Annotated in this window: 424 protein-coding genes, 8 tRNA genes and 3 pseudogenes (2 of these 435 running past the window's edge); 116 read left to right on the top strand and 319 right to left on the bottom strand. The window is 67.8% G+C overall.

Going from position 1 to position 461,373, the window contains the following annotated elements; all coding sequences use genetic code 11:
• From tpiA to FQ137_RS10595, 41 genes are all read right to left on the bottom strand, one after another.
• A protein-coding gene (gene tpiA / locus FQ137_RS10790; protein WP_149292378.1) for a triose-phosphate isomerase crosses the window boundary here: on the bottom strand, positions 1-591 show its 5' portion. It extends 195 nt beyond the left edge of the window; the window shows 591 of its 786 coding nt (coding positions 1-591); it begins with the start codon at positions 589-591; the stop codon falls past the left edge of the window.
• A gap of 29 nt (positions 592-620) precedes the next feature.
• Positions 621-1,838 carry a phosphoglycerate kinase gene (gene pgk, locus FQ137_RS10785; protein WP_149292377.1) on the bottom strand — a complete coding sequence of 406 codons (1,218 nt, stop codon included), beginning with the start codon at positions 1,836-1,838 and terminating at the stop codon, positions 621-623.
• A gap of 141 nt (positions 1,839-1,979) precedes the next feature.
• The gene (gap, locus tag FQ137_RS10780) at positions 1,980-2,996 is read right to left on the bottom strand and encodes a type I glyceraldehyde-3-phosphate dehydrogenase (protein WP_149292376.1); all 1,017 of its coding nucleotides are present in this window, start codon (positions 2,994-2,996) and stop codon (positions 1,980-1,982) included.
• A 120-nt stretch (positions 2,997-3,116) separates the two neighbouring features.
• Positions 3,117-4,100: a DNA-binding protein WhiA gene (gene whiA / locus FQ137_RS10775; protein WP_149292375.1), complete on the bottom strand. Its 984-nt coding sequence runs from the start codon at positions 4,098-4,100 to the stop codon at positions 3,117-3,119.
• 37 nt (positions 4,101-4,137) lie between these two features.
• On the bottom strand, positions 4,138-5,124 hold the full coding sequence (gene yvcK, locus FQ137_RS10770) for a uridine diphosphate-N-acetylglucosamine-binding protein YvcK (protein WP_149292374.1): 987 nt from the start codon (positions 5,122-5,124) through the stop codon (positions 4,138-4,140).
• Between the two features lie 8 nt (positions 5,125-5,132).
• Positions 5,133-6,023: an RNase adapter RapZ gene (gene rapZ, locus FQ137_RS10765; RefSeq protein ID WP_149292373.1), complete on the bottom strand. Its 891-nt coding sequence runs from the start codon at positions 6,021-6,023 to the stop codon at positions 5,133-5,135.
• 6 nt (positions 6,024-6,029) lie between these two features.
• The gene (gene uvrC, locus FQ137_RS10760) at positions 6,030-8,099 is read right to left on the bottom strand and encodes an excinuclease ABC subunit UvrC (RefSeq protein ID WP_149292372.1); all 2,070 of its coding nucleotides are present in this window, start codon (positions 8,097-8,099) and stop codon (positions 6,030-6,032) included.
• A 6-nt stretch (positions 8,100-8,105) separates the two neighbouring features.
• Entirely contained in the window at positions 8,106-8,579 is a 474-nt protein-coding gene (locus FQ137_RS10755) for a PH domain-containing protein (RefSeq protein WP_149292371.1), read from the bottom strand.
• On the bottom strand, positions 8,576-9,052 hold the full coding sequence (ribH, locus tag FQ137_RS10750) for a 6,7-dimethyl-8-ribityllumazine synthase (protein ID WP_149292370.1): 477 nt from the start codon (positions 9,050-9,052) through the stop codon (positions 8,576-8,578). Before ribH ends, FQ137_RS10755 begins: the two co-directional genes overlap by 4 nt.
• The gene (locus tag FQ137_RS10745; protein WP_149292369.1) at positions 9,049-10,317 is read right to left on the bottom strand and encodes a bifunctional 3,4-dihydroxy-2-butanone-4-phosphate synthase/GTP cyclohydrolase II; all 1,269 of its coding nucleotides are present in this window, start codon (positions 10,315-10,317) and stop codon (positions 9,049-9,051) included. The genes ribH and FQ137_RS10745 overlap by 4 nt, the downstream gene beginning before the upstream one ends.
• A gap of 73 nt (positions 10,318-10,390) precedes the next feature.
• On the bottom strand, positions 10,391-11,014 hold the full coding sequence (locus FQ137_RS10740; protein ID WP_149292368.1) for a riboflavin synthase: 624 nt from the start codon (positions 11,012-11,014) through the stop codon (positions 10,391-10,393).
• Entirely contained in the window at positions 11,014-12,117 is a 1,104-nt protein-coding gene (gene ribD / locus FQ137_RS10735) for a bifunctional diaminohydroxyphosphoribosylaminopyrimidine deaminase/5-amino-6-(5-phosphoribosylamino)uracil reductase RibD (RefSeq protein WP_149292792.1), read from the bottom strand. The genes FQ137_RS10740 and ribD overlap by 1 nt, the downstream gene beginning before the upstream one ends.
• Positions 12,118-12,119: 2 nt before the next feature.
• Positions 12,120-12,788 carry a ribulose-phosphate 3-epimerase gene (gene rpe / locus FQ137_RS10730; protein WP_149292367.1) on the bottom strand — a complete coding sequence of 223 codons (669 nt, stop codon included), beginning with the start codon at positions 12,786-12,788 and terminating at the stop codon, positions 12,120-12,122.
• Between the two features lie 71 nt (positions 12,789-12,859).
• Positions 12,860-14,362, bottom strand: a complete 1,503-nt coding sequence (locus tag FQ137_RS10725; protein ID WP_149292366.1) for an RsmB/NOP family class I SAM-dependent RNA methyltransferase — start codon at positions 14,360-14,362, stop codon at positions 12,860-12,862.
• Positions 14,359-15,291 carry a methionyl-tRNA formyltransferase gene (fmt, locus tag FQ137_RS10720; protein WP_149292365.1) on the bottom strand — a complete coding sequence of 311 codons (933 nt, stop codon included), beginning with the start codon at positions 15,289-15,291 and terminating at the stop codon, positions 14,359-14,361. The genes FQ137_RS10725 and fmt overlap by 4 nt, the downstream gene beginning before the upstream one ends.
• A gap of 2 nt (positions 15,292-15,293) precedes the next feature.
• Positions 15,294-15,848 carry a peptide deformylase gene (def, locus tag FQ137_RS10715; protein ID WP_149292364.1) on the bottom strand — a complete coding sequence of 185 codons (555 nt, stop codon included), beginning with the start codon at positions 15,846-15,848 and terminating at the stop codon, positions 15,294-15,296.
• Positions 15,849-15,950: 102 nt separating this feature from the next.
• Positions 15,951-17,996 (bottom strand): primosomal protein N', encoded by a 2,046-nt coding sequence (locus FQ137_RS10710; RefSeq protein ID WP_149292363.1) that lies wholly within the window; start codon positions 17,994-17,996, stop codon positions 15,951-15,953.
• Positions 17,997-18,040: 44 nt separating this feature from the next.
• Positions 18,041-19,270 (bottom strand): methionine adenosyltransferase, encoded by a 1,230-nt coding sequence (gene metK / locus FQ137_RS10705; protein WP_149292362.1) that lies wholly within the window; start codon positions 19,268-19,270, stop codon positions 18,041-18,043.
• 42 nt (positions 19,271-19,312) lie between these two features.
• The gene (gene coaBC, locus FQ137_RS10700) at positions 19,313-20,593 is read right to left on the bottom strand and encodes a bifunctional phosphopantothenoylcysteine decarboxylase/phosphopantothenate--cysteine ligase CoaBC (protein ID WP_255583988.1); all 1,281 of its coding nucleotides are present in this window, start codon (positions 20,591-20,593) and stop codon (positions 19,313-19,315) included.
• A complete protein-coding gene (gene rpoZ, locus FQ137_RS10695; protein ID WP_061228655.1) occupies positions 20,590-20,874 on the bottom strand; it encodes a DNA-directed RNA polymerase subunit omega in 285 nt (94 codons plus the stop codon). The genes coaBC and rpoZ overlap by 4 nt, the downstream gene beginning before the upstream one ends.
• Positions 20,875-20,946: 72 nt before the next feature.
• Complete coding sequence (gene gmk / locus FQ137_RS10690) at positions 20,947-21,549, bottom strand: guanylate kinase (protein ID WP_149292361.1); 603 nt, start codon at positions 21,547-21,549, stop codon at positions 20,947-20,949.
• Between the two features lie 7 nt (positions 21,550-21,556).
• The gene (gene mihF / locus FQ137_RS10685; protein ID WP_007631925.1) at positions 21,557-21,880 is read right to left on the bottom strand and encodes an integration host factor, actinobacterial type; all 324 of its coding nucleotides are present in this window, start codon (positions 21,878-21,880) and stop codon (positions 21,557-21,559) included.
• Between the two features lie 411 nt (positions 21,881-22,291).
• A complete protein-coding gene (gene pyrF, locus FQ137_RS10680) occupies positions 22,292-23,143 on the bottom strand; it encodes an orotidine-5'-phosphate decarboxylase (RefSeq protein WP_149292360.1) in 852 nt (283 codons plus the stop codon).
• Positions 23,140-26,502: a carbamoyl-phosphate synthase large subunit gene (gene carB / locus FQ137_RS10675; protein ID WP_149292359.1), complete on the bottom strand. Its 3,363-nt coding sequence runs from the start codon at positions 26,500-26,502 to the stop codon at positions 23,140-23,142. The genes pyrF and carB overlap by 4 nt, the downstream gene beginning before the upstream one ends.
• Positions 26,502-27,710 (bottom strand): glutamine-hydrolyzing carbamoyl-phosphate synthase small subunit, encoded by a 1,209-nt coding sequence (carA, locus tag FQ137_RS10670; protein ID WP_149292358.1) that lies wholly within the window; start codon positions 27,708-27,710, stop codon positions 26,502-26,504. The genes carB and carA overlap by 1 nt, the downstream gene beginning before the upstream one ends.
• Positions 27,707-28,255, bottom strand: coding sequence for a hypothetical protein (locus FQ137_RS10665; protein WP_149292357.1), 549 nt, complete (start codon positions 28,253-28,255; stop codon positions 27,707-27,709). Before FQ137_RS10665 ends, carA begins: the two co-directional genes overlap by 4 nt.
• Positions 28,252-29,577, bottom strand: coding sequence for a dihydroorotase (locus FQ137_RS10660; protein ID WP_149292356.1), 1,326 nt, complete (start codon positions 29,575-29,577; stop codon positions 28,252-28,254). Before FQ137_RS10660 ends, FQ137_RS10665 begins: the two co-directional genes overlap by 4 nt.
• Positions 29,574-30,515, bottom strand: a complete 942-nt coding sequence (locus tag FQ137_RS10655; protein WP_149292355.1) for an aspartate carbamoyltransferase catalytic subunit — start codon at positions 30,513-30,515, stop codon at positions 29,574-29,576. Before FQ137_RS10655 ends, FQ137_RS10660 begins: the two co-directional genes overlap by 4 nt.
• Positions 30,512-31,096, bottom strand: a complete 585-nt coding sequence (pyrR, locus tag FQ137_RS10650; protein WP_149292354.1) for a bifunctional pyr operon transcriptional regulator/uracil phosphoribosyltransferase PyrR — start codon at positions 31,094-31,096, stop codon at positions 30,512-30,514. The genes FQ137_RS10655 and pyrR overlap by 4 nt, the downstream gene beginning before the upstream one ends.
• A gap of 69 nt (positions 31,097-31,165) precedes the next feature.
• Positions 31,166-31,720, bottom strand: a complete 555-nt coding sequence (nusB, locus tag FQ137_RS10645) for a transcription antitermination factor NusB (protein ID WP_149292353.1) — start codon at positions 31,718-31,720, stop codon at positions 31,166-31,168.
• A gap of 2 nt (positions 31,721-31,722) precedes the next feature.
• Positions 31,723-32,286, bottom strand: coding sequence for an elongation factor P (efp, locus tag FQ137_RS10640; protein WP_149292352.1), 564 nt, complete (start codon positions 32,284-32,286; stop codon positions 31,723-31,725).
• A 73-nt stretch (positions 32,287-32,359) separates the two neighbouring features.
• On the bottom strand, positions 32,360-33,460 hold the full coding sequence (locus tag FQ137_RS10635; protein WP_149292351.1) for a Xaa-Pro peptidase family protein: 1,101 nt from the start codon (positions 33,458-33,460) through the stop codon (positions 32,360-32,362).
• Positions 33,457-34,584 carry a 3-dehydroquinate synthase gene (gene aroB, locus FQ137_RS10630; protein WP_149292790.1) on the bottom strand — a complete coding sequence of 376 codons (1,128 nt, stop codon included), beginning with the start codon at positions 34,582-34,584 and terminating at the stop codon, positions 33,457-33,459. Before aroB ends, FQ137_RS10635 begins: the two co-directional genes overlap by 4 nt.
• Positions 34,585-34,632: 48 nt before the next feature.
• Complete coding sequence (locus FQ137_RS10625; protein ID WP_149292350.1) at positions 34,633-35,181, bottom strand: shikimate kinase; 549 nt, start codon at positions 35,179-35,181, stop codon at positions 34,633-34,635.
• The gene (gene aroC, locus FQ137_RS10620; RefSeq protein ID WP_149292349.1) at positions 35,178-36,392 is read right to left on the bottom strand and encodes a chorismate synthase; all 1,215 of its coding nucleotides are present in this window, start codon (positions 36,390-36,392) and stop codon (positions 35,178-35,180) included. The genes FQ137_RS10625 and aroC overlap by 4 nt, the downstream gene beginning before the upstream one ends.
• A gap of 36 nt (positions 36,393-36,428) precedes the next feature.
• A complete protein-coding gene (locus FQ137_RS10615; protein ID WP_255583978.1) occupies positions 36,429-37,268 on the bottom strand; it encodes a shikimate dehydrogenase in 840 nt (279 codons plus the stop codon).
• Positions 37,258-38,430, bottom strand: coding sequence for an endolytic transglycosylase MltG (gene mltG, locus FQ137_RS10610; RefSeq protein WP_149292347.1), 1,173 nt, complete (start codon positions 38,428-38,430; stop codon positions 37,258-37,260). Before mltG ends, FQ137_RS10615 begins: the two co-directional genes overlap by 11 nt.
• A gap of 92 nt (positions 38,431-38,522) precedes the next feature.
• Complete coding sequence (gene ruvX / locus FQ137_RS10605) at positions 38,523-39,023, bottom strand: Holliday junction resolvase RuvX (RefSeq protein WP_149292346.1); 501 nt, start codon at positions 39,021-39,023, stop codon at positions 38,523-38,525.
• A complete protein-coding gene (gene alaS, locus FQ137_RS10600) occupies positions 39,020-41,680 on the bottom strand; it encodes an alanine--tRNA ligase (protein WP_149292345.1) in 2,661 nt (886 codons plus the stop codon). The genes ruvX and alaS overlap by 4 nt, the downstream gene beginning before the upstream one ends.
• 202 nt (positions 41,681-41,882) lie before the next feature.
• Positions 41,883-42,029 (bottom strand): hypothetical protein, encoded by a 147-nt coding sequence (locus FQ137_RS15395; protein ID WP_188064898.1) that lies wholly within the window; start codon positions 42,027-42,029, stop codon positions 41,883-41,885.
• Positions 42,030-42,112: 83 nt separating this feature from the next.
• Entirely contained in the window at positions 42,113-43,513 is a 1,401-nt protein-coding gene (locus FQ137_RS10595) for a replication-associated recombination protein A (RefSeq protein WP_149292344.1), read from the bottom strand.
• Between the two features lie 130 nt (positions 43,514-43,643).
• Between FQ137_RS10595 and FQ137_RS10590 the strand changes: the two genes are divergently transcribed.
• Positions 43,644-44,948: an alkaline phosphatase family protein gene (locus FQ137_RS10590; protein WP_149292343.1), complete on the top strand. Its 1,305-nt coding sequence runs from the start codon at positions 43,644-43,646 to the stop codon at positions 44,946-44,948.
• 86 nt (positions 44,949-45,034) lie between these two features.
• On the opposite strand, the gene aspS is transcribed toward FQ137_RS10590, so the two are convergent.
• Entirely contained in the window at positions 45,035-46,846 is a 1,812-nt protein-coding gene (gene aspS / locus FQ137_RS10585) for an aspartate--tRNA ligase (RefSeq protein WP_149292342.1), read from the bottom strand.
• A gap of 234 nt (positions 46,847-47,080) precedes the next feature.
• Between aspS and FQ137_RS10580 the strand changes: the two genes are divergently transcribed.
• Positions 47,081-47,998 (top strand): neutral zinc metallopeptidase, encoded by a 918-nt coding sequence (locus FQ137_RS10580; protein ID WP_149292341.1) that lies wholly within the window; start codon positions 47,081-47,083, stop codon positions 47,996-47,998.
• Positions 47,999-48,028: 30 nt separating this feature from the next.
• Here the strand turns inward: FQ137_RS10580 and hisS are convergent, their stop codons facing one another.
• Both hisS and FQ137_RS10570 read right to left on the bottom strand, forming a co-directional pair.
• Positions 48,029-49,309 (bottom strand): histidine--tRNA ligase, encoded by a 1,281-nt coding sequence (hisS, locus tag FQ137_RS10575; RefSeq protein ID WP_149292340.1) that lies wholly within the window; start codon positions 49,307-49,309, stop codon positions 48,029-48,031.
• Positions 49,310-49,354: 45 nt separating this feature from the next.
• Positions 49,355-50,020: an MBL fold metallo-hydrolase gene (locus FQ137_RS10570; protein ID WP_149292789.1), complete on the bottom strand. Its 666-nt coding sequence runs from the start codon at positions 50,018-50,020 to the stop codon at positions 49,355-49,357.
• A gap of 208 nt (positions 50,021-50,228) precedes the next feature.
• On the opposite strand from FQ137_RS10570, the gene FQ137_RS10565 reads away from it, so the two are divergent.
• On the top strand, positions 50,229-51,152 hold the full coding sequence (locus tag FQ137_RS10565; protein ID WP_149292339.1) for a peptidylprolyl isomerase: 924 nt from the start codon (positions 50,229-50,231) through the stop codon (positions 51,150-51,152).
• Positions 51,153-51,253: 101 nt separating this feature from the next.
• Here FQ137_RS10565 and FQ137_RS10560 read toward each other — a convergent pair whose 3' ends face one another.
• From FQ137_RS10560 to FQ137_RS10470, 19 genes are all read right to left on the bottom strand, one after another.
• Positions 51,254-53,611: a bifunctional (p)ppGpp synthetase/guanosine-3',5'-bis(diphosphate) 3'-pyrophosphohydrolase gene (locus FQ137_RS10560; protein ID WP_149292338.1), complete on the bottom strand. Its 2,358-nt coding sequence runs from the start codon at positions 53,609-53,611 to the stop codon at positions 51,254-51,256.
• A gap of 46 nt (positions 53,612-53,657) precedes the next feature.
• Positions 53,658-54,215, bottom strand: coding sequence for an adenine phosphoribosyltransferase (locus FQ137_RS10555; RefSeq protein WP_149292337.1), 558 nt, complete (start codon positions 54,213-54,215; stop codon positions 53,658-53,660).
• Entirely contained in the window at positions 54,212-55,273 is a 1,062-nt protein-coding gene (secF, locus tag FQ137_RS10550) for a protein translocase subunit SecF (protein ID WP_149292336.1), read from the bottom strand. Before secF ends, FQ137_RS10555 begins: the two co-directional genes overlap by 4 nt.
• Positions 55,270-56,970 carry a protein translocase subunit SecD gene (gene secD / locus FQ137_RS10545; RefSeq protein ID WP_255583972.1) on the bottom strand — a complete coding sequence of 567 codons (1,701 nt, stop codon included), beginning with the start codon at positions 56,968-56,970 and terminating at the stop codon, positions 55,270-55,272. The genes secF and secD overlap by 4 nt, the downstream gene beginning before the upstream one ends.
• A gap of 72 nt (positions 56,971-57,042) precedes the next feature.
• The gene (gene yajC, locus FQ137_RS10540; protein ID WP_149292335.1) at positions 57,043-57,351 is read right to left on the bottom strand and encodes a preprotein translocase subunit YajC; all 309 of its coding nucleotides are present in this window, start codon (positions 57,349-57,351) and stop codon (positions 57,043-57,045) included.
• Positions 57,352-57,442: 91 nt separating this feature from the next.
• Positions 57,443-58,561, bottom strand: a complete 1,119-nt coding sequence (gene ruvB / locus FQ137_RS10535; protein ID WP_255583969.1) for a Holliday junction branch migration DNA helicase RuvB — start codon at positions 58,559-58,561, stop codon at positions 57,443-57,445.
• Positions 58,561-59,160: a Holliday junction branch migration protein RuvA gene (ruvA, locus tag FQ137_RS10530; RefSeq protein WP_149292334.1), complete on the bottom strand. Its 600-nt coding sequence runs from the start codon at positions 59,158-59,160 to the stop codon at positions 58,561-58,563. Before ruvA ends, ruvB begins: the two co-directional genes overlap by 1 nt.
• The gene (locus FQ137_RS10525; protein WP_149292333.1) at positions 59,157-59,816 is read right to left on the bottom strand and encodes a crossover junction endodeoxyribonuclease RuvC; all 660 of its coding nucleotides are present in this window, start codon (positions 59,814-59,816) and stop codon (positions 59,157-59,159) included. Before FQ137_RS10525 ends, ruvA begins: the two co-directional genes overlap by 4 nt.
• 61 nt (positions 59,817-59,877) lie before the next feature.
• Positions 59,878-60,630 (bottom strand): YebC/PmpR family DNA-binding transcriptional regulator, encoded by a 753-nt coding sequence (locus tag FQ137_RS10520; RefSeq protein ID WP_149292332.1) that lies wholly within the window; start codon positions 60,628-60,630, stop codon positions 59,878-59,880.
• 79 nt (positions 60,631-60,709) lie between these two features.
• Positions 60,710-61,324, bottom strand: a complete 615-nt coding sequence (pdxT, locus tag FQ137_RS10515) for a pyridoxal 5'-phosphate synthase glutaminase subunit PdxT (protein ID WP_149292331.1) — start codon at positions 61,322-61,324, stop codon at positions 60,710-60,712.
• Entirely contained in the window at positions 61,321-62,193 is an 873-nt protein-coding gene (locus FQ137_RS10510) for an acyl-CoA thioesterase II (protein ID WP_149292330.1), read from the bottom strand. Before FQ137_RS10510 ends, pdxT begins: the two co-directional genes overlap by 4 nt.
• A gap of 7 nt (positions 62,194-62,200) precedes the next feature.
• The gene (pdxS, locus tag FQ137_RS10505; RefSeq protein ID WP_149292329.1) at positions 62,201-63,106 is read right to left on the bottom strand and encodes a pyridoxal 5'-phosphate synthase lyase subunit PdxS; all 906 of its coding nucleotides are present in this window, start codon (positions 63,104-63,106) and stop codon (positions 62,201-62,203) included.
• A 94-nt stretch (positions 63,107-63,200) separates the two neighbouring features.
• Positions 63,201-63,797 carry an NUDIX hydrolase gene (locus tag FQ137_RS10500; RefSeq protein ID WP_149292328.1) on the bottom strand — a complete coding sequence of 199 codons (597 nt, stop codon included), beginning with the start codon at positions 63,795-63,797 and terminating at the stop codon, positions 63,201-63,203.
• Positions 63,787-64,902: a glycosyltransferase family 4 protein gene (locus tag FQ137_RS10495; RefSeq protein WP_149292327.1), complete on the bottom strand. Its 1,116-nt coding sequence runs from the start codon at positions 64,900-64,902 to the stop codon at positions 63,787-63,789. Before FQ137_RS10495 ends, FQ137_RS10500 begins: the two co-directional genes overlap by 11 nt.
• A 7-nt stretch (positions 64,903-64,909) precedes the next feature.
• Positions 64,910-65,818 carry a phosphatidylinositol mannoside acyltransferase gene (locus FQ137_RS10490; protein WP_149292326.1) on the bottom strand — a complete coding sequence of 303 codons (909 nt, stop codon included), beginning with the start codon at positions 65,816-65,818 and terminating at the stop codon, positions 64,910-64,912.
• Positions 65,815-66,459 (bottom strand): phosphatidylinositol phosphate synthase, encoded by a 645-nt coding sequence (gene pgsA, locus FQ137_RS10485; protein WP_149292325.1) that lies wholly within the window; start codon positions 66,457-66,459, stop codon positions 65,815-65,817. The genes FQ137_RS10490 and pgsA (FQ137_RS10485) overlap by 4 nt, the downstream gene beginning before the upstream one ends.
• 12 nt (positions 66,460-66,471) lie before the next feature.
• Positions 66,472-66,987 carry an HIT domain-containing protein gene (locus FQ137_RS10480; protein WP_255584150.1) on the bottom strand — a complete coding sequence of 172 codons (516 nt, stop codon included), beginning with the start codon at positions 66,985-66,987 and terminating at the stop codon, positions 66,472-66,474.
• A gap of 86 nt (positions 66,988-67,073) precedes the next feature.
• Positions 67,074-69,173, bottom strand: coding sequence for a threonine--tRNA ligase (gene thrS, locus FQ137_RS10475; RefSeq protein WP_370452356.1), 2,100 nt, complete (start codon positions 69,171-69,173; stop codon positions 67,074-67,076).
• Positions 69,174-69,466: 293 nt separating this feature from the next.
• Positions 69,467-69,538 (bottom strand) — tRNA-Val (locus tag FQ137_RS10470).
• A gap of 327 nt (positions 69,539-69,865) precedes the next feature.
• Between FQ137_RS10470 and FQ137_RS10465 the strand changes: the two genes are divergently transcribed.
• The 5 genes from FQ137_RS10465 (at position 69,866) to FQ137_RS10445 (ending at position 71,062) form a co-directional block, all read left to right on the top strand.
• A tRNA-Gly gene (locus tag FQ137_RS10465) sits at positions 69,866-69,938 on the top strand.
• 49 nt (positions 69,939-69,987) lie between these two features.
• A tRNA-Cys gene (locus FQ137_RS10460) sits at positions 69,988-70,061 on the top strand.
• 29 nt (positions 70,062-70,090) lie between these two features.
• Positions 70,091-70,165: transfer RNA gene (locus FQ137_RS10455), tRNA-Val, on the top strand.
• A 109-nt stretch (positions 70,166-70,274) separates the two neighbouring features.
• A complete protein-coding gene (locus FQ137_RS10450; protein WP_149292323.1) occupies positions 70,275-70,505 on the top strand; it encodes a hypothetical protein in 231 nt (76 codons plus the stop codon).
• A gap of 23 nt (positions 70,506-70,528) precedes the next feature.
• Complete coding sequence (locus FQ137_RS10445; RefSeq protein WP_149292322.1) at positions 70,529-71,062, top strand: GNAT family N-acetyltransferase; 534 nt, start codon at positions 70,529-70,531, stop codon at positions 71,060-71,062.
• Positions 71,063-71,077: 15 nt separating this feature from the next.
• On the opposite strand, the gene zapE is transcribed toward FQ137_RS10445, so the two are convergent.
• A complete protein-coding gene (gene zapE / locus FQ137_RS10440; RefSeq protein WP_149292321.1) occupies positions 71,078-72,094 on the bottom strand; it encodes a cell division protein ZapE in 1,017 nt (338 codons plus the stop codon).
• Between the two features lie 51 nt (positions 72,095-72,145).
• Here zapE and FQ137_RS10435 point away from each other — a divergent pair, with 51 nt between their 5' ends.
• From FQ137_RS10435 to msrB, 4 genes are read left to right on the top strand one after another with little or no spacing between them, the layout of a single operon-like run.
• Positions 72,146-72,892 carry a dihydrofolate reductase family protein gene (locus FQ137_RS10435; protein WP_149292320.1) on the top strand — a complete coding sequence of 249 codons (747 nt, stop codon included), beginning with the start codon at positions 72,146-72,148 and terminating at the stop codon, positions 72,890-72,892.
• A gap of 59 nt (positions 72,893-72,951) precedes the next feature.
• On the top strand, positions 72,952-74,415 hold the full coding sequence (locus tag FQ137_RS10430; RefSeq protein ID WP_255583965.1) for an alpha/beta hydrolase: 1,464 nt from the start codon (positions 72,952-72,954) through the stop codon (positions 74,413-74,415).
• 53 nt (positions 74,416-74,468) lie between these two features.
• Positions 74,469-75,665, top strand: coding sequence for a glycosyltransferase family 87 protein (locus tag FQ137_RS10425; protein ID WP_255583964.1), 1,197 nt, complete (start codon positions 74,469-74,471; stop codon positions 75,663-75,665).
• A gap of 9 nt (positions 75,666-75,674) precedes the next feature.
• Positions 75,675-76,109, top strand: a complete 435-nt coding sequence (gene msrB, locus FQ137_RS10420) for a peptide-methionine (R)-S-oxide reductase MsrB (RefSeq protein ID WP_149292318.1) — start codon at positions 75,675-75,677, stop codon at positions 76,107-76,109.
• A 110-nt stretch (positions 76,110-76,219) separates the two neighbouring features.
• Here msrB and hemQ read toward each other — a convergent pair whose 3' ends face one another.
• Genes hemQ through hemE form a run of 3 tightly spaced genes read right to left on the bottom strand, consistent with a single transcriptional unit; the run spans position 76,220 to position 79,425 of the window.
• Positions 76,220-76,915 (bottom strand): hydrogen peroxide-dependent heme synthase, encoded by a 696-nt coding sequence (gene hemQ / locus FQ137_RS10415; protein ID WP_149292317.1) that lies wholly within the window; start codon positions 76,913-76,915, stop codon positions 76,220-76,222.
• A gap of 3 nt (positions 76,916-76,918) precedes the next feature.
• Positions 76,919-78,301: a protoporphyrinogen oxidase gene (gene hemG, locus FQ137_RS10410; protein WP_149292316.1), complete on the bottom strand. Its 1,383-nt coding sequence runs from the start codon at positions 78,299-78,301 to the stop codon at positions 76,919-76,921.
• Between the two features lie 2 nt (positions 78,302-78,303).
• Positions 78,304-79,425 carry a uroporphyrinogen decarboxylase gene (hemE, locus tag FQ137_RS10405; protein ID WP_149292315.1) on the bottom strand — a complete coding sequence of 374 codons (1,122 nt, stop codon included), beginning with the start codon at positions 79,423-79,425 and terminating at the stop codon, positions 78,304-78,306.
• Between the two features lie 98 nt (positions 79,426-79,523).
• Between hemE and FQ137_RS10400 the strand changes: the two genes are divergently transcribed.
• Positions 79,524-80,111, top strand: a complete 588-nt coding sequence (locus FQ137_RS10400) for a DUF3000 domain-containing protein (protein ID WP_149292314.1) — start codon at positions 79,524-79,526, stop codon at positions 80,109-80,111.
• Positions 80,108-81,346, top strand: a complete 1,239-nt coding sequence (locus tag FQ137_RS10395; RefSeq protein ID WP_149292313.1) for an HRDC domain-containing protein — start codon at positions 80,108-80,110, stop codon at positions 81,344-81,346. Before FQ137_RS10400 ends, FQ137_RS10395 begins: the two co-directional genes overlap by 4 nt.
• Before the next feature lie 46 nt (positions 81,347-81,392).
• Here the strand turns inward: FQ137_RS10395 and dxs are convergent, their stop codons facing one another.
• The 3 genes from dxs to FQ137_RS10380 form a co-directional block, all read right to left on the bottom strand.
• Positions 81,393-83,267: a 1-deoxy-D-xylulose-5-phosphate synthase gene (gene dxs, locus FQ137_RS10390; RefSeq protein WP_149292312.1), complete on the bottom strand. Its 1,875-nt coding sequence runs from the start codon at positions 83,265-83,267 to the stop codon at positions 81,393-81,395.
• A 119-nt stretch (positions 83,268-83,386) separates the two neighbouring features.
• Positions 83,387-84,718 carry a class I SAM-dependent RNA methyltransferase gene (locus tag FQ137_RS10385; protein ID WP_149292311.1) on the bottom strand — a complete coding sequence of 444 codons (1,332 nt, stop codon included), beginning with the start codon at positions 84,716-84,718 and terminating at the stop codon, positions 83,387-83,389.
• Positions 84,715-86,721 carry an APC family permease gene (locus tag FQ137_RS10380; protein WP_255583962.1) on the bottom strand — a complete coding sequence of 669 codons (2,007 nt, stop codon included), beginning with the start codon at positions 86,719-86,721 and terminating at the stop codon, positions 84,715-84,717. Before FQ137_RS10380 ends, FQ137_RS10385 begins: the two co-directional genes overlap by 4 nt.
• 99 nt (positions 86,722-86,820) lie before the next feature.
• Here FQ137_RS10380 and FQ137_RS10375 point away from each other — a divergent pair, with 99 nt between their 5' ends.
• Together FQ137_RS10375 and FQ137_RS10370 are read left to right on the top strand one after the other, a co-directional pair.
• Positions 86,821-87,483: a TrkA family potassium uptake protein gene (locus FQ137_RS10375; RefSeq protein ID WP_149292310.1), complete on the top strand. Its 663-nt coding sequence runs from the start codon at positions 86,821-86,823 to the stop codon at positions 87,481-87,483.
• A 76-nt stretch (positions 87,484-87,559) separates the two neighbouring features.
• A complete protein-coding gene (locus FQ137_RS10370) occupies positions 87,560-88,219 on the top strand; it encodes a TrkA family potassium uptake protein (protein WP_149292783.1) in 660 nt (219 codons plus the stop codon).
• Here FQ137_RS10370 and FQ137_RS10365 read toward each other — a convergent pair.
• Positions 88,194-88,886, bottom strand: coding sequence for a hypothetical protein (locus FQ137_RS10365; RefSeq protein ID WP_149292309.1), 693 nt, complete (start codon positions 88,884-88,886; stop codon positions 88,194-88,196). The genes FQ137_RS10370 and FQ137_RS10365 overlap by 26 nt on opposite strands.
• A gap of 49 nt (positions 88,887-88,935) precedes the next feature.
• On the opposite strand from FQ137_RS10365, the gene FQ137_RS10360 reads away from it, so the two are divergent.
• Complete coding sequence (locus tag FQ137_RS10360; protein ID WP_149292308.1) at positions 88,936-89,124, top strand: hypothetical protein; 189 nt, start codon at positions 88,936-88,938, stop codon at positions 89,122-89,124.
• An 83-nt stretch (positions 89,125-89,207) separates the two neighbouring features.
• Complete coding sequence (gene hrpA, locus FQ137_RS10355) at positions 89,208-93,122, top strand: ATP-dependent RNA helicase HrpA (RefSeq protein WP_149292307.1); 3,915 nt, start codon at positions 89,208-89,210, stop codon at positions 93,120-93,122.
• Positions 93,123-93,132: 10 nt separating this feature from the next.
• On the opposite strand, the gene nrdR is transcribed toward hrpA, so the two are convergent.
• Together nrdR and FQ137_RS10345 are read right to left on the bottom strand one after the other, a co-directional pair.
• A complete protein-coding gene (gene nrdR, locus FQ137_RS10350; RefSeq protein ID WP_149292306.1) occupies positions 93,133-93,588 on the bottom strand; it encodes a transcriptional regulator NrdR in 456 nt (151 codons plus the stop codon).
• Positions 93,589-93,695: 107 nt separating this feature from the next.
• Positions 93,696-94,136: a hypothetical protein gene (locus FQ137_RS10345; RefSeq protein ID WP_149292305.1), complete on the bottom strand. Its 441-nt coding sequence runs from the start codon at positions 94,134-94,136 to the stop codon at positions 93,696-93,698.
• 189 nt (positions 94,137-94,325) lie between these two features.
• On the opposite strand from FQ137_RS10345, the gene lexA reads away from it, so the two are divergent.
• Positions 94,326-95,036, top strand: coding sequence for a transcriptional repressor LexA (lexA, locus tag FQ137_RS10340; protein ID WP_370452355.1), 711 nt, complete (start codon positions 94,326-94,328; stop codon positions 95,034-95,036).
• A gap of 40 nt (positions 95,037-95,076) precedes the next feature.
• Here the strand turns inward: lexA and hflX are convergent, their stop codons facing one another.
• Together hflX and dapF are read right to left on the bottom strand one after the other, a co-directional pair.
• Positions 95,077-96,525, bottom strand: coding sequence for a GTPase HflX (hflX, locus tag FQ137_RS10335; RefSeq protein WP_149292303.1), 1,449 nt, complete (start codon positions 96,523-96,525; stop codon positions 95,077-95,079).
• 53 nt (positions 96,526-96,578) lie between these two features.
• Entirely contained in the window at positions 96,579-97,469 is an 891-nt protein-coding gene (gene dapF, locus FQ137_RS10330; protein WP_149292302.1) for a diaminopimelate epimerase, read from the bottom strand.
• Between the two features lie 119 nt (positions 97,470-97,588).
• Between dapF and FQ137_RS10325 the strand changes: the two genes are divergently transcribed.
• Positions 97,589-99,769 (top strand): malate synthase G, encoded by a 2,181-nt coding sequence (locus FQ137_RS10325; protein ID WP_149292301.1) that lies wholly within the window; start codon positions 97,589-97,591, stop codon positions 99,767-99,769.
• Positions 99,770-99,869: 100 nt separating this feature from the next.
• Here FQ137_RS10325 and FQ137_RS10320 read toward each other — a convergent pair whose 3' ends face one another.
• Genes FQ137_RS10320 through FQ137_RS10310 form a run of 3 tightly spaced genes read right to left on the bottom strand, consistent with a single transcriptional unit; the run spans position 99,870 to position 102,303 of the window.
• The gene (locus tag FQ137_RS10320) at positions 99,870-100,625 is read right to left on the bottom strand and encodes an IclR family transcriptional regulator (protein ID WP_149292300.1); all 756 of its coding nucleotides are present in this window, start codon (positions 100,623-100,625) and stop codon (positions 99,870-99,872) included.
• Positions 100,622-101,575 (bottom strand): tRNA (adenosine(37)-N6)-dimethylallyltransferase MiaA, encoded by a 954-nt coding sequence (miaA, locus tag FQ137_RS10315; RefSeq protein ID WP_149292299.1) that lies wholly within the window; start codon positions 101,573-101,575, stop codon positions 100,622-100,624. Before miaA ends, FQ137_RS10320 begins: the two co-directional genes overlap by 4 nt.
• Entirely contained in the window at positions 101,572-102,303 is a 732-nt protein-coding gene (locus FQ137_RS10310) for a hypothetical protein (protein WP_255583961.1), read from the bottom strand. Before FQ137_RS10310 ends, miaA begins: the two co-directional genes overlap by 4 nt.
• Positions 102,304-102,489: 186 nt before the next feature.
• Between FQ137_RS10310 and FQ137_RS10305 the strand changes: the two genes are divergently transcribed.
• Positions 102,490-103,863, top strand: a complete 1,374-nt coding sequence (locus FQ137_RS10305; protein ID WP_149292298.1) for a DUF349 domain-containing protein — start codon at positions 102,490-102,492, stop codon at positions 103,861-103,863.
• 85 nt (positions 103,864-103,948) lie between these two features.
• On the opposite strand, the gene FQ137_RS10300 is transcribed toward FQ137_RS10305, so the two are convergent.
• The 9 genes from FQ137_RS10300 to pgsA (FQ137_RS10260) form a co-directional block, all read right to left on the bottom strand.
• Positions 103,949-104,530, bottom strand: a complete 582-nt coding sequence (locus FQ137_RS10300; RefSeq protein ID WP_149292297.1) for a hypothetical protein — start codon at positions 104,528-104,530, stop codon at positions 103,949-103,951.
• The gene (gene miaB, locus FQ137_RS10295) at positions 104,518-106,089 is read right to left on the bottom strand and encodes a tRNA (N6-isopentenyl adenosine(37)-C2)-methylthiotransferase MiaB (RefSeq protein WP_149292782.1); all 1,572 of its coding nucleotides are present in this window, start codon (positions 106,087-106,089) and stop codon (positions 104,518-104,520) included. Before miaB ends, FQ137_RS10300 begins: the two co-directional genes overlap by 13 nt.
• A gap of 26 nt (positions 106,090-106,115) precedes the next feature.
• Positions 106,116-106,724 carry a regulatory protein RecX gene (locus tag FQ137_RS10290; protein ID WP_149292296.1) on the bottom strand — a complete coding sequence of 203 codons (609 nt, stop codon included), beginning with the start codon at positions 106,722-106,724 and terminating at the stop codon, positions 106,116-106,118.
• A complete protein-coding gene (recA, locus tag FQ137_RS10285) occupies positions 106,724-107,830 on the bottom strand; it encodes a recombinase RecA (RefSeq protein ID WP_149292295.1) in 1,107 nt (368 codons plus the stop codon). The genes FQ137_RS10290 and recA overlap by 1 nt, the downstream gene beginning before the upstream one ends.
• A 226-nt stretch (positions 107,831-108,056) precedes the next feature.
• Entirely contained in the window at positions 108,057-108,251 is a 195-nt protein-coding gene (locus FQ137_RS10280) for a DUF3046 domain-containing protein (protein ID WP_149292294.1), read from the bottom strand.
• A gap of 67 nt (positions 108,252-108,318) precedes the next feature.
• Positions 108,319-109,152 (bottom strand): PspA/IM30 family protein, encoded by an 834-nt coding sequence (locus FQ137_RS10275; protein ID WP_149292293.1) that lies wholly within the window; start codon positions 109,150-109,152, stop codon positions 108,319-108,321.
• Between the two features lie 95 nt (positions 109,153-109,247).
• Complete coding sequence (locus tag FQ137_RS10270) at positions 109,248-109,562, bottom strand: helix-turn-helix domain-containing protein (protein ID WP_067717740.1); 315 nt, start codon at positions 109,560-109,562, stop codon at positions 109,248-109,250.
• A gap of 44 nt (positions 109,563-109,606) precedes the next feature.
• Positions 109,607-110,110: a nicotinamide-nucleotide amidohydrolase family protein gene (locus tag FQ137_RS10265; protein WP_149292292.1), complete on the bottom strand. Its 504-nt coding sequence runs from the start codon at positions 110,108-110,110 to the stop codon at positions 109,607-109,609.
• A gap of 5 nt (positions 110,111-110,115) precedes the next feature.
• The gene (pgsA, locus tag FQ137_RS10260) at positions 110,116-110,703 is read right to left on the bottom strand and encodes a CDP-diacylglycerol--glycerol-3-phosphate 3-phosphatidyltransferase (protein ID WP_149292291.1); all 588 of its coding nucleotides are present in this window, start codon (positions 110,701-110,703) and stop codon (positions 110,116-110,118) included.
• Between the two features lie 78 nt (positions 110,704-110,781).
• Between pgsA (FQ137_RS10260) and FQ137_RS10255 the strand changes: the two genes are divergently transcribed.
• Positions 110,782-111,063: a YciI family protein gene (locus tag FQ137_RS10255; RefSeq protein WP_149292290.1), complete on the top strand. Its 282-nt coding sequence runs from the start codon at positions 110,782-110,784 to the stop codon at positions 111,061-111,063.
• Between the two features lie 3 nt (positions 111,064-111,066).
• Here FQ137_RS10255 and FQ137_RS10250 read toward each other — a convergent pair whose 3' ends face one another.
• The 22 genes from FQ137_RS10250 to rimP all read right to left on the bottom strand — a co-directional run bounded on the left by FQ137_RS10250 (position 111,067) and on the right by rimP (position 136,205).
• Complete coding sequence (locus FQ137_RS10250) at positions 111,067-113,913, bottom strand: DNA translocase FtsK 4TM domain-containing protein (RefSeq protein ID WP_370452354.1); 2,847 nt, start codon at positions 113,911-113,913, stop codon at positions 111,067-111,069.
• A gap of 59 nt (positions 113,914-113,972) precedes the next feature.
• Entirely contained in the window at positions 113,973-114,629 is a 657-nt protein-coding gene (locus FQ137_RS10245; protein WP_149292288.1) for a TIGR03085 family metal-binding protein, read from the bottom strand.
• 5 nt (positions 114,630-114,634) lie between these two features.
• On the bottom strand, positions 114,635-116,824 hold the full coding sequence (locus tag FQ137_RS10240; protein WP_149292287.1) for a ribonuclease J: 2,190 nt from the start codon (positions 116,822-116,824) through the stop codon (positions 114,635-114,637).
• A complete protein-coding gene (gene dapA, locus FQ137_RS10235; protein ID WP_188064894.1) occupies positions 116,821-117,780 on the bottom strand; it encodes a 4-hydroxy-tetrahydrodipicolinate synthase in 960 nt (319 codons plus the stop codon). Before dapA ends, FQ137_RS10240 begins: the two co-directional genes overlap by 4 nt.
• 58 nt (positions 117,781-117,838) lie before the next feature.
• Complete coding sequence (gene thyX / locus FQ137_RS10230; protein WP_149292286.1) at positions 117,839-118,591, bottom strand: FAD-dependent thymidylate synthase; 753 nt, start codon at positions 118,589-118,591, stop codon at positions 117,839-117,841.
• 33 nt (positions 118,592-118,624) lie between these two features.
• On the bottom strand, positions 118,625-119,077 hold the full coding sequence (locus FQ137_RS10225; RefSeq protein ID WP_149292285.1) for a flavodoxin family protein: 453 nt from the start codon (positions 119,075-119,077) through the stop codon (positions 118,625-118,627).
• Entirely contained in the window at positions 119,074-119,553 is a 480-nt protein-coding gene (locus FQ137_RS10220; protein WP_149292284.1) for a hypothetical protein, read from the bottom strand. The genes FQ137_RS10225 and FQ137_RS10220 overlap by 4 nt, the downstream gene beginning before the upstream one ends.
• Before the next feature lie 9 nt (positions 119,554-119,562).
• Entirely contained in the window at positions 119,563-120,312 is a 750-nt protein-coding gene (gene dapB / locus FQ137_RS10215; protein ID WP_149292780.1) for a 4-hydroxy-tetrahydrodipicolinate reductase, read from the bottom strand.
• 35 nt (positions 120,313-120,347) lie between these two features.
• Entirely contained in the window at positions 120,348-121,670 is a 1,323-nt protein-coding gene (locus tag FQ137_RS10210; RefSeq protein ID WP_149292283.1) for a pitrilysin family protein, read from the bottom strand.
• A gap of 96 nt (positions 121,671-121,766) precedes the next feature.
• On the bottom strand, positions 121,767-124,028 hold the full coding sequence (locus FQ137_RS10205) for a polyribonucleotide nucleotidyltransferase (RefSeq protein ID WP_149292282.1): 2,262 nt from the start codon (positions 124,026-124,028) through the stop codon (positions 121,767-121,769).
• Between the two features lie 343 nt (positions 124,029-124,371).
• Positions 124,372-124,641, bottom strand: a complete 270-nt coding sequence (gene rpsO, locus FQ137_RS10200) for a 30S ribosomal protein S15 (protein ID WP_149292281.1) — start codon at positions 124,639-124,641, stop codon at positions 124,372-124,374.
• A gap of 114 nt (positions 124,642-124,755) precedes the next feature.
• Positions 124,756-125,718, bottom strand: a complete 963-nt coding sequence (locus FQ137_RS10195) for a bifunctional riboflavin kinase/FAD synthetase (RefSeq protein WP_255583957.1) — start codon at positions 125,716-125,718, stop codon at positions 124,756-124,758.
• A 23-nt stretch (positions 125,719-125,741) separates the two neighbouring features.
• Positions 125,742-126,653 carry a tRNA pseudouridine(55) synthase TruB gene (gene truB / locus FQ137_RS10190; protein ID WP_149292279.1) on the bottom strand — a complete coding sequence of 304 codons (912 nt, stop codon included), beginning with the start codon at positions 126,651-126,653 and terminating at the stop codon, positions 125,742-125,744.
• Positions 126,650-127,369, bottom strand: a complete 720-nt coding sequence (locus FQ137_RS10185) for a 4'-phosphopantetheinyl transferase (RefSeq protein ID WP_188064892.1) — start codon at positions 127,367-127,369, stop codon at positions 126,650-126,652. Before FQ137_RS10185 ends, truB begins: the two co-directional genes overlap by 4 nt.
• Positions 127,366-128,307 (bottom strand): metallophosphoesterase, encoded by a 942-nt coding sequence (locus FQ137_RS10180; RefSeq protein ID WP_370452352.1) that lies wholly within the window; start codon positions 128,305-128,307, stop codon positions 127,366-127,368. The genes FQ137_RS10185 and FQ137_RS10180 overlap by 4 nt, the downstream gene beginning before the upstream one ends.
• Positions 128,304-129,698, bottom strand: a complete 1,395-nt coding sequence (locus tag FQ137_RS10175; protein WP_255583956.1) for an MATE family efflux transporter — start codon at positions 129,696-129,698, stop codon at positions 128,304-128,306. Before FQ137_RS10175 ends, FQ137_RS10180 begins: the two co-directional genes overlap by 4 nt.
• Positions 129,682-130,662 carry a bifunctional oligoribonuclease/PAP phosphatase NrnA gene (locus tag FQ137_RS10170; RefSeq protein WP_149292277.1) on the bottom strand — a complete coding sequence of 327 codons (981 nt, stop codon included), beginning with the start codon at positions 130,660-130,662 and terminating at the stop codon, positions 129,682-129,684. Before FQ137_RS10170 ends, FQ137_RS10175 begins: the two co-directional genes overlap by 17 nt.
• Positions 130,659-131,120, bottom strand: coding sequence for a 30S ribosome-binding factor RbfA (gene rbfA / locus FQ137_RS10165; RefSeq protein WP_149292276.1), 462 nt, complete (start codon positions 131,118-131,120; stop codon positions 130,659-130,661). The genes FQ137_RS10170 and rbfA overlap by 4 nt, the downstream gene beginning before the upstream one ends.
• Before the next feature lie 110 nt (positions 131,121-131,230).
• Positions 131,231-134,068 (bottom strand): translation initiation factor IF-2, encoded by a 2,838-nt coding sequence (gene infB, locus FQ137_RS10160; RefSeq protein ID WP_149292275.1) that lies wholly within the window; start codon positions 134,066-134,068, stop codon positions 131,231-131,233.
• 69 nt (positions 134,069-134,137) lie between these two features.
• The gene (locus tag FQ137_RS10155) at positions 134,138-134,536 is read right to left on the bottom strand and encodes a YlxR family protein (protein WP_149292274.1); all 399 of its coding nucleotides are present in this window, start codon (positions 134,534-134,536) and stop codon (positions 134,138-134,140) included.
• 140 nt (positions 134,537-134,676) lie between these two features.
• Entirely contained in the window at positions 134,677-135,663 is a 987-nt protein-coding gene (nusA, locus tag FQ137_RS10150) for a transcription termination factor NusA (RefSeq protein ID WP_149292273.1), read from the bottom strand.
• A complete protein-coding gene (gene rimP / locus FQ137_RS10145; RefSeq protein WP_149292272.1) occupies positions 135,660-136,205 on the bottom strand; it encodes a ribosome maturation factor RimP in 546 nt (181 codons plus the stop codon). The genes nusA and rimP overlap by 4 nt, the downstream gene beginning before the upstream one ends.
• A 107-nt stretch (positions 136,206-136,312) precedes the next feature.
• On the opposite strand from rimP, the gene FQ137_RS10140 reads away from it, so the two are divergent.
• Positions 136,313-136,780, top strand: a complete 468-nt coding sequence (locus FQ137_RS10140; protein ID WP_149292271.1) for a twin-arginine translocation signal domain-containing protein — start codon at positions 136,313-136,315, stop codon at positions 136,778-136,780.
• Positions 136,777-137,181: a ferritin-like domain-containing protein gene (locus FQ137_RS10135; protein WP_149292270.1), complete on the top strand. Its 405-nt coding sequence runs from the start codon at positions 136,777-136,779 to the stop codon at positions 137,179-137,181. Before FQ137_RS10140 ends, FQ137_RS10135 begins: the two co-directional genes overlap by 4 nt.
• A gap of 5 nt (positions 137,182-137,186) precedes the next feature.
• Here FQ137_RS10135 and FQ137_RS10130 read toward each other — a convergent pair whose 3' ends face one another.
• The gene (locus FQ137_RS10130; protein WP_149292269.1) at positions 137,187-138,938 is read right to left on the bottom strand and encodes a proline--tRNA ligase; all 1,752 of its coding nucleotides are present in this window, start codon (positions 138,936-138,938) and stop codon (positions 137,187-137,189) included.
• 58 nt (positions 138,939-138,996) lie between these two features.
• On the opposite strand from FQ137_RS10130, the gene FQ137_RS10125 reads away from it, so the two are divergent.
• Complete coding sequence (locus FQ137_RS10125; protein WP_149292268.1) at positions 138,997-139,746, top strand: peroxide stress protein YaaA; 750 nt, start codon at positions 138,997-138,999, stop codon at positions 139,744-139,746.
• Between the two features lie 31 nt (positions 139,747-139,777).
• Here the strand turns inward: FQ137_RS10125 and FQ137_RS10120 are convergent, their stop codons facing one another.
• The 3 genes from FQ137_RS10120 to mqo all read right to left on the bottom strand — a co-directional run bounded on the left by FQ137_RS10120 (position 139,778) and on the right by mqo (position 143,707).
• Positions 139,778-140,764 carry an LLM class flavin-dependent oxidoreductase gene (locus FQ137_RS10120; RefSeq protein WP_149292777.1) on the bottom strand — a complete coding sequence of 329 codons (987 nt, stop codon included), beginning with the start codon at positions 140,762-140,764 and terminating at the stop codon, positions 139,778-139,780.
• Between the two features lie 85 nt (positions 140,765-140,849).
• Entirely contained in the window at positions 140,850-142,076 is a 1,227-nt protein-coding gene (cobA, locus tag FQ137_RS10115; protein ID WP_149292267.1) for a uroporphyrinogen-III C-methyltransferase, read from the bottom strand.
• A 134-nt stretch (positions 142,077-142,210) separates the two neighbouring features.
• Positions 142,211-143,707, bottom strand: coding sequence for a malate dehydrogenase (quinone) (mqo, locus tag FQ137_RS10110; RefSeq protein WP_255583951.1), 1,497 nt, complete (start codon positions 143,705-143,707; stop codon positions 142,211-142,213).
• A 133-nt stretch (positions 143,708-143,840) separates the two neighbouring features.
• Here mqo and FQ137_RS10105 point away from each other — a divergent pair, with 133 nt between their 5' ends.
• Together FQ137_RS10105 and mtr are read left to right on the top strand one after the other, a co-directional pair.
• Positions 143,841-144,878 (top strand): alpha/beta hydrolase, encoded by a 1,038-nt coding sequence (locus FQ137_RS10105; protein ID WP_255583949.1) that lies wholly within the window; start codon positions 143,841-143,843, stop codon positions 144,876-144,878.
• A 4-nt stretch (positions 144,879-144,882) separates the two neighbouring features.
• Entirely contained in the window at positions 144,883-146,283 is a 1,401-nt protein-coding gene (gene mtr / locus FQ137_RS10100; RefSeq protein WP_149292266.1) for a mycothione reductase, read from the top strand.
• A gap of 3 nt (positions 146,284-146,286) precedes the next feature.
• Here the strand turns inward: mtr and FQ137_RS10095 are convergent, their stop codons facing one another.
• The 6 genes from FQ137_RS10095 to dxr all read right to left on the bottom strand — a co-directional run bounded on the left by FQ137_RS10095 (position 146,287) and on the right by dxr (position 153,361).
• Positions 146,287-147,765 (bottom strand): NAD(P)/FAD-dependent oxidoreductase, encoded by a 1,479-nt coding sequence (locus tag FQ137_RS10095; RefSeq protein ID WP_149292265.1) that lies wholly within the window; start codon positions 147,763-147,765, stop codon positions 146,287-146,289.
• Positions 147,766-147,870: 105 nt separating this feature from the next.
• Complete coding sequence (map, locus tag FQ137_RS10090) at positions 147,871-148,746, bottom strand: type I methionyl aminopeptidase (RefSeq protein ID WP_149292264.1); 876 nt, start codon at positions 148,744-148,746, stop codon at positions 147,871-147,873.
• Between the two features lie 69 nt (positions 148,747-148,815).
• On the bottom strand, positions 148,816-149,670 hold the full coding sequence (locus FQ137_RS10085; RefSeq protein ID WP_149292263.1) for a GNAT family N-acetyltransferase: 855 nt from the start codon (positions 149,668-149,670) through the stop codon (positions 148,816-148,818).
• Positions 149,671-149,673: 3 nt separating this feature from the next.
• Positions 149,674-150,822: a flavodoxin-dependent (E)-4-hydroxy-3-methylbut-2-enyl-diphosphate synthase gene (gene ispG, locus FQ137_RS10080; protein ID WP_188064983.1), complete on the bottom strand. Its 1,149-nt coding sequence runs from the start codon at positions 150,820-150,822 to the stop codon at positions 149,674-149,676.
• A 151-nt stretch (positions 150,823-150,973) separates the two neighbouring features.
• On the bottom strand, positions 150,974-152,194 hold the full coding sequence (locus tag FQ137_RS10075) for an RIP metalloprotease (RefSeq protein WP_255583946.1): 1,221 nt from the start codon (positions 152,192-152,194) through the stop codon (positions 150,974-150,976).
• 3 nt (positions 152,195-152,197) lie between these two features.
• Positions 152,198-153,361: a 1-deoxy-D-xylulose-5-phosphate reductoisomerase gene (gene dxr / locus FQ137_RS10070; RefSeq protein ID WP_188064890.1), complete on the bottom strand. Its 1,164-nt coding sequence runs from the start codon at positions 153,359-153,361 to the stop codon at positions 152,198-152,200.
• A 162-nt stretch (positions 153,362-153,523) separates the two neighbouring features.
• Between dxr and FQ137_RS10065 the strand changes: the two genes are divergently transcribed.
• Positions 153,524-153,910 carry a DUF2631 domain-containing protein gene (locus FQ137_RS10065; protein ID WP_149292260.1) on the top strand — a complete coding sequence of 129 codons (387 nt, stop codon included), beginning with the start codon at positions 153,524-153,526 and terminating at the stop codon, positions 153,908-153,910.
• A gap of 106 nt (positions 153,911-154,016) precedes the next feature.
• Here the strand turns inward: FQ137_RS10065 and rlmN are convergent, their stop codons facing one another.
• A complete protein-coding gene (gene rlmN / locus FQ137_RS10060) occupies positions 154,017-155,126 on the bottom strand; it encodes a 23S rRNA (adenine(2503)-C(2))-methyltransferase RlmN (protein ID WP_149292259.1) in 1,110 nt (369 codons plus the stop codon).
• Between the two features lie 85 nt (positions 155,127-155,211).
• Here rlmN and FQ137_RS10055 point away from each other — a divergent pair, with 85 nt between their 5' ends.
• On the top strand, positions 155,212-155,637 hold the full coding sequence (locus tag FQ137_RS10055) for a lipopolysaccharide assembly LapA domain-containing protein (protein WP_149292258.1): 426 nt from the start codon (positions 155,212-155,214) through the stop codon (positions 155,635-155,637).
• 63 nt (positions 155,638-155,700) lie between these two features.
• On the opposite strand, the gene FQ137_RS10050 is transcribed toward FQ137_RS10055, so the two are convergent.
• From FQ137_RS10050 to rpsB, 5 genes are all read right to left on the bottom strand, one after another.
• Positions 155,701-156,579 carry a phosphatidate cytidylyltransferase gene (locus tag FQ137_RS10050; protein WP_149292257.1) on the bottom strand — a complete coding sequence of 293 codons (879 nt, stop codon included), beginning with the start codon at positions 156,577-156,579 and terminating at the stop codon, positions 155,701-155,703.
• Positions 156,580-156,618: 39 nt separating this feature from the next.
• The gene (frr, locus tag FQ137_RS10045) at positions 156,619-157,176 is read right to left on the bottom strand and encodes a ribosome recycling factor (RefSeq protein ID WP_149292256.1); all 558 of its coding nucleotides are present in this window, start codon (positions 157,174-157,176) and stop codon (positions 156,619-156,621) included.
• Positions 157,177-157,223: 47 nt separating this feature from the next.
• A complete protein-coding gene (gene pyrH, locus FQ137_RS10040; protein ID WP_149292255.1) occupies positions 157,224-157,949 on the bottom strand; it encodes a UMP kinase in 726 nt (241 codons plus the stop codon).
• A 241-nt stretch (positions 157,950-158,190) separates the two neighbouring features.
• Positions 158,191-159,015 carry a translation elongation factor Ts gene (tsf, locus tag FQ137_RS10035; protein ID WP_149292254.1) on the bottom strand — a complete coding sequence of 275 codons (825 nt, stop codon included), beginning with the start codon at positions 159,013-159,015 and terminating at the stop codon, positions 158,191-158,193.
• A gap of 206 nt (positions 159,016-159,221) precedes the next feature.
• Entirely contained in the window at positions 159,222-160,106 is an 885-nt protein-coding gene (gene rpsB, locus FQ137_RS10030) for a 30S ribosomal protein S2 (RefSeq protein ID WP_149292253.1), read from the bottom strand.
• 472 nt (positions 160,107-160,578) lie between these two features.
• Between rpsB and FQ137_RS10025 the strand changes: the two are divergent.
• Positions 160,579-161,142, top strand: a pseudogene (locus FQ137_RS10025) (M23 family metallopeptidase); the annotation flags it as partial.
• Between the two features lie 26 nt (positions 161,143-161,168).
• On the opposite strand, the gene FQ137_RS10020 reads toward FQ137_RS10025, so the two are convergent.
• The 17 genes from FQ137_RS10020 to ftsY form a co-directional block, all read right to left on the bottom strand.
• Positions 161,169-162,137 (bottom strand): tyrosine recombinase XerC, encoded by a 969-nt coding sequence (locus FQ137_RS10020; protein WP_149292252.1) that lies wholly within the window; start codon positions 162,135-162,137, stop codon positions 161,169-161,171.
• A gap of 77 nt (positions 162,138-162,214) precedes the next feature.
• A complete protein-coding gene (gene dprA, locus FQ137_RS10015; protein WP_149292251.1) occupies positions 162,215-163,417 on the bottom strand; it encodes a DNA-processing protein DprA in 1,203 nt (400 codons plus the stop codon).
• Positions 163,417-164,934 (bottom strand): YifB family Mg chelatase-like AAA ATPase, encoded by a 1,518-nt coding sequence (locus FQ137_RS10010; RefSeq protein ID WP_149292250.1) that lies wholly within the window; start codon positions 164,932-164,934, stop codon positions 163,417-163,419. The genes dprA and FQ137_RS10010 overlap by 1 nt, the downstream gene beginning before the upstream one ends.
• A 2-nt stretch (positions 164,935-164,936) precedes the next feature.
• The gene (locus FQ137_RS10005; protein ID WP_149292249.1) at positions 164,937-165,350 is read right to left on the bottom strand and encodes a YraN family protein; all 414 of its coding nucleotides are present in this window, start codon (positions 165,348-165,350) and stop codon (positions 164,937-164,939) included.
• 141 nt (positions 165,351-165,491) lie between these two features.
• Positions 165,492-165,797 carry a DUF2469 domain-containing protein gene (locus tag FQ137_RS10000; protein WP_007632861.1) on the bottom strand — a complete coding sequence of 102 codons (306 nt, stop codon included), beginning with the start codon at positions 165,795-165,797 and terminating at the stop codon, positions 165,492-165,494.
• On the bottom strand, positions 165,794-166,498 hold the full coding sequence (locus tag FQ137_RS09995) for a ribonuclease HII (protein WP_149292248.1): 705 nt from the start codon (positions 166,496-166,498) through the stop codon (positions 165,794-165,796). The genes FQ137_RS10000 and FQ137_RS09995 overlap by 4 nt, the downstream gene beginning before the upstream one ends.
• Positions 166,495-167,259, bottom strand: a complete 765-nt coding sequence (lepB, locus tag FQ137_RS09990) for a signal peptidase I (protein ID WP_149292247.1) — start codon at positions 167,257-167,259, stop codon at positions 166,495-166,497. The genes FQ137_RS09995 and lepB overlap by 4 nt, the downstream gene beginning before the upstream one ends.
• Positions 167,260-167,321: 62 nt before the next feature.
• Positions 167,322-167,663 (bottom strand): 50S ribosomal protein L19, encoded by a 342-nt coding sequence (gene rplS / locus FQ137_RS09985; RefSeq protein ID WP_149292246.1) that lies wholly within the window; start codon positions 167,661-167,663, stop codon positions 167,322-167,324.
• Positions 167,664-167,825: 162 nt separating this feature from the next.
• Entirely contained in the window at positions 167,826-168,599 is a 774-nt protein-coding gene (gene trmD / locus FQ137_RS09980) for a tRNA (guanosine(37)-N1)-methyltransferase TrmD (RefSeq protein WP_149292772.1), read from the bottom strand.
• Between the two features lie 35 nt (positions 168,600-168,634).
• Positions 168,635-169,168, bottom strand: a complete 534-nt coding sequence (gene rimM / locus FQ137_RS09975) for a ribosome maturation factor RimM (RefSeq protein ID WP_149292245.1) — start codon at positions 169,166-169,168, stop codon at positions 168,635-168,637.
• A 40-nt stretch (positions 169,169-169,208) separates the two neighbouring features.
• Positions 169,209-169,451 (bottom strand): RNA-binding protein, encoded by a 243-nt coding sequence (locus tag FQ137_RS09970; RefSeq protein ID WP_149292244.1) that lies wholly within the window; start codon positions 169,449-169,451, stop codon positions 169,209-169,211.
• A 5-nt stretch (positions 169,452-169,456) separates the two neighbouring features.
• Complete coding sequence (gene rpsP, locus FQ137_RS09965) at positions 169,457-169,951, bottom strand: 30S ribosomal protein S16 (RefSeq protein ID WP_149292243.1); 495 nt, start codon at positions 169,949-169,951, stop codon at positions 169,457-169,459.
• A 193-nt stretch (positions 169,952-170,144) separates the two neighbouring features.
• Positions 170,145-171,734: a signal recognition particle protein gene (gene ffh, locus FQ137_RS09960; RefSeq protein WP_149292242.1), complete on the bottom strand. Its 1,590-nt coding sequence runs from the start codon at positions 171,732-171,734 to the stop codon at positions 170,145-170,147.
• A gap of 66 nt (positions 171,735-171,800) precedes the next feature.
• Positions 171,801-174,179: a [protein-PII] uridylyltransferase gene (locus FQ137_RS09955; RefSeq protein WP_188064884.1), complete on the bottom strand. Its 2,379-nt coding sequence runs from the start codon at positions 174,177-174,179 to the stop codon at positions 171,801-171,803.
• A 186-nt stretch (positions 174,180-174,365) separates the two neighbouring features.
• The gene (locus FQ137_RS09950; RefSeq protein WP_149292240.1) at positions 174,366-174,704 is read right to left on the bottom strand and encodes a P-II family nitrogen regulator; all 339 of its coding nucleotides are present in this window, start codon (positions 174,702-174,704) and stop codon (positions 174,366-174,368) included.
• Between the two features lie 28 nt (positions 174,705-174,732).
• Complete coding sequence (locus FQ137_RS09945; RefSeq protein ID WP_255583943.1) at positions 174,733-176,100, bottom strand: ammonium transporter; 1,368 nt, start codon at positions 176,098-176,100, stop codon at positions 174,733-174,735.
• A 159-nt stretch (positions 176,101-176,259) separates the two neighbouring features.
• Positions 176,260-177,675, bottom strand: a complete 1,416-nt coding sequence (gene ftsY, locus FQ137_RS09940; RefSeq protein WP_149292239.1) for a signal recognition particle-docking protein FtsY — start codon at positions 177,673-177,675, stop codon at positions 176,260-176,262.
• Positions 177,676-177,772: 97 nt separating this feature from the next.
• Here ftsY and FQ137_RS09935 point away from each other — a divergent pair, with 97 nt between their 5' ends.
• From FQ137_RS09935 to FQ137_RS09925, 3 genes are read left to right on the top strand one after another with little or no spacing between them, the layout of a single operon-like run.
• On the top strand, positions 177,773-178,504 hold the full coding sequence (locus tag FQ137_RS09935) for a succinate dehydrogenase cytochrome b subunit (RefSeq protein ID WP_370452350.1): 732 nt from the start codon (positions 177,773-177,775) through the stop codon (positions 178,502-178,504).
• A gap of 8 nt (positions 178,505-178,512) precedes the next feature.
• Entirely contained in the window at positions 178,513-180,477 is a 1,965-nt protein-coding gene (locus tag FQ137_RS09930) for a fumarate reductase/succinate dehydrogenase flavoprotein subunit (RefSeq protein ID WP_223146515.1), read from the top strand.
• Positions 180,478-180,487: 10 nt separating this feature from the next.
• Entirely contained in the window at positions 180,488-181,231 is a 744-nt protein-coding gene (locus FQ137_RS09925; protein ID WP_149292237.1) for a succinate dehydrogenase/fumarate reductase iron-sulfur subunit, read from the top strand.
• Positions 181,232-181,306: 75 nt separating this feature from the next.
• Here the strand turns inward: FQ137_RS09925 and FQ137_RS09920 are convergent, their stop codons facing one another.
• The 12 genes from FQ137_RS09920 to FQ137_RS09865 all read right to left on the bottom strand — a co-directional run bounded on the left by FQ137_RS09920 (position 181,307) and on the right by FQ137_RS09865 (position 195,462).
• A complete protein-coding gene (locus FQ137_RS09920; RefSeq protein WP_149292236.1) occupies positions 181,307-182,740 on the bottom strand; it encodes an L-lactate permease in 1,434 nt (477 codons plus the stop codon).
• Positions 182,741-182,857: 117 nt separating this feature from the next.
• A complete protein-coding gene (gene smc, locus FQ137_RS09915) occupies positions 182,858-186,424 on the bottom strand; it encodes a chromosome segregation protein SMC (RefSeq protein WP_149292235.1) in 3,567 nt (1,188 codons plus the stop codon).
• 16 nt (positions 186,425-186,440) lie between these two features.
• Positions 186,441-186,731 carry an acylphosphatase gene (locus FQ137_RS09910; protein ID WP_149292234.1) on the bottom strand — a complete coding sequence of 97 codons (291 nt, stop codon included), beginning with the start codon at positions 186,729-186,731 and terminating at the stop codon, positions 186,441-186,443.
• The gene (locus FQ137_RS09905; RefSeq protein WP_149292233.1) at positions 186,728-187,225 is read right to left on the bottom strand and encodes an OsmC family protein; all 498 of its coding nucleotides are present in this window, start codon (positions 187,223-187,225) and stop codon (positions 186,728-186,730) included. Before FQ137_RS09905 ends, FQ137_RS09910 begins: the two co-directional genes overlap by 4 nt.
• Before the next feature lie 4 nt (positions 187,226-187,229).
• Positions 187,230-188,156, bottom strand: a complete 927-nt coding sequence (gene mutM / locus FQ137_RS09900) for a bifunctional DNA-formamidopyrimidine glycosylase/DNA-(apurinic or apyrimidinic site) lyase (RefSeq protein WP_149292232.1) — start codon at positions 188,154-188,156, stop codon at positions 187,230-187,232.
• Between the two features lies 1 nt (position 188,157).
• Positions 188,158-188,856 carry a ribonuclease III gene (gene rnc / locus FQ137_RS09895; protein ID WP_255583942.1) on the bottom strand — a complete coding sequence of 233 codons (699 nt, stop codon included), beginning with the start codon at positions 188,854-188,856 and terminating at the stop codon, positions 188,158-188,160.
• Positions 188,853-189,443, bottom strand: coding sequence for a DUF177 domain-containing protein (locus tag FQ137_RS09890; protein WP_149292230.1), 591 nt, complete (start codon positions 189,441-189,443; stop codon positions 188,853-188,855). Before FQ137_RS09890 ends, rnc begins: the two co-directional genes overlap by 4 nt.
• 23 nt (positions 189,444-189,466) lie before the next feature.
• A complete protein-coding gene (locus tag FQ137_RS09885) occupies positions 189,467-190,258 on the bottom strand; it encodes a DivIVA domain-containing protein (RefSeq protein WP_149292229.1) in 792 nt (263 codons plus the stop codon).
• A 131-nt stretch (positions 190,259-190,389) separates the two neighbouring features.
• Positions 190,390-190,863, bottom strand: a complete 474-nt coding sequence (gene coaD, locus FQ137_RS09880; RefSeq protein ID WP_149292228.1) for a pantetheine-phosphate adenylyltransferase — start codon at positions 190,861-190,863, stop codon at positions 190,390-190,392.
• Complete coding sequence (gene rsmD, locus FQ137_RS09875; protein WP_149292227.1) at positions 190,860-191,447, bottom strand: 16S rRNA (guanine(966)-N(2))-methyltransferase RsmD; 588 nt, start codon at positions 191,445-191,447, stop codon at positions 190,860-190,862. Before rsmD ends, coaD begins: the two co-directional genes overlap by 4 nt.
• A gap of 44 nt (positions 191,448-191,491) precedes the next feature.
• A complete protein-coding gene (gene recG, locus FQ137_RS09870) occupies positions 191,492-193,765 on the bottom strand; it encodes an ATP-dependent DNA helicase RecG (RefSeq protein WP_149292226.1) in 2,274 nt (757 codons plus the stop codon).
• Positions 193,762-195,462 carry a DAK2 domain-containing protein gene (locus FQ137_RS09865; RefSeq protein ID WP_149292225.1) on the bottom strand — a complete coding sequence of 567 codons (1,701 nt, stop codon included), beginning with the start codon at positions 195,460-195,462 and terminating at the stop codon, positions 193,762-193,764. Before FQ137_RS09865 ends, recG begins: the two co-directional genes overlap by 4 nt.
• A 127-nt stretch (positions 195,463-195,589) precedes the next feature.
• Here FQ137_RS09865 and FQ137_RS09860 point away from each other — a divergent pair, with 127 nt between their 5' ends.
• On the top strand, positions 195,590-196,384 hold the full coding sequence (locus FQ137_RS09860) for an enoyl-CoA hydratase/isomerase family protein (RefSeq protein ID WP_149292224.1): 795 nt from the start codon (positions 195,590-195,592) through the stop codon (positions 196,382-196,384).
• A gap of 36 nt (positions 196,385-196,420) precedes the next feature.
• On the opposite strand, the gene FQ137_RS09855 is transcribed toward FQ137_RS09860, so the two are convergent.
• Genes FQ137_RS09855 through thiL form a run of 3 tightly spaced genes read right to left on the bottom strand, consistent with a single transcriptional unit; the run spans position 196,421 to position 198,658 of the window.
• Entirely contained in the window at positions 196,421-197,131 is a 711-nt protein-coding gene (locus tag FQ137_RS09855) for a uracil-DNA glycosylase (RefSeq protein WP_149292223.1), read from the bottom strand.
• Positions 197,132-197,134: 3 nt separating this feature from the next.
• Positions 197,135-197,656, bottom strand: coding sequence for a gamma carbonic anhydrase family protein (locus tag FQ137_RS09850; RefSeq protein ID WP_149292222.1), 522 nt, complete (start codon positions 197,654-197,656; stop codon positions 197,135-197,137).
• Positions 197,657-197,665: 9 nt separating this feature from the next.
• The gene (gene thiL, locus FQ137_RS09845) at positions 197,666-198,658 is read right to left on the bottom strand and encodes a thiamine-phosphate kinase (protein WP_149292221.1); all 993 of its coding nucleotides are present in this window, start codon (positions 198,656-198,658) and stop codon (positions 197,666-197,668) included.
• A 123-nt stretch (positions 198,659-198,781) separates the two neighbouring features.
• Here thiL and FQ137_RS09840 point away from each other — a divergent pair, with 123 nt between their 5' ends.
• Positions 198,782-199,402, top strand: coding sequence for a DUF3515 domain-containing protein (locus tag FQ137_RS09840; protein ID WP_149292220.1), 621 nt, complete (start codon positions 198,782-198,784; stop codon positions 199,400-199,402).
• A gap of 22 nt (positions 199,403-199,424) precedes the next feature.
• On the opposite strand, the gene FQ137_RS09835 is transcribed toward FQ137_RS09840, so the two are convergent.
• Complete coding sequence (locus tag FQ137_RS09835; RefSeq protein ID WP_149292219.1) at positions 199,425-200,531, bottom strand: D-alanine--D-alanine ligase family protein; 1,107 nt, start codon at positions 200,529-200,531, stop codon at positions 199,425-199,427.
• Between the two features lie 10 nt (positions 200,532-200,541).
• Positions 200,542-201,540 (bottom strand): NAD(P)H-dependent glycerol-3-phosphate dehydrogenase, encoded by a 999-nt coding sequence (locus FQ137_RS09830; protein ID WP_149292769.1) that lies wholly within the window; start codon positions 201,538-201,540, stop codon positions 200,542-200,544.
• A 109-nt stretch (positions 201,541-201,649) separates the two neighbouring features.
• Here FQ137_RS09830 and cofC point away from each other — a divergent pair, with 109 nt between their 5' ends.
• The 3 genes from cofC to FQ137_RS09815 are packed head-to-tail and all read left to right on the top strand — an operon-like array spanning position 201,650 to position 205,373.
• Entirely contained in the window at positions 201,650-202,369 is a 720-nt protein-coding gene (gene cofC / locus FQ137_RS09825; RefSeq protein ID WP_149292218.1) for a 2-phospho-L-lactate guanylyltransferase, read from the top strand.
• Complete coding sequence (locus tag FQ137_RS09820) at positions 202,348-204,462, top strand: RNA degradosome polyphosphate kinase (protein WP_370452386.1); 2,115 nt, start codon at positions 202,348-202,350, stop codon at positions 204,460-204,462. Before cofC ends, FQ137_RS09820 begins: the two co-directional genes overlap by 22 nt.
• Positions 204,459-205,373 (top strand): NUDIX hydrolase, encoded by a 915-nt coding sequence (locus FQ137_RS09815; RefSeq protein ID WP_149292216.1) that lies wholly within the window; start codon positions 204,459-204,461, stop codon positions 205,371-205,373. Before FQ137_RS09820 ends, FQ137_RS09815 begins: the two co-directional genes overlap by 4 nt.
• Before the next feature lie 22 nt (positions 205,374-205,395).
• Here the strand turns inward: FQ137_RS09815 and FQ137_RS09810 are convergent, their stop codons facing one another.
• The 3 genes from FQ137_RS09810 to leuC all read right to left on the bottom strand — a co-directional run bounded on the left by FQ137_RS09810 (position 205,396) and on the right by leuC (position 207,978).
• The gene (locus FQ137_RS09810) at positions 205,396-205,776 is read right to left on the bottom strand and encodes an HU family DNA-binding protein (RefSeq protein WP_149292215.1); all 381 of its coding nucleotides are present in this window, start codon (positions 205,774-205,776) and stop codon (positions 205,396-205,398) included.
• 132 nt (positions 205,777-205,908) lie between these two features.
• Positions 205,909-206,505 (bottom strand): 3-isopropylmalate dehydratase small subunit, encoded by a 597-nt coding sequence (gene leuD, locus FQ137_RS09805; protein WP_149292214.1) that lies wholly within the window; start codon positions 206,503-206,505, stop codon positions 205,909-205,911.
• A gap of 6 nt (positions 206,506-206,511) precedes the next feature.
• Entirely contained in the window at positions 206,512-207,978 is a 1,467-nt protein-coding gene (gene leuC / locus FQ137_RS09800) for a 3-isopropylmalate dehydratase large subunit (RefSeq protein ID WP_149292213.1), read from the bottom strand.
• 68 nt (positions 207,979-208,046) lie between these two features.
• Here leuC and FQ137_RS09795 point away from each other — a divergent pair, with 68 nt between their 5' ends.
• A complete protein-coding gene (locus FQ137_RS09795) occupies positions 208,047-208,748 on the top strand; it encodes an IclR family transcriptional regulator (RefSeq protein ID WP_188064882.1) in 702 nt (233 codons plus the stop codon).
• A gap of 58 nt (positions 208,749-208,806) precedes the next feature.
• On the opposite strand, the gene FQ137_RS09790 is transcribed toward FQ137_RS09795, so the two are convergent.
• Both FQ137_RS09790 and FQ137_RS09785 read right to left on the bottom strand, forming a co-directional pair.
• Positions 208,807-209,658: an ABC transporter substrate-binding protein gene (locus FQ137_RS09790; protein ID WP_149292212.1), complete on the bottom strand. Its 852-nt coding sequence runs from the start codon at positions 209,656-209,658 to the stop codon at positions 208,807-208,809.
• Between the two features lie 74 nt (positions 209,659-209,732).
• A tRNA-Glu gene (locus tag FQ137_RS09785) sits at positions 209,733-209,805 on the bottom strand.
• 111 nt (positions 209,806-209,916) lie between these two features.
• On the opposite strand from FQ137_RS09785, the gene FQ137_RS09780 reads away from it, so the two are divergent.
• Complete coding sequence (locus tag FQ137_RS09780) at positions 209,917-210,657, top strand: TetR/AcrR family transcriptional regulator (RefSeq protein WP_149292211.1); 741 nt, start codon at positions 209,917-209,919, stop codon at positions 210,655-210,657.
• On the top strand, positions 210,654-212,246 hold the full coding sequence (locus tag FQ137_RS09775; protein WP_149292210.1) for an MDR family MFS transporter: 1,593 nt from the start codon (positions 210,654-210,656) through the stop codon (positions 212,244-212,246). The genes FQ137_RS09780 and FQ137_RS09775 overlap by 4 nt, the downstream gene beginning before the upstream one ends.
• 182 nt (positions 212,247-212,428) lie before the next feature.
• Here FQ137_RS09775 and FQ137_RS09770 read toward each other — a convergent pair.
• The 3 genes from FQ137_RS09770 to gltX form a co-directional block, all read right to left on the bottom strand.
• A tRNA-Glu gene (locus FQ137_RS09770) sits at positions 212,429-212,501 on the bottom strand.
• Positions 212,502-212,554: 53 nt separating this feature from the next.
• A tRNA-Gln gene (locus FQ137_RS09765) sits at positions 212,555-212,626 on the bottom strand.
• Between the two features lie 108 nt (positions 212,627-212,734).
• Positions 212,735-214,219 (bottom strand): glutamate--tRNA ligase, encoded by a 1,485-nt coding sequence (gene gltX / locus FQ137_RS09760; RefSeq protein ID WP_149292209.1) that lies wholly within the window; start codon positions 214,217-214,219, stop codon positions 212,735-212,737.
• Between the two features lie 127 nt (positions 214,220-214,346).
• Here gltX and FQ137_RS09755 point away from each other — a divergent pair, with 127 nt between their 5' ends.
• Positions 214,347-215,477: an isochorismate synthase MenF gene (locus tag FQ137_RS09755; protein ID WP_149292208.1), complete on the top strand. Its 1,131-nt coding sequence runs from the start codon at positions 214,347-214,349 to the stop codon at positions 215,475-215,477.
• A gap of 43 nt (positions 215,478-215,520) precedes the next feature.
• Here the strand turns inward: FQ137_RS09755 and FQ137_RS09750 are convergent, their stop codons facing one another.
• The 5 genes from FQ137_RS09750 to serA all read right to left on the bottom strand — a co-directional run bounded on the left by FQ137_RS09750 (position 215,521) and on the right by serA (position 221,627).
• A complete protein-coding gene (locus tag FQ137_RS09750; protein WP_149292207.1) occupies positions 215,521-216,315 on the bottom strand; it encodes a fumarylacetoacetate hydrolase family protein in 795 nt (264 codons plus the stop codon).
• 10 nt (positions 216,316-216,325) lie between these two features.
• Positions 216,326-217,048, bottom strand: coding sequence for an exonuclease domain-containing protein (locus tag FQ137_RS09745; protein ID WP_149292206.1), 723 nt, complete (start codon positions 217,046-217,048; stop codon positions 216,326-216,328).
• A complete protein-coding gene (locus tag FQ137_RS09740) occupies positions 217,045-218,907 on the bottom strand; it encodes a DUF294 nucleotidyltransferase-like domain-containing protein (protein ID WP_149292205.1) in 1,863 nt (620 codons plus the stop codon). Before FQ137_RS09740 ends, FQ137_RS09745 begins: the two co-directional genes overlap by 4 nt.
• Positions 218,908-218,993: 86 nt before the next feature.
• Positions 218,994-220,013, bottom strand: coding sequence for a 3-isopropylmalate dehydrogenase (locus FQ137_RS09735; protein WP_149292204.1), 1,020 nt, complete (start codon positions 220,011-220,013; stop codon positions 218,994-218,996).
• Positions 220,014-220,034: 21 nt separating this feature from the next.
• On the bottom strand, positions 220,035-221,627 hold the full coding sequence (gene serA / locus FQ137_RS09730; protein ID WP_149292203.1) for a phosphoglycerate dehydrogenase: 1,593 nt from the start codon (positions 221,625-221,627) through the stop codon (positions 220,035-220,037).
• A 149-nt stretch (positions 221,628-221,776) separates the two neighbouring features.
• Between serA and FQ137_RS09725 the strand changes: the two genes are divergently transcribed.
• Both FQ137_RS09725 and FQ137_RS09720 read left to right on the top strand, forming a co-directional pair.
• Positions 221,777-222,394: a hypothetical protein gene (locus FQ137_RS09725; protein WP_149292202.1), complete on the top strand. Its 618-nt coding sequence runs from the start codon at positions 221,777-221,779 to the stop codon at positions 222,392-222,394.
• Positions 222,391-223,890, top strand: coding sequence for an NAD(P)/FAD-dependent oxidoreductase (locus FQ137_RS09720; protein WP_255583941.1), 1,500 nt, complete (start codon positions 222,391-222,393; stop codon positions 223,888-223,890). The genes FQ137_RS09725 and FQ137_RS09720 overlap by 4 nt, the downstream gene beginning before the upstream one ends.
• Here FQ137_RS09720 and FQ137_RS09715 read toward each other — a convergent pair.
• The 4 genes from FQ137_RS09715 to FQ137_RS09700 form a co-directional block, all read right to left on the bottom strand.
• On the bottom strand, positions 223,881-225,494 hold the full coding sequence (locus FQ137_RS09715; protein ID WP_149292201.1) for a hypothetical protein: 1,614 nt from the start codon (positions 225,492-225,494) through the stop codon (positions 223,881-223,883). The genes FQ137_RS09720 and FQ137_RS09715 overlap by 10 nt on opposite strands.
• A 78-nt stretch (positions 225,495-225,572) precedes the next feature.
• Complete coding sequence (gene ilvC / locus FQ137_RS09710) at positions 225,573-226,586, bottom strand: ketol-acid reductoisomerase (protein WP_149292200.1); 1,014 nt, start codon at positions 226,584-226,586, stop codon at positions 225,573-225,575.
• A gap of 55 nt (positions 226,587-226,641) precedes the next feature.
• Positions 226,642-227,148 carry an acetolactate synthase small subunit gene (ilvN, locus tag FQ137_RS09705; protein ID WP_149292199.1) on the bottom strand — a complete coding sequence of 169 codons (507 nt, stop codon included), beginning with the start codon at positions 227,146-227,148 and terminating at the stop codon, positions 226,642-226,644.
• The gene (locus FQ137_RS09700; protein WP_149292198.1) at positions 227,145-229,040 is read right to left on the bottom strand and encodes an acetolactate synthase large subunit; all 1,896 of its coding nucleotides are present in this window, start codon (positions 229,038-229,040) and stop codon (positions 227,145-227,147) included. Before FQ137_RS09700 ends, ilvN begins: the two co-directional genes overlap by 4 nt.
• Positions 229,041-229,325: 285 nt before the next feature.
• On the opposite strand from FQ137_RS09700, the gene FQ137_RS09695 reads away from it, so the two are divergent.
• The gene (locus FQ137_RS09695) at positions 229,326-229,763 is read left to right on the top strand and encodes a PH domain-containing protein (protein ID WP_149292197.1); all 438 of its coding nucleotides are present in this window, start codon (positions 229,326-229,328) and stop codon (positions 229,761-229,763) included.
• On the opposite strand, the gene FQ137_RS09690 is transcribed toward FQ137_RS09695, so the two are convergent.
• Positions 229,674-231,107, bottom strand: a complete 1,434-nt coding sequence (locus FQ137_RS09690) for a YhgE/Pip domain-containing protein (protein ID WP_255583940.1) — start codon at positions 231,105-231,107, stop codon at positions 229,674-229,676. The two genes, FQ137_RS09695 and FQ137_RS09690, sit on opposite strands and share 90 nt — an antisense overlap.
• A gap of 190 nt (positions 231,108-231,297) precedes the next feature.
• Between FQ137_RS09690 and ilvD (FQ137_RS09685) the strand changes: the two genes are divergently transcribed.
• A complete protein-coding gene (ilvD, locus tag FQ137_RS09685) occupies positions 231,298-233,136 on the top strand; it encodes a dihydroxy-acid dehydratase (RefSeq protein ID WP_149292196.1) in 1,839 nt (612 codons plus the stop codon).
• Between the two features lie 35 nt (positions 233,137-233,171).
• On the opposite strand, the gene FQ137_RS09680 is transcribed toward ilvD (FQ137_RS09685), so the two are convergent.
• A complete protein-coding gene (locus FQ137_RS09680) occupies positions 233,172-233,987 on the bottom strand; it encodes a DoxX family protein (protein ID WP_149292195.1) in 816 nt (271 codons plus the stop codon).
• Between the two features lie 66 nt (positions 233,988-234,053).
• Between FQ137_RS09680 and FQ137_RS09675 the strand changes: the two genes are divergently transcribed.
• Complete coding sequence (locus FQ137_RS09675) at positions 234,054-235,079, top strand: oxidoreductase (RefSeq protein WP_149292194.1); 1,026 nt, start codon at positions 234,054-234,056, stop codon at positions 235,077-235,079.
• Positions 235,080-235,281: 202 nt separating this feature from the next.
• Here FQ137_RS09675 and gatB read toward each other — a convergent pair whose 3' ends face one another.
• From gatB to gatC, 5 genes are read right to left on the bottom strand one after another with little or no spacing between them, the layout of a single operon-like run.
• Complete coding sequence (gatB, locus tag FQ137_RS09670; RefSeq protein ID WP_149292193.1) at positions 235,282-236,763, bottom strand: Asp-tRNA(Asn)/Glu-tRNA(Gln) amidotransferase subunit GatB; 1,482 nt, start codon at positions 236,761-236,763, stop codon at positions 235,282-235,284.
• Between the two features lie 10 nt (positions 236,764-236,773).
• Positions 236,774-237,808: an ATP-dependent 6-phosphofructokinase gene (locus FQ137_RS09665; RefSeq protein ID WP_149292192.1), complete on the bottom strand. Its 1,035-nt coding sequence runs from the start codon at positions 237,806-237,808 to the stop codon at positions 236,774-236,776.
• A gap of 57 nt (positions 237,809-237,865) precedes the next feature.
• Positions 237,866-239,251, bottom strand: coding sequence for a DHA2 family efflux MFS transporter permease subunit (locus tag FQ137_RS09660; protein WP_149292191.1), 1,386 nt, complete (start codon positions 239,249-239,251; stop codon positions 237,866-237,868).
• A complete protein-coding gene (gatA, locus tag FQ137_RS09655) occupies positions 239,248-240,702 on the bottom strand; it encodes an Asp-tRNA(Asn)/Glu-tRNA(Gln) amidotransferase subunit GatA (RefSeq protein ID WP_149292190.1) in 1,455 nt (484 codons plus the stop codon). Before gatA ends, FQ137_RS09660 begins: the two co-directional genes overlap by 4 nt.
• Positions 240,699-240,998 carry an Asp-tRNA(Asn)/Glu-tRNA(Gln) amidotransferase subunit GatC gene (gatC, locus tag FQ137_RS09650; RefSeq protein WP_149292189.1) on the bottom strand — a complete coding sequence of 100 codons (300 nt, stop codon included), beginning with the start codon at positions 240,996-240,998 and terminating at the stop codon, positions 240,699-240,701. Before gatC ends, gatA begins: the two co-directional genes overlap by 4 nt.
• A 77-nt stretch (positions 240,999-241,075) precedes the next feature.
• Between gatC and FQ137_RS09645 the strand changes: the two genes are divergently transcribed.
• On the top strand, positions 241,076-241,735 hold the full coding sequence (locus tag FQ137_RS09645) for an amino acid-binding protein (RefSeq protein WP_188064879.1): 660 nt from the start codon (positions 241,076-241,078) through the stop codon (positions 241,733-241,735).
• Positions 241,736-241,956: 221 nt separating this feature from the next.
• Here the strand turns inward: FQ137_RS09645 and ligA are convergent, their stop codons facing one another.
• Positions 241,957-244,137, bottom strand: a complete 2,181-nt coding sequence (ligA, locus tag FQ137_RS09640; protein ID WP_188064877.1) for an NAD-dependent DNA ligase LigA — start codon at positions 244,135-244,137, stop codon at positions 241,957-241,959.
• 59 nt (positions 244,138-244,196) lie between these two features.
• Between ligA and FQ137_RS09635 the strand changes: the two genes are divergently transcribed.
• Positions 244,197-244,892 carry an exonuclease domain-containing protein gene (locus tag FQ137_RS09635; protein WP_149292187.1) on the top strand — a complete coding sequence of 232 codons (696 nt, stop codon included), beginning with the start codon at positions 244,197-244,199 and terminating at the stop codon, positions 244,890-244,892.
• A gap of 14 nt (positions 244,893-244,906) precedes the next feature.
• On the opposite strand, the gene FQ137_RS09630 is transcribed toward FQ137_RS09635, so the two are convergent.
• The 6 genes from FQ137_RS09630 to FQ137_RS09605 form a co-directional block, all read right to left on the bottom strand.
• The gene (locus tag FQ137_RS09630) at positions 244,907-245,950 is read right to left on the bottom strand and encodes a cobalamin-independent methionine synthase (protein ID WP_255583935.1); all 1,044 of its coding nucleotides are present in this window, start codon (positions 245,948-245,950) and stop codon (positions 244,907-244,909) included.
• Between the two features lie 35 nt (positions 245,951-245,985).
• Positions 245,986-247,116, bottom strand: a complete 1,131-nt coding sequence (gene mnmA, locus FQ137_RS09625; RefSeq protein ID WP_149292185.1) for a tRNA 2-thiouridine(34) synthase MnmA — start codon at positions 247,114-247,116, stop codon at positions 245,986-245,988.
• A complete protein-coding gene (locus FQ137_RS09620) occupies positions 247,113-248,309 on the bottom strand; it encodes a cysteine desulfurase family protein (RefSeq protein WP_149292184.1) in 1,197 nt (398 codons plus the stop codon). Before FQ137_RS09620 ends, mnmA begins: the two co-directional genes overlap by 4 nt.
• Positions 248,310-248,403: 94 nt before the next feature.
• The gene (locus tag FQ137_RS09615) at positions 248,404-249,354 is read right to left on the bottom strand and encodes an electron transfer flavoprotein subunit alpha/FixB family protein (protein WP_149292183.1); all 951 of its coding nucleotides are present in this window, start codon (positions 249,352-249,354) and stop codon (positions 248,404-248,406) included.
• A gap of 52 nt (positions 249,355-249,406) precedes the next feature.
• A complete protein-coding gene (locus tag FQ137_RS09610; protein WP_149292182.1) occupies positions 249,407-250,192 on the bottom strand; it encodes an electron transfer flavoprotein subunit beta/FixA family protein in 786 nt (261 codons plus the stop codon).
• Between the two features lie 130 nt (positions 250,193-250,322).
• Positions 250,323-251,954: an AMP-binding protein gene (locus FQ137_RS09605; RefSeq protein ID WP_149292181.1), complete on the bottom strand. Its 1,632-nt coding sequence runs from the start codon at positions 251,952-251,954 to the stop codon at positions 250,323-250,325.
• 188 nt (positions 251,955-252,142) lie between these two features.
• On the opposite strand from FQ137_RS09605, the gene FQ137_RS09600 reads away from it, so the two are divergent.
• Positions 252,143-253,501, top strand: a complete 1,359-nt coding sequence (locus FQ137_RS09600) for a PQQ-binding-like beta-propeller repeat protein (RefSeq protein ID WP_149292180.1) — start codon at positions 252,143-252,145, stop codon at positions 253,499-253,501.
• Here the strand turns inward: FQ137_RS09600 and FQ137_RS09595 are convergent.
• Genes FQ137_RS09595 through FQ137_RS09585 form a run of 3 tightly spaced genes read right to left on the bottom strand, consistent with a single transcriptional unit; the run spans position 253,486 to position 256,367 of the window.
• Positions 253,486-254,733, bottom strand: coding sequence for a class I SAM-dependent methyltransferase (locus FQ137_RS09595; protein ID WP_149292179.1), 1,248 nt, complete (start codon positions 254,731-254,733; stop codon positions 253,486-253,488). The genes FQ137_RS09600 and FQ137_RS09595 overlap by 16 nt on opposite strands.
• A 9-nt stretch (positions 254,734-254,742) precedes the next feature.
• The gene (locus tag FQ137_RS09590; RefSeq protein ID WP_149292178.1) at positions 254,743-255,519 is read right to left on the bottom strand and encodes an NUDIX hydrolase; all 777 of its coding nucleotides are present in this window, start codon (positions 255,517-255,519) and stop codon (positions 254,743-254,745) included.
• The gene (locus FQ137_RS09585; RefSeq protein WP_149292177.1) at positions 255,516-256,367 is read right to left on the bottom strand and encodes an ABC transporter ATP-binding protein; all 852 of its coding nucleotides are present in this window, start codon (positions 256,365-256,367) and stop codon (positions 255,516-255,518) included. Before FQ137_RS09585 ends, FQ137_RS09590 begins: the two co-directional genes overlap by 4 nt.
• 148 nt (positions 256,368-256,515) lie before the next feature.
• Here FQ137_RS09585 and FQ137_RS09580 point away from each other — a divergent pair, with 148 nt between their 5' ends.
• Both FQ137_RS09580 and glgB read left to right on the top strand, forming a co-directional pair.
• Positions 256,516-258,534, top strand: a complete 2,019-nt coding sequence (locus tag FQ137_RS09580; protein ID WP_149292176.1) for a maltotransferase domain-containing protein — start codon at positions 256,516-256,518, stop codon at positions 258,532-258,534.
• Positions 258,535-258,545: 11 nt separating this feature from the next.
• Complete coding sequence (gene glgB, locus FQ137_RS09575) at positions 258,546-260,867, top strand: 1,4-alpha-glucan branching protein GlgB (RefSeq protein WP_149292175.1); 2,322 nt, start codon at positions 258,546-258,548, stop codon at positions 260,865-260,867.
• A 45-nt stretch (positions 260,868-260,912) separates the two neighbouring features.
• Here glgB and FQ137_RS09570 read toward each other — a convergent pair whose 3' ends face one another.
• Positions 260,913-261,857 carry a tetratricopeptide repeat protein gene (locus tag FQ137_RS09570; protein WP_149292174.1) on the bottom strand — a complete coding sequence of 315 codons (945 nt, stop codon included), beginning with the start codon at positions 261,855-261,857 and terminating at the stop codon, positions 260,913-260,915.
• Between the two features lie 35 nt (positions 261,858-261,892).
• Complete coding sequence (locus tag FQ137_RS09565; RefSeq protein ID WP_149292173.1) at positions 261,893-263,092, bottom strand: acetyl-CoA C-acetyltransferase; 1,200 nt, start codon at positions 263,090-263,092, stop codon at positions 261,893-261,895.
• A 76-nt stretch (positions 263,093-263,168) separates the two neighbouring features.
• On the opposite strand from FQ137_RS09565, the gene mce reads away from it, so the two are divergent.
• Both mce and FQ137_RS09555 read left to right on the top strand, forming a co-directional pair.
• Positions 263,169-263,639, top strand: a complete 471-nt coding sequence (gene mce / locus FQ137_RS09560) for a methylmalonyl-CoA epimerase (protein WP_149292172.1) — start codon at positions 263,169-263,171, stop codon at positions 263,637-263,639.
• Between the two features lie 34 nt (positions 263,640-263,673).
• Entirely contained in the window at positions 263,674-264,552 is an 879-nt protein-coding gene (locus FQ137_RS09555) for a hypothetical protein (RefSeq protein ID WP_149292171.1), read from the top strand.
• Positions 264,553-264,847: 295 nt separating this feature from the next.
• On the opposite strand, the gene nucS is transcribed toward FQ137_RS09555, so the two are convergent.
• The 16 genes from nucS to rho form a co-directional block, all read right to left on the bottom strand.
• Entirely contained in the window at positions 264,848-265,528 is a 681-nt protein-coding gene (nucS, locus tag FQ137_RS09545) for an endonuclease NucS (RefSeq protein WP_149292169.1), read from the bottom strand.
• Positions 265,529-265,575: 47 nt separating this feature from the next.
• Positions 265,576-266,025 (bottom strand): DUF2550 family protein, encoded by a 450-nt coding sequence (locus FQ137_RS09540; RefSeq protein WP_149292168.1) that lies wholly within the window; start codon positions 266,023-266,025, stop codon positions 265,576-265,578.
• Positions 266,026-266,081: 56 nt separating this feature from the next.
• Complete coding sequence (locus tag FQ137_RS09535) at positions 266,082-266,453, bottom strand: F0F1 ATP synthase subunit epsilon (protein WP_149292167.1); 372 nt, start codon at positions 266,451-266,453, stop codon at positions 266,082-266,084.
• A 9-nt stretch (positions 266,454-266,462) separates the two neighbouring features.
• Positions 266,463-267,911, bottom strand: a complete 1,449-nt coding sequence (gene atpD / locus FQ137_RS09530; RefSeq protein WP_149292166.1) for a F0F1 ATP synthase subunit beta — start codon at positions 267,909-267,911, stop codon at positions 266,463-266,465.
• Between the two features lie 3 nt (positions 267,912-267,914).
• Positions 267,915-268,901, bottom strand: coding sequence for a F0F1 ATP synthase subunit gamma (locus FQ137_RS09525; protein WP_149292165.1), 987 nt, complete (start codon positions 268,899-268,901; stop codon positions 267,915-267,917).
• A gap of 54 nt (positions 268,902-268,955) precedes the next feature.
• The gene (gene atpA, locus FQ137_RS09520) at positions 268,956-270,596 is read right to left on the bottom strand and encodes a F0F1 ATP synthase subunit alpha (RefSeq protein WP_149292164.1); all 1,641 of its coding nucleotides are present in this window, start codon (positions 270,594-270,596) and stop codon (positions 268,956-268,958) included.
• Positions 270,597-270,702: 106 nt separating this feature from the next.
• Complete coding sequence (locus FQ137_RS09515) at positions 270,703-271,521, bottom strand: F0F1 ATP synthase subunit delta (RefSeq protein ID WP_149292163.1); 819 nt, start codon at positions 271,519-271,521, stop codon at positions 270,703-270,705.
• Between the two features lie 15 nt (positions 271,522-271,536).
• A complete protein-coding gene (locus tag FQ137_RS09510) occupies positions 271,537-272,109 on the bottom strand; it encodes a F0F1 ATP synthase subunit B (RefSeq protein ID WP_149292162.1) in 573 nt (190 codons plus the stop codon).
• A 31-nt stretch (positions 272,110-272,140) separates the two neighbouring features.
• On the bottom strand, positions 272,141-272,380 hold the full coding sequence (locus tag FQ137_RS09505; protein ID WP_107756718.1) for an ATP synthase F0 subunit C: 240 nt from the start codon (positions 272,378-272,380) through the stop codon (positions 272,141-272,143).
• A gap of 100 nt (positions 272,381-272,480) precedes the next feature.
• The gene (gene atpB / locus FQ137_RS09500; protein ID WP_255583933.1) at positions 272,481-273,206 is read right to left on the bottom strand and encodes a F0F1 ATP synthase subunit A; all 726 of its coding nucleotides are present in this window, start codon (positions 273,204-273,206) and stop codon (positions 272,481-272,483) included.
• A gap of 270 nt (positions 273,207-273,476) precedes the next feature.
• A complete protein-coding gene (locus tag FQ137_RS09495) occupies positions 273,477-273,923 on the bottom strand; it encodes a hypothetical protein (RefSeq protein ID WP_149292160.1) in 447 nt (148 codons plus the stop codon).
• 10 nt (positions 273,924-273,933) lie between these two features.
• Positions 273,934-275,094 (bottom strand): glycosyltransferase family 4 protein, encoded by a 1,161-nt coding sequence (locus tag FQ137_RS09490; RefSeq protein ID WP_149292159.1) that lies wholly within the window; start codon positions 275,092-275,094, stop codon positions 273,934-273,936.
• A 3-nt stretch (positions 275,095-275,097) separates the two neighbouring features.
• Complete coding sequence (locus FQ137_RS09485; protein ID WP_149292158.1) at positions 275,098-275,751, bottom strand: L-threonylcarbamoyladenylate synthase; 654 nt, start codon at positions 275,749-275,751, stop codon at positions 275,098-275,100.
• Positions 275,748-276,692, bottom strand: coding sequence for a peptide chain release factor N(5)-glutamine methyltransferase (prmC, locus tag FQ137_RS09480; protein WP_149292157.1), 945 nt, complete (start codon positions 276,690-276,692; stop codon positions 275,748-275,750). The genes FQ137_RS09485 and prmC overlap by 4 nt, the downstream gene beginning before the upstream one ends.
• Before the next feature lie 3 nt (positions 276,693-276,695).
• Positions 276,696-277,781, bottom strand: coding sequence for a peptide chain release factor 1 (gene prfA, locus FQ137_RS09475; RefSeq protein WP_149292156.1), 1,086 nt, complete (start codon positions 277,779-277,781; stop codon positions 276,696-276,698).
• Entirely contained in the window at positions 277,778-279,865 is a 2,088-nt protein-coding gene (gene rho, locus FQ137_RS09470) for a transcription termination factor Rho (RefSeq protein ID WP_149292155.1), read from the bottom strand. Before rho ends, prfA begins: the two co-directional genes overlap by 4 nt.
• A gap of 306 nt (positions 279,866-280,171) precedes the next feature.
• Between rho and FQ137_RS09465 the strand changes: the two genes are divergently transcribed.
• A complete protein-coding gene (locus tag FQ137_RS09465; RefSeq protein ID WP_255583932.1) occupies positions 280,172-281,959 on the top strand; it encodes a long-chain-fatty-acid--CoA ligase in 1,788 nt (595 codons plus the stop codon).
• Positions 281,960-282,030: 71 nt separating this feature from the next.
• Here FQ137_RS09465 and thrB read toward each other — a convergent pair whose 3' ends face one another.
• The 5 genes from thrB to argS are packed head-to-tail and all read right to left on the bottom strand — an operon-like array spanning position 282,031 to position 288,485.
• Positions 282,031-282,993 carry a homoserine kinase gene (gene thrB / locus FQ137_RS09460; protein ID WP_149292154.1) on the bottom strand — a complete coding sequence of 321 codons (963 nt, stop codon included), beginning with the start codon at positions 282,991-282,993 and terminating at the stop codon, positions 282,031-282,033.
• Positions 282,990-284,072: a threonine synthase gene (gene thrC / locus FQ137_RS09455; RefSeq protein WP_149292153.1), complete on the bottom strand. Its 1,083-nt coding sequence runs from the start codon at positions 284,070-284,072 to the stop codon at positions 282,990-282,992. Before thrC ends, thrB begins: the two co-directional genes overlap by 4 nt.
• Positions 284,069-285,421: a homoserine dehydrogenase gene (locus FQ137_RS09450; protein ID WP_149292152.1), complete on the bottom strand. Its 1,353-nt coding sequence runs from the start codon at positions 285,419-285,421 to the stop codon at positions 284,069-284,071. The genes thrC and FQ137_RS09450 overlap by 4 nt, the downstream gene beginning before the upstream one ends.
• Positions 285,418-286,836, bottom strand: coding sequence for a diaminopimelate decarboxylase (gene lysA, locus FQ137_RS09445; RefSeq protein ID WP_149292151.1), 1,419 nt, complete (start codon positions 286,834-286,836; stop codon positions 285,418-285,420). Before lysA ends, FQ137_RS09450 begins: the two co-directional genes overlap by 4 nt.
• A complete protein-coding gene (gene argS, locus FQ137_RS09440; protein WP_149292150.1) occupies positions 286,833-288,485 on the bottom strand; it encodes an arginine--tRNA ligase in 1,653 nt (550 codons plus the stop codon). Before argS ends, lysA begins: the two co-directional genes overlap by 4 nt.
• Positions 288,486-288,677: 192 nt before the next feature.
• Between argS and FQ137_RS09435 the strand changes: the two genes are divergently transcribed.
• Positions 288,678-288,750 (top strand) — tRNA-Arg (locus tag FQ137_RS09435).
• 61 nt (positions 288,751-288,811) lie between these two features.
• On the opposite strand, the gene FQ137_RS09430 is transcribed toward FQ137_RS09435, so the two are convergent.
• The 5 genes from FQ137_RS09430 to FQ137_RS09410 form a co-directional block, all read right to left on the bottom strand.
• Complete coding sequence (locus tag FQ137_RS09430; protein ID WP_255583931.1) at positions 288,812-289,291, bottom strand: MarR family winged helix-turn-helix transcriptional regulator; 480 nt, start codon at positions 289,289-289,291, stop codon at positions 288,812-288,814.
• A 75-nt stretch (positions 289,292-289,366) separates the two neighbouring features.
• Positions 289,367-292,003, bottom strand: a complete 2,637-nt coding sequence (locus FQ137_RS09425) for an AAA family ATPase (protein WP_149292149.1) — start codon at positions 292,001-292,003, stop codon at positions 289,367-289,369.
• Between the two features lies 1 nt (position 292,004).
• On the bottom strand, positions 292,005-293,186 hold the full coding sequence (locus FQ137_RS09420) for a metallophosphoesterase (protein ID WP_149292148.1): 1,182 nt from the start codon (positions 293,184-293,186) through the stop codon (positions 292,005-292,007).
• 50 nt (positions 293,187-293,236) lie between these two features.
• Positions 293,237-293,992, bottom strand: a complete 756-nt coding sequence (locus FQ137_RS09415; RefSeq protein ID WP_149292147.1) for a hypothetical protein — start codon at positions 293,990-293,992, stop codon at positions 293,237-293,239.
• Positions 293,989-296,874: a DEAD/DEAH box helicase gene (locus FQ137_RS09410; RefSeq protein ID WP_255583928.1), complete on the bottom strand. Its 2,886-nt coding sequence runs from the start codon at positions 296,872-296,874 to the stop codon at positions 293,989-293,991. The genes FQ137_RS09415 and FQ137_RS09410 overlap by 4 nt, the downstream gene beginning before the upstream one ends.
• A gap of 236 nt (positions 296,875-297,110) precedes the next feature.
• Here FQ137_RS09410 and FQ137_RS09405 point away from each other — a divergent pair, with 236 nt between their 5' ends.
• On the top strand, positions 297,111-297,797 hold the full coding sequence (locus FQ137_RS09405; RefSeq protein ID WP_149292145.1) for an HNH endonuclease family protein: 687 nt from the start codon (positions 297,111-297,113) through the stop codon (positions 297,795-297,797).
• On the opposite strand, the gene FQ137_RS09400 is transcribed toward FQ137_RS09405, so the two are convergent.
• From FQ137_RS09400 to FQ137_RS09380, 5 genes are read right to left on the bottom strand one after another with little or no spacing between them, the layout of a single operon-like run.
• On the bottom strand, positions 297,798-299,855 hold the full coding sequence (locus FQ137_RS09400; protein WP_149292144.1) for a DEAD/DEAH box helicase: 2,058 nt from the start codon (positions 299,853-299,855) through the stop codon (positions 297,798-297,800).
• Positions 299,856-299,910: 55 nt separating this feature from the next.
• Positions 299,911-301,146, bottom strand: a complete 1,236-nt coding sequence (locus FQ137_RS09395; protein ID WP_149292143.1) for an MFS transporter — start codon at positions 301,144-301,146, stop codon at positions 299,911-299,913.
• Positions 301,143-302,477 (bottom strand): M20/M25/M40 family metallo-hydrolase, encoded by a 1,335-nt coding sequence (locus tag FQ137_RS09390; RefSeq protein WP_149292142.1) that lies wholly within the window; start codon positions 302,475-302,477, stop codon positions 301,143-301,145. The genes FQ137_RS09395 and FQ137_RS09390 overlap by 4 nt, the downstream gene beginning before the upstream one ends.
• The gene (locus tag FQ137_RS09385) at positions 302,474-303,736 is read right to left on the bottom strand and encodes an alanine racemase (RefSeq protein WP_149292141.1); all 1,263 of its coding nucleotides are present in this window, start codon (positions 303,734-303,736) and stop codon (positions 302,474-302,476) included. Before FQ137_RS09385 ends, FQ137_RS09390 begins: the two co-directional genes overlap by 4 nt.
• The gene (locus FQ137_RS09380) at positions 303,663-304,301 is read right to left on the bottom strand and encodes a TetR/AcrR family transcriptional regulator (RefSeq protein ID WP_149292140.1); all 639 of its coding nucleotides are present in this window, start codon (positions 304,299-304,301) and stop codon (positions 303,663-303,665) included. The genes FQ137_RS09385 and FQ137_RS09380 overlap by 74 nt, the downstream gene beginning before the upstream one ends.
• Positions 304,302-304,444: 143 nt before the next feature.
• Between FQ137_RS09380 and FQ137_RS09375 the strand changes: the two genes are divergently transcribed.
• From FQ137_RS09375 to FQ137_RS09365, 3 genes are all read left to right on the top strand, one after another.
• On the top strand, positions 304,445-305,779 hold the full coding sequence (locus tag FQ137_RS09375; protein ID WP_149292139.1) for a D-arabinono-1,4-lactone oxidase: 1,335 nt from the start codon (positions 304,445-304,447) through the stop codon (positions 305,777-305,779).
• Between the two features lie 82 nt (positions 305,780-305,861).
• On the top strand, positions 305,862-306,557 hold the full coding sequence (locus tag FQ137_RS09370) for a hypothetical protein (protein WP_149292138.1): 696 nt from the start codon (positions 305,862-305,864) through the stop codon (positions 306,555-306,557).
• 128 nt (positions 306,558-306,685) lie between these two features.
• Positions 306,686-310,510 carry a multifunctional oxoglutarate decarboxylase/oxoglutarate dehydrogenase thiamine pyrophosphate-binding subunit/dihydrolipoyllysine-residue succinyltransferase subunit gene (locus FQ137_RS09365; RefSeq protein WP_188064875.1) on the top strand — a complete coding sequence of 1,275 codons (3,825 nt, stop codon included), beginning with the start codon at positions 306,686-306,688 and terminating at the stop codon, positions 310,508-310,510.
• A gap of 109 nt (positions 310,511-310,619) precedes the next feature.
• Here FQ137_RS09365 and FQ137_RS09360 read toward each other — a convergent pair whose 3' ends face one another.
• Positions 310,620-311,534, bottom strand: a complete 915-nt coding sequence (locus tag FQ137_RS09360; RefSeq protein ID WP_255583924.1) for a glycine betaine ABC transporter substrate-binding protein — start codon at positions 311,532-311,534, stop codon at positions 310,620-310,622.
• Positions 311,535-311,674: 140 nt separating this feature from the next.
• On the opposite strand from FQ137_RS09360, the gene FQ137_RS09355 reads away from it, so the two are divergent.
• A complete protein-coding gene (locus tag FQ137_RS09355) occupies positions 311,675-312,766 on the top strand; it encodes a magnesium and cobalt transport protein CorA (protein ID WP_370452345.1) in 1,092 nt (363 codons plus the stop codon).
• Here FQ137_RS09355 and FQ137_RS09350 read toward each other — a convergent pair whose 3' ends face one another.
• The 3 genes from FQ137_RS09350 to FQ137_RS09340 are packed head-to-tail and all read right to left on the bottom strand — an operon-like array spanning position 312,767 to position 314,909.
• Complete coding sequence (locus tag FQ137_RS09350; RefSeq protein WP_255583923.1) at positions 312,767-313,372, bottom strand: suppressor of fused domain protein; 606 nt, start codon at positions 313,370-313,372, stop codon at positions 312,767-312,769.
• Complete coding sequence (locus tag FQ137_RS09345) at positions 313,372-313,878, bottom strand: general stress protein (RefSeq protein WP_149292137.1); 507 nt, start codon at positions 313,876-313,878, stop codon at positions 313,372-313,374. The genes FQ137_RS09350 and FQ137_RS09345 overlap by 1 nt, the downstream gene beginning before the upstream one ends.
• The gene (locus tag FQ137_RS09340; RefSeq protein ID WP_188064872.1) at positions 313,875-314,909 is read right to left on the bottom strand and encodes a CoA ester lyase; all 1,035 of its coding nucleotides are present in this window, start codon (positions 314,907-314,909) and stop codon (positions 313,875-313,877) included. The genes FQ137_RS09345 and FQ137_RS09340 overlap by 4 nt, the downstream gene beginning before the upstream one ends.
• 69 nt (positions 314,910-314,978) lie before the next feature.
• On the opposite strand from FQ137_RS09340, the gene FQ137_RS09335 reads away from it, so the two are divergent.
• The 4 genes from FQ137_RS09335 (at position 314,979) to FQ137_RS09320 (ending at position 319,209) form a co-directional block, all read left to right on the top strand.
• Complete coding sequence (locus FQ137_RS09335) at positions 314,979-316,292, top strand: magnesium transporter MgtE N-terminal domain-containing protein (RefSeq protein ID WP_149292136.1); 1,314 nt, start codon at positions 314,979-314,981, stop codon at positions 316,290-316,292.
• On the top strand, positions 316,289-316,810 hold the full coding sequence (locus FQ137_RS09330) for a DUF1003 domain-containing protein (RefSeq protein WP_149292135.1): 522 nt from the start codon (positions 316,289-316,291) through the stop codon (positions 316,808-316,810). Before FQ137_RS09335 ends, FQ137_RS09330 begins: the two co-directional genes overlap by 4 nt.
• 197 nt (positions 316,811-317,007) lie before the next feature.
• Positions 317,008-318,030 (top strand): lytic transglycosylase domain-containing protein, encoded by a 1,023-nt coding sequence (locus FQ137_RS09325; protein ID WP_255583922.1) that lies wholly within the window; start codon positions 317,008-317,010, stop codon positions 318,028-318,030.
• A gap of 39 nt (positions 318,031-318,069) precedes the next feature.
• Positions 318,070-319,209: an Mrp/NBP35 family ATP-binding protein gene (locus FQ137_RS09320; protein WP_149292133.1), complete on the top strand. Its 1,140-nt coding sequence runs from the start codon at positions 318,070-318,072 to the stop codon at positions 319,207-319,209.
• A gap of 107 nt (positions 319,210-319,316) precedes the next feature.
• On the opposite strand, the gene tatB is transcribed toward FQ137_RS09320, so the two are convergent.
• The 4 genes from tatB to sigE form a co-directional block, all read right to left on the bottom strand.
• Complete coding sequence (gene tatB / locus FQ137_RS09315) at positions 319,317-319,748, bottom strand: Sec-independent protein translocase protein TatB (RefSeq protein WP_149292132.1); 432 nt, start codon at positions 319,746-319,748, stop codon at positions 319,317-319,319.
• A gap of 67 nt (positions 319,749-319,815) precedes the next feature.
• The gene (locus tag FQ137_RS09310; RefSeq protein ID WP_255583921.1) at positions 319,816-321,333 is read right to left on the bottom strand and encodes a S1C family serine protease; all 1,518 of its coding nucleotides are present in this window, start codon (positions 321,331-321,333) and stop codon (positions 319,816-319,818) included.
• A gap of 10 nt (positions 321,334-321,343) precedes the next feature.
• Positions 321,344-321,718 carry an anti-sigma factor gene (locus FQ137_RS09305; RefSeq protein WP_255583920.1) on the bottom strand — a complete coding sequence of 125 codons (375 nt, stop codon included), beginning with the start codon at positions 321,716-321,718 and terminating at the stop codon, positions 321,344-321,346.
• A gap of 227 nt (positions 321,719-321,945) precedes the next feature.
• Entirely contained in the window at positions 321,946-322,566 is a 621-nt protein-coding gene (gene sigE / locus FQ137_RS09300; RefSeq protein ID WP_149292130.1) for an RNA polymerase sigma factor SigE, read from the bottom strand.
• A 199-nt stretch (positions 322,567-322,765) separates the two neighbouring features.
• Between sigE and FQ137_RS09295 the strand changes: the two genes are divergently transcribed.
• Positions 322,766-323,374, top strand: a complete 609-nt coding sequence (locus tag FQ137_RS09295) for a hypothetical protein (RefSeq protein WP_149292129.1) — start codon at positions 322,766-322,768, stop codon at positions 323,372-323,374.
• Between the two features lie 64 nt (positions 323,375-323,438).
• Here FQ137_RS09295 and glgC read toward each other — a convergent pair whose 3' ends face one another.
• Positions 323,439-324,665, bottom strand: coding sequence for a glucose-1-phosphate adenylyltransferase (gene glgC / locus FQ137_RS09290; RefSeq protein WP_149292128.1), 1,227 nt, complete (start codon positions 324,663-324,665; stop codon positions 323,439-323,441).
• 143 nt (positions 324,666-324,808) lie between these two features.
• Between glgC and glgA the strand changes: the two genes are divergently transcribed.
• Positions 324,809-325,975, top strand: a complete 1,167-nt coding sequence (gene glgA / locus FQ137_RS09285; RefSeq protein WP_188064870.1) for a glycogen synthase — start codon at positions 324,809-324,811, stop codon at positions 325,973-325,975.
• Here glgA and FQ137_RS09280 read toward each other — a convergent pair.
• The 8 genes from FQ137_RS09280 to dapE form a co-directional block, all read right to left on the bottom strand.
• Positions 325,964-326,977, bottom strand: coding sequence for a putative RNA methyltransferase (locus FQ137_RS09280; protein ID WP_370452343.1), 1,014 nt, complete (start codon positions 326,975-326,977; stop codon positions 325,964-325,966). The two genes, glgA and FQ137_RS09280, sit on opposite strands and share 12 nt — an antisense overlap.
• Positions 326,974-328,473, bottom strand: coding sequence for a M17 family metallopeptidase (locus tag FQ137_RS09275; RefSeq protein WP_149292125.1), 1,500 nt, complete (start codon positions 328,471-328,473; stop codon positions 326,974-326,976). The genes FQ137_RS09280 and FQ137_RS09275 overlap by 4 nt, the downstream gene beginning before the upstream one ends.
• 76 nt (positions 328,474-328,549) lie before the next feature.
• Positions 328,550-328,717, bottom strand: coding sequence for a DUF3117 domain-containing protein (locus FQ137_RS09270; protein WP_067718434.1), 168 nt, complete (start codon positions 328,715-328,717; stop codon positions 328,550-328,552).
• 91 nt (positions 328,718-328,808) lie between these two features.
• Positions 328,809-329,177: a DivIVA domain-containing protein gene (locus tag FQ137_RS09265; RefSeq protein ID WP_149292124.1), complete on the bottom strand. Its 369-nt coding sequence runs from the start codon at positions 329,175-329,177 to the stop codon at positions 328,809-328,811.
• A gap of 75 nt (positions 329,178-329,252) precedes the next feature.
• Positions 329,253-330,065 (bottom strand): dihydropteroate synthase, encoded by an 813-nt coding sequence (gene folP, locus FQ137_RS09260; protein WP_149292756.1) that lies wholly within the window; start codon positions 330,063-330,065, stop codon positions 329,253-329,255.
• Positions 330,066-330,139: 74 nt separating this feature from the next.
• Positions 330,140-330,694 carry a TIGR00730 family Rossman fold protein gene (locus FQ137_RS09255; protein WP_149292123.1) on the bottom strand — a complete coding sequence of 185 codons (555 nt, stop codon included), beginning with the start codon at positions 330,692-330,694 and terminating at the stop codon, positions 330,140-330,142.
• The gene (locus FQ137_RS09250) at positions 330,694-331,494 is read right to left on the bottom strand and encodes a TIGR00730 family Rossman fold protein (protein WP_149292122.1); all 801 of its coding nucleotides are present in this window, start codon (positions 331,492-331,494) and stop codon (positions 330,694-330,696) included. The genes FQ137_RS09255 and FQ137_RS09250 overlap by 1 nt, the downstream gene beginning before the upstream one ends.
• A gap of 84 nt (positions 331,495-331,578) precedes the next feature.
• Entirely contained in the window at positions 331,579-332,751 is a 1,173-nt protein-coding gene (gene dapE, locus FQ137_RS09245; protein WP_370452342.1) for a succinyl-diaminopimelate desuccinylase, read from the bottom strand.
• 52 nt (positions 332,752-332,803) lie between these two features.
• On the opposite strand from dapE, the gene dapD reads away from it, so the two are divergent.
• A complete protein-coding gene (gene dapD / locus FQ137_RS09240; RefSeq protein WP_149292121.1) occupies positions 332,804-333,772 on the top strand; it encodes a 2,3,4,5-tetrahydropyridine-2,6-dicarboxylate N-succinyltransferase in 969 nt (322 codons plus the stop codon).
• A 234-nt stretch (positions 333,773-334,006) separates the two neighbouring features.
• Here the strand turns inward: dapD and dapC are convergent, their stop codons facing one another.
• From dapC to FQ137_RS09225, 3 genes are all read right to left on the bottom strand, one after another.
• Positions 334,007-335,119 (bottom strand): succinyldiaminopimelate transaminase, encoded by a 1,113-nt coding sequence (dapC, locus tag FQ137_RS09235; RefSeq protein ID WP_188064869.1) that lies wholly within the window; start codon positions 335,117-335,119, stop codon positions 334,007-334,009.
• A gap of 5 nt (positions 335,120-335,124) precedes the next feature.
• Complete coding sequence (gene fdxA / locus FQ137_RS09230) at positions 335,125-335,448, bottom strand: ferredoxin (RefSeq protein ID WP_149292119.1); 324 nt, start codon at positions 335,446-335,448, stop codon at positions 335,125-335,127.
• 86 nt (positions 335,449-335,534) lie between these two features.
• A complete protein-coding gene (locus FQ137_RS09225; RefSeq protein ID WP_149292118.1) occupies positions 335,535-338,114 on the bottom strand; it encodes a bifunctional FO biosynthesis protein CofGH in 2,580 nt (859 codons plus the stop codon).
• Positions 338,115-338,214: 100 nt separating this feature from the next.
• On the opposite strand from FQ137_RS09225, the gene FQ137_RS09220 reads away from it, so the two are divergent.
• Complete coding sequence (locus FQ137_RS09220) at positions 338,215-338,871, top strand: PH domain-containing protein (RefSeq protein ID WP_149292117.1); 657 nt, start codon at positions 338,215-338,217, stop codon at positions 338,869-338,871.
• The gene (locus FQ137_RS09215) at positions 338,868-340,556 is read left to right on the top strand and encodes a PH domain-containing protein (RefSeq protein WP_149292116.1); all 1,689 of its coding nucleotides are present in this window, start codon (positions 338,868-338,870) and stop codon (positions 340,554-340,556) included. The genes FQ137_RS09220 and FQ137_RS09215 overlap by 4 nt, the downstream gene beginning before the upstream one ends.
• On the opposite strand, the gene FQ137_RS09210 is transcribed toward FQ137_RS09215, so the two are convergent.
• From FQ137_RS09210 to typA, 4 genes are read right to left on the bottom strand one after another with little or no spacing between them, the layout of a single operon-like run.
• A complete protein-coding gene (locus tag FQ137_RS09210; protein WP_149292115.1) occupies positions 340,527-340,928 on the bottom strand; it encodes a hypothetical protein in 402 nt (133 codons plus the stop codon). The genes FQ137_RS09215 and FQ137_RS09210 overlap by 30 nt on opposite strands.
• Positions 340,925-341,821, bottom strand: coding sequence for an N-acetyl-1-D-myo-inositol-2-amino-2-deoxy-alpha-D-glucopyranoside deacetylase (mshB, locus tag FQ137_RS09205; protein WP_149292114.1), 897 nt, complete (start codon positions 341,819-341,821; stop codon positions 340,925-340,927). Before mshB ends, FQ137_RS09210 begins: the two co-directional genes overlap by 4 nt.
• The gene (locus tag FQ137_RS09200) at positions 341,818-343,704 is read right to left on the bottom strand and encodes an ABC transporter family substrate-binding protein (protein ID WP_255583907.1); all 1,887 of its coding nucleotides are present in this window, start codon (positions 343,702-343,704) and stop codon (positions 341,818-341,820) included. Before FQ137_RS09200 ends, mshB begins: the two co-directional genes overlap by 4 nt.
• 32 nt (positions 343,705-343,736) lie before the next feature.
• Positions 343,737-345,659, bottom strand: a complete 1,923-nt coding sequence (gene typA / locus FQ137_RS09195; RefSeq protein ID WP_149292112.1) for a translational GTPase TypA — start codon at positions 345,657-345,659, stop codon at positions 343,737-343,739.
• A 355-nt stretch (positions 345,660-346,014) separates the two neighbouring features.
• Between typA and FQ137_RS09190 the strand changes: the two genes are divergently transcribed.
• The 3 genes from FQ137_RS09190 to aqpZ all read left to right on the top strand — a co-directional run bounded on the left by FQ137_RS09190 (position 346,015) and on the right by aqpZ (position 348,389).
• On the top strand, positions 346,015-346,695 hold the full coding sequence (locus FQ137_RS09190; protein WP_149292754.1) for a hypothetical protein: 681 nt from the start codon (positions 346,015-346,017) through the stop codon (positions 346,693-346,695).
• Positions 346,696-346,748: 53 nt separating this feature from the next.
• Entirely contained in the window at positions 346,749-347,477 is a 729-nt protein-coding gene (locus FQ137_RS09185) for an NAD-dependent deacylase (RefSeq protein WP_304506055.1), read from the top strand.
• Between the two features lie 147 nt (positions 347,478-347,624).
• Positions 347,625-348,389, top strand: a complete 765-nt coding sequence (gene aqpZ / locus FQ137_RS09180; protein ID WP_255583905.1) for an aquaporin Z — start codon at positions 347,625-347,627, stop codon at positions 348,387-348,389.
• Positions 348,390-348,482: 93 nt separating this feature from the next.
• Here the strand turns inward: aqpZ and FQ137_RS09175 are convergent, their stop codons facing one another.
• The 7 genes from FQ137_RS09175 to FQ137_RS09145 form a co-directional block, all read right to left on the bottom strand.
• Positions 348,483-349,322 carry a hypothetical protein gene (locus tag FQ137_RS09175; RefSeq protein WP_149292110.1) on the bottom strand — a complete coding sequence of 280 codons (840 nt, stop codon included), beginning with the start codon at positions 349,320-349,322 and terminating at the stop codon, positions 348,483-348,485.
• Between the two features lie 109 nt (positions 349,323-349,431).
• Complete coding sequence (locus tag FQ137_RS09170; RefSeq protein WP_149292109.1) at positions 349,432-350,724, bottom strand: acetyl-CoA hydrolase/transferase family protein; 1,293 nt, start codon at positions 350,722-350,724, stop codon at positions 349,432-349,434.
• A gap of 50 nt (positions 350,725-350,774) precedes the next feature.
• On the bottom strand, positions 350,775-351,761 hold the full coding sequence (locus FQ137_RS09165) for an LLM class F420-dependent oxidoreductase (RefSeq protein ID WP_149292108.1): 987 nt from the start codon (positions 351,759-351,761) through the stop codon (positions 350,775-350,777).
• Between the two features lie 41 nt (positions 351,762-351,802).
• The gene (locus FQ137_RS09160; RefSeq protein ID WP_149292107.1) at positions 351,803-352,672 is read right to left on the bottom strand and encodes an ABC transporter ATP-binding protein; all 870 of its coding nucleotides are present in this window, start codon (positions 352,670-352,672) and stop codon (positions 351,803-351,805) included.
• A gap of 14 nt (positions 352,673-352,686) precedes the next feature.
• Positions 352,687-353,736 carry an iron chelate uptake ABC transporter family permease subunit gene (locus tag FQ137_RS09155; RefSeq protein WP_149292106.1) on the bottom strand — a complete coding sequence of 350 codons (1,050 nt, stop codon included), beginning with the start codon at positions 353,734-353,736 and terminating at the stop codon, positions 352,687-352,689.
• A complete protein-coding gene (locus FQ137_RS09150) occupies positions 353,729-354,748 on the bottom strand; it encodes an ABC transporter permease (protein ID WP_149292105.1) in 1,020 nt (339 codons plus the stop codon). The genes FQ137_RS09155 and FQ137_RS09150 overlap by 8 nt, the downstream gene beginning before the upstream one ends.
• 19 nt (positions 354,749-354,767) lie before the next feature.
• Positions 354,768-355,679, bottom strand: a complete 912-nt coding sequence (locus FQ137_RS09145) for a siderophore ABC transporter substrate-binding protein (RefSeq protein ID WP_149292104.1) — start codon at positions 355,677-355,679, stop codon at positions 354,768-354,770.
• Between the two features lie 171 nt (positions 355,680-355,850).
• Between FQ137_RS09145 and FQ137_RS09140 the strand changes: the two genes are divergently transcribed.
• The 7 genes from FQ137_RS09140 to FQ137_RS09110 all read left to right on the top strand — a co-directional run bounded on the left by FQ137_RS09140 (position 355,851) and on the right by FQ137_RS09110 (position 362,676).
• Positions 355,851-356,150, top strand: a complete 300-nt coding sequence (locus FQ137_RS09140; RefSeq protein WP_149292103.1) for a hypothetical protein — start codon at positions 355,851-355,853, stop codon at positions 356,148-356,150.
• 54 nt (positions 356,151-356,204) lie between these two features.
• A complete protein-coding gene (locus tag FQ137_RS09135) occupies positions 356,205-356,771 on the top strand; it encodes a protein-L-isoaspartate O-methyltransferase (RefSeq protein ID WP_255583900.1) in 567 nt (188 codons plus the stop codon).
• A 63-nt stretch (positions 356,772-356,834) separates the two neighbouring features.
• Positions 356,835-358,532: a fumarate hydratase gene (locus FQ137_RS09130; protein ID WP_149292101.1), complete on the top strand. Its 1,698-nt coding sequence runs from the start codon at positions 356,835-356,837 to the stop codon at positions 358,530-358,532.
• Positions 358,533-358,681: 149 nt separating this feature from the next.
• Entirely contained in the window at positions 358,682-359,272 is a 591-nt protein-coding gene (locus tag FQ137_RS09125; protein ID WP_188064867.1) for an LGFP repeat-containing protein, read from the top strand.
• Between the two features lie 62 nt (positions 359,273-359,334).
• Positions 359,335-359,838 carry an LGFP repeat-containing protein gene (locus tag FQ137_RS09120; protein WP_149292100.1) on the top strand — a complete coding sequence of 168 codons (504 nt, stop codon included), beginning with the start codon at positions 359,335-359,337 and terminating at the stop codon, positions 359,836-359,838.
• A gap of 25 nt (positions 359,839-359,863) precedes the next feature.
• Complete coding sequence (locus FQ137_RS09115; RefSeq protein WP_149292099.1) at positions 359,864-361,447, top strand: cation:proton antiporter; 1,584 nt, start codon at positions 359,864-359,866, stop codon at positions 361,445-361,447.
• Entirely contained in the window at positions 361,444-362,676 is a 1,233-nt protein-coding gene (locus FQ137_RS09110) for a multidrug effflux MFS transporter (RefSeq protein WP_255583897.1), read from the top strand. The genes FQ137_RS09115 and FQ137_RS09110 overlap by 4 nt, the downstream gene beginning before the upstream one ends.
• On the opposite strand, the gene FQ137_RS09105 is transcribed toward FQ137_RS09110, so the two are convergent.
• Positions 362,651-363,388, bottom strand: coding sequence for a CPBP family intramembrane glutamic endopeptidase (locus FQ137_RS09105; protein ID WP_149292098.1), 738 nt, complete (start codon positions 363,386-363,388; stop codon positions 362,651-362,653). The two genes, FQ137_RS09110 and FQ137_RS09105, sit on opposite strands and share 26 nt — an antisense overlap.
• 82 nt (positions 363,389-363,470) lie before the next feature.
• Between FQ137_RS09105 and FQ137_RS09100 the strand changes: the two genes are divergently transcribed.
• The 4 genes from FQ137_RS09100 to FQ137_RS09085 all read left to right on the top strand — a co-directional run bounded on the left by FQ137_RS09100 (position 363,471) and on the right by FQ137_RS09085 (position 366,496).
• Positions 363,471-364,346, top strand: a complete 876-nt coding sequence (locus tag FQ137_RS09100; protein ID WP_149292097.1) for an oxygenase MpaB family protein — start codon at positions 363,471-363,473, stop codon at positions 364,344-364,346.
• Between the two features lie 85 nt (positions 364,347-364,431).
• Positions 364,432-365,448, top strand: coding sequence for a DUF808 domain-containing protein (locus FQ137_RS09095; RefSeq protein ID WP_149292096.1), 1,017 nt, complete (start codon positions 364,432-364,434; stop codon positions 365,446-365,448).
• Positions 365,448-365,975: a DUF488 family protein gene (locus FQ137_RS09090; protein ID WP_149292095.1), complete on the top strand. Its 528-nt coding sequence runs from the start codon at positions 365,448-365,450 to the stop codon at positions 365,973-365,975. Before FQ137_RS09095 ends, FQ137_RS09090 begins: the two co-directional genes overlap by 1 nt.
• Before the next feature lie 38 nt (positions 365,976-366,013).
• Entirely contained in the window at positions 366,014-366,496 is a 483-nt protein-coding gene (locus FQ137_RS09085) for an FABP family protein (protein ID WP_149292094.1), read from the top strand.
• 33 nt (positions 366,497-366,529) lie between these two features.
• On the opposite strand, the gene FQ137_RS09080 is transcribed toward FQ137_RS09085, so the two are convergent.
• From FQ137_RS09080 to FQ137_RS09060, 5 genes are read right to left on the bottom strand one after another with little or no spacing between them, the layout of a single operon-like run.
• Positions 366,530-367,402 (bottom strand): ABC transporter permease, encoded by an 873-nt coding sequence (locus tag FQ137_RS09080; protein WP_370452338.1) that lies wholly within the window; start codon positions 367,400-367,402, stop codon positions 366,530-366,532.
• On the bottom strand, positions 367,403-368,590 hold the full coding sequence (locus FQ137_RS09075; protein WP_149292093.1) for an ABC transporter substrate-binding protein: 1,188 nt from the start codon (positions 368,588-368,590) through the stop codon (positions 367,403-367,405).
• A 7-nt stretch (positions 368,591-368,597) separates the two neighbouring features.
• Positions 368,598-369,347, bottom strand: a complete 750-nt coding sequence (locus tag FQ137_RS09070; protein WP_149292092.1) for an ABC transporter ATP-binding protein — start codon at positions 369,345-369,347, stop codon at positions 368,598-368,600.
• Positions 369,344-370,456 (bottom strand): acyl-CoA dehydrogenase family protein, encoded by a 1,113-nt coding sequence (locus FQ137_RS09065; RefSeq protein ID WP_149292091.1) that lies wholly within the window; start codon positions 370,454-370,456, stop codon positions 369,344-369,346. The genes FQ137_RS09070 and FQ137_RS09065 overlap by 4 nt, the downstream gene beginning before the upstream one ends.
• Positions 370,453-370,995, bottom strand: a complete 543-nt coding sequence (locus tag FQ137_RS09060; protein ID WP_149292090.1) for a DUF4242 domain-containing protein — start codon at positions 370,993-370,995, stop codon at positions 370,453-370,455. The genes FQ137_RS09065 and FQ137_RS09060 overlap by 4 nt, the downstream gene beginning before the upstream one ends.
• A 159-nt stretch (positions 370,996-371,154) precedes the next feature.
• On the opposite strand from FQ137_RS09060, the gene FQ137_RS09055 reads away from it, so the two are divergent.
• Entirely contained in the window at positions 371,155-371,841 is a 687-nt protein-coding gene (locus FQ137_RS09055; protein ID WP_149292089.1) for a PhoU domain-containing protein, read from the top strand.
• Positions 371,842-371,923: 82 nt separating this feature from the next.
• Here the strand turns inward: FQ137_RS09055 and ilvD (FQ137_RS09050) are convergent, their stop codons facing one another.
• Entirely contained in the window at positions 371,924-373,663 is a 1,740-nt protein-coding gene (gene ilvD, locus FQ137_RS09050) for a dihydroxy-acid dehydratase (protein ID WP_149292088.1), read from the bottom strand.
• Between the two features lie 154 nt (positions 373,664-373,817).
• On the opposite strand from ilvD (FQ137_RS09050), the gene FQ137_RS09045 reads away from it, so the two are divergent.
• Complete coding sequence (locus FQ137_RS09045) at positions 373,818-374,708, top strand: bile acid:sodium symporter family protein (protein ID WP_255583892.1); 891 nt, start codon at positions 373,818-373,820, stop codon at positions 374,706-374,708.
• Positions 374,709-374,725: 17 nt separating this feature from the next.
• On the top strand, positions 374,726-376,375 hold the full coding sequence (locus tag FQ137_RS09040) for an arylsulfatase (protein WP_149292087.1): 1,650 nt from the start codon (positions 374,726-374,728) through the stop codon (positions 376,373-376,375).
• Between the two features lie 45 nt (positions 376,376-376,420).
• On the opposite strand, the gene FQ137_RS09035 is transcribed toward FQ137_RS09040, so the two are convergent.
• Positions 376,421-377,485 (bottom strand): glycosyltransferase, encoded by a 1,065-nt coding sequence (locus tag FQ137_RS09035; RefSeq protein ID WP_149292086.1) that lies wholly within the window; start codon positions 377,483-377,485, stop codon positions 376,421-376,423.
• Between the two features lie 202 nt (positions 377,486-377,687).
• On the opposite strand from FQ137_RS09035, the gene FQ137_RS09030 reads away from it, so the two are divergent.
• The 6 genes from FQ137_RS09030 to FQ137_RS09005 all read left to right on the top strand — a co-directional run bounded on the left by FQ137_RS09030 (position 377,688) and on the right by FQ137_RS09005 (position 385,052).
• Positions 377,688-378,986 carry an O-antigen ligase gene (locus tag FQ137_RS09030; RefSeq protein WP_149292085.1) on the top strand — a complete coding sequence of 433 codons (1,299 nt, stop codon included), beginning with the start codon at positions 377,688-377,690 and terminating at the stop codon, positions 378,984-378,986.
• Positions 378,987-378,989: 3 nt separating this feature from the next.
• A complete protein-coding gene (locus FQ137_RS09025) occupies positions 378,990-380,060 on the top strand; it encodes a glycosyltransferase (RefSeq protein ID WP_149292084.1) in 1,071 nt (356 codons plus the stop codon).
• Positions 380,057-381,235 carry a hypothetical protein gene (locus FQ137_RS09020; protein WP_149292083.1) on the top strand — a complete coding sequence of 393 codons (1,179 nt, stop codon included), beginning with the start codon at positions 380,057-380,059 and terminating at the stop codon, positions 381,233-381,235. Before FQ137_RS09025 ends, FQ137_RS09020 begins: the two co-directional genes overlap by 4 nt.
• A gap of 11 nt (positions 381,236-381,246) precedes the next feature.
• Positions 381,247-382,731: an oligosaccharide flippase family protein gene (locus FQ137_RS09015; protein ID WP_149292082.1), complete on the top strand. Its 1,485-nt coding sequence runs from the start codon at positions 381,247-381,249 to the stop codon at positions 382,729-382,731.
• 100 nt (positions 382,732-382,831) lie between these two features.
• Positions 382,832-383,914 carry a glycosyltransferase family 4 protein gene (locus FQ137_RS09010; protein WP_255583887.1) on the top strand — a complete coding sequence of 361 codons (1,083 nt, stop codon included), beginning with the start codon at positions 382,832-382,834 and terminating at the stop codon, positions 383,912-383,914.
• A gap of 34 nt (positions 383,915-383,948) precedes the next feature.
• A complete protein-coding gene (locus FQ137_RS09005; RefSeq protein ID WP_149292081.1) occupies positions 383,949-385,052 on the top strand; it encodes a glycosyltransferase family 4 protein in 1,104 nt (367 codons plus the stop codon).
• On the opposite strand, the gene FQ137_RS09000 is transcribed toward FQ137_RS09005, so the two are convergent.
• The 7 genes from FQ137_RS09000 to FQ137_RS08970 all read right to left on the bottom strand — a co-directional run bounded on the left by FQ137_RS09000 (position 385,045) and on the right by FQ137_RS08970 (position 392,789).
• Positions 385,045-386,259 (bottom strand): putative glycoside hydrolase, encoded by a 1,215-nt coding sequence (locus FQ137_RS09000; RefSeq protein ID WP_255583885.1) that lies wholly within the window; start codon positions 386,257-386,259, stop codon positions 385,045-385,047. The genes FQ137_RS09005 and FQ137_RS09000 overlap by 8 nt on opposite strands.
• A gap of 55 nt (positions 386,260-386,314) precedes the next feature.
• Positions 386,315-387,691, bottom strand: coding sequence for a glutamate-1-semialdehyde 2,1-aminomutase (locus FQ137_RS08995; protein ID WP_149292079.1), 1,377 nt, complete (start codon positions 387,689-387,691; stop codon positions 386,315-386,317).
• A complete protein-coding gene (locus tag FQ137_RS08990; RefSeq protein WP_149292078.1) occupies positions 387,688-388,716 on the bottom strand; it encodes an NAD(P)-dependent oxidoreductase in 1,029 nt (342 codons plus the stop codon). Before FQ137_RS08990 ends, FQ137_RS08995 begins: the two co-directional genes overlap by 4 nt.
• Complete coding sequence (locus tag FQ137_RS08985; RefSeq protein WP_149292077.1) at positions 388,704-389,369, bottom strand: PIG-L deacetylase family protein; 666 nt, start codon at positions 389,367-389,369, stop codon at positions 388,704-388,706. Before FQ137_RS08985 ends, FQ137_RS08990 begins: the two co-directional genes overlap by 13 nt.
• A complete protein-coding gene (locus FQ137_RS08980) occupies positions 389,366-390,226 on the bottom strand; it encodes a glucose-1-phosphate cytidylyltransferase (protein ID WP_149292076.1) in 861 nt (286 codons plus the stop codon). Before FQ137_RS08980 ends, FQ137_RS08985 begins: the two co-directional genes overlap by 4 nt.
• The gene (locus tag FQ137_RS08975) at positions 390,223-391,506 is read right to left on the bottom strand and encodes a class I SAM-dependent methyltransferase (RefSeq protein ID WP_149292075.1); all 1,284 of its coding nucleotides are present in this window, start codon (positions 391,504-391,506) and stop codon (positions 390,223-390,225) included. The genes FQ137_RS08980 and FQ137_RS08975 overlap by 4 nt, the downstream gene beginning before the upstream one ends.
• Positions 391,507-391,703: 197 nt before the next feature.
• Complete coding sequence (locus tag FQ137_RS08970) at positions 391,704-392,789, bottom strand: methyltransferase domain-containing protein (RefSeq protein ID WP_149292074.1); 1,086 nt, start codon at positions 392,787-392,789, stop codon at positions 391,704-391,706.
• Between the two features lie 35 nt (positions 392,790-392,824).
• Here FQ137_RS08970 and rfbC point away from each other — a divergent pair, with 35 nt between their 5' ends.
• A complete protein-coding gene (gene rfbC / locus FQ137_RS08965; RefSeq protein ID WP_149292073.1) occupies positions 392,825-393,400 on the top strand; it encodes a dTDP-4-dehydrorhamnose 3,5-epimerase in 576 nt (191 codons plus the stop codon).
• A gap of 22 nt (positions 393,401-393,422) precedes the next feature.
• Here the strand turns inward: rfbC and FQ137_RS08960 are convergent, their stop codons facing one another.
• On the bottom strand, positions 393,423-394,778 hold the full coding sequence (locus FQ137_RS08960) for a deoxyribodipyrimidine photo-lyase (RefSeq protein WP_223146511.1): 1,356 nt from the start codon (positions 394,776-394,778) through the stop codon (positions 393,423-393,425).
• A 96-nt stretch (positions 394,779-394,874) separates the two neighbouring features.
• Positions 394,875-395,894: an LLM class oxidoreductase gene (locus FQ137_RS08955; protein ID WP_149292072.1), complete on the bottom strand. Its 1,020-nt coding sequence runs from the start codon at positions 395,892-395,894 to the stop codon at positions 394,875-394,877.
• A gap of 133 nt (positions 395,895-396,027) precedes the next feature.
• Between FQ137_RS08955 and FQ137_RS08950 the strand changes: the two genes are divergently transcribed.
• The gene (locus tag FQ137_RS08950) at positions 396,028-397,005 is read left to right on the top strand and encodes a pseudouridine synthase (protein ID WP_149292746.1); all 978 of its coding nucleotides are present in this window, start codon (positions 396,028-396,030) and stop codon (positions 397,003-397,005) included.
• A 174-nt stretch (positions 397,006-397,179) separates the two neighbouring features.
• Here FQ137_RS08950 and FQ137_RS08945 read toward each other — a convergent pair whose 3' ends face one another.
• Entirely contained in the window at positions 397,180-398,949 is a 1,770-nt protein-coding gene (locus tag FQ137_RS08945; RefSeq protein WP_149292071.1) for a lipase family protein, read from the bottom strand.
• Between the two features lie 183 nt (positions 398,950-399,132).
• Positions 399,133-399,906 (bottom strand): isocitrate lyase/phosphoenolpyruvate mutase family protein, encoded by a 774-nt coding sequence (locus FQ137_RS08940; RefSeq protein ID WP_149292070.1) that lies wholly within the window; start codon positions 399,904-399,906, stop codon positions 399,133-399,135.
• Positions 399,907-400,008: 102 nt separating this feature from the next.
• Here FQ137_RS08940 and FQ137_RS08935 point away from each other — a divergent pair, with 102 nt between their 5' ends.
• The 3 genes from FQ137_RS08935 to FQ137_RS08925 all read left to right on the top strand — a co-directional run bounded on the left by FQ137_RS08935 (position 400,009) and on the right by FQ137_RS08925 (position 403,314).
• Positions 400,009-400,215 (top strand): dodecin, encoded by a 207-nt coding sequence (locus FQ137_RS08935; RefSeq protein WP_149292069.1) that lies wholly within the window; start codon positions 400,009-400,011, stop codon positions 400,213-400,215.
• Between the two features lie 165 nt (positions 400,216-400,380).
• Positions 400,381-400,821 (top strand): hypothetical protein, encoded by a 441-nt coding sequence (locus tag FQ137_RS08930; protein ID WP_149292068.1) that lies wholly within the window; start codon positions 400,381-400,383, stop codon positions 400,819-400,821.
• Between the two features lie 258 nt (positions 400,822-401,079).
• Positions 401,080-403,314, top strand: coding sequence for an NADP-dependent isocitrate dehydrogenase (locus FQ137_RS08925; RefSeq protein ID WP_149292067.1), 2,235 nt, complete (start codon positions 401,080-401,082; stop codon positions 403,312-403,314).
• A gap of 69 nt (positions 403,315-403,383) precedes the next feature.
• Here the strand turns inward: FQ137_RS08925 and FQ137_RS08920 are convergent, their stop codons facing one another.
• Entirely contained in the window at positions 403,384-403,755 is a 372-nt protein-coding gene (locus tag FQ137_RS08920; RefSeq protein ID WP_149292066.1) for a carboxymuconolactone decarboxylase family protein, read from the bottom strand.
• 257 nt (positions 403,756-404,012) lie between these two features.
• Here FQ137_RS08920 and FQ137_RS08915 point away from each other — a divergent pair, with 257 nt between their 5' ends.
• Together FQ137_RS08915 and FQ137_RS08910 are read left to right on the top strand one after the other, a co-directional pair.
• On the top strand, positions 404,013-405,134 hold the full coding sequence (locus FQ137_RS08915; protein WP_255584121.1) for a N(5)-(carboxyethyl)ornithine synthase: 1,122 nt from the start codon (positions 404,013-404,015) through the stop codon (positions 405,132-405,134).
• Between the two features lie 906 nt (positions 405,135-406,040).
• Complete coding sequence (locus tag FQ137_RS08910) at positions 406,041-406,496, top strand: hypothetical protein (RefSeq protein ID WP_223146498.1); 456 nt, start codon at positions 406,041-406,043, stop codon at positions 406,494-406,496.
• 21 nt (positions 406,497-406,517) lie between these two features.
• Here FQ137_RS08910 and FQ137_RS08905 read toward each other — a convergent pair whose 3' ends face one another.
• The 3 genes from FQ137_RS08905 to FQ137_RS08895 form a co-directional block, all read right to left on the bottom strand.
• Positions 406,518-407,189 (bottom strand): mismatch-specific DNA-glycosylase, encoded by a 672-nt coding sequence (locus tag FQ137_RS08905; protein ID WP_149292063.1) that lies wholly within the window; start codon positions 407,187-407,189, stop codon positions 406,518-406,520.
• A gap of 13 nt (positions 407,190-407,202) precedes the next feature.
• Positions 407,203-407,643 (bottom strand): YtoQ family protein, encoded by a 441-nt coding sequence (locus tag FQ137_RS08900; protein ID WP_149292062.1) that lies wholly within the window; start codon positions 407,641-407,643, stop codon positions 407,203-407,205.
• Between the two features lie 400 nt (positions 407,644-408,043).
• Positions 408,044-408,991: a LysR family transcriptional regulator gene (locus FQ137_RS08895; protein ID WP_149292061.1), complete on the bottom strand. Its 948-nt coding sequence runs from the start codon at positions 408,989-408,991 to the stop codon at positions 408,044-408,046.
• A 125-nt stretch (positions 408,992-409,116) separates the two neighbouring features.
• Here FQ137_RS08895 and FQ137_RS08890 point away from each other — a divergent pair, with 125 nt between their 5' ends.
• Together FQ137_RS08890 and FQ137_RS08885 are read left to right on the top strand one after the other, a co-directional pair.
• On the top strand, positions 409,117-410,109 hold the full coding sequence (locus FQ137_RS08890) for a putative oxygenase MesX (protein WP_149292060.1): 993 nt from the start codon (positions 409,117-409,119) through the stop codon (positions 410,107-410,109).
• Between the two features lie 20 nt (positions 410,110-410,129).
• The gene (locus FQ137_RS08885; RefSeq protein ID WP_149292745.1) at positions 410,130-411,167 is read left to right on the top strand and encodes a methionine synthase; all 1,038 of its coding nucleotides are present in this window, start codon (positions 410,130-410,132) and stop codon (positions 411,165-411,167) included.
• A gap of 142 nt (positions 411,168-411,309) precedes the next feature.
• On the opposite strand, the gene ychF is transcribed toward FQ137_RS08885, so the two are convergent.
• Positions 411,310-412,389: a redox-regulated ATPase YchF gene (ychF, locus tag FQ137_RS08880; protein ID WP_149292059.1), complete on the bottom strand. Its 1,080-nt coding sequence runs from the start codon at positions 412,387-412,389 to the stop codon at positions 411,310-411,312.
• Between the two features lie 99 nt (positions 412,390-412,488).
• Here ychF and FQ137_RS08875 point away from each other — a divergent pair, with 99 nt between their 5' ends.
• Together FQ137_RS08875 and FQ137_RS08870 are read left to right on the top strand one after the other, a co-directional pair.
• Positions 412,489-413,994 (top strand): AI-2E family transporter, encoded by a 1,506-nt coding sequence (locus tag FQ137_RS08875; protein WP_149292058.1) that lies wholly within the window; start codon positions 412,489-412,491, stop codon positions 413,992-413,994.
• Positions 413,995-414,005: 11 nt separating this feature from the next.
• Positions 414,006-414,503 (top strand): DUF6542 domain-containing protein, encoded by a 498-nt coding sequence (locus FQ137_RS08870; RefSeq protein ID WP_255583873.1) that lies wholly within the window; start codon positions 414,006-414,008, stop codon positions 414,501-414,503.
• Between the two features lie 66 nt (positions 414,504-414,569).
• On the opposite strand, the gene FQ137_RS08865 is transcribed toward FQ137_RS08870, so the two are convergent.
• Positions 414,570-415,550 carry a 4-hydroxy-3-methylbut-2-enyl diphosphate reductase gene (locus tag FQ137_RS08865; RefSeq protein ID WP_149292057.1) on the bottom strand — a complete coding sequence of 327 codons (981 nt, stop codon included), beginning with the start codon at positions 415,548-415,550 and terminating at the stop codon, positions 414,570-414,572.
• Between the two features lie 72 nt (positions 415,551-415,622).
• On the opposite strand from FQ137_RS08865, the gene FQ137_RS08860 reads away from it, so the two are divergent.
• The 3 genes from FQ137_RS08860 to FQ137_RS08850 are packed head-to-tail and all read left to right on the top strand — an operon-like array spanning position 415,623 to position 417,621.
• Positions 415,623-416,012, top strand: a complete 390-nt coding sequence (locus tag FQ137_RS08860) for a hypothetical protein (protein ID WP_149292056.1) — start codon at positions 415,623-415,625, stop codon at positions 416,010-416,012.
• A complete protein-coding gene (gene xseA, locus FQ137_RS08855) occupies positions 416,009-417,388 on the top strand; it encodes an exodeoxyribonuclease VII large subunit (protein ID WP_149292055.1) in 1,380 nt (459 codons plus the stop codon). Before FQ137_RS08860 ends, xseA begins: the two co-directional genes overlap by 4 nt.
• Complete coding sequence (locus tag FQ137_RS08850; protein WP_149292054.1) at positions 417,388-417,621, top strand: exodeoxyribonuclease VII small subunit; 234 nt, start codon at positions 417,388-417,390, stop codon at positions 417,619-417,621. The genes xseA and FQ137_RS08850 overlap by 1 nt, the downstream gene beginning before the upstream one ends.
• 30 nt (positions 417,622-417,651) lie before the next feature.
• Here FQ137_RS08850 and FQ137_RS08845 read toward each other — a convergent pair whose 3' ends face one another.
• The gene (locus tag FQ137_RS08845; protein WP_149292053.1) at positions 417,652-418,212 is read right to left on the bottom strand and encodes a DUF4245 domain-containing protein; all 561 of its coding nucleotides are present in this window, start codon (positions 418,210-418,212) and stop codon (positions 417,652-417,654) included.
• Between the two features lie 148 nt (positions 418,213-418,360).
• On the opposite strand from FQ137_RS08845, the gene glpX reads away from it, so the two are divergent.
• Both glpX and FQ137_RS08835 read left to right on the top strand, forming a co-directional pair.
• The gene (glpX, locus tag FQ137_RS08840; protein ID WP_149292052.1) at positions 418,361-419,371 is read left to right on the top strand and encodes a class II fructose-bisphosphatase; all 1,011 of its coding nucleotides are present in this window, start codon (positions 418,361-418,363) and stop codon (positions 419,369-419,371) included.
• Positions 419,372-419,446: 75 nt separating this feature from the next.
• The gene (locus FQ137_RS08835) at positions 419,447-420,850 is read left to right on the top strand and encodes a class II fumarate hydratase (RefSeq protein WP_149292051.1); all 1,404 of its coding nucleotides are present in this window, start codon (positions 419,447-419,449) and stop codon (positions 420,848-420,850) included.
• A 16-nt stretch (positions 420,851-420,866) separates the two neighbouring features.
• Here FQ137_RS08835 and FQ137_RS08830 read toward each other — a convergent pair whose 3' ends face one another.
• The 5 genes from FQ137_RS08830 to FQ137_RS08810 form a co-directional block, all read right to left on the bottom strand.
• Positions 420,867-421,442, bottom strand: a complete 576-nt coding sequence (locus FQ137_RS08830; protein WP_149292050.1) for an LGFP repeat-containing protein — start codon at positions 421,440-421,442, stop codon at positions 420,867-420,869.
• Positions 421,443-421,525: 83 nt separating this feature from the next.
• Positions 421,526-422,881 carry a PhoH family protein gene (locus FQ137_RS08825; protein ID WP_149292049.1) on the bottom strand — a complete coding sequence of 452 codons (1,356 nt, stop codon included), beginning with the start codon at positions 422,879-422,881 and terminating at the stop codon, positions 421,526-421,528.
• 237 nt (positions 422,882-423,118) lie between these two features.
• Positions 423,119-423,571, bottom strand: a complete 453-nt coding sequence (locus FQ137_RS08820) for a MaoC family dehydratase (RefSeq protein WP_149292048.1) — start codon at positions 423,569-423,571, stop codon at positions 423,119-423,121.
• Positions 423,572-423,610: 39 nt separating this feature from the next.
• The gene (fabG, locus tag FQ137_RS08815) at positions 423,611-424,351 is read right to left on the bottom strand and encodes a 3-oxoacyl-ACP reductase FabG (protein ID WP_149292047.1); all 741 of its coding nucleotides are present in this window, start codon (positions 424,349-424,351) and stop codon (positions 423,611-423,613) included.
• Positions 424,348-425,535 (bottom strand): acyl-CoA dehydrogenase family protein, encoded by a 1,188-nt coding sequence (locus FQ137_RS08810; RefSeq protein WP_149292046.1) that lies wholly within the window; start codon positions 425,533-425,535, stop codon positions 424,348-424,350. Before FQ137_RS08810 ends, fabG begins: the two co-directional genes overlap by 4 nt.
• Before the next feature lie 170 nt (positions 425,536-425,705).
• Here FQ137_RS08810 and FQ137_RS08805 point away from each other — a divergent pair, with 170 nt between their 5' ends.
• Positions 425,706-426,809, top strand: coding sequence for a zinc-binding dehydrogenase (locus tag FQ137_RS08805; protein WP_149292045.1), 1,104 nt, complete (start codon positions 425,706-425,708; stop codon positions 426,807-426,809).
• 68 nt (positions 426,810-426,877) lie between these two features.
• Here FQ137_RS08805 and FQ137_RS08800 read toward each other — a convergent pair whose 3' ends face one another.
• The 6 genes from FQ137_RS08800 to FQ137_RS08775 all read right to left on the bottom strand — a co-directional run bounded on the left by FQ137_RS08800 (position 426,878) and on the right by FQ137_RS08775 (position 434,376).
• Positions 426,878-428,020, bottom strand: coding sequence for an acetyl-CoA C-acyltransferase (locus tag FQ137_RS08800; protein ID WP_149292044.1), 1,143 nt, complete (start codon positions 428,018-428,020; stop codon positions 426,878-426,880).
• A gap of 58 nt (positions 428,021-428,078) precedes the next feature.
• Positions 428,079-429,284, bottom strand: a complete 1,206-nt coding sequence (locus FQ137_RS08795; RefSeq protein ID WP_149292043.1) for an acyl-CoA dehydrogenase family protein — start codon at positions 429,282-429,284, stop codon at positions 428,079-428,081.
• Positions 429,285-429,351: 67 nt separating this feature from the next.
• Positions 429,352-430,113, bottom strand: coding sequence for an SDR family NAD(P)-dependent oxidoreductase (locus FQ137_RS08790; RefSeq protein ID WP_223146510.1), 762 nt, complete (start codon positions 430,111-430,113; stop codon positions 429,352-429,354).
• 62 nt (positions 430,114-430,175) lie between these two features.
• Positions 430,176-431,249 carry a phosphotransferase family protein gene (locus FQ137_RS08785; protein WP_149292042.1) on the bottom strand — a complete coding sequence of 358 codons (1,074 nt, stop codon included), beginning with the start codon at positions 431,247-431,249 and terminating at the stop codon, positions 430,176-430,178.
• A 51-nt stretch (positions 431,250-431,300) separates the two neighbouring features.
• The gene (locus FQ137_RS08780) at positions 431,301-432,674 is read right to left on the bottom strand and encodes an MFS transporter (RefSeq protein ID WP_149292041.1); all 1,374 of its coding nucleotides are present in this window, start codon (positions 432,672-432,674) and stop codon (positions 431,301-431,303) included.
• A 16-nt stretch (positions 432,675-432,690) separates the two neighbouring features.
• Positions 432,691-434,376, bottom strand: coding sequence for a class I adenylate-forming enzyme family protein (locus tag FQ137_RS08775; protein WP_149292040.1), 1,686 nt, complete (start codon positions 434,374-434,376; stop codon positions 432,691-432,693).
• Between the two features lie 118 nt (positions 434,377-434,494).
• Between FQ137_RS08775 and FQ137_RS08770 the strand changes: the two genes are divergently transcribed.
• Positions 434,495-435,115, top strand: coding sequence for a TetR/AcrR family transcriptional regulator (locus tag FQ137_RS08770; protein WP_149292039.1), 621 nt, complete (start codon positions 434,495-434,497; stop codon positions 435,113-435,115).
• 69 nt (positions 435,116-435,184) lie between these two features.
• Here FQ137_RS08770 and FQ137_RS08765 read toward each other — a convergent pair whose 3' ends face one another.
• Positions 435,185-435,901, bottom strand: coding sequence for a substrate-binding domain-containing protein (locus FQ137_RS08765; RefSeq protein WP_149292038.1), 717 nt, complete (start codon positions 435,899-435,901; stop codon positions 435,185-435,187).
• Positions 435,902-435,968: 67 nt separating this feature from the next.
• Between FQ137_RS08765 and FQ137_RS08760 the strand changes: the two genes are divergently transcribed.
• A complete protein-coding gene (locus FQ137_RS08760) occupies positions 435,969-436,430 on the top strand; it encodes a MaoC family dehydratase (protein WP_149292037.1) in 462 nt (153 codons plus the stop codon).
• 90 nt (positions 436,431-436,520) lie between these two features.
• The gene (locus FQ137_RS08755) at positions 436,521-437,270 is read left to right on the top strand and encodes an SDR family NAD(P)-dependent oxidoreductase (protein WP_149292036.1); all 750 of its coding nucleotides are present in this window, start codon (positions 436,521-436,523) and stop codon (positions 437,268-437,270) included.
• A 94-nt stretch (positions 437,271-437,364) separates the two neighbouring features.
• Here FQ137_RS08755 and FQ137_RS08750 read toward each other — a convergent pair whose 3' ends face one another.
• The 15 genes from FQ137_RS08750 to FQ137_RS08680 form a co-directional block, all read right to left on the bottom strand.
• Complete coding sequence (locus FQ137_RS08750; protein ID WP_255583861.1) at positions 437,365-438,396, bottom strand: MBL fold metallo-hydrolase; 1,032 nt, start codon at positions 438,394-438,396, stop codon at positions 437,365-437,367.
• Positions 438,393-438,719 (bottom strand): EthD domain-containing protein, encoded by a 327-nt coding sequence (locus FQ137_RS08745; protein ID WP_149292741.1) that lies wholly within the window; start codon positions 438,717-438,719, stop codon positions 438,393-438,395. Before FQ137_RS08745 ends, FQ137_RS08750 begins: the two co-directional genes overlap by 4 nt.
• Before the next feature lie 79 nt (positions 438,720-438,798).
• Positions 438,799-439,413 (bottom strand): TetR/AcrR family transcriptional regulator, encoded by a 615-nt coding sequence (locus tag FQ137_RS08740; RefSeq protein ID WP_149292035.1) that lies wholly within the window; start codon positions 439,411-439,413, stop codon positions 438,799-438,801.
• A gap of 95 nt (positions 439,414-439,508) precedes the next feature.
• On the bottom strand, positions 439,509-441,011 hold the full coding sequence (locus FQ137_RS08735) for a class I adenylate-forming enzyme family protein (RefSeq protein WP_149292034.1): 1,503 nt from the start codon (positions 441,009-441,011) through the stop codon (positions 439,509-439,511).
• An 85-nt stretch (positions 441,012-441,096) separates the two neighbouring features.
• Complete coding sequence (locus FQ137_RS08730; protein WP_255583858.1) at positions 441,097-442,164, bottom strand: alcohol dehydrogenase catalytic domain-containing protein; 1,068 nt, start codon at positions 442,162-442,164, stop codon at positions 441,097-441,099.
• The gene (locus tag FQ137_RS08725; protein ID WP_149292033.1) at positions 442,161-442,925 is read right to left on the bottom strand and encodes an SDR family NAD(P)-dependent oxidoreductase; all 765 of its coding nucleotides are present in this window, start codon (positions 442,923-442,925) and stop codon (positions 442,161-442,163) included. The genes FQ137_RS08730 and FQ137_RS08725 overlap by 4 nt, the downstream gene beginning before the upstream one ends.
• The gene (locus tag FQ137_RS08720) at positions 442,925-443,689 is read right to left on the bottom strand and encodes an SDR family NAD(P)-dependent oxidoreductase (protein WP_149292032.1); all 765 of its coding nucleotides are present in this window, start codon (positions 443,687-443,689) and stop codon (positions 442,925-442,927) included. Before FQ137_RS08720 ends, FQ137_RS08725 begins: the two co-directional genes overlap by 1 nt.
• Entirely contained in the window at positions 443,686-444,909 is a 1,224-nt protein-coding gene (locus FQ137_RS08715) for an acyl-CoA dehydrogenase family protein (RefSeq protein ID WP_149292031.1), read from the bottom strand. Before FQ137_RS08715 ends, FQ137_RS08720 begins: the two co-directional genes overlap by 4 nt.
• Positions 444,910-444,937: 28 nt before the next feature.
• On the bottom strand, positions 444,938-445,918 hold the full coding sequence (locus FQ137_RS08710; protein WP_149292030.1) for a phosphotransferase family protein: 981 nt from the start codon (positions 445,916-445,918) through the stop codon (positions 444,938-444,940).
• Positions 445,915-447,153 (bottom strand): acyl-CoA dehydrogenase family protein, encoded by a 1,239-nt coding sequence (locus tag FQ137_RS08705; RefSeq protein ID WP_149292029.1) that lies wholly within the window; start codon positions 447,151-447,153, stop codon positions 445,915-445,917. The genes FQ137_RS08710 and FQ137_RS08705 overlap by 4 nt, the downstream gene beginning before the upstream one ends.
• Complete coding sequence (locus tag FQ137_RS08700) at positions 447,150-448,307, bottom strand: thiolase family protein (protein ID WP_149292028.1); 1,158 nt, start codon at positions 448,305-448,307, stop codon at positions 447,150-447,152. Before FQ137_RS08700 ends, FQ137_RS08705 begins: the two co-directional genes overlap by 4 nt.
• Complete coding sequence (locus FQ137_RS08695; RefSeq protein WP_149292027.1) at positions 448,307-448,687, bottom strand: Zn-ribbon domain-containing OB-fold protein; 381 nt, start codon at positions 448,685-448,687, stop codon at positions 448,307-448,309. The genes FQ137_RS08700 and FQ137_RS08695 overlap by 1 nt, the downstream gene beginning before the upstream one ends.
• Positions 448,688-448,739: 52 nt before the next feature.
• Positions 448,740-449,528, bottom strand: a complete 789-nt coding sequence (locus FQ137_RS08690) for an enoyl-CoA hydratase/isomerase family protein (RefSeq protein WP_149292026.1) — start codon at positions 449,526-449,528, stop codon at positions 448,740-448,742.
• A gap of 158 nt (positions 449,529-449,686) precedes the next feature.
• Complete coding sequence (locus FQ137_RS08685) at positions 449,687-450,157, bottom strand: hypothetical protein (RefSeq protein WP_149292025.1); 471 nt, start codon at positions 450,155-450,157, stop codon at positions 449,687-449,689.
• A gap of 12 nt (positions 450,158-450,169) precedes the next feature.
• Complete coding sequence (locus tag FQ137_RS08680) at positions 450,170-451,294, bottom strand: acyl-CoA dehydrogenase family protein (protein ID WP_149292024.1); 1,125 nt, start codon at positions 451,292-451,294, stop codon at positions 450,170-450,172.
• Positions 451,295-451,411: 117 nt separating this feature from the next.
• Here FQ137_RS08680 and FQ137_RS08675 point away from each other — a divergent pair, with 117 nt between their 5' ends.
• The gene (locus FQ137_RS08675; RefSeq protein ID WP_149292023.1) at positions 451,412-451,801 is read left to right on the top strand and encodes a nuclear transport factor 2 family protein; all 390 of its coding nucleotides are present in this window, start codon (positions 451,412-451,414) and stop codon (positions 451,799-451,801) included.
• Positions 451,802-451,821: 20 nt separating this feature from the next.
• Positions 451,822-452,063 (top strand): annotated as a pseudogene (locus FQ137_RS15575) (hypothetical protein); the annotation flags it as partial.
• Positions 452,064-452,155: 92 nt separating this feature from the next.
• On the opposite strand, the gene glyA reads toward FQ137_RS15575, so the two are convergent.
• Positions 452,156-453,460: a serine hydroxymethyltransferase gene (glyA, locus tag FQ137_RS08665; protein WP_149292022.1), complete on the bottom strand. Its 1,305-nt coding sequence runs from the start codon at positions 453,458-453,460 to the stop codon at positions 452,156-452,158.
• A gap of 134 nt (positions 453,461-453,594) precedes the next feature.
• On the opposite strand from glyA, the gene coaA reads away from it, so the two are divergent.
• Positions 453,595-454,527 carry a type I pantothenate kinase gene (coaA, locus tag FQ137_RS08660; RefSeq protein ID WP_149292021.1) on the top strand — a complete coding sequence of 311 codons (933 nt, stop codon included), beginning with the start codon at positions 453,595-453,597 and terminating at the stop codon, positions 454,525-454,527.
• 102 nt (positions 454,528-454,629) lie between these two features.
• Here the strand turns inward: coaA and FQ137_RS08655 are convergent.
• From FQ137_RS08655 to FQ137_RS08620, 8 genes and pseudogenes are all read right to left on the bottom strand, one after another.
• Positions 454,630-454,959: pseudogene (locus FQ137_RS08655) on the bottom strand (nuclear transport factor 2 family protein); the annotation flags it as partial.
• A 153-nt stretch (positions 454,960-455,112) separates the two neighbouring features.
• Complete coding sequence (locus tag FQ137_RS08650; RefSeq protein WP_149292019.1) at positions 455,113-456,675, bottom strand: aldehyde dehydrogenase; 1,563 nt, start codon at positions 456,673-456,675, stop codon at positions 455,113-455,115.
• Positions 456,676-456,747: 72 nt separating this feature from the next.
• On the bottom strand, positions 456,748-457,743 hold the full coding sequence (locus FQ137_RS08645) for a 2Fe-2S iron-sulfur cluster-binding protein (protein ID WP_370452385.1): 996 nt from the start codon (positions 457,741-457,743) through the stop codon (positions 456,748-456,750).
• Between the two features lie 15 nt (positions 457,744-457,758).
• A complete protein-coding gene (locus FQ137_RS08640) occupies positions 457,759-457,953 on the bottom strand; it encodes a ferredoxin (RefSeq protein WP_063972380.1) in 195 nt (64 codons plus the stop codon).
• Positions 457,954-457,984: 31 nt separating this feature from the next.
• Complete coding sequence (locus FQ137_RS08635) at positions 457,985-459,244, bottom strand: cytochrome P450 (protein ID WP_149292018.1); 1,260 nt, start codon at positions 459,242-459,244, stop codon at positions 457,985-457,987.
• 61 nt (positions 459,245-459,305) lie between these two features.
• Entirely contained in the window at positions 459,306-459,776 is a 471-nt protein-coding gene (locus tag FQ137_RS08630) for a nuclear transport factor 2 family protein (protein WP_149292017.1), read from the bottom strand.
• A gap of 320 nt (positions 459,777-460,096) precedes the next feature.
• A complete protein-coding gene (locus tag FQ137_RS08625) occupies positions 460,097-460,471 on the bottom strand; it encodes an EthD domain-containing protein (protein ID WP_149292016.1) in 375 nt (124 codons plus the stop codon).
• Between the two features lie 84 nt (positions 460,472-460,555).
• A protein-coding gene (locus tag FQ137_RS08620; RefSeq protein ID WP_149292015.1) for a cytochrome P450 crosses the window boundary here: on the bottom strand, positions 460,556-461,373 show its 3' portion. Its footprint extends 457 nt past the window's final position; only the last 818 of its 1,275 coding nucleotides appear in the window; the start codon falls outside the window, past its right edge; the stop codon is at positions 460,556-460,558.

The raw sequence follows: 461,373 nt of genomic DNA, 5'->3' as shown, positions 1-461,373 counted from the left end.
TGAACGGATGGCGGCGCAGACCTCCTGGGCGTCGGCCGCCGACGCGGTCTTGCCGGTCCCGATCGCCCACACCGGTTCGTAGGCAATCACAGTGGAGGTCAACTGGTCCTTGGACAGACCGGCCAGCGATCCCTTGAGCTGGTTGACGACGAAGTCGACGTGCTCACCGGCCTCTCGTACCTCCAACTTCTCGCCGACGCACACGATCGGGGTCAGCCCATGCCGATGACAGGCGGCCGACTTAGCGGCGACAAGCTCGTCGGTCTCCGCGTGGTAGTCCCGACGCTCGGAGTGGCCCACGACAACGTAGGTGCAGCCGAGCTTGGCGAGCATCGCTGCGGAGATCTCACCTGTGTAAGCACCGGACTCGTGGACGGAGACGTCCTGGGCGCCGTAGGCGAAGCCGAGCTTGTCGCCCTCGATGACTATCTGGACGCCCCGGATGTCGGTGAACGGGGGGATGAACGCCACGTCCACCTTCTCCAGATACTTGTCCGGGAGTGCAAAGGCGACCTTCTGCACGAGTGCGATCGCCTCGAGGTGGTTGAGGTTCATCTTCCAGTTGCCGGCGATGAGCGGGGTGCGTGCCATTTTCTCTCCTGTGGTCTCGGGTGTCCGGGTCAATTACTGCGCTCGAGGGCGGTGACCCCGGGCAGCTCCTTGCCCTCGAGGTACTCCAGCGAGGCTCCACCGCCCGTGGAGATGTGGGAGAAGTTCTCTTCGCCGAGGCCCAGCGTGCGTACTGCCGCAGCGGAGTCGCCGCCGCCGACCACCGAGAATGCGCCGTTCCTGGTCGCCGTGATGATGGCCTCCGCAACCCCCCGCGTCCCGGCAGAGAATGCCTCGAATTCGAACACGCCCATGGGGCCGTTCCAGAACACAGTCTTGGCGACGGACAGTTTCTCCGTGAACGCCTGGACCGATTCGGGGCCGATGTCCAGGCCCATCTTGCCGTCGGGGATCGCGTCGGCGGGGACCGTGGTGTGCGGAGCGTCGGCGGCGAACCCGTCGGCCGCCACCACATCGACGGGCAGGCTGATGACGTCGCCGTACTTGGCGAGTAGGTCCTTGCAGGTGTCGATCATCTCCTCCTGCAGCAGGGATGAGCCGACTCCGTGGCCCTGCGCTGCAAGGAAGGTGAAGCACATCCCACCGCCGATTACGAGGGTGTCGACCTTGGGTGCAAGGGCCTCGATCACGGCGATTTTGTCGGACACCTTGGACCCGCCCAACACCACCGCGTAGGGGCGTTCGGGGTCGCCGCTGAGGTTTGAGAGGACCTCGACTTCACTCTGGACGAGATCGCCGGCGTAGGCCGGAAGGACCGCGGCGACGTCGTACACGGAGGCCTGGGCGCGGTGCACCACGCCAAAGCCGTTCGAGACGAACGCGCCGTCCTCGCCCACCAGGCTCGCGAGCTCCGCGGCGAATTCGGCTCGTTGCGATTCGTCCTTGCTCGTCTCACGCGGGTCGAACCGCACGTTCTCCACCAGGAGCACGTCGCCATCGGTCAGACCATTGGCGCGTTCGCGGGCATCCGGCCCCACCACATCGCCTGCGAGCTGAACGTAGCGTCCTAGCTCGTCTCCGAGTTTCTCCGCCACGGGGGCGAGCGAGAACTCGGGATCGGCCTCACCCTTGGGGCGGCCGAGATGCGCTGTGATCACCAGTGCCGCACCGGCGTCGAGCAGTGCGTTGAGCGTGGGCAGCGACGCGGTGATACGACCCGCATCGGTGATGGTCTTGCCGTCGAGCGGGACGTTGAGGTCGCAGCGGACGAGAATCTTGCGACCCTCTACGCCGGCATCGAGCAGGTCGTTGAGCGTGCTCACGGCCATATGGTGGAACTCCTGTCGGATGAACGGTGGGAATGTGGAGTGGAACGGGACCGAGCCATGCGCTCCGGGCCCGGCCGGGATGCTCGTGGCGTCCCGGACCGGGCCCGGTGGTGATGCTGGGTGGTCAGCCGCGCAGCCGTCTTACAGCGACTTGCCGACCAGGTCGATGAGGTCGGCGAGGCGGTTGGAGTAACCCCACTCGTTGTCGTACCAGGAGGCGATCTTGACCTGACCGTCGATCGCCTTGGTCAGCGGCGCGTCGAAGATGGACGAGTGCGGGTCGCCGACGATGTCCGAGGAGACGATCGGGTCCTCGGTGTACTTGAGGATGCCCTTCATGGGTCCCTCGGCGGCAGCACGGATCGCGGCGTTGACCTCGTCGACACTGGCCTTCTTCTCGAGCTCGACCGTGAGGTCGGTGAGCGAGCCGGTGGGCAGCGGGACACGCACGGCGTAGCCGTCAAACTTGCCCTTGAGCTCGGGCAGGACCAGCGCTACGGCCTTGGCCGCACCGGTGGAGGTGGGCACCATGTTGATGGCGGCGGCGCGGGCGCGACGCATGTCGCTGTGGGGCGCGTCCTGGAGGTTCTGGTCCTGGGTGTACGCGTGGACGGTCGTCATGAGGCCCTTGATGATGCCGAACTCGTCGGACAGGACCTTGGCGACCGGGGCGAGGCAGTTGGTGGTGCAGGAGGCGTTGGAGATGATCGTCTGCGAACCGTCGTACTGGTCGTCGTTCACGCCCATGACGATCGTGATGTCCTCATTCTTGGCCGGCGCCGAGATGATGACCTTCTTGGCCCCACCGTCGAGGTGGCCGCGCGCCTTGTCAGCGGACGTGAAGATGCCCGTGGACTCGACGACCACGTCGACGCCGTAGTCGCCCCACGGCACGGAGGACGGACCCTCCTTGATCGCGAGGGCCCCGATCTTGGTGTCACCGACCGTGAGGGAGTTGTCGTCGAAGGTGACATCCTTGCCCAGGCGCCCGAGGATCGAGTCGTACTTGAGGAGGTGAGCGAGCATGTCGTTCGTGGTCAGGTCGTTGACGGCCACGATCTCGATGTCCGTCTTGCCTTCGGCCTTGAGAGCCTCCACCGCGCGGTAGAAGTTGCGGCCGATACGTCCGAATCCGTTGATGCCTACGCGCACGGTCACGTGTTGTCTCCTTATTGGTGGTGCGAGAACGCTTGACGACACCGGGGTCGGGTGGAGCCCGGCACGTGACCCAGACTACCCGCCGCGGATCGCTGCCGTGCAGGGTGCTCGGCGGGAGGATCAGGCGTCGTCGAGCATGTCCTCGGTGACGACGGACTCGGTGTCCGGGATCCCGAGTTCGGCGGCTTTGCGGTCCGCCATGGACAGCAACCTCCTGATGCGACCGGCGACAGCGTCCTTGGTCATGGGCGGATCCGCGAGCTGACCGAGCTCCTCGAGCGAGGACTGGCGGTGCTGCACGCGGAGTTCACCGGCGGAGAGCAGATGGTCGGGGACATCCTCGGCGAGGATCTCGAGGGCGCGTTGGACACGGGCAGCCGCGGCCACCGCGGCCCGGGCCGAACGCCGGAGATTCGCGTCGTCGAAGTTGGCGAGCCGGTTGGCGGTAGCGCGGACCTCGCCGCGAGAGCGACGTTCTTCCCAGATTTCCCTGGTGGAGGACGCGCCCAGACGCGCCAGGAGCACCCCGATCGCTTCGCCGTCCCGGATCACCACGCGGTCCCCGCCTCGGACCTCGCGGGCCTTGGCGGTCACACCGAGCCGGCGCGCGGCCCCGACAAGCGCCATCGCCGCCTCCGCCCCCGGAGCGGTGACCTCCAGAGCGGAGGAGCGGCCGGGCTTGGTGAGTGATCCGTGAGCGAGGAACGCACCTCGCCACGCCGCTTCGGCGGCTGCGACGGAGCCGCCGACGACCGCAGCCGGCAGGCCCCGGACCGTCCGACCGGCGTTGTCGACCAGCCCGAGCTGACGGGCGAGGTCGGCGCCGCGGTCGATGACCCGCAGGACGAACTTGCGAGCGGGGCGCCCACCCGAGGCCCCGATCGGGTGGATCTCACAGGAGACGGAGAACAGGTCGTCGAGTTCACCGGCGAGACGATCCGCGATCTCCCCGGAGTCCACCTCCGCCTCGATGACGAGGCGATTGGACAGGACTTGGAGGGTGCCGGCGAACCTCAGCAGTGCGGCCACCTCGGCCTTCCTGGTCTCGGAGTTCCCCACCGGGACCCTCACCAGTTCGGACTTGACCTGCGCGGTCAGCGACACGCCCTGCTCCTTCGTTCTCGAGTCATGGCCCCGCCCCTCATCGCACCGAGTCGGCGAGCGCCGAAGCCAGCAGTGCGGGGTCGTGGACAGGCCTCATCGTCCCATCCGTTGCGGTCTTGGCGATCTCCGCGGTCATCACACGGGCTCCGAGCCCCGCCGCGGCCCGCTCGAGATGCTCGCGTTCGGTGGCACTCAGCGGCATCCTTGAGTCGACAAGCAAGATGTCGAAGTCGACCTCCGGCGCGTGCTGACGTAGAACATGCAGGTGCTGCTCGGCGGAGAACCCGGCGGTCTCCCCCGGCTGGGGTGCGAGGTTGAGGACCAGGGCTTTGGTCGCCGTGGTCTGCCTGAGGGCTGCGGCGATCTCCGGCACGAGCACATTGGGGATGACGCTGGTGAACCACGATCCGGGGCCGAGGACCACCAGGTCCGCGCCCGCGATCGCCTCGACCACGCCCTCCGCGGCCGGCGGAGCGTCGGGGATGAGCGTGACGCGGCGGACGCTGCCCGGGGTCGTCGCGACCGCAACCTGCCCGATGATCGTCCTGACGACGCGGGGGTCGGCTTCGAGGCCGACCACCTCCGCCGCGATGTCGAGTGCAACTGGGGACATCGGGAGTACGCGGCCCGTGACGCCGAGGATCGAGCCCACTGCGTCGAGCGCGTCGATCGGATCGCCCAGCAGCTCCCACAGTCCGGCGAAGACGAGGTTGCCCACCGCGTGTCCTGCCAGGGCTCCGGTCCCCCCGTAGCGATGTTGGAAGAGTCTCGTGAGCAGCGTGTCCTCGTCGTCATCGGCGGCGAGGGCACACAGGGCCATCCGTAGGTCTCCCGGCGGGAGGATGCCGAGTTCGCGTCGTAGGCGCCCTGAGGAGCCGCCGTCGTCGGCGACCGTCACCACCGCGGTGATGTGGTCGGCGACGAGCCGCGCGGCGCGCAGGGTCGCGGACAGGCCGTGGCCGCCCCCGAGTGCCACGAGCGAAGGGATGGTGCTGGTGGCGGCGCTGCCGCTGACGTTTGGCACGGCTGTCCTCACTCCCGCCCGAGGTCGCGGTGGCGCACGTGGACGTCCACCGCGCCCAGCCCGGAGAGTCTGTGCGCGAGCGACTCGGAGATGGCCACGCTGCGGTGCTTACCACCGGTGCAGCCGACAGCGATAGTCATATAGCGCTTGCCCTCACGCCGGTACCCGGTCATGGCCAGCCGGATCATGGTGACCGCGGCGCGGAGGTACTCCTCGATTGTCTCGTCGGCGAGAACGTAGTCCTGGACGGACTTGTCGCGCCCGGTGTGCGGCTGGAGTTCGGGTATCCAATGCGGATTGGGCAGGAACCGCATGTCGAGCAGCATGTCTACATCCACCGGGACGCCGTACTTGAACCCGAACGACTCGACTGTCAGGTGGAAGTCGAACCCGAGGTCACCAAAGGGGGTCTCCAGACGGTGGCGGAGGTCGTGCACGCTGAGAGCGGTGGTGTCCACGACGACGTCGGCGCGTCCGCGGAGACCCTCGAGGATCCTGCGCTCGCGGGTGATGCCGTCGATCAGCCCGCCTCCGGACTGGAGGGGGTGGGAGCGACGGACATTGTTGAACCGGCTGACGAGTGCCTCGTCGGAGGCCTCGAGGAACAGGATTCGCGCCTGTGGTCGCCCGCCGAACAGTTCGAGAAGCTCGCCGAGGTGCTCGTCGAACCCGAGACTGCGCGTATCGGCGACGATCGCCAGACGGTGGGGTCCGTCGTCGGATATCTCGACTCGCGCGACCAGCTCGGCCACGAATGCCAGCGGCAGATTGTCGACGACGTACCAGCCGAACTCCTCGAGAACCTTGGACGCGGTCCCCTTGCCGGCCCCCGACATACCGCTGATCAACAGGAGTTCGCGCTCCTGCACACCGCGGCCGTCACCAGCACTGTCGTTCATCGTGCGTCACCTCGCGTTGTCAGTCCGGCCCCGGTCGGGTCCTTCGCCTGAGTCTTGCACGTCGGTGGCGGCCGTGTCCGTGGGCTCAGCACCGGAGTCGAGCGTCGCGCGGATCGCGGCAGCGACCCCCGGTCCGATCCCCGGCACTGCGCACAGCTCGTCGGTGCTCGCTGCCCGCAACGCGGACACGGTGGGAAACTTCTCCACCAACGCCGCCCGCCGCGTGGGCCCGAGCCCCGGAACGTCATCGAGCACGGACGCGGTCATCCGCTTGGACCGCGCGCCGCGGTGTGCCCGGATCGCGAACCTGTGGGCCTCGTCGCGGAGCCGCTGCAGGAGGAACAGGCCCTCCCCGTGGCGCGGGAAGATCACGGGATACTCCTCGCCGGGCAGCCAGATCTCCTCGAGGCGCTTTGCGATGCCGATCACCGGGACATCGGTGACCCCGAGCTCGGACAGGACCTCCGCGGCCGCCTCCACCTGGGGTCGACCGCCGTCGACCACGAAGAGCTGCGGCGGATAGGCGAACCGACGCGCGGCGGGGGCCGTCTCCGAGTCGATGCCAACGTCATCGACTGGACCATCGGCCTCGTCCGGGGTGGTGGCGGGGTCCTCGTGGTGGCGTCGGAAGCGGCGACGGGTGACCTCCGCGATGCTCCCGACATCGTCGGAATGGCCGTCACCGGCTGCGTCGCGAATGCGATAAAGGCGGTAGTCACTCTTGCGTGGAATGCCGTCCTCGAAGACCACGAGCGATGCCATAACGTCGGTGCCCTGGGTGTGGGAGATGTCGACGCATTCGATTCGCAGCGGTGCCGAATCCAACTCGAGGGTCTCCTGGATCTCCTGCAGCGCTGCGGAACGGGCGGTGAGGTCGCCGCTGCGGCGCAGCTTGTGCTGCGTCAGCGCCTCGACGGCGTTGCGGTGGACGGTCTCGGCCAGGGCTCGCTTGTCGCCTCGCTGCGGCACCCGTAGCGAGACACGGGCCCCGCGCAGGCCCGAGAGCCAGTCGGCGAGCTCCTCCGAGTCCTCGGGCAGGGCGGGCACCAGCACCTCGCGGGGAACGGCGGCCGCGATGTCGCCGGATTCGGCCGCCTCGGCAAGGTCGGCCTCGCCACCGTAGAACTGGGCGAGGTAGTCGGACACGACACCGGGCACGGCCCTGGACGCGTCGAACTCGCCGTCCTCGTCCACCCCGTGTGCGTGTTCGACCACCCACCCGCGCTGACCACGGATACGACCCCCACGAACGTGGAAGACCTGGACCGAGACCTGCAGTTCGTCGACCTCGACGCCCACCACGTCGGCATCCGTGCCGTCGCCCAGGACGACAGACTGCTTCTCCATGGCGCGTCGCATGGCGCCGAGATCGTCACGAAGTCGCGCGGCTCGCTCGAAATCGAGATCCGCGGAGGCCTCGAGCATCCGCTTCTCTATGCGGCGCATGATCGAGTCGGTGCGTCCGGCGAGGAAGTCGATGAGTTCGTTGACGATCACCCGGTGTTCGTCCGGGGTGACCCGACCGATGCACGGCGCCGCGCATTTGTCGATGTACCCGAGTAGGCAAGGTCTTCCGAGCTGTGCCTGCCGTTTGAACACCCCGGCCGAACACGAGCGGACGGGGAACACTCGCTGCAGCGTGTCGAGCGTGTCACGGATCGCCCATGCGTGCGAGTAGGGCCCGAAGTAGCGAGTGCCCGGGCGCCGGGGACCCCGGTAGACGAATGCCCGAGGGAACTCCTCGCCGACGGTGACCGCCAGCATGGGATAGGTCTTGTCGTCGCGGTAACGGACATTGAACCGCGGGTCGTATTTCTTGATCCACGTGTATTCGAGCTGCAGGGCCTCCACTTCGGTGGCCACGACCGTCCACTGCACGCCGGCTGCGGCGAGGACCATCTGCCGTGTCCGAGGGTGCAGCACGGACAGGTCGGCGAAATAGGAGCTCAGCCGACTACGGAGATTCTTGGCCTTCCCGACGTAGATGACGCGTCCGTGTTCGTCACGGAAGCGGTAGACCCCCGGCTCAGTGGGGATCGAGCCTGGGGCCGGGCGGTAGGTACGCGGATCGGCCACGGCGTATCAGCGGTCGGCGACGGTCTCGGGATCGGCGGCCGAGGGTTTGTGGGCGCGGACGGCCTCGCGCAGGCGCGCCATGCCGTCGATCCCGTACTGACCGTCGATGGTCTGAATGGCCCAGATACCGGCGTGTTCGTAGGCGGGTAGCTCGAGCCGGGGCCAGTAACTGGATCGGGGGAAGGTCAGTCCCACGATGTCGTCCCAGCCCCAGGTCCGCAGCCGAAGCGGGCCACGTAACTCGACGCCCTGCGGCCCGACCCGTACGCGGATCCGCAGGAGAGTGAGCAGGAGACCGGCGAAGATGAAGCCGATCACCACGAAGGCCAGTTGGTCGGCGAGACCGATCGTCACCCCGGTGTCTCCGCGGACCAGGACGACCGCCCAGACCATGTGGACGATGACGATGAGCACTGACACTGCGATCGCGGTGCTGCGCATCCTGCGGGGCCGGTGCTCGAACTCCCAGGTCTCGTTCATCGACCGGTCCTGAGGTCGCGGAGGGTGATGGCGGCGCCGAGAGCGGCGGCCACGGCCTCTCCCCCCTTGTCCTCGGTGGCCCCTTCGTGACCGTCTCGGTCGCGGGCCTGGTCCTCGTCGTCGGTCGTGAGCACCCCGTGGGCAACGGGAGTGGCCTCATCGAGTGCGACGCGGGTTAGACCGTCGGTCACGGAGCGGCACACGAAGTCGAAATGCGGCGTCGCACCCCGGATGACCACGCCGAGTGCGACCACGGCGTCGTGTGTCCGTGCGAGTTCCTGGGCCACGACCGGCAACTCGACGGCGCCTGTCACTCTGGCCATCGTGGTCACTGCGCCGGAGGCCTCGGCGACAGCGAGCGCGCGGTCCACCAGTTGCGTACAGATCTCTTGGTGCCATGTCGAGGCCACCACGCCGAGCCGCAGCCCGCGGGCGTCAGGGACCACCAGTTCCGGTCTACCGCTGCCGCTCATCGCTGATCCTCTCCGTCCACATCCGCGCCGGCCGGACCGGCGGGTCCCTCGTCGAGCCCCTCGAGCAGGTGGCCCATCCGGTCGCGCTTGGTGCGCAGGTACCTCACGTTCTCCGAGGTGACGGCCGTGGGCATGGGCACCCGGGCGACCACCTCCACCCCACCGGCCCGCAGTGCGTCCGCCTTGGCGGGGTTGTTGGTCATCAGACGTACGCGGGTCACCCCGAGGTCGCGGAGCATCTGCGCGGCCAAGCTGAAGTCGCGGGCGTCGGCGGGCAGGCCAAGATCGAGGTTGGCATCGACCGTGTCACGCCCCGAGTCCTGTAACTGGTAGGCGCGTAACTTCTGGACCAGGCCGATCCCTCGGCCCTCGTGTCCACGCATGTAGAGAACCACCCCGCGCCCCTCCTCGCACACCGCGGCGACCGCCGCGTCGAGCTGCGGCCCGCAGTCGCAGCGCAGCGAGTGAAAGACGTCACCGGTCAGGCACTCGGAGTGAATGCGAACTGAGACCGGCTCATCCCCGGAGATATCGCCCGCGACCATGGCCACGTGTTCCACCCCCTGCAGCGTGTCGCGGTATCCGTGCGCGAACATCGTGCCCGCCGGGGTCGGGATCCGGGCCGCGGCTTCGTGCACCACCTGGACCTCGTGCGCGCGCCGCCAGGACTGCAGGGCCTCGATGGTGACCATTGCGAGCCCGTGTTCATCGGCGAACCGCCGGAGTTCGGGGGTGCGCGCCATGGAGGTGGGGTCGTCCTCGGAGACGATCTCGCAGATGACACCAGCGGGTCGCAGGCCCGCCAGGCGCGCCAGGTCCACCGCGGCTTCTGTATGGCCGGGCCGGGTGAGCACGCCGCCGGGCCGGGCGCGCAACGGCACCACGTGACCTGGTCGAGTGAAGTCACCGGGCACGGTGTCCTCGGCGGCGAGCAGCATCGCGGTCCGGGCGCGGTCGGCGGCCGAGATGCCGGTGGAGACACCGGTGCGTGCGTCGACGGTCACGGTGTAGGCGGTGTCGTGGCGGTCCTCGTTAATGGCGCGCATCGGCGGCAGGTCCAGCCGAAGACAGTCCTCGGCCTCGAGTGCGACGCACACGTAGCCGGAGGAGTACCGCACGAGAAAGCCCATCAGTTCGGGCGTGGCGAGTTCGGCGGCGAAGATCAGATCGCCCTCGTTCTCGCGGTCCTCACTGTCCACCACCACCACGGCCCGTCCCGCCGCGATGTCGGCGATGGCTCGCTCAATGCCGTCGAAGGTGGTCACTGCTGCGGATTCTCCTATGTCTGACGGTCCCGGGCGGCGGCCGCGGGCGCGGGCTCAAGTATGGCGCATCCGGTCACTGTGACCCCCCACCGCGTCCGCCGAGCAGTCGCTCGACGTACTTGGCCAGCACGTCCACCTCGAGATTGACCGGATCTCCCTCGCCCAGCCCGCCAAGGATCGTCGCGTCGAGGGTAGTGGGGATGAGGGACACGTCGAACCATGGATCGGGCTCGTCCGTGGCGCTGATCGCGGACACCGTCAGCGAGGTCCCGGAGACCGTGATGGACCCCTTCTCCACCACGTACCGACTGAGGTCGGCCGGTAGCGAGATCCGCACGACGTGCCAGTGCTCGTGTTCCACGCGGCTGATCACGCGGCCGGTGCCGTCGACGTGTCCCTGGACGATGTGCCCGCCGAACCGAGCGTCCGCGCGCATGGCGCGTTCGAGGTTGACGGGGTCGCCCGGGGAGAGCGCGCCGAGGGCGGTCCGGTCAAGAGTCTCGGCCATCACGTCGGCGTCGAAGTACTCCCCCGGCCGCCACTCGGTCACGGTCAGGCATACACCGTTGACGGCGATGGAATCGCCGTGGTGGGCGTCGGCGGTGACCAGTGGTCCCTGTATGCGGAGGCGGGCGGAGTCCCCTGTCGTCTCAATCGAGTCGAGCGTTCCGAGTTCCTCCACGATTCCGGTGAACATCAGCGGGGTCCTCTCGTTGGTGCGATCGCGTTCGCGGGTCGTGTCAGGTGCAGGTGGACGTCGTCGCCCAGGACCGTGGTCTCGCGGATCCGGAAACCGTGGGCGGCGGAGAGCGTGTCAACCCCGGCGCCGGAAACGGCCGGGCGGCCCGCTCCCAGTACTAGGGGCGCGAGGTAGGCGTCGACCTCGTCGACCAGCTCGGCGGCGAGGAACGCGCCCGCGAGCCGGGGTCCACCCTCGATGAGGACGTGGGAGACGTCGCCGAGCAGACCCAGCGCTTCGGCGGGGTCGCGGGTGGCCAGGTGTCGGAACCGGCCGTCAGTCCCGCGGACCGCTGAGTCGACAGGCACGTCGGAGAGCCCCATCACTGCTCGGAGGGGCTGACGAGCGGTGAGCCGTCCGTCGTCGGTGCGGGCGGTGAGCGACGGGTCGTCGGCGCGAAGCGTTCCGGTCCCGACGACGAGGGCGTCGATCTCCTGCCGCCTGGCGTGGGCGTGGCTGCGCGAAACGGGCCCGGTGATCCACTTGCTCGTTCCGTCCGCCGCCGCCACCCTGCCGTCCAGGCTCGCTGCGTACTTCCAGGTGACGAGGGGCCGGCCATGGGCCTGACGGTGTAGCCACGCCCTCAGTGGGCCACTGCGGGAAGCGGCCACCTCGTCGTCGTCGGCCAGTGCGACCTCGACCCCCGCGCGCCGCAGCGTCCCGGCACCGCCGGACGCCTCGGGGTTGGGGTCGGACACCGCGTAGACCACGCGTGCGAGCCCGGCGGCGAGGATGCGACCGGTGCACGGTCCGGTGCGTCCGTGGTGGTCACACGGCTCCAACGTCACCACGATAGTTCCGCCCCGTGCACGATCCCCGGCGTTGTCCAGGGCCACCACCTCGGCGTGGCGTCCCCCCGGAGCCTCGGTGGCGCCAGTGCCCACGACCGCACCGTCGGCATCGAGCACCACCGCGCCGACCGGCGGATTAGGGGTGCACACCCCCAATGCCGAGGCGGAAACGGTGAGCGCCTCGGCGAGGGCGCTCCGCTCGCGGCTACGGGCGTCGGCGACGGGCGTACTCGTCACCGGCGCCTTCGCAACCCCCGGATCGCGCGGCATCGTCACGCCCGCGCGTCGAGCGCCTCGGAGCGCAGGGTCTCGATCATCTCATCGGGGTCTGGTGCACCGTAGACAGCCGATCCGGCCACGAACACGTCGCACCCCGCCGCCGCGCACTCGGTGATGGTGCCCGCGTCGATGCCGCCGTCGATCTGGATGAGCACGTCGAGGCCGCGCCGGTCGATCTCCGCACGCAGCGAACGGACCTTGTCTAAAACCTCGGGCATGAACTTCTGGCCGCCGAATCCCGGCTCGACACTCATCACCAGGACGAGGTCTACGTGGTCGAGCAGTTCGAAGCACAACTCGGCGGGCGTGCCGGGCTTGATGGAGACGCCCGCCTTGCACCCCTTCGCGTGCAGCAGATCGGCGACGGCCTTGGGGTCGTCGGTGGCCTCCACGTGGAAGGTGACGTTGAACGCACCGGCGTCCACGTAGTCGCCGACCCAGCGCGCCGGGTCCTCGATCATGAGATGGCAGTCCATCGGTTTGTCCGTGACCTTCCCCACCGCCTTCGCCACCGGGGCGCCGAAGGACAGGTTGGGCACGAAGTGACCGTCCATCACGTCAACATGAATCCAGTCGGCGGAAGGGATGCGCTCGATCTCCCGGTCCAGGCGGGCGAAGTCGGCGGACAGGATCGACGGCGCGATGAGCGGCTGGTACGACATGCCGCCCAGTCTAGGCGGGACGCGTCGGCGCATCTCGTCCGAGGACCGGGCCCCGCCTGGCGGGGCGGCGATCAGCCCCGCCGCCGCAGTGCAGCCATGAACATCGCGTCGGTCCCGTGACGATGCGGCCACAGCTGCACCCACGGGCCCGCGCCTAGACCATCGACCGGGTGGCCGACAACGTCGGAGAGAATCTCACGGACGTCCAGTAGGTCGACGTCGTCCCGGCGGGCGAACTCACGGACCACCGACACCGTCTCCGACAGGTGGGGAGAGCAGGTCGCGTAGAGGACGACCCCTCCCGGCCGGACCAGGCGCAGGGCCGAATCGAGGAGTTCACGCTGGAGCGTAACCAGGCCGGGGATGTCGGCGGCGGTCTTGCGCCACCGCGCCTCTGGTCGACGACGCAGGGCGCCCAGTCCAGAACATGGAGCATCGAGGAGGATGCGATCGAAGCCCGGCTCCAGACCCGGGTCGCGGCCGTCGGCGGTGTGCACGGTCACCGGCAGGTCCTTGGTGGCGCGGCGGACGAGGTCTGCACGGTGCTCGGAGATCTCCACCCCGGTGAGCGTCGCCTGCTCGATCTCCGCGAGCGCGCCCATCATGACCGCCTTGCCTCCGGGCCCGGCGGCGAGGTCAAGCCACCTCCCCTTGTCCGGTCCGGTCAGCGGGGCGCTGGCAGCGACCAGCGCCACCAGTTGGCTGCCCTCGTCCTGGACCGCGGCGAACCCTTCGCGCACGGCGTCGAGCGCTCCGGGGTCACCGGAATCCAGGTGCACTGCGTACGGTGACAGCTCGCCCTCGGTGCCCCCGGTGACCAGCGCCAGTTCCTCGCCCGTGATCGCGCCTGGGCGTGCGGCCAGGTGGACCTTCGGCCGGGCGTCATCAGCCGCGAGTAGTTCGGGCAGCTCTGCGGCCGCAGCCCCGAGTGAGTCCGCGAATGCGCGGGCGATCCACTCGGGGTGGGCGGTTCCGATAGCCATGCGCGCCACGGGGTCGGTCACACCGTCGCGCAGCGTGTCGACCCACGATTCCAGATCCTTGGCCGCGACCTTGCGCAGGACCGCGTTGACGAACGCTCCCGCCCGACCCAACCCGGCGGTTCGTGCGGCCTCCACGCTGGTGTCGACGGCGGCGTGCGCGCCGATACGGGTGAACAGCAACTGATATGCGCCCAACCGCACGATGTCGAGGACCGGCGGGTCGATCTCCTCGGTGGGTCGGGACGCCGCGAGTGCGATCACCCGATCGAGCAGCCCCTGCGCACGCAGCGTGCCGTAGGTCAGCTCGGTGGCCAGCGCGGCGTCGCGCGCGTCCAGTCCGGCACGGCGCAGTTCCGCCGGCAGGGCCAAGTTGGCGTAGGCGGCGCGTTCCCGTACGGCCACCATCACCGCCAGCGCGACGGTCCGGGAATCCGGCCGGGGCTTCTTCTGTGGCTTCTGCGGCTGGGAGTCCGGACGTCGCCGGCGGTCCGAGTGCGGGCGGTTGCCTCCGCTGCCCTTCGGCCGTCCCCGCCCGCCACTGCGGCGGGGCTCGGGGCCCTGCCCGCGGCCCTGGCGGTCGTCGGCGCTCACTCGAACACCACGTCCTCGTCGAGGCGGGCGCCCCGTACCCAGTCGAGAGCGTTCATCATCTTCTTCCCCGGGGGCTGGATGGTCTCGATGGTCATCGGTACCGTCGCTGTGCCGACCTGGAAGGACTTTTTATCCCAGGCGATACAGCCGGGGCCGAGGTCCGTGGAGCCGTCGCCGCCAGGGCGGGCCGAACCGATTTTCACCCGCTCACCGCCGAGGGTCGTCCACGCGCCGGGGGCCGGGGTGACCGAACGGATGTGCCGATCGACGGCCAGTGCGGGATCGGACCACCGAACGCGGGCGTCGTCGACGGTGAGCTTCGGCGCATGGGAGGCGCCATCCGTCGGTTGGGGGACCGCGCGCAGTTCCCCTGCCTCGATCCCGTCGAGGGTTGCAGCCAGTAGCCCGGCGCCGGACTCGGCCAGCCGACCGAGGAGCTCACCGGCCGTGTCGCGGGGCCTGACGGTCTCGGTCATAGTTCCGAGCACCGGGCCGGTGTCCATGCCCTCGTCCAGCAGGAACGTGGTCGCTCCGGTGACCTCGTCGCCGGCTGCGATGGCGGCGTTGACCGGGGCGGCTCCTCTCCATGCGGGGAGAAGGGAGAAGTGCAGGTTGATCCACCCGTGGGTGGGGATGTCGAGCACGGGCCGGGGAACGAGGTTGCCATAGGCGACCACCGGCACCGCGTCGGGCGCAAGGTCTCGCAGCATCTCGGCGAACTCGGGGTCGCGGACGTTCGTCGGGGTGAGGACGTCGATCCCCGCGGCGTCGGCGGCGGCTGCCACGGGGCTTCGCGACAGTCCCCGGCCGCGGCCGGTGCGGGCGTCCGGGCGTGAGATCACGGCGACCACCTCGTGGCGGTCGCTGTCCAACAGCGCAGTGAGGGAGGGCACGGCGACCTCTGGGGTGCCTGCGAAGACGAGGCGCATCGTCACCTCACCGCCAATGCGTCGGCGAGCTGGTCGTAGATGATGCCGCCGCTCACCGCCGCGCTGCCGAACCAGCTGGCCGAGCGGATCTCGGCCATAGCGGCTCGTCGACTTTCCGGGGTGAGTCGCTGGAGGAACAGGACGCCGTCAAGATGGTCGGTCTCGTGCTGCACGGCGCGGGCGAGGATGCCCTCGGCCTCGAAGCTGACGTGCTTACCGTGCGCGTCGAAACCCCGGGCGCGCACGCGGGCGAACCTCTCGGTGGGCAGGGACACCCCCGGGATCGACAGGCATCCTTCCTTCACCTGCGTCGTGTCCTCGCCGATCGGCTCCCATTCAGGGTTGACCAGGTGTCCCTCGCGCCCGCCGCAGCTGAAGACGAACACGCGGGTGGACAGACCGATCTGGGGCGCCGCGAGTCCGGCGCCCTCCTCGTGCGCGACGGTGTCCATGAGGTCCGCCACGGTGCGTGCCAGCCTGTCGTCGAAGGAGGTGACTGGGTCGGCGGGGGTGCGGAGGACCGGGTCGCCGAAGAGCCGGACGGGATGGACGGTCATGCGTATCGGGTCTCCTGGCAGGCGTCGGTGCTGAACGGCCATTCTAGGCGCTCCGTCGGCGTGCGCCGTCGTCGGCGGTCGACCGAGCCTACGGCGGGGCGGTCAGCCAATGTGGACGGGGTCCAGACGGACCCGGACCGGGTGGCTGTGGCGGCGTCCGGAGCGTCGGAGGACCAGTGCGTGGAGCTCGGCGGCGACCTCGGCGAGGACGGGCGGGGGTACCCGGAAAAGGACGCGCTCCGGGTCCTCCACCTCGTCATGACCGGGGAGCTCCTCCCCCGCGGGCAGATCCACCGGACCCAACACCTCGACACTGTCGGTGAGACGGAAGTCCTCGAGTACCTCGGCGAGCGCGGCGGCCGGACCGTCGACCGCGATCATGTGTACCGCCGGTGGGAAGCCGACCTCGGCGCGGTCTGCGAGCTCCCGTTCGGCCCAACCCTGGGGATCCCAACGGATCAGCGCCTGGGCGACCGCGGACTCGGAATCGGCGGACAGGAACACCCTGCCGCCCTCGTCGGCGGGACGCACGAGCCCGGCGGCCCCGATCCACAGTCGCAGGGCGTGCTGGACGGCACGGAGGTCGGGTCGTCCGAGAAGCGCCCACGAGTCCAGGAGCAGTGCGGCTCCATATCCTCCCTCGGCGACCGGTTCCGCTCCCGGCGTGGTCACGATGATGGCCGGGCTCGCGGGCACGGTGTCCAGGATCTCCCCTCCCCCGCTCGTGCGGATCCGGACACCGGGGAACATCCTGCCCAGCTCTTCGGCGGTGCGGCCGGCCCCCACCACCCCGGCCCGCAGCGCCCGCGATCCGCAGGCCACGCAGCGGAAGCTCGGCTCGGGGGCCCCGCACCATCCGCACGCCAGCTCCACAGGTCCGTAGACCTCGTCCATCCGCCCGGCGCGGAGCGGGCCGTTGCACCGGCGACACCGCGCCGGGGTCCGGCACGACCCGCACAGCAAGGTGGGGATGTACCCCTTCCGGGGCACCTGCACGAGGACCGGGGCGTCCACGTCGATCGCCTCCCGGGCCATGGTCAGCGCCACGGCCGGCAGCCGCGTGCGGCCCCCCGCGACGTCGCGGGCCTGTACGGGATCGGCGTCGGTCACAGCGACCACGCGGGGGGCGAGCTCGCGGGCCAGTCCTGGGCGCGGGCGGATCTCGTGCGCCCACCCAGAGCGGACGTACTGGGCGACCTCGGGGGTCCGATCCACCGACGACAGCAACAGGGGCACGCTTTCGAGGGCCGATCGTTGCGCGGCGACGTCACGCGTGTGGGGATACGGAGCACGCGGTTCGACGAACGAGTCGTCCCCGTCGTCGTGCAGCACGATGAGCCCGAGTTCGGGCAGGGGGGCGAAGACCGCGCTCCGGGTCCCCACGACGATCCGGGCGTGGCCACGGATCGCCCGCAGCCAGCGTCGGTACCGGGCGGACGGCCCAACGCCGGCGGACAGATCCGTCACGAGGTCCCGACCTGCCGCGCCGCCCCCGACGACCTCCCGACAGGCCGCGGTGAGGCGGTCGACGTCCCGCTGGTCCGGGACGATCAGAAGGACCTGGAGCCCACGACGACGCAGGGAATCGGCGAGGGTCGCCAGGGCCCGGGCCCAGTCCCGTCCCGGTGGGACCGTCCACACCCCGCGGGCGGGGACGGCGCCGGTCGCGGCCTCGAGGAACCTCGCGACCATCGGGTGGTCGCCCCACCCCTCCGGCAACTCGACCGGCCCCGCCGATATCCCGAGGGGCGGCCCCGGCTCCGGGACCGACTTCTCGGCGGCGGCATGGCGCGGCGGGATCGCCAACCGGATCACGTCCGAGCGCATGCCCACCCACCGCCGCGCGACCAGGTCGACCAACCGGAGCAGGGCCGGGGTGAGGACGGGCTCGGGTGAGACGACGCGTTCGAGCCAGGCGAGATCCCCCTGGTGATCGCTTTGCGCGCGCCGCTCGATGAGGAAACCGTCGACCAGCCGGCCGGCGAACCTCACCCGCACCCGCACCCCCGGGGCTGCCTCGGCGGAGAGGGCCTCGGGTACCAGGTAGTCGAATTCCCGGTCGAGGTGAGGGATCCCGAGCAACGGCAGGACCCGGGCAACGGGGGCGTCAGCCGCCGCGACCCGGGTCGCTGGGCGCGTGGTGGTCACGTCCGGAATCCTCGCACCCCGCTACGACACACGGGGTGACGGCGTCAGAGTCCGGCGGCCTGTCTGAGTTCGTCGACGCGGTCGGTGCGCTCCCAGGGCAGGTCGATGTCCGTGCGGCCGAAGTGTCCGTAGGCGGCCGTGGGGGCGTAAATCGGACGCTTGAGGTCCAGGTCGCGGATGATCGCTCCGGGCCTCAGGTCGAACACTTCGGTCACCGCCTGCTGGAGCCGGTCGATGTCGACCTTCTCGGTGCCGAACGCCTCGACGAACAGCCCGACCGGGGCGGCCTTGCCGATGGCGTAGGCGACCTGGACCTCGACGCGCTCGGCCAGGCCGGCGGCGACGATGTTCTTGGCAACCCAGCGCATGGCGTAGGCGGCGGAGCGATCCACCTTGGAGGGGTCCTTGCCCGAGAAGGCGCCACCCCCGTGGCGGGCCATGCCGCCGTAGGTGTCCACGATGATCTTGCGTCCGGTCAGACCGGCGTCGCCCATCGGGCCCCCGAGCACGAATCGGCCGGTCGGGTTGACCAGCAGCCGGAAGTCGGCGGTGTCGATCCCGCCGGCGGCCTCGGCCAGGACCGGGTCGATCACGTGCTGCGTGAGGTCGTCCCGCAGGGTGGTCTCCAGATCGATGCCGTCGGCGTGCTGGGTGGAGATGACGATGGTGTCCAGCCGCACCGCGCGGTCGCCGTCGTACTCGATGGTGACCTGGGTCTTGCCGTCCGGGCGCAGGTAGGCCAGCGTGCCGTCCTTGCGCACCTCGGTCAGTCGCCGCGAGAGGCGGTGGGCCAGGGCGATGGGCAGCGGCATGAGCTCGGGGGTGTCCGAGCAGGCGTAGCCGAACATCAGGCCCTGGTCGCCGGCGCCTTGCCGGGCGATGGCGTCCTCGACCGAGTCCGTGGAGGTGCGGGCCTCGTGGGAGTTGTCGACGCCCTGGGCGATCTCCGGCGACTGCTGCCCGATCGAGATCGACACGCCGCAGGAGACGCCGTCGAAGCCCTTGTCCGAGGAGTCGTAGCCGATCTCGACGATCTTGTCGCGGATGAGCTGCGGGATCTCCACGTAACCGGTGGTCTTGACCTCGCCGGCTACGTGAACCATGCCGGTGGTGACCATCGTCTCCACGGCCACCCGGGCCGCCGGGTCCTGCTCCAGCATCGCGTCCAGGATCGAATCTGAGATCGCGTCACAGATCTTGTCCGGATGCCCCTCGGTCACGGACTCGCTGGTGAACAGCCGACGTGCCTGCGTCACAGTGGTTCTCTCTTCCATGGTCGGATCGCGTGTGATCGGTGCCGATCGCGTGAAAACAGACTAGTTGGTGCGGTCCGCGTTACTCCGCCCGGTCCGCCCGTCTGCGATCCCCACGATCTCGTCGAGAAGACGGTCGGCCAACAGGTCCTTGCTCGCGCGCTCCAGGTGGATCTCGCCACCGTCCGAGTCGAGGATCCAGCCGCCGTTGACGTCCTGCCCGAAGGTGGTGCCCCGTCCGACCTCGTTGACGACGAGCAGGTCGCACCCTTTCCGGGCGAGCTTGGCGCGGCCGTGCTCTAGGACCGTGCCCGAGGCGTCCCCGGTCTCGGCGGCGAAACCCACGAGCACGCAGTCGGCCGGGATGTCCCCCGCCGCACGCGCGGAGACCAGGTCGGCGAGAATGTCCGGGTTCCGCCTGAGGCGGATCTCCGCGGGCTCCGATTCGCCGCCTTTCTTGAGCTTGGAGTCGGAGACGTCAGTAGGCCGGAAGTCGGCGACGGCGGCGGCCTTGACGATCACGTCCGCCCCCGCGGCTGCGCGCAGCGTCTGCTCCCGCAGTTCGAGGGCGGACTCGATGTGCACGACGTCTACCGCGGGCGGGGTAGGCAGATCGGAGGACGTCACCAGGGTCACCCTCGCTCCCCGGGCGGCGGCCACCGCGGCGATCGCGTGACCCTGCTTGCCCGAGCTGCGGTTACCGAGGAAGCGCACGGGGTCAATCTCCTCGCGTGTACCGCCGGAGGTGACGACGATGCTTTTGCCGGCGAGGTCCCACGGCAGGGAACCGCCGTCGAGGAGGAGTCGGGCCAACCGCGCGATGTCGGCGGGCTCCGGCAGTCGCCCGGCGCCGGTGTCGGCACCGGTGAGCCGGCCGGACGCCGGCGGCATGACGTGGATGCCGTCGCCCCGGAGGGTATCGACGTTGCGACGCGTCGCTGGGTGCTCCCACATCTCGGTGTGCATGGCCGGGGCGAGAAGCACCGGACAGCGGGCGGTGAGGAGTGTGGAGGTGAGGAGATCGTCGGCGCGCCCGCTCGCCGCGCGGGCCAACAGGTCCGCGGTGGCGGGAGCGACGACGACGAGGTCCGCCCGTTGCCCGAGGGCGACGTGGCGGACCGACGGCACGTCCGAGAACACCCCGGTGGATACCGGGTTCCCGGACAGCGCCTCGAAGGTGGCGGACCCGACGAATCGCAGGGCCGCCTCGGTGGGGACGACGTCGACGTGGCACCCGGACTCGGAGAGGAGCCGGATCAGGCCACAGGACTTGTAGGCGGCGATCCCGCCGCCGACTCCGACGACGACGCGCGGGCCGCGCATGTCGTCCCCGGAGGGGCTCACTCGCCCTCGGCGCAATCGAGCAGGTCGGAGTGCAGCTCACGCAGCGCGATGGTCAGGGGCTTCTCGTGCAGCCCCGGGTCGACCAGTGGGCCGACGTACTCGAGGATGCCCTCCTCGATCTGGTTGTAGTACGAGTTGATCTGGCGCGCCCGCTTGGCGGCGAAGATCACGAGTGCGTACTTCGAGGACGCCCGCTCGAGCAGTTCGTCGATCGGGGGATTCGTGATGCCGATCGGGGTGTCGTACAGCGGGGTGGCCGCTGCGGCTTCGGTGGTGGCCACTATGGGTTCTCCTCTGGGGTACTGCCTGGGGTCGGTGTCGTCGATGACACCCGGGTGACGCTGGGTTCGCCGCTAGTCGCGGCCGACCAGCAATGATACCAACTCGTCGACGGCCTTCTCGAGTTCGTCGTTGACGACGACCACGTCGAACTCGTGACTGGCATCCATCTCGACCTTCGCGGTCTCGAGTCTGCGGGCCACCACATCGTGTGGCTCGGTGCCCCGACCGCGCAGCCGAACCTCGAGTTCCTCCCACGACGGCGGAGCCAAGAACACGGTTCTGCCCTCGGGAATCGAGTCGCGAATCTGTCGGACACCGGCGAGGTCCACCTCGATGAGGACCGGCCGACCCTCCTCGAGCGCCCGTTTCACCGGCTCGGCGGGGGTGCCGGACAGTTGCAGGCCGCGGTGGATCTCCGCCCACTCCAGCATCCGACCGCCGGCGACGGCGTCCTGGAAATCGTCCGTGGACACGAAGTAATAGTCCCGCCCGTCGACCTCGCCGGGCCGCGGGGCCCGGGTGGTCATCGACACGCTGAAATAGAGTTCCGGGACGCACTCGCGTAGGCGCGCGACAACGGTGGATTTTCCGACGGCGGAGGGGCCAGCCAAGACGATCAGCCGGCCCCTCTTCGCCGCCGTCTCCGGGGTGTCCCCGGACGACGGTGTATTCATGCGTCGATCAGTCGACCGTGAAGTCGAACCGCTCGAGCAGTGCGCGACGCTGGCGGTCACCGAGACCACGCAGACGGCGCGTCGGCGCGATCTCAAGCTCGGTCATGATCTCCTGAGCCTTGACCTTGCCGACCTTGGGCAGGGCCTCGAGCAGCGCCGAGACCTTCATCTTGCCGAGGATCTCGTCGCTCTCGGCATCCTTGAGCACCTGCTTGAGGTCGGTGCCGCCACGCTTCAGGCGCTCCTTGAGCTCAGCCCGGGCGCGACGGGCGGCAGCCGCCTTCTCCAGAGCAGCAGCGCGCTGCTCATCGGTCAACTGGGGAAGGGCCACAATTCCTCCGTCTCGTTCGTGTGTGTCTCATGACTCACGCGGATGTCCACCGTAGGACACCCCCGCCTGGTGTGCGGTGACCGTCCCCGGCGCGTCCGCGGGCTGCGGAATGCGTCGGGAGCGGGCGCTCCCTCGTGCTCACCGTACCCGGGCGGTTCCGCCGCCCCCAAGGGGACTTCCACGTCTCCGGGCCTGATGACCTCAGCAACAGTACGCGGCCGACCGGCCGCGTACCAGCACGGGGCCCCAGTGTGGCACCCCGTCTGATCTGCGCATTGACGGTTCGAGGTTGTATGGAACGTTAATCTCGGCCGCCCGAAGCCGCTCTGGGAACCACCATTTTCCTGCACCGCGGGCCGTGCGAAGTCGTGACGGGTGGGGCGCCGGTACAGCCGAGAGGAACCCGGCGACTCACGAGTTTTCGGTGAACCTGTACTGTGCGGCCAATTCGGTGACCGCCGCGCGCATCGCATCGACGTCCGGACCGGCTCGGAGGACGTGCCGCGAGACGTTGACCAGGGTGTTCGGGAGCGCGGCCCCGGCGATCCGTCTGACGTCAGCGAGGGTGCCTCCCTGCTCCCCCACCCCGGGCATGAGGACCGGACCGGACAGGTCGTCGAGTCGGGGCGGATCGGCGACGGTCGCACCGACGACCACCCCGAATGATCCGGGCACCACGCCCACTGATCGGGCGTTCCTCCGGCCCACCTCGTCAACGACGGACTGGGCGACCGTACCGGCGGGGCCGGTCGACCGCTGTAGCGACCCAGCTTCGGGATTCGAGGTCCGGGCGAGCACGAACAGACCGCGACCGGTCTCTGCGGCCGCGTCAAAGGCGGTGTCCAGCGAGCCGACCCCGAGATAGGGGGATACGGTCAGGGCATCACACGCCAACGGTGAACCGTCACGGAGCCACGCCCGCGCGTATCCCGCCATCGTGGAGCCGATGTCCCCCCGCTTGGCATCCGCCACCGATAGTGCGCCGGCCTCCCCGATCGCACCCAGAATCTCCTCGAGTACCGCGAGTCCCGCCGAGCCGTACTCCTCGAAGAACGCGACCTGGGGCTTGACCGCGGGCACCAGATCCGCGAACGCTTCTAGTGACCGGCGGGAGAATTCGGCGATCCCGGCAGCGTCCGTCCCGAGCCCCCATGACCGGAGCAGTGCGGGGTGGGGGTCTATTCCCACGCACAGGTTGCCTCGGTCGGTGATGGCGGCGCGAAGCCGCGCGCCGAAGGGGGCCCGGGGGGCGGAACCGGTCATCGCCCGGTCAGTCCCGAGTGCAGTTGCTGCAGTGGGCTCACTCCGACGTCACCGCGACGCATCGCCTCGATGCCATGGACCGCGGCAGTGGCGCCCTGGACGGTGGTGACACACGGGACCCGACGCGAGATGGCGGCCGACCGGATCTCGTGCCCGTCAGCCCGGGTGCCCCCGGTCGACGACGCGATGTTGAGGATGAGGTCCACCTCGTCGGCATTGATGCGGTCGACGATGGTCCGAACCGGGTTGCCGTCCGCATCCACGGGGCCGGGGCCGGACTGGGAGAGCTTGGCCACCGTTTCGCAGGCGATCCCGTACCGGCGCAGCATGAGCGCGGTGCCCTCGGTGGCCAGCACCGTGAACCCGAGTGCGGCGAGACGCTGGGCAGGGAACACCATCGAGCGTTTGTCCCGATTGGCGACGGACACGAACACGGTGCCCTCCGTGGGCAACACACCTTCAGCGGCGAGCTGGGCCTTGGCGAAGGCGACGGCGAAGTCGGGGCCGATGCCCATGACCTCACCGGTGGACTTCATCTCGGGGCTGAGTAGCGAGTCCACCGTGTCTCCGGCGGGGGTGCGGAACCGGTTGAACGGCAGCACCGCCTCCTTGACGGCAACTGGGGCGTCCGTCGGAAGCGAACCGCCGTCGCGGTCGGACGGGAGCAGCCCGTCGGCCCGCAGGTCGGCGATCGACTCGCCCATCATGATCCGCGCGCAGGCCTTTGCCAGGTGGACGCCGGTGGCCTTCGAGACGAACGGCACCGTGCGGCTCGCTCGGGGGTTGGCTTCAAGGACGTACAGGATGTCGTCCTTGATTGCGTACTGGACGTTCATGAGTCCCTTGACCCCGATGCCGAACGCGAGAGCTTCGCTCGAGCGCCGCACTCGGTCGATGTCGTCCTGGCCGAGGGTGATGGGCGGCAGCGCACACGCCGAGTCGCCGGAATGAACGCCGGCCTCCTCGATGTGTTCCATCACGCCGCCCAGGTAGACCTCGGTACCGTCGCAGAGGACGTCGACGTCGATCTCCACGGCGTCGTCGAGGAACCGGTCGACCAAGACGGGGCGGTCCGGGCTGATCTCGGTCGCACGGGCGATGTACGAACGCAGGGAGGGCTCGTCGTAGACGATCTCCATACCCCGCCCGCCGAGGACGTAGGACGGGCGCACGAGGACCGGGTACCCGATGTCGGCCGCGATCGTCGTCGCCTCCTCGGCGTTGATGGCGGTGCCGAAGGCCGGGGCGGGCAGGCCGGCCTTGGCCAGCACCTCGCCGAACTCACGACGGTTCTCCGCGAGGTCGATCGCCGACGGACTGGTGCCCACGATGGGCACGCCAGCGTCCTCGAGCTGGGCGGCCAACCCGAGCGGCGTCTGTCCACCCAGCTGGACGAGGACACCCGCGACGGTGCCCGACTCGGACTCGGCGTGGTAGACCTCCATGACGTCCTCGAACGTCAGTGGTTCGAAGTACAGACGGTCAGCGGTGTCGTAGTCGGTGGAGACGGTCTCGGGGTTGCAGTTGACCATGACGGTCTCGTATCCGGCCTCCGACAGGGTCAGCGCGGCGTGGACGCACGAGTAGTCGAATTCGATGCCCTGGCCGATCCGGTTGGGCCCGGAGCCCAGGATGATGACCTTCTCCCGCTCGGTCTGCGGGGTCACCTCGGACTCCGCAGACGGGTCGAGCTCGTAGGTCGAGTAGTGGTACGGCGTCTTGGCCTCGAACTCCGCGGCGCAGGTGTCGACGGTCTTGTACACGGGTCGCACTCCGAGGCGGTGTCGTAGCCGTTGCACGCCCTCGGCTCCGGCGAACTCCGGGCGCAGGGCCGCGATCTGGGCGTCGGAGAGCCCGTTGTGCTTGGCGAGGCGCAACAGCGCCTCGTCGACCACGGGGGCGTCGATGATCTGCTGGCGCAACTCGACCAGGGCGGCGACCTCCTCGACGAACCAGGGGTCGATCCCCGAGGCCTCGTGCACCTGCTCGACGGTCGCGCCCAGGCGCAGTGCGAGCTCGACGTCGTACATCCGCCCCTCGGTGGGGCGCCGCAGATCGTCGAGGACCGCGGAGAGGTCGGTCGAGCGACCAGGCGCGATCACCTCGTCGGACAGAGTCCAGAAGCCTGCGGCCTTGGTCTCCAGTGAGCGCATGACCTTGCCGAGGGCCTCACGGTAGTTGCGGCCGAGGCTCATCGCCTCACCCACCGACTTCATCGTGGTGGTGAGCGTGTCGTCTGCCTCGGGGAACTTCTCGAACGCGAACCGGGGAGCCTTGACGACGACGTAGTCGAGCGTCGGTTCGAAACAGGCCGGGGTCTCACCGGTGATGTCGTTGGTGATCTCGTCGAGCGAGTAGCCGATGGCGAGGCGGGCCGCGATCTTGGCGATCGGAAACCCGGTGGCCTTGGAAGCCAACGCCGAGGAGCGGGACACACGCGGATTCATCTCGATGACGACCAACCGCCCGTCGACCGGGTTGATGGCGAACTGGATATTGCACCCGCCGGTGTCCACTCCGACCTCGCGGATGATCGCGATACCGAGGTCACGCATGTTCTGGAACTCGCGGTCGGTCAGGGTCATCGACGGGGCAACGGTGACAGAGTCGCCGGTGTGTACGCCCAGTGCGTCGACGTTCTCGATCGAGCACACCACGACGACGTTGTCCTTGTTATCGCGCATGAGCTCGAGTTCGAACTCCTTCCACCCGAGGATGGACTCCTCGATGAGGACGTTCGCGGTAGGTGAGGCGGACAGCCCTCCGCCGGCGATCCGTTCGAGATCTTCGGTGGTGAAGGCGAGGCCGGATCCGAGCCCACCCATGGTGAACGACGGTCGGACGACGACGGGTAATCCGAGGTCGGCGACGGTCGCGTGGACCTCCTCCATCGTGTGACACACGGCGCTGCGGGCGGAGTCGCCACCCACGCTGGCGACGATGTCCTTGAAGGTCTGGCGGTCCTCGCCTCTGTTGATGGCGGGGATGTCGGCGCCGATGAGCTCCACGTCGTACTTGGCGAGGATGCCCTGGGCATCGAGTTGCATGGCCGCGTTGAGCGCCGTCTGTCCCCCGAGGGTCGCCAGGACCGCGTCGACGGGATGGCCCTCGGCGGCCTCCTTGGCGAAGATCTTGTCGATGTACTCCGGGGTGATGGGTTCGACGTAGGTGGCGTCGGCGAACTCGGGATCGGTCATGATCGTGGCCGGGTTGGAGTTGACCAGCGTGACGCGCAGTCCCTCCGCCTTGAGGACGCGGCACGCCTGAGTCCCGGAGTAGTCGAACTCACTGGCTTGCCCGATAACGATCGGACCGGAGCCGATGACGAGGACGTGATTGATGTCTGTGCGCCGGGGCATCAGTTCGAGCCCTTTCTGGAGTCTGCGGAGCCGATGTCGGAGGAGCCGAGCTGGCTGACGAAGCGGTCGAAGAGGTCGGCCGCATCTCGGGGCCCGGCCGCCGCCTCGGGGTGGTACTGGACGGAGAACGCGCTGCCATCGGTCAGCGCGACGCCCTCCACGGTGCCGTCGTTGGCACAGATGTGGGTGATCGTCGCGGTCCCCCAGGGGGTCTCCCAGGTCTCGGTCTCGGGGGCACGGAGTGCGAACCCGTGGTTCTGGGAGGTGATGGCCACGGCGCCGGTGGCTTTCTCGATGACCGGGATATTGGTCCCCCGGTGGCCGAACTGCATTTTGTAGGTCTCCAGACCCAGGGCTCGGCCGAGGATCTGGTTGCCAAAGCAGATCCCGAAGAACGGGATGCCCTGTCCGAGGACCTCCTTGGTGAGGTGAACCGCGGCGTCCGCGGTGGCAGGGTCGCCCGGCCCGTTGGAGAGGAACACCCCATCGACGTCGAGGTCGAGGACATCCTGCAGGGTCGACCCTGCAGGGATGACGTGGACGCGGACACCGCGCGCGGCAAGCATGCGGGGCGTATTGGACTTGATGCCCAGGTCGAGGGCTGCCACCGAGTAGCGGGCCTGGCCCTCCGGCTCGACCACGTAGGCGGTCTCGGTGGTCACCTCGTCGGACAGGGAGGCCCCGGCCATGGATTCCTGTGCCCGGACGGTGGCCAGCATGGATTCCTCGTCGGTGAGGTCGGCGCCCGAGAAGATGCCGGCCTTCATCGCCCCGCGGTCGCGGATGTGGCGGACGACGGCGCGGGTGTCGACGCCGGCGATGCCGACGATGTTCTGTGCGACCATCTCGTCCTCGAGGGTCCGCTTCGATCGGTAGTTGGACGCCCGCCGGGAGAGATCCCGGATGACCAGGCCAGAAACCCAGATCCGTCCGCCGCCGACCCGGCCGTCGAGAAGCGATTCACCGTCCTCGTCGTTCCAGCCGGTGTTGCCGATCTGGGGGGCGGTGGCAACGACGATCTGACGGCAGTAGGAGGGATCGGTGAGGGTCTCCTGGTACCCCGACATGGCGGTGGTGAACACCGCTTCCCCGAGGGTGGTGCCCGTCGCGCCGAAGGACGTGCCGCGGTGGATGCGGCCGTCCTCGAGGACGAGCGCGGCGGGCTGTGCGGCCCCCTGCGTCGCGGGCGTGGTGCTGTGCGGTGTCACTTGTTCTCCTCGGTGGTGGCACTGGGGCTGGGGGGCGTGTCGGGGTGGTCGGCGTCGCCACGCAGCGCCTCCCAGCGGGGGTAGGTGTCCTTGTCGTCGGCCCGGAAACCCGAGTCGATGAGGGTGCGGCCGTCGCGGCCGGTGACCTGCCAGCGCGCGACGAGGATGCCGCCGCCGGGCACGGTCTTGTTCGCCAGCGCCGATGCGCGGCGCACGTCGACTAGATCGCCGCGGGGGATCCATACGACCGCATCGGCCAGTTCGAGGCGCAGTCCGCCGGTGTGGGCGGTCATGGTGCCGGCCGAGCGGTGGCCCAGCGGCTGGCGGGCGATCCGCGCCTGCCAGTCCCCTGCGAGGGTGCTACCGATGTAGACACCGGTCAGCGGTCCCAGGACGATGTCGCCGGGGTCGGAGGGTGAGGCGGGGAGGTCGTCGAACAGACCGGCCTGGGATCGACTCCGGTTCCGCCAGCCCAGCGTCATCAGCCCGATCAGCGTCAGGATCAGGGCGACGACGAGGATGACGGTCCAGTAGTCCTGAGTCATTGGATAACCTCTCCGTCGCGGGTGGTCAGTCGGCCGCGATACACGGTGCCGACGACCCTGGCCGCGAACGTCATTCCCTCGTAGGGGGTGTTGGCGGACAGACTCGCGAGTGCGTCCCCGACGACGGTCCACGGGGCGTCCGGGTTGACGACGGCGAGGTTCGCGGGCTCTCCTACGGCGATGGGCCGACCCTGGTCCGACAGCCCCGCGATCTCGGCGGGCCGGGTGCTCATGACGCGGGCGAGGTCCCGCCAGGTCATGTCCCCGGTGTCGACCAGCAGGGCGGCGACGATGGGCAGCGCGGTTTCGAGTCCGAGCATCCCTGGGCGGGCGGCGGCGAACTCGCAGCACTTCTCCTGTGCGGCGTGCGGGGCGTGGTCGGTGGCGACGCAGTCGATGACCCCGGACTTCAGCGCTTCGCGCAGTGCGAGGGTGTCGTGCACCTCGCGCAGGGGCGGGTTGACCCGGTAAACGCCGTCGTAGGTCTCGAGACGGGAGTCGTCGAGCAGTAGGTGGTGCGGGGTGACCTCGGCGGTGATAGAGATTCCCTGGTCCTTAGCCCACCGCAGCAGCTCGACGGTGCCGGTCGTGGACGCGTGGCAGATGTGCACGCGGGCACCGGCGTCCCGGGCGAGGATCGCGTCGCGGGCGACGATCGACTCCTCGGCCGATCGCGGCCATCCGGTCAGTCCGAGGCGCGCGGCGGTGGGGCCCTCGTGGGCCACTGCGCCGTCGGTCAACCGGGGCTCCTCGGCGTGCTGCGCAATGAGGACTCCCAGCCCGGCCGAGTACTCCAGCGCGCGACGCATCACGAGTGGGTCGAAGACGCACATCCCGTCGTCGGAGAACATCCTGACTCGCGCCTCGCCGGTGGCCATCTGTCCCATCTCGGTGAGCTGCGCGCCCTTGAGCCCCACGGTGACGGCGCCGACGGGATGCACGTCGCACAGTCCGACCTCGCGACCGATCCGCCAGACCGAGTCGGTGACCGTCTGGTTGTCCTGTGGGGGCTGGGTGTTGGCCATGGCGAACACGGCCGTGTACCCGCCGCGGGCCGCCGCGGCCGAGCCGGACGCGATGGTCTCGGTGTCTTCGCGACCGGGCTCGCGCAGGTGCGTGTGGAGGTCGACGAACCCCGGCAGCAGGACGGCACCGTCGGCGTCGAGGATCTCGGTGTCTGGGCCGGAGGTGTCGACGGACTCACCGGCATCGGGGCCGATCGCGGCGATGAGGCCGTCTCGGACCAGGACATCGACCGGATCGCCCTCACCGTAGGGGCGTACCCGCCGGATCAGCAGGGGCGGGTGGTGGGGGGCGCTCACTCGGGGGTTCCTTCCGTTCCGACGAGAGTGTGGAGCAGGACCGACATGCGCACATGCACGCCATTGGTGACCTGCTGGAGGATCGCCGAGGACGGGGCATCGGCGGCGTCGAAGCCGATCTCCATCCCCCGGACCATCGGGCCTGGGTGCAGGACCACGACATCCTCGCCGAGCCGGGCGGCGCGCGCCGGACCGAGCCCGTAGCGGACCGCGTACTCCCGGGCGGACGGGAAGAACCCGCCGTTCATCCGTTCGGCCTGGACGCGCAGCATCATGACGGCGTCCGCGCCGGCGAGTTCGGCGTCGAGGTCGGTCGACGCGCGGACCGGCCAGGATCCGACGCCCACCGGTAGCAGTGTCGGCGGGGCGACGAGGACAACCTCGGCGCCCAGCGTGGACAGCAGCAGGGCGTTGGACCGGGCGACACGCGAGTGCAGGATGTCTCCGACAATCACCACCCGACGTCCGTCGATCCCGCCCAGACGTTCCCGCAGGGTCATGGCGTCGAGCAGGGCCTGGGTGGGGTGCTCGTGCATCCCGTCACCGGCGTTGACGACGGACGGTCCCACACCGCCAGGCGCCACCCATCCTGCGATCTGCTGAGCAGAGCCCGAGGCCGGATGGCGGACGATGAGGGCGTCCGCGCCGATGGCGGTGAGGGTTAGTGCCGTGTCGCGAAGGGACTCGCCCTTCTGGACCGACGAGGCGCTGGCGGAGACGTTGACGACGTCCGCGCTCATCCACTTGCCCGCGGTCTCGAAAGACACGCGCGTCCGAGTGGAGTTCTCGTAGAAGACGGTCAGGACGGTCTTGCCCCGGAGCGTCGGAAGCTTGCGGACTTCGCGACCGAGGAGCATCTCCTTGAGCCGCTCCGCCTCATCGAGGATCGACAGGGCCGCGTCGCGGTCGAGGTCGGCGGCCGAGAGCAGATGCTTCACCGGGCCTCCTCCGCGTCCGGGCGCCGCAGGACGACCGCGTCGCGCCCGTCGATCTCGGTGAGCCGGACGGACACGTCCTCGTCGCGGGAAGTGGGAACGTTCTTGCCCACGTAGTCGGCTCGGATCGGGAGTTCGCGGTGGCCACGGTCGACGAGCACGGCCAGCTGGACGCGGGCCGGCCGCCCGAGGTCGCGGAGTGCGTCGAACGCCGCCCGGATGGTCCGGCCCGAGAACAGGACATCGTCGACCAAGATCACGGTCGCGCCGTCGATACCGGCGGGCGGTACCCGTGTGGGGCTCATTGGGCGGTGCGGGCCACCGGCGAGGTCGTCGCGGTAGAGGGTGACGTCGAGGGAACCGGGGTGAACGTCGGCCCCGCTGAATTCACGGATGCGTTCAGCGAGTCGGGCGGCCAGCGGAACACCGCGCGTCGGAATGCCCAGCAGGACCACCGGGCCCGAATCTGGAGCGTCCGCAGCAGTGCGTTCGATGATCTGATGTGCCAGCCGGGACACCGTCCTGGCGACGTCGTCGGACGTGAAGAGTGACACCGAGTTCGTCTCCGAACCATCAGCGCTCACCGATCACCACCTCCTTGTCCGCCTCGCTGGACGGCTCGTTAAAGGGATAGCTTTCGGGTCTGAACTCTATCAGTCCCCTGGGTGCGTCCCGGGATCGCCGGACGTGGTCTCCGACACGTCTTCGTTCGCACCGGCGGGCGTGGTGTCCAGATCCGACACGGCTCGCTCGGCCGCCCTGATGTGCTGGGCCAGGCCGGCCACGCGGTCGAGCACGGCGTTGACGTACGGAACCGACTTCTCCGCAGACAGGTCGGACACCAGCAGGACCGCCTGGTCGATCACGACCGCCGCGTCCACCTCATCCGAGCCGAAGAGCAGCTCCCACGCGCCGGCGCGCAGGACCGCGCGGTCGACGGCGGGCAGTCGCTCCAGCGTCCACTCCCGCAGGTGCTCGGCGATCGTGGAGTCCAGGCGGTCGAGGCGCTCGGCGACCCCGGTGACGATCTCCATGGTGTAGGGCGCGACGTCATGGAACTCCTGCGAGTCCTCGCCCATTTGGCGGCGCTCCTCGGCGAGCGACACCACATCCGCATCGCGTAGCTCCGCCTCGAAGAGCAATGCGACGGCACGCTTGCGCGCCCGGTACCGCGATCCCCGGCGACGGTGGTCGACCTCGTCTGACATGATCAGTCGTTCACCCGGCTGAGGTAACGACCGTCGCGGGTGTCGATGCGCAGCTTGTCGCCGGTGTTGATGAACAGTGGCACCTGGACCTCGGCGCCCGTCTCGAGAGTCGCCGGCTTGGTTCCACCGGTCGAACGGTCGCCCTGCAGGCCCGGGTCGGTGTGCTGCACCAGCAGGTCCACGGCCACCGGCATCTCGGCGAAGAGCGGGACGCCTTCGTTCATCGAGACCTGAACCGACGTGTTCTCGAGCAGGAAACGAGCCGCGTCACCCATGACCGAAGGCGAGACGTTGATCTGCTCGTAGTCCTTCTCGTCCATGAGGACGTAGTCCTCACCGTCGCGGTAGAGGTAGGTCATGTCGCGCCGGTCGACGGTGGCGATCTCCACCTTGACGCCCGCACTGAACGTCTTGTCGATGGTTTTTCCGGTGACGACGTTCTTCATCTTGGTCCGAACGAAAGCCGGGCCCTTACCGGGCTTGACGTGCTGGAAATCGGTGATCTGCCAGAGTTGGCCCTCCTCCTTGAGGACGAGGCCGTTCTTGAAATCGGCGGTTGACGCCATAGTCGCTACTCCTTAGGGAAGTCGTCGGCGCGCGGCCGGGGGACGGCGCCGCGGATGGTCGTGGGTCGGCTCCTCAGAGCACCCTGAGGGCCTTCGACGTGGTGGTCAGGGACCTACCGCCACCGGCGGTAACGGCTACGGTGTCCTCGATTCGGATCCCTCCGAGGTCGGGGAGGTAGATCCCCGGTTCGATGGTGATCACATCGCCGTCGGACAGTGTACTCGTGGACCGGGCTGACACCGCGGGGGCTTCGTGCACGTCCAGCCCCACCCCGTGGCCCAGGGAGTGGCCGAAATAGTCGCCGAACCCAGCATCCACGATGAGACCGCGGCTGACTGCATCGAGGTCAGCGCACGGGACGCCTTCGCGGACGGCCTCCACCCCCGCGACCTGTGCCTGTCGTACGACCTCGTAGGCCTTCGCCAGACGTTCCGGGACGGAGCCCAGCGCAACGGTGCGAGTGCAGTCGGAGGCGTATCCCGCGACCGTGGCGCCGAAGTCCACGACCACCAGATCACCTTCGGTCAGGATTCGGTCGCCGGGGACGTGGTGTGGGTGTGCGCCGTTGGGCCCGGAGGCCACGATCGTCTCAAAGGCCACACCGTCCGAACCCGCGCGTCGCATCGCGTGCTCCAGATCGGCCGCGACGTCGCGTTCGGTTCGGCCGACGGCCACCAGGCGCTGATCGAGCACGTGTGTCCAGGCCTCGTCCACTACTGCGCAGGCCCGTTGGATGAGCGCGAGTTCGTGGGGATCCTTCACGCGGCGCACGTGTTCCACCAGGCCGCTGGTCTCCACGATCCGCACGTCCGCTCCCCCGGCTTGCGAGAGGGCACGGCGAAGGGCGGAGGCCGCGGAGAGGGTCAGGTGGTCGGCCTCGACCGCGAGTGGGGTGTCTGCGGGGCCGCGGCGACGCCCGAGCACCCCGGCGACGTACTCGCGGGAGATCACGTGGCCCACGTCCGGGGCCTGTTCGACCACCTGGAGTTCGTACCGCGAATCCGTGCAGAGGACCGCCTCGCCGTCGTCCTCCACCAGCACAGCCCCACCGGAGCCGGAGAAACCGGTCAGATAGGCGATGTTTCGTGGATCGGTCACCAGTAGCGCGCTGGCACCGACATCGGCGAGGGCCGCGGCGACGGAACGACGCCGAGGAGCGAGGCGCTCGATCACAGCAGGATCCCTCCCCCACTGGGCTTGCGGCCCTCGGAGATGGTCGCGTACGCCGCCGTCATCAGAGACGGATCTGGGGACTCCATTCGAGACGGGCGGGCCAGCCCGTCCAGCACCACCAGTCGTAAAAAGCCCGAATGGTTCTTCTTGTCACCGGCCATCAGCTCGAGCAACCGCGGGAAGGCGTCCTCGTCGTATCCGGTTGGCAGGCCGAGGGAGGCCAGAACGGAGGCGTGCCGGTCGGCGGTCGCATCATCCAGGCGACCTGCCAGCCTGGCGAGCTCGGCGACGAAACACATCCCCACGCTGATAGCCGCGCCATGCCGCCAACGGTACTGCTCGCGACGCTCCACGGCGTGGCCCAGCGTGTGGCCGTAGTTGAGGATCTCCCGGAGCCCGGACTCCTTGAGGTCCTTACCGACCACGTCGGCCTTGACCTGCACGCTGCGGCGTATGAGCTCGACGATCGTGTCGCCGGTGGGGTCGAGCGCCGCCGCGGGGTCCGCCTCGATCAGATCGAGGATCTGCGGGTCCGCGATGAACCCGCACTTGACCACCTCGGCCATGCCCGACACCAGTTCGTTGTGCGGGACGGTCTCGAGGGTCGCCGTGTCGATGAATACTGCGGCGGGTTCATGGAAGCTGCCCACGAGGTTCTTGCCGGCGTCCGTATTGATACCCGTCTTACCGCCCACTGCCGCGTCCACCATCGCCAGCAGGGTGGTGGGTATGTGAACTACACGAACGCCGCGCATCCAGGTGGCGGCGACGAAACCGGCGAGGTCGGTGGCCGCACCGCCGCCGAGGCTGACGACGGTGTCCTTACGGCCCAGTCCGATCTGGCCCAGCACGTCCCAGCAGTAGCCTGCCACGACGAGGTCCTTGCCGGCCTCAGCGTCCGGAATCTCGATCCGGTGGGCGTCTATGCCAGCGTCGGCGAGCTTCTCGCGGAGCGCCTCGGCAGTCTGGGCCAGCGGCGGCTGATAGAAGATCGCCACTGTCCGGGACGACGAGCACGCCTCGAGGATCTCCGGCAGTAGCCCACGGCCGATGACGACTGGGTACGGGTTCGCCGTCCGTACCTCCACGACGACGGGTTCGCTGGTGTTCTCGTCCTGGTTCATCTGCTGCTCCCGCTCATCGCTCGTGTCCACACGCGTTCTGGTCGTCGTTCACTTCCGGCCGCCACCCCGCAGGTGCGGGTCGCCGGACTCGAGCCTGTCGACGATGTCCGTCACCACCTTGCCCGAACTGCGTCGCTCGGTGCTCACGGTGGTCCAGGCGACCTCTCTGTACAGGGGCGACCGTTCGGTCAACAGCGCCTGATACCGGGCCGTGGCATCGCCACCTGCCAACAGTGGACGTCCCGGCCCCTGAGACCGGCGCACCCCCTCGGCCACCCCGATCGTCAGGTGGACGACCCGGTGGCCGCGCAGGCGCCGTCGGGTCTCCTCGGATAGGACCGCCCCGCCACCGAGGGACAGGACCCCGTCGAACGATGCGAGGGTGTCTCCGATGATCCGCTCCTCGATGTGCCGAAAGTGTGGCTCGCCGTCCACCGCGAAAATCTCGGGGATTGACCGGCCCTCGGCCTCCTCAATCAGGTGATCGGTGTCGCGGAACGGCACGTCGAGGCGCCGCGCCAGTTTGCGGCCGATGGTCGTCTTCCCGGCACCGGGCGGCCCCACGAGGACAGCGACCGGTCGTGCCGGGTCGCTCATGTCTCGTCCGTCGCCCAGTCCAGCCGATCGGCGATCGCGTCGAGGTATCCCCCGACGTTGCGGCGGGTCTCCGCCAGCGAGTCGCCACCGAACTTCTGCAGGACCGCGCGGGCCAGCACGAGCGCGACCATCGACTCCGCGACGACACCGGCCGCCGGCACCGCGCACACGTCTGAACGCTGGTGGATGGCGGTGGCCGCGGACCCGTCCTCCATGTCCACCGTGCTCAGCGCACGGGGAACGGTGGAGATCGGCTTCATCGCCGCGCGGACCCGGAGGGCCTGACCGTTGGTCATGCCTCCCTCCAACCCTCCGGCGCGGTTGCTGCGTCGCTCGACGCCGTCATCCCCGCGGACCATCTCGTCGTGGGCGACGCTGCCCCGGCGGCGCGCGGTCTCGAAGCCATCCCCCACCTCGACCCCCTTGATGGCCTGGATCCCCATGAGGGCACCGGCGAGTTGAGCGTCCAGCCGATCGTCGCCCGACACGTGGGAGCCGAGGCCGATCGGGAGTCCATGAACGACCACCTCGACGACACCCCCGAGGGTGTCGCCGGCCTTCTTAGCTGCCTCGATCTCCGCGATCATCGAGTCCCCCGCTGCGGTGTCGAAAGCCCGGACCGGGTTGGTGTCGATCGAGTTAAGGTCGGCGTAGGTCGGCTCGGGACCGGTGTAAGGCTCGGAGGCGCCGATGGAGATGACGTGGGAGAGCACCTCGACGCCGAGGACGTCCCGCAACACCGCGCGGGCCACCGTCCCGGCAGCCACCCTGGCGGCGGTTTCACGCGCGCTGGCGCGCTCGAGGACCATGCGGGCGTCGTCGAAGTCGTACTTGAGCATCCCGGAGAAGTCGGCGTGGCCCGGCCTCGGGCGGGTCAACCGGGCCGCGCGGGCCTTGTCGTCGATCTCCTCCGGGTCGACGGGGTCCGCCGACATGATCTGCTCCCACTTGGGCCACTCGGTGTTGCCGATCTCTATCGCTACCGGCGATCCCATGGTTCGACCGTGGCGGATGCCGCCCAAAACCCTGACGGCGTCGGCCTCGAACTTCATGCGCGCCCCGCGCCCGTAACCCAGGCGGCGGCGGGCGAGCTGGGCGGCGATCTCGTCGCTCGTCACCTCGACACCCGCAATGACGCCCTCTACGATCGTCACGAGAGCCTGGCCATGCGATTCTCCGGCGGTGGTCCACTTCAGCACGTGGCTGATCATCCCACGACCCCGCGGGAGGAGACACATCAGGCCCGGCTACCGGCCTAGTGCGACCGACAGGGCAGCCGCCATGGCCTCGCGCGGCGCCGGCATCCCGGTGAACAGTTCGACCTGCCCGAAGGCTTGGTTCAGGAGCATGACATCGCCACCCACCACCGGCACCCCAGCCCGCGACGCGACGGCTCCCGCCGCGGTGGGCCAGGGATCGTAGAGCACATCAAAAAGCCGCCTGGCGTGCGCCACCAAGCCGCTCAGTTCACGGACTCCGGGCTCGGGCACCGTGTTGACCAGCACATCCGCGGCGGCGATCTCTCGTGGCAGTGATGCGTCGGTCAGGAGGACGGTGTGGACCTCCAACCCGAGGGCCCGGCCACACTCCGCGGCGGGGCCGGCGTTGTCGCGGCGCGACGCCAGGATGACGCGCGTGGCGCCGGCCGCGGCGAGGCCCGCCAGGACGGGCCGGGCGGTCCCGCCCACACCGAGGATGACGGCGGTGGGCGCGGGGGGCAGATCTCCGAAAGCTCCGAGAGCACCGGTCACCCCGTCGACGTCCGTGCAATCAGCGAACCAGCCGTCCGCACGCCGAACGAGGGTGTTGGCGCTGCCGACTATGCGGGCGCGATCACTCACCTCGCTGGCGTACTCGAGGGCCGCAAACTTGCCGGGCATGGTGACCGAGTAGCCGACCCGGTCGACGGGTGACGCGTCGACGACCGACGGGAGCTGGTCAGCGTCGCAATCGATGCGCTCGTAGCTCCACCCATGGAGCCCGAGCGCCCGATATGCGGCGCCGTGCAACACCGGGGACAGAGAGTGGTCAACGGGGTGGCCGAGAACGGCCGCCGAACGCGGCGCCCCGGTGGGATCAGCGGCCACTGGCGAGAACCCCGTTGGCGATGGCCTCGCTCTGATTGCGCTCATGCTCCGGATACTCGTCCGCGAACAGTGTCGTGCCCTCCATGTCCACGGTGACGAAATACTTCCACCGACCCTCGGCCGGGTTCTCCATCGCGCGTAAGGCGTCAAGGCCGGGCGAGCCGATGGGCCCGTAGGGCAGCCCGTCCATCGCGTAGGTATTCCAGGGGGTTCTCGCAGCCCGGTCGGCGTCGGTGGTGGCGATCTCCTGGTCGGCGAGTGCGTAGTTCACTGTGGAGTCGAACTGCAATTGCATGGGCTCGGCGAGGCGATTGAGGATGACCCGTGCGACCTTGTCGAAGTCCTGGAGCATGCCCTCCTTCTCGACAAGCGAGGCGGCGGTCACCACCTGGTAGGGCGTGAGTCCTATCCGGTCGGCGGCCGGGACGAGCCCGGTCTCGTCGTAGGAGGCGGTCGACAGGTCGATGAGTTGACGAAGAATCTCGATGGGCTCTGACTGCGGGTTGATCGTGTGGACACCTGCGGCGATGAGACCCTCGAGCCGGCGGACCGGGTCCGGGGCGGCACGCACCTCGTTGATCGCCCAGCCGGGCACGCCGAGTTCGGCAGGATCGGCCTGCACGGCGGCGTCGACGATCTCCTGTGGTTGTCGGCACACCGGGGCAGCCTCGGGCTCGTCCAGGTCGCGGAGACAGGTGGCGTCGGCGATCAGGGTGAAGATGCCCTTCTCCCTGCCGCCGCCCACCACCACGGTGTCGAGCAGCCGCCCACCCGGTTTGACCTCGACGAAGCCGACGCGATTCTGCGGGTCCGAGAGCGCCTCCACTGCGGAGGCCGCACTCATCTCTTGCCGCACCTGGTAGTAGCCGGGCTGGATGCCCTCGACGGGCGTCCCCGTCGCGGCCCCGGTGAATGCCCGGGTGCTGGCCACGGTGCCGATCTCGTACAGGCGGTCCCCGACGACCCCCAGGGTGTCGCCCTGTTCGACGTGCAGCAGTGCGTTTCCGCTGCCCTGCCCTTCGAAGTCGGGCGCCGCCGCGACCTCGGTGTTGAGATTGCGGTAGACCATCACAGCGAATGCGAGGATCACCCCGATCACGGCCGCCAGGAGGATGAATCTCGTGGTGGCTCCGGTACGTGAGCGTCCTCGTGCCGCAGACATCGTGCTCCTCGGTCATGGGGTCAGGGAGCTGTCCGGCGGACAGCATCGTGCTCGTCGGCGAGTTTATCCAGGTTAGCCGTGCGAGGTGTTGTTCATCGGCGGGCGTGCCGCGAGTCGAGCCAGGCCTGGAGCAGGACCACGGCCGCTGCCTGGTCGATGACGTCCCGCTGTTTGCGGGTGTTTCGACCGGCCCCGTGGAGCGCCGTGCCCGCTGTGACGGTGGTCAACCGCTCGTCAACGAGTTCGACTGGGAGCTCCGGTGTTCCGGCAGTCAGCGCTGCGACGAATGAGCGGGCCATCGCGGTGGAGGCGGTTTCGCGGCCCTTGAGCGAGGTGGGCAAACCCACCACCACGGCGACTGCGTCGTATTCCTCGACGAGCGTGGCCAGTCGTCGGAGTTCGGCAGCCCACCCGGGGTCGCCGTCGGTGACACGGATGGTCTCAACCGGTGTGGCGAGGATCCCGTCGGGGTCGCAGGAGGCCACGCCGATGCGAGCGGTTCCCACGTCTAGGCCGAGCCGTCGACCGCGGGTCCAGCCAGAACCGACGGTGTCGGGGACGCGCTGACCGGTGGGGTCCGCCGGGTGGGTCATCCGGCGTCCCGCACGGCGTCGCGCAGGGCGGCCACCGCCGCGTCGATTCCGGTCGGATCGGACCCGGCGCCCTGCGCCATGTCCGGCTTGCCTCCGCCGCGCGCGCCGAGTGCAGGCGCGACGGCCTTGACGAGGTCGCCGGCCTTGAGCCCACGTTCCTGCGCTGCGCGGCTCACCGCGATGACGAACGGCACCTTGTCCTGCCCCGGGGCGGTGAGGAACACGACCCCGGCATCGGACCCGAGGCGACCCTTGAGGTCGGAGGCGAGGGTTCGGAGGTCGCCTGCGGCACCGCCGGGGGCGCTGTGGGCGAGGAACCGGATGCCGTCGAGGTCCTCGGCAGAGTTAAGCAACTCGCCGGCCTGGGAGGCCAGTTGTGCGGCCCGCAGGGATTCGAGGGCCTTCTCGGCCTCGCGCAATTTGGCGGTGAGGGCGGCGACTCGATCGGGCAGCTCGTCGGTGGGCGCCTTGAGCGAGGCCGCCAAGCCGGACACGAGCGCGCGCTCGCGGGCTTGGTGGCGGTAGGCGTCCATGCCCACGTAGGCCTCGACGCGCCGGATCCCGGAGCCGACGGAGGCCTCGCCCAGCAGACTGACGGGCCCGATCTGCGCTGAACTCGATACGTGCGTGCCGCCGCACAGTTCCATGGAGAACGGTCCGCCGATCTCCACGACGCGGACCCGGGAACCGTAGTTCTCCCCGAACAGGGCCATGGCGCCCATACGCTTGGCCTCGGCGAGGGTGGTCTCGACAGTGTTGACGCCGTAATCGGCGTCGACGGCCGCGTTGGTCACCTCCTCGACCTGTGCGAGGACGTCGGAGGGGATCGAGCCGGACCAGTTGAAGTCGAACCGCATATAACCGGGCTTGTTCAGCGAACCGGCCTGGACGGCCTCGGGGCCGAGTATCTGCCGCAGTGCGGCGTGGACGAGGTGGGTGGCGGAGTGGCCCTGGGTGGCCCCCTTGCGCCACTCGGGGTCGACGGCGGAGGTGACGACCTGGCCGGCCTCGACCTCGCCGCCGGTGAGGATGCCCTTGTGCACCCATAGTTTCTTGCCGATCTTCTGTACGTCGTTCACCTGCATCTGGAAGCCGGCGGTCGAGATCATTCCGCGGTCGCCCAGCTGTCCCCCGGATTCTGCGTAGAACGGGGTTCGGTCGAGCACGAACTCGACAACGTCACCCTCGCGGGCCACCCGGACGGCTTCGCCGCCGGTCACGATGCCCAGCAGCCGTGACTCGTCGGTGAGCTGGGTGAAACCGGTGAAAACTGTCTCGCCGGCGTCGAGGAAGTCGCGGTAGACGGACAAATCGGCGTGGGCGTGCTTCTTGGCGCGGGAGTCGGCCTTGGCGCGGGCACGCTGCTCGGACATCAGCGAGCGGAAGCCCTCCTCGTCGACCTGCAACCCGGCTTCGGAGGCCATCTCGAGGGTGAGGTCGATCGGGAATCCGTGCGTGTCGTGCAGGGCGAACGCCTGGCGGCCCGTGAGTACCGCGGCACCTGAGGCCCGCGCGTCCTGGGCGGCGCGCTCGAACAGCTGTGTTCCGGACTCCAGCGTCTTGAGGAACGCGGCCTCCTCGGCCACGGCGATCCGTTCGATCCGGTCGTACCCGGCGACGGTCTCGGGGAAGGACGGGCCGATAGCGTCGCGGACGGTGACCATGAACTCGGCCATCGTCTCAGTGGTCGCACCGAGCAGTCGCACGGACCGAACGATGCGACGCAGCAGGCGACGAAGGATGTAGCCGCGGCCCTCGTTGCCGGGGGTGACGCCGTCGGAGATGAGCATGTAGGCCGTGCGGGCGTGGTCTGCGATGACCCGGAACCGGACATCGGATGCGCTGTCCGCGCCGTACGTCGCGCCCGAGAGTCGCTCGGCGGTGTCGATGACCGGGCGCAGCAGGTCGGTTTCGTAGACGTTCTCGACGCCCTGGAGCAGAAACGCCACGCGCTCGACACCCATGCCAGTGTCGATGTTCTGCTTGGGCAGCGGGCCGAGGATCTCGAAGGCGTCCTTGCCGGTGCCCTCGCCCCGCTCGTTCTGCATGAAGACGAGGTTCCAGATCTCGATGTAGCGGTCTTCGTCCGCTTCGGGTCCGCCGTCGACACCGTAGGCGGGTCCGCGGTCGTAGAAGATCTCCGAGCACGGTCCGCAGGGCCCGGGTACGCCCATGGACCAATAGTTGTCTGCCATGCCGCGGCGCTGGATGCGCTCGGTGGGGACGCCGATCACGTCACGCCAGATTCCGTAGGCCTCGTCGTCGTCGAGATACACGGTGACCCACAGCAACGCCGGGTCGATCCCGAACCCGCCATCGTCGACGGAGGATGTCAGCAGCGACCATGCGTGCCGGATGGCGCCTTCCTTGAAGTAGTCGCCGAAGGAGAAGTTGCCCGCCATCTGGAAGAAAGTGTTGTGGCGGGTGGTGATGCCGACCTCCTCGATGTCGAGGGTGCGGACGCACTTCTGGATGGAGGTCGCGGTGGGGTACGGAGGCGTCTCCTGGCCGAGGAAATACGGCTTGAAAGGCACCATTCCCGCGTTGACGAACAACAGGTTGGGATCGTCCAGCACCAGCGACGCACTGGGGACCTCGGCGTGACCGGCCTTGACGAAGTGGTCGAGGAAGCGGCGCCGGATCTCATGGGTCTGCACAGGGGGCCTCACTGGTCGTCTGCTGGTGGTTCTAACGAGGGTCCAGCCTACCGCCGCTCTCCTGCGCGGCCGGGAACGAGGTGGGCCGGACGAATCCGTACGACGACGACGAGGTCGTCAGACCCGGAAACGGCTGCGGGCACCCACCCGGTCGAACCGGTTAATGGGTGCCCGGACCTGTCGGCACGCTGTGCACGAACGATTAGCGCGGCATCGGCGGCAGGATGATACCGAAGTTGGCGGCGGTGATGAACGCCTCCTGGGGCAGGAGCCCCATGCTGTGCGCTCCGGTGCCCCAGACGCCGATCGAGGTCGCCACGCTGACGAGCGTGGACAGAAGGTAGGTCATGATTCCTCCATGAGTGTGTGACGTGACGAAAAGTGCCTGGTTCAGCACCCATTTAGGATCTTCACATAATTCTCACGGGGCAGCTATGTCTTCGTTCGAATGATCTTGCGGAGCTTGTCCACCCGCGCGGCCAGTTCCCGCTCGTGCCCGTGGGGGCCGGGCTCGTAATAGTCGCGACCAACCAATTCGTCGGGCGGGTACTGCTGTGCCACGACCCCGGCGGGCGCGTCATGGGCGTAGCGGTAGCCCACGCCGTTGCCGAGCCCCTTCGCCCCGGCATAGTGCCCGTCGCGCAGGTGCTTGGGCACCTCGCCCACCCCGCCTGTACGGACGTCGGCCATCGCGGCGTCGATTGCGGCGATGACCGACTTGGACTTGGGGGCTGTGGCCAGGTGGATGGTGGCCTGCGCCAACGCCAACCTGCATTCCGGCAGGCCGACTTTCTGCACGATCTCGGCGGCCGCACTCGCGGCCAGCAGCGCGGTGGGATCGGCCATCCCGATGTCCTCACTGGCATGCACCATGAGACGCCGGGCGATGAACCGCGGGTCCTCCCCCGCCACCAGCATCCGCGCCAGGTAATGCAACGCCGCGTCCACGTCTGACCCGCGGACGGACTTGATGAACGCGCTGGTGACGTCATAGTGCTGGTCGCCGTCGCGGTCATAGCGCACCGGAGCCGCGTCCAGGCTGAGCTCCACGATCTCCGGTGTCACCACTCCATCCTCGGCTGCCCCAGCCGCAGCCTCGAGGATCGTGAGACTGCGTCTGGCGTCGCCTCCCGACAGTCGGACGATGTCTTCTTTCGCTTCGTCGGTCAGTTCGACCTCTCCAGATAGGCCCCGCTCGTCGTCCACCGCTCGTCGGAGTACGGCCGCGACCCCCTGGTCATCCAGCCCCTGGAGTTCAGCGATGAGGGAGCGGCTCAGCAGCGGAGCGATCACGGAGAAGTGGGGGTTCTCGGTCGTTGCGGCGACCAACAGGACTATCCCGTTCTCCACCGCCGCCAGCAGTGCGTCCTGCTGGCTCTTAGAGAATCGGTGAACTTCGTCGATGAACAGGACCGTGCGTTGCCCGTGGATCTGGCGAGTGCGGGCGTCCTCGATCACCGCGCGGACGTCCTTGACGCCCGCGCTCAGCGCCGACAATGCCACGAAGTGCCGACCCGACGTGCTCGCGACGAGGTAGGCGAGCGTCGTCTTCCCGGTCCCCGGCGGACCGTAGAGGATCACCGAGGAGCCCCCGCGTCCCTCCACTAACCGACGCAACGGAGAGTTGGGGCGTAGCAGGTGGTCCTGGCCGATCACCTCGTCGAGCGTGCGGGGGCGCATCCGGACGGCCAGCGGAGCGGAGGGGTCCACGGGCGCCGGGGAAGGGGCGGGACGACCGTTGTCGCTTGCGTCTCCCGCAGCGAACAGCCCAGCATCATCTGTCACGCCAGCAAGGCTACCGGCGGGCCCCAACAGGAACCCCCGGGTGAACATTCGGGGAGCAATCACCCGAAGTGCTGGCAGCCATCGTCGTCGTCGGGTTCTCTTGTGGTGACATGTGCCGCGTCCCCCTGCCGGGGACACCGCTTGGCCTGCCACGACCCGACTGGAGGACACCCACCCGATGTGCCGCGACGATCATCCCACCCACGGACCCACGCTCACGCGTCGTGAGGCGCTCGCCGGCGCCGGCATGATCGCCGCCGCCGGCGCGATCGGGGTGACAATGCTGGCCGAGCCCGCCTCCGTGTGGGCCAACCCCGTCCGCCCGGTGGCCGACGATCTCGACGTCTACGTGATCGTGACCGACGGCATGCGCCCAGACGAACTGAACCCGTCCCAGGCCCCCACACTTCACCGGTGGGCGACAGAGGGGACGCGGTTCACCGATGCCTCCTCAGTGATGATCGCCGAGACCCTGCCCAATCACGCGGCCATGGTCACGGGGGTCCTGCCGGAGCGAAACGGGGTGCCCGCGAACTCCATTTGGGACCACGCGGCCGGCGAAGAACGTACCCTCGACCGGCCCGGCGACCTGCGGGCCGCCACAGTGCTGGACCGCATTCGGACCGAGGTGGGCCTGACCACCGCGAGCGTCCTCAGCAAGGATTACCTCCACGGGCTGTTCGGGGGCCGCGCGAGCGTGCAGTGGGCACCCTTCCCACTGGTGCCGATCACCGACCATTCACTCGACTACTTCACCATCGAGGCCCTCAAGCAGACCATCACCGACCACGCCCCGCGGATGACGTTCGTCAACCTCGGGGACATGGACCGGTTCGGCCACATGGACCTGTCGGGCACCTCACTGCGCCTGGCCCGCAACCAGGCAGTGTTCAACTCGGACCATAAACTCTGGGACTTCGAGCAGTTCCTCCGGTCCACCGGCCGCTGGGAACGGTCGGTGTTGATCGTCCTCGCCGATCACGGCATGGACTGGTCGGAGCCACTCAGCCTCATCAGCGCAGCCGGCGCGATCGACGCAGACCCGGCGCTACGAGGACGCTTCGGCATCGCACAGAACGGGGGTGCGGACACGTTCTCCTACCGCGGACCGGTCGACGAGCGTGACGCCTCACTGGCGCGACTTCGGGAGGTGATAGGCGCGCTGCCCGGCGTCAACCGCCTCTACGAACCAGCCGAGCTGTCTCTGGGTGAACGTGGCGGCGACCTCGTGGCCACCTGTCATCCCGGGTGGCGGTTCTCCGACCCCACCCCGTTCTCCAACCCGATCCCCGGAAACCACGGACACGAGGTGACTCTGGGCATCCCGTTCTTCGTCAGTGGTGGGCACAAGATCGTGCGTCGGGGGCAGGTCGTCGACCGCCCGGTCCGCACGCTCGACGTGGCCCCCACAGTCGCCCGCCTGTTCGGCCTCGACCACGGAGGAATGGACGGGCGCCCGGCCGTGGAGGCATTCAACCTGTAGCCGTGCCCGAGAATTGCCGGGGCCCGCGGTGCGAGCGCATGAAGCGCCACCGCGGGCCCCCTTTGCCGACTCCGGGTGCGGAAGTCCTACTCCACCACTGTGTCGGCCGCAGTGCCGGCGGGAGCGGCCTGACCGCGCTGGACCGGCTTGGCGTCGATGCCGGACTCCTTTCGCTGCTGCGCGGTAATGGCCGCCGGGGCATCAGTGAGCGGGTCGACGCCGCCGCCGGACTTGGGGAACGCGATGACGTCGCGGATGGATTCGGTGCCCGCGAGCAGCGCACAAATGCGGTCCCAGCCGAAAGCGATGCCGCCGTGCGGAGGGGCGCCGTAGGAGAAGGCGTCGAGCAGGAATCCGAACTTCTCCTGCGCCTCATCCTGCGAGATGCCCATCACGCCAAAGACCCGCTCCTGCACGTCCTTGCGGTGGATACGGATGGACCCTCCACCGATCTCGTTGCCGTTGCACACGATGTCGTAGGCATAGGCCAGCGCCGATCCCGGGTCGGTGTCGAAGGTGTCGAGGTGTTCGGGCTTGGGCGAGGTGAACGCGTGGTGCACCGCGGTCCACGCCCCCGACCCGACCGCCACGTCGCCGGCGGCAGTGGCGTCGTCCGCCGGCTCGAACATCGGGGCGTCGACGACCCAGGTGAACGCCCACTTCTCGGGATCGATCACACCGAGCTTCTCGGCGATCTCACCGCGGGCAGCACCCAGGAGCGCACGGGTGGCCTTGACCGAACCCGCGCCGAAGAAGATGCAGTCTCCCGGCTCCGCGCCGACGTGCGCGGCGATGCCGGCGCGTTCGGTATCCGAGAGGTTCTTGGCGACGGGGCCGCCGAGCTCGCCGTCTTCTCCGACGAGGATGTACGCCAAGCCCTTGGCGCCGCGCTGCTTCGCCCACTCCTGCCAGGCGTCGAGTTGGCGACGCGGCTGTGACGCTCCGCCCTTCATGACGACCGCACCGACGTAGGGGGCCTTGAACACCCGGAACGGGGTGTCGGCGAAGAACTCGGTGCACTCGACCAGTTCGATGTCGAAGCGCAGATCCGGCTTGTCCGAACCGTAGCGACGCATCGCCTCGGCGTAGGTCATCCGCGGGATCGGGGTCGTGATCTCGTATCCGGCGGTGGCCCACACCTCGGCGAGGATCTCCTCGGCAACGGCGATCACGTCCTCCTGATCGACGAAGCTCATCTCCACGTCGAGCTGGGTGAACTCCGGCTGCCGATCGGCGCGGAAGTCCTCGTCTCGGTAACAGCGGGCGAGCTGGTAGTACTTCTCCATCCCGGCCACCATGAGCAGCTGCTTGAACAGCTGTGGCGACTGCGGGAGGGCGTAGAACGTGCCCGGCTGCAGGCGGGCGGGCACGAGGAAGTCGCGAGCCCCCTCCGGTGTCGAGCGGGTCAGCGTGGGGGTCTCGATCTCCACGAAGTCGTGGCGGGCCATGACCGCCCGCGCCGCGGCATTGACCTTGGACCGCAGGCGCAGGGCCGAACCCGGTCCCTCCCGTCGCAGATCGAGATACCGGTGACGTAGACGTGCCTCCTCGCCGACCTCGTCGTCGAGCTGGAACGGCAGAGCCGCGGCCTCGCCGAGGACCTCGAACGACGTCACATCGATCTCGACCTGACCAGAGGCGAGATTCGGGTTCTCCGACCCTTCCGGTCGTCGATCCACGACGCCGGTCACCGCGACGCAGTACTCGTTGCGAAGGCGGTGTGCGCGCTCGGCGACCGCTTCCGAGCGGAACACCACCTGGCACACACCGGTCGAGTCGCGAAGGTCGACGAAGATGACCCCGCCATGATCCCGGCGGCGCGCCACCCAGCCGGCCAGGGTGACGGTCCCCCCTGCGTCGGCGGCTCGGAGCTGGCCGGCGGAATGGGTGCGCAGCACTGCGATTGTCCTCTCGTCGGGAAAAAGTGTGTGGTCGGTGAACGCCGGACGGCCCCCGCTCGATAAGCGATCGGCCCCGGGTTCGGACGAGGCACAGTCTACGTCCACTCTCGGCGGATCCCCGTGTCGGCTGCGGCTGCGTCCCGGGGGACCAATACAGTGGACCGACACTGATCGCGGTGGTGTGGCCTGGCCGGGTGGACCGGCGGCCGGAGTGGACGAGAGGGTGGCGACATGACGTTCCGGCAGGGCGGGAGGCTAGATACCAGCGGAGTCTCCGGCGGGGGGCGCGGAGGCCGAGGGGGGCGCCGGGGAATCGCGGTAGGCGGAGGTGTGGGCGGCCTCGCCGTCGTCCTCATCGCACTGTTCCTCGGCGTCGACCCGGGCCAGCTCGGCCTGGACTCCGGCGCCACAGGCGGTCCGGGCCAGACCTCCGAGTCGGCACAGCAACTCCAAGCCCACATCGACCAATGCGACCTGCAGCAGGCCAACACCGACACCATCTGTCGCATCGTCGCCACGACAGAGAGTCTCGAGGACGTCTGGACAGCCCAACTCCCAGACCAGGCGGGGATGCGCTGGGTCCAGCCGCACACGAACATTTTCGCCAGCACCGTTGATACCGGCTGTGGCGCCGCCTCCTCCGCCGTCGGCCCGTTCTACTGCCCGGCAGACGAGAACGTCTACCTCGATCCGACGTTCTTCGATCAGGTCCTCGTCGGACAGCTCGGCGGATCACCGTCCGGCGCTGCGCAGATGTACGTGGTCGCGCACGAGTTCGGCCACCACCTCCAAACCATGCTCGGCGACATCCGCCGCTCCCAGCAGGATCCCCAAGGGGCCTCCTCGGGCGCGGTCCGTGTCGAGCTCCAGGCTGACTGCTACGCCGGACTGTGGGCCCATTACGCCACCTCGAGCCCGGCCCCCGACGGCGGCGCGCCGCTCCTTGAGAGCCTGACCCCCGGCGACGTGGACGCAATCATCCAGACCGCCGAGGCAATCGGCGACGACCACATCCAACGCTCCGGTGGCGCGCGCGTCGACCCGCAGTCGTGGACCCACGGCTCGTCCGAGATGCGCAGACAGTGGTTTGTGACGGGTTACGAGCAGGGCTCGATGCAGGCCTGTGACACCTTCCGCGCGCGGCTCTGACGCGCGGGCGGGTTCACCTGGCGGTCGTCGTCACCGGGCCACGCCCCTGATGACGTGGTCGACCACAGTCGCGAGCGGCACCGGCTGCTGCTCGCCAGTGGCCATCGTCTTCACCACGGCCGTCCCCGCGGCGAGTTCGTTCTCCCCGACGACGACGGCGACAGCCGCTCCGGATCGGTCCGCGGCCTTGAATGCGCCCTTCATGCCGCGGTCCCCGTAAGCCATGTCCGCGCGGAGCCCACTGCGGCGGAACTCCGCGAGCACGGGCACAAGCACCGCCTTGGCCTGGTCGCCGAGCGCGACGCCGTAGACGTCGACGCGTCCCTCATCCGCCGGGTCGATCCCCTCGGCCTGAAGCGCGAGAACAGTCCGATCCACACCGATACCGAACCCGATGCCGGACAGCGCCTGCCCGCCGAGCTGCTCCATCAAGCCGTCATAGCGGCCGCCGCCGCCGATACCGGACTGGGCGCCCAGCCCGTCGTGCACGAATTCGAAAGTCGTCTTGGTGTAGTAGTCCAGGCCTCGGACCATGCGGGGGTTGATCTCGTAGGCGACGCCGAGTGCGTCCAGGTGGGAGCGCACGTTCGCGAAGTGTTCGGCGCTGGCGTCCGACAGATGATCGATCATCAGCGGCGCGTCCGCGAGCTGGGCGCGGACCTCGGGGCGCTTGTCGTCGAGAACACGAAGCGGGTTGATCCGCGCGCGTTCCCGGGTCGCCTCGTCGAGGTCCAGTCCGGCGAGGAAGTTCTGCAGACGCTCTCGGTACTCGGGTCGGCAGGTCTCGTCACCCAGCGACGTGAGCTCGAGGCGGAACCCGGTGAGACCGAGAGCCCGGAACGCCTCGTCCGCCACGGCGATCACTTCCGCATCCAACGCCGGGTCGTCGACGCCGATCGCCTCGATGCCCACCTGTTGGAGCTGGCGGTAACGCCCGGCTTGGGGGCGCTCGTACCGGAAGAACGGTCCCGAGTAGCGGAGTTTGACCGGGAGCTGCCCGCGGTCCAGGCCGTGTTCGATCACCGCACGCATGACTCCTGCGGTGCCCTCGGGGCGCAGGGTGACACTGCGGCCACCCCGGTCGGAGAAGGTGTACATCTCCTTGGACACCACATCAGTCGACTCCCCCACGCCGCGGGCGAACAGTGCGGTGTCCTCGAATACGGGCAACTCGATGTGCCCGTATCCGGCGCGACGGGCAGCGGTGGTGATGGCGTCCCGCACGGCGACGAACCCGGCAGAGGCAGGGGGAACGTAGTCGGGTACTCCCTTGGGTGCCTTGATCGCGGTCTTCTTCTCGGTTGCGGTCACTGGTGGGTGGTCCTTGGGTCTCGAGGGTCGGGGTTGCTGGTGGGGCTAGAGGTCGCGAAGGAACGGGTTGGATCGCCGCTCGCGGCCGATGGTGGTGGACGGTCCGTGTCCTGGCAGGACGACCGCGTCGTCGTCGAGGACGAGGAACTTCTTGGCGATGGATTGCATCAGGATCTCGGTATCGCCTGCCGGCAGATCGGTGCGGCCCACGCCGTCTTGGAACAGTACGTCCCCCCCGAGCACGACCATTCGGGGTCCCTCCTCGGTCTGCACGATGATCCGGAAGGAGACCGATCCGGGGCTGTGGCCCGGGACGTGATCCACGTCGAACGTCATCGATCCGAATTGCAGTGTGTCCCCGTCAAAAACTTCGATGACCTCGGTCGGCTCGGTGAAGGTGACGTCCTTGAGCATCGCAGACAGGTCGAGGGAGAGTCCCCTGCCCGGATCGGAGAGCATTGGGCGGTCATCGGGGTGGATGTAGGCGGGAACACCGTAATGATCCGCCACCTGTTGAGCGTTCCAGATGTGGTCGAGGTGACCGTGGGTGAGCAGGACCGCACGCGGCCGGAGCCCTGATTCGGAAATCTGACGGCGGACCTGCTCCTCCGCGTCCTGGCCCGGGTCGACGATCACGCAGTCCCCCGCGTCGTCCGCCACGATGTAGCAGTTGGTCTGGAACATTCCGGCGGGGAAACCGACGATCTGCACGTCCCGCACTCCCTTTCTCATACGGTCGGCGCCATTTGGCGCCCAGTGCCGGGGCAACGGAGCCTGACACCGGAGTGGCGTTCGGCCGCCACTGCCCGACCTGGTAGACAAGGACCCTGGGCTTGACCGCCGTGATGTCTCCGCCAAGGAGACTCACCGTACGATCCGCCCGACCGTTCCAGCCTAGTCCAGGTCCCCAGGAGGGTCAGTGTCCACCAACCAGGAACGCCGAGCCGAGGCGCGCCAACGCTTGCGCGAGCAGATGGAGGCGCAGGCCCGCCGCGAGAAGCAGTTGAAGATCGCCGGGGCCTCGGTCGTGGTGGTCGTTCTGCTCGGGATCGTGGGCGTCGTTGTCTGGAACAAGGCGGAGCAGGCTCGGGCCGAGGAGTACGCCGCCAATTGGATCACCTGCGAGTACCCGCAGGACACCAGCCCTGTAGAGAAGGTCGATCCGGCCCAGTTCCAGGACCAGGGGCCGGAGGTCGTCGCCGAGGCGCGCCGCTTCAACGCGCAGGTGGACGAGGTCGAGAAGTCCAAGCGGGAGGTGGAGCCCCCGAGCGGTGATCAGCCCCGAAAGGGCACGGCGGACATCACCATCACTACCGGCAGCGGCGAGATCCCGCTGGTCCTCGACCGGGAAGGCGCCCCGTGCAATGTCGAGAGTTTCGTGCACCTAGCCCAGCAGCAGTACTTCGACGACACCAAGTGTCATCGCCTGACCATCGGTCGGAAGGAGTCGCAGCTCTCCGTCCTGCAGTGCGGCGATCCGACCGGCACCGGTCTCTCGGGCCCCGGTTACTCGGTCGTGGACGAGCCGCCGACTGATCTGCCCGTGGCCGAGGACGGATCCGGGATGTCGGTCTATCCGCGCGGCACCGTCGCCATGGCCAAATCGCAGGCGCCGAACAGTGCCGGGAGCCAGTTCTTCCTCGTGTACGAGGACTCCATGCTGCCGCCCGAGTACTCGGTCATGGGCACGATCGGCGACGCCGGCCTCAAGGTCCTCGACAAGATCGCCAAGACGGGAACGAAGAGCGACGACCAGTCGAATCCGGACTCCGAGGTGCCCCGTCGTCCTGTCGTCATCGAGAAGGTTACGGTCGGCGCTCAGGAGGGCTTGCCCGAGAATTGATCCCGCGGCTTCGGTTGTGAGACCCGGCCCCGGCCTCCTGGCCGGGGCCGACTCGTCCCACAATGCCCCGCGGTCCCCGGCACGGTCGCCGGGGCCGACACCTAGTTCGAGGTCATCCGGTAAACGTCGAAAACGCCCTCGACCTTCCGGACGGCACCCAGGACATGCCCCAGGTGTTTGGGATCGGCCATCTCGAAGGTGAACCGGGAGATCGCCACCCTGTCGTCACTCGCGGTCTGAACCGACGCGGACAGGATGTTGACCTTCTCGTCGGCCAGCACCTTCGTGACGTCAGACAGGAGGCGGTGGCGGTCGAGCGCCTCCACCTGGATGGCAACGAGGAAGACTGCGCCTGGCTGGGGCGCCCACTCGACCTTGACCAGTCGCTCTGGTTCCCGATGCAGGTTGGAGGCGTTGGTGCAGTCTGTCCGGTGCACACTGACCGTGCCGCCGCGCGTGATGAAACCCAGAATCTGGTCCCCGGGGACCGGGGTACAGCAGCGGGCCAATTTGGCATGGACGTCTTCTACGCCACCGACGAGGACGCCCGCACCCGAGGACGTGGGGCGCGGTGTGGAGATGGACTTGTCGCGGGAGCGGTCAGCGAGTTCCTCGGTAACCTCGTCGACACCGCCGTGGGCCGCGATGAGACGGCTCACCACGGTCTTGGCGGAGACATGGTTCTCCCCGATGGCCGTGTAGAGCGCAGTGACGTCGGCGAACCCGAGTTCGCGGGACACCCCGGCCAGCGACTCGTTTGAGAAGACGCGGTGAACGGGGACCCCGCCGCGGCGGACCTCGCGGGTGATGAGGTCCTTGCCCTTCTCCAGAGCCTCCTCGCGGCGTTCCTTGGCGAACCACTGCCTGATCGAACTCTTGGCGCGGCCGGAAACCACGAATTTCTGCCAATCCAGACTGGGGCCGGCATTGAGGTCCTTGGAGGTAAATACCTCCACGACCTCGCCGTTCTCCAGCGGGCGTTCGAGAGCGACGAGTTTGCCGTTGACCCGCGCACCGATGCAACGGTGACCGACCTCCGTGTGGACCGCATAGGCGAAGTCCACGGGGGTGGCGCCGACCGGCAGGTTGATGACGTCCCCCTTGGGGGTGAAGACGAAAATCTCCTTACTGGTCATCTCGAAGCGCAGTGAGTCAAGGAACTCGCCGGGGTCGGCCGCCTCGCGCTGCCAGCTGAGCAGTTGGCGCATCCACGCCATCTCGTCGACCTCGGCGGGGTTACCGTTGTGCTTCCCGCGGGTCTCCTTGTAGCGCCAATGCGCCGCGATGCCGTATTCCGCGTTGCGGTGCATCTCGTGGGTGCGGATCTGGATCTCGAGCGGCTTGCCGTCGGGCCCGATTACGGTGGTGTGCAACGAGCGGTAGACACCGAAGCGGGGCTGGGCGATGTAGTCCTTGAACCGACCGGGCATCGGTTTCCATGTCGAGTGGACGACACCGATGGCCGCATAGCAGTCGCGGACGTCTTCACACAGAACGCGGATACCTACGAGGTCGTGGATCTCGTCGAATTCGCGGCCCCGGACGATCATCTTCTGGTTTATCGACCAGTAGTGTTTGGGACGGCCCTCGACCCGAGCCTGGATGTGGGCTTTCTCGAGCTCTGACTTGACTCGGTTGGTGACCGTTCCCAGGTAAACGTCGCGGCTGGGTGCGCGGTCGGCCACGAGCCGAACTATCTCCTGGTATTTCTTCGGCTCGAGGATCGCGAACGCGAGGTCCTCGAGTTCCCATTTGATCGTGGCCATACCGAGTCGGTGCGCGAGCGGGGCGATCACCTCGAGCGTCTCTTGAGCCTTCTTGACCTGTTTCTCGGGCGGCAGGAACCGCATCGTGCGCATATTATGCAAACGGTCGGCCACCTTGATCACCAGGACTCGCGGGTCGTGCGCCATCGCGATGATCATCTTGCGGATGGTCTCCGCCTCGGCGGCCTCGCCGAAGTCGACCTTGTCGAGTTTGGTCACCCCGTCGACCAGGTGCGCGACCTCTCCCCCGAAGTCGGCCTCGAGGCTCTCGAGCGAGTAGTCCGTGTCCTCCACCGTGTCGTGGAGCAACGCGGCGACGAGGGTGGTGGTGTCCATTCCCATCTCTGCGCAGATGGTGGCCACCGCAAGCGGGTGGGTGATGTAGGGGTCCCCGGACTTGCGGTAGACGCCGTCGTGTTGCTTCTCGGCCAGAGAGTACGCCCGGGTCAGCAGGCCGACGTCGGCCTTGGGGTGGTGGATGCGATGGACGCGCACCAACGGTTCGAGAACCGCCGGTGTGGAGGTCACGGTCAGCCCGGATGTGAGCCGCCGGGCCCACCGTGCGCGGACGCGCCTCCCAGCGGAGGGGCGAGTGCCCGGGATCACCGGGAGGGGCTGGGTCGGGGGCTGGGGCTTCTGTTCGGGTGAGTCACCCAGGCCCGACTGTCCGGCGGGCTCCTGCCGCTGGGTCATCTCCGGCTCCTCCCTCCAGTTCCGGGCCGTCAGGAACGGCCGGCGGTCACGCGACCGTGAGGCAGGTCAGCGGTGTGCCGGCCAGTCTATCCCGGCCCCCGAGGCCGGGTACCTCGAGCACCACGGACAGTCCCACGACGAGTGCGCCACAGTCCTCCAGCAGTCCCACTGCAGCGGTCAGCGTTCCCCCGGTGGCGAGGACGTCGTCGACGACGAGAACACGCTTGCCGCTCAGGTCGAGACCGTCGGCGGGAAGTTCCAATGTGGCGGCGCCGTACTCGAGTTCGTAGGAACGCGAGTGCACCGGAGGTGGTAGCTTGCCCGCCTTTCGCACGGCCAAGACCCCCGTGTGGAGGCGCACGGCCACTGCCCCGGCCAGCAGGAACCCGCGGGCATCGAGTCCGGCGACGTAGTCGACGGTGCCGATCTCGTGGCCGGCGATGAGCCCGGCGACGACCGCGTCGAAGCCGTCGGCATCGGCAAGGACTGGTGTCAGGTCGCAGAATTGGACGCCCGCGGACGGGAAGTCCTCGACGCGACGCATCAGGCGCTCCACGGCCGAACTGATCGTCGGCGAGACGTGGGTGAGGGCTGACTCGGTCATGCGTTGGCCTCGGATTTCTCGCGTCGGGCGAGGACCTTGGCGGTCTGCCGTCTGATTTCGGGGTCACGGTTCTTCAGAGTCACCAGCAGTGGCGTGGCGAGGAAGACCGAGGAGAAGGTGCCGGTGATGATGCCAACCATCTGCACGAGTGCGAGGTCCTGCAGCGTTCCGACTCCCAGGATAATCACCGCGATGACCACCAGGGAGAGCAGCGGCAGGACACCGATGACGGTGGTGTGGATGGACCGCATGAGCGTCTGGTTGACGCCCAGATTCGCCTCTTCGGCGTAGGTGCGACTGGCGGTGTGCCTTATCCCTCGGGTGTTCTCCTCGACCTTGTCGAACACGACCACCGTGTCGTACAGCGAGAAACCGAGGATTGCCAGCAGGCCGATCACGGTGGCGGGGGTGACCTCGAAGCCGACGATCGAATAGACGCCCGCAGTGGTCACCACGTCGTACAGGAGCGCGACGACGGCGGCGGTGGCCATCTGCCACTCGAAGCGGAAGGCGATGTAACCGAACACGATCACGAGGAAGACCCCGAGCGCGATGAGGGCGTTCTTGGTGACCTGCCCTCCCCAGCTCTCACTGCGCGCGGAGTCGCCGATTGCCTCGATCGACGCGACCCCGTCCGCGGTGACGGGATGGAACTCGTCGTAGAGGGCGTTCTTCGCGGCGAGGATCTCGTCGGTGTCGAGGAACCGTGTCTCGACCTCGACGATCCGGGAATTGCCGGCGCCGACGATCTGGACCATCTGGGGTTCCTCGCCTACCGACTCTTCGACCACGACCGCCACGCGGTCCTTGTCGATGTCGCCGGCGGGCATCGTGAGCTTCGTGCCGCCCGTGAAGTCGATGCCGAAGCTGAAGCCGCGGAAGATGATGCTCGCCAGACACACCGTGACGATCAGGATCGTCAGGATGTAGAACTTGCGGCGATTAGGGACGATGCCGAACGCCCCGGTCCCTGTGTAGAGCCGGGTGAACAGGCTGTCGGCGCGGTCCGGGCGCACCGCGGTGCCGCCCTCGGTAGCGGTCGGGGTGGGGGTACTCATCGGCCCTCCTCCTCATCGGTGGCGGGGCGCTCGGTGCGTGGCCCGGTGATCGTGTCTCCCACCGGGCCACGGATGGCCGCAGTGACCCCACGGTCGCGGTCCTGCTCGGTCACCTGGTCGACCTTGCGATCGTGGCGACGTTGTTCCGCTGCGGCCGCCTGGATGTTCTCCATCCTCCCCATTCCATTCGCCCAGGTTTTGGCGAAGAGGGGCCTGGTGGAGGCCAGGTAGACGAGCGGCCAGGTCACAGTGAATGCGACGAGCACGTCCATGACGGTGGTCAGCCCGAGGGTGAATGCGAACCCACGAACCTCGCCGCTGGCCAACAAGTAGAGCACGACGGCACCGATGAGACTGACCATGTTGCCGGTGACGATCGTGCGGCTGGCGCTCTTCCACGCCCGCGGGACGGCGGATCTGAACCTGTGGCCCTCCCGTAGCTCGTCCTTGATGCGCTCGAAGAACACCACGTAGGAATCGGCCGTCATGCCGATTCCGATAACCAGGCCCGCGATGCCAGCGAGGTCGAGGCTGTAATCGACCGTATAGCCGAGGAAGACCAGCAGGACGTAGGTGAGCACGAAAGACAGGAGTAGCGAGATGAATGCCAGCACGCCGAGGAGCCGATAGAAGACGACTGAGTAGGCGAGCACCAGCAGGAAGCCGATTGCGCCGGCGAGTAGGCCGGCCTCGAGCGAGGCCAGGCCGAGGGATGCGGGCACGTTGTCGACGTTGGGGTCCTCGAACGAGATGGGCAGAGCGCCATAACGCAGGTTCGCGGCGAGGGAGGCCGCCTCATCGGTGGTGAAGTCCCCGGTGATGGAGGTGGCCGAACCCACCGGGGTGACGCCCTGGACTACGGGCGCGCTGATGACCTGGCCGTCGAGGAGGATGGCGATCTGTCGCTGAAGGTTCTCCTGTGTCAGGCGGGACCAGGTGGCGCTGCCCTGCTGACCGGGACCGGCGTTGAAGCGGAAGGAGACCTCGTTCTTTGCGGCCTGCTGGTTGAACCCGGAACTGACAGAGTCCTTGACGATCTGTTGTCCGTCGAGTCGCTTCCCGTCTTCAGGTTCGTCGATGAGCAACGGGACCGGACCGAGCACGTACTTGGCGCCATCGCCGCACGCGATCAGGGCCTGGGACGGGTCGTCGAAACCGGCCAACACATCTCGTTCCGGGCAACGGAACGCCGCGAGTGTCTGCGTGAGCTGTTGCGGATCGCCCTGGCGGACTTTCCGTGCCTCGTCGACCTCGCGGGCGACCGCCGCACGGTCTCCCTTTGCGGCGGGAACGGGTTCGAGGTCGCCCTCGGCGACCGGCTGGACCTGCAGGACCGGTCGGATCGTGAGTTGCGAGGTGGTGCCGAGATCGCGAGCCTGGCTGGAATCCTCCCCGGGGACTGTGAGGACGATATTGCTGCCCTCGATGACGACAGTGGTCCCGGCCACGCCCAGACCGTCGACGCGGTCTCGGATGATGTCCTGCGCCAGCCGAAGATCTGCGTCGTCGTGCTGTCCCTTGGGGATCAGGGTGACGCGGGTGCCGCCTTGCAGGTCGATTCCCAGTTTGGGTGTCAGTCCGCGTTCGGCCACGGCGAAAGCGCCGAGGAAGAGGATGAACAGCACCAAGAAGAAGGTGGACAGCAGCGCCCACGGTCTGGGGCGGGCGTCGGCGCCGCGAGGACGAACTGGTGACACAGGTGATCTCTCTCGGTCTTCGTCTGGGGCCTCCGGCTGGACGGCCTCATTACACTACTCGCCGTTAGCGGCCTACCGGGAATCCTCGGCGTCCATACCGGAGTCGGCTCCGGGGGTCGTGCCGGCGTCGAGCTTTTCGCGGATGACCCTCCGGTCCCATTGGGTGCGTACGCCCGGGGCGATCTCGAGCCCCAGGGTCTCCTCGGCCACGGTAACGATGGTCGCGTGCAGGCCCGAGGTGGTGAGCACCCGGTCGCCCACCTTGAGAGAGTCCTGCATCTCCCGCAGTGTCTTCAGCGCCTTTCGCTGCTTCGTACTCTGCAAGACCATCAGCACAATGAGTACGACGATCATCAACGGCAGCAGTAGTTCCAGTCCCATTGGGGTCCTCCTGACGTGTACCCGCTGGTTCCGGGTCCTTGTGGCGGGTCCGGGCCACGGACGGCCTGGTCCGAGGATGCCAGCCGAGCGATCAGTCGCGCCCGCCGGGTCCCTGGTCGACCTCGACCGGCAGCATCGGGTCGCCGGTGGCCTTGCCGGGTCGGGTGAGACGGAGGTGCTCCCACGCTGCTGCTGTCGCGGTGCGACCGCGTGGGGTGCGCGCGAGCAGCCCAGCCCGGACAAGGAAGGGCTCACAGACCTCTTCGAGGGTGGTGGACTCTTCCCCCACCGCGACAGCCAGTGTGCTCAACCCGACGGGCCCGCCCTCGTGCTGGATGAGCAGTGCACGGAGGACCGCGCGGTCGAGCCGGTCGAGCCCCAGTTCGTCCACCTCGTACACCTCGAGCGCTGCTCTGGCGACGGGGACGGTGATCCGGCCGTCGGCTCTGACTTCGGCGAAGTCCCGAACCCGCCGCAGAAGCCGGTTCGCAATCCTGGGCGTGCCCCGCGATCGACCCGCGATTTCCAGTGCGGCGTCGGGGTCCACGGGAATGGCGAGAATTTCCGCGGCGCGGGTGACGATCCGCGCAAGGTCAGCGTCAGTGTAGAAATCCATGTGCGCGGTGAACCCGAACCGGTCGCGCAACGGGCCGGTGAGTGCACCGGATCGAGTGGTGGCGCCGACCAGCGTGAACGGCGCGATCTCCAGGGGGATCGAGGTGGCGCCGGGGCCCTTGCCCACCATGATGTCGATCCGGAAGTCCTCCATCGCGAGATAGAGCATCTCCTCAGCGGGGCGGGCGATCCGGTGGATCTCGTCGATGAACAGTACGTCGCCCTCGATGAGGTTGGACAGCATCGCGGCCAGGTCACCGGGACGTTCGAGGGCGGGCCCTGAGGTGATCCGCAATGAACCGCCGAGTTCAGCCGCCACGATCATCGCGAGACTGGTCTTACCCAACCCGGGTGGCCCGGAGAAGAGCAGGTGGTCTGGGACGACACCGCGACGAGTCGCGGCCGTGAGTACGAGATCGAGTTGTTCGCGAACTGTCTCCTGCCCGATGAACTCATTGAGGTTTCGAGGCCGGAGCGCGCCTTCGACGTCGGTATCAAACGGGGTCACGGACGCGGACAGTTCTGATTCCCCACCTGCGCCCACGTCGGTGTCCAGGGTGTACTCGTCACCGGGTGGGTCTAACTGTGCCCCCATCAGCGCTTACCGAGGGACTTGAGGGCCAGTCGCAGCGCCTGTGCCGGGTCAAGTTCGGGCTCCGCCGCGAGCACCGAGGTCGCGGTCTTCTCCGCCTCTGCCGCGGAGAAGCCCAAGCCCTCGAGGGCATCGGCCACCTCGGTCGCCGCCGAGGTTCGGGCGGCGCCGACCGGCGAACCCTCGGGCCGGCCGGCCGTCACGGGCCCGACCTTGTCCTTGAGTTCCAAGACCATGCGTTCGGCCGTCCGCTTGCCCACCCCGGGAACCCGGGTCAACGCCTTGACATCCCCGGCGCCCAGGGCTCTGACGAGGTCCTCCGGCTCGAGGGTGGCGACGATCGCCAGGGCCAATCGGGGTCCGACGCCAGATACGGTCTGCACAGTGAGGAACAACTGCCGCGCGTCCACCGAGTCGAATCCGTAGAGGGTCAGCGAGTCCTCGCGTACGACCAATTCGGTGTGGAGCATGCCCTCGGCACCCCGGCGCAGACCCGCCAACGCGGCCGGGGTCGCGTGCACGAGCACTCCGACCCCGCCGGTCTCCACCACGCAGCGGTCCAGGCCAATCTCGGCCACCGTCCCTCTGATCGAGGCGATCACCAGCGCACTCCCTTCGTCCGCGCCATGCCCCGGGCCGCGGCGCGGGCCCGCTCCTGATCGGCTGCCGCGCTGCGGCCCCCGTGTGCAGTCGACGCAGCCGCCTCTCGCGCTGCCGCGACCTTCGACTCGAACCCGGCGCGTGATCGCGCGATGTGCCCGTCGTGTGAGGCCACCCGTCCCTGCATCGGGGCACGCCAGCTGTGGCATACAGCCAGCGCCAGGGCATCCGCAGCATCTGCTGGGCTCGGAGGTTTCTGCAGCCCGAGGATCCTCGTGATCATCAGAGTCATCTGCTTCTTATCCGCCCGGCCGCTGCCGGTGATGGCCGCCTTGACCTCCGACGGGGTGTGGAAAGCCACAGGGATGTCCCGGTAGGCGGCGGCCAGCGCCACCACACCTGCCGCCTGGGCTGTGCCCATGGCAGTGGAGACCTGGTTCTGCGCGAAGACCCGTTCGATGGCGATCACATCTGGGCGGTGGATCTCCATCCACTCGTCTGCCATCGCGTGAACGGCTCGCAGACGATGTTCCAATTTCTGCTGAGCTGTTGTGCGTACAACGTCGACGTCCAGAGCCGTGACGGCACGACCCGGTTCGGTCTCGATCAAGGCGAGCCCGCACCGGGTCAGCCCCGGGTCCACACCCATGACGCGCATAGCGACCTTTCGCCGACCATTGGTAGAACCTACGTTCGAGACCCTACCAGTGGCCCGCTCCTCACTCGTTCAAGGCCGCCAGCACGTCGTCCGGCACGTCGAGGTTCGAGTAGACGTTCTGAACGTCGTCGGAGTCTTCGAGTGCGTCGATGAGCTTGAAGACCTTGGTCGCGCCCTCCGCGTCTACGGATACCTCGACCGACGCGCGGAATCCGGATTCAGCGGACTCGTAGTCGATGCCGGCGTCCTGGAGTGCTGTGCGCACCTGGACGAGATCCGTCGGTTCGCAGACCACCTCGAACTGCTCGCCGAGGTCGTTGACCTCCTCGGCTCCGGCCTCGAGCACGGCCATGAGGACGTCGTCCTCTTCGAGCTCGCCCTTGTCCAGCAGGATCTCGCCCTTGCGGGTGAAAAGGTAAGCGACAGAACCCGGATCGGCGAGGTTGCCGCCGTTGCGGGTCATGGCTGTGCGCACTTCGCCAGCGGCGCGATTGCGGTTGTCGGTCAGACACTCGATGAGCAGGGCCACGCCGTTCGGGCCGTAACCCTCGTACATGATGGTCTCCCACTCGGCGCCGCCCGCCTCTTCGCCGGCGCCGCGCTTGCGGGCCCGCTCGACATTGTCGGCGGGAACGGAGTTCTTCTTGGCCTTCTGGATGGCGTCGTAGAGCGTGGGGTTGCCGGCCGGGTCACCGCCGCCCGTGCGGGCCGCCACCTCGATGTTCTTCACGAGCTTGGCGAAAAGCTTGCCGCGTTTGGCGTCGATCGCCGCCTTCTTGTGCTTGGTGGTGGCCCACTTGGAATGGCCTGCCATGGATGTTCCGCCCTCCGGGGGTGTCAGACCGGTCCCACCGTGCGGTGGATCCGGTGCGATGTCTCGCTGACCGCCCAGTCTACGAGGTTGCCTGCCGCACCATGTCGAGGAAGTACTCGTGGACGCGAACGTCGTCGGTCACCTCGGGGTGGAAGGAGGTCGCCAAGGCGTTGCCCTGGCGAACCGCGACCACGTGGTCCCGGCCGTCGGAGGCGCGGACTTCGGCGAGTACTTCCACGTCGGGGCCGAGGGACTCGACCCACGGGGCGCGGATGAACACCGTCCGTAGCGGGTCGGCGCCGAATGCTTCGACGACAAGGTCTGCCTCGAACGAGTCGACCTGCCGTCCGAAGGCGTTTCGACGGACGGTCATGTCGATCGCGGAGAACCAGGTGGCGTCGGCCCGGGTATCCAGTACGGCCGTTGCCAGCAAGATCATGCCCGCGCACGAGCCGTAGACGGGCATACCCCTGGAGATCCGGTCCGCGACCGGCTCGTACATCTCGTACACGTCGAGCAGCCGGCTCATTGCGGTGGACTCCCCGCCGGGGAGGATAAGCCCGTCCACGGAGTCGAGTTCGGAGCGTCGGCGGACGGGAACGGCCCGCGCTCCCACGGACTCCAGATGACGGATGTGTTCGATGACGTCACCCTGTAGCGCGAGGACGCCGACGGTCGGGGCGTCCGGGCTCACTTCGTCGTCGGGTCGTCGGTCGCGTTCACCGGGAACGACCTCGCCCCCGGGCGCAGGCGCCGAGACAGGCCTTCCTGGGTGACGGCGGCGACGAGTCTGCCGGAGCGGTCGAAGATTCGGCCCTGAGTGAGGGCGCGCCCGGCCGAGGCCGACGGTGAGGTCTGGTCGTAGAGCAACCAGTCGTCCGCCCGGAACGGTCGCATGAACCACATGGCGTGGTCGAGCGATGCGTCTTGGGTGGGTTCCTCGGGGTGGGGGACCTTGGCCGAGCCCAGCAAAGTCATATCCGACATGTACGCGAGTGTGCACACGTGGAAGTTGGGGTCGTCCGGCAACGTGTCGACGCTGCGGAACCACACCCGCTGTTGGGAGGCGAGGGCCGAATTGGTCTCCAGTCGGTCCCGGGGGACGATCCGGATGTCCCACTGGGCCCATTCGTCGACGAAGATGCGGTGGTCCTCGTCGAGGTCCTTGAGATCGGGGACCTCGATCTCCTCGGGCCCCACGACCCGGGGCATCGTGTCCTGGTGCTCGATACCCTCCTGGTCGACGAGGTGAAAGGACGCCGACATGGAGAAGATCGGCTCCCCCTCCTGGATGGCGGTCACACGTCGGGTGGCGAAACTGCGGCCGTCCCGCAGGCGGTCGACCTGGAACACGGTCGGCACGTCAGGGATTCCAGGCCGGATGAAGTACCCGTGCAAGGAGTGGACCTGCTTGTCCTCGTCCACGGTCCGGACGGCGGCGACGAGGGTCTGTCCGGCCACCTGCCCGCCGAAGGTCCGCTGCAGGTGCGTGCGGATAGCCGGGCCCCGGTAGAGGTCGCGGTCTATCCGCTCGATCTCGAGGATGTCCTCGATCTTCGCCACCCGCGGCTCACCAGCCCCGCTCGGCGAGCCGGTGCGGCTCCGGGATGTCGTCGACGTTGATGCCGACCATTGCTTCTCCGAGCCCGCGGGAAATATTGGCGAGCATCTCGGGGTCGTCGTGGAAGGTGGTGGCCTTGACGATCGCCTTCGCGCGATCTGACGGGTTGCCGGACTTGAAGATGCCGGAACCGACGAAGACGCCCTCGGCACCGAGCTGCATCATCATCGCGGCGTCGGCCGGGGTTGCGATGCCGCCGGCGGTGAACAGAACCACGGGGAGCTTGCCCTTCTCGGCGACCTCCTTGACCAGCTCGTAGGGTGCCTGGAGCTCTTTGGCCGCCACGTACAGCTCGTCCTTCGGCAGGCTCTGCAGCTTGCGGATCTGCTGCCGTATCTGCCGCATGTGGGTGGTGGCATTGGACACGTCGCCGGTACCGGCCTCGCCCTTTGACCGGATCATTGCCGCGCCCTCGGTGATGCGGCGCAGTGCCTCGCCGAGGTTGGTGGCCCCGCAGACGAACGGCACGGTGAAGGCGAACTTGTCGATGTGATTGGTGTAGTCCGCCGGGGTGAGGACCTCGGACTCGTCGACGTAGTCCACACCGAGGGCCTGGAGGATCTGGGCCTCGACGAAATGTCCGATGCGCGCCTTGGCCATGACGGGAATGGAGACGGCTTCGATGATCCCGTCGATGAGGTCGGGGTCGCTCATTCGGGCGACGCCGCCCTGGGCCCGGATGTCAGCGGGAACGCGCTCGAGGGCCATGACGGCGACGGCGCCGGCGTCCTCTGCGATCTTCGCCTGGTCGGCGGTCACGACGTCCATGATGACGCCGCCCTTGAGCATCTCGGCCATACCTCGCTTGACGCGTGCGGTTCCTGTGGTGTTCTCGCTGGACTGCGGCTCGCTCACGAAATAGGCCTTCCTGGCTCAGACGACGTGTAGTAGGGGTCAAGTGTAGGTCGCCCTCACCCCGACGCCCCAACCGCGGCCCCAGCGGGGTGTCTCAGTCGCGCGGCGGCGGGGCGTCGACGAGCTCGACGTACCCGGGCATCGGGGCTCGGCCAGCAAGTCTCAGGACGCGGACCGGGGCCTGTTCGCGCAGACTACGGGTGTCGCGTACGGCGTCGTTGTAGAAGCGACGCGCCATGGAGACGCGGTCGGTGGCGTCCTCCAACTCGGCGCTCAGGTCGTCGGGTAGGGCGTCGGTGTCGACCCCTGACAGCACCACGCCGAGGGTATTCTCCGCGAGTTCGGCTTCGGGTCCGGTGTGGTCGTCGGGAGGGCCATCGGTGTCAGCGTGACGGCGGTGGTCCGGGTATGGCGCGGGGTCCGGCCTGGTGATTGCGCCCGGCGGGTGGGCCCGGGCGGCGGCGAGGACCCGCGCGAGCCGTTCTGCCACGGCCGGATCCCGCTCTGAGAGTTCGCGGACGACGGCGGCGGCGACGGTGTGCCGCCGCTCCAGGGTCCCGGCCAGGGCTGCGCGGGCGAGGTCTGTGCGGATGTGGAGCCGGTCCAGCCGGTGCGCGGTGAGATACGCGGTGAGCAGCGCGCCGAGTGCGGCGATGGTGACGACGACGAGGACGACCAGCTCAACGGACACGGAGCGTCTCCCCCGGCCCGCGGATGGTTTCGTAGACGCGCACCACCCTGTCGGCGACGACAGGCCAGTCGTACTCTCGGACCGCCTCTCGACCGCGGGCACAGAGGTGGGCGCGGCGCGCGGGATCGGTGAGGACCCTCGTCAGCGCGGCCGCGAGGTCGCCTGGGTCACCCACCGCAGCGAGTTCTCCGCAGTCACCGTCCCGCAGGACCCGGCGGAACGCGTCGAGGTCGGAAGCCACTACGGCGGTCCCGGCGGCCATGGCCTCCACCAGGACGATGCCAAAACTCTCGCCCCCGGTGTTGGGAGCGCAGTAGACGTCCGCAGCGGCGAGGACCGCGGCCTTGCGGGTGTCGTCCACTCGGCCGAGGAACTCCACGTCCATCCCCGCGGGCAGTCGGGCGCGTAGAGCCCGCTCGTCCCCGTCACCCATGATCCGCAGGCGCAGGTCCGAGACGTCCAGTAGGACGGTCGCGAGCGCTGCGGCGAGCACACCCATCCCCTTCCGGGGTTCGTCGTATCGGCCGAGGAACGCCACGGTGGGTGCGTCGGTCGGCTCCGCTGAGGTGTCGACGTTGTCGAACGCGGCCACGTCCACCCCGTTGGGGATCTCCACGGCGTCAGAGCCCAGTGCCTCCATCTGCCAGCGCCGGGCCAGGGACGACACCGCGATCCTCCCCCGGATCTTCTCGAGTAGCGGGGCCAAGACGCCGTCTGCGGCGCCGAGGATCATCGACCCGGTCGTGGACGTGTGGAACGTCGCCGTGATGGGGCCGGAGGACATCGCCAGCGCGAACATTCCGACACCCGGCGCGTTGGGTTCGTGGATGTGCAGGATGTCGAGTGGTTGCTCGCGGAGCCACTGGCGGGTGGCTCGCCAGGTCGCGGGGCCGAAGCTGAGGCGGGCGACGGACCCGTTGTAGGGGATCGGGACGCCCGGCCCGGTCAGTGTCATCCCGGATATCGGCGCGCTACCGGGGCTGCCCGGGGCGAGGACGCGAACAGAGTGGCCGCGTCGACGCAATTCTTCCGTGAGATCCACCACGTGGGCCTGGACGCCTCCCGGGGCGTCGAAGGAATAGGGGCAGATCATGCCGATGCGCACGGCGAGATCAGCCCTCGATCCGCGCGCGCCGGTCGGCCGGCAGGTCGTCCAGCCACAAGGGCTGGAGCATGTGCCAATCAGCGGGGTGCCGGGCGATCCCCTCCGCGAAGAGGTCCGCCATCGACTGCACGGCCGATTCGACCCCTCCGGAGACATCGATGGGCGGGGTTATCCGCACCCGCATCGTCTCCTCGTCGGAGTACCAGAACTGCGCGACCAGCAGGGGCGCGCCGGTCTCCACCGCGAGCCGCGCAGCTCCAGCTGGCATGCGCGTCCGCTCGCCGAAGAACGTCACGGGCACCCCGGTGCTGCGCAGGTCCCGCTCCCCCGGCAGGCAGACGATCCCGCCCCCGGCGAGAAACTCGCGCAGCGCATCCAGCGGCGGGGTGGAGCCGCCCGTGTGCGGATAGATCGTGAAACCCAGGCCTTCGCGGAATTCCAGGAAGCGCTGGTACAGCGACTCCGGTTTCAGCCTCTCGGCGACGGTGGCGAACCCGCCGTAGCGGTGCGCCAGCCAGGTCCCGCCCAGGTCCCAGTTGGCCGAGTGCGGCAGTGCCACGACGACGCCGCGCCCCTGCGCGAGGGCGGCGTCGAGATGCTCGACCCCTGCTATCGTCCGATCCATCTCCCGCGCCACGGCCTCCCGGTCCATCGAGGGCAGGCGGAAGGCTTCCCGCCAGTAGCGTGCATAGGACCTGAGGGAGTCCCGGATCAGCTGGTCGGGGACCTCGGCCGGGGCGACTCCCAGCACGCGGGCGAGGTTTCTACGCAACTGCGAGTCCGGCCCCTGCCTGCGCGCGGCGAAATCTGCGCCTGCGCGGAAAGTCGCCCGGGCGACCGGCTCGGGCAGGGCGCGCACCGCGGCCCATCCGGCCGCGTAGCCGAGGTCGGACAGGCGCTCGCCCAGCGTGCTCATCGGTCTCCCACCGTGGGGGCGTCGGCTCGCGCCACCCGTTCGAAGTAGTCGGTGCGCCCGCCCCACACCCGCTGGATGATGGTGATAAGGCTGCCCAGTGCGACGGCGGTGAGGCCCACCTCGAGCGCCCACGGCACCCCCAGCCCCTCGAGGCCAGCGCCGAGCAAAATGAGTACGAGACGATCAGCCCGCTCCATGAGACCGCCCGGCGTGCGGAGCCCCCCCGCGTCGGCACGGGCCTTGGAATACGACACCACCTGGGAGAGAACCAGGCACGCCAAGACCATCACGAGCGCGTACTGCTTGTCAGGCTCGTCGTGAACCAGCCACCACACCAGGGACGCCAGGATCACACCGTCCGCGACACGGTCCGAGACAGCGTCGACAAGGGCTCCGTAGGGTGAGCCGCCGCCGCTCGCGCGGGCGACCGCACCGTCTACCAGGTCGAAGAGGGTGCACAGCGCGATGACGATCGCACCGGCCACGAGATGACCGGGCCCGAACAGTGTGATCGCGGCCAGGCAGGTGAGAAGTAGGCCGGTGAGGGTGATCCCGTTGGCGGTGACACCTGTGCGGACCAGGAACGCCGCGAAGGGGTGGGCCACCCTGGTGACTCCCGACCTTCCGTACTCGCTGAGCATTCGTCTCCCTGTTTACCTCGAGGTGTGGTCCGGTCCGGACACCGTGGTGGATCCGGACGCAGTACTGGACCACGCCTCGGCGAGCAACTGCCGCGTCTGGCGGAGGAGCTGCGGAAGCACCTTCGTTCCGCTGGTCACGGTAATGAAGTTCGCGTCGCCGATCCAGCGCGGCACGACGTGTTGGTGCAGATGCTCGGACAAGGACCCGCCGGCCGCACCCCCCAGGTTGAGCCCCACGTTGAACGAATCCGGGTTCGAGACTGCCTTGATGACCCGGATCAGGTGCTGCGTGTAGGACATGAGTTCGCGGGACTCGTCGTCGTTGAGATCCTCCAGGTCCGCCACTTTGCGGTACGGCACCACCATTGAGTGACCCGGGTTGTACGGGTACAGGTTCAACACCACGTAGACATGGTCACCGCGGGCGACCATCAGCCCGTCCTCGTCGCTCATCTTCGGGATGTCGAGGAACGGCTCCCCGGTCATCCCCTCGGCCGGCTCGGGGCGTGGCTCGGCGATGTACGACATCCGGTAGGGGGCCCACAACAGCTGAAGGCGGTCCTCCCCGACACCGAACTGGCGGTAGACCTCTGTCGCGGGCGGATCTCCGGCCGTCACACGCGCTCCGCGGTCGGTACATCGTTGCGTCGTGAGTTGATCCAGTAGGAGATCTTGTCCATCGCCGCGTTCCGGGAGACCCCGTTCAGTTGGGTGCCGTCCGGGAACCGGAAGCTCACCGCGCCCGCCTCGACGTCCCGATCGCCGGCCAGGAGCATGAACGGGACCTTGCCTGTGGTGTGGTTGCGGATCTTCTTCTGCATACGTTCGTCGGAGGTGTCGAGCTCGGCGCGGATGCCCCGCCCTCGCAGCTCGTCGATCACGTCCTCAAGGTGCTTCTCATGTGACTCCGCCACAGGGATTCCCACCACCTGCACGGGTGCCAGCCATGCCGGGAACAATCCGGCGTAGTGCTCGAGCAGGACCGCGAAGAACCGCTCGATCGACCCGAAGAGTGCCCGGTGGATCATCACGGGTCGCTTCTTTGTGCCGTCCGCGGCGTTGTAGGTCAGGTCGAACAGCTCGGGCAGGTTGAAGTCCAACTGGACCGTCGACATCTGCCAGGTCCGACCGATCGCATCTCGTGCCTGGACGGAGATCTTCGGACCGTAAAAGGCCGCCCCGCCCGGGTCCGGCACGAGTTCCAGCCCGGAATTGGTGGCCACGCGTCGTAGCGTATTCGTGGCGCGTTCCCAGATCTCGTCACCGCCGACATACTTCTCCGGGTCCTTGGTGGACAACTCGAGGTAGAAGTCCTCGAGCCCGTAGTCCCGCAGTAGCGAGATGATGAAGGACAGGACCGAGGCGATCTCGCCCTCCATCTGGTCCTCGGTGCAGTAGATGTGAGCGTCGTCCTGGGTGAACCCGCGGGCGCGTGTGAGCCCGTGGATTACACCGGACTTCTCGTACCGGTAAACGGTGCCGAACTCGAACATGCGCAGCGGCAGTTCGCGGTACGAGCGACCTCGGGAGTCGAAGACCAGGTTGTGCATGGGGCAGTTCATGGGTTTGACGTAATAGTCCTGCCCCGGCTTGGTCTCCTTGCCCTCGGCGTCGAACTCCGCATCGAGGATCATCGGGGGGAACATCCCCTCCGAGTACCAACTCAGGTGCTGCGACTTGCGGAACAGGTCGCCCTTGGTCACGTGTGGAGTGTTGACGAGCGAGTACCCGGCGGCGAGGTGACGCTTGAGCGAGTGCTGCTCCATCTCATTGCGGATGATCCCGCCGCGGGGATGAAACACGGGGAACCCGGACCCGATCTCGTCGGGGAAGCTGAAGAGGTCCAGCTCGGTCCCGAGCCGGCGGTGGTCGCGCTTCTCCGCTTCGGCCAACCGATCGAGGTAGGCGTCCATGGCCTCGGTGGTCTCCCAGGCCGTGCCGTAGATCCGCTGGAGTCCTGCGTTGGACTGATCGCCCCGCCAGTAGGCCGCGGACGAGCGGGTGAGAGTGAACGCGGGGATGAACTTGGTGGTGGGCGTGTGCGGACCGCGGCACAGATCGGACCAGATGACCTCACCCGTACGGGGATTGAGGTTGTCGTAGGCGGTTAGTGCGCCCGCGCCGACCTCCATGATCTCGGAATCCTCCAGCGCGATCGCCCCGTCGGCGTCGCCGGCGTCCGCCCGGCCCTTGTCCTCGACCAGTTCGAGCTTGTACGGCTCGTCAGCCAGCTCGGCGCGGGCCTCGTCGAGCGAGGAGTACTCGCGCCGTGAGAAACGCTGGCCGGCCTTGATGATCTTCTTCATCCGCTTCTCGAGGTCCTTGAGGTCCTCGGGTGTGAAGGGCTCGGCCACTTCGAAGTCGTAATAGAAGCCGTTCTCGATCGGCGGCCCGATCCCCAACTTGGCCTCGGGGAACTTATCCTGCACCGCCTGGGCGAGCACATGTGCGCAGGAATGTCGGATCACCGATCGGCCGTCCGAGGAGTCGGCCCGCACGAGTTCGACCTCGGTGTCGGTCTCCGGCGCCCAGGACAGGTCCCGCAGTGCGCCGTCCGGATCCCGCACCACGACAACCGTGTCCGGACCGCTGCGCGACTGCAGCTCTCGCTCGGCGAGGATCTTGCCCGCCGGTTCGCCGGCCGGGACGACGGTGGTCACGGGGGTCGCCCTCGTCACGTCGACATCGGCTTCCGGAATGCGGTTCTCGGACACGGGGGGCGATCTCCTCGGCAGTGGACGTCGGGTGACAGTGGGCCACCCGGGTTGACGCCGGTCCGCGCAACGGACCGGGCCGGTCCATGCTACCCGGGCCCTTCCGGAACCCCGGAGCTCGCCGCAGCGATGCGCCCTGGATGCGGGTCGACATCTGGTCCGACGTCATCTCGTCCTCCGGACGTCGAGGTCGAGGTGGTGTGGGGAGCCCAAGGGCTCACACCCTGGGCCCGACGGTTCGTCAACGCAAGAACCCCTCCCGAGGTCGCCGGGAGGGGTTCTTGTCGTGATCGTGGTCCTAACTGGGTTCGAACCAGTGACCTCTCCGGTGTGAACGGAGCGCTCTTCCGCTGAGCTATAGGACCTCGCGTTCCCAGGACACTTCGCCCGGGCACCGGAACACTGTAGCAAGGCTGTCGCGCCTGCCCAATTCCGGCCTTGAGGGGCGCGTGAACGAGGCGTCCGCGGGGCCCCACCTCGCCGGTCAACGGGCCCGCCGGGTGCGCTTCTCGTGCGCTGGTGGAGCCGGACACCGCACAGATCGGCGCCGGGCACCGGTGTTCGACGGTGGATCAAATAGGACGTTTCGCCAGCTCACACTCCATTTCTGACCCCGGATTTGTGTTCGCCGAATGTCGTCGACTAGTGTTCATTCTCGCAACGCGGTGAGCAAGAGCGAACTGCAGAGCAGTGCGGATGTGGCGCAGCTGGTAGCGCATCACCTTGCCAAGGTGAGGGTCGCGGGTTCGAATCCCGTCATCCGCTCGGAGGGATCGAGGAGCCAGGACGTCCTCACCAGGCTCGATACCTTTGCGGTGGAGTGGCCGAGTGGTGAGGCAGCGGCCTGCAAAGCCGTCAACACGGGTTCGATTCCCGTCTCCACCTCCACGTCCGGACTCGTCCGGACGGTGACGCCCGCGCGATTAGCTCAGCGGGAGAGCGCTTCCCTGACACGGAAGAGGTCACTGGTTCAATCCCAGTATCGCGCACCATGAGAAAGCCCCGGCCCCGGCCGGGGCTTTCGTCATTTAAGGGCGTACTGCCGCCCATTCGGTACCGCAGCGTACCCCCGGCGTGATGTCATTCGAGGATCATCGGGGTATGTCAGTCACGCCCAGACTCCACCATTCGACGACGGTGGACCATTCCGATGCCGCCAGCATGCGTGGCAGGGTCGTCGACTTCCGTCACACCACGGGGGTTCTCGCGGACCTACGGCGCACAGGGTACGACACGTTCGAGATCACCCTCGTCCTCGGTGGCGGCGACGACTCGGAGAGGCGCGTGTTCTCAGGGGTGCGTGCGGGCGAGAGTCTGCACCTACACGCCTGAACGGCGCCTTATAGGCTCGTGGTGTGACCGTACGACTGGTAGACGCCACTCGGGCCGACCTCGACACGATCTCGGCGCTGGCGGCCCGGACTTTCCCGCTGGCGTGCCCGCCGGAACTGGCGACCGAGGAGATCGGTGCATTCATCGCCGAGCACCTCAGCCCGGAGGCGTTCAGGGCTCACTTGGACGCGCCGGGGCACGATCTCCTGATGGCGCGCGAGGCGGGTGGTGACATTGTGGGGTACGTCCTGCTCATCGCCGGCACCGAGATGGACGCGACCTGCGCGGACCAGCTCGTCCACCAGCCCACGGTGGGGATCAGCAAGTTCTACGTCTCTCCCGACCATCACGGTGCGGGGATCGCGTCCGAGATGCTCGCCGAGGTGTGCCGGCGGAGCAAGGCCTCGGGCGCCCAGAGCATGTGGTTGGCAACCAACGTCGCTAATGCCCGGGCTCGCAGGTTCTACGTCAAGCACGGGTTCGTGGTCCGCGGTCACCGGATCTTCGACGTGGGCGGGGTCGCCAACACCGACGTCGTATACGAGCTGACGCTCTGAGAGACGCCCTGCCGATCAACCCCCGACGGTCTCGAAACGCGACAGCGCGAGGAGCCGAGATGTCGCGCGCAGGTACTTCTTCCGGTAGCCACCGGCGATCATCTCGTCAGTGAAGATCTCATCCAGTTTGTCGCCGGAGTTGCGCACTGGGATTCCCGCGTCGTAGAGCCGGTCCGCGAGGACGACCATACGCAAAGCTATCGACTGGTCCGGCAACGGCGCGACCCCGCGAAGGCAGACCCTGGTGACGCCGTCGACGAGGCGGTTGTACTTGGACGGGTGCAGTGTCGACAGGTGCTGGCACAGGGCGTTGAAATCGTCCAGTGTTGCACCAGGCACCGCAGACGCGTCGGCCTCGAGCTCGGTGTCGCTCATTGGGTCCGGCGCGGGCGGGAGATTCCGGTGCCGGTAGTCGGGCCCGTCGACCCGGATCGACTCGAAGATCCCCGACATCTTGCGGATCTCCCGCATGAAGTCCTTGGCCGCGAACCTGCCCTCCCCCAGCTGCTCGGGCAACGTGTTGGACGTGGCCGCGACACTGACCCCGGCGGTGGTGAGCTCGGCGAGCAGGCGAGACACCAGCATGGTGTCACCCGGGTCGTCGAGCTCGAACTCGTCAATGCACAGAACGGAATGTCCGGAGAGTTCCTCAACCGCCCGGTTGAAGCCGAGTGCACCCACAACATGGGTCAGCTCGACGAATGTTCCGAACGCCTTGGGCTCGGGACACGTGTGGTAAATCGACGTCAGTAGGTGGGTCTTGCCCACGCCGAATCCGCCATCGAGATAAATGCCGGTCCCCTGGACCGGCTTGGGGCGCCTGCCGAAAAGCCCTTTCTTGGGCGAACGGCGGGCCACCACTGTCTCTGCGAACTCGCGGCACGCCTTGACAGCGGCGGCCTGCGACGGCTGTGCGGGGTCCGGAATGTAGGAGTCGAAACTGACGTCGTCGAACATCGACGGCGGAACCATCTGTGCCACGAGCTGATCGGCGGGGACCACCGGGGTGACGTCAACGAGGCGAGAGACCATGCGCAGAGCCTATCGTGGGGGCATCCGGCGGCAGAACAGAAGGAGTCCGAGGTGCACACGACACGACTCACCGTGCTCGACGACGACCCGGCGTCCCTCGACACCTTGTGGGCGGCGCTAGACCCCGAGCCGGGCCTGGCCGTGCCGTGCATCCGGGCAGTGATGATCTCCTCCGTGGACGGCACCACGACAGTCGACGGGCACAGCGGCGGCCTAGGCACGCCGACGGACAAGCTCGTCTACGACGCGATGCGGGCCCGCGCCGATCTGATCCTGGTGGGCTCGGGAACCGTCCTCGCCGAGGACTACGGCCCCGCCCGGACCTCAGCCGTCTGGGCGGACAGGCGGCCCGGTCCCCCGCCCGTGGTCCTGGTGCTTTCCCGCAACCTGAGCGATGCGGTGATCGAGCACTGCGCCCGCACTGGCAACGGTCTGCAGGTGCTCGCCGCACACGGGGTGCCCGCCGACCGACTTGAGGAAGCCCGTGAGCAGGGGGTCACGGTCCACGTCCTCGACCCGGGGCCGCTGCGCTCCTCGATCCGGTCGATCGCCTCGCATTTCGGTGCCAACGAAGTGGCGTTCGAGGGCGGTCCGCGGCTGCTCGGTGCGCTCCTGCGCGAGGGCGCTATCGACGAACTCATCTTGTCGGTGGCGCCCGAACTCATCGTCGGGGGCGACGATTCCTCGCTGGCAACGGGCCCCGTAATCACCCGGGTTCCGATGCGCGTCGCCGCAGCGTTCACATGCCCTCGCGGTGGGCTTTACACCCGCTGGGTGATCTCCAGGAACGACGGGTGAAGGGCCCTTCAGTTCGGCGGATCCGGCGTGTCCGAGCATTCGGTGCGGGGCTTGCGGCCGTGACCGTCACGATGGCCGCGTGTGCTCCGCTGCCCGCGACGGGACCGCGACTGGCAACCGGGGACGGTCCAGGGTACGAAGCGGGGGGCAACGCGATCCCGGACACCGCAGATCGCCCGGACTGGCTCGCGCCGCGTTCCGATCTGGCGTGGAGGTCCTGCGCGGGCGGCCGCGCCCCCGGGATCCCGGAGGCCACCACCGTCGAGTGCTCGCTGCTCGGGGATACCCCCGTCGTGCGACTCACTTCGACCGTCACACCGGCCGATGCGGCGCCCCTCGTCGTTGTCGCTGGACCCGAAACACCAGCGGAGACCATCGCCGCCCGGCTCGCCTCCTCCGGCCCCGAACTTGTCGACGCCAGGCCCCTGGTCGTTGTCGACCACCGGGGACGGACCGGGCCCGCAGGTGCGTGCCTTTCGTTCCCTGCACGCCGAACGCTTGACCAGTTGGCGGACCGGGGTACCGACCCCGGATCGCCAGAACTGCGCGGCGACCTCGCTGACACTTCGCAGTCCTGCACGGACCAGCTCCAGGGTCGTGAACTGCAATTCGGCTCCGCTGGCGCCGCCGAGGACCTCGAACGGCTCCGTCTCCAATGGGACGTTCCCGGACTGGCCCTGATGGGGATCGGCACCGGTGCCCGGACCGCACTGGCGTACGCCAGCACGCACCCCGGCCGGCTGTCCCTGCTGGTGCTCGACTCCCCCGCCCCCGCCGGCGGGGACCAGGAGACACACGCCCGCGCCGCACTCGACGGCTCCGACGCCGCGCTGCGGCTCTGGGCCGCGTCGTGCACCCGAGCAGAGTGTGGACCGGGGGATGCCGACGAGAAGGTGCAGGCCGTGACGCGTGCGCTGGACCGCGCCCGCGATCCCGGCGCGACGGTACCGGCGGCGCTGTTGTCCGACACGATCCGCTCCGCGTTGACTGACCTGTCCGGCGCGTCCGCCGCCGACCCCTCGCGGGGAGACGCCCTCCTGGGGGACCTGGTGGCTGCCGCTCCGGGTGAGATCCCGACCAGCGTCCGGGACCGAGCCGCCGATATCGCCGGCACATCGCTCCCCTACGTGGCCGGCTGCTCGGACCTGGCTCAACGGGTACCGGTCAACCGCGTGGAGGAGCTTCGGGCCGAATGGGCGCAGACCCCTCCGTTCGGGGAGATCCTGGCTGCTCAACTGTCCGCATGCTCCACCTGGCCCGTGCCCGGCGAATCCCCGGTGGCCCTGCCCCCCGACGTCCCGGTACTGCTGCTCGGCGGGATCGCCGACCCGCGGGCCGGGGCAGCCGCACTTGAACCGACCGCCGGCGCGCTCACCGCCGCCGGAGCCGCCGAGGTGCGGTCCGTGACCTGGGGCGCCCCCGGGTCACGGGTGGTCCTGCACTCCGACTGCGCCAGGACGGCGATCGTCGCCTTCCTCGATGATCCCAACGCGGCCGAGGAACTCACGGCCTGCCCGTCCTGATTGACCGGGGCGCCTCGCTCGACCGGACGAGCGCAGGCGGTACCCTGCCAGGCGTGCCGCTGCCCACCCGAAGTACGACGACCGTGACCCGCGTCCTCGCCCACGTCTTGTGGCCTCTGGCGATCATGACCGTCATCCACCGCGTCCTGATCAAAGCCGTCAACGGTTCCATCACGAACGACTTCGGAACCGTCTATGCCGCCACCAGGCGTTTCCTGGGCGGTGAGCCGGTGTACACCGAAAACCTGCTCACGGTCCAACCGCACTACCTCTACGCCCCCAGCGGCACGCTCGTGCTGTCACCGTTCGGAATGATCGGTGACTACACCCTGGCGCGGTGGCTGTTCATCCTCATCAACACTGCAGCGATTATCGCGGCACTGTGGCTGCTCATGCGACTGTTCGACCTCGACGTCCGGTCGTTCGCCGCCCCCGCCATCCTGTTGGCGGCGTTCTGCACCGAAGCCGTCAGCAATACCCTCGTCTTCACCAACGTCAACGGCGTGATCTTCCTTTGCCAAGTGACGTTCCTCTACTTGCTGCACCGACGGCGCCTGTGGTGGGCAGGCGCGGCCCTCGGTCTGTCCCTGGCCATCAAACCGATGCTCGCCCCTTTGCTCGTCCTGCCTCTGATTCGCAAGCAGTGGCAGCCCTTCGTCACGGCGGCCGCGATTCCCGCGGTCGCCATGGCCGCGGGCTGGGCCCTCACTGTCGACGCGCGCAGTTACCTTGGCACCACGCTGGTGTACATGGGTGAGGTCCGTGACTACTACAACAGTTCGATCGCTGGGCTGGGCCTCTACTACGGTGTCCCCGAGCCACTCATCCTGGTGGCCCGCATCCTGGTCGTGGTGGCGACCCTCGTCGCAGTGTGGCTCCTGATGGACTACCGCCACAACAATGAGGTGCTGTGGTTGGCCACCACCTCTGGGGTCGTGCTCACCGGGGTGTTCCTGGTCTCGACACTCGGGCAGATGTACTACTCGATGATGCTCATCCCCCTCATGCTTACCGTCGTGTTGGACAAGTCTCTGGTGCGAAACTGGCCGGCGTGGCTCGCGGCGTACGGCTTCTTCACCCTCGACTTCTGGGAGTCCGCTCGCTGGCCGTACTACGGACGACTATTGGAGTTCGCCCACCCGACCCTGGGGTGGATGCTGCTACTGGCCACGATCGTCGTGGTGTTGCTGTGGCGCCGCACCGACCCCCACCGCCATGAGCGGATCGCACCGGCTCCCGTGTCGGCGTAGCCTGCGGACATGAGTAAGCCCACCGATACCCACACCCCCCGGCCGGACTTCACGTTGGATGACGCCGAGTGGCGTCGCCGCCTCAGCCCGGAGGAATACCAGGTACTACGGCAGGCCGGGACCGAGCGGCCCTTCACCGGCGAGTACAACGAGACCATGACCGAAGGCGTGTACCGCTGCCGCGGTTGCGGCGCGGAGCTATTCCGCAGCGATGCCAAATTTGCGTCCAATTGCGGCTGGCCCTCGTTCTTCACCCCACTCGCGAACGACGCCGTCATCGAGCGCACCGACAGCTCGCTCGGCATGACCCGCACTGAGGTGATCTGCGCCAATTGCCACGGCCACTTAGGCCATGTGTTCGCCGGCGAAGGCTACGGGACCCCCACTGACCTGCGGTACTGCATCAACTCCCTGAGCATGACACTGGAGACGGTCGAGGACTGAGCTCGCCGAGGGCGAGAAAGACGAGAGGGCCGCCCGGGACACGTCCCGGTCGGCCCTCTCGTGTGTGTTGACTGTCAGTTGAGACGCACGCCGTCGCAATGCATCGAAGCTCAGGGCAACGCGGCGGCCAACTGTTCGGCGGTGACACGCGGCCCGGTGAAGAACGGGATCTCCTCGCGCACGTGCCGACGGGCCTCGGTCGCGCGCATCTCGCGCATGAGGTCGACGATGCGGTCGAGCTGCGGGGCCTCGAAGGCCAGGATCCATTCGTAATCCCCGAGTGTGAAGGCCGGCACGGTGTTGGCTCGCACGTCCGGATACTCGCGGGCCGCGCGGCCGTGCTGGGCGAGGATCTGGCGCCGTTCCTCGTCGGGCAGCAAGTACCACTCGTAGGAGCGCACGAACGGGTAGACGGAGACGTAGGCGCCAGGCTCCTCCTCGGCGAGGAACGCCGGGATGTGGCTCTTGTTGAACTCTGCGGGGCGGTGCAGTGCGGTGTTGGACCAGTAGGTGGTGCTGGCCCGGCCAAGGATGGTGGTGCGGCGGAACTCGTTGTAGAACTGCTGGAGGTCCTCGATGTGCTCGGCGTGGGTCCAGAACATGAAGTCGGCCTCGGCGCGCAGGCCGGAGATGTCGTACAGGCCCCGGACCACCACGTCCGTGCCGTCGTAGCGGGCGAGGAACGTCTCGAGGTCCGCAGCGACCGCGGCCCGGTCCTCCCCGAGTTGACCCGGCGTCACCGTGAAAACGGAGAACATCAGATACCGCAGAGTCGAGTTGAGCTTCTTGTAATCAAGGCGTGCCATGGCTCAATCCTGCCACTTCGCGGCCAGTCGGCGGGCCGCGGCCCGTGCGGACCCGATGCAAGCTGGCACCCCCACGCCCTCGGTGGCCCCGCCGACGAGCTCCACGCCGGGCAGCCGCGCCGCCAGTTCGGCGCGCACCTCCGCGATCCGTGTGTCGTGCCCGGGGCCGATCTCGGCGAGGGCGTCTTGCCAGCGGCGCACTCGGGTGTGCAGGACCAACGGCGCGGAGCCACACAGATCCGCCAGTGCGGATTCGGCCATCCGTGTCAGGGCTGCGTCGTCGGAGGCGAGCACGTCGTCGTCGTCGAGCCTCCCGAATGACACCCGCACCAGGTGGCCCGGCCTGGAATCCAGGTGGGGCCACTTACGGCTGGTGAAGGTGATCGCCTTGAACGGAACATCCTCGTCAGTGGCCACCAGGACCCCGGAGCGGTCGGGCAGGTCGAGCGCCCGGTCAACTTCCAGCGCGACCACGGCCGAGGAGGCCGTCCGGATCCCGGACAAGGCCCGGTCCGCGGTGTCGAGTCCCCCGGCAGTGGTGAGGAGCGGGGCAGCGCGAGGAACGGGGACGGCGACGACGACGAGGTCCGCCTCCTCGACCCACGCCCCGCCATCACCTGTTACCGCCAACGAGTATCGCGAGCCGACCCGGTGGAGTGCGGTGCAGGTGGCGCGTGTGCGGACCAGCGCGCCCGAAGACCGGGCGAGGGCATCCACGAGCAGCCGATAGCCACCGTCGAGGGTGGCGAAGACCGGGCCAGGCCGGCGCTGCGCGACGAGTTCCCGGGCAGCGGCCGTGAGGTTGGGTGCCCCGCGGTCGAGTGCCTGCGCCAGCCCTGGGACCACCTGCCGCAGACCGAGCCCACTGCTGGGTGCGGCGTACACACCCCCGAGCATGGGGTCGACGAGCCGCGCCACGACGGCCGGACCGAATCGCTGCGAGACCAGAGAACCCAGCGGGACGTCACCTCCCGGCTCCCAGGTCAGCGGGAGGTCCGTCTCGCGGGCGGCCCGGGCCAGCTCCGCCGTGCTGAGCAGTCCCGACAGGGCCGTCACCTCGGAGGGCAAGCCCATCATCGTGCCGGCGGGCATGGGGACCAACCGGCCGCCGGTGAGGATCGCCGGCCCCAGAGTGCCGGGGTGACGCAGCGACCCGGTCAGACCGAGTTCGGTGACGAGGTCGCTCGCTTCGGGACGACGCGCGATGAACGCCTCGGCGCCGAGTTCCATGGGACCGGACGGGAAGTCGGCGGTGTGCAGGGCACCCCCCAGTCGCTCCGAGGCCTCGAGGACGGTGATGCGGGCGTCCGGGAGGTCGCGTGAGAGTTGGTAGGCCGCGGTCAACCCGCTGAGGCCGCCGCCCACCACGGCGATGCGTGGCCGCACCGCTACTTCCCGGTGAGTTCGTGGACGAGCTCCACCACGTGGGTCACGGCGCCGGGATCGGTAGTGGGCAGCACACCGTGGCCGAGGTTGAACACGTGACCGCGGGCGCCGACCTCACGCGCCCGTGCGCCCTCGTCGACGATCCGTCGGACCTCGGAGTCCAAGGCAGTCCGGTCGGCGAAGAGCATGGCCGGATCCAGGTTGCCCTGCAGGACCTTGCCTGGCACACGTCCGGCGGCGTCGTCCAGCGGAATGCGCCAGTCCACACCGACGACCTCCGGCCCGGCCTCTGCCATCGCCCCGAGTAGTTCGCCGGTGCCCACGCCGAAGTGCGTGCGTGGAACCGTCGAGATCACCTCGTCGGCGAAGATCCGCGTCGAGTGGGGCAGGACGTGCGAGCGATAGTCGCGCAGGCTGAGTGCACCGGCCCACGAGTCGAAGAGTTGGACCGCGTCCACCCCGGCGTCGATCTGCGCACGCAGGAACACCGTCGTCAGATCGGCGAGTTTCGCCATGAGCGAGTTCCACACGTCGGGCCGCGAGTACATCAGGGATTTGGTGTGCTCGTGGTTCCGGCTCGGGCCACCCTCGATGAGGTACGAGGCCAAGGTGAAGGGGGCACCCGCGAAGCCGATCAGCGCCACCTGCGGATCGAGTTCGGCCACCACCATGCGGACGGCCTGTTCGATCTTCTCGAGCCGGTCGGGGGTGAGCTCCGGCAACGCCGCGACAGCTGCTTCGTCGCGAATCGGCTCGGCTACCACGGGCCCGGTACCGGGGACGATGTCAATGTCCACGCCGGCGGCCGCGAGCGGGATGACGATGTCCGAGAAGAAGATCGCGGCGTCCACGCCGTGTCGGCGCACCGGCTGCAAGGTGATCTCGCAGGTCATCGCCGGATCGAAGCACGCCTCGAGCATGGTCGACCCGGCGCGCACCTTCTTGTACTCGGGCAGTGAGCGCCCCGCCTGCCGCATAAACCACACCGGCGTGTGAGGCGCAGCTGCTCCGGTCACTTCGTCGAGGTACGGCCCAGTCCCGACACGGCGGCCGGAGGCGATGCCCCCGGCGGGGTCGGCGGAGCGGGAGGTCGAGGACGCATCAGAGTTCAACACGTCCCCCATCGTCCCATGAAGCGGCCGCCGGGGCCGGTTAGCCCACCCGGGCAGGTGACGGCGCGCCTCCTCTGCCGACGTGGAGGCGGTCGCTAGCGTGACGTCCCGTGAGCACAACGGTCAATGACGGCGAGCCCGAGGTCTTCCGGGAGGCGGTCGAGTCGCTGTCACGACTCGAGGTCCGCCCCGAGATCTCGGTCGGCCCGATCCGCCCGCCGCAGCGGCTGGCGCCCTATAGCCACGCGCTCGGGGTCGAGATCATCCCGCCCTCCGGTGACGACGTCGCAGAGTTCTCCGACGGTGACGCCTTCGGCCGGCTCATCCTCCTCCACGATCCGACCGGCGACGACGCGTGGAACGGCACCCTGCGGCTGGTGGCCTACATCCAGGCAGACATGGAGGCCGCGTTGGCGGGCGATCCACTGTTGCCCCAGGTGGCATGGAGCTGGCTCACCGAGGCCCTCGGCGACCAGGCAGGGCCCTACACTTCGCTGGGTGGGACCGTGACCAGCACGGCGTCCGTTCGCTACGGGGACATCGCGGGGCCTCCCCAGTCTCACCAGCTAGAACTGCGTGCGTCGTGGACTGCTCTCGACCCGGACCTGACCGGCCACGCGGCCGCGTTTTGTACGACCCTGGCTCTCGCCGCCGGCCTCCCGCCGGTCGGCGTCACCGCTCTGCACAGGCGGTCGTGAGCGGGCGCCGCCGCGGCGAGCCCCCGGTCGGGCCACCGCCTCCACCGGCCGAGTACGAGTTCATCGACGACCTGCCAGCAATCGAGGCGGCCGTCGGCTCACTCGAGTCCTCCCCCGGTCCAATCGCCGTCGACGTCGAGCGCGCCTCGGGGATCCGGTATTCCGAGCGGGCCTTCCTGCTCCAGGTCCGCGCCCCCACCGGCCCCGCACTGCTGGTCGACCCGGAAACCGCGGGCCGGACCGTCGGTTCCCTCGCCGACACACTCTCGAGCCGACCCTTGCTTCTCCACGCGGCGAGTCAAGATCTGCCGTCGCTGCGCGAGTTAGGGGTGTCGCCTTCCTCGCTGGTCGACACCGAACTCGCCGGGCGCTTCCTGGGCACGGAGCGGGTCAACCTGGGCGCGATGATCTCGGAACACCTGGGAATCGGTCTGGCTAAGGCCCACTCCGCAGCCGACTGGTCTCGCCGCCCGTTGCCGACGGCGTGGCTAGATTACGCGGCCTACGACGTGCTCTTCCTCCACGAGTTGGCGGACGAGGTCCTGCCACTTCTCGATGATCTCGGTCGCCGCGACTGGTTCGATGCGGAGTGTCGGTACCTGGTGGAGGCGGGCCCGGCGCCCGCTGCGCCGGACCCATGGCGCCGGCTGTCCCGGCTGTCGACCCTGCGCGACGGGCGTCAACTGGCACGCGCCAGGGAGCTGTGGATGGCACGTGACCGGGTCGCCGCCGAGCGTGACATAGCACCTAAACGACTCCTGGGGGACGCGGCGATCGTCGAAGCCGCCAGGGTGGGACCGACGAGCCGATCGGCACTGCTGGCGATCGACGGTTTCGACGGTCCACACCGCAGACGCCTGGTCGGGGAATGGCTCGCCGCACTCGAGTGGGCCGACGGGCTAGGGCGAGCAGACCTGCCCTCCCGGCAGGGGCCGCCCACAGTGCATCCCCCGCACGCGTCGTGGAAGCGCAATGAGCCCGAGGCAGCGGAGTTGCTAGAGATCGCCCGAGAACAGATCGGCGGACTCGCAGAGGAGCTGGGTCTGGAGCAGGGACTCCTGCTCAAACCGTCGACGTTGCGGCTGTGGGTGTGGCGCGCCGCCACAAGCGGCCCCGGAGACGACACCGCCCTTCTCCACGACGTCCTGAGCGCCGAGAAGGCCCGCGACTGGCAGATCGAGCTGATCGCCGACCCGCTGCTCGAGGCGGTCCACCGATTCCGGACCGAGTCCTGACCCTGACCCACGGCACGGGGACAGCGGGTCAGGCTGGACCGGTGGGTCAGATCAGACGAGACCGGACGCTGCGGGCGATCCCCTCGGGGGTCAATCCGGCGTCGGCGAGGATCTCGCCCCTCGAGGCGTGATCGAGGAACTGCTGTGGTATCCCGAGCGCGATGCGATCGACTCGCACCGCCGCGGAATCGAGGCATGCGGACACTGCCGAACCGACACCCCCGTGCAGTCCGTTGTCCTCTACCGTGACGACTAGCCGGCGTCGACGGGAGGCCTCCACTATCGACGCAGGCACGGGGTAGACCCACCGTGGGTCCAGGACGTCCACGGAGACACCCCCGGCCTCGAGCTCGCGTGCCGCGGCGATCGCGGTCCCGACCAACGACCCCACCGCCACGACGAGGACCTCGGCATCACCGGGGCCGTACACGCGGTCCACTCCGTCCTCGGACGTGGCGAGGGCGGGTATCGGGTCACCCACCGACCCTTTCGGAAACCGGACGACGGTGGGGCCGTCGTCTATCGAGACTGCTTCGCGGAGTTCCTGCCGCAGGGTCACTGCGTCCCGTGGCGCGGCCACCCGCACTCCGGGGATGATGCCGGTCAGCGACAAGTCCCACATCCCATTGTGGCTTGCACCATCCGGACCGGTGACGCCCGAACGGTCCAGCACCATGGTGACCGGTTGGCGGAGCAGCGCGACGTCCATGAGTAATTGGTCGAATGCCCGGTTGAGAAAGGTCGAATACACGGCCACGACGGGGTGCAACCCGCCCAGGGCGAGCCCCGCGGCCGAGGCCACGGCGTGCTGTTCGGCGATACCCACGTCGTACATCCGGTCCGGGAACCGCTCCCCGAACGCCGCCAGTCCAGTCGGCCCCGCCATCGCGGCCGTGATGGCCACGACGTCGTCGCGCTCGGCGCCGATCGCACACAGCTCCTCAGAGAACACGGACGTCCAGTCCACCGAGGACGAGGGTGTCAGCGGCTTGCCGGTCTCCGGATCGATGACCCCGGTGGCGTGCATCTGGTCGGCCTCGTTGTTCTCGGCGTGGACATAACCCATCCCCTTCCGGGTCACAACGTGGACCACCACCGGACCGCCGAAGTCCTTCGCGAGACGAAGCGCGGCCTCTGTCGCCGCAAGGTTGTGGCCGTCAACCGGCCCCATGTATTTGAGTCCGAGGTCCGCGAACAACTCCTGCGGTGATACGACGTCCTTGACGCCTGCCTTGATGCCGTGGAGAACCGTGTAGATGGCCTTGCCCACGCGGTCCTTGCGGGCGGTCAGTGCGCTCTTCGTCCGGTCCATCGCCTTCTCGTACGCCGGCTGGAGCCTCAGAGCGCCGAGCCGCTCGGCGATCCCTCCGATGGTCGGCGAGTACGACCGGCCGTTGTCGTTGACGACGATCACCATGGGGCGGTCCTTGGCGGCGGCGATGTTGTTGAGCGCCTCCCATGCCATACCGCCGGTCAGCGCCCCGTCGCCGATGACGGTGACGACCGTCCTGTCGGTCTCCCCTCGCAGCGAAAATGCCTTGGCGAGCCCGTCCGAGTACGCCAGAGACGCCGTAGCGTGCGAGGACTCGACCACGTCGTGCTCACTCTCCGCGCGGCACGGGTAGCCCGACAACCCGCCGCGGGTGCGGAGACCGTCGAACTGATCCCGACGTCCGGTGAGGATCTTGTGGACGTACGACTGGTGACCGGTGTCGAAGACGATGGGGTCGCGCGGCGAGTCGAAGACCCGGTGCAGCGCGACTGTCAGTTCGACGACGCCGAGGTTCGGCCCGAGGTGACCACCCGTGGCCGCGACCTTGCGGATGAGGAACTCGCGAATCTCCCCGCACAGTCGGCCCAACTCCTCGGGGTCCAGCCTCCGGAGATCGGACGGGCCGTCCACCTGTTCGAGCACGCTCATTGCTGTCGACTGCCCCTTCCGTGACCGACACCCTGCTGGGTCGAATCGTCAGTCTACGGGCTGACGCCGCAAGGCCTCGCCCATGGGCGACCGTTCGGGCCCCGACCTGCGGCGCGTGCTCAGGGGCGGCGTGGCACGTCCAGCACGGCGATCCCCTCGACGTGATGGGTGCCCGGGAAGGCGGCCACGCCACGTAGGTCCGTGAGCGTCCACCCGGCGGCCACGAGAACGCCGATGTCGCGCGCCAGACTTGCCGGATCGCAGCCCACGTGGACGATCCGGGACGGACCGATGGCGGCCAGTCGCTGCATGACCGGTATCCCCGCCCCGCCACGTGGTGGGTCGAGAATGACGACCTCAGGATCAGTGTGCTCCCCCGGTCGGGTGTCGCGGTCCTCGAGGAAGGTCTCAACACGGGACCGCACGGTGCGAATTCCCCCGTCGGGCGTGTCACCGAAGGCGTGCGTCGCGCCTTCCACCGACGCTGACGCTGACTCCACGATCGTCACTCGTGCGTTCGGGATCTCCTCCCGCACCCCTGCCGCGAACAACCCGGCGCCGCCGTAGAGGTCCCACACCACTGGGGCGGCGGACAGTTGCGGCGTGTGGGACACCGCGGCGCGCACACCATTGCTGTAGTGGGTCGCGGCGGAGCGGTGTGCCTGCCAGAAGCCCGCGAGCGGCACCCTCCACTCATGGTCGCCTACTCGTCGCACGACGGTGGGCTCTCCGGTGACGATCTCCCAACCGGCGGCCCGCGAGTGACGCGCGCGGGCGCGGGTCGCTGCGGATTGCCGGGACCGGCCGCCCCGTCCACGCGGCGCGTCGTCGATGGCCGCGCGGGTGGCTATATGAACAGCCCCATCGTCACCGAGGACCCCCAGCACCTCGCGACCCGGACCGAACGAGGTCTCGGACACCGCCTGGCGAAGACGGGGGTCAGGCTGGCTGCACTGCTCGGCCACCTGATCCCGGGAGCGGGCCCTGCGCACCCCGGGCACCCCGTCGCGGCCGGTGATCCAGCGGGCGACGGTACGCCAACCCGTCGAGGCGGGATCCCCGGCGGGGACCTCGACGGCGACCGGTGCGTCCGGAAGATCGATCCGGCCGATCCTGGTCACCTGTTCGGTCAGGATCCGCCCGGCGTACCTGCGGGCCGCGTCGGCTGCGATGTGGCTCCAGTCGCAGCACCCTGCGCCGGCAGCTGCCGCCGGACACGCTGGTTCTACGCGGTCCGGGGAGGCCTCGATCACCGACTGCACCGTCCCTCGGCAGAAGGCGCGACCTGGGTCGTCGTCGATGTGGACATCGACGAGTTCTCCGGTGACACCGCCGCGACAGAACACCACTCGACCCTCGTGGCGCGCCACGAACTCTCCCCCGTGCGCGGGCCCCTCCACCCGCAGCCGCAGTACACGGCCCGTCCAATCGGTCGCTCGGTCCTGGGTCATCTTTCCTCCGGTCCACCCCAGCGTCCGACGATGGGTTCGTCGCGGGCCTGCTCCGCGCGGCCGTCCGAGGACGACAATTGCCACGGGACGCTGGTCACCATGACACCTCTCTCGTAGAGCAAGCGGGTCTTGAGCCGAAGTGCGCTCTGGTTGTGCAGCAACTGTTCCCACCAGTGGCCCACCACGTACTCGGGGATGTATACGGTCACCACGTCCCGAGGCGCCTGATCTCGCAATCGCTTGACGTAGTCCACCACGGGGCGGTTGATCTCACGGTAAGGGGACTCCACGACCTTGAGCGGGACCGAGATTCCGCGACGTTCCCACTCCCGTACCAGGGCCCTGGTCTCGGCGGTGTCGATGTTCACCGTCAGGGCCTCGATGGAATCGGGCCGGGCAGCCCGGGCGTACGCCAGTGCACGGAGTGTGGGCAGATGCAGCTTGGACACCAGGACAACACATCGAGTGCGGCTGGGCAGGACGACCTCCCACGAGGAGTCGTCGAGCTCGCGCGCAACCGAGATGTAATGCCGGTGAATGAGCCGCATCACCACGAACACCCCGGACATCGCCAGCACCGCTATGTAGGCGCCGGAGAGGAACTTGGTCGCCATGACGATGACCAGAACACCGGCGGTGAGGATGAACCCGACGGAGTTGATCGCCCGTGACCTGTGAATCCGCCGACGTACGGCCGGTGTGTGTTCATGTTCCAAGCGCCGCGTCCAGTGCCGGACCATTCCGAGCTGGCCGAGGGTGAAGGCGACGAAGACACCCACGATGTACAGCTGGATGAGCACAGTCACCTGAGCGTCGAAGGCGACGACCAACGCGACTGCCGCGATTGCGAGCAGGACAATCCCGTTGGAGAACGCGAGCCTGTCGCCGCGGGTGGCGAGCTGCCGTGGCAGGTACTTGTCCCGCGCGAGGACCGAGGCCAGCATCGGGAAGCCGTTGAACGCCGTGTTGGCGGCGAGCACCAGAATCAGCGCGGTGACCGCCATGACCACGTAGAAAGCGGGGGGCAGCCCCTCAAAGACAGGCTCGGCCAACTGGGCGATCATCGTCTTTTGCCAGTACCCCTCGGGAGCCCCGATCAGCTGGATTGCGGGCTGTTCCGCGATCCGTACCCCGAGCCGACCGGCGAGGGCGATGAGCCCGAGGAGGAACGACACCGCGAGAACCCCGAGCACCGTGAGCGTCACGGCGGCGTTGCGGGCCCGAGGCTTGCGGAAGGCGGGGACTCCGTTGTGGATGGCCTCGACCCCAGTCAGGGCGGCGCACCCTGAGGCGAAGGATTTGGCCACGACGAACGCCAGCGCGAGACCGACCACTTCACTCCCGCCCGCGGGGGCCAGCTCAAAGCCGGCGGATTCCGCCCGGAGGTCGCGGCCCAGGACCTCGACCTGGAGCAGGCCCCAGACGATGAGTGCCGTCATGGACGCGAGGAATGCATAGACGGGAATGGCGAACATTGCGCGGGATTCGCGCACTCCGCGCAGGTTGACCGCCGCCAGCAGGGCGATCGCCACGACGGCGAACGTCACCTCGTGGGACTGCACGAAAGGGATGGCGGAGCCGATGTTCGCGGCGGCGGCCGATATCGACACCGCGACAGTGAGGACGTAGTCGATGAGAAGTGCCGCACCGACCGCTAATCCTGCGCCGGGGCCCAGGTTGACGGTGGCGACCTCGTAGTCGCCGCCGCCCGACGGGTAGGCGTAGACGTTCTGCCGGTAGCAAGCGATGACGACGACCATGACCGCCGCCACCGCCAGTCCCACCCACGGGGTAAACGCGAGGGCCGACATCCCGGCGATCGAGAGAACGAGGAAGATCTCCTGCGGAGCGTAGGCCACAGAGGACAGCGCGTCGGAGGCGAACACCGGCAGCGCGATCCGCTTGCTCAGGCTCGTGGCACTGACGGTGTCGCTTCGGAAGGGACGTCCCACGAGCAGACGCTTTGCTCCCACTGAGACCTTCGAGATCCTGGACACCGACATATCGTAGGGCCCGCGAGCCGGACCGCACAGCGTCCGAGGGTATGAGTAGCGTAATCGTCACTGGCGCACGAGCGTGGGCCGTGAGGAGTGGGACTCGTCATGAGGGTCGTCGTCATGGGCTGTGGCCGCGTCGGGGCCGCGCTGGCTGTCGAACTCGACACCGCCGGCCACGACGTGGCGGTGATCGATCGAGAGTCGGCCGCGTTCGCCCGGTTGTCACAGGAGTTCTCAGGCCGGATGATCACCGGACAGGGCTTTGACCGAACGGTGCTCGCCGAGGCCGGACTCGAGGGGGCCGACGCGTTCGCTGCCGTGTCCTCCGGGGACAATTCCAACATCATCGCCGCGCGCGTGGCTCGGGAATCCTTCGGCGTCGAGCGGGTGATAGCCCGCATCTACGACGCCGGCCGTGCTGAGGTCTACGAGAGACTGGGGATCTCGACCGTCGCGACAGTCCCCTGGGCCACCAGTCGACTGGTCCGCTACATCACGGCCGGGTCAAGCCCCGTCGAGTGGCGCGACCAGACGGACTCCGTATCGCTCGTCGCTCTCAACCCGCCCACTGACTGGGTCGGGGTCACGGTCGACCGGCTCGCCGCCGCCGTCGGAGGACGTGTCGCGGCCGTCACCCGTTTCGGCGAGTGCCGACTGCCCGACGGCCAGATGCTCGTCCAGGCTGACGATGTACTCCACGTCGCCGTGCCATCGCAGTCGGTCCGGGACCTGGACGGCCTGCTGAAGGAAGGATCCCCCGATGCCTGATGGCCCGGTTCCCGACTACGCCGACGGGTCGGGATTGATCGTCGGCGCCCCGACCCGAACCGTCTACTCCGACACCATGAGCGTGGTGGTGGCCGGAGCCGGGGTGGTCGGGAGGTCGATCGCCCGCGAACTCGTGACGAGTGGCCATGACGTGACGCTGGTCGACAAGAGGTCCACGGTGTTCTCGGCCGACCCGGTCGACGGGGCGGACCTACAGGTGGGTGACGCCTGCGAACTCAGCGTCCTCGAACGACTGCGCCTCCAGGAGGCGGACGTAGTGGTGGCAGCTACCGGTGACGACAAGGCCAATCTGGTGGTGAGCCTGCTGGCCAAGACGGAGTTCGCCGTGTCCCGCGTGGTGGCCCGCGTCAACGATCCGCGAAACGAGTGGCTCTTCGATGAGCGCTGGGGCGTGGACGTGGCCGTGTCAACGCCCCGACTGATCGTCTCGGTCGTCGAGGAGGCGGTCTCCGTGGGAGACGTCGTGCGTCTGATGTCCCTGCGCCGTGGGGGCGCGAACCTGGTGAGTGTGACGTTGCCGGAGCAAACCCCGCTGGCTGGCCGTTCCGTGTCGCGCGTACGGTTTCCCCGCGATGCCGCTCTCGTGGCGATCGTGCGCGGCGGTCGGGTCATCGTCCCAGAACCTGACGTCCCGTTCGAACCCGGCGACGAACTGCTGGTGGTGGCACAGGAAGAGGTGGAAGCCGCTCTCAGCGACGTGGTTCTGGGCGGGTGACGGTCACGCCGATCTCCCGGCCGAAACTCCACCCGGGTGCCAGGGGGAGCTCGTCCCCGCTCCAGAAGCGGCCCGGGTCGTACCAGCTCGTCGACCCTGCAGGCAGAAGAATGCCCATCGCCTCCAGGGTGATTCCCACGACCTCCGCGCAGTACGCCGCCTCCATGCGCATCGCCGCCCCGGTATCGGGCCCGCTCGCGCGGCCACTTCCATTGCTGCTCGCTCGCTTCCCGCGAGCCGCCCACCGTCCCCGTGCCCACCTCGCGGTGAGGCGGCTCGCTGAAGGGAAGGACACCCCGTTCAGCCTGGCGATCGTCGCCAGCAACGCGTCCTCGCCGCTCTCACCGACCTCCGGGGAGATCTGACGGAACCACGCCCGTTGCCCGTATTGCCCGGTCCACTGTCGTACCGCGCTCTCGAGGTCGTGCAGTTGCACCCCCCGCTGTAGGCGGCCGGTCCACACGTCGGGCAGGGCACGACCCATCTCGGCGTGCCACAGCAACGGCGGCATGTCGTCCAGGACCACAGCGACACCAACGTGATTCACCGGTGCGTTGGTCACAGTCTGAATCATCCGGTCCGCTGTTGTCCGACCGCGAAACAGCCAGAGATCCCCGGTACGGGTGCGCTCCGCTGCAGCAGCCAAGGGGACGGTGTCGACGCTCATGCCGCGATCCTGCCAGGCGGTCGGGCTCGGGCCGCCTAGGCTCGTCCACATGGCTCCCAAGGGACGGCAGTGGCTCAAGGTGATCGGCGCGGCGGGGGTGGCCGGGGTCGCCGCCACCGGGATCTTGGCCGCCCGCGCCGAACGGCGTAGACGGTCCTACGAACCCGAGGAGATACGGGAGCGTCTGCATGAGCGCTACGCGAGGATCCAGGCCCGGCGCGACAGCGACTCCGACTAGCGATCCTGACTAGCCGGCCCGACTAGGGACAGGGACCGCGCCGGTCGGAGCCAGACGCGGCGAGCCGATATCCTGAGGGGACCATGCCGTCGTCCTCCACTTCCTCCCCCGACCTTCGCCGAGCCCGCCACGAATTGCTCACCCGACTCGACGACGTCGGCATCCTCGACGCGCACCGACTCCGGTCGCGGATACGCCGTGCCCGCGCCGACCACATCGACGACCTCGGACGTCGGATCGACGAGGCCGCCGAGCGCGTACGGCGCCGATCGGAGTCCATCCCCACCCCCGAATATCCCGAGAACCTCCCGGTCAGTGTCCGCAAGGACGAGATCGCTGAGGCGATCCGGGACAGCCAGGTGGTGGTGATCGCCGGCGAGACCGGCTCGGGAAAGACCACTCAAATCCCCAAGATCTGCCTGGAACTCGGTCGCGGGGTGAAGGGCATGATCGGTCACACCCAGCCCAGGCGGTTGGCCGCCCGTTCCGTCGCAGACCGCATCGCCGACGAACTCGGCGTGGAGATCGGCGGCCCGGTCGGTTCTGCCGTCCGCTTCGATGACCGCACGAGCCCCGAGACGGCGGTCAAGCTCATGACGGACGGAGTATTGCTCGCCGAGATCCGGCGCGACCGGCTGCTGCGAGCCTACGACACGATCATCATCGACGAAGCTCACGAACGCAGTCTCAACATCGACTTCCTGCTTGGCTACCTCAAGCAGATATTGCCCCGTCGTCCGGACCTCAAACTCATCATCACTTCGGCCACCATCGACCCGGAGCGTTTCGCGCGGCACTTCGCTGGCCCGGACGGGCGGCCCGCTCCGGTGATCGAGGTCTCAGGGCGCACCTACCCGGTGGAGATTCGGTATCGGCCGCTGCAGGTGGAACACGCCGGCAGGGTGGTCGACCTCGATCCGCTCGACGCGTTGGCCGACGCGGTGGCGGAACTCCTGCGTGAGGATACCGGCGATGTGTTGGTGTTCCTGTCCGGGGAGCGTGAGATCCGCGACGCCGAGGAGGTGCTGCGGGGGCGGAAATTCCGCAACACCGAAATCTTTCCGCTGTACGCCCGCCTCACCGCCGCCGAACAGCAGCGGGCGTTTCGCGCCCACTCCACGCGGCGGGTGGTGCTGTCGACCAATATCGCCGAAACCTCTGTGACCGTCCCCGGCATCCGCTACGTAGTGGACACCGGGTTGGCACGGATATCCCGCTACTCCACCCGGACCAAGGTCCAGCGCCTACCCATCGAGCCTGTGTCGCAGGCCTCTGCAGCGCAGCGAGCAGGGCGCTGCGGCCGTGTCGCCGACGGGATCTGTATCCGCCTCTACTCGGAGGAGGACTTCGACTCACGGCCGGAGTTCACCGATCCGGAGATCCTGCGAACGAACCTCGCGTCGGTGATCCTGTCCATGGCGGATCTGGACTTGGGGCCTGTCGACGACTTCCCGTTCGTGGAATCGCCGGACCGGAAGGCGGTCCGGGACGGGATTGCCCTGCTCTCCGAGCTCGGGGCGATAAGTGTCGATGACGGCGAGCGTCCGCGCCTGACCGAGGTGGGACGGGACATGGCTGCGCTACCTCTCGATCCGCGACTGGCCCGGATGGTGGTCGAGGGGCATCGGAACGGTTCGCTGGCCGACGTGTTGGTGGTGGTCGCGGCCCTGACCGTGCAGGATGTCCGGGAACGTCCCGCCGACGAGCGGGACAAGGCCGATCTGATGCACCGCCGGTTCTCGGACAAGACCTCCGACTTCCTCGGCTACCTCAACCTGTGGAGGTATATCACCGAGCAGCGCCGCGAGCTGTCCGGCAGCGCCTTCCGGAAGATGTGCAAGGCCGAGTACCTGCACTGGCTCCGCATCCGCGAGTGGCAGGACCTCAACTCGCAGCTCCGGAACATGTGTCGGGAGCGCGGGTGGCATCCCACCTCCGGACACGCAGGTGAGGATGACCTGCACAAAGCGATCCTCAGCGGACTGCTCACCAATGTCGGTATGCGCGACGAAGAAACCCGCGAGTTCCGGGGAACCCGAGGCATCCGGTTCCAGGTATTCCCCGGGTCGGACCTGGCCAAGAAGCCGCCGCGCTGGGTCATGGCATCGGAGCTCGTCGAGACGTCCCGATTGTGGGCCCGCGACGTCGCCAGGATCGATCCGGGATGGATCGAGCACATCGGGAGCCATCTCATCCGCACCCACTATTCCGAACCACACTGGTCGGACGCCCAGGGCACGGCGATGGCCTACGAGAAAGTGATGCTGCTGGGATTGACGGTCGTGGAAGCTCGGCGGATCCTGCTCTCCCGGGTCGACGCACCCCTCGCTCGCGAGATGCTCGTCCGCCACGGGATCGTGGAGAGACGCCTGCCCACTCGTGTCCCGGTGATTCGCGAGAACGCCGAGGCGGTGGAGCAGGCCCGTGAGCTGGAGACGCGGAGCCGCCGCCGCGACCTGGTGATCGACGACGACGCCCTGGTGGACTTCTATCTCGAGCGGCTTCCGGAGGACATCACCTCCGGGCGGCACCTGGAGTCCTGGTGGAAGAAGCATGGCCACCGAGATCCGGACGCGATCCGCCTGACAGCCGAGGATATCCGCACCTCAGAGGCGGCGCCGGACGCCACTGACTTCCCCCCGTTCTGGCGCCAGGGAAACTTGAGTTTCGAACTGCGCTACGCGTTCGACCCGGGCGTCGCCGCAGATGGGATCACGGTGCGCATCCCACTTCCGCAGCTCTCTTCGGTCACGACCGCCGGATTCGAATGGCTGGTGCCCGGGTTGCGGGAAGAGCTCTACACGGAGATGCTGCGCACCCTCCCGAAGTATCTGCGTCGTCTGTGTTCTCCGCCCGCGGAGTTCGCGCGGCTCTTGGCGGACGACGTCTCGCCCCGGTCCGCTCCGTTGTCAGTGGCGCTCGCACGGGCACTGTCTGCTCGGATCGGCACGACGGTCGATCCGCGCGAGTTCGATCAGGCCCAGTTGCCCGATCACCTCCGGATACGTTTCGAAGTGGTTGACGGCGAGGAGGTCGTAGCGTCTGGGACTGATCTCGCACTGCTGAGAACCCAAATGGTCGACAAGGTCCGTGCCACCCTCAGTGCTCGTCTCGTTCCGGACGATGGGCCTTACCGTGAGTGGACCGCCGACACCATAGGTGATCTCGAACCGTCCGTCACGGGCGTGGTTGACGGCGTTGAAGTCACTGTCTATCCGGCCCTGCGTGTCGGCGCGGAGGGCATCCACGTGGTGGCGTGTGCGACGGAGAAGGAGCGCCGATCCGCGCAGGCATCCGCGGTTCTCACCCTGATCTCGTCCGGACTCGTCTCAGCGTCGTCGATATTACGTGGTCGCCAGGTACAGCAGCGGCTCGCACTGACGCAGTACCCGTATGGCGGGATGGAGGCGCTGGTCTCCGACGCTTCGCTCGCGGCGTGCGGCCGGATCATTGCCCGCCGCAGGGGCGAGCCGGTTCTGACTGTCGCGGAGTTCGTCGAGTTGAAGGCCACCGCGAGGAGCGAGGTGCCCGGTGCAGTCGCCGCCGCGATCTCGTCCGCGGTGCCCGCGCTGGTTGCTGCGCAGTCGGTCATGCGCGGTCTGTCCGAGTCACCGGCCGACATCGCCGACGCGATACTCCCTTCTCTGGACTTCCTGGTAGGTCGGGGTTTCCTCGTCCGCCATCCGGTCGAGGTGCTTCCTCACCTGGAGCGACATGTGCAAGCCGTCGGCATCCGGCTGGAGCTCGCAGAGAAGTCTCCCGCACGCCACACGGAGCTCACTGCGAAGCTGAACCGATCCGAGGCAGTGGTGGAGGAGGCATGCGGGGCGTTGCGCAAGCGGCCGGGCGGAGCCCGGGTGATACGGGACCTGCGCTGGCTTCTCGCCGAATATCGGGTGGGCCTGTTCGCGCAATCACTCGGCACAGCCCGCCCGGTGTCAGCCGAACGGATCGATAAGGCGGTGGCGTCGGCGCTCGCGCCGCGGTCGTCCCGGTGACGTCGGTGGACTATCGGCTCGCGCGGCGCTCGCGGAGGGCGATGATTTCTCGTTCGAAGTCGTCGGCCGAGCTGAACTGCTTGTACACCGATGCGAAACGCAAGTAGGCGACTTCGTCCAGATCCTGGAGAGGGCCCAGGATCGCAAGGCCGATCTCATGGGCGGGGACCTCAGACACGCCGCCTGCGCGGACGGCGTCCTCGACCTGCTGTGCAAGGCGACGAAGGGCGTCCTCGTCCACCGAGCGACCCTGACATGCGCGCCGAACCCCGCGCACCACCTTGTCCCGGCTGAACGCCTCGGTGACCCCGTTGCGTTTGAGGACCGTCAGTAGAGGCGTCTCCAGCGTCGTGAATCGGTGGCCGCACTGGGGGCATTCACGTCGACGTCGGATCGCTTGACCCTCGTCGACCGATCGTGAATCGATCACCCGGGAGTCCTCGTGGTGGCATGTCGGGCAGTACATTCCCGTGGGCCCCTTCGTCGACCGGAATTCACGCGTCCCAGATCGTGCGACGGGATGCGGGACGGCAGACCACCGTCCCCGCTCATTCTAGGAGGCCTTACGGCCGGTCACGCGTAGGCGGGTCCGCCGAGGAACGCCACCGCGAGAAGCATGATGATGCCGAATGCGATCCCGCAGGCCAGCAGGGCCCAGGCAGGCACATCATCGACAACCCCCACGGGTGCAGGCGCTGCGATGTGGCACGCACGGACGTGATCAGTTGCTGCAGGGCGGACGAGCACCCGGCGTCCCGGAGCCACCGACATGACCGAGGCGGGCCGCGCGGTGCCCCTGGGCTTGACAAGAATCTCCGTGCGGGCGGAGATGTCGGTGGGGCGACGCGCCTCCGGGCCGGTCGCGGTGCGACGCGGCGCGTGACCGAAGCGCACGGGGGCCGGCTCGGCATCCGGACGGACTGCTCGTGTGGCCTTTCCCCGATGGTCATCGGGACAGACCTCGGTCCACTGCACGATCGGACGTGTGTCTGGCTGCATCTCCAAAACGGACATGGTGGCTCCCTACTCGATACGGTGTGCGAATCCGTATTCGCACACCCGTATGTCTGCATCAGTACATCTGTTCGAATTCGAACTCACCTAGAGTTGTATCACGCCGCTCGGACACGGTCATCATTCCGCGAGAGAAATTTCGAACACTTGTGTGGCGTGACGCATCCGTTGGCGTTAGGGTGTACACAGATGATGACGTCGAACATCCATTCGCCGAAGGGACCACACAACATGCCAAAGCCCGACTTCGAAACACTGACACCCCGACAGAAGAGCGTGCTGCTCCATATCCATGACACCGTCAAGGAGCGTGGTTATCCCCCGAGTATCCGGGAGATCGGTGACGCGGTCGGATTGCAGTCCACCTCGTCCGTGGCCCATCAGCTTCGGACGTTGGAGAAGAAGGGCTTCCTGACGCGGGACCCTCACAAGCCGCGCGCGGTCGACGTGCATGGTGTACCCGGACAGAAGTCTCGGGGACGCCGGTCACCGGCTGCGGAGCCCCAGCGGCCCGGCGGCGCGGTGGAACCCGTTTACGTCCCGGTGCTCGGCCGGATCGCAGCGGGTGGACCCATCCTCGCGGAGCAAGCCGTCGAAGAGATTTTCCCTCTGCCGTCGGATCTGGTCGGTTCCGGTGAACTGTTCATGCTGAGGGTTGTCGGTGAGTCGATGATCGATGCTGCGATCTGCGATGGAGATTACGTGGTGGTGCGGCGGCAGAACGTGGCCGACAACGGCGAGATCGTCGCGGCCATGATCGACGGGGAGGCGACGGTCAAAACGTTCCGCAACGACTCCAACGGTGTCTGGTTGTTGCCCCACAACCCGTCATTCAGCCCAATTCCGGGTGAGCATGCGACGATCCTCGGCAAAGTCGTAACGGTTTTCCGGAAGCTCTGATTTCGTATCCGGCGACCGCCGCCCCTCCCCCAGTTGGGAGTCAGGTGGCGCCGTCGTGCGAGCCACCTGCCGAGAATTCGGCAAGTTCTCCTGCCAAGGAGATAGGAAGTCGAACTACGATCTGGGTGCCGTCTTGGGTGTGTGCCTCCTCGAGCACCGCTCCCTCGGCGTGGACCCGTGAGACCACGTCACCGCGTGTGTAAGGGATGTCCAAGGTCACCTCGGTGTCTCCCGAAGCGATGATCTGCATAATCCGTTCGAGGAGTTCGTCCATGCCCTGCCCGGTGACCGCTGAGACGAACACCGCGTCGGGCAATGCGTGGTGCAGTTCGGCGAGCACTACCGGATCCGCAGTGTCCACCTTGTTGATCACGAGTAATTCTCGAGGTTGTTCTGCGTTTTGTTCCTCCACGACCTCATTAATCACCTTGCGCACAGCCTCGATCTGGCGAAGGGGGAATGCATCCGAGCCGTCCACAACGTGGAGCAACAACTCTGAGTCCACGACCTCCTCCAGCGTGGACCTGAAGGCCTCGACCAACTGGGTCGGCAGGTGTCGGACGAAACCCACCGTGTCGGTGAACACGACCGATCGGCCATCGGGCAATTCGGCCCGTCTGGTCGTCGGGTCGAGCGTCGCGAACAACGCGTTCTGCACCAGCACGCCGGCGCCGGTAATACGGTTCAGTAGGCTGGATTTGCCGGCATTCGTGTAACCGGCGATCGCTATGGAGGGCACAGTCGTAGCCCGTCGACGATGCCGTTTGGTGTCGCGAGCCTGCTTCATACCCTTGATCTCGCGTCGCAGACGGGCCATGCGCTCGCGGATCCGGCGTCGGTCGGTCTCGATCTTGGTCTCGCCCGGACCGCGCAGTCCCACACCGCCGTTGGTCCCGGCCCGTCCACCGGCCTGACGAGAAAGAGACTCGCCCCAACCGCGCAGTCGGGGCAGCATGTATTCCATCTGGGCGAGGGTCACCTGCGCCTTGCCCTCGCGGCTGGTGGCGTGCTGCGCAAAAATGTCGAGAATCAGGGCGGTGCGGTCGATGACCTTGACGTTGACTGCCTTTTCCAGCGCGAGCAGCTGTCCGGGAGTGAGCTCGCCGTCGCAGATGACGGTGTCCGCGCCGGTCGCGGCGATTACGTCCTTGAGAACGCTGACTTTGCCCGAGCCGATGTACGTGGCGGCGTCCGGCTTGTCGCGTCGCTGGATCAGGGCGTCGCACACTTCAGAGCCCGCGGTCTCAGCGAGTTGAGCGAGTTCAGCCATGGCGGCGTCTGCCTGCGCGGCGGACCCTTCGGTCCAGACGCCCACGAGTACCACTCGTTCCAGTCGGAGCTGGCGGTATTCGGCGTCGTTGATGTCCTGTAGTTCGGTTGATAGACCCGCCACCCGGCGCAGCGAGGATCTCTCCTCGAGCTGGAGCTCTCCGATGGATGGATCAAAGTCGCGTGTCGGCCGCTCAGGGGCCGTGTAATCAGTAGTCATTCCATTTCATTGTCTCATATTTGGGCCTCGTGTGTACGGAGCGGAGCGGTGTGCTATTGGGTTGTCCAATAACGACCGTCTGCGACGAGCGCCGATGGCCCGGCGAGCCAGGATCCCGCGTCGCGCAAAGTGACCTGGACCTCGCCGCCGGGCACCACCACGACGACATCGCCGGACGTCTCGCCCGCGTCGGCGAGCGCAGCCACAGCCGTCGCAACGATTCCGGTACCGCACGACATGGTTTCCCCCGCGCCCCTCTCGTGGACGCGCATAGAAACTCGGCCGTCCACAATCGGAGTGGCGATCTCGACGTTGACGCCGTCGGGAAAGAAATTCCGATCGAACAACGGGGCCTGATCGACTCTCATCGTGGCGAGGTTCTCCGAGTCGAGACCCGGTACTACACAGGCCAGGTGCGGATTTCCCATGTCGACTGCCAAACCTGCGAAGGTGCGCCCCCCGATCTCCGCCGATGACAACCCGAGCAACCGCGGTTGTCCCATGTCCACCTTCACCAGGGCGCCACTTCCCGAGTGGGAGACGATCTCGGCCGGTCGCGGTCCCGAGCGTGTTCCGACCCGGATCGAGCCGGGCTGCGCTCGGCCGGTCATCACGAGCGCGTGGGCGAAGACGCGGACCCCATTGCCACACATCTCCGCGATGGATCCGTCCGCGTTCCGGTAGTCCATGAACCAGTCCGAACGATCGACACCGTCAGGTAGAGCCGCGACCACGCCCCGGTCCAGTAGAGCCCCGGCAGTGGCAACCCTCAGGACTCCGTCGGCGCCGATGCCACCACGTCGATCGCACAGCGAACGCACTAGCGACTCGTCGAGGTCGAGCTCAGCGTGATCGTCCGGGAGGATCACGAAATCGTTGAGGGTGCCGTGGCCCTTGAGGAAGGCGATACCGTCGGACTGCGAGGCCTGGCACGTCAAAGTCATGGCGAAATCCTACCCGCCTCAAGAGGTAGTTCCGCACCGTGGAAAACCCGGATGATCCCCGACGGAGTGCAGACTAGAGTCGCTCAGGAGAACGGTCCCCTACCTCTAGGAGTGCATCGATGTCCGAACGCATCACCGTCGGCGGAATCCAGGTCGACGAGGTCCTCTACGACTTCGTCAACACCGAGGCAATCCCGGGCACCGGGGTCGACCCCGACGCGTTCTGGGCGGGCGCCTCCGAGATCTTCACCGAACTCGCCCCCCGGAACCGCGAGTTGCTCCAGACTCGCGACGATTTGCAGTCCAAGATTGACGCCTGGCACCTCGAGAACCCCGCGCCGATCGACCCGAGCGAGTACAAGTCGTTCCTGCAGGAGATCGGCTACCTAGTGCCCGAGCCCGAGTCGGTCTCGGTCATCACGGAGAACGTCGATGCGGAGATCGCCACGGTCGCCGGTCCTCAGCTCGTCGTGCCTATCACGAATGCTCGTTTCGCCATCAACGCCGGCAACGCCCGGTGGGGGTCGCTTTACGACGCGCTCTACGGGACAGATGCCATCCCGGAGACCGACGGCGCCGAGCAGGGGAAGTCCTACAACAAGGTGCGAGGCGACAAGGTGATCGCATGGGCCCGTGAGTTCCTCGACGACGCCGCCCCCTTAGCCTCCGGAAGCCATGTCGGCTCGACCGGCTACGCCGTCGTCGATGGAGCCCTACAGGTCACTGTTGCCGACGGGTCGACGACCGGACTGGCGGACGAGGAGAAGTTCGTGGGCTATCTTGGCGATGCCTCGATGCCGTCCTCTGTCCTGCTGCGCAACAACGGCCTGCATGTCGAGATCCAGATTGACCCGGACTCCCCCATCGGCGCGACCGACGCCGCCGGCGTCAAGGATGTCGTTCTCGAGTCCGCCGTCTCCACCATCATGGACTTCGAGGATTCCGTCGCTGCCGTCGACGCCGAGGACAAGACCCACGGTTACCGCAATTGGTTGGGCCTGATGAAGGGCAATCTGTCCGAGGAGATCACCAAGGGCGATAAGACCTTCACGCGAGTCCTCAACGATGACCGCGTCTTCACCGCTCCCGACGGCTCTGGCGAGGTCCGCCTCCACGGCCGTTCAATGCTGTTCGTCCGCAACGTCGGCCACCTCATGACGAACCCCGCAGTTCTGGACGCCGAGGGCAATGAGATGCCCGAGGGCATTCTGGACGCGCTCATTACCTCGCTCGCGGGGATGCACGGGATCGCGGAGGGTAACGAGCGACGGAACAGCCGTTCAGGCTCGATTTACATCGTCAAGCCCAAGCAGCACGGACCGGCGGAGGTTGCTTTCACGACAGAGCTGTTCGGTCGAGTCGAGAAGCTCCTCGGGCTCCCGGCCAACACCCTGAAGGTGGGCATTATGGACGAGGAGCGGCGCACGTCGGTGAACCTCGCGGCCTGCATCGCCGAGGCGACCCAGCGGGTCGTGTTCATCAACACCGGATTTCTCGACCGGACGGGTGACGAGATCCACACCTCGATGGAGGCTGGGCCGATGATCCGCAAGGGTGAGATGAAGTCCGCCCGGTGGATGAACGCCTACGAGGACTTCAACGTCGACACCGGACTCGCGTGCGGCCTGCGTGGCCGTGCCCAGATCGGCAAGGGAATGTGGGCCAAGACCGACCTCATGGCGGAGATGCTGGCAGAGAAGATCGGCCAGCCCAAGGCCGGTGCCAATACTGCCTGGGTGCCCTCACCGACCGGTGCGACGCTTCATGCAACCCATTACCACCGGGTCAACGTGCTGACCCGCCAGGAGGAACTTCTCGCCGGCGGCCCCCGCGCGAGTGTCGACGATATCCTCACCGTTCCGCTCGCCCCGAGCACCGATTGGTCTGAAGCGGAGAAGAAGGAGGAAGTCGACAACTCGTGCCAGACCATCCTCGGCTACGTGGTCCGGTGGGTCGAGCAGGGAATCGGCGTCTCGAAGGTCCCTGACATCCATGACGTCAACCTGATGGAGGACCGCGCCACCCTGCGTATTTCCTCGCAGCTGTTGGCGAACTGGATCCGCCACGACATCGTCACCTCCGAATTCGTGGAGGACTCGCTGCGTCGGATGGCGGAGGTGGTCGACAAGCAGAACGCCGGTGACGACGCCTACCGGAGCATGGCGCCGGACGTCGAGTCGTCCATCGCGTGGCAGGCGGCCCGTGAACTCATCCTCGAGGGCACCAAGCAGCCGTCGGGCTACACAGAACCGATCCTGCACCGCCGTCGCCGCGAATTCAAGGCGGCCGACGCCCGGTAGGTCGGCGCTCGCACACTGGATCCGCTACCCCTGGCCGACATCCGCCTCCCCTCTGGGGGAGCGGAATCGGTCGGCGGGTAGCGGATTCTTCGCTTTAAGATCAGGAAGGTCGGGGCGCGAGACCGCTCACGGCGGCCCTGAGGATCGCGACCGCCGCGTCCCTGCGATCGTGCGTGAACCTAGCCTCGGGGCCCGACGCTGATACAGCGAAAGCGGCGTCCCCTGTGCCCACCGCGATGGCGACGCAGCGGACCCCTTCCTCCTGCTCGGACTCATCGGTGGCGTACCCCTCCTGCCGCACCGCGCGCAACTCCTCGATCAACCTGTCGGGGTCCACGATCGTCGATTTGGTGTACTGGCGCATACCGGCCCTGCCGAGCATGGCTCGCACCTCGTCCTCGTTGTCCCCCGCAACCAGGGCCTTGCCGACCGCGGTGCAGTGAACATCCACGCGTCGCCCTACCTCGGTGAACATCCGCATCGAGTGTGGCGACGGGACCTGCGAAAGATACACCACCCCGTCTCCCTCCCGGACGGCGAGATTGGCGGTCTCTCCAGTTCCCTCGACCACGGCGGTGAGCACCGGCACGGCCCACGACTCGGTCGCTCGTTCGGCTGCGTCGCCTATCCGCTGGAGCCGCGGGCCGAGCAGATAGTCGCGGCCTGCGGACCGCCTGAGGTGGCCGCTCTCAGTGAGCGTGCCGCACAGCCGGTGGACGGTCGCCGCCGCCAGCCCCGTATCGGCGACCAGTTCTCCCAGGCTCGCCTGCCCCCCGCGGGTGCTCAGAGCGTCGAGTAGAGCAAAGGCACGGTCGACGGACTGGACCCGGGACCGCCCGGTGTCGGTACTTCTCACCGTTGTCCCTCCCCTAGGATCTGCAATGCGACGTCGAGGGGATCGGGTGCGTCGTCGGCTCGACGGTGAGTATCAGTGTCGATCCACCGAATCCGGTGGTCCCGTCCGAACCACGACCGCTGCCGGCGGACGTAGCGGCGGGTACCGATTACGGTGCGTTCCTCGGCGCGCGCCGAGCCGCCCTCATGGATCCGCTGTTCGTCGTCCATCTCGTCGAGAATCTGCGCGTACCCAATTGCGCGGCGGGCTGTGACCCCCTCGCGCAACCCGACATCCACGAGTTGACGAACCTCCTCGACGAGCCCGGTGGCGAACATTGATGCCGTGCGCGTCGCTAGCCGCTCGTCCAGCTCGGGCAACCCGCATCGAAGGCCGAGCATCCGAGTGCCCCAACGGGGCTCACCGATAGTCGGCCTGGATGCCGAGAAGGGTTTCCCGGTGAGTTCGATGACCTCCAATGCGCGCACGGTGCGCCTGGGGTCGCTCGGAAGGATGCTCTCAGCGGCCTCGGGGTCCACTGCCGCGAGTTCGGCGTGCAACGCCTGCACCCCGATCTGCTCGAGTCGACGTTCGTAATGGGATCGGACCCGTGGGTCGGTGTCCGGGATGGACCACCCGTCGACCAGTGCCTGGACGTACATCATCGACCCGCCGCACAGGAGGGGCACATGGCCACGGTCGCGGATCTCGTCGATCTTGCGCTCGGCCTCGGTGCGGAAATCGGCCACGCTGGCGGTCTCGGTGACGTCCAGCACGTCGAGCAGGTGGTGCGGGATTCCGCGACGATGCTCCGGCGAAAGTTTGGCAGTGCCTATGTCCATCCCGCGGTACTGCTGCATTGCGTCACAATTGACAACCTCACCTCCGAGTCGCTCGGCCAAACCGAGCGCGAGCTCGGATTTACCGGTACCTGTAGGGCCCACCACGGCGACCGGGACCAGGGCCGTCATGATGCTCCCCCGGGGAGGACGGGGCCCGCAGTCCGAACATCTGGCGCCACTCCGGTCGTTACGACGGCTTCCGGTGGCCACCACGCGAGGTGATAACCCACCCCGAACGGTGCCCAGGACAGCGCCTCGCGGGCCGCGCGTCCGGCGACGAGTTCGGCCAACACTAGCCATGCCGGACGGCTCCACCAGCCGATTTCGTCTGCCACGAGACCTCCCGGATCAGGTAGCTTGCCGGAGGCGCGCAGCCACTGCGCAAGCTGTTTGTCCAGAGCAATGCCGCGGGGGTCCTCGGGGACGGGAGCGCGGGGCGTGAGCGAGGCCGGGCCGTCGGCGACCACGACGAGGAGGTCTCCGGATGCCGGAGTGGGGGTGGAGTCCGGACTCCCGCACACGCCAGTGAAAGACCTCGGGAGGTCGACGCCCGCACGATCGAGCAGCCACCAGGCGATCAGAGCTGCGTCGGGCACGGCCCCGTGCTGCGCAGGTGGGGCGGCGGGCCGGCCAACGGGGACGTCAGCGCCCCATCTGGCGAGCGTGGACCGCGAGTCCCCGAGCGTCCGGCCCGCGTGGTCCGTCCCCACGACAACGACCCGTGAAGCGTCCCCCTGGGCTCTCCGGAGCACGTCACAGATGTCAGCTAACCGCGGTGCTGTGTCGGCGACCGCGGACCCGGACAGCTCTGGCACGAGGACCGGGGCTCCGGGGACCAGGACGACAGAGGTGCTCACACCCGGAAACCCTACTGACCGCCTCCGACACCGCCGAACGGACCCGTCGGGGATACAGCGGACACTCGGGCGGGGGTTGGTACACACTAGGAGGATGCCGACACTCCGATGGGGAACGGCGAGGCGACGACCGGTGCGATCCCGGTGATGGTGCCGTGACACGCGGCAGAAGGAAACGAGGACGATATGACCGAGCAGACACCCACCACCCCGGGCGGATCGAGTTCGGGCGGCGCGACACCGACCCCCGGTCCGAGGCCCGGCGCGCCATCCCCCGCCGCCCTGGCCCGTAAGGTGGCTCCGCGGCCTATGCGCGCAGTCGATCTCAAGGGCGCGCGCGGCTCGGACCCCTCCGAGTGGGGACGCGTCGACGAGTCGGGGACGGTGTTCGTTCGTACCGCAGACGGAGAGCGACAGGTCGGCTCGTGGCAAGCTGGCGCTCCCGAAGAGGGGTTGGCTCACTTCGGACTACGTTTCGACGATCTCGCGGCCGAGGTCGCCCTGTTAGAGGCGCGCCTCGAGTCTCATCCTCAGGACGCCCGGAAAACCCGCGGTTCCGCGGAGTCGCTGGCGGAGCAGATCCCCACCGCGTCGGCCGTGGGAGATCTGGACTCCCTCGCGGCGCGGGTGGCCGCGGTGATCGAGCGTTCCGGCGAAGTCGAGTCGGTAAGCCGACAGCGCAAGGAGGAACAGCGGGCGGCCGCGATCGCGAGGAAGGAGACGTTGGCGTCGGAGGCCGAAGAGATCGGCGCGTCGTCGACTCAGTGGAAGTCGGCTGGCGATCGCCTCCGGGAGATCCTGGAGGAGTGGAAGACCATCAGGGGTATCGACCGAAAGACCGACGACGCTCTGTGGAAGCGGTTCTCCAAAGCCCGTGAGGCGTTCAACCGTCGCCGCGGCTCGCACTTCGCTGAACTGGACCGTAACCGTGCCTCGGTCAAACGCGTGAAGGAGGAGTTGGTGGAAAGGGCCGAGGCCATCTCCGGCTCCACCGACTGGAACGAGACGGCCACGTCGTTCCGCCGACTCATGGATGAGTGGAAGGCCGCCGGCCGGGCGCCCCGGGAGGCGGACGACGTGCTGTGGAAGCGGTTCAAGGCGGCCCAGGATACGTTCTTCGACGCGCGCCACGCGGCCGCCGCGGAACGGGACGCCGAGTTCGAGAGCAATGCGCAGGCGAAGGAGGCGTTGCTAGCTGAGTACGAGGGCCGGATTGATCCGGCGACGGACCTCAACGTCGCCAGGTCGACTCTGCGAGAACTGCAGTCGCGGTGGGAAGAAATCGGCAAGGTTCCGAGAGACAAGATGGGCAAGCTCGAGAGTCGTATCCGGGTCCTCGAGAAGCGGGTCGCGGATGCCGCTGATACGGAGTGGCGACGCACCGACCCGGAGGCCAAGGCGAGGGCTGGCCAGTTCTGGGACAGGGTTCGCGACTTCGAGGAGCAAGCCGTGAAGGCGGATGCGGCAGGAAAGAGCAGAGACGCCGAGAGCGCGCGGGCCCAGGCGGCACAGTGGCGCGAGTGGGCGGAAGCAGCAGAGAAGGCGGTCGACACCCGCTGACGCGCAGTCGCCTACGGGAAAGCCCGGCCCGGTAGACGGGCCGGGCTTTCGCAACCGGTGAGGAGGGTCTTTCTCCCCAGGCGGATCAACGTCCGTCGCCGTGCCGGGCGTTCTCCTCGAGGGCGAGTTGCTCCGGAGTCCGCGCCCACAGCACGCTGGCGAGGGTGATTACCAGCGCAAAAACGAGGAGTTCACTGAGGTAGAGGCCGAGGCCGGGCCCGCCGAAATCCTGCACGTCTGGGTTGGGTCCGCGGCCGGACTGCCGCAGCCAGATCGCCAACACGCCATAGACGGCGGAAATACAGGTCGCGCCCCAGGCGATCCCGGCTGCCCACCACTTCTGGCTCAGGATCATTACGGCGCCGAACGCGATGGTGCCCACGGAGTACAGGAGCACGAACAGGTGGGACGGTAGTGTCGTGTACTGTTCATCGGCCACATCGGTGAAGAACAGGACGTCGAAGCCGCGCACGCCCTCACTGTGCGGCAGGGCGAGCGCGACGGCCAGGAGAACGATGAGGGCGGCGGATGCCATGTAGGCCCGCCCGATCACGAGGGTGCGCCCGAGGACTCGGTCCCGGGCACGAAGTTCCGATTCCGCATTTTGGGTGACTTCCATAATTCCCGCGATCGGATCGGGGCGCTCGTCTGTGCTCACGTGGGGCATCCCTTCTCGGTGGTGACGGCCGCGGTGACGGTGTCGGGCCGCAGCGTGGGCAACCCGAGACCTACTCCGATAGCGGGTGTCTCGGGTTTTTGGCCGGCCTCGTGACGATCTCCGGCGCGGGTGGCGCGGTGAGTCAGAACCCCGTCGTCGGCAAGTAGGTGGTGTGGAGCCGCCGCGGTGACGCGGGTGGTCACCACGTCACCCGGCCGTACACGATCGGCGTGCTCGCCGGTGGGCGCGAAGTGCACGAGTCGACCGTCGCGGGCTCGGCCAGTCATACGGGCGGTAGCAGCGTCCTTACGGCCCTCATCGGCCGTGACGAGGACTTCGACGACTCTCCCGACCTGCTGGTGGTTCTCTTCCAGGGTGATCCGCTCCTGGAGTCGGATCAGCCGTTCGTAGCGTTCCTGAACAACGGCCTTGGGTATCTGGTCTTCCATGGTGGCTGCGGGCGTGCCCGGTCGGGGCGAGTACTGGAAGGTGAAAGCGCTGGAGAACCGGGCCTTCTCGACTACGTCGAGAGTGGCTTGGAAGTCCTCTTCCGTCTCACCGGGGAACCCGACGATGATATCGGTGGTGATGGCCGCGTGCGGCATTGCCGCTCGGACACGGTCGATGATCCCGAGGAAGCGCTCGGACCGGTAGGAGCGTCGCATGGCCCGCAGGATGCGGTCAGAACCGGACTGCAGCGGCATGTGCAACTGCGGACACACTGTCGGTGTGGAGGCCATGGCCGCGATGACGTCGTCGGTGAATTCAGCCGGGTGTGGTGAGGTGAAGCGGACGCGCTCGATCCCCTCGACGCGGCCGACGGCCCGGAGCAGTTTGGCGAAGGCCCCCTTGTCGGAAGGTTCGTCAGGGTCGTGAAAAGACCGCCCATAGGCGTTGACGTTCTGGCCGAGCAGTGTCACTTCGAGAACTCCCTCGTCGGCGAGCGCCTGGACTTCGGCGAGGACTTCTCCGGGCCTGCGATCGACCTCCTTGCCCCGTAAGGAGGGCACGATGCAGAAGGTGCAGGTGTTGTTACATCCCACGGACACCGAGACCCAGCCGGCGTACGCGGACTCGCGGGTGGCGGGCAGCGTAGAGGGGAAATGCTGGAGTGAGTCGGCGATCTCCACCTCGGCGCGCTCGTTGTGGCGCGAACGCTCCAGGAGCGTAGGCAGGTGGCCGAGGTTGTGTGTGCCAAACACGACGTCGACCCACGGTGCGCGGGAGACGACGACGTCTTTGTCCTTCTGCGCAAGGCAGCCACCGACCGCAATCTGGAGCCGAGGGTTGGCGTCTTTCCACGGCCGCAGGTGCCCGAGTGTGCCGTAAAGCCGGTTGTCGGCGTTCTCGCGGACCGCGCAAGTATTGAACACGACCAGGTCGGGTAGGTTTCCTGCGGCCGGGTCGGCGACACCCTCGAACGGGATGTACCCCGCAGCGTCGAGCACGCCGGAGAGACGCTCGGAGTCATGGACGTTCATCTGGCACCCGAAGGTGCGCACCTGGTACGTCCGGCGTTCAGCGCCCTCGACGTGCGCGTCCTGCGCCGTCGCCTGCAGGTCGGTCACGAGAGTATCCACGCAGGCCAGGGTACTCAGGGCGAAGCGTGGGCCGCCAATTCGGTGTCCACGACTTTCACCGCCAACCCCGTCGGATAACCCCGCCGGGCCAGAAACGCGACAAGCCGGCGCCGCTCGCCATGTACTTCCGGCTCGGAAAGCCCTCTGACGGGCCGGCGGTCCAATCGCCCGCGCACGAGTTCGGCAGCCTGCTGGCGGTCGTCGGACTCGTCAATCTCGCCGACCGCTCGGGCGATATACACCTCTGCCACACCCTTGTTCCGCAGTTCCCGCTCTAGGGCGCCGCGCGAGCGACCGCGGCGTTTCCGGCGACCGCGGACCCATTCTTCGGCGAAGTCCGCATCGTCCACCAGACCCCACGCCCGGACCCGGTCCAGCGCCTCGTCGACCGCGTCCTGAGGATGCTCCTTGTCGAGCAATCGCTCCCGTAGTTCGTGCTCACTGCGCGGCCGATAACGCAGTAACCGGAGGGCGGTTGCCGCAGCTTCGTGCGCCTCGGGTGCAAGTGGCGGCAAGTCCGAAGAACTGGATGGGCGGGCCTCGACCGCGGCGATCGCCGTACGGAGCTCTTCGGCGTCGAGCTCACCGCCGCTGCGTGCCACGCGGGCGAACCGTTCCGTCATCAGAACTCGACGGGCACCACGTCGATCGGCGCGTCCTCGTCGGACTCCGCCTCAATCTCGGCAATTTCCGCCCCGGCGCCGATCTTGAGTTTGTCAAGGATCTTGCGCTCGATCTCGTCCCGCACCGATGGGTTCTCCTTGAGGTACCGGCGGGCGTTCTCCTTGCCCTGTCCCAGCTGGTCCTGCCCGTAGGTGAACCAGGAACCCGACTTCTTGATGAAGCCATTGTCCACACCCATGTCGATAAGCGAACCCTCGCGGCTGATCCCCTCGCCGTAGAGGATGTCGAACTCCGCGATCTTGAACGGGGGGGCCACCTTGTTCTTGACCACCTTCACCTTGGTGCGGTTACCGACCGCATCGGCACCGTCCTTGAGGGTTTCGATACGGCGCACGTCCAGACGTACCGACGCGTAGAATTTCAGTGCCTTACCGCCGGTGGTGGTCTCCGGCGAACCGAACATCACGCCGATCTTCTCGCGCAGCTGGTTGATGAAGATCGCAGTGGTTCCGGTGTTGTGCAGTGCGCCGGTCATCTTGCGCAAGGCCTGGCTCATGAGACGCGCCTGCAGGCCGACGTGACTGTCGCCCATCTCGCCTTCGATCTCAGCGCGTGGCACAAGCGCTGCCACGGAGTCGATGACCAGGATGTCGATCGACCCGGACCGGACCAGCATGTCCGCGATCTCCAGCGCCTGCTCACCCGTGTCCGGCTGCGAGACGATGAGATTATCCGTGTCCACACCGAGTTTGCCCGCGTATTCGGGATCCAGGGCGTGCTCCGCGTCGATGAACGCCGCGATCCCGCCAGCCGCCTGGGCGTTGGCCACAGCGTGCAGCGCGACTGTGGTCTTACCCGATGACTCCGGGCCGTAGACCTCCACGACACGCCCACGGGGGAACCCGCCCACGCCCAGAGCCACATCCAGCGACAGCGCTCCAGTGGGGATGACCTGGACCGGCGGCCGGTTGTCGTCACCCAGCCGCATGACTGAACCCTTGCCGTAAGCCTTGTCAATCTGTGCCAACGCCAGTTCCAGCGCCTGCTCGCGGTTCTGGGCCACGCCCGTCTTGGTCCCTGACTTGGTAGTGGTCTTGGGTGCCATGGTGCTCTCCGTTCGTGCGCGACCCCCGGCGTCAGGCCGATCGGTCTGGGTGGTGATTCAGTTGCGGACGTTACGGGCCGGGTACGACACGAAAGCTTTTCCCGGGCCCAGTGACCGTTTCCCTGTGGAGGGAGCGCTTCCTGTGGACGGTTCGCCACGCCATCACATGGCACCGAGTGTAGGCGAACGGGTGTTCGAAGTCGACCGACACGCTGCACACCTTTGGTTAGCGCAGTTGTTCGGGCACGTCGAATTCGACGCACAGAGCCAACCAGACCTGCTTGACAGACAAGCCCGCATCGATGGCCTCGTGCGCGGTTCGCCCGCCGCACTCCGCGAGATGATGCGACCTGATCAGGTGGTCGGCGCGGAGGTCACCGAACGCCTCCGCGGTGCGTGCGCGGAATTCGGTCAGAGTCACGTCTTACCCTCCCCCGCCGATGACGACGGGCCGCCGGCGTGGTCGCCGACGGCCCGTGGCTGCGAAATCACTGCTGTTCGGTCTGTGCCTGCTGCTGCGTCGACGGGGCCGACTGCGGCTGGCCCTGACCCTGGCCGAGCTGCCCGGCGTTACCAGCGCCGGACCCAAGCTGCCCGCCCTCGGCCTGCATCGATGCACGAATCTGCTCCAGGCGGCTGTGGCCGGCCATCTGCGTGGACGCCTGCTCTACCTCGACCATCCGACCCTGCACGGAGTTCTGGGCGAGCTCCGCCGAGCCGAGTGCGTTGGCGTAACGCCGTTCGATCTTGTCGCGGACCTGATCCAAGCTCGGGGTGTTCCCGCCCGAGGACAGCTCCGACATCGACTGCAGGGAGGCGCTGACCTGCTCCTGCATCTTGGCCTGCTCCAGCTGGCTGAGTAGCTTGGTGCGCTCGGCCACCCGCTGCTGGAGGACCATCGCGTTCTGCTCGACGGCCTTCTTCGCCTGGGCTGCGGCCTGGAGTGACTGATCGTGCAGACCCTTGAGGTCCTCCACGCTCTGCTCGGCGGTGACGAGCTGGGCCGCGAACGCCTCGGCGGCGTTCTCGTATTCTGTGGCCTTCGCGGCGTCGCCGTTCTGGCGTGCCTGCTCCGACATCTGCAGCGCCTGGCGGGTTGAGCCCTGAAGCTTCTCGATCTCCGCGAGTTGTCGGTTGAGCTTCATCTCCAGCTGGCGCTGGTTACCGATGACCGCGGCTGCCTGTTGCGAGAGCTGCTGGTGCTGGCGCTGAGCGTCGGCGATCGCCTGCTGGATCTGGACCTTGGGATCAGCTTTCTCGTCGATCTTCGAATCGAACAACGCCATGAGGTAGCGCCATGCCTTCGTAAACGGATTGGCCATCGCTGCGTAGTGTCCTTCTGCCGATTCGGACGACGGGTCTGTTCAACGGTACCGAACAACGCCCGTGTACCACCACCGGGCGTGATGCTGCATGGTCAGGCCGCGAGAACCGGTTCGGTGAACGTGCCGGGCGGGGAGACCTCGAGCGCCGCGCGGATGAGGATCTCCCCAAGCGAGACATCGAGCGCTCCCGAGATCGACGCGAGCAACTCACTTGAGGCCTCCTTGCGACCACGCTCAATCTCCGAGAGGTACCCGGGACTCACACGGGCGGCGTCAGCTACGTCCCGCAGGGTCCGACCGGATTCCCCGCGCAGTCCGCGCAGGACGGTCCCGAGCGTCTCGCGCAGCAGCGGGGCACCGCCGGGCTGGTCCGGTCTGGGCAGGGTGGTCATCTGGATGTTCGGCATCATCCCGTACAACGCATCGCCTCCCGGATTCGTTCCCGTCGTCGTCATCGAGTCCCCTCCCCAGTCGCCGACGCGACGATGAGCTGCAACGCCGCATCACACGCCGAGTGGCGGACTCGGCTACGGTCGCCGGCCAACGACAGTGTCACTGACCACGGTTCCCGGCCGGGCACCGACAAGCCCACGTGAACGGTCCCCACCGGCCTGCCCTCCTGTGGCTCCGGTCCCGCCACGCCCGTCAGGCCCACACCTACGTCGGCGTCGCAACGCTGTGCCGCCCCCAGCGCCAACGCGCGGGCAGTCTCCGCGGACACAGCCCCGTGCCGCTCGAGGACCTTAGACGGCACGCCTGCGAGATCGTGTTTGAGATGCGTGGAGTAGACAATCAATCCGCCACGCAGGACGGCGCTCGCTCCCGGGACATCGGCGATCGTCGCCGCGAGCAGCCCGGCGGTGAGGGATTCGGCGGTGGCGATGGTCCACCCGCGATTTCGCAGCGCGGTGACGGCGGCGAGTGCCTGTGGCGACGGCAGGTCGTAGGAGGCCACAGTGATCAAGCTCCGGTGCGAGCGGCCTGACGTGCCTTGGCCAGATAGTCGATTCCCGTGTAGACGGTGAGCACGACGGCCGTCCCGACCACGACCCACTCCACCGGCCACACCCAGTGCGGCAGAGGGAGGATGAGCATCCCCGCGCCGACCGTCTGCGTAAGAGTCTTGAGCTTGCCGCCCCTGCTCGCGGCCACCACGTAGTCCACGCCGAACAATCGCCACAGCGTGATGCCCACCTCGCGGACCAGGATCACCACGGTGATCCACCAGTACAGCTCGCCCACCAGGGAGAGCGAAATCAGGGCGGCGGAAATGAGCGCCTTATCAGCGATTGGGTCGGCGATTTTTCCGAAATCCGTCACCAAACCCAGCTTGCGTGCCAAGTAGCCGTCGACATAGTCAGTGAACATCGCCACCGCGAAGATGGTGAATGCACCTACCCGCCACCACGGCTCCTGGGCATCGGCGACGAAGAACAGCACCACGAAGACGGGCACCAGCAGTATCCGCAGCACCGTGAGTATGTTCGCGATGTTGAGTACAGGGACCTGGTCGGTGGGACGTCCGTCTTCGCGCGTGGAGGCAGTCACCCCCTCACCTTAGCGAGGCGGGCGGTAATACCCTTGATTGCGACGCACCCCCAACACTGACGCCCTGGGAGAACAACGATGCCGCTCTTCGCAGTCACCTACCGTTACGAGGCCACCCAGACCGTACAGCGCGAGGCCAACAAACCCGCCCACCGCGAGTGGCTGGTCCGCCGTGTCGAGGATGGTTCCATCAGGTCGGTCGGACCGTTCGTCGACGGGTCCGGGGCGTTGCTACTCGTAGAAGCCGACGACCGCGAGGCCGCGCGATCGCTCGTCAACGACGACCCCCACTGTCTGCGCGGAATGGTCTCAAAGATCACGGTCCGGGAATGGTCTCCGGTTTTCGGCGCCCTCTCCTGACCGTCAGCCCACCGAAGTCTCGGCCTGGGTCTGTAGTTCCGCAGGATCGTCGCCCGGCTCTTCTTCCGGCGGGGTCCCGCCCTTGATCATCCAGAGCACCGAGGGAAGTTCCTCCGGCTTGACCAGGACGTCGCGGGCCTTCGAGCCCTCGGAGGGTCCCACGATGTCTCGCGATTCCATGAGGTCCATGAGTCGACCGGCCTTAGCGAAGCCGACGCGGAGCTTGCGCTGGAGCATCGAGGTCGAACCGAACTGGCTGGAAACCACAAGCTCCACGGCAGCGAGCAGGTCGTCGAGGTCGTCGCCGATGTCGGCGTCGATGTCCTTCTTGCCGCCGTCCTTGTCCGCCGTGATCGACTCGTCGTACTCGGGCTCGGCCTGGTTCTTGGCGTAATCGACGACCTCGTGGATCTCCTCATCGGTGATGAAGGCGCCTTGCATGCGGATTGGGCGTGAGGCCCCCATCGGGATGAACAGCCCGTCTCCCATCCCGATGAGCTTCTCGGCCCCGGCCTGGTCCAGGATGACCCGGGAGTCGGTGAGCGAGGAGGTTGCGAACGCCAGACGCGACGGGACATTGGTCTTGATGAGACCGGTCACCACGTCGACCGACGGGCGCTGCGTGGCCAGGACGAGGTGGATGCCGGCAGCGCGCGCCTTCTGGGTGATCCGAACGATCGCATCTTCGATGTCGCGCGGTGCAGTCATCATCAGGTCCGCCAACTCGTCCACCACCGCGACGATGTACGGGTACGGGCGGTAGACCCGTTCACTGCCGGGTGGCGTGGTGATGACACCCGACTTCACACGGTCGTTGAAGTCGGTGATGTGACGCACGCGAGTGGACTTCATGTCCTGGTAACGCTGCTCCATCTCCTCGACGAGCCACGCCAGCGCCGCCGCGGCCTTCTTTGGCTGCGTGATGATCGGCGTGATGAGGTGCGGGATACCCTCGTACGGCGTGAGTTCCACCATCTTGGGGTCGATGAGGATCAGGCGGACCTCGTCCGGAGTCGCCCTCGTGAGCAGGGAGACCAGCATCGAGTTGACGAAGCTCGACTTGCCCGAGCCGGTCGACCCGGCAACCAGCAGGTGCGGCATCTTGGCCAGGTCTGCGGTGACGAAGTCGCCCTCGATATCCTTGCCCAACCCGATGAGCATCGGGTTGTGCTTACTCGCGGTCTTGGGGTCGGTCAGCACGTCGGCCAGTCGCACCAGTTCGCGGTCGAGGTTCGGCACCTCGATGCCGACGGCAGACTTGCCGGGGATCGGTGCGAGCAGACGCACGTTGTCCGTGGCGACCGCGTACGCGATATTGCGGTGCAGGGCGGTGATCTTCTCGACCTTTACGCCGGGCCCCAGTTCGACCTCGTACCGGGTCACGGTCGGACCGCGGGTGAATCCTGTCACGGCCGCGTCAATCTTGAACTGCTCGAGGACGCCCTGGATGGCCTCGATCATCTGGTCGTTGGATTCGCTGCGCGCCTTAGGCGGGTCGCCGGCCGTGAGCAGGGTCACGGGTGGCAGGGCGTAGTCCACACCGCTGAGCAACTGCGTCTGGGAATCGAGCCGCTCCGCGTCGCTCTCCGCGGCGGTGTGGGTTGACGGAGTGTTGGTCTGCGGAACCGCGGCGGTGTCCACCGAGGTGGTGGCGGTTGCCCGCGCGGGGGCGGTGGCCGCCCGGGAGGGCGTGGTCGCCGGAGACTCGGTGTCCGGCTCCGCCCCGCTGCCCTCGGAGGGGACCTCGGCCTTGCGTGGAGTGCTCTTCGGGCGTGCCCGACCCGGCGCGAGATCGGCCTGTGGGAGATCGGCCGGATCCGGAGCCGCTTCCGGTTCGGCAGGAGTCCGCGAGGGGCGCGGCATCTCCACGGTCTCGCCGGCGGTGGGGGTATCGGACCATGTGGAGACGCGACGTCGCGAATTGCGGCGACTAGCGCCTCTTTCGGACTCCGCCGTCGCCGTCGTCTCCGCGATCGGGTAGGCCGTGGTCGCCTCGACGTCCCAGGCATCCTCGGGGTCGAGGTAGTCGTGGTCGTCGATCGCCCCGCTGCCGTCCCAACCGAAGAATCCGCGGACGAGGCCGGGGATCTCTCGGGCCGGCCGGCCCACCATCACCAGGATCCCGAAGGCCACGAGCAACACCAGGAGGGGGCCGGCGACAAAGACCGACAGTCCCGCCTCGAGGGTCCCCCCGACGATTCTGCCGAGCACTCCGGCGCCGGAGCGGACACCCTCGGGGTCGGTAGGTGACCCGGCGCCCAAGTGCCATAGGCCGAGCACGCCGAGCGCCGCGACGGTGGTCCCGACCATCCAGCGCGAGTGCACATCCGGTCGCGGTTCACGGGCCATGACGAGCACGCCCCACCCGCCAAGCAGGAGAGGCAGCAGCGCCCCGGGCGTTCCGACGACCGTCCTGAGGCCGGTCTCGATCCACTGCCCGACTGGTCCGGCGGCGCTGAACCACACGGATCCGGCGAACACAATCGCCATGCCGATGAGGATCAGTCCCAGACCGTCACGGCGGTGTGGCGGAACCACCTTGTCGTCGTCCGCTCCACCTCCTAGGCCACGCACTCCGTGGCCGACTCCCTTGGCCACAGCCGACCACCCTCCACGGAGGCCGCGACCTACCGCACCGAACGCTCCCGAGGTGCGTTCCGGGGCCGGAGCTGAGGAACGGGAAGCGCTTCGGGTTCCCTTCTTGGGCGTGGAGACGACGGCGCCGCGACGCGATCCGCTACCCCGCGACGCCTGCCCGGTGGATTGGGTCGATCGCTGCGCTCCCGATTTCGGAGCCGGTCGTCGGCCGCCGGGGGCACGGGTTGAACGCGTGCTCGAGGTGGATGCCATGATCGTCACTCTATCGTCTCGGGCAACACAGGTAACAGCAGCCACACGGTCGGGGTGGTTCAGAATCCCCGCGGGACCGCCTCGAGTGCGTCGATCCCCCGCTGTGCACCTGAGATGTCAATGTTGACCTCGTCCCGCCCGAACGTCCACAGCATGAGCTCGACAGGATCGGCGGTGATGCTGACCAGCGGGGCGAGCGCCGCGCCCGTCGAGACCGAGGCGATCTTGGTCGACCCCACGTAAGACGGGGTACGCAGATCGACGCGTGCACGAACCTTGCGCAGGAAGGTCTTGGCCACAGTGGTGGCCAGTGACCAGATCCGCTCCAGGTCGTCTACGTCGAAATCGCGGGGTGCCCATCCCGGGCTCCCCCTGCGCACGTCTTCGTGGTGCACGAGGTACTCGGCGAGGTTGGCGATGCGATCCGCGTATCGCAGGGGTGAGTACCAGGGCGCGCCGCCGGAGATGGCATCGAGCAGATCCTCCCAAGGACGTTCGGCCTCGCGAAGCCGCAACTGCTCCATTCGGTCCGCCAGCGCCGGGATCACCACGCCTGCTGCCGCGTCGGGGCGGTACTCACGCACGACGAGATGGGCGGCCAGATCCCGGGTCGTCCACCCCTCGCACAGGGTCGGGGCGTCAGGCCCCGTGGCGCGCATGCTCTCGACCAAAGCGCTGCGTTCCCGCTGTGCGAGGGTCGGACGGTGGGGGCTCAATGGACTCAGACCTGCGCTACGGCGGAGGTGATGACGGTGGGCACGATCATCGGCTTGCGGCGCCACTTCTCCGATACCCAGCGTCCAACGGTGCGGCGGACGGCCTGGGCGATCCGGTACGGGTCGGTCTCACCCTCCCCCGCGAGGTCCCACAGAGCATTTTCCACGAGCTCGACGACAGGCGAGAGTGCGCCAGGCTCGTCTGTGAAGCCCTTGCCGATGATTTGCGGCTTGCTCACGGGACGGCCGGTGCGTGGATCGACCACTACCGTGGCGACGATAAACCCGTCCTCGCTCAACGCGGTCCGGTCGGCGAGGACTGTGTCGCCCACGTCGCCGGTGGAGAGACCATCGACGTAGAGGTTGCCGACGGGGATCTGGCCCACTGCGGTGGCCTTACCGTCGACGAGCTCGACGACGACGCCGTTCTGCGCGAGGACGACATTCTCCTCGGGCACTCCCGTTGATACTGCGAGAGCCTTATTTGCCCGCAGATGGCGCCACTCACCATGCACTGGCATGGCGTTCTTGGGCCGGACGGCATTGTAAATGAACAGCAGTTCGCCGGAGTAACCGTGGCCCGACACGTGGATGTTCGCCTCACGCCCGGTGATGACCTCGACACCCATCTGCGACAGGCTGTTCATCACACCGAAGACCGCTTCCTCGTTGCCTGGCACGAGTGATGAGGAGAAGAGCACCGTGTCCCCCTCGGAGAGGTTGACCTGCCGGTGCTCACGCCGGGCCATGCGCGACAGTCCAGCCATGGACTCGCCCTGGGTGCCGGTGGTCACCACGACGAGCTTTTCCGACGGAAGCTTGGCCGCGGAGTCCATGTCCACGATCACCCGAGACGGGTCGGTGAGCAGGCCCAGCTCGAGGGCGATCTCCATATTGCGAAGCATCGACCTGCCGTTCAGTGCGACCTTGCGGCCGCAAGCGGCCGCCGCATCGACGACGGACTGGACGCGGTACACGTTGGAGGCGAAGCAGGCGACCACCACGAGCTGTCGGGCGTCGGTGATGAGCCGCTGGAGGGCGGGCCGCACGCCGGATTCCGACGGACTGATGCCCGGCGTGGTGGCATTCGTCGAATCGGCCAGGAGTAGGTCGATCCCTTCGTCACCGAACCGCGACATCTTGGGAAGGTCGGTGGGGCGCTTGTCCGTGGGGAGCTGATCGAGCTTGATGTCACCGGTCATCATCACGGAGTTGCCCCCGGCGCGGATTACAACTCCCAAACACTCGGGGATGGAATGGTTGACATCGAAATAGCGAACATCGAACGGACCGAAGTTGCTGATGCTCGATTCGTCGACCTCGTGGAATACCGGCTTGATGCGATGCTCCCGGCACTTGGCGGCAACGAGGGCGAGGGTGAACTTGGAACCGATCACCGGGATGTCAGGCCGCAGCTTGAGCAGGAACGGGATCGCGCCGATATGGTCCTCGTGCCCGTGGGTGAGCACCAGCGCCTGGACCTGGTCAAGGCGATCCTCGATGTGCCCGAAGTCCGGGAGGATGAGATCCACGCCGGGCTCGGTCGAGCTGGGGAACAGAACGCCACAGTCCACGATGAGCAGTTTCGAGTCGTACTCGAAGACCGTCATATTTCGGCCGATCTCGGAGATGCCGCCGAGTGCGACGACCCGCATGGCGCCCTTGCGAGGCTTCGAGGGGCTCGCCATGCGAACGGTCATATCCCCGCCCTGCATGGTTTTAACGCCTCCAAAGTCGGCAGTCGAGTTATCCCCACGTCCTCGGCCCCGGCCCCGGCCGCTGCCGCTTCGGTTACGTCCGCCGTTCTGGCCGCCAGTGTTGTGTCCGCCGTTCTGATCGCCAGCGGATGATCCGGCCTTGGCACCCGAGGACGAACCCCTGCCGCGGCCACGCGATCCACTCCTGGGCGAATCCTTCTGGGTGTTCTCTTTCGGGCCGCTCTCTTTTTGGCCGCTGTCATCCTGGCGGCCAGCTTTCTGACGGCTGTCTTGCTGATTCCGGTCTTTCTCGCCTGCGTCCTGTTTTGCCTTGGCCTGCTCGGATCGGCCCTGCCCCGCATCTGTTACGGAGGCATCGGCTACCGGAGTGGGCTCGGTGAACTGCACCGCAGTCGTGGGTGCTGGCTCTCCGGAGGGCCGTCCGGCGGCACGCCGGGTGCGGCCGCGTCCGCGGCCGGTGGAAGTACTTTCCGTCATCTGGTGACTCCTGCTCTGTGCAGCAGCGCCGCAAGGGCGTCTCGCTGCTCGTCGGTTGGTGGTAACTGCGGGAGTCGCGGCACTCCGGCCGGGATCCCGAGAAGTTCTAATGCTGCTTTGGACATCGACACGCCCCCGAGCGCCCTCTGGGCGTCGAAGAGCGGGAGGAGTCCGAGGTTGATACGTCGTGCAGTCTCGATGTCGCCGCTGAGGAAGGCCTGCCGTAAGTCGACGAGCCGTGACGCGGCCACGTGGCCGATCACGCTGACGAACCCGGTCGCACCGACGGCCAGCCACGGGAGGTTGAGCTGATCGTCGCCCGAGTAGTAGGCGAGATCGCAGTGGGACATGACGGTGACAGCGTCGTGGAAGTCGCCCTTCGCGTCCTTGACCGCCACGATGTTCGGGTGGGCGGCCAGACCGATCAGCGTGTCCGCCTGGATGGGGACCACCGACCGCGGCGGGATGTCGTAAAGCATCACAGGCCGGTCGGTCGCGTCTGCGATCGTCCGGAAGTGCGCGTCGAGCCCCGCCTGGGTGGGCTTGGAGTAGTACGGCGTCACCACGAGCAGCCCGTGAGCTCCGGAGGCCGCGGCCTGCCGGGCTGCGTGTACGGAGTGCGCGGTGTCGTAGGTACCGACGCCAGCGACGATGGTCGCCCGGTCACCCACCTCTGCAAGGACGGTCTCGAGGACCGCGATCTTCTCCGCATCGGTGGTGGTGGGCGACTCCCCCGTGGTCCCCGAGACGACGAGACCGTCGCATCCCGAGTCCACGAGATGTCGCGCGACACGTGCGACGGCCTTCAAATCAACGTGTCCGTCGGATCCGAACGGGGTTACCATCGCCGTGACCACTGTGCCGAATGGCGCGGGGCGCCCTGCATCGGCAGGGGCCCGGCTGCTGTCGGCCGACAGCTCCCAGCCGACAGGCCCCCGGGTGGTCACGTGTGTCATGGTCTCCCAGACTACCCGCAGTAGCGGGCAGAGCCCGATTCCGACCCCGGGTGCACGGTCATCCCTCGAGAACGTAGGGGCTGACGGCGATCTCCGACCCGTCCTCAAGTGTGGCGATCTCGAAGTCGGAGAACACTGCCGGCGCGGCCTCTTGCAGACGGCGCAGGACGTCGATCGCCAATCCCCGGATCTCGGTATCGGCATGTTCGGTGGCGCGCATGCCGATGAAGTGTCGCCACGACCGGTAGTTGCCCGTCACAACGATCCGGGTCTCTGTGGCGTTCGGAAGCACGGACCGGGCGGCCTGACGTGCCTGCTTGTGCCGCAGCATGGGATTGGGGACGTCCGCGAACCGGTCCTCGAGTTTGGCCAGCATCTCGGCATAGGCGTCCCGGGAGGCGTCGGTCGCCCGGCGGAAGATCTCTACGAGCTCGGGGTCGTCCGCGATCGCAGGAGGAGGCACCACCTTGGAGTCGTGCTCGGGGACGAAACGCTGGGACAACTGGCTATAGGAGAAGTGACGGTGCCGAATCAGCTCGTGCGTGCACGAACGGGAGATTCCGGTGATGTAGAAGGTGACGCTCGCGTGCTCGAACACCGACAGGTGTCCCACCTCGAGGATGTGTCGGAGATATCCGGCGTTGGTGGCGGTGCGTGGATTGGGCTTGTCCCAGCTCTGGTAACAGGCTCTCCCCGCGAACTCGGCCAGCGCGGACCCACCTTCCGCATCCGTCTCCCACTTGATCTCGTCGGGGGGGATGAACTCGGTGTGCGCGACCAGGCGGACTTGCCGCCGGACGAGCTCGGACATCGTGGGTCTCCTCTTGGTGTTGAGCTCGGCTGGTCAGCCGAGCAGATGTGCGCCGACGGTGGCCGCTACCTCTGCGGCGGTGTCGAAACCCTCGCGATCGGGTTCACCGGTCAGCTGGACGGCTGGGGCGACGGCCTGTAGTCCCCACCCGGTGGCGATTCGCTCGACCGAGTTGACCGCGCCGGCCGTGTCGTTGTCCCCGTGCACGCACAGGGCGTAGGGGCGGCCCGAAACCGCCCCCTCACAGGTGTAGTAGGTGCGATCGAAGAAATGCTTGAGCGCGCCGGACATGTATCCGAAGTTGGCCGGGGTGAGCAGAACATAGCCGTCAGCGCGCAGGACGTGGTCATCGGTGGTGGCCAGCGCGGGAACTGACTCCACTTCGATCCCCTCGAGATCGGGATGTGCGAGGCCTGTCACGAGAGCCTCCAGTATCCGGCGCAGGCGCGGCGACGGGGCGTGGTGCACCACCAGAACCGAACTCATCGCGGTCCCTCCCCCGAGGCGAGTTCGGCCTCCCGCAGCCCGATGGCGGCCTTCATGACCTCCCGAGCCCGGATGCGGTCGCCGGCGTGGTCGTAGGCCCGTGCCAACCGGTAATTGGTCCGCCAGTCGTCGGGGGACGCCCGGTATTCGGCGCTGACCCGGTCGAACAGTCCGTCCGCCGCGTCGTGGTGGAGTCGACCGGAGGGGCGTTGTTCCAACCCGGCCAAGTCTAGTTCGATGCCCTCCGCGGCGGCGGCGGCAGAGATCTTCTGTAGTTCCAGGCCATTGCGGACTATCGCCCAGGTCGCCCAGGCACCGACGCCGGTGAGCAGGAGAATTCCGACCCCAAGACCGCGGACGGCCAGGTATTCGGACGCAGTAGTCATCGACCAGCCGAGGTACAGCAGGTACCCAAAAGCCACGATCAGGCCGAGTGCGGTCACGGTCATGACGAGGGGCTTGATGATTCTGTCCATAGCGTGTGCCTACTCGTCCATGAAGGTCTCGAGCCCCACTGTCAGGCCCGGGGACGCGGCGATCGAGCGGACCCCCAGCAGGACACCGGGCGCGAACGAGGAGCGATCCAGCGAGTCGTGCCGGATGGTCAGGGTCTCGCCCTGGGTGCCGAGCAGTACCTCCTGGTGTGCGACGAGGCCGGTCAGGCGGACCGAGTGCACGCGGATCCCGTCAACATCCGCGCCCCGGGCGCCGTCGAGTTCTGAGGACGTGGCGTCGGGCGAGGGGCCGAGGCCGGCTTTCGCACGGGCCTCCGACATCATCGTGGCGGTGCGATGCGCGGTCCCCGATGGCGCATCGGCCTTGTTCGGATGGTGCAGTTCGACGATCTCGGCTGACGGGAAGTAGCGGGCGGCCTGGGCCGCGAACCGCATCATCAAGATGGCGCCGATGGCGAAGTTCGGTGCCACGAGCACACCGGTGCCGGGACTGTCCTCGAGCCACTGACGAAGCGTCGCGAGACGGTCCTCTGTGAACCCGGTGGTCCCGACGACCGCGTGGATCCCGTTGGACACGCAGTACTGCAGGTTGTCCATCACCACGTCCGGGTGGGTGAAATCGACCACCACCTCGGCTCCGGAGTCGACGAGAGCGTCCAGCGGATCGCCCTGGTCCACCTCGGCGACGAGCTGGAGATCATCTGCGTGTCGGACGGCCTCACAGATCGCCGTACCGACCTTGCCGCGTGCACCGAGCACTCCGACCTTCGTCACCGTCATCATCTCCTCAGTGGTCATCATCGAGCCAGGCCAGCCTATCCGCCGACGCGGCCGAGCAGTTCAGCCGCGCCGCCGCCGGGCATCCCGGGCCCGACCGCCGCCAGACACCACGGCGCGGACTCGCCCGTCCAGTAGGCGGCGACCTCGCCGGGAGTGACCCGACGGAGTCTGGCCATCGACTCCTCCACCGGGACCACCGTGTCCCGGTCCAGCAGGTGCCGACCGATCCGGGTCATGCGAGACAGCGGGTCGTCGAGACCCAACCTGATGGAGCCCGTGAGGTGGCCGATCGCCCGGTCCACCTCATCTGCGACCGGTGGCGATCCCACCATTCCGGATACCACCTCGCCGACCTCGTTGCACAGGGCATCCACCCGGTCAACCGGAGACCCCGCCACGACGGTGAGCAGACCGGTCGATCGGAATTGATCCATACCCGCATAGACGGTGTACGCCATACCCAGCTCCTCGCGGATGCGTTGGAACAGCCGTGAACTCAGCCCGCCACCGAGGACCGCGGTACCGACCTGGGCCGCTGCCCGATCGAGGTGATCCCGCGCGGGGGTTCTGCGGGCGAGGGCGATCAACGCCTGCTCGGAGTCTCCATCCTCACCCGTGAGGACTGACGTCGTCGACCATCCCGACTCCCGCACGCCCGTGTCGGTGGAGCCGGAGCCGGCTCCCACATCAGATTGGTCCCGCGCGGCGCGATGATGGGAGATCGCCGCGGCGAGCGGTCCCCCGGCGATACGGCGCACGAGCGCGTCGTGGTCGATCCGCCCGGCCGCGGCGACAACCACGTCGGCGGCGCCGAGAATACGGCGGTGGAACGCCCGGAGGGTCTCGGCATCCAGTGCCTCGACCGAATGCTCGGTACCGATGATCGGGCGGGCGAGCGGGTCTCGACCGAGGACTGTGGTGGTGACCAGCTCACAAGCGAGATCTTCGGGATCGTCCGCCCGCCCGGCGAGCTCGTCGAGGACGACGTCCCGTTCGATCTCGATGTCAGCGGGGTCGCAGGACCCGTTCGCGACAACGTCCACCAGCACATCGACTGCGGTGTCGCACCCCTCTGCGGGCACGTGCACGTGGTAGCAGGTGTGCTCGCGCCCCGTGTAGGCGTTGAGGTCGCCGCCGAGCAGATCTATCCGCTCGGAGAGCTCCCGGCCTGATGCGCTGGTCGTGCGTTTGAACAGCACGTGCTCGAGAAAGTGTGCGGCCCCGTGCTCCCCGGGTCCCTCGTCCGCAGAACCGAACCCTATCCAAACGCCGACCGCCGCGGTGTGACACCACGGCAGGTTCTCGGTCACCACACGGACACCGGGGATCGACCGGTCCACTCGGATCGATGACTTCACGGACCCTCCATCCTCTCGACAAACGAAGCACGCACCCCGAGCGCGGGGTGCGTGCTTCATGGATGCCGGTGCCGCGGACGGCGGCCCGGCGGGGTGTCAGTCGTCGTTCCCGGCGTCCGGGTCGGAGCCACTGTCGGTGCCTTCGTCCACAGGAATGAGGCTGATCTTGCCCCGGTTGTCGATGTCGGCGATCTCGACCTGCATCTTGTCGCCCACGTTGACGACGTCCTCGACCTTGCCGATGCGCTTGCCCTGGCCCAGCTTGGAAATGTGGACCAGGCCGTCGCGGCCCGGCAGCAGCGAGAGGAACGCGCCAAACGGAGCGGTCTTGACGACCGTTCCGAGGAATCGCTCGCCAACCTTGGGCAGCTGCGGGTTGGCGATGGCATTGATCTTGTCGATCGCGGCCTGGGCCGAGTCGCCGTCGGTGGCGCCGATGTACACGGTGCCGTCGTCCTCGATCGAGACGGACGCACCCGTCTCCTCGGTGATCGAGTTGATCATCTTGCCCTTGGGCCCGATCACCTCGCCGATCTTGTCGACGGGGACCTTTATCGCGATGATGCGCGGAGCGAACGGGCTGAGCTCGTCGGGCTCGTCGATCGCCTCGGCCATCACGTCAAGAATGGTCAGTCGCGCCTCGCGTGCCTGCGTCAGTGCCCCGGCCAGGACCTCGGACGGGATGCCGTCGAGCTTGGTGTCCAACTGCAGCGCAGTGATGAACATGCCCGTGCCGGCGACCTTGAAGTCCATATCGCCGAACGCGTCCTCGGCGCCAAGGATGTCGGTGAGCGCCACGTATCGGGTCTCACCGTCGACCTCGTCCGAGACCAGCCCCATTGCGATACCCGCGACAGGCGCCTTCAGTGGCACGCCGGCGTTGAGCAGCGAGAGGGTGGACGCGCAGACGGAGCCCATCGAGGTCGAGCCGTTGGAGCTGAGAGCCTCGGAGACCTGGCGGATCGCATAGGGGAAATCCTCGACGCTCGGCAGGACCGGCATAAGGGCGCGCTCCGCGAGCGCTCCGTGGCCGATCTCGCGGCGCTTGGGCGACCCCACTCGACCAGTCTCACCCGTGGAGTACGGCGGGAAGTTGTAGTGGTGCATGTAGCGCTTGCTGGTCTCGGGCCCGAGCGAATCGATCTGCTGCGCCATCTTGACCATGTCAAGAGTGGTGACGCCCATGATCTGGGTCTCGCCACGCTCGAAGAGTGCCGAACCGTGGGCGCGCGGGACGACCTCGACCTCGGCCGACAGGGCACGAATGTCGCGGGTGCCACGACCGTCGATACGGAAGTGATCGGTGAGGATCCGCTGACGCACGATCTTCTTGGTGAGCGACTTGAACGCGGCCCCGATTTCGCCGAGACGGTCGGAGAACTGCTCGGTGAGTCGCTCCAGCACGGTCGCCTTGAGCTCGTCGGTCGCGATGTCGCGGTCCTGCTTATCGGCGATCTGCATGATCTCGCCGAGCTTGGTCTCGGCGATCTCGGAGACTGCTGCAAACGCGTCTTCCTGGTACGGCGGGAAGAGCGGGAACTCCCGCGGGGTGCCCGGGGCTGCGTCGGCCAACGCCTGCTGCGCGGCGCACAACTCGGCGATGAACGGCTTGGCGGCCTCGATGCCCTGGGCCACGATGTCCTCGGTGGGCGCCTGGGCGCCACCGGCGATCTTCTCGATTACGTCGTCAGTAGCCTCGGCCTCGACCATCATGATCGCTACGTCCGACGAATCACCGGAGCCCACGACGCGGCCCGCCACGACCATGTCGAAGACGGCCCCGGAGAGCTGTTCGACGGTGGGGAACGCCACCCACTGGCCCGCCGGATCGGCGGCTGTCGGGATGAGCGCTACCCGCACTCCGCCGACCGGGCCTGAGAATGGCAGCCCGGACAGTTGGGTGGACGCTGAGGCGGCGTTGATGGCCACCACGTCGTAGAGGTCCTTCGGATCGAGGCTCATGACGGTCACCACGACCTGAACCTCGTTGCGGACCCCGTCCGCGAAGGTGGGGCGGAGCGGCCGGTCGATGAGCCGGCAGGTGAGGATCGCGTCCGTGCTGGGACGTCCCTCACGACGGAAGAACGAGCCGGGGATCCGTCCCGCGGCGTACATCCGCTCCTCGACGTCTACGGTCAGAGGGAAGAAGTCGAAGTGCTCCTTGGGGTGCTTACCCGCCGTGGTGGCGGAGAGCAGCATTGTGTCGTCGTCGAGGTAGGCGACGACCGAACCGGCCGCCTGCTTGGCCAGTCGGCCCGTCTCGAAGCGTAGTTCGCGGCGTCCGAAGTCGCCGTTGTCGATGGTCGCGACGGTCTCGAAGACCCCGTCTTCGACCTCGACGGCCGTAATCTGTGGCATGTGTTTCCTGTCGTGTCGGGTGCATGAGCCGCACGGCGGAATCGTCCCGCCGGGGCTGCCGGGTGACACGCCAGGGGGTCCCGGTTCGACTTCGGTCTTCGATCGAAGCGGCCGGAGCGTCTGCCCACCGCGGTTACCGCTGCGGGCGTCGGGCTCCGGCGGCCACTACCGAGGACCGCCAATCGGACCTGTCGACCACCCCGGCACGTGTGCACCGGCTCCAGCCAGGCTATCAGGGAAAACCGTCCGGGTCACCGGGGCACGCGTGGGTGTCACCCCTAGCGATGCAACGACCCCCGCCCGGAGAACCGGGCGGGGGTCGGAGAAGCGGTCGTCGTCGACGTCAGCGACGCAGGCCAAGCCGCTCGATCAGCGAGCGGTAGCGGGCGATGTCGACCTTGGCGATGTACTTGAGCAGACGGCGCCTGCGGCCGACGATCAGCAAGAGGCCACGACGGGAGTGGTGGTCGTGCTGATGGGTCTTGAGGTGCTCGGTGAGCTGCTGGATGCGCTTGGTGAGCATGGCAATCTGGGCCTCGGGCGAGCCGGTGTCGGTCTCGTGGATCCCGTACTCGGCCAGTACGGCCTTCTTCTCTTCGGTGCTCAACGCCATTGGTGACTCCTGGTTGTTCCAGTCCGCGAAAAATGTAAGACCCCGCCGCCGCGAACCGCAGCAGAGCCGACTAGCGAGATTACCAGCCGGACCGGCCCCGCCCCAATCCGCGGCTCAGGTCCCCAGCACGGTCCGGGTGGTGGTGACGTCCCTGTCCATGGCCACGAGCAACTCGTCAACGGAGGAGAATTTCTCCATGTCACGGACATGGTCGACGAAGTCGACGGCGGCCAGTCGTCCGTACAGGTCCGCGGTCTCGTCCAGCACGAACGCTTCGACGCTGCGGGCGGAGTCCCCGAACGTCGGGTTGGTCCCGACCGAGATCGCGCAGGGATACCGACGCCCGGCCACGATCGAGCCGTCGATGGGGCCGTCGTCGAGTACCGTGAACCACCCGGCGTACACCCCGTCGGCCGGTACGGCGATGTGGTCGGCCAGGTCGAGGTTGGCGGTCGGGTACCCCAGGTCCCGGCCCCCACGTCCGGCGCCGTGGACAACAAATCCGGATACGCGGTGGGGGCGGCCGAGGACCTCGGCGGCGGCGGCTACGTCGGCCTCCGCCAGCAATCGACGGATACGGGTGGAGGACACGGTCTCCCCCCCTGATTCGAGAAGGTCGACGACCTCGCAGGTGATACCCCTCGCGGTGCTCAGTTCGCGCATGGTCTCGGACGTACCTGCGGCACGGCGCCCGAACGTGAAGTTGCGCCCGACTGTGACCGCGCGGGCGTCCAGACCACGGACGAGGACCCGGTTCACGAACTCGCCGGGTTCCCACGAGGCCATCTCGCGGTCAAACGGCAGCGCGAACACCGCGTCCACTCCGAACTGTCCAGCGAGTTCTGCGCGACGCTCCAGGGGGGTGAGAACGGACGGGTGGGTGCCCGGCCTGACGACCTCGACGGGGTGGGGGTCGAAGGTCACGAGGACGGGACTCGCGCCGAGGCGCCGACCGTGGGCGACGGCGCGGTCAACCAGGCTCCGATGCCCACGGTGAAGTCCGTCGAACACGCCGAGCGCGACGGAGGTCCCGCCGTCGGGGATAACGATCTCGTCGAACGTCCGCCACAATTGCACGGCGACCACCTTACGCCCGGCGTTCACAGCCCCGCCGGCCGCATGACCACGACCGGAGCGGCGCGCCGCCCTGATTCCTCCACCAGCGCCGCGACCCGGCCGTCCGGGCCCACGGCGGCGACGACTCCGGTGTCGCCGCGGGCCTCGAGCCACCGACCGTGGCGCAGCCCCTCTGACTCATCGGCGTCGATGTCGCGTCTTGGGAACGCCGTCAGCGCAGCGGTGTCGAGGTCCAGGGACAGGGTCGGTTCCGTCTCCAAGTGCTCCAGGGTCCGTGCCACCTCGAGGCCGAACGGTCCCACGTGGGTGCGCCGCAGCGACGTGAGATGCCCCCCGACGCCTAGGGCGGCGCCAAGATCTCGGGCGAGTGCGCGGATATAGGTGCCGGTAGAACAGTCGACGACGACGACGAGGTCGATCACCTCCGCGGAGCGGACCCGCTCGAGCACGTCGAACCGGGAGACGGTGACCCGCCGCGGACGGAGTTCGACCTCCTCCCCCGCTCGCACGCGGTCGTAGGCCCGCCTGCCATCCACCTTGATGGCGCTGACCGCGGACGGCACCTGGTCGATCTCCCCGGTGAGGTCTGCGACAGCCGCGTCGATCGCCTCGTCACTCACGACGGAGGCGTCCGTGGCCGAGGTCGTCTCGCCCTCGGCGTCGTCTGTGGTGGTGGCCTGTCCGAGGCGGATGGTTGCCTCATAGGATTTGGTCTCCAGGGCCAGGAGCCCAAGCATCTTGGTGGCCCGTTCGATGCCCACGACGAGCACCCCGGTGGCCATGGGGTCGAGCGTTCCGGCATGGCCGACCTTGCGGGTGCCGAAGTAGCGACGGAGTCGTGAGACGACGTCGTGACTACTCATCCCCCCTGGCTTGTCAACGACCACCAGGCCGGGGTCGGGTGCGGGGCGGGAGTCGGATCTGAGCTGCGTCACGGTCCCACGCTATCGGCCCCTGCGGGTCGCAGCACGATCGCCGAGGCCACATACCCGTCCCAGACGGCCCAGCGGCCCCAGAACTCGACCAGATCCGGCCCACCGTCCACAGCGTGCGCGTCCACGAGGATCCGGGAACGCACCGTGCCTAGGGCCACCCCGTCGTCGTAGGTGTCGGCGACCAGGGTGATGTGGGCGTCACCGAACCCTAACCACCGGTGGGTGAGCGGGAACCACGCCTTGTATGTGGCCTCCTTCGCCGTGAACAGGACGGTATCCCAGGCGATGGACGCCACCTCGCCGTGCGCGGCGCGCACCCACTCCGCCTCCTCGGGCAGAGAGACGGCCTCGAGGACGCCCGCACCCAGCGGCTTGTGCTGCTCGACGTCCAGCCCGATTGACCGGACGCGACCTGCCGATGCAAGTGCGGCGGCCCGCAACCCGTGGGTGTGCGTCAGGGTTCCCACCACGCCGGGCGGCCACACCGGCATACCCCGCCCCCCGCGTAGCACCGGACCGGCCGGGACCCCGAGTCTCGTCATGGCCTCCCTGGCGCACGCCCGTGCCCCCGCGAAGTCCACCTTGCGCCGCTCGACCGCGGCGCCGATTTGCTCGATCTCCACCGGGTACAGAGACGCCACCAGCGACGCGTCGTCCAGACCCAGCTCGGCGTCGGTCACCGCCACCACGTCAGGGGGGAACAGGTCACCGATCACCGCTCGTCCTCCACATAGGGGCCTGTGTCTTCGGGCCGGGCGATCCTCGGCGTGCCCCCGCCGTCGCGGACCCATCGGACCTGGGGTGCGGCCACCGTCGGGAGGATTTGACGCGTGAGCGGGTCAGGCCGTCCACGCCGGTTCCACTCTCTGGGGTACCCGAGCGAGACCTCTTCGAACCGCACCCCGTCGTGAATTGACGTTCTCGGGATGTGCAGGTGCCCATACACGCAGGCGGTGGCGCGGTAGCGGCGGTGCCAGTCAGCGGTCTGGTCGGTGCCACACCAGAGTGCGAAGTCCGGGTGGTGCAGGACCCTGGTGGGATCCCGCAGCAGCGGCCAGTGGTTGACGAGCACTGTCGGGTGCGCGGGATCAAGGCGCGCCAGCCGTGTCGTCGTGCTCACGAGCCGCTCCCGACACCAGGCGACCGCATCGCCGTAGGGGGCGGGATCGATGAGGAACTCGTCCGAGGCAACGACCCGTCGCTGACGCGCACCGGCCAACGCCTCCGCCCGCGACTGGCCCGCGACCGGCGTCCAGCTGTAGTCGTAGAACAAGAACATCGGGACGACCCACGCCGGTCCCCCGGGTCCGGTCCACAGGGGGTACTCGTCCTCCGGGGTGTCTACGCCGACGGCACGGCACGCCTCCACCAGCCGGTCGTACTTGGTCGTGGACGTCATACCCTCGTCGTCGCGCCCGATCCACAGCTCATGGTTGCCGGGCGCCCAGATCACCCGTTCGAAGCGTGCGGCCAACCGCTCCAGTGCACTGACAACCTGGTCGATCTTCTCAGCGACGTCACCGGCCACGATGAGCCAGTCCCCGGGGTGCGTGGGGTGGATCTCGTCCACCACGTGACCGTTTCCGCGGTGTCCCACATGCAGGTCGGACACCGCACGCAGACTCGGTCGCGCATTCCTCGACGTCACCATCATTCGTCCGCCTCCCGAAGTGCCCGTGCGTCCGGGGTCTGCGCGCCCAGCACCATCCACCGGTCGCCGCGGGCACGGGCGGCCACGGCGATCAACCGCAGCCCGACGAAAACCCCCATGCCCGCCCAGATCCCTGCCAGGCCCCACCCGAAATGCCGGGTGGCGAGCAGCACGGGCAGGAAGCCGAGCAGCGCCGCGACCACGGTGCTCGTGCGCAGGTAAGCCGCATCGCCGGCGCCCAGGAGCACGCCGTCGAGACCGAACACGACCGCGGCCGGGATCACCACCACGGCCATCCCGATCAGGGCCACGACCAGACGGTCGGCCACCCCGGGGTCACCGGACAGTAGTGCCGCCACCGGTGTCCGGAACACCATCGTTGTCAGGGCGAGCGCCGCGCCCAGCCCCAGTGACCACACCACTACCGCACGTGCCAGCGCCCGGCCATGGGCGGCGAGCCCTGCTCCGAGTGCCGCACCGACGAGGGATTGCGCCGCGATCGCGACCGAGTCCAGCACGAGGGAGTAAAGGGCCCACAGTTGCTGCGCCAGGTGGTGCGCCGCGAGTGAGTGCACGCCGGCGGCGGCGGCCGCGGTGGTGGCGACGGCGAAGGTGACCTGGAACGACGCCGTACGGATCACCAAGTCCACGCCCATGCGGAGTTGACTGACGATGACGGCGCGGCGTGGCCTCAGAGATCCCGGACGTTCGAGGACGAGGGCCACGAGGAAGCCCCCGGCCATGAGCAGTTGCCCGGCGAGGTTGGCCCATGCGCTCCCGACCAAGCCGAGCGTTGGTGCCGGCCCGAGTCCTGGGACCAAGACCACGCATCCGATGATCGACACGCCGACGCCGACCCCGACCAGGACTAGCGGGGTGCGGAGTCGCAGGACCCCCCGCATCCACCCGTGGCCCGCCGAAGCCACGAGTATGCACGGGATCCCCCATACGGCGACCCTCAGCCATTCGGACGCCCGGGCGGCCACCTGTGCATCCGCAGCGAGCACTCGGGTGAGCGGCCCGATCAGCGCCAGCACGACGGAGACCACCAGCGCACCGACGACGAGCCCGATCCATGTGGCCTGGACCCCTTCGGCCACGGCGTCGTCCCGTCGGCCCGCACCGTGTAACCGGGCCGACCGTGCTGTGGTCCCGTAGGACAGGAAGTTCATCTGGGTGCCCAGTACGAGGAGCACCAGTGCGCCCACGCCGAGCGCGGCGAGGTCGTCGGGCCCCTGGCGACCCACCACGATCCCGTCGACCAGAAGGTAGACGGGCTCAGCGGCAAGCACTGGGAGGACCGGAAGAGCGATCGACAACAGTCGGCGCCCGACGTCGCCGATTCCGAGCACAGGTTTGGGCCCGGTGGCCGTCGTGCTAGCGGAGGAGTTCACGGAGCCTCGCACTCACGGATTCCAGATCACCGTGCATCGTGCAGCCGGCAGCCGATGGGTGCCCCCCGCCGCCCAGTGCGGCCGCGACAGCCGAAACGTCCACCACGTCCGCGGCCGCTCCACCGGCGCGCGAGCGAAGCGAGACGGCCCACTCGCCCGGGAGGTATTCCTTCAACAGCACCGCCACCCGCGCCTCTCGCACACCACGGAGGTGTGAGACCAGGGACTCGACATCGTCCTCGTCGGCGACCAAGATCACTTCGTGCGGAACCGCCAGCCAGACCGAGCCGCGCCCGCCTACCGCATCGACGTCGAGGCGCGCCGTGGCCAATAGTTCACCGAGGACGCGGAGCCAGGCGAACGAGTGCGCGTCGAGCAACGCGAACGTTAACTCGGTGGACTCTGCGCCAGCGGAGAGAAGCCGCCGGGCGGTCTCGTGCGAGCCTGTTCCGCCCCACCGGAACGACCCGGTGTCAGTGACCAGCCCCGCGTAAAGGCTCGTCGCCGTTTCGGCGTCAACGTCGAATCCACCAGCCTCGAGAACGTCCAGGACGAGCGACGCCGTCGACGCAGCTGCCGGGTCGAGCAGCATGTGGGAACCGAATCCCGGATTGGACCCGTGGTGGTCGATGACGAGGATTTCCGAGGCCGCGTCGGCGAGACGATCCCAGCGCCCCACCCGGTCCGGGCTCGCGCAGTCCAGCGTCACTACGAGACCGTCATGAGCGGGGACTCCCGCGAGCGGAACGACGCGATCCGTTCCCGGGATGATACCCAGGGTCTGAGGTACCACGCCGGGGTCGAAGGAGTGGTGGACGGTCACGCCACGCGCACGCAGCGCGCGGGCGAGCCCGGAGGAGCTCCCCAGTGCGTCCGCGTCCGGGCGGATGTGGCACAGCACCGTCACCTCTCGGTGGCGGGCCAACACGTCCGCGGCGCCGGCGGCGTCCACCCGGATGGTCACCGTTCGTCGTCCTCCGGCTGGCCCGCCTCCTCCGGCTTGCGGTAGGGGTCCTCGTCGCCCGCCGGTTGGGCTCCCTCAGCAGCGCGACGCACCTGCTCGTCGATGGCTCGCGCCTTCGCGAGCAGCTCTTCCATGTGGCGGGCCGCGTCGGGCACGGCGTCCAATACGAAGGTCAGCTCCGGGGTGAACTTCACGCCGGTCTGCTTGCCCACCATCGTGCGCAGACGGCCCCTGGCTGCGGTCAGCGCCGCCTCCGCAGCCTCGAGGTCGGGCTCCTCTTCGAGGGTCTCGCCCCGGACTGTGTAGTACAGGGTCGCCACCCGCAGGTCCGCGGTGATCCGCGAATCTGTGATCGTGACGAATTCGAGCCGCGGATCCTTAATCTCGTGGTCGATAGCCGTCGCGACGATCTCGCCGATCCGTTTACCGAGCCGTCCCGCGCGTCCCTTACCGGTCATGGCGATCCTCCTTGACGTGATGCGGTCGCTCGGCGACCACGAATTGACAGGCATGCCGCGGGGGCAGGTCCGAGTACACGGAACCCGCCCCCACGGTGTGCCCTGCGACGTCAGTCGCGCGGCTTCTCGACGAGCTCGTAGGTCTCGATGATGTCACCGATCTTGATGTCGGAGTACGTCACCGTCAGACCACACTCGAAACCCTCGCGGACCTCGGTCACGTCGTCCTTCTCACGGCGCAGCGAGGAGACGGTCATCTCCTCCACCGCGACGTTGCCGTCCCGGATGAGCCGGGCCTTGGCGTTGCGACGCATGATGCCGTCGAGCACCATGCAGCCGGCAATGTTGCCCACCTTGGAAGAGCGGAAGATCTCACGAATCTCCGCCTGACCGAGCTGCTTCTCCTCATAGATCGGCTTGAGCATGCCCTTAAGCGCGCTCTCGATCTCGTCGATCGCCTGGTAGATGATCGAGTAGTACCGGATGTCGACGCCCTCGCGGTTGGCCAACTCGGTGGCCTTACCCTCGGCACGAACGTTGAACCCGATGATCACAGCGTCGGACGCAGCCGCCAGGTTGACGTTGGTCTCGGTTACTGCACCGACACCGCGGTCGATGACGCGCAGCTGCACCTCGTCGTCGATCTCGATCCCCATAAGGGCCTCTTCGAGGGCCTCGACCGTACCGGAGTTGTCTCCCTTGATGATGAGGTTGAGCTGGCTCGTCTCCTTGAGGTGCGAGTCCAGATCCTCGAGGCTGATCCGGCGACGGCTGCGCGCGGCCATCGCATTGCGCTTGCGCGCATTACGACGGTCGGCGATCTGCCGTGCGGTCCGGTCCTCCTCGACCACCATCAGGGTGTCACCGGCACCACAGACGCTGGTCAGGCCGATGACCTGGACCGGACGCGACGGTGTCGCCTCCGTGACGTCCTCGCCGTGCTCGTCGACCATGCGACGAACGCGACCGTAGGCATCGCCCGCGACGATCGAGTCGCCGACCCGGAGTGTTCCGCGCTGGATGAGGACCGTGGCGACCGGACCGCGACCGCGGTCCAGGTGCGCCTCGATGGCCACACCCTGTGCGTCCATGTCCGGGTTCGCCCGCAGATCCAACGATGCGTCCGCAGTGAGGACCACAGCCTCCAGCAGCGCGTCGATGTTGAGGTTCTGCTTGGCGGAGATGTCGACGAACATCGTGTCACCGCCGTACTCCTCGGGGACGAGCCCGTACTCGGTCATCTGACCGCGGATCTTGTCGGGCTGCGCGCCCTCCTTATCGATCTTGTTGACCGCCACGACGATCGGCACCTCGGCCGCCTGCGCGTGGTTGATCGCCTCGACCGTCTGCGGCATCACGCCGTCGTCCGCCGCGACCACGATGATCGCGATGTCGGTCGACTTCGCGCCACGGGCACGCATGGCGGTGAATGCCTCGTGGCCCGGGGTGTCGATGAACGTGATCGTGCGGTCCGTCTCGTCGACGGGAACCGTCACCTGGTATGCGCCGATGTGCTGAGTGATGCCACCGGCCTCACCCTCGCCCACCTTGGCGGACCGGATGCTGTCCAGCAGTCGGGTCTTGCCGTGGTCGACGTGACCCATGACCGTGACGACCGCGGGACGACGCTCGAGGTCGTCGTCGTCGCCCTCGTCCTCGCCGAAGGACAGGTCGAAGGACTCGAGCAGCTCGCGATCCTCGTCCTCGGGGCTGACGATCTGGACCTTGAAGCCCATCTCCTCGCCGAGGAGCTGCAACGTCTCCGGCGTGACCGACTGGGTCGCGGTAACCATCTCACCCAGGTTGAACAGGGCCTGGACGAGCTGAGCCGGGTTGACATCGATCTTATCCGCGAAGTCACTCAGCGACGCGCCCTGGGCCAGCCGGAGGGCCTGCCCACGGCCGTCAGGAAGCCGGACGCCGCCGACCTCCGGTGCGCGCATCGAGTCGTATTCCTGACGCTTCTGCCGCTTCGACTTGCGGCCCCGACGGGGCGCTCCACCGGGACGACCGAACGCACCCGCGGCACCGCCGCGACCGCGACCGCCGCCACCCGGACGACCCCGGAAGCCCCCGCCGCCAGCTGCGGGGGCACCGCCGCCGCCGCCCGGACGGAAACCGCCGCCGCCAGGACGTCCACCCGGACCACCCGGGCGGCCTCGACCTGCTGCCGGACGTGCGACCTGACCCGGCATCTGACCGGGGCTCGGACGAGGAGGCATATTCCCCGGAGTGGGACGGGGACCGCCCTGTCCCGGTGCTCCCGGCCGCTGCGGGGGACGCGGGCCCCCTTGTCCGGGCGCGGGGCGTGCCCCACCCGGACGCGGCCCGGCCTGCCCTGGCCCTGGGCGGGGGCCGCCCTGGGGACGCGGCGCGGGCGTCGTGCCGCTGGAGTACGGGTTGTTGCCGACCCGAGGCGTCTTCGGTCCGGGCTTGGGCCCGGCTGGCCGCGGTCCGGGTGCCGGGCGTGACGCGGCTGCGGCAGCACCGGGGGTCGACTCCGGGGTAGGCCGCTGTGTTCCGGGCTTGGCTCCCGGGGTCGGGCCTGCCTCCGGCTTCGGGGCAGGTGCGGGGGCCGCAGGCTTCGCGCCCGGGACCGGCGCGGACGCCGGCTTCGGGGCCGGTGCGGACGGCTTTGCGCCCGGCGTGGGACCGGCCGCCGGCTTGGGAGCCGTCGGGCGCGGATCCGCACCTGGACGGGGGCTCGCTGCCGGCTTGGAGGGCGCGCCCGGCTTGGGCGCGCCTCCACCGGCGGACTTGGTCGGGGCCGCAGCGGACTCGCCGCTTGCTGGCGGGTGTGCCTCGCGCAGGCGCCGGACAACCGGTGCCTCGAGCGTCGAGGATGCGGATTTGACGAATTCTCCCTGATCGCGGAGTTTCGTCAGAAGTTCTTTACTTGTGATACCGAACTCTTTGGCCAGTTCGTGTACCCGGGGCTTGCCTGCCACTGCTCTCCTCACTGCGAGGTCTCCACGGCAGGGCTGGCCGCGCGACCTCGGTCTACATTCGATGGACGTTCATCGCTGGAGCTTCACGGTGTGCTCATCGTGTCTGGTCCGTTCCTCTTCTTGTGCTCCCCCAGTCGGACCGAATGGCCGACGGGTGGTGTCGTGCTCGAGGCGTACTGCCTCAAGCACCTCCGTGATCGCGTCCTGGGACACGTTCCCGGCGACTCGCAGTGACCTTGAGAAGGCCTTGCGGTCGAGTGCAGTCGCGATGCATCGCGGGTCGCGGTGCACCCAGGCTCCTCGTCCCCCTGCCCGTCGGCGGGGATCGGGAGAGAGTTCGGCCGACTGCGGATCATGAACAATCCGCAGGAGCCGGGAATCGACATCCCGACCCCGACAACCGACGCAGGTCCGGATGGGACCCGCGCTCCCGGCGGTGCCGAACAGCTGGTTCTTGCGTCCCGCCATACGGCCACTCCGGTCTCTCGCCGCCCGGCCCGAGTGGACGGGTGGACGTGAAGTCACTGTGACAACTCAACAGTCTACAGACAATGCGGTGTCGGCACTAACGGCGCGCCCGACCGCGTGGCGGTGGGGCGCGCTCTGTCTCACTCGGCGTCGCTGTGGATGTCGATGCGCCACTGGGTGAGCCGGTGGGCCAGGCGGGCGTTTTGCCCCTCCTTGCCGATCGCCAGCGACAGTTGGTAGTCCGGCACGACAACCCGGGCCGCCCTGGTTTGCGCATCGGCGACGGTCACCGAGATCACCTTGGCCGGCGACAAGGCGTTTCCGACGAAGACCGTGGGGTCCTCGTCGTAGTCGACGATGTCGATCTTCTCGCCGTCCAATTCCGCCATCACCGCGCGTACACGGGCTCCGTTCGGCCCGATGCACGCCCCTTTCGCGTTGAGGCCGGAGATGGTGGACTCCACCGCGATCTTGGTCCTGTGTCCTGCTTCACGTGCGATTGCCGCAATACGCACCGAGCCATCCCCGATCTCCGGGACCTCGAGGGCGAACAGCCCGCGGACCAGGTCCGGGTGCGTACGGGAGAGCGAGACAGAGGCACCGTGCGGCCCCTTGTGCACTCCGATCACGTGGCACTTGATGCGATCGCCGTGCTCATAGGTCTCACCCGGCACCTGTTCGGCAGGGGCAATGGTCCCCTCCGTTCCCCCGTTCTCCGGTCCGATGTGGACCACCACGATCCCGCGGGCGTTGGCACGGGAGTCCGATTGAATGACCCCGCTGACAACCTCGCCCTCTCTCGTGACAAGGTCGCCATAGATGCGGTCAGTCTCGGCCTCCCGCAGACGCTGGAGGATTATCTGCCGAGCGGTCGCCGCGGCGACCCTCCCGAAGTCCGAGGGCGTGGCGTCGAACTCCCCGATCCGATTCCCGTCCTCGTCGACCTCGGCCGCCATGACGGCAACCGTGCCAGCCTTACGGTCCAGCTCGATCCGGGCCACGCGGTGGGCGTCCTCGGTCCGCTTGTACGCGGTGAGCAGGGCGTTCTCGAGGGTCTGCACCAGATCGTCCAGCGGGATCTCGCGCTCCCGGGACAGCATGTTCAGCGCTGCCATGTCGATGTTCAACGATCTTCTCCTTCTCGCACGCCACGACCGGGGTTCTCAGGGTCCGACAGTAGGGCCAGCTCCTCCTGCGGGGCCGGTCGAAATTCGACCCGGATCACGGCGCGGGCCACCTGCTCTAACGCTACCGAGTCGACTTTCGTCCCACGGCCGGCCCTCGACACGATGCGGACCACCCCCGACGACTCGTCGAGGTCCCCGATCCGCCCACGGGACGGTCCCTGCCCACCGTCGACGTAAACCAGGTCGACCTGGCGTCCGCGGGCGCGGTGCCAGTGCCGCGGGTGTTCCAGTGGCGCATCGACCCCCCTGCTGGTGACCTCCAACGTGACGGGCTGCCCCGCCCCTCCCCACTGCTCGGCGAGCGGATCGAGGTCGGCAGACAGCTCGGCGAGATCGTCGAGGGAGACTCCAGAATCCCCGTCCACGATGACCACCACGTGCCACGTGGCCGACCGGGAGTCCTCGCGGACATCCTCGAGATCGAGACCGCGGTTCGAGACCGCCTTGCGTATATGGGCCCAGTCGGGCTCGGGGACGATCACGGTGCTCCTGGAGTGGCGGGCTGACGGGTACCGTTCCGGGACGCGGACGGGCCGCATCACTGTACCGCCTCGCACGTGCCATCTCCGACCCCTGGCAGGATGTTGTGGTGCACCATTCCGTCCCCGTCGACCTCTCGCGCCGCCAGTTCATCGCCGCTGCAGCCGTTGCCGCCGGACTCGCAGTGGCCGGTGGCTGCGCACTACCTGCAGGCATAGGCGACCCCGACACGCTGATCGGCCTACTTGACGCCGCTGAGCGTGACGCACGTGAACTCGCGGCCGCAGACGCCTCCCACGGAGAGTGGGCCGGTGCCCTGCGCCGGATTGCCGACGCGAGGAAGATTCACGCACAACAACTCGCGGACCTCGTCGAGCGCCCGGACGGCGACCAAGGGCTGACACCGTCATCGGCGCCGCCGCTCGTGTGCCCGCCGGTGGAGGAAGTGCGGGCGCGCCTACGGGCCGATGCTGCCGGTGCCGCCGAGGCAGCCGCGGCGTCGGAGGGCGCCCGGGCGGAGATCGCGGGCGCGGTCTCGGCGGCATGCATCGCAGCGGTCGAAGTGGAGCTCGCGTGACGACCCCGGTCGGCTTGGCTGCCGAGGACGCTGCGGTCTACGGATACGGTCTCGTCCTCGCCCGGGCAGACGGCTCCATCCGGGCCGCGGTCCGTCGGGAGCTCGCGGCTCATCGCGACCGCCGGGACGCCGCGGAACTGTTGTGGCCGGGGTCGCCGCCCGCTCCTGTCGGCTACCTCGCGGGGGAGGACACCCCCGCTTCCCCTGTTCTGCTCGCGATTCGGATCGAATCGGATTGCTGTGAGGCCTGGCGCATCGAGCTTGGACGAGCCAGCTCGTCGGAGACCCGGCGATTCTGCGTCGACGCCCTCACCGCGGCGGCGGTCCAAATGGCTCGGTGGAGGACGCTGGTCCCGGGCGCGCCGTTCGAGGCGCTGCCCGGGTTTCCACCGCCTGCCTGATGCAGCTAGCGTGCCGCGCCGATCAATTGGACGATCTTGTCTGCGGCACCATCAACCGGGACTTGGGTGACCTCACCGGTGGCGCGCTCGCGTAGCTCGACGGTGCCCTCGGACCACCCGCGACCCACCACGACCACCCATGGGACGCCGATCAGCTCGGCATCCTTGAATTTTACCCCCGGGGAGGCCTTGCGATCGTCGAAAAGTACCTCGAGGCGGGCACGGTCGAACGCCTCGACGAGAGTCGACGCACCGGCTATCGCGGCGTCGTCTTTGTTAGCGATCACCACGTGGACGTCAGCCGGTGCGGCTTCGGCAGGCCAGACCAGCCCCTTGTCGTCGGCGAACTGCTCCGCGAGTACTGCAACAAGGCGTGATACTCCGATCCCGTAGGACCCCATGGTGACCCTTGTGGGCTTGCCGTTCTCGCCCAGAACGTCGAACCCGAAGGCGTCGGTGTACTTCCGCCCGAGCTGGAAGATGTGGCCGATCTCGATACCGCGCGCCAGGGTGAGGGTGCCGTGTCCGTCCGGCGCGGGGTCTCCCTCCCTTACCTCCGCGACTTCGATGGTCCCGTCCGGCGTGAAGTCTCGGCCGCATACCAGGTCCACCACGTGCCGACCGGGCTCGTCTGCGCCGGAGATCCACGCGGTTCCCTCTACAACCCTCGGGTCGACGAGATAGCGGATCCCGTTCGCCTGCAACGCTCGCGGGCCGATATACCCCTTGACGAGGAACGGGTTGGCCTTGAAGTCGGCGTCGTCGAGGATTTCCACTTCCGCCGGCTCGAGCGCGGCCTCGACTCGTTTCATGTCGACCTCACGGTCGCCCGGTAGCCCCACCGCCAGCAACTCCCAGTCTCGACCGGGCTGACGCACCTTGAGCATCACGGTCTTGAGTGTGTCCGCGGCAGTGACCTGCCGTTCCAGGCCGGCTGCGTTCGCCCACGTGACAAGCGCCTCGATGGTCGGGGCGTCCGGGGTGTCGTGCACAACCGCCCGGGGCTGCCCTTCCATGGGCAGGGCTGGCGGCGCGGGGGTCACGACGGCCTCGACATTGGCCGCATACTGACCGTCGGTGGACCGGACGAACGTGTCTTCACCGGCAGCAGAGACAGCGAGGAACTCCTCGGAGGCGGAACCGCCCATAGCTCCGGAGGTGGCCGCGCAGATGACGTACTCGATCCCGAGACGGTCGAAGATGCGTTGGTAGGCCTCGCGGTGCGCCTGGTAGGCGCGCTCAAGCCCGGCGTCATCGAGGTCGAATGAGTAAGAGTCCTTCATCACAAACTCGCGGCCGCGCAGGATCCCGGCGCGGGGACGCTCCTCGTCGCGGTACTTGGTCTGGATCTGATACAGCGTCACCGGCAAGTCCTTGTACGAGGAGTACTCACCTTGCACGGTAAGCGTGAAAAGTTCCTCGTGGGTGGGCCCGAGCATCATGTCGTTGCCCTTGCGGTCGCGGAGCCGGAACAGCGCCGGGCCGTACTCGGTCCACCGGCCGGTGGTCTCGTACGGTTCCCGCGGCAGGAGTGCGGGCAGGCTGATCTCTTGCGCGCCGAACGCGTCCATCTCCTCGCGGACCACCTGTTCGACCCTTCGCAGGGTGCGCAGACCCAGCGGGAGCCAGGAATACACGCCAGGGGCAACACGACGGACGTACCCGGCGCGGACCAGCAGTTTGTGGCTGAGGACCTCGGCATCAGCCGGGTCATCGCGGAGGGTACGGAGGAACAGGTGGGACAGACGCGTGATCACGGTGGTCAAGCGTAGCCGCCCGTGGGTTGGTGCCCGGCCCGCCGGTAGCCTCTGCCGGGTGCGCATCCTCCTCTCGCCGTCCGAAACCAAGTCCGTAGGCGGCTCGGACACGCCGCTTGAACTGGGCGCCCTCTCGCTGCCCACGCTGACCGAGACCCGCCGGACGGTGGCCGACGCGCTGGTGGCGTTGTGCACCGAGGACCCCGACGGAGCCCGCGCCTGTCTGGGATTGAGCGACAGGCTCACAGGGGAGATCGCCCTGAACGCGCAGCTGTGGACCTCCCCCACCGCACCCGCCCTCACCCGCTACACGGGAGTTCTCTACGACGCTCTCGACCAGGCGTCGATCATCGGCGCCGCTCGGTCTCGGGCACAGTCCCGACTTTGGATCGGATCGGCCTTGTTCGGTCTGGTCGCCGCCGACGACCCGATCCCTCACTATCGTCTCTCCGCCGGATCGCGGCTGCCCGCGCTCGGGACGCTACGGGCGTTGTGGAAGCCTGCCCTCACCGCCGCTACTTCTCTTTGGAGCGACGATCTGGTGGTGGATCTGCGCTCCGGCGGCTATCACCACCTGGGCCCGATAGCGGGCGCGGTGACGGTCGACGTGGTCACTGAGTACCCGGATGGTACGCGCAAGGTGGTGTCTCACTTCTCCAAGCACCACAAGGGCTTGCTCGCGCGGACGCTCGCCACTTCCCGCGCCGAGATGCGCGACATACCGTCGCTGCTCCGGGTGGCCCGCCGGGCCGGGCACATAGTGGAGCGCACCTCCGAGAACGTACTGACCATGGTCACAACGCCCTGAGACTGCCTGGCAGCTCACCCCGGCCAGCGGATCATCGCCACCCGAGTTCAGGGGCCACATGGGTGAGAATTGATTCCAGCAGGTGCGCGTTGTAGTCCGCACCAAGCTGGGTGGGAACGGTGATGAGCACCGTGTCTGCCGCCCTGATCGCCTCGTCCTGGGCGAGTTGCTCCACCAACCGATCCGGCTCCGCGGTGTAGGACCGTCCGAACACCGCCCGGAGGCCGGGTTCGATCTGCCCGAACTGGTCGCCACGCTCGCTACTGTCGAGGAAGTAACGCCGGTCTGTGTCCGAGGTGATCGCGACGATGGACCGGGACACCGATACCCGTGGTTCGACACCGTGGTCGTGCAGCGCCCACTCGTCCCGGAAGGCCTCGATCTGCCTGCGCTGCTGCACGTGCAACGGCTCCCCCGACTCGTCCGCCTTCAGCGTGGAAGACATCAAGTGCATTCCCTTCCCCGCCGCCCATCGCGCAGTGGAGTCGGACGCGGCTCCCCACCAGATCCGCTCTCGCAGCCCCGGCGAATAGGGCTCGATTCGCAGTAACCCCGGCGGATTCGGGAACATCGGACGCGGATTGGGTGCAGCGAACTGCATGCCTTCGACGGCACGGAGGAAGACGTCCGTGTGGCGCCGCGCCATGTCGGCGTCGGTCTCCCCGTCGGCGGGGTCGAACCCGAAATACCGCCACCCGTCGATCACCTGCTCGGGCGATCCCCTGGAGACGCCCAGTTGTACCCGCCCTCCTGACAGGAGATCTGCGGCGGCGACGTCCTCGGCGAAGCCGAGGGGGTTGACGTAGCGCATGTCCACCACCCCGGTGCCGATCTCGATACGGCTCGTACGGGCCCCGACTGCGGCCAGCAGGGCTGTGGGACTCCCCAGCTGCCGAGCGAAGTGATGAACCCTGAAGTAGGCACCATCCATTCCGAGCTCCTCGGCGGCCTCGGCGAGCTCGACGCTCTGCAATAGAGCGTCGGAGGCGGACCTGACAGCCGAGTCCGGATGATCCATCCAGTGCCCGAACGAGAGGAACCCGAGCTTCTTGGAGGTCGTCACACCCACATCATGCCCGACGACGGGGGCGTCGGTCCGTGTCTCAGCTCTCGCTGAGATATTGAGGGAGCCCGGCGACCTCCCCGATCACGACGATGGCCGGGGGCCTGACGTCGTTGGTCTCCAGCGTGTCCGCCAAGGTACCGAGGGTGCAGCGATAGGTGGACTGCCCGTCGAGGCTACCGTCGACTATCACCGCGCACGGGGTCTCGGACGATCGGCCCCCCGCCATGAGTGACGCGGCGATCGCGGGAGAATTCTTGACCCCCATCAGCAGCACCAGGGTCCCCCGCATACGTGCGAGGGCGTCCCAGTCGATCAAGGAACCCGGATGTCCGGGCGGGAGGTGACCGGACACCACGGTCAGCTCATGGGTCATGCCACGGTTGGTCACCGGGATCCCGGCGAGCGCGGGGACGGCGAGCGCGCTGGAAACGCCCGGCACGACCGTGCACGGGATTCCCGCCGCTGCGCAAGCCTGCGCCTCCTCGTAGCCACGCCCGTACAGGAACGGGTCACCGCCCTTCAACCGGACCACGAACTTGCCGGAACGCGCCCGGTCCACCAGAACCTGGTTGATCGCCTCCTGCGCCATCGCCCGGCCATAAGGGATCTTGGCCGCGTCAACTATCTCGACATCGGATCGGAGCTCGGCGAGCGGACGCTGAGGAGCGAGACGGTCGGCAACGACGACGTCGGCGCGGGAGAGAAGTCGGCGTCCACGGACCGTCATGAGGTCGTCTGAACCGGGCCCGCCCCCCACCAAGGCGACCGTTCCCCTCAATGCCTCGTCGACCTCGGGTGCCTCCGCACTCGCCTCGCTGAGTGCCCGCTCGACCACGTCTCGGGCCTCGGCGGTGCGCGCGCGGTCCCCGGTGAGAACCGCGACGAGCATCTCTCCCCTACGGACTACAGCCGGGGTCACCGCAGAACCCGATGTCACGGCATCAGCGCGGACGCAGAAGGTGCGGTTCTGTTCGGCCTCGGCCGCGACCCGGGCATTGACGAGCGAGTTTTTGGTCGCGGCGACCGCGTACCACGCACCGTCGAGATCGCCAGTTTCGTACTCGCGGGGCTCCCACCAGAGCCGCCCGGCGTCCACGAGTCCTTGGAGCGTGGGGGTGACCTCCGGACTCACCAGGTGCACGACCGCACCCGCGTCGAGAAGCACGGGTATCCGGCGTTGCGCGACGGACCCTCCGCCTATGACCACGACGCGTCGGCCTTCGAGGTCCAGGCCGACGGGGTACGGGTTAACTGGCCGGATCATGAATCAGATCCTATCCGCCCTGGGGTCTGCACCCGGCCTCGGCCCAGAGCCCCTGGATCGATTCATCCCCCGGTCACCACGTTGGGTGGCCGGGGGATGTGGAGCGCAGACAGTGGCTATCCAGAGTCCGCGGATTAGGCCTTCTGGTCGAGCTTCAAGGTCCGCGTCGACCGCTCGAACTGCTCGGTGAACAGGGTCGGCTCCTTCGCGAGATCCCGGCCGAGCGAGGGGATCATCTCCTCGAGAGCGGGAGTCCAGTCGGCGAAACGGCTCGGGAAGCAACGCTTGAGCACGTCGACCATTGCGTCCACGGCGGTGGATGCGCCCGGGGAGGCGCCGAGCAGGCCGGCGATGGATCCGTCTGCCGAGTTGACCACGGCTGTGCCGAACTCGAGGGTCCCGCCGCGACCGTTTGGCTTGATCACCTGGACACGCTGGCCGGCGATGACCTTTTCCCACTCCGCGTCTTGTGCCGACGGCATGAAGTCACGCAGCGTATCGACCCGGGCACCGTGGTTCTTGGCGAGTTCGGTGATGAGGTACTTGACCAGGCTCATCTCGGTCAGGCCGATGTTGGCCATGGGCAGCAGGTTGCCCGCGCGGATGCTGGACGGCAGGTCGAGGAAACTGCCCCTTTTGAGGAACTTGGGGGTCCATCCCGCGAAAGGCCCGAACAGCAGGCCCTTCTTGCCGTCGATGACGCGGGTATCCAGGTGTGGCACGGACATCGGCGGCGCGCCGACGGAGGCCTCGCTGTACACCTTCGCCTTGTGCTGGTCGATCAAGTCGGGATTGGTGCAACGCAGCCACTGACCGCCTACGGGGAAGCCGCCGATGCCCTTGATCTCGGGGATGCCGGACTTCTGCAGCAGGTGCAGGGCGCCGCCGCCCGCGCCAACGAACACGAACTTGGCGTCTATTGTGCGTTCGTCACCGGTGTATCGGTTGGCCACGGTCAGCCGCCAGGTTCCGTCGCTGTTGCGCTCGAGGTCCTTGACCTGGTTCTGGTAGTGCACCTCGGTACCGGTGCGCGTGAGGTATTTGATGAGCTGGCGGGTGAGCGCGCCGAAGTTGACGTCGGTGCCGTTGGAGAAGTGGCTCAGTGCGAAGGGCTGCTCGGGTGAGCGACCGCGGGCCATGAGGGGAACGAGCCGCTCTAACTCGGCGAAGTCGGTGGTGTGCCCCATCCCCGGGAAGAGGGGGTGGCCGGCGAGCTTCTCGTACCGCTTCTGGAGGAAGTCCTGGCCATCCCTGCCTGTGACGAAGCTCATGTGCGGGATGGGACGGATCCACTCGGTGGGATCGCCGAGGATGGTGTTCTCCACGGCATAAGACCAGAACTGCCGCGAGACCTGGAACTTCTCGTTGACGCTGACGGCCTTGGTGATGTCCACGTCACCGCCCGCGGTCCTGGGCGAGTAGTTCAATTCGCAGAGGGCTGAGTGCCCGGTTCCCGCGTTGTTCCAGGCGTCGGACGACTCCAGCGCAGGCCCCTCGAGTCGCTCGAAGACCTGGATGTCCCAGTCGGGCTGGAGCCGCCGCAGCAGAGCGCCCAGCGTCGCGCTCATGATGCCCGCGCCGATGAGCGCGACATCTGTTGTTTCGTGCTTTGCCACCTGGTCTGAAGTCACCGGCTACCCTCGCTCGTTGGTCATGGACCCGCATTTCGCGTCAACGCGGGTCGTCCCGACAGGCCCGCGTCCACCTGGCTGCAAGACTACTCACGGCGCCGTGAGCGAGGCACACCGGACTAGGGTGGTCGTCGTGTCGACGCCGTCCCCCGATCCAGACGTCCCCGCCGGATCCGACCCACGCTGGACCCCGGACCTGCTTGGGCCGTCTTATCGGCGGCGGGTGCTGCCCCTCGGTCCCGACCCCGACGGCGAGGGGCAGATCGTCGCGACCCTGGTCCGTCACGAGGCCGCCCCGTCTGAGCCCACCGCGGTGATGCTGGTCGTTCACGGTCTCTCTGACTACTTTTTCCACACCCACCTGGCGGAGTTCCTCGCCGCGCGCGGCGTCGCAACGTACGGGATCGACCTACGTAAATGCGGGCGCTCCAGGCGGGACGGAGTGACGCCGCACTTCACGACCGACTTGGAGCAATACGACGACGAGCTGGATCAGTCTCTCCAGGTGATCGTCGCCGAGCACCCAGGGAAGCCGGTCCTCGTGGCCGCGCATTCCACCGGGGGCTTGGTGGTCCCGTTGTGGTTGGGCAGGCGCCGCGACAGGAATGAGTTGGACCCCGTTGTGGGGGTGGTCCTCAACTCACCGTGGTTCCAACTCGACGTCCCGGAGCGCGCCCGGCCCGTGCTCGATCCCGTCATCCGTACGCTCGGGTCCGTACGGCCCTTCTACCGGCTGCCGTTGCCGACGTCGGACCGGTACGTGATCAGCACACACGTGGATCATGATGGCGAGTACCACTTCGACACCGCTCTCAAGCCCCCCGGCGGGGTCGGCGTCAGGGCCGGGTGGCTCGCCGCGGTCCGCCGCGCCCAGAAGCAACTTCAGGCAGGCATCAACCTGCCGCTGCCGGTACTCCTCCTACGATCGACCGCGTCTTCGGTCGGCGCCCGCGTCCGCGGCGGCGAGATCGACGTGGACACCGATCTGATCCTGGACGTGCGGTCGATGCAGCGCTTCGCAGACCGTGTATCCCATACCGTCACCGACGTGCCCGTCGCAGGTGCCCGACATGACGTATTCCTTTCCCGCGCCGACGTTCTCGCGGTGGTTTTCGACCATCTCGGACGTTGGCTGGACGACACCGTGTCCTCACATCTCAAGGAGTCCTGACCCGATGACCCAGCCCCCCTCCCGCCACTTCGACCTGGTCGTCATCGGCACGGGTAGCGGCAACTCGTTGATCGACGAGTCGTTCGCCGACCTGTCCGTGGCGATATGCGAGAAGGGGACGTTCGGCGGCACCTGCCTCAACGTCGGCTGCATCCCCACAAAGATGTTCGTCTACGCCGCCGACACGGCAATCTCCATCCAGCACTCGGCCACCTACGGTGTCGATTCGACGCTGGACGGGGTCCGCTGGCCGGACATCGTCTCGCGGGTGTTCGACCGCCGCATCGACCCGATCGCGTCCAGCGGTGAAGACTACCGGCGCAATCGATCCGACAACGTCACCGTGTACGACGGTCACGCGACGTTTGTCGGCCCGCGCACCATCGACACTGGCACCGGCGAGATCATCACCGCTGAGTCGGTCGTGATCGCCGCTGGGGCACGGCCCTCAATCCCGGACATTGTCACGGAGGCCGGGGTTGCTTACTACACCAGCGATGACGTAATGCGGATCGCCGAGCTGCCGAAGTCGTTGGTCATCCAGGGCTCGGGGTTCATCGCCTGCGAGTTCGCGCACGTGTTCTCGTCGCTCGGCGTCGAAGTGACCGTGATCGGCCGCTCGGATGTGCTGCTCAAGCACCTCGATCGCGAGCTCGCCGAGCGGTTCACCGAGCAGGCCCGGCAGCGATGGGACGTACGTCTCGGACAGCAGATTGCCGCGATGACCGCGACAGGCGAGGACCGTCGGGGCGTGGAGATCACGTTCGAGGACGGGTCGACCTGCACCGGTGACGCGCTGCTGGTGGCGACAGGACGCACGCCGAACGGCGACCTGTTGGGATTGGACGCCGCAGGGGTTGGGATGGACGGAGAACTGGTACGCGTGGACCAGTACGGCCGCACCACTGCGGAAGGCGTCTGGGCTCTGGGGGACGTGAGCTCGCCGTACCAGTTGAAGCACGTCGCCAACCACGAGCAGCGGGTACTTGGACATAACCTGCGCCACCCGGAGGATCTGCAACCGTTCCATCACAGCCACGTGCCGTACGCGGTGTTCACCTGGCCGCAGATCGCGTCGGTCGGGTTGACGGAGGCCGAGGCCAACGCCTCCGGGTACGACGTGACCGTGAAGACACAAGCGTATGGGGACGTGGCGTACGGCTGGGCGATGGAGGACTCGGTCGGGTGCTGCAAGCTCATCGCCGACCGCGCCACCGGGTTGCTCCTGGGCGCTCACATCATGGGAGCGCACGCACCCTCTCTTATCCAGATCCTCATCCAGGCGATGGAGTTCAAGATCACGGTGCCCGACCTCGCGCGTAAGCAGTACTGGATCCACCCGGCGATGGCCGAGGTCGTCGAGAACGCGTTACTTGGTCTGGACTTTCCGGACCGAGGCTTCTGACCTTTAGGCCAGGATGAAATCCTTCGGGTCGACGGTGCGGAGCTGCTTGCGGTATCGGAAGGTGAACGTCGGCCACTGTAGGGAGTTGCGCCCCCGCGAATCGATGTACCAACTCGAGCAGCCACCCTCGTTCCAGACGGTGTGCGCGAGGTCGCGATCCATCTTGGCGGCGTAGGACTCCTGCACCTCCGGACGGACCTCGATGGACCGTCGACCCGCACGCTCGGCGAGATCGAGAAGCCGCAGTACGTGATCGGCCTGGGACTCCAGCATGTACACGATGGACGAGTGCCCCAGGTTGGTGTTGGGGCCGTACAGCAGGAACATGTTGGGGAATCCCGCCACGGTCATCCCGTTGTGGGCACGCGGACTGCCGCCCCAATGCTGGGCTAGGGTCCGGCCGTCCGTTCCCGTGATCAATCGGGAGATCGGAGGCTCGGTCGGTTGGAAGCCGGTGCCAAAGATAATGACGTCCGCCGGGTGCTCGGTGCCGTCATCTGCCACGAGCCCACTGGGGGTCACCCCCGATGCCGCCCCGGGCACCAGTGTCACGTCCGGTCGGCTGAGCGCGGGCAGCCAGTGGCTCGTGAGCAGCACGCGTTTGCACCCGATCGAGTAGTCCGGGGTCAGCGCCCTGCGCATCCTGCGGTCGCGCACCTTGGCGAAGAGATAGAACCGAGCGAACCACTCGACAAGGCGCAGGAGGAACTGGGCCCGGGTGAACAACACCACATAGAGTTCACGTCCCAGGTAGATCCGTCCGCGGACGATTCGCTGCAGGATGGGGACACGCCGGTAGAGCCGTTTGCGACGCTCGGAAATGGACCGATCCAGTCGTGGGAGAATCCAGCCTGGTGTCCGCTGAAATACCGTGACGTGCTCGGCGGTCCCGGCGATCTCGGGAACGAACTGAACTGCGGACGCTCCCGTCCCGACGACGGCGACCCGACGACCCCCGAGGGGGATGTCGTGTCGCCACCGCGCGGAATGGAACACCTCCCCCTTGAACGATTCGAGTCCGGGTAGTCGGGGAAGCGACGGGGCGGAGAGCGCGCCGGAGGCCACTACGAGGTGGCGCGCGAACACCCGCCCGCGGCTCGTATCTACGACCCAGTGGACAGCCTCTGTGTCCCACCTCGCGGCGGTGACCTCACAGGAGGTCACGAGCCTGTCTCGTAAGCCGATGCGGTCCGCCACCGTCTCGAGGTAGGCGCGGATTTCCGGTTGCCTGCCGAATGAGTGGGACCATCCCGGGTGCGAGTGCCGGGACAACGAGTAGAGGGCGGTCGGGACGTCACATGCGCACCCCGGGTAGATGTTGTCGCGCCAGGTGCCCCCCACCGCCTCCGCGGCTTCTACGACGAGAAAGTCCCGCCCGTGCCCCTGCCCCATGAGGCGATCCGCCATCGCGATGCCGCCGAAGCCAGCACCCACAACCAACAGGTCAATCTGGTCCACTGGTCCACGGGGGGTCTCGATCATACTGGACAGTATGCCCCGTATTGTCCACGACTGGCAGCGACATCGAGACGCTTGTCCATCATCGGCGACGCCCGGTCACTCCAGCCGACGGGACATCACGCGGGCTCACGACCCGGACGGCAGGGTCAGGATCTCGTATCCGTCGTCGGTCACCACCACGGTGTGCTCGAACTGGGCGGTCCACGCCTTGTCCGCAGTGGTCACAGTCCAATCGTCTTCCCACACGTCGAAGCCCGGCCCGCCGAGGGAGATCATAGGCTCGACGGTCAGCGTCATACCGGGCTCGAGGACCTCGGTCCGGGACGGCTCGTCGTAATGCAGCACGACGAGACCGTTGTGGAACGTCGGGCCCACACCGTGTCCCGTGAACTCCCTCACGACCGTGTAATCGAAGCGCCGCGCGTACGACTCGATAACCCGTCCGATGACGTTGATCTCGCGGCCCGGACGGATGGCCTTGATCCCCCGGTTCATCGCTTCCTCGGTTCGCTCCACCAGCAATCTGGCTTCGTCGCTGACATCCCCGGCGAGAAATGTGGCGTTGGTGTCCCCGTGGACTCCGCGGATGAATGCTGTGACGTCGACGTTGACGATGTCGCCGTCCTCGATCACCGTGGTGTCGGGGATACCGTGGCAGATCACCTCGTTGAGCGAGACGCAGCACGACTTGGGGAAGGCCTTGTAGCCGAGGGTCGACGGATAGGCCCCGTTATCGCACAGGAACTCGTGGACGACCCTGTCGATCTCGTCGGTTGTCACGCCGGGAGCGACCGCCTCACCGGCGAGCACCAGGGCGTCTGCAGCGATTCTGGAGGCCACGCGCATGGCTTCGATCACCTCCGCTGGCTGCACCCACGGCTCACCGTTGGCCTCATCGACGCGATCGCGCCACACGTACTCGGGCCGCGGGATCGACTCGGGGACGGTCCGGATCGGGGTGGGTTCACCAGGGACGAGCGGCTGACGGGTGGAGGTGGTCATGACTCCAGGATAGGCCCGCCAGGCGAGACCGGTCGCCCCGGTCTGGTCACGGTGCTCGGCGAGCGTGGCTCACAGCAGGACCGTTGCGTAGTCGACCGCATCGGTCATGCCCACCCGCCTGTAGGCGCTACGGGCGGCCCCGTTCGACGCGTTCACCACGAGCGATGGTGTGAGCCCACGTGACTGGAGAGCAGCGCACACCGCGGCCGTCCCACCGGACCCGAGCCCGGCGTCCCTCCTGTCACGGTGGACCCACACGCCCTGGATCTGGGCGACGTTTGAAGAGACCGCGGCCACGTCCGCCTTAAAGATCACCTCGCCGTCGTCGATCCCCACCCAGGTCTTCCCCCGCGAGAGTGACCGTGCCACGCGACGCCGGAACGGGATCCCGGACCCAACGGCGAACGGGTCGGAGCGCAACTCCTCGCGGTACATCGCGGCGGCCGCGGTGAGGACCGGTTCGAACTCCTCGAGCGTGGCCGGTCGAATCCCTTCCAAGACAAGCGTCGGGTCGACAGGAACTGTGAGTGCCATGAGGAACTGGTGCTCGCGGTATTCCCGGGCACCACCCCACCGCTCACTCAGCGCGGACCACACGGCCGCGACCTGGTCCCGTCGACCGTGTACCGACATCGGCCCGAGTCCCAGCCCAGCGACGGCCTGCCCGAGGGCGCGATGATCCGACGCGTCACCCCGGAGAGGGAGGACGGAGTTGCCGACGAACAGCAGGGACCGATCCGGACCGCCGAAGGTGAGGAACCGGCCGTCGGCGCCGGCGGCCACGCCGGTGGAGGCGAACTTTTCAGCGGCGGGTGTCGAGACCAGCGGATCGGCCCCCAACACCTCGAGAACCGCCCGCGACTCGCCCGGGCCGACCTCTCGACACCCACCGAGCCCGGTCCCCGGCGCAGCCGTGTCGGTCACGGCCTATCGAGTGACCTTGACCTGGGGCCCCTGCCCCTCGGCGGCCTCCCCCACCGGCTCGCCCATCTCGTCGGCGATCCGCATGGCCTCTTCGATGAGCGTCTCGACGATCTGTGCCTCGGGAACCGTCTTGATGACCTCACCCTTGACGAAAATCTGGCCCTTGCCGTTGCCTGACGCCACGCCCAGATCGGCGTCGCGCGCCTCACCGGGTCCATTCACGACGCAGCCCATCACCGCCACGCGCAGGGGCACCGTCATGCCCTCGAGTCCGGCGGTCACCTCTTCCGCGAGCTTGTACACGTCCACCTGCGCGCGCCCACACGACGGGCACGAGACGATCTCCAGCGTCCGCGGACGCAGGTTCATCGACTGCAGGATCTGCTCCCCGACCTTGATCTCCTCGGCCGGCGGTGCCGACAGGGACACCCGGATCGTGTCGCCGATGCCCTCGGAGAGCAGGGCCCCGAAGGCCACCGCCGACTTGATGGTGCCCTGGAACGCAGGGCCGGCCTCGGTCACGCCGAGGTGGAGCGGGTAATCAGTCTGCGCCGCCAGCTGCCGGTAGGCCTCGACCATGATCACCGGGTCGTTGTGCTTGACCGAAATCTTGATGTCGCCGAACCCGTGCTCTTCAAACAATGATGCTTCCCACACCGCCGACTCCACGAGTGCCTCGGGGGTGGCTTTCCCGTACTTGGCGAGCAGCCGGGGGTCCAGCGAGCCGGCGTTTACGCCGATACGAATAGGGATACCCGCGTCACCGGCGGCTTTAGCCACTTCCTTGACGCGCCCGTCGAATTCCTTGATATTGCCCGGGTTGACACGCACCGCAGCGCACCCGGCATCGATCGCGGCGAAGATGTACTTGGGCTGGAAGTGGATGTCGGCGATCACCGGTATCGGCGACTTGCGCGCGATCGTCGACAGGGCGTCGGCGTCCTCCTGCCGGGGGCAGGCGACACGCACGATGTCGCAGCCAGACGCCGTGAGCTCGGCAATCTGCTGCAAGGTCGAGTTGATGTCGTGGGTCTTGGTGTTGGTCATGGACTGGACCGAGACCGGATGATCGCTGCCCACACCCACCCGGCCAACGAACAGCTGCCGGGTCTTGCGCCGCGGCGCGAGGACCGGAGGCGGGGCGTCGGGCATACCCAGTCCCACTGGGATGGAGGAGGAGTCGTTCACAACAGGGCCTTCCGTAGGGGCTGCCAGCCGGGTGCTCACAGGTCCCAGAGTCCATTATCCGGGTAACCGGGCGCGGGTGCGAGGTGGGTGTGTGCCAGATGGGTGTGTGCCAGACTCACCCGGGCAGCAGGATCGGGTTGACGAAGTCGGCGGTGATCACGATTGCCGAGACTCCGAGCAAGATCACGAAGACCCCCATCGTCAGTGGCGCCAGCTTTTCGTAGTCTGCCGGGCCGCCCGGTGCCAGGCCGCGAAGCCGCCGCGCCGCATCTCGGAGTTTCTCGTAGAACACCACCGCGATGTGACCGCCATCGAACGGAGTGAGGGGCACGAGGTTGAACGCCCCCAGGAACAGGTTGAGGCCGGCGAGGAAAAGCAGGAACAGGCTCCACAGTCCCTGCTCGACCGCCTGCCCGCCAATGTAGCTAGCCCCGACCACGGACACCGGAGAGTCCTCCGCCCGTTCGCTACCGAAGATCGAGGCCGCCACTGCCGGAATCTTGCCCGGGAACGAGATGAGTCCCTCGATGGTCGCCTCGACCATCTGCCCGGTGAAGGCGAACGTCGCGGGCACCGCGCTGAGCGCGTTGTAGGTGTTGACGGTCTGGTAGGCGGGATCGTCGAGGATCTCCGGTGGGATGCCGTCCTCCGAGAGTCTGACTCCGAGAGTTCCTTGGGTCTTCCCGTTCACGGTGGACGAGGTCAGCGTCGTGGACGTCGTCACGCTCTCCCCTGCGCGGTCCAACTCGACCGGCACGGTCTCGCCGGGCCGCGCGGAGACAACCATGGATAGCGCCGACCAACTGTCCACTGGAACGCCGTCGACCGACACGATCCGGTCGCCCGGCAGGATCCCGGCCTCGCCGGCAGGGCCCACCCCGGCGCCGCACCGGTCCGCCCCCGCGCAGGTATCACCCACGACGGCCGCGACCTGGTCGGTGGGGATCGGCTGAACGTCCCGGTTCACGAGTCCCCACCCCAGAGCGACTGTGTAGAACAACACGATAGCCAGGATGATGTTCATGAGCGGTCCTGCCAGCAGCACCGCGACACGTTTCCACCAGGCCTGGCGCCACATCGCTCTGGGCTCGTCCTCAGGGCTCAACTCGTCGTACGCGGTCATCCCGGCGATATCGCAGAACCCGCCGAGGGGGACCGCCTTGAGCCCGTACTCGATCCCCCCGCGTCGGACAGACCACAGGGTGGGGCCGAAACCGACGAAGAACCGACGGACCTTCATCCCGGACCACAATGCGACCCGCATGTGGCCGTACTCGTGCAGCACGATCGACGCCATGATCGCGATCGCGAAGAGCGCGATACCCAAAACCAACACGACTCAGCCCTCCGTGTCCACGATGAGGGCTGCGGCATGTCGCCGCGCCCAGGACTCCGCCGCCGCGACATCATCCGGATCTCGGGGATCGGACGACCATTGGTCCGCCGCTCCCACGGTCTCCGCCACGATGTCGACGATGGAGGTAAACCCAATCCTGCCGTCCAGGAACGCGGGGGCGGCTTCCTCGTTCGCCGCGTTGAATACGGCGGTCCGCAGGCCTCCCGCCTCGCCTGCGGCACGGGCCACCGAGATCGCCGGGAATGTCTCCTCGTCAACGGGTTCGAAGGTCCAGGTGTGTGCCCGGGAGAAGTCGAGCGGAACTGACGCCCCGGGAATCCGGGAGGGCCAAGCCAGGGCCAGCGCGATCGGTAGCTTCATCGACGGCGGCGACGCCTTCGCCACGGTCGCGCCGTCGACGAAGGTCACCGCCGAGTGCACCACCGACTGGGGGTGGACGGTCACGTCGATCCGGTCATATGGCACTCCGAACAGCAGGTGCGCCTCGATAAGTTCCAGTGATTTGTTGACCAGGGTCGCCGAGTTCAGGGTGATCATCTTGCCCATCGCCCACGTGGGATGCTGCAGCGCCTCCTGCACGGTGACCCCCTCCAACTCTGCGCGGGTACGACCGCGGAAGGGTCCGCCGGACGCGGTCAACACCAGAGAGGCCACCTCGTTGGCGGTACCCGCCCGCAGGCACTGCGCCATCGCGGAGTGCTCCGAGTCGACTGGTATCAACTGCCCCGGCGCGGCGGCCCTGGTTACGAGTGCGCCCCCGGCCACCAGTGATTCCTTGTTCGCCAGCGCCAGTCGAGCACCCGTGCGCAAGGCTGCAAGGGTGGGCCCGAGACCGATGGACCCGTCGATGCCGTTGAGTACCACGTCGGCCTCCACCGCCCCAACAAGTTCGGTCGCCGCACTGGAGCCGTCGAGCACAGTCACGTCGGGGAAACCCGACCGGACCCGGTCGGCAGCCGCCGGATCAGACACGGCGACGAAACTGGCACCGGTCCGCCGAATCTGATCCGCCAGCAGGTCGATCCGGCCACCGCCCGCGGCCAACCCGACGACCTCAAAGCGGCCGGTTTCGGCCTCCGACATCACTTCCAGAGCCTGGGTACCGATCGAGCCGGTACTGCCGAGGACGAGAACGCGCGTGGTCACCCCAACATTGTCCACTCCCCGGGCGTCTGATGCCGCATCACAGGCCCCGGTGTGGCGGTGCGCGGCGGGTTACCCGTCGACCGCGGGACGGCGTGTGACAAACTGGGCACGATGTCGGCGGCCCGCAGGGCTGCCAGCGAGCCGTGAGGAGAACCGGGGAGCATGAGCGCGGACGGGCACCACACCAGCAAGGAAATTGTCGTCGACGGGATCAGTTCCCTCGACGAGCCCTCGGTCGAGTGGGGCTGGCACAAGCACAGCGCGAAGGTCGGCCTCGTCACGGGAGCTTTCTTCGTATTGTTCCTGCTGGCCATGCTGTTCGGTAATCACATCGGCCGGGTGGAAGATATCTGGCTGATCAGCTTCGCCGTGTTCTTGGCGATCTGGATGTTCCTATCGCTACGTCCCAAGAAGGACGAAACGCTGAAGCGGAGTAAGCTCTACGAGGTTCACTCCGATCACTACGCCGTGGTCGGTGCCGCGGCCTCAGGTCACGTCGGAGCAGAGGCCGCAAGAAATCCGCAGGGCCGGGCGCCGGCCAAGCACTGATCCCGGTCGAGCAGAAAGGGCCGCCACCACTCCACGGAGTGGTGGCGGCCCTTCTCGACACGCAGGGTCGGTCGAGTGAGGTTCCGCCGGGGCCACTACCCAGCGATCACCCCTCGGCCGCGAGCTGTCCACACGCCGCGTCGATCTCCTGCCCGCGGGTGTCGCGCACGGTGCACGAGACCCCGGCCGCGCGAACTGCCGCGACAAAGGCGTCCTGCTGGGGCTTCGGGCTGGCGTCCCACTTGCTACCCGGCGTCGGGTTGAGTGGGATCAGATTGACGTGTGCCATGGGCCCGAGCCGCTGCGCGAGCAGGCGCCCCAGCATCTCCCCGCGCCAAGTCTGATCGTTGACATCCCGGATCAGCGCGTACTCGATAGACACCCGGCGGCCCGTGGCGTCAGCGTAGTGACGCGCCGCGTCCATCACCTCGGCAACCGGCCACCGGTTGTTGACGGGCACCAGTGTGTCGCGAAGTTCATCGTCCGGCGTGTGCAGCGACACCGCCAGAGTGACCTGGAGCCCCTCCTCAGCGAGCCGGTGAATGGCAGGGACAAGTCCGACCGTCGAGACAGTGACTGAGCGCTGCGACAGTCCGAATCCGGAGGGCGGTGGCGCGATGATGCCGCGTACGGCGGTCATAACGCGCTTGTAGTTGGCGAGCGGCTCCCCCATTCCCATGAACACAACGTTCGAAAGCCGACCGGGACCACCAGGGATCTCACCGTCGCGCATAGCGCGGGCGGCCACCCTGACCTGCTCCAAAATTTCCGCCGCTGAGAGGTTGCGTTGCAAACCGCCCTGCCCCGTCGCACAGAACGGACACGCCATCCCGCAGCCGGCCTGGCTCGAGATACACACGGTCGCCCGGTCCGGATAGCGCATGAGCACGCTTTCCACCAGAGAGCCGTCGTGCAGCTTCCACAGTGTCTTCCGCGTGGTGCCCTCGTCAGTCGCGACATGTCGGACCGACGAGGTCAGAGAGGGAAACAGCTCCTGCCCTACTCGCTCCCGCAGGTCAGCCGGCAAATCGGTCATCTCACGCGGATCCGCCTCGAGACGCCCGAAGTACTGGTTGGCCAGTTGCTTCCCACGGAAAGCGGGGACGCCGAGGTCGCCCATCGCCTCCGCGCGGCCGTCGGTGTCGAGGTCAGCGAAGTGACGAGGGGGCAGCCCCCGGCGGGGGGCGTCAAAGACGAGCGGGAGAGGTTCAGCCATGATGCCGCCATTGTGTCAGAAACGAACGACCGCAACACATCGCGAGCCGCCGCCGTCCGGCGCCGCGACGGCATACAGTTCAGTTATGGCACAGCGTTCACACGACCAAGCCGACCGCGATCACATCGTCCCCGACCAGGGACGTGACGAGATCTCGGTCGAGGACACCTATGCGAGTTCTACCCCCGTCCCCGCCGCCGAGGCGAGCGACTCCGCGCATAATTACGACCCAGAACCTTTACCTGACTCCGCAGGCGGCCGTCTCGGCTCGGCGTGGGTGGGACTGGTCTTGGGCGCCCTCGTCACCATTCTGCTTTTGATTTTCATCACCCAGAACACGACATCGACCGATGTCCGCTACCTCGGCCTGCAGTTCAGTCTTCCCCTCGGGGTTCTCGTGCTCTTCGCCGCCATCGCCGGTGCATTGATCATGGCTCTGTTCGCCGGTTTCCGGATCCTTCAACTACGGATGCGTGCCCGTAAGGCACGCAAGCTGACCACCCGACGCTGACGCCCGGGCCCGGCCGCTACGCCCCCAGTCGGCCGGGCCCGGCGATAGTTAAGTTGAACTCAGTCAGGTCGGGACGACGTAGGTAAAGATGGCCCAGGCGACGACCGCGGTTGGCAGGACTGAATCGAGACGGTCCATGAACCCGCCGTGCCCCGGCAGGAGCGTACCCATGTCCTTGATCCCCAGGTCTCGCTTCACCTGCGACTCCACTAGGTCGCCGAGGGTCGCGGTGAACACCGTGAGCACGCCCAACAGGACGCCCTTCCAGACGCTGTCGCCGAAGAGCAGGGCGACGACCAGCGCGCCCCCGATTGTGGCAAAGAGGATCGAACCGCCGAAACCCTCCCAGGACTTCTTCGGGCTGATGGCCGGGGCCATAGGGTGCTTCCCGAACATCACCCCCGCGACGTAACCTCCGACGTCCGAGCACACAACCAGCAGGATGAGGGCCACCACCCGTTGGGCCCCGTACTCCCCGTCCGACAGCATCGCCCCCAGGGATCCCGGAACGGCGATCCAGACCAGCACGAAGACCGCGACGGAGACGTCCCGCATGTAGTTCTTCGGGGCGGTGGTCAGCCCGGCCATGAGCAGACGCCACACCAGAACGACGACGGTGGTGACGGCGAAGGCCGCGAAGGCGCCCTCCGCCCCGGTGAGGAATCCCGCCCACACCATCGCCTGGCCGCCTACGAGAATCGGGAACAGCGGTAGCTTGAACCGCGCTTGTCGGAGGCGTTTGTAAACTTCCCAGGTGCCGATCGCGACGGCGGCTGCCGCGACCAGGTACCACGCACGGGGCGTGAACGCGATGCTGGCGATCACGAGCGCGCCCAGGCCGACCCCGACGGGGATGGCCCTCGTCAGATCGCGGCCGGCGCGCGACGGAGGTGCGGCAGCCGCGGCGGTCGGCCCGGGTGGGCCCTGGGGAGCGGTGTCCACGGCGTACTCCTCGAGTCTCGGGTGATGCTTCTGCGGAGGTCACACCTCCATCAGGTCGCCTTCCTTGGCCTTGACGAGCTCGTCCACCTCGCTGACGAAGCGCTGGGTGAGCTTGTCCAACTCCTTCTCGGCCGCGTTGACCTCGTCCTCTCCGGCCTCCCCGTCCTTGTCGATGCGCTTGAGCTCGTCCATCGCTTTGCGCCGAACGCCGCGCACCGCGATACGCCCGTCCTCGGCCTTGACCTTGGCCTGCTTGACCAGATCACGACGACGCTCCTCGGTGAGCTGTGGCACGGTCACCCGAAGGACTTGGCCGTCGTTGGTCGGGTTGACGCCCAGATCCGAGTTACGGATGGCGTTCTCGATGGGGCCGATCTGCGACATCTCGTACGGCTTAATGATGAGCATGCGCGGCTCGGGCACCGTGATGGTCGCCATCTGGGTGATGGGCGTCAGAGTGCCGTAGTACTCACAGAGCACGCGATTGAACATGCCCGGGTTGGCGCGGCCGGTGCGGATGGTGGTGAGTTCGTCACGAACGTGCTCGATCGCCTTCTCCATCTTCTCCTCGGCCTCGAGCAGAGTGTCGTCGATCATGGTGCGTCTCTTTTCGTTTGGGTCGGTGGGGGTCGGTGGAGGGCGCGTCAGGCCGTGCTGCTCACCAGGGTGCCGATCTGCTCACCGGCGACAGCACGCGCAATGTTGCCCTCGGTGAGCAGGTTGAAAACAAGAATGGGCATGTCGTTATCCATGCAGAGGCTGAACGCGGTGGCATCGGCCACCTTCAGGCCCCGCTCGAGGCACTCACGGGGTTCAATTCGGGAGAAGAGTTCGGCCTCGGGATTGGTGCGTGGGTCATCCGAGTAGACCCCGTCCACGCCCTTTGCCATGAGCAGCACGTCGGCTTTGATTTCCAGGGCGCGCTGAGCAGCGGTGGTGTCGGTAGAGAAGTACGGCATGCCCATCCCGGCGCCGAAGATCACGACCCGACCCTTCTCCAGGTGCCGCTCAGCGCGCAGAGGGATGTACGGTTCTGCGACCTGCCCCATGTGGATCGCGGTCTGGACGCGGGTCGACACCCCCTCCTGCTCGAGAAAGTCCTGAAGCGCCAGACAGTTCATGACGGTCCCGAGCATCCCCATGTAGTCGCTACGAGCGCGGTCGAGTCCACGCTGCTGCAGCTGGGCGCCGCGGAAGAAGTTGCCGCCGCCGATCACGATCGCAATCTGCGCCCCGGTCCGAGAGACGTCGGCGATCTGACGGGCGACGGACTGCACAACGTCAGGATCGATCCCCACGCTGCCGCCGCCGAACATCTCGCCACCCAGCTTGAGCATCACACGTTTGTAGCCGTCCCGCGGGTCGGTCATCCCTCTCCTCGTCCCGGGCGGATAACAGCCCGTGTCGCGCGCGTCCACGCCCCCGACATCCTGTGGTCGGAGCGGCGTGCGGTCCGTGGTGGGACCGGGTTCATTCTGCCCTATCGACGCGGCAGCCACACTCCAGCCCGTCGGGTGTGGCCGAACCTGGGTAATCAGACGGCGACGGCGGCACCCGGGAGCCGGGTACCGCCGTCGCCGAGGAGTCCGCGGTAGCGGGTTCAGGCCGTGATCAGGCCTGGCCGACCTCGAAACGCAGGAATGCGGAAACCTTCGCGCCGGCCTCGTCCAGAAGGGCACCGACGGTCTTCTTGCTGTCGGTGACCGACGGCTGGTCCAGCAGGCTGACGTCCTTGTAGAAGCCGTTGAGCCGGCCTTCGACGATCTTCGGCAGCGCCTGCTCGGGCTTACCTTCCTCCCGGGCGGTGGCCTCGGCGATCTCGCGCTCCTTGGCAACGACGTCGGCGGGCACATCCTCGCGAGAGACATACTGGGCCTTGAGCGCGGCGATCTGCATCGCGGCGGAGCGGGCAGCGTTCTCGGCGGCCTCGCCCTCACCCGTGTAGGCGACCATGACGCCGACGGCGGGCGGGAGGTCGGACGAGCGCTTGTGCAGGTAGACGGCGACGGGGCCGTCGAGCTTGCCCACGCGGCGCAGGACCAGCTTCTCACCGGACTTGGCCGAGAAGGCCACGACAGCATCCTCAACGGTCGAGCCATCGAGTTCGGCGGCGTTCAGCTCGGCGAGGTCGGAGATGCCCTGGGCGGCGGCAACGTCGACGATCTTGTCGGCGAGCGCGATGAACTCGGCGCTCTTGGCGACGAAATCGGTCTCGGAGTTGAGTTCGATCATGACGCCGTCCTTGATGGCGACCAGACCCTCGGCCGTGGTGCGCTCGGCGCGCTTGCCCACGTCTTTGGCGCCCTTGATTCGCAGGACCTCGACGGCCTTGTCGAAGTCGCCGTCGGTCTCTTCCAGAGCCTTCTTGCAGTCCATCATCCCGGAGCCGGTGAGCTCACGCAGACGCTTGACGTCGGCAGCGGTGTAGTTCGCCATTGTGGGGCGACCCTCCTTAAAGGGGTTCGTGATGTGTCAGTAAAGGTGTTCACGTCGGTCAGCGGGCGAGATCGCCTCCACCCTAGACGCCGTGGCGCCGGTGAGTCGTTCGCCCACCGCCTCCAACACCTCGGGCCCGGCCCCCGGGAGATCCCCCTGGGATCATGGGCGGCCGGGCCCGACGGTGCTCGAGCTGGTGCTGCGCGTCAGGCCTCGGTGACCGGGGCCTCGCCGGTGGCAGCCTCGGTGGCTGCGGGCTCCGCAGCGGGGGCCTCGGTGCCGGTGACGTCGGCGGAGGGCTCGTCGGCGCCCTCGACCGTCGTGGTGCTGGTGACCTGGTCGAGCTGCTCGCTCTCCCACTCGGCGAGCGGCTCGGCCTCTTCGCCCGTGACCTTACCTGCCTGCGAGCGGGCCTTGAGGCCCTCGGCGACAGCGGAGGCGATCACACGGGTCAGCACGGTTACCGAGCGGATGGCGTCGTCGTTCGCCGGGATCGGGTAGTCGACGACGTCCGGATCGCAGTTGGTGTCGAGCAGTGCGACGACCGGGATGTTCAGCTTGCGAGCCTCGCCGACGGCGATGTGCTCCTTGTTGGTGTCGACGACCCACACCACGGAGGGGACCTTGCTCATGTCACGCATACCGCCGAGCGTGCGCTCGAGCTTGTTCTTCTCACGCGTGAGCATGAGGATCTCTTTCTTGGTGCGCCCCTCGAAGCCACCGGACTGCTCCATGGCCTCAAGCTCCTTGAGACGCAGAAGCCGCTGGTGCACGGTCTGGAAGTTGGTGAGCATGCCACCCAGCCAACGCTGGTTGACGTACGGCATACCGACCTTGGCGGCTTCCTCGGCGATGGCCTCCTGTGCCTGCTTCTTGGTGCCGACGAACAGGACGGTGCCGCCGTGGGCGACCGTCTCCTTGACGAACTCGTACGCCTGGTCGATGTACGTCAGGGTCTGCTGCAAATCGATGATGTAGATGCCGTTGCGATCGGTGAAGATGAACCGACGCATCTTCGGGTTCCAGCGGCGGGTCTGGTGGCCGAAGTGGGCACCTGCGTCGAGCAGCTGCTTCATGGAGATGACTGCCATGATGGGTTGAGGGCTCGTCCGGCTTGGAAGCAGCCGGACCGCGAGGCCCTCGTCCTCGCTTTCTGTGTGTCGGGTTGTGCCCTCGTGCCGGGTAGCCGAAGGCCCTGGTATCCGCGCCGGTCCGGACCCCCGCCGGGCGGGGGCACCTGCTGGTACGGCGTCCGGGAGGCCGGGGCTCGTCGCCCCGGGGCCCGGATGCGGCTCCCGGGATAACCGGTCGCCGCAGGACACGCGAAGTCGATCGACGCAGAGTCGACCGCCCCGGAAGCATATCCCCTTGAGCGCGAGCCTCCAAGGCAGCCCACCCGCCTCGGGCCCGGCGATGCGCCCTGATGGGACCGATTTCCCTGTCCGCCGTACCTGGGGAGGAGCGACCGCATCGTCAGGGGCGTGCCTGGGGATGATCGTCCGCTCCATCCACAGGTGCCGGTCCGGCATGGCGGGTCACGGGCCGCTGCGGTGGAGTTGCACTATGCACTCGAGACGAATCGGCCGACGGCGCACAGACACTCGCGCAGCTGTCGGCCTGGCCACAATAATCCTGGTCGTCGTCCCCGTCGCGGGCGCGGCGCCCGACGCGCAATGGCCGCACATGCGCACCCCGCTCCCAGGGCCGGTATCAGTGGCGACCCCGTTCGATCCGCCGGAGCATCGGTGGCTGCCGGGGCACCGGGGGGTCGACCTCGCGGGCACGGCACTCGCCTCGGTGCGTGCCCCAGCGGACGGGACGGTCGTTTTCGCTGGGGCCGTGGGTGGCCGTCCTGTGCTCTCGATCGACCACGGCGGGGGCGTGCGCTCCACATTTGAACCCGTGCGCGCCAGGGTCCGGACCGGTGAGTCGGTGGTCGCGGGTGAGGAGATTGGCCGGCTGCTCGCCGCCCACCCCGGGTGCCCTGTCGAGGCGTGTCTGCACTGGGGCATACGCGTGGCTTCAGGTGGTCCTTCGCGCGACGACGACTACGTCGATCCGCTGGCTCTGCTCGCCGATTCCGAAAAGCCCATCCGTCTCAAACCGATCCTTCCCGGCGACGGGGCCAGCAGACGCACGGTCCGCTTCCTCCATCACGCTCGGGGATGGGCGCCGCGGTATGCGGCGCGAAGGCGGTCCGCTGAGACGTGCGTGTAGATCTGGGTGGTCGCGGGCGTGGAATGCCCAAGCAGTTCCTGCACGTGACGCAGGTCCGCGCCACCCTCCAGCAGGTGGGTGGCCGAACTATGCCTCAACGCGTGGGGCGATACCTGGGGGGCGCCGGGAGTGGCCGCCGTGACCTCATTGACGATCCGTCGTGCCGCCCTGGGGTCAAGCCGCCCGCCGCGAACTCCCACCAGCAGTGCCGGGCCGGACGCGGTGGTGGCCAGCTCCGGCCGACCAGCGTCGAGCCAGGCGCGCAGCGCCCGGACAGCGGGCGGGCCGTAGGGGACGGCGCGCTCGCGGTCACCCTTGCCCACCACACGCAGTAGGCGCCGCTCGGTATCGATATCGTCCACGTCGAGCCCGCACAGTTCTGCCACCCGGATCCCGCAGGAGTACAGCAACTCCACCACCAGCCGGTCGCGCAGGGCGATAGGGTCGCCTTCGGCAGCGCCGAGATCGGCAGTCCGGATGGTCTCGGCGGCCTGGCCGACATCGAGAACCTCGGGCAGATGACGTCGGGCGCGTGGCGCCTCGAGTCGGGCGGCGACATCGGAGGTCAGCAGCCCGATGCGGGCGGCCCACCCACTGAAGGAGCGCGCAGCGGCCACCCGGCGGGCGACGGTGGACCGGGCGGCCCCAGCACCCACCTGGGCGGCGAGCCAGCCGCGCAGTGTCGGGAGCGTGAGCGCCCCAGCCAGATCCGCCGCGGTAGTGCGCCCTCCGGCATCGCCGGCAAGGTGGGCCAGGAGTCCGAGGACATCGGAGCGGTAGGAACGGACGGTCGCCTCGGATCGGGAGCGGCTAGTGCGAAGGTACTCGACGTAGTCCTCGACAACGCCGCCGAACAGATCCGCGGGTTCATTCCCTCCAACCTCAGCTGCATCTACCGGCCCCATGAGTATCGATTGTCACCTGCGCTACGGGGACACGCAAGGGCGATGGGGGGGGCGGAGCTACCCAGGAATAACCGTCACTACACGGGGAAACTCATCTGGACTCCGCCGTCGCCGCCCCTGCGCCACCCTTCCGGACCCCGTACCGCCGCCCCGGTAGACAGGAGGCGGCCGAGCACTGTCCTCACAGTCACGGGCGCGATCCCAGACGAAGCCGCGATTTCCGAGGGCGCGGCTCCACCGGAAGTGGGCAGCGCCTCGAGTATCCGCCTGGTCACGTCGTCCAACCCGTCCCACACCCTGGCCTCTCCCCTGGGGGGCGGGCTCGTTTCCCCCATCCGGCCTGCGAGCTCGACCGCGTCCACGGTACGTCCGACCAGCACCGCGCCCCGCTCCCGGAGCAACAGGTGACACCCGACCGATGCCACCGAGGTGACCGGCCCCGGCACGGCCCCGACGGGGCGATCTAGTGCCGCCGCCCACGCCGCCGTACTCAGCGCACCACTGCGAGCGGCAGCCTCGATCACCACCGTCGCACGAGTCAGCGCGGCGATGATCCGGTTCCGGTCCAGGAAGCGATAGCGCGTCACCCCGGTTCCGGGCGGCTGCGCGGAGATCACCGCCCCGCTCTCGGCGACCTCCTGCAGCATCGCATCGTTCCCGCGTGGGTAAAGACAGTCCACCCCGCCGGCGAGGACTGCGATCGTGGAGCCACGGACCCCGAGGACGGCGCGGTGCGCCGCGGCGTCAATCCCGAACGCGCCTCCGGAGACCACCGTGAACCCCTCGGCGGACAGCCCGGCGCTCAGGTCGGCAGTCACCGCCCGACCGTATGGGGTGGGCGCCCTGGTCCCGACGAGTGCGACGGATCTGCCGAGTACCCGCGCCGGGTCGGCGGGTCCGCGCCACCACAGTCCCAGAGGACGCAGCGCGGTGGGCACACCGCCCGATCCGTCCCGCCGTCGCCCCCGCGGACGGTCCAGCGGCTCGAGCGCGAACTCCGGCCACCCGGGGTCGCCGGGAACCACGAGTCGGGCTCCCACCTCTTCCGCGGCCTCCAACAGTCGTGCCCCGTCGACGAGCGTGCGCCGCGCCTCGGTCTGGCCGGCCACCGCCCCACCGGCCTGGCCCGTGCGGATGAGGCTCGCCGCATGTACTGGCCCCACCGCATCCACCAGATCCCATAGCTGCGCGGTCGGGCGTTCACTCACGGCCCCGAGATACGCATACGCCACCCGCACCTCCCACGGCACCATCGCCACGGTCCCCTGCTCCCCCACCATCACTCCTCTCCTCTCAGCACGAGCGCTTCCGCCACGTGAGGCTCACCCGGTACGGAGGCCCCGTCCAAGTCCGCGACCGTCCATGCCAGGCGCAGGCACCTGTCGACCCCGCGCGGGGACAGCACGCCATGCGCGAGAGCGCGGTCCAGAGGTTGCAGTGCGCGGCGATCGAGCCCCCACACCGATCGCAGAACCCGGCCCGGTACTTCCGCATTCGCTCGGGCCCCTGCTGCATCCGGGCAGCGCGCCCACCTCTCGGCAGCGGCCGCTCTCGCCGTAGACACCCGCTGACGAACCGCTGCGCTGTCCTCGCCCTCTCCCAGCGCGAACAATCCAGACCCGAGCGGAAGCGTCCGTAAGGCGATGTCGATGCGGTCCCGTAGCGGGCCCGTCAGCGACCGGCCGTACCGCCGACGCGCGTCGGCGGTACAGGTACAGGCGTCCGGCCGCGCACTTCCGCAGGGGCAGTCGTTGGCCGCCATCACCAGTTGGAAACGGGCCGGAAACACGGAGATGCCGTCGCGCCTGGCGATCCTGACCTCCCCGTCCTCAAGCGGGGTGCGCAGGCTGTCCAGGACCCGACCCGAGAACTCGGCGCACTCGTCGAGGAACAAGACTCCCCGATGTGCGAGGGTCACCGCCCCCGGACGTGCAACATTGTTGCCGCCGCCCACGAGGGCGGCCACCGAGGCCGAGTGGTGCGGCGCCACGAAAGGTGGGCGCTGCAGCAACGGGTCACGCGAGGGAAGCTGTCCCATGACCGAGTGGATGGCCGTTGCCTCCAGTGCATCCCCTTCCCCCAGATCGGGAAGTAGCCCCGGTAGTACGCGGGCCAGCATGGTCTTGCCCGTCCCGGGGGCACCGCGCAGGAGCACGGCGTGCCCGCCGGCTGCCGCGACCTCGACCGCACGCCGGCAGTCATCCTGACCGTGCACCTCCGCCAGATCGACGTGAGACCGCCCACCTACAGCGCGGGCCTCCGGCGCGTCAGTGACCAGGGTTCCCACACCTCGGCACCACGCCGCCAGCATCGCCAGCGAGTCCACACCCGCGGTGTCAATGCCGCTGACCAGTCTGGCCTCCGCGAGGTTCGCGGAGGGGACGATCGCGCGCCGCAGCCCAGCATCCCGCGCCGCGAGCACCGCGGGGAGGACTCCCCGCACCGACCGCACCCTGCCGTCCAGCGCCAGCTCCCCCACCAGCAGCGTGCCATCGAACCCCGCCACGGGCAGCTCCCCGGAGGCTGTCAGTGTGCCCACGGCCAGCGGCAGGTCGAATCCCGATCCGCGTTTGGGCAACGCGGCCGGTGACAGCGACAAGACGACCTTGCCCGGCGGCCACGTCAACCCACTGTTGATCACCGCGGCCCGCATCCGCTCACGCGCCTGCAATACAGCCGAGTCCGGCAAGCCCACGATGCTCACCCCGGGAAGACCGCGTCCCACGTCCGCCTCGACCTCGACCAACTGACCCCCGACCCCCTGGAGAGTGACAGCCCACGTCCGACCGAGCGCCACGATTACAGCACGTCCTCGAACAGTTCGAGACGGGGACGCCTAGGGTCCGCCAAGTCCACGCCCACCACGTCGAAGCAGACCTGCCGCCACCGGCCCGGGTTCTCGGACAGCCATTGGGCCGCCAACCGGCGCAACCGCCTGCGCTTGTCCGAAGTCACCGACTCGGCGGGGGTGCCGAAGCCCGCACCCGTACGGGCTCGGACCTCAACGAACCGGAGTCGTCCGGCTGCGTCCAGGACGACCAGATCGAGCTCGCCCGCCCGGCACCGCCAGTTCCTGCTGATCACCACCCCGCCGCGGGCCTCCATCAGACCCGCCGCGTAAACCTCGCCGAGCTGCCCCGTTCGCCTTCGAGGATCCGTACTGGTGGGATCCGTACCGATCCCACCGATGTCCGTCGACTCGTCGCCCGTCATCGCCGCCCCCTCCCCGGCCGCCCAGCACTTCCGGGCGGCCGGGGCTCACCCTGCCCGAGCACGAAGGCCCGATCCGCTGCTCGCGGACCGGGCCGGGACGCCCTGTGGAGGGACCTGGGGTTGTGGAGAAGGGGTGCGGAGCTACTCGGGCAACCGCAGCTCCGGCTTGTCGAGTTCCTCGATGTTGACGTCCTTGAACGTCAGTACCCGAACGTACTTGACGAAACGTGCAGGCCGATACATGTCCCAGACCCACGCGTCAGACATTCTCACGTCGAAGTAGACCTCACCGTCCGCGGACCTCGGGATCAACTCGACGGCGTTGGCGAGGTAAAAGCGCCTCTCCGTCTCGACGACGTAGGTGAACTGGCCGACGATGTCGCGGTACTCGCGGTAGAGCGAGAGTTCCATCTCGGTCTCGTAGTTCTCCAGATCCTCGGCGCTCATCTCGTGCTGCTCCTCGAATGCGCCTGCGCGGCGCGACGGACGTTGGCGTACGACATCCGATGGATGTCGCTGGGACCGAGCTGCTCGATCGCCCTGGCGTGACTCGCGGTGCTGTACCCCTTGTGCGCGGCGAAGCCGTACCCCGGGTACCGCGAGTCGAGGTCCACCATAATCCGATCTCTGGTGACCTTCGCGAGGACACTCGCAGCGGCGATGGATGCGACCACTGCATCACCCCCGATCACGGAGGTGGACTGACAACCGAGCCCGTCAACGGCGAAGCCGTCGGTGAGGACGAAGCCGGGCGCGGGATCGAGGGCCGCGACCGCCCGGCGCATCCCCTCGAGGTTGCAACGATGGATCCCACGAGCGTCGATCCGCTCCGGTTCGATCACCACCACACTCATCGCCGTGGCTCGACGGAGGACGACATCGTATAGACGGTCACGGGCAGCGGCGGTGAGCCTCTTGGAGTCATCCAGCCCCCCGAGTTCGGGATGGAGCCTGTTGCCCAGCACACAGGCCGCCACCACCAGTGGGCCGGCGCAGGAACCACGCCCGGCCTCGTCGACACCAGCGACCGGGCCGAGTCCGCGCCGGGCGAGGGCAGATTCCAACGCCAGACGGCCATCGCGTCGGGTGACCCGCACCCGGTCGGGTAGGCGCCGATCCCGAGGCCCTTGCCTTCGTGCCGCGGTCACCTCGGGGAGATATCCGGTGAGGACACCGTCCCGATCCTGTTGAACGGGAGGATGATGGTCCGGACCTTGCCGATGACGTTCTCTCCGGGCACGGTCCCCTGATACTCGTCCCCCATGTGGAACCGGGAGTCCGCTGAGTTCCCGCGGTTGTCCCCCATCACCCAGTAGTTGCCCTCTGGGACCGTCACCGGACCGAACGCACAATTGAGCGGGTTCCGGACCGGCGAAGGGTCCTCGTTGAGGTACGGCTCGACGAGCGGCTGGCCGTCAACCAACAGTCCACCCTCCGGGGAGCAGCCCCCGACGGTCTGTCCGCCCACCGCGATGACGCGCTTGACCAAATCGTTCTGATCGGGCGGAACGATGCCGATCACTCCACCGATGTTCTCCAGGGTCCTGATGACCGGATTGTCCGATCGGATGGACTGGTACCCCTCGTTCCACGAGTCGGGGCCCTCGAAGACCACCACGTCCCCGGGCTGCGGCTCACCGAAACGGTACGTGATCTTGTCGACGAATATGCGGTCACCCGTGCACCCCGCGCACCCGTGCAACGTCGGCTCCATCGATTCCGAGGGGATTTGGTACACGCGGCCGACGAAGGTCTGGAAGACAAATACCAGGACCAACGCGATCACCACCAGGAGCGGGATCTCGATGTACCAGGGCTGCCCCTTCTTCTCGACGGCGCGAGCCGGGACCCCGTCATCACGGGGCCCCGGCTCAGAGGTGCCATGTCCGGGCGTATCGGTGCTGCTCACCCGGATGAGCGTAGCCGATCCCGCACCGCCGACGGCGGCCGAGTCCGACCCGCTCTATGAGGTCAGCGCTTCTCCTTGATCTTCGCGGCCTTGCCGCGAAGCTCACGCAGGTAGTAGAGCTTGGCGCGGCGCACGTCACCACGGACGAGAACGTCGATGCGGTCGATGGTGGGCGAATGCACGGGGAACGTGCGCTCGACGCCGACCCCGAACGAGACCTTACGGACGGTGAAGGTCTCGCGGACGCCGCCGCCCTGGCGACGGATCACGACGCCCTTGAAGACCTGGATGCGCTCCTTCGAGCCCTCGATGACCTTGACGTGCACGTCAAGCGTGTCGCCGGCGCGGAACTCCGGGATGTCGCCCCGGAGGGACTTGTTGTCGATGAAGTCGAGAGTGTTCATTGTGTTCCTTGCATGTCAGGAATGAGGACAGAGGACCCTGGCGCCCGCCTCTAGGCGGGACGACCGGTTCGTGCCCCGGATCAGCGCGACCGTCCGCGGGCACACGAGGCGCCCGAAAGGTCAACCTCGCTAGTGTGCCATCCCCGTCGAGGCGCACCCAAATCAGGCGGGCGGCAGAGACCATCCGAGGTCCGAGAGAACCGCCAGGTCGGCGGCGTCGAGCTCCACCGAGCGCAGGAGGTCGGGGCGGCGCTCGGCGGTGCGCCTCAACGATTCGTCGCGGCGCCATCTCGCGATCCTCGCGTGATCTCCGCTTGTGAGGATCTCGGGAACGGCTCGGTCGCGCCACAGCTCGGGTCGGGTGTAGCTGGGCCCTTCGAGCAACCCGTCGGAGAAGGAGTCCTCCTCGTGGCTCCGCCGGTTTCCCAGGACCCCCGGCAGCAGGCGAATGACAGCCTCGGCGATCACGAGCACAGCCACTTCGCCCCCGATCAGGACATAGTCGCCGATGCTCACCTCCTCGACATCCATCCTCACGGACGCCTCGTCGACGACGCGCTGATCGATCCCCTCGTAGCGGCCACAGGCGAACAGCAGATGGCGTCGACGGGCGAAGCGGTGGGCGTCAGCCTGGGTGAACGGTCTCCCGGCAGGGGTCGGGACGATCAGCAGCGGGCGGGCTGCCTCTTCCTCGGCGACAGTCTCCGGCAAGGGCACCAGTTCGTCCAGCGCCTCGCCCCACACCGTCGGCCGCATGACCATCCCCGGGCCACCACCAAACGGGGTGTCGTCGACCGACTTGTGGACATCGTGCGTCCAGTCCCTCAGGTCGTGGACGCTGACGTCGATGATGCCTCGGTCGGCAGCACGTCCTACCAGCGCGAGCCGAAGCGGGGCGAGATAGTCGGGAAAAACCGTGACTATGTCGAGTTGCAAAAGCGGGCCATCAACACCATCGCCGTCACTCACTGTCACGACGTCCCCAGGTCGAGCAGCCCCTCCGGTGGGTCGATGACGCACGTCCCGCCAGCGAGATCCACCTCGGGGACCATCTCGGACACGAAGGGGACCAGGGCGTCGATTCCGTCGGTCAGACTGATGGCCAGGAGTTCGCTGGCCGGCGTGTGCACGATCTCGGTCACCTCACCGAGCACAGCGCCGGAGGTGTCGAGCACGCGGAGTCCCACCAGTTGGTGGTCGTGGTACTCGTCTGGGTCTTCCGGATCAGGAAGAGCCTCGGAGTGCACGAGCAGGAGCATGCCGCGGAGTGCGTCGGCGGCATCTCGGTCGGCGATGCCGGCCAAGCGCACCAGAAGCCGCCCGGAGTGCTGCCGGGCGGCCTCGATGGTGACGTCGCGATCGGTGGCCTGATCGCCCCGACCAACTCTTCCGACGAGTTGCGACCCGACGGCGAACCGCTCGTCCGGCGAATCGGTCCGGACCTCCACCACGAGTTCCCCGCGGACGCCGTGCGATTTGACGACGCGTCCCACGACGAGCTCCATGGTAGTTCGAGTCCTCCGATATCCGGCAGTTACGAGCTGGTCAGCGGTCGGTATCGACCACATCGACCCGGATACCCTCGCCGCCGACGGCGGAAACGATGGTCCGGATCGCGGAGGCGGTACGGCCGCCCCGTCCGATGACACGGCCGAGATCCTCGGGCGCGACGGCCACACGGATCACGCTGCCGCGCCGACCACCACTCGACCGGACGGCGACCGCGTCGGGATCCGACACGATACCGCGGACGAGGTGGTCGACGGCGTCGACAACCATGTCGTTCATCTGTCTCAGGCCTCGGCGGACTCGGCGTCAGCCGACGCGGGCTCGCCCTCGGCGGACTCGGCGGCCTTGGCGGCCTCCTGCTCGGCCTTCTTGGCCTCGTCCTTCTTGGCCTTCTCGGCCTTGCGCTTGGCGGTGATGGCCTCGGCGGACGGCTCGCCCTGAGCGTCCTCGAGAGCCTTGTTGAACAGGTCCAGCTTGGAGGGCTTGGGCTCGGCGGTCTTCAGGGTGCCCTCGGCGCCCGCGATCCCCTTGTACTTCTGCCAGTCGCCGGTGATCTTCAACAGCTGCTCGACGGCCTCGGTCGGCTGTGCGCCTACCCCGAGCCAGTACTGGGCGCGATCGGAGTCGATCTGGATGAAGCTCGGCTCCTCCTTGGGACGGTAGAGGCCGATGGTTTCGATGGCACGCCCGTCGCGGCGGGTGCGGGCGTCGGCGACGATGACGCGGTACTGCGCGTTACGGATCTTGCCGAGTCGGGTGAGCTTGATTTTGACGGCCATGAGCGCGTCTCACTTCCTGTTGCGGGTCACGTGGCGATTCAGCAGCGCCCGCGCTCGTCGCGGGGCCCGGTTTCGCCTTCCGGGTGACCGCCGTTCGGCACGAACCCACGAGGGGTCCACCGTTGACGGCGTCCAGCGGACCAGTCTAGCCAGCCCGAGACGGCACACACCAATCGACGCATCGGCCTCCGGGTCAGCGCTTGGGGAATTTGAGGTTGTTGAGGTCGATCCCGTCCAGCCCCGGTGGCAGCTGGTCGAGCCCGGGCGGCATCTGGGACAGATCAGGCATCCCCCCGGGCGGCATGCCGGGCATCCCTGGCATTCCGGGCGGCATGCCCGGCATGCCGCCGGGCATCATCCCCCGCTGCTTCGGCGGAGTGGGGCCGCGTCCCTTGCCTTTCCCCTTGCCCTTCTTACCCTTGCGCTGATTCTTGCGGCCCGCCCCGGGCATCCCCATCTGGCCCGCCATGCGGCTCATCATCTTTCGAGCCTCGAAGAACCGGTCGACCAACTGGTTGACGTCGGTGACCGTGACGCCCGAACCGTTCGCGATGCGCTGACGGCGCGACCCGTTGATGATTTTCGGGTCTGTTCGCTCCTCGGGTGTCATCCCACGGATGATCGCCTGGATCCGGTCGAGGTACTTCTCGTCGATGTCTCCGACTGCGGCCTTCATTTCCTTACCGCCGGGCAGCATGCCGAGCAGGTTCCCGATCGGCCCCATCTTGCGAATCATCAGCATCTGGTCGAGGAAGTCCTCGAGTGTGAGCTCACCGGAGCCGATCTTCGCAGCAGTCTTCTCCGCCTCCTGCGCATCGAAGACCGTCTCCGCCTGCTCGATGAGCGAGAGCACGTCGCCCATACCGAGGATCCGGCTGGCCATTCGGTCGGGGTGGAAGACGTCGAAGTCCTCAAGCTTCTCGCCGTCGGACGCGAACATGATCGGGGTTCCGGTCAGTTCGCGCACGCTGAGCGCAGCGCCACCGCGGGCGTCGCCGTCGAGTTTGGTGAGGACAACGCCGGTGAAGCCGACCCCCTCGCGGAAGGCCTCGGCGGTAACGACCGCGTCCTGGCCGATCATCGCGTCCAGGACGAAAAAGGTCTCGTGCGGCTGGACTGCATCCCGGATGCCCCGGGCTTGGGCCATCATCTCCTCGTCGATGCCGAGACGGCCGGCGGTGTCGACGATCACGACGTCGTGCATCTTGGCGCGGGCGTGCGCCAGCCCGCGCTGCGCCACAGACACCGGCTCCTGGACACCGATCTCCACCCCGTCGCCTCCGACAGAGGTCCCCGGGTGAGGGGCGAAGGTGGGCACACCTGCGCGCTCGCCGACAATCCTCAGCTGATCAACGGCTCCCGGGCGTTGAAGGTCACAGGCCACCAGGAGCGGAGTGTGCCCCTGACCCTTGAGCCAGTACGCCAATTTCCCCGCCAGGGTGGTCTTTCCTGCGCCCTGCAGGCCAGCCAGCATGATTACGGTGGGGGGTTGCTTGGCGAACTCGATCCGCCGAGCCTCGCCGCCGAGGATGCCCGTGAGTTCGGCGTCGACGATTTTGACGACCTGCTGCGCGGGGTTGAGGGCCTCAGAGACCTCCGCACCCTTGGCGCGCTCCTTGACCCGGGAGATGAACGCCCGCACTACCGGCAGGGCAACGTCGGCCTCTAGCAGTGCCAGACGGATTTCGCGGGCCGTCGCGTCGATGTCGGCCTCGCTGAGGCGACCCTTTCCGCGCAGGTCCTTGAGCGCACCTGTGAGGCGGTCGGACAAGGATTCGAACACTGCAACAGCTCCCTGGTTCGCGGCCCGGGAGCGCGCATGGTTCCCGGCGTCGTCGGCGACGACTGATCACAGGGTATCGGCACGGGCGCTGACGGGCGTCGTGGGATCGCGTCGCGGCAACAGCGCCTCCACCTCACCGGCCGTACTCAGCACGGCCCCGGGACCGGAGAGGGCGAAGACGTCCTCCACCGCGGCACCCCTGGTCCGCACCACCACCCAGTCGATCCTGGCCCCGGCGTCGATGATCGCGGTCACGACCCTGGCGAACAGGCCTGGGCGATCTTCGGAGCGCACCTCCATCAGAACACCTTCGGCGTCGGTTCGGTGAGAGATCAGGACCGACGACCTTGCCTGCGGGGGCCCGATCGGGAGAGTCGGCCCCCGGGACAGTGCGGCGCGAAGCGGCGAGGGCAGCCCGGAGTCGATCGAGCGGCGTAGGTCCTGTCTCAGCACGCGAGGGTCCACCGGATCACCGAAGCGGGTCGAGACCGTCATCCGCGCCCGGATACCCCCCGGGGAACGCAGGTCGATCTCGGCGTCCACGATCTCCAGCCGATGCGCGACGAGCACGTCCGCGGTCACGGCCAGCGACCGCCCCCCCCCGCCGGGGACGGCGAGGCTGACCTCGTGGGTCGTCCCCGTCCCGGTCGCCCGGAGATCGACGACGACGTCCGGCGGTCCGTGACGGCGCGAGCCGTTGACCGTCGGGGCCTGGACGGCCGCGGGCCGGGGTCCGAGCGCCCGTCGGCACGCCGCCACCAGCGCTGCGTGGGCCCCAGCACGGCCGTTCGTCCAGAACGTCGGTCCGGTCGCGAGCGAGTCCGCCTCGGTGAGTGCGGCCAGGACATCGAGGGCGACGGCGTCGCCGTCCAGCGCGTCCAGGACGTCCTGGGCGGTCGCGGGGTCGGCCGGGTCGCGCCTCGCTGCGGTCGACGGGAGCAGCAGGTGGTGCCTGACGATGCGGGTCAGCGTCTCGGTGTCGAGGTCCCCGAGGCCCATCCGCGTGCAGATCGGCCGGACCATCTCCGCACCCTTCTCACTGTGGTCACCGCCCCGGCTCTTGCCGATGTCGTGCAGGAGCGCCGAGAGCAGCAGGAGATCCGCGCGGGCCACCGAGGTGGTGAGCCGGGAGGCCTCGACGGCCGTCTGCACGAGGTGCCGGTCCACGGTGTAGATGTGTGCCCGGTCCCGCGCGGGCAGATCCCGCACCCCGGACCACTCCGGCAGAGTCCGTTCCCACAGTCCGCACCGGTCCAGGGCCTCGTGAACGGGGATCTGAGCCTCACCCGAGCCCAGGAGCACCAGGAGGTCGGACAGAGCCTCCGCGGGCCACCTCCCGGTGGGCACGACGCCGCGTTCGGCGAGCACGCCGAGGGTCGAGCTGGCGATCGGCAGTTCGAACCGGGCCGCGGCCGCCGCGACCCGCAGCGCCAGCCACGGGTCGTCGGCGACACGGGCGGCGCGGGCGAGGGCCACCTCCCCCGCGTGTTCCACCACCCCGTCGTCGAGGGGACGCCGGACCGGCGATCGCCGCAGTAGTCCGGTCAGTCCCCGGGACGACAGCGCCGCGCACGATCCACGGATCGCCTGATCCGCGGTGAACGCGATCGTGCGGGAGGCGTCACTCAGTGCCCGGGCGAGGTCGAACCGGTCCCCCAGGCCGAGCGCCTCGCCGACGTCGTCCCCGTACTCGGCGTGGAGCACCTCCCGCGGGCGTCCGCTCACCCGGTGGAGTTCCGTCCGGGCGTCCAGCACCAACCGGTGGGCGCGTGCCATCCGCCCGGGGACTACGGGCCGGCCGTCGCTGAGGTGGGCCAGGCCGAGTGCTGCGACGAGTTGAGCGTCACGCAGGCCACCCGCCCCGTTCTTCAGGTCCGGCTCGCTGCGGTGCGCGATCACCCCGGCCCGGTGTCGTCGGGCGGCCGCCGCCTCGACCAGTTCGACGAAACGAGAGGCGATCTGGTCCCGCCACTGTCGGCGGGCGCCGTCCACGACCAGCGCTCCGAGGTCCGCATCTCCCGCGATCACCCGCGCGTCCAGCAGGCTCAGCCCGACCGAGACGTCGGCCGCGGCCACGGCCAGGCACTGGTCGACCGTGCGGACGCTGTGGTCGAGGCCGACCCCGGAATCCCACAGCGGGTACCACAGTGCGTCGGCCAACTCCCCCACGTCGCGCTCAGGGCGTCGCTCGTGGACCAGGGCGAGATCTAGGTCGGAATGGGGTAGTACCTCCCGCCGACCCAGTCCGCCGAACGCGATCAGGGCGAATCCCGACCCGGGTCCGATCCCGGCCTCCTCGGCGAGCCGCCCGAGCTCCATCTCGTAGAGCTCACACAGGGCGTCGCGCAGCGATGCGGCCGGCAGGCTCTCTCGCGGGGCGGAGAGGATCCGCTCGCGTCCCTCCCTCAGCGCCGTGGCGCGCTCACCGTCCGCCGTGATCGCCATGGCACTCCCATCCCTCATCCGTCGCGTTCCAGACTGTCGGTTCCGTGTCACCGCGTCGGGGCGAGCAGGTTTCACTTCTGTGAACGGGTGCGCACGGCGTCGTCGGAAACGGGAGCGGTGGCGCGCACACGGCGGCGCGCGGCCGCCCCAGGTCGGGGCGACCGCGCGCCGGGTGGTCAAAGGGCGTCAGATGGCGGCCGTTCCCTCCTCGCCCGTGCGCACGCGCACAATGCTCTCGACGGGGGTCACCCAGACCTTGCCGTCGCCGATCTTGCCGGTGCGGGCAGCGTCGACGATTAGCTGGACGGCGGTGCCGGTGGTCTCGTCGTCGACGACCACCTCCACCTTGATCTTGGGGACGAAGTCCACTGCGTACTCGGCGCCGCGGTAGACCTCGGTGTGGCCCTTCTGCCGACCGTAGCCCTGGACCTCGCTAATGGTCAGGCCGTGGATGTCCGCCTGTCCCAGTGCTGCCTTGATGTCGTCGATCGTGAACGGTTTGACGATCGCGGTGACGAGCTTCATGTGGTGGGATCCTTTCAAAGTGGTCGACTCAGCGGATGAGCGCGTTGGTGGAGGCCTCGTACGCGCTCTCGGCGTGCTGGGCACCGTCGATCCCGGCCTGCTCGTCGGCCCTGTCGATCCTCCAGCCGAGCGGGCGGCAGATCGCCCAGGCGATCACGGTCATGACGGCGGTGAACAGGAGGGCAGCCACCGTGATCACGATCTGGACCACCAGCAGTCGCCAGCCGTCCGCGGAGTAAAACACGCCCGCATTGGTGCCGAAGGTGCCGGTCGCGAACAGGCCGATCGCGATGGTGCCCCACACTCCGGCCACCAGGTGCACGCCCACTACGTCGAGAGCGTCGTCATAGCCGAAGCGGTGCTTGAGCCCCACGGCGAATGCGGAGAGCATGCCCGCGATCGCACCGAGGGCGACCGCGCCGAGCGGGTGGACCGAACCGGCGGCCGGGGTGATCGCGACGAGGCCCGCGACCACACCCGACGCGGCGCCGAGGCTGGTGGCGTGTCCGTCGCGAAGGCGTTCGGCCAGCAGCCAGCCGAGCATCGCGGCGGCGGTGGCAGCCGTGGTGTTGACCCAGGCCAGGCCGGCCACGCCGTTGGCGCCGAATGCGGAGCCGGCGTTGAACCCGAACCAGCCGAACCACAGCAGGGCGGCGCCGAGCATGACCATGGGTAGATTGTGCGGGCGGTAGGCGGTGCGGCCGAACTCGAGGCGCTTGCCGATGAGCAAAACCAGGACGAGCGCGGCCATACCGGCATTGATGTGGACGACGGTACCGCCAGCAAAATCGACGGGAGCCACTGCTGCGGTGAGCCCGCCCCCGCCGTCGTCGATCGTCCCGAAGATCATCGCCGCCAGTCCGCTGTCGGAGTGCGAGAGCAGTCCCCCGCCCCACACCATGTGGGCGAGCGGGAAGTACGCCAGGGTCACCCAGACACCGACAAAGGCAAGCCAGGTGCCGAAGCGGACACGCTCGGCTATCGCACCCGAGATGAGCGCGACGGTAATGATCGCGAACGTCACCTGGAACGCGACGTCGACCACCTGGGGGTACGCGCCGGACCCCGAGACGACCCATTTATCCGCGTCGCCGATCACGCCGGACAGGCCGAACATCTCGAAGGGATTGGCGAAAATCCCCAGCACCGACTCGCCGCCGTAGGACATCGACCATCCCCACAGCAGGTAGATCACGCCGACGACGCCCATCGCGCCGAACGACATCATCATCATGTTGAGCACGGACTTCCGCCGGGACATGCCGCCGTAGAACAGCGCGACTGCCGGCGTCATGAGCAGGACCAGGGATGCCGACATGAGCATCCAGGCCGTGTCTCCCGAATCGAACTCCGGCGTCGCCTCTCGTGCGAGCAACGCGACACTGTCACCTATCACGGTGCGGTCCTCCTCGTCTCGAACCTGGAGAGCGGCTATTCGCTCCCCGTCGTGACTAGAGGTTTCCGGTGCAGTGTTTCGCCGGATGTCCTGCCGTGTTTCGGGGTGGTTACGTGCGGACGGCCCCGGTTCCGGTCGTGTGTCCAGCCCGCAGGGGGCCTAGGTACCGAGCAGTGCGTCGACGAATGCCTCGGGGGTGAACGGTGCGAGATCGTCCGCACCCTCCCCCAGGCCGACGAGCTTGACCGGTACTCCGAGTTCGTGCTGGACCTGGAAGACGATGCCGCCCTTGGCAGTGCCGTCGAGCTTGGTCAGGACGACGCCGGTGATGTCGACGACCTCCTTGAACACGCGCGCCTGCATGAGTCCGTTCTGTCCGGTGGTCGCGTCGATCACCAGTAAGACCTCGTCGACGAGCGTTTTCTTCTCCACCACCCGCTTGACCTTGCCGAGCTCATCCATGAGCCCCGTCTTGGTGTGCAGGCGACCAGCGGTGTCGACGAGCACGGCGTCCACGCCGGTCTCGACCCCCCGGGTGACCGCGTCGAAGGCCACGGAGGCAGGGTCGGCCCCCTCCTTGCCGCGGACGACCTCGGCGCCCACCCGCTCGGCCCATGTCTGGAGCTGGTCTGCAGCGGCGGCGCGGAACGTGTCCGCGGCCCCGAGGAGGACATCGCGACCGTCGGCGACGAGGACTCGGGCGAGCTTGCCGGTGGTGGTGGTCTTCCCGGTGCCGTTGACGCCGACGACGAGGAGGACGGCCGGCGTCCCGTCATTCGGCAACGCACGTAGCGATCGATCGAGCTCGGGGTGGAGATTGTCGATGAGTGTCTGCCGCAGCAGGTCGCGAACCTCGGCCTCGGTGCGGACCTGGCGGGTGGCGATCTCCTCCCGCAAGCGATCGACCACCAACTCGGTCGTGGCCGAACCGAGGTCGGCCATGATCAGCGTGTCCTCGATCTCCTCCCAGGCGTCCTCATCGAGGTCGCCTGCGCCGAGGAGCCCCAGGAGGCCCTGTCCCACAGTGCTCTGCGAGCGTGCGAGGCGGCCGCGGAGACGGTCGAGCCGCCCGGCGGACGGGTCGATCCGTTCCACCGGTGCGACCGGCTCGGGAGTGCCCGTGATGACATCCGAGGTGGGTGCAGGGATCTCCTCGTCGGGGACCTCGGCCGGCACCACGACGGGGTCGACAGGGACGGTCTCGACGACCTCACTTGCCTCGCTCGGGCCCGGCTCGACATCCGGTTCGGGCGCGAGGAGCGGGGTCTCCGGGGTCGCCTGTGGCGTGGGCCGGGCTTCCGGGGCAAGCTCCACCTCGGGCGCGGGCGCCTGCTCACGCCGCACCGGCTCCTTGGGCGGAGCGGCCGTAGCGGCACTTCCGGCCTGGGCGAACGAGAATCCGGTCCCGGCCTGGTAGTTGCCGGAGCGCTCGTCGCGGGTGAGCTCCTTGCGCTCCTCTGCCCTGGTGAGGGAGATCTGCCTGTTCTTGCGCAGTTGCAGCCCCACGACGAGCGCGATGATGGCGAGCAGCAGCACCGCGGCGACGGCGATGATGATCCAGGTGGTGGTAGTCACGCTGACCAGTATGGCCGACTCCACTTGGCGGCATCTCGCTCCCGGGGGCTGTGGCGGACCTAGACTGGCTAGTGTCACCGTCTCGGGAGGAGCTCCAGTGGTCGAGGTCGCCGTCCCGTCAGGGCTACCGTCCGGACGTCGTCGCCCCCTCCGCCGCCCGCCGGCGCTGCCCACGTGGCTCGCCAAGACCGTCATGGCGGTGACTGGGATATTCTTCAGCGCCTTCGTCGTCGCGCACATGATCGGAAACCTCAAGGTGTTCGGAGGCGCGTCGGGATTCGACGGCTACGCCACCTGGCTGCGCACGCTGCTGTACCCGCTCGTCCCACCCGGGGGCGTCCTCTGGGCATTGCGCATTGTGCTGGTCGTGAGCCTCGTCGCGCACGTCTGGTGCTCAGTGTTGCTGGTGCGTCGGTCGCGCGCGGCCGCTGGCCAGCACCGGCGGCGTACGGGACTGACGATTGAGTCTTTCGGCGCGCGTTCTATGCTCCTCACCGGTGTCGTGTTGCTGCTGTTCGTGGTGTTCCACGTCCTCGACATGACCACAGGCACCGCCCCTGCCGCCCCGCATACGTTCGAACACGGGTCTGCGTACGCCAACCTGGTGGCCAGTTTCTCCCGTCCCTGGGTGGCCGCGTTCTACGTCGTCACCATGTTGTTTTTAGCCCTGCACATCGCCCACGGGATCCGCACGGCGGCCGGTGATCTGGGGGTGACCGGTGTCAGGGGCCGTGCTGCGATCACGTCCGTGGGCGGGATCGCCGCCGTGGCCGTCCTACTCGGCAATGCCGCCATACCCGTGGCGGTCCAGGTCGGTTGGCTGTCGTGAGCTTCTCGTTGCCCCCGGTACTCGTCCCCGGCGCGCAGCCGGGAGACATCCTGTCCCCGGGCATCCCAGAGGGCGACCCCGCCACCGCATGGGCGCGGCAGCGCGATTCGTACCGGCTCGTGGCGCCGGCCAACCGTCGCCACTTCCACGTGGTGGTCGTCGGCACCGGCCTGGCCGGGGCGGGTGCGGCGGCTGCGCTCGGGGAGCTCGGCTACCGCGTCACGGCGTTCACGTACCACGATGCGGCCCGCCGCGCGCACTCCGTCGCCGCCCAGGGCGGGATCAACGCCGCCCGCGGCCGGCGAGTGGACGGCGACTCGGTCGCCAGGTTCGTCGCGGACACGGTCTCGGGTGGGGACTTCCGAGGGCGGGAAGCCGAGGCGTTCCGCCTGGGTGAGGAGTCGGTGCGGGTGATAGACCACTTCTCCGCCATCGGGACCCCGTTCGCCCGGGAGTACGGCGGGGTGCTGTCCACTCGGTCCTTCGGCGGGGTCCAGGTCTCGCGCACCTACTACTCCCGCGGGCAGACCGGCCAACAGCTCCAGATTGCGGGTGTCCAGGCTCTGCAGCGGCAGGTCCGCGCGGGCACCGTGGCACTGCACACGCGTCATGAGATGCTCGACCTCGTCGTCGACGACTCGGGGTGCCACGGGGTGGTGGTACGTGACCTGGTATCGGGCTCCATTCGGGCCGTGACCGCGCACGCGGTCGTCCTCGCGACAGGGGGGTACGGGACCGTCTTCCACGATTCCACGCTCGCTGTCCACTCCAACGCCTCCGCGGTGTGGCGCGCACACCAGCGGGGCGCGCTGTTCGCCTCACCGTCGTTCGTGCAGTTCCACCCGACCGCCCTGCCCAAGGACAACCACTGGCAGGCCAAAACGATCCTCATGAGCGAGTCGCTGCGCAACGACGGCCGCGTCTGGGTGCCGCGCCGCGACGGCGACGACCGGGACCCGGGGAATATCCCCGATTCTGACCGGGACTTCTTCCTCGAGCGCCGCTACCCCGCTTTCGGCAACCTCGTACCCCGGGACGTGGCCTCGCGCGCGATCACCGCCGAGATCCGAGCCGGACGCGGGGTGGGCCCGCGACGCAACTCGGTGTACCTCGACTTGCGTGATGCCCTCGCCCGCGACGGTCGCGGGAAGATCACCGAGCGATACGGCAACCTGTTGGAGATGTACTCGCACGCCACCGGTGAGGACCCGTACACCGTGCCGATGCGCATCGCCCCGACGTGCCACTTCACGATGGGCGGACTGTGGAGCGACTACGACCTGCAGACCTCCGTCCCCGGGCTGTTCGTCGGCGGCGAGTGCGGCGCGGGTTACCACGGCGCCAACCGACTCGGGGCCAACTCTCTGCTCAGTGCAAGCGTCGACGGCTGGTTCACGCTGCCCTACTCGGTGCCGGCGCACCTGGCCACGCGGCTCGGGGACGAGCTGCCGGACGACGACGACGAGGTGGTCATGACCGCCGTATCCCGCGCCCGCGAGCGTGTGCGGAACCTGCTTGCCGTGGGCGGCTCCACCGGCCCGGAGCACTTCCACCGGGAGCTCGGCGAGATCCTCTACACGGGCTGCGGGGTCACGCGCACGGCAGAGGGGCTGTCCCGAGCCATCGACCGCGTTCGGGACCTGCGGGCCCGCTTCTGGACCGACCTGCGCGTCACCGGCTCCGGCAGCCATCTCAACCAGGTCCTGGAACTCGCCGGCCGGGTGGCCGACTTCCTGGAGTTGGCCGAACTGATGTGCGTCGACGCACTGGACCGCGATGAATCGTGCGGTGCTCACTTCCGAGACGAGCACCAGACCTCCGGAGGCGAAGCCCTGCGGGACGACAATCGCTGGCGATTCACCTCGGCCTGGGCCTCGGAGGGGGACGATCGTGGCGGTCCGAGGTCCTTTACCCGACACGCCGAGCCGCTGGAGTTCTCGGCGGTTTCCCCCACGACGAGGGACTACCGATGAGGCGGACACCGTGAGACTGAATTTGCGCGTCTGGCGACAGGCCGGGCCCGACGAGGCCGGCCGCTACGAAGAGTTCGAGGTCCCCGACGCGCGACCGGGAATGAGTGTCCTGGAGTTGCTCGACGTACTCAACGCCGGGCTGGTCGACGAGGGCGTGGAGCCGGTGGCGTTCGACTCCGACTGCCGCGAGGGGATCTGCGGGGCCTGCGGTGTCACTGTCAACGGTCGCCCACACGGCCCCGCGGAGAACACCCCGTCGTGCCATCAGCGGCTCGAGTCCTTCGCCGACGGTGACACGGTACGGATCGAGCCGCTGCGAGCGGCGGCCTTCCCGGTCATTCGGGATCTGGTGGTGGACCGGTCGGCCCTCGACGATGTGGCCGGGGCGGGTGCCCACGTGTCGATCGCCACCGGGACGGCGCCGGACGCGGACTCGACCCTCCAGGACCACGACACGGCCGAGGCCGCCTTGGACCTCGCCGCCTGCATCGGCTGCGGGGCGTGTGTCGCGGCGTGCCCCAACGGCTCGGCGAACCTCTATGTCGGAGCGAAGCTCGGACACCTCGCCCTCATGCCTGTCTCGGCACTCGAACGAGCCCCCAGGGCCCGTGAGATGGTTCGCGCCGCCGACGAGGAGTTCGGCCCCTGCTCCCTGGCCGGGGAGTGCTCGCGGGTGTGTCCGGCGGGAATCCCGCTGCGCGCGATCGGTGCGGTCAACAGGGAACGGCTACGCGCGGTGTTCCGTCGCTCCTGACCGACCGCGGTGACGCCGCGGCCTCCCGAGGTCGCGTCCGGAGGATGTCCTTCGCCCGAGCCACTGCGTGTTCGCTCAGGCGAGGGCAAGAACCACCACGCCGAGCAGGACTGCCGCGGCGGCGACGGCCCCGAGCAGGGGCGCCGTCGACTGACGCGGCAGTCGCTCACCCGGAGCGAGCGCGACGCCGACGGCCAATGCGATTCTCGGTGGTGAGGCGATGATGGCGAACGACCCGGCGACGTTCTGCCCGGCGAGGGCGATCATCGGATCCGCGCCCAGGCCGGTGGCCGCGGTCGTGGTCGCGGCGGAGAGCATCGCTGCCGCGCCCATGTTCGTGCCTGTGAGGTACCCGCCGAGCGCTCCCACCGCGGGGATCGCGGCGATGAAGCCGGCACCGGACAGCTGGGCCGTGGTAGCCAGATGGCCGGCCATGCCCGTCGACGCCATGACGACGCCGAGAATGACGAACACGATCGCATTCCCTGCAATCGGCAACCATCTCCTCACCCCGCGCCACACGAGGCCCCACCGTTCGGAGGCGGGCAGGCCCGCGGTCGCAACGGCGGCGGCCACCGCGATGCACAACCAGAGTGCAGGACTGGCGGTCCAGCGGAGCTCGCTCCGAGCATCCGTGGCCGCCGATAGGGCGGTCGCGGAGAGGATGCCGCCGACGATAACGAAGTAAGGAACCCCGGCCAGGAGAAGTGGTCGGGTCACACGCGGCAGCGGGCCGCTGCCTAGGCGTCTGATCCCGAGCAGACCGGCGATGACGACGCCCGCGGCCAGGACTCCGGCCAGTGGCGTCCCGACGAGGAGATTCGCGGCGAGCAGCGCGCCCCACTGGGTCAGGACTACCGCGACGGCCAATGCGGCCTGCCCGAGGTCCGGTCGCCCGATGTTGAGACCCACCACCGCCGTCATGCTGACCACCAGCACGGGCAGACTCAGCAGCGCCGACCACACACCGAGCCCGCCGAAATCCTGACCTCCGAGCTCCGCGGCGACGAGAGTGCCCGGGGCGAGGGAGCCCCACGGCACCAGCACCAGGCCGAGCAACCCCGAGACGACGGCCTTGACTGGGGGGAGTCCGAACCGGATCAGCAGCGGGGCGGTGATGACCACCCCGAGGCCGAACCCGGTGACCGATTCCATGAACGGCGTCAGTCCGAACACCAGCAGGAACAGGGGCGCGGTGCGATCAGCACCTCGCTCAGCGCTCTCGAGCCACGCGGCGATCCGGTCCTGTGCACCGCTTCGGCTCATCGTCTCGGCGAGTCCGACCCCACCGAGGAGGATTACCGCGATCTCCACGACGGTCGGAGCCATCCCTGATGCCGCGGCCGCGATGTGTGGACCGTCGAGCGGGAACTCGGAAACGGAGCCGATTAGCGCGACGAGCAAGCCCAGGACACCGGCCCATAGCGACGGCACCCGAAACGCGAGCAGTGCCAGAACGACGACGATGGGGGCGAGGGCGACCAGGAAACCCACCAGCCCCGGCGTCATCTCGCCTCAGTGTGGTCGTCCAGGCACAGCACGCGCGCAGCGCGGGCAAGGCTCGTGTCCACGAACAGTTCTGACTGAGTCATGACCCCCTCGTGCCATTCCGCAGACGGCGAGTCATCATCGCATGCGCTGCGAGATGACCTTGGAAATGCCGTCGCCCTGCATCGATATGCCATAGAGCACGTCGGCCACGTCCATCGTCGGCTTCTGGTGGGTGATCACAATGAGCTGGCTGGTCTCACGCAGCTGCTCGAACAGTCCGATGAGTCGGCGCAGGTTGGTGTCGTCCAGGGCCGCCTCAACCTCGTCCATCACGTAAAACGGGCTGGGGCGGGCCTTGAAAATAGCCACCAGCATCGCCACCGCGGTCAGCGACTTCTCGCCACCGGAAAGCAGTGACAGTCGCTTGACCTTCTTCCCGGGCGGTCGTGCCTCCACCTCGATACCGGTGGTGAGCATGTCCTCGGGCTCGGTGAGGATCAGCCGGCCCTCCCCGCCGGGGAAGAGCACCGAGAACACGGTGCGGAACTCGCGCTCGACGTCGACCCATGCTTCAGTGAATATCTGCTCGATGCGTTCGTCGACGTCGTCGATGACCCCCTCCAGATCGGCGCGCGCCTTCTTGACGTCGTCGAGCTGGGTCGACAGGAAGGCGTAGCGCTCCTCCAAGGCCGCGAACTCCTCCAATGCCAACGGGTTGACCTTGCCCAGGGTGGCCAGGTCCTTCTCCGCCCGCTTGAGGCGCCGCTCCTGTTCGGCCCGCACGAACGGCATTGGCGGCGGAGGGGTCACCTCCTCACCGCGTTCGCGCGCGGCTTCGTACTCCTGCATCTCCAACGCCGACGGCGGCAGGTCGATTTCGGGGCCGTACTCGTCGACGAGGGCCTCCGGTTCTATCCCGTGGCGATCCAGCACGGCCGACTCGAGCTCTGACACCTTGACCTCGAGCTGAGCACGGACGATTTCGTCGCGGTGGGCGGCGTCGCCCAGTCTGGTGACGTCGGTTTCCGCAGCAGCGAGGCCCGTACGTAGCGCGGCGACGCCGGCGGTGGCTTCGGCACGGGCGGCCGAGAGCCGATCCCGTTCCGCCCCGGCGGCAGCGATGAGCTCGTCGAGCCGCGCGAGCAGACGTCCACTGAGCTCGTCGACCACGCCTGCGACTTCCGCCCCACGGCGACGTTCTGCAGCCGCCCTAGCCGCCCGGGCCCGAGACTCCCTCTCCGCCTGCGCGGCCCGCCGGAGGGACGCCGACTTTCCGCGAACGCCGACGGCTCGCTCCTCGGCGGATCGGTGCGCGAGCCTGGCCTCGAGCTCCGCGGCCCGGGCCGAGGCCACAGCCGCCTGTGCGGCGCTGCGCCCGTCGTCCTCGGGCTGGTGGATCTCGTCGTCGTCCTCCCCGGCCCTGGCGAGCCGGTCGGTGAGCTCAGCGTGCTCGGCGCGCGCCGCGTCGAGCTTGTCCACGGCGATCCTGCGGGCCTGCTCCAGACGCCGCACATCGGCCTCCGCACGGCGGCGACGCTGCCCGATACGAGCGAGCTCGGCGTAGATCTCCTCTATCGCCGCGTCAGACTCGCTGATGGCGGCGAGCGTCTCGGAGAACCGGTCCGCCCGCTCGATATCTTCGGCTTCGGCGCCGGCGAGCTCGGCGCGGGTGGTCTCGATCTCGGTCCGCACCGCGTCGCGGTCGGACACTGCGGCGTCGATCGCCGATTGGATCTCCAACCCGGTGCGCCCCGACGCGGACCCGCCCACGGTCCACCCTGCCCCGGCCAGCTCTCCGTCCCGGGTCACCGCGCGCACCCGGCGGTCCGCCTCGACCTGAGCATGGGCGGTGATCAAGTCGTCAACGACCACCACGTCGACCAACAATGCGGTCACCGCCGCCACGAGATCGTCGGGGACATCTACCACGTCCAACGCCCATCGGGCGCCTCCGACCAAGTCTACTTCCAGCCGATACTCCGCGCCGGGTTCCCCGGCGCCCACGAGTCCTGCACGGCCCGCGTCGGCCTCACGCAGCGCCGCCAGGATCTGTTGTCGGTCCACGGAGGTGTCCACGACCACCGCGTCGACGGCCGGGCCCAGGGCCACGCCCACGGCGCGTTCCCAGCCGTCCTGCACGCCGAGCATCTCGCCGACCGTGCCGGCGACGGCCTCCGGCTTTAGGTGTCGCAGGATCCACTCGGCACCATCGCCCGCGCCCTTGTTCTGCTCCAGAGTCTCGATCCGGGCTGCAAGACGCGCGATCCGTTGGTCGGCATCACGCTCAATTCCCTGCAGTTCCGCTAGCCGGGTCCGGGCCGCCGAGTGAGCGCGCTCGGCCCTGGCGAGGTGTTCGTCGAGCGTCCGCTCACTCTCCTCATGGGCCCCGATTCGCGCGTGCACGGCGTCGAACTCGGCCTCGGCGTCTGCCACGGCAGCGCGTGCGGTCACCGCCTCGGCGTCCAGCCGCGCGATCTCGGTCTGGGTCGACTCCACCCTCGCGGCGAGGGTCTCGACCTTGCCGGCGAGCCTGGCCACACCCTCCCGGCGATCCGCGATAGCCCGGACGGCCTTGAGATGCTCGGCCTCAAGCTCGGCGAGCGCTGACTCGGCCTGCTGGAGCTCCGCCGTCGCCCGGCGTGCCCGGTCGGCGGCGCCGTCGACCTGAGAGACGAGTTCTTGTTCGTGTTGCGCAGCCCGCTCGGCCTGGCGATCGAGCTCGTCCGGATCGGTGCCGTGATGGACGGCGACCTCGGCAGCGAGTGAGCGAGCGCGGTCGGAGGCGATCCGGGCGGTGGCACGGGACCGTTCGGCCAGCGTCGACAGGGCGAACCACCGCTGTTGAGCGGCGTCGGCGTCCGGGGTGAGCCGGTCGAGCTCGGCCTGTGTGTCGGCCACAGCGCGCGCCAGCTCGTCCCTGCGGTCGACGGCCTCGGCAACCTGGTCCGCGAGTCGGGAGCGGACGCTCTCGGCGTCGGCGAGTTCGCGCCGACGGGTCACCAGGTCGTCTGCCGCCAGTCGAAAGGTGGCGTCCCGCAGGTCTGCCTGGATGGTCTGCGCACGTCGGGCGACCTCTGCCTGCCGGCCCAGCGGCTTGAGCTGACGCCGCAGCTCGGTGGTCAGGTCGCCTAGCCGGTCCAGATTGCCCTGCATCCCGGCGAGCTTGCGCTGTGCTTTTTCCTTGCGGCGTCGGTGCTTGAGGATGCCCGCAGCCTCCTCGATGAACGCCCTACGCTCCTCCGGCTTGGATTCGAGGATTTCGGCGAGCTTGCCTTGGCCGACGATCACGTGCATCTCGCGTCCGATGCCAGAGTCCGACAGCAGTTCCTGGACGTCCATGAGTCGGGCGCGGTCGCCGTTGATCTCGTACTCAGCGGCCCCGTCGCGGAACATCCGCCGGGTGATCGACACCTCGGCGTAGTCGATCGGCAGGACACCGTCAGAGTTATCCAGTGTGAGGGTGACCTCGGCGCGTCCGAGGGGCTGCTTCCCCGCGGTGCCCGCGAAGATGACGTCCTGCATCTTCCCGCCCCGGAGTGATTTGGCGCTGTGCTCCCCCATCACCCAGGTCAGGGCGTCGACGACGTTCGACTTGCCGGACCCGTTGGGGCCCACCACGCAGCAGATGCCGGGCTCGAATCTCAGGGTCGTCGGCGCCGCGAAGGACTTGAAGCCCTTGAGCGTCAGCGACTTGAGATACACGGTTATCGATCCTAGGTCAGCGTTCGACGAATCCTGGGAGTCCGCCCCGGGCTGGCTCCCAGGTGTCGACGACGAGGTCTACTCGGCCGGGGGTATCGCCGTCGCGAAGGAGTCCTAACAGTTCCCGGCACGCGCCCTCAGGTCCCTCTGCCACCACATGGACACGCCCGTCCGGCCTGTTGGCCGCGTACCCGCTCAGACCGAGTTCGAGCGCACGACTACGGGTCCACCAGCGGAACCCCACGCCCTGGACGTGGCCGTGAACCCAGGCGATCAACCGGGTCTGGCCTAGCTCCGGTGAGCTCATCCCGCATTGCCCCCGGCGTCGGCACCGGCGCTGGTGTCGAACCGCAGCTCGATCTCGGTGCCTGCGGTCAGGGTCCGTCCGACCGTGCAGGCGGCGTCAACCGAGCGGCGGATCATGTCGATCACCCGATCGGCCATCTTGGGGTCGAGGGCGGACAGGTCGAGCTCATAGGTCTCTTCCAGTCGCGGGTACCGCTCGTCCTCACGGTCAGCGTCCCCGGAGACGCGAACAGTAGCGGCGTAGTCGTCGCCGAGTCTGCGGGAGATCGTGAAATCCGACGCCATGGCCGTGCATGCTCCCAGCGCGATCTTGAGCAGCTCACCCGGGGTGAATACGCCATCGACTCCGGCCGAACCGATCTCGACGCGGGCCCCCCGCGAGGACAACCCCACGTAGCGACGCGTACCGGTCCGCTCGACGCGGAGATCGGGGTCGGGGTGCGCAGCCTGCTGCGCCGGCGTGAGCGAGGTGGTGGTGGGCGTCGTGTCGGTCATGCGGTCATCGTACGGCCGGTCCGCCCGGGGTCCGGCCGCGCCGTGGCGCGCGGGACCGGCGGGGCGCGGGCTGGCAGACCGGGCAGAAATGTGAGCCACGATTCATAAAGTTCTCCCGTACCACGGGCGATCCGCATCGGGTGCACGGTAGACCGGCGCGCCCATACACATCCAATGACCGGTCGAAATACCCTGACGCCCCATTGACGTTGACATACAACGCATCGAATGAGGTACCGCCAGCCTCCAGCGCGTCGGCCATCACCTCGTGGGCGTTCTCGAGGACCCCGGTGACGGCCCGGAGCGTGACCGCGCCGGACCTCCGGCGGCCGTGGAGTCCCGAGCGCCACAGGGCCTCGTCGGCGTAGATGTTGCCGATCCCCGACACGACTGTCTGGTCGAGAAGTAACCGCTTGATCTCGGTGTCCCGGCGCCGGATCGTCCGGGCGGTGGCGAGGGCGTCGAAACCGTGCTCGAACGGGTCCGCCGCGATGTGGGCGGCCGGCGCGGGCAGGAGCTCACCGGTACCGTCGAGTGCCTCTGCCAGCGGCACGACCGTCCACCCCCCGAAGGTCCTCTGGTCGACGAACCGGAGTTCCTTGCCGTCGTCCAGTTCCGCCCGCGCATGCATATGTCGCACTGGCGGGGCGCCACCATCGGTGACCAACATCTGCCCGCTCATACCCAGGTGTACGAGCAGGCAGTCCGCGCCCACTTCGTGGTCGGAGTCAAGGGTGAGCCACAAGTACTTGCCGCGTCTGCGAGCCCCGCTGACGGTGCGGCCGGTCAAGCGCGCGACGATCTCCGGCGCGCCGCCCGGCTGCCGACGTGCTGTCCTGGAACCGGTGACCTCGACCGTCGAGATCACGCGCCCCACGACGTGGTCGGCCAGCCCTCGGCGCACGACCTCGACCTCGGGTAACTCGGGCACGTCAGCCGGGGATCCCGTCCAAGGCGGCCCACGCTTGCTCGGCGGCTTTCTGCTCCGCCTCCTTCTTGGTACGGCCGGTCCCCTCACCCAGCGCCGCGTTGCCCACGAACACCACGGCAGAGAACAGCTTGTCGTGATCCGGCCCGGTCGAGGAGATCTCGTAGCGCGCCTTGGGCCTGCTCAGGGATGCACATTTCTCCTGAAGGCTGGTCTTCCAGTCCAGGGCTGCCCCGAGTTGCGGTACCACCTGCAGGCGGTCGCCGATGATGCGTTCGATCAGTCGACGCGCAGTCTCAAGCCCGTGCGTCAGGTACACGGCACCGAACACCGCCTCGAGGGTGTCGGCGAGGATGGAGTGCTTGTCGCGGCCGCCCGTCAGCTCCTCACCGCGGCCGAGCTGGAGGTGTGCGCCCAGTCCGCCGGGGCCGAGCTCGCGGGCGATGTCCGCCAGGACATAAGTGTTGACCAGGCTCGCGCGGATCTTGGCAAGGTCGCCCTCCGGGCGGTCCGGGTATGCCCCGTAGAGGTACTCCGTCACCACCAACTCGAGCACGGCGTCCCCGAGGAACTCCAACCTCTCGTTATGGGGCAGGCCGCCGTGCTCATACGCGTACGAGCGATGGGTTAGCGCCTGGGTGGCGAGCTCGGTGGGCAGGACGACGCCCAGAACCGAGTCCAGCGGAGACGGCTCCTCCGTCACGCCTGCCCCTCGCTGGCCCCGGTCGTGCCGAACTTCTCCGCCAATCCGGCCCATCGGGGGTCGATCCGGCCCTCCTCATCGCCGGAGACGCCGTCCGGTGCGGGGGTGTCGGGGTTGATGCACTCGTCGTGGCCGTAGCCAGTGCAGGTCGGCGACATGGGGAACTCCAGGCCGAACGCGTCGATGAGCGCCGGCTCGAGGTCGAGCAGGTCCCCGTCCAACACACGCACCTCGTCCTGTGCAGCGGCCTCCGCCGCAGCGGTCCCGGGTGCTGCGTACATCTCGGTCAACTCCACCCCAACCCTGGTGGAGAACTCGCCCAAGCAACGCGCGCATTCGACCTCGGCCCGGCCGCTCACCGACCCGGTGACCAGCACGCCCTCTTCGACGAACGTGAGCGTGAGGTCGAGCTCGACTTCTGTGCCCGCGGGGATCCGGATGAGTTCCACGCCGATAGCCGAAGGCAACACGGCGCCGCGCTGCACCGGCACCATCGAGCCGGGCGCGCGGCCGAGGACGCGGGTGTCGAGGACGAGCGAATCAGCGGCGGGACGGCCGTGGCGGGGGGTACGGGAGGTGGTGGACACGCCCAGCAGACTACCCGCCGATGTCAGTAGTCCTCGTAACCGTCACCGTAACGCTCGTCCTGGCGCCCCCCTCGTCGACCGGTGGTATCCCGCCGTCCGGTCGGGGCGACCCCGTGCATCTCCTCGCGCCCCCTGCTCACCGTCCGAAGCGTGGTGCCGAGGAACTCCTCGAACCGGGCCATCTTCTCGTCAATGTAGGCGTCGCATTCCTCGCGCCGGCGTTCACTCTCGGCGTGAGCCGCGTCGCGGACCCGCGCCGCCTCCTCGTCGGCGATGCGGACGACCTCGGACTCAGACAGCATTCGCTGCTGCTCTTGGCGGGCCTCGGTGATCGTCCGGTCGTAAAGGATGTTCGCCTGTTCGACCAGGCGGTCGGCCTCCGCTCGGGCGCGGGTCGTGGTGGACTCGGCGTCCCGTCGCGAGCGGTCGAGCAGTTCCGCTGCCTCGGCGCGGGCATCCCCCACCAGTCCATCGGCGTGTGCGGTGGCCTCGGCGACCATGCGGTCAGCTCGGGACTTGGCGTCGGCGAGCATCGCGTCCGCGTCCTCACGCGCCTCGCGCAGGGCCCGGTCGGCCTCGGCGTCGGCGGCGGTGACCGTCTCGCGGGCAGTCGCGTCGGCCTCCGCGAGCACCCGGTCGCGCTGGTCCAACACGTCCTGGGCGTCGTCGAGTTCGCCCGGGAACGAGTCGCGGATGTCGTCGAGCAACAAAAGGGACTCGTGCCGGGGAACCACACAGTTCGCGGTCATGGGCAGACTGCGGGCGTCCTCGATCATCGCGTTCAGCTCATCGAGGGCCTGGAACACTCGGTACACGCTCGTCCCTTCACCGGATCGTCACACTTATCCCACCAGTGTGCCCGCAACACACAGCGTCGAGCCGGTGCGTGGGCGGTGTGTCCGGCAGGTCCGACGCGGGGAGCCCCGCCCGCCCCGACTCCGTGGGCTCAGCCCAGGCGTTCTCTCAGTGCGATGGCGACCGGGTCCGGCAGCAGGTGCGAGACGTCGCCTCCGAGCCGGGTGACCTCGCGGCACAGCGAGGAGGAGACGAACGCCAGGTCGGCCCTGGTGGGCAGGAACACTGTGTCGATGCCCGCGATAGACCGGTTCATGTGGGCCATCGGCAATTCGTAGTCGTAGTCAGTGGAGTCACGCAGCCCCTTGATCACGGCGGTGGCACCCTGCTCTCGGCAGTAGTCGACGAGCAGACCGTAAAAGCTGTCCACCCGCACCCCGGGAATGTCCGCGCTGACCTCGTCGATCAGCGCCTTGCGCTCGTCAATCGAGAAAGTGCCCTGCTTGTTGGGGTTGGCGACCACGCACACGATCACGTCGTCGAACAATTCGGCCGCACGCCGGATGATGTCGAGGTGCCCGAGGGTCACCGGGTCGAAGGAACCTGGGCACACGACGGTCGTCATGGTGCGACCGTATCAACCCGTCGAGCCATCTCGACCGTGGTCTCGCCGTAGTTGCGTTCGAACTCCACCTCGTAGCCGTTCGGCCATCGCACCGCCGGGTACCTCTTCGATCGCTCCCACACCACCAGCGCGTCCTTCGCCAGCCAGCCACCAGCGAATAGTGCGCTCAGTACCGGCTCGTCCAGTTCCGCGGACCGCTCGTACGGGGGGTCGGCCAGGACGAGGTGGAAGCCGCCCTCGACGGGGCATGGTCCCCGGACCGCAGCGGGAAGTGGCGCCCGTTTCACCGTGACGCGGAGGGAAGACGACGAGGACGACGCCCCCGCTGTGTTCTTCTTCAGGCACGCCACCGCCCGGTGGTTCTCCTCCACGAACCACGCCACGTCGGCTCCTCTGGAGACGGCCTCGAGTCCGAGGGCACCGGAGCCTGCGAACAGGTCGAGAACGGCGGCGCCGTCCAGGTCCACCCGGCTACCGATTGCGCTGAACAGCGCCTCGCGGACGCGGTCCGTGGTGGGCCTGGTGCCGGTCGGCGGCACGGTCAACGACAGCCCGCGCAGGCGGCCGGAAATGATGCGGGTCATGTCTCCCCCGGTAATCGGTAACGCAGCAGTCAATATCGGAAAAGTCAGTATCGGAACAGGTAGTCGGATTCCTCGGAGCCGGCCAGTCGCCTCACCCGCTCAGCGAGCGCCGGGTGACCGTGCAGTCCCGGGTCTGTCCCCAAGATCTCGTCGGCGTAGCGGCGGGCGATCTCGATCACCTCGCCGTCGTCCACCACCGACAGCAGTCGCAACGCCGAGAGCGCACCGGACTGAGCATCCCCGAGGACGTCTCCCTCGCGGCGCTGCACGAGGTCCAACTGCGCCAGAGCGAAGCCGTCCGTCGTGGCCGCCACCGCGTCGAGCCGTTCCATCGACCGCCCCCCTGTGTGGGAGTTCGTCACCAGCAGACAGAGACCTGGCAGGCCACCCCGGCCCACCCGGCCACGCAGTTGGTGCAGCTGACTCACACCGAAGCGCTCGGCGTCCATGACCACCATCACGGTGGCTTCGGGTACGTCCACGCCCACCTCGATGACGGTCGTGGAGACGAGCACGTCTAGTCCGCCGGCCGCGAACGATGCCATGGTGGCGTCCTTCTCCTCCGGCGGGAGTCGGCCGTGCAGGAGACCGATCCTCAGCCCGGCCAGTGGTCCGGTGGAGAGGTAGTCGCGCAAGTCCACTGCGGCGGCCAGCGGCGGTTTGTCGCTGCCCCTATCGTCGCCGCCCTCATCGTCGTCGCCGGCGTTCACCGCGTCGTCGGCGTCGATCCTGGCGCACACCACGTATGCCCGGTGGCCCGCGTCCACCTCTTCGCGGACCCGGTCCCAGGCCCGCTCGAGCCACCGCGGTTTCTCCCGCGCCGGTACGACGGAGGTGGAAATGGGACGGCGCCCACCGGGGAGTTCCTGCAGTTCGGAGACCTCGAGGTCCCCGAACACGGTCATAGCAATGGTGCGTGGTATCGGTGTCGCGGTCATGACCAACAGGTGCGGCACAAGACCTTCGCGCCCCTTGGCGCGCAGTCGGTCGCGCTGCCGGACACCGAAGCGGTGCTGTTCGTCCACCACCACCAGGCCCAAGTCAAAGAACTCTACCGAGTCCTGGATCAGCGCGTGGGTCCCGACGATGATGCCGGCCTCCCCGGTGACGATGTCGAGCAGCGCCGCCCGCCGCTGCGTCGTGGACATCGATCCCGTGAGTAGCACCACGTGGGTGGCCTGTTCGGCGGCTCCCAACCTGCCCCGCTCACCGAGATCGCCGAGCATCGCCGTCAGGGAGCGGTGGTGCTGGACTGCGAGGACCTCCGTGGGGGCTAGCAACACGCACTGCCGTCCGGCATCGATCACCTGGAGCATGGCCAGCAACGCCACCACGGTCTTGCCCGATCCGACTTCGCCCTGCAGGAGCCGGTTCATGGGCTCGTCACGGGTCAGGTCCGTCGAGATCTCCTCCAGCACCGACTCCTGCCCGTCAGTGAGGTCGAACGGCATCCGCGCCTCCATAGCCGCCCTGAGTCCGTTCCCGCGCAGCGGACTGGCCGGCGCCGGGTCCCGGGCAGCGAACCGGCGTCGCGCGCCGAGCAGCAACTGCAGGGCGAGCGCCTCGTCGAAGCGCAGCCGGTACCCGGCCTGGTCCTTCTCGCGCGAGTTCTCGGGGAGGTGGGCCTTGCGCAGCGCCTCGTCCAAGTCCATCAAACCGGCCGCCGACCGAACCGTCGCGTCGAGCGGATCCACCACCGGCACCAACGCCCGAAGTGCAGTGACCACCGCGCCGAGCAGGTCCCAGGAGGTCACGCCTTCCTTGGCGGCGTACACCGGCAGCAACGGCCGGTCGAACAAGCTCGGTCCGCCCTCCGCATCGATCTCCTCTGACAGTCGCGCCAGGGCGGCGAGATCTCCGGACCCCTTGAGTTGGCCACCTGCGCCGGTGACCGGACGCAGGACGAGGAACTCGGGATGCTTGAGGTCCAACGAACGCCGAAAACGCGAGACGGTGCCATCGAACATCGCCAAGGTCCCCACCGGGAGCATGAACTTGATCTTGCGACCGGCGAAGAACACCACCCGGAACGTGGTGTCGCCGTCCTCCACGGTCAGCGTGAGCATTTCACGCATCTGACGCTGCTTGGTCTGATAGTTCCGGGTCTGCGCGGTGGTGACCTTTCCGATGACCGTCACCCGCTCGCCGTCGACCAAGTCCCGCTTGTCGTAACGCTGTCCGTGCTGGCGATACCGACGCGGCAGGGTGTGCAGCAGGTCACCGACGGTTCGATGACCGAAAGCCGTGGTGATCCGCTCCGCGAGACCGGCGTCGAGGACGTCGGAGAGCGGGGTATCTGTGGTGGCGAGAGTCGTCATTCGACCCCAACATGGGCCACAGCCCGTCCGCGCCCGGCGGCGTAACCGACCACCTCGATATCCGGGTGTCGAGACCGCAGCCGCGACAAGGCCGACTCGGTGGCCCCCTCGTCGTAGTCGTCGCCAAACAGCACCGTGACGAGTTCGCCTCCCGAAGAGAGCATCCTCTCGACGAGCGCACACACCGCGTCGACGGCGTCCTTCTCGATCAGTGCGACGTCGTGCCCCACCACTCCGAGCAGGTCGCCGGCCGTGCACCGCCCCACCAGCGTCAATGCGTCCTGCTGGGCCCTCTCAAGGTGGGCGTGGCGGGTCCCCGACGCAGCGTCGGCCATGGAGAACCCGTCCAGCGACAGGGTTGTCGTGGGGTCGTGCACGGCAAGGGCCGACAGCCCCTGGACCACCGAACCGGTCGGAAGGATCAGAGCATGACCGACGGAATCGCGCAGGGCGGCGTCGAGTGCACCAATCTGCTCTCGGGACAGTTCGCCGTTGGGCAGCACGAGCAGTTCATCAGCATCGACGGAGAGCACCGCGTCGATCACCCCCTGCCCGCTGTCGCCGGGATCGACTGTCTCCGCCCCGGCCTCGGAGAACAGTTCCGCCAGCGGCCCCTTCGGCACGATCGCGACGACCCTGCGCAACCCGGTGTCGCCCGGTCGCCTACCCCCTCCGCCGTAGTCCCCGCCATGGGCGGGCCGCAATCCTGCCGGGTCGAGCATGTCCGTCACCCGGATCTCAGTGACCCGGCCGAGCGGCAGGGCCGTCTCGATCGCTGCGCCGATGTCGTCGGTGTGGACGTGCACCGCCCACCTGGCGTTGGCGCCGGAACCGCCGTCGCCGACCACCCCCACACTGTCGCCCACCATCCGCAACGCCGTCCGTAGTTCGTCGGCGCGCGCATCATCGGAGTGGGTCAGGGAGTACATCACCTCGTAGCGGGTTCCGGCTCCCTCCTCCGATTCGGGACCGGGCACGGACAACGTCGCATCCGCAGCGGGACCCGGCGGGATGAAATAGGCAGGCCGCTCGGGGGTCTCCCCCACCAGCACCTCGACCATGGCGTCCAGCAGGACCAACAGCCCGCGACCCCCGGCGTCAACGACACCGGCCCTGCTCAGCGCAGGCAACTGTGAGGTGGTCCGATCGAGTGCCTCGGCCCCGCCATCCGCGGCCGCGCGGGCCACCTCGACCAACGAGGCCGCCGAGGAACGGCCCGCTGCGGCCGCGGCTTCCCGGAGCACCGTCACGATTGTCCCCTCGACCGGCTCGCTCAACGCGTGGTCGACGAGCGTCACCGCGGTCCGCAGCGCGCGCCGGTAGGTGGAGGCGTCGACCACGGTGAAGGTCGCAGCCTCGCCGACCGCCCTCAGCACCTGGGACAGGATCACCCCGGAGTTCCCGCGGGCACCGTGCACGGCCCCGTGACCGAGCGCGACGGCGATCTCACGGGCGCCCGCCGTGCCGCCGCCCTCGGTGATCCACGCGTCCTCGCCCTCGGCCCGGTCCACGGCGGCCCGCATTGTGTACAACAGGTTCGTGCCGGTGTCGGCGTCTGGCACCGGAAAGACGTTGAGGGCGTTGATCTCCTCGCGATGCGCGGCGAGTTGCTCGACGCACCGCCTGGCCCAGGTGAGTAACCCGTGCGCGTCGAGAGTCGAGGGTCTGCCTTCGACATGTGTCGACTCCTGGGTCATCACCCCTCCTCACAGGTCGCTTGCCGCTGCGGTCGCCTTCCCGGCCAGCGCGGCCAAGCCTAGTACCCTCAGCACTCGACAGCTGTCCGACTAGCCGAGCCGGCCGCCATGACCCGGGAGCACCACGATGACCTCACACTTCGCCGACACCCCGCTCGTCACTCTCACGGACGGGGTCCTCACCCTTCCGGTCTCGTTGGAGGGCAAAGGCAACTCACTCGATTCCGACGCGGTCGACCAGGCAGGATCGGCATTGCGCTCGCTTCTTGCCGGGGATATCGATGCAGGGGCGGTCCTGTTGGTGGGGCTGGGCAAGAACTTCTGCAATGGCGGTAACGTCCCGGGATTCGCGGCGGCCGAGGACCGGGCGGAGCACGTGCGCGAGCTCGCAGACCGGTTGCACGCGGTCGTCCGGATGCTGGACGAGGTGACCGTCCCGGTCGTCGCAGCAGTGTCCGGGTGGGCCGCCGGGGCGGGCGCCTCTTTGGCTATGGCCGCCGACTTTTCGATCGGCGGGCCCGACACTCGCCTGCTGGCGGCCTACCCCGGCATCGGACTGTCCCCGGACGGCGGGATGTCGTGGCGCCTGCCGCGCGCGGTCGGCCAGTCCGTGGCGCGCGCGTTCATCTTGGGCAATGAACCGATGGACGGCGCGCGGGCGTATCAGTTGGGCCTGCTCACCACGTTCGTCGAGGGCGACGTCCGCGATGCCGCCCGCGCCCTCGCGGTACGCCTCGCGGCCGGGCCGCGCGAGTCCTTCGCCGCGGCGAAGGCATTGCTGCGCGCCTCCGAGGACGCCACGTTGTCGGACCATCTCGATGCCGAACGAGATTCGATAGCCCGCCTGGCCGTCTCAGCGGACGGCATCGAGGGCGTGAACGCGTTTGTCGCCAAGCGTTCACCCGAGTTCGGCCGGGGCTAACCCGTGAGCACCCCGAGATCGACGCCAGGGCTCACGCTACACCTGTAAAGGCGCTGCAGGGAGTCGCCAGTCAACCGGCTCGACACCGAGCCGTCGTAGCTCCTCATTGGCCCTGCTGAACGGACGTGAGCCGAAGAATCCTCGAGAGGCTGAGAGGGGTGAGGGATGCGGAGAGGCGATCACAGGCGTGGTCCCCAGCGTCGGAATGAGTGACTGCGCCTCTCGACCCCACAGAATCGCCACCATCGGGCTGTCCCGCTCGACCAGTGCCTCGATCGCTCGTTGGGTTACCTGCTCCCAGCCCCTGCGTCTGTGGGATGCCGGCTTTCCGGGGGCGACGGTCAGCACCCGGTTGAGGAGCAGAACCCCTGCGCGGGACCAAGCCCCCAGGTCACCGTGCTCGGGGGCGGCTATGCCCAGGTCATCGGCATATTCTCGGTAGATGTTGACCAGGCTTCGCGGAAGCGGCCGGACGTCGCCGTCGACTGCGAAGCTCAGGCCGACCGGGTGGCCGGGGGTGGGATATGGGTCCTGCCCCACGATGAGCACGCGCACGTCGTCGAAGGACTGGGTGAACGCCCGCAGGACGCGGTCCGCGGCGGGGAGGTAGGCGCGCCCCGCTGCGTTTTCGGCGCGAAGGAAGTCGCCCATCGCGTGGATCTGGTCCTCGACGGGCGCGAGGGCGCGTGCCCAGCCGGGGTCGAGCAGTTCCGTCAGAGGAGTCGGCGGGAGGTGTCTGTCCGTCACCGGTCAGTCGAGCCGGCGCAGCTCGGAGCGGTAGCGCATCGCGTTGTCGTGGTACATCTGCGCATTGCCGTCGAGCATCGCCGGGTCTACCTCGTAGCCCTCGCGGATCTTCGCCGGCGTCCCCAAAGCCATCCGACGGGCGGGAAGCACGAATCGAGGGGGCACCAAGCAGCCGGCGGCGACAACCGCCCCGTCCCCGATCACGGAGCCGTTGAGAACGATCGAGCCCGACGATATGAGTGCACCGTCGCCGATCGTCGCTCCTTCGATGTGCGCGTTATGCCCCACCACGCAATACCCGCCGATGATCGTGGGGTTGGTGGCCGTGCAGTGGATGATCGTTCCGTCTTGGATGTTGGTCATGGCACCGATCTCGATGCGGCCATAGTCGCCGCGCAGGACCGCGGTGGGCCACACCGAGACTCCGGCACCGAGACTCACTCGGCCGATGACCACCGCGTCGGGGTGCACCCAGGCATCAGGTGCGATGTCGGGCTCGAGGTCTCCCAGTGCATAGACAGCCATGCCCTCACCCTAGTTGGCGCCCCGAGCCGAGTCCCAGCCTCCCGGTGTGCGGGGCTCGCCATCGAGGGTGACCCTTCCGGGTTCCCCGGACCGCATGCTGCCGATCACTGTGAACTCAGGCGGGATCGTGACGCCGGGAGGGAATGTTCCGAGCAGGCCGTGGTCCTCGCCGCCGTCGAGGACCCAGTCCAGGATCTGCTCCCCGGTATCTACCACGCCGAGAATGCTGGCTGCGTCACTCAGGAGCGGGTCGACGGGCAGCCAACCGGTGACGAGGTCTGCCGTCACCCCCGAGGCCCGCGCGAGCCCAGACAAGTCGCGGAGCAGGCCGTCACTCACGTCGGTGAGGGACCGCGCGCCGGCCACCCGCGCTGCGGTGCCGGAACCTACCGGAGGCACGGGCACCCGGTGCGACTGCTGGAGCGGACCGTCGGGATGCCCGGCCCGGAGGAGCGCGAGACCGGCGGCCGAGCGACCGGGCGCTCCGGTGAGGGCGACTGTGTCCCCCGGGTTCGCTCCGTCGATCCGAAGGGGGTCCGCACCATCCGGGAGGGTGCCTATCGCCGTGACGCTGAGGACGAGGATCTCAGCTCTGGTGAGATCCCCGCCCACGACAACGGCTCCTGATCGCATGGCCTCCTCGTGGACCCCGGCCGCCAAATCCTCGATCTGACCCATCGTCGTCCCGGCAGGCACCGCGAGGGCGACCAGTACACGTGAACACTCGGCCCCCATCGCCAGGACGTCGGAGACGTTCTGCGCCACGGCCCGCCTGCCCACGTCGCCCCAGCTGGTGAGGTCTAGCCGAAAGTGGGTGCCCTCGACGAGCATGTCGGTGGTGACCACGGTGGCGGCGGCGGGTCCCAGGACCGCCGCATCGTCCCCGTTCCCGACCGGGTCCTCCACGCCGGTTCCGCCCACAGCGGGTACGTCCGCACCGCTCAGGACGGCCAGCACCGCAGCTTCGCCCGCCTCTGCGACGGTTAGGGCACGGTCGGTCACGGGGCCACCCTTTCTTCCCGCGGTGTCTAGTCACCGAGTGCTCCGACGCGGGTCTGTAGCGTTGCCGTCAGGTTAGCGGCCGCTCCCGACGGGGGCTGCCCTCGGGAGGAAGGACGGCACGACGTGGCTACGACGGATTCGGACCCCGGAAACCGGTATGACGCCGGCCCACGCGACACCGCTGACTCCACGGAGCGGGCGGTACCGGTGTCGACCATCGTCGTGGTGCTGGCGGTCGTCATCCCACTCGTCCTGCTCGCCGTGGTTTTGGTCATGGTGCGCTCCGTGGGTGACCAGGTCACGGAGGCGGCAGTGAGCGAACCGGTGGCCGTGGTACCGATCCCCTCGCCCGGGGCCGGGTCCGAGGAGTGTGCCGCGCTGGTAGCGGCACTACCAGAGGCTCTCGGGGACGCCGTTCGAGTCGCTCTCGCCGAGCCGGCACCGGAGGGCACGGCAGCGTACCGGATGCCCAACGCCGAACCGGTGATCGTCCGCTGTGGGCTGCCAGCACCGCCGAGCTTCACGGTGGGGGTGGCGCTGCAGGAGGTTAACCGCGTCCAGTGGTTCAACGAGCCGGATCCGGACCCTGCGGTCACCGCATCGACCTGGGTTGCCGTCGACCGACCGCAGTTCGTCGCGGTGACGTTGCCGGAGGACAGCGGCACCGGGCCAATCCAGGACCTATCGGACGCCTTGTCCGAGACCCTCGAGGCCGTCGAGCCGGCCCCGGCGCCGATCCGCTGAGCGCGACCAGGGCCCAGCCGCCTCAGTCGCGGACCAGCGCGGTCCTCAGGAGAGTGTCGAGCAGAGTCGGATAGTCAACTCCGCTCGCCGCCCACATCTGCGGGTACATCGAGATCGGGGTAAACCCCGGCATGGTGTTCACCTCGTTGATCACCGGGCCGTCGGCGGTCACGAAAAAGTCCACCCGGCTCAATCCCCGCGCATCCAGAGCGTGGAACGCGTCCACCGCCATCTCGCGCAGTCGGTCGGACTCCGCGCCGGGGAGATCGGCGGGTAGATCGAACGTCGTCACGTCGTCGAGGTACTTGGTGTCGAAGTCGTAGAACGCGACGCCCTCCGTCTCGCCCTCCACGCCAGTGGGCTCGCCGGGGATGTGCAACTCGGCGGGCTGACTCGCCTCGACCCTGCCGTCGGGGTACTCGAGCACCCCGCACTCGACCTCCCGGCCGACGATCGCGGACTCGACGATCACCTTGTCGTCAAATCGACGGGCCTCGGCGATCGCGGCATCGAGTTCCTCCGCCCGTGAAACCTTGGTGATCCCGATAGAGGAGCCACCACGTGCCGGCTTGACGAACAACGGCAGGCCCAGCCGTTCGCGGTCCGCCGCCGTGAGAGTCTCCGTGCCCGGCCGGAGGACGACCTGTTGGCCGATAGGTAGACCCGCCGCACCGAGGACGACCTTGGTGAACTCCTTGTCCATACCGGCGGCACTGGCAAAGACGCCCGGTCCGACGTAAGGGACACCGGAGAGCTCGAGAAGGCCCTGGATCGTCCCGTCCTCGGCATGGGTGCCGTGCATGACCGGGAACACGACGTCGACGCGAGCGATCTCCTCACCGGCCGAATCGCCATCGACGAAGCGGAGCACGCCCCGATCATCGGTCGACAATCCCAACGCGACACGAGGGCGATGAGGGTCGACGACCGGCATACTGCGGTTGACGATCTGCAGGTCCGACACATCGTCCGGACCGAGCGTCCACGTCCCGGATGCGGTGATCCCGACAGGAATCACCTCGTAGACGGACCGGTCGAGATGCGCCATGACGGCACCGGCGGATACGCAGCTCACGGAGTGTTCGGTGCTGCGACCGCCGTAGAGGACGGCAACGGTGATGCGATTCACCCGGCCGAGGCTACTCGGGCTTGGTGCTTCGCCTCATGAGGCGCACCGCCACCTCGACGGCGTCACCCCCCTCGTGACATATCTCGTGGATAGCTTCGGTCAGCGGCATCTCCACCCCTACCCGGCGGGAGAGTTCGCGAATCGATGTACAAGACTTGACCCCCTCCGCCACTTGGCCGTTGGTGGCCTGCTGGGCCTGCTCGAGGGTCTCCCCCCTGCCCAGCCGCTCGCCGAACGTGCGATTGCGCGACAGCGGTGAGGTGCACGTGGCAACGAGGTCTCCGAGCCCCGCCAGCCCTGCGAAGGTCATCTGGTGTGCCCCGAGTGCCACCCCGAGCCTGGTGGTCTCCGCCAGTCCCCGGGTGACGAGGGTCGCCATGGTGTTGTCTCCCAGCCCCATCCCGGTCGCGATTCCGCACACGAGGGCGATGACGTTCTTGGTGGCGCCGCCGATCTCGCAGCCCACGACGTCGGTGTTGGTATAGGGGCGGAAGTAGGGGGTCGAGAACGCGTCCTGGAGCCGGGCGGCGCGCTCGTCGTCAGTGCAGGCGATCACTGTCGCCGCCGGCTGCCCCTCGGCGATCTCCCTCGCCAGGTTGGGACCTGACAGCGCCGCGATCCGGCGTTCGTCGAGTCCCGTGACCTCGGCGACGACCTCGCTGATCCGCAGCAACGTCCCGGTTTCGATCCCCTTCGCCAGCGAGATCATCCCGGCCTGCGGCTCGAGGAGGTCGACCCAGGTCTCGAGGTTGCTTCGCAGACTCTGGGACGGGACCGCCAGGACTACCTCCTCTGCGCCGGCCAGGACCCGTCCGGGGTCGGTCGAGGCTGTGATCGTCGCCGGGAGGACGATGTCAGGGAGGTACTTGGAGTTGCAGTGCGCCTCGTTGATGCTTGCTGCCACCTCGTCACGGCGCGCCCACATCACGACCTCGGATCCGGCGTCCGCGAGAACCTTGCCAACAGCGGTCCCCCACGAACCCGCACCCATCACCGCGATCCGCGCCATCATCGCCTCCCGAGCTAGTCCTGCCCCTGACCGCCACCGGAGGCGGATCGTGGACAAACGCTACCCGGCGGCGGGCGCTCGCGAGGTCCGGCTGGCAGGATGGCGGTCGATGAGCACTGCGGGGGTCAGCGAGGCGGCGGTTGGCGGGTGGACGATCGTTGTCCCCGTCAAGTCGCTCGACCGCGCCAAGAGCCGATTGGTCCCTGCACTCACCGGGGACGCGCGGCGCGCACTCGTGGTGGCGATGGCCGCCGACGTGCTGCGAGCCTGTCGCGACACCCCCGGGGTCGTGCGGGTCCGGGTGGTCTCAGCGGATCCGCGTGTCGAGGACCTTGCACTCCGGACAGGGGCGGAGTTCGTCGACGAGCCCGCCGACTCTGACAGCCCGCACGGCGACCCGCTCAATTTCGCTCTGGACCGCGCGCTGGGCGACGTCACAGGCCCAGCCGGTGTGGTCACCGCGGATCTGCCGGAGCTGCGCCCGGAACACCTCTCACGGATCCTGGACGTCGCCAGCCGGCACCCGCACGCGACGGTCACCGATCACCGCGGGGCCGGGACCACCATGGCGTTCTGGACCGGCGCACCCGCCACCCGCGTCTGCCGGTTCGGCCTCGACTCGGCGGCGCGGTACCGCGTCGAGGGCGGGGCGGTACCGATCGCAGTGAAGGGCGACCTGGACGCGGCTGCACGGGACGTCGACGTCCCCGGCGACCTCGCGGCCTTGCCCGGACGGAGTGTCGGTCCCGCCACCGCCGGGGCCCTCAGGGACCCTTCCGTCCGTCTCCTCGTGCGCGCCAACGGGGTATCGGCCACAATGGTCCCGTGACCGCCGAACCGAATGTCGTCCAGGGATTGCCACGGCCTCGCGACCGCTACCTGAACCGTGAACTGAGCTGGCTCGACTTCAACGCCCGGGTCCTCGCCCTAGCCGGGGAGAAGGGTCTGCCACTGCTGGAGCGGGCCAAGTTCCTCGCGATATTCGCATCGAACCTCGACGAGTTCTACATGGTCCGGGTCGCCGGGCTCCAGCGTCGCGACAAGACGGGATTGTCGGTGCGTTCCGCCGACGGCCAGACACCGGCCGAACAGCTCGGCCACATCAGCGTGCGGACCCGGGAACTGTGCGACCAGCAGACGCGGTTGTTCCAGGACGAGATCCGGCCCGAGCTGGAAGCCAATGGAATACGGATCCTGCCTTGGAGCGAACTCACTGCTGACGAACGTTTCACACTTGCGGAGTTGTTCCGGAATTCAATCTTCCCCGTCCTCACTCCCCTGGCCGTCGATCCGGCGCACCCGTTCCCGTACATCTCCGGGCTGAGCCTGAACCTCGCGGTGATGATCCGCGACCTCGATTCCGGCCAGGAGCACTTCGCCCGCGTCAAGATCCCGAATAACGTTCCGCGCTTCGTGCGGGTGGACCGTGGTGGCCCGGACGACTACGTCTTCGTACCCGCCGAGGACATCATTGCCGCGCACCTACACGAGTTGTTCCAGGGAATGGAGGTCGTCGAGCATCACGTCTTCCGGGTGACCCGCAACGCGGACATGGAGGTCGAGGAGGACCGCGACGAAGACCTGCTCCAGGCGCTGGAGCGCGAGCTTGCGCGCCGCCGCTTCGGCTCGGCCGTGCGACTGGAGATCGCGGAGGACACGACCCCGCGGATGCTGCGGATCCTTCAGCGCGAGCTCGATGTGGATTCCGCCGACGTCATCACGTTCTCGGGGCTGCTCGACCTCACCGGGCTGTGGCAGATCCACGGACTGGACCTGCCGGACCTCAAGGACCCGCCCATGGTTCCCGCCACCCCGTCGGCGTTCGGCGAGCGGGAGACGGCCCGAAACATCTTCGCCTCCCTCCAGGAGGGGGACGTCCTCGTCGAGCACCCTTACGAGTCGTTCGCCACGACGGTGCAGCGGTTCATCGAGCAGGCCGCAGCAGACGAGAACGTTCTGGCTATCAAGCAGACCCTGTACCGGACGTCCGGCGACTCCCCCATCGTCAACGCACTTGTCGACGCGGCGGCGGCGGGCAAACAGGTGGTCGCGCTGGTGGAGATCAAAGCCCGATTCGACGAGCAGAACAACATCCGGTGGGCTCGCGAACTGGAGCAGGCCGGGGTCCATGTCGTATACGGACTCCTCGGACTGAAGACCCACTGCAAGACGTGCCTGGTTGTGCGTGACGAGGGCGATCGGCTCCAGCGCTACGCCCACATCGGCACGGGGAACTACAACCCCAAGACGGCGCGGTTGTACGAGGACGTCGGTCTGTTCACCGCCGACGAGGACGTCGCGTCGGACCTGACGGACCTGTTCAATCACCTGACCGGGTTCTCGAACGTCAGCAAGTACCGGCGCCTGCTGGTGGCACCGGAGGGTATTCGGTCCGGGATCATCGAGCGGATCGATCGCGAGATCGACCTGGCCGCCGAGGGCCAGGAGGCGGGCATCCGGATCAAGGCGAACGCGTTGGTCGATGAGCAGGTCATCGACGCGCTGTATCGCGCCTCCCAAGCCGGGGTACCAGTGGACATCGTGGTCCGTGGCATCTGCTCCCTCCGCGCGGGAGTTCCGGGTCTCAGCGAGAACATCCACGTTCGCTCGATCCTCGGCCGGTTCCTCGAGCACTCCCGGATATTGCACTTCCGGGGTGCCGACGAGGCCCTGATCGGCAGCGCGGACATGATGCACCGCAATCTGGACAGACGCGTCGAAGTGATGGTCACGGTCACCGACCCGCGGCTCAAGGCACAGATCCACCGCATCTTCGACTCCGCACTCGATCCGAAGACGCGCAGCTTCCACCTGCAGCCGGATGCGACCTGGACACGCATGCCCAGTCCGGAGGATTGGGCTGAATCGGTCGACCACCAGGAACGGACTGCGGCGCTGCACGCGGGGTTCCGGGACCGATGAGTAAGAACGTGGGTAAGTCGAAGGTCAGGGTCGTCCCGGCGGCGGGTGCGGTGCTGTATCGGATGGACGGGCCGTCCCCGGTGTGCGCTGTGGTGCACCGGCCGCGCTACGACGACTGGTCACTCCCCAAGGGCAAGGTAGACGCCGGGGAATCGTTACCGGTCACAGCCGTTCGAGAGATCGGCGAGGAGACCGGCTTCACCGCTGTCCTCGTGTCCCGGATCGGAACCACGGCGTACCCGCTGAAGGAGAACACCCGCAAGGAGGTCACCTACTGGGCGGCGTTGGCCCGCGAGGGGAATTTCGAACCGAACTCCGAGGTTGACGAGATCCGTTGGCTCTCGGTCGACCGGGCCAAGGAACTGGTCTCGTACCCGCTGGACCGTAAGGTCCTCAGCCGTTTCGCCGCCGCCCCGACGGCCGAAACTGTGCTCCTCGTTGTCCGGCACGCCAAGGCCGGCAACCGGAGCCAGTGGAGCGGCAACGACGATCTGCGGCCACTCGACAAGTCAGGGCGGGCGCAGGCCGAAATGTTGGCTCCCATGCTGCGGGCATTCGGGGGTCGCCGGTTGTACAGCGCCCCCCGGGTCAGATGCGAACAGACGCTCGCACCCCTTGCTGACGAGCTCGGGGTGGAGGTCGCCGTCGAACCGGCACTGACCGACGAGGCCTACCTCGACGATCCCCTGACCGCCGTCGCCCGTCTGGCCGCGATCGCCGCGGGTGACGGCGTCGGCGTCGTCTGCTCACAGGGGACCGCCATCCCCGGGATGATCCGGGACCTCGCCGGGCCGGTCGGGATCGACGTTGGCGAGGCGTCCACCAAGAAGGCCGGTGTGTGGGCTCTGGGATTCAACGGTGCAGAACTTGCCTACGCCGATTACTACCCCAGCCCGCTACCGCTGTTCTGAACAGCGGTAGCGGTTCGCCTAGTCAGCTGACTCTCTGCCGGTGGTTCATGCCGTTCTCTCTCAGCCCACCGAACGACCGGTGCGAGCTGGAGCGTTTGGCGGCAAGCCGGTCCTCCGGAAGCTCCTCCGAGCCCTGGATGACGGACTTGAAGTATTGACCCGGCCGGAACACCGGCGAGTAGGTGGGCGGAACCGGAATGGACTCACCCGTGTGGGGGTTACGGGCGACCCGAGCCGCGCGCGCCTTCTTCTCGAAGATGCCGAAACCCATGATCGTGATGGATTCCCCGGACGCTACCGTCCGGACGATGATGTCGAGAGTGTTCTCCAGCGCCTCGGTGGCGAGCTGCTGATCTCCGCCCATCCGGTCCGCCAGCTCGGCGATCAGGTCGGCCTTGTTCACGTGAGGGTCCCCCTTGAGGTGAGGTATGCGGGCGCAGTAACGATTCGCGCCGAATCGGCATAAGCATACTCACATGAAGGTGTCACTCGGGGGCGTTACGGACGCCAGTCCGAAAGCAATATCAAATGGGCTTCACCGCGGGGTGGTGATCGGCTTGAACGCCGGTCGATGGCTCTCGAACTCGTCGATCTGGTCGGCTTGACGCAGCGTGAGTCCGATGTCGTCGAGCCCCTCCATCAGCCGCCACTGCGTGTCGTCGTCGATGTCGAACGGCACCGTGACGTCACCGGCCGTGACCGTGCGTGACACCAGGTCCACCGTCAGTTCAATTCCCGGTCGCTCGTCCATGACCTTCCACAGGAGCTCGACATTCTCCTGCTCCATCTGGGCGGCGACCAAACCGGACTTACCGGAGTTTCCGCGGAAGATGTCCGCGAAGCGGGACGAGATGACCACGCGGAAGCCGAAATCCATCAGCGCCCACACCGCGTGCTCGCGGGAGGACCCGGTGCCGAAGTCCGGACCGGCCACGAGGACGGACGCGCGGTCATACGGCGCTCGATTGAGGACGAAGTCCGGCTCGTGGGCACGCCAGGAAGAAAAGAGCCCGTCCTCGAATCCGGTGCGTGTGACCCGCTTGAGGTACTCGGCCGGGATGATCTGGTCGGTGTCCACATTGGAGCGGCGCAGCGGGGCGCCGATGCCGGTGTGGGTGATGATCGGCTCCATGAGGTGTCATGCCCCCTTCGCGGGCTCAAGGTCGACGGGAGAGGCGAAGTGCCCAAGTACCGCGGTGGCCGCGGCGACAGACGGGCTGACCAGGTGGGTGCGGGCCCCCTTACCTTGGCGTCCCTCGAAGTTGCGGTTTGAGGTGGACGCGCAGCGCTGCCCGGGCTGCAGGGAGTCCGGGTTCATACCCAGGCACATCGAACATCCCGGCTGCCGCCACTCGGCGCCGAACTCGGTGAAGACCTTGTCCAGGCCTTCCTCCTCGGCCTGCTTGCGCACGCGCATCGACCCGGGGACGATCAGCATCCGGACCCCGTCTGCGAGTGTGTGGCCGTCGACGACCTCGGCAACCGCGCGCAGGTCCTCGATTCGACCGTTGGTGCACGAGCCGACGAACACGACGTCCACGGGGATCTCCCGCATGGGAGTGCCGCCCTTGAGGTCCATGTACTCCAGCGCGCTCTCGGCGGCGATCCGTGAGCTCTCGTCGGTGAACGACTCCGGGTGTGGGACGGCTGAGCCCAGCGGCACGCCCTGGCCTGGGTTGGTCCCCCAGGTGACGAAGGGCGTGAGGGCGGAGCCGTCGATCACGACCTCGGTGTCAAACACCGCGTCGTCGTCGGTCCGGAGACTGTCCCAGTACCGCACCGCCTCGTCCCACTCCGCGCCGATCGGCGCGTGGGGCCGCCCCTGCAGATAGTCGTAGGTCGTCTGATCCGGAGCAATCATGCCGGCCCGGGCGCCGGCCTCAATACTCATGTTGCAGATGGTCATCCGGGCTTCCATCGAGAGCTTCTCGATGGCCTCGCCGCGGTACTCGAGGATGTACCCCTGTCCGCCGCCGGTGCCGATCTGGGCGATGACGGCCAGAATGAGATCCTTGGCGGTGACGCCGGGCTGCAATTCGCCGGTGACGGTGACGGCCATGGTCTTGAACGGGCGCAGTGCCAGCGTCTGGGTAGCCATGACGTGTTCGACCTCGGAGGTTCCGATGCCCATCGCGATGGAGCCGAACGCCCCGTGGGTCGAGGTGTGGGAGTCGCCGCAAACCACTGTCATACCGGGCTGGGTCAGCCCGAGCTGCGGCCCCACCACGTGGACGATCCCCTGCTCGAGGTCGCCCATCGGGTACAGCCGGACACCGAACTCCTCGCAGTTGCGACGCAGCGTCTCGATCTGGATGCGGGAGGTCTGGTCGGCGATGAGGTTGACCGCGCCACCGACGATGTCGGTAGGCACGTTGTGGTCCTCGGTCGCCAGGGTCAGGTCCGGGCGGCGGAGCTGTCGACCGGCCAGCCGGAGACCATCGAAGGCCTGCGGGCTCGTGACCTCGTGCACGAGGTGGAGATCGATGAACAGCAGGTCGGGCCCGCGGGACTCCCCGTCGCCCTCACCTTTGACCACCACGTGGTCGTCCCAGACCTTCTCCGCTAGGGTCCGGGGCCGCGCACCCGCGGGCTCGGTCTCACTCATCACGCCTCCAGTCCACGCCCTCATGGGATCCGATGGATTCTCACCATGTAGGACGATATAGTCGAACTGTGAGACAGTATAGCGGGATCGGAGTCCTCGACAAAGCGATGACGATGCTCGACGCCGTGGCCGAGCAGCCTTGCGTGCTGTCCGAACTCTGCGAGAGGACGGGCCTGCCGCGCGCGACCGCCCACCGGCTCGCGGTGGGAATGGAGATCCACCAGCTCCTCTCTCGCGACGACGCCGGGGTATGGAGTCTGGGGCCCGGACTGGCTAAACTCGCCGCCCACGCATCCGACTCCCTGGCCGAGGCTGCATCCTCCGTCTTGCCCCGCTTGCGCGAGGCCACCGAGGAGAGTGTCCAGGTGTACCGCCGGGACGGCGACCGACGCATCTGCGTGGCCTCGGCCGAGCCCCCGACGGGCCTGCGAGACACGGTCCCGGTCGGCGCGGTCCTGCCCATGACGGGGGGATCGGGAGCCAAGGTACTGGCAGCCTGGGCGGACCCCGCGACCCAGCGCACGCTACTCACGGACGCGACCTACACCGAACGCCAGCTCGCCGAGGTCCGGCGTCGCGGCTGGGCACAATCAGTGGCCGAGCGTGAGGCGGGCGTCGCCTCCATCTCGGCACCCATCCGGGATTCCACCGGGACCGTCGTCGCCGCGATCTCCGTGTCCGGCCCGGTCGACCGCATCGGCCGTCGCCCCGGCACGAAATGGGCCGCCGATCTTCTCGCCGCCGCCGACGCAATCCACAAGCGGCTCTAACCGGCGCCCGCACAAGGCGGGCGGCCCCGGCGCCGGGGCCGAACCTCCGATCGAGAACCTAGGCGGGCCTGCGCCCACGGACGAGCCGCTCGAGCACCCACGGCAGACTGCTCACGCTGGGTTGACGTACCGCCGCCACCACGTCGCCGTCGCGAGGGTCCACCCGGACCACCTGCACCCCTGGCCTCCGTAGGTCCCGGTACGCGACCGGTTCGGGGCGGTCGTCCACATCGAAACCGAGTGCCCGGATCTCGGCGCCGAATGGCGACCGGGCTGCGAGGGTGGCCACCGGGGTGTCGGGCCGGGCACCGGTGCCGATGACGACGACGAGGGCGTCCACTCCAATGCGACGCTGCGCCCCAGCCCACTGCTCGAGCGCGCTCCCGGTCCGTTCGGCGGCGGACGAGGGATCGCGGTCGACGGCGCGAGCCACCAGGTCGAGATGCTCCCGCCACCCGGGCCGCCCATGAGCGTCGACAATGACGGTGGCCAGGCGCTCGTACGCACGGAGCTCGGGCCCAGTGGCATCCGCCGCGGCCATGACGAAGGCGTCGACTCCGAACGGCAGGAGCGACTTCAGACTCGGCGCCCCGGGCCCGTCCCAGTCCGGCGATGGGGGCGCGGGCCGGTCACGCCACGGACGCGGACCTGTCCCGTCGACCGCCCAGGCGGCGGTGGGCTCCAGGTCGAGCACCCGTAGGACGTCGAGGTCCGCCGAGGAGAGGGCGACGAGACGGCGTGGTGGTACGTCCGGGGTGGGCGTACGGATAGGGCTGGGCGGTGTCAGCGGGCCACTCGACGTGCTGGTCGGGCTCGTCGTCGACCTCCCGTCGGCACCGCACGCTGCGAGGCCGGCGAGGGACAATCCGCCGCTGAACGCCAGGCGGAGGAGGTCACGACGAGTGGTCACTGCGCCGATCCTGCCACGGCCACAAATGCGCGATGTCCCGGCTCATCGAGAATGATGAACCGGGACATCTCCTGTACCCCCGATGGGATTCGAACCCACGTTACCGCCGTGAGAGGGCGGCGTCCTAGGCCACTAGACGACGGGGGCTTGGCACCGAACAAGCATATCCGGAAGGCGGATGACACGACAAATCAGACGCCAGCCTGGTGCACCTAGTGCAAACATGCACTGGGTGCACTTATTCGCTAGGATCTCATCATGACTTCCCCGGAGCTCGACTCGTTGCGCGATCGGAAGCGCCGCGCCACGATGGTGTCCATCGAGAACGCGGCTACCTCCCTCGTCCTCGAGCACGGTTTCGACGCGGTGACGGTCGACCAGATCTGCGCCGCCGCCGAGGTCTCCAAACGGACGTTCTTCAACTACGTCCCCACCAAGGAGGCGGCCGTCATCGGTGCCACCCCCGAGGACGTCCCCGATGAAGACCGCGCCGCCTTCCTCGCCCGCACCCAGCAGGACGTCCTGGAGGGCCTGCTCCGCCTCTACCTCTCGACGTTCGCTGCGGCACGCACTGCGAACACGGACCAAACCGCCACGCTGATCCAACGCAGGCGCGCCATCTACCGCGCGGAACCCGACCTCGGCGCCGCCCGGATGACCGCCTCGTCCCGACTGCAACTCCGCATGGTGGATCTCGTCACGGCGCACCTCGAGCGCAATCCTGCACTGCGTCGGCTTCCCGGGGTGCCCCCCGAAGCCGAGGCCCGCGCGTGCATGGCACTGGTCGCCGCGTCGGCCAGCCTTGGCCTGTCCATCTGGCTGGACCGTGAGTCGGCCACATTCTCCGACCTCGACGACGATTGCGCGGCCGCACTGCGACAGCTCGCGCTGCTCGCCACCGCAACGACGACCATCCCCCCGCCCACTACGGACCAATCCACCGCCTCTTCGTCCCGCACCGCTAACTCCACCTCAAACTTCACCGGGAGACCCGCATGAGCCAAACCGACACTCGCACCACAATCGCGCCGCCAGGTCCCACACCAGACCCCGCCCCGTCCCAGACAACTCACAACGTGCCGCTGGTATTCACCTCCCTACTCCTGGGGATGCTCGTCGTCTCCTTAGGGCAGATGATCTTCGCGACCGCGTTACCGACGATCGTTGCCGACCTCGGTGGCGTGGACCGGATGAGCTGGGTTATCACCGCCTACCTGCTCACTATGACGATCGGCCTGCCCGTCTACGGCAAGCTCGGGGACCAGATCGGGCGCAAACCCCTCTTTGTGACCGCGATCCTGTTGTTCTCGGCCGGTTCGCTTCTCGGAGCGCTGGCCTGGAACATCGAGATCCTGATCGCGGCCCGGGCCGTGCAGGGACTCGGCGGTGGTGGACTGATGGTGCTCTCCCAGGCGATCGTTGCCGACGTCGTCCCCGCCCGCCGGCGTGGCCGGTACATGGGCATCATGGGCGCGGTCTTCGGACTGTCTTCAGTCCTCGGCCCCCTGCTCGGCGGATTCTTCACCGAGGGCCCCGGATGGCGCTGGGCGTTGTGGTTCAACCTCCCTGTTTGCCTGATCGCGCTCGCCGTGGCCGTCATCTGGCTACGACTGCCCAAACGCGGCAGCGGGCGCCGCACCGACTGGCCCGGCACGATTCTCATGGCTACGGGCACCACTGCCCTGATCCTCCTCTCCTCGTGGGGCGGCAATCGCTATGACTGGGCGGACCCGATCATCCTCGCCATGGGCGCACTGTTCCTCGCCTGCGCAATCGCGTTCGTCCTGGTCGAGTTGCGCTCGGAGCACCCGCTGATCCCGATGACGCTCTTCGCCCAGCGAAACTTCTCGGTGGCCACCGGGGCCGGACTCCTCGTAGGTGTCGCGATGTTCGGCTGCATGGCGTACCTGCCCACCTACATCCAGATGGTCCACGGCCTCGGCCCCACTGCCGCCGGCCTGATGATGACACCAATGATGGCCGGCATGATGGGAACCTCCATCGTCGTGGGCAACATTGTCAGCCGCACCGGCCGATACAAGTGGTACCCGGTGGTCGGCACCGTGATCATGGCCGTGGGGCTGTGGCTCGTCGGCTCACTGGAAGCCGGGGACTCACTGGTCCATCTGGGCGTGGTGCTGTTCGTGTTCGGATTCGGGCTCGGCCTGGCCATGCAGCTACTCGTGCTGATCGTCCAGAACACCTTCCCGATCAGCATGGTCGGCACCGCCACCGCATCGAACAACTTCTTCCGCCAGATCGGCGGAACCATGGGTTCGGCGATCGTGGGGTCACTCTTCGTCAGCCGGCTCGCCGGCCTCATGGGCGAGCGGGTGCCCGCCGCCGCGGCCGAGCTCGGCGCCGAGGGCGCTGCGGTTGCCGAGACATTCTCCAACGGCTCGGGGGCCGCCAACTCGATGAGCCCCGAGATCCTCTCCGGACTGCCGGGTCCCCTTCACGATGCGATCGTCGGATCCTACAACGACGCACTCGTGCCGATTTACCACGTCATGGTGCCGCTCATCCTGGTCGCCACCGTGTTGTTGCTGTTCGTTCGCGAGGACACACTCAAGGAGACAGTGGACTGACACTCACTCCTCCACCCCTGCGTCCCCGGTCATCGGCCGATGACGCAGGGGTGCGTTGTGCCACCCGGGGTCCTTACGCGAGGCAATCTCCCCGCCACGAACGCGCGGGACGTGGACCGCACCCTGTGATGGCCGACGCAAAAAAGGCGCCCGGAGCGATGTGCTCCGGGCGCCTTCTCTTGTACCCCCGATGGGATTCGAACCCACGCTACCGCCGTGAGAGGGCGGCGTCCTAGGCCGCTAGACGACGGGGGCCGGACGCGGATCCGCGGGGGATCCGCTCTGCAAGCATTCCGAAGAATGCTCAGCTGGCCTACCAGGACTCGAACCTAGAACGACTGAACCAGAATCAGCTGTGTTGCCAATTACACCATAGGCCACTGTATTCACTTCTCCGCCGCTCTTTGGCGACCTCGAAGAGAGTACCAAAGTTACGGGGGTGAATAGCAAATCGCCTGGTCAAACCGCCTGATTCAACGATCTCGCGGTCAGTCGGCGACGGGCGCGGACCGTAGACGAGACAGTGTGACCTCGCGGCCGAGCAACTCGAGCGACTCGAACAACGGCGGCGAGATGTGCGAACCCGTGACCGCCACCCTGACCGGGCCGTAGGCCTTGCGCGGCTTAATGCCCAGGTTCTCCACCAGCGCGCCCGACAGCGCGGCCTCAATGGCCGGCGTGGTCCACTCCTCGAGCACGTCGAGGGCAGCTATCGCCGCGTCAACAACCTCCCGGGACTCGGCCTTGAGGTTCTTTGCCGCCGACTGGGCGTCGACCGTGAACGCCGATTCCTCCACGAGAAGGAACCGGATGAGCTTCCACGCGTCGGATAGAACCACGATGCGGGTCTGAAGCAGGTCGGCGACCATCGCCCACCGCTGCCCGTCGAAATCCTCCGGGATGGTCAGGCCGTCCTCGGCGGGATGCGCCACGAGGTACTCGCGCAGGCGGCGGGCGAACTCCTCCGCCGGCAGTTGCCGGATATGCTCGGCATTGATGGCGTCGGCCTTCTTCTGGTCGAAGCGAGCCGGGTTGGCATTGACTTGGCGGATGTCAAAAGCGTCGACCATCTCCTGAAGAGAGAACACATCGCGGTCCTCAGACAGCCCCCACCCGAGCAGAGCCAGGTAGTTGAGCAGCCCCTCCGGCAGCATGCCGCGATCGCGGTGGAGGAACAGGTCCGACTCGGGGTCTCGCTTGGACAGCTTCTTGTTGCCGTCGCCCATCACGAATGGCAGATGCCCGAACTCCGGCACCTCGTCCGCCACGCCGATACGGATCAGGGCGTGGTACAGCGCGATCTGTCGCGGGGTGGAGCTGAGCAAGTCCTCTCCCCGAAGGACGTGTGTGATCTTCATCAGCGCATCGTCGACCGGGTTCACCAACGTGTAGAGCGGGATCCCGTTTGCGCGCGTGAGCGCGAAGTCCGGGACGGTTCCCGCCCTGAACACGGTCTTACCGCGGACCAAGTCATCCCACGACAAGTCCTCGTCCGGCATCCGTAGTCGGATCACCGCGCCACGTCCCTCGTCACGGAATGCCTGCTTCTGCTCCTCCGTGAGGTCGCGGTCGTAGCCGTCATAGCCGAGCTTGGGATCGCGCCCTGCGGCCCGGTGGCGGGCCTCGACCTCTTCCGGGGTAGAGAACGACTCGTACGCCTCGCCTGCCTCGACGAGCCTGCGCACGACATCCAGGTGCAGTTCGCGTCGCTCAGACTGCCGGTACGGCGCGAACGGACCACCCACCTCGGGTCCCTCATCCCAGTCCAGGCCGAGCCACCGAAGCGCGTCGAGGAGAGCCTGGTACGACTCCTCCGAATCTCGGGCGGCGTCGGTGTCTTCGATGCGGAAGACGAAAGCACCGCCGGTATGCCGGGCGTGAGCCCAGTTGAATAGGGCCGTGCGGACAAGCCCCACATGAGGGGTTCCGGTGGGTGACGGACAGAAGCGGACGCGAACGTTCGAGGCAGTCATGTGGACCATCCTAGTGACGATCCCGGCTCACACCCCCGGGCAGCACCAGCCTAGGATCGGCTGGTAGCCGTGGCCGCCATCGTATGGGCGTGATCCACGCTGGAGTCCGAGTGGAGGGAGGCGTGCCGTGGCGTCTGGGCCCCACCCTGACGTCGCGCGCCCGGTGACCGCACCGGACTTCCTGTTGTCCCGACCGACCGGATCGTTGCGCACCCAGGGCGCGGTCAACTCGTTCAGGGATCCAGCAGACGCGGCCCTGGCACTCCGGTCGGGGGCCAGTGGGCTAGTCGTGGGGGCGTTCGGTTTCGAACCCGACGCTCCCGCCGCCCTCGTGGAACCCGACGTCGTGGTGCGCGTCGACGGCCCACTAGAGCCCCCCGCCTACTTCCGTGGGATGCGGACGAGAGCCCGAGTGGTCGAGGAAATCCCTACGGCCCGGGAGCATCGCACCAGGGTCTCGACCGCGATCGCGAGTGTCCGCTCCGGCGGCATCGACAAGGTAGTACTGGCCAGGGCGGTCCGTCTGGCCTCCGACGAGCCGATCGACCCCCACGCGGTGTGTGCGGCCCTCATCGACTCCAGCCCGGCAGCGGACGGATACCTGGTTGACCTCTCCCCCGCCGGTGGCGCCCATGTCGGCCGGGTCCTCGTGGGCTCGAGCCCCGAGCTGCTGGTCCGTCGCCGCGGAGATCTGGTGGAGTGCCATCCACTCGCGGGCTCCGCACCCCGATCCACCGACCCCGCGACCGACCAGGCGGCCGCCCGCGCGCTACGGGCCTCGGGAAAGGATGCCTCCGAGCACGCCTTCGTGGTGGAATCGCTGGCACGGGCACTCGGACCACTCTGCACGGAACTGGAGATCCCCGACCAGCCGACCCTCACCTCCACTAGAGAGATGTGGCACCTCGGCACTCGTATCCGCGGGCGTATCGCCGATCCCCGCACGACGTCACTCGACCTCGCCCTCGCGGTCCACCCGACGCCGGCGGTGTGCGGGACGCCGACGGACGAGGCCCGGAGGCTGATCGCGGCGATCGAGGGAAACCGGGGGTTCTACGCCGGGGCAGTGGGATGGTCCGACTCCAGTGGCGACGGCGATTGGATGGTCACCATCCGGTGCGCCGAGATAGACGCGGACCGATACGGGGCGGTCGCCTGGGCAGGCGGCGGCCTGGTCGCGGACTCGGAGCCCGACGACGAGGTGGCCGAAACCGGCGCCAAACTCCGCACCGTGCTACGGGCATTCGGCGCTTTCTAGGCCGCCGCTCCCCACACCGCCGCCGGGGTGCCCGGCCCGCGGGCTACCTGTCGATCACGGGATTGGTAAGTGAACCGATGCCCTCGATCTCGACCGTCACACGGTCACCGGGCAACATGGGGCCGACTCCTGCCGGGGTGCCCGTGAGGATCACGTCGCCCGGCAGCAGGGTCATGACCCTGCTGATGTACTCGATGATCTCGCCGACTGTATGCATGAACTGCGAGGTGTTGCCGTCCTGTCGCAGCTCGGACGTGCCGTCGGAGTGGGTGAGAGTGACTCGTACGTCCAATCCGTTGGGGTCCAGGTCAGTGACGATCCACGGGCCCAGCGGGCAGAACGAGTCATAGCCCTTGCCTCGTGTCCATTGGCCGTCCGAGAGCTGCTGGTCCCGGGCGGTGACATCGTTAGCGCAGGTGTAGCCGAGGATTACCTCGTGGGCGCGCGAGGCGGCGACGTCCCGGCACGGCTGCCCGATCACGACGGCGAGCTCGCCCTCGTGATCGACTCGCTCGGAGCTCGGCGGATAGGCGATCGCTGCCTCGGGTCCGACGACCGAGGTGTTGGGTTTGAGGAAGATCAGGGGCTCCGTTGGGGCCTGCGAGCCCATCTCCTCGGCGTGGTCGGCGTAGTTCTTGCCGACGCACACGATCTTGGAAGCCAGGATCGGGGCGAGCAGGCGCACATCGGCCAAGGGCCATTCCCGACCCGTGAATTCGGGGGTGCCGAAAGGGTGCTCGGAGATCTCGGCGCAGGTCAACGACGACGGGTCGGAGATGTCCCCGCGGACCTCGACAAAGGCGAAACCCTGCGGATGGGCGATACGGGCGAGACGCATACCCGCGATCCTAGGCGGTCCGTAGGTCGCGCAATGTGCGCGCCCCGCGGACCCCTAGTTCGGCGACCTGCGCGAGGTACAGTTCCGCACACGCGAGCGCGTCGATCAGCGGGTCGTGCGCCCGATAGAGCGGGAGGCCGTACCGCTCGCGCGCGCCCCAGAGTCGCAGCTGCTCGGGCGACGGGTCTGCGGTGAATCCCATCTCGAGGCCCGTACCCAGGACACGGCGATGCAGCTCCAGGGTGTCGACGGAGTCCAAAGGCGGGCGCACGCCGAACGTCCGCCGGCACAGCACGCCGAGAAAATCGACCTCTATCTGGCTGAAGTGAGCGACTAAAATCCGACCGGTCAGGGCGGTGAGGACCGTGTTAAGCACGTCCTCGACATCGGCCCCGGCGGTCATTCGGTCGTCCGTGAGTCCGTGGACGGTGGCGCTCTGCCCCACCCCGTCGTCGTCACCCGGGCGGTGATCAGGGCGTAACAGCACCGACCCGGCGCCGCCCAAGACGATCCGGTCTCCGTCGACGGGTACGAACCCCACGGCCAGCACCCGGTCGTGGCGGGGATCGAGGCCCGTCGTCTCGACGTCCACCGCCAGTAGGGGCAACTCCGCGAGCGGCGTGGTCGGATCCGGCGGTGGCGTCTCCAGCAGCCGCCGCAGTGGCCCGTCAGGGGCCCGGCGGGCAGCTCGTCGTCGACGGCCGGCTGCGGACAGCCACTCCAACGCGGTCACATCTGCCCCACCCGGTAGGTGATCGCCAGTGCACCCTGTGCGCTCGCGATGATGCGAAATGCCGCCCGCAGGCGATGCCGGTCCTTTGTGCCGAGGGTCGAGGGATCCACATTGTTGTCGAGTTCCTTCCCCTCGCTTACCTGACGCGCGTGGTGTTTCAACGCCAGGCCACGCAGGAGTCGAAACGCCTCGATCAGGTTCTCGGCATCCGATCGGGCGATCACCCCGGCGGTCGCTGCGGCGTCGAGGCGTTCGCGGGTCGACACCTCGGACAGCCCCGCCGACAAGGCGTGCAGTCGGGCGATCTGGACGACGGGCGCGATTCCTCCCGCTTTGAGGTCCAGTGTGTTGCGGTATTCACCTCGGCGCGCCACGACGAGGCCGCGGAGGAACCCCAGCGGGGGTTGCCAGTCGCAGGCGATGCGGGCCAAATGAGCGAGGAATCGCTGGCTTCCCCGGGATCGCTCGAGCATCTCGCGTTGGACCCGATCCACCAATGCGGTCTCGCCGTGGACGGCCCTGATGTCAAAGAAGACCTGGCTGTTCAACACCGCGTCGGCCTCGGGTGCACCCACCCAATCCCGCACCCGCTGCTCCCATGCCGAGCATGTCCGCCGCCATTGGGGATTCCTGGCCATCACCTCGCCGGGGCAGAACGGAAAGCCGGCGCGGTCGAGCCCCGAACACACCCGGTCGGCGAGAGCTGCGAAGTAGTCGTCGGCGTCGGGGACCGCGTCGGCAGCGTCGTCGAGGATCAGCGCATTGTCCTGATCGCTCGCCACGCCGAGTTCGCCCCGGGCCTGCGAGCCGAGACCCACCCAGCAGTACGGCACCGGCGGCGGCCCGAGTTCGGCCTCTGCGAGCGCGATCAACCGCCGAGTCGCCGCGTCAGCGGTGGCGGTGACGACCCGCCCGATGTCCCGGGGTGCAGTTCCGCGGCGGACGAACTCGCCGACCAGCGGCAGCAGACGCGCGGACAACGTCGCCACCGTGTCGGCGTCCGGGGCGCGGGAGATTCGCGCAGCCAGGTAGACCGGGTCTGCCTGCGAAAGACGCAACAGGTCTCCGCTGGTGACCATCCCTACGGGAGCACCGTCCTCACACACCGGTAGGTGGTGGACGCTGCGGTCGATCTGGAGCAGGGTCGCGTCGAATGCGCGGGTTCGGACGTCGACCGAGACCGGGTCCGGGGTCATGATCGTTGACACGGGCTCAGCTGTGTCGCCTCCGACCGCGACGACCTTCGCGCGCAGATCTCGGTCTGTGAAGATTCCCACGACCTGCCCGTCAAGCACCACGAGCAACGCCGAGACTCGTTCCCGCGACATGATCTGCGCGGCCTCGAGAATGGTGGTCGCGGGACTCGTCGTCACCGCATCCCGGACCAGCAGGTCCCCCACCGGGGTGTTCAGGGGATCCCCCCCGGCCGCGGCGAGCCGGACGGAGGCGAGGTCCTGGCGGATCCGATCGCTCCGTTCCCCGAAGAAATCCCGGACCTCGGGGTGCCCGGCCGCAAGTTCGTCGAAGACCTCTCGCGGCATCTCCAGCAACAGGGTGTCCGCGACCGCCTCCATGCGATACCGCGAGGGGCTGGGGTGGGTCAGTGTCGAGTAGCCGAAGCAGTCCCCCTCGTCGCGAGCATCGAGAAGGGTGCCGTCCGGGTCGCTCACCTCGACCGCTCCTGTGCGGATGATGTGGAGCGTGTCGTTCGCAGCTCCCGCTTCGAGGATGACGGTCCCGCGACGGTGGTAGCGCAGACTGAGAGTCGCGGGCAATCGGTCGAGTACGACTTCCGGAAGTTCGTCGAAGGGTGCGCAGCGCGCGAGAAAATCCCTCACCTCGGCAAGTTCGACGTCCATCCTCCCACTGTGGACGCCGACGGCCCGCGGCGTGATCACTTCATGCGATTCACACCCGCGGGCCGCGGGACCGGTTCGGTGCGGATCTAGGCGCTGACCGCCGCGACGATACGGTCGCCCACCTCGGAGGTGACGACGGGGCCGTCGCCACGCGACCCGAGGTCGGCCTCCACGGCAGCCTCAACACGGTCGGCCTCCACCGACTTGCCGACGTGACGAAGTAGCAGCGCCACCGACAGGATGGCGGCGGTCGGGTCTGCCTTACCCTGACCGGCGATGTCCGGGGCTGAGCCGTGGACTGGCTCGAACATCGACGGGTTCGTGCCGGAGGCGTCGATGTTGCCCGACGCCGCGGTGCCTATGCCCCCGGTGACTGCGGCCGCGAGGTCGGTAATGATGTCCCCGAAGAGGTTGTCGGTGACGATCACGTCGAAACGTGACGGGTCGGTGACCATGTAGATGGTCGCCGCGTCAATGTGGCAGTAGTCCACCTCGACACCGGGGAACTCCGGTGCCACCTCGTCGACGGTGCGCTGCCAGAGCCCGCCGGCATTGACCAGGACATTGGTCTTGTGAACCAGCGTGAGCTTGCGACGCCGCGACTGCGCACGCTTGAACGCATCGCGCACGACGCGCTCGACCCCGAACCGGGTGTTGACCGACGTCTCGGTGCCGATCTCATGCGGCGTACCCACCCGGATCGCCCCACCATTGCCGGTGTACAGGCCCTCGGTACCCTCTCGGACTACGACGAAGTCGATCGCGCCCGGGTCTTTGAGCGGGGTTGCCGAACCGGGGAAGAGCCGGGACGGCCGCAGGTTGACGTGATGGTCGAGGGCGAACCGCAGCGGCAGCAGCATGCCCCGCTCGAGCACGCCAGCCGGCACGGACCGGGGATCGCCGATCGCGCCCAGCAGAATGGCGTCGTGCGTCTTGAGGCTATCGATGTCGGCGTCGGTGAGGGTCTCACCGTTACGGAGATAGCGGCGCGCGCCGAGGTCGTACTCGGTCTTCTCGACACCGGGCACCAGGGCGTCGAGCACTCTGAGCGCCTCGACCGTGACCTCGACACCGATTCCGTCGCCGGGGATGACTGCGAGCTTCATTGTGATGTGGGTTCCTTCTCGTCAGTCCAGGTTGATCTGGGTGGCGGAGGCTCCGAGTTCGGAGACGATCCGGTCGACGGTCGGCTCGGCGACCGCGCGGTCGACCCGGAGGATCAGCGACGCACCCTCGCCGGTGGCATCCTGGCTCAGGGCCGCAGCCTGGATGTCGATGCCCTCGCCGCCGAGAATCGAGCCCACCTTGCCGAGCACGCCCGGCCGGTCGGAGTAGTGCACGAACAAGTTCTGTCCCTCGGCGCGCAGGTCGAAACCGCGCTCGTTGATCCGCACGATCTTCTGGACCTTCTCCAGTCCGGAGAGGGTTCCGGTGACGCTGCCCGTCGCACCGTCTGCGGCCACAGCCGTGACGGTGACGGTGCTGCGGTAGGACTTGGACTCGCTGCGGGTCTCAACCGAGTGGGTGACACCGCGCTGCTCTGCCATCTGCCCGACATTGACGAACGTGGCCGGCTCGTCGGTGATCGCGGAGAACAGTCCACGTAGTGCTGCCAGCCCGAGGACGTCTACCTGCTCGGCGGCCAGCTCGCCCGCGACCTCGACGTTGACGGTGGTGGGCACGCCCGGGCACAGGTGTCCGGCGATGAGGCCGACCTTTCGGACCAGGTCGAGCCAGGGCGCGACCTCGTCGCCGACGGGGCCGCCGGAGACGTTGACCGCGTCGGGGACGAACTCGCCGCGCAGGGCGAGCAGTACGCTGCGGGCCACGTCGGTGCCGGCCCGGTCCTGGGCCTCGCTGGTGGATGCGCCCAGGTGCGGGGTCACCACGGTGTTCTCGAGTTCGAACAGCGGCGAGTCGGTGCAGGGCTCAGAGTCGAAAACGTCGAGCGCCGCGGCACGAACCTTGCCGGACTTCAGGGCGTCGACGAGGGCGTCCTCGACGATCAGGCCGCCGCGGGCAGCGTTGACGATCACGACGCCGTCCTTGGCCCGGGCCAGCCGTTCCGCGTCGAAGAGTCCGGCGGTCTCCTTGGTCTTGGGGAGGTGCATCGTGATGATGTCGGCGCGAGAGACCAGCTCGTCGATGTCGACCAGCTCGATACCAAGTTGTGCGGCGCGGGCCGCCGGCAGGTAGGGGTCGTAGGCGATGAGATTCGTCTCGAAGGCAGCCAGTCGCTGGGCCACGAGCTGGCCGATGCGGCCCAGCCCCACGACGCCGACGGTCTTACCGAGCAGCTCGACACCGTTGAAGGAGCTTCGCTTCCAGGTGTGCTCGCGCAGGGTGCCGTCGGCGGCCGGGATCTGACGGCAGGCGGCCATGAGCAGCGCGACGGCGTGTTCGGCCGCGGAGTGGATGTTGGAGGTGGGTGCGTTGACCACCATGACCCCACGCTCGGTGGCGGCGGGGATCTCGACGTTGTCCAGTCCGACACCCGCACGACCGATGATCTTGAGGTTCGGCGCGGCGGCGAGCACCTCGGCGTCGACAGTGGTGGCCGAGCGCACGAGCAGTGCGTCAGCGTCGGCGACCGCCTCGAGGAGCTTGGGACGATCCGGGCCGTCCACCCAACGGACCTCCACGGCGTCGCCGAGCGCGTCGACGGTCGACTGGGCGAGCTTGTCGGCGATGAGGACGACGGGCCGTCCGGATGCTGTCACAGTGGGTTCTCCTCAGTGTCATTTCGGGCACAGCCAGTCTAGGGCACCTGTCACCGGCGTCGAGCAGTGGCCGGTACGCGCCCGGACGCCTACCGTGACGAGGGTCGGCGACCCGACGTGACCACCGCCGCGCGACGAACGGAGCACCGATGCCCCGCACTCCCCGGTCTGGCAAGCCGCCGGTCCGTTTCCCCGACCCCTGGCTGCCCGTGCTGGCCCCGGCACGGGGCCCGACGGCGGTGGCGATGTATCTGCGGGCCCACCTGTACGGCGCCGCGGTGGGCCGGAGCGTCCTGGACCGCTGCATCAGTGCGGTCGATCCGGAGGACCGGGTCCGGCTGGTTCCGCTGCGCGCGGAGTTTGAGGAAGAGATCGACACCGCCTCCCGACTGTTGGCGGTGCTGTCACCGTTGGGGACCCCGGGTCGTCGTCTGGTGCGGTTGTCGGCCGCGGTCACTCTGACTGCGCTGCCGGTCGGCCCGGTGTTGCGCGATCCGCTGGCCCGGCTCGCCGTCCTCGAGGCGCTGCGCACGCTGGTGGTGGCCAAGCGTTCGATGTGGGAGTTGCTCGCCGCGTCGTGGGTCGCGGACGGCCCGGCGTCCGCTGCCGGGAGGTCCGGTGGGGAACCCGACGACAACGACGACGACAACGAGACCGGCGGTCCCGACACCGGCCGGCTGCTACTGGGACTGGCCGACCAGGCCCGGTCACAGGAGGAACTGCTGGAGCAGTTGCGGCGCACCTACGGTCTGGCGGTCTTCGAGTGAGCGCGGCAGGGACCGTGCGTGCGGACGTCATCGTGGTGGGTTCCGGGCCCAACGGCCTCGCTGCCGCGCTGCTGTGTGCGAGGGCCGGGCGCCGGGTGGTCGTGTTGGAGGCCCAGGAGACGATCGGCGGCGGGAGCCGGACCCTGCCGATGAGCGATATCGCGACCGGCATCCCGGAGAACCTCGCGGACGGGCTGCTGGTGGATCCGTGTTCAGCGGTGCATCCCATGGCGGGGGCCTCCCCGTTCTTCCGTGGGTTCGACCTCCCGGCCCACGGGGTCGAGATGGTCACACCCCCCGTTCAACTGGCTCACGCACTGCCGGGCCGCGACGCGATCGTGGTGCCCGCGGCCCCCTCCCCCGCCGCCCTCGCCGAGGGCTTGGGGTCGCGAGCCGAGGCCGACCGATGGTGGAGTCTCATGGGCCCCCTGGGCCGCAGGGCGGAGGACGTCGTCGCCACGGCCCTGTCCGATCAACGCTCGATTCCGCCGATCGCCGCGACAGCGGCACTGGGCGCGTCGTTTGTCCGCGCCCACCCCCGAGGCGAGCTCGGCGACCCCCTCGGCCCGGACGGCCGCACGCTACTATCCGGCATCTCGTCTCACGCGATCACGCCGCTGTCCTCCCCGGCCGCGACGGGCGTCGGACTGGTCCTGGGCTCATTGCTTCACTCGCCCCTCGGTTGGGCTCTGCCCGTCGGCGGTAGCGGCGCGATCACCGCCGCCCTCGCGGAGGCGATCCGGGAGGCCGGCGGCGAACTCCGAACCGGAGTCCGGGTGCGCTCCCTGTCCCAGCTCGATGCCCGAGACGTTGTGTTCAACACCTCGTCGCGGATCCTCGGCGAGATCCTTCTGGCCTCCTCACCGTCGGCAGGGGTCGCCCGAGGCGCGCGCAAACTGGTGGAGGCCCCGGTCGGCGGGGCCGCAGCGAAAGTCGACCTCGTCCTGTCGGGCCCGGTTCCGTGGCGCGACTCCCGGCTCGCTGGCGCCGGAACAATCCACCTGGGCGGGGACTCCCAGGCGATCGCGACCGCAGAACGCGAGGTCGCCGCCGGCCGCCACGCGGACAGACCGATGATCCTGGTCTCCCAGCCGTGGGTGACCGACCCGGGCCGTATCGCGCTGGATGGTCGGCGTCCGCTGTGGACGTACGCCCATGTGCCGGCGTACTCCGATCGCGACCAGACCGAGCAGGTGCTCACGGCGCTAGAGGAGGTTGCGCCTGGTGTGCGGGACGTGGTCGTGGCAGCCCACTGCACACCCGCGTCTCGGATGGCCGAGCACAACGCCAACAACGCCGGTGGGGACATTGCGGCTGGACGAGTGAACCTGTGGGGACTCATCGCTCGACCGGTGCCGCGGGTGGATCCGTTCGCGACCTCGGTGCCGGGGATCTGGCACGCCTCCGGCTCGACGCCGCCCGGACCGGGCGTGCACGGCATGGCCGGCCAGCACGTGGCGGAGCGGATCCTCGGTGGGCTACCCGCTCACTGGTAGGACACGAACCACGGCCGGGGTTGCACCGCCATTGTCTGCTCGGGCGTGAACGTGGGGGTGTCCTCGTCGTAGAAGTTCTTCCACGCCATCCAAATATTTGGCGAGAGTCCCTGTCGTAGGACGTCCCACGTCTCCATTTTCAGGTCTGGGGTGCCGTGCCCGTCCGCGTGCAGGGAGATCGCCACCTCGGGCCGAGAGGTGTCGATCTTGTCCCGGTTGGTGATCATGTCCATGCTGAACTGATGGAGGATCAGTAGCTTCTGCGGCCCGCCGCTGTCGCGGGTGAGATCGGCCAGCCAGTCGGATACCCGGTTGATCTCCTCCGCATCGACGGAGCCGATCTGCGCTCCCGGCTGTTGACCCGGCTCGAGCTTCCACTCGGGATCCAGTGCCAGGCCCACCCCGGGGCGCTTGAGAAGTTCGGTGAAGATCTTCGCCTGGTCGAGCATGTCCGCCATTCCGGGCTGCAGGTCAATCACGGCGTAGCCGCCCGCGTCGGTGATCGCATCGACGAGGGGGACAAAGACCTCCGGGTCCCACTCATTGGTGAAGTTTCCGTCCGCCCCCGGACCGCCCGCGGCGACGGACCCGATGATTTCGAACGCCGGGATCACCGGTTCCGGGGAGTGCGGCTGATACTCCTCGACCAGTCTCTGCACCCGCGCCACACTTTCATCTGGCCCCTGCTCACCGAGGATGCCCAGTACAGGGGTGATCGGTGAGCCGTAAGCCGCCACGAACCGTCGTCCCGGGAACATTAATTGCCCCCCGCCGGGCAGCTCGGGAACTGTCCGCGCCTCCTCTACACGCTCCTCGAGCTCCTCTTCGGTGCCCCATCCGGACCCGAGGGCGTACACGGCCTCGGCGTCACGTACAGCGTCCACCGATCCACCGTCAACTCGCGGATCCGGGGCGCGCAGGTGCGACACTGCGGCCCCCACCGCTACGGCCGTGGCGATCGAGGAGACCGGTGTCTCATCGTGGACGAGCACGCTCGGTGCGCCCTCGCCGTCCCATGCGGGTTCACCACGTTTGAACGGCTCCGCCCTCTCGTCAGCGTCGCCGCCGGCGGTGAACTGCCCTGTAGTCATGAGCGACGGCGCACCTGGCGCCAGATGCACGGTCACATCGTCGACCCGCCCCTGCGGGACCTCGATCTCGGAGCTGAATGTGAGCCCGGTCAGTTCCTCGAGCTCCGAACGACCTCCCGGGGCGTCGACAACCTCGCCGTCGTCGTACGCGAACGCCACTCGACCGACGCGCAACACCCGCTGGGCGCCGAGCCGCGTCAACTCCTCGGTCAGCGCCCCCTCCGCGCCGCTCACCGCGGTGAGCATCGGTGCGCGCAAGCCGACGGCGACCGAGGCGGCCCGCGCCTGGGCGGCGTCATCCGGGGCCGACACCACGACGACCGGGGCGGACTCGACCAGCAGCCGGGTGGTCTCCACACCGGATCCGTCCACATCGGCGGCCACCCGCGTGCCTTCTACGGGGGTGACTCCGACGCCCGGGCCGGCGCCGGAGTCAGAGGTACACGCAACCGTCGTTCCCAGCAGGGAAATGGCGAGGACCGCCGCACCCACTCCCCGGTTGAAGCAGCGCACGGCGGTCCTCCTGAAAAGAGACGGTCATCGATCCCGGTGGACCCTACCGGGGTCTCACCAGGGCCGGCCCCTCAACCCTCAGGCCGTCTCCGTGATGGGCCGGTCGACCCAGCTCATAAGGTCGCGCAGCTTCTGACCGGTGACCTCGATCGGGTGCTCGGCGTTTTCCTTGCGCAGCTGCTCGAGCTCCTTGTTGCCGCCCTCCACATTGGCCACGAGACGCTTGGTGAAGGTGCCGTCCTGGATGTCGGACAGGATCTCCTTCATGCGCTCCTTAGTCCCGGCGTCAATCACTCGCGGGCCGGAGAGGTAGCCGCCGAACTCCGCGGTGTCGGACACCGAGTAGTTCATGCGGGCAATGCCACCCTCGTACATGAGGTCGACGATCAGCTTGAGCTCGTGGAGCACCTCGAAGTAGGCGAGCTCGGGCTCGTAACCGGCCTCGACCATGACCTCGAAGCCCGTCTTGACGAGCTCCTCGGTGCCGCCGCAGAGCACGGCCTGCTCACCGAAGAGGTCGGTCTCGGTCTCGTCCTTGAAGGTCGTCTTGATGACACCCGCGCGGGTGCCACCGATCGCCTTGGCGTAGGAGAGCGCGAGAGCCTGGCCCTCGCCCTTGGGATCCTGCTCGACGGCGATGAGCGCGGGCACGCCCTTGCCGTCGACGAACTGACGCCGCACCAGGTGACCGGGGCCCTTGGGCGCAACCATCGCGATGGTGACGTTCTTGGCGGGCTTGATGAGGCCGAAGTGGATGTTGAGGCCGTGGCCAAAGAACAGCGCGTCGCCGTCGTTCAGGTTTGGCTCGATGTCCTCGGTGAAGATCTTCGCCTGTGAGGTGTCGGGGGCGAGGAGCATGACGACGTCGGCCCACTTGCTCGCCTCGGCGGCGGTCATGACCTTCAGCCCTGCTTCTTCGGCCTTCTCACGGGACTTCGAGCCCTCGCGCAGACCGATCACGACCTCGACACCGGAATCGCGCAGGCTCAGCGAGTGCGCATGCCCCTGCGAGCCGTATCCGATGACGGCGACCTTGCGGCCCTGGATCAGCGACAGATCCGCCGAGTCGTCGTAGAACATCTCCACTGCCATGGTGGATTTCCCTTCGTGTTGGTTCGTGTAGTCGAAACTCGTGCGAGAGTCGAGACTATCGAGTGGTGTTGATGGACTTGGGGCCGCGTCCGAGCGCGACCATGCCGGACTGCACGATTTCGCGGATGCCGTAGCCGTCGAGCATCCGCAACAGCGCATCGAGCTTGTCGGGGGTACCGGTGGCTTCGAGCGTGAGCGATTCCGGGGAGACGTCCACGATGTGCGCGCGGAACAGGCTCGCGATCTCGACGATCTGACCGCGGTTCGTCGCGTCGGCACGGACCTTGACGAGAGTGAGCTCGCGGGCCACCGAACCGGCCGGGTCCTGCTCGACGATTTTGATGACGTTGACCAGCTTGTTGAGCTGCTTGGTCACCTGCTCGAGAGGGAACTCCGCGACGTTCACGACGATCGTCATGCGCGAGAGCCCGTCGGTCTCGGTGGGCCCGACGGCCAGCGACTCGATGTTGAACCCGCGCCGGGAGAACAGCGATGAAACGCGCGCCAGCACGCCTGGCTTGTCCTCCACCAGCACGCTCAGGGTGTGGGAACGAGCGCTCACTGGTCCTCCTCCTGGGCGGCGAGCACCGCGGCATCGATCCGCTCGGTCGCCTCGTGGATGTCCGCGGCGTCGTCCGCCACGGAATCGGTGTCGTCGAACAGCGGCCGGATGTCCCGGGCCGCCATGATCTCGTCATTGGACGTGCCCGCCGCGACCATCGGCCACACCTGGGCGTCCTTGCCCACGATGAAGTCGATGAGCACCGGGCGGTCGTTGATTGCGCGAGCCTGAGCGATCACGTCGTCCACGTCCTCGGCGCGCTCACAACGCAGCGCCGCGCAGCCCAGTGCCTCGCCGAGCTTGACGAAGTCGGGGATGTGCATCGAATGCGTCGACAAGTCCGTCTGCGAGTAGCGCTTCTCGTAGAACAGCGTCTGCCACTGCCGGACCATCCCGAGGTTGCCGTTGTTGATGAGCGCCACCTTGATGGGCGCGCCCTCAATGGCGCAGGTGGCCAACTCCTGATTGGTCATCTGGAAGCAGCCGTCGCCGTCGATGGCCCACACTTCGGCGTCCTGGCGTCCGAACTTGGCCCCCATCGCCGCGGGCACGGCGTACCCCATCGTCCCCAGACCGCCCGAGTTCAGCCACGTCCGCGGCTTCTCGTACTGGACGAACTGCGCCGCCCACATCTGGTGCTGGCCGACGCCGGCGCAGTACACCGCATCCGGGCCGGCGGCGGCGCTCAACCGCTCGATGACGTACTCGGGCGACAAGGATCCATCCGACTGCGGGCCGTAGCCCAGCGGGTACTCGCTGCGGATCTCGTCCAGCTCACCGACCCACACTGCCGGCGCGTTCAACGTGCCGGAGTCGCGCTCACCTCGCAGCGTCTCGACGAGCTCGATGAGCACCTCCTTGATGTCACCGACGATCGGCACATCGACGACGCGGTTCTTGCCGATCTCGGCCGGGTCGATGTCGGCGTGGATCACCTTGGCGTCCGGGGCGAAGGTGTCGAGGCGGCCGGTGACCCGGTCGTCGAAGCGGGCACCGAGGGTCACGAGCAAGTCGGAGCGCTGCAGAGCCGCGACGGCCGCGACTGTCCCGTGCATCCCGGGCATCCCGTAGTGCAGACGGTGCGAGTCCGGGAACGCCCCGCGCGCCATGAGTGTGGTGACCACGGGGATACCCGTCAGCTCGGCCAGTGCCAGGAGTTCCGCCGAGGCGTCGGCCTTGATGACGCCACCGCCGACGTACAGCACCGGACGCTTGGCCTTGGCCATCATCCGCGCGGCCTCGCGGATCTGCTTGCCGTGCGGCTTGGTGACTGGCCGATAGCCGGGCAGCTTCATCTCCGGCGGCCACGAGAAGGTCATCTCGGCTTGAAGGACATCCTTGGGGATGTCCACGAGCACGGCGCCGGGGCGACCGGTCTGGGCGATGTGGAACGCCTCGGCGATCATCCGCGGGATGTCGTCACCGTGGGCCACCAGGAAGTTGTGCTTGGTGATCGGCATGGTGATACCGGAGATGTCAGCTTCCTGGAAGCCGTCGGTACCAATGAGTGCGGTCCCGACCTGCCCGGTGATCGCCACGATCGGAACCGAATCCATCTGAGCGTCGGCGAGCGGAGTGACCAGGTTGGTGGCGCCGGGCCCGGACGTAGCCATACAGACTCCGACCTTGCCGGTCGCCTGGGCGTAACCGGTCGCAGCATGCCCTGCACCCTGCTCGTGCCGGACCAGGACGTGCCGGACCTTCTCAGAGTCGTAGAGCGGGTCATACACCGGCAGGATCGCCCCGCCGGGGATTCCGAAGACGACTTCAGTGCCGATCTCCTCCAGGGACCGGACGACCGCCTGGGCCCCGGTCATCCGCTCTGGGGCCGCGGACCGGGCCTTCTGCTCTGCACCCGGACGAGGTCCGGGCTGTGCCGTTGGTGCGCTCACTTGAACTGTCCTTCATGCTGGTCGTGGAGCTGTGGATCGTCGCCGGCCGTGTTCTTCGATTTCTGACCGCGGTCTGACCCGGCAACAAAAAACCCCCGTCGGCCACGGAGGCCGGCGAGGGTGCGCGTCGACGGAAAGCCAGGTAGAGGCTCAGGCGCCGACGCGCCGGCCGAGTACGAGACCGTTCCAGGTGTTCACGAGGGCCAGACTAAGCCGTGGACGACGGCAGCGTCAACTCGTGGACCACCAATCCCACTATATGGACCATGCGAGACTGGACGCATCATGAGCGCCCCATTCAGATCCCCCGTCCCGGAGTCGAACCCCCGCGACCGCGCCCTCTTCCGGGTCAACCCAATGTCGTACATCGTCATCGCCATCTTCGTCCTGGCGATACTTTGGCCTGTCACGGCCTACCCGCTGGCTTTGGGCTGGCTGGTACTGCTCCCCCTCGCGTTCGGCTGGTGGGTGGCCCGGACGTGGACCCGCCTGGATGAGGACGGCGTCCAGCTGTCCTCCTGGCGCACGCGACGCTCCGTGCAGTGGGACGAGGTGAAGGGTGTGATGTTCCCGAAGCGAGGATTCGCCCGTCTCGTGACCACCTCCGACGCGTCACTCCCGATGGGCGGGGTGTCATTCCACGATCTTCCGCGACTGTCCAGCGCCAGCCGTGGCCGTATCCGCGACCCGTACACCGCGCCGGGGCCCAACAGCACCTCCTGACCCGGATCCGTTCGACCGCCGGCCCGCCGGCACCCGCTCGGCGACGGCCTGGCGACGCATGCCCATCCGTTCGTAGACCAGCGTGACCGCGACCCCCACCGCCAACCCGGCGGCCGCCCAGCCGCCGAGGACCCAGACCGCGTGCCCCAGACCAGCACCCCAGCTCGAGTCGAAGAACATGATCGAGCGCAGCCCGAGGTAGGCCTGGTGCATCGGCTGTAGCGTGCCGATGGCGACGAATACCTGGGGCAGCATCTGGGTGGGCGTCGCCCCGCCCGACGTGGGGATGCCCAGCACCACGAACACCACCAGATTGACCAGAAGACCGGCATTACCGATTGCGGCGATGATGGTGTGGGCACACACCCCGACTGCGACGATGACCAGGTTCGAGAACCAGAAAATGTGCCAGGGGTCGAAGCCGGTCACGCCGATGATGTCGGCAACGACTAGACACAGCCCTGACACCAGCGGAGCCGTTATCACTGTCACGACCCACTTCCGCGCCAGCGTCTGGAGCCGTCCGAATGGCGCCACATGCACGTGGAGCGCGAGGGGCCCGATCTCTAGCGGGATGAATCCGAGTCGTGCGTCCAGGAGCGCGGAGATGATCATCGCCCCGGTGAACCCCGCCAGAATCACGATCAGCGCATAGAACATCGGGAGCGACGCGTTGGAGACTCCTACCGGCAGCGGGTTCCACTCGACCACGTCGATGCTTACGGGATCCTCCAGAGCGAGCGCGGCCGCCGCACCGATGCTCCGCCCCTCGGCCTCCGCCAATAATTCGGAGTCGGAGAGCAGCCTGGCGCCCATCCGCTCCCGGAACGAGTCCCGCATCGCGTCCGCCATGGTGTTCATGACCTGCGAGGACACGATGGAGACTCGGGGCGAGTATTCGAGAGTCACGCCGGCGCGTTCGGGAGCCTGCCCGCGATCCCCCGCATCGGTAGCCGCGGCCGTGACCAAGTCGACCACTCGTTGACTGAGCTCGGCGGGGATGCGAACGGCACCGAAGTACGTCCCGTCCCGGAGTCCCTCCTCGGCAGCCTCTGGGTCAACGACGTGCAGACGAATTTTCTCCCAGTCGTTGTTTTGGAGCAGACCTGCGGTGATCTGCGAGCCCACGTCCACGCCGCGCGGCCCGATCGGCGTCTCCAGCGTCGCGCCGCGATCCTGGTCGATCACTGCTACTGGAATGTGTCTGGCGCTGGATTGTGGATCCGCGGTGCCACCCAGGTACATGAACGACAACAGGAAGAACAGTCCGCAGACGAGGACCACCGCCCCGACCGAATGGGAGGCGAACTCGCGAAAGCTGCCCGTATGTCCGGAGTCGGTCATGTCCATTCCCATCACCCTCACTGTCGGGTCGGCCGGTCGGCCGACCGTGAGAAGAGTAGACCCACACGTGGGCGTATTGTGGAGTGGTCACGGCGCATTCGGGGGTCGCCGCGGGCGCGCGGTCTGCGCGACCACGCCCATAGCGGCACTCCGATTCGCGCCCTCCCCTTACGATTCGGAGCGAGGTCCCATGCCGCCCCTCAGGTCACGAACCAGTACTGCCGGACGCAACGCCGCGGGGGCCCGGGCCCTATGGCGAGCGACCGGTATGACGGACTCGGACTTCGGCAAGCCGATCATCGCGATCGCCAACTCGTACACGCAGTTCGTGCCGGGTCACGTGCACCTGAAGAACGTCGGCGAGATTGTGGCCGAGCAGATCGCGGCCGCCGGCGGCGTCGCCCGCGAGTTCCACACCATCGCGGTCGACGACGGTATCGCGATGGGCCACGCCGGCATGCTCTACTCGCTGCCCAGCCGGGAGATCATCGCCGACTCGGTGGAGTACATGGTCAATGCTCACACCGCGGACGCCCTGGTGTGTATCTCGAACTGCGACAAGATCACTCCGGGAATGCTCAACGCCGCAATGCGCCTGGACATCCCCACCGTGTTCGTCTCCGGCGGCCCGATGGAATCCGGTTTCTCAGTTGTCGTCGACGGCGTGGTCAAAGCCGGCTCGGACCTCATCACGGCGATCTCCGCCTCGGCCAACTCGGCCGTCGACGAGGTGGGCCTGGACGCCATCGAGCGCTCAGCCTGCCCGACCTGCGGGTCTTGTTCCGGCATGTTCACGGCGAACTCGATGAACTGTCTCACCGAAGCCCTGGGCCTGTCCCTGCCCGGCAATGGGTCAACGCTGGCCACACACGGTGCTCGGCGTGAGTTGTTCGCCGAGGCCGGCCGGCTCATCGTCGACCTGTGCACCCGCTATTACCGCGACGGGGACGACTCGGTCCTTCCCCGTTCGGTGGCCACCAAGTCGGCCTTCACCAACGCCATGGCGTTGGACGTCGCGATGGGTGGTTCCACCAACACCGTCCTGCATATCCTCGCCGCGGCGCAGGAGGGTGAGGTCGACTTCGACCTGAACGACATCGAGCAAATCTCCCGCCGGATCCCCTGCCTTGCCAAGGTCGCTCCGAACTCGGACTACTACATGGAGCACGTCCACCGGGCCGGTGGCATCCCCGCGATCCTCGGCGAGCTGTACCGGGGCGGGTTGTTGGAGACGGACGTTCATTCGGTTCACTCCCCTTCGCTCGAGCAGTACGTCGCGGATTGGGATATCCGCAGCGGGACCGCCACCGAGAAGGCGATCGAGTTGTTCCACGCTGCCCCAGGCGGGGTCCGGACAATCGAGCCGTTCTCGACGGACAACCGCTGGGAGTCCCTGGACACGGACGCCGTGAACGGCTGCATCCACTCGGTCGAGCACCCGGCGACCGCGGAGGGGGGGCTCGCTGTTCTGCGGGGCAACATCGCGCCTGACGGGTCGGTGTTCAAGACGGCGGGGGTGTCGGAGGAGAACTTCCACTTCTCCGGCCCGGCGCGGGTGGTCGAGTCCCAGGAGGAGGCCGTGTCGGTGATCCTGCGCAAGACTCTGCAGGCCGGTGAGGTCCTTGTGGTGCTCTATGAGGGCCCTGCAGGTGGTCCAGGGATGCAGGAGATGCTGCACCCGACGGCCTTCATCAAGGGCGCGGGCCTCGGCACAAAGTGCGCGCTCATCACTGACGGTCGCTTCTCGGGCGGGTCGTCCGGCCTGTCCATCGGTCATATCGCCCCGGAGGCCGCGGCGGGCGGCCCGATCGGACTTGTGCGGGATGGTGACATCGTGACGATCGACGTGGCCACGCGGTCCATCTCAGTGGATGTCGACGACGACGAGTTGGCGCGACGACGGGCGGAGAAGGGCCCCCTGCCGTGGCGTCCGACAAACAGGAACCGGAAGGTCTCCGCCGCGTTGCGGGCGTACGCGTCGATGGCGTCCTCGGCGGACAAGGGCGCGGTGCGGATCCTGCCCGACTGATCCTCCGCCAGGATGTCGCGCCCCGGCGCCCGGGCTCAGCCTGCGGTGACCGGGGCGCTGTCGGCTGTGGAGCTCAACGGGTTGGTGCCATTGAGAAAATACCACGCCAGAGCTGCGATGACCGCGACGATCACCAGCCACACGACTCCGGAGAAGCGTGGGCGGTGGGACCATCCCCACTTGCGGTCTGCCGACCAGCGGCCCGGTCCGGAGAACAGGAGGGCCACCATCGCTGCGGCGTAGAGAATCGAGGGTTCGAGCCCCCGGGTGGTGTCGCTCAACACCGGGACGGGGTCGGTCCCTGTCAGCCTGACCGCGATCCCCAGACCGACGAGCCCGAGTAGACCTGCCGCGGCCACCGGGGTGGCCAATCCCACTACGAGCATCACACCGGCGACGAGTTCTACGGCGCCGCCGGCAATCGCCAGGATGCGAGCGTGGTCGAATCCAGAATCGGTGAGTGTCTGGGTGAATCCGTCGATCCCGGGCCCACCGAACATGCCGAACAGCTTCTGGAGTCCGCGCATCGCCAGCAGGATGCCGACCGTCACCCGCAGGACGAATAGCCCGAGATCAATCGTGCCCCGTCGGCCGATCGTGTCGCGTGTCGCGGGCTCGATAGTGGCGGGTTGGTCACCGAACGGCAGCGGTGCCGACATGTCGTACCCACCGGACTCGGCGAATTGTGAGTAGTCGGTGGGTCCGGCCGCTGGAAACGCTGTGGTGGCGGTGTCTCCCGCGCCGCCTGACCCGCCCTCGCGCCCCGGGGCATCGGGAACGTCGAGTGGGTAGTCCACATCGTGGAGGATCTCGGTACGGGCGGGGTCGTCACCGGGCTTTGAGGAAGTCACGGTTCGACTGTAGGCCGATGCCGGTGCCTGGGCATCGAGGACACGGCGCGCCGTAGTCTTGTCGGCATGAGATCGCTCTCGCTGCTGTTGGCACTGGCCGTCGCCATGTCCGGCTGCGCGAGGTTCGACGATCGCCTCGAAGCCCCGTTCACGCCGGCTCCCGGACCCGGGATGGGTGACTCCGCTCCACCGAGCACACCAGGCACGCCGCCCCCGCCGCCGACCCGGAGTTCCAGCGAGTCGGAGCCCCCGCCCGAGACCGGCCCGTGCGTCGATCCGGATCCCGCTGTCATCGCGACCTGCCTCGAGCCGGCGGTCGCGGTGGCGGGACTCGGTGAGCGCGGCCTGGTCGCGGAGCTCACCGGGGCCGTGAAGATCGTGTCACCCGACGCCCCGCCCGAGGAGTTCGGCCGCGTGGATCCGGGGGAGGGTCGGGTAGCTGCCGTCGCGCCATCCCCGGAGTTTGCTCAGGATCGGCTGGTGTATCTCCTCGTCGTCGGCGACGGACCCACGCGCGTCGAACGCCTCGCGCGCGGCGACGCTCCTCGTACGGTCGCGGAACTCGCGCCCGCAGACAGTGGAGGCCTTGCCTTTGTCGACGACGTCCTCACCGTCGGCGTCGGATCTGAGATTGTCAGGTTCCCGGGGTTCACCGGCATCGGCCGCGCGACGGCGCCCGAAGTGGTCGGCCGCGACCTGGGGCGAATCCAGGCCCTGTGCCCCCTCGGCGGGGACCTATTCCTATCCACGGTCACCGATCGAGGCGCCGCGATCCGGACCCCCGGCCGCATGGTGTGGACGTGGCCGGACCAACGCTCGGCTGGCGGGTGCGCCGCGACAGAGGACACTCTCGCCATCGCGCTGCCGGACGCCGAGCGGGTCGACACGCTTGAGACCGCCGGGGGCGCGGCGCGCGGTCAGCCCGACCCGCAGGCGGAGGGCCGGTATGGCCGCCTGACCGGGCTAGCCGTTGTCGGCGACGGTGTTCTGTTGGCGGGAACCGGCAACAAGGCCGGGGGGTCGCCCGTCGCTACTGACGACCGCGCGGTCATCCTCCCCCAGACCGGAGGCGGCGGCGACGCTAGGACTTAAATTTGGGTTCGAACCGGCAGAAGTCCGACCCAATCGAAGCGATCAACGCCGCTCTCGCACCACCGCGAGAAAGCCTTCGGCCACTGCGCCTACCGACCCGGCCCGCGACCGGAGCCTCGACCACCAATGGTGACAACACCGGCCCGCCCGTCGCCGTGCGCAGAGAATCCCCGACCTCGATGGACGACGGCGATAAACCTACTCAATTGCAGGCCGCGATGACCAGTTCCTTTACACGCGCCGGGTCGGCCTGACCGCGAGTCGCCTTCATGACCGCACCGACGATCGCACCGGCGGCTTGTACCTTGCCGGATCGGATCTTCTCCGCGATGTCGGGCTGGGCTGCCAGCGCGTCATCAACGGCCTTCTGAAGCGCCGAATCGTCCCGGACCACCTCGAGTCCCCTGTCTGCGACAATCTGGTCCGGCTCCCCCTCGCCGTCGAGGACCGCGTCCACGACCTGACGGCCGAGCTTGTTGGTCAACTTGCCCTCCGCGACCAATTCGATCACCCGCGCCAACTGGTCGGGAGAGATCGGCAACGCGGGCAGATCGACGCCGCGCTTGTTGGACTGCTGGGTCAAGTACGACACCCACCACGAACGGGCCTCGGCGGCCGGTGCACCGGCGTCGACCGTCGCGAGGATCAGATCCAGAGCCCCGGCGTTGACGAGGTCACGCATCTCCTCGTCCGAAACGCCCCAGTCTGCCTGCACGCGTGCACGGCGCACCCACGGCAATTCGGGCAGGGAACTGCGGATCTCCTCGATGAGCTCCGCGGTGGGCTCGACGGGCGCGAGATCCGGTTCTGGGAAGTAGCGGTAGTCCTCCGCCGACTCCTTCGGACGCCCGGAGGTCGTGGTGCCGTCGGACTCTTGGAAGTGCCGTGTCTCGAGTACGACCTCGTCTCCCGCCGCGAGGACGTCGGCCTGCCGGCACATCTCGTGACGGACCGCGATCTCGACGCTACGCAGGGAGTTGACGTTCTTGGTCTCGGTGCGGGTACCGAATTCGGTGGCCCCCTTCGGCATCAGCGAGACGTTCGCATCGCACCGCATCGAACCCTGGTCCATCCGGACGTCGGAGACGTCGAGGCTTCTGAGCAGATCACGAAGAGCGGAGACATAGGCTCGGGCGATCTCCGGCGCACGCTCCCCCGCTCCGACAATCGGCTTGGAGACGATCTCGATGAGTGGAACCCCGGCGCGGTTGAAGTCGAGAAGTGAGTGAGTGGCGCCGTGGATGCGGCCGCTGGCGGATCCGACGTGGGTGGACTTGCCCGTGTCCTCCTCCATGTGCGCGCGCTCGATGTCGACGCGCCACGTGGTGCCGTCCTCGAGCAGGACGTCGAGGTACCCGTCGTGAGCGATCGGTTCGTCGTACTGCGAGATCTGGTAATTCTTCGGCTGGTCTGGGTAGAAGTAGTTCTTCCGAGCGAACCTGCTGTACGGCGCGATCGAGCAGTTCAGCGCCAGACCGATCTTGATCGCCCACTCCACCGCCTGGCGATTGGCCACCGGCAACGCGCCTGGCAGGCCGATGCACACTGGACACACCTGGGTGTTGGGATCCGCACCGAACGCGGTGGGGCATCCGCAGAACATTTTGGTGTTGGTGTGCAACTCAACGTGCACCTCCATGCCCATGACGGGATCGAAACGTGACACGACCTCGGTGAACTCCATGCGGAACAATCTAGCCGAAGAGGCAGGAGGCCTCGCGGTAGCGGTCCTCCGGAACGGTCTTGAGCACCGCGACGGCGTCCTCGACCGGCACCATCTCTATCGACTCGCCGCGCAGCGCGACGATCTGACCGAAGTCCCCGCGGTGCACGGCGCGCGCCGCATGAACCCCGAACCGCGTCGCCAGAACCCGGTCGTACGCGGTTGGAGTTCCGCCACGCTGGATGTGCCCCAGCACTGTGGTTCGGACGTCGCGGTTCATGCGTTCTTTGATCGCCGTGCCCATCTGGTCGGCTACTCCGGTGAACACTTCGTGCCCGAACTGGTCGATGCCGCCCTCGCGCAGCGTCATCCCCGATCCCTCAACGGGCGTGGCGCCCTCAGCGACAACGCAGATGCCGTAGGCCTCCCCCATCTGGAACCGACGCTTCATCAATTTGCATACGTGGTCGATGTCGAAAGGCACCTCGGGGATCACGATCATGTGTGCGCCGGACGCCAGCCCGGCGTGTAGGGCAATCCACCCGGCGTGCCGACCCATCACCTCGACGAGCATGACCCGCTCGTGGGACTCTGCCGTCGTGTGCAACCGGTCGATGGCATCGGAGGCGATCGAGACGGCCGTGTCGAAGCCGAACGTGTAGTCGGTCCCCCCGACGTCGTTGTCAATCGTCTTCGGCACGCCGACCACGGGGACGCCGTTCTCTGTCAACCACCGGGCCGCCTTGAGCGTCCCATCACCTCCGATCGCCACCAACGCGTCCAGAGCGTGTCGTTCGAGGGTGCGCCGGATTTCCGGCAGGCTGGCAGTCAGAATGTCGGGGTTCAGTCGGCCGGTGCCGAGGATCGTGCCGCCGCGGAGCAGGATGCGATCAATACTCTCGTCGTCGAACAGTGGCACCGCACGGTCGTTCACCAACCCAGACCACCCGTCCTGGAACCCCAGAACGGGTGAGTCGTACTCCGAACTGGCGGTCCGGACCAACGCGCGGATGGCCGCGTTGAGGCCTGGGCAGTCACCGCCAGCGGTGAGAACTCCAATACGCACGTCGAGCTCCTCTCGGTTCTTCCGCAGTCTAGGTCCGCACGCCGTGCACCACGCAGTTCACCGCGCCGGAGTAACCGACTGTTCATCGGTACGGAACGCCATCGTGGCCAGACCACCCAGCAGGACGACTGCGGCGGGCAGGAACATCGCGTCCGCCACCGCCTGACCGATGTCACCGTGGGCGACCAACCGAGCTTGCATGAGAGCGCCGATCGCTGCAGACCCGAGGACCGCACCGACCTGACGGGTCGTGTTGTAGACACCGGACCCCGCGCCCGCCGACGCCAGCTCCAAGCGTCTCATCGCCGTCGATGAGGTTGGTGCCCACACACACCCGTTCGCGACACCCATGAGGGCGATCGGTCCCAACAGAACCGGGATGGAGGTGTGGGAGTCCATCACCAAGGCCAACCAGAACAGGGAGATAGCGAACGAGAAGTAGCCGACTCCGGTGAAGATCCGTGGGTCGAGACGATCTGCCCAGCGACCCACCACGGGCGCCAGGAGCCCGCCGATCAGGGCCATCGGCAGCAGCATCAGTCCCGCGCGGGTCGGGTTGAGCTCCTTGACACCCTGAAGATAGAACATGAGCGGGACCATCGTGCCGGCGGTGACGAAGCCGATCGTCGAGACACCGAAGTTACCGATCGAGAAGTTGCGGTCACGGAACAGTCGTAGGGGTACGAGCGGTTCGGTGCGTACGCGCGATTGCCACCACACGAACACGGTAAGCCCCACCACGCCTGCCACGATCAACACGGCGGTGATGCCGCCCCAACCGTGTTCTTCGCCCTGTTGGATCCCGAACACCAGCAGGAACATTCCGAGTGCCGACAGGACGATCCCAGGAATGTCGTAAGAACGGGACCTGGTCTCGAGCACCGGCACCCAGAGCCACACCAGGACCACTGCGAGGATGCCGAACGGGATGTTGACGAAGAAGATCCAGCGCCAGTTGAACGCGTCGATCAACACTCCGCCGAAAACCGGCCCGACAACGGAGGCGATGCCGGCGACCGCCCCCCAGACGCCCATAGCCGCGCCTCGACGCGCGGGAGCGAACACGCGGGTGATGACACTGAGCGACTGCGGGGTGAGTAACGCCGCACCGAACCCCTGGAACACCCGCGCAACGATGAGCATCTCAATGTTGGGGGCCAACCCGCACCACAGTGAGGCACCGGTGAACACCACAAGCCCGGCGATCGCCACCGTGCGGGGACCGATCTGGTCACCCAGCCGGCCAGTGAATAACAATGGTACGACGTAGGCCAGCAGATACGCGCTGGTCACCCAGATGACCTGGTTGGTCGTTGCGCCGAGTTGGGTGACAAAGGCCTCGGTGGCAACCGCGACGATCGTCTGGTCCACCAGGATCATGAAGAACCCGACGACAAGGGCCGCGAGGGCCTTCCACGAGTCCCGCTCGGGGACGTCCGTCACGCTATCGCACCTCTCGCAACCTCGTAAGCCGCCCCGACCCGGTACAGACGGTCGTCGGCGAGCGCCGGGGCCATGATCTGCAGACCGGCGGGCAGACCATCGACGAGCCCGGAAGGAACGGACATCCCGCAGTGCCCGGCGAGGTTGAGCGGGAGCGTGCACAGATCGAACTGGTACATCGCGACCGGGTCCTCGACCTTCGACCCGAGCGGGAACGCGGTTGTCGGGGTGGTCGGCGAGACGAGGACGTCGACCTTCTCGTAGGCCGCCTCGAAGTCGCGCGCGATAAGTGTGCGCACCTTCTGCGCCTGACCGTAGAACTCGTCGTAGTACCCGGCAGACAGTGCGTAGGTGCCAAGCATGATCCGCCGCTTGACCTCGGAGCCGAAGCCAGCCTCACGACTGGCTGCCATGACCTGGTCGGCAGATCCATTGCCCGTCCGAAGGCCATAGCGCATCGCATCGAAGCGCGCGAGGTTGCTCGAGACTTCGGACGGCAGGATGAGGTAATAGGCTGGCAACGCGTAGCGGAAGGTGGGGCACGAGACCTCGACGATCTCGGCACCCAGGTCACGCAGGGTGTCCACAGCGGCGCGGAACGACTCCTCGACGCCGGGCTGGTAACCCTCGCCGGAGAATTCGGTAACCACGCCGACCCGCAATCCCGTCAGATCGCCTTTCGCGCCATCACGTGCCGCGGCGACGACGTCGGGCATCGGCACGTCGAGGCTGGTGGAGTCGCGCGGGTCGTGGCCGGCGATCACCTGGTGCAGCAGCGCGGTGTCCTCGACGGTGCGGCCACAGGGCCCGCCCTGATCGAGGGACGACGCGCAGGCGACGAGTCCGTAGCGCGAGACGGTCCCGTAGGTCGGCTTGACTCCGACCGTCGCCGTGAGCGCGGCGGGCTGGCGGATCGAACCGCCGGTGTCGGTGCCGATGGCGATCGGGGCCTGGTGCGACGCCAGAGCCGCTGCCGATCCACCCCCGGATCCACCGGGCGTCCGGCTCGGGTCCCACGGGTTGCGGGTGGGGCCGTAGGCGGAGTTCTCGGTCGAGGACCCCATGGCGAACTCGTCCATGTTGGTTTTGCCGAGGATCGGGATGCCCGCCTCACGCAGCCTCGCCGTGACCGTCGCGTCATACGGGGAGCGGTAGCCCTCGAGTATCCGGGAACCGCAGGTAGTGGGCGCGTCCGTGGTGGTGAAGACGTCCTTGAGGGCGATCGGAACGCCGGCCAGCGGGCCGAGCTCCTCGCCGGCAGCCAGTCGGGAGTCGACATCCCGGGCCGCTCGAAGTGCCTCGTCGGCACCCACGTGGAGGAAAGCGTTGATCTCGCCGTCGACCTCGTCGATCCGGTTCAGGTGCGCCTGGGTGACCTCCTCCGAGGACACCTCCCGCGCGGCGATCCGGCCGGCCAACTCGGCTGCGGTGGCGGTGGTGAGCTCGGTCATGCGTCCTCCCCCAGGATCTGCGGAACCTCGAATCGCTGCGCGTCGGCCGCCGGGGCCTGGTCAAGCGCCTGCTCCGGAGTGAGTCCCGGGGTGACCACGTCCTCCCGGTACACGTTGGTGATCGCGGTGGGGTGGGTCATCGCCGGCACGTCCTCTGCGGCGACCTCCGACACCGCCTGCACGTGGTCGAGGATGTCGGTGAGCTGCTGTGCGAACGAATCCAGCTCGGAGTCGCTCAGTTCCAGGCGGGAGAGCCTGGCCAGATGCGCGACGTCCCCGCGTGAGATCGAGGTCACGTGCCTGCCCCTTTCCGTGACGTGGTCAGTACCGGCTCAGCCTAGTCAGCACGAATGGGTGCGGCACAATGGGCGTCATGTCTTATCTGCTCCGTGTCATGCTGCCCGACCGCCCGGGCAGTCTCGGGTCCCTCGCCGTGGCGCTGGGGACAGTAGACGCGGACATCGTCAGTCTCGATGTGGTCGACCGTTTCGACGGCGTGGCCGTGGACGACATCGTGGTGGAGGTCCCCCACGGCACTTTCCCGGACGCCCTCATCACCGCCGCCGAGAAGCTGGACGGAGTCGTCGTCGACTCGCTGCGCCCGTTCGGCGGGATCCTCGACGCCCACCGGGAGCTCGAGCTCATCGACGCCGTCGCCGCCGCTGGCGCGGGAGCCCGGGCCGCACGGATGCTCGCCGACGAGCTCCCCGCCGTGTTACGTGTCGGTTGGGCCTTGGTGGTGGAAGCGACCGGGGACGCGGGGTGTCGGTTGGTCGCGCGTGGCGAATCTGCGCCGATGTGGGAAGGCGGCGAGGTGAGCGTCCTGCGCGGCCTCGACCGGGCCACCGCACTGGATGACGACGACGACGTGCCGGCGGAATGGATTTCCATGGACACCGCTCTCGCGGCCGCGCCGTTGAGCTCGGGGCACGTCCTCGTGGTGGGCCGCCCGGGAGGTCCCTCGTTCCGACCGTCCGAGATCGCCCGGATCGGGTACCTCACCGGGATCCTGCGCTCCCTCCACGCAAGCTGATCCGCCGCCCCCTTCCCTCACCCCGGTACACGCCCCGGATCCGGTGACGGTCAGCGCCGGGGCCCACTCCTCCGCGACCATACGGCGGCCAGCCCGGAGAGCAACGCTGTCGCGGGGTTCCAACGGACTCCTGAGCAGACTGCGAAGGGAGACCCCGACCGTGAGCGCCAGACCGACACCACCTCAGACGTTCAACGGCCAAGGGAACTGGACCATGGGCGTCATCGGTCAGTCTCCTCCGCGACCGCGTCCGCGTGCCCGAGTCCGGCGGGCCCGTTCTCCATCAGCTCCACGAAACCGGCCTCGTCAAGGATGGTCAATCCCAGTTCTTCGGCCTTGGCCGCCTTCGAGCCGGGATTGTCGCCGACCACAACGTAGTTGGTCTTCTTGGACACCGAACCGGATGCTTTGCCGCCGCGGGCGATGATCGCTTCCTTGATGCCGTCGCGGGTGAACCCCTCGAGAGAGCCTGTCGCGACGATCGTCACGCCCTCGAGCGTCCGAGGGATCGACTCGTCACGCTCGTCGGCCATCGAGACACCAGCTGCGGTCCAGCGGTCAACGATCTCGCGGTGCCAGTCGACGTCGAACCACTCGACCACCGAGTCCGCGATGGTCGACCCCACCCCGTCCGTATCCGCCAGCTCCTCCTCGGAAGCGGCGCGGATGGCTTCCATCGTCCCGAACCGGGTTGCCAGGGCGCGCGCGGCCGTGGGTCCCACGTGCCGGATCGACAGGGCGACGAGGACCCGCCACAGCGGCCGGTCCCGCGCGCTGACGAGGTTCGTCAGCAGCTTGCGACCGTTCTCGTTAAGCACCGTGCGCTCGGGATCGGCTCCCGCCTCGATCTGCTTGCGGGTGGCCTTGTCGACCCGGGTATACAGGGTGGTCCGAAGGAGGTCGGATTCGGTGAGGTTGAACAGTCCCGATTCGTTCTCTAGAACGCCACTGACGAGCAGGTCCGAGGCGCCTTCATAGCCGAGCGCCTCAATGTCCAGGGCGTTACGGGAGGCCAGGTAGAACAGCCGCTCCCGCAGCTGGGCAGGGCAGGAACGCTGATTGGGGCAGCGCCAGTCCGCATCGCCCTCCTTGGCCGGGGCCAGGACCGTATCGCACTCGGGACAGCGTTCGGGGAAGACGAATTCACGCTCGGTGCCGTCGCGTCGATCGACCACCGGGCCGAGGACCTCCGGAATCACGTCACCGGCTTTGCGGATTACCACCGTGTCGCCGATGAGGACACCCTTCCGGATCACCTCGGTTTGATTGTGCAAGGTGGCCAACGAGACCGTCGACCCGGCGACCGTCACTGGCTCCATGTAGGCGAACGGGGTGACCCGGCCGGTGCGCCCGACGGAGACCCGGATGTCGAGCAATTCCGTCATTACCTCCTCGGGAGGGTACTTGTAGGCGATCGCCCACCGCGGTGCACGGGAGGTCTGACCGAGTCGACGCTGCACCGTGCGGTCGTCAATCTTCACTACGAGCCCGTCGATCTCGTGCTCCGGGTCGCCGCGGTGGTCACCCCAGAACCGCATTCGCTCGACGACCTCTTCCACCCCCGTCGCTGGAGCGGTGTGCGGTGAGACCGGCAGACCCCAGTCCGCGAGCGCCAGGTACACGTCGTGGAGGCTCTCGAAGGTCGCACCCTCGACCACACCCAGCCCGTGGCAGTACATGCCGAGACGACGTTGGGCCGTGATGGCGGGGTTCTTCTGTCTCAGCGACCCCGCCGCACTATTGCGGGGGTTAGCGAACGGAGCCTTGCCCTCCGCCACCAAACGGGCGTTGAGTTCGGCGAAGTCCTTGAGTCGGAAGAAGACTTCGCCTCGGACCTCGAGGAGAGTCGGCACCGGCCGATCATCCGATGGGGTGAGGGTGACCGGGATGTCCTCGATGGTCCGCGCGTTGAGCGTCACGTCCTCGCCCGTGCGTCCGTCCCCTCGGGTCGCAGCGCTGATCAACTTGCCATCGCGGTAGACCAGATCCAGCGCCACGCCGTCGATCTTCACCTCGCAGAGGAACTGCAGGCGGTGCTCGGGCACATTCGCCTGCTCGACGGCGGAGGCGACCCAGTCCCGCAACTCCTCCTCGGAAAAGACGTTGTCCAGACTCGTCATCCGCTCGAGGTGCTCCACCGGTGCGAAGTCCGTCGAGAACCCGCCACCGACCAACTGCGTGGGCGAATCCGCGCTCCGCAGTCCCGAATACTTCTCCTCCAGCGCCTGTAACGCACCGAAGAGCCGGTCGAATTCGGCGTCAGACACGATGGGCGCGTCTTTGACGTAGTAGCGGAACTGGTGGTCGCGAACGGTCTCCGCGAGTTCGGCCCACTCCTGCCGCACCTCCGGCGGGATGTCCCCGGTGCCGACGGGCTCGCTGCTGTCATCGGGAAGGCTCACGAGGACAGCGTAATCCCGAGCGGGAACTCGATGTCGGAGCGCTGCCCTACGGTGAGACCATGACCACCGATATGCAACTCCCCGCCGCCATCGACCGTAACCGACTGCTCGCGTTCGACCTCGAGACCACGGGCCCCGATCCTCGGACCGCCCACGTCGTCTCCTCCGCGATCATCTCGATAGACGGGCCGACCAAGAAGGAGCGGAACTGGCTCGCCGACCCGGGGATACCAATTCCCGAGGGGGCAACCGCGGTCCACGGCATCACCACCGCCCACGCGCGTGAGAACGGTCGCCCACACGCCGACGTGATCGCCGAGACGGTGGAGGCGATCCGCCGGGGGTGGCGTGAGGGACTCACACTCGTCGTGTTCAACGCGTGTTATGACCTGACGATCCTGCGAAGGTGGGACCCGTCTTTCGAGATCCTCGGGCCCGTGATCGACCCCTATGTCGTGGACCGCGCCGTTGATCCGTACCGCAAGGGAAAGCGCACACTCGCGGCGTTGTGCGACCTCCACGGCGTGCGACTCGAGAGCGCCCACGAGGCTTCGGCGGACGCGCTCGCGGCCGCGCGACTCGCGTGGAAGATGCTCGGCGGAAACCACGATCTCTCGGGCCCGGACTGGCGTGAGGTCAACGCACAGCAAGCGCGCTGGCACGAGACGCGCCAGCGTGACTTCGTCGCCTACCTCGAGCGATGCGGAAAGGACTCGTCCGACGTCAATACGCTGTGGCCGATGGCGGCGCTATAGCGCGGCGCCGCCGGCTACTCGGCTATCCGCGGAGCGGTCTCGCCCACGAGCCGGGCACCGCGGAGGGCGGCGGTGGCCTGGGGCGCACCGGAGACGGTCTGCTCGATGGTCGGCGAGAGAACCACCCGGTCCAAGCTCGAATACCTGGGCGCGCTCAGCCGGTCGAGCAGTGCCAGCACACCGACAGCGGCGTGCTCCGCCTCCGTCACGGTGCGCGGCGGGCGTTCGGTGCCGGGCAGTCCCTCCAGATGGAGGATCCGGCCGTCGCCGAGCACGGTCCCGGCAGCATCGAGTGCAGCGTGAGACTGTGCCAAGTGCAGCGGCGCGGCCTCCAGGCACACCCCATCGACGGGCGTCTCGCCGCGCGGGGTGTCGGCGACGACCGACCAGACCGGGGGCGCCCCGGGGTCGGATGTGACCGGGACCCGAATCAGGACCTCGGCGGCGCCAGCGTCGCGGAGCGCATCGCCGAACCGGCAGAGCGACAGGGCGAGTTGATCAGGCGGGACGGCTGCGATCGGGTCGAGGCGACTGGGCGAGTGGATAGTCCCGGCCGCGACGTGCCAGAGCAGGGGCTCGTCCAGCAGGATGCGAGCGCTTGCTCCCATCCGACCCGACAGCCGCCCGGCTCGCGCGCTCGCGCCCTCCGCAAGGGACGCGGCCAGGTCTCGCCGGGCGCCGCGGTCGCTGAGGACGGGAAACCCGCCGGGGAGCTCGACCCCGGCGGCGAGCGACCACGGGCCAACGACACGGACCTGCAGCCGACGAGAGCCAGTAGTGCGATCCACCTCGGGATCCCGGGCCTGCTCGTTGGCCTCCTCGAGGGCGTCCCCGTCTCGGTCGAGGAAGTCGGCGGCCCGACGGGCTAGGCGCCCCGGGGAGTCTGCGAGTCGCCAACCCCGCGGCGAAACGTCGACCGGCAGGTCCGCGAGCATCGCCAGCGTGCGGCCGATCTGGTCCGCTCCGGTGCCGCGATCCGGCAACTCGGGCAGGAACGGCAGGGCGTGGCATTCCCCCATGACCACCCGCGCCGCTTCGCGTGGGTCGGTGCCCGGCATGGGACCGGGACCGGTACTGGACGGCCCCACCGGCGTCACGCGGTCTCGGCGGCCGGACGGGACGCGGAGATGGTGCCGCTGCCCAGTACGCGGTCGCCATCCAGTTCGCGCCGGTACAGCACGGCGGCCTGCCCCGGGGCGACGCCGCGAATCGGCTCGTCGAGCGTGATCTCGAGTCGGGAGTCCGGTCCGTCGCCGAGACGGCGGACGTGGCCCGGGGTCGCCTCACCGTGAGCGCGGATCTGCACTAGGCAGTCGGTGTCGCGGATGTCATCGTCGACGAGCCAATAGGGCGAGGTGGCGGTTATCGCACTCGAATACAGATGGTCCTCGCCACCGACCGTCACAGTGCCGGAGTCGGCGTCGATCGCGGTGACGTAGCGGGGGCGGCCGTCCGCGGCGGGGCCCTGGACTCCCAGGCCCTTCCGCTGCCCGATGGTGAACCCGTGGACGCCCTCGTGGCGCCCGACCTCGTCACCCGTGTCGGCGTCGACGACCGCTCCGGGACGCATGCCGATACGTGCGCCGAGAAATGCACGAGTGTCGCCCGAGGGGATGAAGCAGATGTCGTGACTGTCCGGTTTGGAGGCAACCGGCAGTCCGGCGGCCTCTGCTTCAGCGCGGATCTGTGATTTAAGTGAATCGCCTAGCGGGAACATCGAGTGCGCGAGCTGCTGAGGGGTCAGCACGCCGAGCACATACGACTGGTCCTTGGCGGCGTCCACTGCGCGACGCAGGACTGGCCGGCGGGAGCCATCGAACAGTTCCTCCGTTGACAACCGCGCGTAGTGGCCGGTGGCGACAGCATCGAAACCGAGCGCCATGCCCCGCTCAAGGAGTGCCTCGAATTTGATGCGCTCATTGCACCGCAGGCAGGGGTTGGGTGTCTCGCCGCGGGCGTAGGACTCGACGAAATCGTCGATCACATCGGCCCGGAAACGTTCGGCAAAATCCCAGACGTAGAACGGGATGCCCAGCAGGTCCGCGACACGACGGGCATCCCCCGCGTCCTCCCGCGAGCAGCATCCCCGTGAGCCGGTGCGGAGAGTTGCCGGGTCGGCGCTGAGAGCGAGGTGAACACCCACGACGTCATGACCGGCAGCGACCGCCCGGGCGGCCGCGACGGCGGAATCCACTCCCCCGCTCATGGCGGCGAGGACCCTCATGACGCGGCCACCCCGGTTCGGACCAGTCCGAGACCGGCGACGCGGGCACGGTCGGCCGCGGGCCCGAGAGCGGCGATGGCGGCGTCGACGTCGGCCTCGGTCGTGGTGTGGCCCAGGCTGAGTCGCAGGCTGCTCCTGGCGGCGGCCTCGTCGGCACCGAGGGCCAACAGGACATGGCTTGGCTCGGCGACGCCCGCGGTGCAGGCCGACCCGGTAGAGCATTCGATCCCGGCGGCGTCGAGCAACAGGATGAGCGACTCCCCGGAACATCCGGGGAACGTGAGGTTGGCTATCCCGGGCAGTCGCTCCCCACCGCCGTTCGCAATCGCGCCGGGAACCTCTGCCAATACACCGGCCACGAGCCGGTCGCGCAGCCGGCTCAGGCGGAGGGCCTCGGACTCCATGTCACGGACCGCCTCCTCCAGTGCGGCGGCCATCGCGACTACCCCGGGTACGTCCACGGAGCCGGATCGGAGGTCGCGCTCCTGCCCGCCGCCGTACCCGATCGGCAGGCAGGCTGCACCCCGATCGAGAAGCAGGGCGCCCACACCGAGCGGCCCGCCAAACTTGTGGGCGGAGAGGCTGAGGGAGGTCACCCCGAGCGCGGAGAAATCGACGGTGACGTGCCCGACGGCCTGGACCGCGTCGGTATGAACGGCCGCCCCGACGGACCGGGCGGGTGCTGCCACCCCCGCGACGTCAGTGAGGGTGCCGATCTCGTTGTTGCCGAGCATGGTCGCGACGAGGGCAAGTCGCGAGCCGAGTTCGTCGGCGAGGTCTCGAACCGTGCCTGCGGTTACGGCGCCGCGCGAATCCACAGGTAGGACTCGGACGTCCTTTCGCCCTCCTCCATCGGTGGCCAGGTGCGCCGCCGCGTCGAGGACGGAGTGGTGTTCGGTCGCGCCGACGGCCACCACTTTCCCGCTCGAGGCACCCGCTTGCCCGAGTACCGCGAGGTTGTCGGATTCCGTTCCGCCGGAGGTGAACACCACCTCGGACGGCCGGCAGCCGAGATGGTGCGCGAGTGATTCGCGGGCTTCCTCGACGCGGCGGCGGGCGCGGCGCCCGGAGCCGTGGAGCGAGGACGCGTTGCCGACCGCGGAGGCCGCCTCGGTGTAGGCGGCTACGGCCGCCGCACGCATCGGGGTGGTCGCGGCGTGGTCCAGATAGTGCACGGAGCGGGTGGTGGGCATATCGCAACCAAGGATACGCCCGAACGTGCCGGACCCCGGCACCGCAGGGGTGCCGGGGTCCGGGAAATGCTGGTGGACGCGGGGGCGTCCGGACTCATTTACGGGCGTTGATGGCCTCGGTGAGCTGCGGGGCGACGTTGAACAGGTCGCCGACAATGCCGTAGTCCGCGATCTCGAAGATCGGGGCTTCCTCGTCCTTGTTCACCGCCACGATGGTCTTGGACGTCTGCATTCCGGCGCGGTGCTGGATAGCGCCCGAAATGCCCAGGGCGATGTACAGCTGCGGCGACACGGTCTTCCCGGTCTGGCCGACCTGGAACTGCCCCGGGTAGTAACCCGAGTCGACGGCCGCGCGCGACGCGCCGACGGCACCCTTGAGCGAGTCGGCGAGGGGCTCGACGACCTCCTCGAACTTCTCGGCCGAGCCGACACCGCGGCCACCGGCGACGACGACGGTCGCCTCGGTGAGCTCGGGGCGATCACCACCGACGATCGGGTTGCGCGAGATGACCTTGGCCGCGTTCTCGGGCTCGGGCACCTGAACCTCGACGACCTCACCTGCGCCGGCGGTCGGGGCGGCCTCGACGGAGCCCGGACGCAGCGTGTAGATCGGGGTGTCGCCGGAGACGGTCGCGTCGACAGTGAAGGCGCCACCGAAGATCGAGTGGACAGCCGAGCCGTCCTGGCGGATCTCGATGACGTCGCACAGCACGCCGGAGCCGGTGCGGGCCGCGAGACGGCCCGCCACCTCCTTACCTTCGAACGTGGCGGCCAGAACGATTGCGGCCGCCCCCTGCTCCGCCAGGCCGGCCAACACGTCGACCTTGGGGGTGACGAGGTAATTCTGGACCGCGTCGCCCTCGGCGACGTAGATCTTCTCCGCGCCGCCCTCCTTGAGTGCGTCGGTGAGCGCAGCGGCGGTGCCGGTGTCACCGAACACGACGGCGGAGGGCTCGCCGAGCGCTCGAGCGGCGGTCAGCAGCTCGAGGGAAACCTTCTTGAGTTCGCCGTCGACGTGCTCGACCGCGACGAGGACTTCAGCCATGGTGGATTCTCCTTGAAAAAGACTGGAATGAGTCGGTCGGGGTGAGCTCGCGTCAGATGAGCTTCTGCGCCACGAGGTACTTGGCGACGTCGTTGCCGCCCTCTCCCTCGTCGACGACCTTCTCGCCGGCGGCGCGCGGCGGCTTGGGGCTGGAGGCGGTCACGGTGGAGGCGGCGTTGTCCTTGCCCACCTGGGCGGGCTCGACGTTCGCATCGGCCAGCGTGAGCGTCTCGACCGGCTTCTTCTTGGCGGCCATGATGCCCTTGAAGGACGGGAAGCGCGGCTCGTTGATCTTCTCGCCGACGGAGACGACGCACGGCAGCGGGGCCTCGACCTCGAAGATGCCTTCGTCGGTCTCGCGCTCGCCCTTAGCGACGCCGTCGACGACCTCCAGGGTGCGCATATGCGTCAGCTGGGGAAGACCGAGGTACTCGGCGATGATGGCCGGGACCGCCCCCATGCGGCCGTCGGTGGCCTCGTTGCCGGCGATGACCAGCTCGGTGCCCTCGATGGTGCCCAGGACGTTGGCAAGGGCCCACGAGGTCTGGACGACGTCGGAGCCGTGGAGGGCCTCGTCGTTGAGGTGGACGGCCTTGTCGGCGCCCATGGACAGTGCCTTGCGGATGGCCTCGGTGGCGCGGTCCGGACCGGCACACAGGACGGTCACCTCGCCACCGCCTGCCTCCTTGATCTGGAGTGCCTGCTCGACGGCCTTTTCGTTGATCTCGTCCAGTACCGCGTCCGCGGCCTCGCGGTCCAGGGTGTAGTCCCCGTCCGAGAGCTTGCGCTCGGAATAGGTGTCGGGAACCTGCTTGATCAGTACGACGATGTTCGTCATGGGCCTGCGTCGACCTCCTGCGAGTCGGGGCGGGGTGCGCTCCCGTCAAGACCGGGCGCACCGGATTGTGGTCCTGCCACACACAATAACGTGGCCGTGACCGCGGTGACGGTGGCGGGGCGGTCGGCAGTCAGTTGATGCGCTTGTCCCAGCCGGACCACGCCGCGTCGCGAAGTTCGTTCTTGCGCACCTTCCCCGTCGATGTCCGTGGCAGCGCCTCGGTCAGCTCGACGGCGCCCGGAACCTTGTACCGGGCGATCTTGGTACGGCAGTGTTCGATCACGCCCTGCTCATCGAGCTCGGAGCCCGGCCTGACCACCACGTACGCTTTGGGTCTCTCGCCCCACTTCTCATCCGGCATGGAGACCACGGCGCAGTCCACCACGTCAGGGTGGGAGGCGATCGCCTGCTCGACCTCGATTGTGGAGATGTTCTCGCCGCCGGAGACCACCACATCCTTGGCCCGGTCGAGCAGTTGCACGTAGCCGTCTGAGTGCATTACTCCCAAGTCGCCCGAGTGGAACCAGCCCCCGGCGAACGCGGTGGCCGTGGCTTCCGGGTCGCCGAAGTAGCCCTTCATCACGCCATTGCCTGTCATCACGACCTCGCCCATGGTCACGCCGTCGGCGGGGACGTCGATGAGTTGGGTCTCGCCGGGCGAAGTGCGTTCGACGACACGGACGGTGTCGGCGTGTAGCATCGCCACGCCCTGGCGCGACTTGAGCGCGGCCCGCTCGTCAGGATCTAGTTCGGCCCACCTCGGCTGCGGGGTGCATACGGTAAACGGACCGTAGGTCTCGGTCAGTCCGTACACCTGGGTAACGTCGATGCCAAGGTCCTCGAAGCGACGAAGGATGGTCGGCGAGGGCGGGGCCCCGGCGGTGACCATGCGGATCCCTTCGATCGGCCGGGCTGCCGGGTCATCCGCGATGGTGGACAGCACGGCGGGTGCACCGGCCAGCCGATTGATCCCCTCGTCGTCGAACAGTCTCCAGATCTCGTCCCCACGGACGGCGCGCAGGCACACGTGGGTCCCCCTGGCACCGGTCAGGGCCCAGGTGGTGCACCAGCCGTTGCAGTGGAACATTGGGAGCGTCCACAGGTACTTCGAGTCGGCGTCCAGTCCCTGCGTGATGATCTCGCCGAAGGCGTTGAGATAAGCGCCCCGGTGCGTGTACATGACGCCCTTGGGCCTGCCGGTGGTGCCGGACGTGTAGTTGACCGCGATGACGGCGTCCTCGTCGTCGACGGTCCACCGCACTGGCTGCGGGGAGGCGGACGCAAGGCCCTCCTCGAGGGCCTCGGCGCGCGGGCCGAACCTCGCCGGGTCGGGCTGGGTGCCGTCCGCGTCGGGGGCGACCAGGATGAGCTGCAGCGCCTCGGGGACCTCGTCGCCCAACCCTGCCAGGAGTTCGGCGTCGGCGATGAGCACCGCGATCCCGGCGTGCTCGACGATGTAGGCGATCTCCGCCGGCGCCAGTCGGGTGTTGAGGGCAACCACGGCGCCACCGGCGAGCGGAACGGCGAACTGCGCGAGCAACGCCTCGGCCGAGTTGGGCGCCAACACGCCCACGCGGTCGCCGCGAGCGACGCCGCGCACTTTCAGCAGGGCGGCCAACCGAGTGGCCCGGTCCGCGAACTCTGCGTAGGTCTGGCGGCGCGGACCGTCGACGACCGCGGTCGCCTCGGGTGAAACTCGGGCGGCTTTCTCGAGGAAGCTCAGCGGGGTGAGCGCGGTGTCGAGTCCGGAGTTCGCTGTCATCGGAAGTGTGTCCGCCTCTCGTGGCCAAGGGTGATGGCCGTCACGCTAGCGGCGGAGTGCACTCCGCGACCTGTCGTTCCCCCGTCCGTACCCCTGCTGCCCGTGGGCTCCAGAGCACTGCCCGTCCGGGCAGCAGCGCGCCTCCGACTACTCTCTGTGCAGACTGTTTCGACTCGACGGGGGTACCTGTGGCACCGGCATCGACTCCGCGCACCGCGCGGACCCTGGTCGCCGTCGCGCTCGCGGCGGGGGTGCTCGTCGGGTGCGCCTCGGCCACCGAGAGCGGCGACGCCCGATTGGGCCAGGCCGCGAGCTGGTCCTCGGTCGCGGGTGGCCCACCGAACTCCGGGCGCGCGCACTCCACGGTCACGGACGCCCCGGAGCTGTTGTGGTCGCGATCATTGGGAGCGCCCGCCGTAGGTGTGGCCTCCTCGGACGGCATAGGTTCCTCCTTCCAGGCGACAATTTCCGAGCGCGGGTGCAATCTCTTCGCGCTGACGGCCGACGACGGCCGCAAGCGTTGGTGCTTGCGCCTGGCGACAGACGGCCCCCGGATCACCGCGACTGTCGACGGGCGCGGGTCACTGTTCGTGCCGATGCACGGCGGGGTCGGGGCGCTATCAGCCGACGGCGAGACCCGGTGGTCCGCCGCGACCCGCGGGGTCCCCACCACCGTGACGTTGCTCGACGAGCGCAACCTCCTACTCGTGTCGCACCTGGGGGTGGCGCGGGTGGTCAACGCCCACACCGGTCTGGACGTGACGCCAGAACTTCGGATCGCCGGGGACGTCAACACTGACGACCCGGCGTACGGGATCCCGTGGTGCGCAATCGGCGAGCGCGGGTGCCCTGTGCCCGCCCCAGCCGCCGTGGACACCGACACGGCCACCGCCTACCTCACGGCGTGGACGCCGGGTGTCGACGACCCGGAGTTGGTCGCGATACACCTGAACCCCGGTGAGTTCACCGCGCTGGAGGTGCTGTGGCGCGCGCCCCTGCCGGGCGGAAGGTCGGGCGTGCCGGTGGTGCTGTCGAACGACCACGACGAGGTGTACGTCCACGCCGAGGACGGCACCCTGAACGCGTACTCCACGTCCGACGGTGCGGACCTGTGGTCCGCACCGATTGGCTTCCGACCGGACACTCCCCCCGCTCTGCTGCCCGACGGCACCCTGGTCAGCGGCGGTCGCACGACGACCGTGTGGAGGGGCCCCGACGACGAGCACGACGACGACTCCGGCCCGGCGCCCGTCGTGGCCGTGGCCTCGGGGGACGGAACCGGCCGGGTGGTCTGGCGCCGGGACGACCTGCAGCAGCTCACCAACCCCGCCGCGACCCCGGACGGGCGGGTGCTCGTGGCGGTTCGATCGGGCGACCCGGCGAACGAACACGGGATCGCTGTCCACCTGCTCGATGGCACCGACGGTTCCACCCTGCACCGAGTCGAGGTGCCCGGGGCGACGGGACCGGTCTCGGGGCTCAGCGTCGACTCGGACGGCAGGATCACGCTGACGACCGCGGTGGGCGCGGTCTATGTCTTCGAGTGAGCAGTAGTGAGGTGCTCGGTATCCGTGCGGCCGGTGCGCGGCCCGCACACGAACACCGCCGCGGAGCTTCCGATGCGGGTGACGACCAGGGCGAGCGGCTGTGACCCGCTGAGCGCGAGTGAGCGCCGCAGCACGTCGGGGTCGGTGTCGACGCCGCGGACGAGGATCTCCAGCGATCCGCAGTCGCGCTGGCGCAGGGCCCGGCGCAGCTGCTTGCGGTCGAGTCGGCACCTCTCCAGCACTTCGAACCCGGTGTAGCCATCCGGTATCCGCGGGCCAGTCAGGTGGGCGATCCGCGGGTCGAGCTGACGAAGCCCGTGCCGGAGGGCCCAGTGCCGCACCAGCCCGGCCCGGACGACCGCCCCGTCGGGATCCACGATGAATCGGTCCGGCTCCCCGTGGGCGTCGACCTCATCGTCGTCGCCGTCGGTCACCTCTTCCACGTGTACCGCGACGCCGTCGGAGACCAGTCGCGGCGGACCCCACGGTCCGGGCCTGTCATCGGTGGTCGTTCGCACCACAGTGGCGCGGCGGCGCACCCCCGCGGACAAGCCCGACGACCACAGGCACGCCTCCCGTACCGACCCGTCCAGCGAGACAAGCTCCACCTCTCCGGAGTGCGCGAGCACCGAGGTGTCGAGGCCGGGGGCGCACTTGATGACGTGATCCCGGTCGGTGGCGGTGGCGAGCAGATCGGGTAGCGGCGGGCTGAGCCGGGCCGGGTCGTGGACGCGGCGGCCGCCGGTGCGGCGCGCCGGATCGGCCACCAGGACGGCGTCGCGACTGGGCGGGGCGAGCGCGTCGGCCACGCATACGAGCGCGTCCGGCACGTTGAGCGCGGCCATCCGCGCGCGCAGCGGGTCGAGGTCCGACCCGATCACCCGATCTGCGGTGCGCACCAGCTCGCCCAGGTCGGCGCCTACGGAGCAGGTGACATCGTGGACGGCGCGGCCGGACAGCCGCTGCGCGCGCAGCGCCGCGACCGGCCACGCGGTGGCCTGCTGGACCGCCTCGTCGGTGAGCAGCATTGCCTCGCCGCCGCGGATCCGGCCGCGGGCGCGGGCCCGGGCGGTGACCACGTCGATCGCCGCCGCGGCGTGCACGGGGTCGGCCCGGCGGACGGCCGCGGTCGAGGCCACCTGGTGCGCTCGCGACCAGTCCAGGCCGGCGGCGAGGTCGAGCAGGTCGCGTCCGGCGTCGGTGCACAGGAACTCCAGGTCGTCGAGAGTCACGCCGTCACGCTAGTTGCCGCCTGGGGTGATTGCCCGGGCGGTGTCGAGGACCTCGGCGACATCGGCGGCTCCCGCAAGGTCGGACAGCACGTCGAGGGTCGGGCGCAGCATCCCCAGCCGGCCGAGGATCCCGGCCTGTGCGGCGTCATCGGCGCGAATCCACTCCGTCGCGCGCGCCTCGGTCGTCCCACCGTCCGGTTCCATTCCGTCGGGTAGGGCCGCGACGAAAAACAGGGTGTCGTAGCGGCGAGGGGGCCCGACCGGGGTGGTCCATCGGTCCCACGGGCGGAGCAGATGCGCGGACAACACCAAGTCGTGCGCGGTGAGCAACGAGTCCAGGTCCCCCTCCCCCGCATCGAGCGCCCGCCGCTCGTCCGGACCCGGCAGATCAACCGGTGTAACACCTGCGGTGGTGACGGTCCGGGCTCTCGACCCGGCCTCCGGCTCGGCGAGCAACACCCCGGTCTCCTCGAACAGTTCGCGCGCGACACCGCGCACGGCCGCGGCGGCGCGATCGGGGTCGACGCCGAACCGCTCAGCCCACCACTCCGGCGCGGGCCCGCGCCAGAAGCGGGTGGCGTGGTAGTCCCGCGGCTCGACGCCGCCGCCGGGAAAAACCGACATGCCGGGGGCGAACTGCATGGTCGACACCCGGTGCTGCAGGAAAACCTCGACTCCACCTCCGACCCGCGCGTCGCGGATGAGGGCGACCGTGGCGGCCTCGCGGACCGGCACGGTCTCCGGCGGGGTCGTCGCGGGAGCCTCGCGCCCCGGCGTACCGGTCATGCCCGTGCGGCCCGCCGGTGCCGGCCGGGGCGGCGGGCACGGCGTGCGAAAAAGCGTCCATCGATGGAGTCCACCACGATCGACTGGGCGAAGGCGCTGCTGAGGTTGTCGGAGGTGATCACCTCGTCGATTAGCCCCATCGCGGCGACCTCGCCCTCCGCCAGCAGCATGGCGTGGGTGAAACCCGGGGGGATCTCCTCCACATGGTGGGTCACCAAGACCGTTGCGGGAGCATCCGGGTCCATAGCCATGTCCTCGAGGCGGGCGACGAGGTCCTCCCGGCCGCCCAGGTCCAATCCTGCGCCCGGCTCGTCCAGCAATAGCAACTCTGGGTCGGTCATCATGGCGCGCGCGATGAGCACACGTTTGCGTTCCCCCTCGGAGAGAGTTCCCCACGTGCGCTCGGCCAGGTGCTCGGCACCGATCGACTCGAGGGTGTCGGCGGCACGCTCGAAATCCTGCGGGTCGTACTTCTCTCGCCACCGCCCGAGCACTGCGTACCCGGCGGAGATGACCAGGTCCTGCACCACCTCGTCACCGGGAATGCGGCCGGCGACGGCGACCGACGACAGACCCACCCGGCTGCGCAGTTCGGTCACCTCCGTCCGCCCCAGCTGCTCTCCGAGGACCACGGCAGTCCCGGTGCTCGGGTACTCCAACGCCGAGGCGATCCGCAGCAACGAGGTCTTACCAGCGCCGTTGGGGCCGAGCACCACCCACCTCTCATCCAATTCCACCTGCCAGGTGAGTGGCCCCACGAGGGTCTTGCCGTCACGCCGGAGCGAGACATCTCGGAGGTCGAGGACGAGGTCGGGGTCGCTGTCGATCAGGGTGCTCACGGCGCCCATCTAACCGCGTATCGCGGTGGCGGGTGGAGAGGAACACGGCCGCGCAGGTGAACGGGAGGCGTCGAGCCTGAAGGATCGGCCCGTTTTCGCTAGCGTCGTGGGGGTGACGCCACCACCGCGGTGTCCACCCGCCGAGAGGAGCACCGACGTGAACGACCGTCTGGCCATCGATGAGGTCCGCCCCCTCGTCTCCTGCGGGAGGTTCCCGTCCAAGTCCGTTGTCGGGGAAATCCTGCCCGTCTCCGCGATCGTGTGGCGCGAGGGCCACGACGCCCTGTCCGTGAGCCTGGTGGTCCGCCGGCCCGGCGGCGCCTCCTCCCGGGCGACGATGGTGCCCGGCATCGAGCCGGATACCTTCCACGCGCTGCTCCCCACCGACGTGTCCGGAATGTGGTCGTTCCGAGTGGAGGCGTGGTCCGACCCCTTCGCGACCTGGCGGAGCGGGATAGTCAAGAAGATGGCTGCAGGCCAGGACTCAGGTGAGCTGGGCAACGAGTTCGAGCTGGGCGCCAGAGTGTTCGACGCCGCGGTCGCCCGGGCGGCCGTCGCCGGCGCCGTCGACAGAGCCGAACTGCTGACCGCAGCCGCCGCCGCGTTGCGCGGCTCCGGCGACGCGACCGTCCGGACCTCCCCGGCGCTGTCGGACGAGGTCGCCGCAGCGCTGGCAGCCGACCCCGTGCGCGAAATGGTGACCGTCGGCCAGACACACCGCGTGTGGGTGGACCGACGCGAGGCGCAGTTCAGTTCCTGGTACGAGTTCTTCCCTCGTTCCACGGGTGGATGGGGGGAGGACGGCCGCCCCGTCCACGGCACGTTCGAGACCTCCCGCTCCTATGTCGACCACGCGGCGGACCTCGGGTTCGACGTGGTGTACCTCCCCCCGATCCACCCCATCGGCAAAATCAACCGCAAGGGCCGGAACAACACGCTCACCCCCGAACCCGGCGATGTCGGCTCCCCGTGGGCGATCGGATCGGCCGAGGGCGGACACGACGCGGTTCACCCCGACCTCGGCACCGTCGAAGATTTCCACGACCTGGTGGCTTACGCGAACACGCGCGGCGTCGAGGTCGCGCTGGATCTCGCGCTGCAGTGCGCTCCCGACCATCCGTGGGCCGCCGAGCACCCCGAGTGGTTCACCGTGCTGCCCGACGGACACATCGCCTACGCCGAGAACCCGCCCAAGAAGTACCAGGACATCTACCCGGTCAACTTCGACAACGACCCAGAGGGCATCTACGCCGAGGTGCTGCGCGTCGTCCGACTGTGGACGTCGCTCGGGGTGCGGATCTTCCGGGTGGACAATCCGCACACCAAGCCGGCCGACTTCTGGAACCGCCTCATCAGCGAGGTCAAGCGGACCGAACCGGACGTGTTGTTCCTCGCCGAGGCCTTCACCCGACCGGCCCGACTGTTCGGCTTGGCCAAGCGGGGCTTCTCGCAGTCGTACACCTACTTCACGTGGAAAACCACGAAGGCCGAGCTGGTGGAATTCTGCGAGCAACTGCTGGCCCACGTCGACGAGGCTCGACCCAACATGTTCACCAACACCCCGGATATTCTTCACGAGTCGCTCCAACGTGGCGGGCCCGCGATGTTCGCGATCCGGGCGGTCCTCGCCGCGACGCTCTCCCCCTCATGGGGCGTGTACTCCGGCTTCGAACTCTACGAGTGGCAGCCCGTCGCCGACGGCAGTGAGGAGTACCTCGACTCGGAGAAGTATGAGCTCCGCCCCCGCGACTTCGCCGCCGCGGAGGCCGCCGGCCAGTCGCTTGCTCCCTGGCTCCGCACCCTCAACCGGATCCGCCGCGAGCACCCCGCGCTGCAACAACTGCGCACCCTGCAGTTCCACGACGTGGACAACGACCAGATCATCGCCTATTCGAAAATCGACCCGGCTAGCGGAGACTGCGTCCTCACGGTGGTCTCCCTGGACTCCCTCGGCGTCCAGGAGGGCACCCTCCGTCTCGACATGGCGGCCCTCGGCTACGACGACGACGCCCGATTCAGCGTGCGCGACGAGGTGTCGGGATCGGAGTTCCACTGGGGGTCGAGCAACTACGTCCGGCTCGAGCCGTGGACCGCCGTCGCCCACATCATCGCCATCCCGCCGTGCGACGAAGCACGTAGGGTCGAACTGTCCTACCGCACGCACACCGTGGAATGAGGCGAACGGCCATGGCAAAGCACAAGAAGAAGGACCGCTCAACAGACCGGCCCCGGCCGGAGCAAACCTCGTCGTCGTCGCCGTCGTCATCGATACCGGCCCCCACTTCGGACCCGGAACCCGACCAGTCGGAACCCACGCCGATCCCCCACGACGTACTCGGCCAGCTCAGGTCGGGGACCCACCACGACCCGCACTCCGTCTACGGTGCGCACCGCGACGGTGACGGATCCGTCGTGCGAACCGTCCAGCCGGGCGCAGTGGGCGTCGAGATCATGTTCGGGGAACGCACCGTACCGATGAGCCCCCTCGGTGACGGACTTTTCCACGCCGCGGTACCCGAGGCGGACGTGCCGGACTACCGCTACCTCGTCCGCTACCCCGACGGTCATACCCGCACCGTCGCGGACGGCTACCGCTTCCTACCCACCCTCGGCGAGGTTGACCTACACCTCATCGGCGAGGGCCGCCACGAACGCCTGTGGGACGTGCTCGGCGCCCACGTGCGCACCTACGACACCCCCGGCGGCCCGGTGACGGGCACCTCCTTCGCGGTATGGGCGCCCAACGCCCGCGGAATGAGCGTCGTCGGCGATTTCTGTGGATGGAACCCCATCGCGCTGCCCATGCGCTCGATCGGTTCATCCGGGGTCTGGGAACTGTTCGTCCCCGGCGTCGGCGACGGTTCCGTGTACAAGTACTGCGTCCGAGGCGCCGACGGCCGGACCATCGACCACGCGGACCCGATGGCGGTGGCCACCGAGGTGCCCCCCGCTACCGGGTCCAAGGTGTTTACTTCCGGCTACGAGTGGAACGACGACGAGTGGATCGCCGCCCGCGCGACCCGGGACCACTCGCGCTCCCCGATGACAGTCCTCGAGGTCCACGTCGGTTCCTGGCGGCCAGGACTCGACTACCGCGAGTTCGCACACCAGCTCGCCGACTACATCACCGAGACCGGATTCACGCATGTGGAGTTGATGCCCGTCGCCGAGCATCCCTTCGGCGGCTCCTGGGGTTACCAGGTCTCCTCCTATTTCGCTCCGACCAGCCGATTCGGCTCCCCGGACGACCTGCGCTATGTGATCGATCACCTGCACTCGCGCGGCATCGCCGTCCTGGTGGACTGGGTACCCGCGCACTTCCCCAAGGACGAGTGGTCCCTCGGCCGCTTCGACGGCACCCCGCTCTACGAGCACGCCGACCCCCGCCGGGGGGAGCAGCCCGACTGGGGCACGTATGTCTTCGACTTCGGCCGTCACGAGGTTCGCAACTTCCTCGTCGCCAATGCCCTGTACTGGGCCGAGGAGTTCCACGTCGACGGCCTCCGCGTGGACGCCGTGGCCTCGATGCTCTACCTGGACTACTCCCGCGAGGAGGGCCAGTGGACCCCCAACATTCACGGCGGGCGAGAGAACCTCGAGGCCATCTCGTTCCTCCAGGAGGTCAACGCGACCGTGCGTCGCGAGCACCCCGGATTCCTCACAGTGGCCGAGGAGTCCACGTCATGGGGCGGTGTCACCGCGCCCACCTACACCGGTGGCCTCGGCTTTTCCATGAAGTGGAACATGGGCTGGATGAACGACACGCTGCGCTACGTGGGCCTCGATCCGATCTACCGCGGGTTCCACCACGGCGAGATCACTTTCTCGATGATGTACGCGTGGAGCGAGCGTTTCGTCCTGCCACTGAGCCACGACGAGGTGGTCCACGGCAAGGGCTCGATGTGGGAACGTATGCCTGGCTCCTCGTGGGACCGGGCAGCCGGCATACGCAGCCTGTACGCCTACATGTGGGCGCACCCCGGAAAGAAACTTCTCTTCCAGGGAATGGAGTTTGGGCAGACCACCGAGTGGGACGCCGACAAGGGCGTCACATGGGAAAATCTCGAAGGCTGGGAGGGCGAGTACCACCGCGGCATTCTCGCCTGCGTGCGGGACCTCAACGCGCGATACGCCGACAATCCAGGCCTGTGGTCGCTCGATGACGATCCGTCCGGCTTTTCGTGGATCGATGCCAACGACGCCGCCCACAACACGCTGTCGTTCCTCCGAACGGACCACGCCGGAAACACCGTGGCGTGCGTGGTGAACTTCTCCGGTGCCGCCCTCGGCGACTACCGGATCGGGCTCCCCGGGGACGGTTACTGGGAAGAGATCCTCAACACCGACGCCGAGGTGTACGAGGGGTCGGGTATGGGCAACCTCGGCGGCCTGCACGCTGAGCCGGTCCCCCACCACGGGCGGCCCTACTCGGCGGCGATCACGGTCGGCCCCCGCGCCACCGTCTGGTTCCGGCAGACGGACGCGGACCAGACGGTGGAGACGCGTTGACGGAACACTGAGGCATCGGGCGCCTCTCGTGGGCGCCGGAATGACTCAGTACAGCGCGCTCGCGAGATCCCGGCGGGCGGCCAGGACCCGCGGGTCGTCCACTGGTAGCGCCTCGAGCAGCTCGAGAAGCCGAGCCCGGAGGGTAGCGCGGTCATCGCCGCTGTGGGCCCGGACCGCGTCAATGAGAGTCATGTACGCGGCTTCGTGTTCCCCGCCCACGAGGGCGCCGTCGGCCGCCCGCAACGCCTCGGGGACGGACCCGTCGCCAAGATCGGTCGCCTCCGACACGCGGCGGGCGGCTTCGACGTAGCGCAGTGCCTCCACCAAGGAGTGCTCTCCAGGTCGGGATTCCACGAGCGCGGTGAAACGCTCTTCGGCGGACGCCAGATCACCCTCGGCGAGCGCGTCCTCGGCTGCGTCGCGCTCGAGGTCAGATGGCTCCTCCGGGTCTGCGTCGCCAGCCTCCGGTTCGGGGCCGCTCAGCTTTCCCTCAGTCGCCCGGAGCACTGCTGCGATCCACTGACGGAGCGCCTCCTCCGGCTGCTCACCCTCGAAGTCGGCGAGCGGGCGGCCCGCCGCAACGGCATAGACGGTCGGTACCGCGCGCGCTTGGAGCGCCTGCGCGATGCCCGGGGAGGCGTCCACGTCCACCGTCGCATGGACCCACTGCCCACCGGCCTCCATGGCCAACGCATCCAGCAGGCTCGTCAACGCGGTCGGAGCCCGCTTCGAGGTCAGCTCGAGGAGCACCGGAACCTGGCCAGACCGCACCAGGACCTCCTGCTCGAAGGAGGCCTCGTCCACCTCCACCAGGACCGCCGGGCTGCCGCCGGGCGGTGGGCCACCCTGCCCCGGGGCGCGACCGGTGTCGGTCGCGCCCCGGCGGGTCTCTGCACGGTTCTTCAGACCGGACAGATCGACGGCGCCTGCGAGCGACGCGGCGAGTTTCTGCTCGGCGGCGGACGGGGGTCGGTTACCTGGTCTTGTCACGACTCCGATCCTGCCACGACAGGCGAGCCGGGGTGTCAGCCGGCTGCGGGCACCCGGATGATCATGGCGTCGCCCTGACCGCCACCACCACAGAGTGCGGCCGCTCCGAGTCCTCCGCCACGGCGCGCGAGCTCGAGGGCCAGGGTCAGAACGACTCGGGTGCCGGACACCCCGATCGGGTGTCCGATCGAGATCGCGCCACCGTTGACGTTGACCTTGTCCGGGCTCAGGCCGAGCATGCGGGTCGAATGCAGCCCGACCGAGGCGAATGCCTCGTTGAACTCGAACAGGTCGATGTCGGAAACCTCGACGCCCGCCCGCTTGCATGCGTCCAGCACCGCATCGGCGGGCTGGTGCTGCAGCGTCGAATCCGGGCCGGCGACAGTGCCGTACGCGACGATCTCAGCGAGCACCGGCCAGCCCTCTGCCTCGGCGCGCGCGGCGGAGGTGACGATGACGGCGGATGCGCCGTCGGAGATCTGGGACGAGGATCCGGCGGTGATGGTCCCGTTCTTGGCGAACGCCGGCTTCAGCTTCGCCATTGACTCGGGGGTCGAGTCGGCGCGCACGCCCTCGTCGTTCTCCACGACGGTGTCGCCCTTGCGGCCCTTGACCGTCACGGGCACGATCTCGTCGGCAAAACGCCCCTCTGCGGCGGCGGCCGCCGCCCGCTGGTGCGAGGTTGCCGCGAACTCGTCCTGGTGCTCACGGGTGATCTCCAGTTCAACGTTGCGCGCCTCGGTGAGCGCACCCATCGGCTGGTCGGTCGGAACATCGTGGAGGCCGTCGTACGCCATGTGGTCAAGGACCTCGATCGAGCCGTACTTATACCCGGCACGGCTCTTGGGCAACAGGTGGGGAGCCTGGGACATCGACTCCTGACCGCCGGCGACGACGACCTCGGAGTACCCGGAGCGGATAGCCTGATCCGCCAATGCGATCGCGGTCATCCCGGACAGGCACATCTTGTTGATGCTCAGCGCGTCGACGCGCGCCGGGATCCCGCCGGCCAGCGAAGCCTGACGGGCGGGCATCTGGCCGTTCCCGGCCGCGAGCACCTGCCCCATGATCACCTGGTCGACAGCCTCCGGGGACACCCCTCCCCGTTCGAGGGCTCCACGGATCGCGATGCCGCCCAGCTCCGGAGCGGTCAGTGAGGACAACCCGCCCTGCAGGCGGCCGAAGGGGGTGCGGGCACCGGAGACGATGACGGTACGGGTGGGGTCGGCGGTCATGAGACACCTTCCAATGGAGGGGATAAGACAGTACTCGCCAAACTACCGCGCGAGCGGACCGACTAGCGTGGTAGGCATGACCACTACCCCAGCCGGCCAGCCCCTTCTGCCCTCCGAACTCGTCGTGGCGATCGACCACGTCGGAGTCGCGGTCCCTGACTTCGACGCCGCGATCGCGTGGTACCGGGACAACCTGGGAATGGAGAACCTCCACGAGGAGGTCAATGAGGAACAGGGCGTCCGCGAGGCCATGCTCGGCTCCCCCGGCCGCCCGGAGGGTAGCGCTCTCCTCCAGGTTCTCGCGCCCCTCGACGAGTCCTCCACCATCGCTAAGTTCATCGACCGCAACGGCCCTGGCATCCAGCAGATGGCCGTCCGCGTCACCGACATCGATGCGATCGTCGCTCACCTCACCGGCCGGGGCGTCAGGGTTCTCTACCCGGCTCCCAAGACGGGCACCGCGAACTCTCGAATCAACTTCGTCCATCCCAAGGACGCGGGCGGCGTACTCCTAGAGTTGGTCGAACCCTCCGACGCTCAGGCCTAGTCGCGCGTCCGGCGTACGCCGCTAGGGTGAGGACATGTCGAGCATGCACATCTCATCCAACGCCGCCGAACCGTTCGCGGTGGTGCGCAGGGGATTCGACCGTGAGCAGGTGATGGACGCCCTCACGCGTCTCGAGACGGAGACGGGGCTGCTGCGGGCAGACAGGGACGCCGCCGTCGAGCGGGCCGAGCGGGCCACTGCGGAAGCAGACCGGGAACGCTCGCGGGTGGCCGAGCTTGAGACCAGGGTCGCCGACCTCGGTCGAGCGCCCGTCACCAGCGAACAGATGTCCGACAGGCTGTCGACGATGCTCGCGCTGGCTACTGCCGAAGCCGAGTCCATCCGCGATTCCGCGCATGCCGCCGCCGACCGGATCCGCGCCGAGGCGGAGGAGGAGGCATGGCGGTTACGGGAGTCCGCTGCGACGGAGTTGAGCGGGGTTCGCAGTCGTGCCGAAGCGATCCGCTCCGAACGCGAGTCCGTGCTGTCCGCCGCCCGCGCCCGGGCACGGGAGATCGTCCTCGCAGCCGAACGCGCGGCCGAGAGTTTGGACAGTCAAGCCGAGCGCCGACGCAGCCAGATCGACGAAGACCACCGGCTCGCCTCGAATCTGCGCCGGAACGCGGCGCTACAGGAGGAGGCCGAGCGGCGCGAGGCGTCTTTGACCGCAGCGGAGTCCACCCGCCGGGAGGCAGCGGAGAGCGCACGTCAGATAGTGGACGACGCCCGCGTCCGCGCGGATCGCCTGATTTTTAGGGCTCGGACGCACGTAACCGAATTGCGGGCGCTACGCGAGCGTGTGCTCGACGATCTCGCTGCCACGCGGGCGAGGCTCGAACCACTCCCGGGGCGTCACGAGGACGAGAGCTTCGACCTGCCGGAGGAACCGGATCTCAGCTCCACCGACGGGTGAGACCGCGGCGTCTACGACCGGACCAGCATCCGGCGTGCCAGTGACGGCGCTCCTCCTCGCCGCGTGGCCGATCTGGCCACGCGACGACATGCGCGGTTCCTGCCATCACGGGGTGGTCGCACCCCGGACACCGGTAATCCCTGTTCGCCCTGGCGGCGGGGATCCTCCTTACGTGGTAAGAGTCGGAGTCGCCGGCGGGCCCCGATTCAAGCGTCGATCCCCCGAGCCCGTCGCGCCGCGGCAGCGGGCTTCTCTGCTCCCCTCGTCGGTGTCGTCTGGGCATCGGGAACCGCCGTCAGAAAAGTCGGAGATCGGTGGATTCGATACCGCGCAACGAGTCATAGTCCAGCGTCACGCAGCGGATACCCCGGTCCTCGGCGAGGGTGCGCGCCTGGGGTTTGATGATCTGTGCGGCGAAGATTCCGCTGACCGGCGCGAGTAGGGGATCTCGGTTCAACAGTTCCAGGTATCGGGTCAATTGCTCGACGCCGTCGATCTCTCCGCGGCGTTTGATCTCGACCGCGACGGTCGTACCCTCCGCGTCACGCCCCAGGATGTCGACCGGGCCGATCGCGGTCATGTACTCCCGCCGGACGAGGCTGTAGCCCTGGCCGAGTGTCTCGATGTGTTCAGCGAGTAGCTCCTGCAGGTGAGCCTCGACGCCGTCCTTCACCAGGCCCGGGTCGACTCCCAGCTCGTGGTGGCTGTCGTGGTGGACCTCGGCGACGGTGATCCGGAGCTGCTCGCCCGCCTTGTTCTCCACGACCCAGAGCCGCTGGCCCGGGTTCTCCGGATGATCCTGCTCGGTCAGCGAACAGGGCGGGGTCATCCAGTTCAGTGGCTTGTAGGCCCGGTCATCAGCGTGGACGCTGACCGAGCCATCAGCCTTGACCAGCAACAGCCGCGGGGCCATCGGCAGGTGCGCCGTGAGGCGGCCCACGTAGTCCACCTGGCACGTGGCAACGACGAGACGCAACGGGTTCCTCCTGGATAGGGCGCTGGCCCGGCACGGTGTCCCGGGAGTCAGCGGTGGGGGCGCCGGGGGCGGATCTGCTCGGTTGAGCAGGCCTCCACCCAGGCGAGCATCCCGGTGAGTTTGGCGGGTGCGACGCAGAGTTCTCCTTCGACCGGCCGGTTACGGCGATCGTGCCCACGAAACGTCACGATCACCTCCCCCTCCTCGGCGACGTCGAGTTCCGCGCCCGTCGGCTGCCGCCTTGGGCCCAGGATCAGTCCGCGTCGGTCCAAGCGCAGGTCCGCACCGAACTTCACGCTCAGTAGCCGATAGAAGGCCACCTCGGTCTCCGAGTAGCGGACGGCGCCGTAGTCCCACGTGCTCTCGCCCCCTCTGCGAAGGAGAACGGAGGTGGAATTCCGACGGACAAAAACCAGCCGATACACCACGGCCGCGGCCACCGGAACGAGGACAAGCACGATGACGACACCGAGAATGATCCCGATGGGAGCCGTCAATCTGCTCAACCCCTTCCGGCGGCCGCGGCGTGGATGACGCGCGGACCGTGGTCGTGCTAGGCGCCGGCCTTCTCGATAGCCCGGAGGCGGCCGCGTGCGGTGGCCGCAGCACGGACGTCGTCGCCGGCCTCAGACAGCGCGCGTTCGGCTGCGGCGCGGTCGATGACATCCGACCATTCCGCAGCTTCGCCCAGGATACTCACCTTTTTCGCCGTTACCGAGATAAAGCCACCCCGGACTGCGGCAACCTTCTTGCCCTCGTCGGTGTAGACGGTCACGGTTCCACCGGTGTCCAGTTCTCCGAGCAGCGGTTCGTGACCGGCCTGGATACCGATCTCGCCCTCGGTGGTCTTGGCGACCACCATCGACGCGGTACCCGACCAGAATCGTTGTTCGACCGTGACGAACTCGACTTCGATGTCAGCCATTGTCTACGGTCACTTCCCCGCGAGCTTCTTAGCGGCCTGCTCGACGTCGTCCAGACCGCCGATACCGTTGAACGCCTGCTCGGGCAGGTGGTCCAGCTCGCCCTTGCACAGCTTGTCGAAGGCCTCGATGGTCTCGGACAGCGGCACGACAGAACCGACCTGGCCGGTGAACTTCTCGGCGACGAGGAAGTTCTGACCAAGGAAGCGCTCGAGACGACGGGCCCGCTGGACGGTGACCTTGTCCTCCTCGGACAGCTCGTCCATACCGAGGATCGCGATGATGTCCTGGAGCTCCTTGTACTTCTGGAGGATCCGGATGACTTCTTGCGCAACGCGGTAGTGCTCCTCGCCGACGATGCCGGGCTCGAGGATCCGCGAGGTGGACGTGAGCGGGTCGACGGCCGGGTAGATGCCCTTCGACGCGATGGAACGCGAAAGCTCCGTCGTGGCGTCGAGGTGAGCGAACGTGGTCGCCGGTGCGGGGTCGGTGTAGTCGTCCGCGGGCACGTAGATCGCCTGCAGCGAGGTGATCGAGCGACCGCGGGTCGAGGTGATCCGCTCCTGGAGCTGACCCATCTCGTCCGCAAGGGTCGGCTGGTAACCCACGGCGGATGGCATCCGACCAAGAAGCGTCGAGACCTCGGAACCGGCCTGAGTGAAGCGGAAGATGTTGTCGATGAACAGCAGGACGTCCTGGCCCTGTACGTCGCGGAAGTATTCGGCCATCGTCAGGGCCGACAGTGCGACGCGCATACGCGTCCCCGGCGGCTCGTCCATCTGGCCGAACACCAGCGCGGTGTCTTGGAGGACGCCCATCTCCTCCATCTCGAGGAAGAGGTCCGTGCCCTCACGGGTGCGCTCACCGACGCCGGCGAACACCGAGGTCCCGGAGAACTCGCGCGCGATACGGGTGATCATCTCCTGGATGAGGACAGTCTTGCCGACACCGGCACCGCCGAAGAGACCGATCTTGCCGCCCTTGACGTACGGGGTCAGAAGGTCGATGACCTTCACACCGGTCTCGAGGATCTCCGTTTTGCCCTCGAGCTGGTCGAAGGCGGGCGGCTCGCGGTGGATGCCCCACTGCTCCCCGTCCCGGCCCGTGCCGGGAGCGTCGAGGCAGTCGCCGAGGGCGTTGAAAACGTGGCCCTTCACGACGTCGCCGACCGGAACCGAGATCGGCTTACCGGAGTCGACGACCTCGGTACCCCGGACGAGTCCGTCGGTGGACTGCATCGAGATGCAGCGCACCATGTTGTCGCCCAGGTGCTGGGCTACCTCGAAGGTCACCGTCTTCGCGACGGCCGCGAGAGCGATCTCGGCGGTAAGGGCGTTGTAGAGGGCCGGGAGGGCGCCGCGCGGGAACTCCACGTCGACGACCGCGCCCAGGACACGGGAGACCCGGCCGGTAAGACCGGCCGTGCCCGTCGTGCTCTGATCGGTTACAGCTGTGGTCATTGTCTAGTCACTTCCTGCGCTCGCGGCGAGCGCACCGGCGCCGCCGACGATCTCGCTGATTTCCTGGGTGATCTGTGCCTGGCGGGCCTGATTCGCCTCACGGCTAAGGCCCTCTACCAATTCGGTCGCGTTGTCCGTCGCGGACTTCATGGCCGTACGACGCGCCGCCGATTCCGATGCCGCCGATTCGAGCAGCGCAGCGAACGCCCGAGTCGACATGTACCTCGGGAGGAGGTTGTCGAGCAGGGTATCCGCGTCGGGCTCGAATGTGACCTCGGGCTTGAAATCCGTCTTCGAGGTGTCGAGCATGTCCTCGCCAAGGTCCAGCTCTTCGATCTCGACCTGGGTCTCGATCGGTGCCAGACGGCGTGCCCTCGGTGTCTGGGTCAGCATGGACACGAACTGGGTGTAGACGATGTGCACCTCATCCACGCCGTGACGTGTGGTGTCGCCCTCGTAGTTCTCACCGAGGAATTCGGCAGCGTCGAACGTCCCCTCCCCGCCGACAGCGAATGCGGTCGACAGCAAATGGAACGCCGGACGGGCCTCCTGGTAGTCGGGCTTCTGGGAGTGCCCATGCCAAGAACCGGCGAGGGCGATCTCACGGAACGTGTAGTACACGATGCCCTTGTTGCCCAGGACGTAGATGTCGACCTCACGGCCCTCACCCTCGAGGAAAGCGATAAGTTCCGCGGCTTCCTTGAGGACGTTGTGGTTGTACCCGCCGGCCATACCGCGGTCGGAGGTCACGACAAGCACCGCGGAACGCTTGGCGTCCTCGGGCTCGTTGAGCATGCGGTGCTGGATCGACGACGCGCTAGCCAGGTCGGTCAGAATCGCGGTGATCTGGTCCGCGAAGGGTTTGGCCGCCGCGACCCGCGCCTGTGCTTTGGAGATCTGCGACGTCGCGATGAGCTCCTGGGCCTTGGTGATCTTCTTGGTCGAGTTGACGGACTTGATGCGGTCGCGCAATTCACGCAAATTCGCCATGGTCTCAGATCACGCTCCTCTCGCCCGAGTGTCGGATGGCTGTCATCGCAGGCCTCAGGCCTTCTTCTTCTTGGTGACCGTGAGTGTCTCCCGATCGATCTCGTCCTCGGAGAGCGGCTCGGGCGCGGGCTCGTTGACCACGCTGGAGCCATCGGAGGTCACGAAGCCCTCCTTGAACTCGTTGGTCTTGGTCTCGAGGGTGGACTTTGATTCGTCCGAGAGCGCGCCACCCCCGGCGATCTGCGAGAACACGTCCGACGCGGCGTGGTGCAGGTGCTCGAGGAGCTCATTCTCGAAGCGGCGGACGTCCTCCACCGGGACGGTGTCGTAGTAGCCCTCACCCGCGAGGTAGATCGAGACGATCTGGTCCTCCACGGCGACCGGCGAGTTCTGGTCCTGCTTGAGGATCTCGACCAGGCGCTGCCCGCGCTCGAGCTGGGCCTTCGACGCGGCGTCCAGGTCCGAGGCGAAGGTCGCGAACGACTCGAGGTCGCGGTAGGCGGCAAGGTCCAGACGCAGCGAACCGGAGACCTTTTTCATACCCTTGGTCTGGGCGGCGCCGCCGACTCGGGAGACCGAGATACCGACGTTGACGGCGGGACGCACACCACGGTTGAACAGGTCGGACTCGAGGAAGACCTGTCCGTCGGTAATGGAGATGACGTTGGTGGGGATAAACGCGGAGACGTCGTTCGCCTTGGTCTCGATGATCGGCAGTCCGGTCAATGAACCACCGCCCATTTCGTCAGAGAGCTTGGCGCACCGCTCGAGCAGCCGGGAGTGCAGGTAGAAGACGTCACCCGGGTAGGCCTCGCGGCCCGGCGGACGACGCAGCAGGAGGGAGATCGCACGGTACGCGTCGGCCTGCTTTGACAGGTCGTCGAAGACCACCAGCACGTGGTTCCCTTGGTACATCCAGTGCTGGCCGATGGCCGAACCGGTGAACGGCGCGAGCCACTTGAAGCCGGCGGAATCGGAGGCAGGCGCCGCGACGATGGTGGTGTATTCCATCGCGCCGTGCTCCTCGAGGGTGGCCTTGACACCCGCGATCGTGGAGCCCTTCTGTCCGATGGCGACGTAGATGCACCGCAGTTGCTTGGTCTTGTCACCCGACTCCCAGTTGGCCTTCTGGTTGAGGATGGCGTCAATGCAGACGGCGGTCTTGCCCGTCTTGCGGTCACCGATGATCAACTGACGCTGACCGCGGCCGATCGGCGTCATCGCGTCGATCGCCTTGATGCCGGTCTGCATCGGCTCCTCGACGGGCTGGCGTTCGAGGACGGAGGGCGCCTGCAACTCGAGAGCGCGGGTCCCCTCGGGCTCGATGTCGCCGAGACCGTCGATCGGCTGGCCGAGCGGGTTGACGACGCGGCCGAGGAAGCCGTCACCGACGGGCACAGAGAGAACGTCGCCTGTGCGGCGGACTTCCTGGCCTTGCGCGATCTCCTCGAAGTTTCCGAGGATAACGGCGCCGATCTCCCGGTCCTCAAGGTTCAGTGCCACGCCGAGGATGCCGCCCGGGAACTCCAGCAACTCGTTCGCCATCGCCGAAGGAAGGCCACTGACGTGCGCGATACCGTCACTGGTGTCGACGACGTGGCCGACTTCTTCCTTGGTCGCGTCGGTCGAAACAGTTGAGGTGTAGTTCGCAATCGCGCTGCGGATCTCATCGGAGGAGATCGTCAACTCCGCCATGTCATTCCTGCTCTCAAAGTCGGGATGTGCTTTATAGGTGTGTGAGTGAGCCACTACCGCTGGAACACGGCCGAGTCGCAGCTCATCGTACGACCGGTGGGACCGGTCAGCGGAGGGTGCGACGCATCGCGTCCAACCGTCCCGCCACGCTGCCGTCGATGACCTCGTCGCCCACTCGGACCACGACCCCGCCGAGAAGGCCGGGATCGACGTCGTTGTGGATGGCGATCTCGCGACCGTAGATCGACGCGAGTCGGTCACGCAGCTCGCGGGCCTGCTGTTCGGAGAGCGTCTCTGCGCTCGTCACCACGGCTACAGCGCGACCGCGAAGTTCCGCAGCCTGGCGGGAGATCTCCATGATGTCGTCCGCCGGCATACCGGCAGGCCGGCCGATGGTCTGCGACGCCAGGGCCTCGGTCACCGCGGTGACCTTGCCGTAGAGCACCTGGGCGAGCAGTCCGCGCTTGGCGCTGGACTCGGAGTTCCGGTCGGCCAAGGCCTGCTCGAACTCCGGGTTACCTGCGATGATGCGGCCAAGCCGAAACAGTTCGTCCTCGACTGTCTGGAGTTGACCCTGCTCCTCAGCCGAGCGCAGGAGCGCCTCACGGCCGAGCAGGATCAGTCCCTGCCGCAGCTCGCGCGGATTCGACCAATCCCGGCCCACCGCAGCGAGTAGCAGGTCGAGCGTGGCCTGATCGACCTTCCACCCGAATACCCCGCGGACCAGATCCTGCCGGGCTTCCACCGAGGCCGACGTATCGGCCACGGCGACCCGGAGTGACCGGTTGTCCTCGAGGACGTCGACGATCTGAAAGAGTTCCTGGCCCACCTTGGCGCCGGTGGCGCCACCAGCCGGGTTGGCGGCCAGCGCAGACTTCAGGTCGTCACGGGTCTGGTCGAGCGCGTCGCGACTCGCTGCGTGCATGGACTCCACTTCCCTTTAGTTCTTGCCCGCGCCGGGGACCCGGTCGAGGTCTGCCAGAAAGCGGTCGATGGTGCCGGAACGGCGGACCGAATCCGACAGCTGCTCACCCATGAGCCGCTCGGCCAGGTCGACGGACTGCCGACCGAGATCACTGCGGAGCTCGGTGATGATCTGCTGACGCTGGGCCGCCAGTTGCTGGCTGCCCGCAGCGACGATCCGGTCGCTCTCCGACTGGGCCTCGGCCTTCATGTCCGCGAGGATCTGCTGGCCCTGGGCTCGCGCGTCGTCGCGGATCTTGGCCGCTTCGCTGCGCGCCTCGGCGAGCTGCGCCTTGTACTTGGCGAGCTCTTCCTTCGCCTCGGCCTGGGTCTGCTCGGCACGTCGCAGACCACCCTCGATTCGCTCCTCTCGCTCATCGAGAACCTGCTGGAACTTCGGAAGGATGAACTTCCAGAACAGCCACAGGATGACGGCGAGCGGGATGAGCGACCAGACGATGTCATACAGCGGAGGAATGAGCGGGTTGGGGCTGTCCTCCAAGGGGAGTGACTCCCCCTCGGCCGCCAAGAAGGCGATGACGTTGTTCATGGTGCGTCCCTAAGAGGTCGGTGTGTCGCGATCAGAACAGGAAGCCGGCGACGATACCGATCAGGGCGAGCGCCTCGGTGAAGGCGATGCCGAGGAACATCGTGGTACGCAGGGTGCCGGCCATCTCGGGCTGACGGGCCATGCCCTCGACCGTCTTACCGACGAGGATGCCGATGCCGATGCCGGGGCCGATGGCGGCGAGGCCGTAGCCGATCGCGCCGTAGCCGCTCACGGTCTGCTCGGTGGCCTGGGCGAGAGTGACGATGTCCATGGGGTTTCCCTTTCAGATGGCCGGCGCGGGTGATTCCGCACCGGTCGGACGTGGGTTGTCTGGTTGACAGGTGGTCGTGTCAGGCCGGAAGGCCCGGGTTCTAGTGGTTCTCCGCGTGGAGCGCACTGTCGATGTAGACGGCGACCAGCAAAGCGAAGATGTATGCCTGCAAGAAGATCACCAGGAGCTCGAACAGCGTGAACACGATCGACAGCGCGGAGATGCCGGCGGACAGGATGGTCCAGCCGTTCAGCTGCCAGAAGAAGAAGTTCGACGCACTGAAGAGAAGAACGATGATCAGGTGGCCAGCGAGCATGTTGGCCATGAGACGGATTGTCAGCGTGGCCGGGCGGAGGATGAAGGTCGAGACCAGTTCGATCGGCACCACGAGCAGGTGCAGGGCCGGCGGCAGATTGGGGATCACGACGCTCGCCTTGATGAACCGGGCGAAACCGTAACGGCGGGAACCGGCATAGATGAAGGTCACATATCCCAGCAGAGCGAGGACCAGCGGGAAACCGATCCGTGCGTTCGGTGAGACGTTCAGACCCGGAATGACGGTGGGCAGGTTCATCGCCAGCACCGCGAAGAAGATCGTGGCGATGATCGGCAGGAAGCGTCGTCCCTGCTCCTTGCCGAGGATCTCCTCCGAGACGTGGACCCGGACGAAGTCGAGGCAGATCTCGGCAACATTCTGCACCCCGCGCGGTACCAGTTTCGGGTTCCGCATCGCGATGACGAAGAAGGCCAGGAGCACGACCGACATGAGCAGACGGACGAGCATCAGTCGGTCAAGCACGAAGCCGTCACCGGCGAAGCCCGTCAACCACTGGGTGGTAGGGAAGAACTCCCTATCGATGTTCGGGGGATGGAACTCGCCTTTGAAGGCCAGAAGCGTGGTACTCAGTGTGTTCTCCCCTGGTCGTGTCGGGCGTCAGGCGCCCCAGCGCGTTCGGTACGAATTGGCCCGGATGTCGCGGCCGGATCGGGTCAGTGCGCGATCACCATCAAGCCACGTGGCAGCCCGGTGACGTGCTCGTCTCACCGTCCTAGAGGATAACACCCCGGTCTCGGTACGCCACGGCAGGGGGACCAATCAGGGCGTGGTGGGTTCCACATAGGGGGCCCTTGTCTTGAGGATCGCCCACGTCTCCCCTGCCAAGACCACGATGAGCGCGGCGATGATGGTGACCGCCAGGGCCGGTCGGGAGTAGAAGTCGAATCGGTCCAACGCGGCGACCACGCCGATCGCCACGACCAGCTTGAGCAACCAGGTCCCCAACAGGACCGCTGCGGTGGTCTGGGGCGCCGAGCGCGCGGTGGCGATCACGACTATCGCCGTCGTGAGGACGAACGCTCCACCGATCGCGGCACCCATGAGTGCTCCCCACAGGCCCGGCACGCCATCGATGAGGATCCACACCACCGCGCTGACCACCGCGAGCATCGCGAGTACCAGGGTGCCGAGTCGGACGGCCCTGCGGAGCGCTGCGGTGTGCGGACTCTCGGCGGTCTGGTCTGTGGGGGTGGGAGCATCGGTCATGCCGTGCAGCCTAGCGGGGGCTCCGTTTTTCCCCCGAGTGGTCCTCGGCCCGGGAGTTACGCAACCGGGGCACGAGCGTCGCGGCCAGGACGGAGATGAGGCCCGCCCCGACCAGGGGGACGATCACCTCGGTGGGCAGCATCGTCGCTCCGACTGCCCCGAACGCAATGAGGGAGACCCACGCGTAGATGACCAATGCGACCCTCCGGTGGGAGTGTCCCAACGCGAGGAGACGGTGGTGCAGGTGCATCTTGTCGGGGGCGAAAGGGCTTCGGCCAGCCCCGACGCGACGGACCACGGCCATGACCAGGTCGAGCATCGGCACGAACATCGCCGCCGCGACCACGATCACGGGCGAGAGCAGGACGATCATGTCCTGGGGCCCGTAGAGGCTCTGCGAGATTTTTCCTGATGCGCTGGTCGAGGCGGCCGCGAGCACCAGCCCGATGAGCATCGACCCCGAGTCGCCCATGAAAATCCGGGCGGGCTGGAAGTTGTGGGGTAGGAAGCCGATGAGAGCGCCGGCAAGGACCGCGGTGACCAGGGCCGGTGGGTATGCCCCGACGGTCCCACCCTGGTCGAGCATGATCCCCACGGAGAACACACAGATCGCCGTGGCGGCGATTGTTCCCAGCCCGGCCGCGAGGCCGTCGAGTCCGTCCACGAAGTTCATCGCGTTGACGATCGTCAGCGTGAAGACCACGGTCAGCAGTCCCGCCTGAAGCTGGTCGAGCACGAGGATGTTGCCGTCCCCGAATGGGATGTACAGCAAGGTCCAGGACACGCCCATGGCCACCAGGACGCCAGCCGCTGCTGCCTGACCGGCGAGTTTGGTGACCGCTCCGAGCCCGAGGATGTCGTCGACGATCCCGACCAGCACGATGACGCCGCCGGCGACGATGGTGGCCTCGACGTCGGGGGCGAAGGGCGGGAAGGCTCGGTTCAGTGCTGGCAGCTGGGCGGCCAGGTAGACGGCGACGAGCATCCCGGTGAAGATGCCCACCCCGCCAAGCCGAGGGGTGGGGACCACGTGAACGTCTCGCTCACGCGGATATGCCAACCCGCCGATCGCGGGTGCCACTCCCCTGACCAGCCCGGTGACGACGAAGGTGACGAGGCCGGCGGTGACTGCGATGAGCAGGAGCTCCCGGAACGGGATCCCGACGCCCACAGCTCAGCCTCGCAGGGCCGCGGGCTCGACGCCGAGGACCTCTCCGACGCGCTCGGCGGTCACCGCTCCCTCGCGGACGATGCGCGGGCCGGGACCGGTGAGGTCGACGATCGTCGAGGGCTGCCCGATCGCACAGGGCCCGCCGTCGAGGTAGACCGCCACCGAATCTCCGAGCTGCTCGCGAGCCTGGGCGGCCGTCGTGGCGGGCGACTGGCCGGAGACGTTGGCGCTCGAGACCGCGAGCGGCCCGACGTCCCGCAGGAGCTCGATGGCGACGGGGTGGAGCGGCATGCGGAGCATCACCGTTCCCTGGGTGTGGCCGAGGTTCCACCCCAGAGACGGCGCCTGGTGGACGATGAGGCTCAGCCCGCCCGGCCAGAAGGCACGGATGAGGTCGCGACCGGCGGCCGGGGTGCTCACGACCAGGCCGTCGATGGTCTCCCACGACCCCACCAGGACCGGCACCGGCATATCGGGGCCGCGGCGCTTGGCGGAGAGCAGGAGGTTAACAGCGTCCGGGTCGAACGCATCGGCGGCGATGCCGTAGAGCGTGTCCGTGGGGGTCACGACCAGCCGTCCCGCGCGCAGTGCGCCGGCCGCGGAGCTGAGGCCGACCTCGCGGCCGGTGTCCTCGGTGCAGTCGTAGGTGATGGTCACCGGGTGATCCCCTTCCGGGCTGTCGTGACGACCTCGCCGTCGTCGTCACCGTGGCCCGCGTCGAATCGGGTCGCGGTGACGAACCGTGGTCGGCCGGCGAGGTCGGTGTGCTGCTCCACGGTACCGAAGGCCCCTTGCGCCGACACGACCGCGGCGACCGCAGGGCCGGTGGTGTCGTCGTGCTCGACGGCGAGGTGACCCCCCGGGGCGAGGAGTGCCGCGGCGACGTCGACGAGGGGGGTGACGACGGCGAGACCGTCACCACCACCGAACAACGCGGTGGCCGGCTCGTGCATGAGCACGTCGGCGGGCAGATCATCAGTGAACGGGATGTATGGCGGATTCGATACCACGGCGGCAGCCCGATCCCGCAGGTGTGGGAGCGCTCGGGGGTCAGTGGCGTCGGTGTGGTGAACCTCGATCGGGGTGTCCCCCGCGGCGGCGCGCTCGTCGGCGTTGCGACGCAGCCAGCTCAGCGCGGCGTCATGCAATTCCACTGCGTGGACGTGGGCGTCGGGTCGGGCGTGGGCAATCTCCAGCGCGAGGGTGCCGCTTCCGGCGCAGAGGTCTACCACGACTGGGCCGGGCCCGTCGCCGGGCGCGGGCAGGGCCGCGAGTATCCACTCGGCGAGCAATTCGGTCTCCGGCCGTGGGATGAACACGCCGGGCCCCACAGCCAACTCGAGCCGCCCCGTCACCGCCCTCCCGAGCAGGTATTGGAGCGGCGTCCGGTCGCGGGCGCGTGCGGCGACGAGCTGTTCGATCTCGGACACCGCGGCGGCGTCGACGTCATCGGCGAACATGAGTCGGCTGCGGTCGATACCGAGAACATGGGCGCAGACGAGTTGGGCCTCGACGTGCGCGGAATCCACGCCCGCCGCGCTCAGCGTCCGGGCGGCCGAGCGTACGACCCCCGCGACGGGGACCGGGCGCGGGTTCACGGCCTACGCCTCTTCCATGCGGCGCCGTCGTTCTTCTGCGGCGAGCGCCTCCAGCACCGCGTCGAGGTCCCCATCGAGAACCGAGTCGAGGTTGTGCGCCTTGAAACCCACCCGGTGGTCTGCGATGCGGTTCTCGGGAAAGTTGTACGTGCGGATGCGTTCCGAGCGGTCGACGGTCCGCACCTGGGTCGCGCGGCCCTCCGACGCCTCCGCGCTGGCCGCTTCCTCGGCGGCGGCCTGGAGCCGAGCCGCCAGGACCTGCATCGCGCGTTGCTTGTTCTGCAACTGACTGCGCTCGTTCTGACACGTGACGACCGTGCCCGTGGGCAGGTGGGTGATCCGCACCGCCGAGTCGGTGGTGTTTACGCCCTGCCCGCCTTTTCCTGACGACCGGTAGACGTCGATGCGCAGGTCGGAATCATCGATCTGGATCGGGCCCACGTCCTCGGGCTCGGGGTAGACGAGTACGCCGGCTGCCGAGGTGTGTACACGGCCCTGAGACTCGGTGACCGGCACCCGCTGGACCCGGTGGACCCCGCCCTCGAACTTGAGGCGGGACCACACCCCGTCGCGGGACGGCTGGCGGGAGCGGATGGAGAACGAGGCATCCTTATATCCGCCGAGGTCGGACTCGGTCAGACCGAGGACCTCGACGACCCACCCGTGCTTCTCTGCGTATCGGGTGTACATGCGGGCCAGGTCGGCGGCGAACAGGGCTGATTCCTCGCCGCCCTCCCCCGACTTGATCTCCATGACGACGTCGTCAGCGTCGTGTGGATCGCGCGGCGCCAGAAGGTCCGCGAGGCGGGTTTCGAGTTCGGCGGCCTGGATTTCCAATCGCTCTGCCTCCTGCGCGAACGAAGAGTCGTCGTCGGCCAACTCCTCGGCCGCGGCGGCGTCATCGCGGGTGGAGACGAGCGCGCGATGGCACTGCACGATCGGGGTGAGTTCAGCGAACCTCTTGCCGACCCGCCTGGCAGCAGCGGCGTCCTCGTGCAGCGCCGGGTCAGACAATTGCGCCTCGAGGCCTGCGTACTCGGCGAGGACGTCGTCGATCGATGACGGCGAACGTCCGGCGCTCCCGCTCACTCCTCGTCCTGAGGCAGAGTGGGCGTCGTCTTCGCCACCTGCAGCAGGAATTCGTAGTTGGTATTGGTCTTGCGCAACTGCGACATGAGCAGGTCGATGGCCTGGTGCGAGTCCAGTCCCGACAGGACTCGACGGAGCTTGTGCATGATGCCCGCCTCTTCGGGGCTCATGAGTAGCTCTTCCTTTCGGGTGCCGGACGGTCCCACGTCGACTGCTGGGAAGACGCGCCGCTCGGCGATGCGTCGGTCCAGTTTGAGTTCGGCGTTGCCGGTGCCCTTGAACTCCTCGAAGATCACCGTGTCACCGGCTGAACCGGTTTCGACCATCGCCGTGGCGATGATCGTCAGCGAGCCGCCGTTCTCGATGTTGCGGGCTGCTCCGAGGAATCTCTTGGGCGGATACAGGGCCGTCGAGTCAACACCGCCGGACAGGATCCGCCCTGACGCAGGCGAAGAGTTGTTGTATGCGCGACCTAGTCGCGTGATGGAGTCGAGGAGGACGACGACGTCCTGCCCCATCTCGACCAGTCGCTTGGCGCGCTCGATGGCCAGCTCGGCGACCTGCGTGTGGTCTGACGGCGGGCGGTCGAAGGTCGAGGCGATGACCTCCCCCTTCACCGATCTCTGCATATCGGTGACCTCCTCCGGCCGCTCGTCGACGAGGACGACCATGAGGTGGCATTCCGGGTTGTTGATCGCGATGGCGTTCGCGATGTTCTGCAGGATCGTGGTCTTACCGGCCTTGGGCGGCGACACGATGAGGGCGCGCTGTCCCTTGCCGATCGGCATGATGAGATCGATCACGCGGGTGGAGATGATGTTCTTCTCGGTCTCGAGCCGCAGTCGCTGATTGGGGTAGAGCGGGGTGAGCTTGGAGAAGTCCGGACGGTTACGCAACTGGTCCACCGGACCGCCGTTGACCGTGTCGATGCGGACCAGAGGGTTGAACTTCTGGCGATTCTTGCCGCCGCCCTGGCCACCACCCTGCCCGCCGCCCTGGCCGTCGCTCTGACCGTCGCGGGGCATCTTCACCGCGCCGGTGACAGCGTCTCCACGACGCAGGCCGTGTCGACGGATCATGTTCATCGAAACGTAGACATCGTTGGTCCCCGCCAGGTAGCCGGACGTGCGGACGAACGCGTAGTTGTCCAGAACGTCGAGAATGCCCGCGACCGGCTGAAGGACGTCGTCCTCCCGCACCTCGGTCTCGCCTTCGACTGGTCGGCCCCCACCGCGGTTGCGCTCGCGACGGCGTCGGCTGCGACGACCGCGACCGCCGCCGTCGTCATCCCGGTTCTGGCCGTCACCGCGGGGACCGCTGTCGCCGCCGTCGCCCTGATCGTCACGGCCGCCCTGGTTGCGGCCGCCCTGGTTGCCCTGGTCGTCACGGCCGCCCTGGTTGCGGCCGCCCTGGTTGCCCTGGTCGTCACGGCCGCCCTGGTTGCGGCCGCCCTGGTTGCCTTGATCGTTGCGGCCACCCTGCTGTTCACGGCTGCGACCGCCCTGCTGATCGCGCCCCTGCTGGTTACGACCCTGGCGCTGTCCACCACCGTTACCGTCATCGCGGCGCGACCGGTCCCCCTGGCCGCGCCCGTCGTCCCGCGAACCATCGTCGCCGCCGGACCGGTCCGGGTTGGAGTCGTCGGCCCCCCCACGAGGCTTGTCCGCACCGTCGCGTGGCCTGTCAGCGCCCACAGTGTCGTCGCTGACCCGTCGGCCGGACCCGCGGTGTGGGGCAGTCTCGCCGCTTCGTCCGGACGCCTCTCGCGAGGCCGGCTCGTTCTGGGGAGCCGGCTCGTTCTGGGGAGCCGGCTCCGTCTTCTGGTCGGCCTCGGTGCGCCCCGCCGACTCTGACTTCGCCGCAGGCGCACTCTGCCCCGAAAGTTCTGATTTCGGGGCGGCTTCACGTGCCGGAGCGGCCCGGCCGCCCCGGGCGCCCTCGATCATCGCGACGAGATCGCCCTTTCGCTTGCCTGAAAGGCCTTTGAGGCCCATCTGCTGGGCAAGCGACTTGAGATCGGTCAGGCGCATCGCGGAGAGCGAGGCGCCCTGCGCTGGCGTGGAAGTGGTGTCCGTCGAGGTCACGGGGATCCTTTCTGGGCCCGGGGCCGGGGCGGTCTACGCCGCCTCGCATCGAGCAGGTGTCCGGGAAGCGGACTCGGCGTCCCGGGGTGGCCGCTACGGCCTTCCGTGGCGGCAACCGGGCCGGACACGGATCTTTCGTCTGAGGGGGATCCTCGTGAGGGAAAAACCGCTCAACAGGGGGATCCCTGTACGCCACTCACCGTTGGACCGCTCCCAACGAAACCGACTCCCGCGACACCGACCTACTACAGAGGGGGCTTCGCGCAAGAACACGGAATGATGGGACGACCGGGCGCCCGTGGCTAAGTGACACCATACTACCAGGTGGCCGATCTCGCGCAGTTCCCCTACCGCGAGTCGCGACTGTCGCCCGCCGCGCTGAGCGCGGGCGGTAACGTACACCCCACGACAAGGGCCCACTCGACCCCGGAGGTGACCGTGTTCGGAACAATGCTGGACACGCCACTTCTCGTGTCCAGGATCCTCGAGCACGCGGCCGAACGACACGGCGATTCCACCATCACCGGGTTCGTCGGCGACATGGAACCCAGACCCGCACGGTACGACGTCGTGGCCTCGCGTGCGGCGGCAACCGCGCACGCGCTCGCCGAGCTCGGGGTGCGGGCCGGTGACGTCGTAGGCATCCTTTCGGGCAGTCGCACCGAGGTCGTCGAGGCGATGTTCGCCATCCCCGCGATGGGCGCCGTGGCCCTGCCGGTCAACACCCTCCGTTCACCGGAGTTCATGATCACGGTGTTGAGCGAGAACCGGGTGCGCGTCGCGTTGGTGGACCCCGAACTACTCCCCTCCGTGCTCCCTGTGGTCGCACAGGTCGATTCACTGCGCCATCTCGTCGTCATCGACAGTCAGCTGGTCCCCGACCTCGTCGACATCGACGCCGAGGTCCACGCACTCGAATCCATCCTTGACGCCCGGCCCACCACCTACCCGTGGCCAGCACTCGACGAACGTTCCGCCGCGGTGATCGCCTATACCTCCGGCACCACCGGCGCCTCCAAGGGCGTGGCATACACCCACCGCTCCATCTGGCTCCACTCGATGCAGATGGCCATGGCCGAGAGCGCCGCCCTACGCAGCGGCGACACCGTCCTGACGACCGTGCCGATGTACCACGTCATGGCCTGGGGTCTGCCCTACGCCGCGTTAATGACCGGTGCCAGCCTCATCACGGCCCGACCTCGCCCGGGTCGCGTCATGAGCACCGGGCACGACATGGCCGAACTCCTCCGCACGTATCGACCTAACAAGCTGGCCACCACTCCGGCCACCCTTCAACGACTCCTTCGGCACCTGGAGAGTCACCCACAGCCGATCAGCCATCTCAGCGAGGTGCTCGTCGGAGGCTCCCCCGTCTCGGAGGCCCTGTTCGACGCATTCGTCGAGCGCCACGGGGTCACCATCATGCAGGCATACGGGCTCACCGAGTCCAGTCCCATCGCGGCGTACGCGCGCCCCGACCCCCACTCCTCGGCCACCCGCCGGCGCGCGCAGATCCTCGGCCAGGGACGATTCCCCGCCGGAGTGGAGGCCCGCATCATCGACGGCGTACGAGTCCAGCCCAACGACGGGTGGTCCGTCGGAGAACTACAGATACGGGGTCCATGGGTGACCGCCCGGTACCTTGGCGACGAGGCCTCCGATCGGTTCGTCGACGGCTGGCTGCGTACCGGTGATGTGGCGAGCATCTCCCCCAAGGGTTATCTCGACGTGGTGGACCGGGTAGACGACATTATCGCCTCCGGGGGCGAGCTGATCTCCACAGTGGAACTCGAACACGCGATCCTGCTCGACGACCGCGTCGCGGACGCGGCTGTGGTGGGCGTGCCGGACGAACGCTGGGGAAACCGACCGCTGGTGCTGGTTCAGCTCAAGACCGGGACGACCGTGACCGCCCGCGCGCTCTGGGAAGGCTTGGAGGGCATCGTGGACACCTGGAAACGCCCGGACCACTGGGCGTTCGTCGACCACGTCCCCCAGACCACGGTAGGCAAGTTCGACAAGATCACGATCCGTGCCCGCCACGCCGCGGGCGACTACGAGGTCACGACTATCGCCCCCGGTGCGCCGGGCTGACCCCTCGGCGCGGCGCGGGCAGACGATACGCGGCCCAGAAAGTCCAGGTGGCGTCAGTCACGACCCGGAGGTCAGTCCATCGCCACAACTCGGGCGCCGTCCGCGATATGCAGATCTAGCACCGTCCACCCCTGCTCCTCTGCGTGCCCGCGCAGGTCCGCCGGCAAACCGTCGGTACCCAACACCAGCACGGTCGGGCCGGCTCCGGAGACCGTCGCCGCCAGCCCCAGCTCTCGCAGACGGGTGACCCACTCGGTCGTGGCCACCAGGGCCGGGGCCCTATAGGACTGGTGCAGCCGATCCTCGGTCGCAGCCAGAAGGTACTCGGGGTGAGCCGCCAGCGCGACCGACATCAGTGCAGCCCGGCTGGCGTTGAAGGCCGCATCCTCGTGCGGAACCGTGGCCGGGAGCAAACCCCGCGTCTGCGCGGTGGACGACGTCTCGGACGGTACCAATACTGTGGCGACGATCGCGGGATCCACCTTCATACGAACCCCGTGGTAGTGCACGCCGGTTTCCGAACGTTCCGTCCACGACACCACGACACCGCCGAGGACGCTTGCCGCGGCATTGTCCGGGTGTCCCTCGAACTCGCTCGACAGCTGGACCAGGTGCTCATCGGACAGCACCCCGCCCATCAGCCCGTTCGCGGCGACCAATCCCCCTACCGCGGCGGACGCCGACGATCCGAGACCCCGCGAGTGCGGGATGGCGTTGCGGCAGGAGATCCGCACGCCGGGCACCCCCACACCGCCGGCCCGTAGCCCGGCCTCGACCGCCTTGGCGACCAGGTGCGAGGCGTCCTCGGGTACCTGACCGGCGCCCTCCCCCGACACCTCGAGCTCGAGGCCGGACTCGATAGTGGTCACAGTGATGGAGTCGTACAGGCCAAGTGCAACACCAAGGGCGTCGAAACCCGGCCCCAGGTTGGCGCTCGACGCCGGCACCTCGACCGTGACCGTGCGCCCCACCGGCAGGATGCGCCCGCCGGAACTGCCGAAGACCTCCGGGCCGGGTCCGTTCACGTCGCTCACTGGAGGCCGAGGGCGCCTGCGACCGCCGACGGATCCACCGGGATCGGCTCGATCTCGGGCATCCCGAGCAGGGCGGTGTCCGGGTCCTTCAGGCCATTACCGGTCACCGTGCAGACGATGGTCTGTCCGGCCTCGAGCTCGCCATTGGCATGCGCGTCGAGCAGCCCCGCCACGGACGCCGCTGAAGCGGGCTCAACGTAGACGCCGTCCTTACCCGCGACCGTTCGGTATGCCTCGAGAATCTGGTCGTCGGTGCGTTTGCGGATCGTCCCACCGGACTCGTCGCGGGCGGTCATCGCGCCGTCCCACGAGGCCGGGGCACCGATTCGGATGGCGGTGGCGATGGTCTCGGGGTTCTTGACGGGAGCGCCGTCGACGAGCGGTGCGGCGCCGGCGGCCTGCACGCCCATCATCCGCGGTCGGGACGAGATGACGCCGTCGGCGTGGTACTCGGTGTAGCCCTTCCAGTAGGCGGTGATGTTGCCTGCATTGCCGACGGGTAGGAAGTGCAGGTCGGGTGCACGGCCGAGAACGTCGACGATCTCGAACGCCGCGGTTTTCTGGCCCTCGATCCGTACCGGGTTGACCGAGTTGACCAATCCGATCTCGCCGTAGGTGGCGGTGGTCTTTCGCGCCAACTCCAGGCAGTCGTCGAAGTTGCCGTCGACCTGAATGATGGTGGCTCCGTGCATCACGGCCTGGGCGAGCTTGCCGGCGGCGATCTTGCCCTGCGGGATGAGCACTGCGCAGCCCATACCGGCCCGGGTGGCATAGGCGGCAGCCGAGGCCGACGTGTTGCCGGTGGAGGCGCAGAGGACGGCCTTCTGGCCACGCGCCTTCGCGTCCGTTACCGCCATGGTCATGCCGCGGTCCTTGAAAGAACCGGTCGGGTTGAGGCCCTCGACCTTGAGGTACACCTCACAACCGGTGACCGCGGAGAGGTGCGTCGCGCGAATGAGCGGGGTCCCGCCCTCGTAGAGCGTGACCGGCTCCCAGTCGTCACCGATCGGGAGACGGTCCCGGTAGGCCTCGATTAGGCCTGGCCACCTGATATGCACGGGCTGGTGGGTGTTGCTCATTCGGTGTCTACTCCCTCGAGACGGATGACGCTGGTGATGGCCGTGACGGCGTCCTGGTCCGACAGCGCGGCCACGGTGTCGGAGAGAGCGCGTTCGGAAGCGCGGTGGGTCAGTACCGTGAGCTCGGCGGTGGGCTCCACATCGTCTAGCTCGGACTCCGGTACCTCGACCTCGGTCTGTCGGACCTGCGCGATGGACACGCCGTGTCGCGAGAACTCGGCGGCGACCATTGCGAGGACGCCCGGCTTGTCGGCGACCCGCATGCGCACGTGGTACCGCGTGGAGATCTCATCCATCGACGCCACCGGCAGGGCGGCGTACGTGGACTCACCCGGAGCGCGGCCGGCACCGACCTTGTTTCGGGCGGCGGCGACCATGTCTCCCAGTACCGCGGACGCGGTCGGTGATCCCCCGGCGCCTTGCCCGTAGAACATGAGTCGTCCGGCGGCCTCCGCCTCGACGACGACGGCGTTGAACGCCCCGTTCACCGTCGCCAACGGGTGGCTGGTGGGCAACAGTGCCGGGTAGACGCGCGCGGAGACGGCCTCGGTCCCGTCGGACTGGGTGAGCTTCTCGCAGATCGCCAGCAACTTGATAGTGCAGTCCATATCGCGAGCGGACTCGAAATCGTCCGGTGAGATCCGCGAGATCCCCTCGCGGTACACGTCCCCGGCCGTGACCCGGCTGTGGAACGCGATGGAGGCGAGGATCGCAGCCTTGGCGGCGGCGTCGTATCCCTCGACATCAGCCGTGGGATCGGCCTCGGCGTACCCGAGACGAGACGCCTCGGCGAGGGTCTCCGAGTAGTCGGCGCCGGTCGACCCCATCTCGGACAGGATGTAGTTGGTGGTGCCGTTGACGATACCCACCACGCGTTCCACTTGGTCCCCGGCCATCGATCGTCGCAGCGGGCCGATCACCGGGATCGCACCGGCCACCGCCGCCTCGAAATACAGGTCGGTGTGGGTTGAGTCGGCCATCGCCGCCAGCTCGTCCGTGTACTCCGCCAGTAGGGCCTTGTTGGCCGTCACCACGGCCTTACCGTGGCGCAGTGCTTCGAGCAGGAGTGGACGCGGTACATCGATTCCGCCCATGAGTTCCACGACGATATCGACGTCGTCGCGGGACACCAATGACGACGGGTCGGCGGTGAGCAGGTCCGGGTCGAGCCCGCGATCCCGGCTGAGATCGCGGACCGCCACACCACGCAGTGCCAGTGGCGCGCCGATGCGGGCCGCCAGTGCGTCGGCGTTCTCTGTCATATAGCGGATGACCTCGGTTCCGACGGTACCCATCCCGAGCACCGCCACCCCCACGGGTCGCACGCCTGACGCGGATGCGTCGCTCACTGTCCCACCTCCAGGCTCGTCAGATCGTCCAGGGTCTCACGGCGCAGCACCAATCGTGCCCGCCCGTCGCGCACTGCCACCACGGCGGGGCGCCCGATCATGTTGTAGCGACTCGACATGGAATAGCAGTACGCTCCCGTCGCCGCAACGGCCACCAGGTCGCCGCCGCCGATGTCCTCCGGCATCCACAAGTCTCGGACGACGACGTCGCCGCTCTCGCAGTGCTTACCGACCAACCTGGACAGAACCGGGTCGGCGCCCGAGGAGCGTCCTACGAGTCGGGCGTCATAGACGGCGTCGTACAGAGCCGTACGAATGTTGTCGCTCATCCCCCCGTCGACGCTGACGTAGCGCCTGCTCTCCCCGCCCGCCAGCTGGACGTCCTTGACCACGCCCACCTCGTACAGGGTCACCGTTCCCGGGCCGGCGATGGCGCGACCAGGTTCGACAACGAGGGTCGGAGGTACGAGCCCGGCGTCCCTGGCGAACCCCTCAACGATCTCCCTGAGTGCCGCCGCCAGTTGGGCCACCGGCGGTGGATCGTCCGACGGAACGTAGCTGATGCCGAGACCGCCTCCGAGATCGAGGTGGTCGAGTTGGGCGGTTCGCTCAGTCCCGAACTCGTCGACGATGTCTCGCAGGAGACCGATCACCCGGCGCGCAGCGAGTTCGAACCCGTCGATATCGAAGATCTGGGAGCCGATGTGGCTATGCAGTCCGGTCAGCCGGATGTTCGGCGCGTTAAACACCGCGTGCACTGCCTGCATCGCCGCGCCTCCCGCGAGCGAGAAGCCGAACTTCTGGTCCTCGTGGGCGGTCGCGATGAACTCGTGGGTGTGAGCTTCGACGCCCACCGTGACCCGGATGAAGACATCCTGGACGACGCCCTCCTCGCCGGCGATCCTGTCGAGCAGCTCAATCTCCGACATCGCATCGATCACTATGTGCGCGACGCCACTGCGCACGGCGAGTCGCAGCTCGTCCGCCGACTTGTTGTTGCCGTGGACAGTGATCCGCTCGGTCGGGAACCCGGCCTTCAGAGCGATCGCGAGTTCACCGCCCGAGGCGACGTCCAAACCCAATCCCTCCTCGGCGACCCAGCGAGCGATTTCCGTGCTCAGGAAAGCCTTGGACGCGTAGTGGACTCGCTCCGCCGCACCGAACGCCGCCGCCATCTCGCGGCAGCGAGAGCGGAAATCGTCCTCATCGATCACGAACAGTGGAGTCCCGAACTGCGATGCGAGTTCACTCGCGGTCACGCCAGCGAACTCGACCACACCGTCGTCGCGGCGCTCGGCACCCCGGGGCCACACGGACGGGGCCAGGGCCATCATGTCGTCAGCGTCGACGGGCTGTTCACCGATACCCGGCGCGTGCGCGACCTCGTGGCGAGCCCCGGCGGGGTGCGCGCTCACATCTTCTCCGGTGCGGTGACGCCGATCATGCGCAGGCCGTTGGCGAGGGTCTGCCGGGTTGCCGTGCTCAGCGCGAGTCGGGCCGCGTGCAGCGGGCCCGGCTCCTCATCGCCCATCGGGAGGACCCGACAAGTGTCATAGAAGCGGTGGTAGGCGGCGGCTAGTTCCTCGAGGTACCGCGCGACCCGGTGGGGCTCGCGCAAGTCCGCGGCGCTGGCGACAACTCGAGGGAACTCGCCGATGGTGCGGATCAGCGCACCCTCCCTGTCCTCGATGAGCAGGGAAAGGTCCGCCCCCTCTGTGGTGACCCCCAGGTCTGCAGCGTTGCGGGCCAAGGAGCAGAGGCGCGCGTGCGCGTACTGCACGTAGAAGACGGGATTATCGTTTGTCGCCGACGTCCACAGTTCCAGGTCGATGTCCATGGTCTGGTCGACCGAGGACCGGATCAACGCGTACCGTGCGGCGTCCACTCCGATCGCGTCGACGAGATCATCGAGAGTGATGACTGTGCCCGCTCGCTTGCTCATCTTGATCGGAGCGCCGTCCCGGACGAGGTTGACCATCTGACCGATCAGGACCTCGATCGTCGCCGGGTCGTCGCCCAGGGCGGCTGCCGCCGCCTTGAGCCGGGCGATGTATCCGTGGTGATCTGCACCCAACATGTAGATACACAGATCGAATCCGCGCTCGCGTTTATCGAGGAAGTAGGCGATGTCCCCGGCGATGTAGGCAGCGTCACCATCAGACTTGAGCACGACGCGGTCCTTGTCGTCCCCGAACGCAGTGGATCGGAGCCACCAGGCGCCGTCGGACTCGTACAGGTTCCCGTTCCCCTTCAGCGTCTCGATCGCACGGTCCACCGCGCCGGACGTGAACATCGAGTTCTCGTGGGTGTAGACGTCGAAGACGGTCCCGAACTCGGCTAGCGAGTTCTTGATGTGAGTGAACATCAGATCCACGCCGGCAGATCGGAACGTCTCCAGGGCCTCGGCCTCCGGTTTGTCCAAAACGTCTGGATGATCGGCGAGCACGTTCGACGCGATGTCCTGGATGTACGCCCCGGCGTACCCGTCCTCCGGCGTCACCTCTCCGCGGGCCGCTGCGACCAGCGAGCGACTAAAGCGGTCGATCTGCGAGCCGTGGTCGTTGAAGTAGTACTCGCGGGTGACCTGAGCCCCGGAGGCTTCGAGCACCCGGCCCAGCGCGTCACCGACCGCCGCCCAACGGGTGCCCCCCAGGTGGATCGGGCCGGTGGGGTTCGCGGAGACGAACTCGAGATTCACCCGGCGCCCGGCCATCGCGTCCCCGGTGCCATATGTCTCGCCACTGTTCAGCACCGTCGCAACCAGCGACCCCTGGGCTCCTGAGTCGAGACGGATATTGAGGAATCCCGGTCCGGCGATCTCCGCCGATGCCACTCCCGGGCCAGCGCTCAATGCGGTCGCGAGATCCTGCGCCAGGTCGCGGGGCGCCAAGCCGACCTTCTTGGCCAGCTGGAGGGCGATATTCGTCGCGTAGTCCCCGTGTTCGGGGTTGCGGGGTCGCTCGACCGTCACCGTCTCCGGAACGACCGATGTGTCGGCCCCGCGCTCGGCGAGAACGGAGATGAGGGCTGCGCGGATAACGACGGCGAGATCGGCGGGAGTCACGTCTTCGTATCCTAGGTGTCGGCACGTCGAGGGGGGAATCGGACGTCTGCCGAAGCGGTCTGCGCGGGCACCCTCGGGCCCGATGCGGTCCCACCCGACAGCCGATGCTACGATCAGTCTCGCTGTTCGAACGGAGCCCGCTTACGCGTGGCTATTGTTGGACCGGCCTCCGGCCCCTGGGGTCGGTATCCCGCCCTCGTAGCTCAGGGGATAGAGCGTTGGTTTCCGGTACCAAAGGTCAGGGGTTCGATTCCCTTCGGGGGCACTAGATATACGAGAAGGGCCCGGGCGAATGCCTGGGCCCTTCTCGTATTTCGGTCGCCGGGTCAACTCGGCCGGGTGATTCCGTCCACCGCCCCGATGCGGTCGACGATCCGCTCGTAGATGTCCGTCAGCATGTGCACTTCATGCTCGGTGAGCACGTCGATGAACAACTCTCGCACCTTTTCCACGTGCTTCGGGGCCACTGCCGCGATCGCCTGGGCACCCGCCTCTGTCAGGGTGACAACGGTTCCACGGCCGTCTTCCGGGCACTCCCCCTTGGCCACGAGACCGCGGCCCTCCATACGTCTGACCTGATGTGATACCCGACTCCGGTCCCAGCCGAGGTCTGCGCCGAGTTCGCGAGCCCGCAATCCAGCGCGGTCAGCCTCACTGAGGCTCACCAGAACTGAGTAATCGGACTGAGACATCGAGGCGTCTCGCTGAAGCTGGCGTTCCATCGCGAGTTCGAGAAGTTGGTTGACATCCCGATACCGCCGCCACATGCGCTGCTCGTCATCGCTCAACCAGCGTGTCTCTGTCATGGTGCTATTACAGCACGACGCCTTTTTCAGCCCCTCCTCCACCACCGCGCGAAGACCTTCTGCCGTTGACGTTGTTCACTCTCGGCCCGCACCGGTTCTCTGCATGACGTGAGTGTGGGCGCCTCCGATGCCCGCGAACCGTGCGCGATCGCAGGTGAGAACGATCACCTGTGACGTTGCAGCCGCAGCTGCGATGACTGCGCCCATGGTGAGTCGGCGGGACGGGTCGGTGTACCCCATCGTGTCGTCGAGGAATACCGGAACGCCGTTGTCGCCGACAAGCCGCGCACACGCGATCCTCACTATCACCGCCAACTGCTCCCTGGCACCGCCGGACAGCGATTCGTAATCTACGGTGACGTCACCGACCCGCCTCGACAGGATGGTCAGGTCCTCCCCGAGACGGACGTCGAAGTCACGTCCGTAGACGAGAGAGCCGAGTTCGACGACCGCGCGGTGGAACGGTGCCTGGTAGGCAAGCAGGGCTTCCGATCGACGGGCCGCGAGGGTTCGGTAAAGCAGATCCGCCGCACGGGCACGGCGCCACAGCGCTGCGTTCTCCCTCTCTGCCGCCTCCAGTTCACGCTCGGCGGCAGCGACGCCGTCGAGCCGCCCTTGGTCGCCAATCGCGTTGACCCTGCCCAACGCAGTGGCGACGGCTGCCGCCGACTCGCGTTCCTCGGCGGCCAACGCAGCATGCGAAGCCCGAGCGTTCTCCAGCAGGCTGGGCGGGGCGTCAGCGAGCGCCTCGCCCAGCCTCGTCTTCGCCTGTCGTGCCTTCTCGCGGGCGGCCTCGGCCCGGACACGCGCCTGCTCCAGCGACTCATCCAGCTTGAGGTCAGGCACGGCATCTCGCGCGGCCGTCAGCGCCGCATTGCACTCGCTGAGTCGGTGGGCCGCCTCGTCCGCCAGCGCAATGCGAGTCGCGTATTCCGTCCGGAGTGTCTCTGCCTCGGCGGACGCGGCGCGGTCTTCCGCCCGGCAGCGGACGAGTGCGGCTTCCGCTGAGGCGGCTTCGCTCGCCGGATCTGCCGGTCCCTCATGGGGGGCCTCGTCCGCCCCGCCTTCTTCCTCCCGCCGAAACGGGGAGTCCTCGGCCAGGGTCGAGGAGCGAAGGTCGTCCCGCCTCGCGTAGAGGTCCTCGGCGGTGTCATCGCCGAGCAGGTCCGCTCGACGGCGACGCAAGGCCTCGATCTCGGCACGCAGCGCTTCCGCACGACGGGCGCGGCGCTCGGCGTCGGCGGATGACTCCACGCCCAGTGCCGCGAGTAGGTGGTCCAAATGGGCGCGCGCGGCCTTCTCCTCGCGACGGACGGCATCAGTGTCACCTGCTGGGACAACGGTCAGAGTCACCGTTCCAACTTCGAAGACCGTGTCTTCGATAATCTCCTGCGTCCACCCGGTAGAGGCATCGAGGCCTTCCCCACCTACCCGGAACTCGCCCTCGCCGGCGATCTCTACCCGTGGTGCGCTGGCCGCGGACCGGACGACGGCTTCCCGTAGCGCATCGTCCGCGCGACGGATGACCTCGGCCGCGCCGTCGGCGACGTCGACCTCGGAGAGCTCCGCCTCCTTACGGCGGAGCTCCTCACCCACCGAGGTCAGAGTCTCCAGGAGTCGATCCAAATGCTCGAGGTCCGCACGCCTGCGGTCGCGCTCCTCAACCGCGCGTAAGGCATCAAGCTGCATACGCGCCCGAGTGACGCGCTCCTCTGCGGCGTCCAGTTCGGTCCGCGAGCGCCTGGCCCGCTCCTGGGCCGGCTCGAGTCTCTCGGCGGCCATCGTCGCCTCCGCCCGCAGATCCGACTCTCTCCGCTGTTCGGTCGACGCCCTGTCGACAAGGCCGCGGCGCTCCCGCTGTTCGCGGAGCACTGCGTCGTGAGCGGCTACCGCGCGGTCGACCTCGGCGTCCGCGGAAGCACAGGCGCCCCGGAGTTCTGCAACGGCACGACCCGCGGCCTCGAGCCTCGTGACTTCCGCATCAAGTGAATCCAGCGACTCCAGCCTTGCGCGGTGGACAGACGACTGGACCTCATGGTCCGCCACAGCTGCATCGAGTTCTGCGTGCCGCGCTCGCGCGTCGGAGAGCGCAGCCCGGGCCTCGGTGAGACGAGCTTCTGAACGCGCCAGATCGCCGGTGGGTTCACCCCGTCGCGACGTCAGATAACGATTACGCTCCTCAGCGACGCGCTCCACCAGCGAGTCGTCACCGGTGGGGTCCTCACCGCCGGCCGCCGCGTCCAGCGCGCGCCGGAGGGAGTCCATCCCCTTGGATGCGTCGACCTGACCCAGCGGCTCGTCCTGGGCTATGCGTAGGGCCCGCCACAGCGAGCGGTCAACCTGGCGGTCCAGCACGTCGCGGACATAGTCATGGGCGTCGTCGCCCGCCAACGCCGTACGCGCCGAGCCCGGGAACTCGAGGGAGGTCCGTTTACCTCGGACGAACTCCTTGCGATACCGCATTCGTTCACCGTCGACGGTGAACTCCGCCTCCACCACCACGGGCACGTCCCTGCCCACTGGGCTGGCAGCCTTGATCTCGGCTCGCCCGGACGAGGCTTTGTGCTCAAGCAGCATCTCCAATGCGTCCATCAGGCTGGTTTTTCCCGACTCGTTGGGCCCCTCGATCACGAGCACCCCTCGTGGCGGCAGGTCCACCTCCTCCCGCACCACCCCGCGGAAGTCCTCGATCTTCAGTCGGTGCAAAATCATCTCATCCCCCGTCCACGAGCCGATATAACAGGCTGAGGGCGTGCCCGGCGTCCTCGGCATCGGCCCCGCCGGTGGCTGCCATATCGACGAGGTCGCCCACCGCGCGCCCCGCGTACCCGTCCACGAGGTTTGTGAAGTCGGAGTCGTCGGCTCGCACGACGAGGTGGGTGCGGGACTCGCGCAGGTATGCGGATGCGAACACGGCGTCCCAGGTCTCCAGCAGATCGTCGATCCTCGCGCGCAAGGCCACCCCCACGGTTCCGGTGAGCCCGAGTTTGAGCACGGTGCGCGGCTTGTCCTGCACGGTCTCGATTCTCTCGGCGAGGGAATCGAGGTCACCGTCCGTGTCGATTTGCGCGTCCACGGCAAGGAAGGACCATCGTCCGGTCCGCAAGGGCGTGACCTCACAGGAGCCCCTGTGCCCGGATGCGGCACGTCGATCGAGTTCGACGAGCAGGACATTCCCGGAGTCCTTTTCGACGTCGTCGAAGTCAGTGGTCTCCGGACTTCCCGAGAACCAGATCCTCCCGCCGGTGCCCACCCGGGTGACCGAGTGCCGGTCCCCGAGGGCCACATAGTCCAGACGCTCGGAGTCGATAGCCTCCTCCAACGTGGACACGGCGATCGCCTCCACCGACGGTGAGTGCCCTCCATAAATCTCGTCGGTGCCACCGTGCGCAACGAGGATGCGAACCCCGTCAGTGGGATCGAGCGAGGCCAGTAGTGCTGGCAATCGTGAGGGGTCGGGCCGTTTGGAGGTCCAGGGGACGCCGACCACCTCGACGCCGGGAACGACCTCGACCGGGCCCGAACCGTCGAGGACAACGACTGCACCGCCTTCGAGTGCCGGAGAAAAGTCCCTGCACCGGAATACCGAGGACACGTCCAATGGGTCGTGGTTGCCCGGCAGCACCAGTACCGGCACCGGGAAGGCAGCCAAGGCTTCCACTGCTCGAAGTACCACCGATCGGGGTACCGCGTTGTCCTCGAAGACGTCACCCGCGACCACCACGAACTGCGTGCCGTGCCGCTCGGCGAGCTTACCGAGCGCGTCTACGGCCGCGAGCCTATCGGCAGTGAAGACGGCCTGGGATTCATCGCCGAGGAACCGCCGGGTCATCCCGAGCTGCCAGTCGGCCGAGTGGAGGAATCGGATGGTCTCCTCGTCCCGTGGGTTGGTCATGGCCGCATCGTAGGTCGCGGGTCCGACACGTTCCCCAGCGGAGGTGCGACTCATCTCGGTCGGTACCTGCTAAATGCGTCGAGGAAGTCCTCGAGGTCCGCTACCACCCGCAGTTGTTCGAGCGGGTCGTTCGTCGCCGCGGCAGCGAATCTCCGGGTGACGGGCGCGTCCAGCAGGTCCTCGAGACCCGCTGGCACAGGGGACGGCAAGGCCGGCAGGATCGGGTCCCGACCCCACAGTGCCTCCTCCACGTCAACGGACATCTCGTCGTCGTCGCCGTCGCCGCGGAGGACGGCGCCGAGTTGTTCGGGCCGCAGGCCCCGCAGCGCGAACATCACCTCCGGCCGGGCGTCCCACCACTCGACCATGATGTAGGCCGCCGCCAGAACGTGTCGGCAGGGGCCTGGCTGGACCGGACAGTGGCAGGAAAAAGCGGTCGCACCATGGACTGCCGGCAACAGCAGAAATCCGACGGTGTCGGAGAAGTCCCCTGCCAAGGCACCGAGAACTCCGTGCTCCTCCCGCCTGAGAGCGGTCCGCAAGGCATCCGAATCCGTGCCGTCGAGCGGTGCGAACGTGAACTCGACTGTAAAGGGCGCGGGCCTGCTCCCGGCGACGTCACACCTGACCGACCGCCCCGAGTGGTCCAGGGAGAGAACCTTGTGGTTACGGGCCTCCTTGCGGGCCATGTATACGTCACCACGGGAGATGCCGGACTCGATGTCACTCGCCCACCGCCTGCTCCACATGTGCGAGCCGAACTGGCCGGCCCGCGACCTGGCCGGGATTCCGGTCGAGCCGCTCATAGTTCGTCCCGCCCCTCGTCGGTGAGCTCGACGAGCGCGGCGAGGTCTGCGTCCGCCAACTCGGTCAGCGCGCCGGCCATCGGGCCCAGGGTCAGCTCGGCGAGATCCCGCTTGGCCTCGAGAAGTTCGTCGATTCGGTCTTCGACCGTCCCCGGAGCGACCAACGTACGCACCTGCACCACCCGCGTCTGGCCGATGCGGTGGACCCGATCGGTCGCCTGGTTCTCCACTGCCGGGTTCCACCAGCGATCCAGGTGAACCACATGGTTCGCCTGGGTAAGGGTCAGGCCGGTCCCACCCGCGCGTAGCGACGCAAGCATCACCGGAGGGCCGTGCGGTGCTTGGAACTCCTCGACCATCTGTGCACGCCCGGCGGCCGTGACACCGCCGTGGAGGAACGGCACCGCTGTGGCAGCGCGCCGCTCGAGTAGCGGCAGGATGAGATCGCCGAACGCCCGGTACTGGGTGAACAGCAGGACCTTCTCCCCCGCGTCGATGATCTCAGTGAGGACCTCGTCCAGAGCGGCGAGCTTGCCTGAGCGGTGGCGGCCGCCGCGAAGGAGTGCCGAGCCGTCCCCGAGGTAGTGGGCGGGATGGTTGCACACCTGTTTCAGGGCGGTCAGTCCCGATAGGATGGCGCCCTTACGGGCGGCTCCCTCGGATTCCTTGACCTGCTCCATCATGTCCTCGACGACCGCCCGGTACAGGGTCGCCTGCTCACGGGTCAGGGGCGCATCCACCCTGATGTGCTGCTTCTCCGGCAGATCGGCGACGACCCTGGGGTCGGACTTGAGGCGGCGAAGTACGAACGGGGCCGCCAATGCCCGCAACCTCGAGGCCGCAGCCTCGTCGCGGTGGGACTCGATGGGAACCGCGAACCGCGCGCGGAACGTGCTCGCCGAGCCCATCATCCCCGGATTGGCGAAGTCCAGCACTGCTCGCAGTTCGTCCAGTCGGTTCTCGACCGGTGTCCCGGTCAGCGCAATCCGGTGGTCTGCCGGGATCGCCGACACCGCCCGCGCCACCGAGGTGGTGGGATTCTTGACAGTCTGTGCCTCGTCAGCGACTAGGCGTCGCCATGCCACCTGTGCAAGGAGCTCGGCGTCCCGGGTCGCGGTGCCGTACGAGGTCAGGACGAGATCGGCAGCTCCGAGTAGTGCGACCGCGTCGGCGCCCCGTTCCCGTTCCGGGCCGTGGTGGACGTGGACCCGCAATTCCGGGGCGAACGTCGCCGACTCCCGTGCCCAGGTGGCTACCAGGGTCAGCGGAGCTACGACCAAGGTGGGGCCGGTCCGGCCCCGCGAGTACTCGGAGGCGGTCAGTGCGAGCACCTGCATAGTCTTGCCGAGGCCCATATCATCTGCCAGAACGGCACCGACATCCGCGCTGGACAGCGCGGCCAGCCAACGCACCCCCTCCACTTGATAGGGACGTAGCGTGGCGCCGAACCAGGATGGCAGGTCGACCCGGATCGACGACGACGGCACCCAGTCGAGAGTCGTGGGAGCCTCGATTTCTACTCCCTCCCCCTCTTCGGACATCAGGGCGGCGACGAGGCTGGGGGCCGTGACCCGACCTCCCCGCCTCGCGGCGAGGAAGCGGGCAGCCCGACGGAGCGCTCCCGGATCCGCCCGAACCCATTGCCCTCGGAGCTTGACCAGGTCGGAAGCCGCATCGAGAAGCATTTGTGCCTCTGCTGCGTCAATTGGGATGTCGTCAACGACCATCTCCCAGTCCACATCCGCCAGTTGGTCGAGGCCCAGGCGGCGACCGGAGTCGATGTTCTCCGTGCCGGGTTCCCTCACCGCGAGCCGCACCGCGGTCCTCACCCTGGTCCACGCTCTCGGCAGCAGGACCTCGATTCCCCTGCCCCGCAGAGACTCCACGCCCTCGTCGACCAACTGGACCACCAGCTCGGTGGGCAGCAGCAGGTCCGGGCTCTCAGCGAAAGTAACGGCGCGCCCGAGCGGTGACCACGATCGGACCGCCCTGTCGACGACATCGCGCACGGCGTCACCGACGGCGGACGAATCGGGCAGTTCGGTGAATGGCCGAAGCGAATCGGTACCAGTGCGCACGAGGACCTCCAACCGCCACAGACTCTCCCCGGCCGCGCCACTCCCGGTCTCGTCGTAGATATCACTCCGACCGACTCCGTCATCGCCCGACGGCTCGACGATCCGGAACACCACCTCGACGTCCCGCGCCGCCGCCGCTCGGCCGAACTCGTTGACGGCGTCAGCCAAAGCCTGACCTCCCGATGCCACGACCCCGCCGCTGATCAGCGCGGTGCCCAGTTCGCTCCGCCTATCCCCTGCAAGAGATGCGAGGGCCATCCGGGCGTGGCAATCGGCCAACGCGGCGATAAGCCTGTCGAGGTCCTCACGGCTCGCCACCAGTCCGTGACACCGAGACAGGCTCTCGGCGATCCATGCGGACACCACAGGCGACCGCGCGAGGGCCCAGGACGCTTCCCACCCGCCCTCGGAACGACCGACGAGAGGCACGACGTGGCCGGCGCGTACGAAAGCGGCCACACCTAACGAGAGAACCGCAAATGCACGCAACCCGGGCCCGACCCAGTGATCATCAGTGTCGAGCATCCCGCACAGGTCGACCGCGGCTCCGACCGAGACCCGGATACCGGGCACGGTCGCCGCCCGAACCCTGCCCTCCACCGGGACACGGACTCCGATCCGGTGCGTCAGTGAGTACTGCTCGAGTGACCGGACCACGTCCGGTGGAGCTCCCGCACGCCCCACAGCTGTGACGGAGGCAGCCGGAGCGATCGAACCCGGCCTGCGCAGTCCCGTCTCACACCAGAGTCCGACGACCCCGGATTGCCACACGGCGTGCAGTCGGGGTTCGGCAGTCGGGGTCACGCCCACATGTAAGCACGCCGGTCCGACAGTAGGCCGGGCGTCCCCCGTCCGAGGACTGCGTCGCTATCCACAGGGGCGTGCCTCTCCACAGTCGCGTCGCGACGACGCCGCTACGGGTGGGCCTCGGCGCTCCCGGCGTTCAGACTCAATCCGTGATCCGCATACCCCGCGTCCGGTTGTGCGCCCCAGCGGTAAGCCGCGTCGTGCCCCCTATCGCTCCTCGTGCACTCGCGCTGATGTCGACCGTGCTCGTGGTGCTGGCCGGCGTGGTGTGGCTGGGACACCCTCGTGGTTCGGTACCAGGCAGCCCACCGCGGGGGGCGGTAGTCGCTCTGCTCGACGCAGTCGACGTGGTGGACTATCGAAACCCCGCTCCGGGATACGAGCGGGATTGCTCGGGCGCGTCCGCCTGCGTGTTTGGGCCAGCCTGGAGTGACGCCACCGGTGCCCCTGGGTCAGGGAACGGGTGCTCGACCCGCCACGATGTCCTGGCCCGCGACCTTGCCGGCGGCACGCGGGCGCCCGGGGGCGCGTGCGAGGTGTCCGGCGGAATCCTGACCGACCCGTATACCGGCAAGGTGATTGACGCGGGCACCGCGGGGTTGCGCAGTATCCACGTCGACCACGTCTACCCGCTGTCGGCGGCGTGGGATCTCGGGGCGTGGGCGTGGCCTGCGTGGCGCCGTGCGGCGTTCGCCAACGACGTCGATCGCAATCTCCTCGCCGTCAGCGCCGCGGTCAACACCGGCAAGAGTGACTCGACGCCGGCGGACTGGTTACCTCCGGACCCCCGTCGTCACTGCTTCTACGCTTCCCGGTACCTGACCGCCGCCGTCGCTTACGGCCTGCCCGTGACCAGGGCCGATCACGAGGTGCTCGCAGGCGCGGCACGGCGGTGTCCGTCTGGACCCCAGGGCCGCTGATCAGTGACGGTCCGAACCCCCACCGGAGCGACCGCGGAACCCGCCACCGCGACGGTCGTCGTCCTCACGACGGAAGCTTCCGCGGTCGTCACGCCTGTCGTCGCGATGGTCACCGCGCCCCCTGTCGTTGAACCGGTCTCCACGGTCGCCACGGTCACCGCGGTCCTCGCGACGATGCCCTCCACCGCGCGGCTTGCCGCCCCGATCATCTCGGAAAGACGACGGACGACCCGATGGTGCACCCGAATCGGGACGGATGTCGATCTCGGAACCACCCACCCGGATTCCCTTCATCGAGTTGAGCTGGTCCGCGGGGAGATCCGCTGGCAATTCGACGATCGAGTGGTCGAACCGGATCGAAATGCGCCCGATATCGCCGCCGCGGAGCCCGGCCTCATTGGCCAGAGCGCCCATTATCGACCCGGGCTTGACGTTGTTCCGCTTACCGACGGCGATCCGGTATTGGGACATGTTCTTCCCCGAGCGCGACGGGCGGGGCCCGTCGGAGAAGTCCCTCGACGGGCGTTCCCGGCGATCGTCTCTGCGGTCGTCGCGGCGCTGCGGGCGCTCGGGTTCGCGCATGAGAAAGTCGTCCGAGTTCCGCGACTGGGTCGCCAGTGCGGCCGCGATATCGGCCATCGAGACCGAATGCTCGGAGGCATACTCCTCCACCAGCCGGCGGAACAGCGCGATGCTCGGGTCGTCGAGACTCTCGGTGATCGACTGGGCGAACTTCGCCATCCGCATCTCGTTGACGTCGTCCACACTCGGGAGCTGGATCTCGGTAAGCGGCTGACGGGTGGCGCGCTCGATCTGTGAGAGGAGTCGGCGCTCGCGCGGGGTGACGAAAAGTAGGGCCTGACCACTCCTGCCGGCACGACCGGTACGGCCGATGCGGTGGATGTACGACTCCGTGTCGTGCGGGATGTCGTAGTTGACGACGTGGCTGATCCGCGGGACGTCGAGACCCCGGGCGGCGACGTCGGTCGCTACCAGGATGTCCGTGCGACCGTCCTTCAGCGCCTCGATCGTGCGTTCACGAAGGTTCTGCGGGATGTCGCCGTTGATTGGCGCCGCAGAGAACCCCCGGGCACGGAGTCGCTCCGCCAATTCTTCGGTCGCGGATTTGGTGCGAACGAACAGGATCATCGCGTCGAAGTCCTCAACCTCGAAGATCCGCGTCAGCGCGTCGAGCTTGTCACGATGGTTGACCAGAACGTAACGCTGCTGAATTGTTGGCGCCGTCGACGTCTTTGATGCGACCTTCACCTCTGTCGGGTTGGTGAGGTACTTCTGCGAGATCCTACGGATCGCGGCGGGCATCGTGGCGGAGAACAGGGCGACCTGAGTCGTCTCCGGGGTGTCGGACAGGATCCGTTCGACATCCTCCTGGAATCCCATCGCGAGCATCTCGTCGGCCTCGTCCAGGACGAGGTGCCGCAGGCCCGATAGGTCGAGCGTGCCCTTCTTGAGGTGGTCGATCACACGGCCGGGGGTGCCGACGATGATCTGTGCCCCGCGCCGGAGCCCCGACAACTGGATGCCGTAGGCCTGCCCGCCGTAGATGGGCAGCACGTTCACTTGGGGCATGTTAGCCGAGTACGTGACACAGGCCTCCGCCACCTGGAGGGCGAGTTCACGGGTCGGAGCCAGGATGAGAGCCTGTGGCTTCTTCAGCGACGGGTCGATCAGGGAGAGGATGGGAAGCGCGAACGCAGCCGTTTTACCCGTACCGGTCTGCGCCAGCCCGACCACGTCACGGCCCTCGAGGACCAGGGGGATCGTCGCGGCCTGGATGGCGGAGGGGACCTCGTACCCCACGTCCCTGACCGCCTGCGCGACGGCTGGGGCGAGCCCCATGTCGGCGAAGGTCACGTCGGGCTCGTCCTCGCCACTGTCCGTGGACGCGGCGGTGCCGGTGTGTTCCGGAGCGGGAGTAGCAGGTTCCGGAGCGGGGGCAGCTGGCTCGGGAGTGCTGGCGGCTGGCTCGGGCGTGCTGGCGTCGGTGTCGACCTCGTCGCCGGCAGTGGCGGTACGGTCCTCGTCGTTGTTGTCCATGAGGTTTTACATTCTACGGCGTAGGTGTGCTGATGAGCGACACGGCTTGCACTGGTCACTCCCCCACGGTCGCGCGGTTCGTGGACTCGTGGGTCTCCTTGGCGACTATCCACGGGACGGTAGCCATCAGGAGTAGCGCGCCTGACACCGCGAAGCCCGCCTTGTAGCTCATCAGGTCCACCACGAGACCCACGATCACCGGACCGAGGATCGCACCGGAGTCGCTGGCCATCTGGAAGGTGGCGAGGACCTTTCCGCCCGCCCGGTCGGCACCGATCACATCCGCGACCGCAGCCTGCTGCGACGGGTTGAGGATGCCCGCGCCTGCACCAGCGATGATCGAGGCCGCCACCAATAGCGGAACGGTGTCACACCAACCCAGGATGAGGGTGGTGGTGCCGGAGATGGTCAGGCCGAGGATCACCATCGGGCGTCGCCCGTAGCGGTCCGACAGCCATCCCGCGAAGGAGATCACCGATGCGGTACCCACCGCAAACGAGGCGAGCGCGGTACCCGCGATTCCGGCGCCTGCATCGAAGGTGGCCGCGGCGAACAGCGGGATGATCGCGACCCGGACGCCGAACGAGGCCCACCCGTTGACAAAACTGGAGATGAGCGCGGCGCGGTACCCGCTGTGGCGTAACGCCTCACCCACGAGTAAAGGCTTCTGCTCGGAGGCCCCGTCCTCGGGAGAAGGTCGACGGCCACCTCTGAGGAAGACCGCCACCACGCCGGTCGCGACCAACAGTGTGCCCGCGTAGACGAAGAACGGTATTCGCATGCCGAACCCCGCCAACAACCCACCCAGCACCGGTCCTCCGATATTGCCGATGAGGAATGCGGTGGCATACAGCCCGGCGATCCGGCCCCGAGCGCCGGGCGGTGACAGCCTCGTGAGTAGGGCCATGGCGGAGATCGTGAACATGGTCGACCCAAGCCCACCGAGCCCACGGAATACCAGCAACTGCCAATAGTTCTGCGCCAAACCCGTTGCCAACGTGGACACCACCACGATCAGCAGGCCGGTCATGTAGACCCAGCGCTCCCCCAGCTTGTCGACGAGGAATCCACCGGCGGGCGCGAACACCAGCCGGAAGAACGCGAACGCGCTGACGATGACCGACGCCGCCGTCACCGAGACATCAAAGCTACGGGCGAACTGGGGTAGGACGGGAGCGACGAGCCCGTAGCCGATCGCTACGGCGAAAGCGGCCGCGACCAGGACCCAGACGTCTGCGGGCAGGCGGGTGCGGGGCTCCGGGTTTGGGCTGCCGGTAAGCGCGCCCCTCACGCGGAACGGAGCACGTGGGCGAGCACGTCGGCCCCGAAGTGTAGGGCGTCGACCGGTACCCGCTCGTCGACGGCGTGGAAATGACCGAAGACGTCGAACTCATCGGGAACACGCAGCGGCACGAAGCCGTAGCCGTCGATCCCCAATGGGGCGAGGTGTTTGTTGTCCGTGCTCGCGGGGAGGAGATAAGGCACCACGAGGGCGCCGGGGTCCGATTCGCGAACCGCGGCCCGGATCACCTCGATCAGCGGGGCGTCGGCCGGCGCAGCGATCGGAGGCTCCCAGATCCACTCCACCCCGACGTCGGGTCCGAGTACACGTTCAATATCGGCACGGAAGGTGTCCTCGCCGCCGGGGAGCACACGGCAGTCGATCTCCGCGTGCGCCTCGGTAGGGATGACATTGGTCTTGTACCCGGCAGACAGCACCGTCGGGGAAGCAGTGTGGGACAGCGAAGCTGCCACCAGGGGCCCGAAGTGCCCGAGAACCTCGAGTTGGTCCGGCAGGTCGGCGACCTCGCCGCTGCGTCCGGCGATCCGGCCGACCGCCGAGGCGAGCGCGGTGTTTGCCTCGGTCGGCTCCACTGGAAAGTCGAGTCCGGCCACCCGGTGCACGGCGCCCGCGATCGCGGCCACGGCGTTGTCCCGTGTCGGCCGCGATGCGTGGGCGGCGGTCCCGTGCGCTGTCACCCTGGCCCAGGCAACACCTTTCTCTGCGACAGCGATCGGGTAGAGCCGACGCCCGGCCACGGGGACTGACCAGCCGCCGACCTCGCTGAGCGCCTGGGTCATCCCGTCGAAGATCTCAGGTCGCTCACGGACCACCCACTTGGCGCCCATGATCCCGGCGGCCTCTTCGTCTGCGAAGAACGCGAGCAGTAGGGGACGCCGCGGCACGATGCCCTCACGCTTATAGTGCCGGATCACCGCGAGCATCATGCCGATCATGTTCTTCATGTCGACGGTGCCTCGTCCGTACAGCCAACCGTCCCGGATCTCGCCCGCGAACGGCGGGACGGTCCAGTCCTCGGCAACCGCTGGGACCACGTCGACATGTCCGTGCACGACCAAGCCGCCCGCGTCGGGGTCGCTTCCGTCGACCCGCGCGAACAGGCTCCCTCGCCCTGGAACCGATTCCACGAGCTCGCTGGCAATTCCGACTTCGTCGAGATAGTCCGCGATCCTGCGGCAGACCCTTGTCTCACCATCCCCGATCGTCGCCGGGTCTCCGGTGTTGGTCGAGTCGATAGACACCAGATCCGCCGTGATCGAGACGGCCTCGTCGTGCATACGCTGCCGCGCCTGCTCGGAGATCTGCTGGGCGTCGGTCATCCGAAACACATCCCTTCACCACGGTACGTGGGCCAGCGGCCCACCACGGCGGGCCCGTGTGCAGTCTCGTCCACCACGTGGAGTGTGTCGAACCGCTCGCACAATTCCCCGGCCTTGGCGTGCCTCCACCATGCGCGCTCACCGATGGGCACCTCACCGCGCACGGGTGTCTGGACCTCCCCGGCCCCCTCTCTGCCGAGGTATCGCAACCCCGCCGGCGCGGTGGGAACCGGAAGCCTGTCCCGGCCCGGGACCCCTGACGCGACATATCCCCCGTACAGGAACGTCGTAAGCCCTCGCGCTGGCGTCCGCACGGCGGGCAGGGCGAACAACAGGGCCGGCCGGGGGGTGAAAGTCCGATAAGCGTCGAAGAGTGCCGGGACGTACAAGCCCGATCCCGCAGTGACCTCGGTGACGGCGGGAGCAGCCGCGCTCTCCGCCACCGACCCCGAGCCGCCTGAGTTGATGATCTCCGGCCGCTGCCCCGTGATCTCTTCAATCGTGGACGCCACCGCCTGTCTCACCCCGACCAGTCGACGCATCGACAGCCGCTTCACGACGCCGATCCCCGGCACATCATCGGGCACCCCGGCAACCTGCGCCTCGTAGAACATCGCACCCACCACCCGGAAACCCGCATCGACGGCGCGCCGTACCAGCGGCTCCACTTCGTCCGGTCCGCGCAACGGGGAGCGGCGTACGCCCAGGTGAACTGGGCCCAGCCGCAACGAGGAGTCGACGTCGATGCACACCCGCGCGCCGGAGACCCCTGCCTCACGGGCGATCTCCAACTGCCGCGGGTGGTCGACCATAAGCGTTACGGACTCCAGCGCCTGCGGGTCGGTGCCGAGACGTCGTAGCGCCGAGCGGTCGACTATCGGGTATCCCATCAGGACGTCGTCACACCCCGATTCCACCAACCACAACGCCTCGGCCAGCGAGTAGGCCATGATCCCGCGGACGGATTCGTCGCCGCGCAGGCCGTCGCCCAGAACCTCACGCAGCACCCCGCGGGACCTCACGGACTTGCTGGCTATACGGATCCTCTTGCCCCCGGACCGGCGTTTCAGGTCGTTCAGGTTCGCCCGCAGGCTGGGCAGGTGCAGCGCCGCAAACGGCGCGTCGAGATCCGCGGTCGCGTCCTCGAGCGCGTCGACGGCCGTCGAGGGCACTCCGCCCGTCGGACTAAGCACCGTCCACCGGCCGGGCGTCACGTACGACGAGGTCGACCGCCCGATGGAGGAGATCGTTGGCCTCATCGTCGTTGCGGTAGATCTGCCAGCGCAGGCTGATGCCAGTGATGATCGACAGGACGACGCGCACCATGTCGTCAAGGCCCATCGCCCACCGCACGTCGGCGGACTGCGCCGTGCGTTGAAGCACCGATCGGACAATAGCCTCGTTGGATTCCTGCTGGTCGCGGGCCAGACCGACCTCGGGCAGCCCGTGGGTCCTCAGTGAGTACGACACGATCTCGTAGGTGAGCAACTGTCGGTCGGGAGAGGCGGAGATCACCGCCCAGATCAGGTCGATCGCCTCGTACAGCCGTCGTCGCAATCCCTCGGTGCCGCTGATCCCCGAGTCGAAGTCGACGCTCACGAACGCGCGCGCGGCCTGGTGGACCTCCGAGTTCACCGCCCCGATAACTTCACGGAGAAGTTCTTCTTTATCCGTATAGCAGTAGTGAACGACTCCCAGTGACACGCCCGCGCGCTCGGCCACCCCGCGGACAGTCACCGCACCCAGTCCATCGTGTTCGGCGATGTCGAGGGCGGCCTGGAGGAGCTGCGCGCGGCGCTGATCGGCAGGAAGTCGTTTGGTCACGTGACCATCGTACGACGACGAACTGGACGTGCACACCGTTCACAGCGACCATTCCCCTGCCGCTTCTCGTCAGCGCCCGGCACACCAGGTCAATGGTCCAGGACTGCCTCCCATCTCACCCCGGGCGGGTAATCTTTCCTGCCATGACGTCCTCGGTAGCCCCCTGGCAGAACTGGGCCGGCAATGTGCTGGCTTCCCCGTCGGGCCGTTCGGTCCCGACCACCGTCGGGGAGGTCAGCGAGGTGGTCACTCGAGCGGCCGAACAGGGCACCAGGGTCAAGTGCGTGGGCGCGGGCCATTCCTTCACGCCAGCGGCTGCGACGGACGGCGTGCTCGTGTCGTTGGACGATCTGGCCGGAGTGGAGTCGATCGTCCCGACCCTGGGTGCCGACGGCCAGGTCAATGGGGCGGATGTCACCGTGTGGGCGGGCACGCGGTTGCACCGTCTTGGCCCGCTCCTGTGGGAGCTGGGACTGGCACAACCGAATCTCGGTGATTTTGCGGAGCAGTCCCTCGCCGGCGCTGTGTCGACGGGGACCCACGGCACGGGATGCGCAGCGCAGGGACTCCCCGCCACCGTCGTGGGACTGCAACTCGTCACCGCCGACGGGACGGTCCTCACCTGTTCCCGCGAGTCCAACCCGGACGTGTTCGAGTCGGCCCGCCTCGCTATCGGTGCGCTGGGAATTATCACCAAGATGACCATCCGCTGTGTCCCGGCGTTCGTCCTGAGAGCCGAAGAGCGTCCGTGGACCCTGTCCGCCGCGTTGACCGACTTGGAGGGCTTCGCGCGGTCAGCAGAGCACGTCGAGTTCTTCTGGTTCCCCCATACCGACGCGATCAACATCAAGCGAAACACCCGGTTGACCAGAGACGCCGACCTGCGTCCAGTGGGCCGCATCCGCGAGCTGTTCAACGACGAGTTCCTCTCCAACGAGGCATTCGACCTGTCGTGCCGGGCCGCCACCTGGCGGCCTGCGCTGACCCCCCGGCTCAATCGGATCGCTTCACGGGCGCTGTCCGCCCGCGAATACACCGACCGGAGCTACCGGGTCTTCGCCTCGCCGCGGCGGGTCCGCTTCCGCGAGATGGAGTACGCGGTACCCGTCGAGGCCGCGGCGGGAGTGCTGAGGGATCTTCGGGACACCATCGACCGTTCCGGCATTGTCACACCGTTCCCCGTCGAGGTCCGGTTCGCCGCTGCGGACGACGTATGGATGTCCACCGCGTACGGCCGCGAGGTCTGCTACATCGCCGTCCATCAGTACCACCTGATGGACCACACCGAACTCTTCCGTCTGGCCGAGGCGATTTTCCTCGCCGCCGACGGGCGCCCACACTGGGGGAAGATGCACACCCGCACCGCGGAGGACCTGTCCGCGATGGTGGACCGTTTCGACGACTTCGTCCTTGTTCGTGACAGTCTCGACCCGGATCGGGTGTTCGGCAACGACTACACCGAGCGGGTGCTCCCATAGCGCATGGCCCCGCGCAACTTACGTACGGTAGAGGTTCGAGCCCGGCCGCAGCCTCCGCCGCCCTGACCTCCAGGAGTCCCCAGTGACCGATCGAGTGCCCGCTAAATCCGACTTCTCCGGTCCGGCTGCGGGGGTGGTCGTCGCCGCTCTCCGCCGGGCAATCCGGAGCCAGTCCGGTGCTGCTCGCACCTATGTCCGCAAGGTGCGGGAGAATCACCCCGACGAGAGCCCGGCTCAGCTCCGCAAGCGTCTCGACAGCCGATTTCTGGCAGCGGTCACCGCTTCCGGGGCCGCAGTGGGCGCCACGGCCGCCGTGCCGGGTATCGGCACAGTCCTTGCCTTCGGAGCAATCGGTGCGGAGTCGCTACTTTTTCTCGAGGCCGCCGCGTTCTACACGATCGCCGTGGCCGAGGTGCAGGGCGTCGACGTCCGTCACGATCGACACGAGGAACTGCTGGTCATGACAGTCATGCTGGGGGCCTCTGGCACAGCAATCCTGGCCGACGCCGTTGGCTCGTCGGGCCGATCGGCGGCAGGAGTGTCGCTGGCCGGCCGAGCACTCCGCGTACCCGGGTTGACCGAGATCAACCGCCGGATGATGAGCCGTTTCATCAGGAAATTCGCCGTGAAGCGGGCAGGGCTCGCCGTGGGCAAACTGGCACCCGCGGGGCTCGGCGCCGCTGTGGGTGGGTGGGGCAATAGGAAGCTGGGGCGGACGGTCGTGGAGACCGCAGATGCCGCGTTCGGCGCGCCCCCGGACTCGTGGCCCGCCGCATGAGGGGCCGGTGACGAGCGACGGCATCCCCCTGTCAGGTGAGATCGGAGAGCCCGCCATGGGCAGAAGGTCTAGCCTGGATCCATTGACGTGTGAAACCCACCACAGAACCAGAGAGGCACCTAGAGATCGTGAGCAACAACGTCTCACAGTTCGGACAGAACCAGTGGCTAGTAGACGAGATGTACGCGCGGTTCGCCAAGGACCCGTCCTCCGTGGACAAGTCCTGGCACGAGTTCTTCGACGCCAACCCGGAGGCCGCCTCCTCTTCCGGTGGTGACTCGACCAACGGCACCTCCCCCGGCAGTTCGGGCGGGAAATCCGGCGAGAGCAGCCGGCCCCGATCGGGAGGTGGGGGCAGCGGGAAATCGGTCACGTCCGACAAGAAGCCGTCCGAGATCACCGTCGACGATTCCACCCCCCAGGCGTCCGCGAAGGACATCGCGGCCAAGCCCGCTGCCGACGCCTCGCCCAAGCGCAAGGCCCGCGGCGAAGGGGTGCCCGCCCCAGAGCACAAGTCGGAGACGCGGAAGAAGTCCGATACCGCGGCGACGAAGAAGCCGTCACGCCCCGCGTACGAGCCTCCCGCGGAACAGGAGAGCAAGGTTATCCGGGGCGCGGCCAACGCGATCGTCAAGAACATGAACGCGTCGCTGACCCTGCCCACCGCCACCTCCGTTCGTGCGATCCCGGCAAAGCTGATGATCGACAACCGGGTGGTCATCAACAACCATCTCAAGCGCACGCACGGCGGCAAGGTCTCCTTCACCCACCTCATCGGCTACGCGATGGTCCAGGCCGTGAAGGCCTACCCGAACATGAACAACCATTTCGCGGAGGTCGACGGCAAGCCGAACGTCGTCACCCCGACGGGGATCAACCTCGGCCTCGCGATCGACATGAAGACCAAGGCCGGGCGGTCGCTGGTCGTGGCCGCGATTCGCAACTGCGAGACGATGGACTTCAGCGGGTTCCTCGATGCCTACGAGGACATCGTCGTCCGCGCCCGTGAGGGCAAGCTGACGATGGACGACTTCTCCGGCGTCACGATCTCACTGACCAACCCTGGCGGCATCGGTACCGTGCACTCGGTCCCACGCCTGACCGTGGGCCAGGGCGCCATTCTCGGCGTGGGCGCGATGGAGTACCCGGCTGAGTTCCAGGGCGCGAGCGAGGAGCAGCTGGCGGAGAACGCCATCGGCAAGATCACCACTCTCACCTCTACCTACGACCACCGGATCATCCAGGGCGCCGAGTCGGGCGAGTTCCTACGGGAGATTCACCGGCTGCTGCTAGCCGACGAGTTCTACGACGAGATCTTCGACGTCCTCGGAATACCCTACGAGCCGGTCCGGTGGCGTCAGGACATCACGGACCCCCGGGTCGACAAGGATGCCCGCGTCCTCGAACTGATCGCCGCATACCGTAACCGCGGTCACCTCATGGCCGATATCGACCCGCTCGACGGGAAGCACGCACAGCGACGCCGGACTTTCCACCCGGACCTCGACGTCAATTCGCACGAACTCACCCTGTGGGACCTCGATCGTAAATTCTCTGTCGGCGGCTTCGTCGGCAAGGACAAGATGCGGCTGCGTGACGTGCTGTCCGCTCTGCGTTCTGCTTACTGCCGCAAGATCGGTATCGAGTACACGCACATCCTCGAGATCGAGCAGCGCCAGTGGATCCAGGATCGTCTCGAGGGGGTCGACGACAAGCCGACCGTCGCCGAGCAGAAATACATCCTGTCCAAGGTGAACGCCGCCGAGGCGTTCGAGACCTTCCTTCAGACCAAGTACGTCGGCCAGAAGCGCTTCTCCCTCGAGGGCGCCGAGTCGGTCATCCCCATGATGGATGCCGTCATCGACGAGGCCGCAGAATTCGGTCTGGACGAGGTCGTGATCGGCATGCCACACCGCGGGCGGCTCAACGTCCTCGCCAACATCGTGGGCAAGCCCTACCGTCAGATCTTCACCGAGTTCGAGGGCAACATGGACCCCTCGGCCGCGCACGGCTCAGGAGACGTCAAGTACCACCTGGGTGCCGAGGGCATCCAATACCAGATGTTCGGTGAGAACGAGATCAAGGTCTCTCTGACCGCCAACCCCTCCCACCTCGAGGCTGTCGACCCCGTCCTGGAGGGCATCGTTCGCGCCAAGCAGGACCTCATCGAGGACCCAGAGTGGCGCGCCGAGTACCCGGTCGTGCCACTCATGCTGCACGGTGACGCCGCGTTCGCCGGCCAGGGCGTTGTCGCGGAAACGCTGAATCTCTCCCAGATCGAGGGGTACCGCACGGGCGGCACGATCCACATCGTCGTCAACAACCAGATCGGTTTCACCACGGCACCCGAGGCCGGTCGCTCGAGTCAGTACTCCACGGATGTCGCCAAGATGATCGGCTCGCCGATCTTCCACGTCAACGGCGACGATCCCGAGGCGTGTGTGCGAGTGGCACGGCTGGCGATGGACTTCCGTCAGCAGTTCAAGAAGGATGTCGTGATCGACCTCGTCTGTTACCGCCGTCGCGGACACAACGAGGCCGACGACCCGTCGATGACGCAGCCGCGGATGTACGAGGTGATCGACGGCAAGAAGAGCGTCCGCCAGTCCTACACCGAGGATCTGGTCGGTCGTGGCGACATCACCGAGAAGGAAGCTGAGAACGCTCTCCGTGACTTCCAGGGCCAGCTCGAGCGGGTCTTCAATGAAGTCCGTGAACTGGAAAAGCACCCGGTGAAGGCCTCCGAGTCGATCCTGCCCAACCAGCCACTGCCCAAGCGGCTGGTGACGGCGGTGGACGAGTCGATCATCCACGCCATCGGCGACGCCTTCGGCAACATGCCCGAAGACTTCCACATCCACCCGCGTGTCAAGCCGGTCTACGAGGCTCGGCAGAAGATGGCCTACAACGGCAACATCGACTGGGCGTTCGCCGAACTACTAGCGATCGGTTCCCTCGTCAGGGAAGGCCGGACGGTGCGTCTGGCCGGGCAGGACTCTCAACGCGGCACCTTCACGCAACGCCACGCGATGGTCGTCGACAAGACCACATCGGAAACCTACTCTCCGCTGCAGAACCTCGAGGACGCCGAAGGGCGTTTCGAGGTCTGGAACTCGGCGCTCACTGAGTATGCGGGCGTCGGGTTTGAGTACGGCTACTCGGTGGGCGATCCCGAAGCGCTCGTGCTGTGGGAGGCGCAGTTCGGTGACTTCGTCAATGGTGCGCAGACCATCATCGACGAGTACATCTCCTCCGGTGAGGCCAAGTGGGGACAGAAGTCCTCCGTCACCCTGCTCCTACCGCACGGTCACGAAGGAATGGGGCCGGACCACACGTCCGGTCGCATCGAGCGGTTCCTGCAACTGTGCGCGGAGGGATCGATGACCGTCTCCCAGCCATCCACTCCGGCCAACTACTTCCACCTCATGCGTCGTCATGCCACCGACGGCATCAAGCGTCCGCAGGTGGTCTTCACGCCTAAGTCGATGCTGCGGAACAAGAAGGCCGTGAGTGCGCTCTCGGACTTCACCAACGGCAAATTCCGGTCGGTTCTCGACGACCCCACGTTCGCAGACGGTTCGAAGGACGCGAGCAAGGTCAAGACCATGCTGATGGTGTCCGGGAAGCTCTACTACGAGCTCGCAGCCCGCCAGGAGAAGGACGGGCGTGACGACATCGCGATCGTACGGCTCGAGCAGCTGCACCCAGTCCCGCACCGCCGTATCCGCGAGGCGCTTGACCACTACCCGAACCTCACCGAGGTCCGGTGGGTGCAGGAGGAACCGCGCAATCAAGGCGCGTGGAGCTTCCTCGCATTGGAGCTGCCGGAGCGCATCGACGACTTCCCGCCCCTCAAGCGGGTGTCGCGTCGGGCGATGGCCGCCACGTCGACGGGCCTGAGCAAGGTCCATGCAGTGGAGCAGAAGGCTCTGGTGGACGAAGCTTTCGCCTGACCCGATGAGACTGAGAAGGGCCCGACCGCTGAGCGGTCGGGCCCTTCTCAGTCTCACCTCCTGCGACCGTCAATTCTCGCGCTCAGTCAGCGATTACCCGCGGGGAGAGTCAGTACCCGTGCGAGTCCAACCAATAGTTCGCCAGCGAAACGGGGGTTGCGGAACCGAATTCGATTCCCAGCAGCAGGTCTCGGATGTCATCGGTGGTGAGCTCACCACTGATCCTGTTGATCAGGGCGAGCTGGTCCTCCGAGAGCGAGCCCTTGCGGAAGATCGGAACCAGGTTCTGGGCGAGAACAGCGTCGTCGTCGTCGTCCAGAGTCACGATGTCCTCCGGATGCAGGATTGGGTCGGCCGACTGGACTAATCCCACCCCGATCTCCCCTGCCCGCAGTGCCTCGAACACTGCGCGGGGGTTCGGGCCGATCGTCACGCGACGGCCGAAACCACAGTCATACGTGGCACCGACGGCGGAGGCCAGCTCTCGGTCCGCCAGAGCCTCCTCCCGCGCCCCGAGGACGAACTCACCGCACCTCCCGGCAAGATCCGACATCGTCCGAATACCTCGCGACGCCGATGTATGCCGGGTGACCACATACACTGGGGCGTCCTCGGCCGGCGCAGGATCCGCGGCGGTCACACCCTCTGGGAGCGCAGCCATCATCGCTGCGTACACCTCGTCGGCCGCGACCGCGGTGGAATTCCGATCGAACGTCCTGAGCAACTCACCGGTGAACCCGACCGTGAAAGTCGACTCCCCCGCCACCACTGACTCGATGACCTCGTCCTCGGTCCCCGATTGCGGGCGTGCGGTTACCCGCCAGCCGGAGCGCACGAGAGCGTTGCCGTAGATATGACCGACGATCTCGGCCTCACCGAATGAGGCTGTCTCGACCACCACCACCGGCTCGTCCCGGTGCGCAGGGACGATCGATGACTGCGCCTGGCAGCCGGACAACGCCATCGTCACGACTCCCACGAGCACCACCACGCCCCGCCCGATTCGCTCCCTCGACCGCTGCACCCGACCACACCCTTCCTCACACCGGCCGCGCCAGATAACGCGGAGATCTCCTGGGACAGTCTCCCAGCCCCGCTCGCCAGTCGTAACCCCGAGGTCCCGCCCGACGGATAGTCTCAGACGAGACGAGGAAGGGGGGCTGCGTGCCCGCGATCCCACCACAACGTCCGACCCCCCCAGAACCGGACGCCACACCATCCCGCCCGGCCGGACCGATCACGTCGACCCGGCCCACCGAGGTGGCGATGGTGGACTGCGCCGTCTACATAGACGGGATCCGCGACCGCCACCGCGTCACATACAGCGAGGCGATCCGTCGGGTTCGCGACATCGGTCGCGGCTTCGTCTGGATCGACCTCGTCGCCCCGGATCCCGACCTGATGGAGGATCTATCCCGGGAGCTAGGACTGCACGCACTCATCACCGAAGACGCCGCAAACGGACAGGAGCGATCCAAACTGGAGGCATACGCCGACACCCTGGTGCTCAACATGTCGACAGCGGAGTACATAGCCCACGATTCGGTCACCCAGGTCAGCGACATTGTCTCCACCGGCGAGGTAATGGTTGTCCTGGGTCTGAATTTCGTGGTAACCGTCCGACACGGCGACCAGATCGGGCTGGCCGACATCCGCTCCGGGCTCGATCTCTCCTCGAAATGGCTCGCCCAGGGGCCGGCGGCGGTGATGCACGCCGTGGCCGACCGAGTGGTCGACCACTACCTCGTAGCCACCGAGGGGATGACAGCCGACTTCGACGAACTGGAATCGGCACTCTTCGCGCCGCGTACCGCGGTGGACATCGAACAGCTCTACGTCCTCAAGCGTGAACTTCTCGAGCTCAAACACGTTATCGGGCCACTGACCCTGCCCCTGCGACGCCTGGCAGTCGATCACCTCGATCTGGTCCCCCCGGAGATCCGTCATTACTTCCGCGACGTCCAGGACCATCACGCCCTGGCGGCAGCGGAGGTCACGACGTTGGACGAACGGAGCACCTCCCTCGTGGGTGCAGCGATGACCATCGTCGGGGTGCAACAGAACACCGACATGCGCAAGATCTCCGCCTGGGTTGCCATCGCCGCCGTACCGACGATGATCGCGGGCATCTACGGAATGAACTTCCGACACATGCCCGAGCTTGACACACGGTACGGGTACTACGTGGTGCTCGGGGTCATGGTCGCGATGTGTACCGGACTCTTCCTACTCTTCCGCAAGAACCGCTGGCTCTGATCAGTGGGTCAACCCTGGATTGACGGCCGACCGGCCCGGATCGGTGACGTCGATGCCGGCCTCATCCCACGCCTCCTCGAGTTCCGCCGCACCCTTCATCCGCACCCACGCCGCCTCCGTGTGGGTGACCGGTATAGCCCGGAACACCGTGACCGGCGCGATGTCACCGGGTAGAGGGACGTCCGGGATCTCGGGAGCACGCAGAACGACAGCGGTGAAGGCCGCACCGGGCCAGAGCGGCTCGCCCAAGTCGATCAGCGCCCCCTCTGACAGCACCAATCCCTCGACGGCGGGGGCAGCGGCAAGCACCGCCAGCGCGCGGACAAGACCGTCCACGCCACCGCGCAGGACGAGACTCAGCTCCGCACGCGGGGCGGTGGGGTCAGGAACGAGAGCGGAAGGGTCCCCCATCGGTTCGGCGGAACACCCGAGCGAGATGTACCGCACCACGCCCGACTCGACGTCCACGAACCGTAGGATCCTGATCGGCGGAGCCCCGAGGAACGTCACCGACGCCTCCTGTGGCTCCGGTCCGTAGTGCTCGATCAGGTGAGCGCGGACGGCGGCGAGGACGTCCGGGGCACCGGCCGGACCACCGGTCAGCACTATTTGAGCCCGAGACGCGCGAGCTCGTCGCGCACCCGCTCCGCGTTGGCGGGCTCGCACAGGACGTCGTACCGCCCCGCGACCAGTTGAGACGTGGACGCGAAATCGCGCTTCCCCCTGGTGGCGGCATAGGAAAGGGACGCCGAGACCACGCCGAACACAGAGCCACCGACCAGGCCGGTTAACACGACTCCCCACATGGGCTGTGTGAAGATTCCCAGCAACAAGCCGATGAAGAGCCCGAGCCATGCACCCGTAGCCAGACCGCCGAGCAGTACCTTGGGCCAGGTGAGCCGGCCGGTCACCCGCTCCACCTGCATGAGATCGACTCCCACGATGGTGACCTCGTGGACGGGGAACTCCTCATCCGCGAGGTGGTCGACCGCAGCCTGGGCCTGAGCGTAGGTGGGGTACGAGCCGACCACCCAACCGGTCGGTGGCGTGGGCAGCCCTGGCGTCTGTCCAGCCCGGGCCCTCCCGCCTGCGGGGTTTACTGGAGAGCTCATTCCCTACGTCCTTCCGAGTCCGTTTCTGTACCGGCCTGGTCCGATATGTCCATCCCGGCCGCACGGCCCCGCGCGGAGACGACCAGTGCCATCTTACGGCTGGCTTCGTCGAGCATCTCGTCGCCGAACATCACCGCGCCCCGAGCCCCGCCCTCGACAGACGTCGACCGGGCGTAGGCCGCGAGGATGGCCTCGGCCTTGTCGAACTCTTCCTGGCGGGGGCTGAATACTTCGTTGCCCGCGTCGACCTGAGCCGGGTGCAGCACCCACTTGCCGTCGAAGCCGAGCGCTGCGGTGCGGGCAGCTGCGCGACGGAACCCCTCCTCGTCCCGCACTTTGAGGTACGGACCGTCAATCGCCTGGAGTCCGTGGGCCCGGGCCGCGACGAGGATCGCCATGAGCACGTGGTGGTAGGCGTCGCCGGGGGCATAGCCCTCCGGTTGCTCGCCCACGGTCAGCGTGCGCATACCGATGGAGGCCATGAAGTCGGCTGGGCCGAATACCAGGGTCACCACGCGCGGACTCGCCGTCGCGATCTGGTTGATGTTGGTCAGCCCCAGGGCGTCTTCGATCTGGGGCTCAATCCCGATATGACCGACCGGCAGACCCGCCGCCTTCTCGACCTGGGTCAGAACCAGGTCCAGGGCGACAACCTCCGCTGCGGACCGTGCCTTGGGCAGCAGCAGCGCGTCGATCCGGGCGCCGGCCTGACCAACTACCTCGGTGACGTCTCGCACGGTGTACTCGGTATCCCACGCGTTGACGCGTACCACCACGGTGGGTGCAGAGAAGTCGCCACCGTTCAGGGCTGCCACCACGTTCTGACGGGCGTCTTCCTTGGCGGGGCCTGCCACGGCGTCCTCAAGGTCAAGGAAGACCTCGTCCACCGGTAGGCCCCGGGCCTTATCGATCATCTTTGTACTGCTGCCAGGTACAGCGAGAACCGTTCGTCGTGGACGTGCGCGGAGTGCGGAGATCGCCGCGGCGGCATCCTCCGACGGTGCGGGCGTCGCGTGGGGGGCTGCGGTCATCGTGGGTAGCACTCCCTTACGTCCGGTATGGCGGGCGGCCGCCGCCCACCGGTGACTAACCTGTTCGTCATGACGAACCTCAATAAGGCCTTCGTCGCTAGGCTAGCCGGACTGCCGGTGATCGGCCCTGACGGGGACGACATCGGGCGGATCCGGGATGTCGTGGTGACGATGCGATCCCGGCACAAGCCCCCCCGGGTCATCGGCCTTGTGGTCGAGCTGCCTACACGTCGACGAATCTTCGTGCCGATGCTCAGAGTCGCCTCGATAGATCCTCGTTCTGTCTCCCTGGTCTCAGGCACCATCAATCTGCACCGGTTCCAATCGCGACCCGGGGAGAACCTGGTACTCGGGACGCTGGTGGAATCCGTGATCGGGATCGAGAAGGATCAGGTCGGGCCCGATCAGTCGGACCACGAGAAGAAGGATGTCCGCTACCAGGTCGTGGACGTCGAGATCGAACGTCAACGCTCACGGGACTGGCTCGTGTCCCGGCTCGCGGTACGCGCGCGGCGCGGGCGCACCTCACTCGGCCGCCGCGGCGAGGTGTCGATCCACCCGTGGAGCCGGGTCCGAGGCCTCGACGACGACGCCATCGGCACCCCGGAGCACAGCGCAGCGAGCCTGGTCGAGCGGTACGCCGACCTCCGCCCGGCCGACGTGGCGCACGCGCTGCGCGAACTGCCGGAGGTTCGTCGGCTGGAGGTCGCCCGGACCCTGGACGACGAGCGACTGGCCGACATCCTTCAGGAGTTGCCCCACGACGAGCAGACCGAGATCGTCACCCGGCTGGAGCTGGAGCGTGCCGCTGATGTGCTCGAGGCGATGGATCCCGATGACGTGGCCGATCTGCTGGGTGAGCTGCCCGAGAAGGACGCCGAGTCGTTCCTGGAGCGGATGAACCCCGAAGATTCCGCTCCCGTCCGGCGTCTCCTCTCGTTCGACGCGGACACCGCTGGCGGGCTCATGACCCCCGAGCCGATCATCCTGCCGCCACAGACGACGGTCGCCGAGGCACTGGCCCACTGCCGAAACCCCGACCTCAGTCCCGCGCTCGCGAGCCTGGTCTTTGTCGTCCGGCCACCCACCGCAACACCGACAGGTAAGTATCTCGGGTGTGTTCACATCCAGGCACTACTGCGGGAGTTGCCGTCGACGATGGTGGCCGAGACCGTCGACACCAGCCTGTCCACCTTGCGTCCCACTGACTCGGTGGACTCCGTGACCAGATTCTTCGCCACCTACAACCTGGTGTGTGGACCGGTCGTCGACGACGAGGGGCACCTGCTCGGCGCCGTGGCGGTCGACGACCTCTTGGACCATGTCCTGCCGGAGGACTGGCGTGACATGGACCTGCACGACGACGGGGAGACGCTCAGATGACCGAACCAACCACCCGGTCACCCCTCTCGACCCCGGTGACCTCGCGCCGACCGCGGATCAGCTTCGACTCCGACGCAGTCGGACGCTACAGCGAGTCCGTCGCGAGATTCTTCGGAACCGGTACCTACCTGCTCATCCAGACATGTGTGGTGATCGTCTGGATCATCATTAACGTCGCGGTGGTCGCACTGCGCTTCGACCCCTATCCGTTCATCCTGCTCAATCTCGCGTTTTCCACCCAGGCCGCCTATGCCGCCCCGCTCATCCTGCTCGCGCAGAACCGGCAGGAAGATCGCGACAAGGCGTCCGTGACGGAGGACCGCCTGCGCGCCACCCAGACCAAGGCGGACACCGAGTTCCTCGCCCGCGAACTCGCGTCCGTCCGGATTTCTGTCGGAGACACGGTCACCCGCGATTACCTGAGGCGCGAACTCGACGACCTTCGTGATTCCGTCGAACGGATCGAGGCCCTCCTCGTCGGACTCGGATCCGGCGAAAGTAACGCCGATGACCGTTAAAGCGATTCAGACGACAGGGGCCGGGGGTAGTCTCGGCGAGGCCGCATCATCGCGGGGCGCAGCACTCGCTGCGCAGCCCGGGAAGTCGTAGGGGGATAGTTTTGCGCCACTTCGCGCACACAGCCGATCGTCGGGTTCTGACCAGTGCCGCTGTCACCGCGAGCGCAATCGCCGTGCTCGCGACTGTGGGACTGACCATGGACACCAGCCGATCTGCGCCACCGGACATCGCGCCGCTGGCCGAATCCTCCCCCAGCACGCCGACGGTGACCGAGTCTCCACTCACTGCCGAATCGACCCCGGAAGCTGAGCCCGCCGCACCGGAGGATTCCGGTGCACTCCACATCGAGCCCGCGACCATCCCGGACGGGCCGTTGGGGATCCCGGGCATCGCACTCGACGCCTATCACCGGGCGACGGATCGTCTCAACGCCGCGAATCCCGCCTGTGAGATGGATTGGACACTCCTGGCCGGGATCGGCCAGGTCGAGTCCAACCAGGGTCGCGGCCAGTTCGACGTCCACGGCAACACCATCGGTCGCATCCTCGGCCCTCGCCTCGACGGGAGCGTTCCGGGCACAGCCGTCATCACTGACACCGACGGTGGTCGGTTCGACGGTGATCCGGAATTCGACCGCGCGGTCGGCCCCGTGCAGTTCATCCCCTCCACGTGGGCCCTGCTTGGTCGCGACGGAAATGATGACGGAGTGGCCGACCCGAACAACATCTACGACGGTGCACTGGCGGCAGCGACTCTGCTGTGTGGCCAGGGAGGGTCGATGGCGGATCCGGCGGCCCGCACCCGCGCGGTCCTGGCCTACAACAACTCCCTGGCCTATGTTGCCAACGTGAACGCCTGGGCCCACGGCTACGCGGTCAATGCGTTCCCGCTACCGTCTGATCTGCCGGAAATCCACCGGCCCGAACCCACCATCGAACCTCCGAAGCTGCCCGAGCGATGCCCGGACGGTTGGGAGGGCAAACCCACCGCCGCACCCGAGCCGGCCGCGCCGGGTGAGCCCCAACTCCCGGTGCCCGGTTGCTCGGAAGTCACTCCCCCGGCTGCGCCGCCGGCACCCAGCACCTCGCCTACGCCTACGCCTACGCCGGGACACGAGGCTCCTCCCGCGGCAGCGCCTGCGGTTCCTGCCCCGCCGGGTCTGCCCGTGTTCGAGTTGCCCTGTATCCCTCCCTTCTGTGCGCCACCGCCCCCCGCCTGAATCGTCACGGGATGCCGTGACGCCTAGACTCGGGGCATCATGAGTGCACCCAGCGAAGAACTGATCCGCGCCGCTCTGGCGAAGGTCGATGACCCGGAGATCCGCAAGCCGCTCACGGAACTCGGCATGGTCAAGGGCGTCGAGGTTGACCCCGCTACCGGCCGGGTCGACGTCGGCATCTACCTGACCGTCGCGACATGTCCGATGCGCGACACCATCACCGACCGCGTCCGCTCCGCGGTCTCCGATGTCCCGGGCGTAGGTGAGGTGAAAGTCGAACTCGACGTGATGAGCGACGAGCAGCGCACCGAACTGCGAAAGCATCTGCGGGGCGACGCCGCCGAGCCGGTCATCCCGTTCGCCCAACCCGGCAACCTGACCCGCGTCTACGCGGTCGCCTCCGGCAAGGGCGGGGTGGGCAAGTCCACCGCGACAGTCAACCTCGCGACGGCCCTCGCGTCACGCGGCCTGTCCGTGGGTGTACTTGACGCCGACATCTACGGTCACTCGATTCCGCGGATGCTGGGTACCGACGCTCGGCCGACCCAGGTGGAGCAGATGATCCTGCCGCCCGTCGCGCACGAGGTGAAGGTCATCTCGATCGCACAGTTCACCAAGGGCAACACGCCTGTGGTGTGGCGCGGGCCCATGCTGCACCGTGCACTCCAGCAGTTCCTCGCCGACGTGTACTGGGGGGACCTCGACGTCCTCCTTATGGACCTGCCCCCGGGTACCGGCGACGTGGCCATCTCGATCGCCCAACTCATCCCATCCGCAGAGATCCTTGTGGTCACCACGCCGCAACAGGCCGCCGCGGAAGTGGCCGAGCGAGCCGGCTCGATCGCACTCCAGACCCGCCAGCGCATCGCCGGTGTCATCGAGAACATGTCGTGGCTCGAACTGCCCGACGGAACGAGGATGGACGTCTTCGGCACGGGTGGCGGCGCCGAGGTGGCGGCCAACCTTTCCCGCTCGGTTGGTGCACCCGTCTCGTTGCTGGGCCAGATTCCATTGGAGCAGGCCGTGCGCGAGCACGGGGATGAGGGCACGCCGATCGTCCTCGCCGAGCCGGACTCTCCGTCCGGACGCGCATACCGCGAGATCGCTGACGGCTTGGCCGTGCGGCCGCGGGGCCTGGCCGGCATGAACCTCGGGATCGACACCACTCGACACCTCTGAGTCACGGAGCGGCCGGGGTTCAGCCTTCCGGCCGCTCCGCGGGCACCCAGGGCACCAGCACGGTGCTCTGTTCTGCGGGGGCTACCTCGGGTGGAAGCGCAGAAGATCTATGTCGCGTCGCTGTCCCAGATGGGACCGGAAGACGGAGTCGGCGCGGGCTCGTCTCCCACAGGTGTGGATTCAGCCGGGCGCGGCGCAGTCGACCGGCGCGGTTCCGCAGCTGGGCTTCCCGCCGGCGCAGCAGCCCCGAAGTCCCCCGAGAACAGGGAGTCGTCACCGTCCAGCAGGTGCTTGGTGACCATCGCCCGCGGACTCAGACCGCGCAGGTCGTTGAGTTGCTTGAGGGGCTCGCGAAACTCCTCGAACTCCGTCCCATAGTCGTCCTTGAGCTGCTGTTGCGCGCTACTGGCGAATTCACGGACCTTCCGGATCGCCGAGGCCAGCCAGCGGGCAGCCTCGGGTAGACGCTCGGGTCCAAGAACGACCAACGCCACCACGCCGAGCACCAGGAGCTCGGACCACCCCACGTTTGTGAACATCGCTGCCCAGGATACGTGGCCAGGCCCACGGGCGGGAGCCCGATCTGTTGCCGATCCCCCACTGCGGTCAGCCCAGGGTCGGATGCACGGTCAATTCGACCCGTGTCCCGCCGCGGATGACCTCGACCGGGACGTCATCGTCGGCTCCGGCACGGCGGACGGCAACCACCAGTTCGTCCGAAGAACGCACACGCCGCTCGCCGACCCGGGTCACCACGTCTCCTTCGCGCAGACCACTCTCCTGCGCGGGAGACCCGTCTCGGACGTTGACGATCTCTGCGCCCTCGACGGCCCCGTTGTCCGCCTTGCGAGCGTTGACGCCGATGGTGGCGTGGCGGGCGGTGCCTTCGGTCATCAGGGACGTCGCTATGTCGCGCACGTCGTTGACCGGGATGGCGAACCCGAGCCCGATGGAGCCTCCGGACTGGGTGAAGATGGAGGTGTTGATACCGATGACCGCACCGGCACCGTCGATGAGCGGACCTCCGGAGTTTCCCGGGTTGATCGCAGCGTCGGTCTGGATCGCGTCGATCACGACGTCCTCGTCGGAGGTGGACTCCCCGAGGGCGATCGGCCGCTGCGTCGCGGAGACGATGCCCTCGGTGACCGTCCGCGCGAGCCCGAGCGGCGAACCGATGGCGATGACCTGCTCCCCCACCTCGACGTTGTCCGAGTCGCCCAGCGTGGCGACGGTGAGGTTCTGGATGTCCTTAACCTTGAGAACCGCGAGGTCCGTGGCCGGGTCACGCCCGACCATCTCGGCGGGGGCTCTGGAGCCGTCGGGAAAGATGACGTCGATGTCCGCGCGGTCGGCGGCGCCATCCATGGTGACGACGTGGTTGTTCGTGACGATGTAGCCCTGCGGGTCGATAACGATCCCCGATCCCTCGCCTCGTGCGGACGGGGTCGACACCTGGATATTGACCACAGCCGGTTGGACCCGCTGTGCAACCTCACCGACCAGGTTGTCGGGACGCAGGACCTTCTCCGGTGCGTCGGCGATCCGGACGGTGGAGGTTGTCAGGACGCGGGCGGAGTCCGCGACGATGGCGCCGACGGCGCCGCCTACCAGTGCGACGACTGCGACGGCGGCGACTGCCCCAGCCAGGGACTGCCGGCTCAGTCGACGGTCGTACAGTGCTTCGGACAGCGACAGCTTCGGAGCCGGGGCCTCGTTCGCGCCGGACAGATCGACCGTGCCGGGCTCCTGCGTCGTGGGCATCGCGGGGACGCCGTAACCGACCGGGGCGTTCGGGTCTCGCCACGGGTCTGGTGTGGGCGGGGGCAGGGTGTCGGAGTCGTCCTGCCACGTCGGATGGCGCTCGATACCCCGGGCGGTCCCCGGGCCGGGGGCGAAGGCCTGGGCCAAGACCGGGTCGGCGTCCCGCAGGGGGGAGGGGCGGTAGTCGCCGACGTCGCTCTCTCGGGATGGATCAAATCCACCCGTGACCCCGACGGGCCGGGAGAACCGAGCGACGACGTCCTCATCTATGTCAGGCCGATGGATCGGAGCGGGTTCACGAAGCGGGCGGTCGGGTTCCCCGTCCCGCGTCGCGTGCCCGGGCACGCCTATGTCGTCCTCCACTCGGACCACCCTAGTGGCCGCGGCGCCACAACCGGCGCAGCAGTCTCGCCCAGTCGACGCGCCGGTCGACGTGACCGTCGTTCCCGGCAGCGAACACGCGAGGGGGTGGCCCGGCGGGATCGGGTGTGCCCTCGAGCGATCGCAGCCGTTCGAGGAGTTCGGGGGGCATCTGTATGGGGCCGGAGCCGCGCAGGACGCGACGTGCCTCGCGCTGATCGTCGACTTCCTGGCGACAGAGCTCACACCGGGCAAGGTGGGCATCTGCGCGCGCCTGCCCGGCGGCGGGAAGTTGCCCGTCGACATAGGCCGCGGCAGCTTCTATGGACAGGTGATCGGTGGATAGGAAGCTCTCCCTGGAGCGGGGCGGGCCGGTCGAGCCGACCACTTCCCGAGCTGAGTCGTACGACAATGTGAACTCGGGCCCGGGTCGGGGGCCGCGGTCCCGCCCGCGCCTATAGCGGTGTCCGTCCACGCCCCTGCCCCCTCTCCGGTCGTCACGCCGGTGCGCCGGCGACCCCGTCGAGGTGATCAACGTCCGGCACCCCTGACGAGTTCCCGGCCCGCACGCGCTCAGTCTCCGCGGGGTCGATTCGGTCGACCGGCAGCGTGCGATCAGTCGATGCGCTGGTGGGCGCTGGTCACCCCTGCGGCCTCGAGTTCGGCCCGCAACGCGGCGCGGCCTCGGTGGATCCGGCTCCGGACGGTGCCCATCTTGACGCCCAAGATCCGGCCGACCTCCTCGTAGCTGAGGTCTTCGATGTCGCTGAGAACCACGGCTGCGCGGAACTCCGGCGACAAGTTGGCCAGTGCGGTCTGCAGGACGGGGTCGAACGTCTCCTCCGACAACACCTGCTCGGGGCTTCGTTCACGACCGGGCACGCGTTCGGCGTCGTCGGGCAGCGCCTCGAAGCGGATGCGGCCGCGACGGCGTGCGGAGTCGAGGAAGAGGTTCGTGACGATGCGGTGCATCCAGCCCTCGAAGGTTCCCGGCTTGTAGCGGTCCAACGAGCGGAACACCCTGATGAACGCCTCCTGCGTGATGTCCTCAGCGTCGTGGGCGTTCCCGCATAGTCGATACGCCAGCCGGTACACACGGTCGCCGTGCTGCGCGACGAGTTGCGACCAGGACGGCATGTCTGCGGCGTCGCCGGTGGCATCGAAGCGTGCGGTCCCGAGGTGCTCCTCGGTGGCGACCGGAGCGATCATCGTCCCGTACACGGTTCTTGAATACATACGCTGCCGCCGCCTTCCGGCCCGGACCGGAGCCCGCGCGGTGGTGCGCCGCGCCCTCGTGGCGCAGCGTTACCCCACCCTGCACCATGGGGCTTGCCTCACGATAGACACGAACTGATACATAGCTGAGAGTCTGATACCGATCCGATCACCGCGCGTTGGTCACCGTTCGCACCCCTGACGGCGATACGCTGGCCAGGTGTCCGATTCTTCTGACGTCCCCACCACCGATAGCTCCGGCCTCGACGCGGTGGCTCGCCGTAGCGCCGCCCTCGTCGACGACTCCCTGTACGCGTCCGCACGGGCCGAGGCCGAGGAGCTCGGCGCCGCATCGCCGGGCGCTCTGACCGCGGATGCCATCCGCCTCATCGCCAAGCTGAACGGCACCCGCGCCGCCGTCTGCATCACCCCAGCGCCCGGCGTCCCCGCACTGGCTATCCTCGCCGCGGCGGGGCCTGGCTCCGGAGCGGTGGTCACTTGCATCACCGACGACCCACATCACCTCGACGCGGCGCGGGCGGCGGTCCGTGGGGCGGGTTACCCCTCCTCCTCCGCTCGGTACATCGCCGCCCGACCGCTCGAGGTGGCGGACAAGCTGGCGGACGGGGCCTACGACCTCGTGGTCGCCGATGTACCGGCGCACTCGGTGCCGCGCGTGATTTCGCGATCCCACCAACTCCTTCGTGCAGGCGGCGCACTGGTCCTGATCGGCGAACATGCGCCACTGCCCGAGGACGCGGACCTGCCCGGGAGCGCGCACATCACGGTGCTGCCGGTGGGGACCGGCCTCACCGTCGTCACCCTCTGAGGAGTCTTCCTTCGACAAGTTACCCTCGACGACGTCGCCCGCTGAGTGGTCGCCCTGGGAGGAGTCAGCCCGGCAGCGTGGTGACGGTATTCTTCGCCACGCTCACCACTCCCCCCGCGCTCACCGGGAACCGACTGCGGTCGCGTTCGTGGTCCACGCCGATGAGGTCCCCGTCGCCGATGTGACAGTTCTTGTCGACGATCGCCTTGCGAACCACCGCCCCCCGACCAATGCGTACACCGGGCATGATGACGCTTCCCTCAACGACCGCTCCGTCCTCAACGATCACGTTGTTGGAGAGCACCGAGTTGCGAACGGTGGCGGCGGAAACGATCGTCCCCGAACCGACCATGGACTCCTGCGACATACCGCCGTTGACGAACTTCGCGGGGGGCAGGTTGTCCTGCTGGGTCCGGATGGGCCACAGAGAGTTGTAAAGGTTGAACACCGGGTGCACGGACACCAGGTCCATGTGGGCGTCATAGAACGCGTCGATGGTGCCGACGTCGCGCCAGTATCCAGCGTCGCGCTCGGTCTCCCCTGGCACATGGTTCAGGGCGAAGTCGTAGACGTAGGCTCGCTCCTGCTCCACGAGGGCGGGGATGATGTCGCCGCCCATGTCGTGGGTGGAATCGGGTTTCTCCGCGTCCGCCTTGAGCGCCTCGATGAGCGCCTCGGTGGTGAAGATGTAGTTGCCCATGGACGCGAAGGTCGCGTCCGGATCGTCCGGCGTCCCCGGGGGGTCGGTGGGCTTCTCCACCCAGCCTCGGATCAGGTCGTCCTCCCCTGCGTCGATGCAGCCGAACGCGAACGCCTCACTGCGCGGGACCCGGATTCCTGCGACGGTCACCGCGGCGCCGGTGGAGATGTGGTGGTCCAGCATCTGCCTGGGATCCATCCGGTACACGTGGTCGGCGCCGAACACGACGATGTGGTCCGGCTTCTCGTCGTATACCAGGTTGAGCGACTGCAGTATCGCGTCGGCCGAACCGGTGTACCAGCGTGGTCCGAGACGTTGCTGGGCCGGGACCGGCGCGACGTACTCGCCACCCATCCCGCGCATGTGCCACACCTGAGCGATGTGGCGGTCGAGCGAATGGGACTTGTATTGCGTGAGGACACAGATCCGCATGAACCCCGCATTGACCAGGTTGCTCAACACGAAGTCGATGAGACGATAAGACCCCCCGAACGGCACCGCAGGTTTCGCGCGATCCGCCGTAAGCGGGAAGAGTCGCTTGCCCTCGCCACCGGCGAGGACGATTGCTAGGACGTGCGGCTGATTCCTCACTCCCCCACCGTAACTACTCCGAGCATCCCGGCAGAGCTCATCGCGGGGTTTGCCCCCGACACGCACGAAGTCTCCACCCCGGGGATGGGCTGTGTTCACCGGGCACGCCTCGGGCAACAGCCCGAACGACTACGTTGGCTGGTGTGCGAGTAGCGATGATGACGAGGGAATACCCGCCTGAGGTCTACGGCGGGGCTGGCGTGCACGTGACCGAACTGGTGGCCAACCTGCGGCCCCTGTGCGAGGTGGACGTGCTGTGCATGGGTGAGGACCGCGACACCGCCCGGGCCTTCCGGCCGGATCCCGAACTGGGCGCGGACGCCAACCCCGCGATCCAGACCCTCTCCGCCGGACTGCGCATGAGCATCGCGGCCGAAGCGGCGGACATCGTCCATTCGCACACCTGGTACACGGGTCTGGCCGGGCACCTCGCAGCGCAGCTCTACGGTATCCCTCACGTCGTGTCCGCCCATTCCCTCGAGCCCAGTCGGCCCTGGAAGGCCGAGCAGCTCGGCGGGGGGTACCGGGTCTCGTCGTGGTCGGAGCGCAACGCCTTTGCGCACGCCGACGCCGTGGTGGCGGTGAGCTCGCGGATGAAGGACGAGATCCTGCGCGTCTACCCGGAGATCGATCCGGACCGCATCCACGTGATCCTCAACGGCATCGACACCTCGGTGTGGTCCCCCGTCGAGACCTTCGGCGGCGAGGACTCGGTGCTGCGCAGGAACGGAGTGGACCCGGACCGGCCGATCGTGGCGTTCGTCGGCCGGATCACACGCCAGAAGGGGGTCCCCCACCTGGTCCGTGCCGCCCGGGACTTCCACCCGGATGCCCAGCTGGTGCTGTGCGCAGGCGCCCCGGACACCCCCGAGATCGCGGCCGAGATGGAATCACTCGTGGCGGATCTGCAATCCATTCGCGACGGGGTCTTCTGGCTGCGTGACATGTTGCCGCGAGAAGAGGTCATCGAGATCCTCTCGGCCGCGTCCGTCTTCGTCTGCCCGTCTGTCTACGAACCGCTCGGCATCGTCAATCTCGAGGCCATGGCGTGCGACGCGGCAGTCGTGGCATCCGATGTCGGCGGGATACCGGAGGTGGTCGTCGACGGCGAGACCGGCCTCCTCGTCCACTACGACGAATCCGCGATCGAAGCGTTCGAGGCCGGAATCGCGGCGGCGGTCAACGACCTCGTGGCGGACCCGGCCAAAGCCGCCCGGATGGGTCGGGCGGGCAAGGAGCGGGCCGGGACCCGGTTCTCGTGGCAGGCGATCGCCGAGCAGACCCACCGGATGTACGCCTCACTGCTGTAGCGGTCCCCCAGTCGGCAGGAGCGTGTATGTCCGCACCTCGACCTGCAGCCTGACCGGACGATCCGCGGGCCCGAGCCGCTCCTCGAGACGGGCCCTCTCGAGATGCACTCCGCTCGGCCCCATGAGCGCCAGATCCACGGCAACGGACGCGGGAACCTCGGTGCGCACGTCAACGGTGCGCACTGCATCCGGCCCGAAGAGCCCAGACAAATCGGCGTCCAGACGGTCCCCCTTGCCCGGGGCCGGTTCAAGCAGGCCCCCGGCAGAGCGAAGCGGCTCGAGGTGGCCCGGCCCGGGAACGGCAACGACCAACGTCCCACCCGGGCGCAGTACCCGCGCGAATTCGGCCGGGTTCCTGGGGGCGAACACCACCTGCACCAGGTCAACGCAGGCATCCACGAGCGGGAGCCCGTCCCAGGTGTCCGCCACCAGCGCCGCCACGTCTTCGTGGACCCTGGCGAGCCGACGCGCTGCCGCGGTGGAGATCTCGGTGCCGATCCCGAGGACGTCCGACTTGAGGACGGCCGACCTTGGGGCGTCGGACCCGGGGGCGTCCGGCCCGCTCTCCTCTCTCGCAGCGAGACCGTCGCCCGTCCTCTTCTCGGTATCGCCACCGGCGCGCTTCACCGCCTCGACGACCGCCGCGAGGTAAAAGCCGGTACCGGCGCCGGGCTCGAGCACCACCGGCCGCAGCGGACCCGTGCGGGAATGGTCAGTCGTGCGCGACAGCGCCTCTCGGGCGACACCGGCGAGCGCTGCGGCCAGCGGATCGAACAGCCCCGACCGGAGGACTCGGTCACGAGCCGCCACCTGGTCCGTCCCGTCGCCCGGGAACCGCCGGCCACGGGGGCCAAAAAGACTGAGGTGCCCCTGGCGGGCCCGATCAAACGAGTGCCCGCCGGTGCACTCGACCGTCAGCCCGGAAGACTGCATGCTCTGCCCGCAAACGGGGCAGCGCAACAAGGGGACGACCCGCTCGAGAGCAGCCCGCCCGTGGCTCACTGCTGCGGCCCGCCCGTGGATCCCCGGCGGGGCCGGTCCGCGAGGTTGCGGAGAAACACGAGCAGCGTCCGGGTTGCGAACCCGGTCGCCACCGGCCCCACCTCGTCGATCTCGTCGGGTGAGCGAGCGGGCCCGGCGATGTCGAGATGCGCCCAGGGGCGACCGTCGACGAAGCCCTCGAGGAACAAGGCTGCGGTGATGGCACCGGGCCCCTTGGGAGCCTGGCGGCGGTCGGCGATGTCCGACCGTACCGCCGGGCGCAGGTCTTCGGATAGTGGCAGTCGCCACCAACGCTCCCCCGCCGCGGCGCCCGCTGCGGCGATCCTCTGCGCCAGATCGTCGTCATTCGCCATCACCGCGCCGGTCCGCATCCCCAGCGCAATCTTCATCGCCCCGGTGAGGGTGGCCACGTCCACCACGACCTCTGGGTCGCACTCGGAGATGCCGTGGGCGAGCGCGTCGGCGAGGACCATCCGGCCCTCCGCATCGGTGTTGGTGACCTCTGAGGTCGTGCCACCTACGTGGGTGACGACATCGCCCGGTCGGTAGGCGGAGCCCGACAGCATGTTCTCGGCCGACGGCACCACGACGGTGAGATCAAGATCGGCGTACCCGGGCGAGTCGTCCGCGCAGAACGCCGCGGCCGCCGCCACGACCGCGGCCGACCCCGCCATGTCCGTGCGCATGAGATGCATCCCGTCGGCTGGCTTGACCGAGATACCCCCGGTGTCGAAGGTGATGCCCTTGCCTACCAGCAGCACCCGCGGGCCGGAACCGCGCCGGCGGGCGACCAGCACGCGCGGATCGGCCGCCGATCCCGTGCCCACCGCCAGCACGCCGCCGAAGCCGCCGGAGACGAGCCCCTCGCCCTCGATGACCTCGGTCTGCATCCCCGCCGCGCCTAACGCCTCGGCCATCCGGGACACCAGCCACTCGGGCGTCTTCAGATCCGAGGGCGCCCCGGCGAGATCGCGGGCCACCGCGGTCGCCCGGGCTGCCTCCTCGGCAGTCGCCACCGCACGGGCGACGGCACCCTCGTCGTCGTCAACGCCTCCCGTACCGGGCGCCACCTGAACGACCAGATCCGGTACGACCGAGGCGGGGTCGGCGGCGAAAACGTCCTGCCCGCGCGCACCGACGAGGTACCCCAGGACCAACTCGCCCACCCTGTCGAGCGGCACCGCACCGGGAACGGCGAGGGTCACCGGCCCCTCGACCCGCGAGTCGCGCAGGTGCCGGGCCACCGCGGCGCCGGCCCGCCGGTAGCCCAGACCGTGATCCACTGCGCCCGCCCAGCCCGCACGAGGCGCGGAGGCATCCAGTTCGACCTCCACCACCGGCCTCCCGTCGCGCACGGACACCCGCGCCTCGACGGCGAGCCCGCGTGGCGTGCGCCCGGGCTCGGGGGGCCGCGTCACGACCGGCATGGCCCCATCAGGTGCCAGACCGGTGACGACACGGACCGCTGGCAGTGGACGACTGGGAACGACGGACATCGGGGAGGCCTTCCAAGAAATGAGGCGGCGCATCCGCCACGAGGGTCGGATGCGCCAGCATCAGTGAGATAATCGATCAGGAGATGGCCTGCGACAGCTCCTCGCTGAGCGACTTCGCCTCGTCGGGGGTCAGCTCGACGACGAGGCGTCCGCCACCCTCCAGCGGGACGCGCATGACGATCCCACGGCCTTCCTTGGCCGCTTCCATCGGTCCGTCACCGGTCCTGGGCTTCATAGCCGCCATCGAGTCGTTTCCCTTCGTCCTTGTCCGCGGTCCGGCGCACTCATAGGGCGCCGGATCCACGATCGGTACTGCTGAGTGGATGATTACGATTCTAGCGTGTTCGGCCGTGTCCGGATGCCGTAGCGGAACGACCGTCCATCACGGCCCCTGCCTCATTTGCCGCATTCCCCTCTCCCGCGGGGAGATCCCCACCCACGAGAGCACGCAACCGGTCGATCTCGACCGCAGCCTGCTCCAGTGCCCAGTCGACCTCCGCCATGGTGTAGCCGCGGGCGGACATCCCGAAGCGCACTGAACGGAAATCCTCCCCGGTCAGCGGCCCCGCGGGGAGATGCGTGACCGTATGGCCCCGCGACACGGGTGGCAGCACCTCAGAACGGCCGAACACCACGAGCGACAACGCGAACAGTCCCGCAGCCACGAGCAGGGTGACGACCACGTAGACGACGATGGTGAGCATGCCCGGGCTCCCCTCCTGTAGTGATGACCGCCGAGATCAGTGTGGCACACGGGCCGCGCGCGGCGGCGTGGCGAGTCAAGCCAGCCCGCGGACGGTTCGGGCAGGTCGGCGGGTCCCCACGATCGAGGCCACCATCTCGAGGACGCGCATCGTCCCCGGAACATCGTGAGTGCGGAATACCCGCGCACCAAGGTAGGCAGCGACCGCGGTGGCCGCGAACGTGCCCTCCGCCCGGTCGTCGACACCTGCGTCCAAGGTCTCGCCGATGAAGTCCTTGTTGCTCAGAGCCATGAGGACGGGGTGCCCGATAGCCACGATCTCGTCCATCCGCCGGAGTAACTCGAGGCCGTGAAAGGTGTTCTTCCCAAAGTCGTGGGTGGGGTCGATGAGGACGCCGTCCGCCGGGACTCCCGCCGCGAGGGCACTTTCGGCGGCGGCCGTGAGTTCGGTGACGACATCACGGACGACGTCGTCATACCCCACGCGGAACGGCCTTGTCCGCGGCACTGCGCCCCCCGTGTGGGAGCAGACGAACCCGGCGCCCGCCTCGGCGGCCGCGGCGAGGACCCCGGGATCGTAACCCGCCCACGTGTCGTTGACCATGTCCGCCCCGGCCGCCAACGCGCGCCTGGCGACCTCACCTCGCCAGGTGTCGATCGAGATCACGACATCCGGGTGGCGGTCGCGCACCGCCTCCACGAACGGCACGACCCTGCGGGTCTCCTCGTCGGCGTCCACCGGGTCGCCGGGACCGGCCTTGACGCCGCCGATGTCGAGGACGTCCGCCCCTGCCGCCACCACTTCCTCTACCCGGGTCATCGCAGCGGTGTCGGTGTACGTCGCCCCACGGTCGTAGAAGGAGTCCGGTGTGCGGTTGACGATCGCCATCACGAGAGGCCGGTCCACTGGCACCGGGCGGCCACACAGCGTGGGCGCCGGGCCGGCGCCGCCTCCGGTGGTGTTCACCGGCGGCCGCCACAGGCGTCCAGCGCGGCATCGAGGTCGTCGCGCACCACCAGACTCTCCAGGGCCTCGTGCTTGACCAGCCCGCGCTCTGCAAGCTCCCCGACCCAGTCGAGCAGAGGGCGGTAGAACCCGATGGGGTCGTAAAGGACCACCGGTTTGTGATGGAAACCCAAGGAGGCCGAGGTCCACATTTCGAACATCTCCTCCAAGGTGCCGATACCGCCGGGCAACGTGAGGAAGGCGTCGGAGCGCTCCTCCATCTCGCGCTTGCGTTCACGCATGGAGGTGACGACGACGAGCTCATCGGCCGCCGTGTCGGCGACCTCCCGGACTCGCAGACCTTCGGGGATGACTCCGACGGTGCGTGCACCGCCCGTGCGGACCGCCTCGGCGAGCGCGCCCATCATCGAGATGTTCCCACCTCCGGACACGAGCGACCATCCGCGTCGGGCGATGGCTCCTCCCACGTCGGTGGCGATGGCCAGGAGCTCCGGATCGGTGGTGGAAGAGGCGCAGTAGACACACACGCGACGGCCAGGGACCGGGGCCATCAGCGTTCGACCCCGCGGTGCTCCTCGCCGTACAGGTCCTCACGATCCTCCGCCGTCTGCGCCGCCCGGTGGTGGGCTTCGCAGATGTACTCCACGGCCTCCGATACGGAGTCGGTCACGAGGAACAAGTCGAGATCGGATGCCGAGATCATCCCCTGCTCGGCGAGCGTTCCGCGGATCCAGTCGGCAAGCGGGGCCCAGAAGTCCACTCCCAGCAGCACGATCGGGAATCGGGTGATCTTGTCCGTCTGTACCAGAGTGATCGCCTCGAAGAACTCGTCGAGGGTGCCGAACCCGCCTGGCGTGCACACGAATGCCTGGGTGTACTTGACGAACATCGTCTTGCGGATGAAGAAGTAGCGGAAGTGCAGACCCAAGTCCACCCACCGGTTGAGGCCCTGTTCCTCGGGCAGTTCGATGCCCAGGCCGACTGACCGTCCATTGGCTTCCCACGCACCCTTGTTGGCCGCCTCCATCTGGCCGGGCCCGCCACCGGTGACCACCGCATAGCCGGCCTCCGTCAGCGCTCGGCCGAGCTCTACCGCCTGCTCGTACGCGGGATCCCCGGGACGGGTGCGGGCTGAACCGAACACACTGACCGCGTCCGGCATCTCCGCCAACGCGCCAAAGCCGTTGACGAATTCGCTTTGTATGCGAAGGACCCGCCACGGGTCGGTGTGCAGCCAATCAGTGTCCTGGTTCTTGTCCAGTAGGCGCTGATCGGTGGTGGTGCGCTCGCCACCTTTCTCACGACGCACGAGGACTGGGCCTCGCATGTGGACGGGGTCGTTGGGGGCCATGGGCCGGGGTACTCCTTTTGTGGTGTGAGAGTGAGGCTGTGGTAACCGGATCGTGGATGAAATCGATCCCGGGCGGCCTCAGCCCTATCCGGTGAGGTACGAACGAAGCACTCGGGCGACCTCCGTGATCTGACCGGCGGGACAGTGCTCATCGCGCTTGTGGGCCATACCGGGGTCGCCAGGTCCGAGGTTGACCGCAGGGATCCCCAAGGCGGCGAAACGGGACACATCGGTCCACCCGTATTTCGCACGGACCCGCCCGCCGGCCGCGCGGACCAGCTCCAGCGCAGCGGGTGCCGCGAGGCCGGGCAGTGCCCCCGGTGAGAGGTCTGTGAGCTCCCAGTACAGGCCAGGCTCGGCGGGTGGCTCTTCGCCGGTTCCCACTCGCGGGACCCCGCTCAGGCCCAGTGCGTCGAGGGCGCGCCCGAGTGCCGCCTCGGTGTCCCGGTCCGGGGCTGAACGGAAGTTCACATCGAGCCACGCCTCGTCCGGGACCGTGTTTCCGGCGACACCTGCAGACATCCGTACCGCCTGCAGGCCCTCACGGTAGACGCACCCGTCGATGTCCACCGACCGGGCCTCGTAGGCGCCGAGTGCGGCGAGCACCGGAGCCAGCCGGTGGACGGCGTTGTCGCCCAGCCAACTCCGCGCGGAGTGGGCTCGCACTCCCCGGGCGTGGACCCGGATCCGGAGGGTCCCCTGGCAACCGGCTTCAATGAGCCCGCCGGTCGGCTCCCCGAGGATCGCCACGTCGCCCGCCAGCCAGTCGCGGTGAGTGCGCTCGAGGACACCGAGACCGTTGGCCGTGGCCTCGATCTCCTCGCAGTCGTAGAAGACCAACGTGAGGTCGTGGGCCAGGTCCTCGGAGTCCGCCAGGGCCGCGAACAGGTGCAGGAACACTGCGTCCCCGGACTTCATGTCCACGGTCCCGCATCCGTGGAGGACCATGTCCGCCCCCTCGCCGGTGACCCGGCACGGGACATTGTCGGCCAGCGGGACCGTGTCGAGATGTCCGGCGAGCACGACCCTGGTCGGCAATCCGCGTGTGGTCCGCGCGAGCACCCGGTTGCCGTCCCGCACGACCTCGGCCCGGCCCGCGGCGGGCCCGATGAACCCCGCGACGGTCGTGGCGAGCGCCTCGTGCACCGCGGAGGCGATAGCGTCCTCCTCCCGGGAGGGACTGGGGATGTCGACCAGGGCGCGGGTGAGGTCGACCGGGTCTGCGGTCAGATCGAGGGCAGCGGTCACGGTATACACCTTAGTTGCCCGTGGCCCGTGCACGTCGGGGGCGACCGCTAACATCGGGGCCATGAGTGCACATGGAGCCGTGGCCACCGGGATCGCCACACTGACGTCTGACCACACCGTTCTCGACGTGTGGTACCCCGAGCCGGAGCTGGGCGCCGCATCCGCCAGCGGTCACCGGGTCCTGTCCGGCGACGAGGTGCCAGCCGAGCTGGCGCCGCTGGCCGGTCCGGACACCGATCGAGGGGTCGACAAGGTGGCTGTCCGGGTGGAGATCGAGGACCTGACCGAACCGCCGGCTGACGCCTACGACGCCTACCTCCGACTCCACCTGATCAGCCATCGCCTCATCAAGCCGCACTTCGCGAACATGGATGGCCTGTTCGGAAAGTTGAGCAATGTCGTGTGGACGAACTTCGGGCCGTGCGCGGTCCAGGGTTTCGAACTTGTGCGTGCGAAACTGCGCGCCCGCGGCCCGGTCACCGTGTACGGCGTGGACAAGTTCCCCCGAATGGTGGACTACGTCGTCCCGTCGGGCGTGCGCATCGCCGACGCCGATCGCGTCCGCCTGGGCGCACACCTCGCCGAGGGCACCACGGTCATGCACGAGGGGTTCGTCAACTTCAACGCGGGCACCTTGGGCGCGTCGATGGTCGAGGGCCGCATCTCCGCGGGCGTCGTCGTCGGCGCCGATTCCGATGTCGGTGGCGGCGCCTCGATCATGGGCACACTCTCCGGCGGCGGTAAGGAAACCATCTCGATCGGCGAGCGCTGCCTGCTTGGCGCAAACTCGGGCGTGGGGATCTCCCTCGGCGACGACTGCGTGGTCGAGGCCGGGCTGTACGTCACCGCCGGCACCAAGGTGGACGTCCGGGCGGGTGCCTGGGCGGAGCGGGAGCCCGTGAAGGCCGGCCAGCTCTCGGGCATGGACAACCTGCTGTTCCGGCGCAACTCCCTGTCCGGTGCCGTCGAAGCGGTGCCGTGGAAGCGAGAAGGCGTCGAGCTCAACGCGGACCTGCACGCCAACGACTGACGACGCCAACGCGACGCGCGCCCTGGTCATAGGCGTGTGCCGCCCCGTTCCCCGGGGCGGCACACGCCGTCCTGGCTGGCTCGCGAACGAGTCGAGTCACTCCGTGCAGCGAGCCCCCAGGATCTCAACCCCTCGAGCAGGACTCGGTGACTCCATGCCTCGAAATGACGGGCAGGCCCGCTAGACGGGGGCTTCCGGGTCCGGGTCCGGGGTCGTCGTCGCCCCGGCTGCGGCTCAGCCCAGCCGCCGCACAGCTTCGTCCACCGTGGCGTCGGTCGCGGTGAGCGCGATGCGAACGTGTCGCGCCCCGGCAGGCCCGTAGAACTCGCCGGGCGCCACCAGCACGCCGCGCGCCGCGAACCAATCGACGGTGTCCCGGCAGGGTTCGTCCCGGGTGGCCCACAGATATAGCCCGGCCTCGGAGTAGTCGATCCGGAAGCCTGCAGCCTCGACAGCGGGCAGCAGACGCTCCCGCCGGGCCCGGTAGCGCTCCCGCTGCTCGGCCTCGTGTGCATCGTCGCCCAGCGCAGCCGTCATGGCCGATTGGACGGGCAGCGGCATCATCATCCCGGAGTGCTTACGCACAGCGAGCAAATCGGCGACCAAGCCCGGGTCGCCGGCGACGAACCCGGCGCGGTAGGACGCGAGGTTGGAGGTCTTGGACAGAGAGTGCAGTGCCAGGAGTCCAGTGTGATCGCCGTCGGACACTCGGGGGTCGAGGATCGAGGGCGCCTCGCCCTCCCAGACCAGGCCGAGGTAGCACTCGTCGGATGCCACGATCACGCCGCGATCGCGGGCCCAACCGACGACCTTGCGCAGGTGGTCCACGCCGAGAACCTTGCCGCTCGGGTTCGACGGCGAGTTGAGGTAGAGCAGGGCCGGCGAGGAGGGGCCGAGTTGCGTGAGCGAGTCGGCACGGACCACGGTCGCTCCCGCCAGCAGCGCGCCGACCTCGTAGGTCGGGTAGGCGACCTCCGGCACGACGACGGTGTGGCCCGGCCCGAATCCGAGCTGGGCGGGCAGCCCCGCGATGAGCTCCTTGGTCCCTATCGCCGGCAGGACGGCGTCGGGTGTCAGACCGGTGATCCCGTACCGGCGCTCAAGCGCGTCGACCACGGCCCGCCGTAGGGCTGGCGTACCGACTGTCGTGGGATATCCGGGTTCGGCGGAAACGGCGGCGAGCGCTTCGCGGATGACGGGGGCGACGGGGTCGACGGGCGTTCCGACGGTGAGGTCGACGAGACCATCCGAGTGCGCCGTGGCGCGGGCGCGCGCATCGACGAGGGTGTCCCAGGGGAACACCGGGAGCGCGCGCCCGGGCGGTCGACGCTCCGGGCGCGACACCACCGGGATCACTCCTGGTTCATGGGCGGGAGCGCCTTGACCATCGGCACGTCGTAGTCGACCTTGCCGACCTTCGCCGCTCCGCCCGGCGATCCCAGCTCGACGAAGAAGTCGGCGTTCGCGGCGTTGTACTCGGTCCACTCATCCGGGACGTCGTCCTCGTAGAAGATGGCCTCCACGGGACAGACAGGCTCACACGCTCCACAGTCGACACACTCGTCAGGGTGGATGTACAGCATCCGCCCACCCTCGTAGATGCAGTCGACAGGACATTCCTCGACGCAGGACTTGTCCATCACGTCGACGCACGGCTCGGCGATCGTGTAGGTCACGTCAGCCACCTTCCTCGTAGCGGTATGGATTGCATCGTATGTCACAGGGCACGCGGATACGGACGCCGCCCCACGAGGGGATCCGACTATGTGACGACAGTCACTCCGATGGGTCGGGGCGCGGATCCGTAGACGGTGTTGCGTCGACGGACGGGCCGCCCGATCCCGGTGGCGATCTCCTCGATCTCCTCCGGCGTTTTCGCGGAGCCGTTCTCCGCGCCGGCCATCCGCGAGATGGTCTCCTCCATCAGGGTTCCGCCCAGATCATCGGCACCGGAACTCAGCATCGTCCGTGTCCCTGCAACCCCGAGTTTGACCCAGCTGGTCTGCACGTGGTCAATCGAGCCATGGAGCATGATCCGGGCCAGAGCGTGGACGGCGACGTTCTCCTCACGGGTCGGTCCGGGACGGGATGCACCGGCAAGGTACAGGGGCGCGCTGCGGTGCACGAACGGCAGCGGGACGAACTCGGTGAACCCGCCGGTCCGATCCTGGATCCCGCGAAGGGTCCGCAGGTGCGCCACCCAGTGCTGCGGGGTGTCGACATGGCCGTACATCATCGTAGAACTTGACCGTAGGCCCACCTCGTGGGCGGTGGTGACGATGTCGATCCACTCGGCGGCCGGCAGTTTTCCCTTGGTCAAGACCCAGCGGACCTCGTCGTCGAGGATCTCCGCGGCGGTGCCGGGAATGGTGTCCAGTCCCGCCGCGCGGAGCTCCGTGAGCCATTCCCGGACGCCGACACCGGACCGCGACGCGCCATTGGAGATCTCCATCGGGCTGAACGCGTGCACGTGCATGGACGGGACCCGCTCCTTGACCGCGCGGACGAGGTCGGCGTACCCGGACACCGGGAGGTCCGGATCGATGCCTCCCTGCATGCACACCTCGGATGCACCGGACACGTACGCCTCGTAGGCACGGTCGGCGACCTCCGCGGCGGAGAGCGAAAACGCGTCCGCATCGCCCTTGCGCTGGGCGAATGCACAGAATCGACAGCCGGTGTAACAGATGTTCGAGAAGTTGATGTTGCGGTTGACCACGTAGGTCACCGTCTCCCCCACCACGTCGGCGCGGAGCCGGTCGGCAAGCCCCGCCACGGCCGCCAGCCCGTCTCCGGTGGCGGTGGCCAGCGCGAGGTACTGCTCATCGGTGAGCGCGGCTGGATCGGATTCCGCGGCCCGCAGCGCAGCCACCACGTCGGAGTCCGCACGTTCCGGCGTCAGAGCGGCCGCCCCTAATTCCGCCGCGCGGGCCCGGATGACGTCCCAGTTGCCGAAGGCCTCGCCGATGTCCGACCGGGTGTCGGTGTTGCGGCCCACAGAGTCGATCGCGGTGTGCAGATCGGTCCGTCCGCTCGAGTCCCAGTCGTCGTCGGGTTCCTGCCAGGGTCGTCCCTGTGGCTGCAGCACTTCGTCGTCGTCCCCCACCGCAGCGAGCCCGGTCGACGGGTCCGCCAATGCGCGGACGTGGCCCGCCACCCTGGGGTCGATCCATGCGTCGCCCGCACCGACGTAGCGGGGGTGCGCGGTGAGGCGTTCGGTGAGCGTCCACCCGCGCGCGGCAAGGTCGGCGCGGAGTTCGTCCAGGTGCGGCCACGGCCGCTCGGGGTTGACGTGGTCCGGGGTGAGCGGCGAGATCCCCCCCAGGTCGTCCACCCCGGCATCGATGAGTGCCACAACGTCGCGGCGGTCGACCAGGTTGGGCGGGGCCTGCACGGCCACGCGCGAGTCGAGCACCAGGCGCGCGACGGCGATCGCGGCGAGGAACTCGTCGGTGTCCGCGTCGTCCGCCGCACGCATGGCAGTGTCGGGCTTGGCGCGAAAGTTCTGGACGATCACCTCCTGCAGGTGTCCGAACTCGCGGGCGAGTCCGGCCAGCGCGAGCAGACTCTGCGCACGCTCGGTGCGGCTCTCCCCGATCCCGACCAGAATCCCGGTGGTGAACGGCACGGCGAGGCGCCCGGCGTCGGTGAGGGTGCGCAACCGCACGGCCGGGTCCTTGTCCGGGCTGCCGTAGTGGCACTCGCCCGGGGTGGTGAACAGCCGCGTGGCGGTGGTCTCGAGCATCATCCCCATCGACGGGGCGACCGGCTTGAGCGTGGACAGTTCGGCCCAGCTCATCACCCCGGGGTTGAGGTGCGGAAGTAGCCCGGTCTCCTCCAGCACGCGGATGGCCATGGCGCGCACGTAGTCCAGCGTCGATGAGTAGCCGCGGGACTCGAGCCATTCCTGCGCTTCGGGCCAACGGTCCTCGGGCCGGTCGCCTAGCGTGAACAGCGCCTCCTTACACCCGGCCTCCGCGCCACGCCGGCACAGCTCGATGACCTCGTCGGGGTCGAGGAACATTCCCTCGCCCGCGGCGCGGAGCTTGCCCGGCACGGTGACAAACGTGCAGTAGTGGCAGCGGTCCCGGCACAGTCGCGTCAGCGGGACGAAGACCTTGCGCGAGTAGGTCACCACCCCTGGGCGGCCCTCGTCAGTCAGGCGGGCGTCCCGGCGAGCGGCGGAGAGGGAGGTCAGGCGCACCAGGTCACCACCCCGGGCTGCGAGCAGTACCGCCGCCTCGGTGACGTCCAGGGTGAGACCGTCGGAGGCCCGGCGCAGGGCGCGCCGCATGGCCGACGCCGTGGGCTCGGGATCGGCGGGGGTCGGTGCATGATCCATGCCCGTGATGATGCCCCACCTCGCACGCGCGGCGAGAGCGGCGGTGCTCCATGGGTGGTCAGGGCCTTACTGTGTGCTGCCTCCCACTAGAGTGACCGGCATGCCCGATCACGCAGTACCCCTCCGCACGAACGGGGATCCCCTGGTATCCAGCCCGGCCCCCGGCGAGGGGGGCGCCCACGCGCTCCGCGAGCAGCGTCCTACCGTGCTCGACCACGACGCAGGCGGCGACGTGCCGGACACCGGTGATGCGCTGCTCACGTCGAACCGGGTCCTGGTGACGGCGCCGCGGCACCGGATCGAGAAGCGCACCCCATTCTTGTTCGTGATCGAGGGAATCTGGTCTTGGGCGATCCTCGCGGGTCTGCAGATTGCCTGGTTCTTCTGGGGCGAGAACGTCATGGGGTTCTGGAACTGGGTCGCGCTGGCCGTGACCATCCCCTTCGCGTTCATGGGGATCGTGGTGGCACCGTGGTGGCGCTACATCGTGGCCCGGTGGGACGTCTCGGACTCCGCCGTGTGCTCGCGCAAGGGGTGGTGGACCACACAGTTCCGGATCGCGCCGCTGGCCCGTCTGCAGACCGTGTACACCACGCGCACCCTGTTCGAGCGGTGGCTCGGATTGGCGACGGTACACGCGTCCACCGCGTCAGCGCAGGGGACGGTGGAGATCCGGGGATTGAACCTGGCGGATGCCGAAGCGCTGGCCCAGCACCTCATCGCGATCGCAAACCTGGATCCGGAGGATGGCACGTGACCGGGCCGGAGACCGCGCCCGGAGCGGCGCGGGCACCCGAGCACGACGACGAGGGTGGCGCCTCCGTCGACACCACACTGGCCCCGGGGGCTGAACCGGCGGAGGAGGTCCTGTCGGCCGACGAGCCCGAAGTCGCCGAAAGAGTCGACCCGGAGGCACCCTGGGATCGCCTTTCCTGGCGGATGCTGCTCGTGCACCCACTGGGGATGCTGACCCGGTTGCTCCCGCTGTTCGTCATTTCCTTATGGCTGGGGTCGAATCGCAGCAACTACTGGTTCGAGATCATCGTGGTATCGCTCGTGGTCGTCGGTAGTGTGCTGCGGTGGCTGTCGACCAGCTATCAGATCGGCCGCACGCACATCATCTTGAAGAAGGGCTTCTTCAGTCGCCAGGTGGTCACGGTCGCCCGCCAGCGGATCCGGAGCGTGGATTTCGAATCCGACCTGTTCCACCGGGTCCTCAAGGTCTCGATCGTCGAGGTGGGCACCGGGCGGGCCGACTCGGGCAAGTCGGACGCCGAGCGGTTCCGCCTTGACGCCATCGACACCACACTGGTGGAGTCGCTCCGCGATGAGTTGCTCAAGCACCGGCGTGCGCTGGACCCGTCACTCGACGTGGAAGACGAGGACCAGTGGGGGTCGAAGTACGGCGAGGACATTGCCCGGTGGAAGGTCACCTGGTCGCGATTCGCGCCGTTCTCGTTCATCGGCTTCGGCGTGCTGTTTTCCCTCTGGCTCATCACGTGGCAGATGGGCGACATGCACGACCGGATCATGGATTTAGCCGTGGTCGAGGGGACGATCGCCTGGCTGGATTCCTTGGGCCAGCCGTGGGCGTTGGTGGGCAAGGGCATTGCGATCTGGCTGGTCGCCGGGGTGTTGGCGGTCATCACCTACGCCATCCGGTACGGCAAATACGCGCTGACCGAGCGTGGGCAGTTGCTGTACGTGCAGAACGGCATCCTCAGACGGAAGCACCAGGCCCTTGACAAGGCCCGGCTTCGCGGCGTGGAAATGCGGCTGCCGGTCTATCTGCGGATGGTCGGTGGAGGCCGGTTGGAGCCCATCATGACGGGCACCAAGAAGGGTTCCACCGCGTCAACCCTGCTGCCGCAGGCGCCGATCAAGGACATGCGGCGGGTGGCCATTCGTATCCTCGGCGACGCGACGCCGGTGACGGTCCCACTACGGCGGCATCCGTGGAAGGCGGCCCGCCGGAGGATCACCCGCGGACTCCTCCCCTTCTGGATCGTCGCCGGGATACTCGTCCTCGTCCGGATCGATACCGGTCCGTCGGCGGACATCTGGGTGGTCTGGGGGATCCCCGCCGCGTTGCTGCTTTTTCTGCTGCTGTCGGCGGACCGCATCCGCATGCTCGGGCACGCCCTGTTGCCGGACACACTGGTGACCTCGAGCGGGTCGTGGACCGCCAAGCGGTCGGTGCTCGAGGCCGACGGGATCATCGGCTGGACCGTCACACAGTCGGTGTTCCAACGGTCGGCGGGCGTGGCGACGGTATCCGCGGCCACCCCGGCTGGCACCGGCGTCTATTCGGTGATCGATATCGACGCCGGCGAGGCGTGGTCGCTGGCCGAGGCGCTGACGCCCGGGATCACCGACGTGTGGAACCACCAGGGCGACGACCCTGGTCGGGTGTCACCGTCGATGGGCGTCCCGCGAAGCTGACGGGCGGAGGGTCGCCGCCCACAGCGGGACCAGGCCGCCGAGGGCGAGCAGAGCGAGGCCGCGCAGGCCGATCGGCACGGGCATGTCGCCTCCGGGGCCGAGGTTGATCGCGATCAGCGTGAGGATCCACACGAGGGCGGGAAACGCCGCGACGAACCCCCTACTCGACCACATCGAGGCGACCCGCACCAGGAACAGCGACCACGCCCCGGCGGCGAGGATGCTGACTGGAAAGGGCACGGGACCGACGTACATGGTCAGCCACGCGGCGGCGAGGATGCAGCCGGCCACGGCGCCGATCGCGAGGAGCACCAGGGCGAGCGCTAGCTCGACAACGCTTGCCGATCGTCCCCCTGGGTATTCGGCGGTCACATCCGCTCCCCGCCGACCCCGTCGAACAGATGCGCGGAACCGGGCGGGCACTTGACGTACGGGCCGTCATCGGCGGCGCGGTCGTGGGCGATGTACCACTCCACCTGGGGAACGCATTGCAGGACACCGTTTGTCAGGGCGAGGAACCAGGGTTCCCCCTCGGGCCCGGGCACCAACTCCAGCTGAGTGGCGTGACCGGTGAGTGCTTCCAGCTTGGCGGCGTAATTGGCGTCGTCCAGCGGAACGCGGTGCGTGAGTCGGGAGTCCGGAATCGACGGGAGCTCGTCGTCCTTGGGGTGGCGCAGGTGTTCGGGTGGTGCAGGGTGGATCCGGCCGATATCCGAGCGGGCAGTGACAGTCCACGCGACGCGGTCGGGCCGATGGGTGGACTTCTCGATCGCGGCGTGCACCACCTCGTGGGCGCGGATGTGATCCGGGTGGCCGTAGCCGCCCCGCGGATCGTAGGTCACCACGAGATGGGGGCGGAAGTCGTCGAGGACGGACACCAGTTCGTCCACCGCCTCTGTGCCGGACCTCACGAACGCCCGTGGGTGATCGGCCGAAGGGGTGCCGGCCATGCCGGAGTCCCGCCACCGGCCGGCTCCGCCGAGGAACCGGGTGTAGTTCACCCCGAGGGCGCGCAGGGCAGCGGACAGTTCACCGATCCGGTATCCACCAAGTTGGTCGGCGCGGCCGGCGGCGAGCCCGGCCAGTTCCTCGCCGAGCACCTCGCCCTCCTCGCCGAGGGTGCAGGTGATGACGCGCACGTCGGCACCGGCGGCCACCAGCGCAGCGATCGTGCCGCCGGTAGTGATCGCCTCGTCGTCGGGGTGGGCGTGCACGAACAGCGCGCGCACGCCCTCCGCCGACGGGGTCGCGATGGTCGGTGTCATCCGGTCCTCCTCCAGGTGGGTGCGGTGTCGAACGCGTCGGAGACCCGACCCGGGTCCTGCTCTCCACGGCCGGGACTAGCGGGGGCTACCCCTCCCACGTCGACCCCGTCAGCGGACAGTAGGAACGACGGGCGCACCAGCGGCACGCGGAGGGCCAGCTCGGCTACCCGGTCGCCCGCGGCGGCCAGGTCGGTACTACGCGCCAACCCCGCCCCGCCGGTCGGATCGCTCCCCTCGGCCGGGTCAGGCGGGGTGACCCGACCGAGCCTTTCCGCCTGCTTTTCCACGCCGAGCGCTCGGTCGAGCTCCGGGTCGCAGACCCCGGTGACGTCACCGCCTCGTGCGGGTGCGTCTCGACCTAACGTGCGGGGCGGCGTGGTGGGCGTGGAGGGGACGGTGGCCGTGACATCGGTAAGTGGCTCGCTCGATTCCCCGGTGTCCGGCTCGGGAGGGATCAGGCTCGTCACCGTGGTCGGTGGGCGCACCGGGGATCCTGTCGTCGACGTGGTGACGTCCGCCGGGGCCCCGCAGGCGAAGCGGGACACTGCGGCGGACCCCGGTTGCCCGTCGGTCCGTTGCCAACCCACCACCCCGTCGATGAGGCCGTGTGGTAACGCATCGGCGTACAGGGCGACCGGGTCGAGTTCCCACACCCTGGCGCCGATTCCTGCGCTGCGCAGTTGATCGGCGACGGTGTACGCGGCGGTGACCGCCCGGTCGTCCGCGGCCTCGACTCCCATCGTCACGGAGAGCGCAGTCCCTTGGCGGAGCCACCGGGAGCCGGTGCGCGTGAACCCCGCATCGGTCAGCGCACGCTCGACGAGATCGGCGTCATTGGTGACGGTGACGGCCGCCCGCGCAGGGAACGGGAATGACGAGACCCTGGGCTCGGACTCCCCCGTCACGATCCGGCCGACCACCTCCGGGTCGATCGCCGCGGCGACAGCGCGCCGGACCGCGGGGTCGGACACCGCTGGAGCGATCGTATTGAGTCCCAGTTCCAGTTGCGCCGCGCTCACCAGCGGGGCGGCGGTGACACCCGGGATCGTGGCGGAGACGTCCTCTGCCACGGGGGTCGCCGAGACCAGCGCCATTGCTCCGGGGCCGCCCCTCAGTGCGGCCCCGAGTTGGGCGGCTCCCGTGGCGCGGCGCACGACGATCTGGTCGACCTCGGGGGCGCGGGCCCAGTACCTGTCGTTTCGGACGAACTCGATTTCACCGCGGCCGATGTCGGCGGCGCGGATCATGAACGGTCCGGCGCTCGTCGCGGGCAGGCGTTGCATGGCGCCCTGGAAACCGTCGGGCGCGCCTTTGAGGATGTGTCCGGGCAGCAGGTGTGTGAACAGGCTTCGCCAGTAATCCGGTACCGAGTCGAATACCACGTCGACGACCTTGCCCCCGGCTCCGGAGCGGACCTCGACGATCCTCTCGTAGCCAGCCGGGTCGACCACACCGGGCTGACTGATCATCTGCCGCCAGAGGTACTCGAAGTCTTCGGCCGCAACGGGGACGCCATCGGACCACTGGGCCTGCTGGTCGATCCTGTACCGGATGGTCGAGGGCGCACCCGGCACCCGCTCCGCCGATTCGAGCAGGTCCCGGTTGAGTACCGGCCCACCGTCCACGCCCGGGACGAACGCACTGGGAAGCAGAAGCGAGGCGACGAGGTCGGTGTCCACGCCCTGGTCGGCTAGGAGATGCGGGTTGAACCCGGCCTCGACCCGGTCCAGCGCCAACAGGATTCCGCCGGACGTGAGACTGACCGACGCCCCATCTGTGCGGTCCTGACCCACCACCGCTGGCGGCGGCGGGTCAGCGACACATCCGGAAACGACGACAAGGGCGAGCGCGGTGCACACCGCGACGGCACCCCGTCGGCGCACCGACGCCCCCCTCGTCGCCATCGACTACCGATCTAGCCGACCGTCTGCTGGTCGCGCGTCTTGGACCGGCTGCGTGCCTTGGCTCGCTCAGTTGCTGTGAGCAGAACCTTGCGCACACGGATCACGTCCGGCGCCACCTCGACGCATTCGTCGACAGCACAGAACTCCATGGCCTCCTCAAGCGTGAGGTTCTTGTGCTTAGACAGCGTCTCGGTCGCATCGGAGGAGGCTGCACGCATGTTGGTGAGCTTCTTCTCCTTGGTGATGTTGACGTCCATGTCTTCGGCGCGCGGGTTCTCGCCCACGACGACTCCCTCGTACACCTCAGAGCCGGGCTCGATGAAGAAGTCACCACGGTCGGCGAGTCCGAGCAGCGCGAATGTGGTGGCCTTGCCCGCGCGATCGGCGACGAGCGACCCGGTGTGCCGGGCCCGGATCTCCCCGGCCCAAGGCTCGTAACCCGCGGACTCGGAGTTGGCGATGCCGGAGCCTCGCGTTTCGGTCATGAAGGTGGTTCGGAAGCCGATGAGTCCGCGCGCGGGGACCGTGAACTCCATGCGCACCCAGCCGGAGCCGTGGTTGCTCATCTGGTCCATGCGACCCTTGCGTGCCGCCATGAGCTGGGTGACCGCGCCGAGGTGCTCCTCGGGGACGTCGATGGTCATGTGCTCGAACGGCTCGTGGAGCTTGCCGTCGATGGTCCTGGTGACTACCTGCGGCTTGCCGACGGTGAGCTCGAAGCCTTCGCGTCGCATGGTTTCGACCAGCACGGACAGCGCCATCTCTCCGCGGCCCTGGACCTCCCAGTCGTCGGGCCTCTCGGTGTCGAGGACCTTGAGCGAGACGTTGCCGACGAGCTCCTGATCGAGGCGGGCCTTGACCATGCGGGCTGTGAGCTTGGAACCGCCGTTCCGGCCGGCCAGGGGCGAGGTGTTGACGCCGATGGTCATAGAGATAGCGGGTTCGTCGACCGTGATCGCGGGCAGTGCGACCGGGTTTTCCGGATCGGCCAGGGTGTCACCGATCATGATGTCGCTGATCCCCGCGACCGCGACGATGTCGCCGGCCACCGCCTCATCGGTGGGAACGCGCTCGACACCGTCGGTCTTGAGCAGCTCCGAGATCTTGACGGACTTTGTCACCTGCTCACCGTCCGGCAGATTATGGATCCATGCGACCTGCTGGCCCTTGCGCAGCCGACCGTTGTGGATGCGCACCAGACCGATCCGGCCGAGGAAGTTGGAGGCGTCGAGGTTGGTGACGTGCGCCTGCAGCGGGGCGTCGGCGTTCCCACGGGGGGCGGGGATCACGTCGTAGAGCAGGGCGAACAGCTCGTCGAGGTTTTCCCCCTCCGGCTCCTGCCCGTTGGCCGGCTGGGTCGTGGAGGCCTTGCCCGCACGGCCGGAGGCGAACACCACGGGTAGCTCGAGGGCGTGCTCTGCCGCGGCCTGGGCGCTCGGGTCCTCGAGGTCGGCCGCGAGGTCGAGGAGCAGGTCCTGTGCTTCCTCCACTACCTCGTCGATCCGGGCGTCCGGACGGTCGGTCTTGTTCACCACGATGATCACCGGCAGCGACGCACCGAGCGCCTTGCGCAGCACGAAGCGGGTCTGCGGCAGCGGCCCCTCGGAGGAGTCGATGAGAAGGACCACGCCGTCGACCATGTTGAGGCCGCGCTCGACCTCACCGCCGAAGTCGGCGTGCCCGGGGGTGTCGATGATGTTGAGGACCAGGTCGGCACCGCCCGCCCCGGCGCCGGGGCGCCGTACGGCGGTGTTCTTGGCGAGGATGGTGATGCCCTTTTCCCGCTCGAGATCCCCCGAGTCCATCACGCGATCAACGAGCTCGGCGCGTTCGTCGAACGCGCCGGATTGACGCAGCATCGCGTCGACGAGTGTCGTCTTCCCGTGATCGACGTGCGCCACGATGGCGACGTTGCGGAACTCGGTCAAGGCCATACGCTGGGTTCTCCCTCGGAGGCTTAGCGCGCCCTGGGCGACTCGGGAGCCGCCGGGCGCGTAATGGGAATCAGCGGCGCTTGTCAGCCGCGATTCGCAGGCGCGTCCGTTCGAGCGCGCGTGCGTATCCACATTACCTGCTGCCCCGGGCGATTCCCTTATCGTGAGATGCCCCCTACAACGAGGGGCCCCGAGTGTTATTTACATCACCGATAACTTCTGTAACATTAGCATCAGCTCGCACTTCTCCCGGAGTCCCGATGCCCGTGACTCGGGACACTTATGAGAACATCTAGCGGTCGACCGGTTGGCCCGCCCGCCGGTCCGTCCGCCCATCCGAAGAATGGACTCGCCAGTGATCCGCCTTTCGCTCAGGACCTCGTTCCGGACCATCGGCCTCGGGGCGGCAGCCGCCGTCGCGATCGGTCTCGCAGCACCCGTCACCGCCAGCGCGCAGTCGCTCGATGAGTTGGGACGCCCGACCGAACCCGTACTGCAGGCGATCGAGAATCTTGCCGAGCAGCAGTGGATTCCGGAGGAAACGCGGGGCACCATCGCCCGCTTGGTGGGATTCTTCCGCGGCACCGGCGAGCCCGGTACCCCACTGCCCGAGAACGGCCCAGTCATCGCACAGTTCGCCTACCCCACAATCATGCAGAATTGCATCGGTGGCGACCAAACGGCCGTCGGCGCGGCCACCGCGGTGCCAGGACCGGCGGATCTCCCGCTGCCCGGCATCGCCCCAGGCCATCTCGGATTCATCTTCACTGCCCTGGGCACCGAGGGCGTGGCGGCCCAGCAGGCCCAGCCCATGACCGTCGACTGGTTCAACATCAACAACGGTCGTCGCGGCACCACCGTCCTCGGCTACAACGGCATCAACGAGGGCGGGCCGGCCACGGTGAACGGCGTGGCAGACACCGGCCCGGGCCAGGTACTCATGCTCCTGCAGGGCGGGGTCACCACGAATCTGGAGGGGGGCGGTACCGCGAACTGCGTCGCCTTCCCCACCGTGGGGACCGCGTTTGTCCGGTGACTGGCGGCGACGGTAGCGGGCCCCAGCACTCGCGCCCCGTTTCCCCGCAGGACCTGACCGAGGCTCGTCTCGCCCTTTCCGGCGACGGGCCTCTGGTCGTTCTCACGGGTGCCGGGATGAGCGCCGAGAGTGGCGTGCCCACCTTCCGGGACGCCCATACCGGCCTGTGGCAACGGTACGACCCCGCCGCCCTTGCCACTCCCGAGGCGTGGGCACGCGACCGGGACACGGTCTGGGCCTGGTACCGGTGGAGAGAGCACCTAGTCTCAGGCGCGGAACCGAACCCTGGCCACCTCGCGGTCGCGCGTGCCCAGGCAGACCGCGACGTCGTAGTGGTCACTCAGAACGTCGACGACCTGCACGAGCGCGCGGGGTCTGGCAGCGTGCACCACGTCCACGGGAGTCTGTTCGCCCACCGTTGCGACACATGCGGTGCGTCCATGGACGTCGGCCCTCCCCCCGCAGAGCCGATCGATCGCCTCACTCCACCGGTCTGCGGCAGGTGCGGCGGGTGGTCACGTCCGGGCGTGGTGTGGTTCGGTGAGATGCTCCCGAGCCAGCCTTGGAATGCGGCGGTCGACGCGGTCACTTCGGCCGCGGTGGTGCTCGTCGTCGGCACATCCGGACTTGTCCATCCAGCGGCATCGCTTCCCGGCCTCGCCGTCGACGCCCGGATTCCGGTGGTAGAGGTGAATCCAGGCCCGTCCGGACTCGGATCCGACGTGTCGGTCTACGTGCGAGCCACCGCTGGACAGGCCCTGCCCGCGCTCCTTCACCCCTGATTACCTGGCTGCCTCGGTTCAACCACTCCGTAAATCCCCGGAGCGACCGCAGGGGCTCGTGGAGCGGGCTAGCGTGTCTGAATCGAGCCCCTCTCACAACGTTCCCGTTGTTCCTTACTCGCCAGAGTCAGTCCCGGAGGTCACACCGTGTCCGATACGTCCACAGCCGTCACCCCAGCCTTAACTGCGGTCGTCGCGGCCGAGCTGATCGGCACCTTCTGGCTCGTTCTCGGCGGCTGTGGTACTGCAGTGTTCGCAGCAGTCCAGGTCGCCACCGCCGATACAGGAGACGTCCCGGTGGGTGTCGGATACCTCGGCGTCGCTCTCGCCTTCGGCCTGACCGTGCTCACCGGCGCCTACGCGTTCGGCCACATCTCGGGCGGGCACTTCAACCCGGCGGTGACCATAGGAGCCGCGATCGCCGGGCGCCTCCCCTGGGCCAAGACCCCCGTCTACATAGTGAGCCAGGTCGTCGGCGGCCTGATCGCAGGTGGACTCATCCTTGTGGTGGCAAAAGGAAAGGACGGATTCGAGGCCACCGGCAGCATGGCCGCCAACGGCTACGGTGCCCACTCGCCCGATGGCTACGGACTCCTGTCCGCGCTCATCATTGAGATCGTCCTCACCGCCGTCTTCGTGTGGGTCATCCTTGGCGCCACGGATCTCCGGGCGCCTGCCGGCTTCGCGCCCGCGGCAATCGGCCTCACCCTGACGATCATCCATCTCATCGCCATCCCCATCACCAACACCTCGGTCAACCCGGCGCGATCTACAGCAGTGGCGTTCTATAACGGCGCCGGCGCACCGAGCCAGCTATGGCTGTTCTGGGTTGCACCGATAGCCGGCGCCGTCATCGCCGGAATTCTCTACGGCCCGCTTTTCGGTGGACGCACAAAGGTTCTCCCGACCTGACGGCCGGAACAACGCGGACAGTCCCCTGCCAGTAACGAGGGCCCGTTGGAGAAGCAGATCTCCAACGGGCCCTCCGTCGTTCCGGCCGTACGGTCAGCGCCTGGGTTCACCACGGCGTGTCCGGCCCAGCAGCTTGTCGACCGCCCCCGGCTGATCGTCCGGGCGAGTGGTGGGATGGGCAGATTTCCCGGGTGTCCCGGTCGTCCGCCCTGTCTCTCCGTCAGCCTCGGGGCCCAGAGGATCGTCGACCCTGGCGTGACGGCCACCGGTGCCAGCCGTGCCGGTCTCGGACACCCCCGCGGCCTCGGGGGCCACTCCCGGGCGGGCCGTGGACTCGCTCCCCACTCCCTGGCGGGCCGTGGCCCCGGTGTCGATCCCGGTGCCGGATGCGGTGGCCGGTCCTGCACCGGGTCCCGGATCCATCCCTGGTTCGGTCCGGGCGCCTGTCCCGGGCTCGGTCACGCCACTCTGATGGTCAGGCCGGCCCCGTCCCTCATCGACCACTCGGTCGCCATGCGACGCACCCCGGTCATGATCACGGCCGGGGACACGGTCGCGATCGCGACCGAAGTCTCGGTCGAGATCGTCGGCGCGGTGCCTGGGATCGAGTTTCTCGGCGGTCTGTTCCATACGGCGGACGTCGCGTTCTTGTTCATCGAGGGTGCCGCGATGGTGTTCGGCCTGCGCTCGGAGCTTGTCGGCTTCCGCGGCCTTGGCACGAGCCTCCTGCTCTGCCGCGCCCGCTCGATGCTCGTGCTCACGTGCGACGGCATCCTGTTGCGCGAGATGCTGCTCGCGCTCACGCGCGCTCCGCCTCAGTTCTGCGGCCTCGGTGAGCTTCCTGCGGTTACTGTTCCTGGCTACCAGGGCGATGAGCGCGATGACGATAATCAGCGCGACCACCCCGATCACGATCCAGACCATGGGGTCCACAGTTGCCTCCTTTTTTCCGGGGTCGAGTTCCTCTGGAACGTAACCCCGGCCCCCACCCGCTGCCACCGGTCGCCGCGCTGCCGCCGTGCTCGTCCGGCCCAACGCCCGCCTAGTGCAGCACCCGCGGGAGCAGGCCCGCCTCCCGCGCCTCGCGACTGAGTCGCTCACGGTGGTCGGGGTGCGCGATCGCGATCAACGCAGCGGCCCGGCCCGCCACCGACTTGCCCCTCAGCTCAGCTATGCCGTATTCGGTGACGACGTTCTCGATGATGTTCTTGTGGGTGGTGACCGGGCTGCCCGGCGTGAGCGAGAGGGAAATGCGGCTGATGCCCTTGGAGGTCTGCGACGGGGTGACGATGAACCCGTGCCCACCGGGCGAGAACGTGCAGCCTCTCGCGAAGTCCGCCTGTCCCCCGGCTCCCGACCAATAGCGGCCGCCGATGGTCTCCGACGCCGCCTGTCCGAACAGGTCCACCTCGCTGGTCGCGTTGACCGAGTAGAGGTTGTGTTCCTGGCCGATTACCCGCGGGTCATTGACGATGTCCACGGGCAGCATCGCCACCGACGGGTTGTTGTGAAGCCAGTCCATGAGGCGCTGCGAGCCAAGTGCGAACGTGGTGACGTGTTTGAACGGCCGCCCCGTCTTCCTCGAGCCGTCGATCACGCCGGACTCGACGAGGTTCATCACCCCGTCGGACAGCGCCTCGGTGTGGATACCCAGATGTCGGTGATCGGACAGACGGGATAGGAACGCGTTCGGTAACTTGCCGACCCCCAACTGGAGGCAGGCCCCGTCGGGGACCCGCTCGGCGATGAGGTCCGCGATCGCATCGTCGGTCGTCCCCGGCGACGGAACCTCCATGGTGATCATCGGAGTGTCGTTACGCGTAATACCCACGACCTGAGAGATGTGGATGTGGTTGCGCCCGAAGGTGCGGGGCATGCGGGAATTGACCTCGACAAAGAAGGGCACCTGCCCGATGAACGACGCCACGTAGTCGGCGTTGGTGCCCATCGAGAAAAATCCGTGCTCGTCCATCTCGGAGACCGTCGTGATCGCCAGCCCAGGGGGCGAGAACTCACGCATCGTCGCCGGGATCTGGGCGAAGTCGACCGGGATCAGATCACAGTGGCCTCGGTGGAAGTTCTCCCGTGACCCCGGCCCCAGGAAGTAGTCGACATGCCGGAGCTTGCCGGGATACGCACCCTCCATGAACGGCAGGGACTCCCACGGATCCATGTGGTGGATCGTGACGTCCTCCAGCCCGGCGGCGCCGGAATCCAACGCGCGCAGCAACGCCGGTGGGGCCGCGTTCTGGAGGGGCACGATCACGTGCATCCCCGGCGTGATGTGATCGAGGACCGCCTCGGCCGGGCTCTCCGCGTACTCGGCGTTTCTCATACCTGTTCCCTGCTCTCGTCGACCCGGATTCTGGGCTCATCTCGGAGCCCTCAGGCCAGTGCAGGGATGACCTCGCGTTCAAAAAGTTCCAGCCCTGATGTGTCGGTGGCGATCTCGGGAAAGTAGAAGATGCCGTACTCCATTCCCAACCTCTTGAGCGCTGACAGTTTCTCTACGACCTGCTCGGGTGTTCCCACCGCCGGAAGTCCGCGATATGCACCGAGCTCGCGTTCTGCCTCATCGGGACCGACGTGAGTGGACATCCGATCCCGGAGGAACGCCAGCCGGTCAGTCACATCCTTCTCGGTCTGCCCGATCGCCACGTTGTAGTTCGCGCTCCTAGTGATCTCCGCCGGGTCACGACCGATATCTTCACAATGCCTGCGCAGGACCTCTGACTTATGGGCGAAACCCTCGGCTGTGCCGTCGAAGTTGGTGTAGTCGGCATACCGGGCTGCGGTCCGGAGGGTCTTGCGTTCGCCGCCGCCCGCGACCCACATGGGGATGCCACCCTCCTGCACGGGCCTCGGCTGCACGATCGCCCCGTCGACGCGGAAGTGCTCGCCGTCAATGGACACCACGCCGTCGGACCATGCCTCGGCCATGATGCGTACGCCCTCGTCGAGCATGCCCAGCCGCTCGCCTGCCGTGGGGAACCCGTAGCCGTACGCCCGCCACTCGTGCTCGTACCACCCGGCGCCGATCCCCATCTCCACCCGGCCGCCGGAAATGTGGTCGACCGTCGCGGCCATTTTCGCTAAAAGCGCGGGATTTCGGTAGCCGATGCAGGTACACATCTGACCGAGCCGCACGCGAGAGGTGGTTGCGGCCAACGCCGACATCAGACTCCACGCCTCGTGCGTTGCCCCGGTCGAAGTCAGGGGCGCGGTGTGCATGTGGTCGTACACCCACACCGACTCCCAGGGCCCGGCGTCCGCGCGGGCGGCCAGGTCCGAGATGACCGGCCAGTGACGGGTGGCCGGCACGTCGACGAGATCGAGGCGCCACCCCTGGGGCAGGAAGAGTCCGAATCGCATGGAGGTGAGCCTAGCGCTGCAGTTCGACCCGGAAGCCGAGATCAGGCGGTGGACATCGCCATCTCGCACTCACCCAGTTCTTCTTCTCCATCGAAGTACAGAGCCACGTATCGCCCGGCGACTTCGGCGACCTGCATCTCCATGTCGTACACCGCCTTGAGGACGTCGGTGCACATGATCTCGGCCGGCGTGCCGTCGGAGACGATCCGGCCGTCCTTCATGGCGATGATCCGGTCCGAATAGGCGGCGGCGATGTTGATGTCATGGATGACGAGCACGATCGTCTTGCCTCGGTCTGCGGCGGTGCGCCTTAGCAGTCGCATGATCGAGGTCGCATGACGCAGGTCAAGGTTGTTGAGCGGTTCGTCCAGCAGGACGTAGTCCGTGTCCTGTGCGAGAACCATCGCGATGTGCGCGCGCTGGCGCTGCCCGCCGGACAATTCGTCGAGATACCTGTCGGCGAGACCCTCGAGTTCCATTGCTCGCAGGGCGTAGTCGACGTGGTCGTCGTCGTCAGGGCTGGGTCGGCCGCCGTTGTGAGGGAACCTTCCAAAACCCACGAGCTCACGAACGGTGAGCCGGATCGACACCGCGTTGTCCTGGCGGAGCACGGCGAGGCGTCGGGCCAGTTCACGCCCACCGTTAACGGACACGTCGACACCGTCGACGAGCACCGTCCCCGAGTCTGCCTCCTGGAGCCGGCTCATGACCCCCAGCAGAGTCGACTTTCCCGCGCCGTTGGGGCCGATGAGAGACGTCACACCGCCGTGCGCGAAACACGCCGAGACCTCGTGAAGCACCCGAGTGTCACCGTAGGACGAGGACACCGATTGCGCCTCGATACCGCAGTCAGTCGACCACCGCCTCTCACCGGATCGATCGTCGCGGCGTCGGAACGGGAGAAGAGACATGACGTGCCTTCCTTTCAGCGTGCGCGGTTGGTCAGGAGCAGGAACAGGAACAGAAGCCCACCGGCGAACTCGATGACGATGCTCAGCGCGGACTCGACGCCGAGGGTGCCCAGGATCATCTCGCCCCCCGCGAGGGCGATGACGCCCAGAAGTGAGGCCACCGGGAGGGTGAACCGGTGCAGGGTGGTGCCGAGCAGGGCATATGCCGCATTGGCGACGATGAGCCCGAAGAACATCACCGGCCCGATCAGCGCCGTCGAGGCCGAGACAAGGAAAGAGACCACCACCAAGACCACGATCGTGACTCTTCGGTGGTTGACGCCGAGGGCGATGGCGGGGTCGCGTCCGAGCAGCATCACGTCGAGCCTGCGCCCGAGGATCGCCACAACGACGAGTCCCGCGACCACGATGAGCCCGCAGGCCAGCAGCACGTCCAACTGCACGCCGCGGAAACTCGCGAACATTGCGTCCTGGACCTGCAGGTAGGCCGCTGGGTCTAGCAGGCGCTGCAAGAACGTGGAGGCGGAGCGGAAGAACACGCCGAACACGACGCCCACCAGCAACAGTAAGTGGATATCGGACTTCCGGCCCCCGAGTAGCCAGAGGTACAGCGCGGTCGACGCGACCACCATGATCGCGGTCTGGCCGAGGAAACCGGAGAGTCCGCCGCTCAGCAGTCCCCCGGCGACAGCGGCATCCCTGGGGACCATGAAGAATACGAGCGTCGTCTGGATAAGCAGGTACAGCGAGTCGAACCCCATCAACGCCGGCGTCAGGATCCGGTTGCCGGTGACGGTCTGGAAAAGCACAGTGGAGACTCCGACAGCCACGGAGACCAGGACGATCGCCACCGCGTGCCGGGAAAGACGGTCGAGAGAATAGGTCCAAGCTTTGGACCCCACAGTGCCCGGCAGCCCGGTTAGTACAAGGGCGGCGATGGCCGCGACTGCCACGGCGAAGCACACGAGGGTCACAATCCACCGACGGCGGTGATCTGCGTTGGCTCGCGTCCGCCCCCCTGGCACACCCGCCGCGGGCGCGACGAGGACGTCGATCTCAGGCATTGCGCACTCCTCGCAGCATCATGACCAGGAAGACGGCGCCACCAAGGATCCCGACGATCGTTCCCACGGGGACCTCGCCGGCACCGGGAGCGCCGCCCGCGAAGAACCCGGGCAGAGCCCGGCCCACCATGTCGCTGATCAGGACAGTCACCGCCCCGAGCAGGGCCACGAATGGCAGACCCCGCCGGGCGTCGTCGCCCACCAGGCGTGAGACCACGTTGGGAACGACGAGTCCGAGCAGCGGGAGGGCGCCGACCGTCACCACCACCACGGCGGCGACGGCGGCGGCTATCGACATCCCGGCCGCAACGACGGTCCTGTGGTCCAGCCCGAGACCGGTCGAGACGTCCTCCCCCAGACCTGCGACGGTGAAGCGGTCGGCGGCAATGTAAGCCAGGCCGCCCAGGACCGCGACCAGCCACAACAACTCATACCGCCCGGCCAGGACCGCCGAGAAGTCGGCAAGCATCCACGAGTTGAGCATCTGGAGCAGGTCGCGGGACAGCGCCACGAAAGCCGCGACTGCGCCGATCACGGAACCCAACATGATGCCGACGAGGGGCACCACGAACGAGTCCGATACCGGGACGCGCCGGATACAGGCGAGAAACAGGGCGGTCCCGGCGAGCGCGAACACAAGAGCCACCAACATCTTGAGCACGATCGGAGCACCCGGGGCGATAATGGCTACCATTACCAGCCCCAGCCCGGCCGATTCGACGGTGCCGGCGGTCGATGGCTCGACGAAACGGTTACGGGTGAGCAGTTGCATGAGCAGGCCGGCGATCGCAAGTGACGCTCCGGCGAGCGCGGCCGCGGCGGTGCGCGGCAAACGGGCCTCGACTAGGTAGACGCGGTGCGCCTCGGTAAGTCCGCCGGTGAGCGCCTCCCACACGGTGATGTCGGCCGCGCCGACGAACACGCTGGCGACGAGTGAGAGCGCGAGCGCGACGACGCCGAGGACCGGCCACAGAGAGCCCCGCTGCGGCCGGCGCTCCACCGTCGTCGTCATCTGCATTGTCCTTCTACCGTCAGGAGACGGCGGAGTCGATCTCGTCGATCATGGCTTCCAGGACACCCAGACCGCCCCCGACGAGGTACCAGTTCTGGCCATTCAGGAAGTGGACCTTGCCGTTGGTCGCGGCAGCGGTCCGGCTGAATACGGGGTTGTCGAGCAGGGATGAGGCGGCCTCCCCCTCGGAGCCGATCGCCGCGTCACGGTCGATGACGAAGACGTGGTCGGGGTTGAGCTCGGCAATCTGTTCCCAACTGAGCGGGGCACCGTGGCTGCCCTCGGCCTCGAGCTCACCAGCGGGGGCCATGCCGAGCTCGTTGAAGATCAGGTCGAACCGCGAGCCCTGACCGTAGCCGGTGACTTTGCCGCCAGACGTCATGAGCACGAGGGCCGTCCCCGCACCTTCGGCCTTTGCGCGGGTCTCGGCCACCTTCTCGTCGATCTTGTCGAGCTCAGCGGAGGCCTTGTCCTGGGCTCCGAACAGCGCAGCGACCTCTTCGACCTTCGCGCGGTTGGACGCGATCGTCTCGGAGGTGTCGGGGTCGCCGGCGATCACCCGGTCGGAGATCTTCGCGAACTCGGGCTCCATCTCCCGAGTACGGTTTCCGAACAGGATGAGATCGGGCCCCAGCTCGGCGATCACGTCCATCTTCGGCTCCTTCAGACTGCCGATGTCCGTGAACTCACCACCCGAGTAATCGTCGAGCGCAGCAGGGAAGACGCCGGACTTGACCAAGCCGACGACGCGATCCTCGAGGTCGAGCTCGTTCAGGGTGTCGGCGGCGGCGTGGCTGGTGAGAACGACCCGACTAGGACCCTTCGCGTCGTTCCCGCCGGACTGCGCATCCGAACTGCCGCACGCGGTTAACGCAGCACCGGCAAGGGCGACCGCCGCCGCCGTGGCGACGATCTTGGGGAATCGCTTCATGTCACTCCAGAGATTGAAGAATAGGCAAGGCTTACCTTAGTCAGACGCAGCCTGCCCAAGCAAGTAGTAGGGCAGGCATACCTCACAACACCGAGCGCAAACGCCACGCCATCCCCACGGGCGGCCTCCAACCGGATGCGCGGGCGGTCGCCATTCAGGACAATCGGGTTCATGAGCACCGAACGCGAGTACGACCAGGACACCGACGGCGACTACGACGAGAACACCCTCGACGGCAGCGAGGGACTGGACGCCGACGTCATCTCGACCGACGGAGAAGACCTGACTGTCGACGCACCGGAGTCGTGGAAGCCCGTCGAGGAGCACAACACCCTCGACGAGAAATTGGCTGCGGAGCGCCCGGAGGTCGACTCTCCCGAGCCGAGCGGTCAGGGCCTTGACGGGGAACGCCACGACGCGATCGACGACCTCGACCCCGAGGGCGGGACGCGAGTTCTCGGCGAGGCGTAGAGCTCGAACCGGACGCCGATCAAAAACCAACGACGAACGAGAGAAGGTGCCACGGTGGTCGCCCGGAACGTAGCGGAGGCTATGCGCACGCAGGATCGCCGTCGTTTCCTTCCCCAGGAGGTCGCCACGGACCACGAGCTGGATGCGCCGCTGCCAATCGGCCACGGGCAGACCAATTCCCAGCCGTCCACGGTGGCGACAATGCTCACGCTCCTGGACCCGTTCCCCGGAATGCGGGTCCTCGATGTGGGCTCCGGCAGCGGATGGACCTCGGCCATCCTCGGCGAGCTCGGCGGGCCACAGTCCGCGGTGTTCGCCGTCGAGTTGGTCCCCGAACTGGTGGAGCGCTCCCGGGCAGCAATTCGGCAACCGTGGGTAGTCGTTCACCAGGCCGAGCCCGGGGTGCTGGGCCTCCCCGAGCTCGCCCCGTTCGACCGCATCCTGGTGTCGGCAATGGCCGACGAGCTCCCCGAGGAGCTGGTGGACCAGCTCTCGCCGGATGGCGTGATGGTGGCTCCGTGGGCTGGCAGGATGCACCGCGTCCGGCGGGCCGACGGCAACATCGAGGTGACCGATCACGGCGGGTACAGGTTCGTGCCCCTGCTCCACACCCGATTCTGACCCGGTGACTCCGACCACTATCCTGGGGTCGGTTTGTCCACCTGCAGAAACAGGAGCCTTTCGATGGTCGACTTCCTCTACGAGGACCTCCTTCCCGTCGGGAAGGACAGCACCGAGTACCGCCTGCTCACTACCGAAGGCGTCTCGACGGTCGAGGGGCCCGACGGCATCAGGTTCCTCAAGGTGGACCCCGAGGCCATTCGCCTGCTCACGGAGACGGCGATGCACGACATCTCCCACTACCTCCGTAGTGACCACTTGGCCCAGGTCGCCAAAATCCTCGACGACCCTGAAGCCAGCGACAACGACAAGTTCGTGGCGCTCGACCTTCTCAAGAATGCGAATATCGCGGCAGGCGGTGTACTGCCGATGTGCCAGGACACTGGTACGGCGATCGTCAAGGGTGAGCGCGGCCAGCATGTACTCACTCCGGGCCCGGACGAGCAGGCCGTGGCACGGGGCGTATATGACGCCTTCACCCGGCTCAACCTTCGTTACTCGCAGAACGCGCCCATCACGATGTGGGACGAGAAGAACACCGGATCCAACCTGCCCGCGCAGATCGAGATCGGTGCAAATACCACCCCGGGCGGCGAGAACTCCTACAAGTTCCTCTTCATGGCCAAGGGCGGCGGGTCGGCCAACAAGTCGTTCCTGTACCAGGAGACCAAGGCGATACTGAACCCCGAGCGGATGATGCAGTTCATCGAGGAGAAGATCCGCTCGCTCGGGACCGCCGCCTGTCCGCCGTACCACCTGGCGATCGTGGTGGGCGGCACGTCGGCGGAGTTCGCACTCAAGACCGCCAAACTCGCCTCCGCGCACTACCTTGACGAGCTCCCCCGCGAGGGCGCGATGACCGGACGCGGCTTCCGTGACGTGGAGCTCGAGGAGAAGGTTTTCGAACTGACCCAACAAATCGGGATCGGTGCTCAATTCGGTGGCAAGTACTTCTGTCACGACGTCCGCGTCGTCCGCCTACCCCGCCACGGCGCCTCGCTGCCCGTGGCTATCGCGGTGTCGTGCTCCGCGGATCGCCAGGCCAAAGCCAAGATCACCACGGAGGGCGTGTTCCTCGAACAGTTGGAGTTCGAGCCGGGCCGGTTCCTGCCCGCCACCACCGACGCGGAACTCGACGCCGCCACCGACGGCATCTCTGGCACGGGCAAGGGCGCCGCGGTGCGAATCGACCTCAATAAGCCGATGCCGGAGATCCTCGCCGAGCTGAGCAAGCACCCCGTAAAGACCCGGCTGTCACTGACCGGTCCGCTGGTGGTGGCCCGCGACATCGCGCACTCCAAGATCAAGGAGCGCCTCGACGCCGGCGAGGCGATGCCGCAATACCTCAAGGACCACCCCGTGTACTACGCAGGTCCCGCCAAGACGCCGGAAGGCATGCCGTCGGGTTCGTTCGGCCCTACCACCGCGGGCCGGATGGACTCCTACGTCGAACAGTTCCAGGCCGCCGGCGGCTCCATGGTGATGCTGGCCAAGGGCAACCGGTCCAAGCAGGTCACCGACGCGTGCGCGACCCACGGGGGGTTCTACCTGGGCTCCATCGGCGGTCCGGCTGCGCGACTGGCCCAGGACTGCATCAAGCACGTCGAGGTCATCGAGTACGAGGAACTCGGAATGGAGGCTGTGTGGAAGATCGAGGTCGAGGACTTCCCCGCCTTCATCGTTGTCGACGACAAGGGCGAGGACTTCTTCGCGCACACCGGCGAGGTCACACTGACGATCGGTAAGCGCCCGGGCATATGACACGACACACCCGAAGGTGAGTATCTGAGGCACTGCACACCAGGTCATCGATCGTTTATCAAATAGTGATGTGCACTTCGCCCTGAAGACGCCCTCGGCCCCATACGGTCGACCGCGTCCGACACGAATACGGGATGAAAGGAATCCCAATGCGCAAGACCGTGATCGCCGCCTCTGCGGCAGCACTGCTCGCACTCTCGGCTGCCTGCAGTACCGACAACGCCAACGTGGACGTGGAGGGCGCCACCGACTCGGTCGCCTCCGCCGTCGACAGCATGACCGCATCAGGAGACCCTGAAAAATCCGAGGCGTCAGGGACCGAGGACTCCGACGCTGGCTCCAAGAGCGAAAATGCGGAAGGCGATGGCACGGCGACCACCACGCTGACACTTGCTGACGGCTCCGAAGTAGAAGCGCCGGCCGGCATCGCGGAGAAGTACGAGGAGATCCGCGCGAATTCCGACCATCTCGGCGCCGCGACCGGCGGGGCCACCGAGGTCGCCGGTGGACAGATGATGGAGTTCGAGGGTGGCACGCTCATCCAGAATCCCGACGGCCAGGCGTTCCTCGTCCAGGGCGTCATCCTCGAGAAGTACATGGAGGACGGGGGCCCGTCTGGCGACCTCGGCTTCCCCACTACCGATGAAACCCCCAACGAGAACGGTTTCGTCTCCACGTTTGAGAACGGAGAAATCACCTTCGATTCCTCCACCGGTGAGGCCACCGTCAACCAGAACTGACGAGCCAGCCGCATAGTCCGCCCTTTCCGCCGAGCGGGAAGGGCGGACTAGTATCACCGTTCATGGACAGGTTGACGCGTGCCCTTGCCCCTCTCGCACTCGCCACAGTCCTCGGTGCCAGTCTGATCGCTTGCTCCGGAGAAGGCAGTGGCGGCACCGGTGAGACCGCCGCGCCTGCGACCTCGGAGGAGAGGGTGACGACGAATTCGACCCCCGTGCCCGGACCCGCCGACTCGGCAATCAACATCCCGGTGGCGGTCGCAGATCGCTGGGACAAACTAGGTGGCGAGAAGAGCGATCTCGGCCGCGTGACGGGACCCGTGACCGTGGTAGAGGGCGGATCGATCACCGACTTTGAGAGGGGATCAATCGTGCTCACGCCGTCCGGGCGCGCTTTCGTGGTCCAAGGCGAGATCCTCACCTCCTATCTCGAGGCCGGCGGCCCCGCGGGCGCACTGGGCTTCCCCACCGCAGACGAAGCCACCACGGACGGCGGTTGGATCTCGGTTTTCGAGAACGGCACCATCGCGTACCTGGACGGCCAACCGGTCGTCGAGATCCGCTGATTCCGGTCCCCGGGGACGCTGAACCGTGGAGACAGTCGCGATCTACCTCGTGGTCACGTTCGCGTGCGGATTCGTCGCGCGAATGGTAAAACTCCCGACCCTCATCGGCTATCTCGCCGCTGGCTTCATCCTCCACAGCCCAGGCATCGATGAGCTCCCCGTGGTTGACACGCTGGCCGACTTCGGTGTCACTACCCTGCTCTTCACGATCGGCCTCAAACTCGACCTGCGGATGTTGTTCCGGCGCGAGGTGATCGTCGCCACCATGGCCAACCTCATCGCTGTCGTCGGCCTCACCACCGGGTTCCTCGGACTGCTCGCCACCATCGGCGTCCGCATGCTCGCCGGGGAGGACTGGCAGGTGCTCGCACTCCTGGGATTCGCGCTTTCGTTCTCCAGCACGGTTTTCGTGGTCCAGGTTCTCGACGATCGCTCGGAGGCGAGTTCCCTCTACGGCCGCATCGCGATCGGTGTGCTCGTCCTTCAGGACGTCGTAGCCGTGGCATTCCTCACCGTCATGAGCGGCGAGTCACCAAGCCCGTGGGCTGCCGCGCTGATTCTCCTCCTACCCGGGGCGTGGCTCGTACACAAACTGTGGAATCGGCTCGGGCATGGCGAACTCCAGACCCTTTTCGGGATCACCATCGCCCTCGTTCCCGGCTACTGGCTCTTCGAGAGCGTGGGTATCAAAGGCGATTTCGGCGCCATGGTCGTCGGCGTGCTCCTCGCCAGCCACCCACGGGCCGCCGAACTCTCCCGCACACTGTTCGGCTTTCGTGAACTTCTGCTCGTGGGCTTTTTCGTCTCGATCGGCCTTCACGTTGATCCCACCACCGAGACCGTCCTCCTCGGACTGCTGCTCACCGCCCTGCTCCCTGTGGAAGGCGCGCTGCTGACCCTGGCCCTGGCCGCGTTCGGGTTGCGCAAACGCACCTCGATTCTTGCCGGCCTGGCCTTGGCCAACTTCTCGGAGTTCGGTCTCATCGTGATCGCCTCCGGGGTCCAGGCGGGCCTCATCGTGGGGGACTGGCTCGTCGTCACCTCCGTCGCGGTGGCCGCGAGCTTCGTCTTCTCCACCCTCGTCAACCGGCGCGGCACTGGATTGGTGAATAGACTCTCCGCCTTCGTGCCCACGCCGCGCTCCAACCGGTTCCACCCGGACGACGCGCACATCGACCTCGCGAACGCGACGGCCCTCGTCCTCGGCGTGGGCCGCGTCGGCCGCGCAGTCCACGATCGTCTGTCCTTGGAGTACGGCCTGACGGTAATCGGGGTTGAGAACGACCCGGTCAAGGTTCGCGGGCTGCGTGCGGACGGGGTGCGGGTCCTCGAGGCCGACGCAACCGAGGCAGACTTCTGGGAACGCTGCATCAACGACGACGACGTGGAGATCATCGTGCTGGCGATGCCGTTCCACGGCTCTAACCTCGTTGCCATGGACCACGTGGGTCGACGCGACTTCGAGGGGACCATCGCGGTGGTGGCCCAGTATGACGACGAGCGCGAGGAACTCATCTCCATGGGCGCCGACGTGGCCTTCCACATCTACGAGGGGACCGGTGTCGGCCTGGCGGATAGCGCCGCCGAGGCCGCGGGGCTGGATTCGTGAGCGCCCCGCGACAGCACGGGGTCCCGGCCCCGAAAACCGTGCCCGGGACGATGCTCGTCGCCCTCGCACTGGCCGGGGCGATCGGGCCGTTCGCCACCGACACCTACCTCCCGGGCCTGCCACTCATCACCGGCGAGTTCGGCGTCTCTGCCTCGACCGCCCAGCTCACCCTGACAGCGTTCCTGATCGCGTTGGGTGTCGGGCAGCTGGTCATCGGTCCGCTGTCAGACCGCCTCGGTCGACGCCGCCTCCTCGTCCTCGGCTCGGTCGGAACGTTGGTCGCCGCGGTGGTGTGCGCGCTCGCCCCGTCGATCTGGGTCTTGCTGGCCGGCCGGGTTCTCCAGGGTTTCTTCGGAGCCGCGGGCGTGGTCCTCACCAAGGCTGTCGTCGTCGACGTCGGTCGCGGCACGGGTGTGGCAAAGGCCTTCGCGATGCTGATGGCCATCCAGTCCGTCGCCCCCGTGATCGCTCCCCTCATCGGCGGAATGGTCGTTCCTCTCGGAGGCTGGCGTGGCGTGTTCTGGCTCCTCGCCGGCTTGTCCGCCGTCACGGCCGTCGGCGTCTGGGCAATAGTCCCCGAGACCCTCCACTCCGACGAGCGCCGGAGCGGAGGATTCGCCGAGACGCTCTCGGACATGCGGTACGTCGGTTCGCACGGTCCGTTCCTTGCCAGGGTCTCGGTCTTCGTCTTCACATTCGGGGTCCTGTTCGCGTACATCTCCGCGAGTCCGTTCGTCTACCAGGACATGATCGGGCTCTCGCCGACTGCCTATTCGGTGGCGTTCACCGTCAACGCCCTGGGCATCCTGGTGTCAAACCTCGCGGGTGCCCGCTTCGTCGGGAGGTTCCGACCGGAGAAGGTGATGGCCACCGGGATGGCCGGCGTCGTCATCGCGGTCGCGAGCTTCGCCGTCGTGGTCGCGCTCTCCCCTTCCGGGGAACTGCACCTGGCGCCGGTCACCGTCTCGTTCGTACTCCTCACAACGTCGATTGGCCTGGTTCTCCCCAACGCGGCGGCGCTATCGATGCAGACCACCCGGGGCCGCTCCGGTACCGGCTCCGCGCTGCTCGGTGCCTGCCAGTTCGCCGGTGCCGCCCTGGTCTCGCCGCTTACCGGAATCGCCGGGCCGGACTCGGCGGTACCACTGGCCGTGGTGATGGCGGTCTGCGCGGTCGTCGCCGTGACCGCGACGTGGGTGGTGGTCAGCCGGCCAGGGCGCGCCACGTGACTGCCGCGGCGAGCGCACCCACGGCGTTGAACGCCCAGTGCAGGCCGATCGGGGCGAGGAGGCTGCTGCTGCGGCGGCGGATCCAGATGAAGCCCGCCCCCGCCACCGAGGTCGCTGCCACCGCCAAGCCGATACCCGCGATCTGACCCCCCAGGCCGGTCCCGAGCACGTCCGCGAGGCCGGCGTTCCCAGCCGTGAGCCCGAGCGACGACGTGACATGCCACAGGCCGAACGCCAGCGACCCGATCACAAAGACCCCGGTTGTACCGAAGGTCCGCTCGAGCGCGCCCTGCAGGACCCCGCGGAACGCGAACTCCTCCGGCAAGACCGTCATCAGGGGGATCAACACCAACGCCGAGAACACCGCCATGCGCAAATCCGAGTAGCGCTCGGACAGGAAGAACGGGCTCGTCGCGGGGATCAGGCACCCCGCCGTGACCACTGCCGCCACGACAACCGTCGCTGCGAGGCCGTACGCGAGACCGCGGGGCATGTGCTGCACCGAAAGTCCCAGCTCCGCCCACCTCATGCCCCACGCCTTGACCACCACCACGAGGGTGAGCACGGCCAGGGGAACGATCCATTCGCGGAAGGGCAGCGCAGCCAGATTGGCGGTGAGATTGATCGCCATCAACGAGGCCAGAACCCCGGCGACCCCGGCGACACTCCGCACACGAGAGCGACCATTCGGGGACGTCAGCTGCGCAGTCATTGATGGTGACGATACCGCTCGCGGGCTCGGAACCGGGGTATCGTGACGCAGACGACTACTTCACGCGACGGGGGCGTCCGCCATGGCAAGGGTGACGACCACAGCGTCCCGCGCTTTGAGCGGTGCCCGCCGCAGGATGGGGCTGGTGGTGCGCTCACGGGTGGCGGGCGACGATGCCGACGCGCGACACCACCAGATCTGGCATTCCGACGGCGCGCGCTGGAACGTTCCCGAGGACACCATCTGCCGCGTCAACGGGGACGCGTCCATGTTCGCCGGCGGACTCACCGCGCTACTCCTGCAATCGCTGCACCCCTTGGCCATGGCCGGCGTGGCCGACCACAGCGACTACCGGGGCGACCCGTGGGGGCGCCTCCAACGAACCTCGCAGTTCATCGCCACCACGACTTTCGGCACGATCGCCGATGCCTCCGACCTCATCCGGACGATCAACGCCGTGCACCGCAAGGTGGTGGGAACCGACTACCGGGGCCGCCCGTACGACGCCCGCGACCCACACCTGCTGCGCTGGGTCCACGTTGCCGAGATCTGGAGCTTCCTCGAATGCCACCGGCTCTATGGACGAGAACGACTGTCCGCGACTGAACGTGACGAGTACGTTCGGCAGGCCTCGAGGACCGGCCTCATGTTGGGCGCCAGAAATGTGCCCCTCTCCGTGCGCGAACTCGACGCGGCGTTAGAGGAGTACCGGCCCGAGCTCGAGGTGTCACCCGCCGCAATGGATGCGCGCCATTTCCTGCTCGACGGGCCACCGATGGCGTGGGCTGACCGACCCGCCTATTCCCTGCTGCGGGAGGGCGCCGGCGCAGCATTGCCCGACTGGGCGCGCGAGATGCTCGACCTACCGGACGGGCCGTTCGGATCCCACGGACTCGGTCGAACGCTGGGACGCTCCGGTGTGTCCACGCTGCGTTGGGTCCTCGACGCCATCGAGTGAGACGACGCTATCCTGTGACAAGGCGACCCGCCGGGGTCGATTCTGTCGGCCGCGGATCCTTCCGCTCGTTCGAAGTGAGATCTCCATGTCCGGTGGACTCGCCGCCCTGCTCGATGACATCGCAGTACTCGCCCGCATGGCGGCCGCAAGTACCGACGACGTCGCCGCAGCCGCTGGCCGCGCCACGGTCAAAGCCGCCGGCGTCGTGGTCGACGACACCGCCGTGACCCCCCAGTACGTTCGCGACGTCGAGCCCTCCCGGGAATTGCCCATCATCCGCAAGATCGCGTTCGGTTCGCTGGCGAACAAAGCGATAATCATCGTCTTTGCTCTCCTGCTCAGCCAGTTCGTGCCGTGGATCCTCACCCCCATCCTCATGCTTGGCGGCCTTTACCTCTGTTTCGAAGGGGCGGAGAAGGTTTGGGAGCGGGTCTCCGGGCAGCACGAGGAAGCGATGCCCGTCACGGAGAAGGGCCCCGAGGCCGAGTCCAGGATGGTCCGTGGGGCGGTCACCACCGACTTCATCCTCAGCGCCGAGATCATGGTAATCGCCCTCAACGAGGTTGCGTCCGAAGCATTCTGGTCGCGGGCGGTGATCCTCGTGGTGGTGGGACTGTGCATCACCGCCCTCGTGTACGGCGTCGTCGCGATGATCGTGAAGATGGACGACGTCGGACTTCACCTGGCGGGCAAGGAGTCGGCCGGTGTGCAACGATTCGGCCGCGGCATGGTCAAGGCGATGCCCACGGTCCTCGAGGTGATCTCCTTCGTCGGCATGCTCGCCATGCTGTGGGTTGGCGGCCACATCCTCCTCGTGGGCCTCGACGAACTCGGTGTGACCGCGCCGTACCACCTCGTGCACGTCTTGGCCGACCCAGCAGCGGACATCGCCGCTGTCGGCACTGTTCTCGCGTGGCTGGTCGACACCGCGTGCGCCTTGATCTTCGGCCTCGCCGTGGGAGCCGTCGTCGTGGCGATCATGCACCTACTCCCGCACCGGAGTTCCCACACCGAGGTCAACCCGAGCACCGTGGGCGACACCCCGTGCAGCGACGACGACGGAGCGACGTGGTCCAGTGCGGACCAGGACAGTGGGCGCTGATGTTGCTCACCGTGGGGCACGGCCGACTGGACCGCGACGAGCTGGCGGCGCTGTTCACGGGCGCCGGCGTCGAGCTTCTCGTGGACATCCGACGCTTCCCAGGCAGCCGCGCCAACTCCGCCGCGGCGAAGGGCGCGGTACCCGAGGTCGTTGGTGAGGCGGGAATCGACTATCGCTGGGAGGAGGACCTGGGCGGTCGGCGGAACCTCACCGCCGCACAGCGACGCGAATCCCCCGACACCTGGTGGCGGGTCGAGGCGTTCCGTGCATACAGTGCCTGGACCCGGGAACCGGACTTCCGTGCTGCACTGGAGCGGGTCGTCGCCGACGCCCGCCAGCGACAGGTCGCGGTGATGTGCTCGGAATCGGTGTGGTGGCGCTGCCATCGCCGGATCGTCGCCGACGTCGTGTCCACTGTCCACGAACTCCCCGTGGGGCACCTGATGCACACCGGCGTGATCACCGAGCACGCGCCGAGTGAGGGTCTGCGGATCGACGAGCACGGCGAACCGGTCTGGGACGGCTGACGACGCGCGCGGGGGCACCGATGGCTTATCCTCGCGCCATGGACCCCGCATTGACGCTCGCACCGAATCTGTCCCCCGTCGCCGCCCTGTTAGGCACCTGGAAGGGCGAGGGCGCGGGTTCGTACCCGACGATCGACGATTTCACCTACACCGAAGAGATCACGTTCACCGACGTGGGCAAACCCTTCCTGCACTACGTCCAACGCACGTGGGGGCCCACAGGATCGCCCATGCACACCGAGACCGGGTACCTGCGGGTCCCCGGTGACGGGACGGTCGAGTTCGTCTTGGCCCAGCCCACCGGGCAGACCGAACTGTGCGAGGGGGCGGTGGTCGCCGAGGCGGATACCCTGGTGTTGGACCTCCAGTCGCGCGTGCACAACAGCGCCACCGCCAAGCAGGTCGACTCCACACATCGGCGGTACGAGGTCATCGGCGATCGCATCACCACCACGTTCGCCATGGCCGCGGTCGGTCAGCCCCTCACCCATCACCTCGCCTCCGAGCTGCGCAGGGCTTGACCCGTCAGCGTGCGGCGCCCTAAGGGCACCCGCTCAGCGAGCGACGCGGTCTCGAAGAACCAATTTGGACAGCGCGTCCAACACGAACCCGAGCATGCCGATCACGAGTATCACCGCCATCACCTGGTCATAAGCCAACTGATCCCGGGCGTTGAGGATCTGGTAACCCAGACCGGAACGCACGCCGAGCATCTCCGCGGGCACCAACACGATCCACGCTGTGCCGAGGGCGAGGCGGATGCCGCCGAGGATCGAGGGCCGGACCGCCGGGATGACCACCCGTGTGAGGCGTTCCCACCCGCTGGCGCCCATGGTCCGCGCCACATCGAGGTACCCGGGGTCGATCGAGTTCACGCCGGCCGAGGTCGAAAGCAGGATCGGCCACACAGCCGCAGCGGCCACGAGGAAGATCACGGGTTCGTTGCCGATCCCGAACACCGCGATTGCCACCGGGGCCCAGGACAACGGCGAGATCATCCGCAGGAACTGGACGAGAGGCCCAGCCACCGCTTCAGCGGTCCGCCGTAGTCCGAGCCAGAGACCAAGGGGCACCCCGAGGAACGTGGCGGCGGCGAGGCCTGCAACGAGTCGGTACAGACTGACCGCGGCGTCCGACAGCAGCACTCCCCTGTCGAGCAGATCGCCGAAGCCGGACCATGTCTTCGCGGGCGCCATGCCACTGACCACCGGGTCGTCAGTGACGAGTCCAGAGGTAAGCAGGGTCCACACTCCGAGGCCGATGAGCAATCCCAGCAGCCCCGCGGCCCAACGCGCGAGGTGACGTGACGGCCGCGCTCCGGCGGTCCGCGGGCCGCCGCGCGAGCCGGAGACGGATGGGCTGGCTCTCACCGTGGCCGCCGACACGTCGTCGGTCGCTGGGTCCGGGGTCGAGTCCGTGAGCGTCATCTAGATCAGCCGTTCGTGTCGGGTGAGGGAGGCGGGGAGACCGAGAACCGTGGGCCCACCGTGGCGGGCAATCGAGGCGCGGACGAACCGGTTGTCGACGAGCTCGCCGTGGACTGTCGAGGGGTCGAGCCCGTCGAGGAAGCGGGCATCACCATCGACGACCGTCGTCCGCATCTGACGGACGAGCTCGGAGGTGAAGCTCGGGAAGGGATAAGGGTGGAAGTCGATCCTGGGGCGCGCTCTGCCACCGCTGGGGTCACTCACTGTTCCCGTCATCGCTACCTCAACCGCCTTGGGCGGCTGTGGGAGGTACCCCTTCCCGGATAGGAGGGCGGCGGCGGAGGTGCGGTCCGCGCGGATCCCGAGCTGCGCGGCGACGGTCGCGTCGACCAGCGCCTGAACAGTGTCGGGACGGCGGTCGATGAGATCCTCGTGGACGACGGTGACGCAGCATGCGTGATCCCGCCACACCTGATCGAGCATCATGTGCAGCGAGCCGACTCCCCGGGCGACCGCACCCGCATTGAACGGGTCGGCCACCGTGAACGCGGAGATCGACCCGGTCGCCAAGGCCGGGATCATGTCCGAGGGCCCCATCACGACGAGTTCGACGGTCCTGTCCGACCGGCTCGCGGCACGGCGCGCCACCGGGGTGAGCCCGTGCGCGCGCAGCACCCGCTGGAGGAGGATGTTGTGGATCGACCACCATCCGGGGATCGCCACCTGCGTCCCCGCGAGCTGGGCCACGTCCCTCACGTGCGGCGCCACCGTGATGGCTCCTCCCCCGGTGTGGTTCCAGCTCACCACCTTGGCATCGGCGCCAACGACATACCGGAGCTGGACAGCCGAGGGCATGAGCAGGTGGATGAGGTCCACCTGCCTGGTGAGGAATGCCTCCATGAGCGACGACCAGGAGCGGAAGAGCACAGGGCGACCGACGATGATCTTCTGCTGTTCGAAGTAGCCGTCTCCGTGCGCCACCAGGAGCGGGGCCGCGTCGGTGATGGGCAGATATCCGATGCGGAGCTCGTCGGTGGCGATGCCCCTCTGAGCGGTCGCGGTCGTGACCAGATTGCCCAGCGTCGCGGCGCCACCGACCGCACCGGCGCCCACGGCGAGGGCGCCTCCGGCTCTCAGCAGTGCGCGCCGATCAAGGATAGGGCCGAGGGGGCGGGGATCGTTCTCCATCGCCGCGTCAGGCCGTCCGATACGCGCGGAGGATGCTGTCGCGCAGGGCCGGATCGGATTGCGTGGAGCCATGTGACGGGTTGGTCCACTCCTGCCGGACGCGGCCTGACGATCCCAACAGCGCGATGCGGGAGCCGACGACCAGTGCCTCGTCCACGTCATGGGTCACCATGACCGTGGTGACCCCGAGGTCGGCGGTCACGCCCACGAGCCATCGTTGGGAATCGGCGCGGGTGACTGGGTCGAGCGCGCTGAAGGGTTCGTCTAGTAGCAAGATCTCCGGGCGGGTCGCGGCAGCACGCACAACCGCCACTCGCTGTGCCTGCCCGCCGGAGATCTCGTCGGGACGGGAGTCTGCCAGCTCCGCGATACCGAAGTGCTCGAGAAGGCCGTCGACGTGGGCTGGGTCGACCCGACCGCGCAGGGCCCGGAACCGCCCACCCAGTGCGACGTTCTCGCGGACCGAGAGCCACGGGTACAACAGCGGCTTCTGGAACACGACCGCGTACGAATGTGCCCGGTCGTCCCCGCTGTCGTCCGATCCAACCCGCAGTTCACCAGCAGCAGGCTCGTCGAGTCCCGCAAGCAGCCGCAGGAGCGTTGACTTCCCGACCCCCGAGGGGCCCAGTAGGACCAAGGATTCACCGGCGCGGACCTGCAGTTCGAGATCATCGAACAGCGTCCGCCCGCCGGGCAGGCGGTGCTGCAAGCCCGTGACGCTCACCGCGACTGGCCTGGCGAGGACACCGGTTGTCATGCGGAGACCCCTAGCCGGTCGAGTTCCCACCGCAGCTGCGATTGCGAGGGCGACTGCACGGGCAGAAACGCGGCCTCGCGCATCCGACGGTTGGCCGGGGCCGCCTGGGCGTATCCCATGCCACCACACAGGATCGCCTCGAGACGGGTGGCCGCCGGAGCGATCTCCGCGCCGTCGAGGCGAAGGAGAAGCAACTCGCCCAGCGTGGCCTCGGTCGGCGTTTCGCCGAGGCGGTGCAGTTCGGCGTGCATGTGTTGGTGACGCGATGCCAGCTCCCCGTGCTCGTCGGAGTAGAAGGCTCCGAGGCCCTCGAGGCGGCCCTCTGCCTCGGTCAGCGAGCGCGCGGCTATGCCCGAGCAGAAAGCTGCCTGCAGGATGAGGAACTGTGGGCGCACACCGGAGAGGAAGTCCGGCAAGTCCTCGCCTAGCACCTGCTCGTCCGGGACTTCCACGCCGTCGAGACCGATCATCGTGGAAGCCGTCGCGTTGAGTGCAAGGAGGTCGGGGGCATTCCGGATCTCGACACCGGGTGCAGACGCCTCAAAGGTGAGAACTAGGCTGCGCCCGTCCTCGGTGTTGGCTGCCAGCACGATGACGCTGTCCGGGTACACATTGGACGCCCAGGCGATCGGGCCATCAATCCTGTAGCCGCCTGCCACCGGTGTCGCGGTGATCGGAACTTTGGCCAGCCCGACGACCTGCCGCTGGGCGGCGGCCATGCCCGACACTCCGGGGCGACTTCCGTCCGCGACGGCCCGGTAGGTCCGGGCCGCCGCGTCCGAACGGTCTACCGCGTGTCGGAGGTACGCGGCGGTCATACGCTGCGCCCACGCGGCAAAGGCGACCGCCAGACTCTCCGTGGCCACGGCCTCTATGATCGTCGCGGCGACGGCGACCGGCGTTCGATCGACGTCGAACAATCCGAGCCGGGCAAGTGCGGCGATGTCCTCTCGGAGGTCCGCCTCGTCGCGGTCGAGGGCGGAGGCCCGGGCGGCGACCGAGTCGATCACCGCAACGAGTTCCGCGGTGTCAACGTCACCGAATTCGCCGGCGGTGAGCTGGGCTCGGGGAGCCCCGAGAACGCGGGTCTGCGTCGCGGCGGTGCTCATGACAGCTCGTGCAGGCGCGAAATGGGGGTGGAGACGATCTCGCGCGCACGGACAACGGAGTCGGAGTCCGGGGCGTTGTAGAAGCACAGGCACTTGTCCGTGTCCTCACGCACGTAGGTACGCAGGAAGGAGACCTCGGGGATCTCTGCGTACTTCGGGGACTTTTCCTTCTTGCGGGTGAGATAAGTGTCCATGTCGATCTCGTCCGGAATGTCCCACTCGACCAGGTATCCGGCCTCGGGTCGGGCGGCCTTGATGGTCTCGAGGTCGGTGCCGACCAGGCGGACCTGCGCAGGCGTGGTCACCTCGGCGGCGCCAATCGCGGCCGCATCGAGAACGGGGGCATCGGTGTCGCAGGCCCCGTTCTGTCCGTCAGCTAGCTCGGCGATCGTGAACACACGCGATGCGCCCTTGGTGATCTGGGTCTCGATGACGTCGGCACCGGCACCGGTCAGGGTGGCGGCGATGGAATCGACGAGCGTGGAGGGGTCGGCCTGCTGCTCCGGCGACGGGGTGGTCTCGTAGAGGAAGAGGGGCATGAATGATCCTTTCGGGACGTCTCGTGAAAGGCCCACGCTAGTAAAGACAGACCGTTCTGTCTATTCACCCCCCCTGCGGAGCCCCCTGTCCGGAGGCGGTGCGATGAACAGTAGGAGAACGAAATTCCGGCGTTGCCGAACGCGCACTACAGTCGTGGCATGCGCACTGTCTTCCATTCCAAGCTCGACGAATTCTCCGACCAGCTGGTTCGCTTCTGCGAGACCAACATCCGCCTACTCGACCGCGCCACCGCGGCCCTGCTCGATGGCGACGAACTCGCTGCCATCGAGGTGATCGACGGCGCGGCCGAGCTGGAGGATCTGCGCGAGGTCAGCGAGCAACATGCGTTCGAGCTGCTCCTGCTCGAGGCACCGGTGGCCGGGGACCTGCGTCAGGTTGTGTCGGGGATCTACATCGTCGAGCACTTCACTCGTATGGCCACCCTTGCCGGACACATCGCCAGGGTCGCGCGGCGACGGCACCCGCAGTCCGTGGTGCCGGCTCCCCTGGTCCCCCTCATCCGCGACCTCGCGCAGCGAGACGGTGAAATGGCACAACGACTCACAACACTGCTCGTCGAGCATGATGCCGACAAGGCCCGGACCCTCGATGCCGAGGACGACGCCGTGGACCGACTCCACTCCGATCTGATGAGGCAGTTGTCGAGCGAGGACTGGCCCCACGGTTCAGTCGCAGCCGTCGACCTCGCGCTACTGGCGCGCTACTACGAGCGCTTCGCCGACCACACAGTGAGCATCGCCAACCGCGTTGTGTACCTCGCCACGGGCGAACGACCCGAGGGGGGATCGCTCTCCCACCTCGACGACGGCACGGTCCTCGACTGACGGGGACTACTCCAGACGGCGTCACTGACGGCGACACCCGGCCGCGGGGAGACTGCGACCGGGTGTCGTGCTCTCGCGGGAATCAGCGGCAGATCGCCCCGGTGGATGCCGACTGCACGAGCTTGGAGTATTTGGCCAACACGCCGCGGGTGTAGCGAGGCGGGAGCGGCTCCCAGTCCGCGCTCCTGGCCTGCAGCTCCGGCTCGTCGACGAGCAGCTCGAGGGTGCCGCGGGAGACGTCGAGCCGGATCCGGTCACCATCCCGGACGAAGGCGATCGGGCCACCGTCGACCGCTTCCGGGGCGACGTGGCCGACGCACAGTCCGGTGGTGCCGCCGGAGAATCGGCCATCGGTCATGAGGAGGACGTCCTTGCCCAGACCTGCCCCCTTGATCGCGCCGGTAATCGCGAGCATCTCCCGCATTCCGGGGCCGCCCTTGGGCCCCTCGTAGCGGATGACGACCACGTCTCCGGCGGCGATGGTGCCGTCCTCGAGGGCATCCATCGCGGCGCGCTCCCGCTCAAAGACGCGAGCCGTGCCCTCGAAGACGTCAGAGTCGAAACCGGCCGACTTCACCACCGCACCCTCCGGCGCGAGAGACCCGTGCAGGATGGTGATCCCACCCGTCGGATGGATCGGTTTGTTCATGGCCCGCAGGACCTGGCCGTCGGGGTCCGGCGGCGCGATCTCGGCGAGGTTCTCGGCCACGGTACGGCCGGTGACTGTCAGGCAGTCACCGTGTAGCAGACCTGCGTCGAGCAGGGCCTTCATGACCACAGGCACGCCGCCGATCCGGTCCACATCGGTCATGACGTGCGCGCCGAACGGCTTGACGTCCGCCAGGTGGGGGACCTTAGCGCCGATGCGCGCGAAATCCTCTAGCGACAGCTCGACCTCGGCCTCGTTGGCGATGGCCAGCAGGTGGAGCACCGCGTTGGTGGATCCGCCGAACGCCATCACCACGGCAATGGCGTTCTCGAACGCCTTCTTGGTCATGATGTCGCGCGCGGTGATTCCGAGGCGGAGCATGTTCACCACGGCCTGACCGCTTTCGTCCGCGTAGCGGTCGCGCCGGCGGTCCGGGGCCGGCGGGGCTGCGCTTCCGGGCAGTGACATTCCGAGAGCCTCGGCGGCGCTGGCCATGGTGTTGGCGGTGTACATACCACCGCAGGCGCCCTCACCCGGGCAGATGGCACGCTCGATGGTGTCGACGTCCTCACGGCTCATGAGTCCGCGCGAGCACGCGCCAACAGCCTCGAAGGCGTCGATAATGGTGACCTGGTGCTCCGAGCCGTCCGAGAGCTTCGCCTGGCCCGGCAGGGTGGAGCCCGCGTAGAGGAACACCGACGCCAGGTCGAGCCTGGCGGCGGCCATGAGCATCCCCGGGAGTGACTTGTCGCACCCGGCCAGCAGCACGGACCCGTCGAGGCGCTCGGCGCTCATCACGGTCTCCACACTGTCGGCGATCACCTCTCGCGAGACGAGCGAGAAATGCATACCCTCGTGTCCCATCGAGATGCCGTCGGAGACGGAGATCGTACCGAACTCCAGCGGGAACCCGCCGCCGGTGTGGACCCCCTCCTTCACCGCCTTCGCCAGCCGGTCAAGCGACAGGTTGCACGGGGTGATCTCGTTCCACGACGAGGCCACGCCGATCTGAGGCTTCACCCAGTCGTCGTCCCCCATCCCGACCGCGCGCAGCATCCCGCGCGCGGCGGTTTTCTCCAGCCCGTCGGTCACGTCGCGGCTGCGGGGCTTGATGTCGGGCCCGTTGCCGGAGGTCGGTTGCTCAGAGCGGGGCGTGTCGGTTCCGGAAGTCATGAGACCAGCCTAGGCATTAGAGGCCAACGGTGCGGTCGGCACCTTGTAGTACCCGCGGCCGAACCGCGTCCTATCCACGTCCCCGCGAAAATCCGCGTGAAGATAGGTAGCGTTGGCCGCGCTAGGAGTCCGTCGATACAAGGGGTTTTCAGCGGTGATCTACGAGGTGTTCCGTCAGGTCTCGGGGGTCCTCGTCACCGTCTTCGTCGTGTCCAGCCTGTTCAATGTCGGCCTGACGCAGAAGCCATCAAATTTCGTTGCGCACCTTCGGAACTGGCACTTCCTGGTGCGGATGGTACTCGTCAACCTAGTTCTGGTCCCCGCGGTGATGGTGCTGGCGGTGACAGTGGTCGACCTCGCACCGATCTATGAGGCCGGTCTCGTGATCTTCGGATTGTCCGCCGGGGCACCGTTCCTCATCGCACTGACGCGTGAGTCCAACCAGGACAAATCGTTGGCTGCGACTGTCATGACCGTGCTCATTCTGGGCACGGTCGTCATCATGCCCATTCTGCTTCCCCGGTTGGTCGAGGGCGTGATCGTCGACGTCTGGGCAATCATCACCGCGCTACTCACCCAGTTAATCTTGCCGATGGTCATGGGGATGGTGATCCGCCAATTCCTCGTGCCCCTCGCCGCCGCAGTCCAGCCCTGGGTGGCCCGGATCTCGTCGATAGCGCTCTATGGACTTCTCGGCACCATCATCATCGGTCACCTTCCCGACATGTCGGATGCCGGATTGTGGAAGGCGATAGCCACAGGCCTGGTCGTGATCCTCATCTCGCTGTTCATCGGCTACATGATGGGCGACGGATTCAGTCACCTGAAGATAGTCGGCGGCCTGGCCACCGCCCAACGCAACACCGCCGCCGCGATGATCGTCGCCAGTAAGAGCTTCAGCGAACCGGGGGCCATCGTCGTCGTCACCCTCGTCAACACACTCGGGTTGGTCGTCCTAATGGCCGCCGCGCGGGCGATGAGCCGGGACGCCGAGGTCCTGCTCACCCCGATCGGCGCCGATATTCCCGAGCGCGGCTCGAAATAACCCGACAAGATGGGGTCATGACTAGTAGTTCCGCTACCAGACCGAATTTTCTGGTCGTCGTCGTCGATGACATGGGGTACTCCGACTGCCAGCCCTTCGGCGGCGAGATCTCCACCCCGAATCTTCAACGACTAGCCGAGTCAGGCGCCCGTTTCCGCGGCTTCCACACGAGTTCGCTGTGCGCACCTACACGGGCGATGCTGCTCTCTGGATGCGACAATCATCAGGCGGGCCTGGGGGTCATGCAGCCGCTGCACGCTGGGAACCAGTACATGCAGCCTGGTTACGAGGGCTTCCTCAACCACTCCGTACCGACGATGGCCGAACTCCTGCGTGACGCCGGTTATCACACCTATCTCGCCGGGAAGTGGCACGTCGGGATCACAGACGACACCCGGCCGGCCGCGCGGGGGTTCGATCGCAGCTTCGCGTTCCTCGGCGGCGGTGCCAGCCACTTCAACGACGCCCGCCCACTGAGCTCCTACGAGGGCAAGCAGACCATGTACGCCGAGGACGATCGCTTCTGCACCGATGAGCTGCATGACGACTTCTACACCTCCACGGCGTTCGTCGACCAGATGATCGGTTATCTGCGCGATCAGGACGACGACCAGCCCTTTCTGGCCTATCTCGCTTTTACCGCGCCCCATGATCCGCTCCAGGTGCCCGAGGCGGATCTCGACCGCTACGCGGGACGCTATGACGGGGGATACGAAGCGATCAAGCGAGAGCGCATGGAGCGGATGAAGCAGATCGGGTTGATCGCCTCCGATTTGGAAGTGAACCCGGGCAGCGGTCTGTTCCCGACATGGGAGGAACTGTCTGAGGACGCCAGGCGCAGCGAGGCCCGCAAGATGGAGATCTATGCGGCGATGATCGACCGGATGGACCACGAACTGGGTCGCGTCCTCGACGAACTCGACAGGCTCGGCAAACGGGAAGACACCGTCGTATTCTTCCTCTCCGACAACGGAGCCAATCCCAAGCAGCCGGAGTTCTACCCGCCCAATACGATCGAGACGATCGAGGCCGAGTTCGACAACACCCTGGAGAACATGGGCAGGATCGGATCGTTCGTCTCCATCGGAGGGGCCTGGGCCGAGGTTGCCGACACCCCTCTGTCCTACTTCAAGACCACCACCTATGAAGGCGGCACCCAGACCCCGTTGATCGTCGCCGGCGGCCCGGTGACACGCGAGGGCGTGGTCACCGATGAACTGCTGCACGTGGCGGACATCCTGCCGACAATGCTCGACATGGCCGGGGTCCGGCGCCCCACCGAGATCGACGGTAAGTCGGTGCCCCCGCTGTATGGGCGGTCGCTGGCCCCGATGCTGACCGAACAGACCCTGCAACCGGTTCGCACAGGGATGGACGCGCTGTGCTTCGAGATGCTCGAATGCCGCTCCGTGTTGTGCGGAGACTGGAAACTGCTGTGGATGGCCCCGCCGTACGGAAAGGGAGACCGGTGGAAGCTGTTCAATTTGGCCGAGGATCCACGCGAGCTGGTCGATCTCGCTGACTGGTACCCGAAGAAGGTCGCACAGCTCGAGGGCCAGTGGCAGGCCTACGCCGAGTACGTCGGGTATATCGAGTCAGACGGCACCTCCGCTGCCACCGAGCTAGGCATTGACCGGTTCTTCGAATTCCGGCTCGGCGACGACTAATGGACGGGCTCGGTAGCGGGAACCGGCACTTAGCGGGGCGTCCGGTCATCTCTCGAGGTGCCTCCGCAACAGCATTGCGCCACGGTGACGAGCTCCTCTGGCCGTGACCGCGATGCGCTGACGCCATTGCGGATAGTCGCCGTCCCGTCGTCTCATGAGCTGCGTCCAACGCCGCTCCCCCACGATATCCGGCAAGCATTCTTCAGCGAGGGCTGCAGACTCGATACCTATCTGACTCCCCGCGTCCGTTCCACTATCGAACGCCTGACTCGCGTTACGGATCGCATAGTCGGCGAGGGCGCGTCGATAGTGTGCGCGCCAACGGTCCGTTTCCGGCAGGTGCTGCGCATCGTGGTCGAGGAAGTGCTCAAACACCCGAGCCCGGGACCGCAGGTCGTAAAGAAGTTGGCCCGCGCTCTCCTCGTAGTGCATGTTCGCACCATGGATCCGATAGAAAGCCTGGTCCGGCCCGTCAACCCGCCCTACCCCGCCGAGGATCGCGCAGCGCATCCAGAGGAGCATGTCGGCCCCCACCGGGAAGTCGGTGTCGAACCATCCCGCGGCCTCGAGAACTGATCGTCTCAGCAGGACTTCCGGGCTGAGGATGACGTTGCGTCCCATCCGCATGAAGCGGCCCAACCATTCCGTTCCGTCCCAGACAGTCCAGCGGGTGCGTCCGAGTCGCAGCTCCGGGGGCGAGTCCTCAAACGGTCTGCAGTAGCCGTAGACAAAGCCGAGATCACGGCGTGCCTGTAGCAAGGCCACGGATCGGGTGATGGAGCCCGGTGAGAGAAGGTCATCTGCATCGAGCACCGTGACGAACTCTCCTGAGGCCGACGCCAACGCCTCGTTGTAGTTCTGCAGGTACGGCTTGTTGTACGGCTGGGTCGCCACACGGATGCGACCGTCGGCGGCAGCGCGGCGCCGAGCGACGTCGAGGCTATCGTCCGTCGAGCAGTTGTCTGCGACGATGACCTCCAGGTCGACCTCGGGCTGGTCTAGGGCGCTGTCGATCGCTGCATCGAGGAATCGGGCGTAGTTGAAGCATGGAATGACGATCGAGACCCGGGGTCGGGGGCGAACGGAAGCTGGGGTCAGACGGGCAACCATGAGAAGGCTCCTTTCTGGACCGGATCTCGCGGCGGTCGACCCGCCTCCGGCTCTCTGGCGCGAATGCAGTGCATTCAGGCTCCATCGATACCGCAAACATAGGCGTTTGTGAAGATTTTTGAACTTTACGCTGTACTCTTCAAATGCCGGATAGGTAACCCGATTCCGGAGCCGCCGTCCAGGGGCCTGAGGAGACGATGCCGTGCCACATACGCGTCAGGTTCTCTGGCCGCGTCTGCGGGCGGACGTGGCCGGGATCGATGTCCTCGTGCCCGACCCGCCGTCCCGAGAAGGCGCGGGGAGCGACCGCGTCCGCATCCGAACCCGGTCGCTCCGTGCAGCCGAGTTGCTGGTTGTCGTGGCCGCGGTGCTCACCGTGGGCGCGGCGCCAGTCGAGGGCACACTGATCGCCTTGCATCCTCACGCTGCCAAGCTCCCGGCCATCCTGCTCGTTGGGTCCTGGATGCTCCTCAGGTTTGGCTTCCGGACACGGTTCAACCTCCACCCCGCCCACATTCTGCTCGCAGCGCTCGCCGCGACTGTTCTGGCCAGTTCGGCGCTCAACCTCTCCGGACCGTTCACCCTCCAGTACACGATCCGGTGGATCCCGTTCCTCGCGATCACCACCATCCTCATTGACGTCCTCTACCGAGAACTCAGGGTGCGAATAGTCCTGGCGGCGTCTGTGGTGGGGGCAGCAGTCGCGGGAAGCGGGGCCCTGATCAGCGTCATCGTGTCTGGTGAGCGACGTGCCACGGGGCCGCTCGAGGATCCAAACGACCTCGCCTACGTCCTGGTCGCAGCGCTGCCGCTGGTAGTCGCACTGGACAAAGGCGGCCGGTGGTGGGGAGTGGCACGGGTCGCGCTTGTCGCCGTGCTCGCGCTGGGGGCGGCCGCGACCTTCTCGCGGGGCGGTGCGATAGCCGCGGTGGTCGCCATGCTCTGGCTTCTCGCTCGTGGAGCCGTGTCGGTGCGCACAATGGTGTTCGCTGGCGCAGTGGTCCTGGTGACGGCGGTGACGGTGGCCGCCCTCGCCGCGTCGACATTCGTCGCGGCTCTCGGCGAGAAGCAGTACATCGCCGGCTCGAACGTCGATTCCAGGCTGATCCGTTGGCAGGCAGCAGCACGGATGCTCGCCGAGCACCCCGTGCTCGGCGTGGGGCCGGGTGGCTTCCGCGCCGAGTACGTCAACGCCTCCGGTCTCGCCGAGATCGCAGAACAGACTCCGGTGACGCACAACATGTACCTGGAGGTCGGAGCCGAGCTCGGGGCCGTCGGACTACTGCTTTTCGTCGCACTGATCTTCACCGCGCTGGTCTGCTCGGAACTCGCTCTGCGAGCCGGGGCGGACAGGCGAACGTCGGTGGCGATCCAGGCGAGCCTGCTGGCCATTATCGTCGCCTCGATATTTCTGTCCGAGCAGTACTACATCTCCCTGTGGTCGACGGTCGCCGCCGCGTGCGCCCTGTACCTGCGCCACCCCGCTGCGGCGAGAGGTTGAACGATGCGAATAGTGCACTCCATCAACGAGATGGGCATCGGTGGGGCCGAATCGTTGGTCGTCGAGCTCATGGACAGGGGTTCGGATCTCGGCTGGACTTCGGCGGTGGCGTCATCCGGAGGGGTACGCGCCAACGAGCTCGCCGCTCGCGGTCATCCGCACTTCCACGTCCCCCTAGCCACCAGGTCGCTCTCGTCGGTCCTCCGTTCCCGTAGAGCGGTCCGTGCCGTTCTCGATGAGTTTCGGCCCGATGTCGTGATCGCCCACAATGTCCTGACGAGCGTAGTAGTTCGGCTCGCCCGGCCCGGAGTGCCGGTTCTCGCGGTGTTCCACGGTGTCGCGGAGGATGACTACCGGTTGGCCGCGCGCGCCCTGAGGTACAGCGCAGATGCGGTGGTGGCCGTCGCCGGGGTCATCGCAGATCGTCTCAGCGCGGCCGGGGGCGGTCGGCCGACACCTCGGGTGATACGCAACGCGGTGACCCCGCCCGACGGCTTAGACCGCGACGCTGCCCGCCTCCGGCTCGGAATTTCACCCGACCGGCCGGTGGCCCTCTGCCTGGCCCGTCTCGAGTCGCAGAAGAGGCACGATGTGCTCATCGACGCGTGGCGCCTCCTCGACACGAACGCCCTGCTCCTCGTCGCAGGCGATGGATCACTGCGGTCCGAACTGCAGACGCGGGCCGCTGACCTGGGCGACCGCGTGCGTTTCCTCGGGCCGCGCTCTGATGTCCCGGACCTCCTCGCTGCCACTGACGTCACGGTTCTGACCAGTGACTGGGAGGGCCTGCCCATCTCAGTACTCGAGTCCCTCGCCGCAGGGCGTCCGGTCGTCGCGTCAGACGTCGACGGACTCCGCGAGGTGCTGGGAACCGGAGGAGGTCGTCTAGTTCCCAGGGACGACCCGGAGCGAGCAGCCACGGCTCTACACGAACTGCTCTTCGACACCACCGCGCGCAGTCAAGCGGCCCAACGCGGGCTCGCGACCATCGCGGAATCCTACGCCCCTGACGACATGATGCATTCCTACGACGATCTCCTGAGGTCACTGCTCACCCGAAGGAATTCCCGATGAACCGATTGACGAAACACTGGCTGACCAAGCGGGTATCGGCAGCGGCCGTGACCGCCCTCATCGTCTTTGCCGCTGTGGCCGCAGCTCTGCTGTTGCGACCGGACGCGTACGACGCCCGGATCGGTCTGCTGGCCGTTCCGCGGACGACCCCCGCGGCAGCAGAGCGGGCGGACTTTGGAGTCGTGGTCGCCAACTCGCTGCCCGCGGTGATCGAGGTCGCCCACAGCGTCTCGACAGTCACCGCAGCGGCCTCCCGGGTGCCTGGTGCGCCGGCTGATCCGAGCACGATCATCGAGAACGTGACGGTGGATATCATCCCCGCGTCCGGCCTCGCGCGACTCACGGTGCGCGGAGAAGATCCCGATGTCGCAGCCGGTCTCGCTACCGAACTCGCGGCTGAACTCGTGCAGGCGAATCTGCTGTCCCCGACGGCGGCTCTGCGCGTACTCGACCCGGTGCCTACCGTGAAGCACGCCTCACCAGACCTTCTGCTGGCAGCGGGCCTGGCCGCCGCCGCGGGGGTGACCGCGGGGGCCGCTGCACTCGGTGCGGCGACCCTGTGGTGGCCACGACCGGAACGTCGATTGCGTCGTCTTCTCGAAGAAGCCGGGATCGGCCACGCCGTCGTCGTGATCCATGACGACGGGTCGACCGATGGGCTCGGGACGCTGAGGTTGCTCCGCGAGACCGTGGGGAGACCCCTACGCCTCGTCGCGTCCGAACCGCAGTTAGTCGACGCGGCGGCACGACTCTCCGACACCCTCTCTCTGGAGTCTGCGCCGATCAATGACGACCGTCGAGTCGCTGTTGGACTGGTCACCCACAGCGCCGCGCCCCCGGAGCCCCTCCGAGCCACCGTCGGCAGCCTTCCAGACCCTCACGAGATTGTCGCTGTCATCCTCTCGGATGACGGAACGCGAGACGAGGCAGACGGAGGGCCCCGAACCGGCTCGGAACGAAATCTGAACAGCGATGCAGGGCCCGTAGCCAACCGTCAGGCTGAGTCCACTCGCCGGGCGTCGACCGAACTCACCGGTGTCGGTCGTCACGCGTCTCGGACGGACGCCGCAGGACGCCCTGTGAACGGGAGTTCGCGTCGTGAGGACCTGACCCTCGGCGAACCGCCGGGGGACGACCCCGTGACCGGTGAAGCGGCCTCCGCTTCCGCCCGCTGAGCCGGACCACCATGACACAAACCACCGCCGCCACCGACTCACTCGGTGCCAGGGCCGCCCGGGGCTCACTCTGGCTGGGGCTTGTCAACTTCGCCAGCAAGGGCAGTCAGATGGCGGTCACCATCGTGCTCGCATTGTTCCTCACCGAGGCCGACCTCGGCCTCGTTACGGTCGCGGTGTCGCTGGTCAACATCGGGCAAGTCATCCAGACGATGGGCGTCTACGACGTCATCGCCCGTACCCGCGGCGACGAGAAGGCGATGGCGGGCACGGTCCTCGTCATGTCGGTGTCGGTCGGACTGGTCATGGCGGTCGGGGGTGTCGCGTTGTGCGTCCCGATCGCGCAGCTCGTGGGCGCGCCCGGTTCCGCCCCGCTGATCGCCATCGTGGCGGTGGGTCTGCCGTTCACCGCAGTCGGCGGGGTGCAGATGGCGCTCATGCACCGCGAACTCGATTTCCGTCGGCGGATGGCCCCGGACGCCGGCAGCGCCCTGTTGGGCGCGGTCGTGACTATCGCTCTCGCTTTAGCGGGAGCGGGGCCCTACTCACTCGCCGTCGGGATGCTCGTCACCGCGATCCTCCAGCCGCTGTTTGGGTACGCGGTCGGCAGTCGAGTCCGGCTCCGGTGGGACACCGCGGTGGCCGGCGAGGCGCTCGGGTGGATCAAGGTGGTCGGACCTGCCGCCGTGGTGTCGTATGTGCTCATCAGCATCGATTACCCGATCATCTCCAGAATTCTTGGACCAGATGCCGTCGGTGTCTATTCGCTCGCGTTCCGGATCGCGTGGGTTCCCTACATCATGGTGGCCGTCGTGCTCGGAGCAGTCGCGTTCCCCGTCTTCACCACGCTGGTGCGCGCGAACCGCCGCCACGAGCTCGGTGCCGCTGCCGGCCGGTTCACTCATGCGAGCCTGTTGATCGTCGGGGGTTTGTACGTGATCGCGGCCCTGATGGCCGACAGCATCGCCCTCCTCGGCGAGCATTGGGCGGCGGCGGCGCCGGTATTGGTCGTGCTCTGCGGCTACGGCGTGATCATCAGCGTCCTGGTGATCTGGTACGAGGTGCTCCGGGCCGCCGACTGGCTCCGCGTCTACCTGTTGCTGGAGATCTCACACCTCGTCATCGCCACGACGCTTCTCATCACCCTCACGGGGCGGGGTGTGGTCGCCGCGGCCTGGGCCCAGTTGATCGCCGCGAGTGTGCTTCTCGTGCCGACGTACCTCGTGATGCGTCGGGCAGGGGTGGCGCCGGGACTGATCGCCGTGGGTCGAGCCGTGCTCGGTCTGTCGATCCCCGTGCTCGGATGCGTCGCCGCCGCCTCAGGACTGCGGGCCGTGGGACTGGGGCGGACCGTCTCCTGGGCTGACGCCGTCGTCGAAGTGATCGTCCTCGTCGCGGTGTTCAGCTTCCTCACGTGGGCGGCGAACCGCACCGTCTTGGGGGATCTCCGCGGGCTGCGCCGCGGCGACTCGTACCGAGAGGGAGTCAACCGATGACCAGGAGTAGGGAAGAAAACCGGAGGTTGTCGGCATGAAGAGCCGTGTACCGGGGCGGCGGCGGGACGGGGTAAGAACGGGCCGCCCGACGGTGCTGCACGTGTCACAGCCGGTGGACGGTGGGGTGGCCGCCGTCGTCGACACGCTCGCCATGGACCAGGCAGCCCGCGGTTGGGACGTACACGTCGCCACCGGGGGCGCAGGTCGACTGCCCGAGGGCTTGGCCGATGGCGGGGTGTCAGTGCACCGCTGGGACGCCACCCGGTCCCCAGGCGCCTCCACGCCCGGCGAAATCATTCGACTGGCGACCCTGATCCGCTCAATACGACCAGACCTCATCCACCTGCACAGTTCGAAGGCTGGTCTGGCGGGGCGGCTTGCGGTCCGGGGCGAGTCTCCCACTATTTTCCAGCCCCACCTCTGGTCCTTCCAAGCCGATGACGGGGCCGCATCCCGGCCGGCTCTGCTGTGGGAGAGGTTCTCCGCCCGGTGGGCTGACGCCATCGTGTGCGTGAGTGACGACGAGAGAGACCACGGCACCCGGGAAGGGATCAGCGGGCGGCTCGTGGTGATACCGAACGGCGTCGACACCAGCCGGATCCTTCCCGGTGATCGGACCCTCGCGCGCCGCGAACTGGGGCTGCCGCCCGGACCACTCGCAGTATGCGTGGCACGACTGTCACCCCTCAAGGGGCACGACTACCTCCTGCGCTCCTGGCCCGCGGTGCTGCGTGAAGTGCCCGACGCACGACTCGCGATAGTCGGGGACGGACCACTACGTGAGCAGCTGTTCTCTGAACACCCGATCGCCGCGGACCCCTCCGTCTTGTGGGTCGGCGACAGCACGAACCCATCCCTCTACATGTGTGCAGCAGAGGTGGTCGTCACACCGTCCCGGGCCGAGGGGATGGCGCTTGTTCCTCTCGAGGCCATGGCAAGCGGAAGACCGCTTGTGGCGTTCGCCGGGGGTGGCATGCGCGAGAGCATCGGTGACGCGGGCACCGTCCTGGACGTCGGTGACACCTCAGGTCTCGCCCGGGAAATCATCGCACGCCTGACCGACGGTGAGCTCTCCGCTCGGGAGGGGCGGCTCGGCAGGAAGCGCGCGGTGTCCCGGTTCGACTCGCGCCGTGTAGCCCACGACATGTCCGCGCTGGTGATCGAATTGATCGGTCGATGCTGAACCGAGGTCTGCGGTCGACGAGGAGAGGACGGCCATGGCACGCATCGCCTATCTGCTGACGCAGGATCGGGGTGGTCCCGTCGACGTGACAACTCGACTCGCCCGCGCGGTCGCCGACCTCGGTGAGCACACGGTCGGTGTCTTCGGTCCCCTACCTGCCCGCGGCGGCGAGACGGTACGCGACATCCATCATTTGATCGATGTCCCCCGAAAGGGCGACCTGCGATCGCTGGGCCGGGCCAGGGCAGCCCTCCGCCGCTGGCAGCCGACGATAGTGCACGCCCAGGACCGACGCGCCGGACTGGTCGTCGCGGGAATGCAGTGGCTCCCCGGCGGGCCCCGGGCTGTGCTCCAGACCTATCACGGAGTCCCGGACGACGTGACGGAGCCGTGGTTCCGTGGTGAGCGCGGCGCCGCCGGACCGTCCCGCTATACGCGAGTGGTCCTCGCCGGAGACGCCGCGACAGCCGCCGCGTCGACCCGCACGGTCGTCCCGGCCACCGCGATGGGCGAATTCCTCCACCGGCGGTTACGAATTCCCGCCGATCGGATCGTCCACCTCGACAACGGGGTCGTTTTGCCGGAGGCCACTCCCCCGGTCGGGCCGGTGCGGCGCCTGCTCTTTGTCGGGCTGCTCGTGGAGCGCAAAGGCCTGATCGATCTGCTCACCGCACTGGCGCGTCCGGGTGTGCTACGCGACGGGGTAACTCTGACCGTGGTCGGGGACGGCCCGGCCCGTCCAGAATCCGAACGCCTCGCTGCAAGCCTCACCCTGGCCGGGCGGGTCGAGTTCCTCGGCTATCGAACCGACGTCCCCGACCTCCTGGCGTCACACGACGCACTCGTGCTGCCCTCTCGAATGGAGCAGCAGCCACTGGTGGTGGCCGAGGCGATGGGCGCCGGCAAGCCGGTTCTCGCCACCGACACGGGGGGTGTCGCCGAAATGCTCGACGTCCCTGGATATAAGTACCTCGCCCGGCCCGACGACGTCGATTCACTCGAGACCGCGCTCATCAGACTGTTCACCGATCCCGAGCCCGGATGCGTCGGACGCGCACTGGCGGACCGGGCGCGACGTCTTTACTCGGTCGAGCGGTCCGCCGCAGCGCACCTTGACTTCTACGCGACACTCATCTGATCACCACGAGGCTCTCTCCGGGATCGAGGAAAGTGTCGTCGACGCGGTCACGCAGCCCTTCGGGCACTTCCACCGGGGCCGTTCGCCCCGTCGGGTTGAGCGCGACCCAGCCCCCAGTGAACATTCTGCTCCACACACCGTCCACCGACCGGCCGGGGGTCTCCGCAGCTTGTCCGAGGTCGACATCGAACCAGGGACTAGAGGGTAGGGACCGATAGGAGGGGTCGCCAGTCGCCATCCAACAGGTCTTCGGACCCGCCAGCAGCGCGGCGGCCGCGAAACCCGACTGCTGCTCCCGATCACCTGCTTCGTTGGTGATGAGCAGCAACCAACTGTCCCCGGCCATTGCTGCCGACACCATCTCTTCCCACTGGTGGCCGTCGAAGGTGATGAGTGACCCGTCGTCGGACGGCCGGGCAAAATACTCGTCCATCCCGCCGCCGAAAAAGCTGTGGGATTGCCATAATCCATCGAACTTGCGCGAGTCCGAGATATTCGGCACGAGCAGTTTCCCGTTGTCGTTGAGCGCTTCGCCCGCCATGTCGATCATCTCGCTGATGCCGGTGCGTAAACGCTGGTCGGATTCCGCCTGTGACGACGTGCCCTCGAACACCGCGTCCGTGTAATACGACAATGTGGTGAGGGCGTTGTCTGCCAGGACTCCGTCCCAGCCGTCGGCCGTGACCTCCTCGACTACCGCGTCGGTCCAGGCGCGCTGATATGTCTCGTCCCAGACAGTCAACTGCCAGTGCCCGGGGAACGGGTCCCACTCGATCCGCTGACCCGAGGTGTCGCGGGCGAACCACTCCGGGTTTTCCTCAGCGTTAGCGAACCCGATGCCGGTCGCGAGCTTCTGGGCGTCCGTCCCCTCGTCGTGCGCGCCGCTGTAACTCCGGGTACTAGACAGGTCCTTGTAGACGAGGACGACAACGTCCGGGTCGTTGGCCTTGAGTTGGCGCAACCGCTCGTTCTCCCAGGCGTTGAGTACCACCACGCCGTGCTCCGCGTTGATCTCCTCGTCCGTGGGCGAGTCGCCGATGCCGTACCAGTACCTGCAAATAGTTCGGTCTGTGCCATCAACGTTCAAGCCCAACGACTTCACCTCGGGGAAATTCCCGTCCGCCTGCTGCTCAGACTCGTTGGGTCCGTTGCCGGTCGCGCACGCTGAGGAGAAGACGAGGACCGGGGCCAGAAGCACCGCGATCACCGAGACGAGTCGACGACGGGCGGTCGACCGGCATGAGCGTACGGTGTGCCCGGAGTTAGCGGGGCATCTGTTGATTTGTGTCATTACTGTCCTCGCGTAGTCGGCGTGGGGCGGCGTGTCGTCTGATCGCGGGTGCGACGGGCCGTCCACGAAGGAGCCCCTCGACCGAGCGGGAGTCGATTGCCTCCCCGTACGGCTCGAGTGCCGCGGTCGCAGCGTCCACCGTGTGCGTGATGTCCTCAGCAGTGTGGGCGGCTGAGGTGACGAATGATTGCCCAAGTACCCCGCGGGTGATGAGTTCCTGCAGGAAGAGAGTCCGGAACGCCTGCGACGGAACGCAGTCAGCGTCACCTGTGACGAAAACCAGGCATGAGGGACGGCCGATGACCCGAACGTGGTCGGCGAGCCCGGCAGCTCGTGCTGCAGAGTTCACTCCGTCCGCGAGTGCTCGCCCAGCGGATTCCATCGCACCGACGGGATCGGCCGTCCTGTACTCCGCTGCGACCGCGCGAAAGGCGGCGAGACCAACCCGCTCGGGTCCTTGCGTGGTGGAGAGGAGGAAGACCCGTTCCCGGTCGGTATTCAGTCCGCCGAGCTCCATGAACTCCCGTCGACCGGCTAGCGCGGCGATGGCGTAGCCGTTCCCCATGCCTTTGCCCCACGTGGAGAGGTCCGGGGTCACCCCGTACACACCCTGTGCACCATGTGCCGACCAACGGAACCCAGTGATCATCTCGTCGAAGATGAGAAGAACTCCGTGACGAGTGCACAGCTCGCGCACGCCTTCGAGGAAGCCGGGCGCCGGCTCTGCCTGACCTGTCGCCGCTTCCAGCATCACGCACGCCGTATCACCGGCGACCAGTATCTCTTCCAGCGAAGATAGGTCGTTGTACCGGAACCGCCGCACCTGGCTGGTGGACGCCGCCGGGATGCCCGCGGCCATGTCTGTGGTCCCGATGAACCAGTCGTCCACCGAAAAGAAGGGCTGCTCGGCGACGGCCACCCCGGTTCTGCCGGTGACCGCGCGAGCAAGCCGTACTGCCGCGGTCGTGACATCGGACCCGTTCTTGGCGAATTTGACCATGTCGGCGCCCGGAACCAACTCGAGGAAGTCCCGGGCCGCCTCGAGCTCCAGATCGGTCGGACGGGAGAAGTTGACGCCGTCGGTGATCACCGCCCTAACCGCGTCGTCAACCGACGCGAAGGCGTGCCCGAGCGTTACGGAACGCAATCCCATGCCGTACTCGACATACTCGTTATCGTCGACGTCCCACACTCGCGAACCGCGTCCCCGGGCCAGCACTGGGGCCATGGAGTCCGGGTATTGGTCGGAACCCCGGGCATAGGTATGGGCCCCTCCGGGTATCAGTCGGTGGAGCTCCTCCTGCAGCGTGTTCGAGCGGTCGAACACCGCGACCCGGGGGCGGGTCACGACAGGACCGGGTGTCGACGCATCGCGTCGTCGATGACGCCGGTCTCCTGCAGGTCGCGGAGCTGCACAAGCCGGGTGAACCGCGCAAAGAACTCCTCCCCAGTGAGACCGGATGAGTCGTAGGCGCGATGCAGCTCGGCGGCGCCGTCGGCGATTGACCACCGGGCCTCGAAACCCAGGTCGCGCTGGATCGCACCGAAGTCGACCCGATAGGACCGTGGGTCGGAGCCCGACTCTCCGGTGATCAGGAGCGTGGCATAGGGGACCTCGTCGACCACAGAATGCGCTATCTGGGCGACGGTGACGTTGTTCGCCTGGCTGCCAACGTTGTATGCAGCACAACTGACCACGTCGGCGGGTGCATCCAGGCACGCCAAGAAGGCGTCGGCGATGTCCCGGATGTGTACGAGCGGCCTCCACGGGGTGCCATCGGACAGTACTTTCACCTCACCGGTGAAAATCGCGTACCCCATCAGATTGTTCAGCACGATGTCGGCACGTAGGCGGGGTGAGAAGCCGAAAGCGGTCGCGTTCCGCAGGAAGACCGGGACGAACGAGTCGTCGGCGAGAGCGGAGACGTCCTCCTCGACCCTGACTTTGCTCTCCGCATACGGGGTCAGCGGCCGCAGGGGAGCGGATTCGGTGACGAGTTCGTCGCCGGCAGCCCCGTACACCGAACACGTCGACGCGTACAGGAAGCGTCCGACCCCGGCCTCCTTCGCGGCGCGAGCAAGATTGACCGACGCGTGATGGTTGATGTCGTGGGTGACCCCGGGGGCCACGGCGCCCAGCGGGTCGTTCGACAATGCGGCGAGATGGACCACCGCGTCGAAGTCGACGAGGTCATCGACCGTGACGTCTCGCAGATCTATGGTGATGGTGGGTGGATCCTGCGGGGGTGGGCCCATGATGCAATCGGCGAAATAGCCGATATCCAGACCCGTGACCTCGTGGCCCTCGGCAGCGAAGACCTTCGTCATCACTGTCCCGATATACCCCTGGCTACCGGTGATCAAAACACGCATGTCGGTTCCTTTGTGAACGAGAGGATCGCCTTCTCGAGGACGAATGCCTCGGCGTGCGGGGCGCGGCATTGCACGCCACGGAGGCGGGACAACGCCACGAACGAGTCACCATCGCCGAACCAGTCATGGGCATGTTGCGACGGGTAGTGCGCGAGCAGGACCCGTTGTTTGTGCTTTGCAGTCTCCGACCCGAACGGAAGGTAGACGGATAGTGACGGGGTATCGGTCTCCCACTTGAGAATCTCGTAACCGAGAATCAGGTGGCTGCGGAACACCGTAGGTGCCACCTCGGCGAGGAGTCGGTGGTCCTGGTGGGCGTCGTTTCGGTGCGGGGCGAACACGATGTCTGGATCAGTGGCGCCGGCGAACGATGCGACGGCATCCTTGACTCCGTCCCAGTCCGCGGGCAGGCGTCCGTCGCGAAAAGCCAGGACCGTGATCTCTAGGTCCGCGCCGGGCACAAGGGCGGAGAGCGCAGCGCGCTCCTCGTCCTCGCGTGGGGTGCCCGCGCCGGTGAGAACGAGCGCCCGGACCCGCAGTCCTGGTACGGCCGAACACAACTCGTGCAGTGTTCCCCCCATACCGATCGCGATGTCATCGCAGTGGGCGCCGATGACGACCACCTCACGGACGGACGCGGACAGTGGAATCACGGGGTGCTGCTCTCAAGTGAGTCCTCGAGAGTCGCCGGGTGACTTAGGGTGCCCTGCTGCCGCTCCTTGAGCGACGGCTCGTGATCGGCCGCCCACACCATCCACGGGTGGGTCCCCTTGTTGTATGCCTCGTCGAGTTCCGCCCTCTCCTTGAACGTATCTGCGGGCTTCCAGAAGCCGAGGTGTTGATAAGCGAACAAAGCACCCGTGCCGGCCAGGGAACCGCACACGTCGGCGACAAGGTCTCCGTCCGGCGGCAGAAGATCGAAGATCGACTGGGAGAGCACGAAGTAGCCGGCGTTCTCCCATATCGGGAACTCGCCCACCGGGATGATCCCGGTGACGTAACTGCCCTCCCCCAGCTGCACACAGTGGAAGGACGACTGGGGCGGGACGACCATCATCGACGCCCGGGCCCGGGACTCGTGGAACTTGTCGATGATGTCGTCGAGTGGGGCATCGGTGAGAACGTCGGCGTAGTTGGCGAGGAAGTGCTCGTCGCCGCCCAGGTGGGCGCGTACGCGGCGGAGTCGCTCCCCGATCGGGGACTCCAGTCCCGTGTCGACGAACGTGATCTTCCAGTCCCCGATATCCGTGGACAGCATATTGACCTCGCCCCCCGAGAGAACGAAGTCGTTGGACTCGGTCTCGGCATAGTTGAGGAAGAACTCCTTGATGTACCTGGCCCCGTAGCCCAAGCACAAGATGAACTCGGTATGCCCGTAATGGGCGTAGTAGCGCATGACGTGCCACAAGAGCGGGCGGTGCCCCACCAGTTGCATTGGTTTGGGCAAACCCTCGCCCATGTCGTTGCGCATCCGCATGCCGTAGCCGCCGCAGAACAAGACAACCTTCATCGGAGTACTCCGTCCAGAGAGGGTGTGACGTCGAGGCCCCTGGCGACGCTCTGCCGGGGCTGCACGATGTCGAGGGTGGGTAGTGGGAAGACGAGTCGTCCGCCCCAGTCGCCGACGTAGTGGAGCTGGTCGACCAATTCAGTACGGAGGTTCCAGGGAAGGACCACGACGATGTCGGGATGATCCTCGGCGAGCCGTTCGGGTGGGTGAATCGGGATCCGGGTGCCAGGTGTGTAGCGACCATGCTTGTACGGGTTCCGGTCGACGATGTACTCGATGAGGTCGGAGCGGATTCCGCTGTAGTTGAGCAGCGTGTTGCCCTTACCGGGAGCGCCGTAGGCGGCGATCCGAGCTCCGGAACTGCGCTGTTCCAGGAGGAACTCCAAAAGATGGCGACGAGCCTCGTCTGCGGTGGCCTGCAGACCGCGGTAACCGTCGCGATGATGCAGTCCGGCTTCAGCCTCGAGGTCGAGCACCTGCTGTACCGACGCGGACGGCGTGCGCGCCGCCTCTGTGGGACTCGCCCAGAGTCGGATTGACCCACCGTGAGTGGGGAGCATCTCCACGTCGTAGAGGTCCAGACCGGCGGTCGCCAGAGCCCGTCGGGCGGCGAGAACGGTGTAGTACTGGAAATGCTCGTGATAGACGGTGTCGAACTGCGCGGACGCGACCAGATGGAGCGCATGGTGAACCTCGATACTGAGGTGCCCATCATCGGCCAGCAAAATCCGCAGGGCCTCTGTGAATCCGAGCAGATCGGGGATGTGCGCGTACACGTTGTTCGCCACCACGAGATCTGCTGGGCCGTGTTCGTCACGCACGCGCCGCGCCGTGGCCGGGTCGAGGAACTCCGTGACGGTAGGAACTCCGCGCTCGCGGGCGGCGTCGCTGACATTTGACGAGGGTTCGATGCCGAGGCAGCGGACTCCGGCGGCGACGACGTGCTGCAAGAGGTAGCCGTCGTTACTGGCGACCTCGACCACGAAGGAGTCCGGCCGCAACTCGAGACGGTCGATGGCGTCGTCGACGAAGGTCTGGGCGTGAGCGACCCAACTGTCGGAGAACGACGAGTAGTAGGCGTAGTCGGTAAACGTGTCCTCTGGCGTGATCAGCGCCGGGATCTGGAGGAGGAAGCAGTCGGGACACAACCGCATGTGCAGCGGGTACGTGACCTCGGGCTCATCTAGTTGAGTAGCCGTGAGGAACCTCTCGCACGGTGGGGTGGCACCGAGATCGAGAACGCTCACGAGGTTGGAGTTCCTGCAAAGCCGACACTGCATGGTCTCTCCCCCGGAGAAGGCGATCGGGTACTCGAGGCGGCCCCGATGTGGAGTACGGAAGAAACATAAGCGTATCTTGCTTTTTCCGCATCCGGAAGAGTGAAGAAGAAATTAGTTTCCCTGCACCGTGCGGGAATCCCCCCGGGTGACGCGGAGGTTGCCGGGCTCGTTCCGGGCGCGCGGCAGTAGCCTCCGGGTCAGCCGATCGGGCCGTCGACCACCCAACGCCCATCCAGCCCCGGCAGCGTCCGTTCCAATTCGGGCAGAAGGTCCGGGACCGTCAGGAGGACGATGTCGGGAGAAGAGGCGACGAGTGCCTCCGGGGAAATGATCGGGATGTCGGTCCCGGGCATCCGTCGTCCGTGCTTCGACGGTGAGGCATCGGCGACAGCGGCGAGCAACTCCTGTGTGATGCCCGCCCGGGCGAGCAATGCGACCGCCCGGGAGGCCGCACCGTACGCGGCCACAGTGTGACCGTTCCGCTGCTCGCCCTCCAGCCAACTGCGAAGGTGCGCAGCGTGGCTGTCCGCCGCGTGCTGGAGGGCGGTCGTGCCCTCGGCAGTGAGGACGCCGCGGGCGCGCTCCTCAGCCATGATCTCCTGCACCTGCCGTGATTCCACCGCGTCCTTGTCAGCGTTCGCCGCGACGAGGTGGGTCCCGCCATACAGATCGAAGCTCCACACATCGCTCATCGTCAGCCCGCATTCGCGGAGGAGCGCGTGCAGGGCCGTCATCGAGTAGTAGGCGAAGTGTCCGTGGCGTAACGCGTTCCACTGCCCCTGCTCGACGATCGTGGCGAACGAATGGAATTGCAGGAGCAGGACGCCTCCCGGAGCAAGAGCGCGACGACGGTCGGCAAAGGCCGCACGCTGGTCCGGGGAATGCATTATGCCGAAGCAATCGACCACCACATCTGCAGGCTCCCCGACCACGGGCCGCAAACCGTGGGACTCGAGGTGGTCCACCCAGGTGCCGCCGTGCGGACTCCCGAACTCACACACGGTCGATCTGCCGACGAACCACCCCGCGGTGGCCACTCTGCCTACGGCATCGACGGCCTGCTCGACCAGGGCACGCGGTTCCACGCCGCGGGGCTCCTCCGTCACCGTCTCATCCTCCGCCAACTGTGCCAATCCACACGCCGGGCACAATGCCATCGCGAGCGGATGGGTCGGGTCATCGGAGTAGGGAGATCCGGCTTCCGGGAAGAAATCGGAAGCGGGCTGATTCCCGAGATCGAGGATCGTGTCCAGCCGTGTGCTCCCACATCCGCGGCAAGTCATGGTGGCACTCCTCTGGTTGCGGCACGATATGGGACGTGCGCGTCAAAACTACCGAACTGCCCGACGTCCTCGTCCTCGTTCCGGAACCGTTCTTCGACGAACGCGGATTCTTCACCCGCACCTTCGATGCCGGCATCTTCGACTCCGCCGTCGGCCGACCGGGCGCGTCCGCAGAGTTCCTGCAGGACTCGCAGTCACGGTCTCGACGGGGCACGATCCGCGGGATGCACGGTCGCGGAGGCCGCGGTGAGGCGAAACTGGTGCGGTGTGCGCGCGGCGCGGTCCTGGACGTCATCGTCGACATCCGTCCCGAATCCCCAGCCTTCGGCAAGTCGATCGCCGTCACACTGGACGACGAGACGTTCACTCACCTATACGTACCGCCCGGGTTCCTCCATGGTTTCCAGGCGCTCACCGAGTACGCGGACGTGTGCTATCGGATCGACCGGCCGCACGACCCGACCGAGGACTTGGCCGTCGCCCACGATGACCCCGACCTCGGCCTGGAGTGGCCACTACCGGTGGGGCCGATCTCGGAACGAGACCGATCGGCCCCTTCCTGGGATGCGCTTCTCGACCGCCTGGACCTGCCCTACGGCGACACGAACTGACCCGCTCTCGGACGGAGCGCTGTCAACGAGCGCTCCCCTTGGTCGAGTCGTAGCGGCGCAGGGCGTCGAGTCGTTCCTCGGCATGGTCGACGATCGGTGCAGGGTAACCGCGGTCGTACCCGTCCGGCGCCCGCCACGGTTCGTGTGCTGCGGCCCCGGGCAGATGCGCGAGTTCCGGCACCCATCGCCGGACGTACTCGCCGTCCGGGTCGAAGCGTTTGCCCTGCGTCACGGGGTTGAACACCCGGAAGAACGGGGAGGCGTCCGTTCCGGTGCCGGCCACCCACTGCCACCCGTGATTGTTCGATGCGACGTCTCCGTCGACGAGGTGCTCGAGGAAATGTCGGGCCCCGACCGGCCACCACACGTGGAGGTCCTTGACCAGGAAACTGGCCGTGACCATGCGGACCCGGTTGTGCATCCAGCCCTCGACGAGCAGTTGGCGCATCCCGGCGTCGACGAACGGGTACCCGGTCCTGCCCTGCCGCCACGCTTCGACGAGCTCGTCCACCCCGGGTCCGCTGTCGTAGGGCATCGCGGAGAGAGAGTCGCGCAGATCCCGCCAGGCGGACCGGGGCCGGTGCCAGAGGACGTCAGCGTAGAACTCGCGCCAGGCGAGTTCGGTGACGAAGCGGCGGGCCCCGTCGCCGCCTGCAGCCGGGTGACCGGCGAGCTCTGCGAGGATCGTGCGCGGGTGGATCTCGCCGTACTTCAGGTGCACCGACAGTCGGCTGGTCGTGTCGAGGTCAGGGCGGTCGCGCTGCTCGTCGTAGGCCTCCAAATCGTCGTTGAGGAACTCGCGCCAGCGCGCGAGTGCCGCCCCCTCGCCTGCCGCTGCCCACTCCCCCGCCGGGACATCGGGGAGCGCGTCCCCTGACGCGGTGGTCCAAGGGATGTGATCCGGCCGCCGGCCGGGCGGGGGCCATCCGTGGTCGTGCCAGGCGCGCGAGAACGGGGTGAAGACCTTGTACGGTTGCCCGCTGCCGTTGAGGACGCGTCCAGGCCCGACGGCGTAGGGCGATCCGGTCTCCAGCAGGTCGCGGCCGTCAGCCTCAAGCGCGGCGCGAACCCTATCGTCGCGGCGTCGACCGTAGGGGGCGGATTCCCGGCTGATGTGGACGCGGTCGGCGCCCACCTCGCGGGCGAGCCCCGGGATCACCTCGGCGGGGTCGCCTGTGCGCACGACCAACGCCCCGTCCGTGTCCTGCGCGAGTGCGGTGAGCGAGGCCGCCAGCCGGCCCGCCCGCACACCGGCCCGCCGCAGCAGTGCCGGATCTAGGACGAACACCGGCAGGACCTCGTCACCGCTGGCGACAGCCTCCAGGAGGGCGGGATGGTCGGACAGGCGCAGATCGCGTCGGAACCACAGGATCGAGATCCCCACAGGGCCTCCCTCGTCGATGGTCACGGTGGACCTGGCGCGCGCCACCTCCGTGGCCTTCCCAGTGTGGCAGACCAGCCCTCGAAGCCCCGGTCAGTCGAGCGCCGGGAATCGCGGCACGACGTGCTCGGCCAGCTCGGCGATTACCTCGCGGACCGGGCGGCGGCAGGCCCCCAGTGAAAGCTGCACGTGGTTCACCCCGATACCCCGTAGGTCCTCCAGGTGGTCGACCAGTCGCCTGCGGCCTATCCGGAACCCGAACGTGATCGGCGAGGCCATCTCGTCGGGATCTTCGGCAAGGTCGATCTGGAGCGACTGCGCAAAGGGCTTGAACACCCCGCCGTCGTCGACCCCGTCGTCCCCCGCTCCGGCGTCGGCGTGGGCGGCCACCATCGCCCGCCAGTGCGCGACTGTCCGCCGCTGGGCGTCGAATTCTCGCGGATAGGTCATCCACCCGTCGCCGTGCGCGGCGAGATAGGCCACGCTTTGCTGACACGAACCAATCATGATCGTCGGTACTGATGTCGCGGTGGGCTTGGGCACCACGTCCGCACTGTGCATCCATCCACCCGGCCAGCGGATCCCCCGCATCTCAGTGGTCAACGCATGAGTCATCACCCTCAGATTCTCGCGGAACTGCTCGCCCCGCTCCCCCTGCTCGAGACCGAACGCGCGGAACTCCTCGGGCCTATCCCCCGACGCCAGGCCGAGCAGAAACCTGCCGCCGGAGAGCCTGTCGAGGCTCGCAGCGGACTTGGCGACATGCAGCGGGTGGCGCACCGGCAGGACGATGCCGGCGGTCCCGAGCGCGATCCGGGAGGTGTGAGCCGCAATGTGGGTGAGGAACACCCACGGGTCGTACACCTGGCCCACATCACCGAACGACGGCACCCGGAGGGGGATGTCACGGGCGTAGAGTGCGGCGACACCACCGGCCTCGGCTGCCCGCGCGATCTTCGCCTGAACGGTCGGGTCACGCACCTCGTCCAAATCGGCCCGTGTCCGCAGTGGAAAGCCCAGCCCCAGGGTGAGGCGCCCGGACGCGTAGGTCCGCCGAAAACCCGGCAACTCGCGCGGGTCACCGTCGGAGAGGGCGCACGGCGAGTCGGTCATGTCCCCCACCTTCGCACGTCGACGCCGCTGCCCGCTCCGACGCATACAGCCACCACGACCGATACGACGGCGAGCTGAGCTGCCTCGCCTCGCTGACGCCTCTTTGGACGCGTGGCACGATGATCGCGTGTCGATGCCTGCGCCCCTGCCGGTCAAGGACGGCGTCGGCCCCACACGGCTGCGGGTCCCGACCACCGGGCCGTGGGCGAGCATCGCCGAGTACCTCGTAGCCAGGTTCGATCACCTGGACCCGGTCGAGCTGCATCGCAGGATCGGGACCGGGGAGATCGTGGGCACCGACGGCCGGGCCATCACCTCCCACACCGCGCTCGGCACCCACGAGTTCGTCTGGTATTACCGCGACCTGCCCGGCGAGACCGTCCTGCCGTACCGGGAGGAGATCCTGTACCGGGACGACCACCTCGTCGTCGTCGACAAACCACACTTTCTTCCCACGACCCCGTCCGGACGGTTCCTCCGCGAGACCGCCCTGGTGAGACTGCGCATCCACCTCGAGAACGACACGATCACGCCGATCCACCGACTGGACCGCGAGACGGCAGGTCTCGTTATGTTCTCCGCCCGCCCCGACACGCGCGGCGCATACCAGTCGATGTTCGAGCGTCGCGAGGTCACCAAGGTCTACGAGGCCATCTCCGCGCGCCCGTCCGACTGGGATGACCATGCACCATCGCTCCGGGGACAACCACTGCCGGTGGTCCACCGGGACCACATCCGATCCCGGCGCGGCGAACTCCGCGTCACCGTCGATCCCGAGCTCGCGCCCAACGCCGAGACCCACATTGACGTGATCGAGGCCGGGCCCAGCGCCTCCGGCCGCCCGGTACTGCACACGATCCTGCGGCCCCGCACCGGGAAGCTGCATCAGCTTCGGATACACCTCGCGGGGCTGGGCGCGCCTATTCTCGGCGACCGCCGATACCCCGACCTGCTTCCCGAGGCACCCGATGACCCCGACCTGCCGCTCCAACTACTCTCCCGCGAGATCGCCTTCACCGATCCCCTCTCGGGAGCGTTGCGCAGGTTCGTGACCCGGCGGACGTTGCGTCACGCTCCCGTCAGCGGCTCCGCCAGAAACTCAGGTGGGTGAGCCGCTGGCCAAGGCGTCGACTCGATGTGAAAGCGCCCCTCGAGCCCCTCCAACCCGTCCCAGAGCCGCTCTCCCCTGCCCAGCAGGATCGGGACCACCGCGATGTGCATCTCGTCGATCAGATCCGACCGTATGCCGATTCCGGGTCACGTCGAGAGGTGCAGCGATGCCGGATCAGCAGGTCGGCGTGGGCTGCTTTCCCTCCCAACGATCGAGAGTCCACTGCACCAATTGCGAGGTCAGCGGCGAGTCCGCGGCGACCAGACCGGTGTGGTCCAGTCCCGGGTAGGTGCGGTAGTCGAGCGGCTCGCCGTCCGCGCAACGGGCGTTCACCCAATTCTGCTGCATCGCTGGCTTGACCAGCGGATCGGCAAGGCCCTGGGCGATCAGCACGGGCGCGGGCCACGGCCCCGTGGGCGAGTTCTCCCGGAGCTTGTCACCCAGCTCGCCGTCGAGGACCGCGTCGGGGAAGACCTGCTCCGGGATCTGCGTTCCGCGCAGGAGGGCGGCGATGACGTCCTTCTCGTTGAAGCAGAGGTCGCCGACCTTCTGCACGCCGTGCGCGGTGCCCGGGTTGAGGTGCCCGGCCAGGTCAAGCTCGGGGTAGATCTCGTTCCACGATTGGGCAATGTACGCCGACACGGTCTTCCCGGCCACCTCGGATTTGCTCGCCACGGCGAGGTCGAACAGGTCCGTCGCAGGGGCCATCCCGGCGATGCCCCTGAGGGTCAGCTCGGGCGCGTAGTCACCGGCGATCTGTCCAGTCCACAGGGCCCCGTGGCCACCCTGGGAGTGGCCCCACACCACTGTGTCGGTAGCCAGGGAGAGGCCGTCGAGTTGTCGGGCTGCCCGGGAGGCATCGAGGACGTTGCGGGCCTCCACCTGCCCGACCAGGTACGGGTGCATGCCGGCGGTCCCCAGCCCGACATAGTCCGAGGTCACGCCTGCCCACCCATGTTCGGTCACCATTTCCTCCAGCGCCGTGCCCGCACCGTCGACGAACGGGGCGGGACTCAGCGACGGCGCACATCGCTGCACGATCCCGGTGGTGCCGTGTGCAACGCTGAGCAATGGGAGCGGGTCGGTACCCCTGTCGGTCGGCGCAATGACGGTACCGCTCGCCACCGTCACCGAATCGTCCGGTCGGGTGGTCGTGTACAGGATCCGCCAGGCGTCGGCACCCGACGGCACCCCGGCCATGAGGGCCTCGGCACGCAGCAGGACACCAGGCTCGACCGGCAGCGACTCCACAGGTGTATAGAACGCATTCGGCTCGGGCCGTTCGCCGCCCCGCAGAAGCACTGCACTGACCACCGCCAGCGCTGAGACCAGCAGGAATACCGCGACCGCCACGATGGTATGCATCCAGCGCCTCACCCGCGCACGCCCGATATGCCGGCGGTCACGCATCCGCGCGAAGGGCCGTTCGAGTGTCATCTCCACCAGTGCTCGCAGGCCCACGAACACAAGCCAGGCACCCACGGCATATCGGACCAGTTCGATCGCCAGAACGGGCCACACCAGACACAGCACGCCCAGCAGGACGGCCGCCGCGCCGCTGAAGATGCCCGCCACCCTCCGGTCGGCATCGCCTCGGAGCGCCGAGGCGAGCGTGTGGAGTCCGTGCACGATGAGCGCTGCGACCATGACCCACAGCAGGCTGCGGATGCTCGCCGCCCGCCACACGAGCACCACGATGCCCGCAGTGCCGGTGGCGAGCCCCACCAGGACGCGTGCCCACCGTCCGGAGTGGCCGGCGTCGTCGACACCGGCGACAGTGGCGACTCCGACGACGACGAGCCCAGCTCCCGCCAGTGTGACGATCTCGGGCACGCCGAGGTTGATCAAAATCGGCAGCGTCCCCAAAGCGATCGCCGCGAGCGCCAGTAGGACGCCGAGGATCAGTCGTCCCCTGGTGGTGGGCTCCCCGACCGTGACGCGCATTGTCCGTCTCCTCTGGTGAGAGCCGGGGCCCGTACGCGATGTACGGTTCGACCCCTCAGAGAAGTTAGCCCGTTGTGTGCGGTGTTCGGGGCGAACGGTGTCGTTTCACCCGTCGACGTCGACGCGGTGGCTTTTTACGAGGCGGCCCGGTCGAGGGTCGCGGGCGGAGTCAACGTCACATCGTCAGGCGGAGGGCAGCCACCCGGCGAGCTGGTCCGCCGAGACCGCGGCCAGCCACATCTGCCACAGCGGGCCGAACGACACTCGCCGAACTCCGAGCCCCTTCAGCACAGCCAGGTCCCCGGCTCCGTGCCCCTTGACGGGGTGCGCGGTCACGTTGACAGGAATCGTCACCGCCTGGACGAGACGCGTCACCTGATCGGCTGTCGTGAGCCCCACCGGGTAGACCGCCCGTGCGCCCGCATCCTCCATCAGCGAGATGCGCGCCTCAGCCTCCGCCAACGGGTCGACGAAGACATCGGTACCGAGCTTGACGGCGTCGGTGCGGCCGTTGATGACGAACGTCACGCCGGCCTCGTCTGCGGCTCGGCGAGCCCCGGCGATGTAGTCGGCGTGCTCCTGTCGGTCGCGCACCCGCTTTCCTTCGCGGTGAACGACGTCCTCGATGTTCGCCCCGACGGCGCCGGCGTCGAGTAGCCGGGAGATCAGCTCGGCCGGCTCCAGTCCGTAGCCGGACTCGACGTCCGCACTGACCGGGACGTCGACTGAGTCCGTGATGCGCTTGACCACTCCGAGATACTCGGAGAAGTCCATCTTCTCGCCGTCAGCGCTGCCGATCGCATCGGCGACCGGATGACTGCCCACCGTGAGGCCCGGGAAGCCGGCGTCAGCGGCCACCCGTGCGCTCCACGTGTCCCAGACCGTGGGAAGAACGACCATCGCCCCGGATTCGTGGAGTTCGGCCAGCGTGGTTGCTCGTGCTCGTACATCGGACATCGCAATCCTCCTCGGGGCGCATACGTCTAGCCCCGACCCTACGGGATGCCGACCTCCCGATTCCGCCGTAGAGTGACGTGTATCACATTATTAGGAGGAGTCGTGAACCACATCTACAACGTCAGCGAGATCGTCGGTTCTTCATCGGAGGGAACGGACCAGGCCATCGCTAATGCAGTCGCGGAAGCATCCAAAACACTCCGCAACCTCGAATGGTTCGAGGTCCAGTCCGTCCGCGGCAAGCTCGACGGCGGCACGGTGGCGCACTGGCAGGTCACTATCAAGGTGGGGTTCCGGCACGAGCCCTGAGTACCAGGGAGCGGGCGCCCGGACACTCGATCTCGCCTCGATGCGTGACGTGCAGGTAGTCGGTCCGGTTCCCTCGGATTCGGTCCTCCACAGACGCGATTGCCTGTTCCACAGATCATCGATGAGGCCTGTCGCAGGGGGTCACACTGCCGAAGACTCACGGACATGCGATTCGACGAACTTCCTGAGAACTGGACCAGCCTCCCGCTTGATGACGCGCCGCTCGCCGCGGGCGTGATCGACCTCGTTATCGGCCACGGCCACAGGCAAAGTCACACCCTGCTCATCCTCCCGTGTGACGAGTACGACGTCGGCTTTCCCTCCCCGATCCTCGTCAGCGACATGGAGTGGCTGACACCCACTCGTGAGCGCCGCGGAATCATGTCTTTCCTTCCCCAGATCCCGGCGCCCGGATTCGTCGTGGGGCTCTCGGCGAAGCGCCGTCTTCCCGACCAGGTGGTGCGGGGCTGGCTACGGACGGTCGAGGACGAGCTGGATGCCTCCGGTCAGGCGCTCCTCGCGTTCGGTGTGGCAGATCTGGACGGCGTGGAGATCGTCGGCGGTCGGGCCGCTCGCAACGGGAGCCTCGGGGCAGCCGCCGGATAGGATCGCACCACGTGCCCGCCAAATCAGCGGCCCCGTAAACTGGGTGCGTCGCCGACTATCCAGCACCTGCCGGACCGGGCAGGCACATGTCGAAGCGTGGCGCCGTTGACTCGTCGGGAAGGTTCGGGACCGCCCGACCGGGGTAGATGACTCCGGGAAACGGCGCACAGGTGCCCGTCTCGGGTGATGATGGTGTCGGCGAAATGACCTCGTTCCACAAGAACACGATCTGCCCCGAAACGAAAAGAGTCGACATCCATGGCCTCAGACCCACAGACGATCATCTACACGCTGACCGATGAAGCACCCCGACTGGCGACGGAGGCGTTCCTGCCCATCGTCCGCACTTTCGCCGGCGCTGCCGGCATCGACGTGGAGACCAGTGACATCTCGGTGGCCGCCCGCATCCTGGCGGCCTTTCCCGAGCGGCTCACCGATGACCAAAAGGTTCAGGACAACCTGAGCGAACTGGGGCGGATGACCCAGGACCCGGGGACCAACATCATCAAGCTCCCCAACATCAGCGCGTCGGTACATCAGCTGAACACCGCCATCGCGGAGTTGCAGGCCAAGGGTTACGACATCCCTGACTACCCCTACGATCCCAAAACTCCGGAAGAGATCGAGATCGTCGAGCGCTACGGATCGTGCCTCGGTAGCGCCGTGAACCCGGTGCTTCGTCAGGGCAACTCGGATCGTCGCGCCCCGAAGGCGGTCAAGGAATACGCCCGGGCCAATCCGCACTCCATGGGCAAGTGGTCGATGGCCTCACAGTCCCACGTCGCTCACATGACCCACGGTGACTTCTACGCTGGCGAGAAGTCGATCATCCTGGACCACGCATGCGACGCGCGGATGGAGGTGGTGACCCCGGACGGCGAGACCCACGTCCTCAAGACCGTGCCACTTGAGGCCGGTGAGGTCGTCGACTCGATGTTCATGAGCAAGAAAGCGCTCATGGACTTCTACGAGGAGCAGCTCAACGACGCCAAGGAGACCGGCGTCATGTTCTCGCTCCACGTCAAGGCCACCATGATGAAGGTCAGCCACCCGATCGTGTTCGGACACGCCGTTCGGGTGTTCTACAAGGACGCCTTCGCCAAGCACGGTGACCTGTTCGACGAGCTGGGCATCAACGTCAACAACGGCATGGTCGATCTGTACGACAAGATCGAGAACCTGCCCACCTCCAAGAAGGAGGAGATCATCGAGGATCTCCACCGTTGCCACGAGCAGCGGCCGGAGCTGGCGATGGTCGACTCGGCCCGCGGCATCACCAACTTCCATTCGCCCTCGGATGTCATCGTGGACGCGTCGATGCCCGCGATGATCCGCATCGGCGGGAAGATGTACGGCGCCGATGGCCGCAAGAAGGACACCAAGGCCGTGATGCCGGAGTCCACCTTCGCGCGGATCTACCAGGAGATCATCAACTTCTGTAAGACCAACGGGGCATTCGACCCGACGACGATGGGCACCGTGCCGAACGTAGGCCTCATGGCCCAGAAGGCCGAGGAGTACGGCAGCCACGACAAGACCTTCGAGGTCCAGCACGACGGAGTCGCCAACATCGTCGATGCGGCCACTGGCGAGGTTCTTCTGTCCCAAGACGTCGAAGCCGGCGACATCTGGCGCATGTGCACTGTCAAGGACGCGCCGATCCGCGACTGGGTCAAGCTCGCCGTGGACCGCGCTCGCGCTTCCGGGATGCCCGCGGTCTTCTGGCTGGACCCGTACCGGCCCCACGAGGACAACCTCATCACCCTGGTGAACAAGTACCTCGCGGAGCACGACACCGAGGGCTTGGACATCCAGATCATGTCGCAGGTGCGTGCCATGCGGTACACCCTCGAGCGCGCCTGGCGGGGTCTGGACACCATCTCGGTGACCGGCAACATTCTGCGCGATTACCTGACCGACCTGTTCCCGATCCTGGAGCTTGGTACAAGCGCCAAGATGCTCTCCATCGTGCCGCTCATGGCCGGTGGCGGACTCTACGAGACTGGTGCGGGTGGTTCGGCGCCCAAGCACGTCCAGCAGTTGGTCGAGGAGAACCACCTGCGGTGGGACTCGCTCGGAGAGTTCCTCGCGCTCGGGGCTAGCCTTGACGACCTCGGTCGGAAGCACGACAATCCCAAGTCCACGATTCTGGCGAAGACTCTCGACACAGCGACCGGCAAGCTCTTGGAGAATCGGAAGTCCCCGTCTCGGGAGACCGGTGAACTCGATAATCGGGGCAGCCAGTTCTGGCTCGCGCTGTACTGGGCACAGGAGCTCGCCGCTCAGACCGAGGACGCGGAGCTGGCGGCCCACTTCGGCCCGCTGGCGGAAAGGCTGACCGCGGATCGCGACAAGATCCTCGACGAATTGCTCAAGGTCCAGGGCAAGCCTGTCGATCTCGGGGGCTACTACCAGCCCGACCTCGACAAGCTACGGGAGGCGATGCGGCCGAGCGAGACGCTCAACGCCGCCCTCGAGGACGTCCGCGCCTGATCCGGTTTCGAGCAAGCACCGCACCCATCGGCCTTCCGCCGGTGGGTGCGGTGCTGTCACGGCAGGCGGTCAATCGTCGAAGGCGGTCTTCATGCACCGCATGGCTGCTAGCGTCTTCGGCACGCCGATGTACGGCATGAGGTGGACGAAGCACTCCGCTACCTGCTCCCGGGTCATGCCGGCGACGTCCACCGCCGTCTTGATGTGACCGGTCAACTGCGGTTCGGTCCCGCCCATTGCTGCCAATGCCGCCATGTTGAGCATCTGGCGCTCACGGAGTTCAAGACCGTCGCGCTGGTAGGTTCCGCCGAAAACCGCACCCACCACCCAGTCGGACGCGCCGGGAGCGTACTCGTCCAACTGTTGCTTCCAGGCCGCGGCGCTCTCCGGGGACTGGGTCTCCGCGACAAACTGATTGCCCTTATCCATGCTCAATTCCACGTGAGTCCTCCTCAGCAGGCAGATGAATGTCCTGGTCAGGCTAACAGTGAGACCCAATCGCTGGCCGGGCCCGCGGACGCGCAGAGGCCCCAACCAAACCGGACTACACTCAAGGTGGAGCTAACTTCGGTTCCCCAATGATGGGAGTCCGGATGTCCGGCACCGCGCAACCGCCCCACGTCGCTTCTGACGCGAGGAATTCCCCCGACGCCCCGGGTCGCGACCTCCTGACGCTCGGAGTACTAGCGAACTCCACGATGGAGAATGAGCGACGCCTCCCCCTCCATCCGCACCATCTTGACCGGATCGACTCGGACGTGCGGGAGCGGATGATCGTCGAACGCGGATACGCCTCGGACTTCCAGCTCGAGCCCGGCTACGTGGAGGCACGCGTCGGCAGGGTTGCCGAGCGAGCTGAGGTCATCCGGTCAGCTGATGTGCTTCTGCTCCCCAAACCCCAGGCAGCGGACGTTATTGAAATCCCCGCGGGGCGCACTCTGTGGGGTTGGCCGCATTGCGTCCAGGACGGCGAACTGACGCAGGCCGCGATCGATCGGCGACTCACCCTCATCGCCTTCGAGGCGATGAACCATTGGACCCGGCAGGGAGATTTCAGTCTGCACGTTCTCCACAAGAACAACGAGCTCGCCGGATACTGCTCTATCTTCCACGCTCTGAGCCTCACTGGGTCCACCGGAAACTACGGGCCCCGGCTCAGCGCGGTGGTAATCGGCTTCGGAGCGACCGCACGAGGAGCTGTCACCGCGTTGAGCGCGCACGGAATCTACGACATCCAGGTCCTTACGCAACGTGACGCGACGGCGGTCGGCTCACCAATACACAGCGCACACATCACGCAACTCAACACCGATGACGGAGCGGCGCACCTGAGCACGGTGCCGACCGACGATGGCGACATCCCGCTGCCAGCCTTCCTCGCCTCCCATGACATCGTCGTCAACTGCACTCTCCAGGACGTGGACGCACCCTTGACTTACCTTCGCACCAGGGACCTGGAGGGCTTCAACCCGGGCAGCCTGATCATCGACGTTTCGTGCGACGTCGGCATGGGTTTCGAGTGGGCCGAACCCACTGGATTCGACGACCCGATGTTCACCGTCGGACACGGAGTAAACTACTACGCGGTCGACCACAGTCCCTCGTACCTTTGGAACTCGGCCACCTGGGAGATCAGCGAGGCGCTCCTGCCCTTTCTGCGCACCGTCATGGAGGGGCCAGCTGAGTGGGAGCAGAATCTCACGATCTCTCGCGCGATCGAAATCCACGACGGGGTCATCCAGAACCCGAGCATCCTGAGTTTTCAGGGGCGAGAGGTCAGCTACCCCCATTCGCTCGTCGGGACGCAGTCCGCGCCGTAGGAACTAGAGCCGTAGGTGTTCGATCCGGTTTCGATTGCCGAGTGCATGTCGTGCCCACGAAGCCGGGGCGATTGGATCGGAGGATGAACATCGAGCAGATCGTCCCGAATCTGACCGTCACCGATTAGTCTCGGGCGGTCCGCGAATACACGACGGCGCCCGGCGGTCCTGGAGGAGCGAAGGGTCAGACTCCCCTAAAAACGACTCGGTTGCCTTCGGGGTCTAGGAATGCCAGGATTCTCCGACCGCGCTAGCCAATCCGCCGCGCACCGGCGCCAGCCCATGGCGTGAATCGGCGCAGCGGAGTAGACCAGAGGGCAAGCGATGGAGAGGAATGGTTGGCATGAGGTTCAACCAGTTCGTCCTGCGGATGTTGGACGGCCCGTTCCATCGCTTTCTCCCACGCGGACTTGTCGCGATCACTTATACCGCTCCGGTCTCGGGCCGAACGATCCGTCTCCCCGCACAGTGCGTCGCTGATAGGACTCGTTTACTAATCGTTGCCGGACAGCCCGAGCGCAAGACCTGGTGGCGGACATTCAGACACCCTTATCCCGCTCAACTCCTGTATAGAGGATCCCGGTCCAATGCCGTAGGCCGAGTCCTCAGAGAACCGGAACGCTCCCGGGCCCTGGAAACTTATCTGGGGACCTACCGGGGCAACCGTCGCGGGATGCAACCGTCGACTCCTGTCATCGCGTTCGAGTCGCGGCCGCAGGAGGGCGAGGCCCGGGGTCCGGCGCCGTGACCACAGGTCACCGTACGACTCGGGCGAGTATTGACTTGTACTGGATGCCACTAGGTGCCGGCGCAGGAGGGCTATGCGTTCGGGGAAGCGGACGTCTCTACGAAGGTTTCGCGGCCACCTTTCAACACCGGAGGCGCACAGACCTTTATCACTCTGCGTTGATTGTGCACTTCGAGGGGCACGACCACACCATCGAGATGGCGCCCGTGTGGGTTACCAACGACGAGGACCGCGGTGTCGTTTCCGAGGGCGCGGTCGGCTTTCCGTCCTGGGGCAAGATGAGGATCTTCCGCTACGAGATCCGCTGCTGGCGGGACGGCATCATCCCCGACGTCGCCACAGCGGTCGACAGCCCCTGCCGCGTGAGCGCGAGTCGAGGCCGGGCACAGCACGTACTGGGCCTCGTGCCGATGTTCCCGACCGCGACGTGGGGTCGCGACGAACTGCACACCGGAGACATGTGGAACAGCAACTCTCTCACGTCCTGGCTACTCGCCCGCAGCGGTCACGACATGTCGGTTGTGCGACCCCCCAACTGTGGGCGCGCGCCCGGATGGGCGGCCGGGCTGGCAGTCGCCGGGCTCGTTCCGCGGCAATCCGGCGGCCCCGATTGACCGACTGGCGCGAGAAGGACTTCAGCCTCCGTTCGACCCGTCAACCGTGTGCGCCGCGTGCCACACCCGGCGCCAGTGATCGGCCAGGGAGTCGATGGTCTCGTGGGCGTTCAACCCGCTCGGCTGAGGCACCACCCACAACGCCACATCTCCGGGCCATCCCGGGATCTGCGCCGTGTCCTGCTCCCCGTACGTTGCCTTCGGCTTCGCGAACGCCGTGCGGAAGGCGGTGATCCCCGCAACGGATACGACAGCCGGGCGCAGGTTTGAGGCCAGCGCGGCGACGCGCTGAGCGCCGGCTCGCAACTCGTCGCGGGTGAGTTCATCGGCCCGCGCGGTTGCCCGCCCTACAAGGTTCGTCATGCCAATCCCGCGCGAGAGCAGCTGCGCCTCATCGTCGTCAGAGAGCCCGGTCGAGGCGTCCACGACGTGATCGGTCAGTCCCGCGCGATGCAATGAGGGCCAGAACCGGTTACCTGGCCTCGCGAAGGGCGCGTTGACGGCCGCAGTCCACAGCCCCGGATTGACTCCCACGATGAGAAGCCTGAGCCGCCCGGGTTCGGCGGGCAGGACGGGGTCCACCCCGTTGGGGTCATCTGTCGCGAATCCGGCGAGTTCCTCGCGCCTCGGACGACGACCGCTCAGCGGCGACGGGCGTCGCGGGACCCCGGTCACGTGGTTTCGGTTCGACACGCGTCAGTTGTGCTCACGCCTTGAGCACATACCGCAGGGTCTCCACGACCTGGTCGGTGGTCGTGCACCACGCCTGGGCTTCGGCGTCGACCTCTTTGAGCGGATGGACGATGTCCTCGTCGTGCAGAGTGATGTAGGGCTTGCCCAGCGCGGCACAGTAGCCGGCATCGAAGGCGGCGTTCCACTGCTTGTACTTGTCGCCGAAGCGCACCACCACCAGATCGCTCTGCTCGATAAGGGTGTGCGTGCGAATGGCATTGACCTTGGCGGATTGATGATCGCGCCAGAAGGGACTGGCGGTCTCGCCCAGGTGGTCACCTGCGGCGTCGGACGCGGGGTGGTCGGTGACGGGTGCGGTAAAGGTGGCATCCAACCCCGCAGCCTTCGCGCCACGCTGGATCTGGTCGCGCCAGTCGGTATGGATCTCCCCGGACAGGTACACAGTGAAACTCATGACCTCACCATCCATGAGTGTGGCGACCGCGGCAACTTCCCTCGTCGACGACACGACCGACTTCAGCACCGCGATGACGCGGTCCACCCCGCTGACCCGTCACCCGCCGTGTGGAGAACAACGGACGCCTTGGATAGACGAGCGCCGCGCCCCACCCTTCCGCGGCCGCGGCCGCGAAGAAAGCTCCTCGCCCGGTCCAGGTAGTAGTGGACGTACACCGCTTCCGATTTCCCATCATCGCCTGACTGGCCATCTTGGCCTGTTGGCCAGGGGATGAAGTCCGAGGCGCCTTCGAGCTTCCGATCCGCCGGACGAGATTCTCCGGCCGGATCGGACGAGTGAAAATCCCCGACCGACTCCCCCAGTGGTGTAGATGCTGGACGGTGAGGTTGCCGCACTTCTATAGGGAGTCGAGCAACTCGATGCCGTAATCTGCGACGACGGCCCGCACCTCGCCGAGATAGCGCTGCGCCTGTTCGGTGAGCGGGATTCCGGCATGACTGATCCAACCGATCTCTATGCTCTCATCCACGTCGAGCGGGATGGCAACGATCTCCGGGTCGAGATCATCACTGATGATGCCGGTCGAGATCGTATAGCCGTCGAGTCCGATCATGAGATTGAATATGGTCGCGCGATCGGAGACCCGGATCTCCCGCTGGCTCGACAGGGTGGAGAGGATCTCCTCGGCGAAGTAGAAGGAGTTGTTCGCGCCCTGGTCGAAGGTGAGCCTTGGCAGGTCGGCCAGGTCACCGAGAGTCACGCTCTCCCGGGACGCCAGCGGGTTCTGCCGTGAGATGAAGACGTGCGGCACCGCAGCGAAGAGTGGGTGGAAGACCAGCCCGGAATCGCGAAGGAGTTTGTCGATGACCTTCCGGTTGAAGTCGTTCCGGTAGAGGATGCCGACCTCACTGCGTAGGGTCCGGACGTCCTCGATGATGTCCCAGGTCCGCGTCTCACGAAGCGAGAACTCGTACTGTTCCGCCTCGCCGGAGTGCACCATCCGGATGAACGCCTCGACCACGAACGAGTAGTGCTGCGCCGACACCCCGAGCAACCGACGTGACGGCGGCTGACCAAGGTAGCGCTGCTCCAGAAGCGACATCTGCTCGACGACCTGCCTGGCATACCCGAGGAACTCCGCACCCTCGTCGGTCAGCGTCACCCCTCTGGCCGATCGAACGAGGAGGGTGCGACCCACTCGATTCTCCAGGTCCTTCATGGAGGCGGACATGGTCGGCTGGGCGACATAAAGCAACTCCGCAGCGCCGGTGATCGAGCCTGCCGCCGCGACCTCGATGAAGTAAAGCAGCTGCTGGAGGGTGATTCCCCTGGATTCTCGACGCATAGCTAAATCCTATAGGCATCCATAACATTTGATAGTTACCCGATAACCGAGCAGGGACTGCAGGATGAGGGCACAACCTTTCCGCAGCGCCGAGCCCGGCCGATCAAGACCCGAATTGGATATTCATGTCGGACGATCTCACGTTCAGCATCACCACCACCCGCTTCGACGAGGACTACTCACCATCGGAGAATTCCCGAACCACCACGAACTTCGCCAACCTGGCCCGAGGCGAGCACCGTCAGCAGAACCTCCGCAGCACCCTGTCGATGATCGACAACAGATTTAACGACCTCGCTCGCCGGGACAACCCCAGCAGGGACCGCTACACCGTTCAGCTCGAGATCGTCTCCGCGGAGCTCGAGTTCACCTCGGACGGCGTCGATCACCGGTTCCCCTTGATCGAGGTGCTGGATATCCAGATGGTCGACCGAGAGACAGGAACTCGCATCCCCGGGATCGTCGGGAACAACTTCTCGTCCTACGTGCGCGATTTCGACTTCAGCGTTCGACTGCCGGCGGTCAACGAGGGACGCTCTGAGTTCACGGTGCCCGGCGACTTCGGCGATCTGCACGGCAAGCTGTTTCAGCACTTCCTCGACTCCGAGGCCTACCACGAGCGTTTCGCGGCGGATCCCGTGATCTGCATCAGCGTGTCCACCAGCCGGACCTACCGCCGGACCGGGATTCATCATCCAACCCTTGGTGTCGAGTACCAGCAGGACGCCTACTCACTGACCGACCAGTACTTCCACAAGATGGGGCTCCGAGTCAGGTATTTCCTGCCACCCGGCGGTGTCGCCCCGCTCGCGTTCTACTTCCGCGGCGATCTGCTCAGCGACTACACCGACCTACAGCTCATCGGCACGATCAGCGTCATGGAGACCTTCCAGAGGATCTATCGACCTGAGATCTATAACGCGAACTCCCCCGCCGCGGACATCTACCGTCCGACCCTGGACCAGCAGAACTACACGCCCACCCCGATCATCTACGACCGCGTCGAGCGCAGCCAGCTCGCGAGGGAACAGGGCACGTACACCGAAGAACGCTTAATCAAGCCCCACCGCGAGCTGCTCGAGCGGTGGGCCGCCCGCTACCCCGTTCTCGTCGGATGACCACCGAAGGAAAAACCACCGTGAATCAGATCTTGCCCACATCCACCGTGGGCAGCCTGCCCAAGCCCTCATGGCTCGCTCGGCCTGAAACCCTCTGGGCGCCCTGGAAGTTGCAGGGCGATGAGTTGGTCGAGGGAAAAATGGATGCGTTGCGTATCGCCGTAAAGGAGCAAAGCGATCGCGGCATCGACATCGTCAGTGACGGCGAGCAGACCCGTCAGCACTTCGTGACGACATTCATCGAACATCTCGACGGGGTCGACTTCGCGCAGCGCGAGACGGTTCGGATCCGCAATCGTTACGACGCCAGCGTGCCCACCGTGGTCGGCGCCGTGAGCCGCTCCAAGCCGGTCTTCATCGATGACGCGAGGTTCCTCCGGCAGCAGACCGATCAGCCGATCAAGTGGGCACTCCCCGGCCCCATGACGATGATTGACACGCTGTATGACGGCTATTACAAGAGCCGCGAGAAGCTGGCGTGGGAGTTCGCGACAATTCTCAACCAGGAGGCACGAGACCTCGAGGCTGCGGGCGTCGACATCATCCAGTTCGACGAGCCTGCCTTCAACGTCTACTTCGATGAGATGAAGGACTGGGGCGTGGCGACGCTGGAAAGGGCGGCAGAGGGATTACGCGCGAAGACCGCGGTACACATCTGCTACGGCTACGGGATCAAGGCGAACACCGACTGGAAAGCCACCCTCGGCTCGGAGTGGCGACAGTACGAGGAGTCGTTTCCCCTCTTGCAGCAGTCCAGCATCGACATCATCTCGCTGGAGTGCCATAACTCCCGAGTCCCGATCGATCTCGTCGAACTCGTCCGAGGAAAGAAGGTCATGCTCGGAGCGATCGACGTGGCGAGCGAGCGGATCGAAACTCCGGAAGAAGTCGCCGCCACCCTCCGCAATGCACTCAGATTCGTCGACGCGGACAAGCTTCTGCCGAGCACGAACTGCGGCATGGCGCCCTTCTCCCGGGACATCGCACTGGCGAAGCTGAGCGCGCTGAGCGCGGGCACGCGCATCGTTCGTGACGAGCTCGTCGCGGCGAAACCCTGACCAATCGGGGCCAGAGCTCACCGCCGAGTCCCCCTGCCTCAACGTTACGAAGAAGTGCGACCGTCTAACGAGCGGGCAAAACTAGTGAGAGAAGGCGCGGCCCCGACCGCCGGAGCAGATGGGGCCGTGGCTGAAGCGCGACTCACACGTTGAAGCGGAATTCCACCACGTCGCCGTCGGCCATGACGTAGTCCTTGCCCTCCATGCGCACCCGGCCGGCGGCCTTGGCTGCGGCCATCGATCCAGCCGCGTCGAGGTCGGAGAACGAGACGATCTCGGCCTTGATGAAGCCCTTCTCAAAGTCGGTGTGGATCACGCCGGCAGCCTTGGGGGCGGTGTCGCCCTTGCGGATGGTCCAGGCGCGTGCCTCCTTGGGACCGGCGGTGAGGTAGGTCTGCAAGCCCAGGGTGTGGAAACCGGCGCGGGCCAGCGCATTGAGGCCCGGCTCGTGTTGACCGATCGACTCCAGCAGTTCCATGGCGTCATCCTCGTCCAGCTCGAGGAGTTCGGCCTCGACCTTCGCGTCGAGGAACACCGCGTCGGCGGGGGCCACCGCGGCGCGCAGTTCGGCCTGTCGCTCCTCGTTGGTCAGCACGGCCTCGTCGGCGTTGAACACGTAGAGGAACGGCTTGGCAGTCATGAGGTGCAGGTCCCGCAACAGGGCGCGGTCCACCTCATCTTGGGCCTTGAACAGGGTGCGTCCGTCTTCCAGCACGGTCTGGGCCTTGCGGACTTCCTCCAGCAGCGCGACGACAGATTTGTCCTTGCGGGACTCCTTCTCGAGCCGCGGGATCGCCTTCTCGATGGTCTCCAGGTCAGCGAGGATCAACTCGGTGGCAATCACCTCGATGTCGGCCATCGGGTCGACCTTGCCGTCGACGTGGATCACGTCCGGGTCGTCGAAGACGCGCACGACCTGGCAGATGGCGTCGGCCTCCCGGATGTTGGCGAGGAACTTGTTTCCCATCCCCTCGCCGGTGCTGGCGCCCTTGACGATGCCCGCGATGTCGACGAACGAGACCACGGCGGGCAGGATCCGCTCAGAACCGAAGATCTCGGCGAGTCGCTTCAAGCGGGGGTCCGGCAGATCGACCACTCCGACGTTGGGCTCGATGGTGGCGAACGGGTAGTTCGCAGCGAGGACGTCGTTGTTCGTCAGGGCGTTGAACAGGGTCGACTTACCGACGTTGGGCAGTCCGACGATTCCGAGGGTGAGGCTCACGAGGCGACAGTCTACGGACAGCGTCCCGTGCTCCCTCTTCCGCCACCATCGGTCCACGTCGTGCAGCGGACCAGAAGGCCCTCTGACAAGATGTGTCACATGAACGACGAGCCTAAACCGCGTCCCCCTGTTGAGGATCAGGAGCAGCATGTAGACCGGTCCGTTCTCATCGGGTTGGGCGGGCGGTGGGTCACGGACTGGGCCCTCCGGCTGGCCATCCTGCTCGTCGCGGGCTGGCTGGTCGCGCGGATTGGCGGCGCGCTGTGGGTGGGCATCCTTCCGCTCTTGTTGGCCCTCATTGTTTCGACCGTTCTGTGGCCACCGACGGGATGGATGGTGCGGCACGGTATCCCGAAGGCCCTGGCAGCCCTGGTGTCTGTTCTCGGATCGTTAGGCGCCATCGCGGCGATACTCGCGCTCATCGCCCCGTCAATCGTCGATCAGAGTGTCAAGCTGGCTGATCAGACCTCGCAAGCAATCGGCGAGGTTCAGGATTGGCTGCGTGGCCCGCCACTCAATATCCGGGACGAGCAACTCGACGGCGTCCTGAGCCAGCTCAGCTCGACGCTGCAGGATCGGGGGGACCAGATCGCCAACGGGGTCTTCACCGGCGTCACGGCCGTGGGTTCGGTGATGGTCACACTCGTTCTGGTGTTGGTTCTGACGTTCTTCTTCATCAAGGACGGACCGAGGTTCCTGCCGTTGGTCCGCCGCATCTCCGGGCGCACCGCGGGACGACACCTCACCGAGGTTCTCACTCGTAGCTGGAACACGCTCGGCGGTTACATTCGCACACAGGCGATCGTGTCGTTCGTTGACGCATTCTTCATTGGTCTGGCCCTTGTCCTGCTGGGCGTACCGCTTGCCTGGGCGCTGGCTGTCATCACCTTCTTGGCCGGGTTTATCCCCATCGTCGGCGCGTTCACTGCCGGTGCGTTGGCGGTCCTGATCGCACTCGTCGCCAATGGCCTGACCACTGCGGTCATCGTGCTTGTCGTCATCATCTTGGTGCAGCAACTCGAGAGCAATGTTCTTCAGCCGATCCTGCAGTCGAAGGCGATGAATCTGCACCCGGTGGTCATCCTGCTGGGGGTCGCTGCGGGTGGCACATTGTTCGGCATCATCGGCGCATTCCTCGCGGTGCCGATCTTGGCAGTGGTCGCGGTCGTGCTGCGGTATCTCGGTGAACAGATCGACCTGCGGACCGGTGACGTCACTGCCTCGGACCTGGCATCCGCCACGGACGAGGGGCGCTTGACCGCGTGGCTCGGGGAGATGTCGAGCTCGCGGTTCGCGCCGCTGCGCAAGAGCAGCAGCGCGATCATGGCCGGGATGATCGACGAACGTCCCGATATCGTCGTGCCCGATGGCGCCGCGGCGGCGCCACGGGGTGCGTCGACCACCTTCGCTGGTGACGACGACGAGTTGAGCAGCGAATCCGGCGCCGCCTCACCGGGATTCTCCGATGATCCTCTGCCAGAGCCAGGCCCCGTGGATTCGAAGGCGGTCAGCGGCGACCGTCCTTCACCCCGGGAGCAGGAGGAGGCCAAGCCCAACCCGTTGCGGCGATTCGGCCGTTTCCTCGCACGTCGCCTGGGAGGTTAGAGTCTTCTCCCGTGAGTAGACGCAGGAGTGGACGGGTGCCGGCGGACGAGCGGTCCGTGGTGTCGTCGCGGCGCGGGCTGCCGGCCTGGACCGCGGTCCTTCTCGCCGTCGCCATCTCGTTGACCGGGGTGGCGATCGACTCGGTCTCGGGGACCCTCGGCGCGGGATTCACCGTCGCGTTCTTTCTCGGCTGCCTGGTGTCCGTGCTCGCGGTCGCCCGTCGCTCGGTGTTCGTCGCCGGCGTGCAGCCCCCGATCATCATGGCCCTGCTGGTGCCGGTGGTCTATGTCATCTCCGGGGTCGGCGCGGGGGTGGACGTCTTTTCGCGGACCCAGCTGGTCTCCATCATCCTGCCGTTGGCGACCCGCTTCCCGCTGATGCTCACCACGACGATCGTGGTGGTCGCGATCGCGCTTATCCGCGCTTTTGTGTTGGAGCCGAGACCGCGGACCGCGCGCCCGGCGACACCCCTCATCCAGCGCAGCGCCCCGGCGCACGCCCGCCGCTGAGGCAGGGTGCGCCGGGGCGCTGTCGGTGATCGTCTCCCCCACCGCCACCGGGCGGCGGGTGGTGACTTAAGCCTTCTTGGCTGGCCGCAGTTCCCGGGGCAGCGAGAAGGTGATGGTCTCCTGCGCCGTGCGCACGGTGGAGACGTCGCTGTAGCCGTGGTCGGCGAGGAGGTCCACCACGCCGCGGACGAGGATCTCGGGCACGGAGGCGCCTGAGGTCACCCCGACCGTGGTGACGCCCTCGAACCAGGACGTGTCGATCTCCTTGGCGTAGTCGACGAGGTGGGCGTCGCGGGCTCCTGCCTGCAGGGCCACCTCCACCAACCGCACGGAGTTGGAGGAGTTCTGCGATCCCACGACGATCACCAGGTCACACTGCGGGGCCATGGTTTTGACCGCGGTCTGGCGGTTCTGGGTGGCGTAGCAGATGTCGTCCGAGGGCGGGTCGATGAGCGTGGGGTACTTCTGCTTGAGGCGCCGCACGGTCTCCATGGTCTCGTCCACGCTGAGCGTGGTCTGCGAGAGCCAGATCAGATTCTCGGTGTCCACCGGGATGTCCAGCGCGTCGACCGACTCGGGTCCGTCGACGAGTGTCACAACGTCGGGCGCCTCGCCCGCGGTCCCCTCGACCTCCTCGTGGCCCTCGTGCCCCACCAGGAGGATGAGGTAACCCTCCCGCGCGAACCGCTTTACCTCGGTGTGCACCTTGGTCACCAGGGGGCAGGTGGCGTCGAAGGTTTTGAGCTCCAGCTGTCGGGCGCTCTCCCGGACGGCGGGCGAGATCCCGTGCGCGGAGAACACGAGGTTGGCCCCGCGCGGGACCTCGTCGGTCTCGTCGACGAATATCACTCCCTGGTCGGTGAAGGACTCCACCACGTGCTTGTTGTGGACGATTTCCTTACGGACGTACAGCGGTGCCCCGTGCTTGGCCAGGGCTTTTTCGACCGTCTCGACGGCTCGGTCGACGCCGGCACAGTAGCCGCGCGGTTCCGCGAGTAGTACCCGCTTGGTTGCCGGTTCGGCGATCATGTCGGTCTGCTCGGTCATGTACCCAGGGTACGGTTCATACTGGGTTTCGACCATTACGCCTACCGGACGCCCCCCGGCAGAGAGGTCCACATGCTTCGACCCCTGTTCCTCACCCGTGCCTCGATCGGTCTCGCCGCCACCGCTGCGGAACGTGCCGTGTCCCTGCCCGGTCGTACCGCCGAGGCGGTCGCCACGCTTCCCGGCGTCCCCGTGCGGCTCGCAGGCGGACTGGTCCAGTCCTACCTCCACGCCGGTCAGACGCTCACGAATCTGGCCGTCAAGGGCGACAAGGTCCTCGCGTCCGTCTTCCGCTCCCGATCCGACCAGCCGGCGTGGGCGACCTTCGACGAGGACGAGGCCGACCCGGATGAAGTCCTCAACGTGTCCTACCGGGTCTACGGGTCCTCCTCGAGGGCCGGCCGCGACCGGGACGACGACCCGGACGTGCCAACCGGCCGCGTCAACCCCCGCGGCGAGTGACGGCCTCGTCCCCGCGCTCCCCCAGCAGCGCCGAGCAGCCGTGGCCGGTCCGGGTGGTCTCAGACCAGATCGCGGCGTGGATCCACCGTCTGGGCGCAGTGTGGGTCGAGGGTCAGATCACCCAGTTGAGCCTCCGCCCCGGCACCCGGACCGCGTTCCTCACCTTGCGCGACCCCTCGGTGGACAACTCGCTCACGCTCACTTGCCCGCCCAAGCTCATCTCGGAGTCGCCGGTGCCGGTCACCGAGGGCAGCCGAGTAGTGGTGCGCGGAACGCCCCGCTTCTACACGGGCCGCGGCTCGTTCTCACTGCAGGTGTCGGAGATCCGCCCGGTGGGCGTGGGCGAACTCCTGGCCCGCATCGAGCGGCTCAAGCAGGCACTGGCAGCGGAGGGGCTGTTCGATCCCCGACTCAAACGACCCCTGCCGTTCCTGCCCATGTGCGTCGGCCTGATCACCGGACGGGCGAGCGCCGCCGAGCGCGACGTCGTCGAGGTGGCCCGCGGCCGCTGGCCGGACGTCCGCTTCGCCGTGCGCAACACCGCCGTGCAGGGAGTATCGGCGGTGCCGCAGATTCTCGACGCGCTGGCCGAGCTCGACGCCGACCCCGCTGTCGACGTCATCATCCTCGCCCGCGGCGGCGGGTCGGTCGAGGATCTGCTCCCGTTTTCCGACGAGGCGCTCATCCGCGCGATCTCGCGGTGCCGCACCCCGGTGGTCTCCGCGATCGGGCACGAGCCCGACTCTCCGTTGTCGGACCTGGTCGCCGACCTTCGCGCCGCCACCCCCACCGACGCGGCCAAACGCGTGGTCCCCGACGTGATCGAGGAGCGCCGCCGCATCGCCGAGGCCCGGGCCCGTACCGCCAGGGCCCTGCGCGGGTGGGTGGACCGGGAGCGCAACCAGCTGGCCGCGGTGCGATCGCGCCCGTGCATGTCGAACCCGTACGGGATCGTGGAATCACGTGCGGAAGTCGTCGCCGAGGCACTCCGTGCCGCGCGACGCGACATCACCCGGATCCTCGACTCCCAGTCCACCTCGCTCGGCCACCTGTCCGCCCGGCTCACCACCCTCGGCCCCGCCGCCACGCTGGCCCGGGGCTACGCGGTGGTCCAGTCCGTCGCCGGCAGTCACGACGGCCGGGTGGTCTCGTCGATCGCCGACGCCCCGCCCGGGTCGCAGTTGCGTATCCGCGTCTCCGACGGCGCGCTGTCCGCGGCGGTTCTCGGATCGACCCCCGCCGCCGGCCGGATCGCCCCGCCCCCCGACGACCCGGCACCCCTCGACGACACAGCGCCCTCCGGCGCCCCGACTCCTTCCGACGACCCGGCGCCGTCCGGAACCCCGGCATCCACGAACACCAAGGAGCAGTCCTGATGTCCGACGAGCAGACCCCCGTCTCCGAGCTGGGGTACGAGCAGGCCCGCGACGAGCTGATCGAGGTGGTCCGCATCCTCGAGGCGGGTGGCCAGGACCTGGACGCCTCGCTGGCGTTGTGGGAGCGGGGCGAGGAACTCGCCGCGCGGTGCACCGAGCATCTCGACGGTGCCCGTGCGCGCATCGACGCCGTCCTGGGTGACGACGACACGCGCGACTCGGGCCGGAGCTGACCCCGTCGCCAGGCCCGGCACGCTGGGTGACTACCGCGTAGGAAGCGGCGTGGCGGCCTGCGCGGCTGCGGCGAGCGTCTCGAAATCCGAGGTCGGCGCGGAGCCGGTGACGGCGATGCGGACCTCGTTCAGGTCGAGTACCCACACAGGCCGGACGTCGTCCCCGGTGAAGACGGCCCACTCGCGGCCGGAGACCGGCACGATCGTGCGGCTGGGCCTCGGTCCGCCGTTCAGGGATCGGAACGCGTCCTCGGGGGCGTCGGACTGGACGAGCTCGACGTAGCTGCGTTCGCCTGTCACCCAGCCGACGTGGCTCGACATGGTCCCGGCGAAGCCTTGGACGCGACCGGAATTGGCCGTCCAGCTCTCGGGGACCTCCGGTGAACGGATCGGGAAGTCAAGGCTCCGGGCGTCCTGGGTGAGGGAGGCCCGGGCGTCGAAGTCGGGGATTTGGCCCTGCTGCGGGCCGGAGGGGCTGAAGGTGCACAGCCCCGCCACGCCGGCGAAGACGCCACAGATCACCATGAGCACCACCACCGACCAGAACATGTCGCGGTTGCCCTGCAGGATTCTCGGTTTCGCCTCGGCCACGACTGCGAGTATCCCACCCACCCGGGGCGAGTCCGGCGCGTGGGCCCCAGCGGGGTCGCAGAGGTGGAACAATGAGCGCCGACACCCCATAGCGCCGCGCGTGACCCCGTCGCGCCCGCACCAGTTTTCACGAGGAGCCAGACCACTTATGTCACAGACCAAGCGCCCCGATCGAAATCTTGCCATGGAGCTGGTCCGTGTGACCGAGGCCGCCGCCCTCGCTGCAGGGCGATGGGTGGGTCGTGGCGACAAGAACGGTGGCGACGGCGCCGCGGTGGACGCCATGCGCGAGCTCATCTCCACCGTCGATATGGACGGCGTCGTGGTGATCGGAGAGGGCGAGAAGGACGAGGCGCCCATGCTCTTCAACGGCGAGCATGTCGGTACCGGCGACGGACCGGCCGTCGACGTCGCGGTGGACCCCATCGACGGCACCCGTCTCATGGCCGAAGGCCGACCCAACTCGATCGCGGTGATCGCCGTCGCAGAGCGCGGTTCCATGTTCGACCCGTCTGCGGTGTTCTACATGCGGAAGATTGCCGTGGGCCCGGACGCGGTCGGCAAGATCGACCTGTCTAAGTCCACAGAGTGGAACATCCGGTCGGTCGCCAAGGCCAAGAACATCGATGTCGGGGACATGACGGTGTGTGTCCTGGACCGGCCGCGCCACGAGGATCTCATCGCCGAAATCCGTGCCGCCGGCGCGAAGGTCCGGCTGATCATGGACGGCGACGTCGCCGGCGGCGTGGCCGCGGCCTCCGACGACAGCTCAGTGGACATGCTCATGGGGATCGGCGGCACACCGGAGGGGATCATCACTGCCTGCGCCATGAAGTGCATGGGAGGCGAGATCCAGGGCCAGCTGTGGCCGCAGGACGATGCCGAACGTCAGAAGGCGGTCGACGCCGGGCTGGACGTCGACGCGATCCTCGGAACGGACGACCTCGTCAAGGGTGACAATTGCTTCTTCGCCGCCACCGGCATCACGAACGGCGACATGGTCCGCGGCGTGAGCTACCGCTCCAACGGCGCGGTCACCCGCTCGCTGGTCATGCGGTCCAAGTCGGGCACCGTCCGCCACGTCGAGGGCCGACACAAGATGGAGAAGCTTCGCGAGTTCTCCGCCGTGGACTACGGGCAGAGCGCCGGCGACCACTGATCCGTTCTCGATCTTCTCGCGCCCGCCGCACTAGTCTCCCTGCACGGTGCGGCGGGCCCGCCTACGCTGACCGGTATGGCCGATCAGACTGAATTCCGTATCGAACACGACACGATGGGCGAGGTCCGGGTGCCGGTCGACGCGCTCTGGCGGGCACAGACCCAGCGCGCCGTCGAGAACTTCCCTGTCTCCGGCAGCGGGCTCGAGCGGGCGCAGATCCGTGCGCTCGGCCTCCTCAAGTCCGCCTGTGCGATTGTCAACGGCCGCCTGGGGCTGCTCGACCGGGTCAAGGTCGACGCGATCGTCGCCGCAGCCGGCCGCATCGCCGAGGGCGAACTCGACGAGCACTTCCCCGTAGACGTGTTCCAGACCGGTTCGGGCACCAGCTCCAACATGAACACCAACGAGGTCATCGCTTCGCTGTGCGCGGCCGAGGGTGTGACCGTGCACCCCAACGACGACGTCAACATGTCGCAGTCGTCCAACGACACCTTCCCGACCGCCACCCATGTCGCGGCGACCGAGGTCGTCATCGCCGATCTCGTCCCCGCCCTCGGAACCCTCGCCGAGTCCCTCGAGGCCAAGGCCGAGCAGTGGCGCGAGGTGGTCAAGCCGGGCCGCACCCACCTGATGGACGCCGTCCCCGTGACGCTCGGGCAGGAGTTCGCCGGTTTCGCCCGCCAGATCCGCGCGGGCATCGAGCGCGTCTGCGGGACGCTGCCCCGCGTCGGGGAGCTACCGATCGGCGGCACCGCCGCGGGCACCGGGCTCAACGCCCCGGACGGCTTCGGCTCCGCGGTCGTCGAAGAACTGCGTTCCCTCACCGGCCTTGAGGATCTCCGTCTCGCGGTGGATCCATTCGAGGCCCAGTCCGCTCGCGACGGACTGGTCGAACTCTCCGGTGCGCTCCGGACTATCGCCGTCTCGCTGACCAAGATTGCGAACGACATCCGGTGGATGGGCTCGGGGCCCATGACGGGACTGTCCGAGGTTCACCTGCCGGACCTGCAGCCGGGGTCGTCGATCATGCCCGGCAAGGTCAATCCGGTGCTGTGCGAGACGGTCGCGCAGGTCGCCGCCCAGGTCGTGGGCAACGACGCGGCCGTGGCCTGGGCCGGCGCGAGCGGCGCCTTCGAGCTCAACACGGCCATCCCGGTGATGGCGCGAAACGTGCTCGAGTCGGTGCGGATCCTAGCGAACTCGTCCACGCTCTTCGCTGAGCGCTGCATCGACGGGATCGAGCCGGACGCGGACCGCATGCGCCGCCTTGCCGAGTCCTCCCCCTCGATCGTGACCCCGCTGAACTCGGCGATCGGCTACGAGGAGGCCGCCCGAGTCGCTAAGCACGCTCTCGCCGAGGAGATCACGATTCGAGAGGCCGTCATCGCGCTGGGCTTCGTCCCGGACGCGTTGTCCGAGGATGAGCTCGACCGACGCCTTGACGTCCTGGGCATGACCGGCCTCGACCGCGAGCGCTGACCTCGCGGGTCGCGGGTCAGCCGGTGTGCTCGATCACCCGGATGGCCTGGTCCTGCAGGCGGATCTGCCCACGCTCGAAGTCGGAGTAGATCGCCGCGTCCTCGGCGGTCTCGTCGCCCACCGGCCACCCCAACCGGCCGGTGGGTCCGCCGTTGTCCAGATAGGTCGCGAGGATCTGCCCGCGGACGATCTGCGCCCCGGTCCCCGGTGACCAATAGATGGTGCCATCGACGAAGTCCTGTTTCTTCCCTCCGTCGAGCACCTCTGCCGGAGCGACGGGGGCCTGAAGCGCGAGTGGGGTCTCCTTGGCGTCGTTGTAACGGCGGTAGATGGCCATGTTCGTGAGGAACTCGACATCTCCGATCTTGACGACGATCGGATCGTTCGCATCGGAACCGGCCGCGTGCTGGGCCCCCGACCCGCCTGTCGCCGGGTCGGCAACATTCTGGTCGGTGCCGTCCTGTTCGGTACCGGTGTGGTTCCGTCCCCGGTCCGGCAGTCCGCCCGGTGTCTGTTCGCCACACGCGGACAACACCACCACACTTGCGGTGACGATCGACAGCGCGGACGCCAGCGACGAGCGTCGGGACATGGGAAACCTCCGTGGTCCATTCTGCGGGTCCGGGCGCGCTCAGCCCGGACCCGAATCATCCCACGGTGGGCCTCAGGACCTCGTCAGGCGGCGTGGATCCGTCGCAACTCCCCGGGCGTGCTATCGGGATGGAATTCCTCGAGCATCGTGGTGACGAGTTCGGCGATCGCCGAGCGTTCCGAGCGGCTCAGCGTGACGTGAGCGAACAGTGGGTGTCCCTTGAGCTTCTCCACCACCGCCTGGATGCCGTCGTGCCGGCCGACCCGCAGGTTGTCCCGCTGCGCCACATCGTGGGTGAGCACCACCCGCGACCCCGTACCCAGTCGCGAGAGCACGGTGAGCAGAACGTTCCGCTCGAGCGACTGCGCCTCGTCGACGATCACGAACGAATCGTGCAGGCTCCGTCCACGGATGTGGGTCAGCGGCAGTACCTCGAGGATGTCGCGGTCGATCACCTCGTCGATGACGTTCTCGCTGACCAAGCCCTCGAGGGTGTCGAACACGGCCTGCGACCAGGGCGACATCTTCTCTGACTCGCTGCCGGGCAGGTATCCCAGCTCCTGCCCGCCCACGGCGTAGAGCGGGCGGAACACGACGATCTTCCGGTGTCGGCGCCGTTCCAGGACCGATTCGAGGCCTGCGCACAGCGCCAGCGCCGACTTGCCGGTGCCTGCCCGGCCGCCGAGGGAGACGATCCCGATCGACTCGTCGAGCAGACAGTCGATCGCGATGCGCTGCTCAGCCGAGCGACCTCGCAGGCCGAACACCTCGACGTCGCCGCGGACCAGCCGGAGCCCGCCATCGTCGGTGACCCGGGCGAGCGCAGACGACGACTCGGTCTGGATCCGTACGCCACAGTGCACCTCTGTTCCACTCCCCAGTCCCGCGGCCCGGGCCGCGAGGGAGGAGGCCCTGCCCTCGGCGAACAGCGTGTCGACGAGTTCCTGCGTGGCCACAAGATCGGTGACCCCGCTGTACCCGGTGAGCACGACGTCCTGGGCGTGGTACTCGTCGGCTGGCAGGCCCACCGAACCCGCCTTGACTCGAAGCGGGACGTCCTTGGATACCAGGACGGTGTCGGCTCCCTCGGCCCGCAGATTGAGCGCGCATGCCAGGATCCTGGAGTCGTTACCTGTGTCGCGGAAGCCGGACGGCAGCACCGCCTGGTCGGTGTGGTTGAGCTCGACTCGGAGGGTGCCGCCGGTCTCGGTGATGGTCAGGTCGCCGTCGAGGCGCCCGTGGCGCAGGCGTAGATCCTCGAGCAGCCGTAGGGCCTCGCGGGCGAAGTAACCCAGTTCCGGATGGTTGCGCTTGCCCTCCAGTTCGCTGATGACCGCGATGGGCAGCACCACGTGGTGTTCGGCGAAGCGGGTGACGGCCCACGGGTCGGACAGCAGAACCGAGGTGTCGAGGACGTAGGTACGTACGGTGTCGGTCACGGCGCGCTCCTCACCCGCGGCACCCGCGAGTGTGCTGGGATGGACCGGTCGGCCCAGGTCACCTGGTGGTGACGGGGCCGGGTGCCGGCCCCCTCCCGATCGCTACAGTCGATCATCGGCTGGGACCTCCCGACGGTCGGCTTCCCCACCGACCGTTGACGACGACGCTACGCCGGAATCACAGCGATGTAGTTAACTCTGCATGAATTGTCAGGTAGTCGTCGCGCCACCTATCTGTCACTCCACCATCAGACGGATCGCTTCTGCCACCACCGCTGGCCGACCGCCACCCTCGACCTCGATCGTCACCACCGAGGTCAGCTTTGCGCCCGACGGTGTGCGCTCGAGGGAGGCGAGCTCCACCCCGGCTCGGATCCGGGATCCCACCCGAACCGGCGCGGGGAACCGGACCTTGCCGAGCCCGTAGTTGATCATCATCCGGAACCCCCGGATGTCCATGACGTCCGCGCCGAGCACCGGCAGCAGTGACAGCGTCAGGTACCCGTGAGCAATGGTGCTCCCATAGGGCCCCTCCGCCGCCCGCGCCGGGTCAACGTGAATCCATTGGTGATCGCCGGTCGCCTCGGCGAACGCGTCCACCCGCTCCTGGGTGATCTCCATCCAGTCGCTGAAGCCCAAGTGCTCACCGATCGCGTTCTCGACCTGGTCCAGCCCCTCAAACACCCTCAAGTCAGTCCTCCTCGTTGCAGCTGGCCCCTCAAGCCGGGATCAGATGTGTCGACCGCCAGTGATCTCCAGGACCGTTCCGGTCATGTAACTGGACATGTCACTGGCCAGGAACAGCACTACCTGCGCCACCTCGCTCGGCTCGGCCGCGCGTCCCATGGGGATCTCGGCCAGCTTCTCTTCCCAGATGTGCTCGGGCATAGCGAGCGTCATGGCGGTGCGGATGAGTCCCGGCTGGACAGCGTTGACACGCACCCCTGCGAATGCCACCTCCTTGGCCGCGGCCTTCGTCAGGCCCACGATCCCGGCCTTGGCGGCCGAGTAGTTGGTCTGCCCGACGAGCCCGACCTTGCCGGAGATCGACGAGATGTTGACGATCGCACCTCCCCCGTGTCCGCGCATCCGGCTGGCGGCAGCACGGGTCCCGTTCCAGGTTCCCTTGAGGTGGATCGCAATGATGTCGTCGAACTGCTCGTCGGTCATCTTGCGCATGGTCGCGTCGCGCGTGATCCCGGCATTGTTCACGAACACACCCAGAGGTCCGAACATCTCCTCCGCGACGTCGAGCATCGCCTCGACCGCCGTGCCGTCGCGGACGTCGCAGTGCACGTAGCGGGCGTTGTCCTCACCGCCCAGCTCGGCGATGGCCGACGCCCCGGCATCGTCATCGATGTCCCCGATCACGACCCGCGCGCCATGGTCGATGAACGTGCGCGCGATCTCGAGCCCGATACCCCGCGCGGCACCGGTCACCACCGCAGTCTTGCCCTTGAGTAGAGTCATCGACCGTCCCCTTCCTTGGCCATTCGCACGAGCCCACCACCGATGATGAGCTTCTGGATCTCGCTCGTCCCCTCGTACAGTCGTAGCAGCCGGACGTCACGGTAGATGCGCTCGACGGCGACGCCCCGGATGTAGCCGCTCCCGCCGTGGATCTGCACCGCGAGATCCGCGGCTCTGCCGGCCATCTCGGTGCAGAAGAGTTTGGCAGCGGACGGCCCGATTCGTCGGTCCTCCCCCGAGTGGTACTTGGCGGCCGCCTCACGGACCATGGCCCGTCCCGCCATCACCCCGACTTGAATGTCGGCCAGCATGGCCTGCACCAACTGGAACTCGCCGATCGCGGTTCCGCCCTGAGTCGCCGTGGCCGCATGCGCAACCGACTCGTCCAGTGCCCGCCGGGCGGCGCCGACCGAGACCGCGGCGATGTGCACGCGCCCCCGCGCCAGCGACGTCATGGCGGCGCGGTATCCGGCGTCCTCGTCCCCTCCCACCAGGGCGGAGGCCGGTAGGCGGACGTCCCGGAAATTCACTTCCGCCGTCCAGGCGCCTTCCTGCCCCATCTTCTTGTCCCGTGGTCCCACGGTCACCCCTTCGGCGTCGGCGGGAACGAGGAAGACGGCGATACCGGTGCCGTCAGCATCGGCCGGCCGGGTCCGTGCGAAGACGACGAACAGGCCGGCCAGCGGCGCGTTGGTGATGAAGCGCTTGGTGCCGTCGATCACCCAGTCGCCGCCGTCCCGAACCGCCCGGGTGGTCAGGCCCGCAGGGTTCGATCCGGCGCCGTCCTCGGTGAGCGCGAACGACGCGACGACCTCGCCAGACGCGATCCGCCCCAGCCACCGCGATTTCTGTTCATCCGTGCCGAAGGCCACCAGCACCTGCCCCGCGATGCCGTTGTTGGTCCCGAACAGCGACCGCATGGCCAGCGTGGTGTAGCCGAATTCCATAGCCAGTTCGACGTCCTGGATCAGGTCCAGCCCCAGTCCTCCCCAGCGTTGCGGGATCGCATACCCGAACATTCCCATGTCCGCGAGCGCCGCTCGGATATCCTCCGGCACCGCGTCGCAATCCGCGATCTCCTGCTCGCGGGGCATAACCACCGTTCGGATGAAGCGCTGGGTGTTCGCGAGTATGTCCGCGAAGTCTTCCCCGGACACCTCGGAGGCTGTCGCCGTCTCGATCATCGCCCTACTCCCGCCGCTTGACTTCGTCCGCCGGATTCCCGCAGCCATTATCCGCCTTCCGGGCCGCCACCACCGCGCTTCGACGCCCGACCGAATGACGAGGATCCGTAGAGGCGACGTTTCGAGCGGACTGCCTCCTGGGCTGCTGATCACTGCGTACAGTCGGCCGCATGAGAGCTGCGGTGTGTGTTGCGACCGGATCCCCGCTGGTGATCGAAGACATCCCGATCCCCGAGCCGCGCGCGGGTGAGGTCTTGGTCCACAACCACGCCTGCGGGGTCTGTCACACCGACCTGCACGTCATGAAGGGTGAGGTCGGTTTCCCGCTGCCCGGGGTCCTGGGCCACGAGATTTCCGGAGTGGTCGCCGAGGTCGGCCCCGGAGTGACCAACGTCCGCCCCGGCGACCGGGTGGTCGGCTCCTTCATCATGCCGTGCGGATCCTGCGAGAACTGCGCTCGCGGCATGGAGGACCTCTGCTCCACGTTCTTCGAGTACAACCGCCTGAGGGGAACCCTGTACGACGGTGAGACCCGGCTGCGCCGGGCATCGGGCGAACCCTTGTCCATGTACTCGATGGGCGGACTGGCCGAGTACAGCGTCACCCCCGCCACGGCGGTATTCGCCCTCCCCGACCAGCTCGACCTGACCGCCTCGGCAATTCTCGGGTGTTCGATGTTCACCGCCTACGGGGCCGTCCGGAACGTGGGCGACGTCCGGACCGGGGAATCCGTCGCGGTGGTGGCGGTAGGTGGGGTCGGTCAGAACATCGTCCAGCTGTCGGCGGTCAGTGGCGCCGAGTCGGTCATCGCGGTTGACGTCGACGACGACAAGCTCGCCCTCGCCCGCCGCATGGGCGCCTCCCACACGATCAACGCGCGAGAGGTCAACCCGACCGAGGCGATCATGGAGCTCACCGGCGGCCGCGGGGTCGATGTCGCATTCGAGGCTCTCGGGTCGGCGGCCACCACCCGGCAGGCCACCGACATCGCGCGCGAGGGCGGCCGGGTCGTGGTCGTCGGTATCCCACCCGCAGGCACCTCTCTCGACGTCGACCTGGCCCGCATCGTGCGCCGAAAGATCCAGATCAAGGGCTCCTACGGTGCCCGCGCCCGCCAGGATGTACCCGCGTTGGTCCGACTGCTGGCCGCCGGCAGGCTCGACCTCGGCAGCATGATCTCCCGCCGGGTATCGCTGTCCGAGGCACCGGAGACCTACGAGGCCCTCGATCGCGGCGAGGTACTCGGTCGCGCGGTCGTGCTCACCGGGTCCTGACGGTCGACCACCGCGCCCCCGGCCTCAGTGATGAGGTCCGGGGGTCGCGGCGGTGGAGCCGGATTGTGTCAGAGCAACTCGATGATGGTGGCGTTGGCCTGGCCGCCGCCCTCACACATCGTCTGCAGGCCGTACTTGATGCCGTTGTTCTTCATGTGGTGGACCATGTCCGCCATGATTCGGGCGCCAGAGCCGCCCAGAGGGTGGCCGAGGGCGATCGCGCCGCCGTTCGGGTTGACCTTGGCCGGGTCGGCGCCGGTCTCGGCGAGCCACGCCAGCGGCACGGAGGCGAAGGCCTCGTTGACCTCGAAGATCCCGATGTCGTCGATCGACAGTCCGGACTTCGCCAATGCCTTGGCGGTGGCCGGGATCGGCGCCGTGAGCATGATGACCGGGTCGTCACCAGCGAGCGTGGCGGTGTGGACCCGCGCGATCGGGGTGCATCCGTACTTGGCGGCCGCCTCCTCGCTCATCACCAGGATCGCCGCGGCACCGTCGGAGATCTGCGAAGCGTTGCCAGCGTGGACGACGCCGTCCTCCTTGAACGGGGTCTTCAGCCCGGCCAGTGCCTCGACGGAGCTGCCACGGCGAATGCCCTGGTCAGTGTCGAACACGCCGTCCGGGGTGCCTACGGGCACGATGTGCCCGGCGAAGAACCCGGCGTCCTGCGCGGCGGCGGCCTTCTCGTGTGACGCCACGGCGAACTCGTCCAGCTGCGTGCGGGTGAAGCCCCACCGCTCGGCGATCATCTCGGCGCCCACGCCCTGGTTGGGTGCGACGCCGTCGTAGCGGTCGAGGAACGCCTGCCCATAGGGGAACGACTCGCGAGAGACGTGCGACCCCATCGGCACGCGCGTCATGGACTCGACGCCGCCGGCCACCACCACATCGTGATACCCGGACTCCACCACGGCGGCCGCGAAGCTCAGCGCCTGCTGCGAGGACCCGCACTGCCGGTCGATTGTCACGCCATTGACCGTCTCCGGCCAACCCGCCGAGAGCGCGGCGGTCCGGGCGATATCGCCGGCCTGCTCTCCGGCCTGCGTGACGCACCCCCAGATGACGTCCTCGACGACCACTGGGTCGATGCCCGCGCGCTCGACCAGCGCCTTGAGAACCGCCCCCGACAGGTCTGCCGGGTGAACCCCGGCCAGGCCGCCCTTCCGCTTACCGACCGCACTACGCACGGCCTCCACGATCACTGCACCCATGTGCGCGTACCTTCCCTCGCTGGCGAACTTCTGGCCCTAATAGTGTCGCGCATCACGTTCAGCCGACATACGGCGGCGTCCGCCGGAGTTCTCCCCGCGCGATGGTGCGGCGGTGGACTGCGTCCGGGCCGTCGACGATCCGGAGGGCCCGGGCCCACGCGTAGAAGTACGCCAGCGGAGTGTCGCCCGAGACTCCGGCACCGCCGAAGATCTCGATGGCCCGGTCTATCACCGCGCAGGCGACCTGCGGGGCGATGACCTTGATGGCGGAGATCTCGAACCGCGCATCCTTGGCACCGACGGTGTCGATCATCCATGCACAGTGTTGGACCTGCAGGCGCGCCTGGTCGATCTCGATCCGCGAGTTGGCGATGTGCTCCTGCACCACTCCCTGATCGGAGAGGTAGCCGCCGAACGCGTGCCGGGACTTGGCGCGGTCGACCATCAGCGCGAGGGCCCGCTCCGCCATCCCGATGGCGCGCATCGCGTGGTGGATGCGACCGGGACCGAGACGGGCTTGGGCGATGGCGAATCCGGCGCCCTCCTCCCCCAGCAGGTTCTCGACCGGAACGCGGACGTCCCGGAAGACAAGCTCACAGTGTCCGTGCTGGTCCTGGTAGCCGAACAGCGGCAGATTGCGTTCGATGGTCAGGCCCGGGGTGTCGCGCGGAACGAGCACCATCGACTGCTGCCGGTGGGTCTCGGCGGACTCGTCGGTCTTGCCCATGACGATGAGGATCTCGCAGCGGGTGTCGGCGATACCGGTGATCCACCACTTGCGGCCGTTGATCACGTACTCGTCGCCCTCGCGCCGGATCACGGTCTGGATGTTGGTGGCGTCCGAGGAGGCGACGTCGGGCTCGGTCATCGCGTACGCCGAGCGGATCCTGCCCTCCTTGAGTGGCTCGAGGTACTTCGCCTTCTGCTCATCGGTGCCGAACAGGTGGAAGGTCTCCATGTTCCCGGTGTCGGGCGCCTGCGAGTTGATCGCCTCCGGGGCAATGACGGGCGACCAGCCCGTGATCTCCGAGACCGCGGCAAACTCGAGGTTGGAGATCCCGGACCACTCGGGCAGGAAGAGGTTCCAGAGCCCGCGCCGACGAGCCTCGGCCTTGAGGTCCTCCATGACCGGCGGGTAGGCGTTGTCGCCGTGCTCGCGCAGGTACTCGGCCCAGACGGGCTCGGCGGGGAAGACGTGCTCCCGCATGAACTCCCACATGTTCTCCTGCAGCTCGAGGCTGCGCTGGCTGTGAGCGAATTCCATTTCAATACTCCTGTAGAGGCGTGCCCGCGGCCGCGAGCCGCGGGCGGATCAGGTCTGTTTCGTTCCGTTAGTGCAGGGTCATGCCGCCGTCGACCACGAGCGTGGTCCCGGTGATGAAGGACGAGGCGTCCGAGGCGAGGAAGAGCAGCGCGGAGTCAAGCTCGGGCTGCAGCCCGAGCCGGCCGAAGATGGTGCTGCCGGTGATGTCCGCGAGCATCTTCTCCGGGATCTCGTCGGTCATCTCGGAGGCGAAATAGCCGGGAGCCAGGGCGTTGACGCGGATACCGCGGCGGCTACCCCATTGGGCCGCCAGGTCGCGCGTCAGCCCGAGCACGGCCGCCTTGGTCGCCGAGTACGCGGCCTGCGGGGCGAACCCGGCGGTCAGGCCCAGCACGCTCGCGACGTTGACGATGCACGCGCCGGGCTCCATGACGGCCGCGCACTCCTTGGCTGCCCAGTAAGCGCCGTTCAGGTTGACGTCTACGACCCCGCGGAACTGCTCTGGTGTCTCCTTGAGTGCGGGCACTGCGGTCCCGATACCGGCATTGTTGACCAGCACGTCGATGCGGCCGTGCTCGTCCATCGCGTGGCGGACCATGGCCGCGCACGCATCGGGGTCGGCGACGTCGCAGGCCACGGTCGAGGCTGCTCCGCCAGCTGCGCGGAGTTCCTCGGCGAGTGCGTCGAGGCGCTCGCGGCGTCGTGCGGCCAGGACCACGGTCGCACCGGCCGAGGAAAGCGCCCGTGCGAAGCCGGCGCCGAGCCCCGAGGAGGCGCCCGTGATCACCACGACGCGGCCATCCATCCTGAATCGGTCGAGAACGGGCACTGACGACTGCGGTCCCGTCCGTGGATCGACCGGTGTCGGCGCACCGGGCAGGGAGTCGGTCATCAGTTGGTCCCCTTCCGGGAGTCGAGTATCGAGTGGCCGTGGTCGACCAACTCGCGGATCTGCGGGCCGATGTCGCCGAAAACCTGACCGGCCATGTCACCGGCCTCGGAGCGGGTGGCCACGCCCTGGGCAATCGCCGCGAACTTGAACGTGGCGAACGCGAGGTACCACGGCATGTGAGACGGATCCGTGCCGGTGGCCGCGCAGTACCTGTCGAGCAGCCGCTGCGGGCCGGGCCAGCCGGGCTCGGTGGTGATGCTCGGGATGAGCGGCACCCTCGGCCCGTCCGGGTCGCCCCAGTACAGGACCGTCTGCGCGAGGTCGGCGATCGGATCGCCGAGTGTGGACAGCTCCCAGTCGAGGATCGCCTTGATGCGCCCCGGGTCGTCGGGGTCGACGACATAGTTGTCGAGGCGGTAGTCACCGTGGATGATCCGCGACGACGGCGAGGTGGGCATGCTCTCGCCGAGACGCGCGGCCAGGTCGGGCAGGCGGTCCGCCCGCACGGAGGGGCTGGACTTCTCCGACTGCCCCAGCCAACGGCGCAACTGCCGCTCGAGATAGCCCTCCGGGCGACCGAGATCACCCAGCCCGACCGCGTCCTGGTCCACGGAATGGAGCTTGACCAGAGCGTCGATCTGCGCGTCCGCCATGGCCTCCTTGTCGTCGTCACCCTCCGCGAAACCGGGGGGCAGCGCGTCCCGGATGACGTGACCGACCACCTTCTCCATCACGTAGTACGGCACGCCCAGGTCGTCGCCGGTGGTCTCGTTGAGCACCACCTTGGCCACCGGCACGTCCGTGTCCGCCAACCCGAGTTGGATGCGCGCCTCGCGGCCCATGTCGTGGGCGCTGGGTAACAGTGTCCCGGTGGGCGGGCGACGCAGGATGAGCTCGCCGGCGTCGGACCGGAGCGTGAAGGTGAGGTTGGACTTGCCGCCGGCGATCAGCTCGGCGTCGAAGTCGGCCCAGGCCCGGTCACCGGTGGCGTGGGCGATCTTGGGCCCCACGACGTCGGGGCGGAGCAACTCGTCGACGGAGAGGCCTGTCGACGCTGACGATGAAGTGGTCATGGAATGGATCCTCGCGGTTGATCGGCGACCGAGTGGGCGATTCGAGCCGGTCTAGTCGTGGCCCACGCGGTGGAGGTCGTTGCCCTTGGTCTCCTTCATCATCGCCGTGGCGATGATGGTGGCCACGCAGAGCACGATGATGTAGGCACTAATCATCCAGTAGAGATCCCACTCGATGAACTGGGCGTTGAGGTACGGCGCACTGCCGCCGAAGACCGCGACACCGAGGGAGTAGGCGAACCCGATGCCGGACGTGCGCATCTTGGTAGGGAAGGCCTCGGACATGAACGAGGAGAGGATCGAGCCCGCTGCCGCGACCAGGGTCATGGCGATGAGCGAGGCCACGAACAGCGTCCAGGGACGCTCGTCGATCAGCCCGAACAGGAAGGGCGTCGTGAGGATGGTGCCGACCGCGAAGATGTAGATCACCGGGCGACGGCCGATCTTGTCCGACAGCAGACCCCACAACGGCAGCGTGCACAGCGCGATGAGCTGGCTGCCGAAGATCATCCAGAAGGCAGAACCGGAATCCATGTCGCGCTGCGTGATCGCGAACGTGGAGGCGTACGAACTCCAGGTGTAGTGGGCGACGGTGATGCCGGAGACCATGGCCACGACCAGCGCAATGGCGCGCGCCAGGCGCCCCGTGGAGAAGGTGGCCACCGGAGTGTCCGGGTCAGCGGCGACGGCCGCGGCGGCCTTGTCGAAGACGTCGGACTCTTCCATCCCCGACCGCAGGTACAGCACGAACAGCGCGAACACGGCACCGAGCAGGAACGGGATGCGCCAACCCCATGCACCGACGGCCGACTCGGAGAGCACCTCGGTGATGGTGCCGCCGATGCCGTACGCGATCACGGTCCCGCCCATGATGGCGACGAACACCAGGCTGCCCCACATTCCGCGGCGGTGAGGCGGCGCGATCTCCGCGACATAGCTGTACGCCGTGGCGGACTCACCGCCGTGCGCAAAGCCCTGGATCATTCGGCACAGCAGGAGCAGCACGGAGGCGAAGACGCCTATCGATCCGTAGGTGGGGAGCAGGCCGATCAGCAGACTCGCGCCAGCCATCATGAGCATCGTGGTGATGAGGACGTACTTGCGGCCGCGTACGTCGGCGATGCGTCCGAAGACGATCCCGCCGAGAGGTCGCATGAGGAACCCGACCGCGAACACGGCGAGGGTGGCCAGCAGCGCGGAGACCGGGTTGTCGTTGTTGAACATCGCCGCGGCGATGAACGGTGCGAAGACAGCGTAGGCGGTCCACTCGTACCACTCGAACAGCTGTCCTGTGGTGCTGGCGGCCAGCGATCTGAGCGCGTTGCGGTTCCCTACGGCGGACTGCGCGGGCACCGCGACGTCGGTCGCGTCCGCGATCGTGCCGACGTTCGCACGGCCGGCGGGGTTGAGGGGGGCCTCGGTCATGTCAGGGTCCTTCATGTCAGGGTCCTTCGGTGGGGTGGTCGGTGGAGGGGGAATGTTCATCGCGCAGTTCGCGACGGCGGATCTTGCCTGTCTGGGTCTTGGGCAGTTCGGTAACGAGGTGGACTTCGTTCGGCCGCTTGTAGGCGGCGAGTCGGCCCGCGGCAAAGGCGACCAGGTCGTCCTCACTCACAGTGCGACCGTCCTTGAGCGAGACGAACGCAGCGACCTTCTCCCCGCGGTATTCGTCGGGGAGCCCAACGACAGCGACCTCGAAGACGGCGTCGTGTTCGTACAGCGCGTCCTCGACCTCGCGGGGCCAGACCTTGTAGCCGGACGTGTTGATCTGGTCCTTGAGGCGGTCGACGAGGTAGACCCAGCCGTCGGCGTCCATCACCGCGACATCTCCGGTGTGGAGGCGGCCTCCCGGCATGGTCGAGGCGGTAGCGGCCTCGTTGCGCCAGTACCCGGAAACGATCTGCGGCCCGGACAGGACGAGTTCACCCTGCTCCCCTGCCCCGACCGGCTGGTCGTCCACGCCCACGACAGCCGCCTCGACCCCCGGCAACGGCACGCCGATGGACAGGGTTCCGCTTGCCGTGTCGACCGGTGCACGCTGCCCGGGCGGGACTGCGATGACGCCGGAGGTCGTTTCCGTCATGCCGTAGCCGTTGTGGATGTAATGGCCGAAACGCTCGGCGAACCGCTCGACCGTCGACGGCGGAATGGGCGCGCCACCGCTGTACAAAGCCTTGACGGCCGCGAAGTGCTCGGGTCGTGCCTCATCCAGTCTCATGAGCGCGTTGTAGGCGGTGATCGAACCGATCGTGAATGTCACACCGTGTTCCCGGAACGCGTCCAGCACAACCTCGGGCCGGAACCGTCCGGCGAAGACGAGGGTGGTGTGCTCGATCAGCCCGAGGGTGGCGTTGATGACGGCACCGGTGATGTGGAACAGCGGGGCGATAGCCAAGACGACGTCCCCTGGGACGATGCCGACGAAGTCCGCGAAGCTGCGCGCGACCGCGATCACGTTGGCGTGCGAATTCATCGCCCCCTTGGGCGGCCCCGTGGTGCCCGAGGTGTAGGTGAGCAGTGCAAGGTCGTCGGGAGTGACCTCCGCCCGCTGCGGGGTCCGGCCCTGGTACTCGCCCATCAGGACGACCAGGTCGCCGTCGCTCGAAGGTGCGACCGAGTGGTCGTCGCCGAAGGCGCGGGGGTCGTTCCTGGTCTGCAGGTCGCGCTCGCTGGTGCTGAGCACCCACGCCACGGCAGTGCCGCTGACCGCGTCCCGGATGGCGGGCACGTCCCGGTCTGTCGCGATGATCCCCACCGCGCCGGAGTCCTCGACGGGTAGCCGGAGTTCGCGGCCGAAGTACATCGGGTTGAGGACGACGGCGGCGGCGCCGATCTTCCACAGGGCGAGCATCGCCAGTGCGTACTGCGGGATGTTCTGCAGGTGGATACCGACTCGGTCGCCGGACCCCACCCCCCGATCTTGCAGGGCGGCGGCGAGCGCGTCCGACATGGAGTCGACGTCGCGGGCGGACAGCATCGCGTCGAAGTACGCGATGGCGACCCGATCCGGCGAGGACGCCACGCGGTCGCGCCAGGCGTCCACGAGCGTCGACCGTCTCGTCACCGTGCTCTCGTCGAGCCCCGGTCGATACAGCGTGCGCCACGGCCGCGGGTCGTCCTGGCTCATCCTCGCTCCTTTCGTTCGCGATCGTCATGCGAGTCACCGACCGATCGATCGCTCGGTGTGCCATAGTGTTACCCACGCCACATCGGGTGTCAAGCAGGGGGCAGATATGGTTGTGACGATGATCGAGAAGACCGAGAGAGCAGCGCAGTGGCGCGAGTTCGGTACGGATAAGCTGTCCCCGACGTTGCGTGCGGCTCTGGAGATCTTCGCGCGACACGGCTATCACGGTGCATCGATCCGGATGATCGCCGAAACCGCCGGACTGTCCGTACCTGGCCTGTACCACCACTACCGCTCGAAACAGGCCATCCTCGCGGCGGTCGTGGACGCGGCCATGGCGGAGATGCTCACGCACACCCAGGCCGCGGCCGACGACGCCGGCGACCGCACCGTGACCAGGTTCGAGAACGTGGTTGAGTGCCTCGCCCGCTTCCACATGGCGCGGCGCGACCACGCGTTCGTGGCGTCCACCGAGATGCGCAGCATGGACCCGGACGTGCGCGCACGCCACATCGCGCAGCGCGATGCCCAGCAGCAGATGATCGAAGACGCGATCCGCGCCGGTGTCGACTCCGGGGAGTTCTCCTGCACCCACCCCGAGGACGCGGCCCGCGCCATCGCCTCACTGTGCGTGTCGATCGCGTCCTGGTACCGGCCCGACGGGCCGCTGTCGGCTGACGACGTCGTCGCCCGCCACCTCGAGTTCGCCCGCGGGATGGTCGGCGCCGCCGAGGCCTGACCCTCACCGGGCCACGGTCTGCTCCGCCGCGCGACAACCCCGGTCAGCGCCGCCGGACGCCCGCGTCGGTCACCGCCTGCGCTTGCCCCGGCCCGCAGTTGTGGGCGCACGGTGGCCCCTAGCCTTCGCCTTGGCGGCGGTCTTCTCGCGCGCGGTCCGCTTCTCACGCGGCGGCTCCCCTGCGCCCCTCGAACTGCCGACGGTGCGCCCCCGCACGATGCCGACGAACTCGTCGATCAGCTCATCGCTCTCCCGCGACGGAGACCACGCGATGCCCATCCGAGTCGCGGGGACCCCCTCTATCGGTCTCGCCACCAAGTCGCGCCGGCTGAGGGCACGCGCATACGGCAGTGGTAGAACGAGCAGTCCGACCCCGGCGGCGACGAGGTCCACCGCGGCGGACACCTCGTCGGGCGACGCCGTGATCGGGTCCACCGGCTCAAGCCACCGCTCCCCTTCCAGGTCGGCGGCACTCACCGAGTCGAACGCCCCGAGCTCGTGGTCCTTCTCGGCGAGGACGGCCATCGTCTCCGTGTACAGCGGGACCCGGAGCAGTCCGGCCGGCGCCGAGCGCGGTGCCTCGTCGGGCTCGCGGAGGAAGATCACGTCGAAGCCGTCGTCGCCGGAGGAGTCCGCGAGCTCCGCGCGCGGGTCACCGGTGCGCCGGGCCGAGATCGGCACGCGCGGATTGCGCTCGCGCCACCGCGCGAGCCACTTGTCCGGCTGGACACCGGGGACGTAACCGATCGTCAACCGACCGCTCGCGGGACCGCACTCGTCGTTCACCCCGCAACGGTAGCGTGTCACACGCTGAACTCAGTTCAGTCACGCAGCCTGACGACAGGAGAGCCCCATGCCCGTGACCTTCCGAACCGTGGCGGAGTTCAAGGACTCCGCCGGTACCGACCTCGGCGCCGGCGACTGGTTCACCATGACCCAGGGCCGGATCGACGACTTCGCGGACACCACCGAGGACCACCAGTGGATCCACGTCGACGCCGAGCGCGCCGCGGGCTCTGAAATCGGTTCGACCGTCGCCCACGGTTACCTCACGCTGGCGCTCATCCCCCGGCTCAGCTCCGAACTGTTCACCTTCGATTCCTCGGGCCGCGCGATTAACTACGGGTTGGACAAGGTCCGGTTCCCCGCGTTCGTCCGCCCCGGAGACCGCATCCGTGCCCGGGGCCGCGTGAAGTGGACGCGCGGGACCTCGGGCGGCGGCGTCCTGGGATGCGTCCGGTACACGATCGACATCGAGGGCAGCGACACCCCGGCGTGCGTCGCCGACGCCCTGATGGTGGCGTTCCCCGCCTGATTGCCGACCCACACGCCTATACTGAACTGAGTTTGTTTTGTCGCTTTCGCGGCGAACGCTCCTGCCCCCATCACCTCGAGAGGGCAACACATGGAACGCTTCACCGATCGGATCATCCTGATCACCGGTGCCACCGGAGGAATCGGTTCGGAGATCTGCCGCCGCCTCGCCGACGAGGGGGCCGTGATCGTCGCCGCCGACCTCGCCGGCTGCCCCGTGGACGACCTGGTCGCCTCACTCCCCTCCGGCCCGCACCTCGCACTGTCGCTCGACGTCTCGTCGGAGGGCGACTGGGAGGACGCCGTCGACCGCACGCTCGAGGCGCACGGCCGCATCGACGTCCTGGGCAACAACGCCGCGATCGGCAGCCTCAAGTCAGTCGAAGAGGAGACTCCCGAGCACTGGCAACGGGTGATCGACGTCGACCAGACCGGCGCATGGCTCGGCATGAAGCACGCCGGAGGCGCGATCGAGCGCACCGGGGGCGGGGCGATCGTTAACGTCTGCTCGATTCTCGGCAGCGTCGGCGGCTTCGGCAACAGCTTCGCCTACCACGCGGCCAAGGGCGCGGTCCGGACCATGACGAAGAACGCCGCGATCCACTGGGCGGGCAGGGGCGTCCGGGTGAACTCGCTACATCCGGGCTTCATCGAGACCCCCCAGCTCCTGGAGCGTTACGAGGGCTCCGAGCGTCACCGCGGGATGGTGGCCAACACCCCCATGGGCCGCCTCGGGACACCCGCCGAGATCGCCGGCAGTGTCGCGTTCCTCGCCAGCGACGACGCCGGGTTCATGACCGGTGCGGAGGTCTACGCGGACGGCGGCTGGACCGCCCGCTGACGCGGGCGACCGACGGCGAACGGGTCAGTGGCCCGCGGGACGATCCCGCGGGCCGCTGACCCGCTCGGCGGCCTCGTGACGAGCCCGCACGTTGTCAGGCGGCGATGAAGCGCTGCACCCCGTCGCCGTCGACGTGATCCACGACGGCCACGCCCCGGTGGACCAGGACATCGAGGTGGGCCATCGTCTCACAGACCGCGATCATCTGGTTGAAGTCGTCCAGTTCGTCGAACGTCCGCTCCCGGCGGGTCCAGGGCAGCGAGCCCGCCACCTCGTGTCCGGTGGCGCCGGGAGACCCGAGCAGGACCCGCCGGGTCGCGTCGAGCCGCGCATCGTGGTGCTCGAGGAGCTCCCGGACCCGTCCGTGGACACTCCCACCGACGGCGCCGTGTGCCGGCAGCATCACCGCATCAGGACGGCGAAGCATCCCCTCCAACGAGGCCAGATAGTCGCCGAGGGGGTTGTCCCAGCCCCCCAGCTCGAACCCGATCGACGGCGAGATTCTGGGCAACACGTGGTCGCCGGTGAAGGTCACACCGAGGCGGGGGTCGTCGAAGACCAGATGACCCTTGGTGTGGCCGGACGTCACCGTGGCCCGCATGTCCCGGCCCGCCACAGACACCGGACCCTGGTCGGTCCACTCGTCCGGCAGCTCCCAATCGGACTCGAACCACTCCTCGGTGTGCGCCTGCATCCGCGCGGCCTCGGCGACGCCGGGCGCCCCGGCGCGACCGAGTTGCTCTAACGAATCAGCCGGCACCGTGTTCGCGAGGTTACGGAGCGCGGTGAGCCCCGGTTCCTCCATCCGACCCAGGTGCACCCGCGCACCGACCCGCCGACGCAGTTCGGGGCCCATCGTGTAGTGGTCACGGTGGATGTGCGTGACATGGATGTCGTCGATGTCCTCGAGGGCCAGACCGATCGACGCCAGACCGTCCCGGAGGATCTCCAGGTTGCCGGGGACGTTCCAGCCGGCGTCGATGAGGGACACCCCGCCGACCCCGCGGACCACGTAGACATTGATCGCACGCAGGCCGTCCTGCGGCATCGGCAGGGGGATACGGTGCACCGAGTCGGCCACCTGATAGGTCCCGATCTCGGCCCAGTCCACCCCCTGGGTGGTCACGACTGCGAGACCATGACCTGCTCGTCACCCATCACCATGATGGCGCGGCCCCCCATGGAGCCGACGTGCTCGGCGGCCTTGGCCCACTCCGGGCTCTCGAGCATCGCGTCATAGTCCTCCTTCGAGTCGAAGCTGAGGACCGACACCCCGTCCCAACCGAGGGAGTGCTTGTTCCCCCCGCTCTCCTTGACGGCGGTGTGGGACCAGCGGCGCAGGCCGGGCAACGGGTAGGTGACGTCGGCGTGCTCGCCCCGCCACCACTCGATGAACTGCTCGTGGGTCCACTCGCTCGGCTTGGCCGCCATGACGATCAGGTTGTACATGAATGCCTCCACACTTGAATTCACTTCAACTACTGTGGCCAAGGTAGCACCCGGGCGTCCCCGCCAGGGAGGAACGCGGTCAGTGCACCAGCCTCACGCAGGCGTCGGTGACCGACTCCGCGATTTCGGACAGACTGCGGCCACCGGCAGGCCGGTACCAGTTCCACACCGAGTTGATGAGGCCCAGCACGAACCGACCGAGTTCCTTCTCGTCCCGCCGCGGGAACTCCCCGGAGTCCATCCCGCGCCCGAGCAGATCGGACCAGGCCTTTTCGACCACTCGCACCATCTCGCGCGCGCGGACCCGCTCCTCCTCCTCGCGCGCCGATGACCGTGGCGTCGCGAGCATGTCGATGTGATGCAGGAGGATGCGCGCCTGGAGCGCCTCGCTCTCGGTGATGTCGTAGGCGCTCGAGATCACTGCCCTGAGCTCGGACTCGACGTCGGAGGCGCCGTCGATCGCGGCCTCAAACCTCTCGTGATATCGGGTGAGCTCGGCGGTCATGATGGTCAGCAGACAGTGCGCCTTGGACTCGAAGTAGTGGTAGAGCGCGGTCTGACCGATCCCCACCTCTTTCGCGACGGTCGCCCACTTCGTGTGTTCGTAACCGACACTGCCGAAGTTCGCCACGGCGGCGTCGAGGATGACCTTGCGCTTGGATCGCGGTCCCTCGGTCTTGGTGCTGGCCGTCATCACGTAGTACCCCCGTGCTCGGTGATTATCGATCAAGATTAAGCGAAAGTGAGTTCAACTCATATTGTCTTGGCTGAAGTCACCCGCCGCAACCGCTAGGTCGCGGTGTCGCTGGCGAGCGTCGCAGCGAGTTCCGCGGCGCCGGACCGGTCGAGCTTGCCGACCCGGGACTGGGGAAGTGCGTCGACGGCGATCACGAACTCCGGCCACTTGAACTTGGGGAAGTCCGCGGCCTCGAGCTCCCGACGGATGTCCTCCAGAGTCGGGGCCTCACCGTCCGCGACCACCAGTGCGGCCGCCCGCTCCCCCAGTACTGGATCCGGGACGGGGACCACGCACACCTGGTGGATGCCCTGGATGCCGGCCACCGCGGCCTCCACCTCGTTGATGTCGATGTTCCGCCCACCGCGGATGATGAGGTCCTTCTCACGGCCCCGGATGCTCACGCAGCCGTCGTCGAAGAGCACGGCCCGGTCCCCGGTGGCCAGGAACCCGTCCTCGGTCACGTCGGGGGCCACGGGCTCACCTCCGCGCGCATAACCCAGGAACACCGACGGCCCCTTGACCTGCAACGATCCGACCTGGCCCACCCCGAGCTCCCCGCCGTTCTCGTCCACGACCCGGGACACCGTCCCGGGGAAGGGACGGCCGTCGCGGCCGAGCCGCACCTCGACGTCGTCCTCCGGCGACGGCGTCGTGTGTCCCAGCGCCTCGGACATCCCGAACACCCGCAGGAACGTGGTGCCGAGTGTGAGCTCCGCGGAGCGCAACGAGTTCTGGTTCATGGGTCCGCCACCGACCGTCATGGCCTTCATCGCGGACAGGGCGCCGTCGGCATCGTCGACGAGGGTGAGCTGAAGAGCCATGGTGGGAACGAGCATCGTCCACGCGACCTTGTTGTCACGGAGGACGGCGATGGCGTTCTCCGGATTCCACTTGGCGTCGGCGACCATCGGGCTGCCGAGCATGGTGGGCAGGTACATCCCGAAGCAGATCGCCGCTGCGGACGAGAGCGGCACAAGCGCGCCGATCGCATCACCCGGCTGCAGCCCCACCGCGTCGATGGTCGCCTCCCCCGCGTACCGCAGGGCGTCCTCAGTCTGGATGACGCACTTTGGACGCCCGGTCGAGCCGGAGGTCATCGCCGCCACCGACCCGCCCTTCCAGCGGTCGACGCCACGCGACCGCCCGTCCGACGGGCCGTGCACCTCCCACCCGGACAGGACCGCGCCGGCCGGGGCGAAGCCGTGCCCGGCAAGGTTCCACACCTGGCAGAGCGGGCCGTCGGCGACGACGGCGTCGGGCCGGAGGTCCTCCATCGCGACGTCGAATTCGGACCGGGTGGCGTGCCCGCTCATCACCGCGAGCAGACCTCCAGACAGCCCGACGGCGAGAGCGGCCGCCACGGTGCGCCAGGAGTTGTCCGCGCGGACGAGGACGGTGGCGGGGCCGTCGGTGGCCGACTCGAGCACGGTCGCGAGCTCCCGCGCAGCGTCCAAGACCTCGGCGGTCGTGTGCGCGCCGTCTCCGTCGACGACCGCGATGGCGTCGGGGGTTCGGGCGGCACGCTCTGTGACGTCCCGGGCCAGCTGCTTCATGGTCGCGTTCTCCTCGATGGTGTGTGAAGGATGTGGGTGGGGTGTGACGGAGCCGCCGAGGGTCCGGCGTCGGTGGTGACGCGTGTCAGGGGACGACGACGAGGCGTCCGTCCGCCCGGCCTTCCCGCAGGTCCTGATAAGCCTCGAGGACCTCGTCCAGACGACGCTGCTCCACGACCGCCGCCAGGTCACCGGCCACTGCCAAATCGAGTACGTCCTGCAGGTGGTGATGCGGGCCCCAGAACGGGGCCTCCACGCGCCAGCCGCGCGGCAGCGCGCCGCCCTTGGTCACGGTCAGGCTCCCGCCGGCCGAGCCCACCACAACGAGGCAGGCGCCTCCGGCCATGAGGCCCGGTGCACCGCCCATGGTGTCCGGTGCGCCGACGAAGTCCAGCACGAGATCGGCCCCGGAGCCGCCGGACAGCTCGGCGGCGAGTGCGTCCACCTCCGCGACCGAGGCCACGGCATGATGGGCGCCCAGTCGCAGGGCGAGCTCGCGGGCGGACTCACGCGGGTCCACGGCGAGGACCAGCGACGGCAAGCGCAGGGTCAGGACCTGCAGTGCGAGATGTCCGAGGCCGCCGATGCCGACCACCACCACGATGGCACCACGGAGGTCGACGGGCTGGGACACGACGGCGTGGTAGGCGGTGAGCCCGGCGTCGGTCATCGGCGCCACCTCGGGACCGGCCGCCGGATCCAGTTCCACGAGATGCCGGGTGGACGGCACGAGGATGAAGTCCGCGAGTCCATCGTCGTAACCCGTTCCGCAGCCGATCGGGCCGTTGAGTTCGACGCAGTAGTTGTCCCGTCCGGCCGCGCACGCCCGGCACTCCCCGCACGACCAGACACCGTGCACCCCACACGAGCGCCCGATCCATTCACGGTCCCGGTCGTCGCCCACGGCCACGACGGCGCCCATCACCTCGTGGCCGAGGTTGAACGGCAGTGTGTAGGGCAGCACCCCGGCGTCGGCGTCCATGATGTGCAGGTCGGAATGGCAGAGACCTGCCGCGTCGACGCGCAGGAGAACCTGGCCCGGCCCCGGCTGAGGCACCGGGATGCGGTCCAGCGACGGCGCAACACCCCATTCGTGGAGCCTGAGTGCCCGCATCCCGTGGGGCAGCTCGGCGGCGGTCTCCGTGGCGGTCATCGCGCGGTCCATCCCCCGTCCACGGTCAGCACGTGTCCGGTGACGTAGCTCGACGCGTCGGAGGCCAGGAACAGCACCGCGCCGTCGACTTCGCCCTCGCGACCACCGCGACCGAGCATCGAGTTCCGCCGCACCCAGCCGGCCGACTTGTCGTTCGTGAAGAGTCCGTCGGTCATCTCGGTATCGAACCATCCGGGCACGACCGCGTTGACCCGGATGCCCTGACGCCCCCACTGTCCGGCGAGTTCGCGGGTCGCGCCGATCACCGCGGACTTGCTGGCCGCGTACCCGGCTCCCCCGATCGGCGCGGTAGAGACCAGTCCGACCACCGAGGAGACGTTGATGATCGACATCCCGAGATCATCCTGGCGTGCCTTGACCGCCGCCACCGACAGGTGGAAGCCGGAGGTGAGGTTGACCCGGAGGATGTCGTCGAACTCCTCGGCGCTCTCCGTCAGCGCGTCCGGCGGTCCGGGTCGTCCGGCGTTGTTCACCAAGATGTCAACCCCACCGTTGATCTCGGCCGCGACACCGACGAGCCGCTCCCGATCGGCCGGAACCGTGATGTCGCACTCCACCGGGACCACCCCGGGCAGGTCCGCGGCGAGCGCCTCAAGACGGTCGGCGCGGCGGGCCGCGGCCACCACGGTGGCCCCGGCGGCGGCGAGGGTGCGGGCGAATCCGTCACCCAGACCGGAGGACGCACCGGTGACGACGGCGACTCGTCCGGAGAGATCGAACAGTTCTGCTGGGGTGGCCATCAGTACACCGCCGTCCGTCCGCCGTCCACGGGGATCAGTGCGCCCGTGGTGTAGCCGGCCTGGTCGGAGGCGAGATGCACGACCATCCCGGCGAGTTCACGCGGATCACCGAGACGCCCGGCCGGCAGACGCCCCGTGACAAGCCCGAGGAACTCCTCGTCCCAGTCCGCCGCCATGTCGGAGGCGAACGCACCGGGCATGATGCAGTTGACCCGGACGCTCGGGGCGTACTCCTGGGCGAAGGCGCGGGTGAGCGCGTTGAGTCCGTTCTTCGCCGCCGCATAGGTGGCCTCCTGCGGGCTGGGCCGCTCGGCACCGATGCTGGAGATGTTGATGATCGAGCCGCCGCCGGCCTTGACCATCCGGTCGCCGGCCACCGCCAGGAGACGGAACGGGCCCTGGAGGTTGACCTCAATCGTTTTGGCGAACAATCTCTGGCTGACGTCGAGCGAGGTGGGCGCGAGAGGCGCGATCCCCGCGTTGTTGACCACGATGTCGAGCGAACCGTGTTCGGCGACGATCGTGTCGACGGCGGGCTCGATGGCGTCCCAGTCCCCCACGTGCAGCGCCAGTGCGTGCGCGGGGGTCCCGGTGGCCTCGGAGATCTCCCGGGCCACGGCCTCGCACTGGTCGGCCTTGCGGCTGGAGACGATCACCGTGGCGCCGGCCTCGGACAGGGCCAGCGCCGTGGCCTTTCCCAGCCCTCGCGTGGCGCCCGTGACCAGGGCGACCTTGCCGTCGAGCAGTCCGGTCGGGGTACTCATCGCGTGACCTCCGTCGTGGCGGTGTACTTCTTCAGTTCCAGGCGAGCCATCGTGCGCAGGTGGACCTCCGACGGCCCGTCCGCGATCTGCAGCGCGCGCGTCAGCGCGAAGAAGCGCCCGAGGACGTTGTCGTCGCTCACGCCCGCCGCGCCGTAGGTCTGCACCGCGCGGTCGACGACCCGGTGCGCGGTCTCCATCGCACTGATCTTGATCGCGGCCACTTCGGACCGCGCGGCGGCATTGCCCTGGGTGTCCATGAGCCACGCGGCCTTGAAGGTGACGAGCCGGATCTGGTCGATCTCGATACGGCTACGGGCGATCCACTCTCTGATGACGCCACGCTTGGCCAGGGGCTCGCCGAAGGCGACGCGGTCGGTGGCGCGCTGGCACATCATCTCCAGGGCCCGCTCGGCGATGCCGATCGCGCGCATGGCGTAGTGCATCCGGCCGGGTCCGAGGCGGCCCTGGGCGATCGCGAAGCCACCCCCCTCCTCACCGAGCATGTTGGTGGCCGGGACGCGGACGTTGTCGAAGACGACCTCGCCGTGACCGAGACGGTCGTGGTACCCGAGCATCGGCAGGTCGCGCACGACCGTGACGCCCTCGGTGTCCATCGGGACGAGGATCATCGACTGCTGCCGGTAGGTCGCCGCCTCCGTGTCCGACTTGCCCATCACGATCATGAGCTTGCAGTCCGGGTCCAGCACACCGGAGGCGTACCACTTACGGCCGTTGATGACGTACTCGTCGCCGTCGCGGATGATGCTGGTGGAGATGTTGGTGGCGTCCGAGCTCGCGACGGCCGGCTCGGTCATGGCGAATGCCGACCGGATCTCGCAGTTCAACAACGGCTCGAGCCACTGCTTCTTCTGCTCGGGGGTGCCGTACAGCGCCAGGATCTCCATGTTGCCGGTGTCCGGGGCGGAGCAGTTGATCGCCTCGTTGCCGATGAGCGAGCGGCCGACGATCTCCGCCAGCGGCGCGTACTCGAGGTTCGTCAGTCCCGCACCGAGATCGCCATGGGCCATGAAGAGGTTCCACAGGCCCTGCTCGCGGGCGGTGCGCTGGAGGTCCCGCATCACCTGTGGCTGCTCGTGCGGGTTGTTGTTCTCGGCGAGCTGGCGGTTGTATACCGCCTCTGCCGGGTACACGTGCTCATCCATGAACACCTGAAGCTTCTCGGCGAGCTCCGCCGTCCGCGGGGAATACTCGAAATCCATGATCTGTCTCGTTTCTCGGGTGTGCGCGTCAGGCCAGCCGGTCGATGCCGGTGGCGATGAGTCGGCTGATCGTCTCGGGGAGCAGTTCCTGCGCGGGGTCGTGATGCCTGCCCTCGCGGTGGCGCCGCAGGTTGTGGCCCATGATCGCGGCCATCTTGAACCGGCCGAGCGCGTCGAACCAGGTGAAGTCGCATAGCGGCCCGGCGGCCGCACTGTAGGTGTCGATCAGCTCCTCGGCCGACGGCAGGCCGGCGACCTCGCGGCCCACGCCCGGGAAGTTGGTGCCGTCGGCGAAGACGAGGAACCATCCCAGCTCCACCCTCGGGTCACCCGGGCTCCAGATCTCCCAGTCGATGAGCGCGGCGGGCTCGGTGCCGGCGGAGAGGATGTTGCCCAGTCGGTAGTCACCGTGGACCAGGACCGGTTCGACGGGATCCGGGACGCGGGCGGCAAGTAACTCCTCGAACCGCCCGGCATCCGGCACCAGCTCGGCCGGGACCGCCGCCATGGTGCGCGCCCACCTCGTGAGCTCGTCGGCGGGTGAGAGGACGTCGCTGTCGACGGGCAGGGACGAGAGCGGGACCGCGTGCAGGACGGGCAGGATCTCCGCCGCGCGGCGCATGCGCGCGGCGGCCAACTCCGGCTCGACCGCGGGGTCGTCCAGCACGGGCTCCAGCGACTCGCCCCGGACCAGGTCCATGGCGAACCACGCCGGCGACTCCTCGTCGGTCGCCCGGATTCCGGGGACGGGGACGTCGGTGTCCGCGAGCGCGGACATGATCCGGGCCTGACGGAGCATGTCGTGGCGACCGATCGCCTTCTGCCCCGGCGGGACCGATTTGACGACGAACTCCTCGTCGGCGCCCGCGATGCGGTAGGTCAGGCCGGAGTGGCCGCCGAGCATGGGCTCGAGGGTGCCGAACGGACCGGCGACGCCCTGCGCCTCGAGGCTGGCGACGACCCGGTCCCGCAGTTCGGTCTCGTGAGTGGTCTCGGACGTGGTAGTCATGGCCTCAGCTCCCGGGGTAGGCCGAGCACGCGCTCGGCGAGGATGTTCCTCTGGATCTCGTCGGTTCCGCCGGCGATCCGGTAGCCGGGGGCGCCCAGGACGTGTTCGGTCCAGGCCCAGGTCCCCCACCGGTCGCCGCGAAGGGTCAGGTCGGGGCCCAGCAGCGCGCGGACGGTCTCCGAGGTCCGGGCCATGGTGTCGGTGGCGAGGAGTTTGCCGACGGAGGCCTCCGGTCCGGGCTCCCGGCCGGCGCCGACGGCGGCCGCCACCCGCATGCCCACGAGTCGCTGGACGAAGCTGCGACAGACCAGATCGGCCACCGTGTCCCGTTCGAGGGCGTCGAGTTCGCGGCCGATGTTCCTGGCCAGTTCGACGGCCTGGTCGGCGTTGTCCAACCCGAGGTTGCCCGAGTCGAGCCGCTCGGCGGCCAGCACGGTGAGCGCGACCTTCCACCCGGCCCCGACCGGGCCGAGGCGGTAGCGGTCGTCCAGCTCGACGTCCCCGATGAGGACCTCGTTGAACGACGTGCCACCGGTCATCTGCTGGATCGGGCGAACGGTGATACCGGGGGCATCCATCGGGACGATGAACACCGTCAGGCCCTGGTGCTTGGGGACGTCCGCGTCGGTCCGACAGACGGCCACGCCGTAGTCGGCCACGCGGGCCCCGGAGGTCCAGACCTTGGACCCGTTGAGCACCCAGCGGCCGTCCTTCTGCACCGCGCGGGTACGCACGGCGGCCAGGTCGGAGCCGGCTTCGGTCTCGGAGAACAGCTGGCAGGCGATGACGTCGGTCCGGAGCATCGCCCGGACGTACTGCGCCCGCTGCTCCGGCGTCCCCCACTGCGCGATCGTCGGGGCGATGAGCTGCTGGGTCACCGGGAACATCTCGGTGCGCTGCGGGAGGTCGTAGTCGGCCTCCAGGCGCCGGAAGGCCAGGTCGTAGGCGATCGGCATCTCGCGGCCGCCGTACTCGGGCGCCCAGGTGACGGCGCCGAAGCCGGCGTCGAACTTGGCCTGCTCGTAGGCTCGGCGGCGGTCGGTCTCCTCGCGTTCCTGCTCGGCGGTCCAGTTCTCGAACACCACGACGGCGTCCGAGCCCTCGCCCCAGGGGCGGGACTGCCGGGGGCTAGCCACGGTGTCCAGCCACTGCCGCGCGGCGTCAACGAACTCGGGCAGTCCTTCCGGCTGGGCTGAGGCCCGGCCCGTGGTCTCACTCGTGGTCTGTGCGGTCATCGCCGGCCCCCTTCCAGGACGGTGCACGCGCTGATCCCGGGGGCGCCGTACACGTGGGTGAATCCGAGCCTCGGTTCGCCAGGGACCTGACGCTCACCTGCTTCGCCGCGCAGCTGCGTGACGATCTCGTACACCTGCCTCAGTCCGGACGCGCCGATCGGCTCCCCGTTGGCCAGGCACCCGCCGTCGGTGTTCACCGGCAGTCGCCCGCCGATCTCGGTCTCGCCGTTCGCGAGCATGTGTTCCTGCTCGCCGTCCTCACAGAACCCGCATTCGGCCAGGTGCATGATCTCCGCACCGGACTCGGTGTCCTGGAGCTGGGCGACGTCGATGTCGGACGGGGCCACTCCCGCGGCCTCGAACGCGCGGCGGGCCACCTCGGTGCTCACGCTGCTGGGCTCGCCCTCACCCAGGACCGCGGGGCTGAAGACCTCGAACGAGCCGAAGGGCCGGGTCCCGGTGGACACTGCGCGGACGGCCACCGCCCGTCCGCCCATGCAGGCGGCGACGGATTCGGAGGCCAGGAGGATCGCGGCGCCACCCTCTCCGGGGTTGCAGAACATGAACTGGGTGAGGGGATCGTTGACCATCGGTGAGGCCGCGATCTCCTCGAGGGTCTTGGGGTCGCGGCGCCAGGCGTTGGGGTTGATACTGCCGTTGCGGTAGGCCTTCTCCGCCACGCGGGCCAGCGTGGCCTCGGAGATGCCGTGGCGGGCCATGTACCGGGAGATCTTCATGGCGAAGAACTGGGTCGTGACCATGAGCCCGTGGGTGCCGTACCCCTCGGTCAGGCCCCACTCCTCGGCCCGCGGAGCGAACGCTCCACGGGGGTGCTTGTCGAAGCCCACGGCGAGGGCGACCTCCGCCGCACCGGACCGGATCGCGTTGATGGCCGACACCAGGGCGCTGCCGCCGGTGGCACAGCCGTTCTTGACGTTGGTGAACGGGATGCCGGTGAGCCCGAGGTCCGCGACGAGCGTGTCGGCCAGGCCCGAACCGTCGCTGCCTCCGAACGCGATCTGCACGTCCGACCACTCCAGGCCGGCGTCGGCCAGCGCGGTACGGATCGCGGTCACGGCCATCTGCCGGCCGGTAATCCCGTCCTGACGGCCGAATTTCGACAGTCCGGCACCGACGATGGACACGTCCGACATCAGTTCTCCTCGGTGGTGGTGGCGGCGACCGACGCGAAGCGCGGCACCGGGTGGGCCTCGACCAGTTCGACCTCGCGGCCAATGAGCTCTGCGGGTGAGGTTCCGTCGAGAAGTGCCTCGACCTTGACGCCCTCGGGCAGTTCGACATATCCGACGGCGAAGGGGACGAACCCCCCAGCCGGCGGGATGTACGGAGGCGACTTCGGGGGGAAACGCTGGATCGTGGCCGTCCACACCGTTCCCACGGTGGAGAGGTTGATCTCGGAGGTGTCCGAGCCGCCGCAGCGCTGACAGGTCACGGAGGCGGGAAACGCCACGGTCGCGCAGTCGTCACACCGACTCCCCCGCAACCGCGGGGCGTCGTTCTCGTTCTGGTCCATCGTGTGCACTCCTGTTGATCCGTTGACGTTTCCCGCTCCGTGATCGGTCAGATCAGCGGCCGACCCACTTGGGCTCGCGCTTCTCGAGGAACGCCTGGATACCCTCCTTGCCGTCCTCCGACTGCAGCGAGTTGCCGACGGCGAAGTGCTCCATGATCATGAGCGACTTGATGTCGGCGTCCAGGCCCTGGTTCACGGCCATCTTGGTCAGCTTCATCATGAACGGGCTCTTGTCGGTCAGGGTGCCGATGAACTCCTCGACGCACTCGTCGAGCTTGTCGGCGGGGGCCGAGTCGTTGATGAGGTCGAAGTCCTTGGCCTCCTGGCCCGAGAGCAGCTTGCCCGTGAGCATGAGCTCCTTGGTCTTGCGTAGCCCAATCATCCGCGGGAGGCGGTAGATGGGGCCGGCGCCACCGAAGAGAGCACGACGGATGTGGAAGTCGCCGATCTTGGCGTCGTCAGACGCGATGGCGAAGTCGCACGAGATCATGAGCTCGAAGCCACCGGCGGTGACGTAGCCCTCGAGGACGGCCACGGACGGCGTGTTCATCGAGTAGAGGCGGTCGCACACCTGGGCCGAGAGGACGCCGACGTCCATGGCGTTGGTGGTGCCGACGAAGTCGCCCAGCAGCTCGTCGAGGTCGAAGCCCGAGCAGAACTGGTTCTGCACGCCTCGGAGCACGAGCACCTTGAGCTCGGGATCCGCGTCGACCTCCTTGATGATCTCGTCCAGGCGGTGTAGCAGCTCCACCGTGACGGCGTTCTTCTTGTGGGGGCGGTTGAGCCACACCCGGGCGACGTCGCCGTCCTTCTCCAACAGCACGTGATCGGTCTGCACCATGATCATTCCTTCCAAGGTTCCTGAACTGGATTCAGTTCATGTCTACAGTGTGGTGTCGGTCTCGTCAACCTTTTGGTTGAACTTGGTTCGAATTGGTCTGAGCCGGGGCCGTTCCGGAGGTCAGACCCGCGCAGCGGACTGCTCGAGGGGATAGATTTTCAGGCTCTCGGAGCGGAAACTGATGACGACGGGCTCCCCCGCCTGCGCGCGGCGGAGCCAGTCCCCGTGCACCGCGGACGAGGCCCGGAGGCGGTACTGCTCCGCCCCGCACCCACCTGGACGTCGTAGTGACGGCCGCCGAACTCAGCGGAGAGCAGCGTCGCGTCTAGCACGATCTTGCGGGACGAGGCGTCCTCGTCCACGCGGTGGAGGGTGATGTCGTCGGGCCTTAGCCGTGCCGAGACTGCCTGGCTGCCTCCCGTGTCGCACCGCAGGGGCAGCTCCGTCCCGGCCGCGGTCGTCCGCTCCAACCCCGAGCGGTGGAGTTCCAGCCGATTGGACATACCGATGAAGTCGGCGAGGTCGACCTCGCGCTCTAGGTCCAGCCGGAACCGCACGGCCCGGGTCGTGGCGAGGAGCTCGTGGGCACCGAGGTGCCCGAGCACGGCGTGGTCCGAGGTGTCCGACACGTCCGCCACGCCCTAGACGCCGACCAGGTCCGCGATCGTACGGCGGGCCTCCCGACCGCCGCCGAAGGCGCCCTCGTCGCCGAGGACGCGCCGCAGATAGAAGTGCGCGGAGTGCTCCCAGGTGAAGCCGATACCGCCGTGGAGCTGGATCGCCTCGTAGGCGCTGCGGGTGGCCGCGTCGGCACAGACGGCGGCCGCAACGGCCACAGCAATCTCGACATCCGCGGCATCGTCCTCGTCGAGCACCGCCAGCGCGTACATCGCAGCCGCCAGGGCGCGCTCGCGGTCGACGAGCATGTCGGCCAGTCGGTGTTTGATCGCCTGGAACGACCCGATCGACCGACCGAACTGCTGGCGCTGCTGCACGTACTCCACCGTGGTGTCGACCAGGTGGGACGCGATGCCGGCGTGTTCCGCGGCGATTGCCGCGGTCTGGATCCGGCCCAGTTCGGCCACCACTCTTCCGAAACGGTCAGGACCCACGATGACCCGGGCGGGCGCGCCGACCAGATGCAGGTCGGCGCGACGGCGGGTGAGGTCCATGACCTCCCGCGGCTCGCGGCGGGAACAGTCCAGATCGACCACCGCGAGCACAGGGTGCCCGTCGGATTCGCCGACGACGACGAGGTGATCGGCCGCGGCACCCCAGAGCACCGCCTCGGCGAGCCCGTCGGCGGCCGTCTGCCCGTCCGCGGTCTCGAGCGGGACGGTCCGGTCCAGGGCCACGGCGAGGATCGACTCCCCTTGCATCACTCGGGCCAGCAACTCCCCGACGGCCCCGGGATCGTCGGCGCGGACCAGCGCCTGGCAACCCACCACCGCACTGGCGATGATCGGCTCGGGGAGCAGCGCGGCTCCGGCCTCCTGCAGGACGACCCCCAGGTCACCGAGACCGAAACCGTGCCCGCCCTGCTCTTCGGGCACCGCGAGCGCCGCGATCTGGAGTTCGGAGTTGAGGGTGGCCCACCTGGGCTCGGAGAATCCGGGCTCGGACCCGGTCGAGGCGCGCACCGCCTCGTGGGAGGCGTGTCGGGCAATGAACTGCGCGACAACGGACCGTAGTTCTTCGCGTTCATCCGAGGGGAGGATGATCGACGGATCGGCCTCCGGCTGGACAGTCCGAAAGTGCTGTGTCACGAGATGCCTCCACTTGCGCTGGCAATTGAGCCGAGTTCAGTTCATCCCATAACAGCACAGTGAGACAGATCACGCAACCTTCTTGAATAGCGCGCGGGGCCGAACTAAGTTCGATTCATGTCGCCGTCTGATTCCACACTCGTCACCTACTACGCGCGGATCGACGCGGGAGATCTCGACGCCGGACTCGAACTCCTGGCCCCCGAGGTCTCGTTCGCCATCATCCTCCCCGGAACCGCGGTCCGTGGCCAGAACCGCCACGGGGTTCGTGAGTACCTGGAGGGGCGCGGCACTGTCGACCGCCGTCACGTCCCCACCCACGCCACGCGGGAGGGCGAACTCGAGTTCGTCTACGGCGCCGTCGTGGAGGACGGGGTCACCATCACCGGCCACTTCCTCGCCTCGGCGAGGATCGGCGACGACGGGCTCATCACCGGCTACCAGGTCGCGTTCGACCCCGAGCTCGGACTGGCGTCACCCACCCTCGAGTCCTCCACCCGGCCCTGACGAACGGAGCACCCCACATGTCCGCCGAGTTACACGGCGACCGCGCGGGCCTCGAGGTCTACCTCGAGCAGCGCGAGAAGAGCGTCCTGAACAATCACGTCCTCAGCGGCGCCCGGGCCGGGACACCGAACTGTGTCTCGGTGAGTCCCGACGCGACGGCGAGTTCGAGGCGAGCTTCAACGCGAGTGCCCAACTCACCGCGGAGAACAAGGTCCGCCGGTTACTGATCTGCCGCACCCCACGGGTCCGGTTCACCGACTGACCCCGCCCGGCGCGATCGCCGATACCGCTGACATCGACGAGAAACCCCCGCAGCCCGGCTGCGGGGGTTTCTCGTCGATGCGGTGGGACGCGTCAGCCCAGGATCTTCCAGTCCTCGAGGCCCTCGTACAGAGGCTTCGAGGCAGCCAGCGCGGCCACGCGCTCGCGCAGGGCGGTGACGTCCGCGCTCGTGCCGGCGGCCAGGGCGGTGCCGATGATGTCGGCGACCTCGCGGAAGTCTTCGGCCTCGAATCCACGCGTGGCCAGAGCAGGGGTGCCGATCCGCAGTCCGGAGGTCACCATCGGCGGACGCGGGTCGAATGGGACCGCATTGCGGTTCACGGTGATTCCGACCTCGTGGAGCAGATCCTCGGCCTGCTGACCATCGAGCTCGGAGTCACGCAGGTCGACCAGGACGAGGTGCACCTCAGTGCCGCCGGTGAGGACGGAGACGCCCGCGTCCTTGCAGTCCTGCGCGGTGAGCCGCTCGGCGAGGATCTTCGCACCTTCGAGGGTGCGCTGCTGGCGCTCGCGGAACTGCTCGGTCCCGGCGATCTTCATCGCGGTGGCCTTGGCGGCAATCGCGTGCATGAGCGGACCGCCCTGCTGGCCCGGGAACACCGACGAGTTGAGCTTCTTGAACAGCTCGAGGTCGTTGGTGAGGATCATGCCGGAACGCGGCCCGCCGAGCGTCTTGTGCACGGTCGTGGACACGACATCGGCGTGCGGCACGGGGCTCGGGTGCAGTCCGGCGGCGACCAGGCCGGCGAAGTGGGCCATATCCACCCACAGCTTCGCGCCCACCTCGTCGGCGATCTCCCGGAACTTCGCAAAATCCAGGGTGCGGGGGTAGGCCGACCAGCCGGCGATGATGACGTCCGGCTTCTCCGCCAACGCCATCTCGCGGACGGTGTCCATGTTGACCTGCATGGTCTCCGGGTCCACCTCGTAGGCGGCGACCTCGTACAACTGCCCCGAGAAGTTGAGCTTCATGCCATGGGTGAGGTGACCACCGTGGGCCAGCGACAGGCCCATGATCTTGGAGCCGGGCTTCGCAAGCGCCATGAGAACAGCGGCGTTGGCCTGGGCTCCGGCGTGGGGCTGGACGTTGGCGTACTTGGCGCCGAACACCTCCTTCGCGCGGTCGCGAGCGAGGTTCTCGACCACGTCGACGTGCTCGCACCCACCGTAGTAGCGCCGGCCCGGGTAACCCTCGGCGTACTTGTTGGTGAGGACGGAGCCCTGCGCCTGGAGGACCGAGCGCGGCACGAAGTTCTCCGACGCGATCATCTCGAGCGTGTCTCGCTGCCGCGCGAGCTCTCCGGCCATCGCCTCGGCGACCTCGGGATCCAGCTCGGACAGAGAGGCGGTGAACACGTCGGTGTTCGGGTCGGTCATCGTTGCTCCTCGCGCGTGGGCTTCTCACTTCGAACGAATCGTGTCGGGCCACGGCTCGTCTTGTCGCCCGCCAGTCTAGTGCCCCGCCACCCTGGCACCCCCGACCCCGTGCCCACCTGCCACAATTAGTCGTTGTGAGCAGACATGCTGGCGACTACACGCCGTACGTCGAGTTCGACCGCCGCAGTTGGCGGCGACTGCGGCGTGCGATGCCCATGGTGCTCACCGAACAGGACCTCGAGGGCCTCCGGGGCCTGGGCGAGCACCTCGATCTGGACGAGATCGCCGAGATCTACCTGCCGCTGAGTCGGCTCATCCACCTGCAGGTCACGGCCCGGCAGCGGCTGTTCCAGTCGACCAACATCTTCCTCGGCGAAAAGGTGGACGCGCCCATGCCGTTCGTCATCGGCGTGGCCGGTTCGGTCGCGGTCGGCAAGTCCACCTCCGCGCGTGTGCTGCGCGCGCTGCTCACCCGCTGGGAATCCCACCCCCGTGTGGACCTCATCACCACCGACGGTTTCCTCCACCCCAACCGGGAGCTCCAGCGCCGCGGGCTGATGCACCGCAAGGGGTACCCGGAGTCGTACGACCGGCGTGCGCTGCTGCGGTTCGTCACCGAAGTCAAGTCCGGCGCACCAGTGGTCTGGGCGCCGGTCTACTCGCACACCAAGTACGACATCGTGCCCGATGAGTTCATCGAGGTCCGGCGTCCGGACATCCTCATCGTCGAGGGCCTCAATGTTCTCCAGACCGGCCCCCGCCTGATGGTTTCGGACCTGTTCGACTTCTCGCTCTACGTCGACGCGCGGATCGAGGACATCGAGCAGTGGTACATCGAGCGCTTCCTCGAGTTGCGGAGCACGTCGTTCTCCAATCCCAACTCACACTTTGCGCACTACGCCGACCTGTCCGACCAGGCGGCCCGCCTGGCGGCCCGGGAGATCTGGACCTCGATCAACCGGCCGAACTTGGTGGAGAACATCCTGCCCACCCGGCCGCGCGCGACACTGGTGCTGCGCAAGAACTCCGACCACTCCATCCAGCGGCTGCGCCTGCGGAAGATCTGAGTCCCCGGGGCGAAGCGACCCCAGATATACAACGGAGCCGCAGCCCTCGCGAGGCGGAGGGCTGCGGCTCGTGTTCACCACCAGGGTCCAGTAGTTGTCCTTTTACCAGGAGCGTTCCGGCCAGAGGAACTCGAGCCGGACACGGGAGATCTGCCACTTCCCGTCGACCTTTCGATACTCCTCCTGATAAATCCCCAGGCAGAACAGCGGGTTCTCGTGCCCGCCCGGGTAGCTCAACGCGCCCTGTCGAGTGAGGTATTCGATCAGGTACCAGCGACCGTTGGCCGTATCCGCTACCGTCAGCTCGATCCACGAATTGGTGACCGCATGGATCGCGTTGTAGGGCGCGCCGACCTGCTCGGCCACGGCGGCGTAGTTCGCACGAATCGTCTCCCTGCCCACCCAGTCGCCGCCGTACTGCTCGTCGAACTCACAGACTGCGTCCTAGGTGAAGATCGAGCCGAGCTTCTCGATGTCCTGGCTGTCGAAGTAGGCCGAGTATGCGGGCCTCAGGCCCTTGATCTCCTCGATCGCCAGCAGCCGGTCGATACCGTCCTGTCTCGACGTGTCAGACGCCCACGGCGATCAGGCTCCCTTCCGAACGCCGGTTGTCACGACGTCCGCCTGCGCTACGACCGACTCGGGGATGGTCATCGACGGGTCGACCGAGATCGACTTGGGGATCAGGTAGCCCTCGAGGCCGGCGACACCATGCTCGCGGCCGATGCCGGATTCCTTGAAACCGCCGAATGGCGAGTTGAAGTCCGCCGAGAACGAGTTGACTGAGAACGTCCCGGTGCGGATCCTGCGAGCGATCGCGAAGCCTCGCTCGACGTCGGTGGTGTACACCGACCCTGCGAGTCCGTAGCGGCTGTCGTTCGCGATGCGGACCGCATCGTCCTCGTCCTTGTACGAGATGACGGCGACCACAGGACCGAACACCTCCTCCTGCGCGATCTCCATGTCGGGAGTGACTCCGGTCAGCAGGGTTGGTTCGACGAACCACCCGTTCTCGAGACCCTCCGGGACCCCGCCACCGAACGCCACTGTGGCGCCTTGCTCGACCGCACGGCGAATCATCCCGAGAACCCTCTCCCGATGGGCCTCGGTGATGAGCGGCCCCATATCAACATCCGGGTCGTGGGGGTCCCCGACCCTGATGTCCGCCATCGCGGCGACCAGGCGGTGGACCAGCTCGTCGTGCCGGGCCTCGGACACCAGAAACCGGCTCTGGCACACGCAGCTCTGCCCGCTCGAGGGGATCACACTAACGCCCAGAAGGGTGGGGACGGTGGCATCGAAGTCGGCGTCGTCGAGGACGATCGCCGCGGACTTCCCTCCGAGCTCGAGGACGACCGGGCGGACGAGAGCCCCGCATTCGCGCCCGATGCGCGATCCGACCGTCGTAGACCCGGTGAAACTCACCATGTCTACGTCTGGGTGCGAGACAAGGTACGCCGACTCTTCGGGACCGGCGGCAACGATGTTGATGACGCCGGGAGGGAACCCGACCTCGTGGACAAGTTGGCCGAGCGCGAACACTGCGAGCGGATCCGGCTCGGGGACCTTCACCACGACCGTGCATCCCGCGATGATGGCGGGCGCCACCTTCTGCGAGGTCCCCGGCATGGTGAAGTTGTAGGCGACCATGGTCGCGACGACACCCACCGGCTCCTTCACGACGAGCGCCTGGGTCTGGTAGGGCATGATCATGCCACCGGCGGATCCTCCGGCCAGCGGCCCAAGATCTGCGGTCCGGACCTCCTGGAAGGGGTAGGTGCGCCCCACCTCAGCGTTGTAATTCCAATGCAAGGTCGGCGCGACGGCCTGGTACACATCCGCCAGCATCCGGGTGCACCCCAACTCGTCCACGAGAAGTTCGGCCATCTCGTCCTTGACCTCGTAAAGCCTCGTGGCCAGCGCCTCGCATAGAGCCGCGCGCTCGGCCACTGGCCGGGTCGACCAGTCTGTCTCGTAGAAGGCATGCCGCGCCGCTTCGACCGCGGCATCGATGTCCGCCCGCGTCGCGCGGGGCACCTCCCCGATCGGGTCGCCTGTGGACGGGGACACGACGGTGAACTTCTCGGTCGAGTCGGTTGCCCGCCACTGACCGTCGATGTAGAACTCGCTGTAGCTCCTGGGGAGCATCGATCCTCCTGGTTACCTGTGGGTCGAGGGGTGCGGCGGTATCCGGCGCCGCGGATGGTCCGGGGCGGATGGCTAGAGGTCTAACACCAGCCGGGGACAGGATGCGCGAGAGACGCAGATCATCATGGTTTCCTGGGCTTCCTGCTCTTCCGGGGACAGCACGACGTCGCGGTGCTCGGCGGTGCCCTCGAGGATCGGCGTCTCGCAGGATCCGCAGGTCCCCTCGGTGCACGAGGTCGGCACGTACACGCCGGCCTCGGTGACCACTTCAAGGATCGTCTGGTCCTTGTTGACGTGAACCGTGGTGCCGGTCTCCCGGAGCTCTACGTCGAATCCGGTGTCCTCGGACGTGTCGATCTCGACGGCAGAGAACCTCTCGACATTAAGGGCTCCCGGGGGCCACGACGCGCACCACTCCTCGACTGCCGCAAGCAGGGGTTCCGGTCCGCAGCTGTAAACCAGGGTCCCCTCTTCTGGCGTTCCGAGTAGGTCCTCGAGATCGATCAGCCCGTGGGTGTCCTGCGGCCAGATCACGACCCGCTCCCCCAGCTCACGTAGCTCATCGACATACCCCATCGTCGCTTCGCTCCGACCTCCGTACACGAATTGCCACTCGGCTCCGGCGGCCTCGGCCGCCCGCATCATCGGAATCAGCGGGGTCACCCCGATCCCGCCCGCGATGAACAGGTAGCGGGAGGACGCGTGGAGCGGGAAGTGATTGCGGGGGCCGGACAGCTCGACGGATACCCCCGAGTGGAGCTGCTCGTGGATTCGACGAGATCCTCCCCTCCCCTCCGCTTCGAGCAAGATCGCCACACGGAGCGTCTTTCGGTCGGCGGGGTCCCCGCACAGGGAGTATTGCCGGATCGTGTCGTCGTCGAGGACGATGTCGATATGAGCGCCGGGCTCCCACCGTGGGAGATCGCTGCCGTCGGCTGCCGCGAGGACGAGCTCGACGACGCCGTCCGCCACGTCGCGACGACTCGTCACGATCGCGTCGGTCGACAGTTCACCGGAGCCACCGCCTCCGAGATGGACGATGTCGGCCCGCATGGGGTCTTGGAGCATGGTCATCGGTCTTCTTCAGGATTCCCGCACGATGGAGATCGCGGACTCGGGGCACGCCCTGACCAGCCGTCGGGCGGTCTCGGGTGACATCTCGGGCGCGTCCTCCCGGACGACTCCGCGGCCGCGCTCGTCCTCGGCGATGTAGTCGGGCTCCAGCGTGTAGCAACGGGCGTGGCCCACGCAGAACTCGTGGTCGATCTTGACCTTCATGGTGTGTCCTCTCGGGTATGAGTAACCGGGCTCAGGCGGTGGTCGCGACGGGGGTGATCTCGTCGACGGTGACCTCGAACTCGGTGAGGCCACGGGTCGGCATGGAGTGGGTGTGGATCTCCTGGTCCGGAACGAGGCTCACGCCCGGCATCCGGGTGAGGACGGCCGTGAAGGCGACCCGGAGGAAGATCCGAGCCAGGTTCGACCCGAGGCAACGGTGGATGCCGGCGCCGAAAGAGACATGGCGCTTGTTCTCGCGACGCACGTTCCAGCTGTCGCCGTCGGGGAACACTGATTCGTCGCGGTTGGCCGAGCCTGGGAGGTTCCAGACTTTGTCTCCGGGCTTGAGATCGTAGCCGTTGAGGGTCGTCTCCTTGGTTACCGTCCGCTGAGTGAGCGTCACATTGACGAACAGCCGTAGCGCTTCCTCGATGGCCTCGTCGAGCAGAGACATGTCGTCCTGCAACTCCTTGAGGTCCTCCGGATGGGTGGCCATGTGATGGATAGTGCCGCTCAGGACGGTGCCCGTGGATTCGAGCCCGCCAAGCGTCAACGCGATCATGATCTTGATGAGGTCCCCGTCGTCCGGGACCTCACCACCGGGTCGGCAGTTCGCCAGCACCGTCACGATGTCGTCCTCACCTCGCGGGTTCTCCCGACGTTCCCGGAGGATTTCGAGCAGCGCGGCACTTAGCTCGCCGAAGGCCTCAACCGCGCGCTCCGGGACGATCAGCGCGTCCTGTGCCCACGCCGAGAACTGGAGAATCCGGTCACTATCCGCGGGCACGCCGAGGATCACGGCGAAGATCGCGCGAGCCTGCAGTGGGCGGACGAACTCGTCCATGACGTTGAACCTGGTGCGACCCTCGAGCCCTTCGAGCAAATCATTTGCGATGCTCTCGATCAGCTCCGCGTGCGCCTCCATCTTCTTGAGCGTCATCAACGGCTCGAGAATCTTGCGCCACTCACTGTGGACCGGCGGGTCGGTATCGAGTGGGATAAAGGTCGGGTCGTCATTCGGGTCGTCGTAGCGGCGGTCGGCCAGATGGGAGGCGGCACGACCAGACTGGAACGTCCTCCAGTCGCGGTGGATCTTCCACAGGTCGTTGTACCGCGTGACCAGGGGGACGGTGGTGTTGCCCTGCTTGTGGAAGGCGAGGTCGTGCTCCTCGCGAAGATGCTTGAGGATCTCCAGGTTCTTGTCGTTGTACTCGTCGGACCACATGTCGACGAAGGGGCACTTCGGCTGGTTGGCGTCGACGGTCTTCGGATCGGGCAGTTCCTTACCCATGAGGGGTGGCTCCTAGCAGATGTGTGGGAAGAGGGATGAAGTCAACGGGGCCGACTGGCGATCAGGACTTGAGCCCCTCGGGCAGCAATTCCGACTCGTCGGCTTCCCGAAGGGTCCCGCCGAGCGCGCGGAACAGGATGATCGAGTCGTAGTACTCGACGAAGCGGGAGACCTTGCCATCGCGACAGACGAACCGCGAGATGTACTCGTTCGCGTACCTCACACCGCTGCGGAGCGTCATATCGCTCTTGTAGGTGGCGATGACGGTGTCGGGGTCCGACGCGAGCGTGTCCAGCTGCAGATCGTGCAGGTTCTCGGACCCATCGATCATGTGGTCACGGGCCTGGGCGAGGACCTCCATGTAGGCGTCGCGCCCCACGGTCTCACGGCCGAAGCTAGGCGGGCGAAACGGGAGCTCGAAGACCACGTCCTCGGTGGAGAGTTCCCGCATCGTCTCGATGTCCCAGGAGTTGAGAGCGTCCGTGTAGGCACGCACCAACTCCACGTTCTTTCGGCGCTGATCGTCTGACATTTCGTGCTCCTCCAGTCGTTCGAGCTGAATTCACTTAGGTTTGACTGTAACCACTGTCACAGTGTGATGCAAGGCATATCGAGGAAATACTTGGAAATCATTGTTTGTTCGCGTGGCGAACAAGTTCCCTGTTCAAGAGGCATTCCACTGGCCGCCTGGAACGCCCTGGATGGGCGTGGCACCTCGATGACAAAACACCGAACAAGTCGGATGGTCAGACCGGCCCCACCCTCCGGCCCGGTGCGCAGACTCATAATGAATACAACCGAACCCGAGGAAGCATCCCCGGGCTCGTCTGCCGCGTCGGCGAATGCGGGGCCCTACCCAGCCGGACTCCCCTCCCCCTCCTCCACCAATTGGACCCGGGACACCTCGTACACGTCGATGTGCTGTACGAAGCCGGTGTTGTCGCCGTTGGCGGCCGCCCATCCCTCGCTCTCTGGAGCCTTCTGCAGCGCCTCCTCCGACTCGAACGCCATGATTGAGAACGCGTCCGGCTTAGGGGCCCCCTCCGGGAGCCCCCAGTTCATCATCGGATTGTTATTAAGGAAGGTGTGCCACCAGGCCACACCCGGGATGGACTTGCCAATGTCGGCATGCTTGCTCAAATAGTGGTCGCGGAACTCCTCGGGGGAGGTACCTGCCCAACGGTAGAGCGCAAAGAGATACGTTGGCTGATTCTCCACTGAAGCCATCAGAGAGTCCTTTCGGTTCGGCACCAAGGGCGACTTTCCTGCCGCTGGCCGGGAATGAGATCGGGGCGCGATACCGGCACCGCGCTAAGCGGTGAAGCGCACCGGAAGTGCGGCGGGCCCATAGAAGTTGAAGCTCTTCTTGGCTGCCGGATCCGGATCCACCAGCTCGACGCCGGAAAACCGGGTGACGATCCTCTCCAGCACCATCCGCAACTCCAATCGGGTCAACGATGTGCCTGGGCAGACGTGCGGACCACCACCGAACGCAACGTGGCTAGCCGCGAGCTGCTTTCGGTCGATGTCCATTCGGTCGGGGTCGTCGAACACCTTGGGGTCACGGTTCGACGCGCCCATACCCACCCAGAGCATGTCGCCAGCCTTAAGCTGCTGCCCGCCGAGCTCGATGTCCTCGGTGACCGCTCGGAACGAACCCTGCACCGGGGAGAACATGCGCAGCATCTCCTCCATGAACTGCGGAATCAGATCGGTGTCCGTCTTCAGTTCGGCCCACATCTCGGGATTCTTGCCGAGATACTCGATCATCTTGGACAGCGCGGTGGCGGAAGTCTCACTTCCGCCGACCATGGTCAACTGGAGGATCTGGAACAAGTCGTCCCGGCTGAGCGGGGTGTCGCTGGCGGCATTGAGCTTCACGATCCTCGAGATGAGGTCTTCGGTCGGGTTCGCCTCCCTATCGTCGATCTGCTTGTTGCAGTAGGCGTCGAATTCGTACCTGGTGTCGACGAGCGCCTCGATCTGCTCCGCGGTCTGGTCGGGATTACCGACCATCGAGTTGAATCCCTCGGCCCAATCGAGCATCTGCGGGACCATGTCCCGTGGAAAACCGAGAATGTCTGCGATGACGGTCATCGTGTACTTGTTAGCGAAGCCGTCGACGAACT

It is taken from the genome of Dietzia sp. ANT_WB102, assembly GCF_008369165.1.
Classification (GTDB): domain Bacteria; phylum Actinomycetota; class Actinomycetes; order Mycobacteriales; family Mycobacteriaceae; genus Dietzia.
Note: the sequence above shows the minus strand (reverse complement) of the source record. Positions and strands in the feature narration are given on the sequence as shown.

Bases quoted from the DNA above. Each gene is read 5' to 3' on its own strand.
- FQ137_RS09015 (WP_149292082.1), top strand. From the start codon at position 381,247: ATGACACAAACCACCGCCGCCACCGACTCACTCGGTGCCAGGGCCGCC.
- atpD (WP_149292166.1), bottom strand. From the start codon at position 267,911: ATGACCACAGCTGTAACCGATCAGAGCACGACGGGCACGGCCGGTCTT.
- FQ137_RS09160 (WP_149292107.1), bottom strand. From the start codon at position 352,672: ATGTCTCTTCTCCCGTTCCGACGCCGCGACGATCGATCCGGTGAGAGG.
- FQ137_RS09145 (WP_149292104.1), bottom strand. From the start codon at position 355,679: ATGAAGCGATTCCCCAAGATCGTCGCCACGGCGGCGGCGGTCGCCCTT.
- FQ137_RS08650 (WP_149292019.1), bottom strand. From the start codon at position 456,675: ATGCTCCCCAGGAGCTACAGCGAGTTCTACATCGACGGTCAGTGGCGG.
- FQ137_RS10380 (WP_255583962.1), bottom strand. From the start codon at position 86,721: ATGTCGGTGTCCAGGATCTCGAAGGTCTCAGTGGGAGCAAAGCGTCTG.
- FQ137_RS10375 (WP_149292310.1), top strand. From the start codon at position 86,821: ATGAGGGTCGTCGTCATGGGCTGTGGCCGCGTCGGGGCCGCGCTGGCT.
- FQ137_RS09535 (WP_149292167.1), bottom strand. From the start codon at position 266,453: ATGGCTGACATCGAAGTCGAGTTCGTCACGGTCGAACAACGATTCTGG.
- gmk (WP_149292361.1), bottom strand. From the start codon at position 21,549: ATGAATACACCGTCGTCCGGGGACACCCCGGAGACGGCGGCGAAGAGG.
- FQ137_RS08700 (WP_149292028.1), bottom strand. From the start codon at position 448,307: ATGTCGGACGTGTCCATCGTCGGTGCCGGACTGTCGAAATTCGGCCGT.
- FQ137_RS09225 (WP_149292118.1), bottom strand. From the start codon at position 338,114: ATGGATCATGCACCGACCCCCGCCGATCCCGAGCCCACGGCGTCGGCC.
- hflX (WP_149292303.1), bottom strand. From the start codon at position 96,525: ATGACTACTGATTACACGGCCCCTGAGCGGCCGACACGCGACTTTGAT.
- mnmA (WP_149292185.1), bottom strand. From the start codon at position 247,116: ATGAGGGTCCTCGCCGCCATGAGCGGGGGAGTGGATTCCGCCGTCGCG.
- FQ137_RS08720 (WP_149292032.1), bottom strand. From the start codon at position 443,689: ATGAGTACCCCGACCGGACTGCTCGACGGCAAGGTCGCCCTGGTCACG.
- ribH (WP_149292370.1), bottom strand. From the start codon at position 9,052: ATGAGCGGCAGCGGTAGACCGGAACTGGTGGTCCCTGACGCCCGCGGG.
- hrpA (WP_149292307.1), top strand. From the start codon at position 89,208: ATGCCGTCGTCCTCCACTTCCTCCCCCGACCTTCGCCGAGCCCGCCAC.
- FQ137_RS08625 (WP_149292016.1), bottom strand. From the start codon at position 460,471: ATGGCTTCAGTGGAGAATCAGCCAACGTATCTCTTTGCGCTCTACCGT.
- FQ137_RS09420 (WP_149292148.1), bottom strand. From the start codon at position 293,186: ATGACCAACCCACGGGACGAGGAGACCATCCGATTCCTCCACTCGGCC.
- secF (WP_149292336.1), bottom strand. From the start codon at position 55,273: ATGAGTACCCCCACCCCGACCGCTACCGAGGGCGGCACCGCGGTGCGC.
- FQ137_RS09390 (WP_149292142.1), bottom strand. From the start codon at position 302,477: ATGACCGACGCCCAGCAGATCTCCGAGCAGGCGCGGCAGCGTATGCAC.
- FQ137_RS09020 (WP_149292083.1), top strand. From the start codon at position 380,057: ATGAACCGATTGACGAAACACTGGCTGACCAAGCGGGTATCGGCAGCG.
- FQ137_RS09610 (WP_149292182.1), bottom strand. From the start codon at position 250,192: ATGACGAACATCGTCGTACTGATCAAGCAGGTTCCCGACACCTATTCC.
- FQ137_RS09400 (WP_149292144.1), bottom strand. From the start codon at position 299,855: ATGGACAACAACGACGAGGACCGTACCGCCACTGCCGGCGACGAGGTC.
- nrdR (WP_149292306.1), bottom strand. From the start codon at position 93,588: ATGTACTGCCCGACATGCCACCACGAGGACTCCCGGGTGATCGATTCA.
- FQ137_RS08640 (WP_063972380.1), bottom strand. From the start codon at position 457,953: ATGAAGGTCAAGATCGACCACGAGTTCTGCGTGGGCCACGCCCGTTGC.
- FQ137_RS10020 (WP_149292252.1), bottom strand. From the start codon at position 162,137: ATGGGGCCGGTAGATGCAGCTGAGGTTGGAGGGAATGAACCCGCGGAT.
- recG (WP_149292226.1), bottom strand. From the start codon at position 193,765: ATGACGACTCTCGCCACCACAGATACCCCGCTCTCCGACGTCCTCGAC.
- FQ137_RS09265 (WP_149292124.1), bottom strand. From the start codon at position 329,177: ATGCTCACCATCGTCGTCTACGTGGTCGTCACCCTGCTCGTGGCTGCG.
- FQ137_RS09150 (WP_149292105.1), bottom strand. From the start codon at position 354,748: ATGACGACGACGGTGGAGCGCCGGCCGCAGCGGGGCTCTCTGTGGCCG.
- FQ137_RS08955 (WP_149292072.1), bottom strand. From the start codon at position 395,894: ATGACCGACTCGCCGTGCGCCCTCTCCGACGGTGACCCGCGCGAGTTG.
- FQ137_RS08805 (WP_149292045.1), top strand. From the start codon at position 425,706: ATGAGAGCTGCGGTGTGTGTTGCGACCGGATCCCCGCTGGTGATCGAA.
- FQ137_RS08925 (WP_149292067.1), top strand. From the start codon at position 401,080: ATGGCCTCAGACCCACAGACGATCATCTACACGCTGACCGATGAAGCA.
- FQ137_RS09130 (WP_149292101.1), top strand. From the start codon at position 356,835: ATGGTCGACTTCCTCTACGAGGACCTCCTTCCCGTCGGGAAGGACAGC.
- miaA (WP_149292299.1), bottom strand. From the start codon at position 101,575: ATGACGGCCCTGGTCCCGGTCGCCGTGGTGGGCCCTACAGGTACCGGT.
- FQ137_RS09635 (WP_149292187.1), top strand. From the start codon at position 244,197: ATGACCACCGATATGCAACTCCCCGCCGCCATCGACCGTAACCGACTG.
- fabG (WP_149292047.1), bottom strand. From the start codon at position 424,351: ATGACTCTACTCAAGGGCAAGACTGCGGTGGTGACCGGTGCCGCGCGG.
- mltG (WP_149292347.1), bottom strand. From the start codon at position 38,430: ATGTCTGCGGCACGAGGACGCTCACGTACCGGAGCCACCACGAGATTC.
- FQ137_RS08775 (WP_149292040.1), bottom strand. From the start codon at position 434,376: ATGAGCCAGGACGACCCGCGGCCGTGGCGCACGCTGTATCGACCGGGG.
- FQ137_RS08895 (WP_149292061.1), bottom strand. From the start codon at position 408,991: ATGCGTCGAGAATCCAGGGGAATCACCCTCCAGCAGCTGCTTTACTTC.
- dapD (WP_149292121.1), top strand. From the start codon at position 332,804: ATGAGTGCACATGGAGCCGTGGCCACCGGGATCGCCACACTGACGTCT.
- FQ137_RS08675 (WP_149292023.1), top strand. From the start codon at position 451,412: ATGTCGCCGTCTGATTCCACACTCGTCACCTACTACGCGCGGATCGAC.
- rapZ (WP_149292373.1), bottom strand. From the start codon at position 6,023: ATGAACGACAGTGCTGGTGACGGCCGCGGTGTGCAGGAGCGCGAACTC.
- FQ137_RS09735 (WP_149292204.1), bottom strand. From the start codon at position 220,013: ATGAAGCTCGCAGTCATCCCCGGCGACGGAATCGGTGTCGAGGTCACG.
- FQ137_RS08915 (WP_255584121.1), top strand. From the start codon at position 404,013: ATGGAGAATGAGCGACGCCTCCCCCTCCATCCGCACCATCTTGACCGG.
- carB (WP_149292359.1), bottom strand. From the start codon at position 26,502: ATGCCCCGGCGCACAGACATCAATCACGTCCTCGTCATCGGCTCCGGT.
- pyrF (WP_149292360.1), bottom strand. From the start codon at position 23,143: ATGACCGGTTCCGCCCCCCGGGCCCCCTTCGGCGCGCGGCTTCGCGCC.
- FQ137_RS10305 (WP_149292298.1), top strand. From the start codon at position 102,490: ATGACCGAGCAGACACCCACCACCCCGGGCGGATCGAGTTCGGGCGGC.
- FQ137_RS09025 (WP_149292084.1), top strand. From the start codon at position 378,990: ATGCGAATAGTGCACTCCATCAACGAGATGGGCATCGGTGGGGCCGAA.
- FQ137_RS08860 (WP_149292056.1), top strand. From the start codon at position 415,623: ATGCTTCGACCCCTGTTCCTCACCCGTGCCTCGATCGGTCTCGCCGCC.
- aroC (WP_149292349.1), bottom strand. From the start codon at position 36,392: ATGATCAGCCACGTGCTGAAGTGGACCACCGCCGGAGAATCGCATGGC.
- fmt (WP_149292365.1), bottom strand. From the start codon at position 15,291: ATGCGCCTCGTCTTCGCAGGCACCCCAGAGGTCGCCGTGCCCTCCCTC.
- glyA (WP_149292022.1), bottom strand. From the start codon at position 453,460: ATGACCGACCCGAACACCGACGTGTTCACCGCCTCTCTGTCCGAGCTG.
- FQ137_RS09565 (WP_149292173.1), bottom strand. From the start codon at position 263,092: ATGACCGCCGACCCCACCCGTACCGTCATCGTCTCCGGTGCCCGCACC.
- FQ137_RS09325 (WP_255583922.1), top strand. From the start codon at position 317,008: ATGGACACCAGCCGATCTGCGCCACCGGACATCGCGCCGCTGGCCGAA.
- FQ137_RS10520 (WP_149292332.1), bottom strand. From the start codon at position 60,630: ATGGCAGGCCATTCCAAGTGGGCCACCACCAAGCACAAGAAGGCGGCG.
- FQ137_RS09070 (WP_149292092.1), bottom strand. From the start codon at position 369,347: ATGACAACCGGTGTCCTCGCCAGGCCAGTCGCGGTGAGCGTCACGGGC.
- FQ137_RS09695 (WP_149292197.1), top strand. From the start codon at position 229,326: ATGAGCGCCCCATTCAGATCCCCCGTCCCGGAGTCGAACCCCCGCGAC.
- FQ137_RS10325 (WP_149292301.1), top strand. From the start codon at position 97,589: ATGTCCGAACGCATCACCGTCGGCGGAATCCAGGTCGACGAGGTCCTC.
- FQ137_RS08730 (WP_255583858.1), bottom strand. From the start codon at position 442,164: ATGACCGCCACGGAGACCGCCGCCGAGCTGCCCCACGGGATGCGGGCA.
- FQ137_RS08690 (WP_149292026.1), bottom strand. From the start codon at position 449,528: ATGGTGCAGACCGATCACGTGCTGTTGGAGAAGGACGGCGACGTCGCC.
- FQ137_RS09740 (WP_149292205.1), bottom strand. From the start codon at position 218,907: ATGGACGTCGAACTTGCCGAGGTGAGGGATTTTCTCGCGCGCTGCGCA.
- FQ137_RS10120 (WP_149292777.1), bottom strand. From the start codon at position 140,764: ATGGATCATCCGGACTCGGCTGTCAGGTCCGCCTCCGACGCTCTATTG.
- tsf (WP_149292254.1), bottom strand. From the start codon at position 159,015: ATGGCGAACTACACCGCTGCCGACGTCAAGCGTCTGCGTGAGCTCACC.
- FQ137_RS09405 (WP_149292145.1), top strand. From the start codon at position 297,111: ATGTCGACCGTGCTCGTGGTGCTGGCCGGCGTGGTGTGGCTGGGACAC.
- FQ137_RS09385 (WP_149292141.1), bottom strand. From the start codon at position 303,736: ATGAGGCCAACGATCTCCTCCATCGGGCGGTCGACCTCGTCGTACGTG.
- FQ137_RS08900 (WP_149292062.1), bottom strand. From the start codon at position 407,643: ATGAGTTTCACTGTGTACCTGTCCGGGGAGATCCATACCGACTGGCGC.
- hemQ (WP_149292317.1), bottom strand. From the start codon at position 76,915: ATGGCACGCCTTGATTACAAGAAGCTCAACTCGACTCTGCGGTATCTG.
- FQ137_RS08830 (WP_149292050.1), bottom strand. From the start codon at position 421,442: ATGTCCCGACGCTCGTCGCTGGCGTCCGCGCTGTCGATCGTCACCGCA.
- FQ137_RS08945 (WP_149292071.1), bottom strand. From the start codon at position 398,949: ATGCGCGTCACGGTCGGGGAGCCCACCACCAGGGGACGACTGATCCTC.
- FQ137_RS08645 (WP_370452385.1), bottom strand. From the start codon at position 457,743: ATGCTCCAAGACCCCATGCGGGCCGACATCGTCCATCTCGGAGGCGGT.
- FQ137_RS08980 (WP_149292076.1), bottom strand. From the start codon at position 390,226: ATGAAGGTTGTCTTGTTCTGCGGCGGCTACGGCATGCGGATGCGCAAC.
- ilvC (WP_149292200.1), bottom strand. From the start codon at position 226,586: ATGGCAGTGGAGATGTTCTACGACGACTCGGCGGATCTGTCGCTGATC.
- zapE (WP_149292321.1), bottom strand. From the start codon at position 72,094: ATGGTCTCTCGCCTCGTTGACGTCACCCCGGTGGTCCCCGCCGATCAG.
- FQ137_RS08990 (WP_149292078.1), bottom strand. From the start codon at position 388,716: ATGCGTGTTTTGATCACCGGTAGCCAGGGGTATATCGGGACAGTGATG.
- FQ137_RS10450 (WP_149292323.1), top strand. From the start codon at position 70,275: ATGTCAGTCACGCCCAGACTCCACCATTCGACGACGGTGGACCATTCC.
- FQ137_RS10155 (WP_149292274.1), bottom strand. From the start codon at position 134,536: ATGGCGGGACGCAAGAACCAGCTGTTCGGCACCGCCGGGAGCGCGGGT.
- yajC (WP_149292335.1), bottom strand. From the start codon at position 57,351: ATGGGACTGGAACTACTGCTGCCGTTGATGATCGTCGTACTCATTGTG.
- FQ137_RS10360 (WP_149292308.1), top strand. From the start codon at position 88,936: ATGGCTCCCAAGGGACGGCAGTGGCTCAAGGTGATCGGCGCGGCGGGG.
- FQ137_RS09555 (WP_149292171.1), top strand. From the start codon at position 263,674: ATGTCGAGCATGCACATCTCATCCAACGCCGCCGAACCGTTCGCGGTG.
- FQ137_RS09165 (WP_149292108.1), bottom strand. From the start codon at position 351,761: ATGCGATTCGGACTCTTCCTGCCCCAGGGGTGGCGCCTCGATCTCGTC.
- pyrH (WP_149292255.1), bottom strand. From the start codon at position 157,949: ATGACCGACCCGCGGGACGGCTACAAACGTGTGATGCTCAAGCTGGGT.
- coaD (WP_149292228.1), bottom strand. From the start codon at position 190,863: ATGACGACCGTCGTGTGCCCAGGTTCCTTCGACCCGGTGACCCTCGGG.
- FQ137_RS09090 (WP_149292095.1), top strand. From the start codon at position 365,448: ATGTTGCTCACCGTGGGGCACGGCCGACTGGACCGCGACGAGCTGGCG.
- folP (WP_149292756.1), bottom strand. From the start codon at position 330,065: ATGGCGATCGTCAACCGCACACCGGACTCCTTCTACGACCGTGGGGCG.
- FQ137_RS09675 (WP_149292194.1), top strand. From the start codon at position 234,054: ATGAGATCGCTCTCGCTGCTGTTGGCACTGGCCGTCGCCATGTCCGGC.
- sigE (WP_149292130.1), bottom strand. From the start codon at position 322,566: ATGTATTCAAGAACCGTGTACGGGACGATGATCGCTCCGGTCGCCACC.
- FQ137_RS09585 (WP_149292177.1), bottom strand. From the start codon at position 256,367: ATGGGCGCCGTGAGCACCCTGATCGACAGCGACCCCGACCTCGTCCTC.
- FQ137_RS09775 (WP_149292210.1), top strand. From the start codon at position 210,654: ATGAGCCAAACCGACACTCGCACCACAATCGCGCCGCCAGGTCCCACA.
- FQ137_RS10220 (WP_149292284.1), bottom strand. From the start codon at position 119,553: ATGGACAGAATCATCAAGCCCCTCGTCATGACCGTGACCGCACTCGGC.
- rpsP (WP_149292243.1), bottom strand. From the start codon at position 169,951: ATGGCCGTCAAAATCAAGCTCACCCGACTCGGCAAGATCCGTAACGCG.
- mtr (WP_149292266.1), top strand. From the start codon at position 144,883: ATGACCCAGCCCCCCTCCCGCCACTTCGACCTGGTCGTCATCGGCACG.
- FQ137_RS10275 (WP_149292293.1), bottom strand. From the start codon at position 109,152: ATGGCCAATCCGTTTACGAAGGCATGGCGCTACCTCATGGCGTTGTTC.
- FQ137_RS10580 (WP_149292341.1), top strand. From the start codon at position 47,081: ATGACGTTCCGGCAGGGCGGGAGGCTAGATACCAGCGGAGTCTCCGGC.
- msrB (WP_149292318.1), top strand. From the start codon at position 75,675: ATGAGTAAGCCCACCGATACCCACACCCCCCGGCCGGACTTCACGTTG.
- rbfA (WP_149292276.1), bottom strand. From the start codon at position 131,120: ATGACCGGTAAGGGACGCGCGGGACGGCTCGGTAAACGGATCGGCGAG.
- FQ137_RS09140 (WP_149292103.1), top strand. From the start codon at position 355,851: ATGAGCACCGAACGCGAGTACGACCAGGACACCGACGGCGACTACGAC.
- FQ137_RS09080 (WP_370452338.1), bottom strand. From the start codon at position 367,402: ATGACGCTCACGGACTCGACCCCGGACCCAGCGACCGACGACGTGTCG.
- FQ137_RS09525 (WP_149292165.1), bottom strand. From the start codon at position 268,901: ATGGCGAATTTGCGTGAATTGCGCGACCGCATCAAGTCCGTCAACTCG.
- FQ137_RS08695 (WP_149292027.1), bottom strand. From the start codon at position 448,687: ATGGACCAGAACGAGAACGACGCCCCGCGGTTGCGGGGGAGTCGGTGT.
- FQ137_RS09590 (WP_149292178.1), bottom strand. From the start codon at position 255,519: ATGACCGGTACGCCGGGGCGCGAGGCTCCCGCGACGACCCCGCCGGAG.
- FQ137_RS10000 (WP_007632861.1), bottom strand. From the start codon at position 165,797: ATGAGCGCCGAGGATCTGGAGAACTACGAGACCGAGATGGAACTCTCG.
- rimM (WP_149292245.1), bottom strand. From the start codon at position 169,168: ATGGAGCTCGTCGTGGGACGCGTCGTCAAATCGCACGGCGTCCGCGGG.
- FQ137_RS09955 (WP_188064884.1), bottom strand. From the start codon at position 174,179: ATGGCGATCACGGCGGACGGTGAGCGCGCCACGGCGCTGAGGGAGGGA.
- ribD (WP_149292792.1), bottom strand. From the start codon at position 12,117: ATGCCGCGCGATCCGGGGGTTGCGAAGGCGCCGGTGACGAGTACGCCC.
- FQ137_RS09415 (WP_149292147.1), bottom strand. From the start codon at position 293,992: ATGAGCGGCTCGACCGGAATCCCGGCCAGGTCGCGGGCCGGCCAGTTC.
- FQ137_RS10225 (WP_149292285.1), bottom strand. From the start codon at position 119,077: ATGAGTTCGGTTCTGGTGGTGCACCACGCCCCGTCGCCGCGCCTGCGC.
- FQ137_RS09430 (WP_255583931.1), bottom strand. From the start codon at position 289,291: ATGACAGAGACACGCTGGTTGAGCGATGACGAGCAGCGCATGTGGCGG.
- FQ137_RS09270 (WP_067718434.1), bottom strand. From the start codon at position 328,717: ATGGCGGCTATGAAGCCCAGGACCGGTGACGGACCGATGGAAGCGGCC.
- FQ137_RS09220 (WP_149292117.1), top strand. From the start codon at position 338,215: ATGCCCGATCACGCAGTACCCCTCCGCACGAACGGGGATCCCCTGGTA.
- FQ137_RS15395 (WP_188064898.1), bottom strand. From the start codon at position 42,029: ATGACCTACCTTCTGTCCACGCTCGTCAGCGTGGCGACCTCGATCGGC.
- FQ137_RS09970 (WP_149292244.1), bottom strand. From the start codon at position 169,451: ATGAACGACATGGTTGTCGACGCCGTCGACCACCTCGTCCGCGGTATC.
- FQ137_RS08970 (WP_149292074.1), bottom strand. From the start codon at position 392,789: ATGACTTGCCGCGGATGTGGGAGCACACGGCTGGACACGATCCTCGAT.
- FQ137_RS10595 (WP_149292344.1), bottom strand. From the start codon at position 43,513: ATGTTCACCCGGGGGTTCCTGTTGGGGCCCGCCGGTAGCCTTGCTGGC.
- FQ137_RS10055 (WP_149292258.1), top strand. From the start codon at position 155,212: ATGGCACAGCGTTCACACGACCAAGCCGACCGCGATCACATCGTCCCC.
- FQ137_RS09515 (WP_149292163.1), bottom strand. From the start codon at position 271,521: ATGCACGCAGCGAGTCGCGACGCGCTCGACCAGACCCGTGACGACCTG.
- FQ137_RS09630 (WP_255583935.1), bottom strand. From the start codon at position 245,950: ATGCCGGGCACCGACCCACGCGAAGCGGCGCGGGTGGTCATGGGGGAA.
- metK (WP_149292362.1), bottom strand. From the start codon at position 19,270: ATGGAAGAGAGAACCACTGTGACGCAGGCACGTCGGCTGTTCACCAGC.
- map (WP_149292264.1), bottom strand. From the start codon at position 148,746: ATGACCACCTCCACCCGTCAGCCGCTCGTCCCTGGTGAACCCACCCCG.
- FQ137_RS08950 (WP_149292746.1), top strand. From the start codon at position 396,028: ATGCCTGCGCCCCTGCCGGTCAAGGACGGCGTCGGCCCCACACGGCTG.
- FQ137_RS08865 (WP_149292057.1), bottom strand. From the start codon at position 415,550: ATGACCGAGCAGACCGACATGATCGCCGAACCGGCAACCAAGCGGGTA.
- FQ137_RS08810 (WP_149292046.1), bottom strand. From the start codon at position 425,535: ATGATCGAGACGGCGACAGCCTCCGAGGTGTCCGGGGAAGACTTCGCG.
- FQ137_RS10250 (WP_370452354.1), bottom strand. From the start codon at position 113,913: ATGGCATCCACCTCGAGCACGCGTTCAACCCGTGCCCCCGGCGGCCGA.
- FQ137_RS08975 (WP_149292075.1), bottom strand. From the start codon at position 391,506: ATGCAGTGTCGGCTTTGCAGGAACTCCAACCTCGTGAGCGTTCTCGAT.
- FQ137_RS10385 (WP_149292311.1), bottom strand. From the start codon at position 84,718: ATGACCCAGGACCGAGCGACCGATTGGACGGGCCGTGTACTGCGGCTG.
- dxs (WP_149292312.1), bottom strand. From the start codon at position 83,267: ATGAGCGTGCTCGAACAGGTGGACGGCCCGTCCGATCTCCGGAGGCTG.
- ispG (WP_188064983.1), bottom strand. From the start codon at position 150,822: ATGCCCGACGCCCCGCCTCCGGTCCTCGCGCCGCGGCGCAAGACCCGG.
- FQ137_RS09860 (WP_149292224.1), top strand. From the start codon at position 195,590: ATGACCTCACACTTCGCCGACACCCCGCTCGTCACTCTCACGGACGGG.
- gatA (WP_149292190.1), bottom strand. From the start codon at position 240,702: ATGACCGAGCTCACCACCGCCACCGCAGCCGAGTTGGCCGGCCGGATC.
- rplS (WP_149292246.1), bottom strand. From the start codon at position 167,663: ATGAACACTCTCGACTTCATCGACAACAAGTCCCTCCGGGGCGACATC.
- FQ137_RS09170 (WP_149292109.1), bottom strand. From the start codon at position 350,724: ATGAGAAACGCCGAGTACGCGGAGAGCCCGGCCGAGGCGGTCCTCGAT.
- FQ137_RS09120 (WP_149292100.1), top strand. From the start codon at position 359,335: ATGGACAGGTTGACGCGTGCCCTTGCCCCTCTCGCACTCGCCACAGTC.
- FQ137_RS08710 (WP_149292030.1), bottom strand. From the start codon at position 445,918: ATGACTACCACGTCCGAGACCACTCACGAGACCGAACTGCGGGACCGG.
- FQ137_RS10095 (WP_149292265.1), bottom strand. From the start codon at position 147,765: ATGATCGAGACCCCCCGTGGACCAGTGGACCAGATTGACCTGTTGGTT.
- thrC (WP_149292153.1), bottom strand. From the start codon at position 284,072: ATGAGCAACACCCACCAGCCCGTGCATATCAGGTGGCCAGGCCTAATC.
- FQ137_RS09910 (WP_149292234.1), bottom strand. From the start codon at position 186,731: ATGAGCTCACCGGAGCTAGGCCAGACCCGGTTGATCGCCTGGGTTCAC.
- FQ137_RS09255 (WP_149292123.1), bottom strand. From the start codon at position 330,694: ATGGCCCCGGTCCCTGGCCGTCGCGTGTGTGTCTACTGCGCCTCTTCC.
- leuC (WP_149292213.1), bottom strand. From the start codon at position 207,978: ATGAGTGAGACCGAGCCCGCGGGTGCGCGGCCCCGGACCCTAGCGGAG.
- FQ137_RS09330 (WP_149292135.1), top strand. From the start codon at position 316,289: ATGACCGAACCAACCACCCGGTCACCCCTCTCGACCCCGGTGACCTCG.
- FQ137_RS10665 (WP_149292357.1), bottom strand. From the start codon at position 28,255: ATGACTCAGGACTACTGGACCGTCATCCTCGTCGTCGCCCTGATCCTG.
- FQ137_RS08930 (WP_149292068.1), top strand. From the start codon at position 400,381: ATGCGATTCGACGAACTTCCTGAGAACTGGACCAGCCTCCCGCTTGAT.
- FQ137_RS09495 (WP_149292160.1), bottom strand. From the start codon at position 273,923: ATGACCGATGCTCCCACCCCCACAGACCAGACCGCCGAGAGTCCGCAC.
- FQ137_RS09155 (WP_149292106.1), bottom strand. From the start codon at position 353,736: ATGCCTGAGATCGACGTCCTCGTCGCGCCCGCGGCGGGTGTGCCAGGG.
- pgk (WP_149292377.1), bottom strand. From the start codon at position 1,838: ATGGCCGTGAGCACGCTCAACGACCTGCTCGATGCCGGCGTAGAGGGT.
- FQ137_RS09055 (WP_149292089.1), top strand. From the start codon at position 371,155: ATGCGCACTGTCTTCCATTCCAAGCTCGACGAATTCTCCGACCAGCTG.
- atpA (WP_149292164.1), bottom strand. From the start codon at position 270,596: ATGGCGGAGTTGACGATCTCCTCCGATGAGATCCGCAGCGCGATTGCG.
- FQ137_RS10005 (WP_149292249.1), bottom strand. From the start codon at position 165,350: ATGACGGGCGACGAGTCGACGGACATCGGTGGGATCGGTACGGATCCC.
- aroB (WP_149292790.1), bottom strand. From the start codon at position 34,584: ATGAACCAGGACGAGAACACCAGCGAACCCGTCGTCGTGGAGGTACGG.
- FQ137_RS09125 (WP_188064867.1), top strand. From the start codon at position 358,682: ATGCGCAAGACCGTGATCGCCGCCTCTGCGGCAGCACTGCTCGCACTC.
- FQ137_RS08835 (WP_149292051.1), top strand. From the start codon at position 419,447: ATGGCCGATCAGACTGAATTCCGTATCGAACACGACACGATGGGCGAG.
- gatB (WP_149292193.1), bottom strand. From the start codon at position 236,763: ATGGAGTTCACCGAGGTCGTGTCACGTTTCGATCCCGTCATGGGCATG.
- FQ137_RS08740 (WP_149292035.1), bottom strand. From the start codon at position 439,413: ATGACGGCCAGCACCAAGACCGAGGGACCGCGATCCAAGCGCAAGGTC.
- FQ137_RS08735 (WP_149292034.1), bottom strand. From the start codon at position 441,011: ATGAAGCAGCTGGCCCGGGACGTCACAGAGCGTGCCGCCCGAACCCCC.
- FQ137_RS10480 (WP_255584150.1), bottom strand. From the start codon at position 66,987: ATGTCGTACATCGCCGAGCCACGCCCCGAGCCGGCCGAGGGGATGACC.
- rpe (WP_149292367.1), bottom strand. From the start codon at position 12,788: ATGTCGTACCAGCCGCTCATCGCGCCGTCGATCCTGTCCGCCGACTTC.
- FQ137_RS09615 (WP_149292183.1), bottom strand. From the start codon at position 249,354: ATGGCTGAAGTCCTCGTCGCGGTCGAGCACGTCGACGGCGAACTCAAG.
- FQ137_RS08745 (WP_149292741.1), bottom strand. From the start codon at position 438,719: ATGTACAACCTGATCGTCATGGCGGCCAAGCCGAGCGAGTGGACCCAC.
- FQ137_RS10755 (WP_149292371.1), bottom strand. From the start codon at position 8,579: ATGAACGAGACCTGGGAGTTCGAGCACCGGCCCCGCAGGATGCGCAGC.
- FQ137_RS08890 (WP_149292060.1), top strand. From the start codon at position 409,117: ATGTCGGACGATCTCACGTTCAGCATCACCACCACCCGCTTCGACGAG.
- FQ137_RS08635 (WP_149292018.1), bottom strand. From the start codon at position 459,244: ATGGGTAAGGAACTGCCCGATCCGAAGACCGTCGACGCCAACCAGCCG.
- FQ137_RS09320 (WP_149292133.1), top strand. From the start codon at position 318,070: ATGAGTGCACCCAGCGAAGAACTGATCCGCGCCGCTCTGGCGAAGGTC.
- FQ137_RS09905 (WP_149292233.1), bottom strand. From the start codon at position 187,225: ATGACCGACACGACGCCCACCACCACCTCGCTCACGCCGGCGCAGCAG.
- FQ137_RS09005 (WP_149292081.1), top strand. From the start codon at position 383,949: ATGGCACGCATCGCCTATCTGCTGACGCAGGATCGGGGTGGTCCCGTC.
- FQ137_RS09075 (WP_149292093.1), bottom strand. From the start codon at position 368,590: ATGGAGAACGATCCCCGCCCCCTCGGCCCTATCCTTGATCGGCGCGCA.
- rpsO (WP_149292281.1), bottom strand. From the start codon at position 124,641: ATGGCGTTGAGCACCGAAGAGAAGAAGGCCGTACTGGCCGAGTACGGG.
- rsmD (WP_149292227.1), bottom strand. From the start codon at position 191,447: ATGACCCGCATCATTTCCGGCCGCCTGCGCGGGCTGTCGTTGACCGTG.
- FQ137_RS08715 (WP_149292031.1), bottom strand. From the start codon at position 444,909: ATGGATTTCGAGTATTCCCCGCGGACGGCGGAGCTCGCCGAGAAGCTT.
- FQ137_RS10255 (WP_149292290.1), top strand. From the start codon at position 110,782: ATGCCGCTCTTCGCAGTCACCTACCGTTACGAGGCCACCCAGACCGTA.
- FQ137_RS08760 (WP_149292037.1), top strand. From the start codon at position 435,969: ATGCCCGTGACCTTCCGAACCGTGGCGGAGTTCAAGGACTCCGCCGGT.
- rpsB (WP_149292253.1), bottom strand. From the start codon at position 160,106: ATGGCAGTCATCTCCATGAAGCAGCTGCTCGACGCAGGTGCCCACTTC.
- FQ137_RS10560 (WP_149292338.1), bottom strand. From the start codon at position 53,611: ATGACCCAGCGGCAGGAGCCCGCCGGACAGTCGGGCCTGGGTGACTCA.
- FQ137_RS09035 (WP_149292086.1), bottom strand. From the start codon at position 377,485: ATGGTTGCCCGTCTGACCCCAGCTTCCGTTCGCCCCCGACCCCGGGTC.
- recA (WP_149292295.1), bottom strand. From the start codon at position 107,830: ATGGCACCCAAGACCACTACCAAGTCAGGGACCAAGACGGGCGTGGCC.
- efp (WP_149292352.1), bottom strand. From the start codon at position 32,286: ATGGCGTCAACCGCCGATTTCAAGAACGGCCTCGTCCTCAAGGAGGAG.
- FQ137_RS09815 (WP_149292216.1), top strand. From the start codon at position 204,459: ATGAGTAAGAACGTGGGTAAGTCGAAGGTCAGGGTCGTCCCGGCGGCG.
- FQ137_RS08780 (WP_149292041.1), bottom strand. From the start codon at position 432,674: ATGACCGAGGCCCCCCTCAACCCCGCCGGCCGTGCGAACGTCGGCACG.
- FQ137_RS08875 (WP_149292058.1), top strand. From the start codon at position 412,489: ATGAACGACGAGCCTAAACCGCGTCCCCCTGTTGAGGATCAGGAGCAG.
- FQ137_RS09040 (WP_149292087.1), top strand. From the start codon at position 374,726: ATGACTAGTAGTTCCGCTACCAGACCGAATTTTCTGGTCGTCGTCGTC.
- FQ137_RS08755 (WP_149292036.1), top strand. From the start codon at position 436,521: ATGGAACGCTTCACCGATCGGATCATCCTGATCACCGGTGCCACCGGA.
- tatB (WP_149292132.1), bottom strand. From the start codon at position 319,748: ATGTTCACAAACGTGGGGTGGTCCGAGCTCCTGGTGCTCGGCGTGGTG.
- FQ137_RS10525 (WP_149292333.1), bottom strand. From the start codon at position 59,816: ATGCGCGTCATGGGTGTGGACCCGGGGCTGACCCGGTGCGGGCTCGCC.
- FQ137_RS10065 (WP_149292260.1), top strand. From the start codon at position 153,524: ATGAGCGCGGACGGGCACCACACCAGCAAGGAAATTGTCGTCGACGGG.
- FQ137_RS09375 (WP_149292139.1), top strand. From the start codon at position 304,445: ATGACGTCCTCGGTAGCCCCCTGGCAGAACTGGGCCGGCAATGTGCTG.
- FQ137_RS08630 (WP_149292017.1), bottom strand. From the start codon at position 459,776: ATGTCAGACGATCAGCGCCGAAAGAACGTGGAGTTGGTGCGTGCCTAC.
- nusB (WP_149292353.1), bottom strand. From the start codon at position 31,720: ATGTCAGACGAGGTCGACCACCGTCGCCGGGGATCGCGGTACCGGGCG.
- ruvX (WP_149292346.1), bottom strand. From the start codon at position 39,023: ATGACCCACCCGGCGGACCCCACCGGTCAGCGCGTCCCCGACACCGTC.
- FQ137_RS09850 (WP_149292222.1), bottom strand. From the start codon at position 197,656: ATGGCTGTCTATGCACTGGGAGACCTCGAGCCCGACATCGCACCTGAT.
- mce (WP_149292172.1), top strand. From the start codon at position 263,169: ATGACCACTACCCCAGCCGGCCAGCCCCTTCTGCCCTCCGAACTCGTC.
- FQ137_RS09085 (WP_149292094.1), top strand. From the start codon at position 366,014: ATGGACCCCGCATTGACGCTCGCACCGAATCTGTCCCCCGTCGCCGCC.
- FQ137_RS10290 (WP_149292296.1), bottom strand. From the start codon at position 106,724: ATGACGGAACGGTTCGCCCGCGTGGCACGCAGCGGCGGTGAGCTCGAC.
- dapA (WP_188064894.1), bottom strand. From the start codon at position 117,780: ATGACACACGTGACCACCCGGGGGCCTGTCGGCTGGGAGCTGTCGGCC.
- FQ137_RS08850 (WP_149292054.1), top strand. From the start codon at position 417,388: ATGTCCGACGAGCAGACCCCCGTCTCCGAGCTGGGGTACGAGCAGGCC.
- ruvB (WP_255583969.1), bottom strand. From the start codon at position 58,561: ATGGGGGCACAGTTAGACCCACCCGGTGACGAGTACACCCTGGACACC.
- FQ137_RS09340 (WP_188064872.1), bottom strand. From the start codon at position 314,909: ATGACCGCAGCCCCCCACGCGACGCCCGCACCGTCGGAGGATGCCGCC.
- FQ137_RS09950 (WP_149292240.1), bottom strand. From the start codon at position 174,704: ATGAAGCTCGTCACCGCGATCGTCAAACCGTTCACGATCGACGACATC.
- typA (WP_149292112.1), bottom strand. From the start codon at position 345,659: ATGGCCTTGACCGAGTTCCGCAACGTCGCCATCGTGGCGCACGTCGAT.
- FQ137_RS10590 (WP_149292343.1), top strand. From the start codon at position 43,644: ATGTGCCGCGACGATCATCCCACCCACGGACCCACGCTCACGCGTCGT.
- FQ137_RS10555 (WP_149292337.1), bottom strand. From the start codon at position 54,215: ATGACCGAGTCAGCCCTCACCCACGTCTCGCCGACGATCAGTTCGGCC.
- FQ137_RS10370 (WP_149292783.1), top strand. From the start codon at position 87,560: ATGAGCGTGGTGGTGGCCGGAGCCGGGGTGGTCGGGAGGTCGATCGCC.
- FQ137_RS10205 (WP_149292282.1), bottom strand. From the start codon at position 124,028: ATGCCACAGATTACGGCCGTCGAGGTCGAAGACGGGGTCTTCGAGACC.
- thyX (WP_149292286.1), bottom strand. From the start codon at position 118,591: ATGTCCGAGCTCGTCCGGCGGCAAGTCCGCCTGGTCGCGCACACCGAG.
- FQ137_RS09345 (WP_149292137.1), bottom strand. From the start codon at position 313,878: ATGAGCTCTCCAGTAAACCCCGCAGGCGGGAGGGCCCGGGCTGGACAG.
- FQ137_RS09830 (WP_149292769.1), bottom strand. From the start codon at position 201,540: ATGGCGCGGATCGCGGTGATGGGTGCGGGTTCGTGGGGGACCGCTGTT.
- FQ137_RS10180 (WP_370452352.1), bottom strand. From the start codon at position 128,307: ATGATGGTGACGTCGAGGAATGCGCGACCGAGTCTGCGTGCGGTGTCC.
- FQ137_RS10625 (WP_149292350.1), bottom strand. From the start codon at position 35,181: ATGAGCGACCCGGCACGACCGGTCGCTGTCCTCGTGGGGCCGCCCGGT.
- FQ137_RS10365 (WP_149292309.1), bottom strand. From the start codon at position 88,886: ATGAGCGTCGACACCGTCCCCTTGGCTGCTGCAGCGGAGCGCACCCGT.
- hemE (WP_149292315.1), bottom strand. From the start codon at position 79,425: ATGGGGGACGTGTTGAACTCTGATGCGTCCTCGACCTCCCGCTCCGCC.
- FQ137_RS08940 (WP_149292070.1), bottom strand. From the start codon at position 399,906: ATGTCCGATGTACGAGCACGAGCAACCACGCTGGCCGAACTCCACGAA.
- dprA (WP_149292251.1), bottom strand. From the start codon at position 163,417: ATGGTGGGGGAGCAGGGGACCGTGGCGATGGTGCCGTGGGAGGTGCGG.
- FQ137_RS08785 (WP_149292042.1), bottom strand. From the start codon at position 431,249: ATGACCACTTCATCGTCAGCGTCGACAGGCCTCTCCGTCGACGAGTTG.
- FQ137_RS09275 (WP_149292125.1), bottom strand. From the start codon at position 328,473: ATGTCCGTCGTTCCCAGTCGTCCACTGCCAGCGGTCCGTGTCGTCACC.
- pgsA (WP_149292325.1), bottom strand. From the start codon at position 66,459: ATGCTCAGCGAGTACGGAAGGTCGGGAGTCACCAGGGTGGCCCACCCC.
- frr (WP_149292256.1), bottom strand. From the start codon at position 157,176: ATGATCGACGACACTCTGCTCGAGGCCGAGGAGAAGATGGAGAAGGCG.
- FQ137_RS09335 (WP_149292136.1), top strand. From the start codon at position 314,979: ATGACGAACCTCAATAAGGCCTTCGTCGCTAGGCTAGCCGGACTGCCG.
- glpX (WP_149292052.1), top strand. From the start codon at position 418,361: ATGTCACAGACCAAGCGCCCCGATCGAAATCTTGCCATGGAGCTGGTC.
- FQ137_RS09620 (WP_149292184.1), bottom strand. From the start codon at position 248,309: ATGCCCACCACCCGCTCCGTGCACTATCTGGACCACGCCGCGACCACC.
- FQ137_RS09060 (WP_149292090.1), bottom strand. From the start codon at position 370,995: ATGCCCCTCTTCCTCTACGAGACCACCCCGTCGCCGGAGCAGCAGGCC.
- FQ137_RS08705 (WP_149292029.1), bottom strand. From the start codon at position 447,153: ATGACCGCACAGACCACGAGTGAGACCACGGGCCGGGCCTCAGCCCAG.
- FQ137_RS08770 (WP_149292039.1), top strand. From the start codon at position 434,495: ATGATCGAGAAGACCGAGAGAGCAGCGCAGTGGCGCGAGTTCGGTACG.
- FQ137_RS09690 (WP_255583940.1), bottom strand. From the start codon at position 231,107: ATGACCGACTCCGGACATACGGGCAGCTTTCGCGAGTTCGCCTCCCAT.
- FQ137_RS10490 (WP_149292326.1), bottom strand. From the start codon at position 65,818: ATGAGCACGCTGGGCGAGCGCCTGTCCGACCTCGGCTACGCGGCCGGA.
- gltX (WP_149292209.1), bottom strand. From the start codon at position 214,219: ATGACTGCCTCGAACGTTCGCGTCCGCTTCTGTCCGTCACCCACCGGA.
- FQ137_RS10740 (WP_149292368.1), bottom strand. From the start codon at position 11,014: ATGTTCACCGGAATCGTGGAGGAACTCGGAACGCTCGACTCGATTGAG.
- FQ137_RS09250 (WP_149292122.1), bottom strand. From the start codon at position 331,494: ATGGCCCCCAACGACCCCGTCCACATGCGAGGCCCAGTCCTCGTGCGT.
- FQ137_RS09645 (WP_188064879.1), top strand. From the start codon at position 241,076: ATGTCTTATCTGCTCCGTGTCATGCTGCCCGACCGCCCGGGCAGTCTC.
- FQ137_RS09095 (WP_149292096.1), top strand. From the start codon at position 364,432: ATGTCCGGTGGACTCGCCGCCCTGCTCGATGACATCGCAGTACTCGCC.
- FQ137_RS09725 (WP_149292202.1), top strand. From the start codon at position 221,777: ATGCCCCGCACTCCCCGGTCTGGCAAGCCGCCGGTCCGTTTCCCCGAC.
- cobA (WP_149292267.1), bottom strand. From the start codon at position 142,076: ATGATCCGGCCAGTTAACCCGTACCCCGTCGGCCTGGACCTCGAAGGC.
- FQ137_RS09065 (WP_149292091.1), bottom strand. From the start codon at position 370,456: ATGAGCACCGCCGCGACGCAGACCCGCGTTCTCGGGGCTCCCCGAGCC.
- FQ137_RS10300 (WP_149292297.1), bottom strand. From the start codon at position 104,530: ATGCCCCACGTGAGCACAGACGAGCGCCCCGATCCGATCGCGGGAATT.
- FQ137_RS09865 (WP_149292225.1), bottom strand. From the start codon at position 195,462: ATGACCCAGGAGTCGACACATGTCGAAGGCAGACCCTCGACTCTCGAC.
- FQ137_RS09920 (WP_149292236.1), bottom strand. From the start codon at position 182,740: ATGACGCCGGGGCTGGTGGGTTTCCTGGTCGCCCTCGCCCCCATCGTC.
- FQ137_RS09425 (WP_149292149.1), bottom strand. From the start codon at position 292,003: ATGATTTTGCACCGACTGAAGATCGAGGACTTCCGCGGGGTGGTGCGG.
- FQ137_RS08725 (WP_149292033.1), bottom strand. From the start codon at position 442,925: ATGGCCACCCCAGCAGAACTGTTCGATCTCTCCGGACGAGTCGCCGTC.
- ilvD (WP_149292088.1), bottom strand. From the start codon at position 373,663: ATGACTTCCGGAACCGACACGCCCCGCTCTGAGCAACCGACCTCCGGC.
- FQ137_RS08800 (WP_149292044.1), bottom strand. From the start codon at position 428,020: ATGGGTGCAGTGATCGTGGAGGCCGTGCGTAGTGCGGTCGGTAAGCGG.
- FQ137_RS08795 (WP_149292043.1), bottom strand. From the start codon at position 429,284: ATGGAATTCGCTCACAGCCAGCGCAGCCTCGAGCTGCAGGAGAACATG.
- FQ137_RS09780 (WP_149292211.1), top strand. From the start codon at position 209,917: ATGACTTCCCCGGAGCTCGACTCGTTGCGCGATCGGAAGCGCCGCGCC.
- FQ137_RS09105 (WP_149292098.1), bottom strand. From the start codon at position 363,388: ATGACTGCGCAGCTGACGTCCCCGAATGGTCGCTCTCGTGTGCGGAGT.
- dapF (WP_149292302.1), bottom strand. From the start codon at position 97,469: ATGACTTTGACGTGCCAGGCCTCGCAGTCCGACGGTATCGCCTTCCTC.
- FQ137_RS09605 (WP_149292181.1), bottom strand. From the start codon at position 251,954: ATGACAGCGAACTCCGGACTCGACACCGCGCTCACCCCGCTGAGCTTC.
- cofC (WP_149292218.1), top strand. From the start codon at position 201,650: ATGAGCACTGCGGGGGTCAGCGAGGCGGCGGTTGGCGGGTGGACGATC.
- FQ137_RS09100 (WP_149292097.1), top strand. From the start codon at position 363,471: ATGGCAAGGGTGACGACCACAGCGTCCCGCGCTTTGAGCGGTGCCCGC.
- def (WP_149292364.1), bottom strand. From the start codon at position 15,848: ATGACCGTCCATCCCGTCCGGCTCTTCGGCGACCCGGTCCTCCGCACC.
- FQ137_RS09750 (WP_149292207.1), bottom strand. From the start codon at position 216,315: ATGCGTCTCGCCCGTATCGCCCATCCGCAGGGTTTCGCCTTTGTCGAG.
- glgB (WP_149292175.1), top strand. From the start codon at position 258,546: ATGGCAAAGCACAAGAAGAAGGACCGCTCAACAGACCGGCCCCGGCCG.
- leuD (WP_149292214.1), bottom strand. From the start codon at position 206,505: ATGGAGCCGATCATCACCCACACCGGCATCGGCGCCCCGCTGCGCCGC.
- FQ137_RS10270 (WP_067717740.1), bottom strand. From the start codon at position 109,562: ATGCCGAACATCCAGATGACCACCCTGCCCAGACCGGACCAGCCCGGC.
- ilvD (WP_149292196.1), top strand. From the start codon at position 231,298: ATGCCGCCCCTCAGGTCACGAACCAGTACTGCCGGACGCAACGCCGCG.
- dapB (WP_149292780.1), bottom strand. From the start codon at position 120,312: ATGACGGTGACGAAGGTCGGAGTGCTCGGTGCACGCGGCAAGGTCGGT.
- lexA (WP_370452355.1), top strand. From the start codon at position 94,326: ATGATGACGTCGAACATCCATTCGCCGAAGGGACCACACAACATGCCA.
- rlmN (WP_149292259.1), bottom strand. From the start codon at position 155,126: ATGGCTGAACCTCTCCCGCTCGTCTTTGACGCCCCCCGCCGGGGGCTG.
- FQ137_RS10345 (WP_149292305.1), bottom strand. From the start codon at position 94,136: ATGTCCGTTTTGGAGATGCAGCCAGACACACGTCCGATCGTGCAGTGG.
- mshB (WP_149292114.1), bottom strand. From the start codon at position 341,821: ATGACACCGACCATCGCGACCCCGTCGGCGGAGGGCGTGCGCGCGCTG.
- FQ137_RS09510 (WP_149292162.1), bottom strand. From the start codon at position 272,109: ATGAACAACGTCATCGCCTTCTTGGCGGCCGAGGGGGAGTCACTCCCC.
- FQ137_RS10240 (WP_149292287.1), bottom strand. From the start codon at position 116,824: ATGACGGAAAGTACTTCCACCGGCCGCGGACGCGGCCGCACCCGGCGT.
- FQ137_RS09505 (WP_107756718.1), bottom strand. From the start codon at position 272,380: ATGGACATCGTCACTCTCGCCCAGGCCACCGAGCAGACCGTGAGCGGC.